The organism is Chryseobacterium sp. IT-36CA2 (assembly GCF_949767875.1).
GTDB lineage: Bacteria > Bacteroidota > Bacteroidia > Flavobacteriales > Weeksellaceae > Chryseobacterium.
Genome location: NZ_CATKPG010000021.1, coordinates 57,672 through 519,044 on the forward strand (window position 1 = coordinate 57,672; position 461,373 = coordinate 519,044).

General features: G+C 36.0%; 410 protein-coding genes, 4 tRNA genes and 2 riboswitches (2 of these 416 running past the window's edge). Of the genes, 208 read left to right on the top strand and 206 right to left on the bottom strand.

Annotated elements, in window-relative coordinates; all coding sequences use genetic code 11:
- The 6 genes from eno to ACM6F9_RS11750 form a co-directional block, all read right to left on the bottom strand.
- Positions 1 to 1,186, bottom strand: the 5' portion of a protein-coding gene (eno, locus tag ACM6F9_RS11725) for a phosphopyruvate hydratase (RefSeq protein WP_105702132.1). It extends 107 nt beyond the left edge of the window; the window shows 1,186 of its 1,293 coding nt (coding positions 1-1,186); its start codon is at positions 1,184 to 1,186; its stop codon lies off the left edge, out of view.
- A 219-nt stretch (positions 1,187 to 1,405) separates the two neighbouring features.
- Positions 1,406 to 1,735: a hypothetical protein gene (locus ACM6F9_RS11730; protein ID WP_414845907.1), complete on the bottom strand. Its 330-nt coding sequence runs from the start codon at positions 1,733 to 1,735 to the stop codon at positions 1,406 to 1,408.
- A 71-nt stretch (positions 1,736 to 1,806) separates the two neighbouring features.
- Positions 1,807 to 2,595, bottom strand: coding sequence for a sensor histidine kinase (locus ACM6F9_RS11735; RefSeq protein ID WP_414845908.1), 789 nt, complete (start codon positions 2,593 to 2,595; stop codon positions 1,807 to 1,809).
- Between the two features lie 9 nt (positions 2,596 to 2,604).
- Entirely contained in the window at positions 2,605 to 3,237 is a 633-nt protein-coding gene (locus ACM6F9_RS11740; RefSeq protein WP_414845909.1) for a hypothetical protein, read from the bottom strand.
- A 2-nt stretch (positions 3,238 to 3,239) separates the two neighbouring features.
- On the bottom strand, positions 3,240 to 4,085 hold the full coding sequence (locus tag ACM6F9_RS11745; RefSeq protein WP_414845910.1) for a hypothetical protein: 846 nt from the start codon (positions 4,083 to 4,085) through the stop codon (positions 3,240 to 3,242).
- A 6-nt stretch (positions 4,086 to 4,091) separates the two neighbouring features.
- Complete coding sequence (locus ACM6F9_RS11750; protein WP_414845911.1) at positions 4,092 to 4,724, bottom strand: response regulator; 633 nt, start codon at positions 4,722 to 4,724, stop codon at positions 4,092 to 4,094.
- A 465-nt stretch (positions 4,725 to 5,189) separates the two neighbouring features.
- Here ACM6F9_RS11750 and ACM6F9_RS11755 point away from each other — a divergent pair, with 465 nt between their 5' ends.
- Positions 5,190 to 5,624 carry a hypothetical protein gene (locus tag ACM6F9_RS11755; RefSeq protein ID WP_414845912.1) on the top strand — a complete coding sequence of 145 codons (435 nt, stop codon included), beginning with the start codon at positions 5,190 to 5,192 and terminating at the stop codon, positions 5,622 to 5,624.
- A gap of 48 nt (positions 5,625 to 5,672) precedes the next feature.
- Here the strand turns inward: ACM6F9_RS11755 and ACM6F9_RS11760 are convergent, their stop codons facing one another.
- The 30 genes from ACM6F9_RS11760 to ACM6F9_RS11905 all read right to left on the bottom strand — a co-directional run bounded on the left by ACM6F9_RS11760 (position 5,673) and on the right by ACM6F9_RS11905 (position 21,426).
- A complete protein-coding gene (locus ACM6F9_RS11760) occupies positions 5,673 to 6,497 on the bottom strand; it encodes an N-acetylmuramoyl-L-alanine amidase (protein ID WP_414845913.1) in 825 nt (274 codons plus the stop codon).
- A 120-nt stretch (positions 6,498 to 6,617) separates the two neighbouring features.
- Positions 6,618 to 7,130 (bottom strand): 50S ribosomal protein L17, encoded by a 513-nt coding sequence (gene rplQ, locus ACM6F9_RS11765; protein WP_105702140.1) that lies wholly within the window; start codon positions 7,128 to 7,130, stop codon positions 6,618 to 6,620.
- Between the two features lie 6 nt (positions 7,131 to 7,136).
- A complete protein-coding gene (locus tag ACM6F9_RS11770) occupies positions 7,137 to 8,132 on the bottom strand; it encodes a DNA-directed RNA polymerase subunit alpha (RefSeq protein WP_105702141.1) in 996 nt (331 codons plus the stop codon).
- Positions 8,133 to 8,165: 33 nt separating this feature from the next.
- Complete coding sequence (gene rpsD / locus ACM6F9_RS11775) at positions 8,166 to 8,774, bottom strand: 30S ribosomal protein S4 (protein ID WP_105702142.1); 609 nt, start codon at positions 8,772 to 8,774, stop codon at positions 8,166 to 8,168.
- Positions 8,775 to 8,793: 19 nt separating this feature from the next.
- The gene (rpsK, locus tag ACM6F9_RS11780; RefSeq protein WP_034694697.1) at positions 8,794 to 9,183 is read right to left on the bottom strand and encodes a 30S ribosomal protein S11; all 390 of its coding nucleotides are present in this window, start codon (positions 9,181 to 9,183) and stop codon (positions 8,794 to 8,796) included.
- Between the two features lie 12 nt (positions 9,184 to 9,195).
- Entirely contained in the window at positions 9,196 to 9,573 is a 378-nt protein-coding gene (gene rpsM, locus ACM6F9_RS11785) for a 30S ribosomal protein S13 (RefSeq protein ID WP_068940272.1), read from the bottom strand.
- A gap of 7 nt (positions 9,574 to 9,580) precedes the next feature.
- The gene (gene rpmJ / locus ACM6F9_RS11790; RefSeq protein ID WP_007839480.1) at positions 9,581 to 9,697 is read right to left on the bottom strand and encodes a 50S ribosomal protein L36; all 117 of its coding nucleotides are present in this window, start codon (positions 9,695 to 9,697) and stop codon (positions 9,581 to 9,583) included.
- 64 nt (positions 9,698 to 9,761) lie between these two features.
- On the bottom strand, positions 9,762 to 9,977 hold the full coding sequence (gene infA, locus ACM6F9_RS11795) for a translation initiation factor IF-1 (protein ID WP_027381317.1): 216 nt from the start codon (positions 9,975 to 9,977) through the stop codon (positions 9,762 to 9,764).
- 3 nt (positions 9,978 to 9,980) lie between these two features.
- Complete coding sequence (gene secY / locus ACM6F9_RS11800) at positions 9,981 to 11,360, bottom strand: preprotein translocase subunit SecY (protein ID WP_089692682.1); 1,380 nt, start codon at positions 11,358 to 11,360, stop codon at positions 9,981 to 9,983.
- Positions 11,361 to 11,369: 9 nt separating this feature from the next.
- Complete coding sequence (gene rplO / locus ACM6F9_RS11805) at positions 11,370 to 11,819, bottom strand: 50S ribosomal protein L15 (protein ID WP_047096813.1); 450 nt, start codon at positions 11,817 to 11,819, stop codon at positions 11,370 to 11,372.
- A gap of 21 nt (positions 11,820 to 11,840) precedes the next feature.
- Positions 11,841 to 12,017, bottom strand: a complete 177-nt coding sequence (rpmD, locus tag ACM6F9_RS11810; protein ID WP_027371710.1) for a 50S ribosomal protein L30 — start codon at positions 12,015 to 12,017, stop codon at positions 11,841 to 11,843.
- An 11-nt stretch (positions 12,018 to 12,028) separates the two neighbouring features.
- A complete protein-coding gene (gene rpsE, locus ACM6F9_RS11815; RefSeq protein ID WP_042721505.1) occupies positions 12,029 to 12,550 on the bottom strand; it encodes a 30S ribosomal protein S5 in 522 nt (173 codons plus the stop codon).
- Between the two features lie 19 nt (positions 12,551 to 12,569).
- Positions 12,570 to 12,923: a 50S ribosomal protein L18 gene (gene rplR / locus ACM6F9_RS11820; RefSeq protein ID WP_034694689.1), complete on the bottom strand. Its 354-nt coding sequence runs from the start codon at positions 12,921 to 12,923 to the stop codon at positions 12,570 to 12,572.
- 15 nt (positions 12,924 to 12,938) lie between these two features.
- Positions 12,939 to 13,484 carry a 50S ribosomal protein L6 gene (gene rplF, locus ACM6F9_RS11825; protein ID WP_121486287.1) on the bottom strand — a complete coding sequence of 182 codons (546 nt, stop codon included), beginning with the start codon at positions 13,482 to 13,484 and terminating at the stop codon, positions 12,939 to 12,941.
- Positions 13,485 to 13,501: 17 nt separating this feature from the next.
- Positions 13,502 to 13,900, bottom strand: a complete 399-nt coding sequence (gene rpsH / locus ACM6F9_RS11830; protein WP_047376575.1) for a 30S ribosomal protein S8 — start codon at positions 13,898 to 13,900, stop codon at positions 13,502 to 13,504.
- A 147-nt stretch (positions 13,901 to 14,047) separates the two neighbouring features.
- A complete protein-coding gene (gene rpsN, locus ACM6F9_RS11835) occupies positions 14,048 to 14,317 on the bottom strand; it encodes a 30S ribosomal protein S14 (RefSeq protein ID WP_002983233.1) in 270 nt (89 codons plus the stop codon).
- 3 nt (positions 14,318 to 14,320) lie between these two features.
- Positions 14,321 to 14,872 carry a 50S ribosomal protein L5 gene (rplE, locus tag ACM6F9_RS11840; RefSeq protein WP_414845914.1) on the bottom strand — a complete coding sequence of 184 codons (552 nt, stop codon included), beginning with the start codon at positions 14,870 to 14,872 and terminating at the stop codon, positions 14,321 to 14,323.
- Positions 14,873 to 14,883: 11 nt separating this feature from the next.
- Positions 14,884 to 15,210 carry a 50S ribosomal protein L24 gene (gene rplX / locus ACM6F9_RS11845; RefSeq protein ID WP_034694681.1) on the bottom strand — a complete coding sequence of 109 codons (327 nt, stop codon included), beginning with the start codon at positions 15,208 to 15,210 and terminating at the stop codon, positions 14,884 to 14,886.
- A gap of 21 nt (positions 15,211 to 15,231) precedes the next feature.
- Positions 15,232 to 15,600 (bottom strand): 50S ribosomal protein L14, encoded by a 369-nt coding sequence (gene rplN, locus ACM6F9_RS11850; protein ID WP_002983226.1) that lies wholly within the window; start codon positions 15,598 to 15,600, stop codon positions 15,232 to 15,234.
- A 2-nt stretch (positions 15,601 to 15,602) separates the two neighbouring features.
- Positions 15,603 to 15,857 (bottom strand): 30S ribosomal protein S17, encoded by a 255-nt coding sequence (gene rpsQ / locus ACM6F9_RS11855; RefSeq protein ID WP_027371715.1) that lies wholly within the window; start codon positions 15,855 to 15,857, stop codon positions 15,603 to 15,605.
- Positions 15,858 to 15,869: 12 nt separating this feature from the next.
- The gene (gene rpmC / locus ACM6F9_RS11860; RefSeq protein ID WP_034694678.1) at positions 15,870 to 16,055 is read right to left on the bottom strand and encodes a 50S ribosomal protein L29; all 186 of its coding nucleotides are present in this window, start codon (positions 16,053 to 16,055) and stop codon (positions 15,870 to 15,872) included.
- Positions 16,056 to 16,067: 12 nt separating this feature from the next.
- On the bottom strand, positions 16,068 to 16,493 hold the full coding sequence (gene rplP / locus ACM6F9_RS11865; RefSeq protein ID WP_029297776.1) for a 50S ribosomal protein L16: 426 nt from the start codon (positions 16,491 to 16,493) through the stop codon (positions 16,068 to 16,070).
- Positions 16,494 to 16,591: 98 nt separating this feature from the next.
- Positions 16,592 to 17,341: a 30S ribosomal protein S3 gene (rpsC, locus tag ACM6F9_RS11870; protein WP_034694675.1), complete on the bottom strand. Its 750-nt coding sequence runs from the start codon at positions 17,339 to 17,341 to the stop codon at positions 16,592 to 16,594.
- Between the two features lie 7 nt (positions 17,342 to 17,348).
- Positions 17,349 to 17,747 carry a 50S ribosomal protein L22 gene (gene rplV, locus ACM6F9_RS11875; protein ID WP_034694674.1) on the bottom strand — a complete coding sequence of 133 codons (399 nt, stop codon included), beginning with the start codon at positions 17,745 to 17,747 and terminating at the stop codon, positions 17,349 to 17,351.
- Between the two features lie 2 nt (positions 17,748 to 17,749).
- On the bottom strand, positions 17,750 to 18,028 hold the full coding sequence (rpsS, locus tag ACM6F9_RS11880) for a 30S ribosomal protein S19 (RefSeq protein ID WP_034702850.1): 279 nt from the start codon (positions 18,026 to 18,028) through the stop codon (positions 17,750 to 17,752).
- Positions 18,029 to 18,030: 2 nt separating this feature from the next.
- Positions 18,031 to 18,852 (bottom strand): 50S ribosomal protein L2, encoded by an 822-nt coding sequence (gene rplB / locus ACM6F9_RS11885; RefSeq protein ID WP_047380579.1) that lies wholly within the window; start codon positions 18,850 to 18,852, stop codon positions 18,031 to 18,033.
- A 22-nt stretch (positions 18,853 to 18,874) separates the two neighbouring features.
- Positions 18,875 to 19,165 (bottom strand): 50S ribosomal protein L23, encoded by a 291-nt coding sequence (gene rplW / locus ACM6F9_RS11890; protein WP_105702145.1) that lies wholly within the window; start codon positions 19,163 to 19,165, stop codon positions 18,875 to 18,877.
- A gap of 3 nt (positions 19,166 to 19,168) precedes the next feature.
- Positions 19,169 to 19,798, bottom strand: coding sequence for a 50S ribosomal protein L4 (gene rplD / locus ACM6F9_RS11895; protein WP_105702146.1), 630 nt, complete (start codon positions 19,796 to 19,798; stop codon positions 19,169 to 19,171).
- Entirely contained in the window at positions 19,789 to 20,412 is a 624-nt protein-coding gene (gene rplC, locus ACM6F9_RS11900) for a 50S ribosomal protein L3 (RefSeq protein WP_047422405.1), read from the bottom strand. The genes rplD and rplC overlap by 10 nt, the downstream gene beginning before the upstream one ends.
- A gap of 249 nt (positions 20,413 to 20,661) precedes the next feature.
- Positions 20,662 to 21,426, bottom strand: coding sequence for a DeoR/GlpR family DNA-binding transcription regulator (locus tag ACM6F9_RS11905; RefSeq protein WP_414846428.1), 765 nt, complete (start codon positions 21,424 to 21,426; stop codon positions 20,662 to 20,664).
- 116 nt (positions 21,427 to 21,542) lie between these two features.
- Here ACM6F9_RS11905 and ACM6F9_RS11910 point away from each other — a divergent pair, with 116 nt between their 5' ends.
- From ACM6F9_RS11910 to ACM6F9_RS11940, 7 genes are all read left to right on the top strand, one after another.
- Positions 21,543 to 23,141 (top strand): glycerol-3-phosphate dehydrogenase/oxidase, encoded by a 1,599-nt coding sequence (locus tag ACM6F9_RS11910; RefSeq protein ID WP_414845915.1) that lies wholly within the window; start codon positions 21,543 to 21,545, stop codon positions 23,139 to 23,141.
- A gap of 10 nt (positions 23,142 to 23,151) precedes the next feature.
- Positions 23,152 to 24,648 carry a glycerol kinase GlpK gene (gene glpK, locus ACM6F9_RS11915; RefSeq protein WP_414845916.1) on the top strand — a complete coding sequence of 499 codons (1,497 nt, stop codon included), beginning with the start codon at positions 23,152 to 23,154 and terminating at the stop codon, positions 24,646 to 24,648.
- A gap of 24 nt (positions 24,649 to 24,672) precedes the next feature.
- A complete protein-coding gene (locus ACM6F9_RS11920; protein WP_414845917.1) occupies positions 24,673 to 25,404 on the top strand; it encodes an MIP/aquaporin family protein in 732 nt (243 codons plus the stop codon).
- A gap of 6 nt (positions 25,405 to 25,410) precedes the next feature.
- On the top strand, positions 25,411 to 26,223 hold the full coding sequence (locus tag ACM6F9_RS11925; RefSeq protein WP_414845918.1) for a hypothetical protein: 813 nt from the start codon (positions 25,411 to 25,413) through the stop codon (positions 26,221 to 26,223).
- A 168-nt stretch (positions 26,224 to 26,391) separates the two neighbouring features.
- Positions 26,392 to 26,814 carry a hypothetical protein gene (locus ACM6F9_RS11930; RefSeq protein ID WP_414845919.1) on the top strand — a complete coding sequence of 141 codons (423 nt, stop codon included), beginning with the start codon at positions 26,392 to 26,394 and terminating at the stop codon, positions 26,812 to 26,814.
- A gap of 124 nt (positions 26,815 to 26,938) precedes the next feature.
- Positions 26,939 to 27,916: a hypothetical protein gene (locus tag ACM6F9_RS11935; RefSeq protein WP_414845920.1), complete on the top strand. Its 978-nt coding sequence runs from the start codon at positions 26,939 to 26,941 to the stop codon at positions 27,914 to 27,916.
- Between the two features lie 81 nt (positions 27,917 to 27,997).
- Positions 27,998 to 30,718: a hypothetical protein gene (locus ACM6F9_RS11940; RefSeq protein ID WP_414845921.1), complete on the top strand. Its 2,721-nt coding sequence runs from the start codon at positions 27,998 to 28,000 to the stop codon at positions 30,716 to 30,718.
- A gap of 59 nt (positions 30,719 to 30,777) precedes the next feature.
- Here ACM6F9_RS11940 and ACM6F9_RS11945 read toward each other — a convergent pair whose 3' ends face one another.
- The 8 genes from ACM6F9_RS11945 to rpsL all read right to left on the bottom strand — a co-directional run bounded on the left by ACM6F9_RS11945 (position 30,778) and on the right by rpsL (position 40,006).
- The gene (locus ACM6F9_RS11945; protein WP_414845922.1) at positions 30,778 to 33,033 is read right to left on the bottom strand and encodes a reprolysin-like metallopeptidase; all 2,256 of its coding nucleotides are present in this window, start codon (positions 33,031 to 33,033) and stop codon (positions 30,778 to 30,780) included.
- A 101-nt stretch (positions 33,034 to 33,134) separates the two neighbouring features.
- Positions 33,135 to 33,626 (bottom strand): low affinity iron permease family protein, encoded by a 492-nt coding sequence (locus tag ACM6F9_RS11950; RefSeq protein WP_414845923.1) that lies wholly within the window; start codon positions 33,624 to 33,626, stop codon positions 33,135 to 33,137.
- Between the two features lie 136 nt (positions 33,627 to 33,762).
- The gene (locus tag ACM6F9_RS11955; protein ID WP_105702157.1) at positions 33,763 to 34,050 is read right to left on the bottom strand and encodes a hypothetical protein; all 288 of its coding nucleotides are present in this window, start codon (positions 34,048 to 34,050) and stop codon (positions 33,763 to 33,765) included.
- Positions 34,051 to 34,065: 15 nt separating this feature from the next.
- Positions 34,066 to 36,321, bottom strand: coding sequence for a TonB-dependent siderophore receptor (locus tag ACM6F9_RS11960; RefSeq protein WP_414845924.1), 2,256 nt, complete (start codon positions 36,319 to 36,321; stop codon positions 34,066 to 34,068).
- Positions 36,322 to 36,646: 325 nt separating this feature from the next.
- Positions 36,647 to 36,952: a 30S ribosomal protein S10 gene (gene rpsJ / locus ACM6F9_RS11965; protein WP_002661363.1), complete on the bottom strand. Its 306-nt coding sequence runs from the start codon at positions 36,950 to 36,952 to the stop codon at positions 36,647 to 36,649.
- Between the two features lie 16 nt (positions 36,953 to 36,968).
- On the bottom strand, positions 36,969 to 39,086 hold the full coding sequence (gene fusA / locus ACM6F9_RS11970) for an elongation factor G (RefSeq protein WP_414845925.1): 2,118 nt from the start codon (positions 39,084 to 39,086) through the stop codon (positions 36,969 to 36,971).
- A 6-nt stretch (positions 39,087 to 39,092) separates the two neighbouring features.
- Entirely contained in the window at positions 39,093 to 39,569 is a 477-nt protein-coding gene (gene rpsG, locus ACM6F9_RS11975; protein ID WP_034677991.1) for a 30S ribosomal protein S7, read from the bottom strand.
- A gap of 23 nt (positions 39,570 to 39,592) precedes the next feature.
- Complete coding sequence (rpsL, locus tag ACM6F9_RS11980; RefSeq protein ID WP_002983146.1) at positions 39,593 to 40,006, bottom strand: 30S ribosomal protein S12; 414 nt, start codon at positions 40,004 to 40,006, stop codon at positions 39,593 to 39,595.
- Between the two features lie 448 nt (positions 40,007 to 40,454).
- Here rpsL and ACM6F9_RS11985 point away from each other — a divergent pair, with 448 nt between their 5' ends.
- From ACM6F9_RS11985 to ACM6F9_RS12005, 5 genes are all read left to right on the top strand, one after another.
- Positions 40,455 to 40,931, top strand: a complete 477-nt coding sequence (locus ACM6F9_RS11985) for a Dps family protein (protein WP_105702159.1) — start codon at positions 40,455 to 40,457, stop codon at positions 40,929 to 40,931.
- A gap of 95 nt (positions 40,932 to 41,026) precedes the next feature.
- Positions 41,027 to 42,205: a nicotinate phosphoribosyltransferase gene (gene pncB / locus ACM6F9_RS11990; protein WP_414845926.1), complete on the top strand. Its 1,179-nt coding sequence runs from the start codon at positions 41,027 to 41,029 to the stop codon at positions 42,203 to 42,205.
- A gap of 124 nt (positions 42,206 to 42,329) precedes the next feature.
- On the top strand, positions 42,330 to 42,800 hold the full coding sequence (locus tag ACM6F9_RS11995; protein ID WP_414845927.1) for a YciI family protein: 471 nt from the start codon (positions 42,330 to 42,332) through the stop codon (positions 42,798 to 42,800).
- A 183-nt stretch (positions 42,801 to 42,983) separates the two neighbouring features.
- Positions 42,984 to 44,579, top strand: a complete 1,596-nt coding sequence (locus ACM6F9_RS12000) for a GEVED domain-containing protein (protein ID WP_414845928.1) — start codon at positions 42,984 to 42,986, stop codon at positions 44,577 to 44,579.
- A 232-nt stretch (positions 44,580 to 44,811) separates the two neighbouring features.
- Positions 44,812 to 45,048 carry a hypothetical protein gene (locus ACM6F9_RS12005; protein WP_414845929.1) on the top strand — a complete coding sequence of 79 codons (237 nt, stop codon included), beginning with the start codon at positions 44,812 to 44,814 and terminating at the stop codon, positions 45,046 to 45,048.
- A 146-nt stretch (positions 45,049 to 45,194) separates the two neighbouring features.
- Here the strand turns inward: ACM6F9_RS12005 and ACM6F9_RS12010 are convergent, their stop codons facing one another.
- Genes ACM6F9_RS12010 through ACM6F9_RS12020 form a run of 3 tightly spaced genes read right to left on the bottom strand, consistent with a single transcriptional unit; the run spans position 45,195 to position 47,833 of the window.
- Positions 45,195 to 45,713, bottom strand: coding sequence for a hypothetical protein (locus ACM6F9_RS12010; RefSeq protein ID WP_414845931.1), 519 nt, complete (start codon positions 45,711 to 45,713; stop codon positions 45,195 to 45,197).
- Complete coding sequence (locus ACM6F9_RS12015) at positions 45,713 to 46,210, bottom strand: hypothetical protein (RefSeq protein ID WP_414845932.1); 498 nt, start codon at positions 46,208 to 46,210, stop codon at positions 45,713 to 45,715. The genes ACM6F9_RS12010 and ACM6F9_RS12015 overlap by 1 nt, the downstream gene beginning before the upstream one ends.
- A 15-nt stretch (positions 46,211 to 46,225) precedes the next feature.
- Complete coding sequence (locus tag ACM6F9_RS12020; protein WP_414845933.1) at positions 46,226 to 47,833, bottom strand: hypothetical protein; 1,608 nt, start codon at positions 47,831 to 47,833, stop codon at positions 46,226 to 46,228.
- A gap of 165 nt (positions 47,834 to 47,998) precedes the next feature.
- Here ACM6F9_RS12020 and ACM6F9_RS12025 point away from each other — a divergent pair, with 165 nt between their 5' ends.
- Entirely contained in the window at positions 47,999 to 48,370 is a 372-nt protein-coding gene (locus tag ACM6F9_RS12025) for a helix-turn-helix transcriptional regulator (protein ID WP_309873974.1), read from the top strand.
- Positions 48,371 to 48,450: 80 nt separating this feature from the next.
- Here ACM6F9_RS12025 and ACM6F9_RS12030 read toward each other — a convergent pair whose 3' ends face one another.
- The 5 genes from ACM6F9_RS12030 to ACM6F9_RS12050 form a co-directional block, all read right to left on the bottom strand.
- Positions 48,451 to 51,549, bottom strand: coding sequence for an efflux RND transporter permease subunit (locus ACM6F9_RS12030; RefSeq protein WP_414845934.1), 3,099 nt, complete (start codon positions 51,547 to 51,549; stop codon positions 48,451 to 48,453).
- Positions 51,549 to 52,664, bottom strand: a complete 1,116-nt coding sequence (locus ACM6F9_RS12035; protein WP_414845935.1) for an efflux RND transporter periplasmic adaptor subunit — start codon at positions 52,662 to 52,664, stop codon at positions 51,549 to 51,551. Before ACM6F9_RS12035 ends, ACM6F9_RS12030 begins: the two co-directional genes overlap by 1 nt.
- A gap of 3 nt (positions 52,665 to 52,667) precedes the next feature.
- Positions 52,668 to 53,942: a TolC family protein gene (locus ACM6F9_RS12040; RefSeq protein WP_414845936.1), complete on the bottom strand. Its 1,275-nt coding sequence runs from the start codon at positions 53,940 to 53,942 to the stop codon at positions 52,668 to 52,670.
- 144 nt (positions 53,943 to 54,086) lie between these two features.
- Positions 54,087 to 55,448, bottom strand: a complete 1,362-nt coding sequence (locus ACM6F9_RS12045) for an ATP-binding protein (RefSeq protein ID WP_414845937.1) — start codon at positions 55,446 to 55,448, stop codon at positions 54,087 to 54,089.
- Between the two features lie 2 nt (positions 55,449 to 55,450).
- A complete protein-coding gene (locus ACM6F9_RS12050; protein WP_414846429.1) occupies positions 55,451 to 56,125 on the bottom strand; it encodes a response regulator transcription factor in 675 nt (224 codons plus the stop codon).
- Positions 56,126 to 56,345: 220 nt separating this feature from the next.
- Here ACM6F9_RS12050 and rmuC point away from each other — a divergent pair, with 220 nt between their 5' ends.
- From rmuC to ACM6F9_RS12070, 4 genes are all read left to right on the top strand, one after another.
- Positions 56,346 to 57,851: a DNA recombination protein RmuC gene (rmuC, locus tag ACM6F9_RS12055; RefSeq protein ID WP_414845938.1), complete on the top strand. Its 1,506-nt coding sequence runs from the start codon at positions 56,346 to 56,348 to the stop codon at positions 57,849 to 57,851.
- A gap of 12 nt (positions 57,852 to 57,863) precedes the next feature.
- A complete protein-coding gene (locus ACM6F9_RS12060; RefSeq protein WP_414845939.1) occupies positions 57,864 to 58,694 on the top strand; it encodes a LytTR family transcriptional regulator DNA-binding domain-containing protein in 831 nt (276 codons plus the stop codon).
- Positions 58,695 to 58,792: 98 nt separating this feature from the next.
- Positions 58,793 to 59,584: a type II CAAX prenyl endopeptidase Rce1 family protein gene (locus tag ACM6F9_RS12065; RefSeq protein WP_414845940.1), complete on the top strand. Its 792-nt coding sequence runs from the start codon at positions 58,793 to 58,795 to the stop codon at positions 59,582 to 59,584.
- A gap of 20 nt (positions 59,585 to 59,604) precedes the next feature.
- Entirely contained in the window at positions 59,605 to 60,372 is a 768-nt protein-coding gene (locus ACM6F9_RS12070) for a TrmH family RNA methyltransferase (protein ID WP_414845941.1), read from the top strand.
- Positions 60,373 to 60,505: 133 nt separating this feature from the next.
- Here ACM6F9_RS12070 and ACM6F9_RS12075 read toward each other — a convergent pair whose 3' ends face one another.
- Entirely contained in the window at positions 60,506 to 60,847 is a 342-nt protein-coding gene (locus ACM6F9_RS12075; protein WP_414845942.1) for a hypothetical protein, read from the bottom strand.
- Positions 60,848 to 61,030: 183 nt separating this feature from the next.
- Between ACM6F9_RS12075 and ACM6F9_RS12080 the strand changes: the two genes are divergently transcribed.
- Both ACM6F9_RS12080 and ACM6F9_RS12085 read left to right on the top strand, forming a co-directional pair.
- Positions 61,031 to 62,212, top strand: a complete 1,182-nt coding sequence (locus ACM6F9_RS12080) for a hypothetical protein (RefSeq protein ID WP_414845944.1) — start codon at positions 61,031 to 61,033, stop codon at positions 62,210 to 62,212.
- On the top strand, positions 62,196 to 62,777 hold the full coding sequence (locus ACM6F9_RS12085; protein WP_414845945.1) for a hypothetical protein: 582 nt from the start codon (positions 62,196 to 62,198) through the stop codon (positions 62,775 to 62,777). Before ACM6F9_RS12080 ends, ACM6F9_RS12085 begins: the two co-directional genes overlap by 17 nt.
- Here ACM6F9_RS12085 and ACM6F9_RS12090 read toward each other — a convergent pair.
- Both ACM6F9_RS12090 and ACM6F9_RS12095 read right to left on the bottom strand, forming a co-directional pair.
- The gene (locus tag ACM6F9_RS12090; RefSeq protein ID WP_414845946.1) at positions 62,726 to 63,304 is read right to left on the bottom strand and encodes a 5-formyltetrahydrofolate cyclo-ligase; all 579 of its coding nucleotides are present in this window, start codon (positions 63,302 to 63,304) and stop codon (positions 62,726 to 62,728) included. The two genes, ACM6F9_RS12085 and ACM6F9_RS12090, sit on opposite strands and share 52 nt — an antisense overlap.
- 67 nt (positions 63,305 to 63,371) lie before the next feature.
- Complete coding sequence (locus ACM6F9_RS12095; RefSeq protein ID WP_414845947.1) at positions 63,372 to 64,733, bottom strand: rhodanese-related sulfurtransferase; 1,362 nt, start codon at positions 64,731 to 64,733, stop codon at positions 63,372 to 63,374.
- 361 nt (positions 64,734 to 65,094) lie between these two features.
- On the opposite strand from ACM6F9_RS12095, the gene ACM6F9_RS12100 reads away from it, so the two are divergent.
- Entirely contained in the window at positions 65,095 to 66,633 is a 1,539-nt protein-coding gene (locus ACM6F9_RS12100) for a trypsin-like peptidase domain-containing protein (protein ID WP_414845948.1), read from the top strand.
- 68 nt (positions 66,634 to 66,701) lie between these two features.
- Here ACM6F9_RS12100 and ACM6F9_RS12105 read toward each other — a convergent pair whose 3' ends face one another.
- The 3 genes from ACM6F9_RS12105 to ACM6F9_RS12115 all read right to left on the bottom strand — a co-directional run bounded on the left by ACM6F9_RS12105 (position 66,702) and on the right by ACM6F9_RS12115 (position 70,250).
- Positions 66,702 to 67,157: a hypothetical protein gene (locus tag ACM6F9_RS12105; protein WP_414845949.1), complete on the bottom strand. Its 456-nt coding sequence runs from the start codon at positions 67,155 to 67,157 to the stop codon at positions 66,702 to 66,704.
- Positions 67,157 to 67,537 (bottom strand): RidA family protein, encoded by a 381-nt coding sequence (locus ACM6F9_RS12110; RefSeq protein ID WP_034694591.1) that lies wholly within the window; start codon positions 67,535 to 67,537, stop codon positions 67,157 to 67,159. The genes ACM6F9_RS12105 and ACM6F9_RS12110 overlap by 1 nt, the downstream gene beginning before the upstream one ends.
- A gap of 127 nt (positions 67,538 to 67,664) precedes the next feature.
- Complete coding sequence (locus tag ACM6F9_RS12115) at positions 67,665 to 70,250, bottom strand: putative LPS assembly protein LptD (RefSeq protein WP_414845950.1); 2,586 nt, start codon at positions 70,248 to 70,250, stop codon at positions 67,665 to 67,667.
- 53 nt (positions 70,251 to 70,303) lie between these two features.
- Here ACM6F9_RS12115 and ACM6F9_RS12120 point away from each other — a divergent pair, with 53 nt between their 5' ends.
- The 9 genes from ACM6F9_RS12120 to ACM6F9_RS12160 all read left to right on the top strand — a co-directional run bounded on the left by ACM6F9_RS12120 (position 70,304) and on the right by ACM6F9_RS12160 (position 75,253).
- Positions 70,304 to 71,590 (top strand): N-acetylmuramoyl-L-alanine amidase family protein, encoded by a 1,287-nt coding sequence (locus ACM6F9_RS12120; protein WP_414845951.1) that lies wholly within the window; start codon positions 70,304 to 70,306, stop codon positions 71,588 to 71,590.
- A 59-nt stretch (positions 71,591 to 71,649) separates the two neighbouring features.
- Positions 71,650 to 71,724, top strand: a tRNA-Glu gene (locus ACM6F9_RS12125).
- Positions 71,725 to 72,071: 347 nt separating this feature from the next.
- A complete protein-coding gene (locus ACM6F9_RS12130) occupies positions 72,072 to 72,392 on the top strand; it encodes a hypothetical protein (RefSeq protein WP_414845952.1) in 321 nt (106 codons plus the stop codon).
- 66 nt (positions 72,393 to 72,458) lie between these two features.
- Positions 72,459 to 72,713, top strand: coding sequence for a 30S ribosomal protein S20 (rpsT, locus tag ACM6F9_RS12135; RefSeq protein ID WP_002983073.1), 255 nt, complete (start codon positions 72,459 to 72,461; stop codon positions 72,711 to 72,713).
- 10 nt (positions 72,714 to 72,723) lie between these two features.
- Positions 72,724 to 72,795, top strand: a tRNA-Glu gene (locus ACM6F9_RS12140).
- An 83-nt stretch (positions 72,796 to 72,878) separates the two neighbouring features.
- A tRNA-Glu gene (locus ACM6F9_RS12145) sits at positions 72,879 to 72,950 on the top strand.
- Between the two features lie 63 nt (positions 72,951 to 73,013).
- Positions 73,014 to 73,085 (top strand) — tRNA-Glu (locus ACM6F9_RS12150).
- 381 nt (positions 73,086 to 73,466) lie between these two features.
- Positions 73,467 to 74,240: a T9SS type A sorting domain-containing protein gene (locus ACM6F9_RS12155; RefSeq protein WP_414845953.1), complete on the top strand. Its 774-nt coding sequence runs from the start codon at positions 73,467 to 73,469 to the stop codon at positions 74,238 to 74,240.
- Between the two features lie 224 nt (positions 74,241 to 74,464).
- Positions 74,465 to 75,253 carry a T9SS type A sorting domain-containing protein gene (locus ACM6F9_RS12160; protein ID WP_414845954.1) on the top strand — a complete coding sequence of 263 codons (789 nt, stop codon included), beginning with the start codon at positions 74,465 to 74,467 and terminating at the stop codon, positions 75,251 to 75,253.
- A gap of 167 nt (positions 75,254 to 75,420) precedes the next feature.
- Here the strand turns inward: ACM6F9_RS12160 and ACM6F9_RS12165 are convergent, their stop codons facing one another.
- From ACM6F9_RS12165 to ACM6F9_RS12255, 19 genes are all read right to left on the bottom strand, one after another.
- Complete coding sequence (locus ACM6F9_RS12165; RefSeq protein WP_414845955.1) at positions 75,421 to 77,679, bottom strand: DUF5074 domain-containing protein; 2,259 nt, start codon at positions 77,677 to 77,679, stop codon at positions 75,421 to 75,423.
- A 28-nt stretch (positions 77,680 to 77,707) separates the two neighbouring features.
- Positions 77,708 to 78,901 (bottom strand): cell surface protein, encoded by a 1,194-nt coding sequence (locus ACM6F9_RS12170; protein WP_414845956.1) that lies wholly within the window; start codon positions 78,899 to 78,901, stop codon positions 77,708 to 77,710.
- A 14-nt stretch (positions 78,902 to 78,915) separates the two neighbouring features.
- Positions 78,916 to 80,049 carry a YncE family protein gene (locus tag ACM6F9_RS12175; protein ID WP_414845958.1) on the bottom strand — a complete coding sequence of 378 codons (1,134 nt, stop codon included), beginning with the start codon at positions 80,047 to 80,049 and terminating at the stop codon, positions 78,916 to 78,918.
- Positions 80,046 to 82,079 carry a TonB-dependent receptor plug domain-containing protein gene (locus tag ACM6F9_RS12180; protein ID WP_414845959.1) on the bottom strand — a complete coding sequence of 678 codons (2,034 nt, stop codon included), beginning with the start codon at positions 82,077 to 82,079 and terminating at the stop codon, positions 80,046 to 80,048. The genes ACM6F9_RS12175 and ACM6F9_RS12180 overlap by 4 nt, the downstream gene beginning before the upstream one ends.
- A gap of 108 nt (positions 82,080 to 82,187) precedes the next feature.
- Positions 82,188 to 82,372, bottom strand: a riboswitch (cobalamin riboswitch).
- Between the two features lie 92 nt (positions 82,373 to 82,464).
- On the bottom strand, positions 82,465 to 83,412 hold the full coding sequence (locus ACM6F9_RS12185; RefSeq protein ID WP_414845960.1) for a transporter: 948 nt from the start codon (positions 83,410 to 83,412) through the stop codon (positions 82,465 to 82,467).
- A 12-nt stretch (positions 83,413 to 83,424) separates the two neighbouring features.
- On the bottom strand, positions 83,425 to 84,474 hold the full coding sequence (locus ACM6F9_RS12190) for a cytochrome-c peroxidase (protein WP_414845961.1): 1,050 nt from the start codon (positions 84,472 to 84,474) through the stop codon (positions 83,425 to 83,427).
- Positions 84,467 to 85,297 (bottom strand): MbnP family protein, encoded by an 831-nt coding sequence (locus ACM6F9_RS12195; protein WP_414845963.1) that lies wholly within the window; start codon positions 85,295 to 85,297, stop codon positions 84,467 to 84,469. The genes ACM6F9_RS12190 and ACM6F9_RS12195 overlap by 8 nt, the downstream gene beginning before the upstream one ends.
- Positions 85,298 to 85,478: 181 nt before the next feature.
- Positions 85,479 to 85,847: a hypothetical protein gene (locus tag ACM6F9_RS12200; RefSeq protein ID WP_414845964.1), complete on the bottom strand. Its 369-nt coding sequence runs from the start codon at positions 85,845 to 85,847 to the stop codon at positions 85,479 to 85,481.
- 4 nt (positions 85,848 to 85,851) lie between these two features.
- On the bottom strand, positions 85,852 to 86,526 hold the full coding sequence (locus ACM6F9_RS12205) for a superoxide dismutase (RefSeq protein ID WP_414845965.1): 675 nt from the start codon (positions 86,524 to 86,526) through the stop codon (positions 85,852 to 85,854).
- A 168-nt stretch (positions 86,527 to 86,694) separates the two neighbouring features.
- Complete coding sequence (locus ACM6F9_RS12210; protein ID WP_414845966.1) at positions 86,695 to 87,372, bottom strand: SCO family protein; 678 nt, start codon at positions 87,370 to 87,372, stop codon at positions 86,695 to 86,697.
- Positions 87,359 to 87,634 (bottom strand): YHS domain-containing protein, encoded by a 276-nt coding sequence (locus ACM6F9_RS12215; RefSeq protein WP_414845967.1) that lies wholly within the window; start codon positions 87,632 to 87,634, stop codon positions 87,359 to 87,361. Before ACM6F9_RS12215 ends, ACM6F9_RS12210 begins: the two co-directional genes overlap by 14 nt.
- A 153-nt stretch (positions 87,635 to 87,787) precedes the next feature.
- Positions 87,788 to 88,075 carry a hypothetical protein gene (locus ACM6F9_RS12220; RefSeq protein ID WP_414845968.1) on the bottom strand — a complete coding sequence of 96 codons (288 nt, stop codon included), beginning with the start codon at positions 88,073 to 88,075 and terminating at the stop codon, positions 87,788 to 87,790.
- A 579-nt stretch (positions 88,076 to 88,654) separates the two neighbouring features.
- A complete protein-coding gene (locus ACM6F9_RS12225) occupies positions 88,655 to 90,637 on the bottom strand; it encodes a heavy metal translocating P-type ATPase (protein WP_414845969.1) in 1,983 nt (660 codons plus the stop codon).
- 45 nt (positions 90,638 to 90,682) lie between these two features.
- Positions 90,683 to 91,102, bottom strand: a complete 420-nt coding sequence (locus ACM6F9_RS12230; RefSeq protein WP_002983024.1) for a Fur family transcriptional regulator — start codon at positions 91,100 to 91,102, stop codon at positions 90,683 to 90,685.
- A 17-nt stretch (positions 91,103 to 91,119) separates the two neighbouring features.
- Positions 91,120 to 92,016, bottom strand: a complete 897-nt coding sequence (locus tag ACM6F9_RS12235; RefSeq protein ID WP_414845970.1) for a cation diffusion facilitator family transporter — start codon at positions 92,014 to 92,016, stop codon at positions 91,120 to 91,122.
- A 16-nt stretch (positions 92,017 to 92,032) separates the two neighbouring features.
- Positions 92,033 to 92,914: a bestrophin family protein gene (locus ACM6F9_RS12240; RefSeq protein WP_414845971.1), complete on the bottom strand. Its 882-nt coding sequence runs from the start codon at positions 92,912 to 92,914 to the stop codon at positions 92,033 to 92,035.
- Positions 92,915 to 93,047: 133 nt separating this feature from the next.
- Positions 93,048 to 94,277, bottom strand: coding sequence for an efflux RND transporter periplasmic adaptor subunit (locus ACM6F9_RS12245; protein ID WP_414846430.1), 1,230 nt, complete (start codon positions 94,275 to 94,277; stop codon positions 93,048 to 93,050).
- Positions 94,278 to 94,359: 82 nt separating this feature from the next.
- Positions 94,360 to 98,721 (bottom strand): CusA/CzcA family heavy metal efflux RND transporter, encoded by a 4,362-nt coding sequence (locus ACM6F9_RS12250; RefSeq protein ID WP_414845972.1) that lies wholly within the window; start codon positions 98,719 to 98,721, stop codon positions 94,360 to 94,362.
- A 144-nt stretch (positions 98,722 to 98,865) separates the two neighbouring features.
- Positions 98,866 to 99,189: a DUF6660 family protein gene (locus ACM6F9_RS12255; RefSeq protein ID WP_414845973.1), complete on the bottom strand. Its 324-nt coding sequence runs from the start codon at positions 99,187 to 99,189 to the stop codon at positions 98,866 to 98,868.
- 358 nt (positions 99,190 to 99,547) lie between these two features.
- Between ACM6F9_RS12255 and ACM6F9_RS12260 the strand changes: the two genes are divergently transcribed.
- The 6 genes from ACM6F9_RS12260 (at position 99,548) to ACM6F9_RS12285 (ending at position 109,922) form a co-directional block, all read left to right on the top strand.
- Positions 99,548 to 100,591: a hypothetical protein gene (locus ACM6F9_RS12260; RefSeq protein ID WP_414845974.1), complete on the top strand. Its 1,044-nt coding sequence runs from the start codon at positions 99,548 to 99,550 to the stop codon at positions 100,589 to 100,591.
- Between the two features lie 6 nt (positions 100,592 to 100,597).
- Positions 100,598 to 101,062 (top strand): hypothetical protein, encoded by a 465-nt coding sequence (locus tag ACM6F9_RS12265; RefSeq protein ID WP_414845975.1) that lies wholly within the window; start codon positions 100,598 to 100,600, stop codon positions 101,060 to 101,062.
- A gap of 5 nt (positions 101,063 to 101,067) precedes the next feature.
- A complete protein-coding gene (locus ACM6F9_RS12270) occupies positions 101,068 to 107,973 on the top strand; it encodes an RHS repeat-associated core domain-containing protein (RefSeq protein ID WP_414845976.1) in 6,906 nt (2,301 codons plus the stop codon).
- A 3-nt stretch (positions 107,974 to 107,976) separates the two neighbouring features.
- Complete coding sequence (locus ACM6F9_RS12275; RefSeq protein WP_414845977.1) at positions 107,977 to 108,450, top strand: hypothetical protein; 474 nt, start codon at positions 107,977 to 107,979, stop codon at positions 108,448 to 108,450.
- A 218-nt stretch (positions 108,451 to 108,668) separates the two neighbouring features.
- Positions 108,669 to 109,202, top strand: a complete 534-nt coding sequence (locus ACM6F9_RS12280) for a hypothetical protein (RefSeq protein ID WP_414845978.1) — start codon at positions 108,669 to 108,671, stop codon at positions 109,200 to 109,202.
- A 231-nt stretch (positions 109,203 to 109,433) separates the two neighbouring features.
- Positions 109,434 to 109,922 carry a hypothetical protein gene (locus ACM6F9_RS12285; RefSeq protein ID WP_414845979.1) on the top strand — a complete coding sequence of 163 codons (489 nt, stop codon included), beginning with the start codon at positions 109,434 to 109,436 and terminating at the stop codon, positions 109,920 to 109,922.
- Positions 109,923 to 110,770: 848 nt separating this feature from the next.
- Here ACM6F9_RS12285 and ACM6F9_RS12290 read toward each other — a convergent pair.
- Both ACM6F9_RS12290 and ACM6F9_RS12295 read right to left on the bottom strand, forming a co-directional pair.
- Positions 110,771 to 112,264 carry a RagB/SusD family nutrient uptake outer membrane protein gene (locus ACM6F9_RS12290; RefSeq protein ID WP_414845980.1) on the bottom strand — a complete coding sequence of 498 codons (1,494 nt, stop codon included), beginning with the start codon at positions 112,262 to 112,264 and terminating at the stop codon, positions 110,771 to 110,773.
- Between the two features lie 17 nt (positions 112,265 to 112,281).
- A complete protein-coding gene (locus ACM6F9_RS12295; protein WP_414845981.1) occupies positions 112,282 to 115,218 on the bottom strand; it encodes a SusC/RagA family TonB-linked outer membrane protein in 2,937 nt (978 codons plus the stop codon).
- Positions 115,219 to 115,301: 83 nt separating this feature from the next.
- A riboswitch (SAM riboswitch) is annotated at positions 115,302 to 115,400 on the bottom strand.
- Positions 115,401 to 115,644: 244 nt separating this feature from the next.
- Between ACM6F9_RS12295 and ACM6F9_RS12300 the strand changes: the two genes are divergently transcribed.
- Both ACM6F9_RS12300 and ACM6F9_RS12305 read left to right on the top strand, forming a co-directional pair.
- Positions 115,645 to 116,052 (top strand): type II 3-dehydroquinate dehydratase, encoded by a 408-nt coding sequence (locus tag ACM6F9_RS12300; RefSeq protein ID WP_414845982.1) that lies wholly within the window; start codon positions 115,645 to 115,647, stop codon positions 116,050 to 116,052.
- A 72-nt stretch (positions 116,053 to 116,124) separates the two neighbouring features.
- The gene (locus tag ACM6F9_RS12305) at positions 116,125 to 116,562 is read left to right on the top strand and encodes a hypothetical protein (protein ID WP_414845983.1); all 438 of its coding nucleotides are present in this window, start codon (positions 116,125 to 116,127) and stop codon (positions 116,560 to 116,562) included.
- A 50-nt stretch (positions 116,563 to 116,612) separates the two neighbouring features.
- Here the strand turns inward: ACM6F9_RS12305 and pckA are convergent, their stop codons facing one another.
- From pckA to ACM6F9_RS12350, 9 genes are all read right to left on the bottom strand, one after another.
- Positions 116,613 to 118,229: a phosphoenolpyruvate carboxykinase (ATP) gene (gene pckA / locus ACM6F9_RS12310; protein ID WP_414845984.1), complete on the bottom strand. Its 1,617-nt coding sequence runs from the start codon at positions 118,227 to 118,229 to the stop codon at positions 116,613 to 116,615.
- A 127-nt stretch (positions 118,230 to 118,356) separates the two neighbouring features.
- Positions 118,357 to 119,262, bottom strand: coding sequence for a GYDIA family GHMP kinase (locus tag ACM6F9_RS12315; protein WP_414845985.1), 906 nt, complete (start codon positions 119,260 to 119,262; stop codon positions 118,357 to 118,359).
- 8 nt (positions 119,263 to 119,270) lie between these two features.
- The gene (gene fabD / locus ACM6F9_RS12320; RefSeq protein WP_414845986.1) at positions 119,271 to 120,146 is read right to left on the bottom strand and encodes an ACP S-malonyltransferase; all 876 of its coding nucleotides are present in this window, start codon (positions 120,144 to 120,146) and stop codon (positions 119,271 to 119,273) included.
- Positions 120,147 to 120,216: 70 nt separating this feature from the next.
- Positions 120,217 to 122,187, bottom strand: coding sequence for a LysM peptidoglycan-binding domain-containing protein (locus ACM6F9_RS12325; protein ID WP_414845987.1), 1,971 nt, complete (start codon positions 122,185 to 122,187; stop codon positions 120,217 to 120,219).
- A gap of 38 nt (positions 122,188 to 122,225) precedes the next feature.
- Positions 122,226 to 123,812 (bottom strand): bacillithiol biosynthesis cysteine-adding enzyme BshC, encoded by a 1,587-nt coding sequence (gene bshC / locus ACM6F9_RS12330; RefSeq protein WP_414845988.1) that lies wholly within the window; start codon positions 123,810 to 123,812, stop codon positions 122,226 to 122,228.
- A 12-nt stretch (positions 123,813 to 123,824) separates the two neighbouring features.
- On the bottom strand, positions 123,825 to 125,765 hold the full coding sequence (locus ACM6F9_RS12335; RefSeq protein ID WP_414845989.1) for a putative porin: 1,941 nt from the start codon (positions 125,763 to 125,765) through the stop codon (positions 123,825 to 123,827).
- Positions 125,766 to 125,857: 92 nt separating this feature from the next.
- Positions 125,858 to 126,622, bottom strand: a complete 765-nt coding sequence (locus ACM6F9_RS12340) for a hypothetical protein (protein WP_414845990.1) — start codon at positions 126,620 to 126,622, stop codon at positions 125,858 to 125,860.
- 62 nt (positions 126,623 to 126,684) lie between these two features.
- Positions 126,685 to 128,202, bottom strand: a complete 1,518-nt coding sequence (locus ACM6F9_RS12345) for a RagB/SusD family nutrient uptake outer membrane protein (RefSeq protein WP_414845991.1) — start codon at positions 128,200 to 128,202, stop codon at positions 126,685 to 126,687.
- An 11-nt stretch (positions 128,203 to 128,213) separates the two neighbouring features.
- The gene (locus tag ACM6F9_RS12350) at positions 128,214 to 131,093 is read right to left on the bottom strand and encodes a SusC/RagA family TonB-linked outer membrane protein (protein ID WP_414845992.1); all 2,880 of its coding nucleotides are present in this window, start codon (positions 131,091 to 131,093) and stop codon (positions 128,214 to 128,216) included.
- Positions 131,094 to 132,020: 927 nt separating this feature from the next.
- On the opposite strand from ACM6F9_RS12350, the gene ACM6F9_RS12355 reads away from it, so the two are divergent.
- Positions 132,021 to 132,692 (top strand): hypothetical protein, encoded by a 672-nt coding sequence (locus tag ACM6F9_RS12355; protein ID WP_414845993.1) that lies wholly within the window; start codon positions 132,021 to 132,023, stop codon positions 132,690 to 132,692.
- 237 nt (positions 132,693 to 132,929) lie between these two features.
- On the opposite strand, the gene infB is transcribed toward ACM6F9_RS12355, so the two are convergent.
- From infB to rimP, 3 genes are all read right to left on the bottom strand, one after another.
- Positions 132,930 to 135,923 carry a translation initiation factor IF-2 gene (gene infB, locus ACM6F9_RS12360; protein WP_414845994.1) on the bottom strand — a complete coding sequence of 998 codons (2,994 nt, stop codon included), beginning with the start codon at positions 135,921 to 135,923 and terminating at the stop codon, positions 132,930 to 132,932.
- Positions 135,924 to 135,999: 76 nt separating this feature from the next.
- Positions 136,000 to 137,235 carry a transcription termination factor NusA gene (nusA, locus tag ACM6F9_RS12365; protein WP_047097519.1) on the bottom strand — a complete coding sequence of 412 codons (1,236 nt, stop codon included), beginning with the start codon at positions 137,233 to 137,235 and terminating at the stop codon, positions 136,000 to 136,002.
- A 16-nt stretch (positions 137,236 to 137,251) separates the two neighbouring features.
- On the bottom strand, positions 137,252 to 137,719 hold the full coding sequence (gene rimP, locus ACM6F9_RS12370; protein WP_414845995.1) for a ribosome assembly cofactor RimP: 468 nt from the start codon (positions 137,717 to 137,719) through the stop codon (positions 137,252 to 137,254).
- Between the two features lie 214 nt (positions 137,720 to 137,933).
- Here rimP and ACM6F9_RS12375 point away from each other — a divergent pair, with 214 nt between their 5' ends.
- From ACM6F9_RS12375 to ACM6F9_RS12460, 18 genes are all read left to right on the top strand, one after another.
- Positions 137,934 to 139,253 carry a UDP-glucose dehydrogenase family protein gene (locus ACM6F9_RS12375; protein ID WP_414846431.1) on the top strand — a complete coding sequence of 440 codons (1,320 nt, stop codon included), beginning with the start codon at positions 137,934 to 137,936 and terminating at the stop codon, positions 139,251 to 139,253.
- A 4-nt stretch (positions 139,254 to 139,257) separates the two neighbouring features.
- Complete coding sequence (rfbB, locus tag ACM6F9_RS12380) at positions 139,258 to 140,337, top strand: dTDP-glucose 4,6-dehydratase (RefSeq protein ID WP_414845996.1); 1,080 nt, start codon at positions 139,258 to 139,260, stop codon at positions 140,335 to 140,337.
- Between the two features lie 99 nt (positions 140,338 to 140,436).
- On the top strand, positions 140,437 to 141,300 hold the full coding sequence (gene rfbA, locus ACM6F9_RS12385; RefSeq protein WP_414845997.1) for a glucose-1-phosphate thymidylyltransferase RfbA: 864 nt from the start codon (positions 140,437 to 140,439) through the stop codon (positions 141,298 to 141,300).
- A 173-nt stretch (positions 141,301 to 141,473) separates the two neighbouring features.
- Positions 141,474 to 142,322, top strand: coding sequence for an ABC transporter permease (locus tag ACM6F9_RS12390; RefSeq protein ID WP_414845998.1), 849 nt, complete (start codon positions 141,474 to 141,476; stop codon positions 142,320 to 142,322).
- Between the two features lie 32 nt (positions 142,323 to 142,354).
- On the top strand, positions 142,355 to 143,611 hold the full coding sequence (locus tag ACM6F9_RS12395) for an ABC transporter ATP-binding protein (RefSeq protein ID WP_414845999.1): 1,257 nt from the start codon (positions 142,355 to 142,357) through the stop codon (positions 143,609 to 143,611).
- Between the two features lie 53 nt (positions 143,612 to 143,664).
- Entirely contained in the window at positions 143,665 to 144,066 is a 402-nt protein-coding gene (locus tag ACM6F9_RS12400) for a sugar 3,4-ketoisomerase (RefSeq protein ID WP_414846000.1), read from the top strand.
- Positions 144,063 to 144,521, top strand: a complete 459-nt coding sequence (locus ACM6F9_RS12405) for an acyltransferase (RefSeq protein WP_414846001.1) — start codon at positions 144,063 to 144,065, stop codon at positions 144,519 to 144,521. The genes ACM6F9_RS12400 and ACM6F9_RS12405 overlap by 4 nt, the downstream gene beginning before the upstream one ends.
- Complete coding sequence (locus tag ACM6F9_RS12410) at positions 144,518 to 145,621, top strand: DegT/DnrJ/EryC1/StrS family aminotransferase (protein WP_414846002.1); 1,104 nt, start codon at positions 144,518 to 144,520, stop codon at positions 145,619 to 145,621. Before ACM6F9_RS12405 ends, ACM6F9_RS12410 begins: the two co-directional genes overlap by 4 nt.
- Positions 145,621 to 146,595 carry a hypothetical protein gene (locus ACM6F9_RS12415; protein WP_414846003.1) on the top strand — a complete coding sequence of 325 codons (975 nt, stop codon included), beginning with the start codon at positions 145,621 to 145,623 and terminating at the stop codon, positions 146,593 to 146,595. Before ACM6F9_RS12410 ends, ACM6F9_RS12415 begins: the two co-directional genes overlap by 1 nt.
- A gap of 89 nt (positions 146,596 to 146,684) precedes the next feature.
- On the top strand, positions 146,685 to 147,605 hold the full coding sequence (locus tag ACM6F9_RS12420) for a glycosyltransferase (RefSeq protein WP_414846004.1): 921 nt from the start codon (positions 146,685 to 146,687) through the stop codon (positions 147,603 to 147,605).
- A 19-nt stretch (positions 147,606 to 147,624) separates the two neighbouring features.
- Positions 147,625 to 148,749 carry a glycoside hydrolase family 99-like domain-containing protein gene (locus ACM6F9_RS12425; RefSeq protein ID WP_414846005.1) on the top strand — a complete coding sequence of 375 codons (1,125 nt, stop codon included), beginning with the start codon at positions 147,625 to 147,627 and terminating at the stop codon, positions 148,747 to 148,749.
- On the top strand, positions 148,742 to 149,587 hold the full coding sequence (locus ACM6F9_RS12430) for a glycosyltransferase family 2 protein (protein WP_414846006.1): 846 nt from the start codon (positions 148,742 to 148,744) through the stop codon (positions 149,585 to 149,587). Before ACM6F9_RS12425 ends, ACM6F9_RS12430 begins: the two co-directional genes overlap by 8 nt.
- Positions 149,588 to 149,651: 64 nt before the next feature.
- Positions 149,652 to 150,320: an NAD-dependent epimerase/dehydratase family protein gene (locus ACM6F9_RS12435; RefSeq protein WP_414846007.1), complete on the top strand. Its 669-nt coding sequence runs from the start codon at positions 149,652 to 149,654 to the stop codon at positions 150,318 to 150,320.
- 211 nt (positions 150,321 to 150,531) lie between these two features.
- Positions 150,532 to 151,398, top strand: a complete 867-nt coding sequence (locus ACM6F9_RS12440) for a glycosyltransferase family 2 protein (RefSeq protein WP_414846008.1) — start codon at positions 150,532 to 150,534, stop codon at positions 151,396 to 151,398.
- 132 nt (positions 151,399 to 151,530) lie between these two features.
- The gene (locus ACM6F9_RS12445; protein WP_414846009.1) at positions 151,531 to 152,352 is read left to right on the top strand and encodes a glycosyltransferase; all 822 of its coding nucleotides are present in this window, start codon (positions 151,531 to 151,533) and stop codon (positions 152,350 to 152,352) included.
- Positions 152,353 to 152,371: 19 nt separating this feature from the next.
- Positions 152,372 to 153,370, top strand: a complete 999-nt coding sequence (locus ACM6F9_RS12450) for an acyltransferase family protein (RefSeq protein ID WP_414846010.1) — start codon at positions 152,372 to 152,374, stop codon at positions 153,368 to 153,370.
- A gap of 261 nt (positions 153,371 to 153,631) precedes the next feature.
- Positions 153,632 to 154,354, top strand: a complete 723-nt coding sequence (locus ACM6F9_RS12455; RefSeq protein ID WP_414846011.1) for a DUF1796 family putative cysteine peptidase — start codon at positions 153,632 to 153,634, stop codon at positions 154,352 to 154,354.
- Between the two features lie 39 nt (positions 154,355 to 154,393).
- Entirely contained in the window at positions 154,394 to 155,335 is a 942-nt protein-coding gene (locus tag ACM6F9_RS12460) for a glycosyltransferase family 2 protein (protein WP_414846012.1), read from the top strand.
- Between the two features lie 74 nt (positions 155,336 to 155,409).
- Here ACM6F9_RS12460 and ACM6F9_RS12465 read toward each other — a convergent pair whose 3' ends face one another.
- A complete protein-coding gene (locus ACM6F9_RS12465) occupies positions 155,410 to 156,444 on the bottom strand; it encodes an acyltransferase family protein (protein ID WP_414846013.1) in 1,035 nt (344 codons plus the stop codon).
- A 168-nt stretch (positions 156,445 to 156,612) separates the two neighbouring features.
- Here ACM6F9_RS12465 and ACM6F9_RS12470 point away from each other — a divergent pair, with 168 nt between their 5' ends.
- Genes ACM6F9_RS12470 through ACM6F9_RS12480 form a run of 3 tightly spaced genes read left to right on the top strand, consistent with a single transcriptional unit; the run spans position 156,613 to position 159,148 of the window.
- Complete coding sequence (locus ACM6F9_RS12470; RefSeq protein ID WP_414846014.1) at positions 156,613 to 157,155, top strand: acyltransferase; 543 nt, start codon at positions 156,613 to 156,615, stop codon at positions 157,153 to 157,155.
- The gene (locus ACM6F9_RS12475; RefSeq protein ID WP_414846015.1) at positions 157,155 to 157,994 is read left to right on the top strand and encodes a glycosyltransferase family 2 protein; all 840 of its coding nucleotides are present in this window, start codon (positions 157,155 to 157,157) and stop codon (positions 157,992 to 157,994) included. Before ACM6F9_RS12470 ends, ACM6F9_RS12475 begins: the two co-directional genes overlap by 1 nt.
- Positions 157,994 to 159,148, top strand: a complete 1,155-nt coding sequence (locus ACM6F9_RS12480; RefSeq protein ID WP_414846016.1) for a glycosyltransferase — start codon at positions 157,994 to 157,996, stop codon at positions 159,146 to 159,148. The genes ACM6F9_RS12475 and ACM6F9_RS12480 overlap by 1 nt, the downstream gene beginning before the upstream one ends.
- A gap of 1 nt (position 159,149) precedes the next feature.
- Here ACM6F9_RS12480 and ACM6F9_RS12485 read toward each other — a convergent pair whose 3' ends face one another.
- The 3 genes from ACM6F9_RS12485 to ACM6F9_RS12495 are packed head-to-tail and all read right to left on the bottom strand — an operon-like array spanning position 159,150 to position 161,140.
- Positions 159,150 to 159,908: an SDR family NAD(P)-dependent oxidoreductase gene (locus ACM6F9_RS12485; protein WP_414846017.1), complete on the bottom strand. Its 759-nt coding sequence runs from the start codon at positions 159,906 to 159,908 to the stop codon at positions 159,150 to 159,152.
- Positions 159,908 to 160,141 (bottom strand): phosphopantetheine-binding protein, encoded by a 234-nt coding sequence (locus ACM6F9_RS12490; RefSeq protein ID WP_129038535.1) that lies wholly within the window; start codon positions 160,139 to 160,141, stop codon positions 159,908 to 159,910. Before ACM6F9_RS12490 ends, ACM6F9_RS12485 begins: the two co-directional genes overlap by 1 nt.
- 27 nt (positions 160,142 to 160,168) lie before the next feature.
- Complete coding sequence (locus ACM6F9_RS12495; RefSeq protein WP_414846019.1) at positions 160,169 to 161,140, bottom strand: 3-oxoacyl-ACP synthase III family protein; 972 nt, start codon at positions 161,138 to 161,140, stop codon at positions 160,169 to 160,171.
- 146 nt (positions 161,141 to 161,286) lie between these two features.
- Here ACM6F9_RS12495 and ACM6F9_RS12500 point away from each other — a divergent pair, with 146 nt between their 5' ends.
- The 6 genes from ACM6F9_RS12500 to ACM6F9_RS12525 all read left to right on the top strand — a co-directional run bounded on the left by ACM6F9_RS12500 (position 161,287) and on the right by ACM6F9_RS12525 (position 167,552).
- Entirely contained in the window at positions 161,287 to 161,763 is a 477-nt protein-coding gene (locus ACM6F9_RS12500; RefSeq protein WP_414846020.1) for an acyltransferase, read from the top strand.
- 6 nt (positions 161,764 to 161,769) lie between these two features.
- Positions 161,770 to 162,900, top strand: coding sequence for a glycosyltransferase (locus tag ACM6F9_RS12505; RefSeq protein WP_414846021.1), 1,131 nt, complete (start codon positions 161,770 to 161,772; stop codon positions 162,898 to 162,900).
- Positions 162,882 to 163,862 carry a glycosyltransferase family 2 protein gene (locus tag ACM6F9_RS12510; protein WP_414846022.1) on the top strand — a complete coding sequence of 327 codons (981 nt, stop codon included), beginning with the start codon at positions 162,882 to 162,884 and terminating at the stop codon, positions 163,860 to 163,862. Before ACM6F9_RS12505 ends, ACM6F9_RS12510 begins: the two co-directional genes overlap by 19 nt.
- A 10-nt stretch (positions 163,863 to 163,872) precedes the next feature.
- Positions 163,873 to 165,018: a glycosyltransferase gene (locus ACM6F9_RS12515; protein WP_414846023.1), complete on the top strand. Its 1,146-nt coding sequence runs from the start codon at positions 163,873 to 163,875 to the stop codon at positions 165,016 to 165,018.
- Between the two features lie 11 nt (positions 165,019 to 165,029).
- Complete coding sequence (locus tag ACM6F9_RS12520; RefSeq protein WP_414846024.1) at positions 165,030 to 165,584, top strand: serine O-acetyltransferase; 555 nt, start codon at positions 165,030 to 165,032, stop codon at positions 165,582 to 165,584.
- A 762-nt stretch (positions 165,585 to 166,346) separates the two neighbouring features.
- Positions 166,347 to 167,552, top strand: a complete 1,206-nt coding sequence (locus ACM6F9_RS12525; protein WP_414846025.1) for a phosphoethanolamine transferase — start codon at positions 166,347 to 166,349, stop codon at positions 167,550 to 167,552.
- A gap of 11 nt (positions 167,553 to 167,563) precedes the next feature.
- Here ACM6F9_RS12525 and ACM6F9_RS12530 read toward each other — a convergent pair whose 3' ends face one another.
- Positions 167,564 to 168,169, bottom strand: coding sequence for a DUF2306 domain-containing protein (locus ACM6F9_RS12530; RefSeq protein ID WP_414846026.1), 606 nt, complete (start codon positions 168,167 to 168,169; stop codon positions 167,564 to 167,566).
- Between the two features lie 133 nt (positions 168,170 to 168,302).
- Positions 168,303 to 169,325, bottom strand: coding sequence for a helix-turn-helix domain-containing protein (locus ACM6F9_RS12535; protein ID WP_414846027.1), 1,023 nt, complete (start codon positions 169,323 to 169,325; stop codon positions 168,303 to 168,305).
- A 486-nt stretch (positions 169,326 to 169,811) separates the two neighbouring features.
- On the opposite strand from ACM6F9_RS12535, the gene ACM6F9_RS12540 reads away from it, so the two are divergent.
- The 5 genes from ACM6F9_RS12540 to ACM6F9_RS12560 all read left to right on the top strand — a co-directional run bounded on the left by ACM6F9_RS12540 (position 169,812) and on the right by ACM6F9_RS12560 (position 174,400).
- The gene (locus tag ACM6F9_RS12540) at positions 169,812 to 170,480 is read left to right on the top strand and encodes a carbonic anhydrase (protein WP_414846028.1); all 669 of its coding nucleotides are present in this window, start codon (positions 169,812 to 169,814) and stop codon (positions 170,478 to 170,480) included.
- A gap of 21 nt (positions 170,481 to 170,501) precedes the next feature.
- Positions 170,502 to 170,801, top strand: a complete 300-nt coding sequence (locus ACM6F9_RS12545; protein WP_089692794.1) for a hypothetical protein — start codon at positions 170,502 to 170,504, stop codon at positions 170,799 to 170,801.
- A gap of 146 nt (positions 170,802 to 170,947) precedes the next feature.
- On the top strand, positions 170,948 to 172,540 hold the full coding sequence (locus ACM6F9_RS12550; protein ID WP_414846029.1) for a SulP family inorganic anion transporter: 1,593 nt from the start codon (positions 170,948 to 170,950) through the stop codon (positions 172,538 to 172,540).
- 52 nt (positions 172,541 to 172,592) lie between these two features.
- Positions 172,593 to 173,228 carry a carbonic anhydrase gene (locus ACM6F9_RS12555; RefSeq protein ID WP_414846030.1) on the top strand — a complete coding sequence of 212 codons (636 nt, stop codon included), beginning with the start codon at positions 172,593 to 172,595 and terminating at the stop codon, positions 173,226 to 173,228.
- 245 nt (positions 173,229 to 173,473) lie between these two features.
- Positions 173,474 to 174,400: a hypothetical protein gene (locus tag ACM6F9_RS12560; protein ID WP_414846031.1), complete on the top strand. Its 927-nt coding sequence runs from the start codon at positions 173,474 to 173,476 to the stop codon at positions 174,398 to 174,400.
- Between the two features lie 75 nt (positions 174,401 to 174,475).
- On the opposite strand, the gene pth is transcribed toward ACM6F9_RS12560, so the two are convergent.
- The 7 genes from pth to mfd all read right to left on the bottom strand — a co-directional run bounded on the left by pth (position 174,476) and on the right by mfd (position 183,324).
- Positions 174,476 to 175,039 (bottom strand): aminoacyl-tRNA hydrolase, encoded by a 564-nt coding sequence (gene pth, locus ACM6F9_RS12565; protein WP_414846032.1) that lies wholly within the window; start codon positions 175,037 to 175,039, stop codon positions 174,476 to 174,478.
- An 86-nt stretch (positions 175,040 to 175,125) separates the two neighbouring features.
- On the bottom strand, positions 175,126 to 176,064 hold the full coding sequence (locus tag ACM6F9_RS12570; protein ID WP_414846033.1) for a hypothetical protein: 939 nt from the start codon (positions 176,062 to 176,064) through the stop codon (positions 175,126 to 175,128).
- A 100-nt stretch (positions 176,065 to 176,164) separates the two neighbouring features.
- Positions 176,165 to 177,040: a hypothetical protein gene (locus tag ACM6F9_RS12575; RefSeq protein ID WP_414846034.1), complete on the bottom strand. Its 876-nt coding sequence runs from the start codon at positions 177,038 to 177,040 to the stop codon at positions 176,165 to 176,167.
- A gap of 152 nt (positions 177,041 to 177,192) precedes the next feature.
- Positions 177,193 to 177,930: a hypothetical protein gene (locus tag ACM6F9_RS12580; RefSeq protein WP_414846035.1), complete on the bottom strand. Its 738-nt coding sequence runs from the start codon at positions 177,928 to 177,930 to the stop codon at positions 177,193 to 177,195.
- Between the two features lie 7 nt (positions 177,931 to 177,937).
- Positions 177,938 to 178,759: a hypothetical protein gene (locus ACM6F9_RS12585; protein ID WP_414846036.1), complete on the bottom strand. Its 822-nt coding sequence runs from the start codon at positions 178,757 to 178,759 to the stop codon at positions 177,938 to 177,940.
- A gap of 2 nt (positions 178,760 to 178,761) precedes the next feature.
- Positions 178,762 to 179,583, bottom strand: a complete 822-nt coding sequence (locus tag ACM6F9_RS12590; RefSeq protein ID WP_414846037.1) for a hypothetical protein — start codon at positions 179,581 to 179,583, stop codon at positions 178,762 to 178,764.
- 372 nt (positions 179,584 to 179,955) lie between these two features.
- The gene (mfd, locus tag ACM6F9_RS12595) at positions 179,956 to 183,324 is read right to left on the bottom strand and encodes a transcription-repair coupling factor (protein WP_414846038.1); all 3,369 of its coding nucleotides are present in this window, start codon (positions 183,322 to 183,324) and stop codon (positions 179,956 to 179,958) included.
- 251 nt (positions 183,325 to 183,575) lie between these two features.
- Here mfd and ACM6F9_RS12600 point away from each other — a divergent pair, with 251 nt between their 5' ends.
- From ACM6F9_RS12600 to ACM6F9_RS12690, 19 genes are all read left to right on the top strand, one after another.
- Positions 183,576 to 183,971 (top strand): hypothetical protein, encoded by a 396-nt coding sequence (locus tag ACM6F9_RS12600; RefSeq protein WP_414846039.1) that lies wholly within the window; start codon positions 183,576 to 183,578, stop codon positions 183,969 to 183,971.
- Between the two features lie 183 nt (positions 183,972 to 184,154).
- Positions 184,155 to 184,448 carry a hypothetical protein gene (locus ACM6F9_RS12605; protein ID WP_414846040.1) on the top strand — a complete coding sequence of 98 codons (294 nt, stop codon included), beginning with the start codon at positions 184,155 to 184,157 and terminating at the stop codon, positions 184,446 to 184,448.
- A 137-nt stretch (positions 184,449 to 184,585) separates the two neighbouring features.
- Positions 184,586 to 186,085, top strand: coding sequence for a GH3 auxin-responsive promoter family protein (locus ACM6F9_RS12610; protein ID WP_414846041.1), 1,500 nt, complete (start codon positions 184,586 to 184,588; stop codon positions 186,083 to 186,085).
- A gap of 69 nt (positions 186,086 to 186,154) precedes the next feature.
- Complete coding sequence (locus ACM6F9_RS12615; RefSeq protein ID WP_105700569.1) at positions 186,155 to 186,517, top strand: hypothetical protein; 363 nt, start codon at positions 186,155 to 186,157, stop codon at positions 186,515 to 186,517.
- A gap of 92 nt (positions 186,518 to 186,609) precedes the next feature.
- Positions 186,610 to 187,845: an MFS transporter gene (locus tag ACM6F9_RS12620; protein WP_414846042.1), complete on the top strand. Its 1,236-nt coding sequence runs from the start codon at positions 186,610 to 186,612 to the stop codon at positions 187,843 to 187,845.
- A gap of 304 nt (positions 187,846 to 188,149) precedes the next feature.
- Positions 188,150 to 188,761, top strand: a complete 612-nt coding sequence (locus tag ACM6F9_RS12625) for a hypothetical protein (RefSeq protein WP_414846043.1) — start codon at positions 188,150 to 188,152, stop codon at positions 188,759 to 188,761.
- A 30-nt stretch (positions 188,762 to 188,791) separates the two neighbouring features.
- Positions 188,792 to 190,888 carry a T9SS type B sorting domain-containing protein gene (locus ACM6F9_RS12630; protein ID WP_414846044.1) on the top strand — a complete coding sequence of 699 codons (2,097 nt, stop codon included), beginning with the start codon at positions 188,792 to 188,794 and terminating at the stop codon, positions 190,886 to 190,888.
- Between the two features lie 101 nt (positions 190,889 to 190,989).
- Entirely contained in the window at positions 190,990 to 193,137 is a 2,148-nt protein-coding gene (locus ACM6F9_RS12635) for a T9SS type B sorting domain-containing protein (RefSeq protein WP_414846045.1), read from the top strand.
- 154 nt (positions 193,138 to 193,291) lie between these two features.
- Complete coding sequence (gene dnaB, locus ACM6F9_RS12640; protein ID WP_047376434.1) at positions 193,292 to 194,878, top strand: replicative DNA helicase; 1,587 nt, start codon at positions 193,292 to 193,294, stop codon at positions 194,876 to 194,878.
- A gap of 69 nt (positions 194,879 to 194,947) precedes the next feature.
- Positions 194,948 to 195,424, top strand: coding sequence for a ribonuclease HI (rnhA, locus tag ACM6F9_RS12645; RefSeq protein WP_414846046.1), 477 nt, complete (start codon positions 194,948 to 194,950; stop codon positions 195,422 to 195,424).
- Between the two features lie 164 nt (positions 195,425 to 195,588).
- A complete protein-coding gene (locus ACM6F9_RS12650) occupies positions 195,589 to 197,847 on the top strand; it encodes a lectin-like domain-containing protein (RefSeq protein WP_414846047.1) in 2,259 nt (752 codons plus the stop codon).
- 162 nt (positions 197,848 to 198,009) lie between these two features.
- Positions 198,010 to 200,268: a gliding motility-associated C-terminal domain-containing protein gene (locus ACM6F9_RS12655; RefSeq protein ID WP_414846048.1), complete on the top strand. Its 2,259-nt coding sequence runs from the start codon at positions 198,010 to 198,012 to the stop codon at positions 200,266 to 200,268.
- Between the two features lie 121 nt (positions 200,269 to 200,389).
- Positions 200,390 to 201,016 carry an NAD(P)H-dependent oxidoreductase gene (locus ACM6F9_RS12660; protein ID WP_105700562.1) on the top strand — a complete coding sequence of 209 codons (627 nt, stop codon included), beginning with the start codon at positions 200,390 to 200,392 and terminating at the stop codon, positions 201,014 to 201,016.
- A 31-nt stretch (positions 201,017 to 201,047) separates the two neighbouring features.
- Entirely contained in the window at positions 201,048 to 202,619 is a 1,572-nt protein-coding gene (gene nadB, locus ACM6F9_RS12665; RefSeq protein WP_414846049.1) for an L-aspartate oxidase, read from the top strand.
- Positions 202,620 to 202,631: 12 nt separating this feature from the next.
- On the top strand, positions 202,632 to 203,492 hold the full coding sequence (gene nadC, locus ACM6F9_RS12670) for a carboxylating nicotinate-nucleotide diphosphorylase (RefSeq protein WP_414846050.1): 861 nt from the start codon (positions 202,632 to 202,634) through the stop codon (positions 203,490 to 203,492).
- A 208-nt stretch (positions 203,493 to 203,700) separates the two neighbouring features.
- Positions 203,701 to 206,337 (top strand): TonB-dependent receptor, encoded by a 2,637-nt coding sequence (locus ACM6F9_RS12675; RefSeq protein WP_414846051.1) that lies wholly within the window; start codon positions 203,701 to 203,703, stop codon positions 206,335 to 206,337.
- An 86-nt stretch (positions 206,338 to 206,423) separates the two neighbouring features.
- Positions 206,424 to 206,864, top strand: a complete 441-nt coding sequence (locus ACM6F9_RS12680; protein WP_105700558.1) for a hypothetical protein — start codon at positions 206,424 to 206,426, stop codon at positions 206,862 to 206,864.
- A gap of 69 nt (positions 206,865 to 206,933) precedes the next feature.
- Positions 206,934 to 207,926 carry an aspartate-semialdehyde dehydrogenase gene (locus ACM6F9_RS12685; protein WP_047427247.1) on the top strand — a complete coding sequence of 331 codons (993 nt, stop codon included), beginning with the start codon at positions 206,934 to 206,936 and terminating at the stop codon, positions 207,924 to 207,926.
- A 59-nt stretch (positions 207,927 to 207,985) separates the two neighbouring features.
- Positions 207,986 to 208,984: a cation diffusion facilitator family transporter gene (locus ACM6F9_RS12690; protein ID WP_414846052.1), complete on the top strand. Its 999-nt coding sequence runs from the start codon at positions 207,986 to 207,988 to the stop codon at positions 208,982 to 208,984.
- A gap of 32 nt (positions 208,985 to 209,016) precedes the next feature.
- Here the strand turns inward: ACM6F9_RS12690 and ACM6F9_RS12695 are convergent, their stop codons facing one another.
- Positions 209,017 to 209,463, bottom strand: coding sequence for an exosortase F system-associated membrane protein (locus ACM6F9_RS12695; RefSeq protein WP_414846053.1), 447 nt, complete (start codon positions 209,461 to 209,463; stop codon positions 209,017 to 209,019).
- Complete coding sequence (gene xrtF / locus ACM6F9_RS12700) at positions 209,450 to 209,980, bottom strand: exosortase family protein XrtF (RefSeq protein WP_414846054.1); 531 nt, start codon at positions 209,978 to 209,980, stop codon at positions 209,450 to 209,452. Before xrtF ends, ACM6F9_RS12695 begins: the two co-directional genes overlap by 14 nt.
- A gap of 228 nt (positions 209,981 to 210,208) precedes the next feature.
- On the opposite strand from xrtF, the gene ACM6F9_RS12705 reads away from it, so the two are divergent.
- From ACM6F9_RS12705 to ACM6F9_RS12730, 6 genes are all read left to right on the top strand, one after another.
- Positions 210,209 to 211,231, top strand: coding sequence for an aminoglycoside phosphotransferase family protein (locus tag ACM6F9_RS12705; protein WP_414846055.1), 1,023 nt, complete (start codon positions 210,209 to 210,211; stop codon positions 211,229 to 211,231).
- 97 nt (positions 211,232 to 211,328) lie between these two features.
- Positions 211,329 to 211,736, top strand: a complete 408-nt coding sequence (locus ACM6F9_RS12710; protein WP_414846056.1) for an ATP-binding protein — start codon at positions 211,329 to 211,331, stop codon at positions 211,734 to 211,736.
- A gap of 93 nt (positions 211,737 to 211,829) precedes the next feature.
- Complete coding sequence (locus tag ACM6F9_RS12715; protein ID WP_414846057.1) at positions 211,830 to 212,543, top strand: nucleotidyltransferase family protein; 714 nt, start codon at positions 211,830 to 211,832, stop codon at positions 212,541 to 212,543.
- 9 nt (positions 212,544 to 212,552) lie between these two features.
- Positions 212,553 to 213,305 carry a TIGR00730 family Rossman fold protein gene (locus tag ACM6F9_RS12720; RefSeq protein ID WP_105700551.1) on the top strand — a complete coding sequence of 251 codons (753 nt, stop codon included), beginning with the start codon at positions 212,553 to 212,555 and terminating at the stop codon, positions 213,303 to 213,305.
- A 58-nt stretch (positions 213,306 to 213,363) separates the two neighbouring features.
- Positions 213,364 to 213,834 carry a DUF6702 family protein gene (locus tag ACM6F9_RS12725; RefSeq protein ID WP_414846058.1) on the top strand — a complete coding sequence of 157 codons (471 nt, stop codon included), beginning with the start codon at positions 213,364 to 213,366 and terminating at the stop codon, positions 213,832 to 213,834.
- A 276-nt stretch (positions 213,835 to 214,110) separates the two neighbouring features.
- Positions 214,111 to 214,662 carry an inclusion body family protein gene (locus tag ACM6F9_RS12730; RefSeq protein ID WP_414846059.1) on the top strand — a complete coding sequence of 184 codons (552 nt, stop codon included), beginning with the start codon at positions 214,111 to 214,113 and terminating at the stop codon, positions 214,660 to 214,662.
- A 42-nt stretch (positions 214,663 to 214,704) separates the two neighbouring features.
- Here ACM6F9_RS12730 and ACM6F9_RS12735 read toward each other — a convergent pair whose 3' ends face one another.
- From ACM6F9_RS12735 to ACM6F9_RS12745, 3 genes are all read right to left on the bottom strand, one after another.
- Positions 214,705 to 215,211 carry a hypothetical protein gene (locus tag ACM6F9_RS12735; RefSeq protein WP_414846060.1) on the bottom strand — a complete coding sequence of 169 codons (507 nt, stop codon included), beginning with the start codon at positions 215,209 to 215,211 and terminating at the stop codon, positions 214,705 to 214,707.
- A gap of 148 nt (positions 215,212 to 215,359) precedes the next feature.
- Positions 215,360 to 216,766 (bottom strand): DUF5689 domain-containing protein, encoded by a 1,407-nt coding sequence (locus tag ACM6F9_RS12740; protein ID WP_414846061.1) that lies wholly within the window; start codon positions 216,764 to 216,766, stop codon positions 215,360 to 215,362.
- Between the two features lie 26 nt (positions 216,767 to 216,792).
- Positions 216,793 to 219,669 (bottom strand): carboxypeptidase regulatory-like domain-containing protein, encoded by a 2,877-nt coding sequence (locus ACM6F9_RS12745; protein WP_414846062.1) that lies wholly within the window; start codon positions 219,667 to 219,669, stop codon positions 216,793 to 216,795.
- Positions 219,670 to 219,919: 250 nt separating this feature from the next.
- On the opposite strand from ACM6F9_RS12745, the gene ACM6F9_RS12750 reads away from it, so the two are divergent.
- Positions 219,920 to 221,110: an endonuclease gene (locus tag ACM6F9_RS12750; protein ID WP_414846063.1), complete on the top strand. Its 1,191-nt coding sequence runs from the start codon at positions 219,920 to 219,922 to the stop codon at positions 221,108 to 221,110.
- Positions 221,111 to 221,161: 51 nt separating this feature from the next.
- On the top strand, positions 221,162 to 221,581 hold the full coding sequence (locus ACM6F9_RS12755; RefSeq protein ID WP_414846064.1) for a DUF6146 family protein: 420 nt from the start codon (positions 221,162 to 221,164) through the stop codon (positions 221,579 to 221,581).
- Between the two features lie 71 nt (positions 221,582 to 221,652).
- Here the strand turns inward: ACM6F9_RS12755 and ACM6F9_RS12760 are convergent, their stop codons facing one another.
- Positions 221,653 to 222,249: a superoxide dismutase gene (locus ACM6F9_RS12760; RefSeq protein ID WP_129038609.1), complete on the bottom strand. Its 597-nt coding sequence runs from the start codon at positions 222,247 to 222,249 to the stop codon at positions 221,653 to 221,655.
- Positions 222,250 to 222,446: 197 nt separating this feature from the next.
- Positions 222,447 to 224,279, bottom strand: a complete 1,833-nt coding sequence (gene rho, locus ACM6F9_RS12765) for a transcription termination factor Rho (protein WP_414846065.1) — start codon at positions 224,277 to 224,279, stop codon at positions 222,447 to 222,449.
- A gap of 143 nt (positions 224,280 to 224,422) precedes the next feature.
- Here rho and ACM6F9_RS12770 point away from each other — a divergent pair, with 143 nt between their 5' ends.
- The 4 genes from ACM6F9_RS12770 (at position 224,423) to ACM6F9_RS12785 (ending at position 228,339) form a co-directional block, all read left to right on the top strand.
- Positions 224,423 to 224,812 (top strand): DUF4293 domain-containing protein, encoded by a 390-nt coding sequence (locus ACM6F9_RS12770; protein WP_105700541.1) that lies wholly within the window; start codon positions 224,423 to 224,425, stop codon positions 224,810 to 224,812.
- A gap of 166 nt (positions 224,813 to 224,978) precedes the next feature.
- Positions 224,979 to 225,899 (top strand): M28 family peptidase, encoded by a 921-nt coding sequence (locus tag ACM6F9_RS12775; RefSeq protein ID WP_414846066.1) that lies wholly within the window; start codon positions 224,979 to 224,981, stop codon positions 225,897 to 225,899.
- A 235-nt stretch (positions 225,900 to 226,134) separates the two neighbouring features.
- Positions 226,135 to 227,973, top strand: a complete 1,839-nt coding sequence (locus ACM6F9_RS12780; protein WP_414846067.1) for an ABC transporter ATP-binding protein — start codon at positions 226,135 to 226,137, stop codon at positions 227,971 to 227,973.
- Positions 227,974 to 227,991: 18 nt separating this feature from the next.
- Positions 227,992 to 228,339 (top strand): DUF1801 domain-containing protein, encoded by a 348-nt coding sequence (locus ACM6F9_RS12785; protein WP_414846068.1) that lies wholly within the window; start codon positions 227,992 to 227,994, stop codon positions 228,337 to 228,339.
- Positions 228,340 to 228,390: 51 nt separating this feature from the next.
- On the opposite strand, the gene ACM6F9_RS12790 is transcribed toward ACM6F9_RS12785, so the two are convergent.
- The 9 genes from ACM6F9_RS12790 to rsfS all read right to left on the bottom strand — a co-directional run bounded on the left by ACM6F9_RS12790 (position 228,391) and on the right by rsfS (position 237,448).
- Positions 228,391 to 230,199: a hypothetical protein gene (locus ACM6F9_RS12790; RefSeq protein WP_414846069.1), complete on the bottom strand. Its 1,809-nt coding sequence runs from the start codon at positions 230,197 to 230,199 to the stop codon at positions 228,391 to 228,393.
- Positions 230,200 to 230,497: 298 nt separating this feature from the next.
- A complete protein-coding gene (locus ACM6F9_RS12795) occupies positions 230,498 to 230,818 on the bottom strand; it encodes a helix-turn-helix domain-containing protein (RefSeq protein WP_414846070.1) in 321 nt (106 codons plus the stop codon).
- A 1-nt stretch (position 230,819) separates the two neighbouring features.
- On the bottom strand, positions 230,820 to 231,233 hold the full coding sequence (locus ACM6F9_RS12800; protein WP_414846071.1) for a transposase: 414 nt from the start codon (positions 231,231 to 231,233) through the stop codon (positions 230,820 to 230,822).
- A 97-nt stretch (positions 231,234 to 231,330) separates the two neighbouring features.
- Complete coding sequence (locus ACM6F9_RS12805) at positions 231,331 to 232,323, bottom strand: helix-turn-helix transcriptional regulator (protein WP_414846072.1); 993 nt, start codon at positions 232,321 to 232,323, stop codon at positions 231,331 to 231,333.
- Between the two features lie 440 nt (positions 232,324 to 232,763).
- Positions 232,764 to 233,420 (bottom strand): phosphatidylserine decarboxylase family protein, encoded by a 657-nt coding sequence (locus ACM6F9_RS12810; protein WP_414846073.1) that lies wholly within the window; start codon positions 233,418 to 233,420, stop codon positions 232,764 to 232,766.
- A 4-nt stretch (positions 233,421 to 233,424) separates the two neighbouring features.
- Complete coding sequence (locus tag ACM6F9_RS12815) at positions 233,425 to 234,297, bottom strand: phosphatidate cytidylyltransferase (protein WP_414846074.1); 873 nt, start codon at positions 234,295 to 234,297, stop codon at positions 233,425 to 233,427.
- Between the two features lie 24 nt (positions 234,298 to 234,321).
- Positions 234,322 to 234,903 carry an LUD domain-containing protein gene (locus tag ACM6F9_RS12820; RefSeq protein ID WP_129038629.1) on the bottom strand — a complete coding sequence of 194 codons (582 nt, stop codon included), beginning with the start codon at positions 234,901 to 234,903 and terminating at the stop codon, positions 234,322 to 234,324.
- A 136-nt stretch (positions 234,904 to 235,039) separates the two neighbouring features.
- Positions 235,040 to 237,061 carry an ATP-dependent zinc metalloprotease FtsH gene (ftsH, locus tag ACM6F9_RS12825; protein WP_414846075.1) on the bottom strand — a complete coding sequence of 674 codons (2,022 nt, stop codon included), beginning with the start codon at positions 237,059 to 237,061 and terminating at the stop codon, positions 235,040 to 235,042.
- A gap of 21 nt (positions 237,062 to 237,082) precedes the next feature.
- Positions 237,083 to 237,448 (bottom strand): ribosome silencing factor, encoded by a 366-nt coding sequence (gene rsfS, locus ACM6F9_RS12830; RefSeq protein WP_105700531.1) that lies wholly within the window; start codon positions 237,446 to 237,448, stop codon positions 237,083 to 237,085.
- Between the two features lie 87 nt (positions 237,449 to 237,535).
- Here rsfS and ACM6F9_RS12835 point away from each other — a divergent pair, with 87 nt between their 5' ends.
- Positions 237,536 to 238,249, top strand: coding sequence for a biotin--[acetyl-CoA-carboxylase] ligase (locus ACM6F9_RS12835; protein WP_414846076.1), 714 nt, complete (start codon positions 237,536 to 237,538; stop codon positions 238,247 to 238,249).
- On the opposite strand, the gene ACM6F9_RS12840 is transcribed toward ACM6F9_RS12835, so the two are convergent.
- From ACM6F9_RS12840 to ACM6F9_RS12855, 4 genes are all read right to left on the bottom strand, one after another.
- Positions 238,243 to 239,355, bottom strand: coding sequence for an LptF/LptG family permease (locus ACM6F9_RS12840; protein ID WP_414846077.1), 1,113 nt, complete (start codon positions 239,353 to 239,355; stop codon positions 238,243 to 238,245). The genes ACM6F9_RS12835 and ACM6F9_RS12840 overlap by 7 nt on opposite strands.
- Positions 239,356 to 239,361: 6 nt before the next feature.
- Positions 239,362 to 240,492 carry a tRNA guanosine(34) transglycosylase Tgt gene (gene tgt, locus ACM6F9_RS12845; RefSeq protein WP_047380269.1) on the bottom strand — a complete coding sequence of 377 codons (1,131 nt, stop codon included), beginning with the start codon at positions 240,490 to 240,492 and terminating at the stop codon, positions 239,362 to 239,364.
- A 64-nt stretch (positions 240,493 to 240,556) separates the two neighbouring features.
- Positions 240,557 to 240,925 (bottom strand): DUF4296 domain-containing protein, encoded by a 369-nt coding sequence (locus ACM6F9_RS12850; RefSeq protein ID WP_414846078.1) that lies wholly within the window; start codon positions 240,923 to 240,925, stop codon positions 240,557 to 240,559.
- 5 nt (positions 240,926 to 240,930) lie between these two features.
- Entirely contained in the window at positions 240,931 to 241,647 is a 717-nt protein-coding gene (locus tag ACM6F9_RS12855; RefSeq protein WP_105700526.1) for a polyprenol monophosphomannose synthase, read from the bottom strand.
- A 242-nt stretch (positions 241,648 to 241,889) separates the two neighbouring features.
- Here ACM6F9_RS12855 and ACM6F9_RS12860 point away from each other — a divergent pair, with 242 nt between their 5' ends.
- From ACM6F9_RS12860 to ACM6F9_RS12880, 5 genes are all read left to right on the top strand, one after another.
- The gene (locus tag ACM6F9_RS12860) at positions 241,890 to 242,558 is read left to right on the top strand and encodes a DUF4271 domain-containing protein (protein ID WP_414846079.1); all 669 of its coding nucleotides are present in this window, start codon (positions 241,890 to 241,892) and stop codon (positions 242,556 to 242,558) included.
- A gap of 12 nt (positions 242,559 to 242,570) precedes the next feature.
- Positions 242,571 to 243,311 (top strand): uroporphyrinogen-III synthase, encoded by a 741-nt coding sequence (locus ACM6F9_RS12865; RefSeq protein ID WP_105700653.1) that lies wholly within the window; start codon positions 242,571 to 242,573, stop codon positions 243,309 to 243,311.
- A gap of 170 nt (positions 243,312 to 243,481) precedes the next feature.
- A complete protein-coding gene (locus tag ACM6F9_RS12870) occupies positions 243,482 to 245,527 on the top strand; it encodes a S9 family peptidase (protein WP_414846080.1) in 2,046 nt (681 codons plus the stop codon).
- Positions 245,528 to 245,537: 10 nt separating this feature from the next.
- Positions 245,538 to 245,897 (top strand): four helix bundle protein, encoded by a 360-nt coding sequence (locus ACM6F9_RS12875; RefSeq protein ID WP_414846081.1) that lies wholly within the window; start codon positions 245,538 to 245,540, stop codon positions 245,895 to 245,897.
- 41 nt (positions 245,898 to 245,938) lie between these two features.
- Positions 245,939 to 246,277, top strand: coding sequence for a hypothetical protein (locus tag ACM6F9_RS12880; RefSeq protein ID WP_414846082.1), 339 nt, complete (start codon positions 245,939 to 245,941; stop codon positions 246,275 to 246,277).
- 105 nt (positions 246,278 to 246,382) lie between these two features.
- On the opposite strand, the gene ACM6F9_RS12885 is transcribed toward ACM6F9_RS12880, so the two are convergent.
- A complete protein-coding gene (locus ACM6F9_RS12885) occupies positions 246,383 to 246,874 on the bottom strand; it encodes an SRPBCC family protein (RefSeq protein WP_414846083.1) in 492 nt (163 codons plus the stop codon).
- A gap of 200 nt (positions 246,875 to 247,074) precedes the next feature.
- Here ACM6F9_RS12885 and ACM6F9_RS12890 point away from each other — a divergent pair, with 200 nt between their 5' ends.
- The 5 genes from ACM6F9_RS12890 to ACM6F9_RS12910 all read left to right on the top strand — a co-directional run bounded on the left by ACM6F9_RS12890 (position 247,075) and on the right by ACM6F9_RS12910 (position 253,342).
- On the top strand, positions 247,075 to 248,619 hold the full coding sequence (locus tag ACM6F9_RS12890) for a sensor histidine kinase (RefSeq protein ID WP_414846084.1): 1,545 nt from the start codon (positions 247,075 to 247,077) through the stop codon (positions 248,617 to 248,619).
- Between the two features lie 159 nt (positions 248,620 to 248,778).
- A complete protein-coding gene (locus tag ACM6F9_RS12895; protein WP_002982671.1) occupies positions 248,779 to 249,465 on the top strand; it encodes a response regulator transcription factor in 687 nt (228 codons plus the stop codon).
- Positions 249,466 to 249,543: 78 nt separating this feature from the next.
- A complete protein-coding gene (locus ACM6F9_RS12900; RefSeq protein WP_414846085.1) occupies positions 249,544 to 250,185 on the top strand; it encodes a hypothetical protein in 642 nt (213 codons plus the stop codon).
- Between the two features lie 19 nt (positions 250,186 to 250,204).
- Positions 250,205 to 250,567: a hypothetical protein gene (locus ACM6F9_RS12905; RefSeq protein WP_414846086.1), complete on the top strand. Its 363-nt coding sequence runs from the start codon at positions 250,205 to 250,207 to the stop codon at positions 250,565 to 250,567.
- 69 nt (positions 250,568 to 250,636) lie between these two features.
- The gene (locus tag ACM6F9_RS12910) at positions 250,637 to 253,342 is read left to right on the top strand and encodes a TonB-dependent receptor domain-containing protein (RefSeq protein ID WP_414846087.1); all 2,706 of its coding nucleotides are present in this window, start codon (positions 250,637 to 250,639) and stop codon (positions 253,340 to 253,342) included.
- 214 nt (positions 253,343 to 253,556) lie between these two features.
- Here ACM6F9_RS12910 and ACM6F9_RS12915 read toward each other — a convergent pair whose 3' ends face one another.
- The 12 genes from ACM6F9_RS12915 to ACM6F9_RS12970 all read right to left on the bottom strand — a co-directional run bounded on the left by ACM6F9_RS12915 (position 253,557) and on the right by ACM6F9_RS12970 (position 274,243).
- Positions 253,557 to 254,054 (bottom strand): phosphoheptose isomerase, encoded by a 498-nt coding sequence (locus ACM6F9_RS12915; RefSeq protein WP_414846088.1) that lies wholly within the window; start codon positions 254,052 to 254,054, stop codon positions 253,557 to 253,559.
- Positions 254,055 to 254,078: 24 nt separating this feature from the next.
- Positions 254,079 to 256,361: a GH92 family glycosyl hydrolase gene (locus ACM6F9_RS12920; protein WP_414846089.1), complete on the bottom strand. Its 2,283-nt coding sequence runs from the start codon at positions 256,359 to 256,361 to the stop codon at positions 254,079 to 254,081.
- Between the two features lie 16 nt (positions 256,362 to 256,377).
- Positions 256,378 to 257,244 carry an ROK family protein gene (locus ACM6F9_RS12925; RefSeq protein WP_414846090.1) on the bottom strand — a complete coding sequence of 289 codons (867 nt, stop codon included), beginning with the start codon at positions 257,242 to 257,244 and terminating at the stop codon, positions 256,378 to 256,380.
- A gap of 131 nt (positions 257,245 to 257,375) precedes the next feature.
- Entirely contained in the window at positions 257,376 to 259,784 is a 2,409-nt protein-coding gene (locus ACM6F9_RS12930; RefSeq protein WP_414846091.1) for an endo-beta-N-acetylglucosaminidase H, read from the bottom strand.
- Between the two features lie 58 nt (positions 259,785 to 259,842).
- Entirely contained in the window at positions 259,843 to 261,993 is a 2,151-nt protein-coding gene (locus ACM6F9_RS12935) for an endo-beta-N-acetylglucosaminidase H (RefSeq protein ID WP_414846092.1), read from the bottom strand.
- A 109-nt stretch (positions 261,994 to 262,102) separates the two neighbouring features.
- Positions 262,103 to 263,530, bottom strand: a complete 1,428-nt coding sequence (locus tag ACM6F9_RS12940) for a glycoside hydrolase family 125 protein (protein ID WP_414846093.1) — start codon at positions 263,528 to 263,530, stop codon at positions 262,103 to 262,105.
- A 32-nt stretch (positions 263,531 to 263,562) separates the two neighbouring features.
- Positions 263,563 to 265,794 carry a GH92 family glycosyl hydrolase gene (locus ACM6F9_RS12945; RefSeq protein WP_414846094.1) on the bottom strand — a complete coding sequence of 744 codons (2,232 nt, stop codon included), beginning with the start codon at positions 265,792 to 265,794 and terminating at the stop codon, positions 263,563 to 263,565.
- Between the two features lie 128 nt (positions 265,795 to 265,922).
- On the bottom strand, positions 265,923 to 266,894 hold the full coding sequence (locus tag ACM6F9_RS12950; protein WP_414846095.1) for a glycosidase: 972 nt from the start codon (positions 266,892 to 266,894) through the stop codon (positions 265,923 to 265,925).
- Between the two features lie 33 nt (positions 266,895 to 266,927).
- Positions 266,928 to 268,226, bottom strand: a complete 1,299-nt coding sequence (locus ACM6F9_RS12955) for an MFS transporter (protein ID WP_414846096.1) — start codon at positions 268,224 to 268,226, stop codon at positions 266,928 to 266,930.
- A gap of 173 nt (positions 268,227 to 268,399) precedes the next feature.
- On the bottom strand, positions 268,400 to 270,022 hold the full coding sequence (locus ACM6F9_RS12960) for a SusD/RagB family nutrient-binding outer membrane lipoprotein (protein WP_414846097.1): 1,623 nt from the start codon (positions 270,020 to 270,022) through the stop codon (positions 268,400 to 268,402).
- A gap of 10 nt (positions 270,023 to 270,032) precedes the next feature.
- The gene (locus ACM6F9_RS12965) at positions 270,033 to 272,990 is read right to left on the bottom strand and encodes a SusC/RagA family TonB-linked outer membrane protein (protein ID WP_414846098.1); all 2,958 of its coding nucleotides are present in this window, start codon (positions 272,988 to 272,990) and stop codon (positions 270,033 to 270,035) included.
- Between the two features lie 374 nt (positions 272,991 to 273,364).
- Complete coding sequence (locus ACM6F9_RS12970; protein ID WP_414846099.1) at positions 273,365 to 274,243, bottom strand: AraC family transcriptional regulator; 879 nt, start codon at positions 274,241 to 274,243, stop codon at positions 273,365 to 273,367.
- A gap of 200 nt (positions 274,244 to 274,443) precedes the next feature.
- Between ACM6F9_RS12970 and ACM6F9_RS12975 the strand changes: the two genes are divergently transcribed.
- The 6 genes from ACM6F9_RS12975 to fabF all read left to right on the top strand — a co-directional run bounded on the left by ACM6F9_RS12975 (position 274,444) and on the right by fabF (position 279,550).
- A complete protein-coding gene (locus ACM6F9_RS12975; protein ID WP_414846100.1) occupies positions 274,444 to 275,310 on the top strand; it encodes a helix-turn-helix domain-containing protein in 867 nt (288 codons plus the stop codon).
- Positions 275,311 to 275,396: 86 nt separating this feature from the next.
- A complete protein-coding gene (locus ACM6F9_RS12980; protein ID WP_047376298.1) occupies positions 275,397 to 275,816 on the top strand; it encodes an OsmC family protein in 420 nt (139 codons plus the stop codon).
- Positions 275,817 to 275,985: 169 nt separating this feature from the next.
- A complete protein-coding gene (locus ACM6F9_RS12985; protein ID WP_414846101.1) occupies positions 275,986 to 276,591 on the top strand; it encodes a TetR/AcrR family transcriptional regulator in 606 nt (201 codons plus the stop codon).
- A 10-nt stretch (positions 276,592 to 276,601) separates the two neighbouring features.
- Positions 276,602 to 277,870 (top strand): acetyl-CoA C-acetyltransferase, encoded by a 1,269-nt coding sequence (locus ACM6F9_RS12990; RefSeq protein WP_414846102.1) that lies wholly within the window; start codon positions 276,602 to 276,604, stop codon positions 277,868 to 277,870.
- A gap of 10 nt (positions 277,871 to 277,880) precedes the next feature.
- Positions 277,881 to 278,306, top strand: a complete 426-nt coding sequence (locus ACM6F9_RS12995) for a PaaI family thioesterase (protein ID WP_255813463.1) — start codon at positions 277,881 to 277,883, stop codon at positions 278,304 to 278,306.
- Between the two features lie 2 nt (positions 278,307 to 278,308).
- Positions 278,309 to 279,550 (top strand): beta-ketoacyl-ACP synthase II, encoded by a 1,242-nt coding sequence (fabF, locus tag ACM6F9_RS13000; protein ID WP_414846103.1) that lies wholly within the window; start codon positions 278,309 to 278,311, stop codon positions 279,548 to 279,550.
- A gap of 77 nt (positions 279,551 to 279,627) precedes the next feature.
- Here fabF and ACM6F9_RS13005 read toward each other — a convergent pair whose 3' ends face one another.
- From ACM6F9_RS13005 to msrB, 3 genes are all read right to left on the bottom strand, one after another.
- On the bottom strand, positions 279,628 to 280,059 hold the full coding sequence (locus ACM6F9_RS13005) for a hypothetical protein (protein WP_414846104.1): 432 nt from the start codon (positions 280,057 to 280,059) through the stop codon (positions 279,628 to 279,630).
- A 111-nt stretch (positions 280,060 to 280,170) separates the two neighbouring features.
- Complete coding sequence (locus tag ACM6F9_RS13010; RefSeq protein ID WP_414846105.1) at positions 280,171 to 280,926, bottom strand: murein L,D-transpeptidase catalytic domain family protein; 756 nt, start codon at positions 280,924 to 280,926, stop codon at positions 280,171 to 280,173.
- Between the two features lie 127 nt (positions 280,927 to 281,053).
- Positions 281,054 to 281,500, bottom strand: a complete 447-nt coding sequence (gene msrB / locus ACM6F9_RS13015) for a peptide-methionine (R)-S-oxide reductase MsrB (RefSeq protein ID WP_414846106.1) — start codon at positions 281,498 to 281,500, stop codon at positions 281,054 to 281,056.
- A 176-nt stretch (positions 281,501 to 281,676) separates the two neighbouring features.
- Here msrB and ACM6F9_RS13020 point away from each other — a divergent pair, with 176 nt between their 5' ends.
- The gene (locus ACM6F9_RS13020; RefSeq protein ID WP_414846107.1) at positions 281,677 to 282,921 is read left to right on the top strand and encodes a DUF445 domain-containing protein; all 1,245 of its coding nucleotides are present in this window, start codon (positions 281,677 to 281,679) and stop codon (positions 282,919 to 282,921) included.
- Positions 282,922 to 282,949: 28 nt separating this feature from the next.
- Positions 282,950 to 283,840, top strand: a complete 891-nt coding sequence (locus ACM6F9_RS13025) for a hypothetical protein (protein ID WP_414846108.1) — start codon at positions 282,950 to 282,952, stop codon at positions 283,838 to 283,840.
- Between the two features lie 32 nt (positions 283,841 to 283,872).
- On the opposite strand, the gene ACM6F9_RS13030 is transcribed toward ACM6F9_RS13025, so the two are convergent.
- Together ACM6F9_RS13030 and ACM6F9_RS13035 are read right to left on the bottom strand one after the other, a co-directional pair.
- Entirely contained in the window at positions 283,873 to 284,910 is a 1,038-nt protein-coding gene (locus tag ACM6F9_RS13030; RefSeq protein WP_414846109.1) for a quinone-dependent dihydroorotate dehydrogenase, read from the bottom strand.
- Between the two features lie 391 nt (positions 284,911 to 285,301).
- Entirely contained in the window at positions 285,302 to 285,997 is a 696-nt protein-coding gene (locus ACM6F9_RS13035) for a pseudouridine synthase (protein WP_414846110.1), read from the bottom strand.
- A gap of 215 nt (positions 285,998 to 286,212) precedes the next feature.
- On the opposite strand from ACM6F9_RS13035, the gene ACM6F9_RS13040 reads away from it, so the two are divergent.
- From ACM6F9_RS13040 to ACM6F9_RS13050, 3 genes are all read left to right on the top strand, one after another.
- Entirely contained in the window at positions 286,213 to 287,754 is a 1,542-nt protein-coding gene (locus ACM6F9_RS13040; protein ID WP_414846111.1) for a glycine--tRNA ligase, read from the top strand.
- An 83-nt stretch (positions 287,755 to 287,837) separates the two neighbouring features.
- Positions 287,838 to 289,325 (top strand): hypothetical protein, encoded by a 1,488-nt coding sequence (locus ACM6F9_RS13045; protein WP_414846112.1) that lies wholly within the window; start codon positions 287,838 to 287,840, stop codon positions 289,323 to 289,325.
- Between the two features lie 46 nt (positions 289,326 to 289,371).
- Positions 289,372 to 290,901: a hypothetical protein gene (locus ACM6F9_RS13050; RefSeq protein WP_414846113.1), complete on the top strand. Its 1,530-nt coding sequence runs from the start codon at positions 289,372 to 289,374 to the stop codon at positions 290,899 to 290,901.
- A gap of 131 nt (positions 290,902 to 291,032) precedes the next feature.
- On the opposite strand, the gene ACM6F9_RS13055 is transcribed toward ACM6F9_RS13050, so the two are convergent.
- Positions 291,033 to 292,361: a M48 family metalloprotease gene (locus ACM6F9_RS13055; RefSeq protein WP_414846114.1), complete on the bottom strand. Its 1,329-nt coding sequence runs from the start codon at positions 292,359 to 292,361 to the stop codon at positions 291,033 to 291,035.
- A 100-nt stretch (positions 292,362 to 292,461) separates the two neighbouring features.
- Between ACM6F9_RS13055 and ACM6F9_RS13060 the strand changes: the two genes are divergently transcribed.
- Genes ACM6F9_RS13060 through ACM6F9_RS13070 form a run of 3 tightly spaced genes read left to right on the top strand, consistent with a single transcriptional unit; the run spans position 292,462 to position 295,784 of the window.
- The gene (locus ACM6F9_RS13060) at positions 292,462 to 293,595 is read left to right on the top strand and encodes a serine hydrolase domain-containing protein (protein WP_414846115.1); all 1,134 of its coding nucleotides are present in this window, start codon (positions 292,462 to 292,464) and stop codon (positions 293,593 to 293,595) included.
- Positions 293,596 to 293,600: 5 nt separating this feature from the next.
- Positions 293,601 to 294,212, top strand: coding sequence for a YdeI/OmpD-associated family protein (locus ACM6F9_RS13065; protein WP_414846116.1), 612 nt, complete (start codon positions 293,601 to 293,603; stop codon positions 294,210 to 294,212).
- A gap of 12 nt (positions 294,213 to 294,224) precedes the next feature.
- The gene (locus ACM6F9_RS13070; protein WP_414846117.1) at positions 294,225 to 295,784 is read left to right on the top strand and encodes a helix-turn-helix domain-containing protein; all 1,560 of its coding nucleotides are present in this window, start codon (positions 294,225 to 294,227) and stop codon (positions 295,782 to 295,784) included.
- Here the strand turns inward: ACM6F9_RS13070 and ACM6F9_RS13075 are convergent, their stop codons facing one another.
- The 6 genes from ACM6F9_RS13075 to ACM6F9_RS13100 form a co-directional block, all read right to left on the bottom strand.
- On the bottom strand, positions 295,785 to 296,696 hold the full coding sequence (locus tag ACM6F9_RS13075) for a hypothetical protein (RefSeq protein ID WP_414846118.1): 912 nt from the start codon (positions 296,694 to 296,696) through the stop codon (positions 295,785 to 295,787). It abuts the gene before it with no gap.
- An 11-nt stretch (positions 296,697 to 296,707) separates the two neighbouring features.
- Complete coding sequence (locus ACM6F9_RS13080) at positions 296,708 to 297,520, bottom strand: hypothetical protein (RefSeq protein WP_414846119.1); 813 nt, start codon at positions 297,518 to 297,520, stop codon at positions 296,708 to 296,710.
- Positions 297,521 to 297,530: 10 nt separating this feature from the next.
- Positions 297,531 to 298,391, bottom strand: coding sequence for a hypothetical protein (locus ACM6F9_RS13085; RefSeq protein WP_414846120.1), 861 nt, complete (start codon positions 298,389 to 298,391; stop codon positions 297,531 to 297,533).
- A gap of 226 nt (positions 298,392 to 298,617) precedes the next feature.
- Positions 298,618 to 298,896, bottom strand: coding sequence for a hypothetical protein (locus tag ACM6F9_RS13090; protein WP_414846121.1), 279 nt, complete (start codon positions 298,894 to 298,896; stop codon positions 298,618 to 298,620).
- Positions 298,897 to 298,947: 51 nt separating this feature from the next.
- Entirely contained in the window at positions 298,948 to 300,219 is a 1,272-nt protein-coding gene (locus tag ACM6F9_RS13095; protein ID WP_414846122.1) for a DUF4113 domain-containing protein, read from the bottom strand.
- 183 nt (positions 300,220 to 300,402) lie between these two features.
- Entirely contained in the window at positions 300,403 to 301,986 is a 1,584-nt protein-coding gene (locus ACM6F9_RS13100; RefSeq protein WP_414846123.1) for a Na+/H+ antiporter, read from the bottom strand.
- 214 nt (positions 301,987 to 302,200) lie between these two features.
- On the opposite strand from ACM6F9_RS13100, the gene ACM6F9_RS13105 reads away from it, so the two are divergent.
- The 15 genes from ACM6F9_RS13105 (at position 302,201) to ACM6F9_RS13175 (ending at position 319,315) form a co-directional block, all read left to right on the top strand.
- Positions 302,201 to 302,701, top strand: a complete 501-nt coding sequence (locus tag ACM6F9_RS13105; RefSeq protein WP_414846124.1) for a M15 family metallopeptidase — start codon at positions 302,201 to 302,203, stop codon at positions 302,699 to 302,701.
- A 190-nt stretch (positions 302,702 to 302,891) separates the two neighbouring features.
- Positions 302,892 to 303,929 carry a patatin-like phospholipase family protein gene (locus ACM6F9_RS13110; protein ID WP_414846125.1) on the top strand — a complete coding sequence of 346 codons (1,038 nt, stop codon included), beginning with the start codon at positions 302,892 to 302,894 and terminating at the stop codon, positions 303,927 to 303,929.
- Between the two features lie 158 nt (positions 303,930 to 304,087).
- The gene (locus ACM6F9_RS13115; protein ID WP_414846126.1) at positions 304,088 to 304,333 is read left to right on the top strand and encodes a hypothetical protein; all 246 of its coding nucleotides are present in this window, start codon (positions 304,088 to 304,090) and stop codon (positions 304,331 to 304,333) included.
- A 230-nt stretch (positions 304,334 to 304,563) separates the two neighbouring features.
- Positions 304,564 to 305,214: a leucine-rich repeat domain-containing protein gene (locus ACM6F9_RS13120; RefSeq protein ID WP_414846127.1), complete on the top strand. Its 651-nt coding sequence runs from the start codon at positions 304,564 to 304,566 to the stop codon at positions 305,212 to 305,214.
- 11 nt (positions 305,215 to 305,225) lie between these two features.
- On the top strand, positions 305,226 to 305,855 hold the full coding sequence (locus ACM6F9_RS13125; RefSeq protein ID WP_414846128.1) for a leucine-rich repeat domain-containing protein: 630 nt from the start codon (positions 305,226 to 305,228) through the stop codon (positions 305,853 to 305,855).
- Positions 305,856 to 305,866: 11 nt separating this feature from the next.
- Positions 305,867 to 306,502: a leucine-rich repeat domain-containing protein gene (locus ACM6F9_RS13130; RefSeq protein ID WP_414846129.1), complete on the top strand. Its 636-nt coding sequence runs from the start codon at positions 305,867 to 305,869 to the stop codon at positions 306,500 to 306,502.
- Between the two features lie 10 nt (positions 306,503 to 306,512).
- On the top strand, positions 306,513 to 307,469 hold the full coding sequence (locus ACM6F9_RS13135; protein WP_414846130.1) for a leucine-rich repeat domain-containing protein: 957 nt from the start codon (positions 306,513 to 306,515) through the stop codon (positions 307,467 to 307,469).
- A 12-nt stretch (positions 307,470 to 307,481) separates the two neighbouring features.
- A complete protein-coding gene (locus tag ACM6F9_RS13140; RefSeq protein WP_414846131.1) occupies positions 307,482 to 309,548 on the top strand; it encodes a hypothetical protein in 2,067 nt (688 codons plus the stop codon).
- A gap of 5 nt (positions 309,549 to 309,553) precedes the next feature.
- Positions 309,554 to 313,366 carry a hypothetical protein gene (locus ACM6F9_RS13145; RefSeq protein ID WP_414846132.1) on the top strand — a complete coding sequence of 1,271 codons (3,813 nt, stop codon included), beginning with the start codon at positions 309,554 to 309,556 and terminating at the stop codon, positions 313,364 to 313,366.
- 63 nt (positions 313,367 to 313,429) lie between these two features.
- Complete coding sequence (locus tag ACM6F9_RS13150; RefSeq protein WP_414846133.1) at positions 313,430 to 316,180, top strand: hypothetical protein; 2,751 nt, start codon at positions 313,430 to 313,432, stop codon at positions 316,178 to 316,180.
- A 4-nt stretch (positions 316,181 to 316,184) separates the two neighbouring features.
- On the top strand, positions 316,185 to 316,727 hold the full coding sequence (locus ACM6F9_RS13155) for a hypothetical protein (RefSeq protein WP_414846134.1): 543 nt from the start codon (positions 316,185 to 316,187) through the stop codon (positions 316,725 to 316,727).
- Positions 316,728 to 316,957: 230 nt separating this feature from the next.
- Entirely contained in the window at positions 316,958 to 317,173 is a 216-nt protein-coding gene (locus tag ACM6F9_RS13160; RefSeq protein ID WP_414846135.1) for a hypothetical protein, read from the top strand.
- A gap of 117 nt (positions 317,174 to 317,290) precedes the next feature.
- Positions 317,291 to 318,211 (top strand): helix-turn-helix transcriptional regulator, encoded by a 921-nt coding sequence (locus tag ACM6F9_RS13165; RefSeq protein WP_414846136.1) that lies wholly within the window; start codon positions 317,291 to 317,293, stop codon positions 318,209 to 318,211.
- Positions 318,212 to 318,264: 53 nt separating this feature from the next.
- The gene (locus ACM6F9_RS13170; RefSeq protein ID WP_414846137.1) at positions 318,265 to 318,882 is read left to right on the top strand and encodes an energy transducer TonB; all 618 of its coding nucleotides are present in this window, start codon (positions 318,265 to 318,267) and stop codon (positions 318,880 to 318,882) included.
- 1 nt (position 318,883) lies between these two features.
- The gene (locus ACM6F9_RS13175) at positions 318,884 to 319,315 is read left to right on the top strand and encodes a nucleoside deaminase (protein ID WP_414846138.1); all 432 of its coding nucleotides are present in this window, start codon (positions 318,884 to 318,886) and stop codon (positions 319,313 to 319,315) included.
- A 387-nt stretch (positions 319,316 to 319,702) separates the two neighbouring features.
- Here ACM6F9_RS13175 and ACM6F9_RS13180 read toward each other — a convergent pair whose 3' ends face one another.
- A complete protein-coding gene (locus tag ACM6F9_RS13180; protein ID WP_414846139.1) occupies positions 319,703 to 320,230 on the bottom strand; it encodes a GNAT family N-acetyltransferase in 528 nt (175 codons plus the stop codon).
- Positions 320,231 to 320,302: 72 nt separating this feature from the next.
- Positions 320,303 to 321,061, bottom strand: coding sequence for a type III pantothenate kinase (locus ACM6F9_RS13185; RefSeq protein ID WP_414846140.1), 759 nt, complete (start codon positions 321,059 to 321,061; stop codon positions 320,303 to 320,305).
- A gap of 191 nt (positions 321,062 to 321,252) precedes the next feature.
- On the opposite strand from ACM6F9_RS13185, the gene ACM6F9_RS13190 reads away from it, so the two are divergent.
- Positions 321,253 to 321,855, top strand: a complete 603-nt coding sequence (locus tag ACM6F9_RS13190) for a hypothetical protein (protein ID WP_414846141.1) — start codon at positions 321,253 to 321,255, stop codon at positions 321,853 to 321,855.
- Between the two features lie 51 nt (positions 321,856 to 321,906).
- Here the strand turns inward: ACM6F9_RS13190 and ACM6F9_RS13195 are convergent, their stop codons facing one another.
- From ACM6F9_RS13195 to ACM6F9_RS13220, 6 genes are all read right to left on the bottom strand, one after another.
- Positions 321,907 to 323,745: a M1 family metallopeptidase gene (locus ACM6F9_RS13195; protein WP_414846142.1), complete on the bottom strand. Its 1,839-nt coding sequence runs from the start codon at positions 323,743 to 323,745 to the stop codon at positions 321,907 to 321,909.
- Positions 323,746 to 323,910: 165 nt separating this feature from the next.
- Positions 323,911 to 324,381 (bottom strand): DUF1572 domain-containing protein, encoded by a 471-nt coding sequence (locus ACM6F9_RS13200; protein ID WP_414846143.1) that lies wholly within the window; start codon positions 324,379 to 324,381, stop codon positions 323,911 to 323,913.
- Positions 324,382 to 324,551: 170 nt separating this feature from the next.
- A complete protein-coding gene (locus ACM6F9_RS13205) occupies positions 324,552 to 324,884 on the bottom strand; it encodes a helix-turn-helix domain-containing protein (RefSeq protein ID WP_414846144.1) in 333 nt (110 codons plus the stop codon).
- Positions 324,885 to 324,905: 21 nt separating this feature from the next.
- Positions 324,906 to 325,337 carry a transposase gene (locus ACM6F9_RS13210; RefSeq protein ID WP_414846145.1) on the bottom strand — a complete coding sequence of 144 codons (432 nt, stop codon included), beginning with the start codon at positions 325,335 to 325,337 and terminating at the stop codon, positions 324,906 to 324,908.
- Between the two features lie 109 nt (positions 325,338 to 325,446).
- A complete protein-coding gene (locus ACM6F9_RS13215; protein WP_414846146.1) occupies positions 325,447 to 326,724 on the bottom strand; it encodes a hypothetical protein in 1,278 nt (425 codons plus the stop codon).
- A 116-nt stretch (positions 326,725 to 326,840) separates the two neighbouring features.
- Positions 326,841 to 327,485, bottom strand: coding sequence for a hypothetical protein (locus ACM6F9_RS13220; protein WP_414846147.1), 645 nt, complete (start codon positions 327,483 to 327,485; stop codon positions 326,841 to 326,843).
- A 300-nt stretch (positions 327,486 to 327,785) separates the two neighbouring features.
- Between ACM6F9_RS13220 and ACM6F9_RS13225 the strand changes: the two genes are divergently transcribed.
- On the top strand, positions 327,786 to 329,033 hold the full coding sequence (locus tag ACM6F9_RS13225) for a phage integrase SAM-like domain-containing protein (RefSeq protein ID WP_414846148.1): 1,248 nt from the start codon (positions 327,786 to 327,788) through the stop codon (positions 329,031 to 329,033).
- 100 nt (positions 329,034 to 329,133) lie between these two features.
- Here ACM6F9_RS13225 and ACM6F9_RS13230 read toward each other — a convergent pair whose 3' ends face one another.
- Entirely contained in the window at positions 329,134 to 330,825 is a 1,692-nt protein-coding gene (locus ACM6F9_RS13230) for a DUF6909 family protein (RefSeq protein ID WP_414846149.1), read from the bottom strand.
- Positions 330,826 to 331,131: 306 nt separating this feature from the next.
- Between ACM6F9_RS13230 and ACM6F9_RS13235 the strand changes: the two genes are divergently transcribed.
- Together ACM6F9_RS13235 and ACM6F9_RS13240 are read left to right on the top strand one after the other, a co-directional pair.
- Positions 331,132 to 333,327: a glutamine synthetase III gene (locus tag ACM6F9_RS13235; RefSeq protein WP_414846150.1), complete on the top strand. Its 2,196-nt coding sequence runs from the start codon at positions 331,132 to 331,134 to the stop codon at positions 333,325 to 333,327.
- A 337-nt stretch (positions 333,328 to 333,664) separates the two neighbouring features.
- The gene (locus ACM6F9_RS13240) at positions 333,665 to 334,375 is read left to right on the top strand and encodes a C40 family peptidase (RefSeq protein ID WP_414846151.1); all 711 of its coding nucleotides are present in this window, start codon (positions 333,665 to 333,667) and stop codon (positions 334,373 to 334,375) included.
- 183 nt (positions 334,376 to 334,558) lie between these two features.
- Here the strand turns inward: ACM6F9_RS13240 and ACM6F9_RS13245 are convergent, their stop codons facing one another.
- The 7 genes from ACM6F9_RS13245 to ACM6F9_RS13275 all read right to left on the bottom strand — a co-directional run bounded on the left by ACM6F9_RS13245 (position 334,559) and on the right by ACM6F9_RS13275 (position 342,617).
- Positions 334,559 to 335,140: a pentapeptide repeat-containing protein gene (locus ACM6F9_RS13245; RefSeq protein WP_414846152.1), complete on the bottom strand. Its 582-nt coding sequence runs from the start codon at positions 335,138 to 335,140 to the stop codon at positions 334,559 to 334,561.
- Positions 335,141 to 335,171: 31 nt separating this feature from the next.
- A complete protein-coding gene (locus ACM6F9_RS13250) occupies positions 335,172 to 336,713 on the bottom strand; it encodes a hypothetical protein (RefSeq protein ID WP_414846153.1) in 1,542 nt (513 codons plus the stop codon).
- 228 nt (positions 336,714 to 336,941) lie between these two features.
- Positions 336,942 to 338,171, bottom strand: a complete 1,230-nt coding sequence (gene rodA / locus ACM6F9_RS13255) for a rod shape-determining protein RodA (protein WP_414846154.1) — start codon at positions 338,169 to 338,171, stop codon at positions 336,942 to 336,944.
- Positions 338,168 to 340,213 (bottom strand): peptidoglycan D,D-transpeptidase FtsI family protein, encoded by a 2,046-nt coding sequence (locus ACM6F9_RS13260; protein WP_414846155.1) that lies wholly within the window; start codon positions 340,211 to 340,213, stop codon positions 338,168 to 338,170. The genes rodA and ACM6F9_RS13260 overlap by 4 nt, the downstream gene beginning before the upstream one ends.
- Complete coding sequence (locus tag ACM6F9_RS13265; RefSeq protein WP_002982456.1) at positions 340,210 to 340,716, bottom strand: hypothetical protein; 507 nt, start codon at positions 340,714 to 340,716, stop codon at positions 340,210 to 340,212. Before ACM6F9_RS13265 ends, ACM6F9_RS13260 begins: the two co-directional genes overlap by 4 nt.
- Positions 340,709 to 341,563: a rod shape-determining protein MreC gene (mreC, locus tag ACM6F9_RS13270; RefSeq protein ID WP_105700453.1), complete on the bottom strand. Its 855-nt coding sequence runs from the start codon at positions 341,561 to 341,563 to the stop codon at positions 340,709 to 340,711. The genes ACM6F9_RS13265 and mreC overlap by 8 nt, the downstream gene beginning before the upstream one ends.
- Before the next feature lie 28 nt (positions 341,564 to 341,591).
- A complete protein-coding gene (locus tag ACM6F9_RS13275; RefSeq protein WP_002982450.1) occupies positions 341,592 to 342,617 on the bottom strand; it encodes a rod shape-determining protein in 1,026 nt (341 codons plus the stop codon).
- 423 nt (positions 342,618 to 343,040) lie between these two features.
- On the opposite strand from ACM6F9_RS13275, the gene hemA reads away from it, so the two are divergent.
- From hemA to ACM6F9_RS13300, 5 genes are all read left to right on the top strand, one after another.
- Positions 343,041 to 344,315 (top strand): glutamyl-tRNA reductase, encoded by a 1,275-nt coding sequence (gene hemA, locus ACM6F9_RS13280; RefSeq protein ID WP_414846156.1) that lies wholly within the window; start codon positions 343,041 to 343,043, stop codon positions 344,313 to 344,315.
- Positions 344,302 to 345,210, top strand: coding sequence for a hydroxymethylbilane synthase (gene hemC / locus ACM6F9_RS13285; protein WP_414846157.1), 909 nt, complete (start codon positions 344,302 to 344,304; stop codon positions 345,208 to 345,210). The genes hemA and hemC overlap by 14 nt, the downstream gene beginning before the upstream one ends.
- A gap of 56 nt (positions 345,211 to 345,266) precedes the next feature.
- A complete protein-coding gene (locus ACM6F9_RS13290; protein ID WP_414846158.1) occupies positions 345,267 to 345,950 on the top strand; it encodes a uroporphyrinogen-III synthase in 684 nt (227 codons plus the stop codon).
- Between the two features lie 46 nt (positions 345,951 to 345,996).
- A complete protein-coding gene (gene hemE, locus ACM6F9_RS13295; RefSeq protein ID WP_414846159.1) occupies positions 345,997 to 347,028 on the top strand; it encodes a uroporphyrinogen decarboxylase in 1,032 nt (343 codons plus the stop codon).
- A 127-nt stretch (positions 347,029 to 347,155) separates the two neighbouring features.
- Positions 347,156 to 347,281, top strand: coding sequence for a GNAT family acetyltransferase (locus ACM6F9_RS13300; protein WP_414846160.1), 126 nt, complete (start codon positions 347,156 to 347,158; stop codon positions 347,279 to 347,281).
- Positions 347,282 to 347,338: 57 nt separating this feature from the next.
- On the opposite strand, the gene ACM6F9_RS13305 is transcribed toward ACM6F9_RS13300, so the two are convergent.
- The 5 genes from ACM6F9_RS13305 to ACM6F9_RS13325 form a co-directional block, all read right to left on the bottom strand.
- A complete protein-coding gene (locus tag ACM6F9_RS13305; protein WP_414846161.1) occupies positions 347,339 to 348,559 on the bottom strand; it encodes an aminotransferase class V-fold PLP-dependent enzyme in 1,221 nt (406 codons plus the stop codon).
- 256 nt (positions 348,560 to 348,815) lie between these two features.
- Entirely contained in the window at positions 348,816 to 349,451 is a 636-nt protein-coding gene (locus tag ACM6F9_RS13310) for a 50S ribosomal protein L25/general stress protein Ctc (RefSeq protein WP_414846162.1), read from the bottom strand.
- A gap of 56 nt (positions 349,452 to 349,507) precedes the next feature.
- Positions 349,508 to 350,446, bottom strand: coding sequence for a ribose-phosphate pyrophosphokinase (locus ACM6F9_RS13315; RefSeq protein ID WP_047426959.1), 939 nt, complete (start codon positions 350,444 to 350,446; stop codon positions 349,508 to 349,510).
- Positions 350,447 to 350,531: 85 nt separating this feature from the next.
- Entirely contained in the window at positions 350,532 to 352,094 is a 1,563-nt protein-coding gene (locus tag ACM6F9_RS13320; protein ID WP_414846163.1) for a G-D-S-L family lipolytic protein, read from the bottom strand.
- 12 nt (positions 352,095 to 352,106) lie between these two features.
- Positions 352,107 to 353,345 (bottom strand): OmpP1/FadL family transporter, encoded by a 1,239-nt coding sequence (locus tag ACM6F9_RS13325; protein WP_414846164.1) that lies wholly within the window; start codon positions 353,343 to 353,345, stop codon positions 352,107 to 352,109.
- A gap of 466 nt (positions 353,346 to 353,811) precedes the next feature.
- Between ACM6F9_RS13325 and ACM6F9_RS13330 the strand changes: the two genes are divergently transcribed.
- The 6 genes from ACM6F9_RS13330 (at position 353,812) to ACM6F9_RS13355 (ending at position 362,080) form a co-directional block, all read left to right on the top strand.
- Positions 353,812 to 355,227 carry a PSP1 domain-containing protein gene (locus ACM6F9_RS13330; protein ID WP_414846432.1) on the top strand — a complete coding sequence of 472 codons (1,416 nt, stop codon included), beginning with the start codon at positions 353,812 to 353,814 and terminating at the stop codon, positions 355,225 to 355,227.
- A complete protein-coding gene (locus ACM6F9_RS13335) occupies positions 355,220 to 355,684 on the top strand; it encodes a gliding motility lipoprotein GldH (RefSeq protein ID WP_414846165.1) in 465 nt (154 codons plus the stop codon). Before ACM6F9_RS13330 ends, ACM6F9_RS13335 begins: the two co-directional genes overlap by 8 nt.
- 6 nt (positions 355,685 to 355,690) lie before the next feature.
- Positions 355,691 to 358,069: a transglycosylase domain-containing protein gene (locus ACM6F9_RS13340; RefSeq protein ID WP_414846166.1), complete on the top strand. Its 2,379-nt coding sequence runs from the start codon at positions 355,691 to 355,693 to the stop codon at positions 358,067 to 358,069.
- Between the two features lie 75 nt (positions 358,070 to 358,144).
- Positions 358,145 to 359,686 (top strand): protein adenylyltransferase SelO, encoded by a 1,542-nt coding sequence (locus ACM6F9_RS13345; RefSeq protein WP_414846167.1) that lies wholly within the window; start codon positions 358,145 to 358,147, stop codon positions 359,684 to 359,686.
- Between the two features lie 83 nt (positions 359,687 to 359,769).
- A complete protein-coding gene (locus ACM6F9_RS13350; RefSeq protein WP_414846168.1) occupies positions 359,770 to 360,726 on the top strand; it encodes a choice-of-anchor J domain-containing protein in 957 nt (318 codons plus the stop codon).
- Between the two features lie 76 nt (positions 360,727 to 360,802).
- Entirely contained in the window at positions 360,803 to 362,080 is a 1,278-nt protein-coding gene (locus ACM6F9_RS13355) for a DUF6080 domain-containing protein (protein WP_414846169.1), read from the top strand.
- A 53-nt stretch (positions 362,081 to 362,133) separates the two neighbouring features.
- On the opposite strand, the gene ACM6F9_RS13360 is transcribed toward ACM6F9_RS13355, so the two are convergent.
- Positions 362,134 to 362,691 carry an SPOR domain-containing protein gene (locus tag ACM6F9_RS13360; protein WP_414846170.1) on the bottom strand — a complete coding sequence of 186 codons (558 nt, stop codon included), beginning with the start codon at positions 362,689 to 362,691 and terminating at the stop codon, positions 362,134 to 362,136.
- Positions 362,692 to 362,875: 184 nt separating this feature from the next.
- On the opposite strand from ACM6F9_RS13360, the gene ACM6F9_RS13365 reads away from it, so the two are divergent.
- The 14 genes from ACM6F9_RS13365 (at position 362,876) to ACM6F9_RS13430 (ending at position 379,166) form a co-directional block, all read left to right on the top strand.
- Complete coding sequence (locus tag ACM6F9_RS13365; RefSeq protein ID WP_414846171.1) at positions 362,876 to 364,234, top strand: c-type cytochrome; 1,359 nt, start codon at positions 362,876 to 362,878, stop codon at positions 364,232 to 364,234.
- A 23-nt stretch (positions 364,235 to 364,257) separates the two neighbouring features.
- A complete protein-coding gene (locus ACM6F9_RS13370) occupies positions 364,258 to 367,323 on the top strand; it encodes a TAT-variant-translocated molybdopterin oxidoreductase (RefSeq protein WP_414846172.1) in 3,066 nt (1,021 codons plus the stop codon).
- Between the two features lie 25 nt (positions 367,324 to 367,348).
- Complete coding sequence (nrfD, locus tag ACM6F9_RS13375; RefSeq protein ID WP_047380200.1) at positions 367,349 to 368,746, top strand: NrfD/PsrC family molybdoenzyme membrane anchor subunit; 1,398 nt, start codon at positions 367,349 to 367,351, stop codon at positions 368,744 to 368,746.
- Positions 368,733 to 369,254, top strand: coding sequence for a DUF3341 domain-containing protein (locus ACM6F9_RS13380; protein ID WP_047376185.1), 522 nt, complete (start codon positions 368,733 to 368,735; stop codon positions 369,252 to 369,254). Before nrfD ends, ACM6F9_RS13380 begins: the two co-directional genes overlap by 14 nt.
- Before the next feature lies 1 nt (position 369,255).
- Complete coding sequence (locus ACM6F9_RS13385; RefSeq protein WP_129038798.1) at positions 369,256 to 369,942, top strand: c-type cytochrome; 687 nt, start codon at positions 369,256 to 369,258, stop codon at positions 369,940 to 369,942.
- A gap of 8 nt (positions 369,943 to 369,950) precedes the next feature.
- Positions 369,951 to 371,282 (top strand): quinol:cytochrome C oxidoreductase, encoded by a 1,332-nt coding sequence (locus ACM6F9_RS13390; protein ID WP_103247875.1) that lies wholly within the window; start codon positions 369,951 to 369,953, stop codon positions 371,280 to 371,282.
- Positions 371,283 to 371,422: 140 nt separating this feature from the next.
- On the top strand, positions 371,423 to 372,439 hold the full coding sequence (locus ACM6F9_RS13395) for a hypothetical protein (RefSeq protein WP_414846173.1): 1,017 nt from the start codon (positions 371,423 to 371,425) through the stop codon (positions 372,437 to 372,439).
- A gap of 116 nt (positions 372,440 to 372,555) precedes the next feature.
- The gene (locus ACM6F9_RS13400) at positions 372,556 to 373,755 is read left to right on the top strand and encodes a hypothetical protein (protein WP_414846174.1); all 1,200 of its coding nucleotides are present in this window, start codon (positions 372,556 to 372,558) and stop codon (positions 373,753 to 373,755) included.
- A 3-nt stretch (positions 373,756 to 373,758) separates the two neighbouring features.
- The gene (locus ACM6F9_RS13405) at positions 373,759 to 374,295 is read left to right on the top strand and encodes an adenine phosphoribosyltransferase (RefSeq protein ID WP_414846175.1); all 537 of its coding nucleotides are present in this window, start codon (positions 373,759 to 373,761) and stop codon (positions 374,293 to 374,295) included.
- Positions 374,296 to 374,524: 229 nt separating this feature from the next.
- A complete protein-coding gene (locus ACM6F9_RS13410; RefSeq protein ID WP_414846176.1) occupies positions 374,525 to 375,232 on the top strand; it encodes a tetratricopeptide repeat protein in 708 nt (235 codons plus the stop codon).
- Positions 375,233 to 375,235: 3 nt separating this feature from the next.
- Positions 375,236 to 375,754: a 6,7-dimethyl-8-ribityllumazine synthase gene (gene ribH, locus ACM6F9_RS13415; protein WP_414846177.1), complete on the top strand. Its 519-nt coding sequence runs from the start codon at positions 375,236 to 375,238 to the stop codon at positions 375,752 to 375,754.
- Positions 375,755 to 375,922: 168 nt separating this feature from the next.
- Positions 375,923 to 378,001 (top strand): LTA synthase family protein, encoded by a 2,079-nt coding sequence (locus ACM6F9_RS13420; protein WP_414846178.1) that lies wholly within the window; start codon positions 375,923 to 375,925, stop codon positions 377,999 to 378,001.
- A gap of 66 nt (positions 378,002 to 378,067) precedes the next feature.
- Positions 378,068 to 378,931 carry a neutral zinc metallopeptidase gene (locus ACM6F9_RS13425; protein WP_414846179.1) on the top strand — a complete coding sequence of 288 codons (864 nt, stop codon included), beginning with the start codon at positions 378,068 to 378,070 and terminating at the stop codon, positions 378,929 to 378,931.
- A gap of 37 nt (positions 378,932 to 378,968) precedes the next feature.
- Positions 378,969 to 379,166, top strand: a complete 198-nt coding sequence (locus ACM6F9_RS13430) for a hypothetical protein (RefSeq protein ID WP_414846180.1) — start codon at positions 378,969 to 378,971, stop codon at positions 379,164 to 379,166.
- A gap of 40 nt (positions 379,167 to 379,206) precedes the next feature.
- Here the strand turns inward: ACM6F9_RS13430 and ACM6F9_RS13435 are convergent, their stop codons facing one another.
- Positions 379,207 to 380,073 (bottom strand): GLPGLI family protein, encoded by an 867-nt coding sequence (locus tag ACM6F9_RS13435; RefSeq protein ID WP_414846181.1) that lies wholly within the window; start codon positions 380,071 to 380,073, stop codon positions 379,207 to 379,209.
- A gap of 12 nt (positions 380,074 to 380,085) precedes the next feature.
- Positions 380,086 to 381,054: a GLPGLI family protein gene (locus ACM6F9_RS13440; RefSeq protein ID WP_414846182.1), complete on the bottom strand. Its 969-nt coding sequence runs from the start codon at positions 381,052 to 381,054 to the stop codon at positions 380,086 to 380,088.
- A 212-nt stretch (positions 381,055 to 381,266) separates the two neighbouring features.
- Here ACM6F9_RS13440 and ACM6F9_RS13445 point away from each other — a divergent pair, with 212 nt between their 5' ends.
- The 4 genes from ACM6F9_RS13445 (at position 381,267) to sufD (ending at position 385,578) form a co-directional block, all read left to right on the top strand.
- Positions 381,267 to 381,596 carry a HesB/IscA family protein gene (locus tag ACM6F9_RS13445; protein WP_027372006.1) on the top strand — a complete coding sequence of 110 codons (330 nt, stop codon included), beginning with the start codon at positions 381,267 to 381,269 and terminating at the stop codon, positions 381,594 to 381,596.
- An 83-nt stretch (positions 381,597 to 381,679) separates the two neighbouring features.
- The gene (gene sufB, locus ACM6F9_RS13450) at positions 381,680 to 383,128 is read left to right on the top strand and encodes a Fe-S cluster assembly protein SufB (protein ID WP_414846183.1); all 1,449 of its coding nucleotides are present in this window, start codon (positions 381,680 to 381,682) and stop codon (positions 383,126 to 383,128) included.
- Positions 383,129 to 383,356: 228 nt separating this feature from the next.
- Complete coding sequence (sufC, locus tag ACM6F9_RS13455) at positions 383,357 to 384,100, top strand: Fe-S cluster assembly ATPase SufC (protein WP_105683083.1); 744 nt, start codon at positions 383,357 to 383,359, stop codon at positions 384,098 to 384,100.
- 143 nt (positions 384,101 to 384,243) lie between these two features.
- A complete protein-coding gene (gene sufD / locus ACM6F9_RS13460) occupies positions 384,244 to 385,578 on the top strand; it encodes a Fe-S cluster assembly protein SufD (protein WP_414846184.1) in 1,335 nt (444 codons plus the stop codon).
- 76 nt (positions 385,579 to 385,654) lie between these two features.
- Here sufD and ACM6F9_RS13465 read toward each other — a convergent pair whose 3' ends face one another.
- Both ACM6F9_RS13465 and ACM6F9_RS13470 read right to left on the bottom strand, forming a co-directional pair.
- On the bottom strand, positions 385,655 to 386,578 hold the full coding sequence (locus tag ACM6F9_RS13465; RefSeq protein ID WP_414846185.1) for a DUF3078 domain-containing protein: 924 nt from the start codon (positions 386,576 to 386,578) through the stop codon (positions 385,655 to 385,657).
- 224 nt (positions 386,579 to 386,802) lie between these two features.
- On the bottom strand, positions 386,803 to 387,729 hold the full coding sequence (locus tag ACM6F9_RS13470; protein ID WP_414846186.1) for a DUF3078 domain-containing protein: 927 nt from the start codon (positions 387,727 to 387,729) through the stop codon (positions 386,803 to 386,805).
- A gap of 249 nt (positions 387,730 to 387,978) precedes the next feature.
- On the opposite strand from ACM6F9_RS13470, the gene ACM6F9_RS13475 reads away from it, so the two are divergent.
- The 4 genes from ACM6F9_RS13475 to ACM6F9_RS13490 all read left to right on the top strand — a co-directional run bounded on the left by ACM6F9_RS13475 (position 387,979) and on the right by ACM6F9_RS13490 (position 391,936).
- Positions 387,979 to 388,746 (top strand): rhomboid family intramembrane serine protease, encoded by a 768-nt coding sequence (locus tag ACM6F9_RS13475; RefSeq protein ID WP_414846187.1) that lies wholly within the window; start codon positions 387,979 to 387,981, stop codon positions 388,744 to 388,746.
- Positions 388,747 to 388,778: 32 nt separating this feature from the next.
- A complete protein-coding gene (gene dprA / locus ACM6F9_RS13480; RefSeq protein ID WP_414846188.1) occupies positions 388,779 to 389,888 on the top strand; it encodes a DNA-processing protein DprA in 1,110 nt (369 codons plus the stop codon).
- A gap of 190 nt (positions 389,889 to 390,078) precedes the next feature.
- Positions 390,079 to 391,437, top strand: coding sequence for an NADP-specific glutamate dehydrogenase (gene gdhA / locus ACM6F9_RS13485; protein ID WP_105700419.1), 1,359 nt, complete (start codon positions 390,079 to 390,081; stop codon positions 391,435 to 391,437).
- Positions 391,438 to 391,540: 103 nt separating this feature from the next.
- Positions 391,541 to 391,936: an iron chaperone gene (locus tag ACM6F9_RS13490; protein ID WP_414846189.1), complete on the top strand. Its 396-nt coding sequence runs from the start codon at positions 391,541 to 391,543 to the stop codon at positions 391,934 to 391,936.
- Positions 391,937 to 391,978: 42 nt separating this feature from the next.
- On the opposite strand, the gene ACM6F9_RS13495 is transcribed toward ACM6F9_RS13490, so the two are convergent.
- The 4 genes from ACM6F9_RS13495 to ACM6F9_RS13510 form a co-directional block, all read right to left on the bottom strand.
- Positions 391,979 to 392,275, bottom strand: a complete 297-nt coding sequence (locus ACM6F9_RS13495; RefSeq protein ID WP_414846190.1) for a hypothetical protein — start codon at positions 392,273 to 392,275, stop codon at positions 391,979 to 391,981.
- A gap of 280 nt (positions 392,276 to 392,555) precedes the next feature.
- Positions 392,556 to 393,044, bottom strand: a complete 489-nt coding sequence (locus ACM6F9_RS13500) for a YkgJ family cysteine cluster protein (protein WP_414846191.1) — start codon at positions 393,042 to 393,044, stop codon at positions 392,556 to 392,558.
- Entirely contained in the window at positions 393,044 to 394,015 is a 972-nt protein-coding gene (locus ACM6F9_RS13505; RefSeq protein ID WP_414846192.1) for an ion channel, read from the bottom strand. The genes ACM6F9_RS13500 and ACM6F9_RS13505 overlap by 1 nt, the downstream gene beginning before the upstream one ends.
- 259 nt (positions 394,016 to 394,274) lie before the next feature.
- Positions 394,275 to 395,264: a hypothetical protein gene (locus ACM6F9_RS13510; RefSeq protein WP_414846193.1), complete on the bottom strand. Its 990-nt coding sequence runs from the start codon at positions 395,262 to 395,264 to the stop codon at positions 394,275 to 394,277.
- 200 nt (positions 395,265 to 395,464) lie between these two features.
- On the opposite strand from ACM6F9_RS13510, the gene ACM6F9_RS13515 reads away from it, so the two are divergent.
- A complete protein-coding gene (locus tag ACM6F9_RS13515) occupies positions 395,465 to 395,845 on the top strand; it encodes a group III truncated hemoglobin (protein ID WP_414846194.1) in 381 nt (126 codons plus the stop codon).
- A 47-nt stretch (positions 395,846 to 395,892) separates the two neighbouring features.
- Here ACM6F9_RS13515 and ACM6F9_RS13520 read toward each other — a convergent pair whose 3' ends face one another.
- The 9 genes from ACM6F9_RS13520 to hflX all read right to left on the bottom strand — a co-directional run bounded on the left by ACM6F9_RS13520 (position 395,893) and on the right by hflX (position 405,364).
- Positions 395,893 to 396,963 carry a calcium:proton antiporter gene (locus tag ACM6F9_RS13520; RefSeq protein WP_414846195.1) on the bottom strand — a complete coding sequence of 357 codons (1,071 nt, stop codon included), beginning with the start codon at positions 396,961 to 396,963 and terminating at the stop codon, positions 395,893 to 395,895.
- Positions 396,964 to 397,029: 66 nt separating this feature from the next.
- Entirely contained in the window at positions 397,030 to 397,368 is a 339-nt protein-coding gene (locus ACM6F9_RS13525) for a DUF6122 family protein (protein ID WP_034691863.1), read from the bottom strand.
- A gap of 28 nt (positions 397,369 to 397,396) precedes the next feature.
- Entirely contained in the window at positions 397,397 to 398,632 is a 1,236-nt protein-coding gene (locus tag ACM6F9_RS13530) for a hypothetical protein (protein WP_414846196.1), read from the bottom strand.
- Complete coding sequence (locus ACM6F9_RS13535) at positions 398,633 to 400,654, bottom strand: hypothetical protein (RefSeq protein WP_414846197.1); 2,022 nt, start codon at positions 400,652 to 400,654, stop codon at positions 398,633 to 398,635.
- A 17-nt stretch (positions 400,655 to 400,671) separates the two neighbouring features.
- The gene (locus ACM6F9_RS13540) at positions 400,672 to 401,340 is read right to left on the bottom strand and encodes a hypothetical protein (protein ID WP_414846198.1); all 669 of its coding nucleotides are present in this window, start codon (positions 401,338 to 401,340) and stop codon (positions 400,672 to 400,674) included.
- 132 nt (positions 401,341 to 401,472) lie between these two features.
- Positions 401,473 to 402,189, bottom strand: a complete 717-nt coding sequence (locus ACM6F9_RS13545) for a DNA alkylation repair protein (RefSeq protein ID WP_414846199.1) — start codon at positions 402,187 to 402,189, stop codon at positions 401,473 to 401,475.
- Between the two features lie 8 nt (positions 402,190 to 402,197).
- Entirely contained in the window at positions 402,198 to 403,484 is a 1,287-nt protein-coding gene (locus ACM6F9_RS13550; protein WP_414846200.1) for a cation:proton antiporter, read from the bottom strand.
- 21 nt (positions 403,485 to 403,505) lie between these two features.
- The gene (locus ACM6F9_RS13555) at positions 403,506 to 404,141 is read right to left on the bottom strand and encodes a DUF4919 domain-containing protein (RefSeq protein ID WP_414846201.1); all 636 of its coding nucleotides are present in this window, start codon (positions 404,139 to 404,141) and stop codon (positions 403,506 to 403,508) included.
- A complete protein-coding gene (gene hflX / locus ACM6F9_RS13560; RefSeq protein WP_121486588.1) occupies positions 404,141 to 405,364 on the bottom strand; it encodes a GTPase HflX in 1,224 nt (407 codons plus the stop codon). The genes ACM6F9_RS13555 and hflX overlap by 1 nt, the downstream gene beginning before the upstream one ends.
- Before the next feature lie 195 nt (positions 405,365 to 405,559).
- Between hflX and ACM6F9_RS13565 the strand changes: the two genes are divergently transcribed.
- Positions 405,560 to 406,267, top strand: a complete 708-nt coding sequence (locus ACM6F9_RS13565) for a LytR/AlgR family response regulator transcription factor (protein WP_414846202.1) — start codon at positions 405,560 to 405,562, stop codon at positions 406,265 to 406,267.
- A gap of 628 nt (positions 406,268 to 406,895) precedes the next feature.
- On the opposite strand, the gene ACM6F9_RS13570 is transcribed toward ACM6F9_RS13565, so the two are convergent.
- A complete protein-coding gene (locus tag ACM6F9_RS13570) occupies positions 406,896 to 407,228 on the bottom strand; it encodes an META domain-containing protein (protein ID WP_414846203.1) in 333 nt (110 codons plus the stop codon).
- 188 nt (positions 407,229 to 407,416) lie between these two features.
- On the opposite strand from ACM6F9_RS13570, the gene ACM6F9_RS13575 reads away from it, so the two are divergent.
- Complete coding sequence (locus ACM6F9_RS13575; RefSeq protein ID WP_414846204.1) at positions 407,417 to 409,624, top strand: S46 family peptidase; 2,208 nt, start codon at positions 407,417 to 407,419, stop codon at positions 409,622 to 409,624.
- A 78-nt stretch (positions 409,625 to 409,702) separates the two neighbouring features.
- Complete coding sequence (locus tag ACM6F9_RS13580) at positions 409,703 to 410,179, top strand: DUF1905 domain-containing protein (RefSeq protein ID WP_414846205.1); 477 nt, start codon at positions 409,703 to 409,705, stop codon at positions 410,177 to 410,179.
- A 55-nt stretch (positions 410,180 to 410,234) separates the two neighbouring features.
- Here the strand turns inward: ACM6F9_RS13580 and ACM6F9_RS13585 are convergent, their stop codons facing one another.
- On the bottom strand, positions 410,235 to 412,256 hold the full coding sequence (locus tag ACM6F9_RS13585) for a hypothetical protein (protein ID WP_414846206.1): 2,022 nt from the start codon (positions 412,254 to 412,256) through the stop codon (positions 410,235 to 410,237).
- Between the two features lie 206 nt (positions 412,257 to 412,462).
- On the opposite strand from ACM6F9_RS13585, the gene ACM6F9_RS13590 reads away from it, so the two are divergent.
- Together ACM6F9_RS13590 and ACM6F9_RS13595 are read left to right on the top strand one after the other, a co-directional pair.
- Positions 412,463 to 413,131 (top strand): spondin domain-containing protein, encoded by a 669-nt coding sequence (locus ACM6F9_RS13590; RefSeq protein ID WP_414846207.1) that lies wholly within the window; start codon positions 412,463 to 412,465, stop codon positions 413,129 to 413,131.
- Positions 413,132 to 413,689, top strand: a complete 558-nt coding sequence (locus ACM6F9_RS13595) for a spondin domain-containing protein (RefSeq protein WP_414846208.1) — start codon at positions 413,132 to 413,134, stop codon at positions 413,687 to 413,689.
- Between the two features lie 84 nt (positions 413,690 to 413,773).
- Here the strand turns inward: ACM6F9_RS13595 and ACM6F9_RS13600 are convergent, their stop codons facing one another.
- Positions 413,774 to 414,064 (bottom strand): hypothetical protein, encoded by a 291-nt coding sequence (locus tag ACM6F9_RS13600; protein WP_414846209.1) that lies wholly within the window; start codon positions 414,062 to 414,064, stop codon positions 413,774 to 413,776.
- A gap of 162 nt (positions 414,065 to 414,226) precedes the next feature.
- Complete coding sequence (locus tag ACM6F9_RS13605; RefSeq protein ID WP_414846210.1) at positions 414,227 to 417,334, bottom strand: amino acid adenylation domain-containing protein; 3,108 nt, start codon at positions 417,332 to 417,334, stop codon at positions 414,227 to 414,229.
- A 527-nt stretch (positions 417,335 to 417,861) separates the two neighbouring features.
- On the opposite strand from ACM6F9_RS13605, the gene ACM6F9_RS13610 reads away from it, so the two are divergent.
- Positions 417,862 to 418,791 carry an MBL fold metallo-hydrolase gene (locus tag ACM6F9_RS13610; RefSeq protein ID WP_414846211.1) on the top strand — a complete coding sequence of 310 codons (930 nt, stop codon included), beginning with the start codon at positions 417,862 to 417,864 and terminating at the stop codon, positions 418,789 to 418,791.
- A 25-nt stretch (positions 418,792 to 418,816) separates the two neighbouring features.
- Here the strand turns inward: ACM6F9_RS13610 and ACM6F9_RS13615 are convergent, their stop codons facing one another.
- Positions 418,817 to 420,352 (bottom strand): YifB family Mg chelatase-like AAA ATPase, encoded by a 1,536-nt coding sequence (locus ACM6F9_RS13615; RefSeq protein WP_414846212.1) that lies wholly within the window; start codon positions 420,350 to 420,352, stop codon positions 418,817 to 418,819.
- Positions 420,353 to 420,814: 462 nt separating this feature from the next.
- On the opposite strand from ACM6F9_RS13615, the gene ACM6F9_RS13620 reads away from it, so the two are divergent.
- Genes ACM6F9_RS13620 through ACM6F9_RS13635 form a run of 4 tightly spaced genes read left to right on the top strand, consistent with a single transcriptional unit; the run spans position 420,815 to position 430,665 of the window.
- On the top strand, positions 420,815 to 422,152 hold the full coding sequence (locus tag ACM6F9_RS13620; protein WP_414846213.1) for a tetratricopeptide repeat protein: 1,338 nt from the start codon (positions 420,815 to 420,817) through the stop codon (positions 422,150 to 422,152).
- Complete coding sequence (locus ACM6F9_RS13625) at positions 422,149 to 423,300, top strand: lamin tail domain-containing protein (protein ID WP_414846214.1); 1,152 nt, start codon at positions 422,149 to 422,151, stop codon at positions 423,298 to 423,300. The genes ACM6F9_RS13620 and ACM6F9_RS13625 overlap by 4 nt, the downstream gene beginning before the upstream one ends.
- Positions 423,301 to 423,308: 8 nt before the next feature.
- Positions 423,309 to 430,037 carry an RHS repeat-associated core domain-containing protein gene (locus ACM6F9_RS13630; RefSeq protein WP_414846215.1) on the top strand — a complete coding sequence of 2,243 codons (6,729 nt, stop codon included), beginning with the start codon at positions 423,309 to 423,311 and terminating at the stop codon, positions 430,035 to 430,037.
- Position 430,038: 1 nt separating this feature from the next.
- On the top strand, positions 430,039 to 430,665 hold the full coding sequence (locus ACM6F9_RS13635) for a hypothetical protein (protein WP_414846216.1): 627 nt from the start codon (positions 430,039 to 430,041) through the stop codon (positions 430,663 to 430,665).
- A gap of 431 nt (positions 430,666 to 431,096) precedes the next feature.
- Here ACM6F9_RS13635 and ACM6F9_RS13640 read toward each other — a convergent pair whose 3' ends face one another.
- The 9 genes from ACM6F9_RS13640 to ACM6F9_RS13680 all read right to left on the bottom strand — a co-directional run bounded on the left by ACM6F9_RS13640 (position 431,097) and on the right by ACM6F9_RS13680 (position 442,861).
- Positions 431,097 to 432,059: a T9SS type A sorting domain-containing protein gene (locus tag ACM6F9_RS13640; protein WP_414846217.1), complete on the bottom strand. Its 963-nt coding sequence runs from the start codon at positions 432,057 to 432,059 to the stop codon at positions 431,097 to 431,099.
- A 42-nt stretch (positions 432,060 to 432,101) separates the two neighbouring features.
- Positions 432,102 to 433,499: a porin family protein gene (locus ACM6F9_RS13645; RefSeq protein ID WP_414846218.1), complete on the bottom strand. Its 1,398-nt coding sequence runs from the start codon at positions 433,497 to 433,499 to the stop codon at positions 432,102 to 432,104.
- Positions 433,492 to 434,106: an RNA polymerase sigma factor gene (locus ACM6F9_RS13650; RefSeq protein ID WP_414846219.1), complete on the bottom strand. Its 615-nt coding sequence runs from the start codon at positions 434,104 to 434,106 to the stop codon at positions 433,492 to 433,494. Before ACM6F9_RS13650 ends, ACM6F9_RS13645 begins: the two co-directional genes overlap by 8 nt.
- Before the next feature lie 56 nt (positions 434,107 to 434,162).
- Positions 434,163 to 434,741: a DUF4840 domain-containing protein gene (locus tag ACM6F9_RS13655; RefSeq protein WP_414846220.1), complete on the bottom strand. Its 579-nt coding sequence runs from the start codon at positions 434,739 to 434,741 to the stop codon at positions 434,163 to 434,165.
- A 254-nt stretch (positions 434,742 to 434,995) separates the two neighbouring features.
- Positions 434,996 to 436,411, bottom strand: coding sequence for an efflux transporter outer membrane subunit (locus ACM6F9_RS13660; protein WP_414846221.1), 1,416 nt, complete (start codon positions 436,409 to 436,411; stop codon positions 434,996 to 434,998).
- Positions 436,398 to 439,556, bottom strand: a complete 3,159-nt coding sequence (locus tag ACM6F9_RS13665; RefSeq protein ID WP_414846222.1) for an efflux RND transporter permease subunit — start codon at positions 439,554 to 439,556, stop codon at positions 436,398 to 436,400. The genes ACM6F9_RS13660 and ACM6F9_RS13665 overlap by 14 nt, the downstream gene beginning before the upstream one ends.
- A 29-nt stretch (positions 439,557 to 439,585) precedes the next feature.
- A complete protein-coding gene (locus ACM6F9_RS13670; protein ID WP_414846223.1) occupies positions 439,586 to 440,707 on the bottom strand; it encodes an efflux RND transporter periplasmic adaptor subunit in 1,122 nt (373 codons plus the stop codon).
- A gap of 274 nt (positions 440,708 to 440,981) precedes the next feature.
- A complete protein-coding gene (locus tag ACM6F9_RS13675; RefSeq protein WP_414846224.1) occupies positions 440,982 to 441,746 on the bottom strand; it encodes a LytR/AlgR family response regulator transcription factor in 765 nt (254 codons plus the stop codon).
- Positions 441,743 to 442,861, bottom strand: coding sequence for a sensor histidine kinase (locus ACM6F9_RS13680; protein ID WP_414846225.1), 1,119 nt, complete (start codon positions 442,859 to 442,861; stop codon positions 441,743 to 441,745). The genes ACM6F9_RS13675 and ACM6F9_RS13680 overlap by 4 nt, the downstream gene beginning before the upstream one ends.
- Positions 442,862 to 443,090: 229 nt before the next feature.
- Here ACM6F9_RS13680 and ACM6F9_RS13685 point away from each other — a divergent pair, with 229 nt between their 5' ends.
- The gene (locus ACM6F9_RS13685) at positions 443,091 to 443,915 is read left to right on the top strand and encodes a universal stress protein (RefSeq protein WP_414846226.1); all 825 of its coding nucleotides are present in this window, start codon (positions 443,091 to 443,093) and stop codon (positions 443,913 to 443,915) included.
- Between the two features lie 155 nt (positions 443,916 to 444,070).
- Here ACM6F9_RS13685 and ACM6F9_RS13690 read toward each other — a convergent pair whose 3' ends face one another.
- Positions 444,071 to 444,940, bottom strand: a complete 870-nt coding sequence (locus ACM6F9_RS13690) for an ATP-grasp domain-containing protein (RefSeq protein WP_414846227.1) — start codon at positions 444,938 to 444,940, stop codon at positions 444,071 to 444,073.
- Between the two features lie 245 nt (positions 444,941 to 445,185).
- Between ACM6F9_RS13690 and ACM6F9_RS13695 the strand changes: the two genes are divergently transcribed.
- The 10 genes from ACM6F9_RS13695 to ACM6F9_RS13740 all read left to right on the top strand — a co-directional run bounded on the left by ACM6F9_RS13695 (position 445,186) and on the right by ACM6F9_RS13740 (position 452,078).
- On the top strand, positions 445,186 to 445,740 hold the full coding sequence (locus ACM6F9_RS13695) for a hypothetical protein (protein WP_414846228.1): 555 nt from the start codon (positions 445,186 to 445,188) through the stop codon (positions 445,738 to 445,740).
- A gap of 13 nt (positions 445,741 to 445,753) precedes the next feature.
- On the top strand, positions 445,754 to 446,398 hold the full coding sequence (locus ACM6F9_RS13700; RefSeq protein WP_414846229.1) for a hypothetical protein: 645 nt from the start codon (positions 445,754 to 445,756) through the stop codon (positions 446,396 to 446,398).
- Positions 446,399 to 446,411: 13 nt separating this feature from the next.
- A complete protein-coding gene (locus ACM6F9_RS13705; RefSeq protein ID WP_414846230.1) occupies positions 446,412 to 447,182 on the top strand; it encodes a sensor histidine kinase in 771 nt (256 codons plus the stop codon).
- Positions 447,179 to 447,823 carry a response regulator transcription factor gene (locus ACM6F9_RS13710; protein WP_129038916.1) on the top strand — a complete coding sequence of 215 codons (645 nt, stop codon included), beginning with the start codon at positions 447,179 to 447,181 and terminating at the stop codon, positions 447,821 to 447,823. Before ACM6F9_RS13705 ends, ACM6F9_RS13710 begins: the two co-directional genes overlap by 4 nt.
- 274 nt (positions 447,824 to 448,097) lie before the next feature.
- Positions 448,098 to 448,943 carry a caspase family protein gene (locus ACM6F9_RS13715; RefSeq protein WP_277693703.1) on the top strand — a complete coding sequence of 282 codons (846 nt, stop codon included), beginning with the start codon at positions 448,098 to 448,100 and terminating at the stop codon, positions 448,941 to 448,943.
- Between the two features lie 73 nt (positions 448,944 to 449,016).
- Positions 449,017 to 450,027: a trypsin-like serine peptidase gene (locus ACM6F9_RS13720; protein ID WP_414846231.1), complete on the top strand. Its 1,011-nt coding sequence runs from the start codon at positions 449,017 to 449,019 to the stop codon at positions 450,025 to 450,027.
- A gap of 146 nt (positions 450,028 to 450,173) precedes the next feature.
- A complete protein-coding gene (locus ACM6F9_RS13725; RefSeq protein ID WP_121486642.1) occupies positions 450,174 to 450,683 on the top strand; it encodes a hypothetical protein in 510 nt (169 codons plus the stop codon).
- Positions 450,680 to 451,027: a tRNA-binding protein gene (locus tag ACM6F9_RS13730; RefSeq protein ID WP_034691975.1), complete on the top strand. Its 348-nt coding sequence runs from the start codon at positions 450,680 to 450,682 to the stop codon at positions 451,025 to 451,027. The genes ACM6F9_RS13725 and ACM6F9_RS13730 overlap by 4 nt, the downstream gene beginning before the upstream one ends.
- Before the next feature lie 19 nt (positions 451,028 to 451,046).
- Positions 451,047 to 451,748: a 3'-5' exonuclease gene (locus ACM6F9_RS13735; RefSeq protein ID WP_414846232.1), complete on the top strand. Its 702-nt coding sequence runs from the start codon at positions 451,047 to 451,049 to the stop codon at positions 451,746 to 451,748.
- Between the two features lie 3 nt (positions 451,749 to 451,751).
- Positions 451,752 to 452,078 (top strand): SUF system Fe-S cluster assembly protein, encoded by a 327-nt coding sequence (locus ACM6F9_RS13740; RefSeq protein ID WP_034691980.1) that lies wholly within the window; start codon positions 451,752 to 451,754, stop codon positions 452,076 to 452,078.
- A gap of 54 nt (positions 452,079 to 452,132) precedes the next feature.
- Here ACM6F9_RS13740 and ACM6F9_RS13745 read toward each other — a convergent pair whose 3' ends face one another.
- Together ACM6F9_RS13745 and ACM6F9_RS13750 are read right to left on the bottom strand one after the other, a co-directional pair.
- Complete coding sequence (locus tag ACM6F9_RS13745) at positions 452,133 to 452,969, bottom strand: sulfurtransferase (protein ID WP_414846233.1); 837 nt, start codon at positions 452,967 to 452,969, stop codon at positions 452,133 to 452,135.
- A gap of 113 nt (positions 452,970 to 453,082) precedes the next feature.
- Positions 453,083 to 453,931 (bottom strand): hydroxymethylglutaryl-CoA lyase, encoded by an 849-nt coding sequence (locus tag ACM6F9_RS13750; protein ID WP_047422114.1) that lies wholly within the window; start codon positions 453,929 to 453,931, stop codon positions 453,083 to 453,085.
- A 187-nt stretch (positions 453,932 to 454,118) separates the two neighbouring features.
- Here ACM6F9_RS13750 and pepT point away from each other — a divergent pair, with 187 nt between their 5' ends.
- The 7 genes from pepT (at position 454,119) to ACM6F9_RS13785 (ending at position 460,417) form a co-directional block, all read left to right on the top strand.
- On the top strand, positions 454,119 to 455,366 hold the full coding sequence (gene pepT, locus ACM6F9_RS13755; protein WP_414846234.1) for a peptidase T: 1,248 nt from the start codon (positions 454,119 to 454,121) through the stop codon (positions 455,364 to 455,366).
- 6 nt (positions 455,367 to 455,372) lie between these two features.
- The gene (locus ACM6F9_RS13760) at positions 455,373 to 455,939 is read left to right on the top strand and encodes an energy transducer TonB (protein ID WP_414846235.1); all 567 of its coding nucleotides are present in this window, start codon (positions 455,373 to 455,375) and stop codon (positions 455,937 to 455,939) included.
- 162 nt (positions 455,940 to 456,101) lie between these two features.
- Positions 456,102 to 457,403: a hypothetical protein gene (locus ACM6F9_RS13765; RefSeq protein WP_414846236.1), complete on the top strand. Its 1,302-nt coding sequence runs from the start codon at positions 456,102 to 456,104 to the stop codon at positions 457,401 to 457,403.
- A gap of 164 nt (positions 457,404 to 457,567) precedes the next feature.
- The gene (locus tag ACM6F9_RS13770; protein ID WP_414846237.1) at positions 457,568 to 457,807 is read left to right on the top strand and encodes a hypothetical protein; all 240 of its coding nucleotides are present in this window, start codon (positions 457,568 to 457,570) and stop codon (positions 457,805 to 457,807) included.
- Between the two features lie 151 nt (positions 457,808 to 457,958).
- Positions 457,959 to 458,552, top strand: a complete 594-nt coding sequence (locus ACM6F9_RS13775; protein ID WP_414846238.1) for a porin family protein — start codon at positions 457,959 to 457,961, stop codon at positions 458,550 to 458,552.
- Between the two features lie 79 nt (positions 458,553 to 458,631).
- Positions 458,632 to 459,693: a sensor histidine kinase gene (locus ACM6F9_RS13780; protein ID WP_414846239.1), complete on the top strand. Its 1,062-nt coding sequence runs from the start codon at positions 458,632 to 458,634 to the stop codon at positions 459,691 to 459,693.
- On the top strand, positions 459,683 to 460,417 hold the full coding sequence (locus ACM6F9_RS13785; protein ID WP_414846240.1) for a LytR/AlgR family response regulator transcription factor: 735 nt from the start codon (positions 459,683 to 459,685) through the stop codon (positions 460,415 to 460,417). The genes ACM6F9_RS13780 and ACM6F9_RS13785 overlap by 11 nt, the downstream gene beginning before the upstream one ends.
- A gap of 56 nt (positions 460,418 to 460,473) precedes the next feature.
- Here ACM6F9_RS13785 and ACM6F9_RS13790 read toward each other — a convergent pair whose 3' ends face one another.
- Positions 460,474 to 461,373, bottom strand: partial view of a DUF6268 family outer membrane beta-barrel protein gene (locus ACM6F9_RS13790; RefSeq protein WP_414846241.1) — the 3' portion only. It continues 9 nt past the right edge of the window; the window shows 900 of its 909 coding nt (coding positions 10-909); its start codon lies beyond the right edge, outside the window — the gene reads right to left on this strand; its stop codon occupies positions 460,474 to 460,476.

Consider the following 461,373-nt stretch of genomic DNA (forward strand, 5'->3'; position numbering starts at 1 on the left):
AAGCTGAACCTGTTTTGATTTGTCCACAGTTCATTGCTACTGCTAAATCAGCAATTGTAGAATCTTCAGTTTCTCCTGATCTGTGAGACATTACTGAAGTGAATTTGTTATTCTGAGCCATTTGTACTGCAGCCATTGTTTCAGAAAGAGAACCAATCTGGTTTACTTTTACAAGGATAGAGTTGGCAATATTTTCTTTTACTCCTCTTGATAGTCTTTCTACATTGGTTACAAATAAATCATCTCCTACCAACTGTACTCTGTCACCAATTTTATCAGTTAACATTTTCCAACCTTCCCAGTCATTTTCCTGCATACCGTCTTCAATAGAAATGATTGGGTATTTTGCAGCCAATTCAGCAAGGTAAGAAACCTGCTCGCTGCTCGAAAACTGAGCTGCATCCGGAGTCTGGAATTTTCTGTAATCGTAAATTCCGTCTTTGTAGAATTCAGAAGCTGCACAGTCAAGTGCTAACATAATATCGTCACCAGGCTTATATCCTGCTTTTTCGATCGCCTGAAGTAATGTATCCAAAGCATCTTCAGTTCCTTTGAAAGTTGGAGCAAAACCACCTTCATCACCTACTGCAGTGGATAAACCTCTTGAATGAAGAATAGATTTAAGGTTGTGGAAAATTTCAGTTCCTTTTCTCAATGCATGAGAGAAAGAATCTGCTTTTACCGGCATAACCATGAATTCCTGAAATGCAATAGGAGCATCTGAGTGAGATCCCCCATTGATTACATTCATCATTGGAACAGGAAGTGTGTTGGCGTTCACACCACCTACATATTTGTATAGAGGCATTCCCAATTCTGCAGCTGCAGCTCTCGCTACTGCCAAAGAAACACCAAGAATAGCGTTAGCCCCAAGATTTCCTTTATTAGCTGTTCCGTCTAGATCGATCATAATCTGATCAATATAATTTTGTTCGAAAACCGGCTGTCCTACTAAATTCTCTGCAATTACTTCTTTTACATTTTCAACAGCTTTCAGAACTCCTTTCCCTTGGTATTCTGAACCACCGTCACGTAATTCTACTGCTTCGTGTTCTCCTGTAGATGCTCCTGAAGGTACAGCTGCACGGCCCATTGCTCCGCTTTCTGTAAATACATCTACTTCGATGGTAGGGTTACCTCTGGAATCTAAAATCTGTCTTGCTTCTATGTAAGAAATTGCACTCATTTTTTATTTTTTTAGTTTAGACAAATTTAATCAAAATTTAACTTTTAGGGGTATTTCGAGGGATTTTTTTGAGATAAATCCAAGTTAAATTTTAGTTAATTTATATTATGATAATTCCACAATTTCCGGGTGGCAGATCAGGGATTTAAAATAAGAAAATCATAAATAAAAAACCCACCTTAAAAAGTGAGTTTCTATATAATTATATGAAGCTATTTATTATTTTCTGGGTGTAGGAGACAGAAGGCCGGCTAAAGCACCTATAGCTCCTGATGAAATGGTTGCAAAAATTGTTACCAGTTGATTGTCTTTCGAGGAGCCATCATTCCAGTAAGCAATGAGAATAAGTCCTGCTATAATACCAATCACTGCCAGCCCAAGCATAAGGACAATAATCCTGTAGATCCAATAGTCTGTATCTTTCGGATTTCTTATTTCTACGTTTTTAATGGCTTCTATAGGGTTTGTTTTGAACTTCTCCTGAAGATCACTGTTGTTTTTTAAAGCAGCTTCTAAATCTCCAATACTGTCGTTAATAAGAGTTTTCATGGCTTTTAATTTTATATATCAAATTTCCCTCTAAAAAACATACCAGTCAATTACACAAATGGGTAATTTATTTATAATGCTATTTTAAAAACCAGACAGGTTCCGGGATTTTCGGATAAAACAGTACATTCACCGGACAATTCATTCATTCTTCGTTTCATATTCCGCAGGCCGTTTCCTTTTGGGTTTTCATCCTTAATTCCTTTTCCATTATCAGCAATCCTCATGGAAAAGTTATTTTTATCCTGTGAAAATGAAAGCTTTAAGGTACTGGCATGGCTGTGTTTGTATACATTATTAACAGCTTCTTTTAAACAGAGAAATAGATTACGCCTCATTTCTGTAGAAACAGGTGTTTCAGTAATGATATTTTCACATTCAGTATGCAGTACTATTTTTGTTTTCTTTAGGAAGTTTCCGGTATAGAGTATGGCATACTCAATGAAGCTGCCTAATGTATCATTTCCGGAATTTAAGCTCCAAAGCATTTCCCGCATAGAAATATTCATTTCTTCAGAGGTTTTCAGAAGTTCATCAATATCGTTTTGCAGATCATCGTCTGATGCCTTTTGTTTTATAAACTCTGCCTGAAGTTTTAATGCAGAAATTCCTGCTCCAAGATCATCATGCATGTCATGAGAAATACGTTCCCTCTCCTGCTCCAGAATCTTTTGTTTCTCGAGTTCTTTCTGAAGGAGCTGATTTTGATACTCGGCTTCTTTGAGCTGTTGCTGCTGAATGAAAAAAAGTTGTCTTTTGTTATACAAAACAACGATTAAAACAATGAAAATAACAAAAGTTATTAACAGAATAACTGCAATAATGTAAGCCAACCTTATTGTATCCGGCAATTGTTTCATATTGTGTTTTTATTTTCCGCTATTCTCGAAATTCTTTAAGGCAATATAGAACATTCCATACATGATGATATTAACGCAATACTGCATGGTTTTTAAAGTTTGCAAAAACCCCGGATCATTATCCTGAAGAAAAAACATGGGGATTGATCTGAAAATAAAAAAAATACTCCAAAAAAGTAATCCACAGGATACCCAGAAGTGCGGATCATTAAAGATTTTGATTTCGTTGAAGTTTTTCAGCCTGATATAAAACCAAACCAGTGCGTTAATGATAAAATAAAAGCAAACTAATATTCCTAATGTGTTTTCATAGTTTTCACTGTAAAACTTTACAAACAGAGCAATATAGGCTAATATTGCAATCATGACATACAGAAAGAATATTTTGAGTTTTTGAGGAAAGATTCTTGCATAGTATCTGTTGAAAAATATAATCAGAAAAATACTGTAGTAATTGAAGAGATAAGCAAAGTTAAATTCCCGAATATATATTTTATAGTGTCCATAAAGCTCAAGACATAAAGAAAGGAATAAGTATACTGTAAAATAGTTTTGGCTGGAAAGACCTTTCTTTCCAGCTAAAACCATCGACTTTACAGTATCTATAAAGAGTATTGATATGTAGATAATCTGAATGAGCATTTCTATGGATATAGTGAGCCCATATCGAAGAATACTTCTTTCCCGACAAGGTCATCCGGCAGGTATTTCCCAATTGTGGTAAGTCGTTTTTCATTTCCGCCATAGGCTGCAGCATACGCCACATCATCGAAAACATAATAAGGATTGTCTCTAAAATACTCTCTGATGATGTCAAGCTCTATCACTTCACCAAGAAAAAACTGGACTTCTTTGTAAAGGCGGCCGTCTATATTTCTTTCATTCAGTATTTTATTGATATCCGCCCAGGTATAGTATATCCCTTCTGCCTGCATCAATGGAGCTCTGTAAGCATTCATATTACTATAAAATTGTGAGGAGAGATAGTTATCATGCAGGGTTCGTCTTTCTTCAGAGCTAATGAAATCCATACTTGCTTCAAACTTATGCCCCAAATTAAAGATAATATAATGTCCCATAGCGCTATCATTATGATCCAATGGTGTAGCGACAAAGTATAGAAATTCGGTTGCACCAGTAGAAACATTCGTACTGCCCGTATACTTAATATAATCCTGCTGGCTAATGAAGATAAACTCAAATTTAATCCCTTTTCCCTGAGGGCTGAAGGTTTTAAATAAGGTTTCAAAAGTACTGATATCTACCGAATAGCTGTTCAGGAAAGGATTTACCAATTTTGATGCAGCTCCGGAGTTGCTTAAAACACCTTTTTTTGCCTGAAACATAAACATGATTCCGATATCATGATCCATATGTCCTGCTGCAACTAATGGATTAGTTCTTTCTTTTCTTAACGAAACCAGATCCGCTAGTTTGTTTCCAATAGCCTCTGTCCCAAATTCGGGATTTTTTAACTCTAATGTCTCCATAATTTCTTAGTTTTTAAAATTGTTAAACTTATTGATAGCCTCCACTTTATTGTTTACGTGAAGTTTTCTGTAGATATTTCCAACATGCTTTTTAACGGTATCAATACTGATACATTTTTTATCGGCAATCTCTTTGTAAAGAAGGCCCTCTGAAAGAAGTTCGAGAATTTCTTTTTCACGTTCTGTGAGTTCATCGAAACCTTTGATTTCTGTAAGATTTCTTTCGAAATGCTTGAGAACTCTACGGGCAATTGAAAAACTCATTGGAGCACCACCGTGGTATACATCCCGGATGGAAGAAAGAATTTTATCCATGCTTTCTCCTTTTACGAGATATCCCATTGCACCGGCTTTTAAAGAATTAAAGATCTTCTCATCATCATCGAAGCTGGTACACATGATGAATTGTGTATTGGGCATTTCTTTTCGTAGTTTTTCTATGATTTCTATTCCCAGCATATCTTGCAGCTGAATATCCATCATCACCACATCCGGAGAAATATCGGGTAGATTTTGCATGGCATCATTTCCATCAAAGAACTGAGCAATTACCTTCATATCCTGTTGGTAATTGATGACTTTCTTCAACGCATTGTTGTAGTTTTTTTCATCTTCTACTATGGCGATGGAAATGCTCATGACTTTGTTTGTTTGTTTGTTTGTTTGTTTGTTTGTAGCAAATTTCAACAGAAAACAAATTGAAATCAATTACACCTTTGTGTAATATTGGCAATCGAGTTTATAATTATGGTTTATTCTTTTTATTTCTATTAAATTTAATCAATTTTTCATTCCAAATGCATATTAATTTAAATTAATAACAACATAATGAAACAAACGATAAATAAATGACAATCTGTTATTTAAAAAATCAGCTTTACATGCAGAAAAATTCATTTTGAGGAACAAATACTTAAAGGATTTCAATTTAAAAGAAAATAATCTCAATCAAGTTGAAAATTCTGTTCACAGGAAATTACTTTATTTAAGCAGAAAAAGAAGAGAATTATATTTCAATATTGACAGAAATTTCTCATCTTGTCAGGCATGATTTTTGTAAAAATTAAAGAATAAGAATCATAATAAATATCAAATAATATAATCATGAAAAAAGGTCTTTTAGCACTTGGTGCTGTACTTACATTAACAGCTGTGAGCTGTAAAAAAAGTGAAAGCGGAAACAAAAGCGTTATCAAAACAGACAGCTCAACAACTGTAGTGACAGACAATAACGGGAAAATAGATTCTGTGACAGAAAGTTCTTCAACGGTAGACATCAACGGGAAGAAAACTGAAAAGACAGATTTTGTTTATAAAGCCACAGATGGAACTTTAGTAAAAGTGGTATTCAAAAATGATCCTAAAGAAAATACAGTAGCCATTACAAGCAATAAAAAAACATTTACATTGCCTAAGACAGAAACAAAAGGTGATGAAACAATTTACAAGAAAGATGATATGACTGCAAGGGTAAAAGGAGACAGTCTTCACCTTGAACAGGGTAATAATATTATCGAACTAAAAAGAACAAAGATTTAAAATAAAAAATGTCCCAAAGCCTAGTGGGACATTTTATTTTTATAAATATTATATCTTTTTCAACAAATCACTATTGATCCAGCCATATATTGGCTCGCCATCTTTCCCTGGCTTAAATAAAACATATACATAGAACCACCCCAGTTTACTTTTAATAAACTCAACTTGGGTATCTTTTTTAAGCTCTACTACAACTTCGAATTCTGTTCCTGCACCATTTCTTACATTGGCATATTCAGCATTCACTTTATACATATCCGCAGTATCGTCTTCTCTCCCTAACAATTTCGCTCTGAAATTGTCCATAGGAAATGCAGGTCCCGGATCATTTTTTTTGAAAGGAGCAATATCATCATGCCCCAGAATATTTTTGATATTGTAAGTTTCCATCAGCAATTTGCAAACCTGAAAACATGTTTCCAGCTGTTTTTCTGTAAAACTATGCCAATAGGAAGTCTCATCTTCATGTTTATGCTTGGCGGTTACCACTACATCTTTTGAATATTCTTTTTCAAACCATGCATAAAATCTTTCATTTACTTTAGTAAGCCTTCCCGGATTTTCGAGCTCAATACCGATAGAAAAATCATTGAACCCTGAACGGTCTGCCCATCGGCTTCTTCCCGCATGCCAGGCTTTTTTATTGAATTCTACCATTTGGGTAATCCTGCCATCACTATCTATAATAATATGTGCTGAAGCTTTTGCTGTAGGATCTTTAAACCAGTTTATCGAATTTTCAGCTCCCCGTCCTGCAGTAAAATGAATGATAATGTATTCCGGAATAATAATTCCCTCTTTATTGGGAGTCTCTATAAAGCTAATGCTCTCCCCGGAAATTGTTTTTCCTAACTTATCTTTTAAGATGACCATGATCAAGATTTTTTTAAACCCTCAAAGTTATTCTAAATATATTAATTAAACGTTAACGAAATAAAAAAAACCATCCGTATTTCGGATGGTTTTTTTTTTTTAATATCTAAATGAATATTACTATTCTTCAGTTTTTTCTTCAGTAGTATCAGCTTTAGCTTCTTCTACTTTTTCTTCTACTACAGGAGCATCAGCAACAACTGCTGCTTTAGCTGGTGTAGATCTTCTGCTTCTTCTTGTAGCTTTTTTCTCTTCAGCATTAGGGTTGTAAAGCTCGTTGAAATCTACTAATTCGATAAGAGCCATATCAGCAGCATCACCTGGTCTGAAACCTGTCTTAATGATTCTTGTATAACCACCGTTTCTTTCAGCGATTTTAGGAGCTACAGTTCTGAATAATTCAGCAACCGCAAATTTATTTTGAAGGTAAGAGAATACTACTCTTCTGTTGTGTGTAGTATCTTCTTTTGCTTTTGTTAATAGAGGCTCAACATATACTCTTAAAGCTTTAGCTTTAGCTACAGTAGTGTTGATTCTTTTATGCTCAATTAGAGAACAAGCCATATTAGAAAGTAAAGCACTTCTGTGAGAAGCTGTTCTTCCTAAGTGATTGAATTTTTTACCGTGTCTCATTATTAATTATTTATCAGCGTCTAACTTATATTTTGCAACGTCGAAACCGAAGTTAAGACCTTTTGAATGCACTAATTCTTCTAGTTCTGTCAAAGATTTTTTACCAAAATTTCTGAATTTCATCAAATCAGACTTACTGTAAGAAACCAGTTCTCCAAGAGTTTCTACTTCAGCTGCTTTAAGACAGTTAAGGGCTCTTACTGAAAGATCCATATCTGCTAATTTAGACTTAAGAAGTTGTCTTGTGTGAAGAGTTTCTTCATCGTATTGGATAGATGCTTTTACAGCTTCAGTTTCAAGTGTGATTCTCTCATCAGAGAATAGCATGAAGTGATAAATTAATATCTTTGAAGCTTCAGTTAAAGCATTCTGAGGGCTTATAGACCCATCAGTTTCTATATCTAATACAAGTTTTTCGTAGTCTGTTTTTTGCTCTACACGATAATTTTCAATGCTGTATTGTACTTTCTTGATCGGCGTGAAAATAGAGTCGATAGCAATAGTTCCTACAGGAGCATTGTTTGACTTATTTTGTTCAGAAGGAACATACCCTCTTCCTTTTTCAATATTGAAAGTAATTTCGAAAGTTACATCACTGTTTAGGTTGCAAATCACTAGATCTGGGTTTAAAACCTCAAATCCATTGACAGATTTACCTAAATCACCAGCAGTAATAACCGTTTGACCTGAAACTTTAGCAACAACCTGCTCGTTAGCCTGGCCTTCTGCTGCAGCTTTTAATCTTACCTGCTTAAGGTTAAGAATAATTTCGGTAACGTCTTCGATTACTCCTGGAATAGTTGAAAATTCGTGCTCTACACCTTCTATTTTGATAGATGAAATAGCGTATCCTTCCAGAGAAGAAAGCAACACTCTTCTCAAAGCATTACCGATTGTAAGCCCGAAACCTGGTTCTAAAGGTCTGAATTCAAATTGACCTTTAAATTCATCAGAGTTAAGTAAAATTACTTTATCGGGTTTTATGAATTGTAAAATTGCCATATTATTGGGTTGAGCAAAAATTTGATTAAAAAATTATTTAGAGTAAAGTTCGACGATAAGGTTCTCCTTAATGTCCTCCGGAATTTGGATTCTTTCAGGAGCAGAAATGAAGGTACCTTCTTTCTTCTCATCGTTGAATTGTAACCACTCATAGTTTGACTTAGAAGCCAATGCATTGGTAACAACATCAAGAGACTTAGACTTTTCTCTTACGGCGATTACATCACCAGCTTTTACCAAGTAAGAAGGGATATTAAGAATCTCTCCGTTCACAGTAATGTGTCTGTGAGAAACTAATTGTCTAGCACCAGATCTAGTTTTAGCAAAACCTAATCTGTAAACTACGTTATCCAATCTTGATTCACAAAGTTGTAATAGAACTTCCCCTGTTACACCTTTGCTTCTGTGTGCTTTTTCAAATAAGTTAGCAAACTGTCTTTCTAAAATACCGTAAGTATATTTAGCTTTTTGTTTTTCAGCTAACTGAACTGCATATTCTGATTTTTTAGCACCTCTTCTTTTGTTAGGACCGTGTTGTCCTGGCGGTTGGTTTTTTCTCTTTTCGAAGTTTTTATCATCTCCGTAGATTGCAGCACCAAACTTTCTAGCAATCTTAGTTTTAGGTCCAATATATCTTGCCATAATGGGTAAATTCTAAAAATTAAACTCTTCTTCTTTTTGGTGGTCTACATCCGTTGTGTGGCATTGGAGTCACATCAACGATCTCGCTAACTTCAATTCCTGAATTGTGAATAGATCTGATAGCAGATTCTCTACCTGCACCTGGACCTTTCACAAACACCTTTACTCTTCTTAAACCAGCTTCGTGAGCTACAGCAGAGCAATTTTCAGCTGCCATCTGAGCAGCAAATGGAGTATTCTTTTTAGAACCTCTGAATCCCATTTTACCGGCAGAAGCCCAAGAGATAACCTCTCCGTTTTTATTTGTTAAAGAAATGATGATGTTATTGAAAGAAGCTTGAATATGTGCTTCTCCAATAGCTTCAACTTTTACTTTTCTCTTCTTAACTACTTTAGTTTGTTTTGCCATAATTCCTAACGATTATTTACTAGCTTTTTTCTTGTTAGCAACAGTTTTTCTCTTTCCTTTTCTGGTTCTAGAGTTGTTTTTCGTTCTCTGGCCTCTTAAAGGTAATCCAAGTCTGTGACGTATTCCTCGTTGGCATCCTATGTCCATTAATCTCTTAATGTTCAATTGCACTTCAGATCTTAATTCTCCTTCAACTTTTACGTTGTCTAAGATATAAGTTCTGATTGCAGCCAATTCATCGTCATTCCATTCGTTGACTTTTTTGTCTTCGCTGATACCGGCAGCTTTAAGGATTTCAGAAGAAGTACTTCTTCCAACACCATAAATGTAAGTTAAACCGATAACTCCTCTTTTGTTTTTTGGTAAATCAATACCTGCAATTCTCGCCATAATTTAATTAACCTTGTCTTTGTTTAAATTTTGGGTTCTTCTTGTTGATTACGAACAGTACACCTTTTCTGCGTACGATTTTGCAATCAGCGCTTCTTTTTTTAATTGATGCTCTTACTTTCATTTTGATAGTATTTATTTTTTAACAAGAGCCAAATGGAGATCCGAGGATTCCATTTGGCGTTTGTTTAATATCTAAATGTGATTCTCCCTTTTGATAAGTCATAAGGAGACATTTCTAGTTTTACCTTATCACCAGGTAAAAGTTTAATATAATGCATTCTCATTTTACCAGAAATATGAGCGATAAGAATATGCCCATTTTCTAGTTCTACACGGAACTGAGCGTTCGAAAGTGCTTCCGTTATAACGCCGTCTTGTTCAATATGTTTTTGTTTTGCCATAAATTAATATCCAGTCGTTCTTGATAATTTAGACTGCATTAAGCCATCATAATGATGGTTCAGCAGATATGTATTAATCTGTTGAACTGTATCTAAAATTACACCCACCATAATTAATAGTGACGTTCCCCCGAAAAATAGGGCAAACGCATCTGTCTGAACAAAGGTTCCATGCACAATTGCCGGAAGGATTGCAAAGATAGACAAAAATATTGCACCTGGCAAGGTAATTTTTGATAAAATATCATCTAAATAATCAGCTGTCTCTTTTCCTGGTCTTACTTTCGGTACTAAACCTCCATTTCTCTTCAAATCATCAGCCATTTGGTTTACCGGAATTGTAATTGCAGTATAGAAAAACGAGAAGATAATAATTAATAGTGCAAACAATACATTGTATTGCCAGCTAAAAACATTCTTGAAACCTGCAAGAAAAGTATTAGACTCATCGAATTTTGTTAATAATCCTGGTACGAACATCAATGCCTGAGCAAAGATAATCGGCATTACACCAGCAGCATTTACTTTCAATGGAATCCATTGTCTTGCTCCCTGCATAAGATTTCTGTTTACACCTCCTCTTGCTTGAGCTCTGCTTACATACTGAATTGGGATTTTTCTGACAGCAACTGATAAGATCACTGCTAAAAGAACAACCACCATCCAGAATAATACTTCAATAAGGATCATGATAGATCCCATTCCTCCTTTTCCATTCTGCACGGCCATCTCCTGAACGAATGCTTCTGGTAATCTTGAAAGAATCCCCACCATAATAAGGATAGAGATACCGTTTCCGATACCTTTGTCGGTGATTTTTTCACCTAACCACATTGCGAATACTGAACCAGCAACCAAGATAACAATACTTGGCAACCAGAACATGATAGAATTTGGCTCTACAAAGTATGCAGACTGGAACTGAGCATACGGTAAGAATAATTGAGTAATAGAAGTTAAGTAAGAAGGTGCCTGTACCAGACAAACTCCAATCGTTAACCATCTTGTAATTTGGTTCAATGTATTTCTACCTGACTCTCCATCTTTCTGAAGCTTCTGAAGATAAGGAATAGCCATTCCCATCAACTGAACAATAATAGAAGCAGAAATATAAGGCATGATACCCAACGCCATTACGGAAGCGTGGCTGAAAGCTCCCCCCGTAAACGACGAAAGCAAGCCAAGGAGACCTGCTCCTTGCTTGTTACCGCCTTGATTTTTATAATGCTCTAAGAGATCTCCCACCTCTGCAAGGTTAATTGCAGGAAGCGAGATATAAGATGCGAATCTATACACAAGGATAATACCTAACGTAAAGAGAATTTTATCTCTTAATTCCTTTAGGCTCCATATATTTTTAAGTGTTTGTATAAATTCTTTCATTAGTAAGTATTATAAGGTAATTGCTTTTCCACCTGCTTTAGCAATAAGCTCTTCAGCAGACTTAGTGAATTTGTCAGCAGAGATTGAAACCGCAGATTTCAATTCTCCTCTACCCATAATTTTCACTAATTCGTTTTTAGAAACTATCCCGTTTGCTACTAAAACTTCTTTCGTGATTTCTCCAGTGATGGATTTGTTCTCGATTAAAGTTTGAATAGTATCAAGGTTAACTCCTCTAAACTCTTTTCTATTTACGTTTTTGAATCCGAATTTAGGTAATCTTCTTTGTAAAGGCATCTGTCCACCTTCGAAACCGATTTTTTGAGAATAACCAGCTCTAGCTTTCTGACCTTTGTGTCCTTTTGTTGAAGTACCTCCTTTTCCGCTACCTTGACCTCTACCAATTCTTTTTGAGTTGAAAGTAGATCCTGCAGCAGGTTGTATGTTATTTAAATTCATTTTAATTTCTCTTTTATAAAATTATTTTTGAACTTCAAGTAAGTGTCCTACAGCAGCGATCATTCCTAAGATAGAAGGAGTAGCTTCATGTTCTACAACTTGGTGAAGTTTTTTTAATCCTAATGCTTCAAGCGTTCTCTTTTGGGTTTTTGTTCTACCAATAGCGCTTCTTACTTGCTTTACTTTAATTGTTGCCATTGTTTTATATATTAACCGTTAAACACTTTACTTAGAGAAACTCCTCTCATTCTAGCGATTTCTTCAGGTCTTCTGATGTCTAATAACGCTTTGAAAGTAGCTTTCACTACGTTGTGAGGGTTAGAAGATCCTTTAGATTTTGAAAGGATATCGTGAATACCAGCAGATTCCAATACCGCTCTTACCGCACCACCGGCGATAAGTCCTGTACCGTGAGAAGCAGGTCTTAAGAAGATATCTGCACCACCGTATCTAGCAGTAGTTTGGTGAGGGATAGTGTGGTTCATTACAGGAACTTTAACTAGGTTTTTCTTAGCGTCTTCAACTGCTTTAGCAATTGCAGAAGCAACCTCTTTAGATTTTCCTAAACCGAAACCAATAACACCTTCTTCGTTACCTACTACAACAATAGCAGAAAATCCGAAAGCTCTACCTCCTTTTGTTACTTTTGTTACTCTGTTAACAGCTACGAGACGATCTTTTAATTCTAATCCTCCCGGTTTTACTCTTTCTATATTATCTAGTCCTAACATATTTTCCGAAATTTAATGATTAGAATTTAAGTCCACCTTCTCTTGCACCATCAGCTAGAGCTTTTACTCTACCGTGGTATACGAATCCGTTTCTGTCAAATACAATACTTTCGATTCCTGCAGCGATAGCTTTAGCAGCGATAGCTTTACCAACAGCAGCAGAAACTTCAGTCTTAGTACCTTTAGCGTCTACACCTTTTTCTCTAGAAGAAGCTGATGCTAAAGTTTTACCATTTTTATCGTCGATTAACTGAGCGTAAATTTCCTTATTACTTTTATATACAGATAATCTTGGCAATTCAGAAGATCCAGAGATTTTCCCTCTTACTCTTCTTTTGATTCTTATTCTTTTTTCTAATTTACTTAATGCCATAATACTTATAATTTATTAAGCAGATTTACCAGCTTTACGTCTAACAATTTCTCCTACGAATTTCACACCTTTTCCTTTGTATGGCTCAGGCTTTCTGAAAGAACGGATCTTTGCAGTAACCATTCCTAGAAGTTGCTTGTCGTGAGACGTTAAAGTAATAATTGGGTTTTTACCTTTTTCAGTCAATGTATCAACTTTTACTTCACTTGGAAGTTCTAATACGATACCGTGAGAGAATCCTAAAGCTAACTCAAGTTTTTGACCTGCGTGAGAAGCTCTGTATCCTACCCCTACTAGTTCTAGTTTCTTTTCGAAACCTTCATTTACACCTACGATCATGTTCGCGATTAACGCTCTGTACAAACCGTGAAGTGCTTTGTGTTGTTTAGAATCAGATGGTCTGTTTACGTTAAGTTCACCATCTTTTTGTTCTAAAGTAATTCCTGCTGTAAGCTCCTGAGAAAGTTCTCCTTTTGCTCCTTTTACAGTTACTACACCGTTGTTTTCAGTGATTGTAACTCCAGCTGGAATTGTTATAATTGCTTTACCAATTCTTGACATTTTCCTCTGATTAAAAATTAATAAACATAGCAGATTACTTCACCGCCTACTTTCTCTTCTCTAGCTTTCTTGTCAGTCATTACTCCTTTAGAAGTAGAGATGATAGAAATACCCAAACCGTTTAGTACTCTTGGAAGTTCAGTAGAACCTTTGTACTGTCTCAAACCTGGTCTAGAAGCTCTTTGAATAGACTTAATAGCAGGTTTGTTGGTTTGCTTATCGTACTTTAAAGCGATTTTGATCACTCCTTGAACAGCGTTATCTTCAAACTTGAAGTTTAAGATATACCCTTGATCAAATAGGATCTTAGTAATCTCCTTTTTGATTTTCGATGCAGGAATTTCCACCACTTTGTGGCCTGCGCTTTGTGCGTTCCTTACTCTTGTTAGGAAATCTGAAATTGGATCTGTTACCATTTTTCTTTTATAAATTATTGGTTAAAGAACAATCAGTATTGAAAAGACTTGAAGATTAAAATATCAGACGTCAGAAATCTTCGGTCTGATATTTTTATTCTTTAGTATCTTGACAACTTAATTGTCCCGATTTTTAATTAGTAATTATTACCAACTAGCTTTTCTTACACCTGGGATAAGACCGTTGTTTGCCATTTCTCTGAAAGTTACTCTGGAAATACCGAACGTTCTCATGTATCCTCTTGGTCTACCTGTTAGTTTACATCTGTTGTGTAATCTTACAGGAGAAGCATTTTTAGGCAATTTTTGAAGTCCTTCGTAATCACCTGCTTCTTTAAGAGCTTGTCTTTTAGCAGCGTATTTAGCAACTAGTGCTTCTCTTTTGCGCTCACGCGCTTTCATTGATTCTTTAGCCATTTCTTAGTTCTTTTTAAATGGTAAACCGAAGTGAGTTAATAATGCTTTAGCTTCTTTATCTGTTTTCGCAGTAGTAACGAAAGTGATGTCCATCCCTTGGATTTTTTTCACTTTGTCAATTACGATTTCAGGGAAGATAATTTGCTCAGTAATACCTAAGTTGTAGTTACCTCTACCATCGAAACCATCTGCTTTGATACCAGAGAAATCTCTGATACGTGGTAAAGCAGAAGAAGTAAGTCTGTCTAAGAACTCATACATTCTTTGAGCTCTCAAAGTTACTTTCGCACCTACAGGCATACCTTTTCTTAGTTTGAATGCAGCTTCGTCTTTCTTAGAGATCGTACCTACTGCTTTCTGACCTGTGATGTTTGAAAGTTCTTCTACAGCATAATCGATAATTTTCTTATCTGCAGTAGCGTCTCCTAAACCTTGTGATACAACGATTTTCTCTAATCTAGGTACTTGCATGATTGACTTGTACCCGAATTCTTCCATCATTGCAGGAACAATTGTTTCTTTGTATATTTTTTTGGGTCTTGCTATAAATTCCATGTTAATTCAAATTATAAAGTTTCACCCGTTTTTTTGTTAATTCTTACTTTCTTATCTCCTTCGATTTTGTAACCGATTTTGATAGCTTTTCCGTCTTTACCAACTAAAGCTACGTTTGAGATATGAATAGAAGCTTCCTTTTCAGTAATTCCTCCTTGAGGATTAGAAGCTGAAGGCTTAACGTGTTTTTTGATGATGTTAAGTCCAGCAACGATTACTCTTGGGTCTCTACCTTCTTTCTTAATCACTTCAATAACTTCACCAGTCTTACCTTTGATATCTTTCTTACCAGTAGTAATGATTACGTTATCTCCTCTTTTTATTTTTAACTTTGACATTTCTTTTAAAAATTTTTAAAATTAAAGTACTTCAGGAGCTAATGAAATGATTTTCATATATTCTTTGTCTCTCAACTCACGAGCAACTGGTCCGAAAACACGCGTTCCTCTCATTTCTCCCGCTGCGTTTAGTAATACACAAGCATTGTCGTCGAATTTGATGTATGAACCATCTTTTCTTCTTACTGCTTTTTTAGTTCTTACTACTACAGCTTTAGATACCTGACCTTTTTTAGCGTTTCCTGATGGTGTAGAATCCTTGATAGTAACAACGATTTTATCACCAACTGAAGCATATCTTCTTCTGGTTCCTCCCAGAACTCTAATAACTAGTACTTCTTTAGCACCTGTGTTATCAGCAACTTTTAATCTTGATTCTGTTTGTAACATTATTACTTAGCTTTTTCAATGATTCTTACTAATCTCCATCTCTTGCTCTTGCTCAAAGGTCTAGTTTCTTGGATAAGAACTGTATCACCTTCTGTGCATTCGTTGTTCTCGTCGTGTGCAGTATATTTTTTCGTTTTTAGAACGAATTTACCGTACATCGGGTGCTTTACTCTTGTAGTTTCACTAACAACAATAGTTTTTTCCATTTTATTGCTGGAAACCACTCCGATTCTTTCTTTTCTTAAATTTCTATCCATTGTAAAATGAAATTATTGTTTGTTAGTTAACTCAGTGTTTAGTCTTGCGATTGTCTTTCTCAAATCTCTGATTTGAATCGGGTTTTCAATTGGGCTGATTGCATGAGCCAATTTCAATTTAGAATATTGAGCTTTTGCTTCAGTTAATTGAGCTTGAATATCACCCGCGCTTAAATTTTTAATATCAGCATTTTTCATTGTATTCAAAGATTATAGAGGTTTAACAAAATCGTTAGCAACGATGAATTTAGTAACTACTGGTAATTTTTGTGCAGCAAGTCTTAAAGCTTCCTTAGCGATATCGTAAGGTACACCTCCGATTTCGAACATAATCTTACCTGGTTTTACTACAGCTACCCAATATTCAACAGCACCCTTACCTTTACCCATACGTACTTCCGCTGGTTTTTTAGTAATTGGCTTATCTGGGAAGATTTTGATCCATAGTTGACCTTCTCTCTTCATATATCTTGTCGCAGCGATACGAGCCGCTTCAATCTGTCTTGCAGTGATCCAAGCTCCTTCCGTTGCTTTGATCCCAAAAGTTCCGTAAGCAAGTTGACTACCTCTTTGGGCATTCCCCTTCATCTTCATCTTGTGAACTCTACGGAATTTGGTTCTTTTTGGTTGTAACATAATTTCTAAATTTTAGATTTTAGATTTTAGATTTTAGATTTTTTTTAATTTTAAAAAAGTAACGGTAATTTAAAATTCAAAATTTCTAATCTAAAATTTTAATTATTATTGTTATTGTTGTTGTTTTTTCTAGGTCTTCTGTTGTCTCTGTCTCCTCCTCTGTTTCCTCTGTCTGACTGACCTCCTTTTTTCTGTTGTCCTACTAATGGAGAAAGTTCTCTTTTACCGTAAACTTCACCTTTCATAATCCAAACTTTTACACCTAGTCTACCGTAAGTAGTGTGAGCTTCTGCCCAGTGGTAATCGATATCAGCTCTGAAAGTTGACAATGGAATTCTTCCTTCTTTGAAAGATTCTGATCTTGCCATCTCAGCTCCGTTCAATCTACCAGAGATTTGAACTTTGATACCTTCAGCACCCATTCTCATAGTACTTGCCATTGCCATTTTAACAGCTCTTCTGTAAGAAATTCTGTTTTCAATTTGCTTAGAAATACTATCAGCAACTAGTACAGCATCTAATTCAGGTCTTTTGATTTCGAAAATGTTGATTTGAATATCCTTACCTGTAAGTTTCTTCAATTCTTCTTTCAATTTATCAACTTCCTGACCTCCTTTACCGATGATAAGTCCCGGTCTAGCAGTAGTGATTGTAACTGTTACTAATTTAAGTGTTCTTTCAATATAGATTTTTGAAATACCACCTTTAGATAATCTAGCCTCAAGGTATCTTCTGATTTTGTAGTCTTCAGCGATTCTGTCTCCATAATCGTTTCCACCAAACCAGTTAGAATCCCATCCTCTGATGATACCTAATCTATTACCAATTGGATTTGTCTTCTGTCCCATACCTTGATTAATTTTCTTTTTTACCTAAGATTAATGTAATGTGGTTTGATCTTTTTCTGATTCTATACCCTCTACCTTGTGGAGCTGGTCTTAGTCTCTTCAATTGTCTTGCACTGTCTACAAAAATTTCTTTAACGATAAGATTAGCTTCTTCAATATCAGCACCTTCGTTTTTAGTCTGCCAGTTAGCCATTGCTGAAAGCAATACTTTTTCTAACTTGTTAGATGCGTCTTTTTTAGAATATTTTAGAATGTATAAAGCTTTGTCAACTTGCTCTCCTCTAATGATATCAGCAACTAATCTCATTTTTCTTGGAGAAGATGGGCAATCATTGTGTATTGCTTTTACTACATCTTGGTTTGTCAATTTACGTGCTAATGCACTTTCTCTTTTTCTTGATCCCATGATTATCTGCTTCCTTTGTTTTTGTTACCACCATGACCTCTGAAAGATCTTGTTGGAGAAAATTCGCCTAGCTTGTGACCAACCATGTTTTCTGTAACATAAACAGGGATAAAAGATTTCCCGTTGTGTACTGCAATAGTTTGTCCTACGAAGTCTGGAGAGATCATTGATGCTCTAGACCAAGTTTTGATAACTGTCTTCTTACCAGACTCTATGTTTGTCTGAACCTTCTTATCTAAAGTATGATGAATGAATGGTCCTTTTTTAAGTGATCTTGCCATAATTATTTACGTTTAGATATGATATGACGGTTAGACGCTTTATTTTTCTTTCTGGTTTTGTAACCTTTAGCAGGCATACCGTTTCTAGATCTTGGGTGACCTCCTGAAGAACGTCCTTCACCACCTCCCATTGGGTGATCTACTGGGTTCATTACAACTGCTCTTGTTCTAGGTCTTCTACCTAACCATCTGCTTCTACCAGCCTTACCTGATACAGTTAATTGGTGATCTGAGTTAGAAACAGATCCAATCATTGCCATACATTCAGTAAGGATCATTCTTGATTCTCCTGAAGGCAATTTGATGATTGCATATTTACCATCTCTAGAAGTTAATTGAGCTGAAGAACCAGCACTTCTTGCTAAAATAGCACCTTGTCCAGGCTTCATTTCAACACAAGAGATTACAGTACCCAATGGAATGTTTTTCAATTTCATTGCGTTACCTACGTTGGGTTCAACGCTTTCTCCTGATACTACCTTCTGATCAACTTTGATACCGTTTGGAGCGATGATATATCTCTTCTCTCCATCAGCATACTCTAATAAAGCGATAAATGCAGTTCTGTTTGGATCATACTCTACAGTTTTTACAGTTGCTTCAACGTTTGCTTTGTTTCTTTTGAAGTCAATAATTCTGTATTTCTTTTTGTGTCCACCTCCGGTGTAACGCATGGTCATTTTACCAGTTTGGTTACGTCCACCTGACTTACTAATACCAACTGTTAGAGATTTCTCTGGTTTGTTGGTAGTAATTTCTTCAAAATTGTTTACAATTCTGAATCTCTGTCCCGGGGTGATAGGTTTTAATTTTCTAACAGACATTACTATTATTTATAATTAATAATTAATTTACAGCAAAAATATCGATAACCTCACCTTCAACAAGTTTGATTACCGCTTTTTTCAATTTGTTTGTCTTTCCTACTTGAAGACCTTTTTTAGTGTATTTTGAAGAAACCTTCGGAGCATAAATCATTGTGTTAACGTCTGCTACTTTTACACCGTAAGCCGCTTCAACAGCTTTTTTAATCTGGATTTTATTCGCCTTAGGTTCAACTAAGAAAGAATAAGAACCTCTTAAATCTGTAAGGTAATTAGCCTTTTCTGAGATAACTGGTTTAATAATAATAGACATGACTTATTTCTTTAAATTTTCCTGGAATTTTTCAACTGCACCTTCAAAGAATACAACTTCACCTGCATTTACTAAATCGTAAGAGCTAACTTCGTTGAAGTTCATTACTTTAGTTTTAGGTAAGTTTCTTGAAGATAAATACACATTCTTGTTAGCTTCAGGAAGAATGAATAAAGATTTTTTACCGTTCAATGCTAATGCATCCAATAAAGTAATGAAATCTTTAGTCTTAGGAGCATTTAAGCTCATATCTTCTAAAACTCTGATGCTGTTGTCTCTCATTTTCTGAGATAAAACAGATTTCTTCGCCAATCTCTTAAGAGCTTTGTTCAATTTGAATCTGTAGTCTCTTGGTTTTGGTCCGAATACTCTACCTCCACCTCTGAAAGTTGGAGATTTAATATCACCATATCTAGCAGATCCAGATCCTTTTTGCTTCTTAAGCTTTTTAGTAGAAGCAGTAATTTCGCTTCTTTCTTTTGCTTTATGAGTCCCTTGTCTTTGTGCAGCAAGGTACTGTTTAACTTCTAAGTAAACCGCGTGCTGATTTGGCTCAATTCCGAATACTGTTTCGTCTAGAGTTACTTTTCTTCCGGTCTCTTTTCCTGATGTATTTAATACTACTAGTTCCATTTTCTGATAATTACATAAGAATTTTTAGCTCCCGGAACAGCACCTTTTACTACTAAAAGATTTTGTTCTTGATCAACTTTTAACACTTGAAGGTTTTGAACAGTTACCTGCTCACCTCCCATTCTTCCAGCCATTCTCATCCCTTTGAATACTCTTGAAGGGTCTGAACCAGCACCGATAGAACCTGGAGCTCTAAGTCTGTTGTGCTGACCATGAGTTGCCTGCATTACACCTCCAAATCCGTGTCTTTTAACAACACCTTGGAAGCCTTTACCTTTTGAAGTTCCTGTTACATCTACATACTCACCTTCGATGAATAGATCAACACTTACTACCTCTCCTACTTTTGCTTCAGTAAATCCATCGTGGAATTCTACTAATTTAGCTTTAGGAGCAGAACCAGCCTTTTTAAAATGACCAGCTAACGCTTTACCAACGTTCTTCTCACTCTTGTCATCGAAACCTAATTGAACAGCTGTATAACCGTCTTTTTCTAAGGTTCTGACCTGTAAAATCGAGCATGGACCAGCTTGAATAACTGTACAAGGAATGTTTTTCCCTTCTTCGTTAAACAAAGATGTCATACCGATTTTTTTACCAATAATACCTGACATTGTTTATATTATAATAAAATTTATCCTTTATTTATCCCCATTTTTCGGAAGTCTGAAGTAATTTCTACTTTTGATATAGGCATACTACGCTCCTAAAATGAGTGTGCAAATTTATGAATAATTTTATAACTGACAAATATTTCAAGTAAAATATTTTGATTTTTAATCGATTAGATGATTTTGAAAAATTTCAGAACCAATTTCCCAAAGATTTATTTTGATTAAAAAAAAGAAATTAAAAAGAAGGTATTATTGAGTTAAAACACTCACTCCCATTTCCTCCAATTCAACTCTGTCTTCAGCAGAAATACCATTATCAGTAATCAGGTAATCCACCTGATCCAAAGCTGCAATTTTCCCGAAACCTTTCTTATTCAATTTTGAAGAATCTGCAAGAATCACGGTTTGATCAGCACATTCCATCATAATCTGGTTCAGGTGAGCTTCTGCAGCGTTGGAAGTACTGATTCCGAATTCCGGATCAATACCATCTACTCCCAAAAAAAGTTTATTGCATGAAAACTGTTTAAGGATTCCTTCGGAAATAGATCCTACAATAGAAGTAGAGCTTTTTCGTACCTCTCCTCCCAATTGTATGATATTAATATTAGGATTATTGCAAAGTTCAATGGCCACCCTCAAAGAAGATGTCAATACTGTAAGAGGTCCAAAGTTCATCAGCATTCTTGCCAGATAATGCATCGTAGTTCCGGATGCCAATATAATACAATCATTTTCCTGGATCAATGACAAAGCTGCTTTTGCAATGGCCTGCTTCGCCTCCACATTGATACTTTCTTTCTCTCCTACATTTTTCTCATAGGCGTATCTTACCTGCTTACTCGCTCCTCCGTGGTTTCTGAAAAGAAGCCCCAGACTTTCGAGATAGTTCAGATCCTTTCGGATCGTAACCGAAGAAACACTAAGCTTCTCACACAGATCCTGAACAAGCACATGTCCTTTTTCCTCAAGCTCTTTCAGTATTTCATCCTGCCTTGGTAGTAGCTTTTCCATTTTATTCGTTTCATCAAAAATACCGATTTTTTTCGACATCTTAAAATTTCATTTATTTTCTTTTTGCTTTCATTTTTAATTTATATATTTGAAAACGAAACATAAACGAAACATTTATGAAACGAAACGAAGAACTCAGTAAGTTAACCAATGTAAAAGAATGGGACTTTATTGTCATAGGAGGAGGAGCCAGTGGTTTAGGTTCAGCATTAGACGCAGTAAGCAGAGGATTCAAAACATTATTGCTTGAATCTCATGACTTTGCAAAAGCAACATCCAGCAGAAGTACCAAATTGGTACATGGTGGAGTTAGATATCTCGCTCAGGGAGATGTCGGATTGGTAAAAGAAGCATTAAAAGAAAGAGGACTCTTAGCAAAAAATGCAGCACATATCGTAAAAAACCAGTCTTTCATTATTCCAAACTACACATGGTGGGGAGGAATCTACTACAAAATAGGACTGTCTGTTTATGATTTCCTTGCCGGAAAACTAAGTTTAGGTAAAACAAGATACATCAGCAAATCAAAAACCGTTGAAAAGCTTCCTACTATTGAACAAAACCACTTAATGAGCGGTGTTGTTTACCAGGACGGACAATTTGACGATGCCAGACTTGCGATTAATCTTACCCAAACTATTATTGAAAAAGGGGGAAGTGCTGTGAATTATGTAAAAGTGATCAACCTTTTGAAAGATGATTCTGATAAAGTAATAGGTGTGGTTGCGGAAGATCAGCTTTCTAAGCAGCAATATCAGATACACGCTAAAGTAGTGATCAATGCTACCGGTGTATTCACGAATGACATTCTTAATCTGAACAATCCTAAGCATGGTAAATTAGTTGTACCAAGCCAGGGAATTCACCTTGTATTAGATAAATCTTTCCTGAAAAGTGATGATGCTATCATGATTCCGAAAACTTCAGACGGCAGGGTTTTATTTGTTGTTCCATGGCACGACAGAGCTTTAGTAGGAACTACGGATACTCTTTTAAAGGATGAAAGTTTTGAACCTCGTGCTCTGGAAGAAGAAATCAGTTTTGTTTTAAATACCGCCAGACAATATCTATCTAAGAAACCAACCCGTGAAGATGTAAAATCAGTTTTCGCAGGCCTTCGTCCACTTGCCGCTCCTAAAGATGGAAGCAAAAGTACAAAAGAGGTTTCCCGAAGCCATAAAGTGATTACTTCAGAAACAGGATTAGTTTCTATTATCGGAGGAAAATGGACAACATACCGTAAAATGGCCGAAGATACAATAGACGAAGCGATGAAAGTCCACAGGTTGGGTAACAATCCATCTAAAACAGAACATCTTTCCATTCATGGAAATGTAAAACCAGAACAGGTAGACAGAACCAATCACCTGTACGTTTACGGATCTGATATCCCCGCTATAAAAGCATTGCAGGAAAGCAATCCCCGTTATGCGCAAAAAATCCACCCTGATCATCCTTTCACTGTAGCGGAAGTTGTATGGGCTGTAAGAACAGAAATGGCAGAAACTATTGAAGATATTCTGGCCAGAAGAGTCCGTTTACTATTCCTGGATGCGAGAGCAGCTATAGATAGTGCTCATCACGTAGCAAGAATCATTGCTGAAGAGAAAGGATATCCTGAAGAATGGGCTCAGCAGCAGGAAAATGAATTCATTGAATTAGCAAGAGGGTATTTATTGACTCCTTATTCACCTAAAGTTATCAACCTAAATTAGCACTATATACATGAATGAAAAACTAATTCTCGCTCTAGATCAGGGAACAACTTCCTCCAGAGCGATTCTCTTCAATCACAGCGGAGAAATAAAATATGTATCGCAAAAAGATTTCGAACAGATATTCCCTACTCCAGGCTGGGTAGAGCATGATCCTAATGAAATCTGGTCATCACAAATCTCCGTAGCAGCAGAAATTATAGCGAAAGCAGGTATCTCCGGACTGGAAGTTGCCGCTATCGGGATTACGAATCAGCGTGAAACCACAATCGTTTGGGATAAAGAAACCGGTGAACCTATCTACAACGCCATTGTATGGCAGGACCGCAGAACCTCAAAATATTGTGACGAACTGAAAGATCAGGGACATGCATCAACCATCAAAGAAAAAACAGGACTTGTTCTGGATGCTTACTTTTCAGCAACCAAACTGAAATGGATTCTTGATAATGTAGAAGGAGCAAGACAAAAAGCAGAAGAAGGAAAACTATGTTTCGGAACTGTTGACACATGGCTTGTCTGGAAGCTTACCAGAGGAAAAATGTTTATTACGGATGTTTCCAACGCCAGCAGAACAATGCTTCTGAACATTCATACCTTAGAATGGGATAATGATTTATTAGAATTATTCGACATTCCAAAAGCTATTCTTCCGGAAGTAAAACAAAGCAGTGAGATATATGGTGAAACCGCCACTACTCTATTCTCTACAAAAATTCCGATTGCCGGAATTGCGGGTGACCAACAGGCAGCTTTATTCGGACAGATGTGTACTACTCCGGGAATGGTAAAAAACACTTACGGAACAGGATGTTTTTTATTAATGAATACAGGAACGGAAGCTGTTTCTTCTAAAAACAACCTATTGACAACCGTAGCATGGAAAATCAATGGAGAAGTAAACTATGCATTAGAAGGAAGTGTATTTGTAGGAGGTGCAGCTATTCAATGGCTGAGAGACGGTCTTAAAATTATTCATTCTTCTGACCAGGTAAACGAACTCGCTGCTTCTGTACCAGATAATGGCGGAGTATATTTTGTTCCTGCATTGACTGGTCTTGGAGCTCCTCATTGGGATCAGTATGCTCGTGGAACTATTGTAGGAATTACCCGTGGTACCACAGATGCACATATCGCGAGAGCAACACTGGAAGGAATAGCATTCCAGGTTTATGATATTGTGAAAGCAATGGAGGCAGATTCCGGAAGAGCCAGTCTTGAATTAAGAGTAGACGGTGGTGCTTCTGCAAGTGATCTTCTGATGCAGATACAGTCTGACCTATTCGGTTTTAAAATCACAAGACCTAAAACCCTTGAAACAACAGCACTGGGTGCCGCTTACCTTGCCGGACTTGCTGTAGGATACTGGAAAGACGTTGAAGAAATTCAATCTCAGTGGATTGTAGACAAAGATTTCCATCCTCAGTTGGAAAGAGAACATGTCGATAAGATGGCACATTCATGGAAAAGAGCCGTATCACGTGCTCAAAGCTGGATAGAAGATTAATTCACTTATTAAAAAAAAACTTATATGACCCCATTTATTGCAGAAGTTATCGGAACGATGCTTCTTATATTGTTAGGCAACGGTGTTGTAGCCAATGTTGTCTTAAAAGATACGAAAGGAAATAATTCCGGATGGATCGTTATTACTACCGCATGGGCACTCGCCGTATTCGTAGGAGTAACTGTTGCCGGCCCAATAAGTGGGGCTCACCTGAACCCGGCTGTAACCATTGGTCTTGCAGCAGCAGGAAAATTTTCCTGGGATCTGGTTCCTTCTTATATCGCAGCCCAAATGATCGGAGGAATGCTGGGAGCTTTTCTGGTATGGCTTTTCAATAAAGATCATTTTGCAATTACGGAAGATGAAGGAGCCAAACTGGCTTGTTTCAGTACAAGCCCCGCTATCAGAAAAACATCTTCCAACCTGATTAGTGAGATCATCGGAACCTTCGTTTTGGTATTCGTTATTTTTCATTTTTCTGATCCGAGTATTTCTTTACAGGCAGATCCAACAGCCAAAGTGGGATTGGGTACTGTAGGTGCTATCCCCGTTACCTTTCTTGTATGGGTAATAGGTTTATCACTAGGAGGTACCACAGGATATGCTATCAACCCTGCGAGAGATCTTGCCCCAAGAATCATGCACGCTATCTTACCTGTAAAAGGAAGCAGTGATTGGTCATACGCCTGGATTCCTGTAGTAGGTCCTGTTACAGGCGCTATTATCGCAGCAGTTTTATATGGATTTTTAAAATAAAAACAAATGATGAAAAAAGTCTTAAAGGGAATCTTCCTTCTTGCGATTGGCACAGGAAGATTATTTTCACAGGAAAATGGCGAAACCAAGGAAACCAAAGAAGGAAGGCTTGATTTTACAGCCAACATTCAGAACAATCACTTATGGAGAGGGCTTATCATTACTGATAAACCTGTTGTAATGGGTAATCTTTCTTATGCCTTAGATGCGGAGAAAAAATGGAAGGTCGGAATTTGGGGTGCATCTGCATTAGCAGATGATAAGGACAATACCCATTATAAGGAAATCAATTATTATGTTCAATATTCCAACGGACGTTTTTATATTGGATTATGGGATCTTTACAACTCCCGAAACATCAATACTGCGGTAGCTGCTGATGATATCTTCAGCTATTCACAGAGAAGAACAGCCCATATCATTGATTTAAGAACAAACTATACTTTCGGACCTTCATTCCCGATCAATATTGAAGCTGACATTATGTTGTACGGTGGGGCTAATGCAGGAGAAGTTATTCTGGAAGCTGACGGAAGCTACAAAAAGAACAGATATTCTACTTATGTACAGGCAAGTTACCCTGTCATTAAGGGAGAGAAAGTAAATCTGGATGCATTTGTAGGAGCCGGATTTGCGCTTAATGACCAAACATTTTTATATGGCAATGGCAAAAACAGCTTTGACATCGTCAATGTAGGAGTAAAAGCCGGAAAAGTAGTGAAGATTACCGATCATTACAGTCTTCCTGTATCAATGATGGCCATGTGGAATCCATCTAATAAATACGCAAGAATCCAGCTTGCGGCAACTGTTTTTTAATTTGACTTTAACTAAATTATAGAAAAGCCACTTCTTACAGGAGTGGTTTTGTTTTCCAAAAGAAACAACCTACCATAGAAAAGAATTTTTATACAGTTCACCTGCAAATAACCGGGTTTTTACGGTGGTTGCTTTGTCTAAATATATTTACTTTTGAAAAAAATATGTATGAAAAAGATTTTCAGTGTAATCATTCTGTGTATTAGTATTTTCACTTTAGCTCAGCAGGTGAAAGTTCCTTTTACAGGACACAGAAGCTTTGATATCATGAAAGGCTACAGCGGAACCGGTACTCCTCATTATTATGTGGACATACAAAAGAACGGAGATGTTCACTTCGGATATGTTCAGGTGAATCAGGCAGACGGAAAAGAAACAACAGAAGAAATAAATGCCGGACAATATGCTCCTCACAAAGTAATGAAAGTAGTTTTCAAGGAATATGAGGAGAATTTTTTGGTGAAATTTGACAAAGATAAAATCTACCTTACCGATGAAAGGGGAAATATCCTCCACCTTGAGGGTTGCTGCTCAGCCCGAGAAAGTGCAGATAAAGAAAGCTGTAAGTGTGAAAGTGAACTTTACAAGTAGTTAAAATTGTATATAGAGAGAGCCACTCCATTTGGGGTGGTTTTCTTGTTCTACACCAATCACCGTGATTTTACGGTTTATATTCTGCTTAAATATCTTTATTTTTGAAAAGTGATTTATCCCCATGAAAAATTTTAAAACCCTTTTTCTGCTTATCTTTTTCTTTATTGTGTCATGCAGCAAGAAAGAAGATCATCCTTACACTTTTTATTACTGGAAAACCAAATTAAAGCTTGACAGTGAAGAGAAGAAAGCTCTGGACAAATCCACTATTCCTTATTTGTACACAAGATTCTTTGATGTAGATAAAGTGAACGGAAAATTTCAGCCGGTGGCAGTTATTACTAAAGATCACAGTTTTAAAACAGACAAACAGATTGTCCCTACAGTTTTCATTACCAATCAGACCATGTTGGGTATTTCTGCAGATGAGATCAAATTTCTGGCGGAAAGTATCCACCTTTTAATTCAAAAGAAAGCGGAAGAATATCAACTGAAAACAAATAATGAAATCCAGATCGACTGCGACTGGACTGCCGGAACACGAAATGATTATTTTAAGTTTCTGAAAGAGCTCAAAAAAATTTCCGGAAAAGAAATTACCTGTACCCTTCGCCTTCATCAGGTAAAAGATAAAAAACAGACCGGAATTCCTCCTGTGGAAAAAGTCTATCTGATGTGCTACTCTACTTCATCACCTCTGGAAAATTCTGATAAAAATTCTATTCTGGATGCTAACATTCTGAAAAGCTATCTTTCAAAAATGGAAGAATATCCCATCAAAAAAGTTGAAGTGGCACTTCCTATTTATTCCTGGGGAATTGTTACCAATCATTTAGGGAAACATAAACTGATTAATGCCTTATCCAAAAGAGATCTGGAAAACCCCAATTTTAAGAAGATATCTGATCATCAGATTGAAGTTCTGAAAGATGGATTCTATTTTGGAGGTTATTTAAACAAAGGCTTCAAAATAAAGGTAGAGGAAATTTCTGAAGATCAGCTAGACGATGTTATACAGTTTTTACAGAAAAAAATCCCACATTTTACTATTATTTATTATCAATTAGATAGTAAATTTGTGTCAGACAGGAAATTTTAATCTCTTGCAGATAGAGGCAGCCTGCCAGAACCATACCATCATACAATATTAAATTAAAAATAAAAAAACACTGCACACCCTATGAAAAAGTATATTCTTTCACTTGCGGTTGTATCACTTTTCTATACACAATCTGACGCCTGTGCGTGGTCAGATCCTGATTATGATTACTTCAACCTTTTTACGCAAACCATCATTAAGGACAAGGCTTATCTTCCTTTTCTGCACAACTATTCAAGCAGATTTTATGGAGGATACAATTCATCATTGATTCCTGATGACAATATCGAAACCTGGAAAAAGTTCTTCAACAATCAGCTTAGCTATTCTGAAACCCAGAATCTGGTGTATAAGATCAGCATGAACGATCTGAATGCTTTAAAGAACGGAAATCCAGCCAATCCTCTTTTACAAAAACTAGGCACCGGATTTTACCAGAAATATAAGGAGGGTATTGATTATTTGATTGAGGCCAAATATATTGAACCTTTTATGAGCATCAATTATGTTGAAAGTGAAAACTCATTCTATTACGACAGAGATGCGAACAGGAAAAATGCCACTGCTCTTGATTATCATAAAACCATTGCTGCCTTAACGTCTTTGTACAGTGCAGCAAGAAATCCTGAAATCAAACAGCGTTACGGCTATCAGCTGGTACGATTAAATCATTACACAAGAAACTATGATTCTGCTGTACAGGCTTTCAAAACTTATGTTGCTCCTATAAAGCTAAAGGGGTCGGTTTACTTCATGTCTCTGGATCAGCTGGCAGGAGCTCAAAGAGGATTAGAAATGAATAGTGATGCCAACTGGAATTTTTTTCAGGTATTCATGAACAGTAAAGACAGGAAGGAATCTGCGTTTATTTCTATGAAGCTTTCGGATACGGCATCCTTCAGCAATATTATGAAAAGAGCCAATACGAATGATGAAAAGAATATGGCATATTTCCTGTTAGGATATGAGGACTTCAACAATCCTATCCCGATGATGGAAAAGATGTATGAAATCAATCCTGATTCTGAGATCCTGAAGGTAATGGCAGCAAGAAGTATCAATGAACTTGAAAGAAGCTACCTGCCTACTTATTACTATACTTCAGAAGCTCAAAAAGCAGGAGCAAAAGAAAGTTCTAAAGATAACTCTTCAAAAGACAAATCAACTGATCAAACCAAAACTGAGGTAAAAGAAGAAAAGCTTTCTTTTTGGCAGAAAATTGTAAGGTTCTTTAAAAATCTTTTTGGCGGATCCAAATCTGAAAAAACAGGTGATAATGCTAAGGCTGATCAAAGTGATGATGAATTATTCAGCAATCCGGACAGAATTCCGTTCTACAACAGAACAGACTATTATTACGATGAAAAAAGACAGGACTTCCTTGACAGTCTGGAGAAATTCACTGATAAAACAAAAGAAAAGTCTAAAGATGAATACTGGCAGATTGCAGATGCTTATCTTAAATTTTTAAAGAAAGACTATAAAGCAAGTTCTGAAATTCTGAACGATATCAAAACGACCAATCCTGAATATCTGGAAGAAATCAAAAGAATGAAAGTTCTTAATGACATTGTATCCCAGCCTAAAATTGATGCAGAATATGAGGATCATTTAATGAAAGATTATGCTGAGTATTTTGTGGAGAAAAAAGTAGTAAAAGATACAGCAGCAACAGATAATTTCGATTATTATGGTGAAGTACCATCTACTGCGGATTTCCTTAAAGATGTGATTGCTAACCGTTATTTCCTTCAGGGAGAGGACGGAAAATCATTCCTGATGAACAATAAACTTTCGGATCTCCAATATAACCCGAACTCCAGTCTTGTAAAAAGTGTGGAAGAGTTTTACAGAAAGCCAAACAAAACACAGTTTGAACAGCAAATCATTGCTAAAAACATGGATAGTGTAGGTAATGTAGATGCATTCTTCAGCACCATTTACGGAGACAGGGCGATGAGACTTGCCGATTTTGAAAAGGCGAAAGCTTATTATGAAAAAGCAAAAAGTTTTGCAGGCATCCCAAGACAAAATTATGACTGGAATGAAAAGAGTGGCCAAACTATCACTCCAAAACAATATACCCCTGCTGAATACAACGGATTTAAAAATATTTCAAATCTTGTATTCGGACATAATGTTTGGGAAAGCTTCGGAAGTGCTGACACCGAAAGTATGAAAGCAGAAAACTATACTGATTTCCCTTTCATCAAAACAAGCATGGATAAACTTGAACTGGCAGATGCACTGATTCAATTGAAAAAGATTGGAAACGGTACCGGTGAAAAAGCGGCAAAAGCCAATCAGCTTATCGGAAACTTACTGTACAATACTTCTATTTTAGGATATTACCGTGAATTGTTTGTCATGGATATTGACAATAGCAACGGAGGCAAGTACGACTTTTGGAATACTGACAGGAAGAACCCTTACAAGTATTATTATAAAAACTTCCTGGATACTTCTTATATTGAGCCTGATAATTTTGATCTGTCAATCAATTATTATCAAAAAGCACTTAAGCTGTCCAACAATAAGGAAGAAAAAGCAAGAATCTTATTCCAGATGGCAAGTGCTGAGCAGGGTAAATATTACCAGTATGAAGCTAAAGCACCAAAAGATTTTGATTACTCAGATCCGAAATGGTCTGAAAAAGAAGAGGCCCGCCAAAAGGAAATGGACAATCTTAAAAACCAGAAATACAGAACTTATTTCGCACAGTTGAAAGCTCAGTATTCCGATACCGAGACAACGAAGAGCCTAATGGGCAGCTGTAGTTATTTCAGTTATTTTATGAGATAATATAAAGCATAAAAAAACCTCTGATCACTCAGAGGTTTTTTGTTTTATTTTTTGTTCAACTATTTTTTCACAAATTTAGTTGTGGTCTTTTCTTCTTTACCATTGTTGATCGTAATGAAGTAAACTCCTTTTACAAGGTTGCTGACATTAATTTTGCCTTCACCTATATTTCCGTTTGAAATTAACTGCCCAGGAGCATTGAAGATCTCATACGATGCGTTTGATGAAACATTCATAACATTCAATACATCTTCTACCGGGTTTGGATAGATCTTAACAGATTTCACACTTCCTGCCTCAGAAACAGCCAATAGACTAGCTACATTAGCCTGCTTCACTGCGTAGAAAACATTCCCGATTGCTGAAACTCTCAAATGAATTGTTTTTCCAGCCAAAGATGCAGGGATGAAAATACTTGCTGATCCGTTATTTGGCACTGATGCTGCAAGATCTGTCCAGGTTGCTCCCATATCTTCTGTATAATCAATTTTCACATTCGCTACATTGTATGGAGAAGCTGTAGTTCCTGAAACCGTCCACGCAATAGTAGAGTTGACATTAGGAGTAAGTGATGTTGTATTCACAGTAAATGCAGCTGCAGATCCTACTACGATTGTTTGTGTTGTGTAAGCAGTCTGGGCTTGGCCTCCTGGCTTATTATCTCTTACCGTTACACGGAAGTTTGTAGTTCTTGCTACGGTACTTGCTGCTTCAAAATCTGTTGTATTTTTTACCGCACCTCCCAACACTGTTGCCAATTTAGGAAAATATCTTGTAGGGCTTGCCGTAGGTGCCCAAGATCTGAAACTTGCTCCTGAACTGGTATTCCCAATATTAGATTTAGTAACTCCATTATCTAAAGTACTCGGATTCACCTGTTCCCAGCAGTACGTTAAAGCATCTCCATCCGGATCTGTTGCTGATGCCGTAAGCGCAAATGGTGTGGATCTTGGAATAGTATAAGTAGTAGGCATTGCTGTTACTACAGGTGTATTGTTAGTGATCGGAGTTTCAACATCTGCCGTTACAGAGACAAGATTATTTTGTACCTGCTCAATACTCACACTATGAAAATAAACATCCGAGTGTTTCTGCACATCTGTACTTGGTCCGGTAATCCCGGCATATCCCATGATTGTAGAACCTGAACCCGGTTCTACTTCCTGATTCAGAAAATCTTCAAAGAAGCTGTAGGTATGGGAATCCCCTAGCTGATGCCCCATCTCGTGGGCTACAAAATCAATATCAAAGGCGTCTCCACTTGGTGGTAATTGAGCTGTACTATTGCTATTCCATGTTCCACTCACGTAATAATCAATTCCCGGAGAGGTATACCCACTCCCTTTATAGTTATCTGGAGAAGGGGAATTTCCACAACTAGGATCTGTACTTGTAGAAATATCATTACTTCCTATACAACCAATACAGCCGGCACTTCCACCACCTCCTGTTGCACCAAATAAATGCCCGATATCAAAATCTGCATCTGTAACACCATATGTACCTCCATGTAATACATTCATCAATTCATAATTCCATTTACACATCTGGCTGGAATTACTGTAAGGATCATTGGCAGCGTTAGTAAATATAAGGTTGGGAGCACTGATTGCATTAACATGCACATTAAACTCTTTTTCAAATACACCATTTACTCTTGATAAAGTGGCATTAATTTGTGTAAGGGCACCTGCTACTCCTCCAAAGAAAGCAGTGTATTCTCCTGTTACAGACATTGCCAGTCTAAGAGTATGGAAAGTTTTGTTGCTTGATTTTGCTGTAGTTCCGGAATTCATCAGCTTTTGCATTTTAGCAATTGCCTCTTTATCCTCTTTTGTGTTGCATACAAATGCGTGTCCGCTCTTATTGGTTTTTCCATGTACAGAATAGTAAGACTTATCTGATGTTGCAGGTTCTATAAATTCATATTTTCCATCTGTACCAATGATCATAGATTGGAAATCGTTAGGAGCAACACTAAATCTGATATATTTGGTAGGATCATCAATTCCTATCCCTACATAAGACCCCAGCTGATATTTGTTTGCTAAAGTCTCATCCATTACCGGAAAACTATTTACTGTAAATTTTTCAATTTTCCCATCTAAGGTAGGAATGCTAACTGTGGTGGGGGCCCCCTCACCCATTTTAGGAGCTCTGAGAAGCTGAGTTCTTATCTGATCCAAATCAAGTTTGTAATAAACTGAATGATCACTTTTTTTAATGATTTTCTGCTCCGGAAGTCCTCTGCTCCATTGCGCATTTGCTGCAACTGCTAAAAATAGCACTGGCAAACAGAATAGTTTTGTTTTCATATATTTTTTTTAACAAATGTAGAAATTTATCAAAAAAAACAATAAAAAAATAGATAAAAAATAGCATCCAAAAATAAGTAACATCTACGGGAAATAAAAAATCATTTTCTTAGCTCCTGCTTCTGGATCCATTCTTCATGCTTTCTTTTAAAGAACTCATATTTATAATCCTGATTTCTCTGGGCAGCGTCAATGGAATGAGAAGTATGGATGTCTGCATCCTTCTTGGCAAGCTCACCCAGTTTTTCGTAATAGATGTGAAGCTGATCCAATTCTGCTTCTGTAAGATCTTCAATATCTACAATTCGGTTGCTTGCTTTTTCATGGGCGGCAATAAGTTCATTCAATTTGATTTGTATTGCTTTTGAGTCTTTATTCTGGGCTTTCTGAATCAGGAATACCATCAGAAAAGTAATGATCGTTGTTCCGGTATTGATCACCAGCTGCCAGGTTTCAGAATAATCAAAGAAAGGTCCGGAAACGGCCCATACCAAAACGATAAGAAAAGCCCCGACAAAAGCATAGACACTTCCGGTAAATTTTACAGCCCAGTTTGAAAATTTTTCAAAAAAACTATTCCCTTTATGGCTCATGATCTTTATTTTTAGAATAATAAATGTATAAAATTAACAGGAATCAGACATAATAAATACTGATAAAAAAAACATTAAAACAGAAATTCTGTCTTAATGTTTTTAATTAAAATTGATATGAATGTTTGAAATTATCTTATTTGATTTTTTCTGAGAACCGATATTCCAGGTTTTGTCTTTCTTCTGCTAAGATACTCTTTCCGATTTGAGCAGGTGAAAAGGTTTTTGTATAAAAAGGATTATTCCAATGATCCTTCCATGGAGAAATGTTACCCCAAGAGTATATGCTTTTAGGATCAGTGTAATGTCTTTCAATATTTTCTCTGGCTGTTTTCAGTTCTTCTTCGGACAAATGTTCTTCGGAGCATGAAGCTAAACCAGCTATGCCAATCAATGATAAGAATACTGTTCTGGTAATTTTCATAATATTTTTTTCAAGTTAGAATTTATAGTTTACCTGTACAGCAAAGTTTCTAGGTTGAATCTGATCGATATATCCTCCTCTGAAATAAGAGCTATACCCTACGCTGTCAAAAATATTATTAAAGAATACTCTTATTCCAATTCCGTTTTTCAGGGCATACCCTACCTGAGCGTCTACCGTAGTGTACTCTGGCATGTCAAAAGGTTTATCACCTGGCTTCACACTGTTCAGGTGACCTGCTGTAAATGTTTTCTGAGTCCATTCATCAACCGGTCTTTTCCCTACATAATAAATTCCTGCACCTACATCAAGTCCTGATAAGGTACCTTTATTGAATTTATAATTCAGCCATCCGTTTGCGGTGTGCTTAGGAGCATTCATCGGTGCAGATCCATTGATATAAGCAGGGCTGTCCTGATATTGTGCATCCAGATACGCCCATCCTGACATCACCTGAAGGTTAGGAAGAATTCTTCCGATTAATTCTACTTCAACTCCTTTTCTTCTAAGGTTTCCTGCAAGACCATACATGGTTTGTTTGTTGATCACAACAGGGTTATAGTTTTCGTCAAGGATCGTAAAAGAAAGATGATCTGTTTTAATATCAAATACGGTTACATTAAATCTCAAACGTTCATTGAACCAGTCTGATTTAATACCAGCTTCCCACTGTTTAGTCATTGATGGACCTACTCTGCCTCCGTCTAAAAGGAAGTTGTTGGAAGACCTTAAAGATGTTGTAGTAGTATATGATCCAAATACGTTCACGTTTGGAAGCGGAGAAATAATTAATCCGAAATTAGGGTTCCATGTGTCTACAGATTCGTTAGTAGAACCATTCAATCTGCTGTAACGAATTCCTAAATGTGCCTTCACATATTTCCCGATCGTCATTACATCCTGAGCCATTGCGCCGATACTTGGTGTTAAAACAGCATTTGATCTTCCAAGGTTTTTGTAAACAACATTCACAGGAAGCTGATTGGAAATACTTCCATTTACTACATCAAAAATATCCAATGGATTAGCAGCATAGGTTGTATTTCCTATTTTCGTAGCACGTGCTGTGATTAAATTTCCTGGCGCAATTGAGTTTTTGTAGGCTTCGTAAGTGGTAGATGATGTTTCCGTTTCTCTCCAGTCAAAACCTACCTGGAATGTATGATTAATAAATCCTGTTTTTATTTGTTCTCCGATGAAGTCTAACTGTAATACCTTATTGATATCTTCACCCTGCGATTTTCCTATGGTACGCTGTCTGATATTATAGTTCGTTTCACCCGCCGGCAATGATACAGATGAAGCTTCAGAATCAGTATTGCTTACTGAATTAACGAAAGCAGCTCTTACTTTTAATTTATCTGTAAGGTTACGAACGATTGTCGTAGCGAAATTGAAAGTCTCAGTTTTTGAATAGTCAGATGTATATCCTAAAAACTTTCCTTTTGGCATGTGATATAATGCTTCAACTGTCCCTGGAGCAAGGTTGATTGTTCCTCTGTCCGGTGTTCTTTTATCATGCAGATAATCCATTTCCACGTTGATGTAAGTTTTGTCATCAGGACGGAAAGCAATGGATGGATTTACATAAATTCTTTCTCCCTTTACATGGCTTCTGAATGAATTGTTATTCTGATACGCCCCATTGAATCTAACCGCTACTTTACCCTGAGAATCCAGTACTCTCTGGAAATCTACCGTAGGTCTGTAAAAATCCCAGCTTCCGTAACGGAATCCTACATTGGTCTGATCAATAAACTGTGGTCTTTTTGTTACAACATTGATAACTCCTCCTGCAGATCCCAAACCATTTCCGATTCCCTGACCAATTGCAGCAGATCCTTTGATTACCTGAATGCTTTCTACTCCCTGCATATCTGTGATCATTCCTGCAGTACGGAAGTCTGAATCCAGCTGAACCCCATTTTTCAATACGGGAACTCCACGATATCCTCTGATAGACATACTTTCGTTTCCTCCTCCATAACTTGAAAATAAGGTTACCCCCGGAACGTTTTTGGCAACATCAGTGACTGTAAGTGCTCCTAATTCTTCAATTGCTTTATGGGAAATTACAGAAATGCTCTGAATCTGATCTCTGGTTTTCAAAGGCAATCTTGTAATTGCATCCAGACCTTGCGGCTGTTTCTTTTTTTCACCAAATAGTTCTACTTCTTCAATTTTCTTGTGCTTAACTGAATCATTTACTTTCTGTGCATTGGCCAAAACTCCACCCAATACTAGCAGAGAAAAGGATACTACTTTATTCATCTGATAATTTTCTGCAAAATTATTATTTTTATTAATTCTAAATAAATAAACACAAGTGACATATGTCACCTTAAAAAGAACTATTAATATCAGATCATTAATCCTTCCTAAGGACTCTTTAGAATCCCTAAACAGATCTATTTTATCGTTAAGAGTTATCCCACCAAGGCTTTTTATGGTTACAGAAAGTACAATGTAAAAAAAGCAGATTTAATGATTGACAAATCTGCTTTTAATCCTGGTTTAGTTTTTAGATAGTATGCATAAAAAAAATCCGTCCCTAAAAAGGAACGGATTTGTATAATCATTGCAAAGTATGCATTTATCACACTTTAATTTCAACGTCTACACCTGAAGGAAGTTCTAATTTCATTAGAGCATCAACAGTTTTAGAAGAAGAAGAGTAGATATCCATTAGTCTCTTGTGAGCTGAAAGTTGGAACTGCTCTCTTGCTTTCTTGTTTACGTGCGGAGATCTCAACACTGTGAAGATTCTCTTGTTCGTTGGCAATGGAATTGGACCGTTTACAACAGCACCAGTAGCCTTTACCGTTTTTACGATTTTCTCAGCAGACTTGTCTACCAAGTTGTAATCGTAAGATTTTAATTTTATTCTGATTCTTTGTGACATTTCTTTAATTTAAAAATTAACCTTTTGCTTTAGCTATGATTTCTTCAGCAACGTTTTGTGGAGTAGCTTGGTACTTCTCTAATTCCATAGAAGAAGTAGCTCTTCCTGATGAAAGTGTTCTTAGAGTAGTTACGTATCCAAACATTTCAGAAAGTGGAACAGAACCTTTGATTACAACAGCACCGTTTTTCTCTTCCTGACCACTGATAGTACCTCTTCTTTTGTTAAGGTCACCAATGATGTTACCCATATATTCTTCCGGAGTTACAACTTCCAGTTTCATAATTGGCTCCATAATTACTGGCTTAGCAGCACGTCCCGCTTCTTTAAATCCTAATTTAGCTGCCATTTCAAATGAAAGAGCATCAGAATCCACTGCGTGGAAAGATCCGTCTTTAAGAATAACTTTAATACCTTCAACTTCGAAACCAGCCAAAGGACCGTTTTTCATTGCAGCTTTAAAGCCTTTTTCAATTGCAGGAACAAATTCTCTAGGAACGTTACCACCTTTGATCTCATTGATGAATTCTAAACCAATTTTACCTTCGTCTGCAGGTCCTAATTCAAATACAATATCAGCAAATTTACCTTTACCACCAGATTGTTTTTTGTAAACTTCTCTGTGTTGAGCAACTTTTGTTAAGTTTTCTTTGTATTCTACCTGAGGCTGTCCTTGGTTTACTTCAACCTTGAACTCTCTCTTCATACGGTCAACAATAATATCTAAGTGAAGCTCACCCATACCAGAGATAATCGTTTGTCCAGAAGCTTCGTCAGTTCTAACAGTAAACGTAGGATCTTCTTCAGCCAATTTAGCTAGAGCGTTACCCATTTTATCCTGGTCAGCTTTAGTTTTAGGCTCAACAGCAATACCAATTACCGGATCAGGGAAAACCATCGATTCAAGAACGATTGGGTTTTTCTCATCACACATTGTATCACCAGTTTTGATAGACTTAAATCCTACTGCTGCACCAATATCACCAGCTTCAATATATTCTACTGGGTTTTGCTTGTTAGCGTGCATTTGATAGATTCTAGAGATTCTTTCTTTATCACCTGAACGAGTGTTCAAGATATAAGAACCAGCATCCAATCTTCCAGAGTATGCTCTGAAGAATGCTAATCTTCCCACGAACGGGTCAGTAGCAATCTTAAATGCTAATGCAGAGAAAGGCTCATCTACAGATGGTTTTCTTGTGATTTCAGCGTCTGTTCTTGGATCAGTACCTTTGATATCATCTTTATCCAATGGAGAAGGCAAGTATTTACATACTGCATCCAACATAAACTGTACTCCTTTATTCTTAAATGAAGAACCACAAGTCATTGGGATAATAGATAAATCGATAGTAGCTTTTCTAAGAGCTTCGTTGATTTCTTCTTCAGAGATTGAATCTGGATCTTCGAAGAATTTCTCCATCAAAGTCTCATCGTAGTCAGCTACAGCTTCTACTAATTTCTCTCTATATTCAAGAACTTCAGCTTTCATGTCTTCAGGAATTGGCACTACTTCGAAAGTAGCTCCTTGTCCTGCTTCATCCCAGATGATAGCTCTGTTTTTAATTAAGTCAACAACACCTTTGAAATCTTCTTCAGCACCGATTGGTAAAACGATTGGAACTGCGTTAGATCCTAACATGTCTTTAACCTGGTTTACCACGTTAAGGAAGTCAGCACCTTGTCTGTCCATTTTGTTTACGAATCCCATTCTAGCAACTTTGTAGTTGTCAGCAAGTCTCCAGTTTGTTTCAGACTGAGGCTCTACTCCATCTACTGCTGAGAATAAGAATACCAATCCATCTAACACTCTTAAAGATCTGTTTACTTCTACAGTGAAGTCAACGTGTCCCGGTGTATCGATAATGTTGAAGTGGTAAGGTTTAGTGTCTGCAACAGGTTTTCCTTGATCAGTTGGAAAGTTCCAAGAACAAGTAGTTGCAGCAGAAGTAATAGTAATACCTCTTTCTGCTTCCTGCTCCATCCAGTCCATTGTAGAAGCACCATCGTGAACTTCTCCAATTTTATGGTTTACACCTGTATAGAATAAGATTCTTTCTGTAGTAGTAGTTTTACCAGCATCAATGTGAGCGGCAATACCAATATTTCTTGTAAATTTAAGATCTCTACTCATTTCTAATTAGAATTTAAAGTGTGAGAAAGCTTTGTTAGCTTCCGCCATTTTGTGAGTATCAGATTTCTTTTTGAAAGCAGCACCTTCTTCTCTTGAAGCAGCTACTACTTCATTAGCTAATTTCAAAGCCATAGACTTATCATTTCTCTTTTTAGAATAGCTAATTAACCATTTCATTGCCATAGAAATTTTTCTATCAGCTCTGATTGGCATTGGAATCTGAAAGTTAGCTCCACCTACTCTTCTAGAACGTACTTCTACGTGAGGCATTACATTTGTAAGTGCATCTTTCCAGATTTCAAGTGCAGTTTTTTCAGTTTCTCCTTTTTTAGTTTCTACGATATCTAGTGCATCATAGAAAATTTTGAATGCGATTGACTTCTTACCGTCAAGCATTAAGTTGTTTACGAATCTCGTTACCAATTGATCATTAAATTTCGGATCTGGTAACAACGGTCTTTTTTTCGCTTTTGTCTTTCTCATTGCTTTTGTACCTTATTTAATGATTATTTTTTCTTTCCTTTTGCAGGAGCAGCAGCTGCTTGTCCTGGTTTAGGTCTCTTAGCTCCGTACTTAGATCTTCTCTGTGTTCTTCCATTTACACCTGCAGTGTCTAATGCACCTCTTACGATGTGGTAACGTACTCCCGGTAGGTCTTTCACCCTTCCGCCTCTAACCAATACTATCGAGTGCTCCTGAAGATTGTGTCCTTCGCCCGGGATATAGGCGTTAACTTCTTTACCGTTAGAAAGTCTTACCCTTGCAACTTTTCTAAGTGCAGAGTTTGGTTTCTTTGGTGTAGTAGTATATACTCTCGTACATACACCACGTCTTTGTGGACAAGAATCTAGGGCAGCCGATTTGCTCTTCTTGGCAAGCGTGGCTCTTCCTTTTCTTACTAATTGTTGAATAGTAGGCATTTAATTGCTTTTTATTTTAGGGTGCAAAAATAGTAATATTTTTTTAATCTGCAAACACTTATATAAAAATTAAAATCAAATACTTACAGTAAAATACAGCGCGTTTCAATATGATCATCGAAGAAACATAATATATAAAAGGAAAAGAGAATAGGAAAAAAGAAATTTTAGCTTTTAAAAAAGGAGTATTAAATAATTATGAAATTTATCTTACTATAAAATTTTTCATTTAAAACAGATTCACAACACCTCATCTGATATATCCAAACTATATTTAAAAACTTTCTTATAGTTATGATCTATTAATAATCAGAGGAGTTCGGCACGATATTTCGTAAATTTGGGATATACAAAATGATAAACTTACCAATCACTATAACAAAGTCTTCTTATAATACCCAATTGAAGCAGTGATTGTATCTGATCTTAAAAAAATAAATATATACATATGAAAAATGCTAGTATCATTGGCCTTAAAGAAGCCGATTGTAAAAAGATTTCAGAAAAATTAAATGTACTGTTGGCTAACTATTCTGTATTCTATCAGAACACAAGAGGTTCTCACTGGAATATCAAAGGAGAGCAATTCTTTACCCTTCATCCGAAGTTTGAGGAATTGTACAACAGCCTTGTATTAAAGATTGATGAAATTGCAGAGAGAATCCTTACGTTAGGAGCAATTCCTGCACACAACTATTCGGACTATTTGAAGGTAGCAACTATTAAAGAAAGTAAAGAAGTTACTGACGGAACGAAAAGTGTTGAACAGATTCTAAGTTCATTCAAAGTCGTAATTGATCTTCAGAGAGAACTTTTAGATATTACTGATGAAGCAGGAGATGAAGGTACAAATTCGCAAATGAGCGACTATATTACCGAGCAGGAAAAAGAAGTTTGGATGTATAATTCTTATCTTGGAAAATAACTCCATCCCAAGCATGGAAATATTTCAAAAAAATCGCCTTACATTTAGGCGATTTTATTTTTTATTTTTATATTTGCGTTAAAATTACACATATCATGAACGACGTAAGGTTGAACTCTATCCTAGATAATGATTTTTATAAAATAACCATGCAGAATGCTGTGGTAAAGCTATTCCCAAGTTCCATTGTAAAATATGAATTTATCAACAGGGGAAAACACCACTTTCCGGAAGGATTTGACGTTGCTTTAAGAGAAGCTGTTAATAAAATGGCTGAACTTAAACTTACGAAAGACGAAAAAAAGTTCATGGCAAGAACATGTCCTTATATAGATCTTCCTTATCTGGATTTTTTAGAAGGTTATCATTATGATCCGTCTGAAGTAAAAATCCATCAGGAAGGAGGAGACCTTTCCGTTATTGTGGAAGGGCTTTGGTACAGAACAATTCTTTGGGAGGTTCCATTGCTGGCACTGATTAGTGAGCTGCATTATGAAATGAACCACATGGAAAGAGATTCCAACGAAGTGGTAATGAGCAAAACCCTTGAAAAAGCTGACTCATTGGCCAGACTTGGGGTAACGTTTGCTGAATTCGGAACAAGAAGAAGACATTCTTATAAGGTACAGAATCTGGTGATGGAAGCTTTAACACAGAAAAAAGAATCTACTTTCATAGGAAGTTCAAACGTTCATTTTGCCATGAAATATGGGGTAAAACCCATCGGAACACACGCTCATGAATGGTTTATGTTCCATGCTGCTGAATATGGATTCAAGATGGCTAATGAAATGGCTCTGGAACATTGGGTAGATGTATATAGAGGTGATCTTGGAGTGGCACTGTCTGATACTTATACTACAGATGTATTCTTCCAGCAGTTTGATAAAAAATTCGCGAAACTTTTTGACGGTGTACGTCATGATAGTGGTGATGCTTTAGAATTTGCCGATAAAACAATAGCCCACTATCAAAGAAACGGCATCAATCCGATGTTTAAATATATTATTTTCTCAGATGCATTAAACCTTGAGAAAGTAGAAGAAATTACCAATTACTGCAGAGGAAAAATTGGAATCTCATTCGGAATTGGAACCAACCTTACGAATGATGTAGGATTGAAACCAATGAATATCGTGATGAAGCTTATCGGTGTGCAGGCTACTAATAAAGAATGGATTCCTACCGTAAAACTTTCTGATGAACATGGAAAATACACCGGAGATCCAAAAATGATTGAATTAGCCAAAGAATTTTTAAGAATTAAAGATTAGTAAGCTTATCAGAACAATTATATATAACCTCGTGATCATCGAGGTTTTTTTGTATCATACCATTATTGAAATTTAGTTTTCAGAAATCGATAAGGTTTTGGTATATTTATCAAAATAAAACAAGATGAAATCAAGAACATTACTAACGGTATCCCTCCTTATATCAGCATTGTCCTTTGCACAGGAAAAGAAAGCTGAAAAACCTAAATATAACCAGGAACTGGCCACTTCTTTAGGAGCTGATCAATATGGAATGAAACCCTATACTATTGTCATGCTGACAACAGGTTCTGCGAAGATTGAAGACAAAGCTAAAATGGGTGAACTTATGAAAGGCCACATGACCAATATTGGGAAACTTGCAGATGAAGGTAAAATTGTTGTAGCCGGACCTTTTCTTGAAAAGAATAAAGAAAACTACCGTGGCATGTTTATTTTCAATACTAAATCTAAGGAAGAAGCTGAGCAATGGGTAAAAACAGATCCCGCTGTACAAGCTGGAGTCTTTAGTTATGAAATTTTCTCTTGGTATGGTTCAGCAGCGCTGCCTTTGTATCTTAAACATCATGATGAAATCTCAAAAGAAAATCCTTAGATAATTAATCCCCACCTATTCAAATGTAAAATTGGTAATTCCAACCAAAAAGAACGAAACATTCAAAACTGTTTAAACTAAGGTTAAAAAAATAATTAAATTACTTATTAAATACAAATTATATTCAATATTTGGTTTTACAAAAAAATAGTATTATATTGGTAAAATAAAACTTTTACCAATATGAGAAAATTACTATTCTTGAGTTTTACGGCGCTCTCTATAATGGGCAGCGCTCAGATTTTAGTCACAGAAAGTTTTGAAAACGGAACTTATCCTGGTTTTACAATTACAGGTGGATACACCGGAACTCCTACAACATATATTGTAGGGAATTGTGACGGTGCCATATCCATAGGTGCGGAATCATATGGTTCCAGTACTGCCAACAGAACTATAAACCTGTTATACACCAAACCAGCAAGTGTAACGGCCAATGGAAAAAAAATTGATATTTCTTTTTCATATTCAACAGTTGCTTATGATACTTCCAGTTTAATTGGAGGTAATATTAATGTAGAGTACTCTACAAATGGTGGTACTTCGTATACGGCAGTAAGTGCTCCTATTACATTAACTGCGGCAGCCCAAACCTGCGCCTCCTATACAGCTACAATTCCTGAAAGTGCTAATGTAAACGGAAATTTTATACTCCGAATTCAGACTGTAGGTACTACGGGAACAACTTATGATTTCTACAGCTTTATAGATAATGTAAAAATTAAACAGGAGGTTACAGCAGCACCTGCATGTACTACTATAAGTGCTCCTGTAAGTGGTGCAACCGGAGCGTCCGTTCGTCAACAGATTTCCTGGGCAGCAACGGCCGGAGCAGAATCTTACAAAATTAAAGTTGGTACTACCTCTGGTGGTTCTAATGTCTATAACGGAACTACATTTAATGCATTCTATACTCCTACAGCATCTAGTGCATTTCCTGCAAACACGACATTATATACAACCGTTACACCGACCAATGCTTTAGGTGATGCTACAGGATGTCCGGAAATTTCATTCACCACTGCTGCTAATCCTTTTGCTCCTTATTGTGGGCCTCTTCTTGCTAAATTGGGTGTATATCCGATATCCAATGTTATTTTCAGTGATATGACAAATGCCTCCAGCGCTACAGCCAATACAGGTGACGGCCAGGAAAACTTCACGAATAAAATAGCCAGTGTTGTAAGAGGAACTTCTTATCCAATAACCATGACAGGAACCTCAGTAGGAACTACCAACCGATTTGGATTTACTGTATTCATAGATTGGAATCAAAATGGAAGTTTTGCCGATGCGGGTGAATCTTACTTTGTAACTTCTGATTTTGCCGGAGGTACAGGTACTCCATTAACTATCAATAAAAATATCGCTGTTCCCGCTACTGCCGCTCTGGGAAACACCAGAATGAGAATTAAATATCATTTTAACAGCTCAACAACTTCTGTAAGAACAGAATTATCTGATCCATGCGCGGATCTTAACCAAGGTCAGGCAGAAGATTATACCTTAAGTGTTCAGGATGTACTTGCTACTTCAGATATCAACCTAAGTAAGAAAGCTGATGTTTCTGTTTATCCTAATCCATTTAAAGATGTATTGAAAATTTCTGATACAAAAGGAGTAAAATCTATCATCGTAAGTGATATTTCAGGCAGACAGGTAAAAACTCTCAGCCCGAGCAACGAACTTAATCTTTCTGAACTAAATTCAGGGCTATACCTGATCAATCTTCACATGGAAGATGGAACCGTAAAAGCCATTAAAGCGATTAAAAAATAACGTTCTTAGAAAATTTTATCATCATAAAAAGGGCTATCTCATTTCTTGAGATAGCCCTTTTTAATACTGCACTACGTATAACAATCATTTTATCTAATACCATGATAATTAAAAAAATATATCTTGTTCTAATGAATTAATTTAATTATTTTAGCTTCTTAACAACTCAACTTATTTATCTAAACGTAAGCGAGTTACCAACAAACCAATACCATAATTAAAACTTAATCTCATGAAAAAATTAAACATTACAAAACTTTCGAGAACAGAGCTGAAAGATGTATTCGGAGGAACACTGTACCCGGCAGAATGTCCCGGAGGATGCCATGGCGAAGGCATGATCAGATGTCCTGACGGTACGACCACTATGACTAACTTTATATGCATGGGAGGAACATGCCAGCCGGCTGCCATGTGCAAGCCTCTGGTTCTTGAACCTTTCCCTGATCCGGTTATCATCACCCCATAATCTGAATGAACAATACATAAAGTGAGCTTTCCGGCTCACTTTTTTAGTATCTTTAAGTAAACAAAAAACCACCGAATTGGTGGCTTGCTTATTACATTTTATTTATACTCCTGTCAAGACTTCTATTCCTAGCCTGTTGCTTGTCTTTATTTATTTTCTATAAATAGGCTTATTTCAAATTGTTCTTTTACCGGAATACCATACATTTTTGCTGATTTCCATGTATTAAGTTCTTTTACTTTAAAAACTTCTTCAATAGCTTTTTTTGTTTTTCCATCAGTATATTTTAGAATCTCTATATTTTCTAAATTATCATTAATACCTAGAATTATACGAATCCTATTTTCTCCTTCTCTTACATTTTTGGGAAGTCTAAATTTCTCAAATAAAACAGTTCTAAAGTGACTCATGCCTTTTGGAAATTCAGCATTCAAAATCATTATACCTAAATCATCTATGCATACTACATTTTCTTGCTTTTCACACTTTTCTAAAGATCTTTTTGCATTTATATCTATAATACTAATTTTGGCAGAATCTATTTTATTGGCAGGGAAAAGTTTTATATTTTCAATACCTGTTGAAAGATAAGCAGCACATTTTTGTTTCACAGTACAGGCACTAAGAAAATAAAGCATTATAAAAAAAGAGAAAATAAATCTCATTATTTTGGAGCTTGAGCTTTATTTGTTAATCCTCTTACATACCAAAACTCTATCTTTTTGATTATTAAATTTTTATAGAAATTTTCTGCTGTAGGATTCCAAAACCAATGATATTGATTTAAAATTGAACTTGCTTGTTGGTAATCAAAAGTTTGTTGAAATGTTATTGCTATATGAGGTTGAACATAACCATTTTGATAAATAATTGAAGAGCTTCCTGCATCATTAATAAACATAAGTGATAAGAAATTATTATCAAATGGTCCCGGATCATAAGCCTTTATAGCAATATTGTTTTGAGCTAATGCTTGGAGGAAAACTGAAAGCGGTTGATTATAATAATTAGTCTTATTTGGCATAAGATTATTTAAATTAGAAATAGTCTGATTATAAAAATTGGGATAATCTGCTATGTTTATAGGCTGACTTGTTTGTGATTTACATTGTGTAAAAATAATTACAGTAACAAAAAATGTAAGTAAAATATTTGTTTTCATAATAGTATTTTTTAGTTAAGGACAGGGCTCCGCTCTATAACCTGTTATTTTTTTACCCCCTGATGCAGGGATTTCATATTGAAAAGATACTGATTTAAGTGGTTTCAAATTTCCATTAGCGTCTGTTTTTGCAAAACTAATTCCCGCATCATATTTCTCTAAAATTTGTGCATAAGCTGATTCCATTCCATCATTCTGACTGTTTCCCGAATATGATGGTAAACTTCCTTGCATATAGTAGTTATAAATAGTATTAAAATCACTTCCAACAGAATAGTTTTTATTAAATATTCTACCTTCATTGGTTGTATTAGCTAAAAAGGGATAGGCAGCTAAAAAAGCTTCGGCTTTTACTCTATCAGTTACTACGAAAGCATATTTAGTACCATTACTACTAAAAACAAATGATGCCTGAAAAGCCGGTCTTTCCTTCGCAGATTCAAGCGTAACATAAAGGTCTTTCGTAGACGGAGGAGGCGCCCCATGGCTTGGATGGCTATGTGCCATTGCAAGGAGATCTCCAACAGAAGGTATACTGATTGCAACATGGCCAGGATCATTAGGATCATTACTTGAATAAGGATCTTGTGCAATTGGTGTTGTACTTGTACCGATTATGGCAGTACCATATTCATAATGGTCATTTTTAGCATGATTTTCTAATGCACTTAGCTCTGTAGATATTGTTGGTGCATGTAATAAATTATTAACTATGCTTACAGGAATACTTGCTTTAGCACAAGGATCCCCATTATCAGAGCCTCCCCCCAAATTAGGATCTGTAGGCACCCCATAGCAACTTCCATCACCTAAATCTGAGCCTGGTTGTTGAGGTCCTGTTAAAACCTTGGGATTTGGGCAGACCCAAGTAATCGGCGGACCATCTCCACCACCCCCATCTCCAGTACTACTGCCACCACCTCCACCGCTTCCGCTTCCATCATCTACACTGGTACAAACATATAATAAGACTGTTATTACATGTGATTTTTCATCCGCAGTACAATCTGTTTCACCATTGTGATGCACTCCTTCGCTACACCAGGTATAGGCTTCTGCCGTTACATATCCGCAGCTTTGTGTAGATCCTTTGCTCAATGCTTGTGGTAATATACCTACCCCCAATTCTGCAATAGTAGATTTTCCTTTAGTATTAACATGTCCTCCGTTCAGTAGAATTTTCTTTTCCTGGGGAGTGAAGTTATAGGTAACTAATAATTTTCTATAAGTACCATCTGATAAAGGGGTAAATACCAAATTTTCTACAGGAGCATTTTCCAGTTCACTATTTTTTATAATCCGGAAAGTATAAGTATGATAATGAGAACCATTTTCCATAAAGACAATATGATCAGTATCTATGGTGAAATTATCATAATCAATAGTTTTCCCTGAAACAAACCGTTTGGTTTTCTTTAAATCATTTTCTGCCTTTTGAAGTTCAGAAGTCAGTTTGGATTTATGCTTACTTTCAGTCAAAGTAATTATCTTTGAGTAAAGTTTAAATTGATTGCTGTTGTCATAAGTTTCCTGATGATCAGGGAGAAGATCATTTCTGCATGACTGTAAGGTAAAACCAAAGACAGCCAGCAAGAGCTGCACGATAATAAAGTTTTTTTTCATTCATTTGAGTTTTAATTATTAAATATAATGTTTTATCTATTCACTTCGATGAGAACTATCACAAAACTAAAATTAAATCTCAAACAGTACAACAACCTGCAGTTATAAATTTAATAGCCTGTAGTTATCATTCTAAAATATTTTATATTTGTAAAAAAATATCCAATGAGTTTAGGAACCAAATTGAAGCAATTAAGACAACGTAATAATTGGTCTCAGGCTGAAGTAGCCTATAAATTAGATATTTCTCAACCTGCTTATAATAAATGGGAATCAGATCAGGGAAAGCCTAACTTAGACAAATTGGGTAAAATTGCAGAGGTTTTTGAAATTGAAATACAGGATTTGTTTGAAAACGAAGGGAATGTTATTATTTCAAATAATACTTTTGAAAATTCTAACATCGTATATCCTAAAGACTCAACAGTTAATATTCAGTCACCTGAATTGCTACAAAGCATAATAAAAAATCAGGAACAGATAACAAAGCTTATGGAAGCTCAAAGCAAACTTATAGAAAGCTTACTAAAAAAATAAATCAACTTTAAAAGCTTATAACAAAAAGGCCGGGATCTTCCTCACGGATCCCGGCCTCATAATGAACAAAATAAAAGAAACTATATTGCTTCCTTATGCTCTTTTCGGTAGGCATAATGGAAAATGATAGGCAGTATTGTAAATGACAGCAGCATACAGACAATCAGTCCTCCAACAATCATAATGGCTAAAGGTTTCTGAATTTCAGAGCCCATTCCGTTTGACATTGCAGCCGGAAGAAGTCCCATAGATCCCATCAGAGCGATCATCACTACCGGACGAATTCTGCTCTTCACTCCTAAAGAAATTGATTCTTTGAGTGACATTCTGTTTTGCAGATTCTCTTTCATCACTCCTATCAGAACGATACCATCTATAGTTGCCACTCCGAAAAGGATGATGAAACCAATTCCTGCTGAAATTCCGAAGATGGTTCCCGTAAACCAAAGGGATAAAAACCCTCCGATGAACGCAAATGCCAGTGTGATAGAAGAAATCAGGGTGTCTTTTATATTTCCGAAGTTGAAATACAACAGCATAAGAATAAGAACTAAAGAAATCGGTACCACCATAGCCAGCTGTTTTGCGGCTCTTTCTTTACTTTCAAATTCTCCGGCCCATGTCATTTTGTGATTTTTCGGAAGCTTTACTTCTTTATCTACTTTTGCTTTTGCTTCCTGAATGGTACTTCCTAAGTCACGACCTTCAATATTAAACCCGACACCAATGTATCTGCTATTTCCTTCACGGTAAATAAATGACGGTCCGGTATGATAATCAATGGTTGCAATTTCTTTCAGTGGAACTTTTTTATTATCCTGAGTTGGGATAAGAATATTTCCCATTTTTTCGGGAGTGTCTCTGTATTGTTTTTCAAACCTAAGCATTACGTCGAACATTCTTTCTTCTTCGTAAAACTTGGTGGCAGCCTGCCCTCCGATCGTCATTTCAATAACGGCCTGTGCATCTGCTGTGGACACTCCATATTTTGCCATTTTAGAGTCATGAAGCTGTATTCTCAATTCCGGAAGTCCGATATTTTTGAAAACATTCACATCTGATATTCCCGGAACAGTTCTAATCGAATTGGCTACTTTATTGGCATAATTTTCAAGTTCGAAAAGATCATTTCCAAAAATTTTAATCACCAATGGAGCTTTTACTCCTGCTACATATTCTTCCACATTATCCTGTATCGGCTGGCTGAATCCAAAATTGATTCCGGGATATTTTTCAAGGGAAACTCTCATTTCTTCAAGGAGTTCTTCTTTGGATATCTTTTTCTTCCATTCATTTTCCGGTTTCAGCTGGATATTGAATTCAATATTAAAAAATCCGGTGGGATCCGTTCCGTCATTCGGCCGGCCGGTCTGGGTCATGACAAATTTCACTTCATCATATTTCATAAGAATTTCTTTCATCTCTTTGGTCAGCCGTACAGATTCATCCAGATTGACACTGTTGGGAAGAGTTGCTCTTACATAGATTGCGCCTTCATTCAGCTTTGGTAAGAATTCAGATCCATAATTGGAAAATTTCCATCCACAAACGGCAAGTAAGGCAACGAAACCAATGATGAATCCCTTTTTGTAACGGTCGCTGAATTCATAAATTCTATAAATATTGACTCTGAAGAATCTTGAAATAAAGTTTTCTTTCTCTTCAATATTTTTTGTCAGCAAAAGTTTACACATTGCCGGAACATAAGTTAGGCTTAAAATTAATGATCCCAATAATGCATATCCCAATGTAAATGCTAATGGAGAGAACATTTTTCCTTCTACTTTCTGGAAAGAGAAAATTGGCATCAGGGCTACTATAAGAATCAACAGGGCAAAGAAAATATAGCTTGCCACACTTCCTGCACTTTTCTTGATGATTCCTAGTTTTGAAATTTTATTGAATCTCCGCAGTCCAATCTTTTTCGCTTTAAGCTCGAGGGCGACAAAGACGTGTTCCACAATCACCAGTGTTCCTTCCAGAAGCAATCCGAAATCCAGAGCTCCCATGGAAATCAGGTTAGCTGGCAATCCCTGAATTTTAAGCATAATAATAGCAAACAGGAAAGCTAACGGTATTACTGATGCTACAATGAAAGTCGTTCTCCAGTTATAAAGGAAAATGAATACAATGATAGAAACGAGAATAACTCCTTCAATAAGGTTTTTGGAAACGGTATGAACTGTGGTATTCACAAGTTCGGTACGGTCAATGATTGGAACAATCTGAACATCACCAGGAAGCTCTCCTCCGTTAAGTTCTTGTATTCTGTCTTTCAGCCTTGCAATGACTTCACTTGGGTTTTCACCCCGAAGCATGATCACGATTCCTTCTACAACATCATTGTCTTTATTGTATCCTACTTGACCTAATCTTGGTTTCGCAGAAATTTTTACTTCAGCTACGTGTTTCACCAAAATTGGAGTGGATCCTTTTACCTCAATCTGAATATTCTCAATATCTTCTTTTTTCTCCAAAAGACCGATCCCCCGCACTACATAAGCCTGATCACCTTTTGCTACTACATCTCCTCCTACATTAATATTACTCTTCGAAACCGCTTCATACACATCCAGGGGGGAAAGGTCGTAATTGTGTAATTCCGTAGGATTTATTTTTATTTCATATGTTTTTTCTTCTCCACCAAAACTCACCACATCAGCTACTCCGGGAACGGCAAGCAATTCTCTTTCCACTACCCAATCCTGGATGGCTGTAACTTCTTTAATGGGAAGTTTACTCTTGATGATATACCTGTAAATTTCACCTGTAGCTCCAGACGGAGGTTCAATACTGTAATCTGCTCCCGCAGGAAGATTTACATTTCCCAGTTTATTGGATGCATACTGCTGTGCATAAAAATCATTCACATGATCATCAAAAATCACAGTAACCACAGACAATCCGAATAAGGAAATAGAACGTACCGAGGTTTTATTCGGGATGGCATTCATTTCTTTGGAAATCGGTAATGTGACAAATTTTTCTATTTCCTCAGCACTTCTTCCCGGCCATTGGGTAATGACTCTCACTCTTGTGTTGGTAACATCCGGAAATGCTTCAATGGGCGTATGCATGTAGGAATAGATTCCTCCTGCCAGCAAAAGAAAAGTTCCCAAAAGAACGATCAGTGAGTTTTTTAAAGAGAAGGAAACTATATTCTGTACAAATTTTCGCATTACTTCGTGGAATTATTTAATTGGTTTTTCAGGTTTTCATAAATCAGCAGTCCGTTGGAAGCAATGACATTTTCACCTGGTTTTAAATTTCCTTCTACATAAATATACTGGCTGTTGGAAGCAATTTCCGTTACCGGTCTGATCTCAAGTTCACAGTCTTTTTTATAAACCACTACATAACTTTGGTTGTTATCAAAGATTAATGCTTTTGCGGGAATTGCCAATGCACTTTTGTTTTGTGAATTGATGGGTAGTACAACATCTGCTGACATTCCCGGTCTTAGCTTCATTCCGTTATTATCCATAATGATTTTAGCCTTCAGCACTCTTTCATTTTCATTAAAAACCTGAGATATATTGTTGATTTTTCCTGAAAAACTGTCATCAGGATAAGCAAGCGTTTTGACCACTACCGGCTGATCTACATAAACATGTCTCATATTGGTAGCATACACATTGGCCATTACCCATACTTTATCCAGGTTGGAAATGGTAAACAACTGATCTCCTCCTGCTGTAACAGGCATTCCTTTGGAAATATTTTTTGAAATAACATATCCGTCTGCCGGGGCCTTGATCTGAATGGTATTTCCACCTGCTGAATACAGCTGCATATTTTTCTGCGTTTTGGAAATATTAGATTGTAATATGGCTACTTCGGAACGCGCTTCCTGCAAATCTTTCTGAGAGGCAATATCATCTTTATACATGGCTTCTACAGAAGACAGTTTTCTTTTTGCAACCGCCAGCTGAGCCTGCAAGGTCTGCGTATCATCCTGCATTTCATTCACAGCTGTACTTTTTACGCTTGCTAACGTTTGTCCTTTTTTCACATAATCACCAAGTGAGAAATAAGTATCCATCACCACTCCGTCCACAAGGCTTACAAAAGGAACTGTTTTATCAGAATTACTTTCCACTTCTCCGGTAAGGGTAATGCTTTCTTCTATAGGAAGCATTTCTGCTTTGGCCAGTTTAATATCTTTTTTAAGTTCTTTACTGATGCAATAGCCCTTTTCAGCTTCTTTATTTTCCTGTTTTCCGGCGCAGCCTGTAAAAATCATGAGGGCAGACAGGTAAGCTGCGGCAATGTATTGGGTAATATTTTTGTTCATATCTTATAAATCTTGTCCTACAACATACTGCAGGTTTTCGTAGTATTGATTCAATTCTTTTTTAGTATCCAGGATGATCATTTTATTTCCGATGTAGGTATCCAGAAAATCCATGTATTCCAGCATGCTGATATTTCTTAGTCTGAAGTTTTTCTCATGACTGACCAACAGACCGTCCAATGTAGCTTCATAGCTTTCATCGATTTCTTCTGAAACCTGCTGTGTTCTGATATAATTTCTGAAAACAGAGACAATTTCGTTCTCGGACTTCAGTATGTTTTTACGGGTCTCCAGTTTGCTTTTCTCAATCTCAAGCCTCGCTTCCTGAATATTTCCTTTGTTACGGTCGAAAATGGGAAGATCCATAGAAACCCCCAGTCCTATAAAGTCTTTCATGATATTTCCGCCACGGTCATATCCTATAGAAACAGCAACATCAGGCGTTTTCATGGCATTTTGGATTTCCAGATTTTTGGCTGCATGTTTCTCTCTATTTTTTGAGATCATGATATCCGGGCGATTTTCTTTTGCCTTTTCCATCCACTGGTTCACTTCCAGTTCTGAAAGCTGTTTTTCCGGCATGACAAATGAATCGAAAATCACCAGATACGTTTGAGAAGGCAGCATCAACAAAGCTTTCAGTTCTACCTGCTGATCTTCAATTTCCTGTTTTAATGAAATCAGTTTCTTTTTAAATTCAATTTCCTGGGCTTTCAGACGGACATATTCAGCTTTACTGATATTTCCAAGGGTTAATTGGTTATTATAGGATTTTGTTAATTTCTCAATGGAAGCAATTTGCCCCTGATAGATTTTCTGCTGTTCCTGATTGTAAAGAATATCGGTAATAGTATTTCTGAGTGTTTTTTTAAGCTCGCGTAACACTTCCTGCAGTTCATACTTTTCGCCTTCCACTTCTATTTTCTGAAGCTCAATATTTTTTCGTCTTTTACCCGCAGTCTGAATCACCTGTTCTATCTCCGCCGAAATCTGAGTATTTTTTCCCCAGTTTCCGATAAGTGCAGGCTGCTCTTCTATGTCATAGGTTCTCCATAGATTTACTTCGCTGATACTTAATTTAGGATTAGGCCAGTATTTAGCCTGAACAGCTCTTGCTTCGGCTTGTGAAATTTCAAGTTTTTGGGCAATGAGGTCGAGGTTTTTAGCCAAAAAGATAGTCTCAGCTTCCTTTCTGCCAATTTTCAGGGTATCTGAAATCTGTGCTGAAAAGAAACTGAAACAATGAATATAAAATAGTGTAAAAAATAGTTTCTTCAAGGTCTCTTATTTAAGACCACAAAGCTATTTGTCTAATATTAGAGGGAATTTCAAACAAAATTAAAATTCGGTTAGTTCAACATTAGAGTTTGATTAGAACTTTTAAAAACACGAATAACACGAATATTTTCACGAATAACACAATCAGGAATGAGCCGGAAATTCAAGGAGAACATTGGTTCCGGCATTCACAGCAGAATCAATTTTCATCCCAATATGATGATGATCAAAAATACTTTTTGAAAGTGATAAGCCAATTCCACTGCCTTTTACAGTATCTACATTTTTTCCTCTGTAAAAAGTTTCGAATATTTTTGCAAGATCATCTGACGGTATTCCTCTCCCTTCATCCTTTACCTCAATATACAACTGATTATTCTTTTCTGATAATATAATCACAACAGGTTTATCGTAAGAATATTTGATAGCGTTTTCAACAATATTATATAATGCTAAGTATAGTAATGTTTCGTTCCCGGGAAATTCCAGCAAAGCAGGTTTCGTTACCTGTAGCTGTATTTTAATGAATGAATGGTTTTCTTTTGCTTTGGGCTCCAATTTTTCATAAATCTTCCAGATCAGCTCGTCTACCCTCATAGGTTTGTGAGAAGACTCAAGCTTTGTCATCCCAGACATCAGCAGAAGGTTGTTGAGAATATTTTCAATCTCATATACGTTTTCCAATGACTCTTTTGCCACTTCCTTATATTCTTCCGGCGTGCGGTCTTTTTGGGCGAAGACTTCCAGATTTCCGGAGATAGCAGCCAAGGGAGTTTTAAACTCATGGGAAACATAATTGATAAAGTTCTGCTGCAAGAGTACATTTTCAGAAATTCTTCCCAGCAGTTTATTATACGATTTTATAAGATCTTCAATCTCATCATTGGTGTTGGTAGAAGTAATGGCTGTGGAAATATTATTATAATCCACTTTATTGATCCGCTCCACAACATTAGAGATAGGCTTATAAACCACCTTGGAAAGATATCTACTCAAAAAGTAAATTGCCAAAAGACCAATCAGCAATACAGAAAGCATGATAATAGCCAATCTCAGGATCTGCGACTGAAATGAATCATTTGATGATTTTACAAAAACCACAAAATCTCCCTGATTATCCGGATAAAAAATTCCGTAGTAGAATTGATTATCAGACATGAACTGTATTCCTTTATTGTTCCGGACAGCCTGTAAATGGGAAAGTTTTATATTCTTGTCATTCAGATTATGACCAAAAGTAACTTCGTTATTCTGATTGTAAACCGCTACCTTGTTATTTTGAATCAGATGATTGTATTCATTTTTGATCTGGGCATGCCGGTCTTTCGGAAGCTCATCTTTTTCGAGATAATAAATAGCAGAAATAAGAGCCGTATTCCGAAGTTTTTCGAAATAAAAAATCTTGGTACTGTCATAATAGGCAAAGAATATCACCGCTGATGTGATGATAGAAACGATGCCAAATGAGAGGCTTGAAATAAGGGTAAATCTGTTTCTGAGCGTCATTTTCAGTCTTTGATCAAATATCCGGTTCCTTTTACGGTATGAATAATTTTCTGTTCCGTTTCATCAATCTTATTACGGACGTAGGAAATATAAACATCCACTACATTCGTTGTATTATCAAAATCAATTCCCCAAACCTTATGTAAAATCTGAGTTCTGCTCAGCACCTTATTTTTATTCTCCATCAGGAAAGTAAAAAGTTTGTATTCGGTAGGAGAAAATTCTATTTCTTTATCGTTCTGAGTTACTTTATGAAGATCGGTATCAATTGTAATATTTCCACATGATAAATATTGGTCTTCTTTCTGATAGCTCATTTTATTTCTTCTGGTTAAGGCTTTAATCCTTGAAATCAGTTCTTCAAAGTGAAAAGGTTTTGACAAATAATCATCAGCCCCCATATCCAGCATTTTGATTTTATCATCAGGGCTGTTCAGGGCACTTAAAACCAAAATCGGGGTATAGTTTCCTTTAAATCTGATAAGCTGAGTAAGCTGCATTCCATTCAGTCCGGGAAGCATAATATCCATTAAAATAATATCAAAATCATAGGTATGAAGAAGCTCGCGGGCTTTTTCTCCGGAATCTGCAAGGGTCATATTATATCCAGCCTCAGAAAGGCCTTTTACCAGGAAATTACTGATTCTTTGATCATCTTCTACCAACAAAATATTCATCATTCTCTGAAATTTCCTATAAATATAAGTAATCTTGGTCAGAAAGGAAGCTGGAAGAAGGAAGAGGGAGGTAATGTAGTTTTATAAAATAATTGTTTCCCATTCTATTTACCTTTAAAAAAAATTGAAATTAATTAAAAAACAGTCAGTTCTTATCTGTCCAAAAGGAACTTCCAACATCCCGCTTCCAGCTTCCGACCTTTTTTCATAATTTTGGAACATGGAGATGATATATTTAATTATTGAGTTGATTGCCGGTGGTGTACTCGGAGCAGTTATATTGTATTTTGCATTGAAATCATCAATGGTTTCAAGGAGTTCATATGATATGCTGAACACTTTATCAATCAAAACCCAGTCGGATCTTGATAATTCAAATCTGAAGATTCAGGAACTTAATCAAAATATCTGTAAAGAGAAAGAAGCCAATATGCTGCAGCAGGATCTTCTGGATGATCTGAAAAATGAATTTTCTAAAATCTCTGCCGAATATTCATCTTTGCATATTCAGTTTCAGGAATTAAAACAAACCAATCAGAAGCAAACCTCTCAGATAGACACCCATATTCTTGAAAAGCAGACTCTTTTTGCTAAAAACTCTGAACTTTCTGCTAAAAATGAAGGTCTCCAAAACTCTCTTGATACCCAGAAAGAAGAAATTGTTAAGATTCAGGAAGATTCTAAACTTCAGTTTGAAAACCTTGCCAATAAAATTTTAGAAGAAAAAACAGAAAAATTCACCACTTTAAATCAAAATAATTTAAAAAATATTCTTGAGCCTTTCCAGGAGAAAATCGCTGACTTAAAAAACAAAGTCAATGAAGCCTACGAAAAGGAAAATAAAGAACGTTTCTCCCTTGCAGAAAAAGTGAAGGAACTGGCAGAACTGAACCAGCAGATTTCCGATGATGCTAAAAAACTGACCCGCGCTTTGAAAGGAGAAAGTAAAACCCAAGGGAACTGGGGTGAGATGATTCTGGAAAGTATTCTTGAAAAATCCGGACTTGTAAAAGGAAGAGAATATTTCCTTGAACATGAATTGCGCGATGAAGACAACAACGCTTTGTTCTCAGAGTTTTCCGGAAAGAAAATGCGCCCGGATGCCGTTATAAAATATCCGGATGAAAGAAATGTTATCATCGATTCTAAAGTTTCTCTGACTGCTTTTACAGAATTGGTAGATGAAACCGATCCTGACGTATATGCCATCAAGCTAAGCCAGCACCTTAGCTCTATCAAGAACCACATCTCACAACTCAGTCAAAAAGCCTATGATGACTATGACAAATCCATGGATTTCGTGATGATGTTTATTCCGAGTGAACCCGCTTACATTGCCGCTATGCAGGCAGACCAAAATCTTTGGAACTATGCCTATGAAAGAAGAATCCTTTTGCTTAACCCAAGCAATCTGATCACCTCTCTTAAGCTTATTGCCGATCTTTGGAAGCGCGAATATCAAAACAGAAACTCTATGGAGATTGCTGAACGAGGAGCCAAACTTTATGATAAATTTGTAGGTTTTGTAGACAACTTAGAGAAAGTGGGAAGAAATCTGGATCAGGCAAAAAATGTATTCAATGATGCTTACAAACAGCTCTACACAGGAAATGATAACCTTGTGATCCAGACTCAAAAACTGAAGTCATTAGGAATAAAAAACAAAAAAGACCTGCCTCAAAGTCTTATTGACAACAGCAGCTTCATTGAATCCTCAGAAAGCTAAATCCCGGTTTTTATGTTTTCTTTTGCATCATATCCTTACCCCAAATCCGAATCTTTCAAAGAAATTTTCGTTTCTTCTCTGGGGGCAGGAGTTTCCGTGTATTTGTTTTTGATTATTTTTCAGCCTTTTGGTACCGAAAACTTTCAACACCCCTACAAGTTTTTACTACTTTTCCCCTATTGTATTATTTTCGGAACGGCTTTTTTCATTGCCAATCTTATAACTTCCCGTTTTAGCAGCTGGAATATTGGTGCAGAACTTTTAAAAATAATTTTCATCTTATTTCTCGGCTCTGTTCTATCCTACTTTTACAATTCATTATTCTTAAGCCATGTAGAACTTGACCTGGGCAATTATTTTTATATGTTCCTGTATTCTTTGGCAGTCGGAATTCCCATTTCGATCATCTATATTTTATCGCGGTACATCTATTTAAAAAACATTCATGAAAAGAAAGCCCACGATATTTCTCAACATCTTCCCGTTTTGGATCCTGAACAACAACAAAATTTGTTGAAAATATCAGCTCAAAATACAGAACTTAGCATCAATGAAAAAGATTTTCTTTGCGTTCAGTCCATGGAAAACTACTGTACGTTTTACTTTTTAGAGAATAACAGCTTAAAAAAAACAGTGATCAGAATAAGTTTTTCCAATGCTTTACAACAAATCGAAACTGATTCTGTTAAAAAATGCCACCGTTCTTATATTGTTAATCTTAAAAGAGTAAAAAATCTCAAAGGAAATGCTCAGGGTTATAAATTAATTCTTCCGGAAATTGACTTTGAAATTCCAGTTTCAAGAAGTTTTATCCCTTCAATTATTCCTCAATTACAACAGTAGCATTCATCATTTTGCCATTCGTCACTATTTTTTGTTATTCATCACATTAAACTGAAAGCATAGATTTAAAGCTACATTTTTGCTCAAAATTAACAGACATGAGTAAAAACATCCGCTTCCTTTTAATCTTTATTCTAGGTTTTACAGCCTATTATTTCTTTGACTTTTTCTTTTTTAAAAACATTCAGACGTTCTCAAAAAATCTTTTTCGCAGCAAAGCAATAGCCCATGTAATTGCTTATTCAGTAACTTTAATTCCATTGATGGTTACATTAAAAATTTTGTTGCCCAAAAGAAATATTTCAGAGCTGCTTTCATTGGATAAGTCCATTATCAAAGGATTCACTTTGACATTTATTGGAACCCTGCCAATGCTTATCGGATACATGATCCATTTTAAAGCAATCCATAAAATAAATTTTGAAACACTGTTTATTAACACCCTTTCGTCAGCATTTTTTGAAGAAATTATCTTCAGAGCTTTTCTTATTGGGATACTATACAGGTTTACCAGGCTTGGTTTTTTATCCTCGGCCTTATTAGGCTCTTTACTGTTTGCACAGGTTCATTTATATCAAAGTCAGAACATAACAGAACTTACTGAAATATTTGCCATTACATTTCTAGGTTCAATATTCTTTTCCTGGGTATATTTTGAATCGGAATACAACTTATGGTCTGCCATATTTCTTCATTTCTTTATGAATCTGTACTGGGAAATCTTTAATGTATCAGAAAATGTTTCCGGAAACCTCTATGGAAATCTCTATAAACTGATATCAATTGCAGTCTTGATAGTAGTTATTATATACTTTAAAAGAAAAAATAAAATCCCGTTTGAAGTAACGTGGAAAAGCCTTTTTATCAAAACCAGAGAAGTTCAATCATAAATTTTGCATAATTTTGCAGCATGTTGATAGAAAGTTTTCAAAACGATAAAATAAAAAACGTCACTAAGCTCCTTACTGACAACAGATTTCGTAAAAAATCAAAAGTTTTTGTAGTAGAAGGCCAACAGGAAAATGAAAGAGCTATGCAGTATGATTTTGAACCGCTGGAGTTCTTTATCTGTGAAAATATCTTTAAAGGAACTCTTCCTGATGGAAAAATACATTATGTAAGTGATAAAGTATATGAAAAAATAGCTTACAGAGGAAGCTCCGAAGGGATTATCGGGGTATACCATGCAAAAGAAGCTCTACTTTCGTCATTTATTCCTAAAGAAGATTCTACGGTAATTATTGTGGAAGGTGTTGAAAAACCAGGAAATCTTGGAGCTATTTTAAGAAGCTGTGAAGCTTTTGGAGTAGATGCACTGATTGTAGCGGACGGGAAAACTGACTTTTATAACCCAAATGTAATCAGATCCAGTGTAGGATGTCTTTTTGGGATGGAAGTATACCAGGCAGAAAACGAGGAAACATTAGACTTTTTACAAAAGAATAATTTCAATATCTACACTACACTTATGGATGAAAGCGCTGAAGATCTTTATAAGAGGGATTTCAGACAGCGTTCTGCTGTATTATTCGGTACGGAACATTCCGGATTGAGTGATTTCTGGATTGGAAAAGGAAAAAACACCCTTATTCCTATGGCCGGTAGTATTGATTCTTTAAATCTGAGCAATGCAGTAGCGATTACCTGCTATGAATCTTTGAAACAGAAGAAAGGGTAAATACTATTTCTAGAACTATGAGAATTCATATTATATAAATGAGATTGCTTCGCCTTCGGCTCGCAATGACAAAGCATAAAAAAACCGTTTCACTGGGTGAAACGGTTCTTTTATTGTTAAGCTTATGCTAGAATTATTTCTTAGCAGCGTCTTTTGCAGCATCTTTAGCAGCGTCAGCAGCACCTTTAGCAGCATCAGCAGCTCCTTTAGCAGCTTCTCCAGCTCCTTTAGCAGCATCTTTAGCAACTTCAGCACCAGCAGCAGTAGTAGCAGCAGCAGCATCTTTAGTAGCTTCTACAGCAGTAGTTGCAGCAGAATCAACAACTTTAGCAGCAGAATCAGTAACAACAGCAGCAGAATCAGCTACAGTAGCAGCAGCAGAATCAGTTGTACCTTCAGTAGCAGTAGCTTCAGTTTTTTTACAAGCAACTAGAGAGATTGCAGCGATAGCAGCTACGAATAATGACTTTTTCATAATAAATTAAATTTAATTTTGTTAATATTGTTTTATAAAATTTTCTTCTGTTCTGATATTTGAACAAGACAAAGGTAGAGCAGTTAGAAAATTTGTTTATGAAAAATAATTGTAATACCTTTGTAAAATAGTTTTACAAAAAAACATAGCTGATAATCAACAATTTAATTATTTTTTGAAAAATTGACAGATTTAGATCTATTACACTTTGAGCAGCTAAAAAAGGATGTTCAGGGTCAATACTTAAAAGAATATACCCCTTCGCAGGATGACATATCCAAGTGGAAGGGTATAGATATTATATATTTTCAGGAAGACCTGCGAAAAAAAGCGAAAGGGAACATCAGTGAAAAGTCATTTTATACCTATTTCAAAAATTCACCAGTCACTAAACTGCCAAGAATAGACATGCTCAATTTATTGAGTATCTATGCAGGTTACGACTCCTGGTATGAGTTCAAGAAACAGCATCTTTTTGCCGGTGAATTGCTTCTGGAAAATGAGAATCTTGAAGAGGAAGAAATCGATGAACTCGAAAAAACAGTTTCTGAAGCTCCAGACCTTCCAAAAACTGAAATCCAGCCCAAAAAAATCGAAGTACAGACACCCGAAATTACTGATTTACAAAAATCAAATACTGAAAATCAGCACATTACACAAAACAAAACAATAACAAATGAAGTTGAAATCTCATCTGTTCCGCCCAAGAAAAATTTCTTCAAAAAGAATGCTTGGGCATTGGTTACTTCCGTTTTGATTACGATTACAGGTCTTTTAGGATTTAAAGATGTACTTTTTTCAAAAACTTATAAATATTGTTTCATTGATAAGGACAGAGGAGTTTCCGTAATCAACACTTTAGAAATAATGGTGGTGAAAGAAAATGAATCTCCATTAATGTATAAAATAAAGCCGGGTGAATGTTTTTATTATTCTACCAAGGATAAAAATTTAAAAATGCGCATCAGTGCTCCTTTTTATGAACCTCTGGAAGTAAACAGAAATCTTGAAAATGCTCCTGAAGAAGAAAAAATAGAACTAAAGCCAGACGATTATAAGATGGCTGCCTATTATTTCTCCATAAAAGATATCAAAGGAGGAAACCCAGATGAGCAGGTTGCCCTTATTAAGCAAAAAAGAAATCAGCTGGAGAACCTGATCAGCAGCAATGCCGTCATCTACCAAGTATATGATAATGATACCTATGGCATTGAAAGGCTGGATAAACAGAAATATATCACTCTGGTAACCACTCCAACCACCTCTCTGAAAAACCTGAATGTAATAGAAATGAAAAAGGATAACAACGGTAAGATTGTATCCATCAAATTTAAAATTGCTACCACAGATGAAAAGAATAAATAATTTTTTAATTTTCACCGTGCTTCTGACTTTATTTATTGCCTGTAATAATAAAACTTCAGAGGTAAGCGACCTCGATAAACTACGAAACAGCAACAATGAAAAAAGCTATCCAGCAGTACAAATGGATAGTATGCAGGCGATAAATTCCATTACCAAACAAAAAGTACAGGAACTTTTGGATCTGTCTACCCTTTACCTTAGCGGAAACCGAAACACGGAAATAGATACCGTTATTTATTCTCAGATGGAGAGCTATTTTCACAAGCCTGATTCTTTAACATTTAAAACATTAATTAAAGAGCTTGACAGCATGAAAGCGAAAACAGCAAAGGTAAGCAACCTGAATGTTTATAAAGAGTTTTATAAAAAAGATACGTTGGACTATGCCAAGTTTAATGTAGAATACTTTGATAATAAAAATAAATCTCTGGGAAGCTTTGAAAAAAACGCACAATATATTCTGCTTTCTACTTCCAAGCTCAAGAAAGAATTTAAATTTTACTTTTTAGATTTTTATTCCAAACCGCTTAAGAAAGACAGTACTTCTGTAGGAGTAACCAAATAGTCCAGGGGAATATCATTTTCCCAGATATCATCCACATATTCATCGGGGTCAAAGTAATTGACTCCGATTTTTTTTGTTTCAATGGATATATTTTGAAACAATCCATCATAAAAACCCTTGCCATACCCTACCCGATTTCCTTTTCTGTCACAATACAACAGTGGTGTAATAACGTAATCAAAAGCAATTTCACCGGAATCTTCATTGGAAACAGGCTCTGAAATACCCCAGCCATTAGTTCCAAAAACAGTGTCTTCAAAAATTTCAATATTAATAAGCTCATCACCCACAATTTTAGGCACGTAAACACGAATACTCTGTGCTAAAAAATATTGGATGAATATTTGGGTATCAATTTCTTTTCTTGTCGGAATCGGGATAAAAACATGCACTTTTTCACCTTCCTGAGGATTGAAATGATGAATGAAATTTTCAAAAATTTTCCCCGATAACAAGAAAGCCTCATCTGGAGACAAGGCTTTTCTTTTTTGGGTGTATATTTTTCTAAGCTCAGCTTTTAGCATCATTATTAAGTTATTTGAACTGAAATAATTGTTACCTGACAAGCTTTTGCAGCTTTATCGCTTATTAGGATTATGCGTTTTGTACAATTCTGTACAATTTATCCGATAAACGAACTCTGAATGAAAGTTCAAAAGTAATCTGATCTCCTGGTTTTGCCGTTTCGCAAGGACCTCCGTTAGCATAAATCTCAGTAATAGTAACTTCCTGTTCACCAGTTGTAGGACCAGAAATTAATACTTTATCTCCAACTGAAAGATCTTTATTCTCAATTAAAAACTGTGCAATTTTTGATTTTGAATAGTAATGTTCTGCTTTTCCAATCAATTCTTTTTTGACAGCAATTATTTGGCGGATATTTTTTGTTTCGGCTTTTGCCAAAGGTCTATCTGATAATTCTCCGGAGTTTTTGAATTTCAGAGCATCAGATTTTCCTTTTCTGAATACTTTATTTCCAACCTGAAGTCCTTTTCTTAGTTTCACCTGCTCATCCCAAGGTAAATGGATGGTATCCAGACATTCTGTAGAACAACAGTTTTCCATTGCTGCTTTACATTCGTCACACTGAATAAATAACAGATGACAGGCATCATTAGCACAGTTCGTATGGTTATCGCATGGTTTTCCACATTGGTGGCACTGTGAAATAATATCATCTGTAATTCTCTCCCCTAAACGGTGGTCAAATACAAAGTTTTTCCCAATAAACTTACTTTCTATTCCTTCTTCTTTTATCTGGCGGGTATATTCAATGATACCGCCTTCTAACTGATAAACATTTTTAAAGCCCTGATGTTTGAAATAAGCACTTGCTTTTTCACAACGGATTCCTCCTGTACAGTACATCAAGAGATTTTTATCTTCTTTAAAATCCTGCAGCTGTTCGTTGATAATTGGTAAGCTTTCTCTGAAGTTTTCCACATCCGGAGTAATGGCACCTTCAAAATGACCTACTTCACTTTCATAGTGATTTCTAAAGTCTACTACAATTGTATTCGGATCTTCGAGTAAATTGTTGAATTCCTGAGCTTTTAAGTGGATACCTTTATTGGTCACATCAAAAGTTTCGTCATTCAAACCGTCAGCCACAATTTTGTTTCTGACTTTTATGGTTAATTTTAAAAAAGAGTAATTGTCCTGATCTACGGCTACGTTCAAACGAATTCCTTTCATGAAGTCATAAACTTCCAGCGTATTTCTAAAAGCCTCAAACTGTTCTGCAGGAACACTCATTTGAGCATTGATTCCTTCAGTAGCAACATAAATACGGCCAAGGGCATCAAGGGCATTCCAGGCTATAAATAATTCGTCGCGAAATTTTTTGGGGTCTTCGATTTTGGCATACGCATAGAAAGACAAAGTAAGACGGTCTTTACCGGCTTCATCAATAAGTTGAGCTCTTTCTTCTGCGCTTAAGGTGTTATACAGTTGCATGCTATAAACGTTTTAAGTGAGAATAAAATTTTTGCAAAGATAAGAATTTTTGAATTAAGTCTATTGATGACACAAATCACGAGTTACGAGCAAACAACTGTCAGGCATGAATAATTTACATTAAATGATGAAAAATAAATGGTACTTTAGGGCTAAGTATGTCATATTTTCATTAATTTTTTTTTAAGTTTTGTTAACTCTGACGTTAACAATTATGACATAAGGTATAAAATGATATAATAGCCGTTAAATTTTAGTTAAAATTGAAACATAGCATACTAATTGCTTACTTATTTAACATTAAATTTGTTTACTCAAAAACATAAAAAAGAAATTAATTAATAAACAAGAAAGATATACAATGAAGAGTACTTTAAAAAAACTATTACCATTTGCAGTAGTAGGAGTCATTTCCGGAGCTACTACCGTTGGAGCTTTACAATATTTCGGACATAGCTCCAATAATGGAGATCAATCTTATTTCACAACAGCTGCGCCTAACACTTCATTCGCAGGAATGAATACGGGAGCCGTAGGTGATGATTTTGTAAAGGCAGCTAAAACAACCGTTCCGGCTGTGGTTACCATTAAAAACTACCAAAGCAGAACAGCAAGCAGAGCTTCAGAGCAAGACTTGTTTGACTTTTTCTTCGGAGATCCTTTTGGAGGAGGAAGAGGCCAGGGTCAGCAGAGACAAAAGCAGCAGCAGGCTCCTGATAACATGCCATCGGGAATGGGATCAGGGGTAATCATTTCTCCAGACGGTTACATCATTTCCAATAACCACGTGGTAGCAGGTGCTAACAAGCTGGAAGTCGTTTTAAGCAACAAAAAATCATATATTGCCACTTTGATAGGAACAGACCCTAATACAGACATTTCCTTATTAAAGATAGAAGAAAAAGGTCTTCCTTATCTCAACTTTGCCAACTCTGACAATATTGACGTAGGACAATGGGTACTTGCAGTAGGAAATCCACTTGGATTAAACTCTACCGTAACGGCAGGTATTGTTTCTGCAAAAGGAAGAGGTATCGGAATTTTAAGTAGCCAGGGAAAAGCAGCTAACCCTATCGAAAGTTTTATTCAAACGGATGCTGCCATCAACCCGGGTAACTCAGGAGGAGCTTTGGTAAATACGAATGGAGAACTTATCGGGATCAACTCTGCGATTCAGTCTACTACAGGATATTATCAGGGATACGGATTTGCTGTTCCTTCCAACCTGGCAAGAAAAATTGTTGAGGATATCAAGAAATTTGGAATTGTACAGCGAGGATTCTTAGGAGTTACATCTTTTGATCTTTCTAATGACATGGCAGTTTCCAGCTACAACAAGCAAAATAAAACAAATATTAAAGCTGGCCCAGGAGTGTATATTACAGGATTCAGTGACAACAGTGGTGGAGAAGATGCAGGTCTTAAAAAAGGTGATATTATTACAAAAATAGATAACTATGAGATCACTGATTTTGCAGATCTTTCCATGTCCATCGGAAGCAGACGTCCAGGTGATAAGGTACAGGTAACTTATTTAAGAAATGGTAAAGAAAGTACAACTTCTGTGACCCTTAGAGATCAGAAAGGCGGAACTTCTACCAGAACGAAAGCAGATCTTAGTGTAACTGAAAAAATCGGAGCCGAATTTGACCCTCTTACAGATCGTTTCAAAACAGAATACGGACTGAATAGTGGTGTAGTAGCTAAAAGCGTATCTGAGGGCAGTGAAATGGCTAAAATCGGAATCGTAGACAATTATATCATCATTGAAGTAAATGGCAAGCCGGTAAATTCACAGAAAGATGTAGAAAAGATCCTTGAGAAATATCAGGGGAATGTACAGGTAAAATTCGTGGATGACTACGGAAGAATCTACACGAAAGGATTCAAAATGCCTTAATCAGAAAACAAATTAGTTTTTCATATCAACAAAAAACGCTGCAGAAATCTGCAGCGTTTTTTTATATTTTATTTAGGCTTATTCATTTTTTCAGCAATTCTTTTCTGCTTGTTCCGCTCATAAATAACTTCTACAATCTTGCCGCCAATCCAGGAAAACGGAAAAAAGGTAAGGAAAATAGAAATCTTATAAAATGTAGGATGATAAGGAAATATAATAACATCCAGCATCGCTATAAAGAGCATAATAAATCCGATCAGAATAGCATAAGCTACTTTTGCATATTTTACAATAATAGCAGTGGCAACTCCCCCAATTGTAGTTCCTAATCCGGAAATAAACAATAGGAAGCCGAAAAATGCCTTATCATCTTTCATGCTGAAAAGAAACCTTTGCCAGTGCTCAAATGGAGCAAAAGCCTCAAAAGTTATCCATTGCGGAAAAGCTCTTATACCAAGAGTAATAATAAGCCCTGCAATAACAAGACCTATCAGAACCGCAATTGTATTTCTTATAAAATTCATTAATCCTGATGTGCAATCATAGAAATTTCGATATCCACGTTTTTAGGCAGGCATGAAACCTGTACTGTTTCACGTGCCGGGTAGCTTTCTGAATCTAAGTAAGATGCATAGATGTCATTCATCACAGCAAAATCATCCATACTCTTAAGAAAGATAGTAGCTTTTACAACGTTTTTGAAAGTCATACCGGCTTCAGTAAGAATCGCCTCAAGGTTTTTCATTACCTGATGTGTTTCTTTTTCAATACCTTCTACCAGCTTACCAGTTGCAGGATCTACAGGAATCTGTCCGGAGATATATAAAACTCCATTGGCCATATTAGCTTGTGAATAAGGTCCGATAGCTGCAGGTGCATTAACTGTGTTGATTATTTGTTTCATAATGGATATTTATTTTTTTATATAGTTATGGCAGTCACAATCTCAGATATTCTCCTTAAAATTGATTTCACCAAAATTTATTTTGGTTGCAAATATAAAATTTATATTCTCAAATGCCAATCTGATATTAGAAAGGTGCATTTGGCTGGGTAAAGCTTCTGTCTTTGTACTTCAATGCGTCACTTAAGATATTGGCTTTGATCCCGATAAAGAAGTCATATACTTTATACTGCCCAAAAGGAACCCAATTGAAATTGATGGTAAAGCTTCGCTGATCTCTTGAAAAACCAATCCTTGTATATGCCAATTGCTTAGTCACCATATCATAATGTGTACTTCCGTTGACATTCCAGTAAGGAGTCAACTTGATACTCCCGTCTAATCCAATGGATGCAAGTTTATTGGCCAATCTGCTTAATCCTTTAGTGTATTGATAGTTTGCACTGATGTTTAAAGTCCATGCCTGATCAAAGTGAGCATAATGATCATCATCAAAATAATAATTTTCATTTCGGACTTCTCCTTTTGACGAATATTTTTTAGCATAATCCGTTTTTTCACCAAAAATCTCACTGCTTAAAGGATAAGATAGCTGCACATTGAATCCCTGTACACTGAAGTGTCCGAACTGTTCTGTTCTTATTCCTGTATCTTGTCCTGAAGAGAAATCAATTTTATATGGCTCCAGTGAAAGGCTGGTATTTACGGTAAGTTTATTATTGAAGAAAGAAGACTGTCCGTTGACTGTGAATATAGACCAAGGATGATCTTTAGCAGCAAAGTTGTAGCTTCCTGCAAGGCTTAAAGATTCAAAAATTTTGATTTTCTTTACTCCTGTAGAATCGCTTTTAGACTTTACTTTCATCTCTATATTGTTACCGATATTGAAACCTAACGCTCCCACCATTCCGCTTGAAGGACTTCCGATGATTCCTTTTTCAAAAATAGAATAAGGAGTCAGTGCTCCGGTTGCATTATAATAGTTTTTATAATACCCGAAATTAGGACTTGAAAAATCCGGAGCATAGGTAAAACCAATACTTGGAGTCATCATGTGTCTTACCGCTTCTATTGCTGATCCTTTTTTGAATTTCATCATTCCGAAAAGCGTTGTTTGAAGACTGGCTGAAGTAGAGAAAGTAGAATATCCCGTAAAGTTTTTATTGATCTCATCTACGGTTACGTTCTTTATCGGATCGTAAAATCTGTTCAGTGTTTTTGTGGTTAAAGCATTGTCGATATTCGCACTTAAACTGAAAGTGAAATATTTTGCAACGGTTGTATTGGTTGCCAACGCAATATTGTTTTTAAGACCTGTCTGCATTTTATCCCACATTTCTTTTTTAAACAACTCGTTTTCCTGAGTGTTTACGAAATTGGTAAGGTTGAAACCGGTATTTACAGTGATATTTTCAAGAAGTCCTTGTCTGATTCCCGTTCTTGATTTAAACAGATAAAACTGGTTGATAGCAACGTTCATCTGTGGAAGACGAAGATCTGCCAGTCCTGTTGCAAAATTTTGAGAATAAGAAGCCGTTCCTGTAATGGTCATCGGGAGTTTCAGAAATCTTTTGGTAAGAGTTACCGTAGAGTTCTGCTGGGTATTCAATACATTCTGATTGAAAATATAGTTATTATTCAGCGGGTTATTATAAAACTTCGTACTTACAATATCCACAGAGGCACTGAAAGTAAGGAAAGGATTGGCTTTAGAATCCTGAGAATGCGTCCAGTTGATTCTATAGGTACTGTTTTTAGTATAATCATCCAAACCTTTGATTCCTCTCACCATGGTACCAATATCAGCTGTAAAGTTTCCGGAATAACGGTATTTTTTCTGATAATTCACCTGAGGACGTAAATTCCAGCTTCCTTTGGTATAGATATCCGCCAAAACTTTAAGGTCAAAGTGTTCTCCAATCGGTTGATAATATCCAATTCCATTAAGGAAAAACCCTACATCTTCCCTTTCCCCGAAACTTGGAATCAGGATACCGGCTGCTCTTTTATCTGAAAACGGTAAAATAGCAAACGGAAGATAAAGTGGTGTAGGCACCTGTTCGATAAACATCTGGATAGGCCCTGTAACGATCTGGGATTTATTTTTGGTTTTAATCAGCTTAATATTATAAGCTCTCATAAAATAATCCGCAGCTGTATCTTTTTTCTTGATAAAATAATCATCCGTTGTATAATCCGCTTTTCTCATTGCGAATACGGAATCGTTATATTTTTTGGTCTTCTGAGCTATAATTACCCCTTCACTTTCTTCTGTTCGGGCATTGAAAGCAATTGCCTGTTTGGTTTTTGTGTTATAGCTGAATTCGTTGGTTTCATATTTTTTCCCGGCCTGTGTGGTAATTACAGGTTCGATGATTTTTCCTAGAGAGTCTTGTTTTCCTCTCGCATAGATCAGATTTTTATTATCATCTATTGAAATATAATCTGCATCAATCTGCATATCCTGATACTTTACCTGAGCATTTTTGTTCAGGAAAGTCATTTTTTTCGGGATATCTCTTCTCTGATCATCCGCTTTTGTACGAAGAATATCGTCTAAAGCTTCTTTTTTTACAACTATGGTATCCTTTTTGGAAATAGTATCATTAACCGCATTTTTAGGCAATTTTTCAGGAGTTTTCTGTGCTAAAAAATTGTTAAAAATTAGGATAATTAAAATTTGTAATATATTTTTGAGGACGGTTTTGGCCAATGTTATTCTATATAATTAAGGCTCAAAATTAATATAATTTTTATAACTGTAAGATGTACAAACAAAATTTTAAAATAATTTTATCATTTCTCCTTCTCCTTACCAGTAACTTTATTTTCTCTCAAAAGAAGTTTACTATCGTTCTGGATGCGGGACACGGAGGAAGTGATCATGGAGCAAACAGGACTTATTCTGATATTGGAAGGATTGCAGAAAAAGATATTACACTTGCCATTACGTTAAAAGTAGGGGCAATGTTAGAGAAAAACAGAGATTTCAAAGTAATCTATACCCGAAAAATCGACGAGTATCCTTCTCTATCCGATAGAACCAATCTGGCCAACAGGAGTAAAGCAGACCTTTTTGTATCTATTCACTGTAATTCTTCCCAAAGACCTACGGCTTATGGTACTGAAACTTATGTACAGGGACCTAACCAGAACAATGAGAACCTTGAGGTTGCCAAAAGAGAGAATGATGTTATCTTCCTCGATGAAAAAGATAAGCAGACTTTCGGATCTTATAATCCTGATTCTCCGGAATCCTTAATTGCGTTAAAACTTCAGCAAAGCAAATATCTGGAATCGAGTCTTCTTTTGGGTGGATTAGTAGAAGATAACTTTGTCAATAAAGATAAAAGATCTTCTAGAGGTGTTTTTCAGAAAAACCTTCACGTTCTCCGTATGAATGCCATGCCATCTGTACTGATAGAAACTGGATTCATCAACCATCCGGAAGAAAGCCACTATATTGCTTCAGATAAAGGACAGAGTGAGATTGCAGAGAGTATCTATAATGCAATCATAGATTATAAAAAAGCTGTTGACAGAAAATCCGGAGGTTCTTTTGCTGTAAAAAAACCTGAACCGGAAAAACCGGCAGAAGTTCCTCTGAAAAATGATTTCAGAATTCTATTAATGAGTTCGCCAGCAAAATATAATGAAAATGATCCTGCCCTGAAAGGCCTGAATTATATTCTTACCCTTAAAGAAAACGGACAATATAAGTATTACTACGCTGTAACAAATATGGCTTCTGTGAAAGACATCAATCTTAAAACTGCTAAAGATGCAGGATTTAGAAATGCTTTTGCTGTAGGTTTCATGCCTAACCAAAGGATTAATATGGGGTATTACACCATAGAAGTGTACTCTGGTGACAAGCTGAATGGTAATTCTTACATCCTTCAGAACCTGAAAGATGTTGAAAGAGAGAAAGACAGTGGAGTGTTCTATTATACTTATGGAAAAGTATACACGCTAGAAGATGCCGTAAAACTTCAAAAAGATCTTGAAGCTAAAGGGATCAAAAACACAGTGATACAGAAAGTCTACAAATAATTTAAAAGAATAATTTTGAGGTTAAAGAGTTAATTATTACCTTTGCAACCTCAAAATTTGGCCTATTCGTCTAGTGGTCAGGACTCAAGATTTTCATTCTTGCAACAGGGGTTCGATTCCCCTATAGGCTACCATTTTCAAACCTTTAACTGATCAGTTAAAGGTTTTTTTATTTCTTATTTCCTACCCTATTTCTCAAATTTATTCTATTTTTCAGAAGGCAGGCAACTCTAAATATTGGTATAATTCTAAAAAAACAGATACAATCAGAAAACCTACTTCCCTCATGGTCTTGATGTTACAGTTCATAATATTAAATGAGCTGTTTTAAAAAGCAGTTCCATTTCATTATATATTACAAAAGCATTATATTTGCAAAAATTTTTAACCATAATTGGTCACACAAATATGGTCACACTGATGAAAAATATTATTTATAAATCATGTTTGTAGTTATCTACAGGCTACCAAATTTTATATCATGCCGGATTTAAAAATACAAGAAGCGAAATTGCTTTTTAAGAAAATCCACTCTAACCCAAAAAGTTATGATTTAAAAATCAATGAAGACGGGATTACAGGCAAGGATGATAAAATCAGTTTCAGACTTTACAGGACTGGAGAAAGGGTTGCTTTTGAAGTAACAATTGACGGACTTACTTTCACCAACACCACTGGGGAATGGAACAACGCACTGATCATGCTAGGAAATACGATCAAAAAAATAGATAAAGAACAAGAAAATTTAAAAATAGAACAAGCAATAGATAAGCTTAGAAAGTACCTTTCAGAAGAAAATTAAAATTTTCGAAAATAAATTTGGTAGTTTTAAAAAAAGTTTATAGTTTTGCACTCACATTTAAACGATATGGCAAATCATAAATCAGCACTAAAGAGAATCAGACAAAACGAAACTAGAAGACTTCGTAACAGATATTACCACAAGACTGCTAGAACAGCTTTAAAAGCTTTAAGAAATGAAGAGAACAAAGCTGCTGCTACAGAACAACTGCCAAAAGTTATCGCTTTATTGGATAAATTAGCTAAGAAAAATATTATCCACAAGAACAAAGCTGCTAACTTGAAAAGCAAATTGACAAAGCACGTTAATAAATTAGCGTAATAATATAGCTGGCCCGTTCGTCTATCGGTTAGGACCTCAGATTTTCATTCTGGTAAGAGGGGTTCGATTCCCCTACGGGCTACTTACATCTTATAAGACCACTGTAACAACGGTGGTTTTATAAAGATCATAGTAGAAAAAAGCTATATTCAAATAAATCTAACCGGCCCGTTCGTCTATCGGTTAGGACCTCAGATTTTCATTCTGGTAAGAGGGGTTCGATTCCCCTACGGGCTACAATAAGAGTTGATACTTATAAAAACAAAAACTAACACATTACTTCGGTGATGGAAGATAGAGGGCCCGTTCGTCTATCGGTTAGGACCTCAGATTTTCATTCTGGTAAGAGGGGTTCGATTCCCCTACGGGCTACAAAAGGACTTTTTCAAAAGTCCTTTTTTCGTTTTTATACCTTCAATTTGGGAAATCTTTACCCAACAATTCTGACATTTTTTACCATTCATATATCTGAATCGAATGGTCACAGCCATCTTTTAAGATCTTCAGGTTCAATTATACCTTACCACTACAATAAAGGATTTTCTCATATCTCCTACTTTTACCTCTTTTGTTCCAGAGATTTTAATTTTCAATTAAAATAAATAATCAATATAAGTGATAGTATTTGGGCAACCGAATACAAAGTCATATTAAATTTTATTAAAAATATCACTAATAATGGAAATATTATTTTTTACTTCTCCTATTAATCATTAAATTTGACTAAAACTATTCATTCAAAAAATATATAACATGAAAACTAATTTACTTTTGGGAAAACGATTCTCCTTTAAAGCCGGATTAATGGCTTTATTTTTATTTTCAGCAAGCACTTTATCTTTTGCGCAGAACAGAATTTACGCACATGCTCAAAGCTCGGGTGTATTTGGAGTAGCATGCCTGGGATGCCGTATAGACAACCCATTGAATGCCGTTGGATTTAACGAAGACGACTATTCTACAATGGTCTTGGGAACTGTTTTATTAGGAGGAATTCAACAAACCCTTATTTTCCCTGATCTGAGATCAGACACAAGACTTGTTGTAGGAATCGGAACAGATAACATTCCTTTATCCGTACAATTATTAAGCGGAGTAACTCTTGAGACAATGAATGGAGGAACTTCCAATGACGACCGCAGAACAATAGATGTAAGTCTTCTTAAACTAGGTGCTACACCAAACAGAGGAACCGTAGAATTCAAACCGGCAAAACCTTATGACGGAATAAGAATTGGCCTAACCGGAGGCGTATTAAGTCTTGGTGGCGGATTCAGAATTTATTATGCTTACCAGGATCCATTGGTAAACATTATGGCCCACAGTCAGAATGGCCAGGTTACTCTTGGAGGAAATATTCCTGTAGAAGGTTCTGAGATCACCTTATATAATACTTCAGGAAAAGAAGTGTTCCGTTCTGTAGTAAAATCCAATACATTTGAATCTAAACAGCCGGAAGGAGTTTATATTATGAACGTACAGACTAAAGAAGGAAAAACTTATTCTAAAAAGATTATCATAAAATAATTAAATAATAGATCAATTAATACGGTAGACTTATTCAGGTCTGCCGTATTTTTTTGTGTTCGTTTTCAGAGAAGTACAAATATTTTTTTATTAAATAAAAATAAATTCATAATCACAAATATCAATTAATTATTAACAAATCACATAAAAATGAAATAAAATAAGTAACATAATTAATTTATTTATAAATTTACACAAAGCTAAAACCCAAAATTTTTCTACATATGAAAACTAATTTATTACTTAGCCAAAGCACTATGAAAACTGCTATTTTGGCATCATTCCTATTTTTAACAAGTACAATGTCTTTTGCACAGATTGTAAAGACGTATGCAAGCAGCCAAACCAACCAGGTATTGGGATTATGCATAGGTTGTGGAGTATTGAATCCTCAAAATGCAGTAGGAAGTAACGAAAATGATTACTCTACTCTACAGGTATCAGTAGGATTGCTGGCGAGAACAGAACAGACATTGATTTTCCCTACTACCAACATTGCTAACAACACGAATAAGCTTGTTCTTGCCATTGGATCAAACGGAACTCCTCTATCTGCTCAGGTATTGGGAGGTGCCTCTATTGAGACCTTTAATGGTGATGTTTCCAATAACGATTACACAAGTCTTGCCACAAAACTTCTTACTCTTGGAGGAACAGATCCAAGCAAAGGGGAAATTGAAATGACCATGAACATTCCTTTTGACCGTATCAAAATCAATGTGAATTCCGGATTATTGAACATTGGCGGTGAACTTAGAGTATACTATGCTTATCAGTACAAAGATCCATTCATCAATTTTATGGCACACAGCCAGGATGGACTGTTTACTCTTGACAAAAATGTTACTGCAGAAGGTTCGGAAGTTACTTTAACCAATACTTCCGGAAAAGAGGTATTCCGTTCTAAGCTGACATCAAATACTTTTGATACAAAACAACCACAAGGGGTATATATTATGAAGCTTCAAACTAAAGAAGGAAAAACATACTCTAAAAAAGTGATCATCAAATAAAAAAAAGACATAACAAATCGAACCCGGCAAGCTTTTCAAGCTTGCCGGGTTTTTTATGAAATTAATTCAGAGTTATTCATGGTTCAAAAATTTCTCTTTCAAGTAATAAAAAATCCTGCCCAAAGCTGGCCAGGATTAGATTAACAAGATTACGATCTAAACTCGTATTAGTTTTTAATTACTTTTTGCTGATATACTGCTTTATCTGTAACAGCTTTCAAAATATAAATACCTTTTGGAAGGGCACTTACATTGATCTGTCCGTTGCTCAGTTGTACATTAATTATTTTACCTGAAGCATCATACATAGAAACAGTCTGGATTTTCTCCTGTGTTTTAATAGTAAGGATGTCAACAACCGGGTTTGGATAAATACCGAATTCCAGTTTTTTCACCTCAGCAGTCGCTAAAGTAGAAGCTGTACTGTTTACCGTAATTGTCTTTTCTGCCAATTTACCATTGGAGTTAAAGCTGATTACAATATCAGATGTTCCTGAAGTAAGCGGTGTCAAGACAAGCTCGTCATTATTATTGATAGTAACAGAAACGGCTGTAGGGTTACTGTTTGACTTTACAGATTTCACTACAGAAACAGCCATATTATCGGCATCAGAAACTATTGATTTCAAATCAATCGCTGTAGTATTTCCTGCTGTAACCTGTGATGGTAAAACATTACTCACAACAGGAACTGAATTATTGGTGAATACCGTCAATGAAGGAAACCAATAATAATCATTAAGAGTTTTCGTATTGATAAGCGCTCCGGTCATATCATAAGTATGAATCCAGTTTTTTTGATAGTGTGCTCCATATCCACTTTCCGTTGTATTCAGAACCAATTCTCCGGTAATAGGGTTTACACGAAGTGCAGCACCGTAAGGAATTTGCTTAAACTGTCCTGTTTGCCCAGGAATGGCAGCAAAGTTTTCGTTAAATGTTTTTGTTGTTACATCAAATCTCACAATCTGTGTTCCTGAACTCCAGCTACTAATTGAGTTGATCCAGTATAAAGCATTTTCTTTGTTACTTGCTGAGAATTTACCTGCGTTCCATGCTCCCCAATCTCCGATATACTTCGTTGTTGGAATATTGTAAACCTGGGTAGCAAAAGTAGTAGGATTAATATTGATCAACTTCTGATCCTGAATTCCCCATACACTTCCGTCTTTAGCCTGAGCCACAGAATAGAAACCTCCGGCAATAGTACTTACAACTGTATCTGTATTAGGGTCAATCACTAAAATTCCTGCTCCCTGCTTCACAGCAAATACATATTGTGAAGTACGGATCATATTCCCGATCTGTCCGTTTCCACCTGTTCCGGCAATCAGAGTTCCTACCTGTAAATTGTCAATATTGAAAAGAACAATTCCTGTAGAAGTTCCAATATATCCTTTATGTTCGTTCACTCCTACAAAAGATCTTCCGTCTCCTCCTCCGATATTGTTGAATCCGGCAATTTTCTGCATCGTCTGCGCATTGGCTACCACAAGTCTTCCTCCAGGAGTATATTGAGTATCTCCTCCATCAGCAGCCTGCTTCGATATGAAATAGAATTTATCTCCATAGATTGTTCCGTATTGCGTAGTGGCTCCGAAAGCTTGATTATTGTTAGCGTTACTGTACACACGATAATTGATCTGGCCGTTATTGTCAATGAAATTTACAGATCCATTAGTATGACCAAACCATTCTTCGTTTACCATGAAATATCCGTTGGTAAAGTTATTGGAAGCTATATATGGAGAAACCGGAGTGATGGTAGAAGAAATAGGAGTTTGACTAAATCCTACATTAAAGTTCCAAACATCCCATGAACCATTTTCCAACATACGTGAAGAAGCTCCAACACTAGAATATCCAAAATCAGCATCAGCAGGGTTTTTTACCCAATACGACCAATATCCATTTACAGTCCACCCAGACTGCCAGTGATCGTTGGCAGCATCTACAATGGTATAGCTGTCAAAATCATAAGCTGTTGTATTGACAAAGCCATTTACCGGATATAATGGATAAGTGGTGTTTCCACTTTTAATCAGGGCATTGGTATTCTGTCCGTTTAGGTCAAAACCAATTCCACCTACAGCTGATCCAAACTGAGTTCCCTGATACAGCAATGCGTATAATCTGTGATCTGCTTTAGCAATAGCTTTCAGCATATCTTCTCCAGTGGCATTTCCGTCCCATTTGAAGCCCCAAACCATGGCATCAGGATTTTTGCTGTCATTCCATTGTACTACAAAAGCAGCCTGATTGGCTCCTGATCCTACCCAATACTGAATATCAGAAAAACTGATGGTAGTGGTATTAAGCTGGCTGATCCCTGAAATATCATTTCTGGGTACACCTTGAACTTTTATCTGTGCATTTGATAAACCTGCAAACAGAAAAAGCATGATAAAAAGATAAAACTTTTTCATTTTTTATTAATTTAAATAGATTGTATTATTATTTGAAATGTAAATCGTAAGCTCCTGCCACTTCAGTAGAAACTTCACCCAGCCAGCCAGCTTCCTGATTGACTCCTGTATATATTTTCATAAAATCGACTCCGGGAAGTTTCACATATTTTCCGCTTCTGTCTACCGCCCATGAAATATCAATGTTGGAGGCTGCATCCGTATTCGGAGCATTATCTGCATATCCAAACTCGTAGGATTTTCCTACCCAATAGGATCCGTCTCCGCTCTGATCGAAGAAATTATTAGCCAGTCTGGTTCCTGAAAAGCTGTATGATGGATCTGTAAACCATAAAGGATAATAGCTTTGTACATGGAAAGTATTTTTTGTTTTAAATCCCTGATTTCCCAGATTATCGTTCCATTTGATATATTCTACATCGGTCTGCCAGAATTCAGTTCCGGCTACTGGTGTTTTATTTTCGTTTGGTTTATAATAAGTAATGCTGTAATCTTTTACAGTGGTATTTTTGAAATATTCACTGCCTGCAATTTCGTACCATTCATCATTATCGGGTTTTCCGTTTTTGTTTCGGTCGTAGGCCACCATAATAATTCCCGGCTCACAAGATCCAGAGCGCTGATCAGCAGCATCATTTCCAAAGAATGCATTTCCCAGTACTTTAAAATCACGCCCATTCAGATTGGGAATAGTATGATCAAAACCGAAAACGACGTATCCGCCATATCCTCCAAGACTGATCATGGTAGAATTACCTCCTACTAATGATTCGTTGGCTTTCTGAAGCATGTTTGCAGCTGTATTTCCTGGTAAATATTCCGGGATTTCGTTCATGAACTGCCCTACAGCAGGACGAAACTCCAGTACTTTGGAAATATATTTACTGTAAGGCGTTTTTTCTTTGGTAACGATTATTTTGGAATGAAAAACCTGTTCGTTTCCTTTATTATTAATCTTTAAAGTCAAAGGATAAGCATCTGCTTTTGGGCTGATAAATTCAAGTTCTGAATTTTGAGAAATGATGGAATCATTAATACTCCATACCACCGATCCTGATGCATGGGTAGGAATACTCAACACTTTGAAACGCTCAATGGAATAGGAATCATCCAGACCGTTGAATGTAAATTCATCTTCATCATCATGTTTACAGGCTATCACTCCAACGAGGAAGCATGATAAAAATCCGATTTTTAAATAAGTAAAGGTATTTCTGTTCATTTCTTAAATTTTGGTTATTTGTATAAAAAAGCAAAGTGGGCAGGGATATTTCCGCCTTCCGTTTTCCATTTAAAGTGTCCGTTTTTATCAAAGCAATACACAAATCCCATGGATACGTAATTCCTGGCATCTGTCATATAGATATCTTCTGTGATGGGGTTTACTGTTATACCGTAAGGGGTTTTAATGGCATCCTCATATTCTTTATCAAAAATTCTGTTGGCAATGATCTGTTCTGTTTTCACATCAATGATTCCAAAACTTTTTTTATAGCTATGGGTGTTGTAATTGAATTCATTTCCATAGAAATAGAGTTTATCGTTCACGATAGTCATTTCGCTCACAGCGAGATGGAAATCTTTCTTGACGATCCCTGTTGCTGCATCTATCAAATACAAACTGGAAGGAACGTTATAATAATCTCCTCTTGAGGTTACATAAAGGTCTCCGTAATTGTCTTTTTTAAGGTGATGAAGATTAATGGCAACATTTAATTTCTGGATTTCAGTAAAGGTGCTCAGGTCAATTACGGAAACCGTATTGTCATAATCAGGGGCTTTATATCCTCCGGAATTGGCAACAAATAATTTATTTCCTACAATTTCAATTTCTTCAGGTTGATATCCTACTGTTACTTCACGCTGGATGGAAAGAGAAGTGGTATCAATTTCCACTACTTTTCCCTTGGGTGCTTTTGGATTAATATCTACCGGTCCGGCATAGCTGCTGGCATACGCTTTCCCGTCTTTGAAGGCAAGATATCTGCAGTTTTGCAACGGAATAGAAGTAATACGTTTAGCTGTTTTGGCATCCAGCACTTCAATTTTATTGGAAACATTGACAACAATGTAAAGTTTGCTGCCATAGACTTTAATATCATTTCCTACATCTCCCAGTTCTTTTACCACATTCGGGTTAATTTCTGCGTAGATATTCCGGTAATAGGTTCCTTTGGTATAATCAAAAAAATCCAGTGTACATTTATTGCTTCCCATATTTCCTTCATTCAGCATATAAAAACCTTTTATGGCTGTATTTTCTGAAGGAAATCCTTCTACCACTTCCTGACGAACGATAATATCATCTGTACGGCATGAAGTAAGAAAAGCTAATACAATAAATAAAAAATAAAAGTTTAGTTTTCTCATAGGGTGAAGTTTAGAATAAGTTTAAAGTTTCTTCCGGGCATCGGATAATTGATGACCACATCATAGTATTGGTTGAAAATATTATTCATCTCAAGGCTTACTTTAAATTGATGATTCGCCCAGTTGAATTTTTTCTGAACAGACAGATCATGTGTATACCAGGGCTGTACATAATTGTATTGAATATTATCCTGATTCACGTCATATCTTTCTCCCACATACATAGCACTGTAATTGAAACTCCAGTCTTTATAATCTGCCATCAGGCTGAATGAGCCGCTATGCCATGGTGTATAAGGAATCTGATTGCGGTAGAAAGTATCTTCCGGGTCACTCATATCTCTTGCACTTTGGTACGTATAAGAAAGTAATGGTCTTAGCTTTACTTGCCCAAGCTGCATTTCAGTCTGAAGATTTACATCAGCTCCGATGATTTCAACCATCCCAAGGTTCATCATCAACCAGCGGAACATACTTCCGTTAGGTGCAGCTACAATTTTATCCTGAACTTTGTTGTAGTAGCCGTCTACTTTAGCATAAAAGGATTTAAAGAAGTGGTTGTTGTAATTCTTCTGATAGGTAAATCCTAAGTCGTATTGATTGGTGAATTCCGGTTTCAGGTAGGTATTTCCAATATTAGTATAATACAAATCATTAAAGGTTGGAAGTCGGAAAATTCTTTTATAAAAAGCCCTTAGAGTAAGCTCTGGGATTATCTCCGGCTGATAGCTCATAAATACAGCAGGAGTCCACTCTCTGGCATCTCCCGGTCTTTTGTTTTTTCTTACTTCTTCAAATGTAAAAGTTCCTAAAAGGCTTCCCAGAATTTTGAACCTGTTCCATTGATAGGTTGTTGCCAATGCTACCAATGTTGTGTAACGGGTAGGATAAGAAAAATTATCGAGATTGGCGTCCAGATTATTATACTGAAAATCCCCACTCAGACTGACATCCCAATTGGGCGTAATAGAATAGATATTGGACGAGGAAAGATAAAGCTCTCTTTGAATATAGGTATTATCGGTGCGAATAATAGACTGCGAGCGAACCGTATCCATGAAATGGGTATAATCGTAAGCGAATTTTGCTTTCAGTTGTGTTTCAAATTTCGGGAACAGTTTCTTTCTCAGATTGGCCTGTACAAAATAATTCTCATCGGAAAGTCTCGCTCCTCTTCCTCCAAAACGCCCGTTGACAATTGGCGCCGGCATTCCGCGGTCTGAAATATATCCGTATCCTCTGATATTCCAGCTTCCGTTATTTAAAGTTCCATTTAAAGAAGTTTCAAAACGCTTTGCTTTGATGTCTGAATCCTGTCTCTTCGCAATGGTATCATAAGCCTGCTGCCCGTCTGGGTATTTCTTTGCATATCGAAATCTGTAAATTCCGTCACTCTGCATAAATTCTCCACTGAAGCTGGCAGAAATCCTGTCTGAAATCTTCTGTTCTAATCGGAATGACGGATTGAAAAGATCAATAGAAGCACTTTTTGCTCTTATTACAAGATTCGTTTTTCTATTTCCTTTAAATACCGGAGTTTTAGGCTGTAAATAAATAGATCCCGAAGACCCGAAGTCTTTCGCCGGCTGGAAGATTTCACTTTTCTGACCGTTATATAATGATATTTCTTCCAGATCATCCAAAGAATATCTCCCTAAATCTACCAATCCGTTTTGAGCATTCCCCAATTGAATTCCATCATAGAAAACACCTACATGCTGGCTTCCCATACTTCGGATATTAATGGTTTTCAAGCCACCCAATCCTCCATAGTCTTTGATCTGGACTCCTGAAAAATATCGTAAAGCATCTGCAACAGATTGACTGTTCAGTCTTTCCAGCTGCTCGCCCTGTAAGGTTTGTGCAGGAAGGATTTCTTTAAAATTCTTTTTATAAAGATTGATTCCTTTAATGGTCTCTTCCTGTAAACTGTCTTTTTTCTTAGTTTGAGAAGACAAAAGTTGGGATGTGATCACCAGTATGATGAAAACAGCTTTTTGAATTGCCGAAGTAGTTAGTTTTGCCGCCATTAGCTCATTTAGTATCATGAAGACGCTAATGGATGTAAGAATACAACGACAAAGCACAGCTGTCACTGCACAGAATCATTGATGTCCTAAGCTTTATTCCACGAAAGCGTCAAACGATTATTTTCTGGCAGGTCTTCTGACTTACTCCATTTTTGAAATCCTTCCCATTAAAAACAGTGGATATATTCTTCAAAAACTTTGGTGCGGAGCTTACAGCAGCGGGTCTGTTCCGGATTTTCACCGGATTCCCTTTTAAGAGCTTTTTAGGGCTCACCAAATTTCGGCAAAGATAAATAATTATTCCTAATCCCCAATTAAAATCATGATTCATAAACAATTAAAGCTCCCGAAGGAGCTTTAACCTAATTTTATAAGGGGTTTGCCTTTAAATTCCAATATTCAGAAAAATACTGAATCTCGATTTGGCTTCAATATCTCCTCCCGCCAGATGCGTGTACATAGGAAGCATGATCTCACTTCCCAAACTGAGCTTTTTATAAGAAGCTTCAAATCCCAATTTCCCGTACAAAGCACTTCCAGCTGTATTGGGAAGGGCTTCATCAAACTGTTTGTTCTGAGCATAAACTTCTCCCTGAACTCCCGTTTTTACAGAAAAAATGGATTTTTCATTTCCTGCAACCTGATAAAATCCTGTTGCAGCATAGTTCCACTGGTTTCCGAAACGATAGTTTTTCTTATTTTCAGTTTTGATCGTATAGTCTGTATTAACCAATATGGCCACTTTATTTTTCTGAAATTTATAATTCAAAGCAGCTTGGTAATCCCAGCTTCCGGTTCCCAGCTGAAAACTAGGATTAACACCCGATACTCCTTTTTCATCAAATTTCCCCAGCGGTATTTTCACTCCCAAACCTCCGCTCAAGTGGTGAAAATTATCTTTAGAACTCATCAGTTGGTAAATTCCCATCAGGTTCAAATCCCCTATTCCATTGATTTTGATATCTCCCTGCATAGTTTTCTTTTCATGGAAATGGAATGGTAAACTTGCGTAAACACTCAGTTTTTTGGTCAATGGAATCTTCCCCCAAAGCTGCAACGTATTAAAATACTGATCCTGTGTAAGGTCTTTTACAAATAAATTTTCTTTGGCTTTATAATGCTGGGCAAAGTATTTGATTCCTACAAACTGTGGATTCAGTAAAGATTCAAAGCCAGAAGATCCGTTTCCTGCCGCACAGCCACAGGCATCACAATCATCATCAAAATCGAATTTGCTAAAGCTGTTCTGAGCAATATACATGCTGTCTCTAACTACATTTGCCTGGTTCAGGCTAAATACCATCAAACTTAGTATCACTATAATCTTCTTCATGTTTTCTATAAATTATTCTGCAAATTTTGGATTGGATATAAAACTTTTATCAGACAGGGTTTTCAAGAATGCAATAATCGACTGTTTTTCCTGGCTGTTCATGGCAATTCCCGTATGGCCATTCTGCTTCAGCTGAGGATCAAGATTGGTATTATCTTCTACCTGATCCGAATAGAAATTGAGCACAGCGTCTAATGTGTAAAACCTTCCGTCATGCATATAAGGTGCTGTATATTCTATGTTTCGCAAACTTGGAACACGGAATTTCATCCAATCAACCTGATTAAGGGAAACCCTGTAACGTCCGGCATCTTTGAATTCCGTATTGTAATACATTCCCGTATTTCTGAAGCTCTCATCCGTAAACAATTCTCCGCTATGACAGGAGGCACATTTCTGTCCAAACAAAGTCATTCCCTGAGATTCTGTTGAAGTCAATTGTTCTTTTCCCTGTTTGAATCGGTCATATTTTGAATCTGCAGAAATTAAAGAAGCCATAAACTGAGACAATGCTTTCAGAATTCTTTCCCCGGTAATGGTTTCATCACCATAAGCATCTCTGAATAGTTTTTTATACTTCTGGTCATCTTTTATTTTCGAAATAGCTTCCGGTATGGAGCTGTCCATTTCATTCACGTCTGTAATCGGGCTGATGGGCTGTTCATTCAGATTATGGATCACTCCGTCCCACATGTATCTTTTCAAAAAAGCCATATTCTGGATAGGAGGCGCATTTCTGATTCCTATTCTATCATCAACTCCATGGCTTACTGTGTGACCATGATGGGTGAATGCATTTTCCTGAATATGACAGAAACCACATGAGATGGTATTATTTCGGGAAAGTCGGCCTTCATAGAATAATTTTCTCCCAAGTTCTACTCCATTTTTAGTTACCGGATTGATCGATTTATCAAAAGTCATCTCCGGAAAATAAGCAGGGAACTGCAGATTGTAGGCTTCGTCTTTTTCCAACGGCTGGATTACCTCATCGGAACAGGAGACAAAGCTCAGAACCAATACAAGCATAATCAGTATCGTTTTAACAAAAAAATTAATCATTGTGAACGTGGTCTACTTTAAACATTTTTGTAAGATTATTCGTAACATCTGTCAGATGCTGGTTTGAACCCATCAGCATATCATTACCAGTGGCAAGGGTAAGCGCCTTATCTCCGCTCAAAAACTGGTTCAGGTCTGCCAGAATATGAACAGAAGGGCGAATCTGACTTGTCACTCTTGCTGTTGTCGGAAGATTCAATGTTATTTCGCGGTATAAATCAGCCTGTTGATTAGCTGTCACATTTCCCATGTTTCCGGTATGGTTCATAAATTCTTTTGCAGGAGTATCATTTCCATATTTTCCTTCCAGTTTTACAAAAATATAACCGGCGGCCCATGACCATGTCAGTCCTTTCTGTTTGGCTTTTGTCCAGAATTCAGCCTGTCCATCCTGTCCAAGCAAATACGCTTTCTGGCTGATTCCTAATCCAAATTTTATTTTCTTGTAATTGTTTTTCGGAACACCATCCAGGTTAAGGTATATAATTCCTGCCACCGCATCTGCCTGATCTACAATAAAAGCCCCTTTATCTGGGTTATTCTCATTGTACTTAAATTCATTTCCGTTCTCGTCTATCAGTGAAATGTTGCTGATGACATATTTCAAAGCAGAAAAATTATGTTTCTGCCCGTTAGAAGAAGTTTGAACCGTCTGATTCAAAACGATATCGCCTACGTTATTAAATCCGTTTTCAAATTTGATCTGAAGTTTTCCGGGTGTAGTATCCTGTGGATTTTCGTCATCTCGGCTGCTTTCGCAGGCTACAAAAGAGAATAAAGTAAAGGCAATAAAGAATAGTGATAAAAATTTATAAATTTTCATTGTTGATTTTTTAAGTTGAATTAATTTGAATTGCTGTAACAGCTTTTTTACCACAAAAGGCACAAAAGTTCTTACACTTAATTTATTTTAAGTGATAGGTTTTACGCATAATTAAGAACACTTAAGCTTTTAATTTATCTAAGCTTTTGTGACTTTTATGGCTGAATAGTGATCGTTTAACTTAAAAAACCGGTGGTTTGAAAATGTGGGTAAGAAACAGAAAAGAATAAGCTGTTTCATAAGTAAAATTGAAATTGAAAAACGTTCGTTTTTCAGTAGTGCTAATCTCTGTAGTCTCCGGCAGGATATAGGTATCAAGGACTTTCTGTCCTGAGTTTTTTATTTTCTGAAAGGGAGAAGATTCCGAATCATTGGTTTTGGCCAACTCTTTACTCAGATAACATTTTCCGTTACAGTGAACCTCCGGCCTGCTTTTATTAATACAGAGAACTTTTACAATATAATCATAATTTACAGCATACTCTACCACAGGCACTAAAGGTCTTAGCACCATATAAAAGGTAAAAAGTATGCTGTAAAATAATTTCATTTGATTATTTCTTGCTTATCGCTTCGTCATATCTTCTGCTGATCTCTTTCCAGTTGGTAACGTTCCAGATAGCGGTCAAATAATCTGCTCTTTTATTCTGATATTTTAAATAATAAGCATGTTCCCATACATCAATTCCGAAGATAGGAGTTCCCTTTTCTTCCACTACATCCATCAAAGGATTGTCCTGGTTAGGAGTAGAAGAAACGAATAGTTTTCCGTTTTTATCCACAGAAAGCCATGCCCATCCAGATCCGAAACGGTCTGCTCCGGCTTTAGCCATTTTTTCTTTAAAAGCATCTATACTTCCGAAAGTTTCAGTGATGGCTTTTGCTAATTTTGCTGAAGGCTGTGTATTTTTCTGAGGCGTAAGAACAGTCCAGAACAATTCGTGGTTGTAATGTCCTCCTGCATTATTTCTTACTGCAGCGGGCAGTTTTGAAACATTGGAAAGAATCTGAAACAAAGTTTCTTTTTCCTGTGGAGTTCCTGTAATGGCTTTATTCAGGTTAGCTACATAGGCTGCCGCATGTTTTGAATAATGAATTTCCATCGTTTGGGCATCAATATTTCCTTCCAAAGCATTATAAGCATATGGCAGAGGCGTCTGCTTAAACTGAGCCAGTGCAAACTGGGCCGCGAAAACTGCACTTAGAGCAGCTATTTTCAAAATCTTCATAACGTTTTTGTTTATGGTTTAACAATGTTTTTTTATTAGGATGGAAAATGGGAGATGGAAGTAATCTACTTCAATGTATAATTGTTTCAACTTCTATTTTGCTTTTACAGTTATCTCAAAAATCGCCAGATCTTTATCGTCTGGAATAATTTCCAGCTTCCCTCTTCTCTATTTCAATAATTTTTTAATATCCTCAATCAGAATTTCTCTGTCCGGATGATATTTCCCGTTTAGTCTTGGATTTTTTCCTTCCGGATCATCGTAATTTAATCCTGAATAATACAGAATGGGCATATTTTCTTTATTGTATCTGCAACGGATATTTCCGTCCTGATCTACCAGAGCAATCATTCCGCTATGGTTAAGGCTTTCTCCTTCATCTTCTTTGTCACCAACATAGATATTAAATTTATCTGCAAGATCGCCAATATAGGTTCGATCTCCGGTCAGGAAATGCCAGTTCGGAGATGTTGCGCCTATTCTTTGAGCATGTTCTTTCAATGCCGCAGGAGTATCATTTTCCGGATCAATACTGATGGAGATGATACCTAAGTTCGGATCATTAATCTGATTCTGAATAGCCTTCATATTGGTATTCATCACAGGGCATATTGTAGGACATTTGCTGAAGAAAAATTCTACGAGATATACCTTTCCCAGCATATCCTTATTGGTGATCTTTTTACCATTCTGATCGGTAAGTTCAAAATCAGGAACTTTCATCACGGTATAAAGGTTCTTTTTAAAATACCCCATTCCTACCCCTATTCCAAGAAAAAGCAACGCAAATAAAGCGATAGGTATGATCACTTTACTTTTATTATTGGGCTTTTTATTTTTTGGCATATTTCTCAGGGCTTTTTTTGAATTCACGTTTGCAGGATACACTGCAAAAACCATACGTTTTATTTTTATATACAGCGGTATCTTTAATAGATCCTGCAGTTTTCATGTGACAAACCGGATCTTCTTCATTCACCACCTGTACATTTTCTACATTCTTTCCTGAAGAGTCCATATGGCTTGCATGCTTTACTTTAGGCGCTTCCTTAGCACACGACAGTAATGATATTGACAGCAGGGCGGTCAAAATAATAGGAGGTTTCATTTTAATGTTAAATTGAAATTAATAATGTTAAATAAAGTTATGATACAATGCACAAGTCTGAGAAAACACGGAATTTCTCAATGTACTTTAATTGCATAGTGTATCTTTAATGACTTTTATCTCATAAACTAAAAATATAGTTTACAATAAAAATTAAATCAATGGAGGATGGAATATCCTTGAAAAGTATTCTGAAGAGTGAGAATTAAAATAACTGGAATCTGGAATTTCAGAAAGTGATTCCGGGCTCACATGAGATGAGAAAGAAAGGATATCATGAGAAATAAAAACATCTAAGCCTGCAATCTTTATGGTTTGAGAGCTATTGGACTGCTTTTCTGTTTTTGCCAGTTCTTTTTCCACATAGCATTTCCCTTTACAGGTTGATTGTGGTACGTTTCTGTTTTCACAAAGGTTTTTCACAATATAATCATAGTTCACTGCATAATTTATCAATGGCAAAACGGGGCGGATTGCAACAGTAAAAATGATGAATATGGAAATGAATAACCTCAACGATTTTGTTCTCTGTTACAAATATACTACTTCAAAACTGTTTTCTGCATGATTTATGATGAATGTCATTGTGATTGTATACTGTTACCCACAAAAATTACAAAACTGTGCCTATCAACGGAATTATTTTATCCCGAACTTTGATTCAAACTTGAGACCTAATCAAAACTTAGTTCTTTATATAAAAGTTTAATCTTGTTAATAAAAGCTTTGCTGATGTCTTTGGCGGAGCTTTTTTGTTTTTTTTTAATGCCTTGTTTTGTTGGAAATCGCAAAGACGCAAGTTATTTTTTAGAATGCCTACTGTTTTAAGGCGCGAAGATTTTGTCTGTGATAAAATTTAAATATCTGATACGGAAAGTAAAGGCAGTCTCTTTGTCACTCCGCAGGAGTCTCTAGTGCTTAATATGGATTTCCATGGAATAGTGCATAAAAAACAAAAGCCCTGCTGAAATTCAGCAGAGCTTTTATTGAATATAATTTAGTGTGTTTATTATTTGCTTTTTAAAATTTCATTCTCTGAATTCTTACGGCATTTAAAATAGCCAATAATGCTACTCCTACATCTGCAAACACTGCTTCCCACATGGTTGCCAGCCCTCCGGCTCCCAAGACCAGAACAACGGCTTTTACCGCAAAAGCAAGAATAATATTCTGCCAAACGATCTTTTTCGTTTGCTTTCCGATATTGATGGCCATTGGAATCTTACTCGGTTTGTCATCCTGAATCACAACATCTGCTGTTTCAATGGTTGCGTCACTTCCTAAGCCTCCCATCGCAATTCCTACATCACTTAAAGCCACTACAGGAGCATCATTCACTCCATCTCCTACGAAAGCTACAGTTTGATTTCTAGCTTTAATTTCTTTAACTTTATTTACTTTATCTTCAGGCAGCAAATCTCCAAATGCATTGTCAATACCCAGCTGATCTGCTACATATTTCACAACGGTACTTTTATCACCGCTCAGCATGGTAGCCTTTACATTCATTTTATGAAGGTTGTCTACGGTTTGTTTTGCATCTTCTTTTATGCTGTCTGCAATGGTGATATAGCCTGCAAACTTTTTATCATACGCTACTGCAATCACTGTATACACTATATTGGCATGGTTGAGATCATAACTGATGCTGAACTTATCCATCAGTTTAAAGTTCCCTACCAGAAGTTCTTTTCCGTTAATAGTCGCTTTCAATCCGTGACCTGCTATCTCTTCTACATTTTCTAAAGGAATGTTGTGATTGATATCTCCTACATAATTGTGAATAGCCGTTGCCACCGGATGGGTACTTTTGCTTTCGAGAACATTGACCATCTGGAGGACTTCTTCTTTATTAAATTCAGCGCTCATGCTTACTTCCTGTACTTTGAATACTCCTTCTGTCATAGTTCCGGTTTTATCCATCACTACATTCTGAATCTCTGCAATGCTGTCCAGGAAATTACTTCCTTTGAATAATATTCCGTTTCGGCTTGCAGCTCCTATTCCTCCGAAATATCCCAGCGGAATTGAAATCACAAGGGCACAAGGGCAGGAAATCACAAGGAAAATCAATGCTCTGTACAGCCAGTCTCTAAACTGATAGTCGCTCACAAAGAAATAGGGCAGTAAACAGATTCCTATGGCAAGAAATACTACGATTGGAGTATATACTTTGGCAAATTTTCTAATGAACAGTTCTGTCGGAGCTTTTTGAGCTGTGGCATTCTGAACGAGTTCCAGAATTTTACTCAGCTTACTGTCTTCATAGGCTGTATTTACTTTTACCAAAGCAATACTGTTCATGTTGATCATCCCGGCCAGAACAACCTTACCTTTATTTTTCGTATCGGGTTTACTTTCTCCCGTTAAAGCTGCCGTGTTGAATGATGCTGAATCTGAAAGCAACTCGCCATCCAGCGCCAATTTTTCACCGGGCTTTAATTGGATAATATCTCCAATTTTAGCTTCTTTGGCTTTCATTGTCTTTGGCTGATTATTTTCCATAACCGTTACCTCATCAGGACGCTGATCCAATAATGCTTTTATGTTTCCTTTAGCTCGGGTAACTGCCATAGACTGAAATACTTCTCCTACGGCATAAAACAACATTACTGCTACTCCCTCAGGATATTCTCCGATGGCGAAAGCTCCAATGGTTGCGATACTCATCAGAAAGAATTCTGAGAATACATCTCCTTTGATAATACTTTTGTAGGCATCTTTCAATACAGGGAATCCTACAGGAATATAAGCTGCCAGGAACCATACTAAACGTACCCAGCCTGTAAACCATGCGGGTTTTATATAGTTATCAAAAGCAATTCCTAATAATAAGATGATAAAGGATATAATAGCGGGAAGAAACATCTGGAAGACCGTCTGATCTCCGGAGTCGTGAGAGTGATCATGCCCGTCATGGTCATGTCCGTCTCCTTCTGCATGATTATGTTTGTGTCCTTTTGTATAAGGTTTTTCCGGGGTTGTACTACAGCATTTTTCCATAACTGAATATTTTTATACAAATGTAAAGATGAGACTGATGCAATGCTATTGCAAACTTTCAAGACAGTTTTCACAGATTCCTTTGGCAAACAATCGTATTTCGTCTATTCTGAAATTGGTCTGGATGTTTTCCGGGAAGGAAATATCTTCTTTGCAGGTTGTTTGTTTGCATATTTTACAGTAGAAATGCAGGTGCCAGTCTTTATGTGTTTTTTCATCACAATCGTCTTCGCATAGTTTGTATTTCGTGGTTGTATTTTCCTGAATACTGTGAACAATTCCTTTTTCTTCAAAGGTTTTCAATGTTCTGTAAATGGTGATTCTGTCAGCATTGTCAAAATGATTTTCTATTTCAGAAAGAGATAAAGCTGCTTCCTGAGAGCTTAGGAAATCATATACCAAAATCCTCATACTGGTAGGTTTGGTATTTTTATCAATGAGTTTGTGTTCTATATCTTTTTTCATTATACGCTTTTAAAATTTTACAGATGGGCTTCATTTTCCTCATAACCCTCCTCTTCTATCTGAAAAGTGGTATGACTGATTTTAAAATTAGTAATCGTAGCATTTGTCAATGTAGTTAATAATTGATTCTGAGAATATTCCGCTTCCTTTACAACGTGAGCGCTCATTGCATTGACACTGGATGTCAGTGACCACACATGCAGATCATGAACATCTTTTACTCCGGGAGTTTTCTCCAATGATTGACGAAGCGTATGAATATCCACATCTTTAGGTGTTCCTTCCAACAAAACATTAATGGCTTCTTTCAACAGTTTCCATGTTCTTGGAAAGATTAATAATCCGATGGCAGCTGAAATCAACGGATCAGCATAATACCAGCCTGTCGTCAGCATAATCACTCCGGCTATCATGACACCTACAGAAGTAAGCATATCTGAAAGAACTTCAAAATAGGCTCCTTTCATATTGAGGCTCCCTTCTGAATCTTTTCTCAGAATCATCATTCCGACAATATTGACGATCAATCCGATACCAGCTACAATCAGCATTGATTTACTTTGTACTTCGGGTGGATTTTGAAAACGCTGGTAGGCTTCAAACAAAACATAGATCGAAATAGCCAGTAAAACTACCGCATTGATTACGGCTGCTAATATTTCTGTTCGATAATAACCATATGTTCTGGAAGGATCTGCTTTTCTTTCTCCTATTTTGATAGCAATAAATGCCAATAACAATCCTACAACATCTGTCAGCATATGGGCTGCATCCGCTAATAATGCAAGACTATTTGTTATTATTCCTCCTATTACCTCAGCAATAAGATAGGTTCCGCTAAGGCAGAGTACGATCAGGAGATTCTTTTTATGTCTGCTTCCTGCAGAAACGGTTTGTGTTGGTGTGCTTTCCATATTGTGTATGGTTTAATTACATTTCATAATAGGATGTATTTTCTTTTTTAGGGGGAACATTCTGCTCACCGATCATCTGCCTGATATTGATCTCTATGGTCTGTGCCAGAGAAGTCATTGGAGTATCTACAGGACCATTTTCAAACGGATCCTGCATGATGATGGATGTTTTTTCAATGGCAATGAATGTCACCGGAACCAGGAAAGTAATGGCAATTTCTACCAACAGCTGTGAATCATCAAGCCCAAACGGAAGGATAGCTGCAAAAACATAGATCAAAATATGAACTAAAACGCTATACGAACGTGGGAAAACCGTATTCTTCAGTCTTTCACATTTTCCCATGCTGTCGCAGAGCCTTGTGATGATATCATTCAGCTGCATCTGCTGAAAATCGGTCAGTCCTTTGGAAACTGCAATTTCTTTCAACTGTCTGGAATGCTCGTCCAGAATTGCATTGGGGATATTGGCTCCTTTGATCTGATTTTGATCCAGATATTGCTGAACTTTTTCAGAAAACGGAAGTTTTCTCAATGATTCTCCAAGTGCATAGGTCCAAATGATCTGTCTTTCAGCAAAATCTTTTATTGTTTTATCATCTCCGGCAGGTATAAACTGAATGACCAACCTCACAAAAGTTCTGGAATCGTTTACTATGGCCCCCCAAACAGTTCTGGCTTCCCACCATCTTTCATAGGATTGGGAGGTACGGAATGCCAGCAACAATGATACCGCTGTTCCCAACAATGCAGGAATATTCAAAGGCAGCGAGATCTTGCGGAACCATGGTAATTCATCCAAAAGACCAATGGCTATCGCAAATATTCCGATGAACAGAATTTGGGTTTTTATTTCACGAATGAAATACCAAACTGATATTTTTTTGTTTAATAACATAATTGGACTATTTATTAAAATTCGGTGAGGTTATCTTTAGTTTCTTCCAACCGTTTTTATTCAATAAAAAATTACGTAAACAGCTCTAATTTAAGGATAAAAATCGACATTTCACGGGTTCCAGCGGCTTTCATTAATGTTCATGTTCCCCGGAATTCACCAGTTTCGCATTCACGAAAAATGCTCCTTTCACTACTATTTTTGCATTGTCAGGAATATTTCCAACCGGAGTTATCGCGGTATATCCCATATCTGATGTTCCTTTTACCACTTCTATTTTCTCAAAGTTTAAGGTTTTCGGATGTGGTTTTCCTTTTTCTTCATGTTCTTCTTCCGCTTTTTTATCGGTCTGAATAAATACAAAATATTTCCCGTCTGCTTCTACAATGGCCTCTGTAGGAACTGCCGGGGTTGTACTTTTATCAAGGCTTACAATTCCGGTGATATTCATTCCGTCAATCAGTCCGGATTTGTTTCCGATCACTTCACAGTGCATAGAAATGGTTTTGCTTTCATTTTCAAAAGAAGATCCTATGCTGTAAATTCTTGCATCATATTCGGTTTCCGGATTGTTGGTCAGTTTAAAATGAACAATCTGCCCCACTCTCATTTTAGGAAGATCTTTTTCAAATACCTGAAGATCGAGATGGATAGAACCGTTATCAATCACTGTGGCAACAGGAGAAGATATATCTACATAACTACCGATCTGCGCAGTAATACTACTGATCGTTCCACTGATGGGTGCTGTAATAACCAAACCGGATTTCATATTCCCATTACTTACTTTTCCAGGACTTATCCCCATCATCTGAAGCTGTTTCAGCAGGGAAGCTCTTTTTGTTCTTAATGTTTTAAGTTCAGCATCGGCACTCTGAAGATTTTTCTTTGCTCCTGCATCATTATCAAAAAGTTCTCTTTGTCTTCTGTATTCCTGTTCTGCATAAGTTATTCTACTGTTGGTCGTCAGGTAATCTTCCTGAAGTTGTATGTATTCCGGGTTGGCAATGGTGGCAATAACCTGTCCTTTCCTTACGATACTTCCTACCTGAATATTGATGGTTTTGATGATTCCACCATACAGAGACGTGATGGTTGCTTTGTTACTGTTCGGTACGCTCAGTAAACCGTTGGCTTTTATGGTAGAAGTCAGCTCTTTCATTTCTACGGTTCCTAAAGCCACTCCTACAGACTTCATCTGCTCTTCTGTGAGAGAAGCGATAGTTTGTGGAGCTTCTTCATGTGCCTGCTCTTTCTGTTCTGTTTTTTCAGGAGCTTTTTCTTCCGAAGCTTCTTTTTTTCCACAGCTTGTTAGTAAGATTAAAATCAGGATAAGAGGGATGATATTATATTTGAGTTTCATAAGTAAAAATGTATTTTGTCTGATGCTGTATGCCTTCGTTTTCATATGTCCGGCAGAAAGTTTTATGAACAGCGATTTCATATTATTTGTTTATAATTGAATTAATAGTAACTACAGATTGATTCACCTGCTGGATAGATTCCAGGTATTTTAACTGGATATTCGTGGCAGTCTGCAGGGCAAAAAGATATTCCACATATGAAATCTCTCCTGTTTTATATCCTAGCTGAGCTGCATTTACAATTTTCTCTGCATTAGGCAGTGCCTGACTTGTATAGTAATCGTATTGCTGTAAATCCTGCTGATACTGACTAAAAGCATTGTCCAACTGGGCTGAAAGCTGTTTCTTCTGCATTTTCGCATTGGTTTCAGCGACTTGTTTTTCATATTCTAATGCCTGAATTCTCGCTTTTGTGGCACCAAATGTCAATGGAATAGAAACCCCTACTGTTGCCGACTGAAAACGTTTTCCTGAGTTATAAAAATTTTCCTGTCCGTTGATGGTATGAAGTCCTATTAAAGACTGATTGGTATATCCTAAGCTGAAATCCGGTAATCCAAGTGATTTTTCAACCTTTTTATTTTTCTCAGCAATTTCCATTTCCTGGTAAAAAGCTTTTACAGTAGGATTGTTGGCAACTACAGCACTATCGAGTACATTTTCTGCCTTTAAAGGCGCATAATCTTTATTAAATGGAACTTCGAGATCTTCTGACGTGTTCATCAAAGTCTTTAAATTCTTATAAGCATTATTCAGAAAGACTTCATTTTGTCTGAGCAGCAGATTAATTTCTCCTTTTTGAGTTTCCGCGGTACTGATTTCTATTTTCTTGATATCACCCGCTTTAAATCTTACGGTTGCAATTCTGATAAATTCTTCATAATATTTGTCCAGACTAGTGAGCTGAGCTTTGTTATACTGAAGATATTCAATCTGATAATAGTAAGTACGCACCTGCTTTATCAGCTCATTGGCTGTAATTTCCTTATCAATCTGTTTGCTTTTAATATTCTCATTGATTAAGTCTTTTCTTGCTTTAAACAACGTTGGAAAGGGAATACTTTGTGAAATAGCAAACGACTGGTCAAATTTTGGACTGTTGTATTGTCCAAGCTGAGCTTCAAAGCTTAATTTCGGAAGCTCTTTCGCAGTTGCTCTTAATGCTTCAGCAGATTTAATACTTAAATCTTTAGACTGCAGGGTTAAATTATTGTTCACTGCCTGCTCTACCGCCTGTTCTACCGAAATCGGTTTTGACTGTGCTTTAAAAGTCTGTCCAAGCATCATCAATCCTAAAACAAGAACGGCAGTAAACATTCCTGTATTATTATTTTTTCTTTTCAAAATCTTTGTGTTAAAAATGATATACAGCATTGGCAAAACAAATAGTGTAAGGAATGTAGCCGTTACCAGACCACCAATCACAACTGTTGCAAGAGGTTTCTGTACTTCTGCCCCTGCTCCGGTGGAAATAGCCATTGGTAAAAATCCTAATGAAGCTACTGTGGCAGTCATTAATACAGGTCTTAATCTGGTTTTTGTTCCTTCAAATACTCTTTTCAGAATATCCGTTTCACCATCTTTTTCTAATTGGTTGAATGTGCCTATCAAAACAATTCCGTTAAGAACCGCTACTCCGAAAAGGGCAATAAATCCGATCCCGGCACTGATACTGAAAGGCATATCTCTTACTAAAAGTGCAAATACCCCACCGATAGCACTCATAGGAATCGCTGTGAAAATCAGTGCAGCCTGTTTGAATGAGCGGAAGGTGAAATACAACAGCATAAAAATCAGAAGTAGCGATACCGGAACAGCAATCATCAGACGTTTGCTGGCTTCCTGAAGGTTTTCAAACTGTCCTCCATAGGTAAAGTAGTATCCGGAAGGAAGTTTCACTTTATCCAATTTTGCCTGAATATCTTTTACCACGCTTTCCACATCACGTCCTTTTACGTTGAAACCAATAACAATTCTTCGTTTTCCCTGCTCGCGGCTGATCTGTGCCGGTCCCAGTTTGTAGCTTATATTAGCGACCTGTGACAATGGAATCTGCGCTCCGGTAACTGAAGTAATCATCAGGTTGTTCACATCTGAAATATCTGTTCTGTGAAGACTGTCTAAACGGACTACCAGATCAAAACGTCTTTCATTTTCAAAAACCTGTCCGGCTGCCTTTCCTGCAAAGGCTGTACTTACGGCATTGTTGACATCTTCGATATTCAATCCATAATTGGCAATTCTCGTTCTGTCATACTGAACGTTAATCTGTGGAAGGCCACTCACTCTTTCAATCTGTGGTGCTGTCGCTCCATCTACTGTCTGAATAATTTTTCCAACCTTATCTGCATATATTGCAAGAGAATCAAGGTTTTCTCCGAAAATCTTTACGGCAACATCCTGTCTGATTCCTGTCATCAACTCATTAAAACGCATCTGAATAGGCTGGTTTTTCTCAAAGAACACTCCAGGAATTGTTTCCAGTTTTTCACTGATCTCATCAGCGAGTTCGTTGTAGGATTTCTTGGTTTTCCATTCACTTTGTGGTTTCAATACTACAATCATATCGGTTGCTTCGGGAGGCATAGGATCTGTAGGAACCTCAGCAGAACCGGTTTTCCCGACGACCATTTTCACCTCATCAAACTGTTTGATAATCCTTGATGCCTGCATGGAGGTTTCTATACTCTGACTGAGTGAACTTCCTTGTGGTAAAATACAATGGAATGCAAAGTCTCCCTCCTGTAATTGCGGAATAAACTCACCACCCATATTTTTAAAAATAAAAGCGGAGATCAGAAAAACAACAGCTGTTGCTGAAACAATGATATATTTTACTTTGATCGCTTTTTGTAATAATGGCTGATACACCTTTTGCAGACTGTTCATCATTTTATCAGAGAAGGTTTCTTTGTGTGATACTTTCTTAGATAAGAACAATGCGCTCATCATGGGAATATAGGTCAGTGACAGAATCAATGCTCCCAGAATGGCGAATCCTACTGTTTTTGCCATTGGCGTAAACATTTTTCCTTCTACTCCTGCCAGAGTAAGAATCGGAATGTATACGATAAGGATGATAATTTCTCCGAAGGCAGCACTACTTCTGATCTTTGATGCAGAAAGAAATACTTCCTGATCCATTTCAGACTGTGTCAATGCCCGTGTAGATTTCCTTACCCCTAAATGATGCAGGGTAGCTTCCACAATAATTACGGCACCATCTACAATCAATCCGAAGTCTATGGCTCCAAGGCTCATCAGATTGGCACTTACTCCGAAAACATTCATCATTCCCAGTGCAAAAAGTAAGGAAAGCGGAATGGCTGAAGCTACGATAAGTCCCGCTCTCAGGTTTCCTAAGAAAACAACGAGAACGAAAATTACAATTAATGCTCCTTCGATGAGGTTTTTCTGTACGGTATTGATGGCTCTGTCTACAAGATCTGTTCTGTCCAGAAACGGCTCTATAATGACATCATTAGGAAGAGATTTCTGAATGGTCGGAATTTTTGCTTTGATATTATTAACAACTTCATTACTGTTAGCACCTTTCAACATCATTACGACTCCACCTACGGCATCTACTTTTCCGTCATAGGTTAATGCTCCGTAGCGAACGGCACTTCCTAAACGAACATCAGCAACGTCTTTTATAAAAATTGGAACACTTCCGGTTTCATTTTTAACCGCAATATTTTTGATATCTTCCAAAGAGGTAACTAAACCAATTCCACGGATAAAATAAGCATTGGGCTTTTTATCAATATAAGCTCCTCCTGTATTCTGATTGTTTTTTTCAAGGGCTGTAAATATTTCGGTGATGCTTGTTCCCATTGCTTTTAAACGGTTGGGATCAATAGCTACTTCATATTGTTTTAACTCGCCTCCAAAACTGTTGATCTCTGCAACTCCCGGTGTTCCATTTAGTTGTCTTCGCACGATCCAGTCCTGCATGGTACGGAGTTCTTTGGCATTGTATTTCTTTTCGCTTCCTTTTTTAGGGTGAAGAATATACTGATACACTTCACCAAGACCTGTACTTACGGGAGCAAGCTCGGGAGTTCCTACTCCTTTGGGAATTTCTTCCACAGCATTTTTCAACTGTTCATTAATGAGCTGTCTCGCAAAGTAAACGTCTACATTTTCTTTGAACACTACTGTAATTACAGAAAGTCCGAATCTTGAAATACTTCTTGTTTCCTGAATATCGGGAACATTGGCAATACTCTGTTCAATAGGAAAGGTAACCAGCTGCTCTACTTCCTGCCCCGCCAGTGTAGGGCATACGGTAATAATCTGTACCTGGTTGTTGGTAATATCCGGCACAGCATCTATAGGCAATCTGGTAACACTCCACGTTCCCCAGATGATCAGTACCAGAGTCATCAAACCAATGATCACCTTATTTTTGATACTAAATTTTATGATTTTATCTAACACGATTGATATTTAATTTTATTGAAAAGTGAATGCATACAGTAAAATACTGCAGCAAAAATATCCTGAAAACCCTTGCAATGGTATTGCAAAGTTTCAAGCACGGTTAAGTATTAGAAAGCATGGCTTTCTAAAAGTCAATAAAAATTAAATTTTAGGAGGCTGCCAGATAGGATCGTAAATCTGGTAAGCAAAGTCGTTTTTGTGGAATAAGATCTTCTTTGAAAAGTAAGCAGGAATCTGCTCAGGAATTTCTAATAAAGGATCCATTTTAAATGCTGAAACCGTTATCTGACAACAGCTGCATGCACACAGTGGAGAACAGACATCTCCTTTTTCTGTAGAATGAACACCATGAATACTCAATGTAATCTTATTATTCCCTGAATTCAGAGGATGAGACGTGTCTTCACATGGCATCAATGAGAGTGCCATGAAATAAATCGCCAGTATCCATCTTAAGAGGTTCATTGTTACAAAGGTAGAGATTTTTTCTAAAATGAGTGAAAGCTTACATATAACTTCCCGATATAAAAGGATAATTTTTGACAGCAACTTATATTAATATAATAAATTCCATAAAAAAAGCATCATATAAACAATCGAGTACAATAAAAATAAAATTTCAATTAAAAACACACATAAATAACTATTAATTATTAAAAAATATTAATATTAAATAAAAAAACCAAAAAATAAGACTTATTTTTCTTAAATTCGCAAAAATAAAACCAATCGATACATTGATTGGTTTTATGTAATAAAATTCTCATTAAACACGACGACATTTGTCGTATTTCGATTATAGTTTTACAAAAAAAATTAAATTATGAAAACACAATTACTTTCGATTGCATTATTAATATCATCATTCACATTCGCACAAAGCTGGAACATCACAGGAAATTCAGGAACTAATGCATCCAATAATTTTATTGGGACTACAGACAATCAACCTTTCGTTTTAAAATCTAACAATATCGAAGGGCTTCAGATTAAACCTAATGGAAATATTGGAATAAATTTCGATTCTCCGCAATCAAGATTGACGATCTATGAAGGAGGCGGTATTGGATCTAATCATTTTGAATTAAGAACCAACCACTTAAGAAATTCCGAGCGATATTTTATGAAAAATATTATTTTCGGAACAGGTGCAGAAGATGTTACCTTTTCTTTAAGACAAGATGGACAGATGTATGTGAATGGAAAAGTTGGAATAAAAACTACTACTCCTAACGCAACATTAGATATTGAGAACAGATTTTTAATATCAGAAGTTACACCTGTGTCAGGAGCAGCAATCAGATCTTATGATACATACTGGGCCAGAGGATTTGGATTTGTGGATACCTCTGTTTCGAGTAACTTAGGACAATTCGGAGCAGTAGGTCCCAAAGACAATATAGATTATTTTTACATAGGAAAGGATTATACTAATAATATCATTAGCTTTTATCCTGCAGATAAAAAAAGTATTTTTTACGGGAATATAGCCGCATATGGGAAGCTAGAAGCTAAAGAAGTAAAAGTAACTTCAACACCAACTGCCGATTTTGTCTTTGATGAAAAGTATGATTTACCAACATTAGAATATGTTGAAAAGCATATAAAAGAAAAAAAGCACCTTCCTGAAATTGCTTCTGCAAAAGCTATGGAGAAAGAAGGAGTAAATGTGGGTGAATTTCAGATTAAACTTCTACAGAAGATTGAAGAGCTTACTTTATATTCTATTGAACAGAATAAGAAACTAACATCGCAAGCTGAGCAGCTTCAAGAGCTTCAGAGTGAAAACAAAGTTTTAAAAGCTCAGTCTGAAAGAATTGAAAAACTGGAGCAGCAACTTCAACACTTATTATCACCAAAAAAATAACCACAAATGAAAAAAAAATTACTCTCACTATCATCATTGATGATAGGATTCTTCGGCTTTTCCCAAACCGAAGTTTATTTCAAATATGATGAGGCCGGAAACCAAAGATACAGAGGAATCGATACTGCTGGCAAAAAGGCTGAAGAAATTAAAAAAGATACAAAAGTAGCCGCTATTGCCAAACAGGCTCCCAGTATTGATGAAAAAACATTCTTAAAACAAATACGCTTATACCCCGTCCCCGTTAATGATTATCTTACCATAGACTGGACAGAGGAAGTAGACAACCTTATAGAATCCGTTTCATTGTATCAGCACAGTACCATTCACTGGAAATTTCAACAGCAAAATATTCCCGACTTAAACCGTCAACTTAAAATTAATATGACAGGTTATGACTGGGGAGTGTATGTTGTTCGCTTTACACTAAAAGATGGCAGAACTTTCAGTAAAAACATCACCAAACGATAATTGCCATGAAACATTACGATAAGAAAATGAAACTATTTTCAGCATTCATACTGTCTCTATGGTCAGTATTAAGCTTTTCACAGACTATATTATATCAGGCAGAAACTACCAGCCGGACTGTTCAGGATCCACAGACCGTGGTCATGGCTCAGGGATTTCATGCCAAAGCTGATATTTCGAATCCATTTGTAGCTAAGATCGGTCCAGCTACTGATAATCCAGGCGGAGGACCAACAGATTCCAATGCAGGCGCTAATAATCCTTCAGGAACAACAGCTCCAAATGAGAAAAGTTTTCATGATACCAAGGGAAATATAGAAGTCAATCAAGCGGGACAATTACAATTTACGCTACCTATATCTCTCCCACCTGGAGTAAAAGCTATAGCACCTCAAACCAATCTTATTTATACAAGTGGAACAGGAAACAGTATAGCTGGATATGGCTGGAACTTGTCAGGAATTACATCTATTTCAAGAACTGGAAGAACAATTGAAAAAGACGGAAGACTAACAGGAATTCAATTAGACTTTTCAGACTATTATAGTTTTAATGGGGAAAGATTAATCTTAAAATCAGGAGAATATGGAAAGTCAGGAGCAGAATATACAACAGAGAAATATTCCAATATAAAAATAAAATCAATTGGAACAATTACCAACCAATCCTGGCAAGGACCTGAATATTGGGAAGTTAATTTTGAAGATGGGTCACAAGCCTGGTATGGCGCTATTACATCTGGCAATAGTACAGCAAGAACACCTCTAGAATACAATATTGTAAAATGGAAAGATACGCAAGGAAATTATATTGCTTACAACTATATCCAATCTGACAATGTAGCTATAATCTCACAAATTGAATGGGGAGGAAATGAAACAAACGGGAAGCCACATTTTAATAAACTTCAATTTAATTATAATAACAGAAGTTTAAATGAAACTGCCTATTTTAAAGATAATAAATTCATCCAATCTAAAATCCTTAAAAATATTGAAGTATATACAAACAATAATTTACTAAGAAAATACGAAATAGAATATGAGAACCCGATAATAAATAATAATTCTCAGAGAAGCACTAATTATCAATTTGTAAAAAAAATATGGGAATCCAATGCTAATGGAGAAAAAGCGAATCCAATTGTTTTTTCAACAAAGCCTTTACTAACAAGCGTCAACGAACAAAACTTTATTAGTTTCGATAACATTATTACAACCGGAGATTATAATGGAGATGGCCTGATTGATTTCATTGTAAGGCAACCTGCACAAAATGGCAAACCAGAAGGTTACTATATCTATTTTGACGCAGTGAACAATGGTAACCCTTCTTTTGTTTATCTAGGAACAACCAGCACATTCTGGCCAAGCAGTGATTTTACTACATTCAATATAAAACCTACTGATAACTATATAAAACCCAAGCAAGGGCTTATTATTTCAAAGAAAAATGCAGAATACAACCCTCCTTCCTCTGGAAATATAGAATTGAAATACTATTCAATTAAAAGCGATGCATCAGTACTCAACACATATAATAATCCTCTTGTTTTAGAACATTCAAAAACAATACAGTCTGCAAGTTATATATATGCTGATTCTTTGTACCCGCCAGAGACTGATCCTGACTATCTAGGCGGATTGAATGTTTCCCATCCTATAGATATAAAAGAAGTAGATATTGATTCTGATGGCATGTCTGAGTTAGTGATGTCATTAGAAGATAAGAAATGTAAGTATGTAATCATTGTTCCTGATCCCCCAAAAGGAAGATGGCAATGCAAAACACAAGGGAACAGATATTTGATTGTAGATAACGATGACTTACAAAATAATACGATCCATATCCCACAAATTACAACACCAAAGAATATTTTAGGCAATGGAGGAATTATGGATTTTGATAAAGATGGAAAACAGGATATTTTATTTATTGAGCCAACAGGATCCAATACACAAGTAACCTATCTTACAAAAAATAACACAGCAGGTTTTAATGGAATGCCTCACTATGAATATGGCTCAAAAACCATAAATACACCTTTAAATACTCTTAAACAATATAATCTAACAAAAGAAGGTAATAATTATAATATAAATTTAGCAAAAAGCCACACCGTAAAAGGACTTAGTGAAGGAGTTCAGTTTGCAGACTTGAATGGAGATGGGAATATTGAAGTTCTCCTACCCCTTGCTCTTCGTTTAGATTCGGGTTCAAGTGGAGGATTTAATGGAACTATAGACCCCAATAATCAAGGAAATGACGGATGGTCAATATATTTGAATAAAGGAAACAATCTAGATGAAAGTTTCAGAAGCCTTGTTCCTTATAATCCTAATGGAGTTGAGGAAAGCGGCTCTATAACAAATTATTATAAAAATGGGTTTATTGATATCAATGGAGATGGAAAAACCGATATTATCAAAACATTATCGAAAGTCAACTATGTTCCAAACATGGGTGTATATAAAACATTTTTCTATTTTTCAATATTATCGGAATTTCAGTATAACGAAAATGCAACTGGCTATAAATGGGAAAACGAAAAGCTTTTTGATGCTTTTTCTAAAGAATACGACAGACTTCAGGTAACTCCTATATTTGGAAATTTCAGAATCAACAACAGAGTTAATAAATTAGTCCTTCTTACCGGTAATGTTGACAACCAAAATGATAGAAAAATAATCTACTATAATAACTTCAATCTGCAAAGCGATCAATATATTACTAAAATAGACCAGGGTGATAATTTATATGAAATAACTTATCAGGAACTCGATCCTGTAATCAACCCGAATGTATACGCTCCTGTTAAACAGGAAAAATATCCTTATATGGAGATGGAGAGGTTGTCACAGGTATATGCTGTAACCCAACTAAAAGCATTTGGAAAAAAACAGGATTTCAGATATAGAGGGTATCTAGCACATTTACAAGGAAGAGGGGCAATTGGTTTCCGCCAAACAGCACGTTCTTCATGGTATGCAGATGGAATGGAAAATACCAAAATATGGAATGGAACAGAAATAGATCCACTCAATGAAGGAGTTCCTATCAAGGAGTGGTCAATAAGGACAAATAATGAATCCAATATTTTCCCGGCAGACCTTTCTGAAAACAACACCCAGTTATTGAGTTTCAAATCTACCATATATCAAACCGACAAATTGTTAAACGGGCAGGTTGTTAATTCAATTTCTGATGCTGACAAACCTAATATTGTAATAGCAGTAATCCCTAAAAGCACAAAAATTAAAGACTTTTTAACGAATACTACTACCGAAGGAACTGTTACTTATGGAAACTATTATCTTCCGGTTCAAAGTGAATCGAAAATTAATAATGGATATGGCATAACAACCTCTACTTTTGAATATATAAACAATCCAAATGGTACAGGAGCAGATTATTATATTGGTCGCCCTAAGTCTAAGACAGATATAGTGCAAGCTTATGGTGATACAAAATCAGCCAAAGAAGAATACACCTATGAAAACAATTTGCTAAAAAACCAAAAAACATGGAATAGAGATAATACGGGATGGTTGCAAACCAATTATAATTACGATAGTTTTGGAAATATTATCCAAAAAACAACAATAAATAGTATAGATTCTCAGACACAGACTCAAAGTTCACAATATGACCCACAAGGAAAGTCTGTTATGAAGACAATAGATAACTTAGGTCTAGAAACCAACATCATCTATAATGATCAGGGACAAATTATAAAACAAACTGATCCTTTAGGAAATACTTTGGACAATGTGTATGATAATTGGGGCAAACTACTGAAATCAAAAACTAATTTAGGAGGAACTACAACCTACGAATATGAGAAAAACAGTAATTCTAATATAATTATTACCCAGTATGATCCAGATGGTAATATTTCAAAAAAATATACCAATAAATGGGGACAAGAATACAAAACGAGTACAAAAGCATTCGGACAGGGACAATATCTTTCTAAAGATATTCAGTATGATGCTTTAGGAAGAAAAAAGACAGAAAGTGAGCCCTATTTTGATGGACTAAGTGCTTATCAATGGAATTCTCTCATTTATGATGACTCTGTATTTCCAGCTAAAATTTCTTCTTTATCATTTAACGGAAAGGAAATAGAAACCACTATTTCTGGTTTTACTACAACAGTGAAAGAAACAAATGGAAATGGAAGAACAACCTCTAAAACAACCGATGCTTTAGGCAATACTATATCTACAACTGATAAAGGCGGCACAATTGTATTCTCATACAATGCAGCTGGAGAGCAAATCAAAGCACAATATGCTGAAAATATCGTAACCACAAAATATGATGTTTGGGGAAGAAAAACTGAATTTAATGATCCGTCAAATGGAATTTATAAATATGAATATGATGGATTTGGACAACCAAAAAAGACTACAAGTCCAAAAGGCACTAAGGAATACACTTACAACAATCTAGGGCAACTTATTTCTCAAAAAGAAAAATCAGTAATAGATGGAGGACAAGCAACCGATAAGGCTATATCATATACATATGATAGTAAAGGAAGAATAACTTCAAGATCAGGAACATCTAAAGGGAAATCTTTTAGTTCCAATATATCATATGACCCTCAAGGAAGAGTTCTATCCTCTTCTGAAAGTAGTAATGGTAAATATTTTATACAGAAAGGAATAACTTATGATGATAAAGCAAGGGTTATTTCTTATGAAAAACAGTTATATTCTTCCGGGATTATGACTAAAGTAAATATTGAAAATATTTACAGCAGCTGGAATGGAGACCTGTATCAGGTAAAAGATAAAACTTCAGGAAAAATATTATGGCAACTTAAAGAAACCAATGATAAAGGACAGGTGCTCAGAGCACAATTGGGTGCTTCTGAAATTTATCAAAGTTTCGAGCTTGATGGCTCATTAAGCCAACTAGCTCATTCATCAGCCGTTAAGCAAAATATCTTAAAATTATCCTACAACTTTAATGTTATTAAAAATGAATTAGAGAATAGGACAACCGAAGGAGATCTTCAAATTTCGGAATCATTTGATTATGATACCAACAACAGGCTTGCAAACTGGACCAATCCTGTAACAGGAATAAAACCTAATGACAATCGTAATGTTTATGACACCAAAGGAAGAATTCTAAAAAATGACCAGGTTGGGGATATTAAATTTGATAATGCTTCTAAAATTTATCAGCCTACAGGAATGACCCTAAATGCGTCAGGAGAACAGAATTACAACAACGATCTTATCCAAAGCATAACCTTCAACGAGAACAATGATCCCGTATTCATTGATGGAGAAAAAGGAGATGTTGGCTTCCAATATGGGCTAACATCCATGAGACAAACCGTAACATTTGGAGGAAATTTCAGCACGGACGGAGAAGGTAAGTTCACCAAATTTTACAGTGAAGATGGAAGTTTTGAAATAGTGAAGGACAATATTACCCAACAAGAGAAGCATATTATTTATATTGGTGGCAGTCCTTATGAAAGTAATATCGTATATTTAAAAAACTATACAGAGAGCAGTGGTTCTTATAAATTTTTGCATAAAGATTACCTGGGAAGCATATTGGCCATCAGTGATGAAGCAGGAAATAAACTTGAGCAAAGACATTATGATGCATGGGGTAATTTAACCCATTTACAAATTGGAAACGGCTCAATTATTACAGACAAAAGTATTCTAGATCAATCTTCATTGCTTATTGACAGAGGATATACCGGACATGAACATTTTACTGAAGTTGGAATTACCCATATGAACGGAAGGTTATATGATCCTTTATTAAGAAGATTCTTAAATGCTGATGAAAATATACAGGATCCATATAATACACAGAATTATAATAAATATGGATATGTAATGAATAATCCACTGATGTATAATGATCCTAGTGGAGAATTTGTATGGGCAGCAGGGTTTTTCTTAACTTATGTAGCTCCAGTTATCTGGGGTGCTATTATAGGTACAGCAATTAGTGTCGGTATTTATGCTATTCAGTCTGCTATTAATAATAACTGGACGATGGGAGGATTTGGAAAAGCTATTTTATTAGGATCAGCCACCGGAGCCGTCTCTGGAGGCCTTGGTCAGATTTTCAGTGCCAGTGGTTTCTGGGGAACTGTAGGAAATGCAACATTAGCAGGTGCAGGAAGTGGCGGAATTACGTCTGTGCTTACTGGACAAAATTTCCTTGAAGGAGTCGTTAAAGGAGCCCTGATTGGCGCTAGTGTATCAGGAATTAGTTGGCTGATTTCAAAAACAGTTGCATATTATAGATCTAAAACCCCAGACTCGATAACTTCTACAGAATTAAAAAATGCGGGATATGATCTATCTGACAATAATCTCAATGATTATTACACAACTGATCAGCAAATACAAAATGATTTTAACAGAACAACTGGAGATTATCAAGCTTCTGTAGATAATATTAATACTGAATATAAACTTGCAACCAATAAAAATCTGCCTAAAGGATCAACTCTTTCTGAACCTTGGAAACAAATTATTACTAATGATCCAAGAGATTCGGGATATGTACTAGCATATACAACAAATAGAAATAAAAACTGGTGGGAGTTTATAACTAAAGGAGAAAAATCAACTGTACTAGTTGCACCAAACTTAGGATTTAAAAGTGATGTGCTTAAACAAGCTGTATTTGGACATGAATATATTCATGCTTATCACAGATATATTGGCTTGATGGCAATCTATAAAGGCAAGTATTCAAATTATACAGAATCTTCTGCTTATCATTTTACGATTAACTTATTAAAAGTAAATGGCGAAGATTATAGTAGTTTTTTAAATCAATTTTATAATTATGGAGGTAAGTTTCCTGGTATTTTTAATTGGGTTGATGCCATCAAAAATATCGTAAATTTTAAAAAATAAAATATGAAATATTATATACACTTATCTTTTTTCTTGCTAATTAACTGTCAAGGGAAAGTAAATAACACTAACATTGAAGATATAACTAATATAATATACACTAGTGATAACATTACTTATGATATGACTGGAAATTTTTATGTTCTTGATAAAAGATTTAAAAACCCTGGTAAGCATAATTTAAATGTGAGTAATAATGATCTACATTTAATAAAAAATAAGATTATTGAGGAAGGAATATATAAATTAGATGATTCATTAAAGTTTCTTAAATCTTGCAACACACAAGGCTGTTTATCCAAAATAAATATAAAGTATAAATCAGGAAGAAAACAATATTTCATATTTGATAATTTCAATTATAAGGACAACTTCAATAGCAAGTCCTATAAAAAAATAATCATCATTGAAGAAATAATAGGTAAGATTATTATAAATAACATAAAAGAACCTGAACCAGTAAAAGTAAATTTTTAATGGCAATATAATTGGCAATTTTAGCACTCAAAGCTATCAAGGTCTCCTAACTTTTAACAAATAAAACACTACTATTAAAGGTGTTCTAAAGTCGGGAGACTTTGAAGAGTCGAAAACTTTTTTTTAAATTAAAAAATTTTAGATCAATTTTCGATGAAACCTATAAAAAATTATTACCTGTTTTTAATCGTATAGTGAAAAGAATAATTATATTAACAATGATTACATTAGGAATGTACTCTTGTTCAGATGTGCATAAGAATGAGTGTAAGCTTATCAGCTTAGAAAAAAAACATAATAAGAATCAAGAAAATCCTATTATAGATTTAAGTTACAATATTAATAAAAAAACAATAGAATTATCAGTTTTAAATTTAAGAAAAGATTCTGTTGTTTTTACACTTCCAAAATTAAACTTCGTTTTAATGGAACCTAATAATAAAGCAAGTAATGATAATATTGTAATAAAACCATACACATCGTATGTTTATATTAACAAATCAATTTCATATATAAGAAATAATTCTAATACTAAAGTTATTAGTACTGATTTTACTATGCAAAGAAATGAAAAATATCTTCCCGTCAAAATTGGATTTAAAGAAAAGTTTATAAAAGAACTTTATATAGATTGTAAAAAATCTGATATAGGAAATTATATGATTTATTTCTTAACAAAAAAGGATCCAAAGAATGATAAGGTTATTCAAATCCAATATCCACAAAATGCAATTTTAAGAATAAAAAATTAGTGCTAAATATTTATAATTATTTAGAGATGATAAAATTATAATATAGATATACAAGCAGAAATCTTATATCAAAAAAAGAAAGATTATATAGCAACTTTTATTGGAGGCCATCCGTTATTAATAAATTATATAATAATTTAGACCAAATTACCCGGAGTATAGTTGACAATGCATATAATAAGCTTATGCCAGTATTTAATCGATTTATGTTTTTTACTAAATAAATATCATATGAAAAAAAATTATAAAATAATCACTTTATTTTTGTTTATTTTAAGTGTACAAAGTTGTTTCGCTCAAGAAAAAAACAGTGATTTAAATCTTAGCTATAAGAAGATATTTGTTAGAGATAATAAAATAACCAGGTCGTTTATTTACAATAGTAAAACCGCAATTTATCAAGTAAAACAATTATATCCCGATGGAAATTACAAGACAAAAACTGTCACAGTAAATCTGACACAAAAAAACATTAAGGAAATTCATAATTTGTATTTAAAACTACAACTTAGAAATTTGCACAATTGTACATTTAATGATAATAATGAACTCTTCTTAAGTTCAACAATCAGTTTTAATAAAAATGAAAATGTGGATAATTTGCCATGTAATACCGATTGGGAAGACAAAGAGAAGTATAATCAAATTGAAACAAAACTATATGAATTCATTTTACCTACGTATAGGTTACAATTTCCAGATGAATATGTACAGAAGTAATAGCAATACTTCAGATATGTTAGCAAAACAATGAGTAAAATTTATCCCCCAATCATTTGGGGGATTTTTATTTCATAAAAAAACCACCGCAAAAGCAGTGACTAAAAATCAAATCTAATTATAAGTATGTCCCCTTATAAGTTCGGGTTATTTTCAGCTTCTCTCTGTGGAATGCTGAATAAATAATAGTTGCTATTCGGGGCATCCGGAAAAGTCATTAATTAGTAATCAAAAGCTTAATTTTGCACACTAAATGAAATACTTTTTATTTATACCTTTTATGATTTATCAGTTTTTAAAAAAGCGAAATAAAACTGATAACGATGCTTACATGAATAGCATTCTCATTTTTTTAATATATACATTCCTCTATACTTTTTTTTTAATCCCTCAAAGTGTAGGTTTTGTATTTATTATAATCAATAAAATTTCTACTGTTCTGGGATTTTCAACGAATAATAAGTTGGTGAAATATGCCTTTTTCATTATATTAACAATACCCTTTTTTGCCTTTATAAGAAAAAAAAGGTTGGATACCATAAAATTTAATGACTTTGAATATAAAATAGCTTACGTGCTCACAGGTTTTATCCTCTGGTTTCCTGTAGCTTTGTTTATTTTTTTACTTATCAAGCTTTTACTATTTAAATAGAATGTACTATAAATTTGTAATCTATGGGTTTCATCTCATTGACTAGTCATGAAAAAGATTGACTAATTTATTAATATATTTAAATCAGAGTAGGAATTTTCCTATTCTGATTTTGTTTTTTACAGTTTCTTGAAAGAAAAAAGCCACCGCAAAAGCAGTGGCTTAAAAAATCAAATCTAATTATAAGTATATCCTCTTATAAGTTCGGGTTATTTTCAGATTCTCTCTGTGGAATACTGAATAAGTAATAATTACTGTTGGGTGTGAAAGCAGATTTATTCGGGAAATCAAGAACAGAATGCCCTCTGCCGTCTACTGTTTTTACCGTTCCATCTGGTGTAGTGATCTGAACTTTTATCGGCTTACCATCTGCATCTACAAATGGTTTTCTTACCACTGTTCCCTGCGTTCTGATAATATCCGAAAGCGAGAATCCTTCTCCAAATAATTCTTTTCTTCTTTCAATCAAAATGGCATCTATCACAGTATTCTGTGACAATGAGCCATTATAAATATTAGCATTTCTGGCAGATTTCAATTGATTCAAAACAGCTACAGCCTGAGAAACATTTCCGGTTCTCGCTTCAGCTTCAGCTTCGATCAGATACATTTCTGCAGCTCTCATGTAGACAATATCAGCAATAAGGGTTGGTTTAAATTTAAACTTAGCATACCTCAACAATCCCTCTCTTCCTTTCTGTCCATCCCATGAAAATAATTGAGATCTGATATCGCTAGCATCAAAAAGATCTTTAAAATAAGGATCCGCCATAAAGCTGTAATAATAACTTCCTGATGAAGATACATCCAGATAATGGAACGCATAACTCGCATCAGACTGTTCCTGAGTTTGTGCATGTCCCCAGATCCACTCGGCATTATTGATGTCATTAAAACCATCTTTATATTTTTCCGGAGCCATAAGAGGAGAACCTTCTCTTGCAATTTTGGCCGTTGCTGAAGCTTTACTCCATTCTCCGGTATTCAGGTAAGTTCTTGCTAAAAGTCCGTTCACTACAGCACGATTGATCTTATCTTTATTATTTCTAATATAAGTTTTCAACAGGTTGTCAGCATCAGTAAGATCACTTTTAATCAAAGTATAAATTTCTTCCAGGCTTGCTCTTTTCTTTCCTACCGTACTCGTCGTAGAAGGTTCTGTATAAATCGGAGCTGTCAACGCGGACTTATCTTTAAGATAGCTGAACTGGTAAAAGCTCGCCAGATTTAGATAACAGAAAGCACGCAATGCTTTGGCCTGTCCTTTTACCTGATTCTTTTTCTCCTGACTGCCTTCTGTCCCATCAATTCTTGTAATAACATTATTCATATTATTGATGGTAGAATACAACATCGACCAAATAAACAACGGACGGGGAGCTGTACTGTTTACCATTTCTGTAAAGGCGTAAGTAGAAGCAAACCCGTACTTATTGGTTAATACAGCCACATCACTTCCCATAGCATCACTAGCCCTTAGTACAGTAGAGTAACCGATATTAGCATACGTTGTTCCGTCATTATTAAATTTTGCCCATGTGCCATTCACTACAGTTTCTGCACTTTCAGCCGTTTTGAAAACTTCCACACTGTTCGCCTGATCAGTGGGAGCAGTATCAAGATCATTTTCACAGCCTGTCAGCACCAAAAATCCGATAAGTGTAAACGATAGATATTTTAATTTTTTCATTGTTTCAATTGTAAAGATTAAAGGGTTGCCTGTAGACCAAAAGTGATCGTTCTCATCGCAGGATATCTGTAATACGTTGTTCCGTCCAAAGCCTGCTCAGGATCCATCCCTTTATGTTTATAGAAAGTTAAAAGGTTTTCCGCCTGAATATAAATTCTGAACTTCTTCAATCCTATTTTCTCGAAATAAGTTTCAGGAAGAGTATATCCTAAACTTACATTTTTAAGTCTTGCATAGGTTCCTGAGTATAGAAATCTGGAAGAATTTGACGTCCAGTTATTCGTTGTTGTGCTTAATCCCGGAACATCTGTGTTTGGATTGTCCGGTGTCCATCTGTTTAGCATTTCTGCACTCCATGCGCGCCCTGCAGAACTTCCGTTATGCATGATGGAAGTATAATCATTGTCAAGAATTTTTCCACCAATTTTGAATGTCAGCAATCCTGAAAAATCAAAATTCTTATAGCTGATACTGGTACTGATCCCCCCTGTCAATTTTGGCAAAGCAGAACCCTGCAGGATTTTTGTTGCTTTTGAATATTCCGAAGTAGTACCTTCTACTGAGTTACCATTAGCATCCGCAGTAATGGTTTTCCATAGTGGTTTTCCATTGCTTGGATCAACTCCTGCCCATTCCGGAATGTAGAAATCATATACAGAACCTCCAACAGTTAATAACTTGGTTTGGCCCACAACTAGTGAACCTGAAGGCAGCTTGGTTATTTTGTTGTTTAAAGTACTCAGATTCACATCCACATTCCACTGGAAGTTATCATTCTTAATGGGTGTTGTGAATAATGAAAACTCAAATCCTGTATTCTGAATGGTTCCGATATTCGCAGGATAATCACTGATCCCCAATGATGGTGCTACCGGCATATTGAACAGAAGATCCTGACTTTTTCTTTTGAAGTATTCAATATTCCCTTTAATTCTATTATTCAGAATAGCGAATTCCAATCCTACATTTAAGTTAAGATTCGTTTCCCACTTTACATTATTGGTAGATGTTTTTTCCAGTGTTGTTCCTGGTTCTCCACCAAGACTAATAAATTTATATAACTCCTGATAAGCGTAATAAAGCGGTTGTCCGTTTGGCCGGAGTAATTTATCGTTCCCTTGCCCTCCGTAGCTGGCACGTAATGTCAGCTGATTGAAAACATTCAGACTTTTAACAAATTCTTCATTGGAAATCTTCCATGAACCACCTACTGACCAGAATCTCCCCCATCGGTTATCTTTTTCAAATCTTGAAGAACTGTCTGCCCTTCCGGATGCTGATAAGAAATAAGTATTGTTATAATTATACTCTACTTTCCCTAGGAAACTCAATAAGCTTATCTTGTTGCTGTTTCCACTGAAACTGCCTAACAGCGAAGCCGCGTCAGGTTCATAATAGTAAGGCAGTGAGAACTGGGTTCTTGTTCCGGAAATCGTCTGATAGTCATATTTATAGAATTCATGACCTGCCAAAGCATTCACATGATGTTTTCCAAATTTTTTATCATAAGTCAGAATATTACTCGTAGTATAAGAAAGTGTCCTGCTATTGCTTTTTGTTACCGAACCTCCTATTTCAGCTCCTTGTCCCAGCAATGGGTTTGAATAATAATGTCCGTTGTAATTCACCAAATCAACAGAGAAACTTGTCTTGAATTTCAGTTCCGGCAGGAACGTAAGCTCCATGAATCCTTTTCCAGAGAAATTGTCTTCTTTATTTTCGTTTTTATCTAATGACAGTGTTGCAGCAGCATTTTGATTCTGAAGTGCACTTGTAGGTCTGTATTTTCCGAAATCATAAACCGGGTTTCCATCAGATCCTAAAATATAACTTCCGTCCGCATTTCTTTCATAATAAGGATAGAATGAAGGAATAAACCTTGCGGCATTGATGATATTACTAGAAGTGTTATCTGAAGAAGTAGGTGCCTGTTGAATACTGTTCGTATAATTTAAGTTCACTCCAACATTCAACCATTTTTTCACTTCCGAATTGATCTTCAATCTGGTATTATATCTTTTATATCCTGATTCAATGGCCATTCCTTTATCATCAAGATAACCTAGGGAAAAGAAATAATTGCTCTTCTCACTTCCTCCGCTGATATCAAGGTCTACCTGATTTCTTGAAGCTACTCTTTGCAAAATATCTCTCCAGTCATCATTCCAAAGCGGTGAAGCTCCCGGTAACAGCTTTCCATCCGTTCCTACCGGTTTTGGATAAGCTGTTCCATATGGATTGATACCCAATGAAGAAACAAGGTTGCCCGTTGCCATCTGAGCAGCTTGCTGAGCATTCACTTTCCCAGATTGATATCCGTTTCTCAATGCTTCCCAGTACAATTGGAAATATTGATCTGTATTAACCTGTTCATAGTCTTTCACCGCTCTTCCGGAAAATCCCTGACTGATATTAAAATTGACTTTTGCCTCTCCTTTTTTACCTGATTTTGTGGTGATGATGATAATCCCGTTAGCTCCTCTTGAACCATACAAAGCACTTGCTGTAGCATCTTTCAGAACACTGATGGATTCAATATCGCTTGGGCTGATAGAGTTCAGATTCCCGTCAAAAGGAATTCCGTCTACTACGTACAAAGGATCACTTGAAGCACTGATAGAGCCAATCCCTCTGATTCGAATGGTAGAAACAGCTCCCGGCTGTCCAGATGCACTTGTTGTCTGAATTCCGGCAACCTGACCTTCTAATGCTTTGGTGATATTGGTTACGGGTCTGTTATTAATTTTATCACTGGAAATAGTGGCTACAGAACCTGTATAGCTGTTTCTTTTAGCTTTTCCGTAGGCTACCACTACCACTTCATCAATCTCCTTTTCATTAAGGCTATCTTTTTTAGGCTTGGAATTCTGCGCATTGAGACTGGTTACTCCCAGAAAAAATGCAGCAACCGGAGGCATCCAAACCTTAGAATTGAATAAATTTATATTAATCATAATCAATTTTATTTATCATATATTAAAATTTAGCCCTTTGCAGAAAAGTCAGCAAAGGGCATCGATAAATACGATAAACCAAATCCTTATTTTTCCTTAAAAGGCTGAATGTAACACCTTGCCCCACGGGTAGGTTGTCAAGATTTCATAGGGTCAGTTCCCTCCATCTTTCTTTATAAGCCGATCGAAATATGGTTGCAAAGCTAAAAACTTTTAGTCTACAAAACAAGTAGACTTATTTATTTTTCATGATAATTTTTCAAAAATTAACGTAATTTTTTAATAAAATCCCTTACTACAAAGAGTTACGATCGTTATCACTTTCACATACATGATAAATATCATTATTAATAATTCAATTGAATAACAGCCAATCAATGGAGAATTTTTTGGCTGTTAATTAAAAAAAGTTTTTAATTTTATAGTATGAAAGTTTTAATCATCAACGGCCCTAACCTTAACCTATTAGGTACCAGAGAACCGGAAATCTATGGAACTGTTTCCATGGAAAGCTATTTGGAAAATTTAAAATCTGAGTTTCAGGCTCATGAATTAAAATATTATCAGTCTAATATTGAAGGCGAACTTATCAACAGACTTCAGGAGGATGATTTTGATGCAGTAGTGATTAATCCGGGAGCTTTCACCCATTATTCCTACGCAATTGCGGATTGTCTAAAAAATATTCGTAAACCAAAAGTAGAAGTTCACATCAGCAATATCTATAAAAGAGAGGAATTCCGACAGAAATCTGTAACAGCTGCTAATACGGATGCGGTTTTATCAGGCTTTGGAATGGATGGGTATAGATTGGCTATATTAAGTTTGAAATAATTTTATAGTTTATATCCTTCCCACGGATCTCACAGATTTTCACAGATGCATATGAGTAATTAGAAATGATTTATGAAGATAGAAGATAAGATTTACTGCAAATGCATTGGGACATATTCCAGGCAATTAACAAAAAGAAAATCATACATTATCGAAGAAATTAACGCTGATAATGTAAGGGTTAAGAATGACGAAGGAAGACTGAGATGGTATTCAAAATTTTATTTCAGTTTAAACAATCAACCAGAAATAATTTCTATTAACATAGATGACAAAATAGAAAATATTGAATCTGATACCATAGAAGTAACTATTATATTTTCCAACAAAGCAAAATATTGGATGACTTTCACTACTCCAAAGTATTTAGATAAAATATTGGACGAAGAGTCTTACTTTTTTTCAAAACATTTTATGATCATAAAACGTCTAACTGGAGAATCGATCAAATCAACAGTACTAAAACTTGATGAACAAAATGAATTGATTGAAAGCTGTAAAAAATATTAATAAAAAAAGCCTCATCAATGATGAGGCTTTTCTTTATGCTTAGTTAACTATTAGATAGTTTGTTCCTGTAATTGAGGTCCGGAAGCAATTAATTTTCTACCTTCTTCAGTATCACAGTACTGTTCAAAGTTTTTGATATATCTTGAAGCAAGATCTTTTGCTTTTTCTTCCCAATCTGAAGCATTTTCATACGTATCTCTAGGATCTAAAATACCTGTAGAAACGTTTGGTAATTCAGTAGGAATCTCAAGATTCATAATCGGAACCTGAGTTTTAGGAGCATTATCAATAGACCCATCAATAATTGCATCGATGATCGCTCTTGTATCTTTCAGAGAGATTCTGTTTCCTGTACCGTTCCAACCTGTATTTACCAAATAGGCTTTTGCACCGTGTTCCTGCATTTTACCGATCAATGTTTTAGAATACATTGTTGGGTGTAATGTAAGGAATGCTTCACCAAATGCAGGTGAGAAAGATGGCTGAGGCTCTGTAATTCCTCTTTCAGTTCCGGCTAATTTTGAAGTATAACCGCAAAGGAAGTGGTATTGAGCCTGATCTTCATTCAAGATAGAAACCGGAGGAAGTACTCCGAATGCATCTGCTGAAAGGTATACGATTTTCTTAGCATGACCTGCTTTAGAAGGCAATACAATTTTGTTGATATGATAGATTGGATAAGAAACTCTTGTATTTTCTGTGATAGATCCGTCAGTATAATCTGCTACTCCATTGTTCACTACAACGTTTTCAAGAAGTGCATCTCTTTTGATAGCTCTGAAAATATCCGGTTCTTTTTCTTCTGATAAGTCAATTACTTTAGCGTAGCATCCTCCTTCATAGTTGAATACTCCGTTATTATCCCACCCGTGCTCATCGTCACCGATAAGGTATCTTTTAGGATCTGCTGATAAAGTAGTTTTACCTGTTCCTGAAAGACCGAAGAACAAAGCAACATCTCCTTTTTCACCTACGTTTGCAGAACAGTGCATTGAAGCCATACCTTTTAATGGAAGGTAATAGTTCATCATGGCAAACATTCCTTTCTTCATCTCACCTCCGTACCAAGTACCTCCGATGATCTGTAGTTTTTCTGTAAGGTTGAACATAATGAAGTTTTCAGAGTTTAATCCCTGAGCTTCCCAGTTCGGGTTTGTTGTTTTTGATCCGTTGATTACTGTGAAATCCGGCTCACCAAAGTTTTCCAGTTCGTAGTGAGAAGGACGAATGAACATGTTTGTCACGAAATGTGCCTGCCATGCTACTTCAACGATAAATCTTACTTTAAGTCTAGTATCTGCATTTGTTCCACAGAATGCATCTACTACATAAATCTTCTTAGCTTCAGAAAGCTGGTTCATCACTAGTTCTTTACAAGAACCGAAAATTTCTGCGGTTGTAGGTAAGTTTACTTTACCATCCCAGAAAATTGTATCTCTTGTAACATCATCCTGAACAATATATCTGTCTTTAGGTGAACGACCTGTGAAAATTCCTGTTTTTACTGATACTGCGCCAGATTCCGTAAGCTCAGCTGTCTCAAACCCCTGATTTTCAGGAGAAACTTCAGCTTGATATAATTCTTCATAAGAAGGATTATACACTACCTCATAGTTTCCTTTAATCCCTAATTTCTCTAAATCCTGGATGATTTTAGTGTTTTTCATTTTACTTATATTTTCTATTTCTTTATTGACTTCAACAAAAATAATATTAATTATTTGTTAAAGACGGTTTAAATATACTGATATAAGTCAGAATGGCAAATAAAAAAACAGGATCGTAAGATGTTGACTACAAATCAATTATATTTTCCCATTCCAAAACGGTTGTAAAACCTTTCTCCCAAAAATAGTTCTTGTAGTCCCCAAATTTGGCACTCATTACAAAATCTCCGCCCCAAGCCCCCAAACTTTTGACAAAAAATGGGCAATCAGAGAATATTTTCTCTTTAACTGTGGAAATTTCAAGAAAATTTGCAATTTTATGCTCATGAACCATCATTAGTTCGGAAAAATTTTCCAATTCATTGCATAACAATATTTTTTTTGTGAGATCTGAAAATTCATTAACCAGTTCCGGAGACTTTTTTTTGGATTTGTAAAAATTGATTCCTTCTCTACTATCTTGCTTCTGATTTAAATGAATAAAAATGAGCTCATTTTTAAAAGAAGGATTGAAATTCACCTTCTCATATCTGATCTCAGGTTTACTTTGGAAAAGAACAGCTGATTTTTCTTTTGCTACTGCAATATCATATCCACTTCCTCCTAAACTTATGGTATTAAGATAAAAAGGATCTATTTCAGCCCATTCTGCCAGATTATTCATCAGGGTAGAGCTGCTTCCAAGTCCATAATCCGCAGGAAACTGAAGGTTTGTTTTTAGATCGTACGTAAGATCTGTTTTGAATTTACTGTTAGAAAGCTGCTGAACATTCTTTAATGTTTTAGTAATGAATTCAGCGCTGGATGGAATATTGGTTTCCAGAATCTGCCATTTTTTATAATCAATGACAGCTTTCAACCATAATGTATTCTGATGATAGGCTTCCCAAAAAATAAGAGACTTACCATCTTCTTTTTCTTCAAAGAAAAACTCTTGTCCAAGCTTGGTAGGTACCGCTAAGACAAGAGCTCCATCGATTGCGAAATATTCTGAAGTAAGCATAAGCTTGCCCGGTGAAAATATCGCATTCATATATTTTATTAGATTGCAGAAACTGCGTCTACAGATCCGTCAATTTTTTTGATCAATCCCTGAAGGGTTTTTCCTGGTCCTACTTCTACGAAGTTAGAGGCACCATCTTTAATCATATTCTGTACAGACTGAGTCCATTTTACAGGACCGGTAAGCTGAGCGATCAGATTTTGTTTAATCTCATCAGGATTGGTTACCGCTGTAGTAGTAATATTCTGATATACAGGAATCGTGGCTTTTCTGAATTTTGTATTTTCAATAGCTGCTGCTAATCTTTCCTGTGCTGGCTGCATCAATGGTGAATGGAAAGCTCCGTTTACCGGCAATAGCAATGCTCTTTTAGCACCTGCTTCTTTAAGTTTTGCGCAAGCTTCTTCTACTGCAGGTGTTTCTCCTGAGATAACCAATTGCCCCGGGCAGTTATAATTTGCAGGAACAACAATTCCGCTGATCTGTGCACAGATTTCTTCAACCTTGGCATCGTCTAAACCTAAGATAGCTGCCATAGAGCTCGGATTTGCATCACAAGCTTCCTGCATTGCTTTTGCTCTTTCAGAAACTAATTTCAAACCATCATCAAAGGATAAAACTCCATTGGCTACCAAAGCTGAAAACTCTCCTAAAGAGTGTCCTGCTACCATTTCAGCACCAAGACCATTTACGGCTTTTAATGCTGCTACTGAGTGTATAAATATTGAAGGCTGGGTAACCTCTGTTTTTTTAAGATCCGCATCAGTCCCATTAAACATAATGGAAAGAATGTCGAAACCTAAAATTTCATTGGCAGATTCCATCAGATCTTTAATATCTTTTCTAGAATCATACAGTTCTTTTCCCATTCCTACGAACTGAGAACCCTGCCCTGGAAATACAAGTGCTTTCATGTATTGAATTAAATATTATGCAAATATAACTATAATGTTAACAATATTCTTTTAAACAGTTATAAATCATTTAAGGTACTAATCTTATTACTCTATAACCGGTATTTACATAAGCACCATTAGCTTTAGATTTTACAAACTCAAATTTTGTAGCCAGCTGAGTCTGAACTTTGTTCATCTGTTTAAAGATCTCTCCTTTTTTATTTTCTCTGGTTAACATGTCGTTGACAACATCAAAACCTACGATAGCATATTTCGGTGGAGTTTTACAATATTTGCTTTTATATGCAGCCAGAATTTCTTTTTCAAAGCTTCCATCTGTATTGATCTTTCTATCCATCAAATATACAAGACTTGCCTGGCTAAGCTCATCTACTCTCTTCTCAAAGGTTGGAGAATAGAACATACTGAACGCTTTCATACCCTGTACTTCTTTAGATATAGCAGCAATTCTGTTGGCAAAAGCATCCCCTGCTGTGTTATCATCATTGGCTAAAATGGCAATAACCGGTGCAGACTGTCCTGTCATCATGTTCTGATCCGGCTGAATATCTGCCGAAGAGTTAACAATAATAATATTTGGATTTTTTACTGCTTTTTCAAGTCCTGCTTTAATATAGTTCGCATCCTCTTTTTTAGCATCTGCTACTATATATATTTTCTGATCGGAATAAATTCCTTTCACTTCTTCTACAATCTTATCAGCATACGTTTGATTGTTAGTCTCAACGATAATAAGATTACTGTAGTTATATAATTCCGGAGAGTTGGCAAATGGCGCAACAATCGGGATTTTCTGATTTTTAGTAAAGTCAAGGACATCAATTACATTGGACTTAAAGAAAGGTCCGATAATAAGATCTGTGTTATCAGGATTGATCTGCGTTAAAGAGTTTTTGAACGAAGCTTCGTTTCCTGAATCCACTACTTTAATATCCAGCTTTTGTCCTCCTCTTGCATTTCTTTCGATAGCAAGCTTAGCTCCAGTCAAAAAGTCAAGAGCCATTCCTCTGTACTGGGTTTCGTTGGTACTGTACCCAAAAGGAAGCATTAATATAACACTAAGCGCATCCCCATTTTTCTTTATATAGGCAGCGTCTTGTTTTTTGATTTTTAAAACCATTCCGGTTTTCAAACCATGAGAAAGATCTGGGTTAAGTGCAATAAGCTCATCAATAGAAACCCCGAATTTATTAACAATAGAGAACACAGTATCTCCTTGTTGAACGGTATAGGTCACATAATCATCACCTGCAGCAACATTGGAAGAGGTTGTTGATTTTTCGTTCCCTGAATCCATTTTTGCTTTTGGATTTACAGTTTCTTCAACTACAGCAGTACTTGCTGTGTTAGTATTGGATTTTTTTATCTTAATAGTCTCACCAGGTTTAAGTCCTTTTTCTTCCAATCCAGGATTTAAAGCATAAAGATCCTGCTGGCTGATTCCAAACTGCTTTGTAATTCTATAATAATTATCTTTGGACTGAATCACATAAGATTCACCTTCTACGGAAGTGGTAACAACTGTAGGTGTAATTGTTGTTACTGTTTTTTCTACAGGCGGTTCAGCATGTTTTTCTGCTGTTACAGCCTGTTGAGCGCCTCCATATTTTTTGATACTTGCAAGAGGTAAAGTAATCTCGTCTCCGATTTTCATGTGAGAATCCAGTTCAGGATTCAATTTTCTCAAATCGGTTTCAGAAATTCTGTATTGTTTTGTGATACCGTAAATAGTCTGCTTTGGCTGTAAAACAATTTTACCCAAAGAAGAAGTACTTGTGCTCACCGTTGCTTTTTCAGCTGGGGCAGATTTGGTAACAGCTGCTGTAGCTGTTTTCTCTGATTTAATCGTTAAAATATCTCCAATGGCCAGTTTGCCATCTTTATGCTTTGGGTTGAGCTTCAGCAATTCATCTACAGTTATCCCATACTTTTTTGCAATGTTGTAAGGATTATCACCTTGTACAACGGTATGTGATTTCTGGGCTGAAACTCCCAAAACCATACATAAACTGGATAGAATAAAAAACCTCTTTATCATATTCGATAATTATAATTTACAAAAATACTTCTTTAAAATTAAATGGCAACAATTATTAATTTTGAATCTTGAACCACCATCTCCTCTAAACAATTTTCAAGCCACGAATAACCATAATCTGAAAAGTATACACTAAAATTGTAGACTCTTTCCTGCCATGTTTTTGCGGGATGAACATCTAAAAACAGATTTTCAAGTCTTTCCAGCAATTCATTTTGTTTTATTTTTTCGGCATGAAGCAAGCGTTTTTTCATTCTTTTAAATGACTTTAATTGTCTTACTTCTTCGGCTTTCACCATGTTTCCGAAAGATTTTTCAGTAGTTTCTGCTGAAACTCTCAATGCAGAGAAATTAGCGATCAATAATTCTTCTTTTTCTTCAAGTAATTGTAAAATCGGATTATCTTTTAAAATCTTCTGATTAGTAAGTACTGTGAAATTCTGGAAGAAATCTTCTATTTTAAGATCCAGTTTATCAATTTTTCCTACCGTTTTTTCTTTCAGGAAAAGCATTGAATTTCTTGGAATCAGAATAGGGAAAGGAATATTAATTTTTGAGAAATAATCTTTCAGTTCAAGCCAGTACATGATTTCGGCATTTCCTCCGATATAAGCCAGATTAGGAAGTACGTTTTCCTGATATACCGGACGCATTAAGGCATTCGGACTGAATCTTTCAGGATGATTTTCCAACTCGTTTAGAATTTCTTCTTCCGTAAACTGAATCGTTTTATCTACAATACTATATTTCTCTCCGTTCAATTCTATCCTGTCTCTGGTTTCAGTAAGGTAGAAAAGGTTAATTTCACGAGGATTTACCTGAACCTTTCCATATTTTTCTGTCAGAAACTTCACTTTATTCTCAGAAGTTTTCTGTAAACTGAAATGAAGAAGTTCATCTTTAAAAATCTCCTTCATTTGTTTTTTAAGTTCCTTAGAATCTCCATCTAAAATCAAAAGCCCGAATTCTGAAAAAAGGCGGTTAACAAGAATCTTAATCGCTTTTGTTAAAGTATTTCCAACTTTATAAGCTTCCTTCATCATTAAGATCAATTCTGTCCCGAAAACAGAGTCTTTGAATTCTTTTTCAAATTCAGAAATAAAATAGGTATCACTGATCTCAATTCTTCCTACGGGACCTCCGGATTTCTCATTGGTTTCGTAATAATTATTTTCGGTCTTAAAGTGATTGATCTCCGCGAAATCATGATCCTCTGAAGCCATCCAATAGATTGGAACGAAATTAAAATCAGGGAAATTTTCTTTCAGATACGTACATGTTTTAATAGTCTGAAGAATTTTATATACAAAGAACACCGGGCCTGAAAACAGATTCAGCTGATGTCCTGTTGTAATTGTAAATGTATCAGGCAGCTTAAGATGATCTAGATTTTCTCTTTGTTTTGAGGAAAGAGTAAGATCTGAAAGCTGACCTTCGAATACTTCAGATAAAATTTCTCTCTTTTCTGATGAGAAAGAGTCTTTTTTAATATGAATCTGTTGTCTGAAATGATCTAAAGAAAATGTATTATTTTCAAAACCCTCAATTTTCTGATTTAAAAAATCTTTTACGAGCTGAGGAATGCTTTCTATATCGTTAAATGATATTTTATTAATTGTTTTCAACCTGTAGCGTTTTTAGTTGAACAAATACCACACAATCCCGATGTTTAATCTGAAATCATATACCGGATAATGTGGAAATGCATATGCTTTGTTATTGGAGATAACTGTTCCTATCTGCTGACCTTCTATGAAAAAGAACATCTTTTTAACCTTCATATTGATATAAACATCGGCGATAGGCTGCCCTCCAATTGAAAAAGAATCTGCTCGCGGAAGAATGTATTCGTTAAGAACAGGGAAATATTCTCTTGAAGCAAATTTCGAGAAATAATATACTTTAACTCCAGCCTGAATTTCTGCTGCTTTTTTGAATGCCTGTGTCTGATAGAAGAAATTAGCTCTTCCGATAAAACCTGGTAAAGGAAGCAATTCTTTATTCGTCAGAGTATTTTGGAAATGCAGTCTTGTATTCAGATGAAATTTATTGAAGCTGAATGTAGCCTCGCCTCCTATCTGAGAGATATTCACAGAGTTATTACTTTGCTTCGGCTTCATAGTGCTGTCAAAATATGTATAATTATCTATTCTGAAATAATTAGCAAAAATTTCGGTTTTAAACCATTTCAGATTAATACTTCCCCCTGCTTCCATTACTGACTGGTTTTTTGCATTTTCCAGATAATAATTAAAATTATTGTAAACAGAAGTATTCATTAAATAATTGAACGAAGGGTATGCACTTTGGAAGTTCACTTTTGCATTAACAAAATAATCCTTGATAGGCTCAAACTTCAGATTATTGGTTGTTTTAAGGTAGCTTTTAAATTGGCTTCCGTTTGAAAACTCAAGGAATGAATTCAATTGGATCTTGTCCCAAAGTTTAACCTGCAGATTACCTACAGCACCAATTCTGTTTTCTTTAAGTTCATTCGGAAAAGGAAATGTATTCTTAATAGATGCGATGTCTGTTACCCCAAACTTAATGATCTGATAACGTACACCAGCATCCAGTTTGAATTTTTCGTTATTAAAAATCAAGCTTACTGTGTTACTGAAGTTTTCGGAATATTTTTTTGTAGTCAGTTGGAAACCATTGACCAGATCGGTTGGAACTTTATACCAATAGGTCTCGGGAGCTGTCTGATTGTAATAATATTTATTCCCCTGATGAGAAATAATATGTCTTATACTAAATGGAAATTTCCCCGAATTGAATGGAGTAAACTGATGACTCAGATAATATCTTCTGTAAGCAAACTGTGAACTTGAAGAGGCTAAATTTACCTGTGCATTCTGTCTGTTGCTATAATTACTGTCACCATTCTGAAACAAATTATCCTCAGTAATACCACCACTTTCCTGGTTGTTTACATTCTGGTGAAGATAGTGGGCAAAAAGTTCATAATTTCCGCTTTTCGAAATATAGTGCCCGGAAAACAGCGTATTGTTATTGGCTGATAATGAGTTTCTGTAAAGTCCCTGAGAACGCAATCCCATATATTCAAGTGCAAAATTGAATCTCTTCCCTATATTTTGGGTATAAGTAGATCTTAGAGCCGCTCCGTTTCGCATTGCATTGTGATAAATAAATGTAGCAGTAGGTGTTTTTACGTCGTAATATTTCACATCATTGGCACCAATGATCATATACGATTTATTGGATGGCAATAAGGAAAGATTTTCTTCAGCATTAACTTCGAATACAAGAGGATTGAATCCCGATCCAATGTTGGCAGGCTGTATTCTTCCAAAGTTATCTTTATTATTTTGCTGTGAAAAGATATATGTTTTATCAAAAGTCATTACGGTATCAAAAACTTTCTTTTCAGAAAACTGAGTCTGATACAGGTAATCATTAATAGTAGGTTTGAAAATTTTCAGGGAATCTTTCTTTCCAGAATCGATCACCAATGTGTCTTCTTTTTTGGTTTGAGGCTTAGCATCAGCTTTATTAACGACCTGAGCCTTGGCTACAAAACTTAAAGACAAGAGTATGAAAAGGATGTACTTCATTATTCATTATTGTACAGCAAAAATAAGAAATAAAAGGACATAAAAAACCCCACAATAAATGTGGGGTTTAAGATATTTTTATTAGAAAAATTTTAGTTTTTCACTAAGACAAATTTATTACCGCTAGAAGTACCTGCCGCACCTGAGAAAGTAAGAGCAGAAATATTTATACCACTAGTACAAAAGTTAACTGTCCCAGTACCACTTACATTCATATTACCTGTAGTTCCTCCATAGCTAAAAGCTTCATTGGAAGCTACTGTAATATTCCCATTATTTTGAACAGTAACAAGCATGTAAGATGTAGTTGGATTGCTAATATAAGGATTGCTGGTTGACAATATCTTAAACTGGTTAGCAGCAGGACCTGGCTGTATAGTAATTGTTGCTCCTGGTGAATAATCTTCCCAAGTATCCGTTACCACCTTATACGTTCCAGTGAACCCAGACATGTTAAATGGACATTCTAATGAATATTTCATTGTATGAACCTGGTTGAATGTAGCATTGCCAACTGAAGGAGAAGAAATCTTAAAAGTAATTGTTTTTTGTGTTTCTTTAGCTCCACTTTCTAATAATTGAACTCTAAAATTACCAACCTTTTGTCCCGCAGGAAGATTATCCGTTTTATTTAGAATCTTAAAATCCACACCTTCTACTGCTGTAGAATTAGCGGCATCAACAGCAATTGTTACGTCTGTGTTTTGTCTTGCTTCACTTAAAGTAGTGTATGTTATTGCAACCTCTTTAGAAGTTGATCCTTTTACTACCGTTGTTTCTGAGCTTGTAGCTCCAAAACTCACAAAATTATCTCCGTCGTATACTGCATCATCTGGCTCTGAACAAGCAGAGATCATTAATGCAAAAATCGGAATACTTAAATATTTTAAAATTTTCATAGCTAAAATTCACTTTTTAATTAATAACCAGGATTTTGTTGCACTTCAGGATTTAAATTAACCTCTTGAGCAGGAATAGGTAATGTATACTTATAACTATTGTTTGGAAGGTTTGTAACCGTAACAATATCATCCGTCTGATTTCTATCCATAGTAACACCTGCGGCAGTAGCTAATCTTTTTAAATCGATGTATCTGTGTCCTTCCAACGCAAGGTCAACTCTTCTCTCTTTTAAAATATCCGCATAAGCTGCTGTTGATGAAGCATAAACAGGAAGAGGTGCAGTTCCGCTAGTATATCTTTTTGCTCTTACTTGTTGAATCAATGTTGCAGCACCAGCAAAATTGTTAGCCGCTGTTTCACATTCTGCCAAGATAAAATACATTTCAGATAATCTAAACACTTTTAAATCATTTCTTGTAGCAGCACTTGCTTTACCAGGGTATTTATCTATTACTAATTGATCAGAGTTAATAGGAGAAGGACTTGTTAAATAATTTGCATCAACGGTTGATGAAGGATCAATATACACTGTTCTTCTAACATCACCTGGAGTTGTATTAATGATATTAAATAAGTTCCTCCCTAAAGCCCACATTGGGTTTCCTGTAATATTAGAACCGTTTGTATTCCATCTTGTTCCAATTGAACTTCCATTTCCTGTAGCCAATCTGTTCAATGCAAAAAGAATTTCGCCTTCACTTGTATCATTCCACATATTTGGATACGCCGAAGCAGCAGTTAATGATAATCCAGAATTAGATATTACATCCTGTGCATATTGTCTTGCTAAGGTTAAATTTCCTCTATATAGATTAAATCTTGCAGATACTGCATTGACAAACCTTTTATTTACATAAAATCTATTTAAAGGGGTAGAAGGAGTACTTGGATAAGGCAATGCCGTGTAAGAAGTTAAAATACTTCTAGCATAGTCTAAATCTGCATTAATAAAATCATAAATATCTTGGTTTTTACTTCTTGCCAATTTTACATCTACTAAGGGAACATCTTTTAAAAGTAAAACTCCCAAACCATTAGGATCTTTCATATCCGGAGCAAAAAAAGTCTCCAGTTGAAGGTAACAATAAGCTCTAATCGCTCTCGCCTGAGCAATTACATAATCATATTGTTTTTTTTCTTCAGTATTTGCAGGCGTAACGTTTGCCGCACCAGCAAGTAACCTATTTACACGGTTAATTACTAAATAATGTTGAGCCCAAATTCCTGTTGTCAAGCCCGTTGTAGGATCTATAAAATAACGGTGTATTTCGTATTCCTGACCACCACTACCCGCTCCTGGCTTTACCTCGTCCGTAAATACTGCAGAGAAATAAATATCATTATTAGTATCCATGTTGGCATACACAGATCCAACTAAATAATCACTAAGATTGGATACACTTGTAAATAAAGTGGCATCATCCAATATTCCAGGCTGCTCTATATCAATAGCATCCTTACAACTGTTTAAGGTAAAACCAACTGACGATAGACATACTGCTATCACTAATGCTTTTTTATATATTTTATTCATTTTTTCTTTTTTTAAAAATCTACATTAACCCCTAAAGAATATGTTTTTGGATTTGGATACACGTTAAGTGAATACGTTGTAATAGGCTCTACATCAAAACCTTTCCATCCTGTGAAAGTATATATGTTTTCAGCTTGTGCAAAAACCTTAATAGAATTAATTGGTAAGTTGCCTAGTATTTTTTTGCTGAAAGTATATCCAACACTTACATTCTTTAATCTAACAAAATCGGATTTAAAAAGGAACCTGTCCGATTGTCCTGATAATGTTGCATTCACTGCCGACAGACCTGGTACCGTAGCGTTTGTATTATTTGGATTCCAAGCATTCAACAAGTCAGCAGAAACGTTAAGCCCAGATGCCGCATAAGAAGGATTCATTACCCAAGAATATAGGTTATCATAAATGTATCCTCCTTTCTGATAAGAAAATAACGCATCTACAAAGAACCCGTCATGCTGGAAGTTAAATCCAAATCCACCCGTATATTTAGGCATAGGGCTTTTTCCTGTAAGTCTTCTATCACCTGCAGTTGGCGTTTGAGTTACATTTCCATTTTTATCTAAAAATAACTGCTCTCCGTTACTTGGATTAACCCCTAAATAAGGATAAAGCTGCCACTGATTTGCAGGTCCTCCAACAGCGTCAACAGCATCATCTGTAAGATCATTAGCTTCCATGCTGATAATCTTGTTAGAGTTATATCCCATATTCGCAAATACAGATAGTCTTGTATTGCCTTTTCTTAGCACATGGACTCTTAGAGACCCTTCAACTCCTTTATTATCCATTACACCGTTATTACCCCTTAAAGTACCTTGGCCTGTAACATAAGTTACGGGGACAAAATTAAATAATCGCGAAGTTCTTTTGTGATAATAGTCAAATGTACCTTCAACTATACCTTTGTAATTGAAATCCACTCCCAAATCGAGTTGCTTTACCTGTTCCCATTTTAGAGTATTGTTTCCAAGATTTGCCAAAGTATACCCTGGTAAACTTTGATAGCCAGTATTCGTACCATTGACATCTAAATAAGTAACCGGTCCTAGAGTTAAGATATTGGTATTATTAGCTGCTGCAAATAAATTCTGATTTCCTGTTGTTCCTATTGAAGCTCTAAGTTTTAGTAAATTAAATCCTGATCCTTCCATAAAGCTTTCCTGATCAACATTCCATCTTCCTGCTACAGACCAGAAAGTTTCCCATCTGTTATCTTTAGGGAATCTGTATGATCCATCCCTTCTGATTACCCCAGACACTCCATATTTTCCTTGATAATCATAGTCTAGAGTTCCAAAATATGCCAGCGTTCCAGCAGTAACTTTCAATGCACTTGCAGAAGGACGATAGATATTTGGTGTAGCCGGGTTAAAAGGAACATAACCAGTTCCTGCACCGAATTCCCAAACTAAAGGATCAAGACCGTTCTGCTGTTGAGTATAACTTTGCCAGTTTACTTTAATATAATCTAAATAAGCAGCAGCAGTAATAGTATGATCACCAAATGAGTGATTATATGTAATATTTGTAGTATTATTAATAGTTAGATCATTTACGGTATTAAATTGTTCAAATCCACCGTACTTTGCTGGTTTACCATCTGATTGTATTTGACCTGCAGCTACTACTAAAGATAAATAACCGTTTGCAGCTCTTGCAAATTGTCTTTGATAATTTTTATAATCAACACCCGTTCTATTTCCAATACTTAAATCTGATGTAAGTTTGTAATTAGCACTCACATTAGCTGTCAAGCTGGTTTCCGTAAACTGGTTTCTAATACCTCCATTGATATTGTCATAAAGAATGTACGCTCCGTTTCCATTACCACTAGCCGTTCCAATTTGGTTGAATAATCCCAATCCATTGCTAAATGTTGGTGCCGCTAAATAAGGAGCAGAAAGCACTGTTCCAAATAGAGGATTCTGTACAGTGTTTGCATTAATAGCAGTGTTGGTTTCATCATCCAACTGATTTCTTTTTGAAAATCCTAATCCTACGATTGCACCGAAGGTTAATCTTCCATCGCTGCTTTTTCCGTTAAGGTTATTTCTTAAAGTAAATCTTTTGAAATCTGTTCCACGGATATTACCTTCGCTATCAACATAACCTAAGGAAACGAAGTTACTGATATTTTCTCCACCCGCACTCACTGACAACGTATGCTGCTGACTCATTCCCACTCTGGAAAATAGATTCCTCCAGTCTGTATTAGTAGTGAAATTATCTATTTGACTTTGAGTCATGGTAGCACCTTTTCCTGCAGCCGCATTTTTCTGAACCTGTAATAGCTGTTGTCCGGAAGACATATTGTAATCCGTTTTTGGTAACACAGAGAAAGAAGTTAATGCATCATAAGAAATTCTAAGCTTTGAGTTGAATTTACCACCTTTAGTAGTAATTACTACAACCCCGTTTGCAGCTCTGTTTCCATAGATTGCAGTAGCCTGGGCATCTTTTAGAATACTGAACGTATCAATATCATTAGGGTTTAAGTTTCTAAACTGTGACCCTGATGTAATGATTCCGTCTATAACATATAAAGGATCCGTAGAACCATTTAGGGAACTAAGCCCTCTAATAATAATATTAAACTTACCAGATCCCGGAGATCCAGACGCTGAGTTCGCCACTATACCCGGCGCCGTACCTTGTATAGAGTTAAGAACAGAAATATTTGGTCTATTCTCTAATGTTTCAGAACCAATGGTTACTGAAGAAGCGCTAGATTTAGCCTTTGTGGATGTCTTGCTATAACCTAACACAACAATTTCATCAATTTTCTGTTCCTTGTCTTTTTTAGAACCTGTTGTGTCTTTTTGAGCAAATACTACCTGCCCTGTGAAAAATAACACACCGGCTGTCAGTACACGTAATTTAACATTCATATTAACAAATTTTAATATATTTAATGGACAAATATGTTAATAAATATTAACACTCACAAATTAAACTCATGTTTAAACTACGCTTTTTTTTAATACTTCGTTTAAATTTTACTCAAATCAAATAAGATTCCGTAATAATAGATAGTTTTTATTATGTTAAAATTATTTTTACCTCGCTTTAAATTCATTTTAACAAATTATCAATAACTTAAAAATTATTATTTAGAATTATTATAAATTATATACTTGTAAAAAATAAACCAAAAGCTTTATAAAAAAGTGGTTTTCACCTATTTAGGATATAATCATTTTATTTTTATGCTGCACCTACTTCTCGGCAAACTTCGAGAATATCTCTACTTTCTCTGCTATGGTAAACTTTCAGATTTTAGCTAAATATAAGCTCTTTAGCCATTCCTTTAACAATATCTTTAAAATATTTCAGACTTTGAATATCTAGGCAAAATTTAAGAATATCATCTATCACAACACTTACTTTAGAGCTTAAAGTTTCTTTTTCTGAAAGGAATATGCACTTGGTAATTTTTCTCACAATAGAGATTTTAATCACTTTTTTTAACTCCGCTTATTTAACTTTTTATATTTATATACAATAATTAATAGTAAATTCTAAAGTGAAAGTCAAAATATTATGATTGTTTCAAAAGTTAAATTTATCAAAACATGCTTAAATTTCACATTCGTGATTCGAATATTTCTACGTGAATGAAACAATAATAAATTGCTTTTGAAATTATCTTTTTCATAGTCTCCTCTCTAAAATCTCATTTCAAAAATGAAATTTGTTAATCATCCAGAAAATTAAATTAACAAATCTAAACAGAACATCATAGTATTCATCATTTTTTATTAACTTTACCCATAATAACCGATTAATTATATAAGATAATCAGAAATAATTTAAAAATGAAAAAATTATTATCCATCGCTTTGTTTTTACCTTTTGTATTTGTGGATGCTCAGCAGTCTTTAAATATTAATAATGTAACCAGCTCTCAATCTGTCTTTGAAAGTGTAGTAGCTTCAGCAAACGGAGCTCCTATAAAATATGAAGATATACAAGGCTCTCCTTATCAATCACCACTTTTTCAAAAAGCTTCTGTTGGAGAAAAATATGGAAATATTGATGTGAGGTATAATGCTTACACTGACGACATAGAATTTTTGAACAATGGAAAGACTGAAGTTTTGCCTAAACAGGACGATTTTGCCAGAATTGAAGTCCTATCGTCTAAACAAGCTTTTGTTTATTTTAAAAACACCTCAGAGCCGAAAGGTTACCTTACCGAAATAGTAAAAGGAAAAAATCCTGTATATAAAAAGGAAAAAGTTATTTTTAAGGATGCCTCAGCAGCCGCTAATACCTACCAAACAGGAAAACCAGCCATGTTTGTAAAACAAGACCCTGTTTATTACATTAAAACAGCTTCAGGAAATATGAATAAAGTATCTTCATTAAAAAAGATAACAGATCTTTTCCCTGAAAAAGAAAAAGAGTATAATACATATATTAAATCTAATAATTTAAAATTTACTGATGCCGATATCGCTAAACTAATGGCTTTTATCAATCAGTAATTAGAATTCAATTAATATAAAATTCATAAAAAACCGTGTATAAATTATTTATATACGGTTTTTTTATATGGATGACCTTGCGCTTCCGTTCAATTTTCTGCCCTATTACAATACTATTCAACATCAAAATAATCATCAACCACCTCCCTTTTCATTATATAAAAAAAGGCCATCTCACAAGTGAGATGGCCTTTTTGATAATTGAGGTAGTTTGAATCCTAGGATTCAAACTACCTCTTATTTTAGTTTTTTCTTGACAGCTACTTCTTCGTAAACTTCAAGAATATCTCCAACTTCGATGTCGTTGTAACCTTTCAGGTTCAGACCACATTCGTAACCTTTTGTGACTTCTTTAACATCATCTTTGAAACGCTTCAAGCTTTCAAGTTCCCCGTCAAATTTCACAATACCATCTCTTAACAAACGTACTTTAGACTGTCTTGTTACTTTTCCGGTAAGAACCATACAACCTGCAATTGTTCCTACTTTAGAAATCTTGAATACCTCACGGATTTCAACATTACCAATCACCTGCTCTTGAATTTCAGGAGAAAGCATTCCCTCCATCGCTTCTTTTACTTCATCGATTGCTTTGTAGATTACAGAATATGTTCTGATTTCAATTTCTTCACGATCTGCAAGATCTTTAGCATTAGCACCAGCTCTTACGTTGAATCCAATGATAATTGCATCTGACGCAGCTGCTAAGTTGATATCAGATTCTGTGATCTGTCCAACACCTGAGTGAAGGATTTTCACGCTAATCTCTTCTGTTGATAATCTCTGTAACTGATCAGAAAGTGCTTCTACAGAACCATCCACGTCACCTTTAAGGATAATATTCAATTCTTTGAATTCTCCTAAAGCAATACGTCTACCCAATTCTTCAAGTGTCGTATGTTTCTTGGTTCTGATTGATAATTCTCTCTGTAATTGCTCTCTTTTGTTTGCGATAGCTTTACCTTCACTTTCATCAGCATATACTCGGAATTTATCCCCTGCAGTAGGCGCTCCGTCCAAACCTAAGATTGTTGCAGGAATTGATGGACCTGCTTCTGTAAGATTTTTACCTCTTTCATCAAGCAAAGCCTTTACTTTACCATGGTTTTTACCTGCTACTACATAATCTCCAACTCTTAAAGTTCCAGTCTGTACCAACATTGTTGCTACATAACCTCTTCCTTTATCTAAAGATGCTTCAATAACAACTCCATTTGCGGAACGCTCAGGATTTGCTTTTAAATCAAGCATTTCGGCTTGTAATAAAACTTTCTCCAATAATACATCTACGTTATTACCGAATTTAGCTGAAATTTCTTGTGCTTGAACATTTCCACCCCATTCTTCCACTAAAACCGAAGGGTTTAAGCCTGAAAGCTGTTGACGGATATTATCAGGATTTGCGTTAGGTTTATCAACCTTGTTAATTGCAATAATCATTGGAACCTGTGCAGCTTGAGCGTGAGCAATAGCTTCTTTTGTCTGTGGCATCACATCATCATCAGCAGCAATTACAATAATTGCAATATCTGTAATCTGTGCACCTCTTGCTCTCATCGCTGTAAAGGCTTCGTGACCAGGAGTATCTAAGAATGTAATTCTCTGACCATTTTCCAATTTCACGTTATAAGCACCAATATGCTGGGTAATACCACCCGATTCACCGGCAATTACGTTTGTTTTTCTAACATAATCCAGTAATGAAGTTTTACCGTGGTCAACGTGTCCCATTACAGTAACTACAGGAGCTCTTTGCAATAGGCTTTCTTCAGTATCTACTTCATCTTCTGAATCTGTATCTTCAAGATCAGCATCCGAGAATTCAATTTTATAACCGAATTCGTCTGCTACTAATAATAAGGTATCAGCTTCAAGTCTTTGGTTCATTGTAACCATTACTCCTAATGAGAAACAAGCAGAGATTACTTCAGTTGGAGAAACGTTCATTAAACTTGCCAATTCACCTACAGTAATGAATTCTGTTACTTTAAGAGTTCTGTCTTGTGCTTCAAGCTCTTGTTGACGCTCATCCTGCTCTCTACGGAAAGTTCTTTTGTCTTTTCTGTGTTTTGCAGACTTAGATTTACCTCCTTTATTAGTAAGTTTTTCTAATGTTTCTTTGATCTGGTTTTTAACTTGTTCGTCAGTTAGTTCAACTGGCATAACTCTTTGTCCAGGTCTGTTGTTCTGGCCTCCTTTCTTGAAGCCACCACCACCTTGACCTTGCGGACGGTTTCCGCCACCTTGGTTATTTCCGAAACGGTTTCCTCCTTGGCCACCCTGACCCTGAGGACGGTTTCCTTGACCTCCTTGGCCCTGGCGGTTACCTCCTTGGCCACCTTGACCACCATTGTTGTTATGTGGACGGTTACCTCCTTGGCCTTGACCACCTTGGTTATTGTTATTATTTCCTGAGTTTTGATTATTCCCCTGACCTTGTTGGTTATTCTGGCCACCAGGTTTTTCAATTCTCTTTCTTTTCTTTTTTGCTCCAGCACCTGGTTTTGGTGCAAACTGAGTCAAGTCAATCTTTTCCCCAACAATCTTAGGACCGTCAAGTTTTTGATATACCGTCTCAATTTTCTGAGGTTCCTGAGATTCAGGTTCTGCCTCAGCTTTTGGAGTTTCTACTTTTTTCTCCTCAACAACAGCAGGTTTTGGAGTTTCTTTAACTGTTTCCACAGGTTTAACTTCTTCTTTTTTCTCCTCCATTTTTGGCTTGTCTTTTTTCACAGGTCTGTTTCTAGATTCTATTTGAGACAAATCAATTTTATCCAAAACTTTGAATTCCTGCTTTTCAGGAGCTGCTTTAACTTCCGGTTGTTCTTCTTTCACGATTTCTTCTTTCTTTTCTTCAACCGGTGTCGCAACAGGAGCCACTGCAGGAGCCGCAGGAGTTTCTTCAACTTCAGGCTTATTAGATTCCAGATCTATTTTACCTAAAATTCTAGTTTCTGGTTTATTTGCTTTAGCTCTTATCACTTCAGGGGTTTTCTTTTCTTCAATTTCCAGTTTTTCTTCCGGAACTTTAGTGATCACCACCTCATGGGAAGCTTTTCTTTGTTCGCCGTCTTTAGCAAACTCAGCCTCCAATGCAGAATATGCCGCTTCTTCCAATTGAGCGTTAGGATTGCTTTCAACCTCGATACCCTTAGCTTGTAAAAACTCTACTAATCTGGACATCGAAATATTGAATTCCTTAACCGCTTTATTTAATCTAATTTTTGGCATCTATATTATTTACTGTTTTTAATTTTTAAAATTAAAGTATTTCCTTTTTACTGTTTATTAAGATTTATTTATCATCTTAATCTTCAAATTCTTCTCTCAGAATACGTTTAACCTCTTCAATTGTTTCTTCTTCAAGGTCTACCATATTTAAAAGACTCTCAGTTTCTTTATCCAATACTGATTTTGCAGTTGTAAGTCCTACTTTCTTAAACTCATCCAAAATCCACTGCTCGATATCATCGTTAAATTCTCTCAATTCAACATCGTCATCCTCGCTGGATTCTCTGTATACATCAATTTCATATCCTGACAACCAAGAAGCCAGTCTAATATTCTGTCCTTGTTTTCCAATTACTTTAGAAATCTCTTCAACAGGAGTATATACTAATGCATAGTTTTGATCCTCATTGATGTCAATTTTATTGACTGTGACATTTCCTAATGCTCTCTTCACCAAAATCTCAGGGTTTTTAGACCACTGAATAACATCGATGTTTTCATTTCTCAACTCTCTTACAACGCCATGAATTCTGGATCCTTTTACTCCAACACATGCCCCAACCGGATCAATTCTGTCATCATAAGCATCTACTGCAATCTTCGCCTTTTCACCAGGAATTCTCACTACTTTTTTCAGCATAATTGTTCCGTCCTGGATCTCAGGAATTTCCAGCTCCAATAACTTCTCAAGGAATTTAGGTGCAGTTCTGGAAATAATAATCTGTGGTTTAGAACCTTTGAAATCTACTGTCTCGACAATAGCTCTGATATTCTCACCCTTTTTAAAGAAATCGGATGGGATCTGGTTTTCTTTTGGTAAAATAAATTCATTTCCTTCATCATCAAGCAAAATCACGTGCTTATGACGGATATGGTGGATTTCTCCTACAACTATTTCTCCAATTTTATCTCTAAACTGCTCGTACAGCATTGCGTTATTGTGCTCCTGAAGTTTTGTAGCCAGAATTTGCTTAAGGGTAAGAATATTTCTTCTCCCTAATTGCGCAACAGGAATTTCCATTGTAAAGTCTTCACCTACTTCGAAGGTAGGGTCAATCTTCTTAGCTTCAGAAATTTCAATTTCCAAATCATCATCTTCAGACATTTCGTCCTCTACAATTGTTTTATTTAAAAATATCTGAAAATCTCCTTTATCCGGGTTTACAATCACATCAAAATGATCATCTGAGTCAAATCTTTTTCTCAAAAGAGTTTTCAGTGAATCTTCAATAATTGCCATAAGATCAATCTTACTGATCCCCTTTTCGTCTTTAAAATCACCAAAGGATTCAATCAACGCTATATTATCCATCTATTCTTTTTTCTTTTTAAAATTTAATTACTACTAATGCTTTTTTGATCTCGGAGTAAGCAATCTCTTTCTCCTCTTCTACATCTACTTTTCCTTTCCCGATATCTTTCGGTTTGCGGTAACGTAAAGTAAGTGTGATCTTCTCTTCATCTACTTTTGACAACTCTCCTTCAATTTTAGAAGAATCCTCCAGCATCACCTCAATTTCTCTTCCAATATTTTTACCGAACTGTCTTGGTGTGGCTAATGGCTCGCTCAATCCTGCAGACATCACCTGAAGGCTGAAATCATGCTCTTCACGATCCATATTGAATTCTATTGCACGGCTTGCATCAAGGCAATCCTGCAAAGAAACTCCATTATCACCATCTAAAATCACTGTAATATCATCCCCTGCAGAAATTCTAAGATCAATAAGAAACAGATCCTTTCTGGTCTCAAGGAATTCATTTAATAATTCTTCAATTCTTTTTCTAAACTCCATATATATTTATCTTGATTTACAGTACGAAAAAAGGCTTTCTTCCGAAGCCTTCCCATTTTTTCCGTAAATCCATGGCAAATATACGATATTTTTCTAAAAATGCAAAATTATCTTAAGTATCAAGTAAATAGCGCCCAATTCATTTACAATAAATTAAAAGAATATGTCACAGTATTTTTATATTTTTGTCCCTAAGAATTTAAAAACATACATTTTGAATATAACGATTGTAGGAACAGGTTATGTAGGGTTAGTTACAGGAACAACTCTTGCAGAACTTGGCAATTCAGTATACTGTGTTGATATTGATGAAAAAAAAGTAGAAGGTATGAAAAACGGCGTAGTTCCCATCTATGAGCCGAACCTTGAAGAAATGTTTTTAAGAAACATCCAATCTGAAAGATTATTTTTCACGACCGATTTAAAAAAAGCTTTAGACAAAAGCGAAGTGATCTATCTGGCACTGCCTACACCTCCGGGTGAAGATGGCTCTGCAGATTTATCTTATGTACTTCAGGTAGCTAATAATATTGGCGAGATGATGACAGAGTACAAAGTGATTGTCAATAAAAGTACCGTTCCTGTAGGAACTGCAGACAAGGTAAGAGAAACAATCTCTGCTAAAACAAATATTCCTTTTGATGTAGTTTCAAATCCTGAATTTTTAAGAGAAGGCTTTGCCGTTGAAGACTCTATGAATCCCTCACGAGTAGTTGTAGGCGCAAGCTCCGAAAGAGCAAAAGACATTCTGTCTAAAATTTATCAGCCTTTTACCAATACGGGAATTCCTATTATCTTTATGGATGAGAAATCATCGGAACTTACAAAATATGCAGCGAACTCGTTTTTAGCAGTAAAGATTACCTTCATGAACGAAATTGCCAACTATTGTGAAAAAGTAGGTGCAGATGTGGATAAAGTAAGATTAGGAATGGGTAGTGACGACAGAATAGGCCATAGATTCTTATTCCCGGGAATCGGATATGGAGGAAGCTGCTTTCCAAAAGATGTAAAAGCCCTTATAAAATCTGGAAAACAGGAAGATTTTAACTTCCAGATTCTTGAAGCTACTGAAAATGTAAATACTTCTCAGAAAGTCATTTTAGTATCTGAAATTGAAAAATATTTCGGTGGAAATATCAAAGGGAAGAAAATTGCCATGTGGGGACTTGCCTTCAAGGCAAATACTGACGACATCAGAGAAGCTTCATCCCTTGACAATATTGCTCTTTTATTGGAAAAAGGTGCAGAAGTTATAGCATATGATGCCGTTGCAGAAAACAATGTTCATAAACTTCTTGGCGACAAAATACAATATGCCAAAGGAATGTATGACGCTCTGGAAGACGTTGATGCATTATTTATTGCTACAGAATGGCCGGAATTTAAAAATCCTAATTTTGAATTGATGGCTAAAAAAATGAAAAACAAAGTCATTTTTGATGGCAGAAATATGTATCCATTGGAAATCCCGGAACAAAACGGATTCCATTATAAAAGTATAGGAAGAAAGACCATCTCAAAATCAGAATAAAAAAATGAAAAATATTATCATTACAGGCGGCGCTGGATTTATCGGCTCTCATGTTGTAAGAGAATTTGTAAAAAACAATCCGGACACTACGATCATCAATCTGGATGCTCTTACTTATGCCGGAAATTTGGAAAACTTAAAGGATATTGAAAATGAGCCTAATTATGTTTTCGAAAAAGCAGATATTACAAATCCTGAAGAACTTAGAAAAGTTTTCGAGAAATACAATCCCGATGCTGTTGTACATTTAGCAGCAGAAAGCCATGTAGACAGAAGCATTACAGATCCAATGGCATTTATCAATACAAATGTGAACGGAACGGCTAATCTTCTGAATCTTTGTAAAGAGTTCTGGACATTAAATCCTGATCATACTCACGGCAGATTCCCGAACGAGAAAAGAAACAATCTTTTCTATCACATTTCTACGGACGAAGTATATGGAAGCTTAGGAGAAACAGGGTTCTTTTTAGAAACAACCTCATACGATCCTCAATCTCCGTATTCTGCATCAAAAGCTGCTTCTGATCATTTAGTAAGAGCTTACGGAAACACTTACGGAATGCCTTTTATCGTATCTAACTGTTCCAACAATTACGGCCCAAATCATTTCCCGGAAAAACTGATTCCTCTTTGTATTTCGAACATCATCAATGAAAGACCACTTCCTATTTATGGTGATGGAAAATATACCAGAGACTGGTTATTTGTGATTGATCATGCTAAAGCGATTCATCAAATTTTTATGGAAGCTAAAACCGGTGAAACTTACAATATCGGAGGATTCAATGAATGGCAGAATATTGATCTTGTAAAAGAACTGATCAAACAAATGGATGCTAAACTGGAAAGACCGGAAGGTTATTCCGAAAAATTGATCACTTTTGTAAAAGACAGACCAGGTCATGATAAGCGTTACGCCATTGATGCAACAAAACTGAATAAAGATTTAGGCTGGAAACCTTCAGTCACTTTTGAAGAAGGCTTAGGAAAGACTATAGACTGGTATCTTGAAAATAAAGAATGGCTTGAAAATGTAACTTCAGGAAATTATCAGGATTACTACAGCAAACAATATAACTAAACATATTGCTATTGAATCAATAGAGAAGTAAAATCTCATTCTCTATCCTAAAAAAAACGACTTACAACACAATGAAACAAGCGTAATACGCACCAAAACATGAAAGGAATAATATTAGCCGGAGGATCCGGAACCAGACTTTACCCTCTAACAATCGCTGTAAGCAAGCAGCTGATGCCTGTTTATGACAAACCAATGATCTATTATCCACTTTCCACATTGCTTTTAGCTGGAATCAAGGATATTCTAATTATCACTACACCACACGACCAGGAAGGTTTTATCAAACTTCTGGGCGATGGTTCTCAGATCGGCTGCAACATAGAATACGTTGTACAGCCTAGCCCAGACGGCTTAGCACAAGCCTTTATTCTAGGTGAACAGTTTATCGGGAATGATCCTGCTGCACTGGTATTGGGAGACAATATTTTCTATGGTTCCGAAATGGGAACTTTATTAAAAAACAAAACTAATCCTGTAGGAGGAGTTGTTTTCGCATATCACGTTGTCGACCCTGAAAGATATGGCGTTGTAGAATTTGATAAAGACCTGAAAGCTGTTTCTATTGAAGAAAAACCCTTAAAACCAAAGTCAAATTATGCTGTTCCGGGACTTTATTTTTATGATAATAATGTGGTGGAAATCGCTAAAAACATCAAACCTTCTCCAAGAGGTGAGCTGGAAATCACTGACGTCAACAATGCCTATTTAAACAATGGCAAACTTGAGGTAGCTGTTCTTGATAGAGGTACCGCATGGCTGGATACAGGAACATTTGATTCCCTTCATGATGCTTCGGAATTTGTAAGCGTTATTGAAAAGAGACAGGGGTTTAAAATTGGCTGCATTGAAGAGATTGCATTCAGGAACAAATTCATTAATGAAGAAAAACTTCTAGAAACAGCTGCCAAATATGGCAAAAGCGGCTATGGAGAGTACCTGAAGCAACTTATCGGCAAATAACAAATATAATTTATAAAATTCTCAAACTATTGATTTTACAATCAATAGTTTTTGTTAATACCGCCAAATATCAATATATTAGTTGTTAATTTTTAATTTTATTAAAATGAAAAATTTAAAATTAAGTAACAGGGTAATAAATAATTATTATAAATTTGCAAAAAATTACACAAATGAATGAACCACAACAGACGTGGACAGAAACGATTGATGCAAATCATTCGTTATTTGACTTGAAGCTAAAAGAAGTCTGGAGATACAAAGATCTTGTTTATATGTTTGTAAAAAGAGATTTTGTATCCAGTTTTAAGCAGACTGTTTTAGGACCAATCTGGTTTTTTATTAATCCCATTTTAACCACCATTGTATATCTTGTCATTTTTGGAAAGATTGCAAAGCTGCCTACGGATGGGGCTCCCCCACTTCTTTTTTATTTGGCAGGTGTTACACTCTGGAATTATTTTTATGCTTCATTATTGGCTACATCCTCTACTTTTACAGGAAATGCCGGGATATTCGGAAAAGTTTATTTTCCCAGGCTGGTTACTCCAATATCTATTGTCATCTCCAATCTTATGCGATTTGGAGTGCAATTCGTTTTATTTATTCTAGTCTGGGCATATTATTTAAGCAAAGGAGAAGTACATCCTAACATCTGGATTCTTGCTACTCCATTTCTGATACTTCTTATGGCACTTTTTGCATTAGGTGTTGGAATGATATTTTCGTCCCTTACTACAAAATATAAGGATTTAGCAATGCTGCTAGGATTTGGGGTTAGCCTATACATGTATGCAACTCCTGTCATATTTCCGGTCTCTTCATTACCGGGATTCTTTAAAAAATTAGCTTATTACAATCCATTGACAGGTATTTTTGAATGTTTCAAATATGCGTGGATCGGTGTAGGAGACTTCTCCCCTATTATGCTTGGGATTAGTACAGGTATTATTCTTATTCTTTTAATGATAGGAATTGTCGTATTCAATAAAGTTGAAAAAACTTTCATGGATACAGTGTAATTATTTTCTTTTAAAAATTTAAATAAAAAAACATGCTGGCTTTAAAAGCAGAAAATATATCTAAGCAATACCGTCTGGGACAAGTCGGTACCGGAACACTTTCTCATGATCTCAACAGATTCTGGCATAAAGTAAGAGGAAAAGAAGATCCTTATCTGAAAATTGGGGAAGCCAATGACAGAACTACCAAAGGCGATTCTGAATATGTATGGTCACTTCGTGATATCAATTTTGAAATCCAACAGGGAGACGCTGTGGGAATTATCGGAAGAAATGGCGCAGGAAAATCAACGTTGTTAAAAGTCTTAAGTAAGGTTACCAAGCCTACTACAGGAGGAATATTTACTAATGGCAGAATTGCTTCTTTATTGGAAGTAGGAACCGGATTCCATCCTGAAATGACAGGACGTGAAAATGTTTTCCTTAATGGTGCTATTCTAGGAATGACAAGAAAAGAAATTACCCGAAAGTTTGATGAAATTGTCGACTTCTCAGGTGTTGAAAGATATATAGATACTCCTGTAAAAAGGTATTCTTCTGGAATGTATGTTCGTTTAGCCTTTGCAGTGGCTGCGCATCTTGAATCTGAGATTCTTATTGTAGATGAAGTTTTAGCTGTTGGTGATGCAGAATTTCAGAAAAAATGTTTGGGAAAAATGGGAGATGTTACCAAAGGAGAAGGAAGAACAATTCTTTTTGTAAGCCATAATATTACAGCAATTAAGGAGCTTTGTAATTATGGTATTTTACTTGACAGAGGAAGTATTGTGACTCAGGGTGAAATCAATAAATGTATTATTGAATATCAGAAAAACAGTGATATCAAATTTATGTATGATTATTTAAATGACGACATAAAGGTTGAAAACAACAAGATTCTGGTAAAATCATATAAGGCAGAACCTATCAATGGTGATATGATTAATATTAAGTCCGGGATTAAAATTACTGTTACTTTTATGAGTAAACTGGAACATGTAGATATTGATCTTTCATTCTTTCTGAAAAACAGCCATGACCTGACTGTAATGAGTACTGGAATAATGGTGAGCCAGGATAAAAATTCAAAAAAGGGAGATTACACTGTAAGCTTTGAAATACCTTCTTACACTATTAATGAAGATTCATATTACTTTGATTTCTTTTGGGGAATTAATAGATCAGACATAGCCTTTAGAACAGAATTATTCGGATTTGAAGTACACGGAATGCAGAATCAATTCGGAGAAATCATAAAGTCACCAGGAATTTTGTTCCCACGCATCACACACAAAGTTGAAAAAATCTGATAAGGCTAAAATAATTTTTTACCTTTATCTGCATTATTAAAACCCATATCTACATGGATAGTCCACAAATAATACATTTTTCTAAAATAGGCTCTCAGGATTTAGGATACATTACAGTAGCCGAAAATCAAAAGAATGTCCCTTTTGAAATCAAAAGAGTCTACTGGACTTATTATACCCCTCAGGATGTAATCCGTGGAGGACATGCTCACAAACAGCTTCAGCAGGTCATATTTGCTGTCTCTGGAACTATTGAATTTAATACGTTAGACCTGGAGGGCAATAAAGAAAGCTTTATTTTGGATTCTCCTTCAAAAGGGCTCTACATCCCAAAACTGATATGGAGGGATATCAAATTCAGCCATAGTGCAGTTTTATTATGCTTGGCTTCAGAATTATACGATGAGAAAGATTATTTCAGAGATTTTGATGAATTTAAAAGCTATAAAAAATGATACATCCTTTGGCAGACGTTCAATCTCAGAATATAGGTGAAGGCACATCTATATGGCAATTCTGTGTCATCCTAAAAAATGCGACCATTGGTACAGGCTGCAATATCAATTGTCAGGTATTAATTGAAAATCAAGCAGTAATAGGCAATAATGTAACCATAAAACCCGGTGTGCAAATCTGGGACGGCATAACTATTGAAGATAATGTATTCATTGGCCCCAACGTAACTTTTACAAATGATCTCTTTCCAAAATCCAAAAACAAGGATTTTAAATTAGTAGAAACCTTGGTAAAAAAAGGAGCTTCCATTGGTGCAAATGCCACAATATTAGGTGGGATAACTATTGGAGAAAATGCCCTTGTTGGAGCAGGAAGTGTCGTTACAAAAGATGTTCCTCAAAATGAAATATGGGTAGGAAACCCTGCAAAATTTTTAAAGAAAAAAAACGAATGATCAAATTTTTAGATTTACAAACAATAAACCTTGCTCATCAGAAGGAAATTGAAGATGCTATATTACAGACTTTCCGTTCCGGATGGTATTTATTGGGTGAAAAGGTTCAGGATTTTGAAAAACAGCTTTCAGCCTATTGTAATGTTCCCCATGCAATTGGGGTCGCCAACGGCCTTGATGCTTTGAGACTTATTTTCAGAGCATACATAGAACTTGGGGTGATGAAAGAAGGTGATGAAGTTTTAGTTCCCGCCAATACCTATATTGCTTCCCTACTTGCTATTACTGATAATAAACTCATTCCCGTTTTAGTAGAACCTGATATCGAAACGTACAATATCGATTTAAATAAGATAGAAGAAAAAATATCCTCTAAAACCAAAGCCATCCTTTTGGTACATTTATACGGAAGCATTGTTTTTTCGGACGAAATCAAAACTCTTTCCGAAAAATACAATCTCAAAATAGTTGAAGATAATGCCCAGGCTATAGGTGCTGTATGGAACGGTAAAAAATCCGGAAGCCTTGGGAATGCGGCGGGGTTCAGCTTCTATCCTGGAAAAAACCTGGGTGCATTGGGAGATGCAGGTGCAGTGTCATGCCAGGATGAGTCTCTTGCAAAGTGTATAAGAGCATTAGCCAATTATGGCTCTCAGAAAAAATATGTAAACCAGTATCAGGGATACAATTCGCGGTTAGACGAAATACAGGCAGCAGTACTTTCCGTAAAACTTAACTACCTGGATGAAGAGAATAACAGAAGAAAAGAAATTGCCAATCGTTATCTTACAGAAATAAGAAATCCAAAAATTGTACTTCCAGATCATAAAATAGAAGAACATAGCCATGTATATCACCTCTTTGTAATTAGAACAGACAACAGAGATCTTCTTCAGAAACACCTTGAAGAAAACGGCATACAGACCCTGATTCATTACCCTATTCCTCCTCATCATCAGGAAGCCTATTCTCATCTTAAGAAACTGCAGCTTCCCATTACAGAGAAAATACATGATGAAGTATTAAGCTTACCCATTTCTCCTGTAATGAAAGACGATGAAGTTACCCAAATAATTAAAACATTAAATTTTTTCAGCTAATGGTACTTAATGTAATTTTCTCCTTTAACCGTGCAGTTCAGCTGGATTATCTTATCCACTCAATTTTGCAGCGTTTTAAAACAGATTCTAAAATAGTAATTCTGTATCACACTACCGGAGTACACAAAGACGGCTATGAGCTGTTAAAAAGAAAATACGAGGACAAAGGCATTTCTTTTGTTGAAAGAAAATCTGTATTTTTTGACTCTTCTTATATAAAAGCATTACATTCTAAAAAAGACTGGAAGTTTTTTAAAGAAAAAAATCTATTAAGTAAAAAAGGTGATAACTTTAAAGGGCTTCTTCAGAAAATAATACGTGAAAGCAACTGTGAATTTGTAATGTTCAATACAGACGATGGCGTTTTTTATGAAGATGTCAATATTCCTGAAGAAGTTTTTGAAATTATCAGAAACAATCCGGAAAATGCTTCGTATAGAATGTATGTAGGAGAAAATTTGGAGGGACATCCCAGTTATATAGAAAAGAAAAACGGGTATTATCAATGGGATTATTATTCTGATACCGAATTTCATCACTGGACATTTCCTTTTTCTGTGGATGCCACTGTTTACCATTCTCTGGGACTTTTAAAACATCTTAAAAAGATGGTATATCATAATCCTGTTACTTTAGAAGAAAACGGATATTATTATATCACAAAAAATAAATTATTCAGCATTGGGCTTAGCCCAATACACTCACAATTGGTCGCAACAAAACTCAATAGAGTATCTGTTGACAGTTTAAATCCAACAATACATATTAAGCCCGAATTTTTAAATGAAAAGTTCCTGGATGGTTACACATTAGAATTGGTTATTCCTGAATTTATTGATAACGCTAATATTGTTCCTTCTGAAATTTATTTAGTCAAAGGAGACAAAAAAGAACTGATTTATTCTTTGGATGAGCAGGGAAAGAAAATACAGAGCTTACTGGGTATTGAAGGAGCCAAAGAACAACTAGAATAAATACAGTTGAAATTCAATCAATTATATTCTATAAAACAGCTGAATCTCTGTGCGAAAAATCAATTATTAATAATCCCAAACAAAAAAACATGTCCGAATTACCATTGGTTTCGATATTATGTCTCAGTTATAATCAATCTCGGTTTATAGTTGAATCTTTAGAAAGTATAAAAGCTCAAAGCTATCCAAATTTCGAAATCTTAATTTGTGATGACTGTTCTAAAGATGATTCTGCTGATATTATCAACAAATGGATTATAGACAATGGTCAATTAAAAACTGTATTTATTCCCCACTCTCAGAATAAAGGGATCTGCAAATCGTTGAATGAGCTTCTGAATATATCCAATGGCAAGTATATTATAACCATAGCTCTTGACGACCTTATGGAGGCTGATAAAATAGAAAGACACGTAGCAATTCTTGAAAAATCATCTCAAAACGAAGCTCTTGTATTTTCAAATGCCCACATAATAGATGATAATTCAGTACGTTTTCAAAATACTTTTATCCCTTATTTTCACAGATACCTGAATATAGAGTCTGGAAACTTTTACAAAAGTCTGCTTGAAGACAATTTTCTTCCCGCAATGTCATGCGTAACCAAATCTTCTTTGTTAAAAGAGATTGGAGGCTGGGATGAAGCATTAACTTTTGAAGATTACGATATGTGGCTGAGATTAAGCCAAAAATATGACTTCATCTACGACGACTACAAATCATGCAGCTATAGAATGCATGCAACAAACTCTCATAAAAAGAAAAACTTTTTAGATGTATCTTTTTTTGATATTTATCTGAAACACAAAGAACAGCCTGAAGTGAAAAAGAAAATCCTAAAACTTATTCATGAGGCTTATAAAGAGAACAGATTGACGGAAAGTCATAAAAAATACCTTAGTGAACTTGATAATAAAACACTTACCGAAAAATTAATTTTAAGAAATGTAGGAAAATTTACCTTCAACACGCTGCATTATCTTCAAAAAGTGTATTATAAAAGCTGGTAACATTATTTTTAAATCAATTATGAAAAAAATAAAGCCCTTAGCATTCTATCTCCCTCAATATCATCCTGTCCCCGAAAATGACGAATGGTGGGGAAAAGGATTTACAGAATGGACTAATGTAGGAAAAGCTCAACCTCTTTTTGAAGGGCACGAACAGCCTATATACCCTGGTGATCTGGGATATTATGACCTGCGCGTTCCTGAAGTAAGAGAACAGCAGGCTCAGATGGCTAAAGATTATGGAGTACACGGATTTATCTATTATCATTACTGGTTTGGTAATGGAAAACAACTATTGGAACGTGTTGCAAATGATGTTCTGAAATCACGGAAACCGGATTTTCCCTTTTGCTTCTGCTGGGCTAATGAAACCTGGTCAGGAATATGGCACGGATTATCAGAAAAAATACTTGCAGAACAAGTATATCCTAATGAACAGGATTTAATTGCTCATTTCGAATATCTACTCCCTTTCTTCAAAGACGAGAGGTATATAAAAGTGGATAACAAGCCTCTTTTGATCATCTATGATTCTAATCATTTACATCATGGAGATCCTCATTATATTTCAAAATTCAGAGAGCTTGCGAAGAAGAGCGGATTTGATGACCTTTATGTCATGGCATCCAATAAGCTCCGTGATGATCTTGATTTTAAATCTATGGGATATGACAGTAAAATTTCCAATGCTTTTCAGAAAGCTTGGCTGCCTCATATTGATAAAAAAGAATATATTTCTCATTCCCAATATTATAAAAACAGAATCAAAGGATTAATAGGAATTAAGAAAAAAGAACAGCCAAAAGTAAGAATTCAGGACGCAGAAGCTGTTGTTAACGATTTAAAGTTTGAAGAAAGTAATGTTCCTACCTATCCATGTATCCTTCCTAACTGGGACAATACTCCAAGAAGCGGTTACAGAGGTATCATCCTTGCTAATAATTCACCAGAACTATTCGAAAAACAAGTTGAAAAAGCTGTTGAATATCTTGATGATAAAAAAGAGTATCCTGAGCAGTTTCTCATCGTTAAATCCTGGAATGAATGGGCAGAAGGAAATATTCTGGAGCCCGATAGAAAAAATGGCTTCGGATATTTAAATGCATTAAAAAAAATACTGAATAAACACAGCCGAAATGAGTAAATTCAGCGTACTTATCGCCAATTACAACAATGGACATTTTTTTGAAAAATGTTACCAAAGCTTAATTGCCCAAACTGAAACAGACTGGGAAGCTGTAATTGTGGATGATGGTTCTATGGATAATTCTCTGGAGATCATCAAAAAAATAATCGGTGATGATCAAAGGGTTAAAATAAATCTCAATGATCAAAACAGAGGAATAGGCTATACAAAAAGGAAATTAATTGCTCTTGCAGAATCAGAAATATGTGGTTTTTTAGACCCTGATGATGCATTAACCCGACATGCTCTGGAATTTGTTTTAAAAACTCATTCCGAAAATCCGGAAGCAGGATTGGTCTATTCAAATTTTGTAAGATGCGACGAATACCTCAACCCATTATCGGTTCATAAAGCCAAACAAATTACAGCACTGGATCAGTCCTATTATAATTTCAATGCAGAAATTTCACATTTTGTTACTTTTAAAAAGAAGATTTACGAGAAAACATCCGGTATTGACCCTTTTCTAAAAATTGCAGAAGATAAAGACTGGTATATGAAAATGTGCGAAATAGCTCCTGTGAAATATATAGATGAAGATTTATATTTATACAGAATTCATGACAGTGGTATCTCTACTACAAAAAATTCTGAAAAAGCACTTTTCTGGCACTGGGTAGCACTTATAAAAATGGCAGAAAGAAGAAACATCAGTGTTGAAGATCTTTTTCTTCAAAGCTATGTTCCCAAAAATAAATATGAACATGCTCTCAATCAACTGAATCATGTAAAAAATTCAAGATGGGCAAAATTGGGTAATAAACTTGGAGTTTTTAAAATATTTAAAAACCTTTAAAATCTATTGAAATACAAAAGATTTAACAGACATTAAACGAATTGCTTAATTAGACAAAACACTTATGATTATTGGTAATGGAATTCTGGCAAATGCCTTAAGGCTTTATGATAAAGAAGATGTTATTTTTTTCGCATCAGGAGTTTCCAATTCACTGGAAACAAATTCTGCTGAATTCGAAAGAGAGATAGCGCTCCTGAAATCAATTATTGGCCAGCATCCTGATAAAAAGCTGATCTACTTTTCCACATGCAGTATTTACGATCCCAGTAAAACTGCCAGCCCTTATGTGATGCATAAGCTTACTATTGAAAAAACAATTGCTCAAAAATGTTCAAGCTTCGTTATTTTCAGAGTTGGAAATGCTGTAGGACGTGGCGGAAATCCCAATACACTGATCAACTTCCTTAAAAACTCAATCCTGTCAAAAAATAAGCTCACGATCCATAGTAATGCGAGAAGAATTCTGATTGGCACGGATGATATTGCAATATTTGTAGCCAGACATCTACAAGACCTCAACAATGAAATTGTCAATCTGGCCTATCCTTACCAGTATTCATTGCCGGAAATCTTATCCCAGCTGGAGAATCATCTTAACGAAAATGCGGATTATGAAAGTGTAGACGAAGGTTCTTTTTATAATATAGAATTTGACCGTTATACAGAAGATTTTTTTAAAGGACTATCTCCTGATGAATACTTAAAAAAAATCTATTCATCTTATTTATAGCAGATCAGATGATATAGCAAAACGATTAGGATCTTTCCAATGATTGATTTTGAAATTTTCACTTCTATTCCCGGAAAAAATAATTTTGTACCTTCGGCCAGGAAACTTCAGATCGTATTATTAAGGTCAGGAAAGAGGCAATTGATAAAGCTTTAATCCTAATTATAGAGTGAAAAATAAAACACATTAAACCTCTTGAATAAAAATGAAAATGAATCCCAAAATATCCGTAATTGTTCCCTGTTATAATCAGGCTCAGTTCTTAGATGAATGTCTCCAGTCTATATTGGATCAGACATATGAAAACTGGGAATGTATTATTGTGAATGACGGATCTCCCGATAATACTGATGAAGTAGCTGATAGATGGGTAAAAAAAGACAGTCGCTTCAAATATCTTTACAAAGAAAACGGCGGTTTATCTTCTGCAAGAAATGCAGCCCTGGAAATTGTTACCGGAGATTATATTCAGTTTTTGGATTCTGATGACCTCATCCACCGTGAAAAATTTTCAAAAAGCCTTTCCGGAGATACAGAATATCCGCTGATTGTAAGCCAGTACACAATCTATAGAGACCAAACTCATCTTCCGGGATACAAAGATATTGAACAGAATTTCCTGACATTTCATGGAATTGTATATGGTTGGGATATGGGATTTTCTATTCCTATTCATTGCGCTTTAATCCATAAAAAACTTTTGGAAGATTTCCTTTTTGATACTACCCTTACCAGTTGTGAAGATTGGTTAATGTGGATTTATATCACCAAAGATAATCCTGAGGCTCTTTTGATTAATGAACCCCTCGCTCATTACAGAAAAGACGTCAATGATAACATGTCCGCTGATCCGCTCAAAATCATGAAACAGCGCCTTAAAATTTTACCTATCTTAAAAAAACTTTATGGTGAAGATATTCATGACAAGCTTGCTTATTATATCATAGAAGTTCGTACAACCCAGCTTGTACAGCAAAGAAAGGAATTTCAAAAAATGATTCCTCTGGCTGTAGTTGCTAAATATCTTTCTTTTAAAAATTTGTATTACAAGTTTTTTCGAAAGAATGCAGATGGCTAAATTTCGGTTTCAATGCATCTGGAAAAAACACTATATATCCATTAAACTACACAAATGAGTCAGGTTGCTGTCAAAAACAGATTTACAGCGGAAACTTTGAAAAATTATATAACTTTAAATAAATTTATTTAGATGAGTCAATTTGTACACGTTATAATGACAAGATTCAATGTTCCTACGAAAGGATGGAACGAAACCCGTTCAGGATTTAAACCTCTTACCGAAGAATGGCTTGATGACAGATTCAGGTTATTCAGAACTTACGTACTTCCTTCTTATAAAAACCAAACCAATCAAAACTATATATGGCTGACTTTTTTTGATGTTAATACATCTGATAAGTTTAGAAAAATCATCAAAGAAATTGAAGCAGAATATCCTACCTTCAAAGCTGTTTTTGTAGAAGATTTTGATGTTATGAAAACAAAAGCTGTAGAAGTAATCCCACAGTATTTTACTCCGGACACAAAATTCGTGATCACCAGTGAACTGGATAATGATGATATGCTTCATCAGGATTATATAAAAACCGTACAGGAGCTCTTCAAACCGGTGCATGATCTGGTCATAGATTTAAGAAAAGGATACCAGCTTACTATGCTTCCGGGCCGTAAAGCAGTTGTGAATGTCTATAATGATGTTGTAAACCCATTTGTAAGTTTAGCAGAAAGCGTAGACAACTTCAAAACAATGTTAAAAGAAAGAGCTCACAACAGCTATCGCCATTACCCTAATTTTTCGGTGGAAAACAGCAAAGAGATGTATATCCAGATTATCCATCAATATAATTTAATGAATATCACCTTTAAGCATAAAGCAGTTCATGAGGTTGATTTTTCAGAATATGGAATGACAGAAGAGACTAAATTTACGATAGATCGGTTCAAGACACTTCAGCATAATATTGCCAGAGTACCTTTTGTAATGGGACTTATTTTGAAAAAAATATTTTAAAAATAAGATCTGTCCGGCTATGAAACTTAACAATCTTCAGATATTAAGAGGGATTTCAGCATTATTGGTATGTTGTTTCCATTTTCGTGAAACCATCAATTTACCAGATCTGAATCTTGGTGATATCCTATTCAAAAAAGGGAGTATTGGTGTTCCCGTATTCTTTATTATCAGTGGATTTATAATGGCTTTCACCACTCAAAAAATAAATTTCAGCAAAGATTCTTTTCAACAGATTATTTTGTTTTACAAAAGAAGAGTGATCAGAATTGTTCCGCTGTATTATCTTTTGACATTTGCCGCAATGATACCCGGAGGTAGTTTTTTACTGTATTTTTATGGATCAGGTCTCCATGAGCTTATCCACTCCGTTTTATTTCTTCCTACCAAGAAGGAATTTCCGGTGCTATTTTTAGGCTGGTCTCTAAATTTTGAGATGTTCTTTTATCTGATATTCGGACTCTCATTATTTTTTAAGGAAAAGAGATATTATTTCATTGCAGCTTTTTTCATCCTGACAACTATTGTAGGCTTTTTCATTCAATTTGAAAGCCCATATCTGCGGATGGTAACCCACTCTCTGAATCTTTATTTTGTTGTGGGGATTTTTTTCGCACTATTGTTGAACAAATACACCATTCCCAAGAGCTGGGCAGGAATAATTTCTGTAATAGGGATACTCTCATTTATCCTTGTTTTGCTTAGTATTATTCCAATAAATAATGATTGGGTAAAGTTGGCCATCATATCCACATTTGTCTTTACTTTTCTGACCTTTGATTATATCTTCCATTTTAAAGGAAATAAATTATTGATCTTTCTGGGGGATATTTCTTACTCATTGTACTTATCACATCCTTTTGTGGAAATTGTCTTGAAAAGATTTAAAGTTGAAGGCTATTTCAGTATTCCTTTTTTCCTTTTTAAAATTGCTGTGGTCATTGTTGTGGCTTCCCTTCTGTATTATTTTGTAGAGAAAAAAATTACGAATTATTTAAAAGCTAAATTAAAAGCATAATTCAGAAATTAGTTTAAAAAAAATAAAAAACATTGTTATAAATAAATTTCACCAATTTTCTATTTACAACGTTAATTAACCAAGATTATAAATAAATAAACAAATTATATACCATATAATTAAAACATCATAGATTTTTATTCATAATTCTTAAAAATAATTCGTAAAAAAAATCCAATAAATACCCCATTCCCATTTAACTTTCTTATAAATAAATGATCAAAAGTGTATAGACTTAAAACACAAACGACTTTATTCAATATGAAAATACCTTTATTTTACATCCCAAAAACTAGGTATAAATATTTTCTGGAAATTAAAAAAAAATATAAATCAGAAAAGTACATTATCCCTATTGGTAAAGACTGCCATGCAGCTCATTCATTGGATATTCTCAACATCAGAAACCAAAGTCTGCCTTATGACTGGGTACGCTTAAAATCTATGTCCGGACTTAGAACAGTAAGTCAGAATATTCAGGAGCACTTTAAATTTTTTCTTTCTGATCTTAAAAGAAACGAAGAAGGAAACACCTACGCCGAAAAATATCCGGAAGCAGAGTTCACTCATGCCAGAGCAGTAATAGATGATCCAAAGCTCAGAAATACCTTTGAGAAAAGGTGTCAAAGAATACTTGATATCATTAGCCATCAGCCCGTAGCCTTTCTTCATATCATAGAAATTACAAAGTTCAATCTCATAGATGCCAAATTATTCTGTAGTATGGCAAAAGATTTTACAAAAGTTTTAAAGCAGGAAGATTCTCTTCATATTTACATGCGCTTTGATGAAGAAATAGAAAATAAAGAGGTATGCAATTTTCTCCTTAACGAAATTTCAAAAATACCCCAAGTATATATCACCACATATATTCGGGAGAAAACTAAACATGGGATATGGGGAAATGAAAATGAATATCCTAAATTATACGAATCACTTAATTTAAAAATCCAAAAGGTATTTCCAATCATTGCTATCAAATAAAAAGCTTAGTTTTACACCCATAAAACATAATCCGATAAAATGAAAATTTCTGTAGTTATTCCCGTCTACAATGCCGAAAAATATGTTTCCCAGGCTGTAGAATCTGCTCTTCAGTTCGAAGATGTATATGAAGTAGTACTGGTAGAAGATAAATCTCCGGACAACGCATTAGAAGTATGCCGGGAACTTGCTGAAAAATATGACAGAGTAAAGCTTTTTCAACATCCTGACAAAGGAAATCACGGTGCCGGTGCCAGTAGAAATTTAGGAATGGAAAAATCGGAAGGAGACTTTATTGCATTCCTTGATGCCGATGATTACTATCTTCCGAACCGTTTTGATGCAGAAAAAGAACTTTTCATTAATAAGGATGTTGATGGAGTGTATGGTGCCATTGGTGTCCATTATTATTCTGAAAAAGCCAAAGAACAATATTATAAAGTTTTTGGCGACCGCCTTACTACAGTTTATAAAAAATATCATCCTAAAGATGTATTTCCGGGACAACTTAATATGAAAGGTACTTTCGGGCTTTTCAGCATTGATGCTTTGACGATCCGAAAAAGCGCTTTAAAAAATCTAGAATATTTCTTTAAAACTCATTTAAAACTGCACCAGGATACAGAGTTTCTATTCAGGCTCTCTTATTATTTAAACTTATATCCAGGAATTCTTGATAAAGCAGTGGCTGTAAGAGGAGTTCACGAGAATAACAGAATTACCAAAATAGATGCAAGAGAAGTTAAACCTGCCTCTACAAGAGTTGTGCTTTGGAAAGAGGTCAACCATTGGGCAGAGCATGAAAACACCCTTCCTGAAGATATTAAGCTTCATATTAAAAGAGTATACAGAAGCTTCCAGATTGCCAATGCTCCTCTTTTCAAAAAATGGGGCATGATTACAAAGTATCTGCTCACTGATTATAAAAGTATACGTTCTGGATTGTACAATATCAATTTCAGAAACGACTTGTTCTCCTAAAAATATTTAAAAGATTAATTATATTTTTCCGGCTATTGAACTAAATATTTAGTTTAATAGCCGGAAATTCATTTTTAACGCTTTGCAAAATGTATTTTTCTTAAAAGGTCACGCATCGGTTTTTCAATAAACTGGTAGAAAATTGCAGAACTGAACAGCATAACAATAATGTAAATTACAAATACAACATCAATACTGAACGTATATTGCTGACATTTTAAAAATTCTCTTACCAGATAAAGAACCGGAATGTGAGTAATGTATATCCCATAGCTTATTTCTCCAAGATACTCTAGCGGCTTCAATGAAAACAGCCTGCTCACCCTTCCATTATTAGCTGAGATCAGAATAATTGCAGGAACAAAAAGCAGCGCCATCAAACCGTTGTGATAAAAAAGCGGAACAAACATCAGAGATGCAAGGATTAATAAGAAAACAATGATAACCTGACGATCGTAATTTTTTTGTTTATAATTTCTGACGAAAAATATTCCTGCCAGATTACCAATTAGAAATTCATTAAGGTGCCAGAAAGGAAAATAATACAAAAATTCATGACTTTTCGTGTGCGGTCCTTCATACGCTCCATACACAGGATATAAGTTCGAAAACACCTGAGTAATCAACCATAGTCCGATAGCTACGATCCAGATTGTTTTATTTTTCTTAGAATAGAAATAATTATATAAAAAAGGAAAAAGCAGATAGAAGAAAAACTCAACAGAAATAGACCATCCGGGAAAGTTCAGAATCATGGCTTCTCCCGGTATCCAGCTCTGAATGCCCAATCCGTATAAAATCAGTTTATACCAGTCAAACGTCTCATACCTCGTCATAAAATACAGCAAAAGCCCCAGCATATAAAGCGGATAAATCCTGGCAAATCTGTTTTTATAGAACTCCAGATAATCAATTGTATCTTTTTTGTGATAGGCAATAATCATAATAAATCCTGAAAGAATAAAGAAATAGCTTACCCCAACATTTGCTCTCAAAAAAAGATCGGAAATATAATCTATCTTATATAAAAACAGATCTTTATTGAAATGGGAAATAACAATTGCCATAGCAGCAACAAACCGGGTAAATGTAATCTGACTTATCTTCACAGAATCGTAAAATGCTTAACTTTATCAAAACATAGCCATATCAACTCTGAAGGCCTGTCTTATTTCATATAAAGTGTTAATTTTAAGGCACAAAAATAAGATTTATTATTATAATTATGTAAAACAAATTATATTTGTACCCTACAAATGTGAAAAATAAATTTAGGTATGCTTGATGAAATTTTAGCAAAAATCCAACGAAGGAGCCAGATTTCTCGTCTCAAAAAACACCCTCATGTTTCTTTTAAGGGGATAAAGCTTGGGATCAGTGATCATTTTGTTCTGCATGAAAATTTAAAGAAAGTTACGATTGGTAGTTCTGTCAGTTTCAGAAATTACGTACACGTTCTGGTAGAGAAAAATGCCACTTTAGAAATCGGAAATAACTTTTTCATGAATAATTTCTGTTCCATCAACTGTCTGGACAGTATTTCAATAGGTGACGACACTTTATTCGGGGAGAATGTAAAACTGTATGACCACAATCATGCATACCAGTCTCAACCGGAATTTAAATTGTTTCACTCTGAATTCACAACAGCGCCTATCAGAATCGGAAACAATTGCTGGCTCGGAAGTAATGTTACCGTCTTAAAAGGAGTTACCATTGGAGACAACTGTATCATCGGAGCAGGATGTGTTATTCATAAAGATATCCCAGCTAATACCACTGTAATCAATCGTCAAGATTTAATATTCAAGGAACATTAATGAAGTTTTCTATTCTTATTGCCCATTATAACAACGCCCTTTTTTTCAAAGACTGTTTTGAAAGTATCCTTCAGCAAACCTATACAGATTGGGAAGCCATTATTTTAGATGATGCGTCCTCTGAACACGAAAAGAAAATGGTTCAGGAAATCATTTCAAATGATAAACGGTTTAAGTTTTTTGAAAATGAAAAAAATTCAGGTGTAGGAGTAACAAAAAGCAAACTGATCGAACTGGCGGAAGGAGATATCTGTGGATTTCTGGATCCCGATGATGCCATCAGCCCTACAGCCATTCAAAAATGTATGGAAATCTTTCAGAATAAAAAAAACACAGTCCTTACCTATTCCAGGTTTATGACCTGTGATGAGAATCTGAAGCCTATTTCTCCATTCAGATCTGCTATGCAGGTACCCAATGGTGATCATTATTTTTTTAATTTCCCGATTCAGATTGCTCACTTCGTAACTTTTAGAAAATCGGTTTATGAGCAGACTGAAAAAATGAATCCTAATTTAAAAATCGGTGAAGATCAGGACCTGTATCTTAAAATGTATGAAAAAGGGAAAGTTCAGTTTATTAATGATACCAACTACCTTTACAGAACGCATCAGGGAGGAATTTCCCAAAATGATAATAAAAAGAAATCCCATGAGTATTTTGCTCAGGTGATTTTCAACACAATGAAACGAAGAGGCCTCACCACCATCAACGGTCAGAAAGTTCCTGATCATTACACAGGAGCAGATGAGATCTTTGAACTGCTTCAATATCAGCATCAGCTGCCTTTCCGTATAAAGAAAAAAATTAAAATTACTTTACAATCAATCTTCGGATAATGCTAGAAAAAAAAATAAAAATTTTGTTCAGACACCGCTCCATGGAAATGGGAGGGGTAGAAAAAGTACTGTTGGGACTTCTCAACAACCTCAACCCTGACAAATTTGAAATAACGGTATGCCTCACCCTAAACCAGGGCAAATTGCGTGATGAACTTCCGAAACATATCAGAAAAATATACCTTACGGATGGAAAAGAAGATTTTTCAGATCACTCTCTTTTACAAAAAGTTCAGCTTATTCAAAGAAGAATAAAGCTAAGAAGACTGAAAAATAATCCCGCCATCGTAGACCGACTTATCAATGATACTTTTGATATAGAAATCGGGATGGATTACAGGGATTATGATGCGATCCTGAATTCTACCCATACAAACTCCAAAAAGATAGGATGGTTTCATTCTGAAGTCAATGTACCTCAGTTTCAGCCATTGGTTCCGGATATTTTAAAGAGTTTTCCTCAGTTTAATCATATGGTATACTGCTCTCATAAGATAAAGGATATGATGCATGAGTATTATCCTGACCTCAATTATCCGGCCGAGAGTGTTATTATCAATCCTATTCCTATTGAAGAGATTAAGCAGAAGGCAGAAGAAAAGCTTGATAATTTCCCTGAAGGACCTGTTTTTGTTTCCATTGGAAGACTTCATTCAAGGAAGGGATATCATAAACTTATTGAAGCTCATACAAGGCTCATCAATGATGGCTTCCACCATACGATTGTTGTTATAGGTGACGGTGGTGAAATGAAAAACCTTAAAGAGCAGGCTGCTGCTAATAATGTAGAAAAGACATTCATTCTGGTTGGAAATCAAATGAATCCTTATCCTTATATCAAAAAAGCAGATTATTTTGTTCTTCCGTCAGAATCTGAAGCATGGCCATTGGTGATTGCAGAAGCATTAATTCTTCAGAAGCCTATTGTTGCTACCAATGTAGGGGATGTAGGATTGATGATCAAAGACAAAGAAACAGGATACCTCATCAGCTATGATGTTGATGAGATGTACAAAGGAATGAAAGCCTTCCTTACAGATCCTGCTCTTGTTCTTCATATTAGAGAAAATCTCAAAAATATTGAAAGTCAGTTTGACAATAAGAAAATATTTGACAGTGTAGAAAACATTATAGAAACACTGCACAAACAATAAGCTATTGGGCGGAATATCCTCCGTCAATCACAAGATTGGTTCCTGTGACCCATCTTGAGGCATCAGATAACAGGAAAATACAAGCATTCGCTACATCTTTAGGATCACCTATTCCCAGCGGATGCTTTTTTATGATTTCAGATGAAGCTTCATCACCAATATCTTCAAACATCTTTTCCAGAATGGGAGTATTGACCATAGCAGGGCTTACACTATTGACACGGATATTACTTCTGGAAAGTTCCATAGCCAAAGAACGGGCTCCTGAAATAACAGCTCCCTTACTGGCAGAATAAGCCGCTTTTCCTGCCTCTCCTACCATTCCTGCAACGGAAGAAATAAATACAAAACTAGAGGTTTCGTCTTTATATTTTTTTAAAGATAAAATTTTAGCAATTTCAAACCCGGCAATGACATTGACTGAAAATATGTCCTGATACAACTGAGGATTGTGCTTTTTTAACGGTAATGTTTTCTCAATACCGGCACAGTGTATAAATCCTGATATTTTACCTAAAACGGAAACTTTATCAGCAATCACAGCTTCAAGGTTTTCAGATTGGGTAATATCTTCTGTGATGATCTCTACTTTTGTTTCGGGATCCAGCATAGAAACGGTTTTCATCAGTTCATCATGGTTTCTTCCCATAAGAACAAGATCAGCACCTCTTTTGCTGCATTCTACAGAACAGCTTCTCCCGATTCCGGAAGAAGCGCCTGTAATGAGAATAATTCTATTTTTTAATGAGAAAGCATCCATTAATCTTCAAAATTTTCTTTTCCTATAACATTCATCAGATCTGAAACGGTTTCGATATCTTTAAAATGCTTTGTATCAATTTTTTTATTAAAATTTTCGTCTACAAATGCGATAACGGAAAGTAAACTGATAGAGTCATAGCTTTCCAGAGATTTTAAATTCGTTTCAGTAGTTAATGTGTTATCTTCCTCCAACTCCTCTTGTAGTTTTTCTAAAAAAACAGATGTTTTCATATTTTATAATTTTAAATGTTTATTATTTTAAATTTCCATAATAGTGGCTCCCCATGAGTATCCAACCCCAAATCCTGCCATTAAAACTTTATCTCCTGCCTTCAGCATTCCTTTATCCATCATGTTTTTAAGAGCAATAGGAATGGTTGCAGAAACGGTATTCCCGGTTTTTTCCATATCAATATAGAACTTTTCTGCCGGAATCTTTGTTTTCTTTCTTAAATAATTCAACATAAAGGAATTCGCCTGATGAAAAACAAAATGGTCAATATCATCCATCGTCATTCCGTTTACCTCCAGTGTTTCTTTTACCAGTCCCGGAATATTTTCAATGGTAAAATTAAAAATCTCAGGGCCATTCATATAAATATTTTCAGGGCTGAATTCATGCTCTGGATTCAGTTCAAAATCTTTTTTGAAAGCTCCTTGTTTTACGATAAGGTTTTCAGCACCGCTTCCGTCTGTTCCCAGACAAAACTGATAATCATTACTTTCTGCCTTTTCAATAATTGCTGAAGCAGACGCATCCCCAAATATGCTTCGATTTCCTTTATCATCGGGATGGATATGTTTGGTATACGTTTCTGAAGTAACCAAAAGAATACTTTTAGCAATTCCTGCCGCAATCAATCCTTTCGCGAAAGCCAATCCATATACAAATCCCGAACACCCAAGGTTAAAATCTATAGCTCCTACATTTTTTCTAAGACCCAGTCTGTCCTGCAAAATACAGGCCGTTGTAGGCAAAAAATACTCTGGGCTTTGGGTACAGAACAAAATGAAATCCACTTTGCTTCTATCATAGTTTTCGAAAATTTTTTCTGAAGATTGTACGGCCATATCCAGTACAGTTTCGCTGTCTGAAGATATATGGCGCTGAGAAATACCTACTTTTTCCTGAATACGTTCTGAACTCCATTCGGGGAAAAGTTTTTCCAGATCCTCATTAGTTAACACTTGCTGAGGCAGATAATATTCTATTTTTGAAATTTTCATCATATTAATAAATTCTTTTTCTTTGCAAAAGTAACGAAAACAAATTTACGCCTGTGATGATTTTTATATTCCGGATTTTATTAAAAATAGACTCTCTCTATCATAATTTTTTGAATAGAGCGAATCTTGAAGTGGCCAAATACAGAGGTATGAAAGTAGGAAAAAGCTTTAACATGCCTGATAAAATATATTTTGGCACTGAGCCTTATCTCATCGAAATTGGTGACTATGTGAATATTGCCGGAGATGTAAGATTTGTGAATCATGGTGGAACTACTACGTTATTAAGAAGACTTCCAGGCTATGAAGATGCCAGAATTATGGGAAGAATAAAGATTGGAAATAATTGTACTATTGGTCTCAACTGTGTGATCATGCAGGATGTACAGATAGGAAATAACTGTATTTTAGGTGCCAACTCTGTGTTGTCACAATCTATGCCTGATAATACGGTTTTTATTGGAAATCCAGCACAATTTCTATGTACCATGGAAGATTATGGTGATATCGTCCTTAAAAATAATCCAGAATATCCGAGAGAACTTGAAAAAGACAGAAAAAAATTTGATGAATATATAAAAGAAAACCTACCTTATAAATTCAAAAAAGCAAGGAGAATTAAATAATCACAAATGGAACGAAAAAAAATCTTATTTATATATTATCAAAATACTAAGCCCGGAGGTATATCCAAAGTACTGGCTCAGCTCACTTCAGAATTGGCAGAGTTAAATTATGATATCGAAATTCTTTTCCTATTGGAAGCTCATCAGGATTTCTACCCCATACATCCTAAAGTAAAAAAGCATTACATCAATGCTTTTGGCGACAAATATTCCAGATTTGGAACTTCTATTTATAAAAAATATAATAAAATTCCCAAAATATATAATATTTACTCTTATCTCTATGATTTTGGAACATACAGGGTTTTAAACCAATGGATCAACGAAAACCATCAGAATTATGATACGATTGTTTCCTGCTGGTATAAACTTTCATCAATGCTGGCCATCAATAGCCAGGTAAGTAAGAAAACAATTGCATGGGAACATATCAGCTACCAGACAGGCGGCTTAGTTTATTATAATATTTTGCGAAAGTATTATAAAAATCTACGCTCTATTATCTCTCTGACTCATACATCGTTGGAACATTACAAAAAAATAAATCCAAATTCAATCGTTATTTCCAATATTATTGGGGATAATTATGAAAGTTTTAAACTGGACATTACGAGCAAAGAGAATATTATTTGCGCTGTAAGCAGACTGGATCCTGAAAAAAATGTAAAAGATTTTATTAACATTATCAAAGAATGTAAAATAGGAGAAGATTGGAAAATCATTATTGCAGGAGATGGCACTCAAAGAACCTTACTAAAAGAACAGGCCCAAAACATTGATCTTCAAAACATTGAATTTCTAGGAAGTATTCCTCAGGAGAAAATACTGCAGCTATACAAAAAATCAAAAATCTTTTGTATGACCTCATTAAACGAAGGACTGCCTACCGTTCTTATTGAGGCTATGTTCTGTGGCAATGCACTTATAGCTTATGATTGCCCTACAGGCCCTTCTGAAATTATAAATACCAATAATGGTTATTTGATTAAGATGCATGATAAAGAAAATTATATAATAAAATTAAAACATCTAATTAATAACCCGCAGGAACTTACTGAACTCATGATATCCAGTAAAACAGAATCAGAGAAATGGAGTAAAGAAAAAATAATACCGCAATGGGAAAAGATACTTTAGAGCACGATATATATATATCTGTCATCATACCGGTATACAATTCCGCAGAGAGCCTGCATCAATGTATTGATTCAGTTTTAGAACAGAGCTATAAAGGATTTGAATTGCTGTTAATTAATGATGGGTCTGTAGACCGTTCTTTAGAAATAATGAATTCATTTGCTGAAAAAGATAGCAGAGTCAAAGTCATTGATAAAATTAAAAACAGCGGAGTAAGTGATACTAGAAATATTGGCATTTCTCATGCAAAAGGAAAAATAATCTGTTTTATAGATTCTGATGATTGGATTGAAAAAAATTATCTCCAGGTTTTTGTTGATAATTATACATCATCTGATACTCTGCTGCTCCAAAATATTATAAGAGGTAAAGCTAGAGATCTTCATTATAAAACCTATGATATACAAAAAGATTTTACAGAATTATTTGTCAGAAATAATTTATTATATTTTGGGGGACCTGTTGCCAAATTTTTTGAAAGAGAAATAATAACCGGAAATAGGATTACCTTCAACAAAGCAGTTAGCTATGGTGAAGATTTGATGTTCTTTCTGGAATATATAAAACAAATTAAAGCGATAAAAATCATTGATGCATCGCTTTATCATTATGAGTTTACTGAAAGTTCCCTAAGCAGATCAAAACATTCTTTTGAATCATTATTCAAACTACATACTGCCATTAAGGACTTTATTTTTTTGCACAAACAGCAGTCCGGAAAAGAAATAAAAAAATATCTATATCAGATAAACTGGGATATTATTGAATCCAGCATAGATCAAGGAATTATTGGTAAAAATTTAACCGGCGAAGAAACGCATAAAAATCTGAGCCGTTTGAAATCATCCATGGATATTAATTATTTTATATACATCGGGGTTTATAGAAAAGTTTTATTTTTACTTCTCAAAACCAGACAATTTCATTTGCTCCTGAAACTAAAAAGAACTCTAAATAAATAATACTACTCCTTTGAAGAAAAAAATTCTTATACGTATCGGTTCCCTCCGCCATGGCGGTGCAGAAAAAGTTCTTGTCAACTTCCTCAAAAACCTTCCGGAAGATAAATATGAAATAGATCTTCTAATCAATCTGTATACGGGAATGTATATCAAGGAAATTCCGTCATGGGTCAATCTGCATTATTTACTTAAGGGAGAAATGATTACCACCAACAGACCGCATGAAATTCCGGTGAAAGCATTCAGGGTATTGTATCAGAAAATGTTTTTATGGTTTCCATCACTTCTTTACAGGTTTGTTTTAAGAAATAAAAAATATGATGTGGAAATAGCGGCTATTCATGGGATGTATAAAGAGCTGCTTTCCAGTCCGCAAAAGGATTCAAAAAAAATAATCTGGATTCAGAATGATATTTTTAATCTGAAAGAATATACACACGATGTAATCAGACAGCTTTTTAAATTCGACAGAATATTGGTAATTTCCGATAAACTAAAAGAAGAAATGCTGAAGATTGCAGAGAATGATAAGGAGAAACAAAACGTGATTAAAATCTTTAATCCGATAGATAAAAATGATACTTTAAAAAAAGCTGATGTTGAAATCACCGACTATCCTTTCAGTAGTGACCTTCCCACTTTTGTAACGGTAGGAACCGTATATCCACAGAAAGGATATGACAGGTTATTGAATATTCATAAAAAACTGATTGATGAAGGACTTAAACATCAATTGATAATCATCGGTGACGGCTATGACTTTGAGACTATTCAGAATCAGCTTAATTCGTTAGGACTTCAGGACACTGCAAAAATGCTTGGCTTTAGCAATAATCCGTATCCTTACATGAAAAAGGCAGATTTTTATATTATGTCTTCCCGACATGAGGGATTCCCTACGATCATCGCCGAAGCACTTATTCTTAACAAACCAATTTCTGCAACGGATATTTCCGGCATTAAAGACCTTCTGCAAGACGGAAAACTGGGAAATATCACAGAAAACTCCGAAGAAGGAATATATGAAGGAATGAAAAAGTTTCTTACTGATAAAAACATCACTGAGGAATACAAAAAACAGATTTCACAAACAGAACTACCGTTTGTATTGGAAAAATCTGTGGAACATCTTCAGAAAATAATTGATGAAGCATAAAAACATTTACAATGGCTGATTATTCTATTATTCAAAAAGACTTTTACCGGGAAAGCGGAAAATGGCTTTCAACATTTCAGATCTGGAAAAAATGTATTAATCCCAATCTTCATTTTATCTATCTCTTAAGAATGGCTCAAAAACACCAAAATAAAGCCATCTTGAATATTTTTTGGAAAATCATATTAAGACATTATCAAATTAAATACGGATTTCAGATTTATCCGGAAACTCAGATTGGAGAAGGTTTTTATCTAGGACATTTTGGGAGTCTGGTCATCAATCCGAAAACAATTATTGGAAAGAATTGCAATATTGCACAGGGCGTTACAATTGGCCAGCAGAACCGTGGACAAAATGAAGGGTCTCCTGTTATTGGTGATGAAGTCTGGATAGGGACAAATGCTGTCATTGTAGGTGCTATCATGATTGGAAATAATGTATTGATTGTTCCTAATTCTTATGTCAACTTTGATGTACCCTCTAATTCTGTGGTCATAGGAAATCCCGCAAAAATAATCCCAACCGAGAACGCTACTAAGGATTATATTAACCGTAAAGTATAGCAAATCACAGTTATAGTATAAATTCTACTTGTATTTATCAGTGGTTTTATTTAGTTTTGCAAAGAATATATTATTTGATTATAAAAAAAATTGTATTCTATCAATCAAATAGCGAAAATTGCTCCCTACTTTTGTTTTGAAAAAATCGCTTAATATTAAAAACACAATCTCAGGCATATTATTAATTTTTAAAATTATTTTTGATGAAAAAACATGTTCTACATTACCATCACTTAGCTGTACAGTTATAGTTTAAAAATGACACCAATATATTTTTATGTCATAAAACTATAACAAATATTTCCTTCAAAATTTTCTTATTGGATAAGTGCCATATGTTTTCACCCGAGAATTATTGTGTGGTATTAGTTTTTTTATAGTGTACATAATTCTGATATTCCTCATATTGTCCTTTAGAAAACTTTTAAGAAAGATTACTTTAAAACTATTTAACAGCATTGAAACACTTCAGCCATGTTTAAAAAAACACTTCTAATCCTCCTCATCTTACTATACCTTACAGGGTTACTACTTTCATTTCCATTTATATATGATAATTTATTTGGTCCTGACAAACTAGATAGTATCCGAAATTTTTTTGAATATGGAATTATGTTTTGCTCGTTTCTTGTATTCAATGCATTTCTCTTTAAAAATAAATACACATCCATTATTGCAGTTATCTTATGCTTATTATTAAGTCTTAACTTTCTTATTTCAGCTTCCTGCTTTCTTATTTATCATTCCGGATTCAATATTGGAATGGCCATAAGTATTGTAGAGTCTAATGTGAATGAGGCTATGAGTATGTCTTATATGTTTATCCTACCTGGTATTTTATTTTTACTATTTTTTGGAATAATGCTATATGTGATCAACTATCTGAAAAAAAGCGTAGTTACTTTTAATTTTAAGTTCATCTTTATTGCATTATTGTGGCTTATTATGCCGTTCATTTTTTTCCTCAAACATAGGTATATAAGTAATAAAGGTGGAGGAAGTATGATTAAAAATGTGTACTATCATTATACTGATTTCCGTATTGCACAGGATATTCAGGAAGATATTAATGCTCTTACAAAGAATGTTCCTGTTTTCAATATCAAAAAAATACAACCGGGCATAGAAAATGTAATTTTGATCATCGGAGAATCTGAAAGAAAACAAAACATGTCATTGTATGGTTATAATAAAAAAACAACCCCTTATACAGATGAGCAGGCTGGGAATATGATGATTTTCGATAATGCCGTTTCTCCTGCAGGGATCACAAACCTGAGTGTTCCTCTGATGTTATCAAGCATTCATCCGGATGAATTCAGATATAAGTATGATAAACTTTCTTATAACATTATCAATCTTGCTAATCAAAGTGGATACAATTCTTTCTGGCTTAGTACACAAGCTAGCGCAAGAGGAATAACCGCTATAGCTTCCATGTCTAAAAACAAAAAATGGGTCAATGGATTTGATGAAGTTATCGTTCCTGAGCTGAAAAATACTATTCAAAAGAAAGAAGATAAATTTATAATCCTTCACATCATGGGAAGCCATCCAAACCCGTGTAACAGACTCCCCCCTAACTGGAATTCTGAAGGAATGAACTGCTATGACAGCTCTATAAAATATACCGATTTTGTTTTCAAAAATATTTTCAGTACACTGAAAAACACAAATTCTGTGGTAATATACGCATCCGACCACGGACTTAAAATACAGGGAGACAAGCTACTGCATATAGATTCTAAAGAATCTACGCAGGTACCTTTCTTCATTTGGTTTGGTGATAAGGTACCGGCAAATTACAGAATTACCGGACATGAAACTAAACAGACACAAACGACCTACATCTATCCGCTGATCATGAAATATATGGGTCTGGAAGCCCCTCAGCATTATAAAAATGAAGACAATAAGTATCTAAACTTAGAGATGAAAAGTATGGAATATAATAAGTTACCGGAATAATATATATTCATTTATATTACAGCTGCTTTTCTATTGATGAAATAGGCAACAAAAAGATTAGGAACCCAGCATAGCCATGCAACAGCAATATAAGAGTTTTCAGGATCTCCTGTCAGCATTTTCAGTAAAGGATACCATAACCGCAATGTCACAGCTGCAAAGGTACAAGCATAGCTAAAGGTCATAAACTGTTGATGTTTGAGGATATTTCTTTGCTTTATTTGTACAACTGCCATAAGGGTCGTTATCAGCCAGATGCATCCCAAACAGATAAACCCCGTTGCTGAAATAAGTCCACCATTCGCATAAAAGCCCATATAAATAGCTGAAAGAGAGCTTATCATTACAGCAATTACGTAAAAACTTCCGATGATCCGGTGTAATCTTATATTTTTATTTCGGAATGAAGTACTAAACTGGCTCCATCCTATAAAAAGAGCCAACCCTCCGAATAGTATGTGAGAAAAAAAGGCTGATTTCCAGATTACATTATGAAGTATTTCTAAGGATTTAGAACCTAGAAAGGTATATTGATGCTCTACAAAAGCATAGATCAAAGGATACAATCCGATAAGTAATGCCAAAACACACATGATTACAAAGAGTAACTTTTTCATAGCTGTCCATTTAATTTTCTGTAAAAATGAGCATTATAAAAGCTCCATCTGTTCCAAAATGAAAGGTGGAACCTATTTATAAAACATTAACAATAAATAACTTGAAACAAAACCGACAATAGATCAATATCAGTTATTCCATATGAATGCTTTGATTCTTTAAAAACTCAGACGGTGAGCAATTCATATACTTTTTAAAGTTTCTGTTAAAAGAAGTCTTGGAATTAAACCCACATTCAAATGCCAATGAAAGAATCGTGTATTTTTGATTTTCCGGAAGGACAACGGTACGCTTAAACTCTTCAATACGCTGTCGGTTGATATAATCATAAAAGTTTTTATGCTCCACAGAATTAATCACCTGAGATAATGTATTAGGATGAACATCCAGTAGTTGGGCAATAGTATTCAGATTAAGTTCCGGGTCTTTGTACAACTTTTCCTGTGTCATTTTATACACAAGTTTTCTATAAATAGATTGTATAGCTTCATCTCCTGGAGAATTTTTCTGATATTTTACAACCTCATTATCAAGCTCTTTTGGATCTTCCCTATCAGGAAGAGCAGGGATATTCAAAATTCCCACACGACTGATTCCAAAGTAAGCGGCTACTACAATAAACAGAACTACTATTGAAAAAATAAGAATGTCATTTTTAATAATCACCGCAATCCATATCAAAGCGATCCCTGCAATGAGATAATACAGCCAGTTCAGATTCATTTTTTCAGTATTAGAATACTGACTGGAAATACCTTCTGTATATTTTCTTACAGCAAAAAGACTTAAAGCAACATATACTATTCCTGATAAAATCATAAGATATTTGATCACCTTACTTAATAGCTTATATCCATTATTTCCGCTCTGATAAGCAGCCAGTCTATCCCATGGAGATAAGAGCAAAAGCTGAGATAAAAGCAAGCCAATCATCAGAACAGGAATGCCGTTCAACAACCATATCTTCATACCTGGATTTCTTCCTGTAACACACAGAACATACAAATACAGCATGGGCCCGTGAATAAAAGGAAAGATAATTTCATACCCCAGAAGATAGGGAAACTTCAAATAGCCGCCGGAAAAAAACAGAATAAATAAGATAAGATGTATTCCTATAATCAGGAACCATGCAGCTAATATATAATCTGCCATTATTTTTTTGCGCTTTCCTAAAATCAAAAAGGAAGAAAAACAGGCAATAAAAATGCCTGCCAGATAAAATAGGGATGGTAAAGATTGCAGCCCAAAATCAGACATTCTATGAATACTTTAATTGACCTTTAAATTATTCATTTTTTTGACATATTATGATGATTTTTACCGCTATACCTCAAAAAAACAATGAAGAGATCAATAATTAAGAATATTTTAATTCGTAAATCTCAAATTTTAATTTATACTTCGTAATTTTATCATGTTTTTTAAACGTTTGGATTACCATAGATAACCACTAACTGTAATGCAAAGCATATCGGAATGTTAGATATGATTTTAAGCATATTTTAATATTAAACTTTGTTAAAAGTGATTGATTCTTTAACAAAAAGTATATTTTTGCACAATTATTGATTTAGTCTATTGATTTTGAAAATAATTTAAACGAAATAAATAATTATAAACTTTTAAAAATTTAAAATTATGTCACAATCGTACGAGGTTATTTTCGAAAACAACAAAAAATGGGTAGAATCCAAAGTAGCTGAAGACCCAAACTTCTTTCAGGAACTTGCAAAAACTCAGCACCCTGAATTCCTTTACATTGGATGTTCAGATAGCAGAGCTACAGCAGAAGAACTGATGGGAGCAAAACCAGGGGAAGTATTTGTTCACAGAAACATTGCTAATGTTGTCAATACTTTAGATATGAGTTCCACAGCCGTTATTCAATATGCTGTAGAACATCTGAAAGTAAAACACATTATTGTTTGCGGACATTACAACTGTGGCGGTGTAAAAGCAGCGATGACCCCTCAGGATTTAGGATTATTGAATCCATGGCTGAGAAACATTCGTGATGTTTACAGACTGCATCAAGCAGAACTGGATTCTATTGAGGACGAAAGCAAACGTTATGACAGACTTGTAGAGCTTAATGTTCAGGAGCAGTGCATCAACGTAATTAAAATGGCCTGTGTACAGGAGAGATATATCCTGGAAGAGCAACCAATTGTACACGGCTGGGTATTTGACCTTAGAACAGGTAAAATCATTGATCTGGAGATTGATTTTGAGAAAACCTTAAAAGACATTCAAAAGATCTACAATCTTACAAGTTCTGATTGGGTAATGAGCAGAAAGACCAAATAGTTTTTCTAAAAAGAATGTAAAATGAAATTCTGGAGTATTATTGTATTAACGTTTTTTCTGAATTTTACAGCGCTGCCGAGCATTGCTGCGGTTGCGGGCTGGGATATTGCAAGAACGAATATTATAATCAATGAAGAAGAACCTCATTCTCACCCATCCTCTTTTATTGTTTACGAAAAGACTATTCCGAAACCTTTAGATGTATTCGATTATCTGAAATTTTCAGAACCTGATGTTCAGGGTGTGTCTTTTGTACTGATTGATGATTCTTTTCATCTTTCACCTTTACTTACTATATTTTCTCCCCCTCCGGAAGCGTAACTTCTATAGTTAGATTTTTTGATACCATTTCCATATCATTTTTTTGATATCGGATACCCACGTATTTAAAATTAATTTTTTTTCAACTTCTTGTAATTGACTTATTTAAAAACAAATAAGCCGGTTATATTTTACAGCTTCACATTATGAAAAAGACATCATTAATAGGAGGAATCAAGGAGAATTTTCCTTCAGGACTCGTGGTATTTTTAGTAGCACTTCCGTTGTGTTTAGGAATTGCTTTAGCATCAGGTGCTCCCCCATTGTCCGGTATTATTTCCGGTATTGTAGGCGGCCTGGTAGTAGGAACAATCAGTAATTCAAATATTTCAGTTTCCGGGCCTGCAGCAGGTTTAACGGCCATCGTTTTAACAGCTATAACAGATCTTGGCGCATTTGAGCTTTTCCTTTGTGCAGGGATCATTGCAGGACTTATCCAATTGGTTTTAGGATTTGTAAGAGCCGGAAGTATATCCAACTATTTCCCGAATAACGTGATTGAAGGAATGCTTGCTGCCATAGGAATTATTATTATTTTAAAACAGATTCCACACGCATTAGGATTCGATAAAGATTATGAAGGTCATGAATCTATTTTTGATAATGGACTGAACTTCGGATATTTTACAGAATTATTTGGAGCGATCCACCCGGGAGCTATCGTTGTTACTTTGGTTTCTGTAGCAATTCTTATTGCATGGGACAAAATCCACGTTCTGAAAAGGATGAAAATGCTACCGGGAGCTTTGGTTGCCGTAATCGCAGGTATCCTTTTGAACCAACTTTTTAAGATGTCCGGAAGCTCACTGGCTATCGAAACCCAACATTTGGTTTCATTACCGGTGCCTCAGTCTTTTGATGATTTTAAAAATCTAATTACAACTCCTGACCTTAATGGCTTTACCAATCCTAAAGTCTGGATCGTAGGAGCAACAATTGCTATTGTAGCATCTATTGAAACCCTGCTTTGTATTGAAGCATCAGACCGGTTAGACAGACAGAAAAGAATTACAGATACCAACCTTGAGTTGAAAGCACAGGGAATAGGGAATCTTATCAGTTCTTTTATTGGCGGTCTTCCAATGACGTCTGTTGTGGTAAGAAGTTCTGCTAATGCTAATGCGGGGGCAACCTCAAAAATATCAAGTATTATTCACGGGGTATTTTTATTGATCTGTGTACTTTCCATTCCTGTTGTATTAAATTTAATTCCATTGGCTACTCTGGCTGCGGTATTAATTTTAGTAGGATATAAACTTGCAAAGCCGGCTACATTTAAACATTTCTGGCATTTAGGAAAATTCCAGTTTATACCATTTGTGGCAACGGTTGCAGCTGTAGTGGCAACAGATTTATTAAAAGGAGTAGGAATTGGTCTTGCAATCTCCGTTTTCTATATTCTTCAGGGAAATATGAAACGAGCTTATTATCTGAGCAGAGAGCGATTAGATGATGCGGATGGGATCAATATAAAACTGGCTGAAGAAGTTTCTTTTTTAAATAAAGCAGCGATCAAAAAAACACTTAAAAACATAAAACCAAACTCAATAGTTATCATTGATGCCAGAAGTACATCCTATATTGCAACAGATGTACTGGAAATGATCCAGGAATTTGCCAATATTCGTGCAAAGGAACAGGATATCAATGTTGAACTTTTAGGCTTCAAAACTTCATACCGAGATTACGAAAGAAGTGAGGACTCTCATATTTTAGTTACACATAAAAGAGCCATGTAATCTCAACCATCAATTAATTTTTTTAACTTTAAATTCGAAAATAATAAATAATATGAAAGCACATACATACGAAACACAGTCTACTATCACTCCTGAGAAAGCATTGGAATTCTTAAAAGAAGGAAACCAGAGATTTGTAAACAATCTTAAAGCCAACAGAGATCTTCTTGAGCAAGTGAATGCTACCCGTGAGGGACAATGGCCATTTGCCGTAGTTTTAAGCTGTATAGACAGCCGTACTTCTGCAGAGCTTATCTTTGACCAGGGATTAGGAGACGTTTTCAGTATCAGAATTGCTGGTAATTTTGTTAACCAAGACATTCTTGGATCTATGGAATTTGGTTGTAATGTAGCCGGTTCCAAACTTATTGTAGTATTAGGACACACGAAATGCGGAGCATTGAAAGGAGGTCTTGACGCGGCACAAATTGAAGGATTGGGAATGGATAACCTGAACCACCTGATCAATCACTTCAACCCTATCATCAATGATATCATTGAGGAGAATGAAGAACGTTCATCAAAAAACAGTGCTCTTCTGGAAAGACTTAACCAACAAAACGTAAGAAGTGCTATTGAAGACATCCGTAAGCAAAGCTCAACACTTAAAAACCTTGAAGCAGAAGGTAAAATTAAAATTGTTGGAGCCAATTATGATGTTGAAACAGGTGCTGTAACGTGGTTATAAGAAATAAACTCATTAAATTTCAATTATAATTTTACAGAAAATGCCACCGGAATCCGGTGGCATTTATTTTTTATTGTTTTTTGCTCTAAATCAAGTAAAGAATAAACTCATTCATGAGCTAAAATGACAAAAACAATCAAATATTTCATTTCAAAGAGAGTTAGTTTTTATTACTACAAATTAATTATATATTCGTACAATTGAGAGATTACATTTCAAAAATATGATGACAAATTGAAAAGAATATGATTTTTCCAAAAGCAAAAAAAATAGCCAAAGATCTTGGCTGGTATAAAACAAGAAACAGGGTATTTGGGCTCTACAAAGGGTATTTTTTCAACGTTTCAGACGCAAGCATCATACACACTCCACAATACAAATATGTATCGGTAACAACCGGCGATTTAACGAATGAACAAAAACAACAAATCAAAACAGAATTATCTAAAAATAAAAAAAAATTAAAATTTACCATCTTCGAAATCAGAGAAAACAGTATTTTTTTCAAATTCACTGAAAACATCATCATTACTAAGCTCAGTACAGTTTATGCTCTCTTTGACTTCTTAGCTGACCTACTAAAAAAACTAAATATACCAGAGCAACAAAAATGTCATAGTTGCGAAGCGAATCAAAGAATTAATTATTATAACCTTAACGATACTGGTATCATCCTTTGTGATCACTGTTTTAAACAGACAGATGATAAATTCTACGAAATTGAAGTGAAAAGAATTTCAAACGAAAAAAACTATCTGACAGGATTTTTAGGTTCCATTGTTTTTTCAATTCCGGCTATTATACTTTGGATCTTACTCGCAGTATATTTAGGAGGAATTTCTTCAGGTATGGCATTTGCAATTGCCCTTCTTAGTTTTTTAGGTTATAATTATTTCAAGGGATTTCATGGAAAATTTACAAGATTAATTATCTTCTTCACAAACATTATAAGCATATTTACAGCAAATGTATTAACTGTCATTGCTTTGCTAATAAAACAGGGCTTCACTATTAATCAGGCAATATTGGAGTTTGAAACAAATCCTGCAGCCAATGAAATATTTATGCAGAATATCATAGTATCTTTTTTATTATCAATTATTGCCTGGATTTGGATATTATTTATCCGGAAAGATGATAAATTAATCATAAAACCTGCAGAAAAATTTTAGAAATAAAATAAATGACTGTCTAAAAATAAGGCAGTCTTCAATATTGTAAAACTATTCCCTGATCTAAATTGGAAATTATTTCCCGTTAAAGGCCGACATCGTATTATTCAAACCTGCAAAAACAAAAGATAGGCTAGCCTTGGCAAAGGTTTCAATTCTCTCTGTAAGCTTTTCTGATTCTTCTTCATTCCAGGTTCCCAATACATAATCTACCTGTCTTCCGGCAGAAAAATCTGCAGAGATCCCAAAACGCAGTCTTGCATAATTTTGAGTCTGCAATACTTCATTGATATTTTTAAGCCCATTATGACCTGCATCAGACCCTTTTCCTTTCAATCTTAAGGTTCCGAAAGGAAGGGCAAGATCATCCGTAACGATCAGTACATTTTCCAAAGGAATATTTTCTTTCTGCATCCAGTATTTCACAGCATTTCCGGAAAGATTCATGTAGGTATCCGGCTTAAGAACAAAAACCTTTCTTCCTTTATGTTTTCCTTCTGCCAGCCAGCCAAAATTGGAGGTATTGAATGATACTTCAAGGGTTTCCGCTATTTTTTCGGCTACTTTAAAGCCTATATTATGTCGTGTATTTTCATATTCTGAGCCTTTGTTACCAAGCCCGACAATTAAATATTTCATCAGAAATTTTTTGCAAAATTAAGGGATAAAAAATAAAAAACTCAATCTTAGGAAAGATTGAGTTTGAATATTGTAAAAAAATTCTTCTATTGTGGTTTATAGATGTAATTAACACCGTATCCTTTTGTCATATAAGTCTGAGGATCATAGACATAATTGGTACTCAATACAATTGGAGTTGGTATAGGAGTAGTAAGATCCGTTAATGATACTCTCTTTGGGTTATTAGGTGAAAAAAGATGGCTTTCACCATAACTATTTGTAGATATAATTCTTGAAATTTTATACGCTGTTGGCAATAGTGTGAATGGACTGATCTGATTATCATAAGCATAAAAATCAAAACCGTACTTTTCAACAGGAGGTTGAAAAACATCACCATTAGCACCAGTCAGCTGCCCAATAAAGTTTACAGCTCTGGAAACATTATCTCCAATATAGGTAAAACCTGTTCTCGAATATTCAGTAAATTTAAATTGAGTTCCAGCGATATCAATACCACTCTTCCCTATTATAGAATCAAGCTTTGCTGAAGCAGCAACATATTTAAATTCATACTGTTTTTTTTCTTTTCCTAAAAGAGTCTGCGGACCCGGAGTTGTTGCTGGTGGTACAGGTGGCGGTCTTCTAAAAATAGAACGGTTTTCAGAAATTTTATCTAATCTACCTCCATTTCCATAAGTAAATAGCTGAGTATAAGACACACTATCTTTATCAAGCTCACCATCATCATCTAAATCTAAGAAACCGTTGAAGTTAATCTGGCTGATTTTATCACCACTGTACATAATATTAGTTATTGAAGCACTGTCTGTGATTACTTTAGTCACAAGAAGTCCGCTGTACTGATATTCTGCAATAGTATCTTTATCTGTGATTTCTCTGTATAATGCTCTCGGACCGCTTAATCCGTTTGTATTGTTAAGATCCAACAATGGATTCCCATCCTCATCCAGTAAACTCTTGCAGGAATGTATTGAGGAAAAACCTGCGATTAGTAAAATAAAATAGAAAATTTGTTTCATTTCCTTGTAATTGATTATTTTTTTTGACAAATATAATTTTTTTTTGCCTAAAAATTGTATTATTATTTATATTCCGGTAAGATTAATGACTATATTTCTCCTATAAATTTTTATAGGTAAAAGTCATGTTCTGATTTTTTTCTACAACCACATATCCCTGATTGTCATAAGAATAACTTTGAGCTGTATTAACAGGAGCAGCTGGTGATGGCAATTCTATAAACATTGAAGTAGGATTGTTCGGAGATATTTTGTAGAAATTAACCGGACTGATCAGGCTTCGTGTGATGAAATAGACTGATGGAAGTGTAGAATACGGGCTTTTCTGAGCATCATAGTTTTGAAAGCTATACTTGCTTACTACTGCTGTTGTCATATTCGGATTTCCGTTGATATCTAATAATCCTTTGGAGCAAACCACCTGAATAACATTGTTTCCGTTATACACAAAGCTATAGTCTATAAATCTGTTATAAGCACTGATTCCTCCCTCTTTTCTTTTCTCAAGAATTTTGGTAAGCTTACTGGTTACAGAATCATAGGTAAATGCATAATCACTTACTACAGATGCAGACGGAGTAGCTCCTGTTGCTGTAGAAGTTGCATTGTAAATCTTTTTACCGGTATCATCCGGAACAATATTAAATTCATAGACAAGGCTTGAAGAAGCAGTGCTTACGTATTTAATTTTAGTAATATTCTTGCTGGTATACGTTACTGTTCCTGTAAAATAAGCACCTCCGGAAGCAAACTCATCTTTAGACACTGCAGTTTGTAAATCTCCACTCACTGCTATGGTAGTATATTCTTCCTGAGAAACATTATTGGAACTAACCTTTGCTAAAACTCTTTTAGGAGGTGGTCCATCATCCGGATTGGGAATAGATTCCGTGGGATCTGAGGTAGTATTACATGCTGTCAGCAGCCCAAGAAAAGCAATACCGGCAAACATTTTAAAAAAATAGTTTTTTACCATATAGAATTTTTTTAGCTTGTCCAAATATAATTCAATTTTTAATAATACACTTTACTTTATATGAACAAATTCACAAGAAATAGACTTAATAATCAAAAAAAATCTAAAAACATAACGTTTTTAGATTTCTAAATATTGTATTATTATGAAAATTAATAAGGCTGCAATATCGATGTTGTTAAAACAGACTGTGACATATCGCTATTAAGGAAGGTTGTATTCACAGCTGTTCCTACCCCAAGTGTTGATCCGGAAATTGCTCTTTTTGTACAGGCTACTTTAACTTTGTAGTCATTTTTAGGGGGAAGATTAGTAAGCGTTGCATTCAGATTAAAGATTTTATAGGCTCCGGGATCTCCAAGCAACACATCTGTTCTTACCGCTTTCAACTGATCATCTACAAAAACCCCACAAGCAAAGCTGGCAGAACTGGCTCCCGTTTTTTGTACCGTTGTTTGAAACGAAAAAGTAGCTTTATTTGTTTGATTAGTCACAGAGAAACTATCTATTGTGCCTGTCAGTACAGACCAGTCTGTTGTAAGAGCTGCTCCTTCATTATAAGGGTTTGTTGATCCATTATTCCCGGAAAAACTCACTCCGGTCTTATCTGCGACCGTATTAATAGAAAACACAGACATACTTCCCTGTCCATCAGCAATTTTTATTGCTTTCCAGTCATTGATATTTAAACCTGTATTATTATGCAAAATATCCCCTGCTGTTCCGGCAGATCCTCTCAGGACATCTGTACCTCCCGTTCTTAATTCTTTTCTGATATTAAGATCTCCGTTCACATCCAGCATATTAGTTGGATTTGGAGTATTAATACCCACTTGCGCGGTTGCGGCAACAGTTAACAGAAGTGATGTTACGAATAGTATTTTTTTCATGATCTGCTTAGTTTATAATGTTGTTAAACACTTGAGGAACTTCATATACATCTACCTTAAGAGATGACTGTGAGATAAATCCATTAATATTAGTATATACATTGGTTCCTATTGTAAGAGTATTACCAGAAGCCCCATAAGACCCTAATCTTGTACAGGCAACATCTACGGAATGGTTTCCTGTGCCAAGGTTATCTACAATCCCGATCTGGGTATGGGTAAGAAAAGGATATGAAGTGGTGATCGCCTTTAAATTTCTTTGTCTCAGGTTCACTAGTCTACCGTCTACAAAAATACCGCAGGCATAATCTATTGAAGTATCTGCCGCTGTACCTGCTGCTCCAAAATCTGCCTGAACAACTGTTTCAAATTGAAAGTAAGCTTTACTTTGAGAACTGAATACGCTGATCGTTTTTGAAAGACCATCTATTTTTTTAAAATTCGGAAGGGTGCTCAATTCTTTTCCTTTGGTAAAAGTAGCCCCTCTTGAAGCGAAACCTACTGTAGAATCATCAGAGGATGTAAATGAGGTTCCTACTTTATCTGAAAAGGAGTTGTTGTAGATCAGATAAAATTTATTCGGTTCATATTCAGGAATACGAAGTGATTTCCAGATAGGAGGAAAGCCTTCTCCCCTGGAAACCAGAAGCTGATCATTATTTCCTTGGAATATCGTATTATCAGCAGTATTATAAACACCGATTTTGTTTCTGAAGTTGATATCTCCGTTTACGTCAAGTTTTGCTTTTGGAGCATCTGTTTTTATACCTACTTGAGCACTTAACAAAAGTCCCGTCGTAAAAAGCAGAGTTGATAATAGTTTTTTCATCATTAGTTATTTTTATAGCTCACGTATTCGATAACGTCCATTTTCATAGTAGATTCCAGAGTAAATGCACTGGATACTCCACTTGAAGTCTGTACATTACGTCCTATTGCAAATTCTGAAGTAGAATTTGATGTATCAATCTTTCGGCATGCAATTTCAATATTGTGAACTCCTATGGGAACATTTTGTTCGGTATAATTAAGGGTGAAGATATAATCCTGAAGACCGTTTTTTCCGGTGTTATTATTAGAAGCAATTCTATCCGGGCGCACAGCTACCAACAATCCATTTCTGAAAACACCACAGGTAAACCTCACACTTTCTATAGTAGTAGATGACTGTGCTTTCATTTCAATCCCTGTCTGAAACTGATAGGTGATTCTGTTTTTTCCGTTTTTGATGGTGAAGGTATTTTTAAGGCCATCAATCGTCTTCCAGTTTCCTTTAGCTACATCAGTGACATTATCTCCCACTTTGTTTGTGTAGATGTTATCACCAGCAACACCATTTGAAAGCGATATAACACCTGCTTGATCCGACGACAGATAAGAATTGATCAGCTTATACTGCCCCTCTTCCATAAAGGAAACATTCAAAGATTTCCACACAGGAGGCAAACCCTCACCCTGAGAAACCAAAACCTGGCCGTTTAACCCGGCATTTCCAACCTGAGTTGAAGTTCCGCCTATTCTAAGTTCTTTTCTTAAGGTGGTTTTTCCATTCACATCTAGAATAGATTTCGGTTTCGCAGTACCGATGCCCACCTGTGCGTTGGCATAGAAAGAAAGAAATCCAGCCGCGCAGCAATATATAATTTTTTTCATAATAAGGACTGCAAAGGTACGCAATGAAGCCCTTAAAATTCCAGTTATACATCCATAAACCTATAGAAATAAACGCATTACACAATAGAATTAATCACACGTAAAAGTAGAATTATTACTACATAACTCCACTTTTCATACAGTAAAAAAACAAACTAATGCCCCAAACCCTTACTGTTCGGGGATTTACAGGATATTTTTAATCATTAAAAAGTGACTTCAGCCCCCTCAAAAAGGGCTTAATTCTCTTAAGCTTGAATATTAGTGAATAAAAACATGATAACAATCACAAAAAAAGCGCACAAAAATTAAGATTTCTATGCGCTTTTTATATTTATCACGATTTTATTTACAATAAATAAAATTTATAATTTAATTATGTTCAATAATAGCCTTCAGAAGCATATTCACCTCATCCACATTTTTCACCCTTTCTTTTCTCATCATCAGTTGATTACCTTCTTTCCCGGACTTCTCTTTAAGCTGAGCTTCAGCAGGATTTCGGGTTAAATAATTAATGATATGCCTGAATCTATCCGTCTGATAAAATTTATCCTGAGGGTTTCCAGGGAAGTATCCAAGGAACACCCCGTTTTTCATAACAATCTTTTCAAAGCCAATATCTGCAGCCAGCCACTTCAGTGACACACTCTTCAAAAGATTTACTGCTTCATTTGGCAATGCACCAAAACGATCAATCAATTCAAGTTCAAACTGGTGAAGATCTGTCTCATTAGTAATTTCTGCAATTTTCTGATACAGCAATAATCTTTCTTCCGTATTGGAGATGTAGAAATCTGGTAACATCAATTCTAAATCTGTATCAATATTAACATCTTTCACAGATTTAAACAGTTTCTGTCTGTCTTCTTCATTATCAAACAGTTTTTCAAAATCAGCATCATCTTTCAATTCTTCCAATGCCTCCTGCATCAGTTTCTGATAAGTTTCAAACCCCATCTCATTGATAAATCCGCTCTGTTCAGCACCCAGAAGATCTCCTGCACCTCGAATTTCAAGGTCTTTCATTGCAATCTGGAAACCGCTTCCCAAATCAGAAAACTGTTCAATAGCCTCCAGACGCTTTCTTGCATCAGAAGTCATCATATCATAAGGAGGAGTGATCAGATAACAGAATGCTTTTCTGTTGCTACGCCCCACCCTTCCTCTCATCTGGTGAAGATCTGCCATACCAAATCTTTGTGCATCATTGATGAAAATAGTATTGGCATTGGGAACATCTACTCCACTTTCTACAATAGTAGTGGAAACAAGAACATCATATTTTCCTTCCATAAAATCCAAAACATTCTTTTCCAGCTGCTTTCCTTCCATCTGCCCATGCCCTGTTATTACTCTTGCATCCGGGACCAACCTCTGAATAAGTCCGGCAATATCTTTCAGATTTTCAATTCTGTTATTGATAAAATAAACCTGACCATCTCTCTGAAGTTCGTAAGAAACCGCATCACGAAGTATTTCCTCACTGAATCCAATCAACTGCGTATCTACAGGCTGCCTGTTGGGCGGTGGTGTTTTGATGACAGACAAATCCCTGGCAGCCATTAAAGAGAACTGTAAAGTCCTTGGAATAGGCGTTGCTGTCAGGGTAAGCGTATCCACATTATTTTTAAGTGTTTTCAGTTTATCCTTTACTGAAACGCCAAACTTATGTTCTTCATCAATAATCAATAAGCCCAGATCTTTAAACTTCACCGAACTGCTTGCCAGCTGGTGTGTTCCAATGATGATATCTACTTTTCCATTCTTCAGAGCATCTAAAGTCTCGGATTTTTGTTTAGCTGTCCTGAATCTGTTGACATAAGCAACATTGACAGGAAAATCTTTCAGTCTTTCTTTAAAACTTCTGTAATGCTGAAAAGCAAGGATAGTGGTAGGAACCAATACAGCAACCTGCTTACCGTCTGTTGCCGCTTTAAATGCCGCACGGATTGCAACTTCCGTTTTACCGAAACCTACATCACCACAAACAAGCCTGTCCATAACGGTATCAGCTTCCATATCTTTTTTCACATCTATTGTAGCTTTTTCCTGATCCGGAGTATCTTCATAGATAAAGCTGGCCTCCAATTCGTTCTGCAGATAAGAATCTGGCGTATAAGCAAAGCCTTTTGCCGTTTTTCTCTGCGCATATAATTGAATAAGGTCAAAAGCAATCTGTTTTACCTTAGCTTTTGTTTTCTGTTTTAATGATTTCCAGGTCGGAGAACCGAGCTTACTCAACACGACCTCCCTTCCATCCGGTCCATTATATTTCGAGATCTTATGCAAAGAGTGAATACTTACATATAATAAGTCTCCATTTTTATAGGTAAGTTTAAAACATTCCTGAATCTTACCATCGTTATTTACTTTTACAAGTCCCATAAACTTTCCGATTCCATGATCAATATGAGCAATATAATCCCCTATTTTCAATGACATCAAATCCTTCAGAGTAAGCTGCTCAGATTTTGCAAAAGTATTTTTCGCTTTATATCTCTGATAACGGTCAAAAATCTGATGATCAGTATAAACCAGCAATTTGTGCCCATTATCTACAAATCCTTCATGAAGTTCAGACTTAAAACTTTTAAAAGGAAGCTCATGTTCAAGTTCCTCAAAAATAGACTCAAGTCTTTCTTTCTGCTTTTCCGTTGAAAAAGAAATCCAGGTATCGAATCCGTTATTTTGCTTTTCTTCGATATCTTCAATCAGCAGTTCGAAGTTTTTATGGAAAGATGGTTGTGGGATCTGTTCCATTTTGACTTCTGTAATCTCTTTCAAGCCTTCAATAGCTGCTCCTCCAAAATCAACCGTTTTAAATTTTTTATAATCAAATAAAAATTCCTGGTCTGAAATAAAAAGTTCCTGTGGCGTTCTGTGGGCAATATCTTTATTTAAAGTGTCATATTTTTCCAGAGACCTTTCATAGAATGACCTGATCTTCTGCATTCCTATCATTCCATTCTTGGAAATTACAAAACTTTCCTGCGGCAATAATTGCAGCAATGACACCCTGCTTCCTGTAACAGAGAAGTTCATGTTGGAAACAAGCTGAAAGTCTTTTACTTTATCTACCGAAAGCTGAGTTTCAATATCAAAGGTTTTAATACTTTCCACTTCATTCCCAAAGAAGGTAATTCTGTAAGGTTTTTCGTTTGAAAAAGAAAATACATCCACAATACCTCCTCTTACTGAAAACTCTCCCGGTTCTGAAACAAAATCAGCCTGCTGGAAATGATAGTGATTGAGTAATTCGTCTACAAAATCAAAGTCCAGCTGATCACCTACTTTTATATGATGAGAGATCGCTTTAAAATCTTCTTTTTTTAAAACTTTTTCAGACAAAGCTCCGGCATAGGCCACAATGACTTTCGGAGATCTTCCGGAATTTATTTTATTGAGAACTTCAGTTCTTAAAACCAGATTGGCATTTTGTGTTTTTTCTACCTGATAAGGTTCAAGATGGGTCGCAGGAAAATACAGTACCTTATCTTTACCCAGAAGGTCTTCCATTTCCGTATTGGCATACAATGCATCCTCTTTATCATCTACCAGGTAAAGAATATTTTTCTTTTGAACCAAAAAAAGTTCAGCCACAAAAATAGAAACTGAAGATCCGGCACTTCCTTTTACGGCAATATGCTGACTGTTTTCTAACTGCGTGAAAATTTCTTTCCCGAACTCTTTCTGCATCAGATCTGGAAGAAACTTTTCGTTGATGGATTTTAATTGCATAAATAGTATTGGTATAAACGACAAAAGCGATTTCGGGAGTTTTCCGAAACCGTTTATTGCCTTACAAAGGTACGGATATTTTTTTTCTTCCTCCGAAAGAATGAAAAACTTCTAGTTTAAAATGAATGACTTAGCTTCATAAATCTTAATTTTTTACAATTTTATTTAAGAACCTGTTAAAAAAATTCACTTATCCTCCCATGGCACAGTGTTTGGGACTTCCAGCTTAACCAAACATTAAGAATAATATTATGAAAAAAGCAATTAAAATCTTAGGAGTGATGATGCTGTTGGTATTTACAGCGGTATCTTTTTCGTCGTGCAGCAAAGATGATGATCCGGTAAACAACGAATTTTTTGCAGGAACATATAAAGGAAGTATTTCTTATAAAGACGGTAGTTCTACCAATATCAGTACAGACAATGGAAGTGTATTTGTAACGAAAATTGCCAGCGGAACCAAATATAATTTCGCTTTCTCGAACAGTATTCCCGATCTTAACGGAATAGAGTTTAATCAGGAAGGAGATCATACTCTTGTTATGATAGGTTCTACAGCAACCTCTTATATCAGAATTGACAATAATGTTCTAAAAATCCTGTACGTCAAAGATGGCAAAACGTGGACAGCCAACTGTACGCGCTAGCCATGTCTATTTATATATTATGCAAGCCTGTCTTCATTTCTGGAGACAGGCTTTTTCATTGTAAATGAGGTGTTTTAATTTTTTTTTAAGCTGTAATAAACTTTAGTTAAGGTTGAAAATCTGAATTTTCTAGCCTGCTTTTTGTATATCTTTATTCATCTAAAAAAACAAACAATAATTCTTATGAAAAAATTCTTATCAGCAATGTCATTGATCCTGGGATTAGGACTTGCAACTGCTCAGCAAACTGCTCCCGCTACCAGCGCTCAGCCTCATCACCCTGCAAAAACTACAGTGAATGCTGCTAAGCCTGCAGAAGTAAAAGCTGCAAAACCGGCAATGGATGCTAAACCTGCAAAACCCGCACAACCGGCTGCAAAAATGAAAAAAGATGGTACTCCAGATAAGAGATACAAAGAAAACAAACATCTTAAAAAAGACGGTACTCCGGATAAGAGATACAAAGCAAACAAATAAGTACAACATTAACATATAGTTGTTATTTTCATAATCAAATTTCGAAAAAGCCGATGGAACTTGTTCTATCGGTTTTTTTTATGTGAAGCTTCGTAAAAAATGATTCGAGATTCTCTACTTATTTATAAATTTGACCCATGTTAAACTTCTTCAAGAAAAATGCGGCGCTTATCTGGGCAAAGAAACATGTTCAAAAGGCAGAGGGTTTCAAAAAAAATGCAGAGAAAAATCAGGAGGATTTATTACTTTCTCTAGTGAACACAGCTCAAAAGACACTTTTTGGGCGGGAACATGATTTTGAAAACATCCATTCTGTAAAAGAATTTCAGGATCGAGTTCCTGTAGCCGACTATGAAGATCTTAAACCTTATATTGAAAGAGTAAAAAAAGGTCAAGCCAATATTTTATGGACAGACACTCCGGAATATTTCGCCAAAACTTCAGGAACAACTTCCGGATCTAAATATATTCCTATTTCTAAAGAAGGAATGCCTTTTCAGATTGCAGGAGCCCAAAGTGCTTTATTTCATTATATCAGCAAAAAGAATAACGCTGACTTTGTGAATGGAAAAATGATTTTTCTACAAGGAAGCCCAGAATTGGAAGAGGTCTTTGGAATAAAAACAGGAAGATTATCCGGTATTGTAGCTCATCACATTCCTAATTACCTTCAGAAAAACCGACTACCAAGCTGGGAAACCAATATTATGGAAGACTGGGAAGCCAAAGTAGACCAAATTATTGAGGAAACGGAACGCGAAGATATGACGCTAATCTCGGGAATCCCACCATGGCTGATCATGTACTTTGAGAAACTGACCGAAAGACATGGTAAAAAAATCAAGCAGCTTTTCCCAAATCTACAGCTTATCGTTACCGGAGGGGTTAATTATGAACCTTATCGTGATAAAATGGAAGGTTTATTGGGTGGAAAAGTGGATATTATTCAGACATTTCCAGCTTCTGAAGGATTTTTTGCTTTTCAGGATGATTACACAAAGGAAGGATTACTACTATTAACCAATCATGGGATTTTCTATGAATTTATTCCCTTAGAAGAATATGGTAAACCCAACGCAAGAAGATTAACATTAAAAGAAATTGAGCTTAATAAAGACTATGCTCTGATCCTGACCACCAATTCCGGATTATGGGCATATTCCATCGGAGATGTCGTGAGATTCATCAGCAAAGCTCCATACAGGGTATTGGTGAGTGGCAGAACGAAGCATTTTACTTCGGCTTTCGGAGAACATGTAATTGCTTTTGAAGTGGAAGAAGCCATGAAAGCTACTCTTGAGAAACATCCTGCCCAGATTACGGAGTTTCATCTTGCACCTGAGGTAAATCCACAAGAAGGACTTCCTTATCATGAATGGCTGATCGAATTTGAAAAAGAACCTGAGAATCTGGAATTATTCAGAAATGAGCTGGACCAGCAGCTTAGAGCAAGGAATACTTATTATGATGATTTAATTTCGGGAAATATTTTACAAAAACTTCAGCTTACCAGACTTAAAAAGAATGCATTTCATGAATATGCAAAATCTCAGGGGAAACTGGGAGGCCAAAATAAAACACCGAGATTGGCTAATGACAGAAACATTGCAGATCTCTTGGAAATTTACAAAAAATAATCACATTTTTTCAATTCCGAAAACGTATATTCGAAAAAAATTATAAATTTGAAAAACTAAAAGAAAATAATGAAAGCATCTGTACTGTTGAAATCGTCTTTACTAACATCTTTATTTGTTATTACATCTTGTGCTACTACAAAATACAGCGAAGATATTTCAAAAAACAATTACTCTAATCTTGAAGCCGGAAAGGTATATAAAGTAACTATGAGAGATGGTTCTCCGAAACAGACTATCTTGTTCAGAAATGTCGTTGGTGATAATCTTGTAGGTACAGCAGGTAAGAAAGACAGTACAGAAGTGGTGATTCCTAAAGCTAATGTAGCTGCTGTAAAAGACAGAAGAAAAGCAAGAATTGCTGCAGGTGCCACTATTATTGGTGCTGCCGGTGTTGCTGCCATCGTAATCAGTTCTTCAAGAGCTGACTAAAATAGATTTTATCTTTTGAGATATATTTAATATATCATTCAAAAATTGTCATATGAATAGTCCTAAATAAATTTTTAGGGCTATTTTTGTTCATGATTTCCTTTACCCCGTTACAGACATTACAAAATGTCGAGTTCAGAAATCTTCTCACCGGAAGATTTTTTATTGTTTTAGCTTTCAGAATGCTTGCCACTTTATTAGGATGGTGGGTGTATCAATTAACAAAAGATCCTTTTTCAATAGGTCTTATTGGACTGTCTGAAGTAATTCCCGCTGTAAGCTGTGCGCTGTATGCCGGGCATGTTATTGATATGAATGAAAAGAAGAGACTGCTTCTTATCTGCAATTACGCTTATATTTTCCTGATCGGACTTTTGTTGATTCCTGCCTTCTTTGATGTAGAAATGCATTTCACAGGCCATCAGATCACGTATTATATTTATGGAGTTATCTTTTTCACGGGAATAGCAAGAGCGTTTATCGGACCTATTGTTCCTTCCATGATTCCTAAAATTGTAAAGAAAGAAAATCTTCCCAACGCAGTCACACTGAATCAGGCAACTTTCCTGATATCTTCTGTATGCGGACATGCTGTAGGAGGTATACTTATTGGATTTATCGGTGTAAAATGGACATTGGTTGCTATTTTAGCATTAATTTTTGTTGCTTCATTATTTTTCTGGCAACTTAAAAAACAACATTCAGAATATAAAAAAGAAACTGTAAATGTGGTAGAAAGCATGCGTGAAGGAATCTCTTATATTTTTAGAACCAAAGAAATTTTAGGGGCCTTATGCCTTGATATGTTTGCAGTACTTTTTGGTGGCGCAGTGGCTATGATTCCGGTATTTGCTACAGATATTTTAAATTCCGGGGCTGAAGGTTTCGGCTTACTGAATGCAGCTTCTGATATCGGCTCAATGTGTATCATTACTATTCTATCTATAGTTCCGCTTCGAAAAAATCAGGGAAAAATACTTCTTGCCGTTGTTACCGGATTTGGACTTTGTATCATTGGATTTGGTTTATCCAAATTGTACTGGCTGTCATTTATGTTCCTTGTAATGAGTGGAATGCTTGATGGAATTTCTGTAGTTATCCGAGGTACAATTGTACAGCTAAAAACACCTGATCACATCAGAGGACGTGTACTTAGTGTCAATTCAATTTTCATTATGTCCAGCAACGAAATGGGGCAGTTTGAAAGTGGCGTTATGGCCAAATTACTAGGAGTTGTACGTTCAGTTGTATTTGGTGGCTGTATGACGGTTTTGGTAGCTTTAATCGTAGGAAGCACCAATCCTAAACTAAGAAAAATGCAATATTAACTTATTATTTCTCAACCCTTTTCAGATTTTAAACGGAGCAAACCGTAATTCGAAATACTTAAAAACAGAATAGAACATTTTCTATTCTGTTTTTTGTTTTATAGCTATTTTCTCTCAGGCCAATATGATATTTATACCACAAATATTTATCGAAACTGCCAATATCTTTACGATCTCCACATAATTGCATTGAAAAAATAAAATACAACATTAGAAACCAATATATTACTTTCATTAAATATATCTCAAAATCTTTAATTTAACGTTAATAATTTTTTATATTTGCTTGATAAAATATCCCCCTATGACTAAACTTTTACTAACTTTAAGCTTTTTCATTGCAAGCTGCTGGGTTGAAGCCCAGACTTTCACTGACAAAGCACTAGCACAGAACGTCTTGCAGCTCAACAACTCCAAGACAACCAATGATTACGACAACCTTTTCAATAAATTCTCAGCAGCAAAAACTACTGAAACATGGCAGGCCAACTACTATGCTGTTGTTTCTTTATACCTTAAAAATGAAACCCTGCTAAAGAAAGCTCCCGGAGTCAGTCTCATGGACGACAATGCTTTAGCCAGAAAAATAGCAACAGGAATATGGACTAAACAAAGAGACAATGCGGAGATAAACATATTATTAGGTTTACTGTATTTTCAGAAAATGCAGATTGATGGATCTCAAAACAATCAGCCGGATCTGAATGTGATCTCTCAAAGCATAGCAAAAGCGGAAGCAAACTCCAGCAATAATCCGAGACTAGCTGTTCTTCAAGCAAAAATTAAAGAAAAATCAGGAGATAAATCCAATGCCGACATTTTATACCAAAAAGCTTTAGGCGAATTTTCTAACCAAAATTCCTCAAACAGCCAATCTCCTTCATGGGGAAAACAATTGGTACCCACTGTCCAATAATCTGGAAATAAAAAAATTAAAATGATCAACATGAAAAAATATCTACTCGTTTTTCTACTTTTCTTGACTCAAGTGGCGTTTGGACAGCAAGACTGTATTTCCGCCATCCCAATATGCAGCGATGCCGCTATTTCTCTTACGCCTAACGGCTGGGGAAGCGTGAAAGAAGGCCAGGTAGGCTGTCTGGGTCCTAACGGAGAAAGTAACTCTATATGGCTTACTTTCAGTATAGAGACCGCAGGAACATTGACTTTTGTAGTAACTCCTACAGGTCCCACTGCAGTAGGGATTGACTATGATTTTGCCCTATATGGACCCAACTTTAACTGTGCCAATACAACAGCTACTCCGTTGAGATGTTCTTATGCCGGCGTGAATTCTACTATTATCAACCCAACCGGGCTTAATATGACCTCTACTGATACAACCGAAGGTGGTGGTGGTGATGGCTATGTAAAATACATTGATGTGCTGCCTGGACAGGTATATCATCTTCTTTTAAATAACTATTCTGTAGACATTGCACCATTTACCTTAACTTTTGGAGGAACAGCTAAACTTCTTACTCCTTTTGATAATAATTCTGCACAGGTTTATCAGCCACATCCATTTTTAGAGCCTGGCCCTACTCAAAATGGAGAAATCCCTGTATGTGGTAAAATTGTAAACTATGATTTTTCTACATTTTCTGCACAGATCATAAATGGTAACTCTAATTTTATTGTAAAGTATTATGCTTCACCAACAGACGCATTAGATGATAACAATCCTATTACTGCACCTACGAATATTAATGTGGCTAACAATTATACATATGCCATCAGTTATGTTGATCCGAACAGCCCAACCAGCTTTTTAAATCAGTGTAGAGAATTTGGTCAGATTAAATTCATTGATAAATCTTTTACATTAAACCCTGCTACCCTTACTTCTTGTAGTAATAATGGTTCGGGAACGGCAACGTATGATCTGTCTACAGCAACTGTAGGAGCTGCTCCTAATCATATATTAAAGTACTACCCTTCTATGTATGATCTTACGAACGGCACCAATGAGATTACCAACCCTTATGTGTTTGTTTCTGCAGAAGGTTCAGTTTTTGTAAAAGCAATCAACGAATTTGGATGTACAGCTTCTGCTGAAATTACTCTGAAATTCTATCCTTTGGTTACAGCAACAGATGCGTCAATAAGATCTTGTTTCATAGAATCAAACCCATCTACAGCGTTATTCAATCTTGCCAATGCTCCGGTTACAAGCCCTACAGGAACTGCAACCAAGAGATACTTCCCATCATTGACAGACGCCATAGATGCAACAAACGAAATTTTAACATTTAATAATTATATTGCTCCAAATGGCTTTGTATATGTTAGAGTATCAGATACCCGCGGATGTTATACTGTTGCAAAAATTACCTTAACGGTAATTGCCCCTGTAACATCAAGTGTTCTGAAAGACAAAATCATCTGTATGGAAGACACTACAACTCTTGATGCAGGTCCTGGATTCAGCAGCTATGAGTGGAGCACAGGAGCAACTACGCAGTCTATCAAAAATGTTGGAGTAGGAAATTACTGGGTAAAATTAAAGACAGGAGAATGTATCGCTACTCAAAAAGTAACAGTATATCCTTCTGAGCAGCCAGTGGTAACAGGCGTTGATGTATCCAACACTACACTAACGATCAATGTAATAGGAGGAACACCGGATTACCAGTATTCAATGGATAAAATTCTGTGGCAGACCTCTAACATTTTCTCTAATATCGCAAGAGGAACTTACAAAGTATATGTAAAAGATGCTTACGATTGTGATCCTATTGAAGTAACAATAGTGGTTCCTAACCTTATCAATATGATTACTCCAAACGGAGATGGTGTGAATGATGTTGTAGATTATTCTGCAATAGCAGACAAACAGAACCTTGTTTTAAGTATCTTTGACAGATACGGGACAAAAATTCACCAGGGAGACAAATCCAACGGATACAAATGGGACGGAACTATTGCCGGGAAGAAAATCCCGACAGGTACCTATTGGTATTCTGTAACATGGAATGAGAATGACAAAAAGAATACTCCTTTCAAGTTTTCAGGATGGATTGTTGTAAAAAACAGAGAATAATCATCATATAATAAGAAAAAGCCGCTTTGGCGGCTTTTTCTTTTACAAATCATAGAAAAAAAATTATTGATTTCAGTTTGGTTTAACAAAAACTTTTAACAATGAAAAAAATACTACTCCTTTTTATTTTATTGATAACACAATTGGCTTACTCACAGTCAGACTGTGTCACGGCCATCCCCATCTGTGGCAACTCTGACATTTCGTACACTCCTTCAGGCCCGGGGAATATTATAGAAATTCTTAACCAAAACGGAGGATGTCTTAGCACGAATGAGAGATATACCGTTTGGTATACCTTCACTGTATCCACACCAGGAACACTGGCATTTAAAATAAAACCTAACGATCAGGGTGATGATTATGATTTCGCAGTTTATGGTCCAACTGCAAACGGATGTGCTTCTTTACAGAATGCGGATCACGTTTTTATACAGCCAATAAGATGTAACTATAGCGGTACTCCGGGAGACACAGGTCTGGACCTTGCTCTTGCTCCACCGGCTGTATTTCCTACCAACCCTCCCGGCACTACGGCAAGTATGAACAATGGTAAATGGAGCCCTTATCTGGATGTATTAGTAGGTCAAACATATTATTTGGTGATTGACAACTTCAGTAGATCCACCAATGGATTTTCTTTAGAATGGTCAGGTACTGCAAGCTTAAGTTCTGCATTTAACGATCCTGTTCTTTCTCCTTATCCATTTATTGCTCCGGGAATTCCGGGAGCTACTCCTAACGATCCTAACCAGGTAATGGTTTGTGCATTACCTACTCAGTTTGATTTTACAACACTTACTGCTGCTATTATTAATGGTAACAGCTCTAATTTCAAGGTTACCTATCATAAAACAACCAATGATGCCCTTACAGGACAAAACCCTCTTACAGTAACAACTGTAGATGGGACAACAACATATTATTACAGAATTGTATACCAAGATCCAACTAACCCTACCAATCCTATCAACGGATGTTTCATAACAGGGAAATTTAAGTTTGTAAATGTTGGCATCTCAGCAAACACAGCCACTCTATATTCTTGTAATAATAATGGAGCAGGCACCGCAAAATACAACTTAACAACAGCCAATGTATTTGGCGGCCCTGGAGCAACAATTAAGTATTATGCTACTATTGCTGATATGAATGCAGGTATCAACGAAATTACTGATCCTGCCAACTATGTTTCTCCAGAAACAACGATATACGTAAAAGTAGTTTCTACTTTCGGATGTATAGCAACTACTACGATAAGACTATTGTTCTACCCAACAGTTGTATTAAAAGATGCCGTGATCCAAAACTGCTATATTGATAATGATGTTAACCGTTCAACATTTGATCTTTCTAAAGCAGATATTGGCGTAGCAGTTCCAACTCCTACAGGAACGATTATTAAATATTACACATCAGTAGCTGATGCTAAAGCACAGACTAACCCGATTGCAACCCCATTCAACTATCTTTCAGAAAGCAAAACGGTATACGCAAGAGTAGATAATGACAAGCAGTGTTATTCAATTGCTAAAATAGAATTGAAAGTACTTCCTCCTGTAAAATCAGCAGTATTAAAAGACAAAACAATTTGTGCTGAAAGCAAAACAACATTGGATGCTGGCCCTGGATTTGTCAGCTATGAATGGAGTACCGGAGAAACAACACAATCCATTAACAATGTACCAGTAGGTGTATATTGGGTAAAACTTCAGACCGGAAAATGTTTCACTCTTCAGGAAGTACGTATACACGCGAGTCTTCAGCCTGTAATTTCAGGAATAGAAATATCAAATAACAATATTACAGTTACTGCTACAGGCGGAGTTCCTCCTTATAAATATTCTATAGACGGTATCAAATGGCAGGATTCTAATATATTCACCGGGCTTCCAAGAGGAGAGAATACTATCTATGTAAAAGATACTTACAACTGTACTCCTATCCAGGTGACTGTTACGGTTCCTAATCTTATTAACGCAATCACCCCTAATGGAGACAACATCAATGATGTTATTGACTATTCTGCACTGGCATACAAGAAAAACCTTATCTTCATTGTGTATGACAGATACGGAAACAAACTTCATGAAGCCAATAAAATGAGAAATTTCTCCTGGGACGGAACAGCCTTTGGTAAGAAAATTCCAACCGGAACTTACTGGTATACCATCTCTTGGAATGAAGACAATAAAAACAATACCGAAACTAAATATTCAGGATGGGTATTGGTAAAAAATAAAGAATAAGTTTTACTGAATCTTTTAAAAAAATCACCTCAGAACGGGGTGATTTTTTTTATCAACACAACCAACCTCCTGTCTATAGCATTTTTCGAAAGACTGCTAATAATTTGTTGAATACTATTTTTTTATTATTTTTTAAATAAACTATCTTTGCAACATGGCGCAGAAAGAAACATTATCATCCCTGACACACGGAAACTTTGCAAAAGAATTGTCTATTGCGGATGGAAAAATGCCTCCCAATGCAGTGGATTTTGAAAGACTTGTTATCGGAACTTTTTTGATTGACAAAAAAGGTCTTGACCATTCCATTGACCTTCTTACCCCAGAAGTATTTTATGATCCGAGACATCAGGTCATCTTTTCTACCATCCTGAAGCTTTATGAAGGAAACCAACCGGTAGACTTAATGACCATCATTCAGAATTTAAAAAAAGAAGATAAACTAAGCCAGGCAGGCGGTGATCATTATATCATTGATCTGACAATGGGAGTAAGTTCATCTGCCCATATTGAATATCACGTTCGTGTTATTCTTGAAAAATATATTTTAAGAAGCCTTATCAATGTTTCTGCCAATGTTATTGATTCTTCCTACAAAGAGTCAACTGATGTTTTTGAACTTTTAGACAAAGCAGAACAATCCTTCTTTGAAATCACGAACGGAACGATTAAGAAGGGATTTGATACTGCCAACTCATTGGTAAAACAGGCTATTGACACTATTAAATCTTTAAAAGATAAAGAGGGACTTTCAGGGGTTCCTTCAGGATTTCGAGATGTAGATAAGGAAACCGGCGGATGGCAGAATTCTGACCTTATTATTATTGCAGCCCGTCCCGCGATGGGTAAAACGGCATTCCTTCTTTCTATGGCAAGAAATATTGCAGTAGGACACAAAGTCCCTATGGCTCTTTTCTCTCTCGAGATGGCATCTGTACAGCTGATCACCAGAATGATCGCTTCTGAAACAAGGATTTCTTCTGAGAAATTAAGAAAAGGAACTTTAGATGATGAGGAATGGCAAAGACTATTCTCCAATGTATCTGAATTGGAAAACGCTCCTTTATATATTGACGAAACTCCTTCCCTTTCCATCTTCGACTTCCGTGCAAAATGCCGAAGATTAGTAATGCAGCATGGAGTAAGAATCATCATGGTCGACTACCTTCAGCTAATGACAGCAGGAAGCAGCGGCGGAAAAGGAGTTGGAAACCGTGAACAGGAAATTTCTATGATTTCACGTTCATTAAAAGCCATCGCAAAAGAACTTAACGTTCCGGTAATTGCTCTTTCACAGCTTTCAAGAAGCGTGGAAGCACGTCCCGGAAAAAGACCTCAGCTTTCTGACCTGAGGGAATCCGGAGCAATTGAACAGGATGCGGATATCGTATCTTTCATTTTCAGACCGGAATATTATAAAATTACCGTTTGGGATAATGATGAAGAAGGACAGGAAACTTCTACGGAAAACCAGGCTGAGCTGATTATTGCAAAACACAGAAATGGTGCTACAGCAGATGTCAGATTATCTTTCTTAAAACATTTTGCAAAATTCGGGGATATCGAAGCAGCAATGGACGGTGCCGGAGGTGGATACCCTTCCAATTTTGGAGAACCGAGCGGCTTCGACAAAATTAAAACAACCATTCAGCCAGGGGCGGCATTTGACCTTCCGGACAGCTCAAAACTTTCCGGCTCCTCAATGAATGACTTTGATGACGATGATGATTTTCCATTCTAAAACAATCAAGGTTTAAACCTGACTCAATGTAATTTTACAATCAATCATTCAATTTTTTAAAAAGCAGATTTGAGAATCGAAATTTATACCGACGGGGCTTGCAGCGGAAATCCTGGAAAAGGAGGATATGGAATTCTCATGCGCGTTCCTGAAAAAAACTATCAGAAAACATTTTCCAAAGGTTTTCGAAAAACGACTAACAACAGAATGGAACTTCTGGCCGTCATTACTGCGCTGGAAAAATTGAAATCAACAGAAAATGAAATCCATGTGTATACGGACAGCAAGTACGTATCTGATGCAATTAATCAAAACTGGATTACAGGATGGATCAAAAGAGGCTGGAAAAATGTAAAGAATCCGGATCTTTGGAAAAAATTCGTTGAGCTTTATAATAAACACACACCTAAAATGCATTGGGTAAAAGGGCATGCAGGTCACTTTGAAAATGAGCTCTGCGACAAGCTTGCCGTTGCAGCAGCTAATTCCGCAGATCTTGAAATTGACACCTATTTTGAAGGACTTGACTCCAATTCTCTCTTTTAGTCTTATTTAAAACAAATCCAAAACCTCTGCTCAATATTTACCATTTCAACAGAAGAAATAAGCTTTATTAAAAAATAATTAAAATTTTTAACAGATTTAACATTAAATACATATTATTTAATTGGGATTTAATATCTTTACGCATTAATCTAAGTCCCATTTACATGAATAAAAATCTATTATTGTATTTATCTGTTTTTTTACTCTGTATAGCCGGGAAGTCCTTTGCTCAGACTTATCAGCTTATCGGAAACCCAGTAACAACTACTGGATGGACGATGGTTTCCCCTACCCAGGTAAACACAGATTTTATTCAGCTCACCCCAGATACCAACAACCAATCTGGTTCTATCAGGCTGAATGACCCAATCAACTTAAAATATTGTGACAAATGGAGGGTAGAGTTCGACTTCAGAATGGACTCCAACCAAACTTCAAACGGAGATGGAATAGCATTCTGGTATCTGGCTAACCCCCCTGTTGCAAGTGTATTAGGCTCCGGTCTTGGAGTGTCTCAAAATGCAGTAGGACTTGTTGTAGGGCTTGACACTTACAACAATACTACAACAGCAACAATGAGCAAGGTGCACGTCGCCTACGGACAGGTTCAAAATACAACCGACACCAATAACGTTGAGTTCTTCAATGTTCCGGGAAGCTCCTTCCACTCACCAGACCTTAATACCACACAACCTTTCCAGGGAGCAACCTTCAAACACGTAGAAGTTACAGCTCAGGTAGATCCTGCCGCTCCTACCAGCTGGATTATCAAAATAACCATAGATGGCAATGTAATTTGTAATCAGTCTTTTGCTCCTTCAGGCACGGCTGCTTCAATGACCGTTGGATATTTTGGATTTTCAGCATCTACAGGAGGTGCCAGATCAAGACACTCTATTAAAAATGTAAAAATTTATACTGATAAAGTTCCTATTTTACAGAATTCAGCAACCCAGTCTTTCTGCCCTAATCCTACAACAGGATATGGATCTGTGAACCTGACTACTTTCAATTCGCAATTTGTAAGTAACCCTTCGAATTATACATTTACTTATTATCCATTTGGAAGTTCGACGCCTATTGCTAATCCAACCAATTACCAGTTCAATGCTAACGCAACCGTTACCGTTGTTATTAAAGATAATGCAGGACTGCTTTGTGATAATCCGGACGGTAAAATTTTATTGGTACTGGCACCTTTCAAGGCAGAAGATAAAACCATTACGGTATGTAATAACAACAAAGCAGGAACTGCCGCTTTCAATCTAAATACGGCTCCTGTCACTACCGTTCTTGGAGTGACTAAAAAATATTACAAAACGCTGGCAGACCTCAACGCAGATACGAATGAGATTCAAAACCCCGACAATTACATATCTGCTCCCGGAGTGGTTTATGTAAAAGTAACAACCCCTCAGGGGTGTACAGGCTCTGCAAAAATTACATTGGCATTCTATGCAGATACTCCTGTAAAAGAAGCTACTCTAAGGTCATGTTTTATTGAAAATAATATCACCAGTGCTATTTTTAATTTAACTTCAGCAGACGTTACCACTTTAGGACCTGGTGCCGCAAAAAAATATTACACTTCTATAGCAAATGCTTTAGACGGAGTGAATGAAATCATGAATCCTCTTCAGTATTTATCTACAAGTACTGCTGTGTATGCAAAAGTTACTGATGCCAACGGATGTTTTAATATTGCCAAAATCAATCTTATTGTATTGCCGCCTGTGACATCTTCTGTTCTGAAAGATAAAATTATTTGTATTGGCGAAAAAACAGATCTGGATGCAGGTCCTGGATTTAACGGCTACGAATGGAGCACCGGGGCAACTACCTCATCTATTAAAGATGTAGGAGTGGGAACTTACTGGGTAAAACTTAAAACCGGAAATTGTATCACTACGCAAATCGTCAATGTAAAAGCATCTGCAAACCCAGTAATCTCAAGCATTGACATTGACAACAACACAATAACAGTGAATGCAGCAGGAGGAACTCCTCCATACCAATTCTCTTTAGATGGTGTCAATTGGCAAACCAGCAATGTATTTACCGGATTGGCAAGAGGAGAAGTAAGAGTTTATGTAAAAGATTTCTACAACTGTACACCTGTTGAAGTTCAGATTACCGTACCAAATCTGATCAATGCCATTACACCAAACGGCGATAACGTAAACGATTTCATTGACTACTCAGCACTTGCTTACAAGAAAAACCTCATCTTCATTGTCTATGACAGATACGGTAATAAACTGTACGAAGCCGGCAAAATGAGAAACTTCACTTGGGACGGAACCGCTTCCGGTAAAAAAGTTCTTACAGGAACTTACTGGTACACCATCTCATGGAACGAAAACAATAAAGACAATACTGAAACTAAATACTCAGGCTGGGTATTGGTTAAAAACAGAGAATAAATTTTACTATCAGAAACTACCTCATTTGGGGTAGTTTCGGTATTAAAAAAAAGGATCTGCCCAATCAGAGATTGGGAATTAATATTGCTTTTTATCACCAACTCAAACATAAAAAAACAATTTTAAATCTAAGATTAAGTATAACATCACAATCCATCCACTATGAAAAAAGATATACTCATTTTTGTACTGACTATCTTATTATGCTTGCCGGGAAGATTATTTTCACAAACCTACCAACTTACCGGAAACCCTGTAAATACAACGGGCTGGGATCTTGTCTCTGATGCTATCGTAAGCGGAGACTTTGTAAGACTTACAACAGATCAAACCAGCAAATATGGAGCGGTAAAATTATCCACCCCAATCACATTGAGCTATTGTGATAAATGGAAAGTGGAATTCGACTTCAGAATTGACGGAAATGGAACCACACAGTTTGGAAAAGGAGACGGCTTTACCTTCTGGTATCTTGCTAATCCACCAACAGGTTTTGTATCCGGAGGAGGATTAGGTATTCCTGCCAATGCTTCAGGATTGATGGTTGGTTTTGATATTTTCAACAATACCACCGAAGGCCAGATGAGTAAAGTTCACATTCTTTACGGAACTAATAATACAGCAGGTAACAACATTGAATACAATACTACTCCGGGAAGTACATTCCACTCCCCGGACCTTATTGCTACTCAACCATTTGTAGGAGACACTTACAGGCACGTTGAAGTAAACGGAGAAACAGATCTTACCAATCCTACAAACTGGATTATCAAAGTAAGAATCAACGGAGTACTTATTGTAGATCAGTCTTTTGCCCCTTCCGGAGGCGCCGTAGGAATGTCACAGGGATATTTTGGCTTCTCTGCTGCAACCGGAGGTGCCAGTGCGAGACATTCTATTAAAGACGTTAAAGTATTTGTAGATAAAGTTCCTATTTTAAGCAATACAATCAGTCCGTTCGTATGTACAAATCCTGCTACAGGGAACGGCACAGTAGACCTTACTTCTTATAACTCTCAATTTGTAAATAATCCCGGAAATTATATTTTCACTTATTATGTATTGGGAAGTTCAACTCCTATTGCTAATCCTGCAGCTTTCCAGTATTCAGGAAATACTACCATTAAGGTGGTTGTAAAAGATCCTACCTCTACTCTTTGTGATAATGGTGACGGAGTTATTCAGCTTAACCCTACTCCATTTGCGGCAACAGATGCCAGCCTTACCGGATGTAATAATAACAATGCCGGAACAGCAACTTTTGATCTTAACACAGCAACTGTCACAACTGTTGCCGGAGTAACCAAGGAATTCTACCCTACATTATATGATCTGAATAATGGCACAAACCAGATTACTAATCCTTCCGCTTATGCTTCGGCAGCAGCTACAATCTACGTAAAAGTAACAACCCCTCAAGGTTGTGTAAGTACATCTAAAATTACCCTGAACATTTATCCCGTTGTAGTTGTCAATGATATCGAAATAAAATCGTGCTTTATTGAAACCAATCCATCTATGGCTTCTTTCAATCTTTTGGGAGCTGTTGTTTCTCAAGGCGGACTTACAAAAGAATACTATCCTTCATTAACAGATGCGATCAGCGGGACCAACGCAATAGCCAACCCAGCTGCATACATTGCGCCTAACGGAGTTGTTTATATTAAAGTATTCAGTGCAGACGGATGCTATTCTATTGCTAAAGTTACATTAACCGTAATCCCTCCTGTTTTCTCAAGAACTCTGCATGATCAGACGATCTGTATTGAAAACACAACAACATTAGATGCAGGAGCCGGTTTCAAAAGCTACGAATGGAGTACAGGAGCTACCACTCAGTCTATCAAGAATGTAGGGGTTGGTACTTACTGGGTAAAACTTAAAACCGGAGATTGTATCGCTACACAGAAAGTAACCGTATACCCTTCTGACAATCCGGTTATTACCACTGTTGATATTTCAGGAAGTACAGTAACGGTATATGCCAATGGAGGGACTCCTCCTTATCAGTATTCTATGGATAATATTAGCTGGCAGGATTCCAATATATTTACCAACATTGCCAGAGGAGAAGCTAAAGTATATGTAAGAGACGGGTATAATTGTATTCCTGTTGAAATCAATATTACGGTTCCTAATCTTATCAATGTGATTACCCCTAATGATGATGGTATTAATGATTTTGTTGATTATTCTGCATTAGCCAACAAACAAAATCTGGAAATAGCCATCTTCGACAGATATGGTTATAAAATGTTCCAGGCAGATAAAACCAATGGCTACAAATGGGCAGGTACCACTAATGGAAGCAAAAAAGTTCCTACTGGAAATTACTGGTATTCTGTTTCATGGAATGAAAATAATAAAAACAGTACTCCGATAAAATTCTCAGGGTGGATTGTTGTAAAAAACAGAGAATAATTACACTTTCCGTCACATCAAAAGAATCACCCCGCCAGCCGGGGTGATTTTTTGTATAAACAGGCAGGAGATATTTCATTTTAAAGCCTCTTTATTCATATTCAATTCTTAAATTTGTCCTATGAATTATTTGGAAGCTTTAAGCAGAAGATATTCTGTAAAAAAATTCAACCATCAGATTATTCCTCAGGAAACTCTTCACAACATTCTTGAGTCAGGAAAACTGTCTGCCAGTTCACTGGGACTTCAGCCCTATAAAATTGTGATTGTTGAGAGTGAGGAAATGAAGCAGAAACTGATTCCGGCTTTCTATAATCCTTCTCAGATTTCTACTTGTTCTCATCTTATTGTTATTATTTCCAAGAAAATCATTGAAGAGAACTATATCCGCGGTTATTTTAATCATATTTCTGAAGTAAGAGATACTCCTGTTGAAAAACTGGATCCATTTAGAAACAGTATTAATCAACATATTACACAAAAGACACAGGATGAAATTTTCAATTGGGCAGAAAAACAGTCTTATATAGTATTAGCTAATCTTATGTATGCTGCTGCTATTGAAAATATAGACTCTTGCCCCATGGAAGGTTTCCGTCAGGAACTGATAGAAGAAATTCTAGATATCAATCCTGAAGCAGAAAAAGTAACTGTTACCCTCGCTTTAGGCTACCGTTCTGAAGAAGACCTCTTCCAGCACATGAAAAAAGTAAGAAAACCAAACGAAAAATTGTTTAAATTTATTTAATATTTTAAACGATTGTACCTAAAGTAAGCATATGATAAAAGCGGATGTATTAGTAATCGGTTCCGGCATTTCCGGACTTTCCTATGCCATTAAAGTTTCTGAACAGCTCCCTGATGCGAAAATCATTATTGTAACAAAATCTGACGAAGACGAAAGCAATACCAAATATGCTCAAGGCGGTCTGGCTGTCGTTACAGATTTTCAGAATGATAATTTCCAAAAGCATATTGATGATACCATGCGTGCCGGAGACGGAGAAAACAAACGCGATGTTGTAGAAATGGTTGTAAGAGAAGCTCCTGCAAGATTCAACGAAATTGTAGAATGGGGTGCCCAGTTCGATATGAAGAACGGCAAATTTGCTTTAGGAAGAGAAGGAGGACATACTGAAAACAGAATTGTCCACCACAAAGATATCACAGGTTTTGAAATTGAACGTGCTTTACTGCAAACAGCCAATAACAGCCCGAATATTGAAATTCTTGACCATCATTATGTCATTGATATCATTACACAGCACCACGTTCCGGGAAAAGAACTTAATGAAGGAGACATCCATTGCTATGGTGCCTATATTCTGGATGAAAAGTCCAAAACAATCAAGAAAATCACTTCAAAAATAACACTGGCTGCCACAGGAGGTGCCGGACATGTTTATAAAAATACTACCAACCCAACCATTGCCACAGGAGACGGAATCGCTTTTGTAGCCCGTGCCAAAGGAATGGTTTCCAATATGCAGTATTATCAGTTCCACCCAACAGCTTTGTACAGCAAAATGGATGGAATGTTGTTTTTAATTTCAGAAGCTGTTCGTGGAGACGGAGCAAAATTAAGAACCAAAAGAGGCGAAAAATTCATGCATAAATATGATGAGCGTGAAGAACTTGCTTCCAGAGATATTGTTGCAAGAGCTATTGACGCCGAAATGAAAATTACCGGTGACGAGTTTGTCGGTTTAGACTGCAAGGAAATGAATCATGAAAAATTCTTAGAACATTTCCCGAATATCTATAAAAAATGCAAAGACGAAGGAATTGATCCATTTACTCAATTAATCCCTGTGGTTCCTGCCTGCCATTACTTAATGGGAGGAATTGAAGTAGACAGAGACGGACAGTCTTCTATAAGAAATCTTTTTGCCGTAGGAGAATGTACCAACTCAGGACTTCATGGCGCCAACAGGCTTGCATCCAATTCATTACTTGAAGGTCTCGTTTTTGGACACAATGCCGCTATGAAAACAGTCGCCCTTCTGAATGAAAACAATTTCAACTTTGATGATCTGAAAGCCGTTCCGGAGTGGAATGAAGAAGGAATGAAAATCATGGACGAAATGGTAATCGTGAGCTACCTAAGAAAACAACTTCAGGAAATGATGAGTGATCTGGTAGGTATTGTAAGAAGCAACAGACGTCTGAATATGGCTTTGCAGAAACATCAGGAGATTGCGGCGGCTGTGGATGAAATCTACCACTACTCCATTCTTTCTCCACAACTTTCAGAATTAAGAAACTTAACGACCGTTGCCCACCTCATCATTACCCAGTCTATGGAAATGACAGAGAACAAGGGAGCGTTTTATAATAAAGATTTAGTCTAAAAGCATCATACAATGAAAAGACCAGCATACGTTACAGATAAAGCATTAAAGACATTCATAAAAAGTGCACTTGAAGAAGACATTCAGGATGGTGATCACTCTACCCTATCTACTATTCCGCAGGATCTTGTACAGAGTGCAAAGCTTTTAGTTAAACAGGACTGCATCCTTGCAGGTGTTGAGCTGGCTGAAATTATTTTCAACACTTTTGATAAAAATTTAAAAGTTGAAGTTTTCATTAAAGACGGAACTCCTTGTAAATTTGGAGACGTAGCCCTTATTGTAATGGGAAGTGCAAGATCTATTCTTTCTACGGAGAGATTTGTTCTTAATTGCATGCAAAGAATGAGCGGTATTGCAACCCTTACCCACGATTGGGATTCAAGATTAGTAGGTACAAAAACTAAACTTTTAGATACCAGAAAGACCACGCCAAATTTCAGAATGTGCGAAAAGTGGGCTGTTGCTATTGGAGGAGGAACCAATCACAGATATGGTCTTTATGACATGATCATGCTGAAAGACAACCATATAGACTACAACGGAAGCATCACCAATGCAGTAGCAATGGCAAAGGACTATGTTAAAAAGAATAAGAAAAAGTTAAAAATAGAGGTTGAAACCAGAAACCTTGAAGAAGTTCAGGAGGCAATCAATGCGAAAGTTGACAGAATCATGCTTGATAATATGGATGTAAAAACCATGAAGGAGGCTGTAAAAATGATCAACGGTTCATGCGAGTCTGAAGCTTCAGGTGGAATCACCCGGGATATGCTTAAAGAAATTGCTTCAACAGGAGTAACATTTATCTCTGCAGGAGCCCTTACACACTCTGCTGAGAATATAGATTTGAGTCTCAAAGCAGTGAAATAGCGTTGAATTTTTAACAAAAACACCCCCACTTTGTTAAAAATTTAATAACATGACTTTTTTCATACAAAAATTCAATTTTTTACCACAATGCTGATATTCAACATATTAACATTATTAAGACTGATTAAAAATTAACATTGAGTTAATAATAGTTAAATTTTATTTTGCGAATTTTGCAGAAAATTAAATCTAACTATTACTAACGATTATGAAATTAATCAACAAATCGATGCTATCTGCGGTTATTACTTTATCTACAGCTAGTGTTTATTACGCTCAACAAGTTCAGGATACTGTAAAAACAAAATCCAATGATATTGAACAAGTTGTATTAACTGGTGTTGCTGATATCGCTAAAGATAGAAAAACTCCAGTAGCAGTTTCAACAATCAAAGAAGCTCAAATTGTACAAAGATTGGGTAACCAAGAATTTCCTGAAATTTTATCAACAACTCCTTCCATCTATGCTACAAAAGGCGGTGGTGGTTTTGGAGACGGGCGTATGAATATAAGAGGTTTTGATACTTCTAATACTGCAGTAATGATTAATGGAGTTCCCGTTAATGACATGGAAGGAGGTACAGTATATTGGTCTAACTGGGCTGGCCTTTCTGATGTAACTTCTGCAATGCAGATACAAAGAGGTCTAGGAGCTTCTAAATTAGCAATTGCTTCCGTTGGAGGTACTGTTAATATCATTACAAGAGCTGCCGATAAAAAGAAAGAAGGTAATGTAACTTTGGGGCTTGGTAATGATGGCTACCTTAAAACTTTATTTTCTTACAATACCGGAAAATCGGAAAAAGGATGGTCAACTTCATTCTTGATGAGTAGAACAGCTGGAGCAATGTACATTGACGGTTCAGATTTTGAAGCATACAACTATTACTTCGCTTTAGGTTTCCAACCAAATAAAAAACACGATTTCCAATTTACTTTTACAGGAGCTCCACAATGGCATAACCAAACATTTAATAATACCATCGCAACTGATTTAGATATGGGTGATGGAAGATTAGATGGTGTTTTATCTGATAAACCAAACAGAAAATACAACTCTAACTGGGGATACCTAAATGGTCAACAATATTCACAATCTGTAAATTACTATAGTAAGCCTGTTGCATCTATCAACTGGGACTGGAATATTTCTGAAAAATCAAAATTATCTACGGTAGGATATGCATCTTGGGGTAGAGGTGGTGGAACTGGAATTTTAGGTTCTATCAATGGAAAAGGTATCAATGCTTTACCAAAAACAGCAGACGGTTTAATTCGTTTTGATGATATTTATGCTTGGAACACAGGACAAACAGTTGCCGATTTCGGAGCAAATAACAAGACTCCATTTATTGGGACAAGTTCTAATGGTATTACTAGAAGAGCTAGTGTAAATTCACACGACTGGTATGGAATTCTATCCAATTTCCAGCATAAGATCAATGATAATTGGAACTTCTCTGTAGGTATAGACGCAAGATATTACTATGGTTATCATCCAGGTCTTGTTACTGATTTCTTAGGAAACAAAGAATATCGTGAAGCAGGAAACTTCAATCAATACCCATACTATACTGTTACACAATCATATAATGCTGCACCTTCAGCAAACCCATTTGCAACTGCTATAAAGGACAAATCGCAAATTGTATACAGAAATTATGATGGTAGAGTTCTTTGGGGGGGAGTATTCGGACAATTAGAATATACAAATGACAAAATTTCAGCTTTTGTTCAAGGTTCGGCATCTGAGCAAAGTAACCAAAGAATTGACAACTGGGTAGGAACAGCAGATCTTTATAATGGAACAACTTTAGTTGCTTCTCATTTACAACAAGGACAAGAAGTTAACAGAACTACAGATCAGAAGTTTAGATTCGGATATAATGCAAAAGCTGGTTTAAATTATAACATCAACGAACAGCACAATGTTTTCGTAAATATTGGTATTTATTCTAAACAACCAAATCAAAATGCTATTTTCCCTTATAACTTGCCAACAAAAACATTCGGTTCATTATATCAACAAATCGAAAACAAAGATATAAGAAACGAAAAAGTATCCTCAGCTGAAATTGGCTATGGATTCAAAAGTGGAAAATTCAGAGCAAACGTAAATGCATATTATACAGATTGGAAAGATAGATTTGTTCGTGTTACAGGTATTACTTATACTAATCCTGATAATACTACAGGTACAAATGGTACCGCAAGTTTAACAGGTGTACGAGAAGTGCATATGGGTGTTGAATTAGAGACATTCTACAAGCCTTTAAACTGGTTAGAGTTCAATGGAATGCTTTCTATAGGAAACTGGAAATATAAAAACAACCCAACAGGAAGGATTGCTGACGTAAACGGAGATCCAATTACTACAAACGGAGTAGACGGAGTTACCTTAGCTTTAGATGGGATGAAAGTTGGAGATGCAGCACAAACTACTGCAGCAATAGGTGCAACAGTGAAACCTGTTAAAAATTTGGATGTCTTTGCGACATGGAGATATTATGATAATTTGTACGGAACTTTTAGTATTAATAATAGCTATATTATTACTACACCTGGAGTAACTCCAGCAGGGGCTCAAAATGGTTCATTAAAGGCACCATCCTACAATTTAACAGATGTAGGAGCTTCTTATACATTCAACTTGAAAAACGGAAATAGATTGATCATCACAGGAAATATTTACAACTTGTTTGACACAACTTATATTTCTGACTTGAGATCTAGTATATTTGTTACCGATAAAACGAAAGGAACTTACAAAGGATTGGATACAGCTAACAGTGTTTACTTCGGATTCGGAAGAACTTGGGCAGCATCGCTTTCTTACAGATTCTAATAATATCACAATATTAGATTTTATAAATATCAATCCCGGCTTTGAGCCGGGATTTTTGTTATCTTTGTGTACAAAAAAATAGGATTATGGATTTTTACAAGATTTTTCTTAGTGCACACAAAGGATTCGGGTATTTAGAACTTCTTTTAGTGGCACTATTTATCATTGCACTTTTAGCTACTATGTTTGGCTTCAGTGGAAAAGTGAACAAGTTTTTGAAGAAGACAACACTCTTCACGATGATTTTCTTCCACGTTCAGTTTTTATTAGGAATATGCTTGTTATTCATATTTTCTCCAGGTTTCAAAGCTGCTTTAGATGCAGGAACATTAATGAAAGATGCTTACAGCAGACAAACATTTGTAGAGCATCCATTCTCTATGTTGGTGGCAGCAGTTTTGATGACTATTGTTAACAAAAAAGTAAAATCCAATGATACGATCTCTTTAGGAGTAGTGTTTATGGGACTGATTGCAGCAGGATTATTTGCATTCGCATTCCCTTGGGTAAGAGTCTTTGGGGCTTAAAAAATATAAAGAAAAATTATATGCGTTATAATTTATAAATAGTTTAATCTTAAATTTTTAATTAAATCAATGAAAGTAGCTGTAGTAGGTTCAACAGGAATGGTTGGACAAGTTATGCTTAAAGTTTTGGAGGAGAGAAACTTCCCTGTAACAGAATTAATCCCGGTGGCATCCGAAAGATCTGTAGGCAAGAAGGTGAAGTATAAACAGAAGGAATTTACCATCGTAAGCATGAAGGACGCTATAGCTGCCAAACCGGATATTGCAATCTTCTCTGCGGGTGGTTCTACCTCTCTTGAATTCGCTCCCCTATTTGCGGAAGCAGGAACAACAGTAATTGATAATTCTTCTGCATGGAGAATGGATCCAGACAAAAAATTAGTCGTTCCTGAAATCAATGCTGATGTTTTAACAAAAGAAGATAAAATCATTGCAAATCCAAATTGTTCTACCATTCAATTGGTAATGGTTCTTGGACCTTTGAACAAAAAATATGATTTAAAAAGAGTAATCGTTTCTACCTATCAGTCTGTAACAGGAACTGGTAAAGCTGCTGTAGACCAGTTAAATGGTGAAATCAGCGGAGATGATTCCACTGAAAAAGTATATCCTTATCAGATCTTCAAAAATGCATTGCCACACTGTGATGTATTTGCTGATGATGATTACACAAAAGAAGAGATCAAACTGATGAAAGAGCCTAAGAAAATTTTAGGAGATGATACCTTTAACTTAACAGCGACTGCTGTAAGAGTTCCGGTTCAGGGAGGACATTCTGAAAGTGTAAATATTGAATTCGAAAATGAATTTGAACTGGATGAAGTAAGAAAAATCTTATCCGAAACTCCTGGAGTAATTGTAATGGATGATGTGAAAAACAACCACTATCCAATGCCATTATATTCTGAAGGAAAAGACGAAGTTTTCGTAGGAAGGATCAGAAGGGATCTGTCGCAGCCCAAAACGCTCAACCTTTGGATTGTAGCAGACAATCTGAGGAAAGGAGCAGCAACAAACGCTGTACAAATTGCAGAATACCTTGTAGCAAACAACTTAGTATAAACTAACAAAATAAAAAAGAGTCTCAAAATTGAGATTCTTTTTTTTATCAAACTCTTTACATGAATACCCAGAAAAGTACCCACAAAGAGAAAATAGGATTTCAAAAACTCATTGCCGTATTTGGAATCATTCTTTTCATTGGAAAGATTATTGCCTGGAAACTCACCAATTCCAATGCCGTATTTTCCGATGCCATGGAAAGTATCGTCAATGTCATCAGTGCATTCATGGGATTGTATTCCCTTCATCTTGCTGCCAAACCTAAAGATGACGACCATCCGTATGGCCATGGGAAAGTAGAATTTGTGACTTCCGGTATTGAAGGAGCTTTGATTGCCATAGCCGGTGTTATGATTATCTATGAAGGAATTCACAGTCTTATTGTAGGAAAAACACTGAGTAAAATTGATCTGGGGATATGGATTATCGCAGCCACAGCTATTATCAACTATCTTTTGGGATATATCTCTATAAAAAAAGGAGAAAGAGAAAACTCTCTGGTACTTATTTCATCTGGTAAACATCTTCAATCTGATACCATTACCACGCTGGGGGTGGTAGGAAGTTTAATCATTGTTTATTTTACTAAAATATATTGGCTGGATTCTGTCGTAGCACTGACATTCGGGCTTTATATCATATTTGTAGGCTATAAAATCGTCCGAAAATCTTTAAGCGGTATCATGGATGAGCAGGATCCTGAAATATTAAATCAGGTCATTAAAATTCTTGAAAAAAACAGACATGTAGAATGGATAGATGTACACAATATGAAAATCCAGCAGTTTGGTTCCTCTCTTCATATTGATGCCCATATAACATTGCCATGGTATTATGACCTTCGTGATGCCCATGGAGAAATGGAAAAGGTAATTCTTCTTCTTGCAAAAAATATTAAGCGTACTATTGAATTCAATTTCCATATGGACGACTGTAAACCCATCTCATGTTCAATCTGCCAAATCAAAGAATGCCCTGTCCGGGAAAAAGAATTTGTAAAACGCGTAGAATGGACTCCGGAAAACGTAACCAGCGTGGATAAACACACTGTAGAATAGTTGATAGAAAAATACAGATTAACTCTCTCCTTCTAATTTCCTTCATTTTCTCTGCTGAGCATTTGTTTCCTGTAATAAAACATCGGAACAATCAAAAGTATAATCAAAGGCTGAATGACAAACCTTCTCATATAAAAAGAAAAAAGATACCCTATCTCGAACCTGTCTGAAATGCAATACAAATAAATTGGCAAAGAGATTATAAAAATAATGATAATCATCACAGCACCCTGCAATGTCCATTGTTTGTTTTGAAATAAACCATAAATAATCAGGCAGGAAAACAGAAGATTCAAAAGAAATCTCAACAGATGTCCACCAATCAGTTTCCCCCATTCAAATGCCGGGAATTCAATATTTTTATTAGCTTCATGAAAATAACTAATGAAAGGATCATAAAAAAGATTATCCTCCAGAGCCCTCACTCCTATCAATCCGCAGATTCCTGCTATAACCAGAAGCCAACTAAGAATTTTCATGTTTTAAAGCAAAAAATTTAATCCATACCAGCCAAAGTAAAACAACACTTCCATAAATGATCGCCGGGAAAATAAAGTCATGAAACATTTTTCCGTACTGCTTATAATCAGACATTACGATATTCAGACCAACAATTCTAAGGAGATTCATAATATACAATAAAACCAACCCTACTCCCACAAAAACAAAAGTCTTTGACCCTTTATAAAATGCAAAAACAAAAGACACAAATAGAATGACAACAGAAATAGCATTGCAGCCTTCCACCATTCTGGTTTCATATCTTTCTTTAACATAAAACCAAACTTGTTCATTCTTTACATCATCATAAAGCTGCGTAGGATATCCTATCACATTCTGTATAGATGTTACCTGATTGGCAATAATCCTTGAAAAAGGATCCAAACCGGAATCTTTAGCACTATTAAGATAAAGCTGGTAAGCAAAAAGCAGCACCAGATAAATAATAATAAAACGCAATAAAATACCTAAAACAGGTTTAAAGTCTTTCAGCATAATGCAAAGATAAAAATTAGCCCTTAATATCCTGAATCTGAATAAAGAAAGTTAAAAATCAAAACACAAAACCGACAATTATCTATATAAAACGTAATAATTTCCTCAAAAACGTTTAATAAAATCAATATTTTACAGTCTGATAGCAATCCTCTTTTTTCATTATATATCAGTTCGTTAAACGATTATTTCCAACTCATGTTAATTTAGTATATTTGTTTCCATATTATGACTTCTGAAAACGCAAAACGATTTTTTGAAAACCATATAGGTAAAAAATCTTCCGAATTCGTCACATTAGCTCAAAGCGGCTCTGCTAGGGTCAATTTTCTGGCCGCAGCCGGTTCTGAAAGATACATCATCACTTACAATGAGAATATTCCGGAAAATGAAAGTTTTCTTTACTATTCTGAGGTATTTTCAAGTCTGAACCTTAATACACCTTCCATTCTTGCTGTTACTGATGACAGAAAGATGTACATTCAGGAGTTTTTAGGCCAACAAACACTTTCCGAGGTAATTACAAAGGAACAATTATCTCCTAATGTAAAAAATTTGGTACAACAGACATTAGAAAAGCTTTTCCAACTGCAAAAACAGACCCAGGGAAAAATTGATTTTTCAAGAACCTTTGAATATGAAAGTTATGATGAACTTCCCGTAATTCATGATCTTTACTATTTTAAAAATTTCGTGGCTGATGTTCTGGAGCTTGAGTATAATAAATCAACGCTTCTGAAAGAATTCAAAAAGATTGCAAAACTTATTGAAAACATTGATCCTAAAGGAATTATGATCCGTGATTTCCAGGCAAGAAATATCATGGTGAATGAAAAAAATGAAGTTTCTTTCATTGATTATCAATCCGCCATGAAGGGACCATTAATGTACGATGTCATCTCTTTCCTCTTCCAGGCTAAAGCCAATTTCCCGGAAGATTTCAAACAGGAAATGCTGGAATTCTATATTCAGCAGTTCGAAGATTCTGAAACAAGAATTCAGCTGAAAAATGCAGTGATGCCTATTCAGATGATGAGATTTTTACAGGTTTTAGGAGCTTATGGATTCAGAGGATTGATTCAAAGAAAGCAACATTTCATCGCCAGCCTTGAAAAAGGAATCCAGAATATAACACAGTTCTCCGATTCATGGGAATACATGAATCATTATCCGGAACTGAAGAAAGTAATTCAGCAGCTGACATCAGAAAAGGCAAAGCAAAAAATTGAAGAAATAATAAATAATAAGTAAGTCTTCGGCTCAGACTGACGGATCAAAATATTGGAGCAAATACGAAGCAATTTCAAATTAACCTAAATAAGCCTTAATGGTTTAAAAATAAAAGAATATGCTACACATCGAGATACACAGTTTTTCTTACAAAAAAGGAGGAATTCCTAAAGACAATTCCGGAAATGGCGGAGGTTTCGCGTTTGACTGCCGCGGAATTTTAAATCCGGGAAGAATCGAAGAATATAAAATCCAGACCGGAAATGACATCGGCGTTCAGGAATACCTGGAAACAAAAACAGAAATGCCTAAGTTTTTGGAATTGGTAAAATCTCTTGTTTCCATCAATATTGACGACTACCTTGCAAGAGGCTTTGAGCATCTGCAAATTAATTTCGGATGTACTGGCGGGCAGCACAGATCCGTATATTCCGCTATCAAAATTGCAGAATTTATCAAAGAAAAGTATCCTGAAGGAACAGTGGTAACTCTTCATCATGATGAACAACCGCAACTGAATCAATAAATGATAAGTGATCATTGATAAATGATTTAATTGTCATTTATTGATGATACAAAGTATTATCATTCATCAATTACCATTTATCAATTATAAAAAATGAAAGCTCTAATTTTCGCAGCAGGAAAAGGAACCAGGCTTAAACCGTTTACAGACCACCACCCGAAAGCTTTGGCCAAAGTAAACGAAGTACCACTTCTGGAAAGAAATATCACTTACCTGAAAAGTTTCGGAATAAAAGATTTTGTGATCAACATTCATCATTTTGGAGATCAGATTGTTGATTTTTTAAATAAAAATAATAATTTCGGATGTAAGATTGAAATCTCTGATGAGACCAATGAACTCCTTGAAACAGGGGGCGGCTTGATTTTTGCAAGAAAATTTCTTGATCACGGAGAAGATTTTTTAATCATGAATGCTGATATTCTAACGGACCTGAACATCAATGCATTAGTGGAATACCACAAAAAGATAAAAGATTTTGCTACTTTAGCGGTTTCGGACAGAGAAAGTTCGAGAAAACTCCTTTTCAATGATGATATGGTTTTGAGAGGCTGGCTGAATGTACAAACGGGTGAACAAAGGCTGGCAGAATTCAATAAAGGCTTTAAAGCTCTTGCTTTCAGCGGAATTCACTGCATCAATCCTGTCATTTTCGAAAAAATAAAAAGAACAGGCAAATTTTCTGTTATGGAAGAATATCTGGATCTGATGCAAACCGAGCATATACACGGTTTTGTACATGACAGTATCCTTATCGACGTCGGAAGACCGTCCTCCGTAATAGAAGCCGAAAAACATTTTAAATAAATTTTTGCAATGGAAATTGATGGAACTAGGGATGAAAGTTTAGTAAATCCGGAACTTGACATTAACGAAACAAAACTACACAATAGCTTCAGACAAAAAACCTGGGACGAAACAATCGCTAAAGACAGCTGGATGGTTTTCAAGGTCATGGCTGAATTTGTAGACGGATATGAAAAACTGGCTAAAATCGGTCCATGTGTTTCTATATTTGGTTCTGCCCGACTGAAGCCGGAGAACAAATATTATGAAATGGCTGTAGATATTGCTGAAAAAATCACCAAATTAGGCTTCGGAATTATCACCGGAGGCGGTCCTGGGGTTATGGAAGCAGGAAATAAAGGTGCTTTCAATGCAAAGGGAAAATCTATTGGACTTAATATTGATCTTCCTTTTGAACAGCATTTTAATCCTTATATTAATAAATCTTACTCCATGAATTTTGATTACTTTTTCGTAAGAAAAGTAATGTTTGTAAAATATTCTCAGGGATTTGTAGTAATGCCCGGAGGTTTTGGGACACTGGATGAATTGACTGAGGCTATGACCCTGATTCAGACCAATAAAATTGGAAAATTCCCAATTGTTTTGGTAGGAAGTGAATTTTGGGGAGGATTATTGGATTGGTTCAAGGCTACTCTGTTAAAAGAAGGCATGATTGCTGAAGATGATTTGGATCTTTATCGTGTGGTAGATACCGCTGATGAGGCAGTTGCGCATATTAAGGCTTTTTATGATAAATATTCTGTGAATGTAAATTTCTAATTGGCATATTATTTGTGACTTATAACGAACAAGTATGATTGTAAATCTATTAATTAAGATGAAAAAACTTTTATATATATCAGGAATTTTAACATTTTTTGTGTTAATGAGTTTTATGTATGCAGACTTTTTCTCTTCAATGACCAAAGTGGACTATATTGATGGAAGCAAGACATTGAAGTTTACCACAAAAATGAATACAAGCCATATCTCTGACGCTATTAAAATCAACCCTAGTACGGCAGGATTTGAAGCAGAGGTAAAAAAATATGTGAATAATAATTTTGATGTGTTTGTCAATGGAGCTCCTAAAACGATAACCTTTACAGGAAGTCAGGTCAGTGGAGAAACTGTATGGGTGTATTTTGAAACCGGAGGTGTTTCGGATATCAATACCTTAAAGATTAAGAATACCATTCTTTTAAGCGCTTTTCCTAAGCAGATCAATCTGGTGAATATTGCCTACAAAGGCAGCCAGAAAACAATGAATTTCCAAAGAGGAAAAGAAGTGAACGAGGTTTCGTTTTAAACGAAAATTAGATTTAACCATTATAAATGGGTACCCTGGAAAGTTGAACTTTTCAGGGTATTTTTTTGGGAACAATTAAATATCACATTCAGGAGATAAATTAAGTACAAATACCTAATCTCAAATTTCAGCATTTCCACTCTAATATTTTCATTTTCAGGAGTGTACATTTGTATAGTAATTACAACCCAACAGGTGAAGCCGCATCACTTTAATCACGGGGCGGAATCTGAAAAGCCCAATGAGTAAGAAAACACCAAACAAAACTAAAATATCATGGAAGATATAGAACTTAAATCGTCCAGCCAGGCAATAGATGTCCTGATTGTAATTGACACGGATTATGTACGAGAAAAATATAAAACCCCAAGTACAGATCCAAATAAACCTGTAGGAATAGACCACAATAGCCAGCATATGATTGTTTCAAATGCCAATGCTATTTCAGGACAGGGTTCTGCTGACCTCAACTTCAGTGCAAGAGCCGGAGATACAGTTTCCTTCAGAGGAACTTCAATTTATCAGAATTCGGATGACGCAGTTATTATTTATAATATTAAATACTGGTCCGGAGATCAGGTTTTTAATAATTTCGTATACAATTCTGTTAGAAGAAAGCAAGCTGCTGTACCGGATGTCAATTCTTTAAATGGCCTCCCTGCTACCTCTGCAGATATCAGCTTTGCCAGTATCGATTCAAAAGTAAGATCTACTGGGACAGAGAACTTTTATGTACAGTTTGGGCTTTATATTTTAGATCCTAAAGACAGTAATAAACAGATTCTGTATGGTTACTTTTACTGGGATCCAACAATTACAGTTAAATAAAAGGAAATAATAAAACCACTGCTGATGCAGTGGTTTTTGTTTTTAAATACTTCCAAATCCTGTATCCCATAAAAGTGTTGCAAGATCAAGCTCACTGATATTAAAATCATTTTGATAATCTTTAAAACCGGGCTTATTTTTTAAGTCCTCAATTGCTTTTTCTGCTTTTTCTAAAGATGAAAATACTCCGATATATCTTTCGTCATCCAAAAACCTGTGTATTGTATAGTAATGACTGACGCTGAAAACAGTATTTAAGCCTAGTTCTTTCACTGAAATACAATTTTCATCTATGTCATCACCTTTTTCAATGTAATCACGGCCAATCTCTCCTATTACCTCATGAAAACCTTCATCCCAGTGTATTTTATCCAGAATATAATGATCTGTAACAAAACATTCCGGATAATCTCTGAATCCGGGCAGAATAACTGCTTTAGCTTTTAAATCTTCTGCATCTTCAATGCTATTGGAAAACCCAAGAAATTTAGTATTCATATGAGATTCATCAGTATAAGTATGATTCAAGGCGTAAATAAAATATTCCATTTTAATTTTTAAATACAATTTTCAGAAATAAAAATATAAATTCTCTGTTAATTAAGCTTTATCCTAACTATCAAAAATAAAATCCGGCAGCTTTTCAAGCTGCCGGATTTTTATAAAGTATATTAGAACTATATTTTATCCTAATGTATTATTCAATTTTAATGTTATCAATCTGAACATCATAAACGCCACCAGTTCCGGTTTTGATAGCAAACATATCTTTTCCGGCTGTTGTGTTAATATCAGCAATACCTGTAAGAGTAAGTTCAACTAATCTCCACTGACCGTTTGTGTTGATAGATCCTGTATAAGAGTTAGCACTCTCTACTCCTAAAGTAGCACCAGTAGAGAATGTTCCTAAATTAAATACGTAGAAACCTCCACCTGCTTTATATACATTGAAAGAAAGCGTTTTTCCTGTTGCAGTACCTTTGATATACATTGTAATTCTCTTTGGTACAGCTGGGATTCCTGTAGTAGCGATAGATGTAAATACATAATCGTTAGCTGTAGGTGTTCCTTTAATTTGAAGTGAATTGGTACCATTGTATCCTAATCCAACACCTTGTGTAGCATAAGGCTTAAGTCCGAAACTGTTTACACTTGATAAGAAAGTTGTCCAGTTTTCAAAATCAGATCCTGCAAAAAGGTTTACAGCAGAAGCAGAAGGAGCTTCCGGCTCACCTGGGTTGAATCTGTCATTCGGGAAGTTGATATCATCAAGAGTTCTGATATAAGCCTGCTCTGTAAAAATCGTAGCATTACTTGAACTTGTAAAACGGCTTAAAAGAAGAACGATGTCACCACTTTTTGCATATTTAGGAGAAATCGGAGACTTCGCAAAAGTCGCATAGTTACTGAAACGAAGATCTAATCTACCTGCTTTTTTATCCGTAATATAACGGTCACCTGTAGCTGATTCATCAGCAAAAGTTTTTGTTAATTCTGGATCTTCAAACTGAACGTTTTTAATTTTTACAAGCTGGTTGATGTGAGCACCATTTTTAAGCGCATCAGAGATAGAAGCGAACTCTAGTGGCTTCATTGCAGCTACAACTGGCTTTTGTCCGTCACAAACTCTTGCAACGTAATTTGAAACTTTATTAGGGTTGATTCTACCGATAGGATAATTAGGGTCATAAGAACCTACTTTAATGTTTCCATTCACACCCTGAACGATTAATCCTTTCAGGTTGATTCTCACCAAAGCTCCTGTTGGGAAATCAAGATACTGGTTACCACCGTCGATGTCAATTTCAATACCTTGAGTTGGGTTTTCAGGCTTATCCTGAAGGAACATCATTTTGTAGATGTTTCCAGACTCATCGCTTGAAGAAACGTAAGCTTCAACGATATAATCTTCTTTAATAATATCAGCTTCGGCAGGTTTTACTTTTGCAATCGCTGCAAGTTCTGATAACTGGTGATTAGCTGCTGCAAATTTGTTGGTACATTTGATTTCCGGCACATCATAATCATCAGTTTTTACACAAGACGAGAATGCCAGCATTGAAATGGCACTAAAGATCGCCGCTTTAAAATATATATTTTTCATTGTTTTCGATTTTTAATTTAATTTTTTTAGAATCTGAATTGAAGGTTCACAAAATAAGATCTACCCTGGTTATACCAATATTTAGGAGCGAATACCATGTTTCCGCTATCATAATCATTAGCATAGTCAGTATAGTTAACGTTTCTTGTCTGCTCAAATCCACCTGTAATAAAATTTCTGTTATTAAGGATGTTATTTACTGATGCAGACACCAACACATAATACTTACCAATCATCCAAGACTTACCTGCATTTACATTAAAGAAGAATGCTGAAGGTAGTTTTGTAGGAGTAAGAACTCTTGCAAGCTCTTCCTCATTTACGTTGTCATAAGGTACTCCCGGTGTATTAGGGTTTGTATAGAATCTTGCTGTTCTGGTTACCGGAGACGGATCTAAGAACGAATGTCCGAAATAGTTCCATGTTGCTCCCAACCACCAGTATTTAGGGCTGCTGTAACGAAGACCTAAAGTATATGCCTCTTGAGGAGTTCCTCCTTGTCTGTAGTTTTTAAGAGTAGCTTCACCCATATTCGTATAAGATCTTGATACGATATTTCCGCTTCCGTCAAGCTCTCTGAATGTTCCCACAGCATCAGATGCAAAATAAACTGTAGGGTTGTTTGTATAGGTATACTGTCCTAAGCTTAATAATCCACTCGCTGTCAAAGTAGGAGTAACTTTCAGCTGTGCACCAAGCTCAATACCCATGTTTCTCTTATTAGCTCCAGCCAATACCTGTGTAATGAAAGCACCATCCTGAATAGGAGCCTGATCTCCGCTTTCAGTAAGCGTTGTCAATTTAACTCCCTGTGCAAAATATCTTTGTACACTTGTTTCATTCTGAGTATTAACAAGGTAACCTGTCAATCTAAGTTTTAAAATCGGAGTAGAGATTACGTAACTCAAATCGTTTGCATCAACAACAACGTTCTTGATACCCGGAGTCGTAACACCACTTACTCTTGTATTAAAATAAATATCATTTAAGAAAGGAGACTGTGAAAAGTAAGCACCGTTATACACCAAGAAGTTTCTACCATTGATTTTATACGTTACCTGACCTTTCACCCCTGCATTCCAGAAGTTTTGGTCTGCACCTTTTCCATAAGAAGACTCATACAGATAGTGTTGGAACAATCCTTCTCTGCTGTTCGTAGTATAACCGAATAATCCGGAAATAAAGACATCAAATTTCCCTGTTGCGAATTTGAAAGCAGGGTTTATTTTAAATTCCTGTCTTCTGAAAATATAGCTATACCCAATTTTATCACCTTCTCTCTTGGTAACATCCTTATCCCCTTCTCGGGTATTAAATTTACCCCAAACACTTCCTGCAGTGGTATTGGATGCAAATGGATCCATATTCAGGGCGAAATCCGCTCCTAAAAGATCGTTTACTTCTCTGTACTGCTCAGATCTGTAGTTTTGGTAAGATAAGTTTAAAATGAAACGGGATGTATCATTAAAGTTATAGGTGTAGTGAGTAGCTAGATTCCATACTTTATCATCTTTTACGTCATCCACAAGATAATAAGCTGCTCTTCTACCACCAAGCGTAGCATTATATTCTACGTTTCTGTTGGCATTATAAAGATTATCCCAGTTGATCTGTGTATGAGACTGATCATCATTCGTCCACCAGTCTCTGGTAATTCCGATGTTCGCAGCCTGTTCTGGTGCTGGGTTTGTATAGTTTAACCAATAGTTTGGTAAATTACGGTAATAAGTTGGAGATGGGTTATTTGCTCTGTACCAATCTAACCTTGAACTGTATTCTTTACCGAACTGGTAAGAAACAGACGTCCATAATTGAGAGTTTTTATTGATTTTCCAGAAATCCTGCAATTGAATCATCGGCTGGAAACCTCTTTTTACTCTTTCATTTCTTTTATCTCCGTTTTGCCACCCCCAGTAAGAGTTGTAATGAACACCTCTGAAGTCATATACTTCCTGAGTACTTGGGCTTGAAGAACTTCTTGAATATTTGGAACCAATGGCATTCAACGTCATGGTATGGCTGTCGCTGAATTTCTTCTCAATACCAAGATATCCGCTGTATGCATCGTAGGCAGTACCATCCTGGATACCTTCCTGTGCCCATCTTCTTGCGATCATTCCTGTAAATGCCCATCCGTTCTTGCTCATTCCGGAAGAGAATCTGTAAGATAATCTGTTTGTATAGTTTCTGTTCGTCAGAGAGTATGTCAACTGACTTCCTTTTCTGTATTCACTGGCTTTAGTATTCTTATAAAATACTCCGGTAGTTCCTCCAAAAGCATATTCAGAAGGCGCATGGTTAGCTGAAATTTCCGGGTAACGGGTGATTTCATTCAATCCACCCCAGGTACTGAAGTCTACGTCTCCATTATCTGCAGCGGCCATAGAAACCCCATTGATCATATTCTCACCTGTTCTGCTATCAATTCCTCTTGGGCGGAACCAGTATGGCCCTAAATCGAAACTTGCAATTCTGTTGAATACATCCTGAGAAGACTGTAGTAGTCCTACAGTTGCAGTTTGCTGTGCACCACCGCTGTCACTTTCTCCAGAATCCTCTACAATAGCTAAACCCTGGTCTGCACCATTCAATGCAGAATAAAGAGTAATTACTCCAAGATCTTTTCTTTTCTCATTAGTAGTTACATCAAATTCAAAAATCTTAGTTTCAAAATTTGGTTTTGTAACCATAATCTGATAATGTCCCGGCATTAGGTCGGTAAATTGGAAATAACCGATTTTGTCTGCCTTTGCATCATTTCCTGCTCCTTTTAAATCTACACTTGCTTGCTCCACAGGCTTGCCATCTGCATCCTTAAGATACGCAAACACTGTTGTCTGCGCATAATAATATGACGCAGGCAGCAAAGTAAATAAAGAGATCAATGATAGTTTTTTAATCATGAGTATATTAATTTTTTAATACTTTTCTTATTAATTCTCAACAGTTTAAAAGTTGGGGGCACAAATTTAGTCAAATTTTATAATTCACAACTTTTTTAACGTAAATTTTTCTTAACATTGCAATCTTTTAAGAATCATTATATAAGTGATGATAAGATTGCTGCTTTTAAATTTACAAATATTTAAAATACAGTGAATTAAAAAAAAGTAAATTTGCAAATTAAATAGTATTAATAATAACTCTAAAGAGATGAAGAGAATTTCGACTCTGTTTGCCATCGTCATTTCGATCATGGCATTCTCACAACAACAAGGAAAACTGAGAAAAGTAGCTACTGTAGGTTTTTTAAATGTAGAAAACCTTTGGGACACGATTCGTTCAGCAGATTATATCGATGGAACTAAAGACATTAAGAATCCTGCTTTTCACAGAAGTATTCCTATTGATTCTATCAAGCTTCTGGAATCTGAAAAATATGACGGGCCATGGAGTGATGGAGCTTTAAAAGGGAAAAAAGTAGTAAGAGAACAAAGTGGTTCTGAAGAATTTACCCCAAAAAGCGCAAAGAACTACGGGTCAAAAATTTATAAAGCAAAACTGGCTAACGAAGCGAAGGTAATTTCTGAAATGGGAGCGCAATATACCAAAACAGCTCCTGCGGTAGTTGGGTTAATTGAAGTTGAAAACAGACAGGTCATTCAGGATCTTGTGAATGAACCTGCTTTAAAGAAATACGATTACGGAATCATTCATTACAACTCTTATGATTACAGAGGAATTGATGTTGCATTGATCTATCAGAAAAGAAGATTCACTCATACCAATTCATTAAAAAAAGAATTGGTAATCTATGGTGACAACGGAAAAAGAGAATACACCAGAGATATTCTTGTGGTAACAGGGTTTTTAGACAACGAGAAAGTTGCATTTTTCATGAACCACTGGCCTTCAAGAAGAGGGGGCGAAGCCATTTCATTACCTAAAAGAAATGCTGCCGCTGCTTTATTAAAAAAACAAATGGACAGTGTAAGAGCTGCTGACCCAACGACAAAGCTTTTCGCAATGGGAGATTTTAATGATGATCCTGTAAGCCCAAGTTTAAAAAACCACCTGAAAGCTCAGGCGAGCCCTAAAGATTTAAGTGACGAAACCCCTTACCTTAACCTGATGTATCCTTTATATAAGAAAGGAGTGGCTTCTCTTGCTTATCAGGATGCACCTAACCTGTTTGACCAGATTATTGTTTCTAAAAATATGATTTCAGATCAGGTAACTAAAGAATATTCTGTGTATAAAGCAGAAATTTTTGCTCCGGCTTATCTGGTTAATAAAGAAGGAAATTATAAAGGATATCCTTTCAGATCCTGGAACGGAGATCAGTTTACTGGAGGCTACAGTGACCACTTCCCGGCATTTGTAGTTCTTCAGAAAGAACCATAAAAAAGTTAGGCACTCTTATTGGAGTGCTTTTTTTATGTAAATACCTTTATCATGAAAAATATTATTTTATTAGTAATGATTGCGTTGGTTCCTTTCAGCTGTTTTTCTCAGGAGGCACCAAAGAAAGATAAAGAACAACAAGAGATGAAACCTTCTAAAAATGAAGACGGGCAATGGGATCTTACGGTTATTGACACCCAGTTTGATTATTTTCTGAGCGCTGTAGCCAAACCCATCAGCCAGTATACAGAATCTTATCTGAAAACAAAAAACACATTTCTGGTAAATGAATGGAACAGTTATTATAATTCCGGCAGATACAGAAATGTCATAGAATCCGGGATAGATTATGATCCTAAGGAAAATTACGGGATCAAGTTTGAATATAAATTATATCAGGTTTTCGTGTATGTAAACTGGAAATATAAATTAAGAATGAACGGATTATCCGGAAGCGATGCGATAAGATAGTTTCACCATTACATCTAATAAAAAAGGTTCAGAGAAATTCTGAACCTTTTCATTTTTATAATAGCTGAAAATTATTTATTGAATAATTCTTCTACTTTATCCCAGTTTACTACATCAAAGAATGCAGAAACATAGTCAGGTCTTCTGTTTTGGTAGTTTAAATAATAAGCGTGTTCCCAAACATCTAATCCTAAAACCGGAGTTCCTTTAACATCTGCTACAGGCATTAATGGATTGTCCTGATTAGGTGTAGAAGATACAGATACAGAACCGTCAGCATTTTTTACTAACCAAGCCCATCCTGAACCGAATCTTGTTTTAGCAGCATCAGAAAAATCATTTTTGAATTTCTCAAGACCACCGTAGTTTTCAATTGCAGCTTTTACATTTCCTACAGGCTCTTTGCTTCCTCCTGGCGTTAAAATTTCCCAGAATAAAGAGTGGTTGAAGTGTCCTCCTCCATTATTTCTTACAGCTGGCTTGTCAGTTCCTGTCTGGCAGATCTCTTCGATCGTTTTTCCTGCTAGCTCAGTTCCTTCAATTGCTTTATTTAAATTGTCAATATATGCCTGGTGGTGTTTTGTATGGTGGATTTCCATAGTTCTTGCATCGATAGTTGGCTCTAATGCATCGTATGCATAACCTAGTTTTGGTAATTCAAATGACATAATCTTTATTTTTAATGTTATAACCCAAAAATAACCAATATTTAAGGTATTATCAAGGATTGTAGATTACTTTAATAAATCTTTAACATTGATACATTGATTTAGAATGAATTAAGTTTTATTTTTTTTTATTTACAGCAAACAAAAAGCACGAACCTAATGATCCGTGCTTTCCGCTTAACAATATTAAATTAAATTTATTTATTCATAGACATCAGGAATTCCTCATTATTCAGAGTTCCTTTGATGTTTTTATTAACAAATTCCATTGCTTCTACAGGATTCATTTCAGAAAGATATTTTCTGAAGATCCACATTCTTTGAGAAGTTACTTCATCCAGAAGCAGATCATCTCTACGTGTACTGGAAGAAATAAGATCAATAGCAGGATAGATTCTTCTGTTAGCAATTTTTCTGTCTAACTGAAGTTCCATGTTACCCGTACCTTTGAATTCTTCAAAGATTACTTCATCCATTTTAGATCCTGTATCAATTAATGCAGTTGCAATAATGGTAAGAGATCCTCCACCTTCAATTTTTCTTGCAGCTCCGAAGAATCTTTTTGGCTTGTGAAGTGCATTAGCATCTACCCCACCGGAAAGCACTTTACCTGATGCAGGAGTTACCGTGTTGTAAGCTCTTGCTAATCTTGTAATCGAATCCAGTAAAATTACTACATCATGTCCACATTCTACCATTCTTTGTGCTTTTGCAAGAACAAGGTTGGCAACTTTTACGTGTTTTTCTGCTGCTTCATCAAATGTAGAAGCAATTACTTCTGCATTTACGCTTCTTTCCATATCAGTAACCTCTTCCGGACGTTCATCGATCAAAAGAACCATCATATATACTTCCGGGTGGTTAGCCGCAATAGAGTTTGCAATATCTTTCAGCAACATCGTCTTACCTGTTTTAGGCTGTGCAACGATCATTGCTCTTTGACCTTTTCCAATAGGTGCAAATAGATCTACAATTCTTGTGGAAATCGTAGAATTGCTTCCTGCCAAATTGAATTTTTCTTCCGGGAAAAGTGGAGTAAGATACTCAAAAGCAACACGATCTTTGATAAATGCAAGATCACGTCCGTTAACTTCTGTTGGTTTTAATAATGAAAAGTATTTCTCTCCTTCTTTCGGAAGTCTTACAATTCCTTTTACGGTATCTCCGGTTTTCAACCCATAATTCCTGATCTGTGCTGTAGATACATACACATCATCCGGAGAAGAGATATAGCTGAAGTCTGAGGAACGTAAAAATCCGTAGTTATCCGGTAAAATTTCCAAAACACCTTCAATGCTTACCAATCCATCGAAATTAAATTCTTTTTTATGGTCGTGCAGCTCCTCTGCCTTTTCAGAATGTCTGTTTTGATTCTGATTTTGGTTTTGATGCTGCTGGTGTTGCTGGTTTTGGTTTTTATGTTGGTTTCCACTGTTCTGTGGATGGTTGTGTCCTTTTTGAGGTCTGTTAGCCTGTTGTTGTTGAGGATTGTTAGGCTTTTCTTCAGCCTGAGCAGGCTCTTGGGATTCTGTGTTTTTTGGAGCTTCTGGTCTTTCCTGAGATACTTCTGTGTTAGCTGTATTGGTAGAAACTCTTTTTCTTTTCTTTTTAGCTTGAGCACTTGCTGCTGATTCTTCACTTACTGCCGCTACTTCAGCTTTGGGCTCTTCCGGTTTTATTTCTTCAGAAGCGGGTACCTTTTCTTCTACTCTCTCTTCTGCTTTAGGTTCTTCTGCCGGAGCTTTTGTATTTGTGTTTGTTTTTGGCTTGGCTGCTGGCTTTTTAGGAGCAGCTTTTCTTGCCGGGGCTTTAGCAGGTTTTTCTGCTGGAGCCTCTTCAGTGGTTACACTGGTAGTTTCTGTGGCGTTGAAATAATCTTTTGCAACTTTAGGGTTAGAAGCCTGAAAGTCAAGAATAGCAAAGATCTTGTCATTTTCATTGCTGGTTCTTGCAACTTTAACGCCCAAATCTTTTAAGATTTTAGTCAGTTCCGTTACGGATTTTGACCTTAACGTTTCTATGTTAAACATATTTATGTAAAAATGTAATTAATTGTGAGTAAGAAAAGTAAGTCCGGCGACTTTGGTTTTCAAGTACATTGTATAATGCAAATCTACACTTATTTTTGAATTGTGCAAAATTTATGTTATTTTTGCCAAGAATTTAATATTCAATGCTACAGAGAATACAAACTATATGGACATTATTAGCAGTTTTAGCTGCTGTTTTCCTTTTTATAACGGGACAGGATGTTGTCATTTCAGACAGTATTCCTTTACTTAATATGGGATGTATAATCCTTGTTATTATTGGAGCATTAAGTATTTTTAGTTTCAAAAACAGAAAAAGACAAATTTTGCTGAATACTATCAGCATCATTATAAACGTTTTGTTGATTGGTGTATTGGCGTACTGGTTACTCAACTTATCCGGAGGAATTCATTTTCCTGAGAAGGGTATTGAGCCAATTTTCCCATTAATTGCGGTAATATGTCTGCTTATAGCAAATGTTTACATCCGTAAAGATGAGAGGCTCGTAAAATCTGTAGACAGACTTCGATAACCTTACAACGATTTTTTGAGTGAGAACAGCTTCTTTTTAGGAGCTGTTTTTTATTTTCATCTACTCCTACTTATACTTCTACTCTGTCAGATCAATTAATTTATGTACATTCATGCAACATTTTAACTGAAACCACGACAGATCATATAACTTTCAATTAAAGACAATGAAAAAGCTAACTTATCTTACTTTATCACTTTTCTCCATATTTACCTTTGCACAGGAAGTTTCCAAAGAAAGGGTAAAAGCAGTCCTTTCTACGCTGGCATCGGATGAAATGAAGGGCCGTGAAATCGGAACTCAGGAAAACGAAAATGCTGCGAACTATATTGCTAAGCTTTTCAAGGAAAACAATCTGGAATACTGTACAGGAAAATCCTATTTAGTACCATTTGACTATAATGGAAAGACAGTATACAATGTCTGCGGTGTCAAAAAAGGAAAAACAGATCAGTATTTGGGATTCTCAGGACATTTTGATCATATCGGAACCAGTGATAAAACTGGAGACAATATTTACAACGGAGCAGATGATGACGCCAGCGGAATTACAACTCTGGTAGGCATCGCCGATTATTTTAAAAACAAAAAACCGGAATTCTCCATGGTGTTCATGGCATTTAATGGAGAAGAGAAGGGAATGCTGGGTTCAAGAGCTATTTCAACAGATAAAAACTTAGATCCTATTTATAATAAAATGACCGCACTTTTCAATTTTGAAATGGTCGCTACAGAATCTCAATGGGGGAAAAATGCATTATATATGACCGGAGACGGGTTCTCAGATCTTGATGAACTTTTCAATCAGAATGCTGTGAACGGATTAAAAATAAACGCAGATCCTTATGCAAAACAGCAGCTGTTTTATCGTTCAGACAATGTAAGCTTTGTAAAAAAGAAAATCATTGCTCACTCATTCTCTACCGTTGATATGACAAAAGCGTCTCATTATCACCACGAAAATGATGATGTCAACATTGTAAATTTCGATAATATGACCCAGATCATCAATAACTTTGGAAAAACACTGGACAAACTGAGTCCTAAAAATTTTGCCCCTAAATATAATGACCAGGTTAAATTTTAAATAAAACCATAATATAAAACCCGCTATTTCAGCGGTTTTTTCATTAAAAAATAATGGCATCTTACCTCTGGTTATTAAGTCTCTTTCTGACTTATGGATTCAAAAAAATGAGGTGCAACAGCGCTGATTTGTAACAAAAAGATATTTTTTGGAACTTATCCATTAAAGTAAAACAGGATTAAGAACGTCTTATCTTTTAATTTTACGTAATTTTGCTATCCAATTTTTTCATTTAATGAACCAATATATTAAAATACTAAAGTTCGCAAGACCACACCAAAAATACATCTACGGAAGTTTGTTTTTCAACCTTATGTACTCTGTATTTCAGATTGCTTCCTTAGGGACTATTCTACCGGTTTTGGGAATGCTTTTCGGAACCATTGAGGCCAAAAAATACAGCCATCCTCCTGTATATTCGGGAGAGATTTTAGACTTTTTCTCTTACGCAAAAGAATATGCCAATTATTATGTTCAGACTTTAGTAACTGAGCACGGAGCACTTAACGTTTTGGCGTGGCTTTGCGTGAGCACGGCTTTTATGTTTTTATTGAGAAACCTTTTCAGGTATTTAGGTTCGTTTTTATTGATCAATTACCGCGTAGGTGTTACTAAAGACCTTCGTGGAGCTATGTACAGAAAGATACTTGCCTTACCTGTTTCGTTTTTTACAGAAAGCAGAAAGGGAGACCTGATGTCCCGTATGTCAAATGACGTGGGTGAAGTTGAAGGTAACATTTTGGGAAGTTTAGTAGAACTGATCAACGCTCCTTTCATGCTGATCAGCACATTGGTAACACTTTTCTTTTTAAGTACTGAGATGACGCTTTTCTCGCTTCTAGTACTGCCTGTAATGGGAACGATGATTGCTTTAATTGGAAAGAGTCTGAAAAAAGATTCTCACCAGGCTCAAAATGAGATGGGAAATATTTTCTCGATTGTAGATGAAACATTAAAGTCTACAAAGGTGATTAAGATTTTCAGCGCAGAAAAAATAATGGACAACCGTTTTATGCAGTCTATGCAGAAATGGATCAACAGTTCAATAAGCTTAGGAAGAAAAAAAGAATTAGCCTCTCCGATGAGCGAATTTTTAGGTTCGGTTACATTCTTAATTATCGCCTGGTATGGTGGAAAACAAATTATTGTAGAACAAAGTATCTCGCCTGCTGATTTCCTGGTTTTCCTGGGTATTTTCTTCCAGATTTTACCTCCTGTGAAAAGTTTATCCCAATCTATTTCAAATGTACAGAAGGGAGAAGCTTCTCTTGAAAGAGTTTTAGCCATTCTGGATGCTGATGTGAAAATTGATGAAATAGACAATCCTGTATCCATATCAACCTTAAATAAATCAATCGAGTTTAATAATATTGGTTTTTACTACGATAAAGATCATACGATTCTTAAAAACTTCTCACTTTCTATTCCAAAAGGGAAAACTGTTGCTCTTGTTGGACAAAGTGGAAGTGGTAAAACAACGATTGCCAACCTTTTAGCGAGATTCTATGATGTTTCGGAAGGAGAAATTCTGATTGACGGAACAGACATTAAACATTTAAAACTACAGGAATACCGTAAGCTATTGGGAATGGTAACACAGGAATCTGTATTATTTAATGATTCCGTTTACAATAATATTCTGATGGGTAAACCTGATGCTACCAGAGAAGAAGTGATTGCAGCCGCAAAAATTGCCAATGCAGATGCATTTATCACAAAACTTCCTGAAGGATACGAATCCAATATCGGAGATGATGGTGGTAAACTTTCCGGAGGTCAGAAACAAAGGGTTTCTATTGCCAGAGCAGTATTAAAAAACCCGCCTATTATGATCCTGGATGAAGCAACCTCTGCACTGGATACAGAATCCGAAAGATTTGTACAGGACGCACTGGAGAAAATGATGGAAAACAGAACTTCTTTAGTCATTGCTCACCGTCTTTCTACTATTCAGAAAGCAGACTGGATTGTGGTAATGGAAAAAGGTGATATTGTAGAACAGGGAACACACCATGACCTGATTGCAAAAAGAGGAACCTATCACAAACTTGTTGAACTTCAAAACTTCGACTAATCTTTTAATTGAATTAAAATGAACCCTATACAAGAGTATTTCTACAGAATCGATGAACCTGAAAGAAGTACTCTTTTATTTTTGCGTAATGCTATTTTAGCGTCAGATCCTGAAAACATTACAGAAACGTTCAGCTTTGGGCTTCCATTTATCAAATACAAAAAGAAAATGCTGTGTTATTTCTATTACAGCAAAAAATACCAGAAACATTATCTGAGTTTTTATCACGGCGACAGGCTCGATTATCCACAATTGATTCAGGATGGCAGAAAGAAGTTTAAAATCCTTCTCATTGATGCAGAAGAGGACCTTCCTGTTGAATTTATTCTAAATCTGACTCAGGAGGTTAAAAAATATATAAAATAAAAAAACTCCGGTATGAATTATCATACTGGAGCACTCTTTAAAAACCTTTTATCATTGTGTGTTTATTCCACTGAATTCTGCCTTTTTAATTGCCCAGGCAAGAGCGTTGGCATAGAATATTGAATTGTATACATTCATTTCATAAGCAGCAACTCCATTTCCATAATTAGGTTTAGGAATTGGCTTATAGTTCGTATCTGCATAGAACGGACATATCGTATCTGAGGTATTTGGAGACGTTACAGTTCCACACTGAGAGTTGAATCCACCATCACCTACCCAGATGAAGTTCAACGTGTTATGCTTAAATGCTGTTACACGCCCCACAGTTCCTGAAGGTGAAGCTGTTGAGATGTTTGTATCACCTGAATACACTGTAATTTCGCTTGCAGGCAGACCTGTTGCATATGTTGTAGAGGAAGCATCTTCTCCCCATTGCAATCCTCTGATATCTCCGAAAGGACCGTTCAATATTTCATCATTCGTCATTGGCAGTTTATAGATCGCTCCTGCACTGTTTACACTTCCGGTGTTTACCGATCCGTCAAAAACATTTCTGAAAAGATTCTGCATTCCCGCATTACTTTCAGAATAAGCAACAATTACACCGCCTTTTGCCAGATAATTTTTTAATACCTGTGCTTCTGCCGCATTCATTCCCCATGCATATCCTATAACAATAATATCGACAGGATTAGCTCCGGTTGTCCAGGTGGTCAGTTGTGCAGCACTCGGACTGTCTGTACCATCTATGATCTGATCCCATCCTTCATATTTTACAATGCTATTGGCCAATGTTCCAAAGTTAGCAGCCGCTTTAGTTACCATACCTGATGGGGAGGTTCCTGACACATTATATCCACAACCGTTTGGTGCGGTTCCGATTGTCAAAAGTTTTTTCTTTGGAACCACCACAATCACATTTACAGAGCATGTTGTAGATACACCTCCCTGGCTGTCAGAAGTAATTGTAATTGTTTTCACCGATGTAGAGGTTGGAGTACCCGTTCCTCCTAACGTAATATTCTGATTTCCTGTAGCAGTAAATGTTCCTGATCCGCTGAAAGAAATGCCATCAACCGTATTGGTTGTAACCGTGTAGCTTCCCAAAGTTGCCACATTCACAGGCAAAGTAATTGTGTTGGAAGCTGTAAGAGCCGTTCCTACTTTGTAAATACCGTTTACCGTTGCACTACCACAGCTCATCGTATATGTTCCTGCAGGACTTAGCACTGCAATAGAAATTGCAGGAGTACAGGTAACAGCAGTCCCGTTGGCTTCTAAGGATACATTGTCTATCTGGATATTTACAGGAGTTCCCTGTCCCGGAATTTGTATTGTTTGTGTTCCGGTATTGAGAAACACTCCGGTACCATAAAAATTGTATCCGTTGGTAGTAGTTCCGGATATGGTATAATTTCCTGGTTTTGTAACGTTCACCGCAATATTCAGGTAATTCGAATTGGTAAGTTCTTTACCTTTCACGTAGCTTCCCATTGCTTTGGAAGTGGAGCAGTCTATCGTAAAAACAGCTTTTCCCATTTGTCCGCAGACACTTTTCCATTCGTTATCCGCAAGACTCCAGTAATTGAAACAGTCTTCTGTAGTGTTGTAAATAGTTAAACCATCATCTTTGGATTGGTTAATTGTAATTGCATTTCGCTGTGCTTCAGTTAATCTGGGAATAAGTATCCCTTTATTATTATTTCCTGAAACAACATCCAAAACAGAATTGGAATTAGGCGTAGTTGTATTAATCCCTACTGCACCATTATTGGTTTGTGAATAAGATTTCCCAAAAACAAAGAGCATTGCTATTAACAAGACTTTGACTGAGGGCATTGTAAATTTTGTTTCCATCATTGTTTAATTTATAATTGTTTGATCATTAAAATTTCAAGCTAAGTCATTTAACTGCCACAAAATTATCAACCACAGACAATTACAAATTAATTCTCTCTACGCAATACTACTCACGCGTAGTAAAACTCACAAAACGCCAATACCTTACCCTCTTAAAATGCACAAGTAAAAAGTTGAATTATTTAACAAAACACAATCATAATTTAAAAAATAAAACCCAAAACAATACAATAATAATTATACCGTAATTATTTCCAAAAATAATCTGTCTTTATTAAACAAAACCCAACATCCCTTATACTTTAAAAACGGTCTTCCATTTTGCAATGGTATTTCGGCTTATTTTAAATTGCTTACCCAACTGAAGGTTGTTAAGCCCACACTGTTTTTGATATTTTAAAATTTTCAAAATAGATTCCTCATCATAGGAACGGAGCCTTTGATTATTAAACCCGACTCTATATTCAGGCTCACCAAAAACCAGTTGATTAAATTTCAGAATGTCAAATGCCGAATTCAATGCTTCCAGCTTATGCCTGATTGCGGCTTCTGTTAATTTTTCCGGGAATTTTTCTTCAAGAATATCAGTATAAATTTGTTTGTAATCAGGGATCATGTTATAGTTTTTTCATCCATTTGTACAGCGTTGTTTTAGGTATTTTATACCTTTCCACCACGTCATTAGCAGTCATTACTCTGGTTTTTATTTTTTCAAGTATAAAATCTTTTACCTCCTGTGTATAGATGCTTTTTCTAAACATAAGGGTATTTTCCTTCTGTCTGAATACATTATCAATTCTGGACTGTGGTGAATACAAAATCAAATGTCCGGTATAAAATCTAAAGAAATCGAATTTTAAAAGCTTACACCACTTCAGCAGGATCTCTGTGTCCATACTTTTTGCCTGGTACATCTTTTCCACATTTTCTTCTGTGCTCTCAAAAAATCTACAGATTCTTTCTATTGAAATCTGATGCTCTTCCACTTTAGATCTGATCAGACTCCCAATATGAATGTTCTTAATATTCATTACAATATTTTTAAGTAAAAATATCGACAAGAAAAACAAAAAGTATCATTAAAGACTACTCAACACTACGTATGGGTAATAAAAATCGGAATTTCATTTAAATTTTGATCAAAAAACTATTGATATTGATCTCTGAGGAAATATTCAGCTTTTTCCGGATCCTGTATTTTTTACTTTCTACAGCCCGAATACTGTTATTGGTACACTGTGCTATTTTTTTTGTATCAAAATCAAGTTTCATTAAAGCACAGAAATACAGTTCAGAATGAATGAGATTAGGATTTATCTTTAAAATATCAGGAATAAAATGGGGGAAAAACACCTGAAATTTCTCAAAAAACATGGGCGAATTACTTTCTGCCAAATTGAAAATCTCCTGTATATTTTCTTCTGAAAGATGATTGATCAGCATCTGATGTTTCATCAGTTCCGTATTTGTTTTCACCAGATCCTTGATGGTAGAATCTTTCTCTTTTGTATCAGAAATTAAACCATGAATCAACGCGTCTTTCTGAGTAATAAAAACGATATCCATCAGGAAAGAAGCAATAGAAAATAAAATATTAAGAAGCTTTATTGTTTTAAAATCCTCTTTTTCTATAAATCTGCTTTTAGGCAGGAAATCAAAATCAAAGTAAAGACAGGCAATAAAGTTGATACTGATCATGAAAGTAATAAGAAAAATCGCAAAAGCATCTTTTTTATAGTTCAGGAAAAATGGTACAGCAAACAAAAGACAAAAATAAAAATACTCTACTCCTGCATTTTTGTAAGTATAAATATTAAAAAAATTCACTATAAATGTCAGCAGAACAAATATAAAGATAACCACTCCTTTCAATACATTTCTAAACCGCTTTGTCTTACCCTTGATTGCCATCAACAACAGCCAGAAAAAGGTAATGACTGTAAGAAAAATTGAGATAAGCATATCTCCGAAAAAAGTAATAATAAAAATAGAATAAAATAGAAATATGAAAAACAATAAAAGCAGATAACGGTTAATAAGATGAAGATAACTGCTTTCAAAATCATCATCCATATTCTCAGCTTCGTCGTTGATCACCTTAAAGAAAAACTTATAAATCATCTTGTTGTTGTTTTTTGCTTTCACAAGCTTAAGTTGGCATTTGTACCCTTGAAAGAATAAATTTCCCAATATTAACAGCCTTTATGCAAACAAAAACCTACAAAACGAAATGTATCAGTCTTTTTCAAGCATTATAAAGGGTATGATTAAGGTGTTTTTCTAGCTCCAATTTACTAAAATTCGATATTAAAATTATCAAATGAAATACCATTTTGATAAAAAAAATTAATACCTATTTACCTCAAATCACTTAAAAAGCATGAGCTTGTGTTTTTAAGCATGCAAAATTATTGATCTAAATGGAAAAGCATCAATCTTCCAATACGCAATATTACTCATGCGTAATTAAACTTAAAACACTCAAATGAGGCTTTCGTTACTCAATAAAAAAAGAGAGCCACAGAGGCTCTCTTTTAATTTTTTTATATACGGTAAGAATATTAATTCTCTTTCAGTTTGGCGATAACATCCTCACCTCCTTTTGTAATGTCTCCGATCTTACAGATAATTTCAGTATCCAAAGGAAGGAATACATCCATTCTGGAACCGAATTTAATAAATCCGAATTCATGTCCGGCTTTTGCCTTATCACCTTCATTACAATAGAAAACGATCCTCCTCGCCACATATCCTGCAATCTGTCTGAAGACTACTTTATGATTGGTCATCGTCTGTACAGCAACAGTAGTTCTTTCGTTCTCTGTGGAAGATTTTTCATGCCATGCCACCAGATATTTTCCAGGGTGGTATTTTTTGTAAATCACTTCACCTGAAACCGGGTATCTGCAGATGTGCACATTCAGTGGAGACATAAAAATAGAAACCTGAATGGCTTTTCCTTTAATAAATTCATCTTCATCCACTTCTTTGATCATGACCACTTTTCCGTCCACCGGAGCGATTACGTTTTCTTTGTGATCCAGAATATTACGATCCGGAACTCTGAAAAACCAGAAAACTAAACCGTAAATAACCAACAAAGGTATAATGATCAACAGGGACCATATTTTAAGGAAATAAATTGCTGCAACACCCAGAATAATAAAAAGCAGGGTTGCAACGGTAATTGTTCCTTTTGATTCTCTATGTAATTTCATGAGACTAAATAAATTTTTCTAAAATAAAGTACAAATATACGACAGGAACGCAAATAATAAAACTATCCAGTCTATCTAAAACGCCACCATGCCCAGGAATGATGTTCCCACTGTCTTTCACACCGAAATTTCTTTTCAATTGACTCTCCACCAAATCGCCTAATGGTGCAAAGGCAGCCACTAAAAACCCTACGACCATCCAGTTCCCCCTCAACTCCGGCTGATAATGCTCAATAAAGTAGGATAAAACCAGTGTTAACACTACTCCTCCTGCATATCCTTCCCATGTTTTTTTAGGAGATATTTTGGGTGCCATTTTATGTTTACCAAAGAACTTCCCTACCAGATAAGCAAAAGTATCACTACTCCAGATCAGGATAAAGAGAAACATCACCTCTAAAGAAAAGCTTTCATTATAGCTGGAGAACTTTGGAAGTCCTAATGCAAAACTAAATGGCAGTGCTACGTAGATAACGGTAAAAATAAGTTTCCCGCTGTCAAAGTATAATTCGTTGGGATATTTGAATAAAGTAACCACAGCAATTCCAATAAGTGCCAGTGCCAGTATTTCACTAAGCCTGAAATCAAAAAAGAAATCGTGATTAAAATATCTTTTGGAAAACATGTAGAAGATAAAAATAACCAATGGATATACGACCCATTTTTCATAGCTATTTCCAAATTTCATGATTTTGACACACTCCCAAGTTCCTACAATCAGCAGCAGACTCATTAATCCATGATAAAGATACTGTTGTTTGATAAGACCAGGTGCAATATTGTTCAGCAGCTGTGCTCCTAATGGAGTAGAACAAAGAATAATGATGGCTACATAAACGATACCTGATACGGTTCTTTGAATGAGATTTTTGTCCAAAATTTAAAATTTAGAAGTGATTGCTTAATCTTCAAGCAGCAATAAAAACAGTTTTGTATTGGAATTGGAAGAACTGTCCATTTTTGACTGGCTTCCGCTGATGGAAGTAAGGTTCTTGATATTTCCGTTTCTTTTTATTTTTCCCATAGCATCATTCAGGTTGTTTACAATCTGAGAAACATTGGCAATGATGATAATTCTGTCAGGAAGTCTTGAAGAGTGATAATGAAGAATATTATTATGCGAAAGCATGATTCTGCCGTCATAGGCAATCAGGTATTCACAAGTGATAAATGCGGCGTCATTGGACGGCTGTAGTTCTGAAGTATAGGTAGACTTCACAACGTTCAAAAAATTCTGAAGTTCTTTATCCCAACAAAAAAGGTTGTGGATCCCTTCTATTTTAACAATTTGATTTAAAGTTTGTAGAGCTTCCGCTTCATCTGCACAATAATTAAAAAATCCCCCCGAATGCGTAAATAATTGCGCAAACTTATAGTCAAGATCCGCATTTTTCAGCGAATCCCCAAGCTTCTCCAGGCTCTGTTTGTCCTCTTCTTCAGGCTGGTTGGTAAGTTTGCTTACAATCCTCTTGAATAAATTCAACTTAATCTATTTTTAGTCAACTTTATACAAAAATAGAAAATAAATTACAATAGAGTCCAAAATATCTCTTTAAATATGAAAAAACCTGACAATTTTGAGGTTGTCAGGTTTTTGTAAGGTTTATTTTTTAAGAGTTTTAAAGCTGTGTTGGGCTTTCTGGAGCCTGTATTTCGCTTTGTTCTTCTTTTTCTTTGATTTGAGGTGTTTCCACTACTACCGGCTGATCTTTTTCAGGGATAGTATTGGTAACAGGTTTCTCTGTCAATTCAGGATCCCATGCTCTTTTTCCGAATATTTCTTCTAAGTCTTCACGGAAGATCACTTCTTTTTCTAATAATTTACTCGCTAAAGCATCAAGCTTATCTTTATTATCAGCAAGGATTCTTATCGCTCTGTCATATTGATTTTCGATGATAGATTTGATCTCTGCATCAATTTTCGTAGCGGTTTCTTCAGAATATGGTTTTCCAAAATTGTACTCAGACTGGCCAGAACTGTCATAGTAAGAAATATTACCAATATTCGGACTTAATCCGTAGATCGTTACCATTGCCTGGGCTCTTTTCGTCACAGTTTCAAGGTCAGAAAGTGCTCCTGTAGAAATATTATTGAATATTACCTGCTCTGCTGCTCTACCTCCTAATGTTGCACACATTTCGTCCAGCATCTGTTCAGTAGTGGTAAGCTGTCTTTCTTCCGGAAGATACCATGCCGCCCCCAATGAACGTCCTCTAGGAACGATTGTTACTTTTAAAAGTGGAGATGCATGTTCTACCAACCAAGAGATCGTAGCGTGTCCCGCTTCGTGGTAAGCCACTCTTCTTTTTTCGGAAGGTTTGATTGCTTTATTTTTCTTTTCAAGACCACCAATGATTCTGTCTACAGCATCAAGGAAATCCTGTTTTGTTACCGAAGTATGATTATTTCTTGCTGCGATAAGTGCTGCTTCGTTACAAACGTTAGCAATATCTGCTCCACTGAATCCTGGAGTCTGTTTTGCAAGAAACTCTCTGTCTACATTGTCATCCAGCTTGATTTTTTTCAAGTGAACATCAAAGATCTGTCTTCTTTCGTGAAGTTCCGGAAGGTCTACATAGATAGAACGGTCAAAACGTCCTGCTCTCATCAAAGCTTTATCAAGGATATCTGCTCTGTTGGTTGCTGCCATTACAATTACGTTCGTATCTGTTCCGAAACCATCCATTTCAGTAAGAAGTTGGTTCAATGTATTTTCTCTTTCGTCGTTTCCGCCAGAGAAATTATTTTTTCCTCTTGCACGTCCGATAGCATCAATCTCATCAATAAAGATAATCGCCGGAGATTTTGCTTTAGCCTGAGCAAAAAGGTCTCTTACTCTTGAAGCTCCTACCCCTACAAACATTTCAACGAAATCAGAACCTGAAAGGGAGAAAAACGGAACTTTAGCTTCCCCTGCAACAGCTTTTGCCAATAGGGTTTTACCTGTTCCCGGAGGCCCTACTAAAAGGACTCCTTTAGGAATTTTACCTCCTAATTTTGTATATTTTTCAGAGTTTTTCAAGAAATCTACTACTTCCTGAACTTCTTCTTTAGCACCTTCCAATCCTGCAACATCTTTAAATGTTACCTGAATTCTTTCTTTTTCGTCGAAAAGCTTCGCTTTAGATTTTCCGATAGAGAAGATCTGTCCGCCAGGACCTCCACCTCCGCCCATCTTTCTGAAAAGAAGGAAGTAGAATAATCCAAGAATGGAAATCCAAACCAATGCAGGAACTAAGATGTCCATTAATGCACTCTTACCTGTACCGTAATCTTTTGTTGTTTTAATAACCGGATTGCTGGCTTTGACCTGTTCAAATTTCTGAAGGAAAAGTTGAAGGTCTCCATATTTCACAGAAAAATCTGCTTTAGGAGCCATTTCGAAGGCAGAAAGAGGGTTGTTTTCTTTACCGGTTTTGGAAACCATTGCTGATTTCGCTTCTTTTGTTAGGAAAACATCAGCTTTCTCTATGTCTTTGTATATAATTATATTCTGGACTTTGCCCGCCTGCATTTCTCTAAAGAAACCATCTTCATCAATAGATTTTGCTGCATCACCTCCAAGGAAATTGGAGCCAAAAAATAGCAAAAGAGCTATGATTGCAATAGGAAAGAACCAGTTGAATCCTTTATTATTCATTTAGACTTTTTAAATTTTTTATTATTCATTTTCAATTTTGGTAATGACTGCGTCACCCCAAAGCTCTTCTATATCGTAGTACTCACGTACTTGTTTTTGGAAAATATGAACTACCACTGAAACATAGTCTACCAATACCCACATCGCATTTTCAGTACCTTCTACGTGCCAAGGTCTGTCTTGCAGTTCGTTTCTTACTTTCTTCTCTACACTTCCTGCCAATGCAGACACCTGTGTATTTGAGTTTCCACTACATATTACGAACGTTTCTGCTACGGAGTTTTCGATGTTGGAAAGATCAAAGATCATAATGTCTTCTCCTTTTACATCCTGGATAGCTTCAACGATTTTATCTATTAACGCTTGTTTTTCTGCTGTCTTATTCATTAAAAAAATACTATAATCTGCAAATTTATTGTTTTTTCTTTACTTTAACCTTACTTTTACCCTCTTAATCTCTTAAAGTTTTCTTAAATGAGCCAACTCTTCTACCTGAAAGAATGTTCTTCTACTAATGACGAAATATCAAAGTTTTTACTTTACGGAGATTCAAATTTTATAGGGCTTCATACTTTTAATCAAACAAAAGGTCGTGGTCAGTATGGAAATGTCTGGACTCAGACTGCCGGAAAAAATCTGGCTTATACGCTGGCAGTGAATACTCAGAACATCCTGTGCTCCGACTTTATGTTCAATTATTATACCGCAATGCTGATCCGGGATTTCCTTGCCAAATTGTCTGACTCTGAGGTAAAAATCAAATGGCCGAATGATATTATCCTTAAAGGTAAAAAAATCGTTGGAATTTTAATAGAAAAGAAAAAAATTAATCAAAACAATTATTTCATTATAGGAGCCGGAATCAATATTCTTCAGGAAGATTTTGATGCAATATCCAATGCAGGATCACTCCTAACGCAGACAGGCACACGATTTAACCTTGAAGAACTCTCATTGAATCTTCATGAATATTTGTCTGAAAAACTTAGAAATATTCCTTCCGATCAGGAAATTCTGGACGGATTTAATAAAAGTCTTTTCAGAAAAGACCAGGTCTCTGTCTTTGAAATTGAAAAAGAGCGACAAAATGGCATCATCCGACATGCAGACGAAAAGGGTGAACTCTGGATCGAACTGGAAGACGGAATGCGTTCCTTTTATCACAAGGAAATAAAATTACTTTATTGATTGGCTCTTTTGATATAAAGATAAAGAGTAAGCGGCAAAAACACCATATTGGGCAGCCACATGGCTACAGCCGGAGACAAACTTTTATTTTCCGAAACCACTTTTAACGCTTCGAATGAAAATACAAAAATAAAGGCCAATGAAATCCCTATTGCCAGGTTTACGCCCAATCCTCCCCTTTTCTTTTGTGATGACAGGGAAAGTGCCAGAAATGTCAGAATAATGATGGAAACAGGCATTGAGGTTCTTTGGTGAAGCTCATTCAGATAGGAGTTCAGGTTACTGTTTCCTCTTGCTTTTTCTCTATCAATAAATTTCAGAAGTTCCGGCGTTGTTTTATTTTGACCTAAAAGCTCATTAGGGAAAAGTTCTTCCGGTGAATGCCCGTAGTTTTTCCTTAATTCTATTCCGTTACCTAGTTTTTCGGTATTGTCTTTATTGATTGTTTTTTCCAGATAGTTATTTAAAACAAACTGTTTTTTGGTTTTGTCCCAATATACTTCACTGGCTTTCAACTCGTAGGTCATTTTTCTCTCTTTATCATATTTCTGATAGACAAAACTGGAACCTCTTTTTTCTCTTTTATTCCAGGAATCAACGAAGATATATTCTGTTTTACTCAGCTGGGAAGAAGCCGGAGCTGTTCCTAAAATCTTTTCTTTATTGGCTGCATTATAAGTATATGCTTCCAGTTCATTTTTTTTGATATTGGCCCATGGAAGAACCATATGATACACCACAAGGGCAATTAATCCAATAAAAATGGAGGTAAACAGATAAGGTTTGGAAAATCTGTGAAAACTAGCTCCACTACTGATAATAGCAACAATTTCAGTATTGTTTGCCATTCTGGAGGTAAAATAAATTACTGAAATAAATACCAGGATGGAAAGGAAAGTCACCACAAGATTGATGATCCAGAAAGGATAAAAATGGATCAGGAAATACGTAAGATCCAGTTTCGGATCAATAGCCTTGGCATTTTCTATCCTTGGAATCTTTTGCTGAACATCGATTACCAATACGACTATAGACAATAATACCAACATGAAACTGAAAGTTCCAAGGTATTTTTTAATGATATATCTGTCTACAATTTTAAGCATAATCTCTTACAGTCTTTGTCTAAGAACCGGTACTACAGAGTTTTTCCATTCGTAGAAATCACCTGCAATAATATGTTCTCTGGCTACTTTTACTAAATCAAGGTAGAATGCCAGATTATGAATCGAAGCAATCTGTTTTGCCAGATATTCTTTAGATACAAACAGGTGGCGAAGATACGCTTTTGAATATTCACGATCTACAAAACTGGTCCCAAATTCATCTAAAGGCGAAAAATCACGCTTCCATTTTTCATTTTTAAGGTTCATTACTCCCTGCCATGTAAAAAGCATTGCATTTCTTGCATTTCTTGTTGGCATTACACAATCCATCATATCAATTCCCAGTCCGATAGACTCAAGGATATTCCATGGAGTTCCAACACCCATCAGGTATCTTGGTTTTTCTTTTGGAAGGATGTCTGTCACTTCATCAGTGATTCTGTACATTTCTTCCTCAGGCTCTCCTACAGAAAGTCCTCCGATCGCGTTTCCTTCTGCTCCTGCTTCAGAAATCACTTCTGCAGAAATTTTTCTAAGATCGGAATAGGTAGATCCCTGAACAATAGGGAAAAGTCTTTGTTTGTATCCGTATAATTCAGGATTATCATTAGTCCATTCAATACATCTTTTCAGCCAACGGTGAGTAAGCTCCATTGATGATTTTGCCTGGTTGTAGTCACAAGGATAAGGAGTACACTCGTCAAAAGCCATAAAAATATCGGCTCCAATCTGTCTTTGTATCTCCATTGATCTTTCCGGGGAGAACATGTGGTAACTTCCGTCAATGTGAGATTTGAATCTCGCTCCTTCTTCCGTCATTTTTCTGTTACTCGCCAGTGAAAACACCTGAAAACCTCCTGAATCGGTAAGAATAGGAAGATCCCAGTTCATGAATTTATGTAAACCACCGGCATCCTGCATCGTTTCCATGCCCGGACGAAGATAAAGGTGATAAGTATTTCCCAGAATAATCTGAGCTTTAATGTCTTCTTTTAATTCTCTCTGATGAACTGTTTTCACACTTGCTACAGTTCCCACAGGCATAAAAATGGGAGTTTGAATCTTCCCGTGATCTGTGGTAATTTCCCCTGCTCTTGCTTTTCCTTCAGAGGTTTTTTCTATATTAAAAAATTTCATCTCTATCCTTTTTAATTCACTGTTTCATCAGTGATTTTTTGTACAAACTGAACCCTGGTGTTTTTTACCTTACTAAAGGTAGTACAGCTCCGTTTTGTTTCAGTTTATCCTTTACATATTTATCTGCTTTCGGATCTTTCTTCAGCAGTATTTCCTGTGCATCACTGGTGATCCCCTCCATTTCTTCTTTGATCACATAATATTTGAAACTTTCTACAAAGTCTTCAGATTTTACTTTATATGATTTCAAAACAGCTCTTGTGCCGGCTTCCATATTTTTTTCAGGATACACATAGATTGCCTGATCGTTGATCGCAAGATCCGCAATGATTTCCGCCATCACATCTTTATCGATCAGATTTTTAGGCTTATCTATATAATCGCTGCACGAAAACAGGCTCAGCAAAACGAAAATAAAGATTAACTTTTTCATCAGTTTCATAATCTGTTGATGATTGATTTCCATTTTAAGTTCAGTACTCCAAAAACGGCTTCATGGATAATTCCACCGTTCATTTTGCTTTCTCCTAAAATTCTGTTGGTAAATATAATAGGAACTTCTACAATTCTAAAACTTTTTTTGAATGCTCTGAATTTCATTTCAATCTGAAATCCGTAGCCTTTCAGTTTTACATTATCCAGTCCTATTTCTTCCAATACTTTTCTTGAAAAACAGACAAATCCGGCTGTCGTATCATGAATAGGAAGTCCTAATACAAATCTTACATATTTGGATGCAAAATAAGAAAGCAACACTCTTCCCATCGGCCAGTTGACCACATTCACCCCTTTTGAGTAACGGGATCCGATGGCCATATCTGCATTTTTACAAGCTTCAAAAAGTTTTGGCAAATCATTAGGATTGTGTGAAAAATCGGCATCCATTTCAAAAATATAATCATATTTATTTTCAATCGCCCATTTAAATCCATGAATATAAGCCTTCCCAAGCCCGTCTTTCACATGTCTGATTGACAGGTGCAGATAATGTGGATGTTTTTTTTGCAGTTCTTTTACAATGCCTGCTGTTCCGTCCGGAGAGGTATCATCCACTACTAAGATATGAAAGTCATCTTCCAATGCAAAAACTGCGGAAATAATATTTTCAATATTTTCCTTTTCGTTATAAGTTGGGATGATGACGAGTTTTTTCATTTCAGTTTGCAAAGATAGTTTATTTAACCTTTTTATTTTATACAAAATAATCTATAATTTTGCAAAAATATTTCTCGGGGATTAAGCGGATGAAACAGAAACTTTTATTCAACAGATCTGGACAATACGCAAAATCGATGAGAGCAAATATTTTAACTTCAAAATTATGAATCAGGTGATAGGAAAATCTGTGCCGGGTTATGTTATCTGAAGTTAAATAATAAATAATAAAAACTTAAATTTTGCCATCATCACAACACTTCGTCAATCAAGTAAGAATACCTGAGAATAATGATTGGGTAATTTTTATCCTCGTGGGCTGTATCTTTTTATATGTTTTTATGATGAACGTCATAGAAAGGGATGCCAGTCTCAAAGATTTTCTGCTTCAAAAGTATTTTGATGCGAGCAATAACCTTCCCAGCTGGATCATCACCTCATGTGTAACAACTCTTACACTCTCCGTTTTAATTTCGCAGTACATTCCCATTGTACCGAAATACATTGCTGATCTTCAGCTTTTGGGGTATCAGCTCAACAAATTTGGGTATACTTTGCTGGCCGTGCTGTTTTTTTATTTATTAAAATCAACATTAGGGTTTTTATTTTATCAAAGTATAGGGGACGGGAAAAAATGGACAATATTCTATTTTACCTCCACAAAGTTCTATTTCATTCTTTCATTTTTGCTAATAATTCTTTGTGTAGCCCACTATTATTTCCCTATCGACAAAAATAAAATGTTTGTATATTATATCTGCTTCTTTTCTTTTGTCTTCATTTTCAAAGTTTTTTTCTATTTATTTCACAAGAACAAGATTCTTCCCGAGAAATGGTATTATAAATTTTTGTATATTTGCACCCTCCAAATCGCACCATTATTATTGCTTTGGAAGTTGTTATTTTTTTAATAAATGTCAATGATGAGAATAAAGTCTATATTGGTTTCTCAACCAGCGCCTAGTGAGTCTTCTCCATATTTGGATATAGCGAAGAAGGAAAAAATAAAGATTGATTTCCGTCCATTTATCCACGTCGAAGGGGTTGACAATAAAGAGCTCAGAACACAGAAAATAGATCTGACGCAGTATACCGGTATTATTTTTACCAGTAAAAATGCGATTGACCATTACTTCAGACTTGCGGAAGAACTTCGTTTTGCCGTACCGGATACAATGAGATACATCTGCCAGTCGGAAGCAATTGCCAACTATCTTCAAAAGCATATCGTGTACAGAAAAAGAAAAATCAGCTTTGGGGAGAAAAACTTCTCGGATCTGCTTCCTCTTTTCAAAAAATTCCCAACTGAAAAATATCTGTTGCCATCTTCAGATGTTTTAAGTCCGGATATTGTAAAAACCATGGATGCATCTAATGTAGACTGGACAAGAGCAATTATGTACCGTACTGTATGCAGTGATCTTACAGATATTACGATTAAAGATTACGATATGTTGATCTTCTTTAGTCCACAAGGAATCAAATCTCTACAGCAAAACTTCCCTGACTTCAAACAGGATGAAACAAAGATCGGAGTTTTTGGAAACACGACTTTGGCAGCTGCGGAAGAAGCAGGCTTAAAAGTAGATTTAATGGCACCTACGAAGGAAACTCCTTCCATGACAATGGCCCTTGAAAAGTATATTAAAGCACTTCACAAATAGTCTTTAATTATAAAATACAGTTAACCATCTTTTCAATAAAGGAAAGATGGTTTTTTTTTACCTAAATTTGAACGAAAATTAATATTGAATGGATTTCTGCTTATATTACTTACTTTCAGAAGAAAAAGTATAAAGACATACTCTATTCAATAAAAAAATAAAATACCCGGATGAAAGCTCCACAGGCAAAAAAAATAGAAAAAATACTAGAAACCCACGGCGATACAAGAACCGATAATTACTTTTGGCTTAATGAAAGGGAAAACCCTGAAGTCATCAAATATATTGAGGAAGAAAATGCCTACGAAGAATTCATCATGAAAGATACGGAAGTCCTTCAGGAAGAGCTTTTCGAAGAGATGAAAGCCCGTTATAAAAAGGACGATGAATCTCTGCCTTATTTCTTCAATGAGTATTGGTATATTGTACGTTATGAAGAAGGCAAGGAATATCCTATTTTCTGCAGAAAGCACAAAAGTCTCGACAACGAAGAGGAAATTGTACTGGATGTTAATATCCATGCAGAAGGTAAAGAGTTTTTTGAAGTAGGAAGTGTAGCTGTAAGCCCAGGCAACGAACTGGCTTCTTTTTCTTCGGATGATGTAGGAAGAAGAATTTATACGCTTAATTTTAAAAACTTAAAGACTGGAGAAATTTTACCAGACACTATTCCTAACACAACAGGAAAAGCGGTTTGGGCCAATGATAACCAGCATGTTTTTTATATCAGAAAAGACAAAAGCCTCCGTGCATTTCAGGTGTACAGACATAAGCTGGGAACGGATTCTGCAGAAGATGTTCTGATCTTCCACGAAGAGGATGAAACTTTTGATGTCAATGTATTTAAAACAAAATCTTTACAATATATTTTCATTGCCAGCTCAAGTACTATTTCTGACGAACACCGCTTTATTCCTTCTGACAATGTTTTTGCAGAATGGATAGTCATTCAGCCAAGAATAGATGACCTTGAATATTCTGTAGAGCATTATGAAGATGAATTTTACATCATTACCAATGCTGACGATGCCATCAATTTCAAAATTGTAAAAGCTAAGATTGACAATTGTGGTATGGAAAACTGGGTGGATGTGATTCCACACCGTGCAGAAGTTTTACTGGAAGGTTTTGAAATTTTCAAAGATTATCTGGTACTTGAAGAAAGAGAAAGAGGATTGCTTCAGATCAAAATCATTGATGAAAAGACGCAGGAATCTTATTACCTTCCTTTCTCAGATCCTACTTATACGGCTTATATCGGAATCAATCTAGAGTTTGATACAGATATTTTACGTTATGGTTATACGTCTCTTACACAGCCAAGCTCTACTTATGAGTATAATATGACTGAGAAGACTACAAAGCTGTTGAAACAACAAGAAGTTTTGGGCGGAAAATTTGTGCCTGAAAATTATGTTTCAGAAAGAATCTGGGCAGATTCAAGAGACGGAAAGGTTAAAGTTCCTATTTCTTTAGTATATCATAAAGACACCAAAAAATCTGCAGATACTCCACTTCTTCTGTATGGATATGGAAGTTATGGACATACTGTTGATGCCAGTTTCTCAAATGTAAGACTATCACTTCTGGACAGAGGGTTTATTTATGCTATTGCTCATATCCGTGGTGGAGAATATTTGGGAAGAGAATGGTATGAAGATGGAAAAATGTTATTCAAGAAAAATACCTTCTTCGATTTTATTGATGCAGGAAAATATTTAATCAAAGAAAATTATACTTCATCGAAACATATGTATGCGATGGGAGGTAGTGCCGGCGGACTGTTGGTAGGTGCTGTGGTGAATTATGAGCCTCAGTTATTCAACGGAATTGTTGCACAGGTACCTTTCGTAGATGTTGTTTCCACTATGTTGGATGATACGATTCCTTTGACTACCGGAGAATATGATGAATGGGGAAATCCAAATGATGAGGAATATTACCATTATATGAAAGACTATTCTCCATATGATAATGTAGAAGCTAAAGATTATCCACATATGCTGATCACAACAGGATTCCACGATTCCCAGGTACAGTATTGGGAGCCTGCAAAATGGACAGCAAAATTGAGAGAATTAAAAACAGACGATAATATTTTAGTCTTTAAAACAGACATGAGCTCCGGACATGGAGGAGCAAGCGGAAGGTTTGAATCCCTGAAAGAAGATGCACTGGAGTATGCGTTTCTTTTAAAGATAAATGATAATTCATAAATGATAAATGATGGATAGCCCGGATTATAATACAATTTTTGCTTTTAAAACAAAGCAGCTAGCCATCATGATCATCAAAGAATTTTCTAAACTTCCACATAATGAAGCCTTTTCTGTGATCAGAAAACAAATATTCCGGTCTTCTACTTCTATGGCTGCTAATTATAGAGCTATATGCAGAGCAAGATCAAAAGCTGAACGGTTTTCTAAAATATCTATCGTGATTGAAGAAACTGATGAAACTTTGTTTTGGCTTGAAATGGTAGAGGAATTGGAATATGTTCAAAAAGAAATTATAGCAGATATAAAAACAAAAACCGAAGAAATACTGAAAGTAACTTCTTCATATAGAAAAATGCTAAAGAACTAACTTTATCATTGATCAACTATCATTTATCATTTAAGTATATTATGAACGAGTCCGAATATTGGAAAAAAATAGAACAGTTCTTCGAAGACAATTTTCAGACTGAGAAGAATCCGCCCATTGAGACCCTTTTATTTCTGATAGGGCTTCAGGAGCTGGGAAGTGGCCAACAGAAATACACAAAAGAAGATAAAGTAAACCTGATTCACATTGCTGTCTGCAGATTGCTTGAACCTTTTGGATACTATAAATTCACACACTATGAAGATGGATGGCCACAGTTTGAAAGCCTGGAAGAACTTCCGGAATTAAAACCGAATGAGCAGACTTTGCTTATGAAAAAAGCAATCATTCAATACTTTCAGGAAGAGGAGCTTTTGTAAAAAAGGCTGGAAGCTGAAAGTTAATAACTATCAATAAATAAAAAGAGGGGTTTCCATGGAAAACCCTCTTTTTTATAAATAACTGTATTCTATATATTTTCAAATTTATCCAATCAGTTCTTCAAGTTGACCGAGTCCCATTGTAAAACCTTCCTGAAATCCCATCTCCAGGATTTTTTTCATAACTTCTTCAGAATGGTAATGAATATTGATGGTCACTTTAGTTCCCTCTTCTACTCCGGTAAATCCGAGCAGCCATTTTGACCTCGGAAAATCTTCATTAATATTTCCTTTTTCATCACAAAAAGCACTCATCCAGTCAAGACTTCTGTGTTCCGTAATTTCGCCATATTGAGACTGAGAAAACATAGGTACTCTTTCACCATTGGGCCCTACCATAGCATACATCCAGATTCCTCCTTCTCTGAAGTCCTGGCTTACCGTTTCACATTTCCAGGGTTTGGGTCCCCACCATTGATCCAATAATTCGGATTGGGTAAAATAATCCCATACTGTTGAAACATCAACCTTATAAATTTTCATGACATAAATAGTAGCTGCATCAAAATCTTTGTTGAAAATGATATTAGATTCCATAATTTTTATTTTTAATAAAGTTAGCACTTTATTTATTCAAAGGGACTTTTCATATGACAAGTAAAGGATAATTCATAAATAATTGTTAAAAAACACTGTTTTAAGAAAAAAAAAACAATTATTTGGCTCGTTTTTTGTTTATGTAGTCTTAAAACAATTAATTTTAACATTCATTTTTCCAAAACATATATAATTAAATAATGAATAACAAATTCATCCCAATAATTTCAGTGTTTATGACGATCTCACTGATTGTCTTTGTAACGCTCCAATTTTATTGGTTGAAAGGCTATTACGGCGTACTGGAACAGGATTTTTCAAATAAAGTATATGCGGTTTTGGAAAGTACTTCAAAAAGTATTGAAGAGATTGAAGCAGACAAATACCTGAATCAGGATTATAAAGATTTCAGAAAAAATATTCTTGCCAACAGCAAACAGCCGTCTTTAACTACAATTCAGCAGGTAGCAGACTCCGGTACTCAGAGACAGATTATTTATTCTAAAAATATTATCGAAAAAACACAGCTTCCGATTTCTCAAAAAGGAGATTCTATCAAGCTGACTACTTTGTATACAGACGAAGCGGCCTATAAAATAAAAAGAGATACCACCAATCGTGAACTTCTTACAACAGATATCAATCAAGAGATTGAAACAGGAGATTACTCGATGAAAGAGTTTGTAAAAGTATATGGAAATAATCTTCCTATCACCAAAAGGGTAGATCCGAAAACACTTGATTCTGTTATTGCAAAAGAACTTAAAATAAGAGGTATAACCGCCAAGTTTGGATATGGAGTTCTTGACCGCAATAATAAGCTTACAAGCATTGCCAATAAAGCTTACAAAGAAAAGAAAGACAGTAATACCTACAGTTTTCCTCTTTTTGCCGATAAGAAAAATACATTATACAGCCTTGCATTGGTATTCCCTAAAAAAGAATATTCTCTGGCAATGAACAACTGGCCGATGCTTTTAGGAACATTTCTTTCTCTCCTTACGATTCTTGGAATTTATATTATTTCCATCAATTATATGATGAGGCAGAAGAAACTTGCTGAAGTAAAAACAGACTTCATCAACAACATGTCCCACGAGTTTAAAACACCACTGGCAACCATTTCTGTAGCAACGGATTCATTAGCAAACGATAAGATTGCTACCAATCCGGATAAGGTAAAGTATTATTCAGAACTGATCAAACAGGAGAACTTAAGGATGAAAAAGCAGGTAGAAAATGTGCTTAATATGTCTAAGCTTGAAAGGAATGAAGTGGAATTATTCTTAAGAGAAACCAACGTAAGGGAATTGATCAAAAGAACTACAGAATCTTTCAATTTGATTGTACAGCAAAGAAATGGTTCTCTTACCCAGAAATTTAATGCAACCCATTATAATTTTAAAATAGACGAGTTCCACATCTCCAATATGCTGGTCAATCTACTGGATAATGCCAACAAATATTCTCCTGAAGCACCGGAAATACATGTCGAAACCAGAAATGAAGGAACCTGGTATGTGATTGAAATTTCCGATAAGGGAATGGGAATGGATACCCAGAATAAAACCAAAATTTTCGAAAAATTCTTCAGGGAAGAAACCGGAAATATACATAACGTAAAAGGACAGGGACTAGGTCTTTCCTACGTAAAGAAAATTGTAGAACTGCACAAAGGACAGATTATCGTAGATTCTCATAAAGGGAAAGGAAGTACGTTCACGATAAAATTGCCGATGGGATAGAATATCAATGATAGATGATAAGCGATAAATAATTAAACTTTTCTTTCACATCAATTATCAATGATCATTCATCAATTATAAAGTATAACCAAATATCAAAATATAGAAGATAGAGTGAGGAAGTTCATTCTTAATGTTAATTATTAATTATTAAAAGTTATGAGCAACAGAATATTATTAGTAGAGGACGATCAGAGTTTCGGGGCGGTGCTTAAAGATTATTTGACGATCAATAATTTTGAAGTAACTCTTGCCACTGACGGGGAGCAGGGACTAAAAGAATTTACAGAAAATGAATTCGACATCTGCATATTTGACGTAATGATGCCTAAAAAAGACGGGTTTTCATTAGCAGAAGACGTAAAAAAGATTGATAAAAACACACCTATCATTTTCCTTACTGCAAGAAATATGAGAGAAGATATCTTAAAAGGATACCAGCTGGGCGCAGATGATTATATTACAAAACCTTTTGATACTGAGCTTCTTTTATACAAAATAAAAGCAATTCTTCAGAGAAGTTCTACGTTGGAAAACGAAGAGCAAGAGCAGTTCAAGATCAGTAATATTTTCTTTGACTCGATGTTGAGACAATTGAAAGTAGGTGATAAAGAATACAAACTTTCTCCTAAAGAGAATGAATTATTAAAACTTCTTTGCATCCACAGAAATGATTTCATGCCAAGAGATCTTGCTTTAAGAAAGATCTGGAAAAAAGAAAATTACTTTACAGCAAGAAGTATGGACGTTTATATTGCAAAGCTTCGTAAATTATTAAAAGACGACGAAGGATTGGAAATTATCAACGTACACGGAGAAGGATTTAGACTTTTGGTGAAAAATTAATCCAAAAATCAAATTATAAGTATAAAATTAGCAAAACAATTGAAAATGTTTTGCTAATTTTGTTTCATACCCATGGATATGAAGAATACATTTATAGGTTTGATCGCCGTATCACTATTAGCTGCATCTTGTAAAAAAGATGAAAGAGCCACTTATTTAAAAGAAGAAGCTAACGCTGGGCAACCCAATGTAGCACTTAATACCACCTCAAAAACCGCTCTGATGGATCAGGCAGGCATCCAGTCCAACCCTAATCCCACTCCTATGGCTACCGCTCCGGGAATGAATCCTCCACATGGTCAGCCGGGACATCGATGTGATATTCCGGTAGGACAACCATTAAACGGTCAACCTGCTACTGCTGCTGCCCCCACTACACAAAATGTAAACGTGAGCGGAGGTAACACCATCCAGATTGATCCCAATGCTGTATCACCAGGAAAAATTACCCTTGATAACAACGGAAAACAGGTAAAAACAGCTCCGGGAATGAATCCTCCACACGGACAGCCCGGACATCGATGTGATATTCCGGTAGGGCAACCCTTAAACAGTAAGCCTGCTCCGACACCACAGCCAGCACAAAATGTAGTACAGCCCACTCCAGCACCCGCACCCGCAGCACAGAATCTTGCCATGGGTGAAAAACCTAAACTGAATCCAGCGCACGGTGAACCTTGGCACAGCTGTTCTCTAAAAGTTGGTGATCCTTTGCCATAAATTTTGTATTTTTGCAGAGATGAAGCTGTTTCACATACTTGCAATAGTCTTTTTTCTGGGAGTCTTTCTGATTCCCAAGGATAGCTTCTATGCGCAAGGGGGACAGGAAACATGCTGTAAAGCAGAATCTTCCAAGAAAATGGACTGCTGTAAAAATCATTCTTCAAAAAAAGACAGCAACCATGATAAAACAAAATCATGTAAAGATGATTGCTGTTCATCATGTGTTGCCTGCTATACTTTTATTGAAACCCCTTTCTCAAAGAATCTACGTCTGGAACTGTCTTATTACAAAGCGAATAAGAATCCTCAGTTTCACTATTCAGATCCTTATCTTTCAGACCGTTTAAAGGAAATCTGGCAGCCGCCCAAGATAGGTTAATTAAAATATCGAAGATTCATTATGTCTTATAGTGAACTGTTTTTTAATTAATTTAAACTTTTAAACAAAATGAAATTATATATTTCCAGGTTGATACTTGGTGCATTATTCCTATTTACACAATTTATAGCTGCTCAGACACTTTCAAAAAATCAGTTCAAGGTAAAAGGGAACTGTGAAATGTGCAAAACAAGAATTGAAAGTGCCGCGAAAAAAGCTGGCGCAAAAACAGCAGTTTACTCCATTGATCTTCAAACATTAACCTTTGAAACAGACAAAGCATCTGCCGATGACATTCTTCAAAAAGTAGCAGAAGCAGGCCATGATAATGAGAAGTTCAAAGCGTCTGACACAACGTATGAAGGACTTCCGGGATGTTGTCATTATGATAGAGACGCAAAAACTTTGCAGACAGAAACAAAACATGAGCATCATACAACCTCTGTTATTTCCACAAAAAAAGAAAATGAATTCTACGTAAGAGGAAACTGTGCTTCATGTAAAGCCAGAATTGAAAAAGCATCAAAAGATGCCGGAGCCAATACTGCAGAATGGAATGCGGAGAAACAAACGGTTACTTTAAATTTTGATCCTTCAAAAATCTCACCAGATAAGATTCTAAAGGCAATTGCTGATGCTGGTCATGATAATGAAAAATATAAAGCTTCTGATGCTGTTTACAACGGCCTTCCGGGATGCTGCCTGTATGACAGAGACTTTACTTTTGGTGAAGCCAATCCAAAGGTACATTACGAAGAAGGAGCAAAGCATGAAGATCATAAAGACAATAACACCTCTACAACTAAAGAAGATCATTCTCAGCATGAAAAAAGCATTGACGGAGTTGTGGTAACAGGTTCTAAGGCAGCAACAGCTTTAAGTAAGAAAGAAGCCGGACTTGTTTTTAATATTGATAAAAAAGAACTTTTAAAGGCAGCTTGTTGTAATCTGTCTGAAAGTTTCGAAACCAATGCAACGGTAGATGTTTCTTTCAGCAATGCGGTTACGGGAACAAAACAGCTGAAAATGCTTGGTCTGGATCAAAAATATACCAGTTTAACGAAGGAACAACTGCCGGAAATCAGAGGACTGGCTTCTGCTTATGGTTTAAACTTTATTCCGGGAAGATGGATCGAAAGTATTCAGCTTACCAAAGGAGGAAGTACCGTAACGAACGGTTATGAAAGCATCACAGGACAGATTAATACTGAGCTTTTAAAGAATGCAAAGACTCCTGAAACGTCACTGAACCTTTTTTCTGACTTCAATGGAAGAGCAGAAATCAATATTACCAATGTTTCTCCTATCAACGATAAATGGTCACAGACTTTCCTTCTTCACGGAAACGGAACTTTCGGAAACACGGACATGAATGATGATGGTTTTCTGGACAGACCGAAAGGAACTCAGATCAACGCAGCCTATTTATTGAATTATAACGACCTTGAAAAGTCGGGATTCGGGTCTCACTTTGGAATTAATTTTATCAGAGATGAAAGAACTGCCGGACAGATTGGTTTCGATAAAAAACTGGCTCAGGATAAGCAGTCTCCATATGGTGTAGGAATCGACATTTCAAGATTTCAGGTTTGGAATAAGACGGGTTATGTTTTTAAAGGAAAACCTTATCAGAGTATCGGCTGGATGAACCAATATGTGTATCATCAGCAGGACAGTTTCTTTGGATTGAGAAATTATGCGGGCCAGCAACATACTTATTATTCCAATTTAATTTTTGAAAGTATCATCGGAAATACCAACCACAAGTATAAGACTGGTGCAAGTTTCTTATATGACGGATACAAAGAAACATATCTGACAGATGATATGAGAAGAAATGAAATTGTACCGGGAATTTTTGCTGAATATACTTTAACAGGTTTAAAATATACTTTAGTAGCTGGTTCCAGAGTAGATTTCCACAATCTGGCAGGAACACAGTTTACACCGAGACTTAATTTCAAGTATGATTTCACCCCTCAGACGATTTTAAGGCTTTCTGCAGGGAGAGGATTCAGAACGGCGAATGTTTTTGCGGAAAGCCAGCAGTATTTTGCCTCCAACAGAGCGATTAATATTTTACCTAACGGAGGAAATATTTATGGATTAAGACCTGAAATTGCATGGAATTATGGGGCTAGCTTACAACAGGAATTCAAATTATTCGGAAGAAAATCAAGCATTATTGCCGACTTTTTCAGAACAGACTTCCAGGATCAGGTGTTGGTAGATCTTGACAAATCTCCTCAACAGCTTACATTCTATAATCTGGATGGAAAGTCTTTTGCGAATTCATTCCAGACCCAATGGGATTTTATGCCTGTAAAAAACCTTGAAGTAAGACTTGCTTATAAATATTATGATGTGCAGGCGGATTATATTGACGGAAGAAGAGAAGTTCCTTTTATGGCGAAACATAGAGGGTTTGTGAATTTGGCTTATTCAACCAATAAAACAGATAAAGGAGGATTCTGGAGTTTTGATACGACTTTAAACTGGGTCGGAAAACAAAGACTTCCTGATACATCAACGAATCCGGCAGAGTTTCAGCTGCCAACTTATTCGGAATCTTATGCAGTTCTTAATGCTCAAATCTCAAGAAATTTCAATAAAAAGATCAGAGCTTATGTAGGCGGTGAAAACCTTACTTCTTACTATCAGAAAAATGCGATTGTAGATTTTAAAAATCCTTTCGGAAATTATTTTGATGGTGGAATGGTATACGCTCCGATTATGAAGGCGAACTTCTATGTGGGACTGGATGTGACGTTTTAGGGCGGGAAGCTGAAAGAATGAAGCCTGGAGTATTATTAGCCGGTGAATTTATTATTGGGGATAAACCTCTGACATAAAAAATTCTAAATAAACAAAATTGGTTTAATTATGATATTCGGAGGTTCTGGTAATCTCTATAAACTTCCTTCTTCCAGCCTCAAGCTTCCTTACCAATAAAAAATCGGCTTTAATAATATTAAAGCCGATTTTTTATTTATCTTCCAAAGTCATCCTGTACTCTTACGATATCATCTTCATCTGAAGGATTGGAGGCATCGGTATGCTGCCAGATTTCGGCAACAATTCCCCAACCTGCAAGACCAATTAATCGGTGTCTTTCACCCTGTTGAAGTTTCACCTGATCTTTTGGACCATATTCTCCCAATTCGCCTTCTTCATCGGTATTGCTTCTTTTGATTCCTACCGTTCCTTCCAATACCTGCCAGATTTCGGCTCTCCTGTGGTGATACTGCCAGCTTAATCTTGCTTCTGGAGCTACGATAAGAATTTTCGGGCTTAGCTTCCCTCCTATTCTCAGATTATCTACATCAATTCCATCGAAATATTGGTTAGCAAAATCCTGTGCCTGCGTTTCATCAATCACAAAGAAACCTCCCCACGGTCTTGTATCATCTTTTGCTGCGATATTAAAACCTTGCGTCTGCAGCATGCTCTCTACTCTATCGAATATTTCTTTTTTTTCTGTACTCATACAGCTATATTTTTAATTTAAAATTTATTTATTTGATTCTTCTTTTGACATTGAATAAGGAAAATCTTTTTCCTGTGAACCTCTTTCTTTGTTGGGTTTGCTGTCCATTTTAAAGTCTAAAACCGCTCCTTTCATCAGTTCTTTATGACTTAGCCAGTTTTTGGAATAAGTCTGCTGGTTCACATTCAGTGATTTTACATAAAGGTTTTCTGCATTGTTTTCCGGAGCTTTTATTTCAATTTTCTTACCATTTTCTAAATGGATTGTTGCTTCTTTAAACAATGGTGCACCTAATACATACTGATCTGTTGCTGGCGTCACCGGATAAAATCCAAGGGCTGAGAAAATATACCAGGCAGAAGTCTGCCCGTTATCTTCGTCACCGCAATATCCGTCTGGCGTTGCATGATATAATTTATTCATCACCTGTCTTGCCCAATATTGAGTTTTGTATGGTGCTCCTGCATAATTATACAGATAAATCATGTGCTGAATAGGCTGATTTCCGTGGGCATACTGTCCCATATTCATGATCTGCATTTCTCTGATCTCATGGATCACTCCGCCATAATAACTGTCATCAAAAACAGGTGGCAATGAGAAAACTTCATCTAATTTAGCTTCAAATTTCTTTTTTCCGCCCATTAATTCCGCAAGACCATCAATATCCTGGAAAACTGACCAGGTGTAATGCCAGCTGTTTCCTTCTGTGAAAGCATCTCCCCATTTAAAAGGATTGAAGGGTTTCTGGAAATTACCGTCTTTATTTTTACCACGCATTAAGCCTGTTTCCTTATCAAATACATTTTTGTAATTATAAGCTCTTTTCTTATAAATATCAATTTCCGAAGCGGGTTTCCCTAAGGCTTTTCCTAGCTGATAAATTGAAAAATCATCGTAAGCATATTCCAATGTTCTTGCTGCATTTTCATTAATTTTTACATCGTAAGGTACATAGCCTAATGTATTGTAATATTCTACCCCTGCACGGCCTACCGCTTCTATGGGACCTGCATTATTAGCACCGTGTTTTACGGCCTGCCACAGCGCTTCCGTATCATATCCGCGAAGTCCTTTGATGTACGCATCTGCTACTACGGACGCAGAATTATTTCCGATCATAATATCAGAATATCCAGGGCTGCTCCACTCAGGTAAGAATCCTCCTTCTTTGTAAGCATTAGCCAGGCCTTCCTGCATTTCTACATTAATGCTTGGGTAAACAAGATTCAGGAAAGGATACAAAGCACGGAAAGTATCCCAGAATCCGGTTCCGGCAAACATTCTTCCGTCTGCAATTTTACCGTTGTAAGGGCTCCAGTGTTTTATTTTGTTCTGAGCATCTACTTCATATAATTTCTGCGGGAAGAATAATGTTCTGTATAAAGACGAATAAAAGGTTCTCATCTGCTGATCTGTTCCTCCTTTTACGTCTATTTTCCCTAAAGTTTTGTTCCAGATATTTTTAGCATCGGTTTTTACCTGTTCAAAATTTCTGTTCCCGATTTCTCTTTTAAGATTCAGTTCTGCCTGCTCAAAGCTGATGAATGAAGAGGCTATTTTTGCATAAACCGTTTCTTTATTTTTAAGTTTAAACCCTACTACGGCACCTGTATGATCGCTGGTAATTTCCAATTGATCATTAACCAGTTTATCATCTTTCCAGGTTTTTGTCAGTTCAAAATCTTTATCGAACTGAATCACGAAGTAGTTTTTAAAGTTTTCGTATTTCCCGGTAGAATATTTCGTTGTATATCCCAGAATTTTTCTTTCTTTTGGTAAAATCTTGATGTAAGAGCCTTTGTTCAAAGCATCAACCACTATGTAAGCGCTGTCAGTCTTTGGAAAATCAAATTTAAAATAAGAGGCTCTTTCTGTAGGCGTAAATTCTGTGGTAACGTTGATGTCTGCAAGATAAACACTATAGAAATAAGGTGTGGTAACCTCAGCTTTATGGCTGAACCAGCTTGCTCTTTCGTCTTCTTTGAATTTCACTTTTCCTACTCCTGGCATGATGGCAAAAGCGCCATAATCGTTCATCCAGGGAGATGGCTGGTGGGTTTGTTTAAATCCTTTTATTTTATCTGCATCGTAGGTATATGCCCATCCATCGCCCATTTTACCAGTCTGTGGTGTCCAGATATTCATTCCCCAAGGAAGCCCTACTGCGGGATAGGTATTTCCGTTGGATAATGACGGTTTGGACTGTGTTCCCATCAAAGGATTCACATAATCTACTGGAGATACATTCTGGCTAAAAGCCCACGCCTGTAATAACAGGAAGCAAGTAGAAAATATAAACTTCATTGTATCTTTTCGTTTGTTAATTTATATACGCTTTTTTTAATGCATAGCTGGCAGCTCCAAGAATGGCCGCATCCTCAAATATGGCAGAAATTTTCACCTGCAAGTTAATATTATTCTTCATTAAATTCTGAATAAATTGTTGCTCAAAATAAGGATAAGCTTTGGCAATATTTCCTCCTATAACTAAAACTTCCGGTTTGTAATGAGCTACGTATTTCACAATAAATTCTGAAAAAGAATCTGCATATTCATCAAACATTTGGGTCTGTATTTCTGCAGGCTCATCTAATAAATCTTTGGTTCCTGAAATTTTTTCTCCTGTCAGTTCTTTATAGCGATTTACAAACCAGCGTGTTGCCAGATAATCTTCACTGATAGAATCTCTGAATGAAGAATCCCATAGGTCTTCATCAGTAGCAAATTCTCCGTTGAAGAAGGTAGTTCCCAATCCTGTACCAAGAGTGACACCAAAAGCACTGTCGAATCCCTGGGCACAACCTCCAAATACTTCTCCTTCCATAAAGGCGGCGGCATCATTTACAAAATGAATCTGTTCCTGAGAAATAGACAGTCTTTTTGCCAGTTCTTCTTTAATATTGACCTGATAGATGTCAATAAATTTTCCCTGCTGCATAAGAGATACTCCATTTTCATAATCGAAAGGGCCGGGCATTGCGATACCGATTAAAAGGTCTTCTTTTATCAGATCATGAGCCACTTTTTCAATGGCGGAAACCCAGGCATTGAAAATAACTTCTTTATTTTCGAAAGCATCTACATGTTCTCTTACATAGGTTGATGAAATGATTTCACGTTTTTCCGGATCTACCTGAGCCAACGTGATGTGAGACCCTCCAATATCGATTCCTACTATATTCTGCATTATTTTTTATTTTAAATTCAAGACATCCCTGTGACTGAAAAAACAGACAAACAGAAGTGAACTCCTGTCTGTCTGCTTTGTATTTCAGACTTTATTTTATCGAATCCGGTAATTACTTCATTATCTGAATTTTACTTCACAATGATTTTACCGGTTGATAGTACTTTGCTGTTGGCGGATGTAATCTTGTAAATATAAGTACCACTGATTAAATCCTGCGTATTCACTGCGTTATTATTTTGATTAATATTCTGTTTTTTGTACAGTTTTCCTGAAGCATCGTACAATGCGACTTCGCTTGCTGAGTTATCGCTGATGGCAAAATGAATATCATTTCCTCTTTTCACAGGATTCGGATAAACTGCGCTGCTCTCTTTTACAGATTCAACATCTTTCACAGCAAGAGATGAAGCACAGGCAACATCTGTTCTCCAGTTGGCATCTGTCATACTTACCAGCGTTGCAAAATGCGTATTTGTCGTAGCATCTAAAGCACCTAAACCACTTCCTTCATCCATTTTCCAGTTGGCTTCAAGACCTGTGGAATTAGCAGGAACATTACAGCTGTTGCTCAAAATTTCCTGTGGGGTTAACGCTTTTTTCCATACTCTGAATTCATCAAGGAAACCGTTGATTGTTCGGGAATTATCATAATTTCTTCCCAGGTAAAGTATTCCGTTTGCTGTAAAGTTACCCGTTACTGCAAAGCTAGCATCAAGGTTACCATTCACGTAAATTTTCATGGCTGCCCCATCATAAGTGGCTGCGATATGATACCATGTATTGGTGTTGAATGCTGTATTCGTATTCAATTTCACCTGTGATGATCCGAAACTCAATATAAACTGAAGTTTGTTGTTCGCCAGGTTTCCATCTCCGAATCTTAGCATTGCAGAGTTGTTGTCTCCTACTTCAACCCCCATCACTGATGAGATGTAAGGAAAGGCCGATTTAAATGAGTTTACTTTTACCCAACCTTCAAAGGTTACAGCATTTCCACTCAAATTAAATTGTCCTGCATTAAGATAATTGGTACTTCCGTTGAAAGCTAGGGATCTTGCTCCAGGGCTTATAACAGGTGCGAAACCACTGTTGAATGATCCTTCTCCTGAATAGGTACTTGTAGTTCCCCCCGCACACGAAGCCTGTACTTTCCATACATAGCTTGTATTAGCGGTCAGGTTTTGTAATGAATAGGAATTGGTTGTAATATTTGGAATTTCAGACCATGTTGTTGCTGCGGCAGTTTTATACTGCAGGGTATATGAAGTGGCATTTCCTGCATCCCATGACAACTGAGCAGTATTACCAAGGAAACTTCCGGAAGTTAATCCTGATGGCGTAGTGCAGCCACTTCCGGAGTTAAACCTTGGTGCGAAAATATAAGTACTCGTTAATGTTGGAGAGCAGTTAGACTGTATTCTCCAATCGTAATCTGTATTCAGCGTAAGGTTGTTGATGACAATATTATTTCCTGAATAATTATTGGCCACATTCGTCCAAACTGTTGAATTGGCTGGTTTGTAATCAATATTATAAGACTGTGAAGCATTGGAAGTCCAATTCAGTTTAGCTGAAGTTCCTGTCACATTGGAAACATCAAGTCCCAATGGCGGATCACAAGCCTGTCCCTGAGACCATGAATACAGCTGACCGCTTAGCAATGTATTTTCATTATAGAGAATATTAGAACCTGTGCTCAGATAGCTGGCTACATCAGTTCCGCCCAGATCATACCACATGAATACTCCATACTGGTCATTCTTTGTGCTGGTTGCCAAACTTGCCAAAGTAGTCGCTGAAGTTGAACCTGAATTAGAATTAAGAATCCATGTTGCCGCTGCTGAAATTTTGGATTTATCCAACGGAGGAACAACAGGTGCATTGTACGTGCTATACATTGCATTCCACGTATAATTGATATAATTTCCTGCTAAATCTCCATTATACGTTTGTCTGGTTGTAGCCGGACCATAGTAGTAGAATGTGATCAGTTTATCAGGCATTGCAGCTTTCAATTCCTGCAAAAGCATTACAAAAGAGCTGTTATTGGGCTGTCCTGTTCCGTTGTTTCCGTATCCTGCATATTCATCATCAAGGTCTACCCCATCCAAACCGTAGGTATAAACAGTATGAGCCACCTGTAAAGCGAAATCTTTTGCAGCCTCACGGTTTGGAAAATTAGAAATTCCGGCTCCCTGGTGGTTTCCTAATAGATCCAGTAATACCTTGATCCCTTTTTGCTGTAAAGGTTTTACGTAGGTATTAACATCATTCAGAACTTTAGTAACGTTGTTATTGTTTGAGATATAAGCACGATTCTTGGAAACATCATAGTTGATATTCGCTGCAAAAATAATGGCTACATCAAAAAGCTGTCTGTTGGTATTCTGCAACGTATAGGAACCCGCATTCAACGGATTATTGTTATTCACTTCTACATAGCAGACTCCTAAGGGATTAAGCTGCTGTGCTTTGAGCAACGGGGCACACTGAAGCATCAGGGCCATTAAGGGAATAAAAAAGGATTTTTTTCTCATAGTCTATCAATTTTGTAGTAGAAAAATCATTGGGCCAAAGCCCAATGACTGAGTTTTATTATTTTACAATTAGTTTTTCGGATTGTTTTAAGCTTCCATCGTGAGATTCAAACTGGATGATGTAATTTCCTGCTGAAACTCTGTTCAATTCGTATTGATTGTCTCCGGAGTTCAGTGATTTTGTGTCTACAATTCTTCCGTTAAAATCATAAACCGTTAATTTTCCTTTGCTGTATTCATCCGGAACAGAAACTGTCAATGATGAAGATTTGCTTACCGGATTCGGATATAATTTTATTTGATTTTTAATGTTTGTCTCTCCTGCATTGATCGCCTTTTGCCCTGCAGTTCTTGCTAATGCTGAACTTCCTGTTGTACATGGCAGATCTGTTCCCCAGTTAGAAGAATCAACACCTGTTAACGTTAAAGTCACTCCGTTTCCTGAAGTATCCTGAACTGTAGAGCCGCTGCCTTCGTTAAACTTCCAATAAGCAGCCAATGAAGTGGCCGGAACGGATACATTACACATATTCTGACTGATTTCCGTTTGGCTCAATGCACGTTTCCAAACTCTTACTTCATCTATTTTACCATTGAAATTTCTAGAAGTATTATATAAATATCCTACGTTGAATGCTCCTGTTGAATTCACACTTCCGGTTTGCGCTTTAGTTGCATCCAGAGTACCATTGATATAAATTTTCATATTGGCCCCATCATAAGTAGCTGCTATATGATACCATGTATTGGCATTCAAAGCAGTTGCGGAAGCCAGTTTTTGCTGTACATTATTAATACTTACTACAAATTGCAGTTTATTATTAGCCAGACTGGCATCTCCCAATCTTAAGAATGCAGAATTGCTGTCGCTTACCTCTGTTCCCATGATGGAAGAAATGTATGGTGGCGCTGATTTGAATGACGAAGGTTTGATCCATCCCTCAAAAGATAGAGCAGAACCGCTTAGATTTATACTGCCGGCAGCTCCTGATTCAGTACTTCCATCCAAAGACAGAGCATAAGAACCTGTAGGCGTTGTTCCTGAAGTGCTTGTAAATCTTGGAGCAAACATATAAGCGCTTTTCACGCTGCAATTGGTTCTGATTCTCCAGTCATATTCAGTGTTAGCGGTTAATCCGGAAACCGTTACGGAAGTAGAATTTGTTGCAGAAACGGCATTCGTCCATGTTGTTGCAGAAGCTGGTTTATAATCAATATCATAGGTATTGGTTCCTACGGCTGACCAGTTTAGTTTTGCGCTTGTTCCTGTAAGGTTACTTGTGTACAATCCGATAGGTGCGTCACAATTGGTTCCTTGTGTCCAGGATTGTAAAGTACCGCTTAAAACAGTTTGTTCTCCATATAATGTTTGAGTTCCTGCTGAAAGCTGTGATGTTTCATTAGTTCCATGCAAATCATACCACATGAATACTCCGTAACCTCCATTTTTAGTTTGGGTAGCCAGGCTGGTGGTTGTAGAATTGGAGGTATTTCCCATCCATACGGCTGCAGGAGAAATTTGTGCTTTGGTAAGAGGAGGTACATTTGGGGCAGAAAACGTTCCGTACATGGCATTCCAGCTATAGTTAACGTTGTCTCCTACTCTGGCTCCGTTCCAGGAAAGTCTTGAAGCGGCAGGGCCATAATAATAGAACGAAATAATTTTATTCGGCAATAAGGCTCTTAGCTCCTGAACAAGCATTACGAAAGAGCTGTCATTGGGCTGCCCAGTTCCGTTGTTCCCGTATTCTGAGTATTCATCATCAAAATCAATTCCATCAAGACCATAGGTATTCACTGTATTGGCCAACTGTAGTGCAAAGTCTTTTGCGGCTTCACGGGTAGGAAAATTACAGATTCCCGCTCCCTGGTGATTTCCCAGAATAGTCAGAACTACTTTCATTCCTTTTTGCTGAAGTGGCTTTATATAGGTATCTGCATTGGTAAGAACCTTGGTAACGTTATTATTGGAATACAGATAAGCTCTTCCACGGCTGGTATCATAATTAATATTGGCCGCAAAAATATTCACAACATTGAACAGGTAGCTGTTCGATGTCTGCAGTTTGTACGCTCCTGCATTCAGGAGATTGTTGTTATTCACTTCCACATAGCAAATTCCTGTAGGATTAAGCTGTTGTGCGTTAATCAGAGAACCAGACTGAAGCATCATGGCAATCAGTGCGGTAAAGATGGATTTTTTTTTCATTGTATAATTTTTTTAAGGTGTTTTTGGTGTGTAAATTTTATATAGCATTCCCCTGACACCTTCTTTTCGGAAAGGAATCTCAGATGAATAAGCGATATAAAAGGGTGGGCTATGTCAGTAGCTCAGGGTTTTCATTAAAGGTTTTCCATAACAATTCTCCAAATAAAGTATTGGCCCATGCAAACCATTCTCGGGTGAATTTTTTGGCATCGTCTTTATGGAAGGACTCATGCATAAAGCCTGTTCCTCCGTGCGTTTTCTGTAAGGTATCTATACACCATCTGATCTCACTTTTGTCATTGGTAGTAAGTGCCTTCATTATGATACTCATTGGCCAGATCATGTCTAGTCCGATATGTGGACCTCCTATTCCTTCTGCCAGCTTACCTTTGAAGAAGAATGGGTTGTTTTCTGACCACACAAATTTTCTTGTATTCAAATACACAGGGTCATCAGCCTTCACCGCATCCAGATAAGGTAATCCTAACAAACTTGGACAGTTCGCATCATCCATGAGGTTATAACTTCCGAAGCCATTCACTTCAAAAGCATATATTTTTCCAAATTCAGGATGATTGTAAATTCCATATTTTTTGATTGCTGCCTCTACCTCATCAGCAAGGCTGTTCAGTTGTTGAGCCAACGTTTTTTCATTTTTAATCTGAGAAACCATTTCCGCTGCCTGACGTAAGCTTACTACTGCAAATAAGTTAGACGGAATCAGGAATCCATAGATAGTAGCATCATCACTTGGACGGAACATAGAGCTGATCAATCCAACCGGTTTTGTTGGATATCCATATCCTCCCATAGGAACACCGTCTGTTGCCCAAGCCGTTGTACGCTCGAATTTATACGGTCCCAGATCATGTTTTCTCTGCTGTTCTGTAAATGTCTGCAGGGTAAGTTTAATTCCTTTCAGCCAGTTGGCATCAAAAGGTTTTGTATCTCCGGTTGTTTTCCAGAAGTGATAGGCCAGACGGATAGGATAGCAAAGAGAATCAATTTCCCATTTTCTTTCATGGGTTCCCGGCTTCATATCGGTATGGTCATATTCTTTCCATTTGCTGATCTTCTGATCATCGTTATAGAAAGCATTTGCATAAGGATCTTTAAGGATGAAAGTAGTCTGTTTATGGATTACTCCCGAAATCAGCTTATGTAGTTTTTCATCTTTTTTTGAGAACTGTAGATAAGGAAAAACCTGTGCGGAACTATCACGAAGCCACATGGCATCAATATCCCCTGTGATCACATAGGTATCCGGTGTTCCGCTGGTTTCTGTATAGTAAACAGTAGTATCTAATGTATTCGGGAAGCAGTTTTCAAAAAGCCAGCTCAGCTCTTTGTTTTTTACTTTCTTTTTAAACGCTGCAATAGCACTTTCTACAGATTCGCTGGTAAAATGTCTTTTATCTTTAGGAACACGGACAACAGGAAAATCGTCCAGTACTAAATTTTTAGCAAAAACATTCTGAGTAAACAGCAATCCGGCTCCTGCCAGTGCACTTGTTTTAATAAAATTTCTCCTTTCCATTGATACTTTTGTTTCGTTTATTTTTATTAGTCTTATTTTACCGGTTTGCTTCCCATTACGAATCTCAATTCACCACCGTTCATGATATCGCTGTGATTTAACTCCCAGCTTTTGTATTCTTTCCCGTTCAGGAACATTTTCTGTACGTAGATATTCTTGTCAGATATTTTGTCTGCAATCACGGTGAAAGTCTTTCCATTTTCAAGCTTTAAAGAAGCTTTCGGGAATTGTGGTGCTCCGATGGCATAAACAGGTTTCCCCGGTGTCACAGGATAAAATCCTAATGATGAGAAGATATACCACGCCGACATCTGACCGCAGTCTTCATTGTTAACGATTCCATCAGGTTTAGCTGCATACATATTGTCACGGATATATTTTACCATTTTCTGAGTCTTGTAAGGGCTTCCTGCATAATTGTACAGGTATGGAACATGATGTCCCGGCTCATCTCCAAATCCTAAAGATCCGATGAATCCTGAGATATCAACGTGCTGTTCTCCTTCCATATGAAGCGCCTCTGTAAAGGTTTTATCCAGTTTTTCTTCAAATCCTTTTTTTCCTCCATACAGATTCATCATTTCATCAATCTGGTGAGGAACAAAGAAATCATAGGCCCAGATATTTCCGGAAACCCAGTGTGGCTGAAGTTTTTTCCAGTCGTTAAGAGTGAAATCTGCTAAGAATTTACCATCTTTTTGTCTTGGCCAGAAGTGATTGTTTTCTTTATTGAAGGTATTCAGGAAGTTCATAGAACGTTTTTTATACACTTCTGATTCTTCTTTTTTACCTAATTTTTCAGCAAGCTGCTGAATACACCAGTCATCATATGAATATTCCAATGTAGCAGAAACAGAAGCTCCATTTTCTGATGGAGTGTAGCCTAACTTGATATAATCATTAAGACCACCGCCACCATCGCTGCTGCTCATTTTATCTGTTAAAGAAGCATCTTTCATGGCAGCAAATGCTTTCTCGGCATCAATACCGGGAACTCCTTTTGAGATAGCATCCCAGATTACCGAAGCACTGTGATAACCCAGCATACAGAAATTATCATATCCGCAAAGCTCCCAGATTGGCATGTGATCTTTACGATCTGTATATCTGCTGATCAAAGAGTTGGCGAATTCTTTTGTATGTTTTTGATCCATAATAGTCAATAATGGATGTGTTGCTCTGAATCCGTCCCAGTAAGAATAAGTACTATAGTTGGTGAACCATTTGGTATTCATATTTTCCTGAGCGGCAACATAATCTCCATTTACGTCCATATAAAGATTGGGTGCAATGAAGGTATGGTAAACTCCCGTATAGAAAATTTTTCTCTGACTATCTGTACCTCCTGTTACCTGGAATCTACCGATCAAATCTCTCCATGTCTTTTGGGCCGTTTCTTTTGCTTTGGCAAAATCAACATTTGTTGCTTCCGTATCGAAGTTTTCCTGTGCGTTTTCTGTACTCACTGGAGATAAAGATACTTTTACTTCGATGCTTTCCTGGTCTTCAGTTGAGAATCTTACGAAGGCTTTAGCATCTTTCGCAAGGGCAATTTTTTCATCATTTTTGATTTTTCCGTCAGCATACACGCCGTAAGACTTAAACGGTTTGGAAAACTCCATCACGAAGTAAGCAAATCGTTTACCTCCCCAGCCATTGCTGTAACAGTAACCTTTGATTTTATTATTGCCTTCCACACTCACTAAAGTATGGTAGATATTTCCGAAGATCTTATTGGTAGGATCAATAATGATATTGGCTTCGCTGCTCTTCGGGAAAGTATATTTATGAAAGCCTACTCTTGGGGAAGCAGTAAGTTCTGCTTTAATTCCATAACTATCAAGCATTACAGAATAATATCCCGGAGAAGCTATTTCTTTATCATGGGTGAATTTTGAACGGTAGCCTGTCTCAGGATTTTCTTCAGATCCCGGAACCATTTTTACCTGTCCTACCGTAGGCATTACCAGAATATCTCCAAGGTCTGCCCATCCTGTTCCGCTCAAATGATTATGACTGAATCCCATGATGGTTTTACTGCTGTAGTGATATCCGGAACACCAGTCCCAGTCTCCACTTTTGGTATTCTGATCCGGACTCAGCTGTATCATCCCGAATGGCGTAGTTGCCCCCGGAAAAGTATGCCCATGTCCTCCTGTGCCTATGAAAGGATCTACCCAGGATAAAACATCATTTTTATTTTGTTGGGCATTTGCTACAGAAATCAGGGTTGTAAAAAAGCAGATTAACAGTTCTTTTTTCATGATAAGAGAGGTATCGGAGATTTTTTGGTTTAAAAGTTGGTTTAAAAATAGGAAAACCATTATAAAATTCCCAGTAAAAGGGAAAATTAAGATGATTAACCTATTTTCCTAAACTTTATATTACTGTATTAAATTGAATTCTTTTTCATAAAATCAATAATTTCTGAGATATATCCAAAGGCAATAGCAACCACGGTATCAGCAGCACCGTAATATACTGTCACTTTGTCTCCCTCAGTCAAGGCTGCACAAGGGAAAACCACATTCGGTACATCTCCTGTCATTTCATACAATTCAGCCGGAGCCAACAGATAAGGCTTCGTTCTGTACAATACTTTTGTAGGATCTTCAAGATCAAGCAAAGCTGCTCCCATTGAATATCTGAATCCTCTGCAGGTATTGATCACTCCATGATAGAAAAGCAGCCATCCTTCTTCTGTTTTGATAGGAACCGGCCCGCCTCCGATTTTGGTACACTGCCATGCACTGTCTTCAAAAGGTGTTACTTTCATCACGCAACGGTGTTCTCCCCAGTACTTCATATCAGGGCTGTAGCTGATATAAATGTCTCCGAAAGGCGTGTGCCCGTTATCACTCGGACGGCTCAGCATGGCATACTTACCATTGATTTTTTCAGGGAACAACACTCCGTTTCTGTTGAATGGAAGAAAGGCATTTTCACACTGAAAAAATTCTTTAAAATCAAAAGTATACCCAATTCCGATAGTAGGACCATTGTATCCGTTGCACCAAGTGATCCAGTAGCGGTCTTCTATAAAGGTTACGCGTGGATCGTATTTGTAATCGGATTCAATCATGTCTGTATTTCCTGCCTGCATTTCAATAGGATCATGATTAATGTCCCAATTGATTCCGTCTTTACTGAAACCAGCAAAAATATTCATCTGTACTGCCTTGTTGTCACAACGGAACACTCCGGCAAATCCATCCTCAAAAGGAATCACGGCACTGTTGAATATACTGTTGGATGTTGGTATCGCGTATCTGCTAATGATCGGGTTTTCGGAAAACCTCCACATAATATCATTGCAATCTTCCGGGCGATCCTGCCAAGGGATCATTACTGATTGAGCTGTCATAAAGTATTTTTTACTTTTATTTTTTAATTATTATTAATTGATTTGTTGTTCTTTCTGATTTTCCGGATGAGGGAAAGGAACGAATAAGGTGGCTAAAAATGCAGGAATAGTAGCGATCAACACCCAGATAAAGAACATTTTGTACCCGATCCAGTCACTGATCATTCCGCTGAACATTCCAGGAATCATTACGCCAAGATTCATAATTCCTGTTGCAAATGCGTAATGAGCTGTTTTGTGCTTTCCGGGAGCAATCTGCTGCATCATGTACAGCATTAACCCGACAAAGCCAAATCCATATCCGAAATATTCTACTACTACGGCAATTCCTACCGGTAAAAGGGTAGCCGGCTGATAGTGCGCTAATAATGCGTAGACCACAAATGGAATATTGAATGCACAGCAAAGCCATATCAGAGATCTTTTCAATCCGCGGGCTGAAATAAAATATCCTGCCAATACAGATCCTAAGATAAATGCCGCAGAACCGTATGTTCCGTAAATAAGCCCGATATCTGAAGTGGATAATCCTAATCCTCCTGACGTTCTTGGCGCTTTAAAAAATAAAGGCGCAATTTTGATAGCAAACCCTTCCGCAAAACGGTACAGAATAATGAAGAGAATACACCACAGAATTTTCTTTTTGGTAAAAAAAGAGGTAATCACTTCCAATAGTTCTTTACGAACATTTCCTGCAGTTTTTTCATCTTTCAGTTCTTCTTTGTCTTCTTTCGGCAGAATAAAATAATGGTAAATAGCCAACACAAAAAACAATAATGCATAGATCACCATAATGATCATCCAGGCATGCGTAACGCCTTTTGTTTTTTCTAAAACACCAGCGAAATAAACCAATGCTCCACTGCTGATAATCTTGGCAAGATTGTAAAATGCACCCTGCCAGCCAATATATTTTGCCTGCTCTTTATTGGTTAAAAAGCCAATATACGTTCCGTCTGCTACCACATCATGGGTAGCTCCACAAAATGCCACTACTGCAAAAAGGGCAATACTGTATTTGAAAAAATCATGCATTGGCAGACTTAAAGCTACTAATGCGAACAGAATTCCTATTGCAAACTGAGTAAAAACAACAAAGAACTTTTTGGTTTTATAGATCTCCAGAAACGGGCTCCAAAGAGGTTTTAATGTCCAGGAGAACATGATAAGGGCTGTCCAGAATGTAATCTGTGAATCCGAAATACCCATATCTTTATACATGATTCCTGAAACCGCATTAATGGTTACAAAGGGAACACCCATTGCAAAATATAACGTGGAAATCCAAAGAATTGGTTGAATCCGGCGGGTTTCGGAGTTGTTTTTTCCCATATTTAAAAATAAGATTCTAATAAAAGAGAACATCTCAACAATTCATTCAGGCTAAAAAAACGAAACTATAAATTTTTTGGAGATTCTACTCTATTCTCCCGCTTCAATGAATGTATCAAATAAAAATCTGATGTTGAGATGTCTCTTTATTAATGAGTGATTCTGAATATTTTTTATTTCTTATCCCACCATAGCTTGGTACCTCCGGTATCAGGACCGTTAAGCATTTGTGCAGCCTGCTGGTAGTTATATAGTGACGTTTTAGTATCAACAGTGAAAGGAATTCTTCTGATCATTGCTTCTGTACTGATGGCTCCGCCGCTGTCATTTTTTCTTACTTTGAAAAGAATCGGATATCCTGTTCTTCTCTGCTCTGCCCATGCTTCTGGTCCATTTGGATAAAGGGAAAGCCATTTTTGAGTAATGATTCTTTCTAATTTTCTTTCGTTGGTATCACCGTTGTTCCATGCAATCGTGATGGTACTTAGCTGAGGGTGCCCTAAAGCTATATTATTGTCTGCATTTTTCGGATCAACATACGGTGCTTCTGTAGAAGTAGTGTCCGCAAGATAAGTAGCAACATTGGCACTTTTTCCCCATTCTCCGAAAGACTGCTGAACTCCGGTAGTATAGTTGGTCTGAATATCACCAGCTCCTGCATATCCTCTTAAAGCGGCTTCTGCCTTTAGGAACCATGTTTCTGCAGCGGTGAATAATTTCATTTTACCATCAGTCCCTGAAAAATAATCTCCATTGGCCGATTTCGCCTGTGGCTGAGAGAATCCTCCATACGTTGATTTACCATTTAATAAATCAATTCCCTGGCGTATTCCTATATATTTTCCCTGAAGAGTTGGATCAGATGCCGGAATAGCATAAGCCGGAAGTCTTGGGTCATTATATCCATTCATGTAAGCCATCAAAGGTGCACCGATTAAACAATCTCCCCATGAATAAATGATAAAGCTTAATTCTGACTGCCCTACACTGATTAAAGCATTGTCTGCATTATCAGTGATCAATCCTGCAGATGAAGCCAATGCCTCTTCTGCATATTGTTTTGATTTTACAGGATCTGCATAGCTCATTCTCATGGCTAACCTCAACTTTAATGAATTAGCCAGCTTTGCCCATTGTGCCATATTTCCACCGTAAACTAAGTCTGCTCTTTTCAATGCAGCTTTATCACCTTCATTTCCTGTAGCAGGCATATTCTGTATTTTTTGCAAATCTGTAATAGCCACAGTAAGGTCATTGATAAAGTTTTGATAGGCATCTTGCTGAGAATCAAAATCCGTTACCCCGTTTGCATTGGGTGTTTCATATTTGCTGTATACTACCGGACCGTGATTGTCTGATACTCTTGCCGCTGTGATTACCTTTAAGATCTTTTTAACGGCAAATGTTCCTGTAAAATCTATTCCCGGATAGAAGTTTTTAGCGGCGTTATCGATGATGATAGAATAATTGAAAATATCCTGCTGTCTTGCAATAATCCTGTTATTCCACCCATCCATCATAAAATAGGTCATATTGTTCTTACCACCATTAAACTGGGTTGCCGTACTGAACATACCACTGAACATATCCGCACTCAGATTGGGATACAGTTGGTAATCTGACTGAAGACCTCTTTGAAGGGATTTTAAGGGATTAACAACCGCGTTGTAATCCGCATACATGTTTTCAGGATTCCCTAGCTTTTCCTGATTATACTGATCTAGATCACCGCATCCGGAAGCAGTCATCAAGACTGCCGCACCCAATATCAGTGTTTTAATATTATTGAATTTCATTTTCGTTAAATTAGAAGTTAGCCTTTAATGATAGTCCGATTGAACGGGTAACCGGCAGTCCAAATGAATCTACCCCAACCCCACCAGGTGTATTTCCTGATACTTGTTCCGGATCAAATGGTGCTTTTTTATAGAAGAAAAACAAATTGGTTCCCACTAAGCTTACCGTTGCATTTCTCATATATTTTGATTGTATATCAAAGCTGTATGAAATGGATGCCTGACGTAAACGCACAGTTGTTGCACTGTATATATAGGCTTCGTCAATCCCAGTTCCGATACCTCCGGCACCACCTGTTCTCTTATAATATGCTTTTGCATCAGTAACTCCGTTATAAGCCTGTCCTGCTAATGGTGTTCCCGGAGCATATACTGCATTCGGAATGGTTACACCTCCAGCATCTCTTGCATCAGCAGTCGCCTGGCTTACTCCGTACAAATCATTTGCTTTTTCAGTAAGAGACAATACTTTACCTCCGAATTTACCATCGATAAGGAAAGATATTCCCAGTTTACCAATATTAAAAGAGTTATTAAAACCTAGAATAAACTTAGGGTTTGGATTACCCAAATATTGAGGATCACCTGTAGTACCCAATGGAACTCCGTTTTCATCTACTAAAACACGTCCCTGTTCATCTCTTTTGAATTTAACTCCATAAAGATCTCCAAAAGATCCTCCCAGTCTCAGTTTTGTAAAATCTCCACCACCCGTTAATGAGAAAAGCTGGTTTTCTGATATTGGCAGGCTTGATGGAAATAATTCAACAATTGTATTTTTGTTTGCTGAAGCATTTACTGTAGTTGTCCAGCCAAATTTTTCTGTTCCGAAAACTTTGTATGATAAAGACGCTTCAAAACCAGTATTGCGTATTTTTCCGGCATTAATATAATATGAACCTGATGGAATTCCTCCAAAATTAGATCCAATAGTTGTCTCCAACAACTGATTGCTGGCATTAGAGTTATAATAGGTAAGATCGAAATTTAATCTGTTGCTGAACATTCTCAACTCAGTTCCTGCTTCAAACGTTTTATTAAGTTCCGGGCGAGGAATAAGGTCTGGTCTGCTGGTAACAAATGAACTTTTCGGATATACAATAGTTCCTGCATCTACTCCATAAGAATAGGCATTATAATAGGCAACCATTGCATTAGAAATATTAGCTGGTAATCCTAATCCTACCGTTGCATAAGAACCTCTTACTTTCCAGAAATTAATAACTTCCGGAAGCTTAAAGATAGAAGATAAGATCGCATTCGCTCCTACAGACTCATAATCAAATCCGCTTCTTCCTGTTAATGCCAAAGTAGAATCCCAGTCATTTCTAAAGGTCATATCTACGTAGAACATATTCTTATATCCTACAGAAGCACTTGCAAAAACTGATCGCACCTGCTTTTTCAAGTTCCAGTAGATGTTATGATATCCATCTCCCGGGCTTCGGTCTACATTCCATTGCAGGTTGTTTACCGCAAACAAATTAGGATTGGACAAATAAGCATTATCAATCTGTGTTACTTTATTACTTGTGGTATTCACACTTCCTCCAACGGTAAAGTCTAAAGAAATTGATTCGCTTAATTTTGGGCTACCAATTAATAAAACATCCCCATAAGTAGACGAATTTTCATATACGTTTTTAAGGATTCTTCCATTTTGTCCTCCTGCCAGTAAACTTGGTGCTGAATAGGCTGAAATATCACGCTGACTGTCTGAACTGTTCCAGCTATAATTACCTCTTACTCGTGCCGTCAACCATGGATTAATCTCATAAGACAATGAAACAGCGCTATATGCATTTTTATTTTTAACCGTAACTGCATTTCTGTTTAAAATCCAATATGGGTTTTGAGTTTCCGGGTTTCCTTTGAAGCTTCCGTCAGGCTTTACTTCCCACCAATTTTGTGCAGGTAAAAGTCTCTTTTTATCTATGAAAGAATAGTTATCAGGTCCATACTGATCAAAATCTACCCCTCTCGGCAGCCAATATAAACTTGCTAAAGGAGAGAAAGATGCACCCGGAGTCTGTCTGTTTTTACTGTCCTGTAAGGAACCAATAAAGTTAGCATCCAATGTCAGTTTATCATCAAGAAACTTACTCGAGTTTCTGAATGACACATTATACTGATCAAAATAAGACATTGGGATCACCCCTTTATTGGTCGTATTTCCAATGGAAAAATAGTTGGTTGATTTTTCGTTTCCAGATTGGAAAGAAAGACTGTTCACCCAAGTTGTTCCGGTTTGCAGAAAATCTTTAAGGTAATCCTTAGAACTTCCTTTTGCTCCCCAGCTCTCAATATTATTTCCTGGAGATTGGGTAGGATCAGATGGATCATAGGACAAATAGCTATGCTGCAGTTTGGGCAAGCTATAAGCTCTTTCTACCGTTAAGCTCGAGCTATAAGAGATAGAGCTCTTTCCTATTTTCCCTTTTCTTGTGGTAATCAAAATAGCTCCGTTTCCACCTGCAGAACCGTATAATGCGGATGCGGATGCTCCTTTCAGGAAGTTGATGCTCTCAATATCATCAGGATTAATAGAACTTAGTACATCTCCCGGATCCGGCATATTGGAATACTGACTTATATCCGCAGACTTTCCTGTTCCATTGATAATAGGAATTCCATCCACTACATATAATGGCTGGCTGTTTGATACAGACTTATTCCCTCTCATAATCACCCTTACGGAACTACCTACACCATTGGTTCTGTTGATTTGTACATTGGAAACTTTTCCATTGATCGAATTTAATAGATTGGGAGTTTTCACTTCTGTAAGCTCATCCCCGCCAATCTGCTGACTGGAATACGTCAAAGAGCGGGCCTGCCTTTTTATCCCCAAAGAGGTGACTACGACCTCCTCAATACTGTTTGTCTTCGTAGTATCGGCTGATTTTTTCTCCTGTGCATTCGCAGAAATTGAAAAAACGAACAGAACGGGTATAACTGCTTTTCTCATAAGGTTTAGATTCGTTAGATTTAATTGAGAATCAATTACATTGCTTTATTTTTCAATACAAAAAAAATTATTGTTTTTTCAGCAAAAAATTGCCGTTTATGTATTAAATTATTTAAAGTTTTGTTAAGATTTAATTCACATTCACAAATCTAAATTTTGTATCCAATCTGATATAATACTATTTTATCATAAAACGATATTATTTTTTCAGCCATTTTATTTAAACCCGATTAAACCTCTAAATACCAACAAAATACACCTAATTAAATTCTATCAGAAAAAGAGGATTTATCTTACTTTTTTATCAAAAAAACCGAGAATAAATTCCCGGTTTTGTCTTTTATTTTGTAGAAAAAATAAATTTTTAAAGAATATTATTCAATTTTTTTCACTCCTTTAAACTGCTCTTTAAATTCTGTTGGTGTTGTCTTTTTGATGGATTTAAATACTTTGTTGAAGTTGGCAATATTATTAAACCCGGCTTCAAAAGCAATCTCAAAAACGGTAAGATTCTTTTCCATCAGCCAGCGTGCAGCATAGCTGATTCTTATCTCATTCAAATAATTGATAAAAGTTTTCCCCGTTCTTTTTTTAATAAATCTGTTGAATGTCACATTACTCATATTCACCAATGAAGCTACTTTATCCAGCGTTATTTTATTCTCAAAATTTTTATGGACAAAGTCATGAATAACCTTCATTTTATCATTATCTGCAAAAGATTCCAGCTCTATGCTATAGGAAGACAGAAGGGTTTTGTTTTCTGCAACGGCCAATTCATTCAAGATTTTCATAATTTCTATAAAAGACTCAAAACTGTTCATTTTTGACAGATTGAGAAACGAATCTTTTAGTTTTTCAGCTGTTTCCGTAGAAAAAAGAATTCCCCTGATAGAATCTTTCATCAGATTATTGATCGGTTTCAGGATATTTTTCTCCATTAGTGACTGCTGAAAGAAATCCTGATTGAATTGTATGGTGATCTCGTGAGTCTTTCTGTTTTTGCATTTATAATTGGCCCAGCAATGTGGTAAATTAGGACCAACCAATACCAGTTCTATATTTCCAATTTCACCTGTGTGGTCTCCAATCATTCTGCGATACCCTTTTCCTTTGTAGATAAAGTTAATTTCAATTTCAGGATGATAATGATATGGAAAGTCAAAAGAGGCTTTAATCCTGTCGAATACGAGAAAACTATCCTCAGGAGATAGTGGAGTTATTTCTCTCAGAATATTTTCTAATTCGCTCATACAGGCAGTTTTAAAAAAGAGGTTAATAATATAGGTCGCGGTACAAATCTTTGTAAAAATGATAAAATAAAATAAATGTAAAAACATATTTTCCATTTATTTTATTCCAATTCTGTATGTCTGACATCAGAAATTTGGATTTCAACAATTTAATAAACATCAAATCATGCTTTTTTGTATCTTTAAACTAAAGTTAAAGTATGCCGCAACCGCTTATTTTTGAAGACCAATATAAAAGACTCGGACTGGAAATATTTTCGGAAGAGAATTTGGAGAATTTCAACGGAAATCGGTTCAATACAGATATTAAAGTATTTTATATTCCTTCAGGATATGAACTTACGGTAGACTTTAATCATTACAAAATAAAAACTCCTTCATTATTTTTTTTGACAAACCAGCATCTGAATATCCAAAAAGGAAAAGGTGAATCTATGCTTCTTTTCTACAACCGTGATTTTTATTGCATTCAGATTCATGATAAAGAAGTGGCCTGTGACGGGCTCCTTTTTCATAATGTATTTGAAATTCCTTTTGTTGAGCTTGATGATTCAGAAACGAGTCTTATAAAAGGACTGTTCCAAAACATTCAGGATGAGCTTGAGTGGAAAGACTCTTCTGCCGAAGAAATGATCAGAACTTATGTAAAACAGATCATCATCCGGGCTACTAGGAAATGGAAAAAACAGAACTTAGACAATAGCTCTGTCAGAATTCCAGGCAGTGAACTTGATATTTTCCGAGATTTCAGCAGACATCTGGAAATTCATTTCAGAGAGAAACATAATGTCGCAGAGTATGCAGAACTGCTTCACATTGCACCGAAAACGTTAACCCATAAATTTAAAAATTTAAATCTGGAGTCTCCCAATCAGTTTATCATCAACAGGATTTTACTGGAAGCAAAAAGACTGCTGTTTTATACAGATAAGCCAGTAAAGGAAATCGCCTACGATCTCGGCTATGAAGATCCTGCTTATTTTAACCGTCTTTTCACCAATAAAACAGGAAGTACGCCTGCTAATTTCAAAAAAAATTACTCCTCGGGAAAAAAGTACAATATTTAACACCTTTTATCTATTGAATACTCCCTATCAACGATATACCTTTGTAACATCAAAATCAAACAATACTAAATACAAAAACAAACATTATGAGACGTAACGCAACAGCCGTTTGGAACGGTACCATCAAAGAAGGAAAAGGACATTTAACAACTCAGAGTACAACTTTAAATCAGACTCAATATTCTTTCAACAGCCGTTTTGCAGATGGTGTCGGGACAAACCCTGAAGAATTACTGGCAGCAGCTCACGCTGGATGTTTCACTATGAAACTGGATGCAGAATTATCACAGGCAGGCTACAATCCTGAAGAATTAAAAACAACTTCTGTCATCACCCTTGATCCCAATATCGGAAAGATTACAAAATCTGAACTGACTCTTACTGCTAAAGTTCCGGGAATCTCAGAAGAAGAATTTCAGAAATTTGCTAAGATAGCTGAAGAAGGATGCCCTGTAAGTGCAGCATTCAACTTTGAAATTACATTGAGTGCTACTTTAGAGAACTAAGAATCAAAGAATGCATATCAACATCAATAGGAACGGGCTTTAGCCCGTTTTCTTTTTAAAAAACAATTCCATTGGCTTTAGCCAAAACACTCAAATTAATTATTCTTCTTCAATAAAATATACCGAGTGGTATATTTTTGTATATTTGCATAATATTTAACCATCTATAATGTCGAAGGCAGAAAAAACAAAACAGCATATTATTGAGAAAACAGCAACTCTTTTTAATACGAAGGGTTATATTTCCACATCGCTGTCTGACATTACCCAGGTAACCGGACTGACAAAAGGCAGTATTTATGGAAATTTTGAAAACAAAGATGAAGTAGCTATTGAAGTTTATAAATACAACGCCGGATTGTTGGGTAAAACGCTCAATCGCTCTTTTGGAGAAGAGTTTCACACTTCATTGGATAAACTTCATGCGCTTGTAGATTTCTACCGAAAAAACTGGAAGTTTGTTTTTGCCAACGGAGGATGTCCGTTAATGAATGCTGCAACAGAAGCGGATGATTCTTTCCCTGCCTTAAAAACTCAGGTTAAAAGATCTTTTGAACAGTGGATGACTAAAATATCAGGCGCCATTGTGGAAGGACAAAGCAAAGGTGAAATTGATAAGGAAATCAATGCAGAACAGTACGCATCTTTATTCATCATGCTTATTGAAGGAGGAATTCTGCTTTCTAAAACAATGGGTGACCAGAGATTTCTCAACAACGCTTTAGACAAAGTTAGCAGCATGATTGATCATGAACTCAATATTCTTCCATCATAAATTATACAACATGGAAACAAAAAAAGTGGCTATTGTAGGATACAACAGAATTCCTTTTGCCAGAATGAATACCGCTTATTCGGAACAGAGTAATCAGGATCTCCTGCTTGCTTCTCTAAATGGGTTGATAGACCGCTATCATCTTAAAGGAAAACGACTGGGAGAAGTTGCCGGCGGTGCAGTGATTAAGCACATTTCCGAAAGCAACCTCATCAGAGAAACTGTAATGAATACGTCTCTTGATCCTGTAACTCCCGCTTGTGATCTTCAACAGGCATGTGATACAGGTATTGAAGCAGCTATCTATATTGGAAATAAAATTGCTTTAGGACAAATTGAAAGTGGTATCGCCTGTGGAGTGGAAGCTATGAGCAACATTCCGTTTGAGTCATCACAAAGATTAAGAAAAGCCTTGTTAAAAGCCAATAAAGAAAAATCAGCATTTGGAAAATTAAAACAATTATTAAGTCCAAAGCTAAAAGACTGGATGCCTATTCCATACAAAGGACAGGAACCAAAAACAGGTCTGGTAATGGGTGAACACACAGAAATTACCGCAAAATATTATAAGATTCCCAGAGAAGAACAGGATCAATTAGCTTTAAAAAGTCATCAGAATATGGCAAAAGCGTATGATGAAGGGTTCTTTGATGATATGATCACTCCAGCATTCGGTTTAGATAAAGATAATAACTTAAGACGTGACAGCAGTCTTGAAAAATTATCCCAATTAAAACCTGCATTTGATAAGCAAAACGGAACTTTGACCGCAGGAAACTCGACACCATTTACCGATGGAGCTTCAGCAGTTTTACTGGCCAGTGAAGAATGGGCAAAAGCCAATAACCTTCCTATTTTAGCTTACATCACTTTTTCAGAAGTGGCAGGAATAGAATATGTAGAAAACCAACAGGATCTGCTTCTTGCTCCGGTTTTCGCAGCAGAAAGAATGCTAAAAAAAGCCGGAATGAATTTGTCTGATTTCGATTATTATGAAATTCACGAAGCATTTGCAGCTCAGGTTTTAGCCACTATAAAAATCTGGGAAAATGATGAGCTTGCGCAAAAATTCGGGTTGGAAAAAGCCCTCGGAAAAATAGACAGAAGTAAGTTGAATGTAAAAGGAGGAAGCCTTGCAGCAGCCCATCCATTTGCAGCAACAGGAGGAAGAATTATTGCAACATTGGCAAAATTACTTCATGAAAAGGGCAGTGGAAAAGGGTTTATATCGATCTGTGCAGCACGTGGCCAGGGAATAACCATGATTTTAGAAAAGTAAAAGACTAAGTATGGATAGATTAGCACAATTAAAACAATTCATTGGCAAAGAATTTGACCAGTCACCATCTCCTTTTATGAAATGGTTGAATCCTATCGTTCTTTCTGTAGAAGAAGGACAGCTGGAATTCCAATATACCATAAGACCGGAATGGCTGAACCCGATTGGAAATCTTCATGGCGGAGTTACCGCTGCCATTATAGATGATGTCATTGGTGCCACCATGTTTTCTTTAAATGAAAATTCTTTCATTACCACTATAAATAATGTCATTGATTATTTTTCAACTGCAAAAGAAAATGATAATATTGTAGCCGAAACTAAAATCATTAAAAGAGGGAAGCAATTTGTAAACGCTCAGTGCGAAATATGGAACGCAGATAAGACCCGTTTAATAGCGAGAGGAACCTCGAATTTATTCAAAATCAATAACTAAGTATGAAAAGAGTTGTCATTACAGGTCTTGGCGCAGTGACGCCTTTGGGAAATAATGTCGAAGAATTTTGGCAAAACAGTATCAATGGAGTGAGTGGAGCAAACAAAATCACCCATTTTGACACAGAAAAGTTTAAAGTACATTTTGCTTGTGAGGTTAAAAACTTTGATCCAAAAGTTCATTTAACACACAACGAAATCAAAAGAAGTGATTTATTTTCACAATATGCCATGTACTCCACAGCGGAGGCACTAAAAGATTCCGGGCTTGAACTGGAAAACATGGACCCATTTGATGTAGGTGTTATCTGGGGGACAGGACAAGGAGGAATGTGGACTTTCGAAAGTGAGGTTATGAATTTTGCTGCCGGCGACGGAACACCAAGATTCAATCCTTTCTTTGTACCAAAATTTATTGCCAATATGGCATCGGGAATGATTTCCATGAAATATGGTCTCCAGGGAATCAATTATACCACTGTTTCTGCTTGTGCAACAGGAAATACAGCATTAATGGATGCCTTCAACTATATCCGTCTTGGAAAAGCAAAAGTAATTGTAAGCGGTGGTTCTGAGGCTGCTATTTCTCCGGCTTCTATCGGAGGATTTTCCATAATGAAAGCGATGTCTACACGAAATGACGATTTTACAACCGCCAGCCGTCCTTACGATGCAGAAAGAGATGGTTTTGTGATGGGTGAAGGTTCCGGAACTTTGATTCTGGAAGAATATGAGCACGCCAAAGCAAGAGGAGCAAAAATCTATGCAGAATTGGTAGGTGCAGCAATGACAGCGGATGCCTATCACATGACGGCACCTCATCCTGACGGAGTAGGAGCAATCAAAGCAATGCAGCTGGCTCTTAACGAAGCAGAGATCAATGTAGATGATATTGATTATATTAATCCACATGCCACTTCTACTCCACTTGGAGATTTGGTTGAGTTGAACGGAATTAATAAATTATTTAAAGGAAGCAAAAATCTTGATATCAGTGCAACGAAATCCATGACAGGCCATCTGTTGGGCGCTGCGGGAGCTGTTGAGGCTATTCTTTCTATTAAAGCCATTCAAAACGGAATTATTCCGCCAACGATTAACCTTCATTCTATTGATGAGAATATTCCACAGGATATTAATATTGTATTTGGAGAAGCAAAAGAAAAAGATATTACCTATGCTTTAAGTAATGCCTTTGGGTTTGGAGGTCACAATGCGACATTAATTTTCAAGAAATTCATATAATTTGAATTAAAATAATTGAAAAAATCCCTGTATGAAAGCCATACAGGGATTTTTTTATTCTATCTTATCTTTAACTGTTACATAAAATCAGCATCAGGAATGAAAAGGTCACTCTCATTCTCTACAATCGGGATATAAAGTCTCTCCCATTTTTTACCTTTCACCATATCCCAACTGTGCCCGGCTCCTTTAAGATCTTCAGCTAAAAGGATGATTCCTGGTTTAATAATAAATGTAGATCCATCTGTTACTTTAAATCTTATATTTCCTTTGATAGTAATGACATACTGCCTTCTGGGTGCTGGATGCTCATTTTTTTCCCATTCTTCTGTTTCATTACTTATCCAGAAACCCTTTGCCTTTATATGTTTAAGAGTGGGCATTTTACCTTTCTCAAAAGTACATGAGCCATCAGGATTATTAATCAGTCTTATGGCTGGAATGAATCCTATAGATGTTTCCAGAGCTACATTTATCTTTTTGTGATTTTCATGTTGTCCATTCATCATTCTATTATACTTTAAGGCTAAAAGAGTTATATAAATGTAATTGTTATTTTCGAATTGCAAGACTTATTTTAAAAGAAAAAGAGCAGCCAAATCTGACTGCTCTTTTAATCTTTATGCTTTCAACCATTCCGAGGAAGAAAGATAATTCTGATCAGGATAATAAATGAACAGACAGTTTTTACCTTTAATCGTATTGATTATAGACTGTGTCAGTTCTCTTGGGACGGCAGGGCATCCCCAGCTTCTTCCAATTCTTTTGTGCATCGTAGCAAATGTATCACTTACATAATCCGCTCCATGCATTACAATTGCTCTTCTGTATGCAGCATCATTAAAGCCCTTATCCATTCCCAATAACTTAAGAGAATATCCGTTATCACCCTGATAGGTTGCATCCGTGATATAAAATCCAAGACTGCTCTGCAGCGAACTTTCCTTGTTAGAAAAATTCGTCGCAAATTCTTCTCCTGTATTTTTTCCGTGTGCCACTAATGAGTTGAACAGAACTTTTTTGTCTTCCAGGTCAATGATCCAAAGTCTTTTTGTGTTAGAAGACATAGAAAAATCGCAGATAGTCAATAAATGCGAATCCTGGGTAAGCAATCCTGCTTTTTTTAAATTTTCATAACCAGTTAAAGCTTTTGAGAACACTTCATAATTCAGTTCGTGTTCCGGGTCAAAGGCAATAGACTGGTATAATGCTTCTGATGAAGAGATGGCTGTTGTGCCCTTCTCAGATTTCGTTTCAGCTACTTTTTCAGTTTTCGTTGTTGTTACATTCTCACTTTTCGCCGCTACTCTTGGGGAAATGTAGAATGAAGTCGTCACCATGTAAACAAGGCCTAATACACTATAAAATCCTTTCATTCAATACTATATAAATCCAAATTAGTGGGGCAAAATTATAAAAACATAATTACCAAGGGGTTATAACTCTAAAAAGTTTAACGCTATTTAAGAAACTTTAACGTCCTGATTTTGTGAATTAAAGTAGTTATTTTTGTGAATCCGGAACAAATTCCAGGCTTACAGAATTCATACAATACCTCAGTCCTGTAGGTTTTGGACCATCATCAAAAACGTGTCCAAGATGGGAATCACATCTTTTACAAAGCACTTCTACTCTATCCATTCCATAAGACTGATCTCTCACATAATAGACTCCTTCTTTATCAGCTTCAAAGAAACTGGGCCACCCACAGCTGCTGGAAAATTTTGATGTAGAACGGAACAAATGATTTCCACACACTGCACAATAGTATTCTCCTATCTCATCAAATTCGTTGTATTTTCCTGTAAAAGCTCTTTCTGTTGCCGCTTCTCTGGCGATTGCATATAAATCCGGAGCGAGGATTTTCTTCCATTCTTCATTGGAAACGGTAAGTTTTGTAGTATCGGTTCTGGAATAGTATGGATTGTTTTTTGCTTCTGTATTTTCCATAGGAGTTTTTTTAATAGGTTCGTATTTCTTCGTACATGCCTGCAGAAAAAATAATAAGGGGACTGAAACTAAAAATTTCATCGTAAATTTCATTCTTTAACCACAAAAGTTTTGAGGTTTAAAAGCTTTTATTAAGATTAAACGGTTTCATAACCAAATTTAGTAAATTTGAGAATATGAATGACGAAGCAAAAAGAAAACAACTCAGAAAATATAAAGCATTTGCCACTGGATTATTTGTCCTGATGGCCATTATTTTCATTGTTACCACTATTTTACAGAAGTCTAATAATTCTCATTGGATCGGCTATGTACGCGCATTTGCTGAGGCCGCTATGGTGGGGGCTCTTGCTGACTGGTTCGCGGTGACTGCATTATTCCGACATCCGCTGGGGCTTCCTATTCCTCATACCAATCTGATTGAGAACAGTAAACAGAGACTGGGAGACAATCTTGGGAGTTTTGTGGTGGGCAATTTCCTTTCTCCTCAGAATATACGGCCTTATATCCAAAAGCTTAAAGTTTCTAATTTTGTCGGGGAATGGCTGGGCAAGGAAAAAAGTCAGGAGATTTTGATTAAAAATCTTTCTGATATTGTTCTTGATATTCTTAATAAGCTTGATGATTCTACAGTAAGCCAATTTATCAGTAAAAAAGTTGCTGAAATGACTGATGACATTAAACTTAATAAAGTAGTAGGAAACGGAATTGGCTATATTCTGGAAAAAAATGACCATCAGAGAATCATCACCAATCTTTCGAAACAGATCAAAGAATACATCATTGAAAACGATGCAATGATTCAGGACCGTGTAAAGAAAGGCAGCTATTCATTCATTCCATCTTTTGTAGATACTAAAATTGCCGATAAAATAGCCGACGGACTTTCTGATTTTTTTAAAGAAATAGAAGAAAATCCTGAACATGAAGTGAGAGCATTGATTACTCAGAAAATTCATGAATTCTCTGTTGATCTGAAAGAAGATCCTAAATGGGATGAAGAATTTAAAACCATCAAAAACGGACTTCTGAAAAATGACAAGCTGGACGAATATTCCAATGATATCTGGGTTTCGATCAAAAAAACACTGATGAAAGAACTTCAGGAGGAGAATTCTGCTTTGAAAAACTATCTTACTAAAAATTTGAATGAATTTGCCCAAAATTTAAAGACCGATGAAAGCCTTCAGAACAAAATTGATCATTGGGTGCGTGTGACAGCTTATAAATATATTCTGAAAAACACCCATCAATTTGGGAACCTCATCAGTACAACTGTTGGGAACTGGCAAGGAAAAGAATTGAGTGAAAAGCTGGAGCTGGAAGTGGGAAAAGATCTGCAATTTATCCGGGTCAACGGAACATTGGTAGGAGGTCTAGTGGGACTCATCATTTACACCATCGCTCACTTCTTCATTTAAAAAAACTAAAAACCAAGATAACTCAACCATGAAAAAAATTTTTACGGTATTCTTTTTCTTTTCCCTTACATTTTTCTTCTGTCAGAAAGTTGAATTAAAAAAAGTAACGGATACTTCGCAGACCTTTATCGGAGAGATTGCAGGAATACCCATTACCATTGAGATCAATTACACAAGAATAGTAGATTGTGACCAATATCAGCACTACGTTGACGGATGGTATTATTATGACAAATACAAAAAGAGAATTCCTCTCACCGGAATATATGATTACTATGGAAATCTCTCTCTTTATAATTTTGGAACGAAACAAAAACAGAAATCAAAGCTTCTGAAGGAACAGATCACCTCTCTGCAGAAAGTAGAAAAAACAGACGAAATTGCACAAAAGCTCCTGCCTCTGGAATACTTTATATTTGAAGAGGTCAATAGGAGTAAAAATCCGGTTTCGGGGCATTTTTATGTTGGAAAAAAAGTTCATCCCGTAAAACTATCTACAGGGAATGTTATGATCTATCGCCTCAACAATTATCTCTTTCTGCCTAATAATAAAAAGCTCAACACCTATGATTTTATTAATAAAGCAGGTGGGAACGAATTAATTTCCTATGCCGCCGGAGAAAACGGAAATAGAGTTCTACTCTATTTTGAGCAAACATCAAATTTTAATGCTTGTGGAAGATGCGGAGCAAGTGAAGGTGAGAAAGGCTACAGGGTTCTTTATTTTACGAAAGACTGGAATTATAAAAACTACCAAGAATTCCTGATAGAAAGTTGTCTGGAAAACATCTATGATGCTACCAAAACAAAATCCAAAGACAGTCAAACAATTAAATATAAAATAGGTAAATCCGATAGCACACCAGCTCATACACTTACCGTTGATATTAAAAGTGCAACCATCGTAAAGTCAAAATAAAAAAGAGAGTCATATCAACTCTCTTTTTGTTATTATCTTGGTAATCTGCTTGCTCTTTTCAGAATTTCCTTGTTGATTTCGTTGATCAGTTCCGGACCTTCATAAATAAATCCTGTATACAGCTGAATCAGGCTGGCTCCTGCATCTAGTTTTTCCATAGCATCTTTTGCAGAATGAATTCCTCCTACCCCAATGATTGGGAATGCTCTGTTACTTTTATCAGAAAGGTATTTGATCATTTTTGTACTTCTTTCACGAATCGGCTTTCCGCTTAATCCACCATTTCCGATCTGTTCTAAAACTTCCGGAGAGGTTTTCAATCCTTCTCTGTTTACTGAAGTATTGGAAACCACGATACCATCAATTTTTGTTTCGGCAATCAGTTCAATGATTTCATCTAATTGATTGTTATTCAGATCAGGAGCTATTTTCAGTAATATTGGTTTCTGTACAGATTTTGACTGGTTTATTTTCTTCACTTCTGTGATCAGCTCTCTCAGATAGTCTACATCTTCAAGTTTGGCGTGGCTTCCTACATTCGGACAGCTTACGTTCAGTACAAAGTAATCTACATGAGGATGAAGACCTTCAAAACAGTCCAGATAATCCTGGGTATAATTTTCCGGGGTTGTATCTGTATTTTTCCCGATGTTTCCACCGATGATTATTTTTCCTTTATTGGATTTCAGTTTTTCAATAGCGGCTTCAAGACCTTCATTGTTGAATCCCATTCTGTTGATAATTCCGCCATCTTCAATGAGACGAAACAGTCTTTTCTTAGGATTTCCGACCTGAGCTCTTGGGGTTACCGTCCCGATTTCTACAAAACCAAAACCTAAGTCTCCTAATTCGTTAAATAACACTGCATTTTTATCGAAACCGGCTGCCAGTCCTACAGGATTTTTAAATTTTAATCCAAAAAATTCTCTTTCCAGACGTTTGTCTTCAATAGGTTTTGGGAAAAATAGTTGGGTAAGAAATCCAAAATTTTTAAGCATTGAAAATGTAAAGTGATGAACATCTTCAGGGTCAAATTTGAAAAGGATCGGACGAATGAGCGATTTGTACATTGAAAAAAAGTTTTACAAAATTACTCATTTTAAAATTAATGCTAGATTGATATATGATATTTTATCAAAATGTCTGATCTATAGTATCTATAAGTTGGAAAACAACTATATATTCTATAAATCAGAGAGATTTTTTAACGCTATGATCGCAAAGAAATATCACCATCCTGAAAACATTTTGGTTCGCAAGGGCGTTTCACTAAGCGAAGTACACGCTATCTGTATTTGCTGAACGAAGTGCCCTTACGATTGGAAATAAAAATAAACTTTGCGAGCATTGCGTTAAAACAATAGGTACAGAGAAATATCTCCATTATAACTTAAATGGGTAGAATAATTGGAAAATATTACCTTGTCAGGCTGGGCCAGGTGAAGAATCGTTTGGTTTAAATTAAGAATACGCACTCAGATCAAATTTCAGAATATCCCCTACTCTTTTGAAATCTTCATCTATAGTGGCATTTACAGTGATTCTCTCGTTAGAAACAGGATGATTAAAAATCAACTGATGGGCGTGAAGCGTCATTTTGTTGACGTCAAATGTCTGAAGCCATAATTTATTCTGTTTATTGCAGCCATGTTTGCGACAGCCTAAAATAGGATGCAGAATATGTTTAAAATGTTTTCTCAACTGATGAAACCTTCCCGTTTCAGGAATTGCTTCTACTAAGCAGTATCTCGAAGTCTGATGTTTTAAGAAAGGTAAATCTATTTCCGAAGTTTGTAAACGGCGATAGTAAGTAACCGCATTTTGCTTGACTTCATTTTCGTTGATTAAATCATAATCAATTGTTTCTTCTTCTTTTGCCCAGCCCCGAAGAATGGCCAGATATTTCTTCTCCACTTCGCGTGATGCAAACTGTTCGCTCATGATTCTAAGGGTATCTTTATCTAAAGTAAACAGCAGAATACCTGAAGTTTTTCGGTCTAACCGGTGTACGGGATATACTTTTTGTCCAATCTGTTTCTTCAGCTCCTGAATAGCATAGGTATCGGCTTCTCCGGCATAGAAGGATTTATGTACCAATAATCCGCTGGGCTTGTTGATGGCAATAATATATTCGTCGTGATAAAGAATTTCTAACATGGTACAAAAGTAGAAATTTTCAACTGATATAGCCCTGATTGCAGCGACATCCTTTTGCGAAATACAATGGAGCAAAAGATACAGCGGAAAGCAGGTTCCCGGCTCCTGGAAAATTAAAATGTAAATATTTGTCTGTTTATTAACTGCTTTTTTTACTGAATCTCATGATTTTGATTCCAAATTCATATTTTTGCACATCAGACGTTAAAAAAATTATGGCAAAGCAAGAAGATGTTTTCAAGAAAGTGATTTCTCACGCTAAAGAATATGGTTTTATTTTCCCATCGAGTGAGATCTATGATGGTTTATCCGCTGTTTATGATTATGGACAGAACGGTGCCGAACTTAAAAATAATATCAAACAATATTGGTGGAAAGCTATGGTACAGCTTAACGAAAATATTGTCGGCATTGATTCGGCGATCCTTATGCACCCAACTACATGGAAGGCATCAGGCCACGTAGACGCTTTCAACGATCCATTGATTGATAATAAAGATTCTAAGAAGCGTTTCAGAGCAGACGTTTTGGTAGAGGATTATTGTGCTAAAATTGAAGATAAAGAGAACAAAGAAATCGAAAAAGCAGCAAAAAGATTCGGTGATGCTTTTGATAAAGATAAGTTTGTTGCTACGAATCCAAAAATTATTGAATACAGAGCAAAAAGAGAGGCTATTCTTTCGAGGCTGGCAAAATCTCTGGAAAATGAAGACCTTGCTGATGTAAAAGCTTTGATTGAAGAGCTTGAAATTGCAGATCCTGATACAGGTTCTAAAAACTGGACAGAGGTAAGACAATTCAACCTGATGTTCGGAACTAAATTAGGTGCTTCTGCTGACAGTGCGATGGACCTTTATTTAAGACCAGAAACGGCTCAGGGTATTTTTGTTAACTTCCTGAATGTGCAGAAAACTTCACGTCACAAGCTTCCTTTCGGTATTGCGCAGATTGGTAAAGCGTTCAGAAACGAGATTGTTGCAAGACAGTTTATCTTCAGAATGCGTGAATTCGAACAGATGGAAATGCAGTTCTTCGTTGCTCCGGGAACAGAACTTGAATTCTACGAGCAATGGAAGCAAAAACGTCTGAACTGGCACTTAGCATTAGGTTTAGGAAATGATAATTACAGATTCCACGATCACGAGAAACTGGCTCACTATGCGAATGCTGCAGCTGATATTGAATTTAATTTCCCATTCGGATTTAAAGAATTGGAAGGAATTCACTCAAGAACAGATTTCGACTTAAAAGCGCACGAGGAATTCTCAGGAAGAAAGCTTCAGTTCTTTGATCCTGAAAGAAACGAAAACTATGTTCCTTATGTTGTTGAAACTTCAGTAGGTTTAGACAGATTATTCCTTTCTATATTCTCACATTGCTTAAGAGACGAAGTATTGGAAGACGGTTCAGAAAGAACAGTTTTATCGTTACCTCCGGCATTAGCGCCAATTAAAGCCGCTATTCTTCCATTGATGAAGAAAGACGGTTTAGCTGAATATGCTGAAAAGATCTTCAATGATCTGAAGTATGATTTCAACTTATTCTACGAAGAGAAAGATGCCATCGGAAAACGTTACAGAAGGCAGGATGCGATTGGTACTCCATACTGTATCACTGTGGATCACGACTCTTTAACGGATCATACGGTAACCATCAGAGACAGAGACACGATGCAGCAGGAAAGAGTTCCTGTTTCAGAGTTGAGAAGAATCATTGATGAGAAAACAAACTTCAGAAATTTACTTTCTAAAATATAGTTTAAAAGCCCTGTTTTTCAGGGCTTTTTTATTTTCTGAAAAACATATAGCAGAAATGATTATTTTTGTGAAAAATACAAACCATGAAAAAAATCACCTGCCTTATGCTGGGCCTATTCTATGGGCTATTTCATTCTCAGACTCAAGATCTTGCAACCATTGCACAGGGAAAATATCTAGGCTTACAATCCATTTCTGACAACGAAAAGAATCTTTTCGGATACATGGCTCTTTACGACCTTGGTAAAACAGAAAATGATAAGAAAAAAAACAAATTAGAATATTTTTTGTTTGATAAAAATCTTAATTCTCTTTCAACAGGAAATTTTGAGAGTGACGAGACTGCTGTTGAATACTATCCTTACCTTAATTCAAAGAAACAGCTTATCATCACTCCTTCCTTTAAACTCCATGACTACGCTTTTGATAATTCATTTTATGTCCCTTCTGATTTTATTATTGATCTGCATGACTATCAAATTAAAAAGAAGGATAAGTTGGAGTATGACGGAACCAATCTGACATCTATTTCATCTTCAAAAACGAACAGGGAATTAAAAGACGACAATAAGGACCTTAAAAAAGAAAAAGGATATAAACTATATTCTGAAATTGTAGAACTAGACAACGGACAAACTGTTATTTCCGAATTTAAAGATGCTAAAAACGGTTTCAAGGATATTAAGGTAAGCCTTTTCAGCAAAGATCATCAGAAACTCTGGGAATACCCTTTTTTTGATAAAGACCATAAAAACAATTCTGTTAAGTTTAAAATAGCCAATTATGACGACGATGTTTTAATCGCAAAAATATTTAAATACCAGGAGGGAGATCCTGAATATTATTTTATGGTTTTTGACATGAAGACTGGAAAAGTTTTAAATCAGCTTCCATTTCCCTATGAAACACATCTTTACATTTCTTTGAATTCTGTTGACGGAATTATAAACAGCAAATATAATACGGACAAAACATTAACATCATTATTAAAGTACTCCGGGAGCTCTTCAAATATTGAAGGTTTTGTAAAACTCACTTATGACAAAACCCGGAATCAACTGTCTTTTAATGAAACAAATTTTCAGGATCATTACAAAGACCATAAAGATATTGAAGAGCTGAAAGAGCCTTTTGACTCTAAAGATCTGGATATAAAATCCGTCAATTTTTTACAAAACAATGATGTCTTTGTGATTTTACAAAAAATCAACAGAAGAAACAATGACGTTTCAGATCTTGTGGTGATGGATTATGATCCTGATATGAATCTAAGGAATATAAAAACATATCCTTCCCAGAAAAACAGCACTTACCTTTTCTCACAATATTTGAACGACAAAAAAGATATTGCCTTCTTTTATGCCAATACAGAAAAGAAAAACAAAGAAAAAAAATGGAGCCTTTATATTAATACTTTTATAAACGGTCAGTTCAAACAGGAAGTTTTGCCCATGTCTTCAGAAAATAATTTTGTCATTCCTTACAATGCAAAAGAGGGGTATATTTTGCTTCAGGAACTCAATGAAAAAGAGAAATACAATAAGATTCGTTTGGAAAGATTAAATTATTAATTTTTCTTTTTACTAATTCAGTATTTTTGACATTCAAATTTTAACCATGAAAAAAATAACGCTGATCATGTTTGGGCTCATCCAGACATTTGCATTTTCCCAAACTCAGGATCTGACAACACTTGCAGCCGGGGATCACGTGGGAATGAATGCTCTATTCGATGATAAAGACAATCTTTACGGCTATGTTTCTCTATATTCTTACGGAAAATCCGGTGATAAAACCAAAAAGTTTGAATATGTAATACTGGATAAAAACCTCAACCCTGTTGCCAATAAAGAGTTTGAAGGAGATATTACAGCTGGCTCTTACTTAGGCTATGTTGATTTTAAAGGACAAATTATCTTGAAACCATCCATGATGGATTATTCCCTTGTAAAAAGCAAAGAAATCTTCACTCCGGTTTCCATGGTGATCGATCCGAAAACCAACTCTATTACCAGAAAAATCTATTACGACTATCTGGAAAACGGAAGCTTCAAAGAAATCAACGAGCCGAAAAGCTGGAAAGAACAGCGTAAGGACAACCGTGATGAGAAAAAAGAGAAGGGCTACAACTATGTTTCTGCTGTAGGAGAACTGAAAGAAGGCGGTTATTTTGCCGTTGAATACAAAGATTACGGAAAGTATGAAAACAGCAACAGCCTTATGAAGTTTGATGAAAATAAAAAAGAAGTCTGGAGATATAAATACAATACGGAGGGAAGCAAAAAGCTATACACGGCTTTATCTGTTCTGGAAAGAGACGAGAATTATATGTACTGCATCATGAAAAAAGTGAATGACAAGCAAAAAACATTCAGTCTTCTGGTTCTTGATATGAAAACAGGAAAAGAAAAATCCAACAAACCCGTTACCGGATTATCTGATGATACAATAGACAATATTGAATCCTTCTACTCCAATTACCGAAAGATTGATAACGATAAAACTTTTGATGATAAAGTAGTTTTATTAGGAAGAAACTATGATGATTCTGAATCAGTAGGATTTGCAAGAATGATTCTCAACAAAACCGATTTTTCAGTAGATACCAAAGCAATCAATTATGAGCCTAATATCTCCGCATTTCTTCCAAAACTCAATAGAAATGGTATGGTAGAAAGCGGCTATATGCTTCAGACCAAAGACATGTACTTCATGAATGACGGAAGTGTTGGTATTTTATCAGAAAAATATAAACCGGCAGGTCAATATAACGCTCCGAAAACCACCGATCTTGTGTACATCTATACCGATAAAGATTTCAAAGTGAAAAATGTGCAGGTTTTCGAAAAAGAGAAATCAAAATGGGTAAACAGTGATTACCTGTTCTCACAATACCTCAACGGAGGAAAAGACGTGGTATTTTTCTACCGCGATTATCAAAAAGACGAAGTAACCAAACAGAAAAGATGGAATCTGTTTATCAATACCATTATTGATGGAAAATTCAAACAGGAGATTATTCCCATTTCTGAAAAAGACAATTATGCGGTAACTCCTTATGTAGGAAAAGAAGGCTTTATCCTTCTTCGGGAATATAACGAGAAAGAAAAGTTCAATAAAATCCGTTTGGAGAAATTAAATTACTAATATAAAAGAAGAATCCTGATCTGCATCAGGGTTCTTCTTTTTAAGTTTTGGCTAAAGCCTGTGGAATTTTTGTTATTTAAAAAACGGGCTAAAGCCCGTCCCTATTGATATATAAACTATTTATATCAAGATCAGTTTACCTTCGCTATAGTCTCATTCGTCTGATAAAAGTCTGCAATATTCTTTATTTCATCCAGGCTTAAGTTCCACATAAAATTCAGAAACTGCTGGTAACTTTCACTCTGATTTTTAGGTTCTATTCTATCCAGATACCGGTTCAGGTTATAGTTTTTTCTCGCTTCATATATTTTAGAGAAGCATCTTCCCAACCAACTTTTATAATATTTTTCTTCCTCTTCATCCTGCAAAAACTGCATGGCAGTATAAATTCCCAATCCGTAATCTTCCGAATGAAAATAATTGGGCAGAATTTCCATTCTGGCCGTTTTCCTTAATGTAACAAAGAGCTCTGAAGGCTTTTCTGGTGCGACAGGTGCTTTAAGCTCTGCAAAAGTCTTTTTAAGCATATCAATTCTTCTGGAGACTTCGGGATGTGATGCAAGAGAATCTTTGTTCAGTTTTTCTTTGTAAAAATTATAGTTGTACAGGGAAAAATCTTCCTTTTTCATCCATTTCTCATTGAACGCTTGCTTTGGGAGATTAAATAATTTCTTATAAGTGTCCACCTTCAGTGCTCTTGGTGAGATCGTATCAAAATCCTGCAGCCTTTGAAGAGCATTTACAAATTCTGTTTTTTTGAAATCACTGTTTTTAAAAATGACATAGCCCAGAGAATCTGCCTGCATTTCGCTTTGTCTTCTCTCCACACCTTTTTTGTACACTGTGTTTTTAAGAATATCAAAAGCTTTCTGATTCTGGCTCTGGCTTCTGCTTGTTGTTGTGGATTTGATATTCTCAACAACCACTTTATCCTGTTTATCCTGTTCAATAATTTTTAAAAAAGTCTTCAGGGAATGCTCTTCTATTTTGTGCCCCAGCTCATGAGAAATTACTGCAGCAATCTGTTCTTCATTGTTCAGCCAGCTATAGAGTCCCATATTGATTACAAAAGTTCCGTCAGCAAGGCAATATGCATTGGGAGTATTATCTTTTGCGATCAAAATTTTAAGATCCTGTGGAATTTTAGGATTGTTCTTTTTAAGGCGTTGAATCATAGACTGTATACTGGCTTCAAATTCAGATTTAAAGATGAAATCCTTATTCTTCACCTGCTTTTCAAAGTCAGTTCCGAATTCTTTATAAATTTTGGATAATTCTGTACCTGTCTTCCCGGAATATTGGGATTTTAACCTTTTTACAGTCGCTTCATTATTTCCCTCGAAATTCTTTAAAAAGGCTTTTCTCTGTATATAATCTGCAGTATCTATCGGTTTGTAAATCTGGGCTATTCCTATCATCGAAAATAGGAAGCATCCCAATACAATCAGTTTTCTGGTCATAGTTTTCATCAAATAAGAACAAAAATAACGTATTTGGTGATTCATTTTAATTTTTATAGCCAAATTATTCTAAATTTGTTAAAGACCCATTCATGAAAAGATGAGAATACTAAAGTATATGATAGGCGGAGCTGTAGCAGGTGCGGCAGCTGCTTATTTTCTGGGATATGATTATTTATTTAATGGTATTTCCAAAACCTATCTTAAAGGAAAATTAAGTGCTTACATTGACGACGGAAATCTTTTCCCAAGTAATCCTATTGCAACAGAAGAGCCCAAACTCTGGGAAGAAGATCCGGATTACAACAAAAAGGAATTACCTAAACATTTAGTTGAAAACTTAAAACACTCCAAAACAGCCGCTTTTGTAGTGATAAAGAATGGAAAAATTCTTCATGAACAATATTGGGACGGCTACAATCAGCTATCACAGACCAATTCTTTTTCAATGGCTAAAGCAGTCACTGTAATGCTTTTAGGGAAAGCTTTGGAAGAAGGTATTATTCCGAATATTGATGAAAAACTATCTGATTTTTATTCTGAATTTAAAGATAAACCCTTCGGAAATGAGGTAACTCTTAAAAATCTGGCTCAAATGGAAGCCGGACTGGACTGGGATGAAAATTACAACAATCCGTTTCTGCCCAATGCAAAAGCTTATTATGGAAAAAGCCTTGTAAAAGCAGTGTTTTCAAGAAAATTCAAAGAAGAACCGGGAGTCAGATTTGAATATCAAAGTGGCTCTACGCAGCTTCTTGGTTTTGCGCTTCGAAAAGCTCTGAATAAGCCATTGGCAAGCTATCTATCAGAAAAATTCTGGGTTCCTTTGGGAATGGAACAGAACGCTAAATGGAGTACAGACAATCACGGCATGGAAAAAACCTATTGCTGTATTCATTCCAATGCAAGGGATTTTGCCAAACTGGGGCAGTTATTTCTGGATAACGGAAAAGCAGGAGATCAGCAAATCCTTAATGCAAACTTCATTGAACAGATGAGAACTCCTACGGAAAAGTCTGAAAACATTTATGGAATGGGACTGTGGATCAATCATGACAACCCAATCAAACATTATTATTTCCTGGGATTACAGGGACAATATATTATTATGGTTCCGGAACATAATATCGTTATTGTAAAAACCGGAAGCTATTCCAATAACCCTAAAAATGACAGAGGAAGGCCAGATCAGGTTAGATTCTTCGTGAACGAAATTGTACAACTATTCCAATAAACACTATGGAAAAACACAGCGTAAAAGTTGATGAATACATTGAAAAGTCTCCGGATTTTGCAAAACCTATCTTAGAATACCTTCGTGAAACGATTCATGAAGCCTGCCCCGATGCAGAAGAGGCTATCAAATGGCAATTTCCTACGTTCATGTACAAAGGAAAAATTCTGTGTTCTATCACTGCTTTTAAACAATATTGCAGTCTGGGATTCTGGCTGCATCAGGAAATGAAAACTTTACAGGAAATAGAAACAACTGCTGAAAAAAGTTCAATGTTCAGTTTGGGAAAAGTAACCCGTCTTGAAGATCTTCCGTCCAAACCTCAGCTGAAAAGAGCTATTCAAGAAGCTATGGAACTTACAGACATGGGAGTTACGATGAAAAAGGCTCCTCCATCCAAAGTAGAAATGGATGTTCCGGATTATTTTCAGTCAGCTTTAAATGCCCAGCCAAAAGCAAAAGAAATTTTTGAAAAAGCTTCAACGTCTTTCAGAAAAGAGTATATTGCATGGGTTTCCGAAGCCAAAACAGAAGCTACCAGAAATAAAAGATTGGAACAGTCTTTGGAATGGATAGCCGAAGGTAAAGGCCGAAACTGGAAGTACCAGAAAAAATAAAAAACACACGCAATGAAGAAAAAAATTATTCTCTTTTTCTTCCTTATTATTTCATTTTTTACATTCGCTCAATCATTTGATTTTGAGGGACAATACAAGTATGCCCGCATGCTTTCATCTAAAAATCCTGACAGCTCGGAAATTGTTCTGAATAAGATTATAGATTCTGCGCAGAAAAGAAATCTCCCGGAATTTCTTGCCAAGGCTTATTATTTAAAATCTTTCAACAGCTATTTAAAATCTGATGCTGAAAAGAGCCTTGATTTTGCTGATAAAGCACTGAATATATCTACTCAAAGCAATTACAGTATCGGGAAGGCACTGGCGTACAGAATGCAGGGAACTCAGTATGCAAAGCTTGGATTGCTTAGAGAGTCTTCCACAAGTCTCCGAAATGCTTTAGCAGAAGTAAAAACCAATACTACGGAAGAAGGACATGAGCTGAAAGGAATGATCTTTAATTCTTTTTTGATCCTTCTCAATAAAGAGCAATACAAAGAGAAAGCATTTTATTCTAAAAGTGCTATTCAGGAGTTTCAGAAGCTTAAAAATGCAGCCAGACGAAATGAACTTTTGATCTCTGCTTATACCAATATGGGGTATAATTTATCTGAGGTAAAAAAATTCAAGGAGGCCAAATATTATTTTGCAAATGCGCTTTCGTTGGTGGGAGAAAACAACTATTATCTTCGGGCCAATATTCTTAATGATATCGGATTTTCTTTTTCAAAACAGAATAAACCGGACAGTGCCGTACTGTACTTTCAGAAGTCTCTCGCCATCGTAGATCAGTATGGTTTTAATGAAAAAAAGATCGAGGTGACCAAGAATCTTGAGGAAGCGTATACCCAGCTCCACGACGAATCCAATACTGAGAAGTATAAAATTGAAAATCTTAAATTAAAAGACAGCGTTGCTTACAACAGATCCATGGCTGTCAACAAAACATTATCTAAAAAAGAGAAAAGTTTTCATCAGCAGCTCAACGAAAGCCACAGTATTTCAAAAGGACTGATTATCGCCTGTCTTGCTCTGATTATTGTCTTGGGAGCCGTTATTTTCAATAGCATTCGTCTGCGAAAAAAACATAAAGAAGCGGTTGCTAAAATTTACAAAGATGGAATTTCACCTATTGTTTATGAGGAAGATCCACAGGAAACTTCTGAGGATATTCAGACCAAAAATACCCCTACTCCGATTGAAATAAAAATTTCGCCTGAAGTAGAGGAAAACATACTAGATGGATTAAAAATTTTTGAAGAAAACCTTGAGTTTAACAACAAAAACATTTCTCGTTACAATCTTGCAAACACGTTGAATATTAACACAAAATATCTTTCAACGGTTATTAAGAAACATAAAAAATTCAATTTTAACCAATATATTAATCACCTGAGGATCAATCATATTGTCAATCAGTTGAAAAATGAACCTCAATACAGAAAGTATAAGATCAATCACCTTGCTGAAATCACGGGATATTCATCTCACAGCGCCTTTTCTCTTGAGTTTAAGAAAATCACAGGGCTGCATCCTTCTGCCTTCATCAAAACCCTTGATGAGATCTCCTGATTACTGTTCTGCTATGGTCAGATTATTATAACCTCCCGTATTATTAAGCGAGAAATTCGCAACGTTTGAGTTATTTAAATTAAACCAGATGTAAGGCATCAGCCTCTGCCCTGCTGTCATGTAGAAAGAAGCGGTGCAGTTACTTCCCGCATCAATATTTCCGACACTGTTTGAGGACATGGTATTCGCACATTTCACAGTATTGACAATATTGGCGGCAGTCAATCCTGCAGTATTATCATAAAGCTGCCAGATGGCTTCTATCTGAATAGGATTTAAAGGATCTGTTGTATAATTAATAGCCATCGGAGCCAGATCTGTGGTGAAAGTAGCTACATAAATTCCGTTTCTGGGAGCTGTAAAAATACCTGTTCCGGCATTGAAAGTCGTCCCGGAATTACTTTCAAAGGTCTTGCTCCAGTCTACAAGATAATTACTGGCTCTGTTCTGCAAACCAGCTGTTACCGTAGGTGTAGAGGGAGTTGCAAGCTTCACGTTATTCGTTGTTTTGGCTGCAATAACAATCACTTTATTACTGGCGGGTTGTGCTGTAAGCAAAGGAAGCCATTCATTTCCGTTGGAATATTCCACACCACTGTTATAACGCACTGCTCCTTCATCTGCCGCCACCGCCGTGAGGATGGAAGTTCCAAAACCAATGGCTCCGTTGCCGGAATTTCTGGCGTCTACTTTTACAGCAGGGCTCAAAGTTCCTACTCCTAATTTCCCTGCGCTGTTCACAAGAATATCATTAGCCTGCTGAACCGGAGTAAATGTAGATCCGGAAGCAGGATTATCTTTCTGCCCGTCAATATGCAAAATGCCTTGAGGGTTTGGGGTATTGATTCCAATTTGTGAAAATGCACACTGGAAACTTAAAGTCATTAAAATCAGTAAACAATTCTTTTTCATCATTTCTCTTTTTATAATCCGAAAATACTTAAAGAAGTCAGCGTAGAATCTGTATCCAAAGTTTTTGAACTTCCTAGTTTTTGATTCAGGCCTACTGTAATATTATCTCCCTGGTTCAGGTTAAAAATTCCCGAACAGTTCCCCGCAACGCGGTTTCCGATCGTATTGTTTCCGGGATAACTTCCTACACATTTGAACACTTTACCGGTTGCAGAAGATGTAGAGTTGGTCTGAATCAATGTTTCATACCTTGAATCATCCGCAATACTTCCAGAAGCCAGCGAAAAGGTAAATGAAACGATGTACACGCCTGTTTTTGAGGCGATAAAAGTTCCTGTACCTGCATTAAAACTGCTATTCACATCTGTTTTCTTAGTCCAGCCGACAACCGTAGACTGTACTCCATCACTGAAGCTTTGTACAGAAGCATTTTCAGCATCCACAAAATCATTGGGAGCTTTATGAGCAAGTGTTACCCAGCTCGTTCCATTAGAATAGCTCAGGTCCAGAGTTCCGGAATTATACCTCATCGCTCCTGCCTTTGCTGACGAGGCAGATTGTGAAGTTCCTCCGATTCCTATTGCATTTAAGCGTTCTCCTGATCTCAGATCCAGTCTTGTTTTGGGAGATTTTATTCCTATCCCTACATTTCCTGATGAAGTAATGACAATATCATCGTAATAGCTGGAAGGTATAGAAGCATTAGTGTTTTTTTGCCCGTCTATATGTACTGTTGCTTCCGGAGAAGACATATTGATTCCTATCTGAGCCTTCATCCCTATGCCAAAGCAAATGACTAAGACCAGTCCTAATTTTTTTTTCATATCAAATGTGTTATTGTTCTAAAATAGAAAGATTTACAAAGCCATATTCATTACTTGCGGAAGAGGTGTCTGTTCTCAGACTCAGGTTTCCGTTATAAACAGACTGATAGATATAAGGTTGAAGGATATCTCCTTTGTTCAACTGAACTCCGGCAACACAAGATCCGGCCACCTGTGCCTGTTTTGAAATATTGGAGTAAGATTTTACGCATTTCTTTACCGTAGTATTTCCATTCACAACATATCTTGCTTCTGAAAAATAGCCTGAAACGATAGGAATTCTTACAAAATCATACGTAAAAGAAACAAGATATACTCCTGTTCTTGGCGCTGTAAAAATACCTGTTCCGGGAGTAAAATTTCCTGTTGGATCGGAAACCTCCGTCCATCCTGCAATTCCTGTAGAAATCTGATAGGGAATTTTAACTGCAAAGTTTGCGGCCTGAAGATTGGCAACAACTACGGCTTTGGTAGGAGAAGAAATAAGATCCTGCCATACCACACCATCTGAATACTGCATTTTTCCACCATTCAATGGATTATACCTTACAGCACCTCCACCTGCAGCTGAAGCCGTTTGGCTAGTCTCTCCTATTCCGATTGAGTTGTCTGAATTTGATACTGAGCGTGTGTCTATCTTAACAGCCGGCATTAACGTTCCAATTCCTATTTCTCCGGCAGAAGTGATGGCAACGTCATTGGCAATTTGGGTAGAGGATGGGGCTCCGGATGAGGGATTATCTTTTCCCCCATCCACATGGAAAGTGGTTTGGGGGTTTGAAGTATTAATACCTACTTGAGCTTTTGAGTAGCTTATGGTAAAGCATAAAGGAATCAGGATTCCCTTCATCGAAATACTTAGATTTTTCATGTAATTTGTGGTTTTTAAACAGAGTATATTTCTTGGCCAAAGATAAATGTAAAAGCATATGTCCTACAATAGCCCTACATCAGCCACAAACACATAATCAATTGACAAACAATAAAATAACACATTATTTTACATTATCAAAATACGGAATTTTACTATTTAAAATAAAATCGAAACCTTATTTCAATAGAAATTTTTAAAGAATTTATGTTTTTTGAAGAAAAAATTATTTAAGAAAAGGCTGGACATCATCAATAAGTTCATCGTATGATCTCTTATCTTCAGACTTCAAAACATTTCCTGTTTCAAGTTCTTCAATAATGATATCATAACAATTGGTTTTAGAATAATCATACGACGAAATATAAATAAGAATGTTCCCTTTCTTCAGTCCTAAAGCCGTAGTATCTGCGTCCCAATAGTCTACAAATTCATATCCGGAAAAGTCTTCACGGGAAAATGCCTTTACTAAATTATTGATTTCGGTAGTTTTCCCCCCATCCAATAAGAGATAATGAAGGTAAAAATAAGTAGAATTTTTGAATTAAAATAACTTCTAATGAAATCTAAAGTTAGCCTCCGGCAATGTATTCTTTTTCAAAAAGGCTTCATATTCTGGGGAAAGTTTTGCCCGGCCAAAAGTATTTTCTCCGCTCATGCTTCCAAGTCGTACTTTATCTTTTCCATATTTTCTGTTCATAGCATCCATTGCTTTCATCACAGGAAGGTGCTGATTTTGAATATCTACTTCGAAAAGACCGATCTGTCTCTGATCTTCGGGAACAAAATCATTCACCATAACTCCGGCTCTTTTATAATGAAATCCCTCTCTGTAAATGGCTTCAAAAAGTTCATTAACTACTCTTCCGATCAGGATAGATGAATTGGTAGGATTGGAAAGAATGCGGGTCATTGCATTTTTATATTCGGGCAGATCTTTTCTGAATCGGTTCGTCTGTACAAAAACCGTGATCATTTTGCAGCAGGTATTCTGTTTTCTCAATCTTTCTGAGCAATACATTCCAAAAGTTTCTACTCTTTCCCGTACTTCTTCTTTCTTGGTGAGCATCTGAATAAAGCTTCGGGTAACGGCTATTGATTTTTTTGGAGAAGGTGCATCCAGTTCAAGCTGACGAATTCCCTTCAATTCATTAATCATTCTTACTCCGTGAATTCCCATAATTTTTCGAACCCATATTTCAGGTTTCTGAAGAAGATCCCATGCTTTGTATACGCCACTGTCATTCATTTTGACAGCCAGCCTCCGTCCAATTCCCCATACATCTCCTATATTAAGCCATTTTAATGCTTTTTCAATTTTTTCAGGAGTATCCATAATATACACTCCATTAAATTTTTCAGGGAATTCTTTTACGATTCTGTTGGCCACCTTACATAATGTTTTGGTGGGAGCAATTCCTATGCTTACCGGAATATTCTCTTTCTCATCAATCTCATTTCTGATTTTAAGACAATATGTATAAATATCAATGTATTTGAATCCTGTCAAATCAAGGAAAAGCTCATCAATACTGTACACTTCATGGTCTAGAACATAGGATTTAGCGATGTTGATGACCTGCTGGCTTTTATAATTATACAGTTCAAATTTTGCAGAAAAACTTTTCACATCATGTTTCTGAAAAAGCTCTTTGTACTTGAATGCAGGAGCTGCCATAGGAATTCCCAGGTCTTTTGCTTCTTTACTTCTGGACACAACACACCCATCGTTGTTGGAAAGAACCACAACGGGTTTGCCTTCAAGATCAGGATCTAAAGTCCTTTCACAGGAAACAAAAAAATTGTTACAATCTACCAGAGCGTACATGACAATTGTATAGTAAATATCTATACAAAATTATAGTTTTTAAAGAATAAAATAATCTTTTACCCCATAATTAACATCATATTTAACAGTCTGAAAAACAATTCAATAAAATTTTTAAACACGACACATTTTGTCGCATTAGCACTTTAATTTTGTTTTCAAAAACATTTATCCTGACAAAGATTAAATCATTTTCAAACGCTCTTCTTCAAGGTCAATCTGATAGAGCTGATGACGGATGAGTTCTTCATTCACTGAAATATCTTTATTAAGTTCTGAGAGAAACTGTCTCTGGCTTTCCAGCATTTCAAAAAAGATATCTTTTGTCTTTTCATTCATCCATTCTGCATCATTTGCTTCTATTTTTTCTTCCCAGTGTTTCACCATTCTTTCTAATCCGGCATGACCATTCAGTTCGTTTTCATGTTTGTTTTTAAGAAAATGATAAACGTGTTGTTTTAGCTTGTGTTTTATTTCCTCTCTGGATTTTCTGTCTTTCTCATCCTCTGTAAAATCGTCAAATACATGCCCATATTTTATCAGGTATGGTAATGTAAGCCCCTGTACAAGCAATGTAAGCAGAATCACAACAAAAGTAATAAACAGGATAAGGTTCCTATTCGGAAAAGGAAGTCCGTTTTCAAGGGTAATAGGAATTGCCAGCGCTGCTGCTAATGAGACAACCCCTCTCATACCTGTCCATCCAAGCGTAAGAGGCATTAGCCACCTTCTTTTTGTGGAAGAAGCACGGGGAGCCACACTTGGACGAAAAATCAAAGTGGCCAACATTGCGGCATAAGAGCTTATAATTCTGGCAGCAATCAGAATTCCGGTTACTAATACTCCATATTGAATAGCTGTTACCAAAGGAATTCCTTCCCATCGCAGTCCGCCAACAATTTCAGGAAGTTCGAGCCCGATAATTAAGAATACAATACCATTGAGGATAAAAACAAAGCTTTCCCATACACTATAACCTCTGATACGGCTGGTACCGTTTAGAAATATCATTCGTTTCCCGGACATATACAATCCTCCACATACTACAGCTAAAACTCCGGAACAGTGGAACTGCTCTGCTATCCAATACATCAGATACGGTTCAATAAGTGTCAATGCGATATCTGAAGAGGCATCTGTAGGAAGCCTTTTGTGAGCCTGAACAAAAATCCATGCGAGCAATAAGCCCATTCCAACACCTCCGATCAGCATCCATAGAAAGTCTAATGAAGCTTGCTGCCATACAAATTGTCCGGTTCCCACGGCTATTAAAGCAAAACGGAATATAATTAGTGAAGAGGCATCATTCAGTAAGCTTTCTCCTTCCAGAATAGCGGATGTAGTAGATGGTATTTTTACAAATTTCATGATTGCTCCTGTACTTACTGCATCAGGCGGAGATACAATACCACCCAATAAAAATCCAAGAGCAAGAGTAAATCCGGGAATAAAGTAATTGGCCGTTACTGCTACAGCCAATGCAGTAAAAAAGACTACTAAAAAGGCAAAACTCCCGATAATACGCCACCATCTTTTCATTTCTTTGAAGGAAATAGACCAAGCGGCTTCAAATAACAGAGGCGGTAAGAATATAAAAAAGATAAGATCAGGATTGATCTTTACGACCGGAAGACCTGGTACAAAACTAACGAGAAGCCCAAATACAACAAGCAGAATTGGGTAGGCAATTTTTAATTTGGTAGCCCACATATTGAGCAGCACGATGGCTGCAACCATAGCAAGTAAAAAGGGTAAGATGGTATGCATTTGATATTGTGTTTTTTGTCTGTCATATTTACTACTTCTATTTTTTAAAAGCAATTTTTTTTCTAATTTTTATATTAAAAGATGAATTTTAGTTATGTAAATCAGTTTACTGTCTCAAAATGAATACTCTGGAATTTTAAACAAAATTCAAATAAAATACGTCAAGTTTCGTCGCTTCCGCGCTATACTTTTGTCCTATAAGAAAATAAGAAATATGGACAAAGTAACCTTAGAACGAATTCAAAAACTTCACCCGCTGGTAAGAGATGAAGTAAAACAAATTATACAGGAATGTGATGAAGCACTCACCGGAAGAGCCAAAATAAGAATCACCCAAGGGTTAAGATCTTTTGAAGAACAGGAAAAGCTATATGCGATCGGAAGAATTACTTCAGGAAAAAAGGTAACCAATGCCAAGGCAGGACAGAGTATTCACAACTATGGTCTTGCCGTAGACATGTGCCTTATGATTGACGGAAAAACGGCAAGCTGGGATACCGCAAAAGACTGGGACAATGATAAAGTGGCCGACTGGTATGAGTGTGTGAAAATTTTTGCCCGCCATGGCTGGGACTGGGGTGGAAACTGGAAAACATTTAAGGATCTTCCCCACTTCGAAAAAAAGAGTATTCCGTCTAAAAAAGGCCCTGTAAAAACCAGTTGGAGAACGCTTTTGAAGCTGCCAAGAGACCAACAGAATTACGTAATTTTTTAGTATCATTTATTTGAAATTAAATATAATACGACACGTTCTGTCGCTTCCCCGGCCTACCTTTGCTTTATAAGAAAACAAAAAAAAAGCAATGAAATCTAAGTATGGAATCTCATCATTTTTTTGAAAAACCAGTGGATTCTGTAGATTTAAGATTGCATGTGTCCTTTTAACAAACCATTAAAAATATCACATGAAAAAGACAACCATTCTTTCTTTGGACGGAGGTGGAATAAGGGGAATCATCACCTGCATTATTCTGCGTTACATAGAAGAGCAGCTCCAGTATTATGATAAGCCGACTGCCAAGCTCGGAGATTATTTTGATCTGGTGGCGGGCAGCAGCACCGGAGGTCTGATTGCTTCTATTATTTTATCTCCCGATGAAACCCGAAAAGCAAAATATTCTATCCAAAAAGGATTGGAATTATACGCTGAAAAGGGTGGCGACATTTTCCAGGTTTCCTTTTGGGAAAAACTGGTCAATCCATTCGGATTATTGAATGAAAGAATTTCCCAGGAAGCTCTTGAAAAAAACTTAAATGACTTTTTTGGAAATTTAGAATTAAAAGAATTAATAAAACCATGTTTAATAACGAGTTATGATATTGAGAACAGAAGAGCAAAACTTTTCAACTCATGGAAAGCCCACCTCAGCACAGATAATTTTTTTGTAAAAGATATCTGCAGAGCGACTTCAGCTGCTCCCACCTATTTTAGCCCTGTACAGATCAAATCCATGTATGGGCAGATTTTCAGCCTGATTGACGGAGGAATGTTTGCTAACAATCCCGCTCTTTGTGCTTATGCAGAGGCAAGGAAGATTCCTTTTGCAGAAGTGTTGAAAAACCATCAGAAAGCCAATCATCCAAGTGTAAATGACATGATCATTATATCTATAGGAACAGGAATTGAAGCAAGACCTTATCCTTTCAAAAGACTGGAAAAAGCTGGAAAAATTGGTTGGGTAAGCCCGATTATAGACATTTTAATGTCTGCCAATGCAGAAACAGTAGATTATCAGTTGGAACAGATGTTTCAAACACTGGGACTTAGAAACCAGAAGAACTATTACCGCCTGAATCCTTCTCTGAAAAACGCTTCTCCAGCAATGGATAACGTAAGAAGATCGAATATTGAAAACCTGATACAGGCCGGACTGAGCTATATTGATGATAATAGAGAAACATTAAACCAAATTGTTCAAAAACTCATCAAAAATAAAATATAAGCTTTTAACCTTATAAATACCCAATATAAGCTCTGAAAATTATATTTTAAAATTGGAAAATATTTTTTAAACACGTCAAGTTTTGTCGTTCTCCCCTACTATCTTTGGAGTATCAAAAAAGACACAAAACAACAATCCATAAAAACTTTTAAAAGCCTTTGAATTCAACATTCTCTCATGCTGAACAGCCTAAAATATGTTCAAAATATAACCAACACCTTACAACACAAAACATGGAAACACCCAATCACAATACCAACATACTCTTCGATGAAGAACTCTACACCATAGAGTGGAGCGACATCGAGAATGCAGAGATGGATTATGAAAACTATCTCAATGACATTGAAAACTTCTTCAGAGAAGATTTTGAAGAAGGAATACTTGAAGAAGATACTTTTTAATTAAAATTAAGAAAACACGACAAGTTCTGACGCTGTCCGCCATTACCTTTGAAATCTCTATAATACACGCACAGCAATCTCATTAAATAGTCTCAACACCTTTGAATTCACCATTCACAAAATGCTGGACAGCCAGAACTATGTCTGAAAATATAGAACAAAAGTGGAATCTCCTCCATTAAAAAAGTTACAACAATCAATTTATTAACCAAAAAATCACACAAAGTTTTATGAAAACAAAAGAAGAATTAAGACTCTATTTCGAAAATGGAGATATCCCAAAACAAGAAGACTTTTGGGAATGGCAGAACTCTTATTGGCATAAGAGTGAAAAATTATCCAACAGTTCTCTTGAATTACTGGCTTATGAGGAACTTTTACTTTCCCTTACTGACAATACAGAAGTTATAGGAGTCGGGAAAAGAATTGTATTTCCTGAAGGAATTAAAGTTATTGGGAGTACAATTGGCGGGCCTGGTTTTATTTATCAGCAGGCGGCAAAAAATATTATTACACAGGTAACTTTTCCAAGCACTTTGGAAAGGATAAAAGCGAGTGCATTTGGCAGTCAATACATAACTGGCACTTTGAGAATTCCTGGATCATGCAAAGTGATTGAATCAAATGCGTTTAGCAGTGGAAATTCCAGAATATCTGAACTCATCCTAGAAAATGGTATAGAAACTATAGAGACAGGTGCTTTCCAACTTACAGGAAACACAAGTATTACAGAACTATACATTCCTAAATCTATAAAATCAGTGGGTCAAAACGCATTTTATATTCCCACATTGAAAAAAGTCTCTGTCAAGCAAGGTTTAGATATCAGTAACGCCGGCATTCCAGCGACAGCAACAATCTTATACTATGCAGACATCTAACAATTAGCAATATGAAAACAAAAGAAGAATTAAAACTCTATTTCGAAAATGGAGATATCCCAAAACAGGAAGATTTCTGGGAATGGCAGAACTCATACTGGCATAAGAATGAAAAATTACCCAACAGTTCTCTTGAAGTATCTGTATATGAAGAGTTCATCTTTTCTCCAACAGATAATACAGAAATTATCGGGTCTGATACTGTTATGGTATTTCCTGAAGGAGTAAAAGTCATTGGAGGATTTTCCTATTTACTTCCGCTCAAACGTACATCAAAAATTATCTTCCCAAAATCTCTGGAAAGAATAAAAAACAAAGCATTTGGTGGGCAATATCTGAAAGGAACGTTAACAATTCCCGGATCATGTAAAATAGTAGAAGCATTTGCTTTTTCAAGTACTTCTGCCAACTTATCAAAATTAGTCTTAGAAAACGGCATAGAAACTATTGAAGAAGCAGCTTTCCAGTTGACTACCAGCAAGGACTTAACAGATCTTTATATTCCTAAATCTGTAAAATCCGTAGGACAAAACGCATTCAATATCCCTGCTTTGAAAACAGTTTCTGTCAAGCAAGGTTTAGATATCAGTAATGCCGGTATTCCAGCCACAGCAACAATCTTATACTATGCAGACATCTAACAATTAATAACATGAAAACAAAAGAAGAATTAAAGCTCTATTTTGAAAATGGAGATATCCCAAAACAGGAAGATTTTTGGGAATGGCAGAACTCGTACTGGCATAAAGACGAGAAAATTACCCAAAGTTCTATTGAAAGCGTTGAAAAGGTAATACCATTTTTTACGAATGACAATGAACTTCTTGGTTCAGCATTGGTAATTACCATTCCATCTAACACAAAAAAAATCATTAATGGTGCTTATATCTTTTCAGGAATGTCTTACCAGATTGTGAAAGTAAATTTCAATGAAGGACTTGAAGTGATTGGTCCTTCTGCTTTTAATCAGCAAAACATTAAAAGCGTCCGAACACCCTCAACCCTTAAGATTATTGAAAACAATGCTTTTGGCCAACAAGCTAATATGATTAATGGATCTGATTCAATAGAAGAAATTTTTTTAAATGAAGGTTTAATTAGTATTGGAGATTATGCTTTTAACTGCCCCAGAGCAACGGTTATAGAAACTTTATATATTCCAGATTCAGTAAAAACGGTGGGGCAAAGTTCATTTTCTCTTCCCTCCCTTAAGAGTGTTTCAGCGCCTGCAGGATTAGATCTAAGTAAGGCCGGCATTCCGTCAACAGCTACAATTACCTATAGATAAACTTAACAACATGAAAACAAAAGAAGAATTAAAGCTCTATTTTGAAAATGGAGATATCCCAAAACAGGAAGATTTTTGGGAATGGCAGAACTCATACTGGCATAAAGAAGAAAAAATTGATACACAAAAAGTTTCCGGACTGGAAAATGGTACATTCAATATCCTGTATGCAGAAATGGATGCTGATAAAAATGCTTCAATAGACTTTTTTACAAAAAGAAAATTAATCATACCTCCCGGAACTTTAAGAATTCCAAAAAACTTTACAATGGGTGTAATGATCACTGATGTACAAATACCTCAAGGCATCGTAAGTATTGGAGAGAATGCTTTTTCAGGTTCACAAATTAAATCTATTACGATCCCTGATAGTGTTACTGAAATTCAGAGTTTTGCATTTGCTAGTAATAAACTAAGCACACTCCAACTTCCTGAAAATCTATCTGTAATTGGTTACGCTGCGTTTTCAGGTAATGAGATTTCAGATTTGTCACTCCCAAAGAAGCTTAAGATCATTGAACAATCTGCATTCAGTTCTAATAAACTTACTGCTGTAACCATTCCTGATAGTGTCACTGAAATTCAGAGTTTTGCATTTGCAGGTAATAAACTAAGTTCACTTCAACTTCCCGAAAATCTATCTGTGATTAATGATGCAGCATTTTCAGGCAATGAAATTTCAGATTTATCTCTTCCAAAAACACTTAAAACCCTTGAACAATCTGTATTCAACTCTAATAAACTTACTACTGTAATGATACCTGACAGCGTTACGGAAATCAAAAGTTATGCATTTGCAAATAATCTTATTACCTCTTTAAAGATTCCCAACAGTGTTCTTAATATTGAATCGGCAGCATTTTCAAATAACAAACTGACAGAGGTTGTATTAGGTGCAAATACTAAGTATCACATGTACTCTTTTGATCCTGAAGTTACAGTAACCGGAGGACAACTTATCAATTAAAATTTTAACAAAATGAAAACAAAACAAGAATTAAAAAAATATTTCGAGAACGGAGATATTCCCATCCAGGAAGAATTTTGGGAGTGGCAGGAGTCATACTGGCATAAGGATGAAAAACTTCCTTTGGAAAAAATAGATTATGATTTTTCTAAAAAAGCAGACGTAAATGCGTCCAACTTAAGCCCGCAAGATGTTCAGCTTTGGAAAAACAAAATAGAAACTCCTACATCTATCCAGGCTCCGCAATTGAACGGAAATATTTTAACCGTATTTTATACCGGAGAAAATGGCGTTCAACAAAGCAAATCTGTGGATTTAAGCACTTTAATCACCAATAATATTCATATTGAGAGAGCAGAATATGATGCCGCTCAAAATATCATCACGATTACTCAAAATGATGGATCTGCTTTTCACATTAATCTTTCAGAATTCAGTATTATTCCTACGACCAATGCTGATGGAAGTATGACATTGGTACAGGAAGGCCAGGATAAAGTAATTTTGAAAAAAGTAGCACTTACAGGCAGCTATAATGATCTTTCTGATAAACCAACATTTAGTGGAAATGATAATTTACAAACCGTTATCGACAGAGGTAACGGAACAAACAATCCTATTATTTTTCAACCCAGCGAAGGAAGAGCAGGTGAACTCAATTTCAGCTCTAAAACATATTCTTTATGGTTTGGAAATATGAACACAGATCATACCGGAACCTATGGAGTTGGAATTGGATATAATGCTCTTCCCAAATTAACAACTGGGCAAAGTGATATTGCTGTCGGAGGTTTTGCCGGCGCCAACTTAACAACCGGAGACTGGAACACTATGGTAGGTGTAAACAGTGGCTCACTTTTAACAACAGGAAGCTATAATCTAATGGTAGGAACCGAAGCGGGTAAAAATTCAACAACGGCTTTAGGATGTACTTATGTTGGAGACGAAGCGGGTGTTAAAAATATCGATGGAAAATACAATACTACTTTAGGTATAGGATCCGGCTACTGGTTGACTCATGGAGTTCAAAACACATTTCTTGGAGCTTTTGCTGGCCAGAATTATGGAAAAGTAACCACTTCAGGTGCATGGGGTTCGAATACATTTATCGGATACAATGCCGCTTCAACTACCCATGCAATGGGTGTTTGGGGAGATAACAACGTTGTTATTGGCTGTAATGCTCCATTAGGAGGTTCCACATTTAATAAGCTGGTTATTGAATCCAATCCGGTAGCAAGACGTCATGATTTCGTTACCCCATTAATTGGTGGAGACTTTGCCGCAAGAACACTGGATTTTGATGCTGTAGTTTCAGCAAAAAGAACTCCTCTTGCAGATAATACATATACAAAAGTAGCTGTTCTGAATGCCAATAATGTATTTGGATATAAAAATCTATCAGATTTTACCAATTTTATTCCGCTTACAGGAACACAGCAGGATAATCCTTTAACCGGAGCTATTGAATACAAGGGAAGTGATACAACGGGTATCAATTCATTCGGATTTCATAGTAGTCATTCTACCACTGATAAAGCAGGTTTCGACATTGAAGACGACGGTGCACTGACACCATATATGTACTGGATGGGTGGCCAAAATATAAAAACAGCCATCAGAGTTTACTATAACGATGTTACTGTATTTTCCAACAGTCCTACATTCTCTGGTTTAAAAGGGGGAAGCTATTATGGAGAATTTTATCAAGATGAAAGTTACATCCAAAAGCAGTATGCAGACAAGCAGCACTCTTATACTACAAAAGAAGAGCTGACTGGTGGAAAATGGATCAACGGCAAGCCGGTTTACAAGAAAACCTTGTTTTTGGATCAGATTCCAAGAACAGGTCAAATTGATTTGAGATCTGAATTCCCGGATATTGAAACTATTATTTCCAATGAGATGTTTACAGAATGGGATGACCTAAAGGCTTCATTTGCTGGAAATCAATGGCGAACTAAGGCCTACATCACCATCGAAAAAGAAATGGCCACAATTGAACTGTTGAACGTTCCTGATTATAACTATTCACTTATTAACTCATTTACTCTAACTCTTGAATACACAAAAAAATAAACAAAATGCCAACAAATAATACATCAGCAAAAAAATCCGCATTTACTGTCGGAAAATCCTTAATAGGAGAAGGTATCATTAACTATAAAGAAACAAATTCTATGAGCTCAACAAACAATGCATCACAATCACTTTTCAGATTTGTAAGTCTGAGAAATCCACAACTAACAGAAACTAAAGACAAAAATTTAGGATTTATCCACAGGCCTAAAGGTGTAGCAGGTGCTTTTGATACTGCAGTTACAAACAGACCCGCCAAAACACTAAAATTCGCAGCAATGAAAAGAGCTGCCGGAGAATTTAACAATATTGGATTCGAAACCGAAAAGAAAATTGAAGAAGGAACATTCAGAGATCTTCTTATTATCGGAAGAAAACTTTCAAAAAAAGAAACATTAGATAATAATGACTGGACTTTCGTTACAGAATACTATAAAAGTCTTATTAATATCAACAGACAGCTTAATACGGAAGGAATTGCCACGTTTACACTACTTTGGAACAACTTTATATATCAGATCGTTTCACAGGGCGATTTCTACATTAAAGAAGCAATCAGCCATATTTTAATGGCCATCCAACTTGGTTTTGCAAGCAATCAGGATCTTACCGACGAAGAAATTATCAGGATTAATGGTGAAAAACCATTAGAAAAAGCGTTGGATGGAAAGATCGTATTACCAACTAATTTATTTTCAGAAGATTATTCGGAAATATCTTTCTCAGCTTCTGCCAGAGCATCTGAGGCTTCTGAACCTGCTCTGAGTGCAATCACCGTTCAAAGACTGGAATCTGAAGCAAGAAGCTCATTAGCAGCCAGCAAAGCAATCCATAGAAAAGATGGTTTGGATAAACTAAATACCGAATTGGAAAAGCTTCAGAAAAAATATCATAAATCCCGTTACCAGGCATATCAGGAAGGCTATACAAGATATATGGATGCCAACAAAGAGCGTATGGATCTATATGATAGAAAACTAGCTGAAGTAGAAAGTAAAATAACTCCAGAAACTCCGGATGAAGAAAAAGAGCGTCTTTATAACAGCTTAAAAGAATATGAAGTTCCTTCTTTTGAGTTTTTATTTAGAAATGAGATTGATTTACAAGATCTGCAGACAAAACTTTCGCCGGAATCTTTCGACCTTTTTGTTGAGCTTTTCGGCGAATCCAATATTGGATTAGTCTCCAGATCAGAAGATACAGAAAGTCTTCAGATCCTTTCCAAAGATACTTTGAAAGTTGGAGCGCAGACCATTACTCTGGATGATGAAGTGCAGAGCTACGCTGATGCTTTGCTTGCAGTACAAAAAAACATTTCATCATCTATGCAAACAGCCTTACAGAACAGTTCTCTTCCGGAAATGCAGTATGCAAACATTGGAGGAGCCTCAGTTCCCCTTACTCAGAATACTGCAAGAACACCAATGGCATACAGTTTATATGCGTACAGTCCTTACAATTTATCTGGTAATAGAGGCTTTATTAATTTCTCTTTTGAGGTTGAGGATGTTTCATGGAGTGTTGCCAATGCTAAGATCATTGCTACCACAGACGCTGTAGGAGCATTTGAAGAAAACTTCAGCAATATTCATGTAGTAGACAATAAGATCACCTTACCTGCATGTTTAGTTAATAAGTTCAGAACTAGTTTTAGCTTAAGGGTAGAAATTATTTTCGATAATGGAAGTCAGGCATATGGAGATATTGCTACACAATATCCTAAGGAAGACCTAAACCTTACTGGTATGCTAACACTGAAGCGCGCTGTAATTGAAAATCCTGGTGAACCTGAACCTGTACTCATCCAAAAGCGCAAGAATTTTGGAATCAAGAGACTTGGTGTTGCAGATTATATGAAAGTTGTACAAAGTGTTCATGCTTATGTTCCAGGTGAAGTTTCTAATATTGAGAATGTTATGGCAAGCGAATTGAGACACAAGTCTTCTGTTTCCAGAGAATATTCTGAAATTACAGACACCACATCTAAGTCTGAAGAAACTGAGAAAATTTCTGATACTTCAAAAACTTCCAGAACAGACATGCAGACTGAAGTTGCCAAAGAGATTGAAAAACAGCAAAGCATTTCTGCCTACACAAGATTCAGCTATGGAAATGACAAGACAATGAAATTTGAAGTAGGAGCAGATTATGCCAACAATAATGCACAGCACGACAGTACAAGACAAGCAATGATGAAATCTCAGGAAATTACGGAAAGAGCAATGGAAAGAGTTCTCACTAAAATTTCTGAAGAAAGGGTACAAAAGATAATCAAAGAATATACAGAGACCAATGTTCATGAGTATGATAACAGAGGAAAAGTAACAAATACTGACAACGCTGAAGCAGCACAACCTAAACACATTACAGGAGTTTATAGATGGATCGACAAGAAAATGAAGAATCAGATCTACAACTATGGCAAGCGTACCATGTTTGAATTTATGGTTCCTGAACCCTCAAGATTACATCGTTTAGCTCTTACTGTTGCCAAAGCACAGGTACTTACTGCTCCTGTTGATCCTAGAAAAGCTCCGGAGCCATGGTATATGCCAGATCCGAAGTCTGCTACCATTGAACAGATTCAGCATTGGGCACAGATTTATGGGATTAGTTTGGAAACTTTTCCTGCCGCTACAAAACAAATTATACATAGTGCGGCAGCCGTTCCTCAGCAAAATGATGACTTTGGTGTAGATTATTCCCAATTTGTGATTCCGGACAACTATGCTGCAAAAAGCGCATCTTTTAGCTGCAGATCATCCCGAAACAGAGGAGGTGGCTGGTCAGGAGCCCGCTATTCTGAAGTTGTTTGTTCTAACTTAAAAGGAGATATGATTGGCCGTTCCGAGTATGGTGATATCAATTTTGATGAAGGATCATCTGGTCTTAACGTAACTGGCACCGTATCTTTCCAGGTGAAAGGACATAATGTAAGCAATTATAACATAAAGGTAACCGTAAACTGTGAATTAAGTGATGAATACATCAATAACTGGAAAACAGAAGCTTTCAGTAGTATTATTAAAGCTTACGATGCTGCCTATGCAAAGTTCCAGGAAGATCAGGCAAGGCTGGATGCAGAGCAGAAAGAAAAAGAAGCACAGCTTAAAGAAAGACAGGATACATTCTACCGCTATATGGAACATGATGTATTAAAACATAACTGTATTGCTTACTTACTGCAGGATTACCTTTATACATTAGGACAGGAAACCACAAACGGTGCCGGTGACAAAACAACAATGGATAACTTCCAGGTATATCTGAACGAAAATCTGGATAAATATACTGCGCTTGCCAAGTTTATGGAACAGGCATTTGAATGGGAAATCATGGATTATACGTTCTATCCATACTACTGGGCTAACCGTAAGAGCTGGCAAGAGTTCTACCTTAGCGAAAGCATGGATCCTTTATTCAGAAGCTTCTTACAGGCAGGTATGGCAAGAATTATTGTTACCGTAAAACCAGGTTTCGAAGCAGCCGTTCAGTTCTTCCTTGAAACAGGAATAATCTGGAATGGAGGTTCTGTTCCGGTAATCGGAGATCCAATGTACATGAGTATCGTGGACGAGATGAGACAACCAACAGGAGAACCTCAGGGTAAATACTGGATTACCAGAATCCCTACTACATTGACGATTCTTCAGGATAAATCCACAGGGCTTCCAGTAAATCAGCCTTTACCTATTTTCCCTGAAAATGATCCTAAAAATTGTGAAAACCCATTAGAATTGGAGTTTGAAACAAGTTTCAGCTTAGATGAAGATGCACAATTACAGCACGGAGATAAGGAAACAAGCACCTTAGATTAAATTATTTAAAGAAATGGTGGCTCTGTACCACCATTTCTTTTTTAACAATTAATACTTATAAAAATGAAACCAATAAAAGCATTAGGAACTCATGACATCCCGTCATTAAAGATGCCTAAAATCACCAAAATAAGTGGTCTAGGACTTTCTCCGGAAAACAAACATGCTTCTCTAGATGCAAAAGGAATTACTTACTATCATAAATTTTTAGCTTATGGAGATATAAATAAATTGGTGGATGAATATAATGATCCAAAGTTTTTAAAGTCTCATACTGATGCCGATCTATTAATTTTCTATTTACTTGGAAGTAAAAATGAATTATATATCACAATTACAGGTAGGTCTAAGGATTATAATAAATTATTAAGTTCGAAGGAAGCTTTTAAGTATGAAGGTATTAAGGATCATATTACATTTAAAGAATATATTATCAATAACATCATTAATGACAGACAGCAAGGGTTTTCCTTTTCCCACGATGAAATATCAGTTGCTATTGATGATGCAATCTCAGATTATACATTTATTACAAGCGAACAAAATACTAAGCAGGAATCCAGATTTGCTATGCCCAGCCAGGTTTTGAAAAACAAGGTAAATTTAAAAGAGCAAGGCACTATAAAAGCATTACAGGAGGTAAATAGAACTATAGCCAAAATGAGGTCCGAAGAAAAACATTCCTATAACGAATGGATTATTTCTAAAGCTGACCCCTACAATTATTTTGGTATTCACCTGAATGATAGTAAAGATATTTCTTTAAAAGACCTAAAACAGCTCATTGCCCAACTTAGAGATTATAAAAAGAATATGGGGGAACTTAAAGATGGAAGAATCACAAATATTGAAGGTATGAAATCTTTTGTAGAACAAAATCTTACTGCTGGAGGAAGTATGTTCAAATGGTTTATTGATACTCCTTTTTTCACATTAGATTTGGAAACTCGGAAAAAATATATTGAAATGTACTGTGGAGAAGAGTCTGCATTTCCAAGATTTAGTATTTCAGGAGGAATTACTAACGGAGATATTGTGGCCGCATTATTTAAAACTTGTTCTAATAAGCAGGAGCTTTTTGATATTATAATCTGTTTAGAGCAAGATGGAAAACTCTTTCATTTACTTAATAACTTAAAGTTTCAAGCATTTTCTCAAGTATGTACTATTATCACAGGAGTTTATATGACTTATGTTAAGAAAGGGGAAATGAACAAAAAATATGCTGATTCCCTTGAATTTGGCAGACAAATATTATTTGATAACAGAACCTTTGGAAATCACAATATTGAAGAATTTGATACAAAACACAACAAATTAAAATTCACAACAGATCTCAATCTTTTTGTTAAGGTTGGAAAAATGACCCTTGCCGCTCCTTTTCTATCGAATATGACAAAAGAGGATTTACAAAAACCTATTTCCTGTAATCCTCTTGATATTATAAGCATTACCCCTGTAGAAGATATTGAAAAATATAAACTAAAAAAAGGTGAAATTTATCTACTCCCAGCTTGTTTTGTGTATCTCTTATATAATGAAGAAACGTGGGAAACCAATATACTTGCTGCAGAAGTTACGATACAATTAGCCTTCTGCCTTCTTGGAGTGGGAGAAATTATGGCCGCAGTAGAAGCAGGAAGTACAATAGGAGTTGCTTATTCTACTACCGGAGTGATAATTGATGCCAGCTTTGGAGCTACTATGTTCCAAACATTCACTAAAGATCATCCCGTAATTACAAAATACATCCATTATGCAATGTGGGCACGCTTAGTAACCGATTTTATTAATGTCAAAGGATTATCACAAGAACTCAAGGCTTCAATAAATGCAAAGAAAATTAATTTTGAACCTTATGAGGCAACAATAGATGGAGTGAAAATTATAAAAGGAACAAAAAAAACCTATCAGCCTCTTTCTATTGGAGCCCTCAGTATTATTCCCCCCGCTATCCCTGCATTTTATACATTACAGGGAGGGAGAAAATTATTATTTTATTTACAAGGAATAAAGGAATCAATAACAGATGTTACCATTTTCTTTAAAGGAGCTGAAGTTTTTTCAGGCAGTAAATCCGCCGCAAAAGAATTTATGGATGCAGCTGTAGTAGTTTATAAAAATGAGGGAAAGATAGCCATGGAAGACTTCTTTTTTGCAAGACGAGCATCCGAAGATTCTAGACTTTTGCATTCGCAAACTGGAGAAACTAAAGTAGGTAAACTTATAAAAAAGAAAAAGATTACAGCATATTATTATGAGTTACATGATTACCAATTCGGCAAAAGAACGTGGCAAAAAACAGGTCTTGAAGCCCATCCCAAGGATGCATTTGAATGTAAAATACAACTAGCAAATCCTCAGGACTTCCCTTTAATTGGTAATAAAAATTATTTATATGGGGATCTTTTTATTCCTTATGATCTTACATCCGCAATACAGACAAATAAAACCGGGCTTACTGATCTTAGTCTTGGAGAAATTATGCTTAATGATGGTTACATGACATTAAGAAAAGATTTAGGACATGATATGGACGGTATTATGGGACAATGGCAAAAAAATGACGCATATATTGATTATCCTGACCAACAATCCGTAAATTTATCCCAGTTAAAATATGAAATGTTGGGAAAACCTATCACTAAAGAAAATCTGGAGGCAGCAGCACTAACTACCTTTACAGGTAAATGGGCAAAAAGTAAAGGTTTTGTAAAACCAGAGCTTTATAATTCTGCAGAGCAATTAGGTGAAATACAACAGCTAGGAGATATTGACAAAGTAACCAATATTGTATTTATCTTTAAAAAATAAAATTATGTCAGAAGAAAAACAACAAATTATTTTAGTTTCAACAAAGAACTATATTACTGAAGGTATAAAAAGTACAGAAGGCAACCGTAAGATATTATTTGTAAATCCTCAATTAAAAGATCATACTTTTTTAGAAAAAGAAGTTTTTAAATCTATTTTCGGAGAAAATTTAGGCAAAGAAGATTTATTTTTAGAGCCTGGTTCTTATGAGAATATTGTTAAGGCATATGAACATATATTACAAAACCTTTTAAAGGACGAACATAGAATACCTGAAGAATATACTAATGATAGAATAAACTATTTTAGAGAATATATAAAAGAACAGTGGGCAAATGACAATTTAACTTTGGAGGAGCAAAATAATGCTAAATATAGTGACATCTATGAAGCATTAGGTGAGTATTACATTGTATTTATGCGATCTCCTAAAAGCATGATTCCTTACAAGTTTAATAACAATTATCTACATTTTAAATCTCTTTACAACAGTGGCGCTCCACTATACATTAGTAAACTTTTAAATTATAATGATTTAGAATCTTAAAAAACTTATTATTTAAGACTTTTTTAGGATAAATAACCACATATACTTTCTCATAAAGATTTTCTTCCCATAGATAATAAGCCACAGCGTGCTGTGGCTTATATTTTTTTAAATTAAAAGCTAGCCATATTCTTGTTATACTAGTCACATGTAAAAATTGAAGAGAGTGAAAGAAAAAGATTTAACATGTGATCGTTTAGATGACGGAGGAGTTCCTATATATTATCACAATGGCAGCCCTTTTACAGGTGTTGTTTTTAAGGTACTATGATACTGGCGAACTTTTTTGTGAAGAGGAATATAAAGAAGGGTATCAGGAAGGATGGTTCAGATCTTATCATAAAAATGGTAAAAAGTATACAGAATATAAAGCCCATAACAACGTAGAATACGACGGAATTTATAAAAAATGGGATGAAAATGGTAATTTAATGGCATCCTTCTAATGAGAATATAATAGATAAAAAATAAAACACGACACGTTTTGTCGCATTAACCGCATATATTTGTCTTATAAAACTTTACCATGAATCGCAGTTCTGCTGCACCCTAAAAAAAGAGAAATGAAGAAAGATTTTTATCTGACAAGATATGCCTTAATTATAAAAAAATTAGAAAGTTCTCCAGCTACTTATTCTCAGCTGGAGCACTATCTTTTAAATTCTTTTGAATTCCAGGACGCGGGTATCAAAAGCTATTCTATCCGTACCCTGCAGAGGGATATCCGCGAGATTTCCGATCTCTTCAATCTTTCTATCCACAACAAGAAAAAAGGAGACAATCGATACTACATCGAGAGCCGCCCAATTATGGAAGTGGATGAGTACAACCAAAAGTTACTCGAATCTTTTCAAGTAAGTAACGCCATGAATACCCACCCCGATTTTTCAGATTTTATCTTCTTTGAAAGTCGTAAACCTACCGGTGTGGAAAATTTTTATGATCTGTTCTTCGCCATCAGAAATAAAAGAGTGGTAAGCTTTGAGCATTACAATTATAAAAATAAACTGATGACCTCCAGAAAGGTGCACCCTTTAGCCTTAAAAGAATCCAAAGACAGATGGTACCTGATCGCTATTGATACAAAAGATAAAGTTTTAAAATCATTCGGACTGGACAGGATCAACTATCTGGATGTGGCTAAAAATCAGTTCAGAGAAAAGTATAAATACAACTTCAGAGAGCATTTCAAAAATGCATTCGGAGTGATGAATCTTGCAGAGCAGAAACCACAGAATATTGTATTAAAATGCAGCCGTCATCAGGGAGAATACATCAGAAGCTTTCCTCTTCATCAATCACAGAAAGAGACCAGAGAAACTCCGGAAGAAATCGTTTTTGAATTCTTCCTCCATCCTACTTATGATTTTATGCAGGAAATTCTTTCCTTCGGAAAGGAGGTTACTGTTCTGGAACCGAAAGGTTTAGTTGATGACATTCGCAATCATTTACAGGAATCTTTGAATCGTTATCTGGAAAGCTAATAATAAACAGCAAATGTCATATTTTTTGTTATATTTACATAAATATACCCTTATTGAAAACTTTATTTATTAGCATCAGCTGCTTTATTTCTTCCTTTTTACTGTCACAGCAAAAAGAAGAATTCAGAATTGTAAAAAACTATTACAACCAACACAGAAATATGCTGAATAAAGAGTTCAAAAAAAAATTTGATGCAGAATCCAACAACGTAAAGAAAATTGAAATAAAGGGAGATTTTCTTTTTTTCATGAAAAAAATGGACAGCATTGAAAACAATGCCTTAATTGGAGCCTTGCTAAAAGTCAGAAACCAGGAAGACCTTCAAACTATCAAAAATCCTAAGTTAACCTCATCAGAAAAATTTCCGAATGCAGAAAAGATTGCAGATTATCCCGGAGGGCTCAATTCTTTGAGACAGGAAGTGGCCAACCTGCTGTATATTGACGGGGTATATTCTGAAGAAAAAATGGTGAAAACAGATGTTGCTTTTATTGTAGAAAAAGATGGAACAGTCAGCAATGTTCATGCACAGGGTGATAATTTCACTTTCAACAGACAAGCGGAAATTGCATTATATTCTCTTGCAGAAAAGTTTTCCCCGGCAATGATAAAAGGTGATCCCATTACCTACTGTTTCAAGCTTCCTTTAACTTTATCCATGACTGATTAAAATGTTTACTGACGAATACTACATGAAAATGGCTCTGCAGGAAGCAGAAGCCGCCTTAGAAAAAGATGAAGTCCCTATTGGCTGTGTGGTGGTTTCTAACAACCGTATTATCGCAAGAGCCCATAACCTCACCGAAACACTAAACGATGTTACTGCCCACGCTGAAATGCAGGCCATCACCTCAGCAGCTCATTTTCTTGGGGGTAAATACTTAAAAGACTGTACTCTTTATGTAACGATGGAGCCCTGTGTGATGTGCTCTGGTGCACTTTCGTGGTCCCAGATCTCAAAAGTAGTGATTGGCGCACGGGATGAGCAAAGAGGATTCATCAACAAACACCTTTCTCTGCATCCGAAAACCGAAATTATTACTGGAATCATGGAAGCCGAGTGTTCTTCTATTGTAAAAGATTTTTTCAAAAGCAAGAGATAGTTTCTTATCAAAATATTATTTTCACAACAAAACAACAAATTCAATAAAATATACATATTTTATTGAATAATTAGTTATATTTGACTACAACTAATATAAAATACCATGAAAAAAATTAACAAGAAAAGAAACCGCAAAAATTAATGGCGGTATCCGTCCGGATCAATGTTTTTATATTGACGACAATGGTGCAAGAAAAGTAGGATGCAAAAATTTCCCATTCCAGGATGATAGTGGCATTTGGGTATATCCATTAAAAGAATGTGATGCATGCCTTGGCGGACTTTAAAATGTTCATAAAATAATAGTAAATAAAAAAGCCAGAGAATATGACATTCTCTGGCTTTTGTTTTATAGAATACGGAACCAGTTTCAGATTCCGTGCAATCAGTCTTTAAAAATGGAATATCTCACAATATCAAAATATTCTCCGTCTTTCTTCATTTCCTGTTTTAAAATAGCTTCCTGTTCCATTCCTATTTTTTCCATTATTCTTCCGGAAGCTGGATTGTGAAGAAAGTGAGTGGCAAAAATCTTATTGAACTCCAGTTTTTTAAATCCAAAATCTACAATTGCTTTTGCTGCTTCGGTCACAAATCCTTTATTCCAGTAAGGAATCCCGATCCAGTATCCCAGTTCTGCTTTATCATCGTCTCTGTAATGCAGCCCGATTGCTCCTATGATCTGACCTTCCTTATTCCTGATCGCAAAAGTATATCCTGTATGATTATCAAAAGCTTCTTTTGACATTTTCACCCACGATCTGGCATCATTTTCCACGTATGGATAAGGAATATTAGAGGTAAGATCAGAAAAAATCCTATGCTGAAGATATTCAGTGATAGAAGGGATATCCTTTTCTTCCAGTTGGGAAAGGGTAAGTCTTTCGGTTTGTATGATGGGAAATTTTTCCATGATAGTAAAATTAAGGTTGAGGTTAAGACTAAAGTATTCGCTGGTCTCAACCTCAACTTTAATCATTTTAATTTATAAATCTTTTCCAAGGAAATAAAGACCTTTTAAGGTGTGGAGTCTGTCCATTACATGAATTTTATCTGTCAGAGGTTTATAGACATGAGAAACACCCCCAGTTGCCACCACAAAACATTCATCATTCACTTCTTCATTGATACGGCTTACAAAACCTTCTACCATTCCCAGGAAACCATACACCATTCCGCTTTGCATACACGTTACCGTATCCAGTCCTAAAACAGTTTTAGGCTTTTTCAGTTCGATGTCCGGAAGCTGTGCTGTTTGATTAATTAATGAATTCAGAGAAGTAACAATTCCCGGAGCAATGATTACCCCTAAAGTTTCTCCTGTTTCAGCAACACAACTTGCTGTAAGTGCGGTTCCAAAATCTATGACAATCTTCTTTCTGTTGGGATACAAATTGTGTGCGGCCACAAGGTTTGCATAGATATCCGTTCCCATCTGTTTGGATTTTGCCTGAACTCCGGAAGGAGTTGACCTATCCACAATTACAGGAGTCGTCCCGTGAATTTTTTTGATCCCGGAGCTCATTACTTTGGTAAGCTGAGGTACCACAGACCCAATAATAACCTTATCAATTTCTTTGGGATCAATTTTATAGGTTTGATAAAGCATCAGCATCTGTACGTAAAGCTCGTCTGCTGTCCTGTAGGGTTTTGTATTGATTACCCACGAAATATCACAATTATCACCATTGAAAAGACCAAATCTGATATTGCTGTTTCCTACGTTTATTACAATTGAATTCATTGACATATTTTTCAGAAGAAATTCATGATATATAACTGAAATTCCTGCTTAATTTTGAGGCAATAAATTTAATAATTTTAAGAAAAAGAACCTGCCATTATCCAACTAAATTATAATGACACACTTATTTTTTCTTTCTTGGGAACAAATCAGTATATTTAATTGCGCAATACTATTATTCTAAACATCTCATGAAAAAACTGATCCTCGGCACTCTATTATGTCTTAGTGTCTCTATTTTTGCACAGTCTGGTAACTCAATGGCAAGTGTTTTACAAAACATAAAGAGCCATTCAAAAATTGACCCTCAAGATAAGGTTGTTTATGATCTGATGGATGAGTTTTATCAAAAAAATCTTCAGGCTGACAATGATGAAGTGACTCCCGAACTTACCCACAGAATTCAAAAGGCAGTTTCTGATCCTAATACCAAAAATATACACCTGCTTTATCTTCTTCTAATGTATCAGCAGCATATCAGCCAGACAGTAGCAGAAGGAAAAAATTCAAATCCTGTATTTCAGATTGAAACCATGAATCTTCTGGAAAGTGAAACAAAAGAAGTGTATGGAAAACTCCCGGCAATCATTTATATTTTTAAAGCGGAAGCATTAAATAGTGGCAAAAAAAGGGATGAGGCAAAAATTACCGTTGCCAATGGATTAAAAGAATATCCTGACTCTATTCCTTTAAAGGTTTATAGTTACTTAAACACCAAGGATGAAGCGTTGAGGCAGGATCTTATCAAAAATCACCCACAGCACTGGATGGTACAGCAATTTGAAATAAAATAAAAAAATCCACAGATAGGTCTGTGGATTTTTATTTATAATAGGTGATAATAATTATTTTACTTCAACAAAATTGTTTTCCATATTCACATCTGCAATTCTCTGGCTGAAATCAATTCCAAGAGCGGTTAATTGAGATTTTGTGTAAGGAATAGTAAGCGTGTATTCTTTCTGTGTCCAAGGCCAGTAAGGCATTGTTTTAAAATCGCCATAAATATCCTTTTCTTTCCAAGTATGAGTCATATTCATCGGAATCTGATAAGTAACAATCTTCTTATCCGTAGTCACCACTCCAAAATCAATAGGCATTGGAACCTGTCCATTATTAACTAAGGTAATGGTAGTCGATTTTGCTTCGTATTTTACATCTTTAATCCCATAATCAATGGTCTTGGTTGTATTGATCCAATAATTATGGAACCACTTCAGATCCATCCCGGAAACTTTCTGTGCAATGTGAAGAAAATCTCTGTCTGAAGGGTGCTTCATACTCCACTGATCATAGTATTGCTTTAAGGTTTCTGCAAGATTCTGCTCTCCCATAATATATCCAAGCTGTACCAGATATAATTCACCTTTTACGTAAGATGCAAAAGTATAAGACGTTCCGTTATCATGATGGTCTCCTAACCAAACAGCAGGTTCTTCAATTCCTCTTTTAACGAATTTTCTGTAAGCATCCAGTCTTTCCATAAAAGGATTCGGCAGATCTTCCGGGAATAACTGATACATGGTATATCCTTCCGCATAGCTTGTAAACCCTTCATCCATCCATGGGCGTACAGACTCATTAGTGGCAAGCATCTGCTGGTACCATGAGTGAGATCCTTCGTGAGCCATTAAGCCTAATAAATCTTTAACGCTTTTCGCTTCACCTAAAATCATAGTACACATTCCGTACTCCATTCCACCATCTCCACCCTGGATAAATGCGTATGTAGGATACACATATTTTCCAAAGTGAGAGTTCATAATCTGAAAATACTTGGTGATATAAGGCTGTGATTCTCCCCACGCTTTTGTTTTATCATTTTTCTGATAAACCAAATATACTTTTGGACCTTCCGGAACATTGAAACTTTCTACTGAATAATCTCTGTCTGCACTCCAGGCAAAATCAAGAATGTTTTTTGCAGTCCATTTCCAGGTTGCTTTCTTATCTTTTTCGGCTTTTATTTTAGCATTGGCATCATAGCCTTTTACATCAGTAGGATTCTCCAGGATTCCTCCTGCCCCTACTACATAATCTTTATTGATTTTAATGGTAACATCAAAATCCGAGAACGGTGCATGAAATTCTCTTCCCAAATAATCAAAAGTTGCCCAGCCGTCATAATCATACTCTGCAATTTTCGGATACCATTGTGTCATGGTCATATCCACTCCTTCTCTGTTATTTCTTCCACTTCTTCTAATCTGCTGAGGTATCACAGAGTCCCAATCCATCGTAAATGTAGTGGTAGAATTTGGTTTGATAGGTTCTGCCAGATATACTTTCATAATGGTTTCCTGAACTTCAAATTTCAGGTCTTTTCCATTTTGTTTAATCCAGTGAATATTCTGAGCGCCTTCCTGATCTTTTGGAATGGAAGCCAATCTTGAGATACCGTCTTTCTGAAGTCTTCCATCACCATTTTTGCCCTGAGAAGCTACTCTCTGATCCATCATAGAATTAGGTTTGAAAGCATTCCAGTATAAATGAAAATAAACCACATTCAGCTCATCTGGTGAATTGTTGGTGTATTCTAAAGTTTGTTTTCCCTGATAGGTAAATTTTTCAGCATTGACATCAATATCCATCTTGTACTTCGCAGCCTGCTGATAATAAGCTCCTTGCTGAGCCTGAAATTGTGAAATGATAAACGCAAAAATGATTGCAGCCGATTTTCTCATTTAAAATTTTATTTTTTTTAAAGGTAGGTAATTTAAACAAGAACCTCAAATAGGAGTTATTTGAAGATTTTAATCTGTTTATTATGGTTTTAGATGGATTTTAATCTGGATTGTTAAATTCTTTTTTAACCCTTCACAAAGATCACAAAGCCTACAAGAATAGTATTATCTGTTTTTCAAAAGTTTTTTGATTAAAGTAATCTGCCCCAGATGATAGTAGCTGTGCTCAATCATTCCATCAATATTTCTTCGATAAGTTCCATATTTTTCATCAACAAAAACCTCATCAAGCTTAGAATCGGGCATTTGTTCCAGTAATGCAGCGAACTTTTCAGAATCTGTCCAGAGTTTATTCAACAGCTCTTCCCATTGTTGCTGAGATTCTATAGGTGGCAGATCAAAGCTGAATTGGTCTTTAATTTCAAGATTACCGCCTTCAAAAACATTGACAATTCCTGCAATATAATAATGGATGTGAAAAGTCAGCATGGCAATGGTATTCAAAGCATCCACTTTTATCACCGCTTCTTCCCAGGCAATATCTGAAAGCTGATCTTTAAAATTGGTATTGGCAATCCAGAGACCATCCAGCAATACTTCTCTGAATCTTTTTGATAATTCTGACACTGAACTCATGAATAGCTATTTATTTTTCTAAAGATAAGTAATTGGGTAATAACTTCTAAACTCCGCAGACTTTGTAGATAGCAAAAAAATGTCAGCTTTTTAGAAAACTGACATTCATATCGAGAATTCATGATGATAACATTCCCTACAATTATAAAAAGCATAAAGCTGATTATTTACTAATTCGTTACGCAGAAAATTTTCTTCCACTTTGTGATTGTATTTCTGCTAAGGTTAAAATAACTCGCCAGCTCAAGGTTATTCATGTTATTCTTTTTTTGAAAGTCCAGTATTTTCAGAATCGCAGATTTACCATAAGAGCGGTGTTTCTGATTAAGATTTTCTATCTTTTTATCTGCTTTCCCAAATATTTTCTGATTAAGCGTTATGATATCTATTTCTGATAGATTTTCTTTTTGCAGTAAAGGAAGGCACGCTGCTTTTTTCTCAGGATATTTGGCATCAAGAATATCCATGAAGATTTGCTGATAATTGATAGTAGATTTTTTCATAGTAATTTTATAGGCTTAGGCTTAAATATTTGCTGTTTTTCTATATTTTTCTATCCATTTGTAAAGGGTTGTTTTAGGTATTCTGTAATCGTCTATTACCTGAAGTTTTGTTTTCTTTCCACTTTCAATAAGTTCAAGGACAAAATCTATGATTTCTCTGGTGTAAATATTCTTCCTGAATTGAGGAAGGGCCGTCTTTTTGTGGCTGCTCTTTTCAGAAGAGGGCGGGGCATATAATATCAGATGCTGTGTATAAATTCTAAAAAAATCGTATTCCAAAAGTTTACTCCAACGGAGTAGAACCTCAGCATCTAAACTTTCGGCTTCATACATCTTGTTTATTTCTTCAGTTGAACATTTCATAAAGCTACAGATACGGGATATATCCATTCCACATTCTGTAATTCTTTTCTCAATCATCTTTCCTATATGTATTTCCTTAAAATTTGTCATTGTACGACTTTTTAGATTATTAAAAAGATGCAGCCTTCAATTTTCAATATTCTTTTCATCATATTAAAGAAAGAAGCACTGCATCATTATTTAGAACCTGCTTTATAGGTTAAAACCCAGCTTTACCTAATGCATAAGCCATGATATTATGCAAGAATCTCTCTTGTTGTGTGTCAATCACAGTACCTGCCACTGAGGTATCTCTGAAAGCCCCTTCATCCCAGAAGAAAATAGCTTTCCCTTGATTTCCGGCAACAAATATTTGTGGAGCAGCTCCATTAGCCGCCAAAAGCGTATATCCTGCAGGCAATTGAGCAGTCGTGACAGCACCATATGATCCCTGACCTGTTATGGTAACATTTGTTGTATTACCAAATATTCCATTGTTAATCGCATTGGTATTGGTTGTTGCAGTTGCCACACCAGCACCTACAGCACCTGTACCTCCGAATGCATTAAACAGACTCGTTCCTGTACCAGAATCAAAAAGAATGATTGCAACTCCTCCTCCATCTACAAATCCTTTGATTTTAGCAGCGTCAGCAGCCGTCATATTGGCGAATCCTGTACTTATAACATCATAGTTACTTAATAAGTTTGCTACTGTAAGCCCAGATAAAGTAGATGTGATATTCGTAAAAGTAAATCCATTAAAATTCCCCGAATATGTTCCGGAAACTCCATAGTTAGCAGCATTGTTTAGCTGGGAATTGTACACAGCTTGTTCGGCACTTCCTATTGCATAGCCTGTCCAGTATGCAAAACGAACAGTTTTTCTAACAGGTACAGAGTTTGAACAGCTTAAATTTAACTTAGCCCACGACCCTGTTAAAGTTCCGGATGCGGATGGTGTTCCGCTTAAGTTGTAAGTAATTACTTGTGATTGCCCTGCGTTAAGAGTAGCCGATGCAGGGGTTACAGAAGCAACAGTTACTCCGGTTACACCACTTAAAGTAAGGTCACTGGCCTGAAAGCCAATCGTAGCTGTGGAAAAGGAGTTATTGGTAAGCGTTACAGAAAATGTGGCTCCAGATAATGCTACACCACCCGTATAAGTACCCTGAAATCCGCTTTGAGTACAGTCCGCTGCTATAGTAGGAGTAGTAGAACAAGCATCACATAAACAGTTTGACCATGCTGTGCCGTTAAATACTTTTACACATTTCATACTGCTATCATAAATAATTGTTCCTTCTGCTACATTTCCTCCCTGAGGGTTTATAATATTTCCGGTAGAAGCATTGGTAGGCAGTACCAAGCCCATATTATAGGTGGTTGGTTTATTAATATCTAATGCACCTCTGGGTGCTGTTGTTCCGATTCCGACTTGGCCATTTGCTACTTGAAATAGCATCACTAATAAAATTAATAAATACTTGTTTTTCATAATATATGTTTTAAATTAATTATATTTTTTGCGTTTTTTTAAACTTGAATATTGTTATATTAGAAGTACTTCACTTCCTTTTCATGATTTTTAAATTTGATAGGAATTGTAAAAGCTTAAACCTTAAAAAACATAATGAAAGGTGGTGGCCTGGAATAATGAGCCAGCACTTCCTCTTTTACAGGAGAAGATGAACGGGCTGAAAATATGATGATCGCTTCTTTAGTAAAAGAGTATGCAGACACATATAAATCTTCATATGCGATCTGAAATTTTTGGATAACGGGATTATTATTTAATACGGCAAATCCCAAATAACCTTCGGACAACGCAAAGAATGTACGACTGCTTTCTGAGGAACTTATAAAAGAAGTAGCAGGAGTTTTTTTCTCAGATTTATAAAGTTGTACTTTTTGATCTTTTGGCTTTACATCCGCTTTTCTTTTTTCCGGTCTGCAGGCAATTGCCTTTTCTCTATTAAATGTTGAATTTCCAAAATGTTCTACACCATATATATGGATATCTTTTGCAATATAAATTTCAGCTTTTCCCGTACTGATTTTTGCTTCTGGACTAGTTGAATCTTTAATTTCACTGGAAAAATCATCTGTTGTATAAAAAATAACACCATTCTGTATATTTACCTCCGGATTATTTTTATTAAAAGTTTGAGAGAATAAAAACACCGAAATGAACTGCAGAAAAAAGCCAATAGACATACCGCATCTACGGTATGCTATTGGAAACAAACTTTTTTTCACCAGGATGTTTTTCATCATATCATTAAATAATAGTCCTCTTTAGACTATTATTTAACCCATTGATTTACAAATCAATAATTTTACAATGAAGAATTAACATCAATATAGACCTTTTGTTGTATTTTTTCAATACATAAATATCAAATCAACGAAATAAAATACTTACAACAAACTAGAAAACAGGTTTTTAAATTATTGGCTTTTTCAAAAAAAAGTTTATATTTGCATTGAAAAAGTAGTCTAAAGAGGACTACTTTTTTTGTTTTAATTTAGCCTGTAATAATCGTTAAACAGGGCAGAATGACATTTCAATTTTTCTTATCTAAAAACAGTGGTTTACAGAAAAACATCCACCTGAAAATTACTGACAATCAAAAAAACAAAATTTACAATTTTCGCACAGATCTTTGCATTTCCGAAGAAAACTGGGATAAAGAAAAACAACGTCCTATCAATATTTATTTGAAAAAATATAAAATCCTTAACGCAAAACTGGATCGCATAAAAAAGAAAGTAACAAGATATATTGATCATCAAGAAGCAGATCACAAAAAAGTTCTCAGACGTGAAATATCATGTAAAATAAAAAAGATATGTAACGGAATGAAAGAACCATTGCAGGAAAGTACACTCCTATATTATATGGAATGGTATATTGACAGCAAAAAGGATCTCATCTGCCACTCCACTTATAAAAGGTATAAAGTTTTCTTTCGTCTCCTGGAACGTTTTGAAGGCTTTTTATGCAAATCAGTTCATATAGAGGATATGGACTCGGATTTTATAAAGGATTTTATGATTTTTGGAAAACAAGAGGAATATAGTGAAAATACCATCTACCGTACGATCCACTTTATTAAAACCATTTTAAATTTTGTAGAAAGAAAAGGAATCAGAACTTGTGTAAGAGAGCTTGAACTTCGCAGAGAAAAACAAAAGAAAGAAGTAATAACCCTTACAGAAAAAGAAATAATCAAAATACAGAAAACAGATGTTCCGGAAGAACTGCAAGCTGCAAAAGACTGGCTGCTCATCAGCTGCTATACCGGTCAGCGCTTTTCCGATTTTATGCGTTTCAGTATACAGCAAGTACAAATTATAGAAGGAAAAACCTGCCTTTCTTTTTCTCAGCAGAAAACAAAAAAAGAAATTTTTCTTCCCTTACACCCCAAAGTATTGCATATTATTGAACGAAACAAGAATTGTTTTCCAAAAATAATGGACATCCAGCATTATAACAGATCCATCAAAGAAATTGCAAAACTGGCTCATCTGAATGAATCTTTAAAATCCCGGAAAAGAATCGGCTACAGAAGCAGAGAAGTACAAACCGAAAAATGGGAAGCCCTCTCGAGCCACATAGGACGAAGGAGCTTCGCAACCAACTTCTATGGAAAAATCCCAACACCACTGCTGATGGAAGCTACAGGACACAGTAGCGAACAAATGTTTCTACGATACATTAATCCTGTAAATAAAGACCGTATTTTATCTCTGAGTAATTATTTTGATACCATTGATGAAGGGAGAATGGCCTTTCAATTCTAATCTTTCTGATCATTATCAAGGTTTATTAGTTTTTCAAACACAAAAAAAACCTCAAATGTAAAATACATTTGAGGCTCATATTATAATGATCAAATTACAATTATTTTTTAGCAGAAGCTTCTTTCTTTCCACTTCTTAAAATCTTTTCAAGGATTCTTAAAGTAATCAGATACGTTGGTTTTACTCCTGTAAGACCAAGTCCCCCTGAGGACAGCGTACTTCCTGTTTCCAGCGGATTATCTGATGCATAATAAGCATACATTACAAACAGATCCGGTGAAATGTGGTGTCTGATCTTAGAAGCTACCTGAATGGCCTTCTGATAATGTGCTCCTTCCATTTCAAGACCAATTGCCTTCCATGAAGTATTCATAAAATACGATAGGATATCTTTATTCTGAAGTGAGGTTCCTAAAACCGTAATCATTGGCCCTTCAAACGCTTTCAATTCATCATCTTTGAAATCTTCCAGTTTTAAAGCATTTTCAAAGGGATAATTATCTGCAGTACCTTCAAAGATGTGAGAAGTAGGAATCATAATATCCCCTTTTTCTCCCGTAAGAATACCTGCTTTACCCATAATGGAAACAGATTTCACATGCATCATGTAAACCTCTCCTTTATGTTCAAAAGGTCTAAGCAACTCATCCATCACTTCAAAAGCCTGTTCTCCAAATGCATAGTCAAAGACCATCACAACATCATCTCCTCCAAACTTACAGTCTGCAAAAGGTGTATTCTTCAGGTCTGTTTTGCTGAGGTCTATGATTTGTACATCTATATTACTTCCGCTTTTGTCAGCGATATGGATCATACCTTCATCCAAAGCATATTTTGAAACTTTATCACGAAGTTCTTTTTTGTTCGAAATTTCTTCGTACAATTTATAATCAATCTCATGATGCTGTTTCTTTTTAAGGGCATTATTGGCATACAGCATATTTTTCACCGAGTGCATGTTCGCAGAAATAATATGTAACGGACGCATGTGAAGATTGTTTTCAAATAAAACCTCTTTCACTTTGTTAGCCCATTTTTCGCCAAAATAATGGTGACCTACTCTTTCTTTTAATATAGAACTGAAATGAATTTCTCTTTCTCTGCTTCCTTTTGCATCATCAAGGCTTACTTTCCCTAAATTGTAAATGATTTTGAATAAACGGTCAGGATTATGGTCATCACCAAAAGTATTGTAAGCTCTCAACGTTTCATCAAAAGATCTTCCTATTAAAGAAGAAAGATGAATAAGCGCCACTTCTTTTTCTTTTCTGCTGAATTTCTTTTCACCTTTCACCACTTCTTCAATAATTTTAAAAGCACGTGTTGGTTTCCAGTTTTCGTCCTGAATGAATGCCAGGTTACGGATTTTATCAGCTTCTATAAACAGGAAGGTAAGGTGGGTAAGAATGTCATAAATTTCGGAACGGCCCAAAAGAACCTCAATATTCATCTGGTGTTCGTCTATTCTATAACAGTTTCTTCTTCTTTTCTTGGGAACAATAGGTTCGAAACTTCCTTTATCAAACCCTTCATCAGATGTAAGATGAATAAAAGCACATTCCTCAATCCCTTCCGGAAGCCTGTCTAAAACATACATCAAACCGTCAAGTTCCAATTTGCTTGGAATATTCATGGTTCCATAAATTTCCGGATTGATCGTCTTCAACAAACTTCTGATACTCTCTCCTGAAACTCCGCCCGGCTTGAAAAATCCTCTATAAAATAAGTGTCTCATAGAGATGTATAGTCTTTCAATAGCCTCTGTTGTTTCTCTTGCTCTAGAATTTGTCATAAAATAAATTTCACACAAATATACAAAATCTTTACCCATTTTATTTTAACTGTCTTTTAATAAGTAGCTTAATCTCGTAGAATTATTGTAAATTGTACTCCATATCGTATAATTATATTTACACCCTTACAAAACAGGCTCAAAATCTCACATTTTAGATTACAAATCACAAAACACCCCTGTTAAAAAACCCCAAACAATTGTTTAAATTACATAAATTTTCATAACACCCCTAAAATTTTTAGGGTTAAAATGATTTCGATTCATTTTTTTTGTAAATTTGCCCTGTAAAAAATCAACCCAATTATGTCAACCTTAAGATTCAAAGCATTAGAAACCCTTCCATTTAAGGATTTCAGAAAAGACAACTCTGTTGAGATTCCTGCGAAACTATCAGAGCTATTCTGTAAAAATGTTTTCTCAGAAGAAACAATGAGAGAATATTTAACGAAAGAAGCATTCAACTCTATTATGGATGCGATTAAAAAAGGGACTAAGATCCAGAGACATATTGCAGATCAGGTAGCTGTAGCAATGAAGGACTGGGCAATGAGCAAAGGTGTAACGCACTACACTCACTGGTTTCAGCCTTTAACAGGTACTACTGCAGAAAAGCATGATTCTTTCTTTACACCAATTGAAGGAGGAAGAGCGATCGAAAGATTCAGCGGAAACATGCTTATCCAACAGGAGCCTGACGCATCATCTTTCCCTAATGGTGGTATCAGAAATACTTTTGAAGCAAGAGGTTATACGGCTTGGGATCCTACATCTCCGGCATTCATTATGGGAACTACACTATGTATTCCTTCTATCTTCATCTCATATACAGGTGAAACACTGGATTATAAAGCTCCTCTTTTAAGAGCTTTGAGTGCTGTAGATGAAGCTGCAACAAATGTAATGCAGTATTTTGACAAAAACGTAACGAAGGTAACTCCTACTTTGGGTTGGGAGCAGGAATATTTCCTTGTAGATTCAGCATTATATCAATCACGTCCGGACCTTGTATTAACAGGTAAGACATTATTAGGACATTCTCCGGCAAAAGGACAGCAGTTGGATGACCACTATTTCGGTTCTATCCCTACCAGAGTAATGAACTTCATGAAAGAGTTGGAAATCGAATGTATGAAATTGGGAATTCCTGCAACAACAAGACATAATGAAGTTGCACCAAACCAGTTCGAACTTGCTCCAATGTTTGAAGAAGTGAACGTTGCTGTAGACCACAACTCTTTGTTGATGGACATCATGGCAAGAGTAGCTCACAAACACCACTTCCACATTCTTTTCCACGAAAAACCATTCGCAGGAGTAAACGGAAGCGGAAAACACAATAACTGGTCTTTAGCAACAGATACTGGAGAAAACCTTTTAAGCCCAGGAAAGAATCCTAAGAAAAACTTACAGTTCTTAACATTCTTTGTTAACACGATTAAAGCGGTTCACGAATATGCAGACCTTTTAAGAGCAAGTATTGCTTCTGCAAGCAACGACCACAGACTTGGTGCTAACGAAGCTCCACCAGCAATTATCTCCGTATTCATCGGAAGCCAGTTGTTCAGCGTATTGGAAGAACTTGAAAAAGTAACGAACGGAAAATTATCTCCGGAAGAGAAAACAGAATTAAAATTAAATGTAGTTGGAAAGATTCCTGAAATTTTATTAGATAATACTGATAGAAACAGAACTTCTCCATTTGCATTTACAGGAAATAAATTTGAAATCAGAGCGGTAGGTTCTTCTGCAAACTGTGCAGAGTCTATGACTGTAATGAACACTATCGCGGCAAAACAGCTTAATGATTTCAAGAAAGAAGTGGATGCTTTAATTGAAACTGGTCTTAAGAAGGACGAGGCGATCTTTAATGTATTGAGAGAATACATCAAGCAGTGTAAAAACATCATGTTTGAAGGTGACGGATATTCTGATGACTGGGCGAAAGAAGCTAAGAAAAGAGGATTGAACAACCTTAAAACAACTCCTGAAGCGTTGAAACAGGAAATGGACAAGAAATTCTTAGATCTATATGAAGAGATGGGAATTTTCAACCACAGAGAAGTTGAAGCAAGAAACGAAATTAAATTAGAGAAATACTCTACGGTTATTGATATCGAATCAAGAGTGTTAGGTGATATCGCAAGAAACCACATCATCCCTTCTGCGTTAAATTATCAGAACAGATTAATTGAAAACGTAAAAGGTCTTAAAGAAATCTTTGGTGATAAAGAATTCAAATCTTTAGCAAAAGAACAAATGAGTTTAATTACAAGCATCTCTGAAAATGTTTCTAAAATTAAACTTGGTGTTGAAGATCTTCTGAAAGCCAGAGAAACTGCAAAAAATACATCAGACAGCCAAAAACAGGCAGAAAGCTATTGTAATAAAGTAAAACCATTATTCGACCCAATCAGAGAAGCTTCTGATGCATTGGAAATGATGGTAGACGATGAGCTTTGGCCGATGACAAAATACAGAGAAATGTTGTTTACAAAATAACGTCCTGTAAAGTTCCATATTAGTTTAAATCCCCAGTTTTATGGGGATTTTTTTGTTTTATTAACACCCCTAAAAATTAGAGTTTTAAATCTCGAAACCTGATCTACAGAAGAAAACAGGATGAGTTTGTTAAAGAATCTTAATAAAAAAAACCGCACACTTACCAAAAATAGGCTGTTGCGGTTTATTTTTCTTTAACATATGTAAATAATATGTTAAAATGTGTTAAAGTAAGATCCTGACAATTATCATATCAGGGGTCTTTTGCTCGGAATCTCTACTTTTGTAATGCTTTTGAAAATAAATATTCCTTTTTAACACGGATAATCAAATATATATGAAGAAAAGAGTTTTGTTTTATTTAGTTGCTTTAGTTACTACAGTATCAATGCAATCGTGTGCTACAAATTATGTAGTTTCAAAACCAGCAACTTACACAAAAGAATACAAAACAGATGCCAAACTAGCTTCTATAGATAGCAAAAAAATGGAGCAGGATAAGCAAAAACTTATCGACTCTTTCCTGGCTGAAAAGGCTGCATCTATCGCTAGTGCTAAAAAAGCAGTTAAGAATTCTGAGATTGCGAAAGTAATCAAACATAATAAAACCATTGACGGTATCCTTGAAGAAGCTGAAACATACCTTGGGACTCCTTACAGATATGGAGGGACAACCAGAAACGGTATAGATTGTTCAGCTTTTGTTCTTTCCGTATTCGGAGCAGCAGCTGGTCTTAGCTTACCAAGAGTAGCAGCATCTCAGTCTCAGGAAGGTGAAAGAATTGAAAAAGGAGACTTACAGAAAGGAGATTTGATTTTCTTTTCTCATGGAAGAAGAATTTCTCACGTAGGTATTGTAGAAAGTGTTTCTGAAGAGGGTGAGATTAAGTTTATCCACGCAGCAACATCAAAAGGAGTAATGATTTCTTCACTGAATGATTCTTATTGGGGACCTAAATTCAGATTCGCAAAAAGAGTGATCAACGAAGAAGGAGAGGCTTACAATAACTTAGCAGCCGCTGCTCTTCCTACACCCGCAAATTTTTAATTTTATAAATAATTGATTTAAATAATGAAGCCATCAGAATTCTGATGGCTTTTTTATGTGTGCTATTTGGATTAAGTTTCGGCTGAAGCCAATGGAATATATTTAAAGAAAAAGCGGGTTAAAACCCGCTTCTATTAATTCAATACCTGTATTTTTTATGTGATCGTTATATTGCCAGAGAAATCAGCTGTTTTTGTCAATTTCAATATCCAGCTTATACAAGAGTCCATAGATTTCAGAAAGGGAGAATTTAGCTTTTTTAAGCCTGTTTAAAGCCGGATCTATTGAATAGCTAACCGAAGTTCTGAAATCTGCCTTTTCAAGGTTGGTATTATCGAAAACAGCGCCTGACAGATCACAGTTGATAAAGACTGCATTTGATAAATCGCATTCAGCAAAATCCACTTCAATTAATTTAGAATCCTTGAAAACCGTTTTCTTAATGGAGGTCTGATAAAAAACTGAGTTATTTAAAGCACTTCCTTCAAATCTGAAAGATAATCCGAACGGATTACAATCTGTAAACTGTAGACCAAACATTTTGCATTCTTTGAAAACTACATCGTGAAAAGCAGTCTTAACAAGCTTTGCCATGCTGAGGTTGCATTCAATAAATTCGCAATCCGTAAAGGTGAAACCAGACAGATTTCCGTATTCAAAATTACAGTTTCTGAAAATGCAGTTTTCATACTCGCTTTTTTCTGAAGAATGTTGTGTGAAATCTATGTTTTCATAACTCCTGTCTACAATGTAAATCGTACTCATAATGATGACAAAAAAAGGGGCGTGATTATTATTAATTTTTAATTTTTTGGGTGAAAACTTCACCATCCTTTAAAGTAACTTTAATAATAAAAACACCTGCAGCGCTCATTTCAAAATAATACTTAGTAGCATTAACATCAATATTATTTATCTGTCTTCCCGAAATATCAAGAATTTCTATTTTACTAATTTCTTTTATTTTTGATACCGCTGAAAATCCATTACCTTCTTTAAATATTGAAATATTTGTAATCTTTTTATTAACTTCTTTTGTGTTCAGAAATGTAGTGCCATATTTTGCCAGATTAATTTTTCCTGTGGCATCTTTGTAAGGAAAATAAAGATCATTTCCATAGACAACAAATTTATTATCAATCACACCTTCTCCATTATCAGGATTAGGAAGAATCGTCAAGGCCTGTCCATCATACATTGCTAGATAATTGATGGTATTGATTTTATATGTAAAGAACAATTTTCCATTAAATTCAATTAGTTTTCCCCCAATTCCTTTATCAGACACTGATGGATTGGGAACTAAAGAAATGTTAGTCCCTGCATATTTACCAAGTTGAATTTTGTTACTCGTATTCTTATAACCAAAATATAAATCCCCATTAAAAGGAGTAACATTTGTACTTGGTCCCAAATCGCTGCTTGTTAGGTTATTTATTTTTTGAAAATTAGCACCTTCGAAAATAGTTAATTGCCTATATAACAAACCATTATCATAGGTTATACCATAAATTTTTGAATTAAAAGTAACAAGCCTTTCTCTATTTAAAACTTTGGACTGCGTAACGGGAAGTAAAGAAAGGGCACTTGTTGAAGGGCTATAGATTCCTAGGCCATATCCTACTCCTATGCTATTATAATAAAAATTTAAATCAGATCCTGAGCTGATTACACCACCTAAATATTCCTTGGAACTATTCGTTAAAGAGGTGAAATCTGTACCATTAAATTTAATTAATTGATTAAAAATACCGTCAATATATCCAAGATAAAGTTGATTATTATTAGAAACAGCCCAATTTCCTAATTTCACCTCACCTGAAACATTACTTCCGAAGTTTTTTATCATTGTCAGATTTTGTCCATCAAAAACATATAAAAAAGCTAACCATTTAATACCCGTAAAATAGGATCCACGTAAAAATAATTTCCCCCCACTTATTACCGGTTCATCATCATCTCCATTATCTCCAATATTAATGGATGGTTGAGATATTGGCTTTAAAAATGCATTTTGTGAACTACCGTCATAAGTAATTATATAATCATTATTTATAGCACTTCCATTTTTATAATTATAACAGAGTTTATTGTCATAAATCACCATATTTCCGGCTAATGTTCCATTCATTGAAACATTGTTGTATGAAGGATTTGGGATATCGGTGATTATTTGCCCATCAAACTTTTTTAATTTATAATTTTTTCCTAAAAATAAAGAATTGCTATAAACAATACCATTTTGATTATAGTCCTCAGTATTAGGCACAATCACGACTGATTGCCCAAATAGACTCAAAGACAAGATTAAGTTAAAGGATAAGAGTATTTTTTTCATGGTTAAATAATTTCGTCCAAATATACGTATTTCATTTCCTTATAAGCCTAAAAACCGATAGGGTTCAAAATTATTATATAAACAGAATGCTCAATTCATATTCATTAAACATGATAAGAATTCTTTTCTCAAATTATTATTCTTTGAGAAAAATATAAAAGCGCTTCCTGCTGATTAACAGATTGTATTAATTTTAGTTTATGAAATCAAGATCGAATGACGATAAGCTTACACCAAACTATTCTTATCCGAATAATTAAGTTTAAAAAAGATAAAAGTCATCATCGAGAAGGCCAATAAAGAACTTCCTCCATAACTGAAATATGGAAGCGGAATCCCAACGGTCGGGAAAAGCCCCATAACCATCCCTAAATTGATCGAAAAGTGCATAAGCAGAATCGACGCAAAGCAATACCCGAATACGCGGTTAAAAGTAGATTTCTGTTGTTCTGCCAGATAATATATCCTTCCGATATAAATCATGTAACACAGGATAAGAACTGCACTTCCAATAAAGCCCCATTCTTCTCCTACAGTACAAAAGATATAATCCGTTTCCTGTTCAGGAACGAATTTCCCCTGGGTAACTGATCCCTCACGGTAACCCTTCCCCCAGATCCCACCGGAACCGATAGCTGTTTTGGAATATAATAAGTTGTAACCGGAAGTATCTCGGAATGCCTTTTCACCTTTATAAAGAACTTCAATTCTTTCTCTTTGGTGTTTAGGAAGTTTTTCTAGAATATAAGGAGATCCGAAAGCCAGTCCGCACAGCAAAAGAATAGATCCTGAAATCCCTGAAATAGAAATTACATCCCAGGACATTCTATGATAGTTCATGGCAATCAGAACACCGGCAATGACTAAAACAGCTACTGCCACATAAACAGGAGGAATCGCCAACGAAATAAGGAAGACTCCGGCAAAAATAAAACCAACAGTAAATAAAAGACCACTCAGTCCTTCTCTATATAATGCAATGAAGAATGCAATAAATACAAGCATAGAACCTACATCCGGAATAGCAAGAACTACTGCTGCCGGAATACCAATAATGGCTAAGGTAGTCCATAAAGATTTTTTATTTTTAAGATTAAAATCGGGTCCGGAAACATAATTAGCCAGCATGAGTGCCGTACCAATCTTTGCAAATTCTACGGGCTGCATGGTGAAACTTCCGAATTTATACCAGTTCTTCTGCCCAAGGATTTCTTTACCAAACGGGAAAAGACCTATCAGCAACAAAACACCGCCAATATAAATAATACCCGCCATATTCTCAAAGAACTTACTTCTGCTAAAGAAGATGATCAATCCTACAAATAACGAGATACAGAAAAATACTAATTGTTTTTCACCCAGTTTCTGGTCAACACTGTAGATATTTGCAATCGCAAAAATGCAAAGCAGGAAATACAGCCCAAGGCCCAGTTTATCTATTCCTTCAGTCCATTTCATTGCTTCACAGGTTTTTTAGCAGTGTTATTCTTTTTAGTTTCCTCTTCTATCTTCTTTTGCAGCTTCGCTTTTTGTTGCTTCACCAGCTCCAGACTATCCTTTATTCTTTTTTGTTTAACTGAATCGGGTTTAGGATCAATATATAATCCTTTGCGTTTTAAATCTGCCACCCATTGCCTTTTATATTCCGGCATGAAACTCGAGGTGATCATTTTTTTATAAAGATTTTCTCTTTTTAAATCACCAGTAATATATTTTTCAGCAATTACTGTACAAGCCGGTCCTGCCCATGTAGCCCCGAATCCGGCATGCTCCATAACTGCAACAACAACAATTTTGGGTTTATCAGCAGGAGCAATCAATACAAAGATAGAATTATCCTTCCCTTGTGGAACCTGCGCTGTTCCTGTTTTCGCTAATTGTGTAAAATCATTGGATTTCAAACCTCTTGCTGTTCCTCTCAAAACCACGGCTTCCATACCTTTCAGAACTGGTTCAAAATGTTTTGGATCAACTAAAGTCTGATGTTTAACTTTAAATCTTTGATCAGGATTTGGTTTTCCATCAATTGCTTTTACAATATGAGGGGTATAATACCATCCTCTGTTAGCAATAGCAGCCACATAATTGGCAAGCTGAATAGGCGTTACCAAAACATCTCCCTGTCCCATCCCATTATAAATAGCACCGGTTGACATTTCATCCCAGTTTTTAAAATCAGTTCTTTGAGAACCGCTTGCTTTCATGATGGCTTTAAATCTTTTTTCGTAAAAATCTCCTGAAGGGATTCTTCCTTTGGCTCCCACAGCAAAATCATTATTCAAAAATTCTCCAACTCCAAAACTGCTCATGATTTTCTTCCATTCATCAACACCTTTTGAAGGATTTCCAGGGTATTTTTTAATGATTGCAATAAATGCATACGTAAAGAAACAGTTACTGGAAACCTGAATGGAAGGAATAAGCGGATCTGCTCCACCATGGCCTTTAATTCTTTTCCCTTTATAGAAGAACCCGCCTCCACAAGGGAAAATCGTCTTTTCATCCATTACTCCCATTTGCATTGCTGCCAGGGCTGTTAACAATTTAAAAGTTGATCCCGGAGGATATCCCGCCTGTAAAGAACGGTCGAAAGTGGGTTTATTTTCGTAAAGTGTATCTTTTGAAAGGGCGTATAAATTTTTTGATTTATAAGGTCCGGTGAAAAGATTCGGATCAATATCCGGTCCGGTTGCCGCTACCAATACTTCCCCATTATTAGGATCTATTGCTACAATTGCACCGTGTTTATTTACCATCATCTCTTCCGCAGTTCTCTGAAGATCATAATCAATGGTTAAAGTAATATCCTTACCCGTAATCACATCTTTATCCAAAGATCCGTTTTTATAGGAACCAATGTTTCGGAGTCTGATATCTTTTTGGATATACTTCACTCCTTTTATTCCACGAAGCTCTTTTTCATAAGACTTTTCAACACCTGTTTTTCCGATGAAATCTCCCGGTAAATAGTAGGCTGAGTCTTTTTTTATTTCACGCTCATTTACTTCGCTGGTATACCCAAGAAGGTTACCGGAAGTAGAAACTTCATATTGACGCTGAGGTCTTTGAACGATATTAAATGCCGGATATTTAAAAATAATTTCCTGTACTCTAGCGATGTCTTCTCTGCTTAAATCTTTCAGGAAGGTCATGGGAGTAAGTTTGGAATAATATTTTTCTTTTTTAATAACCTCAATTCTTTTGATAAAATCTGCCTTGGAGATCTTCATCAGGGTACAAAATCCGAGTGTATCAAAATCAGGTCTCATTAAACCTTGTGTAAAAGAGACTTCATAAGCAGGTTGGTTCCCTACCATGATTTTACCGTTCCTGTCGAAAATAACTCCACGCTGTGGAATAATGTATTCTGTTTTGATGGAGGTATTGGCTGCATTTAATGCATAACGGTCTGTAAATAATTGCAAATAAGCAAGCCTCGCCACAAAAATAAGGGCGATGGTAACGAGGATGGAAAAAATTTTTAAATAACGTGTGTTCAAACTTTTTGTTTGATTTTAAATATTAATGCGTAGATGACTATAAAGATAAATGAAATTACACTTGTTACCAACACATTAAATAATATTTCAAAAAACCTGCTAAACTTAAAGAATTCGATATACTGTACTAAAAGCTGATGCAGGAAAATACTTGAAAATAAAAACAGCAAAAACTGCGCCCATTGAAGAGACTGAAAAGAGAAAAAGTCCGTAGACGTATCTGTGGAAGTCCTGAAGATCAACGTTCTGAAATAAGCAATCAACGTTGTCGCAAACGCATTAATCCCCCATGAATAGAGGAAACCGTCAATAGAAAGTCCTATTAAAAAGCTCAATGCCAGGAACTGAAATTTATTTCTAAAAAATGGATAGAACATGACAAATACAGGATATAATACCGGAGTATATTTCCCGAAAAGTGTAATCCTGTTCAATACAAATATCTGTAATGCAACAAGAAAAATCATGATCAATATATCGGTAAATAAAGTCCTGCTAATCATTTTCTTTTTTTATTACAGCCTGCATAGTGTCCTGAATCTTCTGCACTTCTGCTTTCTTAAGATTCTTCACTACATACACTTTATTCAACGCTCCCATTTTTTCACTCAGCTCTACGGAGATATCCCAGAAGCCGGTTTTATTATCTACAGAATATCCGGCAATAGTACCAATGGTAACGCCTTTAGGGAAGATGGCGGATTTACCGTCGGTAACAACCGAATCCCCTACTTTCAGCGCAACATATTTTGGAATATCCGCAAGGTGCATCACTCTGGAGTTATCTCCATTCCATGTTAAAGTACCGAAATATCCTGAGTTTTTGAGTGCTGCATTAATTCTGATCTTGTTTACACTTAAGACCGACTGAACCAATGCATAACTGTCTGTAGAATTAATTACAATTCCCGCAATACCTCTTGGCGCCATTACCCCCATTTGAGGAAAGACGCCATCTCTACGGCCACGGTTGATTGTAAAATAGTTATTTCTTCTGTTGATGCTATTGAAAACAATTTCTCCATCAACAAAAGTATAGATCTGCCCACCACCAATAGTATCATGAACTCTTTTGAAAACAGGAGTTTTCGCTCCGTCTTTTCCGTAGAGTTCAGTCATAAGGGCTTTATTCTGAACTACAAGATCTTCGTTGATCTGTTTTAGCTTCAGATAAGAAACTCCTTCATCAATATATCCGGAAACCCAGGAATTGAAAGCAGCCGTTTGTCCTGCTATCCAGGATTTCTGCATGGCATTTCTGGAGAATATCAAAACCAGAGCAATAATTTGCAGGAATATAAAGAAGACGAAAAGAGTATTCTTCGAAAATAATCTCAGCAAAAATCCCATTCAGATATAAAGTCGTAAAAAGTTAAAATTATTTAATTAAGAAATTGAATTTATCCATATTCTTAAGAGCAATACCTGTTCCACGAACTACAGCTCTCAACGGATCTTCAGCCACAAACACAGGAAGACCTGTTTTTTTGTGAATTCTGTCCGCAAGGCCTCTTAATAACGCTCCTCCACCAGCAAGATAAATACCCGTTTTGTAGATATCAGCTGCCAATTCCGGTGGTGTAAGAGATAATGTTTCCATTACAGCATCTTCGATTCTGATGATCGATTTGTCTAATGCACGTGCAATCTCTTTGTATCCAACCATAATTTCTTTTGGTTTCCCTGTAATAAGGTCTCTACCTTGTACCGGGATATCCTCGATATCCACATCAAGATCTTCTACTGCAGAACCTACTTCAATTTTGATTCTTTCAGCTGTTCTTTCCCCGATATAAAGGTTATGGTGAGTTCTTAAGTAATAAGCAATGTCATTGGTAAATACGTCTCCTGCAATCTTTACAGATTTATCACATACAATACCTCCTAAAGCTACCACAGCAATTTCCGTAGTACCACCACCTATGTCGATGATCATGTTTCCTTCAGGTTTCTGTACATCTATCCCTACCCCTATTGCAGCAGCCATTGGTTCGTAAATTAATCTTACTTCTTTTGCGTTTACCTTCTGAGCAGAATCTCTTACCGCTCTTTTTTCAACTTCAGTAATACCAGAAGGGATACAGATTACGATTCGTAATGCCGGTTGAATGAATTTACCTTTGATTCCAGGAATTTTTTTGATGAATTCCTTGATCATGTGTTCAGAAGCGTGGAAATCAGCAATAACCCCATCTTTCAAAGGACGGATCGTCTTGATATCCTCGTGAGTTTTACCCTGCATATGCTTGGCTTGCTCTCCGACGGCAATCGGCTTACCCGATGAACGTTCAATTGCAACAATTGAAGGTTGATCAATAACAATTTTATTATTATGGATGATTAGGGTATTAGCAGTTCCAAGGTCTATCGCAATTTCTTGCGTAAACATATCAAATAAACTCATATTTTTCTTCTGATTTTAAGTTTACAAAGATATAAATTTAACACTACTAAAGAAATTTCCCACCAACTTAATTTGGTTAAAATTTTATTAAAATTTATAATTCTTTATTAACTTTTGGTCTAGACATTTACAGAGTTTGATTTCAACTAAAATTAATGGGCCACTAAAAGGGCTAAAAAGCGGAGTTTCAAAAGGCTAAAAAGGATAAAAAAACCGAGGATTTTCAACTGAAAAAGTAGGAATAGGAACAAAATTGAACCCGAAAATATTTCGAATTTAATTTACAAAGTAATTTATTTTGTATTTTACAATTTTGCCTTTCTTCGATCCCCCTTTACTTCCCTCTTATAGTTTTTTACGATAATTATCATATACACTATCTGAGAGTGGTTAATTAAAAAAAGCGTAAATTTGCGACTGCTTATGTTACAGTATTCCAACATCCATCAGACGTCGAATTTTGCCGTGCTTTCCATAAGCTACGAGAAAGCCGATGTAGAAACGAGAGGAAAGTTTGCATTCTTTGATGAAAACATCAAAAACTTTGTTTCCAGAGTCCATCAGGAAGATCTGGGTGATGCATTTGTAGTTTCTACCTGTAACAGAACAGAAATTTATACCACTTCTCCCAATTATCTTTTAGTCGCTGAAGAGTATTGCAAAACCATTGGAGTACATCTTACGGATTTTCTTCAGTTTGCCAATATTTTAACTAAAGAGGAGGCTCTTATTCATCTTTTCAGAGTGGCAGCTGGCCTTGAAAGTCAGATTATCGGAGATTTTGAAATTATCGGTCAGATCAAAAAAGCATACAGCCGTTTCAAAAAGGAACGACAAAATTCTAACCCTTATCTGGAAAGAGCTATCAATGCTGCTATTCAGATTTCGAAAAGAATAAAAAATGAAACCGGTATTTCCAATGGAGCAGCTTCTGTTTCTTATGCTGCAGTTCATTATATTTTAAACAGCCAGAAAAGAATCGCTGAGAAAAACATCTTACTTTTAGGGGTAGGTGAAATTGGACAGAATACCGTTGAAAATCTGGTAAAACACGTCTATCAGCCAAAAATTAAAATTGCTAACAGAACTCAGGAGAAAGCTGAAAAGATTTCCCAGAAATATAATATTCCTCATGTTGATTATTCTGATTTTGACAAGGAATTAAAAAACACTGATATTCTTATTGTGGCAACAGGAGCCAAACACCCTATTGTCAACCAGTCCCATTTCCCGAACGGAAAAGAAACTCTGATTATTGACCTTTCGATCCCGCACAACGTTGAAAAAAATGTTACCGAAAATGAAAACGTAACATTGATTGATGTGGATGAGCTTTCAAAACAGATCCAGGAAACGATTCAACAGCGTGAAAGAGAAATTCCAAAAGCTGAAAAAATCATCAAGGAACTCATGAAAGACTTCATTGAATGGGAGAAAAAGAGAAAACTGGCACCCAATATTCATCATTTCAAAGCGGTTTTAAAGAATATGGAACGCAATGAAATGCATAATTTTTATAGAAAGAATAAATACATAAACATCACGGACATGGAACTTTCTGACAAAATGATCCAGAAAATCACCAACCGTTTTGCAAAATATATTATTGACAACCCTTTAAAAGCCGAAGAAATTAGTAAATTAATGCACGAAATATTAGTTGAACAACCAAACAACGAATTCAATGAAAAGCATTAGAATCGGAACGAGAAATTCCGCACTTGCACTTTGGCAGGCTAGAGAGGTTGCGAGGCACCTTCAGAACAACAATTATTTAACGGAAATTGTTCCTATCGTTTCTTCTGGCGATAAGAACCTTAATCAACCACTCTATTCTTTAGGAATTACCGGGGTTTTCACAAGAGACCTTGATATTGCTCTATTGAATGATGAGATTGATATTGCCGTACATTCTTTAAAAGATGTTCCCACTCAATTGCCTCAAAATATTGAGATGATCGCTTATCTGGAAAGAGATTATCCACAAGACATTCTGATCAGAAAAGAATCTGCAAGGAATAAAGAATTCCATGAGCTTAAACTTGCTACCAGCAGTTTGAGAAGAAGAGCTTTCTGGCTGAGAAATTATCCGACTACTGATTTTTCGGATATCCGCGGAAATATTCAGACAAGACTTCAAAAACTGGAAGACGGAGATTTTGATGCTACCATTCTATCTTTGGCCGGTATCAAAAGAATGAAAATGGAAATTGATTATGAAATGCTTCCATTAATGATTTGCGCTCCATCTCAAGGCGTAATTTCCGTAGCTGGACATACAGACAAGCCTGAGATCAATGAGATTGTAAGCCAAATCAATCACAAGCAGACTCAGATCTGTGTGGAGATTGAAAGAAACTTCCTGAGCACTTTAGAAGGAGGTTGTACAGCACCGATTGGAGCTTACGCAGAAATCATCGGAGATCAGATCCGTTTCAAGGCAGCACTTTGCTCTCTGGATGGGAAAAACTGTATTGCTGTGGATGAAAACTTTGACTATACTCCAACTGAGAATTTCGGAGAAAAGTTTGCCAAAGTTGTTCTTGAAAACGGTGGAAAAGAATTAATGGCAGAAATCAAAAGCCAGATCTGATATTTCAGATTGTAAATTCTTTTAGCCATTCTTTTCATCTTCTTAATTTTACAGACATGAAAATCTTATTTACCAAAAATATAGACCAAACGATTATATCCAAAGAATTAGGAGAGGATATTTTGGCTGACTGTGTGGAGGTAATTAAGACCAAACCTATTATGATCAGCCCTTTTGATCTGAAAAATTATTCTTTGATCTTCACCAGTGCGAATGGAGTTATTTCATTTTTCAAAAACAGGTTTAAGCCCAATGAAAATTTTACAGCCAAAAACTACAACAAGATCTATTGTGTAGGTGAAAAAACGAAGAGAGAACTGAGAAAACACGGCTTCGGAACATTTAAAGTACTGAAAAACGCAGAAACCCTTTCCAGATTCATTATCGGAAAATGCCAGCATGAACAGTTTCTGCATTTTTGCGGGAACCTTGCCATCAATGTTCTGGATAAAGAGCTTCCTTTACAAAACATTAAGTACAAAAAAGTTACAATATACAATACGGAAGAAATCAATCCTGTAATAGATGAAAAATATCATGCTGCAGTATTTTTTAGTCCGAGCGGAGTTCGTAGTTTTGCAAGGCGAAATTCTCTGGAAGATATGAAGCTTTTTTCAATTGGCGAAACCACTTCCGGTGAGTTGAGAAATTATACGCAGGAAGACATTTTTACTTCTGAAGAAAACACGTTGACTTCTATCTTTGAACTGATAAGAAGAGAAATAAGAAGTAGAATTTAGAATATCTGTTACCGAATATTAGCGGTAATATTAGTTTAAATAGATTATGATAAAAAACGACCTATATTTAAAAGCACTTCGCGGAGAAACCGTTGAAAGACCTCCTGTCTGGATGATGAGGCAGGCTGGAAGATATCTGCCGGAATTCATTGCTTTAAGAGATCAATATGATTTCTTTACAAGATGTCAGACTCCTGAGCTTGCAGCTGAGATTACTCTACAGCCTATCCGCAGATTTCCTTTGGATGCAGCGATTCTGTTTTCTGATATCCTGGTAGTTCCACAGGCTATGGGAATTGATTTCAAGATGAAAGAATCTGTAGGTCCATGGTTAGACACTCCTATCAGAACAATGGAGCAGGTTCAGAATATTGAAACTCCGGATGTGAATGATACTTTAGGATACGTTTTTGATGCTATTGAGCTTACTCTCCAGAAACTGGACAACGATATTCCATTGATCGGTTTTGCCGGTTCTCCATGGACAATCCTTTGCTATTGTGTGGAAGGAAAAGGAAGCAAAGCATTTGATATTGCAAAATCTTTCTGTTTCCAGCAGCCTGAGGCAGCTCATTTGTTATTACAGAAAATCACAGATACTACGATTGCTTATTTAAAAAGAAAAATAGAAAAGGGAGTTTCTGCAGTACAGGTTTTTGATTCTTGGGGAGGAATGCTTTCTCCTACAGATTATCAGGAATTCTCATGGCAGTATATCAATCAGATTGTTGAGGCATTAAGCCCGCTTACCCATGTAGTGGTATTCGGAAAAGGATGCTGGTTCGCATTGGAAGATATGACGATGTCTAAAGCTTCTGCTCTTGGGGTAGACTGGACTATTAAGCCAGAATTCGCAAGAACTTTAACGAATCATACGATGACGCTACAGGGGAATTTTGATCCTGCAAGACTTCATTCAACACCTGAGACGATCAAGAAAATGGTGAACGAGATGATCAACCGTTTTGGAAAAGACAGATATATTGCTAATTTAGGTCACGGAATTTTACCAAATGTTCCTGTTGAAAATGCTGAGGCATTCATCAGAGCAGTCGTTGACTGGAAACCGAATTTATAAGATTATTCTCTTAAAAAAACATACAAGCCTTGTTATTTGATAACAAGGCTTTTTTATGATCATTAATTTTCCCGCAGCTTTTTATTTATTTCTTTATATTTGATTACAAACACTTTAAATCATTATTATGAAAAAACTAAACAAAGAAAAATTGAAAACCATTGTAGCCGGAGGAGAAATTTGCCTGGAATGTGCTATCGGATATTATCAGGTTATTATTAATGGCCGGTGCTATTGTGTTCCCATGGATTAATAAAAAAAGCAGCCCATTGGCTGCTTTTAATTTATATCATAAAGAATGTTGTATTGATTAGCTCAACATTCTTTGTGCTTTCTTAACTCCTTCTACCAGAATATCAATTTCCTCGAAGGTATTATATACTGCGAAACTTGCTCTTACTGTCCCTGCAATATTAAAAAAGTTCATAATTGGTTGTGTACAGTGGTGTCCTGTTCTTACAGCGATTCCCATTTTGTCAAGGATCATTCCTACATCAGAAGCAATACCTACACCTTCTAAATTAAAAGAAACAACACCGGTTCTATTAGCTTTTTCACCATAGATCTTAATTCCTTCTAATTCTAAAAGCTGTCTTTGGGCATATTCCAATAAAGCATTTTCATGATTCTGAATATTGGTGTGTCCTACTTTATTCATGAAATCAACCGCTGCACCTAAAGCAATATTTCCTCCTACATTGGGTGTTCCAGCTTCATATTTAAATGGAAGACCTGCATAAGTAGTTCCTTCGAAAGAACATGTTGCAATCATCTCTCCTCCTCCATGAAATGGTGGCAAAGCTTCGAGTATTTCACGTTTCCCGTATAAAATACCCGTTCCCATAGGAGCATACATTTTATGACCTGAGAAAACAAAGAAATCACAATCCATCTTCTGAACATCAATATTAAAATGCGGAGCAGACTGAGCACCATCTATTACAACGTAAGCATCAGTACTTTTTCTTGTTTTAGCTATAATCTCTTCAATAGGATTCACAATTCCTAACGCATTGGAAACCTGATTTACAGAAACAACCTTAGTTTTTTCACTTAAAAACTTGTCAAAATGATCCATCTGAAGAATCCCGTTTTCATCAATAGGAATCACACGAAGTTTTGCGCCAGTTCTTTCGCAAAGCATCTGCCATGGAACAATATTAGAATGGTGCTCCAGATAGGAAATAATGATCTCATCATCTTTCTGGAGTTTCTGTGTTAAAATATAAGCGATAAGGTTCAGCCCTTCTGTTGTTCCTTTTGTAAAAATGACTTCAAAATCATGTTCAGCATTGATGAATTTCTGGATTTTTCTTCTTGAAAGCTCCATTTCCTCTGTTGCCAGCTGGCTTAGGGTATGAATTCCTCTATGAACATTGGCATTAAGTTCTGTATAATATGCGTGACAGACTTCCAAAACTGAATTTGGTTTTTGGGATGTAGCTGCATTATCCAGATAAACCAAAGGCTTACCGTTCACTTCTCTGTCCAATATAGAAAACTGGCTTCTTATTTCCTGAATGTCAAACATTTATTTATTTTTTAAATTAAAACGTTCTTATTTAGAACTCTTCAAATTTACGGCTTTTTTTCCGAAAGGAAGTATGAGATAAGGAGCTGATAGTTATCAGTTGATAGAAATATTCGATAGTTTATAGTAAGGATAATATATGAGGCAAGAATAGTAAAGGGCAAAATTACGAAACAGCAAATTGTTATTTATCTTTATCATACAAAAAAACCTACCAATAAATTGATAGGTTTTATATTGTTTAAATAAGCAATTCTTATTCTGCTGCTGCTTCCGGAGCTGCACCTTCTTCAGTTGCAACTTCTTCTTCATCTTCATCATCTTCCATTGCTGCACCTCCTTTCATTGCATTTCTAGACATCTTAACAGCAACTACTACTGCGTTGTCTGGGTGCATGAAAGAGTAACCTTCTGTCTTGATACCACCGATGTAAAGTTTGTTACCAATTCTTAATGGAGTAACATCTACAACGATTTCGTCAGGTAGGTTAGCAGGGATAGCTTTTACTTTTAGTTTTCTGAAAGACTGACGTAAAACACCACCAGCTACAACACCTTTTGAACGTCCAGTAATTCTTACAGGAACCTCCATAACTACTGGCTTATCGTCAGATAATTGATAGAAGTCAATGTGAAGAATTTTGTCAGTGATTGGGTGAAACTGAATATCCTGAAGAACAGCTGGAATTGTTTTTCCGTCAACTTCAATAGATACCGTGTGTGCTTCAGGAGTGTATACCAATCCTTTGAAAGCTCTCTCTTCAGCAGAGAAGTTCAAAGGTGCTTCACCTCCATAAACAACACAAGGAACTAATTCAGCATCACGTAAAGCTTTTGTAGACTTTTTGCCCACGTTTTCTCTTTTTGTACCTTGAATTGTAATAGATTTCATTTATAAAAAATTTAAAAAATTATTCTGACTTAAATTTGCAATTTGTTTAAAATCAATTAAATAACAAATTTACTACTAATTGATTTGTGCTCATGAACCATTGTCATAACATCTGCAAATAATGGGGCGCAAGATAGCACTTTTATTTTAGATGACAAATTATTTTTAACAGGAATTGAGTCAGTTACAATAACTTCCAAGAGTTTTGAGTTCTCAATATTCTCGTAAGCCTTGCCTGAAAGCACTCCGTGAGTAGCCATAGCTCTTACCGTTTTCGCTCCTTTTTCAATTAAGATATCGGCTGCTTTACAAAGTGTACCTGCAGTATCAATCATATCATCAATAAGGATTACGTTTTTACCTGTCACATCTCCGATAAGGAACATTTCCTCTACAACATTAGCTTTCTTTCTTTCCTTATAAGCAATTACTACTTCAGCACCTAGGTGCCCAGCATAGTTTTTCGCTCTTTTTGCACCTCCCATATCTGGAGAAGCAATGGTAAGGTTATCAAGATTTAAAGACCTGATATAATCCACAAAAATAGAAGAAGCATACAGGTGATCTACCGGAATTTCGAAGAATCCCTGAATCTGGTCTGCATGAAGATCCATTGTCATTACTCTTGTTGCTCCTGCTGCAGTAAGAAGGTTGGCAACTAACTTAGCACCGATCGGCGCTCTCGGTTTGTCTTTTCTGTCCTGTCTGGCAAGTCCGAAGTAAGGAATTACTACGGTAATGCTCTTTGCAGAAGCTCTTTTCGCTGCATCAATCATTAGAAGGAGTTCTAAAAGATTGTCTGCAGGAGGGAATGTAGATCCAATCAGGAAAACTCTTCCTCCTCTTACGGATTCGTCCAAAACAGGCTCAAATTCCCCGTCACTGAACTCCTGAAAGTTGATTTTTCCTAATTCTTTCCCATAATTCTGGGCAATTTTCTCTGCCAAGTCCCTGCTGGTTCTTGTACAAAATAGATAACTTAACTGATCGGCCATTTTTACTTTTTAAAAGATTTTGCAAATTTAAAAAAAAACCACAAGATTTACTCCTGTGGTTTCTAAGTTTTTATTTTATCAATTATTAAGGGAATTTAACTCCTGAATATTTGTTCGGATCTACCTGTGGAAGTGTAGACTTATATTTAGCATTAATAGACTTAATAAATTCATTCGCTACAATACCATATCCGCGACCTGTAAGGTGAACTCCATCTAACGAGAAAGCTCCTCCTGTTACAAATTTCGCAGTATATTTTACTCCGTCAAATGAAATACCGGATTGCCCGTTCAGCTCCAGCATTTTAGCACCAGCATCTACAAAAGCCAATCCATAAGAGTCAGCAAGTGATTTTATAGAAGCGTTATATGCATCTGTAGCTGTTTTTACGTAACCAGCCTCTGTTTTTGTTAATACATGTTGGTTTTGTAATGGGTAAGAAATACCATAAATATTAACCGGAGCTGGAACTCCTGCTGCAGTACTTCCAATCACAGAACTTGTAGTAAGCAAAATATAATCATCCGCTGTAGCCTGTCTTGCTTGTCCAAAGATCTGTCCGAAAGCGGCAGCTGTTGGAGCCCCCAAAGAAGGGGTCAAAGCAGCAGTAAGCTGTGCTGATAAATCTGTAAGAGCAACATCTTTGATCAAAAGCGGGCTTGGTCCGGATGTAGAAAGTAAATTAATTCTATCCCCAGCTCCAAAAGCAGTAAGCGCTTGTTTCAATGGTCCATACAAGCTTGTATTAAGCGTTGCTAAATTTGAACCTAAAGACGTAGGTGTCAAAGGATTGTAAGGAACCGTAGTAAAAAAAGGAACGGAAGTAACAGAAGGGATATTAGCAATAACACCTTTTGTTGTCCCTACACTTTTAAGACCATCTAAAACTGCCTTAATAGACCCAGCCACCAGTGCAGGATCTGAAATATCATTAGATTTATAAGTTGTCGGATTTGTATTTCCTGACTGCACTGTAGCAGTAGTATACGTTGTAACACCTCCTGTTGTCTGAGAGTTTGTTCCTCCGTTGGTAGCATATGATAATACATCATTATTTCCTATCCAAAGAGAAAAGAATGTTGCTTTCTGAGCCATAGCATCAGCCAGCACACTTGTTGTTGCAGAAGATGCAAATCTCACAAAATAAGGGTTAGCTGTTCCAGTAGCAAGACCAGCCTGACTACCATATCCAGGAGCCACCAAATGGAAAGATTTTGCACCAGGCACACCCATGTTATTATAAGTACCTCCACCTGGTAAAACATCTAAAGCAGCTGCCGGAGCACTTGGCACAGGAGTCAATGACCCATTAACCACCTGAAGATTTAATTTCCCAGGGAATCCCGGAAGATTGTTAAATCCACCTACATCATTAGGCATCAATGGCAGTTTAAAGTCTCCTCCACCTGCAAGTTTCATTTGTCCTGCAATCATATTGGGGTAAGATTCATTTTGACCGCTGCTGTACAAAGCTCCGTCACGATATCCCGAAGTAAGTGAATTTCCCAGTGAAATATATTTCGTAAAATCTGCGTCACCTTTTGTTACCTGGATATCTTTCACATCCGTATCGAAATCCGTATTACAGCTTGTAACTGTAAAAAGAAGTGCAGAAACTGCAATTGTCGATATTATAATTTTTTTCATAGTCTTCTAAAATTAAAATGGATTATAAGATAAACCTAGACCTAAGTAGAATGCTGTTGCTTTCGACTGTCCGTAGAAACCTAAGTTAGCATTATCTACATGTCTGTATTGAGGCATTGCATATCCTCCGGCAATATCAATTCCGAATTGTTTCAGCTTAATACCTACCCCTCCTGTTACAACATAAGTATCATACGAAGGTGTTTCTGGAATAAAGTTATCCGTAGTGTATGGTGCTTCATCATAATAAGCCCCCAAACGTCCGTAAATCATATTAGTGAACGCATATTGAGTCCCCAATCTGAATGTTTTAGAATTTTTAAAGTTCTTAGGATTGGTAAGAATAGTAGGATCCGATGGATTATTTCCAATAGGAGCATTCTCGAAATCTAAAGTAAGCTTGCTGTATCTCTCCCATCCATGGTAGTTAAAGTCAGCAGAAACCTGCCATTTCGGAGTTACTCTATACGTTAAACCAATTGTATATTCTTCAACCAATGGAAGAACTGCTGAGAAGCCATCCTGCCCTGCAGCATTCAGTTTCAACTGTGTATAAATTGACTGAGACGGGAACTGGAATGTAGCTGTACCGCTTTTAGCTTTCATATCTATTGCTGAACGGTAAGCAATACTCACATCTAATTTCGGATCAGGTCTGAAATAGAAACCAAAACCATATCCGTGTCCGCTTGCTTTTTTATCATTGATATTTACCTGTCCTCCAAATTGCGTTACTGCTTTATCCCAATCTACAACTCCTTTTGCATAGATATAGCTGGCACCAAAAGATACCCACGGAGCTAGTTTTACAGAAACCATTGGCTGGAAATAGAAACTTTTCAACTCTAATTTCTGAACCATTTCTTTACCTTCCCAGTCATTCGGCCACTTAATTGTACTTCCAAAAGGCGTTGTTACACTTAGACCTACGGTAAGTTTTTCTATCGGTCTATAAGTAATCGCGGCATAGAATGGAGTTCCTACAGGGTTATCTGTCTCCGCACTTTGTAAAGTATTGAAGTTTTGAAAAGTAACTTTATTACTTGCTGCAAACCCTCCTGCCACTACGCTCAGTTTGGAAGGGATAAATGACATCCCCGCAGGGTTAAAAAATGTCACACTCGCGTCTTCGGCATGAGCACTAGTATGCGCCATTGCCAATTGTTTTACCCCCTGCAGGGAAACTCTGAAGCCTCCTGCGTAAGATAGAACTCCCGCCAATAAAGCAGTTGATACTAATATTTTTTTCATAGACTATTATTATATAACCCAAATATAAAATTATTTTGAATACGTCTGTTAATATTTGCCAATATTTTAAACAATATATGAAAAGAAAACTATGTTTAAAATAACACCTTCCAGTAAACAAAAGATAAAATAATCATTATTAAAGCTTTAAGATTAATTTAAACAAGAATACATTCAAGCGTTTAATTTTAAACAAACGTTTAACTTAAACGTTATATCATGACAAAACCAGAATAATAGAGTAAAATAATAATGAATGTTAAATTAAACAGCCACCCACTAAAATGTTAAATTTAAAAAAATTAAACTCTCTTTTATTCTCTTTAAAGTACCCTTATTCCAGTCTCCGGCTTTTATTCTTGTTTAAAATAAGCAAATGTTTTATCCCGAATTCAGGTTATTTAAGTATTTTAGAATTACATAAAGATAAAAAAACATAAATTTGCAGATTATAAATAATAGAAATATGAGTTGTGGATGCAAAACATCCGGCGATTCTGCACATTCTTGCGGCCCTAAGAAAACCGCAAATGGCTGTGAAAATGTAAATACCTGCGGGAATAGTTATAAATTAAGTGTTTTTGACTGGCTTTCTAACATCAACAATCCAACACCAAACAGGTGTGATTTTGTGGAAGTTAGGTTTAAAAATGACAGAAAATCGTTTTATAAAAATGTAAACAATATTCCTTTACATATAGGTAGCGTAATTACAGTAGAATCAAGTCCGGGACACGATGTAGGCGTTGTAAGCCTTACGGGAGAATTAGTAAAAATTCAGATGAAAAAGAAAAAGTTTTCTGAAGAATTGGCACTCAAAATATACAGACAAGCCAACCAAAAAGATCTTGAGGTATGGCAGGAAGCAAGAAAAAAAGAAGATGGCGTAAAGCTTGAAGCAAGAAAAATTGCTCAGAGACTAGGCCTTGAAATGAAAGTTACTGATGTGGAATACCAGGGTGACTCTTCTAAAATCACCTTCTATTACACTGCTGAAAACAGAATTGATTTCAGACAGCTGATCAAAGATTATGCAGGAGCATTCCGTACAAAAATCGACATGAAGCAGATCGGTTTCAGACAGGAAGCTGCAAAAGTAGGTGGTATTGGATCTTGCGGACGTGAACTTTGCTGTTCTACATGGCTTACGGATTTCAGATCTGTAAACACCAATGTTGCAAGATATCAGCAGCTGAGTATTAATCCTCAGAAGCTTGCCGGGCAATGTGGTAAACTTAAATGCTGCCTCAACTATGAACTTGACAGCTATCTGGATGCATTAAGCAATTTCCCTTCTTCTTCCACTACTTTAGAAACAGAGAAAGGAAAAGCATTCTGTATCAAAATTGATGTTTTCAAAAAGAAAATGTGGTTCGCTTATGTGGACAGTTCTGTTGCATGGTATGATTTCGATATTGATCTTGTAAAAAAACTGATTTCAAAAAACAAAAGAGGTGAAAGAATACTCCCTCTTGAAGACCTGAAACAGCCGGAACCTTCTGCTCATACTATCGATCTGATTCAGGAAAATAACGTGGATCGTTTTGAAAAGAAAAACAGAAACAACAGAAACAGGAACAGCAACCAGAGCAACCAAAATAAGCAGAATAGCAACCCACAAGGGCAACAGGGACAGCCACAAGGGCAAAAAAGAAACAGACCTGAAAGACAAGAAAGACCGGACAGATCTGAAAAACCTGAAAACCCTAATGCAAATGCTCAGTCCGGAAATCAGCCCAGACCGCAAAAACAACATCCACAGCAAAAACCGCAAGCGGAAAAAGTAGATGGAAATGCGAATGCTGAAAATAAGCCACAGAACAATCCGAATAAGAAAAAATTCAAAAAGAAATATCCTCCAAAAAAAGATAATAATGCATAAAATTTTAGGATTACTGTCACTTATCCTTTTCTTTAGCTGCAACTCTTCCTCAGGAGGAGATGTCATCATGAATTCCGTTGATAACAAATGGAATAAGAAAAGTGAACAAAAATTTAATCTTGAAATTTCAGATCCGCAGAATCCTAAAAATATTATATTTGTTGTAAGAAATAACAATAATTATCCTTACAGTAATATAAGGTTTATAGTGAATTTCACTAATCTTCACAACAAAAAAAAGGAAACGGACACCCTGAATTATGTACTGGCAAAACCTAACGGCGAATGGCTTGGTACAGGGTTTGGTGATACGAAGGAAACTTTGTTTCAGTATAAAGTAAAGTATACGTTTCCATCAAAAGGAAAATATGAAATCGGGCTGATACAGGCGATGAGAAATGATAACCTTGTGGGAATTGAGGATATTGGGGTAAAAATAGAAACGGCTAAACCGTAACCATAAATGGAAGAAAACAAAAAAAATGCAGGAAATAAGGGGAAAACATTTCCTCTGCCTCCCAAAAAAAAGAAAGATACCTCCTGGAGAAAATGGGTCTCGTTCATTTGGATCGGACTTGTTGCAGTAGTTCTGGGAATTTCAGGACTTTTCTTTGCGGTATCTCAAGGATTTCTTGGGGAAATGCCTGATGTAAAAGAACTTGAAAATCCAAATATCTTTGTAGCTTCAGAGATCATTTCTTCAGACGGAGTTACTTTGGGTAAATTCGAAAAAGAGAAAACACAACCTATCGTTTATAAGGACCTTCCTCCTTTCCTTATTTATGCCCTTCAGGCTAAAGAAGATGAACGTTTTAAAGAACATTCAGGGATCGACCTTCAGTCTGTTGCCAGAGCTGTCGTTTTTGGTGGTGGCCGAGGTGGTGGATCTACCATAACCCAGCAGTTGGCAAAACTACTTTTTACAGGGAAAAGAGCAGACAATAAAATTAAAGCTGTTTTTCAAAAGCTTAAAGAATGGGTAGTGGCTGTAAGTCTTGAAAAAAGATATACCAAAGAAGAAATTGTAACACTCTATTTCAATAAGTTTGACTTTTTATACAATGCAAACGGTATTGAAATGGCTTCCAAAATATACTTTAACAAAAAAACATCAGAGCTTACTTTACCCGAAGCAACGATGTTTGTTGCCATGCTTGAGAATCCGGTAAAAAACAATCCGATGAGAAATCCGGAAAGAGCAAAAGCAAGAAGAGATGTTGTTTTGGATCAAATGCTAAAAACAGGTTATATAGATCAGGCTACATTTGATAAAGCTGCTGCTACACCTATTACATTAGATTATCATCCCATCAAAAATATTAACGATGATTATTCTGCCTATTACAAGTTTTATCTGAGAAAAGAGATTGACAAATATCTTGAAACTCATGAAAAAGAAACAGGCAAAAAATTAAATCTTTACAAAGACGGTTTAAAAATATATGTAACCCTTGATTCTAAAATGCAGAAGTATGCGGAAGATGCCATCAAGGAACACTTAACAGATCTTCAAAAAAGATTTGACGCGGAACAAAGAGGCAGAAAGAACAGACCTTTCTATTATCTGAATGAGAAGCAAATCAATGACGTGATGCTTCAGGCTATGAAGAGAACCGGCCGATACAAACTGTTGAAAGCGGACGGTATGCCTGATGACTCTATTATGATGGAATTCAAGAAACCTATCAAAACTTCACGATTCACCTGGAGTGGAGAAGAAGAGGTAGAAATGTCTCCTTGGGACTCTATCAGATACCATAAACAAATTGCACAGGCAGGTTTAATGTCTATGGTTCCAGGAACCGGAGAAATCAAAGCATGGGTAGGTGGTATTGACTGGCAACATTTCCAGTATGACCACATCAAGCAAGGGAAGAGACAGGTAGGATCTACATTCAAACCTTTCGTATATGCAACCGCTATCATGAAACTTGGAATGACTCCTTGTTCAGCAGTTTCTAACGGAACTTATGATCATAACGGATGGCATGTACCTGGAAGAGGTGGAATGCTTACTTTAAAAGATGCATTGGCACACTCTCAAAACCCTGTTGCTGCAAGACTTATTGAAATGACAGGAGTAGATGCTGTAATCCAGACTGCAAGAGATCTGGGAGTAACAGAAGATATTCCAAGAAACAATACTATTGCTTTAGGTTCATCAGATATTACAATTTACGAAATGCTAGGTGCATACAGTACTTTTGCCAACTATGGTAACTACATCAAACCAGAAATGATCTGGAGAATTGAAGATGCCAACGGTAGAGTAATCAAAGAAGTAAACGTAGAGCCGAAAGAAGTAATGAACCCAATGTATGCATACACCATGATTGAACTAATGAAAGGTGTAGCACAATTCGGAACAGCTTCAGGAGAATTAGGAAGAAAAGGTATTTCTAAAGCAGTGGAAATTGCAGGTAAAACAGGTACAACTCAGAATAACTCCGACGGATGGTTTATGGGAATCACACCAAAATTAGCAACCGGAGCATGGGTTGGATGGGAAGACAGAGCAACTCACTTCTTTGGCACAGGTGAAGGTCAGGGGGCAAAAATGGCATTACCAATCTGGGCTATCTTCATGAAGAAAGTATGGGCAGATAAAAGTTTAGGAGTAACTCCTGATGATAAATTTATCAAGCCTTCAGACTGGAAAGATGGCTGTGCTAACCTTAAGGGCTTAAGCGGAGGATATGGAGATGACGGAAGTCTTCAGACGATTGATGAGATCAAAAATCCTAGACCGGTAGATCCAACTCCTAAAAAACCAACAGAAAAGAAAGAGGACAATATCAATGAAAATCTTCACTCCAATGATGAAGTAGATTTCAATAAATAAATTCTCTTTTAGAAATATACAAGACCTTTCAATAATTTGGAAGGTCTTTTCTTTTATAATTAATACCTTTGAAGTATGAATATTGAACGTATCAGACAACCTTTTATCGAGAATTTTCCAGGTGATTTTTCCAACAACCCAATGCAAAGAAACACACCAAAGGTTTTATTTGCCACCATTAAACCTGCTGGCTTTGATAAACCTGAGCTGATTGCTTTTAATGAAGTCTTATCCAAAGAAATAGGATTAGGAAAACTTGAAGATAAAGATCTGGACTTTCTGGTTGGAAATAACCTTCCGAAAAACGTTCAAACTTACGCGACAGCTTATGCAGGACATCAGTTCGGAAACTGGGCAGGCCAGCTTGGGGACGGAAGAGCCATTCTTGCAGGAGAAATCACAAATGATACCGGAAAAAAAACCGAAATTCAATGGAAAGGAGCCGGAGCCACCCCATACTCCAGACATGCTGATGGAAGAGCCGTATTAAGATCTTCCGTACGGGAATACCTGATGAGTGAAGCCATGTATTATTTAGGAATCCCTACTACAAGAGCGCTTAGTCTGGCTTTTACCGGTGAAGATGTAATGCGTGACATTATGTACAGCGGAAATCCACAGCTTGAAAAAGGAGCCGTTGTCATCAGAACTGCTGAAAGTTTTCTACGTTTCGGACATTTTGAACTGATGTCTGCCCAAAGAGAATACAACACTCTACAGGAACTGGCCGATTTTACTATTGAAAACTATTATCCGGAAATCACATCATCAGACATTCAGAAATACAAAGATTTTTTTGAAAATATCTGTACCCGTACCGCAAACTTAATGGTTGAGTGGTTCAGAGTCGGATTTGTACATGGCGTAATGAATACGGATAACATGTCTGTTCTGGGATTAATTATTGATTACGGGCCTTATTCTATGATGGATGAATACGATTTGAATTTCACTCCCAATACAACAGATCTTCCCGGAAGAAGATATGCCTTTGGAAAACAGGGACAGATTGCCCAGTGGAATCTTTGGCAGCTAGCCAATGCTCTTCATCCTTTAATTAAAGATGAAAAGTTTTTAGAAGACACTTTAAATAATTTCGGAACGTATTTCTGGGAAACTCATGATCAAATGCTTTGTAAAAAATTCGGATTTGATAAGCTCCGAAAAGAGGATGAAGATTTTTTCACAAATTGGCAGGGATTAATGCAGGAACTCCAGTTAGACTACACTTTGTTTTTCAGCCAACTGGAGAAAATAACTCCGAACACTAACCTGAAGGAGCATTTTAAAGAAGTTTCCTACATTACTTTTAATGAAGAAATGTTAGAAAAACTGAGCCATTTCATCACAAGCTACGAAGCAAGATTAGGCTTAAACTCTATTTCGAAAGAAGATTCAGTGACTATGATGAAAAAGACAAACCCAAAATTTATTCTTAGAAACTACCTTCTTTATGAATGCATTGAAGAGATCAGTAATGGAAAAAAAGAAATGCTGGAAAAACTAACCAAAGCCTTAGAAAATCCCTATCAGGAAATCTACCCCGAGTTTTCCATCAAAAGGCCATCCGGCTATGATGACACTGCAGGATGTTCTACACTTTCGTGCAGTTCTTAGTAAATCAGCAACAAAAAACCTATTCAAATACCACATTATCATCATATTAAATATTTTTCACTATATTTAGGAAAATCTTTAATATGAAAAAAATTGTATTTTCTTTAAGTTTACTAATTGGAATAACAGCAAGCTCCCAAACAGTATTGCTTGATGAGACCTTCGAGTCTTATACCAACTTCACGATTAACAGCTTTGGCAGTTGGACTACACTCGATCTTGACGGCTTAAATACGTATACAGGTGGCGGTCCTGTAATTGGTGGTACCACATCTGCATCCTGGACAGCAAACTGGCTTAATGCCGCAAGTCCGATGGCATTTCAAATATTCAATCTTTCAGCAAGCAATGCCACCAATAATGCCACATCAACTGCAGCTGATGAAGAGATTAGAAATTTCAGCCCACATGGAGGACAAAAATGTGTAGTATCATGGGCAGGAGTACCTGCTGGAGGAGTTTCTGCTAATAACGATTGGCTGATAACACCGGCAGTAACCTTAGGTACAAGCTCTAACACTTTAACATTCTGGGTAAAAGCGTTATCTCCGAGTTTTGTAGAAAGTTATAAAGTGGGAGTTTATACAGGAAGTGGAAATCCCACATCTGCTGCCAATTTTACTATTGTTTCTTCACCTGCTACCTCTACAGCTCCTTATGCAAGCTGGCAGCAAGTCACTATCAATCTTGATGCGTATGCAGGACAAACAGTGAAAGTAGGGTTCCAATACATGTCTTCAGATAAATATATGTTTATGCTGGACGATGTAAAAATTACGACAGCACAATCGTTATCAACGAATGAAATTTCCCGGGCTAACACCAACACATTCATTTATCCTAACCCTACAAATGGTGAAGTTAATATCAGGACCGATAAAAAGATCAAATCAACATCTGTTATTGATCTATCAGGAAAAACCATTAAAACAAATGATTCCGGAACTCAAGATATTTCTTCACTTTCAAAAGGAACTTACCTGTTAAAAGTAGACTTCGCAGACGGAACGTCTACCACAGAAAAAGTGATCAAACAATAGTCACGTTTATACAATCTTTACACAACCACCAACTTTTGGTGGTTTTTTTATTTTACTTTTGCAAAAAATCCAAGACGTGTCTTTTATTAAAACAAAAATCATTAGTTTTTTCAAACTGATTTTTCCTTCCACTTATACTGAATTGGCAGTTTTTCTGTTTTTTATTATATGCTATGGAATTTTAGGTTCATATATTGCGCTTCATTACAGAATTATTTTTGACAGCAGAATTCCATGGGATGCTTATTTCAGTTTTGATAATAAATCTATCCTGATGACCGGAGGTAGTTTTGAAAGACACCCTCTATCCTATTATTTTTTCAACTGGGTAAGAGAATTCGCATTATTTATTTCAGGTGGAAAAATGGATGCCAACTTCAGACTTACCCTGGCATGGCTCAGCAATATCATTATCACTTTAAATATTGTTCAGATTTTTAAATATTTAAAGAACATCATCTGCGTTCCTCTCTGGCTAAGTGTTTTAATCGTTTTATTTTTCGGAGCTTTTTCTACCAATATAATACTATCATTCACTCCGGAGAACTTCACTTACACTCTGTTTTTACTCTCGTTGTATAATTACTATGCAGCGATAAAGCTAAGGAATGAAGAAAAAACACCAGCAATAGCTCTTTCACTGGCAGGAGTTACTATCGGAGGTCTTACCATTACCAATTTTGTAAAAGTTTTTATTCCTCTTCTTTTTGAAAAAAATATTTTCAGAGATTGGAAAAAATTCGGAAATGCAGTAGTAAGAGTAATGATTGCTGTGATTTGTTTTGTCTTGCTTTATTTAAACAGAATTGATTTCAAATATCAGAATATCTTCTCTAAGACCAATCAGCAGTACGAAAAATTCTCTAATGTAGAGTCCATGCCTACATGGGATATGATTCTTTCTTTCTTTTTCGGAGGTAATATTCTTTTTCCGGGATTCATTATTTCGGATAAGCATAATATGAAGGGATTTAATTTTAAAGGACTCTATATGGACCTTTACTCATCACTTTTTCCCTACTTATTTATAGCTATATTACTAATCCTTATTATTTGGAGTTATTCTAAAAATTTTAAAAATAAATGGGTTCAGGTTATTGCCATTTCATTTTTCGTTGATATTGTCATCCATTGTGTGATGAGGTTTGGGCTTCATACTTCCTATATCTACGGAGGACATTTTGTTTTTGTCTACCCACTTCTTTTGGGATGGCTATTTTATGCTTACAGATCTTCACCAAAGATGATTTCATTATTAACATTGACTCTTGCAGTATTATTCATTTATCTTCTGATCAATAATATATATCGGATGGCAGAATTTTTCTCATTCATGGAAACGTATTACCAATAAAAAAAGCTGAGAAAAATTTCTCAGCTTTTGTTTTATATTGAAATGAATCGCTTCTATTTGGCTTCCGCACAGAAAATTCTATACTGTACAGCAACTGCAGATTTAAAGTATTCTCTGATCTTCGAAAGGTCGCTGGCAGCACTTTGTTTAGTAAAATAACTTCCGGCCAGAATTTTATAATTCGGTCTTAAAGAAGCATCCGTTTCCACTTTCAGGTTAGGAAATCTTTTTCTGAAATAAGACTTTACCTCATTAGCTTCATCATTACTTTTCACTGTTGTAATCTGGATTTTAAAACCTAAAATTCTAGGATTTTTACTACAAATTTCGGCATTGGTAAGTGCTCTGTTCGGAACATAGATTTTGGGAGGCTTTGTACTGATCCCTGTAGAAATTCCGCTATCATTAGAACTGAAATCTTTAGAAGAATTTGTGGGAATAGCTTTAGCACATTTTCCTTCAACTCCTTCCAAAGCAGCATTTATTTTGGAATCCATAGTCATAACAAGCTCTGTCCCGGAAAGGGTGTCCTTTTTAACAACTTGCTGGGCTCCAACACTATAAAAACCAAATAGTGATAATATCGAAAATATTTTAATCAAATTTCTCATTTAAACTTGTTTGCGCAAATTTATACAAATTAAAAAACTATACCAAACTAGTTATTTAGAATCAATACAAATTAAACGTAAATGATATTTTCCCTTTTCGATATACCGTTAAATTCCTGTTAAAAATATTATTTTTGCGGAATTGATTGAATGTTCAATAATTTACTAACATAAGATAATTTAAATGATTAGTTGGAGAAAGCATTATAAAAAAACGTTGATCGCAATAGGCTTATTGCTATCAACCAGTGCTTCATTTTACGGGCAAGACGGCGATCCTAAAAACGGAGAGAAACTTTTCAAAGCGAATTGTACTGCATGTCACGCGCTGGACAAACAAGTTGTTGGACCACCATTAAAGGGGGTTGTAGAACGAGTAAAGACAGAAGGTGGTGTAGACAAAGATTGGCTTCACAAGTGGATCAAAGACAACAAAGCTCTAAGGGCTTCTGGGGATAAATACGCCAATGAGATTTTTGAAAAGTTTAATAAGACTGAAATGCAGGTCTTTCCAAATCTTACAGATAAGGATATTGACGACATTTTAGCTTTCACGACTAATCCTCCTGCTCCGGAAGAGAAAAAGCCGGAAGCAACTGCTGCAACTGACGCTACCGCGGCAGCTCCTGCAGACAAAACTACAACAAACGTTGTCATCATTTCACTTTTAGCGATCGCAGGTTTACTGGTTTGGATCTTGGTTAAACTAAGACAATTAGTAACATTAGGTCAGTCTGAAGAATTAGCAGGATTGAATGAAACAAGAGTTCGTTCATTCAGTGAAATGTATGAGAAGTTCCACCTTATCGGTAAGGGTCTATTAGCTATTCTGGCTATTTTAGCTGCTTACGGAGTATGGAACTGGCTGATGTGGATCGGGGTTTACAAAGGATACAAGCCTGAGCAGCCTATCTACTTCTCTCACAAAATCCACGCTGGAGAACAGAAAATTGACTGTCAGTTATGTCACTCTAGTGCTAAATACGGAAAAGTATCTGAAATTCCTTCTATGAATGTTTGTATGAACTGTCACAGAACAATTTCTGAATACAACAAAGATCACTACATGGAGCCAGGAAAAGATAAGGCATTCTATGACGGAGAAATCCAGAAGATCTACGCAGCAACAGGTTGGGATCCTGCAAAACAACAGTACACAGGAAAAACACAGCCGGTTGAATGGACAAGAATCCACAACATGCCAGACTTCGTTTACTTCAACCACTCTCAGCACGTTGTAGCAGGTGAGCAAGCGATTATCAATTCTTTCAACAAAAAGAACCCTAACAACAAAATTGATGTTGTATGTAAGGCTTGTCACGGTAAAATTGATACAATGAATGTTGTTCAGATGGCTAACGACTTTACTATGGGATGGTGTATCGAGTGCCACAGAACGACTGAGGTTGATATGAACAACGGTTATAATAAAGAGTACTTCAAAAATCTACATGACAAGTTGAAAAAACAGTATCCACAAGATGGAGGTAAGATCACTGTAGATGCAATTGGAGGTCTTGAGTGTGGTAAATGTCATTATTAATAACTAAAAAATTAGAAGTATAAATGGCTTCAAACAAAATACAATTCAGAAGTATTCATGAACTTAAAGACCCAGCTTTAAATGGTAAGCTGGCTCTTAAAGAGTTCCAGGAAGAAATTCCGGTAGAAGATTTCCTTGGAGATGCTGAACAGAATGGTTCCAGTACTTCAAGAAGAGATTTCTTAAAATTACTAGGATTCTCTACAGCAGCAGTAACTCTTGCTGCTTGTGAAGCTCCGGTAATTAAAACGATTCCTTACGTAGTAAAACCACACGATATTATTCCAGGGGTTCCTAATTATTACGCTTCAACATATTTTGATGGTTTCGATTTCGCTAGTGTTTTAGTAAAAACCCGTGAAGGTAGACCCATCAAAATTGATCCAAACCCAGCTGCTGGTGATTTAGGTAAAACTAACGCAAGAGCTCAGGCAAGTGTACTTTCTCTTTATGATAATGATAAAGTAAAGCAGCCTAAACTAGACGGTAAAGACGAAACTTTCGATAAAGTAGACAGCTTCGTTCTTAAAGGTTTGGAAGAAGCTAAAGCGTCAGGTAAAAAGATTGTGCTTTTGTCACACTCTTTTGCTTCACCAACTTTCAAAAAGTTATTTGGTGAATTCAAAGCGAAATATCCTACAGCAGAATTAGTAACTTATGATGCTTTCCCTTACTCTGCAGCATTAGATGCAGCTCAGGAAGTATTCGGACAGAGAGCATTACCTGTTTATGACCTTAAAGGTTCAGAATTGGTAGTTTCTTTCCAGGCTGATTTCTTAGGAGATTATAACGCTTCTAGTTTAGAAACTTCTTATGCAGCAGCAAGAAAACCAGGTCAAACCATGTTGAGACACGTTCAGGTGGAATCTAACATGTCATTAACCGGTGCTAATGCTGACTCAAGATACAGATTAAAGCCAAGTGCTGTAAACAAAACTCTAGTTGAAGTTTACAACGCAATCGTAGGTGGTGGTACTACTGATAAGACTGCTACTGAAATTGCTAACGAATTGAAAGCAAAAGGAAGCAAAGCTGTTGTTTTTGCTGACGGTTCTAAAGGAGCACAGGTTTTAGCACACTTAATCAACCAAAAATTAGGATCAGTAGCTTTCACAGGTAAAGCGAACTTCCTTAAAGAATTTGATAAAGCAAGATACCAGGAATTCTTAGGATGGGTAAATGCAGGTCAGGTTGGCGTATTAATTACCAACAACGTAGACCCTATCTACTCTCATCCAAAAGGAGAAGATTTCAAAAAATCTTTATCTAAAGTTTCTTATGTAATTGCTGTAGCTGATAAGAAAAATGAAATGTACAAAGCAGCAAAAGCTGTAATTCCAGTAGCAAACTGGCTAGAGTCTTGGGGAGATATCGAACCACAGACAGGAGTATATTCATTAATGCAGCCTACAATCCAGAAGATCTACAAATCAAGACAGATTGAAGAATCTCTATTGGTTTGGAAGAACGGTAAAAACAATGCAGCAAACAACTACTACGATTATTTAAAAGCTAGCTCAGCTTCTATCTTAGGTGGTACTTCTTTCAACAAAGCATTGTACAACGGTATTACGACTTCTACTAACTCAACAACGTTAGCTTATGCAGGAGGAAATGCTGCTCAGGCTGTTGCTGAACTAGGAAATTTTAAAGCTTCTGAATTAGAATTGGTACTATATACTAAGACTTCTATGGGAGATGGTACTCAGGCAAACAACCCTTGGTTGCAGGAATTACCAGATCCATTGACAAGAATGTCTTGGGATAACTACTTGACAATTTCTCCTAAAGATGCAGAGAAGTTTGCAATTGACAACGATCTTAACGCAAGAATGCAGCTGGATGGTTCTATTGTAAACCTTACTGTAAATGGAGTAACAATAAAAGATGTTCCTGTATTTATTCAACCTGGTCAGGCAGAAGGATCTGTAGGTCTTGCACTTGGTTATGGTAAGAAAAACTCAGGAGCAACTGCAGACACTGGAGTAAACGCTTATCCTTTATTTGACGGTTCTAACCTGGCTGTTTCAGGGGTTAAAATTGAAAAAACAGGAGAAGATCACGAATTTGCAGGTATCCAGCTTCAAAATACATTGATGGGTCGTTATGAAATCGCTAAAGAAGTTCCTTTGGCAGAATTCATCAATGTTCCTTTCGATGATGAGCACAAAGGATGGAACAAACCTTTGGAATACCACACTATCAGTGGAGCTCTTCCAGCAAGAAAAATTGACCTTTGGGATGCTTTCGATGATACAGATGGACCTCACTTCAACTTATCTATCGACTTGAACTCATGTACAGGTTGTGGAGCTTGTGTAATTGCTTGTCAGGCAGAAAACAACGTTCCTGTAGTAGGTAAAGAAGAAGTAAGAATGTCCAGAGATATGTATTGGTTAAGAATTGACCGTTACTATTCTTCAAGACAGAAAGTAGAAGTATACGAAGGATTGAAAGAAGGAATGGCTGTACCTGAATTGTATGGTACTGCTTTCGGAGACGGAGGTGCATTAAACCACCCTGCAGACAATCCGGATGTAATCTTCCAACCAGTAATGTGTCAGCACTGTAACCACGCTCCTTGTGAAACTGTATGTCCGGTAGCGGCTACTTCACATGGTAAGCAAGGTCAAAACCATATGGCTTACAACAGATGTATCGGTACAAGATATTGTGCAAACAACTGTCCGTACAAAGTAAGACGTTTCAACTGGTTTACGTATAACCTAAACGATAAGTTCGATTTCAACATGAACAACGATTTAGGAAGAATGGTACTTAACCCAGACGTAGTTGTAAGAACTAGAGGGGTAATGGAGAAATGTTCAATGTGTATCCAGGAAACTCAGGCTACTATTTTAGCAGCTAAGAGAGAGAACAGAAAAGTAACAGACGCTGAGTTCAAGAACTCTTGTGCTTGTGCTGCTGCTTGTTCTACCGGATCAATGACTTTCGGAGACATGAATGATAAAGAATCTGAAGTGAGAGAATTGTATTCTAGCAACAGAAGATATTATTTACTAGAGGAGATCGGAACAAAACCAAACGTGTTCTATCACACTAAAGTAAGAAACAGAGTAGAAAAATAAAGTTTAAATAATAAATAGGTAAAAAATGTCAGGACATTACGAAGCTCCGATAAGGGAACCTCTAATTATTGGTCACAAAACTTATCACGATATTACAGAAGATATCGCACGACCTATCGAAGAAAGAGCAGGTAAATTATGGTGGATCTCATTATATGCTGCACTAGTTCTATTCCTCTATGGATTCGGCTGTATCGCTTACACTATCGGAACAGGTATTGGAGCATGGGGGCTTAACAGAACTATTAACTGGGGTTGGGATATTACCAACTTCGTATGGTGGGTAGGTATCGGTCACGCCGGGACCCTAATCTCAGCAGTATTATTATTATTTAGACAGAGATGGAGAATGTCTGTAAACAGATCTGCAGAGGCGATGACGATCTTTGCGGTTGTACAGGCAGCAATCTTCCCTGTAATTCACATGGGTAGAGTTTGGGTTGGATACTGGGTATTCCCTTTACCAAACCAATTCGGTTCTCTTTGGGGGAACTTCAACTCTCCTCTACTTTGGGACGTATTTGCAATCTCTACGTATTTCTCAGTATCAACTGTATTCTGGTTCATGGGACTAATCCCTGACTTTGCAATGATCAGAGATAGAGCTAAAACTCCTTGGACTAAGAAAATTTATACATTCCTAGCATTCGGTTGGGGTGGTAAAGCAAAACACTGGCAAAGATTCGAAGAACTTTCTTTGGTTCTTGCAGGTTTAGCAACTCCACTTGTATTCTCAGTACACACTACCGTATCTTTTGACTTCGCAACTTCAGTAATTAAAGGATGGCACTCTACGATCTATCCTCCTTACTTCGTTGCAGGGGCAATCTTCTCAGGATTTGCAATGGTACAAACACTATTGTTGATCGCTAGAAAAGTTTGTCACTTAGAAGAATATATCACAATGTATCATATCGAAATTATGAACATCGTAATCGTTCTTACAGGTGGTATGGTAACGGTAGCTTATGCAACTGAATATTTCATCGGATGGTACTCAGGATCTAGATTTGAAGATTTCACATATCTTTCTCCAGGTGCTGCTGTAGGACCTTACTGGTGGGCATTCTGGTCATTGATCATCTGTAACCTTGTGGTTCCTGCTTCATTCTGGTTCAAAAGACTTAGAACGAATATTATCTGGACATTCATTGTTGCATTAATCATCAACATCGGTATGTGGTTTGAGCGTTTTGATATCATCGTTATCAACCTTTCTAGAGACTACTTACCAGGATCATGGACAATGTTTAAGCCAACGATCATTGATGTGGGTGTATATTTAGGAACAATCGGATTCTTCTCTGTACTATTCTTATTATACGCAAGAACATTCCCTGTAATTGCACAGGCTGAATTAAAATCGATTTTGAAAATCTCAGGTGAAACTTATAAAGCAAAAGAAGGAGATGAGCACCACTAAAATTGTATACGGACTTTATGCTGACGACGACGATTTAATGAACGGCGTTAAAGCATTCAACGATAAAGGAATCGCAATAAACGAGGTTTATACTCCGTTTCCGGTTCACGGGCTAGACAAAGCTTTAGGGTTAAAGAAAACTAGAATTTCTGATGCTGCATTCTTATATGCTCTTTATGGTGTTACTATTGGTGCTACTGTAACTTGGTATGTAATGAATCATGACTGGCCACAGAATATTGGTGGTAAACCAGCTTTTGACTGGGCACATAATATGCCGGCATTCGTAGTTCCAATGTTCGAATTAATGGTATTCTGTGCTGCTCACATGATGTCTTTAACTTTCTTAGTTAGAAACAAAATGTACCCGGGAGCTCCAGCTCAGAACCCAGACCCAAGAACTACTGATGATAAATTCATGATGGAATTTGTAACTGAAGATGTAGAATCTGTAAAACAGTTGCTTATTGAAACTGGAGTTGAAGAAATAACTGTTAAAGACGCTTAAAATGAAAAAGAATGTATTAAAAATTACAGCAGTTTTAGGTTTAACAACGGTTTTACTTAACTCTTGCGGACCAAAGGAGAATACTCCGTTGGTATATTTCCCGGATATGTATTTTCCGGTAGCTTATGATCCATTGATGAAAGCTCAAGACGCTTATTCAGATCATGAAAATGAAATTCCTGCTTTTGTTAAAAATAATGGTGCAACAGGTCTTTCTCCAGTAGAAGGATCAGTTCCTCAAAATAAAGACGGTGTTTTTGAAGAAAGCTTATTACCTAAAAATGTTGACGAGTACAACGCTGGGTATGATGCTTCTAAAAAACTTACAGTATCTCCTCTAAACCCAGCTAATGCAGCTAAGGATCTTGAAAGAGGTAAAGTATTGTTTGATCACACTTGTGCTGCATGTCACGGAACAGGAGGTGATGGACAAGGACCTATCGTACAAAGTGGAGCATTCTCTGGAGTGCCTAACTATGCTGACAGAGAAATTACTGTAGGATCTGTTCATTATGTATTAACAAACGGTAGAAACGCGATGGGATCTTATGCAGGACAACTAAACGCTGGAGACAGATGGAGAGTTGCAATGTATGTGATGAGTGCTTTCAAAAAAGGAGCAGCAGCACCAGCGGCAGCAGCTACAACTGAAGCAAAACCTGAAACTACTACTGAAACTAAAAAATAAGAAAAGAAATGTATAGTTTTTCACCAAAATTAAAATCAACTTCTTTAATACTTCTTGTTGCAGGTTTAGTACTATTTGGTATTGGTTTCTTTATGAACAAAGGAATTTCTACTGAGAAGATTGAACAAATGATGGAAGCTGTTCATGCTTCTGGTCATAATGCACCTACTCACTCTAGTGAAATGATAGGACCTCAAGATCATGCTGCTCATCTGGAGCACGCTACTCTACAGATCCACAATCAGCCTTTAGCAGCAATACATTTTGTAGCTGTATTTTTCTTCGGAGTAAGTTGTGCCGTATTATTCTTCTATTGTATTCAACACGCTGCACATGCAGGTTGGCCAATTATTATTACAAGAGTAATGGAAGCTATTGCTTCTTATATTCCATACGGAGGAGCTATTTTGATCATCTTAATGCTTTTAAATATCTTCCACCAAGGACACCTTTTCCACTGGATGGATCCGGATTTGACAGATCCTAACTCTGCTCATTTCGATGTGATCTTATTCGAAAAGAAAAGATTCCTGAATATTCCTTTCTATGCAATCAGAACGTTCATCTATGTACTAGGTGCTTCTTTCTTCGCTTGGAAACTGAAAGCTCAGTCTAAAAAAGTAGACGAGACAAAATCTAAAGTAGAATATCAATTCCTTTACAGATGGGCAGTAGGATATATTGCATTCTTCGGATTTGCTTCTGCAGCTTGGGCTTGGGACTGGTTGATGTCTATTGACCCTCACTGGTACTCTACAATGTATATCTGGTATTCAATGGTTAGCTGCCTTTCAAGTGGTATTGCTGTAATCATTTTACTAAGTGTATATCTTAAGAAAAACGGATTCCTTCCTCAGTTCAATGACAACCACTTACACGATTTAGGAGTTTTCCTTTTCGCTACAAGTATGCTTTGGACATATACATGGTTCGCTCAGTTCATGCTTTATTGGTATGCGAACGTTCCGGAAGAGGTTAACTACTTCTTTGGTAGATTCCAGCACTATGGTACTACGTTCTTACCAATGCTGATCGTAAACTTCCTATTACCACTATTGGTATTAGTAAGCAGCAGCATCAAGAGAAACTACAAAGTTGTTACAACAATGGCAGTAGTAGTTATCTTAGGACACATTTTGGATTATTTCAATATGGTAATGCCGGGAACGGTAGGACCTTACTGGAACACTCCGGAAGTATTCATCCTAATCTTGGGAGCTTTATTATTCGTAATTGGATTATTTATGTTTACTGTACTTTCAGCTTTATCTAAACTGAAGTTGATTCCTACAGGAAACCCATTCTTACACGAATCTGAAATTTATGAGTATCCTTTCTAAGGACTTGTAACAAAATAAAATTATAAAAGACTGATTGTTAAAACGATCAGTCTTTTTTTATGCATATCAGTCAGCAGGCAACTATTCTGACCTTTATGCGTCTCTATAATGAGATTATTCACTAAAAACAAATTCTTATTATGAAAACAAAACTTGTCCTTTGTTCATTATTTATATTTTTATTCAGCCTTATTCAGGCTCAAACCATCACATTTGTATCTGAAAAAACCAATCAGCCTCTTCCAAGAGTTTCAGTATTTGGAAAAGATGGTAATATTCTGGCCTATTCTGATATTGATGGAAAAATTGATAAACAAACAATATCTCCGGCACAAGAAAAGTTTCAGCTGGTGTATAATAATTTTCCTGTAGCCACATTATCATATTCCGATTTTGATCAGCCTGTTATTAAGCTCAATGATCAGGTGAAGGAAATAGAAACAGTTGTCATTAAAAATAATAAACCCGCCAAATATATTTTTATTAAAGGAAATTTTAACGCTTATGTTACTGTAAACAATAAATTGAATAGTTATGCTGATGGAATTGTCACTTACATTTTTGATAACAAAACCAAAAAACTGAAAAGTACCAATGTTGAACAATACAGAGTTTTCAGACTGACGGACGCTAAAAACGAAAAAAAAGAAACTTCATCATGGGATTATGGCAAATCCCTACAGATCCCGAAGCTTAAAAATGTAGGAAATCCGGAAGAATATAAAACGAAAAGAAATCTCATTAAAGAATTAAAAGGAGATCGTAAAGATCAGATTGAAGTAACTGAGGGTATACTTCAGGAAAAAGAGTTTTCATTCTTTGGATATCGATTTTATGATATAAAAACCATTCTAAATATATCCTTTGAAAAAGGGTCAGAAAAGACACTGAAAGATTTTCTGGAATACAATGAACTTGTTTTTGTAAAACTTAAACATAAAAGTGAACCCAATTATAATCAGATAGCGGTTTACACTAATTTCTATCCCACAGAATTGAGTTTCAATAATGACAATGAAATTGAAAAGGTAAAATTTAATGAAGACAAGAGTAACTACAAAACCTCTTACTGGCAAGATTCTTCATTCCCAAATATGCAGACTATTTTCAGTAATTTTTTCAAAGAGGACCTAAAAGAGCTGCCTAATAAAAAGTAAAAATATAGGATTATGGATACTGCGAAAAAGCAATACAATGAGCCAGAAAACATAAAGTAAAAATAAAATCCAGTATTAATAAAGGTTTTATTAAATTTGCAACAAACCAAATAAAAATGAAAAAGTTTTCTTTTCTACTTGTTTTCAGTCTCTTGCTTTTTACAGCATGTAAGAAAGATCATGTAGATGCTACGAATACTAAAACACTGCAGTCAAGTATCAATGATATGACTTCCAGTTTACCAACCATTAAACAGATTAAGTTTAATGAGGCTCTTTATATCCTTAAAACATTTGGCGTAGAAGCAGATGGTGATATTAATGAATTAAAAGCTCTTGGAAAACTGATTAATGGAAAAAAAGTACCTGAAATTATGTCTCTTGCAGACGAAGTGGCACAGAAAAACGGAATAGAATGGGCAAGTACTGCCCCACCATCACTTGGAGAAATGAATATCTTCGGAGATGACAAAGCTAAGGAAAGCGACCCTAATGATGTGAAAGCCGGATCATTAAACATTGTTACCAGACCTACAGGGGATGATGGAACCGGAGCTCCAACAGCTATCCAGATCGTTCCAAGACTTGTAGACACTGCAGGAAACCCGGTATCCTTTACAGGAGCTGGTCTTGAAGCTACCCTTGAGGTATTCAGCAATGGAGTAAAATTGGCTACCGCTAAAAACCTGATGCAGGATAATAACTTTAAAGGATTCAACCTGAAATTTTCCTCTATTCCTGCGGCAAAAGTGGTGGATAATAAAATCGATATCACAGTTTCTGTAAAAACAACAGCCAAAACTTTCAAAATGTCAAAAATTGGGCTTGATGTAAATGCAGCAGCCCTAAAAGTTCCTGCAGTTCCTAAAACTGACACAATTGCTGTACCGGAACAACCAAGCGCAGTAATTGATCCAAACAATCCATCAGCTACCACAGGAACTACTACAGATCCTGCAACAACTACTCCAACTGCACCGGCAACTCCAAAGCAGCCGACAGCAGATCCTAAAAATACAGTAAGTAAGTTCCTGAACAGTGTAAGCTCTCAGAATTTAAAAGCAGCTTACGATACATCAAGCAATCCAAGCTGGGGAAGCTATGAGTCTTTCTCCAACCCTAATTCAGGTTTTGGAGCTGTAAAAAATGTAAGCGTAAAGAATATTACGACAAACGGAGCCACTGCCAACGGAGCAAGTGTAAATGCTACATATGATGTAACAGATAAAAGTGGTAAAACAACCTCTTTAAAAGTTACTTTCGGACTTAAAAATGTAAATGGAGAGTGGAAAATTTCCAGCTATAAAATTAATTAATACATGGCTTCAGCAGAACTGATCAGAAAACTAGAAGAAACAATTGAAAATATTCCTGATTTTCCGATTCCGGGAATACAGTTTAAAGATATTTCACCCATCTTTTTAGATCCAAAACTTTACGAAGACGTTATTGCAGATCTTGCAGCCTTCAGTAAAGGGAAAGTAGATGCAGTCTGCGGAATAGAAAGCCGTGGTTATTTATTTGGAATCGCTATTGCAGTAGCACTGGAAGTTCCATTCATTTTAATCAGAAAAGCAGGAAAGCTTCCTCCGCCTGTCATTTCAGAAAAATATGACCTGGAGTATGGAAGTGCTGTTATTGAAACCCGCGAAGGACAGATAAAACCTGGACAAAGGGTGTTGATTCATGATGATCTTTTAGCGACAGGAGGAACTACAGAAGCCGCTGCAAAGTTGGTTGAAAAACAGGGAGCAACAGTTTCCCAATTCAGTTTCCTTATCGGCTTAAAAGACTTGAATGGTGATGAAAAACTGAAGAAATTTGGTGCAGAAGTCTATCATATTTTAGGATATTAAGATTTAATATATTTGCTTCGACAGGCTCAGCATGACAACGCTAATAATTTACTTTGAAATTAGAACAAGTAGTATTAGAAGTGTCATCCTGAGCGTGGTCGAAGCATCTTTTTTTAATAAATTCATCATTTACAATTAACAATTCACCAAATTTCATCAATAATACTCACAAAGTATTTTGTAAATCATTCAGAAACAATTAAATTTGCATTTCAATTTTTAAAAACTTATGGCAAAATTGGGAAAGAGTGCTCAGAACGAGCAAGAAGGTAAAGAAACGGTTGAGTTCTTTAAAGACCTTGACAGAGAAGCTTTAAACACTGAAAGATTTGTTGAAAAATATTCAAAGCCACTAGGATTTGTATTTGGAGCATTAATTTTAGGAGTTTTAGGATTCTTCGCTTACAAGCAATTTGTAGTTGCTCCAAAGAACGTTGAAGCTGTGAAAAGTTTCCTTTCTGCTCAAAAAAGTCTTACTGAAGGTAAAGATAAAGACGCTTTAGGTGGAAAATCTGCAGCTAACCCAGGTTTTGTAGGTACATATAATGAATATTCTTCTACTAAAATCGGTAAACTTTCATCTTACAATGCAGGCTTATTGAAATTCAAAGAAGGAAAATTCCAGGAAGCTTACGATCTTTTAGATCAGTTTTCATCTGATAACAAAACTCTGGTAGCAATGAAATTCGGAGCTATGGCAGATGCAAAATCAGGTCTTAACAAAAATGATGAAGCTTTAGCTTTATTAGACAAAGCAGCAACTGCTTCTGATGATCCTTATACAACCTACTATTTCACAAGAAAAGCAGGTATCGTAGCTTTAGGATTAAAGAAAAATGCAGAAGCTAAAAAATACTTCTCTACAATTGATGAGAAATATCAGGACTACGACAATGGAATGTCTGATTCTTATATTGAAATGACTAAATATTACTAAAAAATGGCAACAGTTAATCTTTCCGATTACAAGCCACTTCATATAACGAATGCCGAAGATTTTTCTATCGGCATTGTTTTTTCTGAGTGGAATGATTTTGTAACGTACAATCTTCGTGATGCAGCTTTGGAAATACTTGAAAAAGAAGGCGTAAAATCTGAAAACATCAAACTTTTCCCTGTTCCCGGAGCTTTTGAACTCAACTATGCAAGCATGCAGCTTTGCAAAGAGAGAAAATATGATGCAATAATTTCTATAGGGTGTGTAATCCGTGGAGAAACACCTCATTTTGATTATGTGTGTTCTGCAGTAGCACAAGGAATCAAAGACTGTAACATCATGACTGATACCCCTACTATTTTCTGTGTATTAACAGATGATACCAAAGAGCAGTCTATCGCAAGAAGCGGTGGAGATCTTGGAAACAAAGGTGTAGAAGCTGCTGTTACCGCTTTAAGAATGATTGATTTCAAAAAGAAATTATCTGATAAAAAGGGAAATATCGGTTTTGGACACTCTTAGCAGCAGTTCAGCCTTTACAATATATCAGGACTATTTTTTAATAGTCCTTTTTTATTGGCCCATTTCTAAATCATAAATCTTATTAATAAACGGGATGTTTTTGTTTTTTTGCATCAAAAGTTCTATACAAAAACTATCTTTGTGAAAACTAATAAAAACAGTAGATACATGTTTTTAAGCAAAATAAAACCCTTCCTATATTTAGGAATTTTCTATCTTATTATTTCGTTGATAATAAGAACAGTATTCTTTTTTCATCCTATTACAACAGCTAGTTTTGGATTTTTTGAAGTCATAAAAGTGTTGTTGATAGGTCTGGTGAATGACATTTTTGTTTTCATATTGGCCAGCTCTATTCTCGCGCTTTACTTCCTCTTTCTTTCCAACTCAAAATATAAAAAACCCTACGGATATATTATTTTGAGTGCTTTGGTTTTGTTCTTCCTTTATATCTGGCTTGTTCCGAACAATATTTTTAAGCAATATGGAGGTTCTATCATGGAGGTAGCCCTTGTTTTTGTAGGGATAAAGACTCTTTTCTTCGGATTGATGCTTTTTCTTCCTACTCAAAGAACAAAAATACGTAACATACTATATTTCATCACATTATTATTATATGTTCTTCTGATTATTTTCAACGGAGTAAGTGAATACTTCTTCTACAATGAATTTGGAGTTCGTTATAATTTTATTGCCGTAGATTATCTTATCTATACCAATGAAGTGATCGGGAATATCATGGAAAGCTATCCTGTTGTTCCTCTATTTTCTGGAATAATGATCGTTACACTTACCATCACATGGTTCATTTATAAAAAGACAAAGGATGAATTGCTGGCACTTCCGGATTTCAAACAAAAAATGGTTCTTCTGGGCAGTTTCATGGTGCTTTGTGCACTTAGTGCTCTGGCAATCCCATCTTTGATGCAAATCAGGTCTGACAATGTTTTTGCGGATGAAATTGAAGCCAATGGACTTCCTAAGTTCTACTGGGCATTTACTCATAATGAACTGGACTATTTCCAGTTTTATTCACAGATTAACCAACAGCAGGCTGAAAAGAATTTCCTAAGCCAGTATCCACAAAAGACACTGTCAAGGGCTGTGGTTGCAGAACAGCCTGAAGTAAAGAAAAATGTTGTACTGATCTCTATTGAAAGTCTTTCAGCAGATTTCATGGAACATTATGGCAATACGCAAAAGATTACTCCCTTCCTGGACAGCCTTGCAGATAAATCTTTGATGTTTACCAATCTGTATGCAACCGGAAACAGAACAGTACGCGGACTTGAAGCATTAACCCTTTGTATTCCTCCAACAGCTGGAGAAAGTATCATCAAGAGAGATGACAATAAAAATAAATTTACAACCGGAAGTGTCTTCAAATCCAAAGGATATGATGTCAAATTTCTATACGGAGGATATAGCTATTTCGATAATATGCAGGACTTCTTCGCAGGAAACGGGTATGGGATTGTAGACCGAAACAACTTTAAGCCTGAAGAAATCTCTTTCGCCAATGTTTGGGGAGTGGCTGATGAAGATATGGCCAGAAAAGCCATTAAAGTGATGAATACAGAAGCAAAATCAGGAAAACCGTTTTTCAATCACTGGATGACCGTTTCCAACCACAGACCATTTACTTATCCTGACGGAAGAATAGATATACCGGGAACAGCAAAATCACGTGAAGGTGGTGTAAAATATACAGATTACTCTCTTAAGCTATTCTTTGATATGGCTAAAAAACAGGACTGGTATAAAAACACTGTTTTTGTGATCATTGCAGACCACTGTGCATCAAGTGCCGGAAAAACGGAACTTCCAATGGACAAATACAGAATTCCTGCAATGGTCTTCTCAGAAGGTTTTGTACAGCCTCAAAAGTTTGACGGATTAATGTCTCAGATCGATGTGATGCCAACCGTTATGGGACTGCTTAATTTCAATTATCAATCTAAATTTTTGGGACAGGATGTTTTCAAAAAAGAATTCCAACCTAAGGCTTATATTGCAACATATCAGGATTTAGGCTTTGTAAAAGATGGCCATCTAACGATTATTTCTCCGGTAAAGAAGGTAAAACAGTATTCTTTAGAACTTGAAAAAAGTGATCTGGCACCGGCATTCAAGCTGTATTACGACGAGAAATTATTGAAAAATACAGATCAGAAATTGGTAGATGATGCCGTATCAGCTTATCAGTCTACTTCTTATTGGTTAAAAACAAAACAGCTTAACAGATAAACATCTAGATATTTTTCGCTTATACTTTGGCATAAAATATTTAAATTAACACCTAAATTTATTATCATGAAATGGACAGACGACAGAGGCGGAAACGTTGATGACCGCCGTGGTTCCGGAGGAGGCAGTGGAGGTATGATCGTAGGAGGAGGACTCGGAACTTTAATTATAGCAGCCATCGTATTCTTTTTGGGAGGTGATCCGTCCGGTATTTTGAATTCCGGCAGTCTACAGTCTTCAGGAAATTCCGGTGGACCAAGAGAACTTTCAGAAGGCGAAAAGCAAGTAGGACAAATGGTAGATATGATGGCCAAATGGAATATACTTACCTGGGATCAGATTTTTAAGGAAAACGGAATGACTTACAGCGCTCCTGAAGTGGTTCTTTTTGAAAATACAACTTCTTCAGCATGTGGTACAGCTCAGTCTGCCATGGGACCATTCTATTGTCCGGCTGATCAGAAGGTTTATATGGATATGAGTTTCTTTAATGAATTGCAGCAAAAATTCGGAGCCAAAGTAACCGAATTTACAGTAGCTTATGTTCTTGCTCACGAAGTAGGACATCATGTGCAGACCCTTTTAGGAACAACACAAAAAGTAGATGCATTAAGAAGAAGTGGAAAATATTCTGAAGAACAATTGAACAGAGTATCTGTTGCTACAGAATTACAGGCAGATTTCTATGCCGGAGTTTGGGCAAAAAGAACCAATGACAGCAAACATATTCTGGAACCCGGAGATATTGAATCAGCTATAGATGCCGCAGAGGCCGTTGGAGACGATAACATCCAGAAAAGAGCACAGGGATATGTGAATCAGGAAAGCTTTACCCACGGATCTTCTGCACAGCGTAAAGAATGGTTTATGAAAGGTTATAATACTGGAGATATCAGACAGGGAGATACTTTCAACCAGTTATTGAAATAATTTTCATATATTAGCAATTCATAAAAACTAATATTCAATGAAAATCAAAAAAAATTTCGAGAGCAAAGCTATTAAGCTTTCTAAAGATGCAATGAAAAATATCGGGGGTGGGATGAAGCATACACCATGTCACTCGTACAATGTGGAAGATAGAAGACCTGGAGCATCAGCTTTATGGATTCAAAAATTGGAAACATTTGCACACAACTTTATGTATTGTCCTGATCATCTATAACAAATATAAAACCCCTGAAAAATTTTCAGGGGTTTTCATTTTATTGCAATTCGATTGGGTTAGAATTTTTCTTAGCTTCTTCTTTTACCCTTTCTTCCATTCTCTTTCTCATATCCGCAGGATTTTGGTTTCCACCACCACCTCCAGAGCCTCTTCCACCGCCACCTACTCGTATTGTAGTCGCAAATCCACCTTGTCCACCGCCACTTTGACTCATGAATGACATAGGATCGGTCTTAAATTTCTCCTGCTGCTTTAAATAATCAGCTCTTTTCACTTTTAAAGTATTTCCAAACTGATTCAAAGTCGGAAACTCCGCAATCTTATAGTTCTTCATCAAATCAAAAGAATACTCTCCTTTATCATCTTCCACTTTTACGATCAGCCCCGGAAGTCCTCCGAACTTATATGGCCCATCCTGATAAGGAAGATCTGTTGTAAACCATGCTGTCCACTTTCTTCCTCCAAAATCAGCCTCTGCTTTCTGAACTTTGTATTCGCCTATTTTTCTTGTTTCTGATCCGATTTTCCAGTTCAGAGGCCTGTCTTCTTCATAAGAATAGATATCACGTCCAATTCTGTCTTTAAAATACGTCTTTTGATTTGTTTTATCTTTTTCTACGGAATAACTGATATTGCTCCTCAAACCTTCCATTTGGTCTCTATTGATACTTCCTCTACCACCTCCTCCTTGAAATGCTTTTTGCATAATAGAGTCTCTTTTGATCCGGTTTTCTGAATAGAATACAGATTTTTCTGGGGAAATATCCAGGTAAGCGTTTTCTGTCTTGATATCTGTTTTATTTTCGGCATCAGGCTTCATAGTCACCTGATACACAAACCTGTTTGTCTGTGCAGAAACATTCTGTATAAAGAGTGCCAATGCGATAATACCTAATTTTTTCATTTATATTTTTGTTTATTTTAATTCAATTGGGTTTTGTGCTGTATTCGTAAAAGAAGGAGTTTCTACAGAGGAGCCTTGTGACATTGGCATTCCCTGAGTGTCACCGCCCATTCCACCTCTGTGCATTCCGCCACCTCCGTGGTGGCCGCCCCTCATTCCACCACCGTTCATCCCTCCTCCATTCATTCCGCCGCCCATGCCGCCATTATGTCTTCCTCCTCCCATATTCATATTTCCACCACTGTTATTTCCAGCCATTGCCTTTCTGTTTTTACCAAACTCCAGCTCCAGGGCAGCTTTATCACCATGGAAATTAGCTCTTGTACTTTGTTTGGCGTCAGAGCTTATCTGTTCTTCAAAAGCATTCTTAACGGTAATTTTTTTAGCAAGATCAAATTTATAATCTCCTTTATCATCTTCCAGCTTTACAATCAATCCTGGTAATCCAGAGAATTTGTAAGGACCATCAGAAAAAGGGATTTCTTTTGCGAACCATGCTGTCCAGACTCTTCCCCCAAATTCAGTCACTGCCTTCTGGGCAGAATATCCATTTTGTTTTTCAATAACATTGGTCACTTCCCATTTTACAGGTCTGTCTTCCTGATAATAAATTTGTTTTCCTGCTGCTCTTTCATAATAATATACTTTCTGATCCGGAATGCTTTTAGAAATAAAATATTCAAAGAAAGTAGGTTCAAAATGTTTCTTTCCTTCCAGCTTTGAAAAATCTTTTTCTTCTTTTTTATCATTTTCTTTCGCTTCCGATCTTAGAGAAGTAAAAAGAGAGTCTCTTTTCAACTTATTTTCGCTGATAAATAAGGAACGATTTCCTTTAATATCCAAAAAAGTTCTTTCACTTTTCATACTCACCAGATTGATGGAATCCGGGTTTACCTGTGTTTCGTAAACAAATCTTGTAGTCTGTCCATAAGACGCTACAGTGAAAAACAATACAAAAAAAGCAGCTATTTTTTGTTTCATTACAATTTTATTTATAGATATAAAATACGTTTCAAGGTTAAAATGAGAAACAAAATCTTCACATAAGGATAACAAATTTATCTAATTTTAACATAAATAACCCCTTTCAATCTCGCTATTAATATCAGAATCATTAAAATAGATATCTTCGATTTGAGATTGCGGAAATTAGTTCGTATTTTTGCATCATTAAATCATTCTAAATAAATACAATGATAAAAGTATCAGACTATGCAAAGGAGAAAGCCATCCAGTTGATGACGGAAGATGGTTTTAACCCTGCTGAAGATTATATAAGAGTAGGGGTGAAAAGCGGCGGATGCTCTGGTTTAGAGTATGTTTTAAAGTTTGATAACCAAAAAACAGACACAGATCAGATTTTTGAAGATAATAACATTAAAATTATTATAGATAAAAAATCCATCCTTTATTTAGCAGGCACAACTCTTGAGTATTCAGGAGGATTGAACGGAAAAGGGTTTGTTTTTAACAACCCGAATGCATCCAGAACATGTGGATGTGGAGAATCATTTAGTCTTTAGAGAAAAGACCTTAGATCCTAGATTCCAGACCTCAGAGCTATTCTGAATTCTGAAATTGAAAATCTGAAATCTAAAAAAAAATAATGAGTAAATATACAGAAGACGATTTAAGAGTCGATCTAGAAAATAAAAAATATGAATTCGGTTGGGAAACGAAGATTGATTATGAAGATTTCCCGATCGGTTTAAATGAGGACATCATCCGTGCCATCTCTGCTAAAAAAGAAGAGCCGGAATGGATGACTGAATGGCGTTTGGAGTCTTTCAAAATCTGGCTGAAAATGGTAGAGCCTAACTGGGCCAATATCAAGTATGAAAAACCAGATTTTCAAGCAATCCGTTACTATGCTGCTCCTAAAGTAAAGCCTGAACTGGCTAGTCTTGACGAGGTAGACCCTGAATTATTGAAAACATTCGCTAAGCTAGGGATTAACATCGAAGAGCAAAAAAGACTTTCCGGAGTTGCCGTAGATATCGTAATGGACTCAATTTCTGTGAAAACCACTTTCCAGGATACATTAGCAGAAAAAGGAATTATTTTCTGTTCAATTTCTGAGGCTATTAAAAACCACCCTGATTTAGTAAGAAAATATCTTGGAAAAGTAGTTCCGAGAGGAGATAATTTTTACGCAGCATTGAACTCCGCAGTATTTTCTGACGGAAGTTTCTGCTATATTCCTAAGGGTGTAAAATGTCCTATGGAACTTTCCACTTATTTCCGTATCAACCAGGCAGGAACAGGACAGTTTGAAAGAACACTTCTTGTAGCTGATGAGGGAAGTTATGTTTCTTATCTTGAAGGATGTACAGCACCGTCAAGAGATGAAAACCAACTTCACGCTGCAGTAGTGGAACTGATCGCTTTAGACAATGCTGAGATCAAATATTCAACTGTTCAAAACTGGTATCCGGGTAATGAAGAAGGTAAAGGAGGGGTATTCAACTTTGTAACGAAAAGAGGTCTTTGCGAAAGAAATGCAAAAATCTCATGGACACAGGTTGAAACAGGTTCTGCAGTAACATGGAAATATCCGTCTTGCATCCTTAAAGGAGACAATTCTATCGGAGAATTCTACTCTATCGCGGTAACGAACAACCACCAGTATGCAGATACAGGAACAAAAATGATTCACATCGGAAAGAATACCAAATCAACGATTATTTCAAAAGGTATCTCTGCCGGAAAATCTCAAAACTCATACAGAGGACAGGTAAAAGTAATGCCTTCTGCAAAAGGAGCAAGAAACTTTTCACAATGTGACTCTTTATTGATGGGTAATGAGTGTGGGGCTCATACTTTCCCCTATATTGAAATCAAAGATCCGACTGCACAGTTAGAGCACGAAGCAACAACTTCAAAAATCGGGGAAGATCAGATTTTCTACTGTAACCAGAGAGGTATCGATACAGAAAGAGCAATTGCTCTGATTGTAAATGGATTCAGTAAAGAAGTTTTGAACAAGCTTCCCATGGAATTTGCTATTGAAGCTCAGAAATTACTTGAGATTTCATTAGAAGGTTCGGTTGGATAAAATACTTCAGATAAAAACAAACTGATTTAATGGCAAGGTTTTCAGTGTTTTTATCAGATCAAGAACCGTTTTGTACGGAAATATAAGTTCTCATCTTCCCAGAAGATGATGAAAAACATAAAATATAAAAAGCTTCTATCCGTCTCTTGAGGAAATACTCCAGATAAAGACAATGTATATAAACTGATAAGAAGCTCACACAATTATAAAAAGCAAAAGTTAGCAAGAATGTTACAAATTAAAGACCTTCACGCCAAAATTGAAGATGGTGCAGAAATATTAAAAGGTATTAATCTTGAAATAAAGCCGGGCGAAGTTCACGCTATTATGGGGCCGAACGGAGCAGGGAAATCTACCCTTTCTTCTGTAATCGCTGGAAAAGAAGATTACGAAGTGACTGGTGGAGAGATTCTTTTCCAGGGAGAAGACATCAGTGAAGATGCTCCTGAAGATAGAGCTCACAAAGGAATTTTCCTTTCTTTCCAGTATCCAGTGGAAATTCCGGGAGTTTCTGTAACGAACTTTATCAAAGCTGCTTTAAACGAAACAAGAAAAGCAAATGGATTGGAAGAAATGCCGGCAAAAGAAATGCTTGCATTAATCCGTGAAAAATCTGAAAAACTGGGAATCAAAAAAGATTTCCTTTCAAGATCATTGAACGAGGGATTCTCAGGAGGTGAAAAGAAAAGAAATGAGATCTTTCAGATGATGATGCTTAATCCTAAATTGGCTATTCTTGATGAAACTGATTCAGGATTGGATATTGACGCTTTAAGAATCGTGGCAGATGGTGTAAACCACTTTAAAAATGAAGGAAATGCAGTTCTTTTGATTACACACTATCAGAGATTGCTTAACTATATTCAGCCTGATTTCGTTCACGTTTTAGCAGATGGAAAAATCATCAAAACTGGTGATAAATCTTTGGCATTAGAACTTGAAGAAAAAGGTTACGACTGGCTTCTTAACTAAGAAGAATATATATTATTTCAGAGATTAAAATTTTCAGCAATCATTCATTCGTGAAGTCTGGCGAAATAAAGAATCTCTACTATTAAAAATTGGATTCCCTATTCCTCGGAATAACAATATTTTAGTTCAAAAAAAAAGAAAAAATGGTGCAAACCACAGATATACCAGTAATGGCATTAAAAGAACAACTTACAGAGAACCATAATGAATTTTTGGAGAGTCTTCGTCACAGATTTCTGGATGATGAAAGAAAAGCAGCTCTTCAGAGATTTGCAGACGTTGGTTTTCCTACTAAAAAAGACGAAGAATATAAATATACCAATCTAAAGGAAATCACGGAAAAAAGCTACAACTTCTTCCCGAAAGAGAACCACAATATCACTAAGGAGCAGTTTGATGAATTGCACCTTGGGGAAGAAAATTTTGATTGGATTGTTTTTGTAAACGGTAAACTTCACAAAGAGCTTTCTAAAGTTTCTATTGAAAACGTAGAATTTCTTTCATTCAACTATGCATTAAACGATGAGAAGCATAAAGAGGTTTTTGAAAAATATTTCAATACGATTGCTTCTAAAGAACAGGCTTTTACTAACCTGAACCTTGCTTATTGCAAATATGGATTCTTCCTTAAGGTTCCTAAAAATGTAGTGATTGAAAAACCAATCCACGTTTTCTATATTTCTCAAAATCAAGAGGAAAACACATTCTACAATACAAGAAACCTTTTGATTGTAGAAGAAGGAGCCAAAGTAGAAGTGATTGAAAGCCACCATAATTTTGACAGCACGTATGTATTGACAAACTCTGTAACGGAGATCTTTACTTATCCGAATGCAAAAGCCGACTGGCACAAGCTTCAGAATGATAACAATACAACCTATCTTATCGACAGTACTTTCGCAAGACAGGAGAAAGACAGTTTAACGACTGTAAACACATTCTCTTTCGGAGGTAAGCTGGTAAGAAACAACCTTGATTTTATTCATAATGGATCCAATATCAATTCATTCATGAACGGAATCACAATCATTGGGAAAGATCAATTGGTAGACCACCACACGGCAGTTCACCACAACTTCCCGAACTGTGAAAGTTATCAGAACTACAAAGGAATCTTTGATGGTAACGCCCATGGAGTTTTCAATGGAAAAGTTTTCGTTGACAAAATTGCTCAGAAAACAAATGCTTATCAGCAAAATAATAACGTATTGCTAAGTGAGGGGGCTAGTATTGATACTAAACCTCAGTTAGAAATCTTTGCTGATGATGTAAAATGTTCTCACGGTTGTACCGTAGGTCAATTGAATGAAGATGCTTTATTCTACCTGAGAGCGAGAGGAATTTCTAAAAAAGAAGCACAGGCATTACTTTTATATGCTTTCGCTAATGACGCAATGCAAAACATTGATATAGAGCCTCTAAAAGAAAAAATATCAAAGCTATTGGCTGAGAAATTAGGAGTTGATATAGAATTCTAAGACTTATATATATTGATAAACAAAAGCACTTCTTTTTGAAGTGCTTTGTTATTTTTATGCAGATAATGTTTCTGTTTTATTTCTTTAACCAACCTTGGTTGTCCTTATTATCAGAACGTTTTTTTCCATTATCGAAATTATAGGCCAACCCTACTCCTAATGTCTGCTTCAACTGCGTTTTCCATATCTGATTATGGTCGTATAACAGATCTAGAGTTACATTGGTAGAGATGTATTTATTGATTTTCATGCTTAAAACTCCGCTATATCCAAGAACCAGTCTTTCAGGATGATCAAGATAGTTTGAGAATACAGAAGCAGTATTCAGCAAAGTGATGTTCTCCATAATTTTCAGCTTATACATTGCTGTACCAAGGAAACCGAATTGGAAAAGAGAAGAATCTCCATCATTTTTAAGACCATATGTTCCAGCTTTCTGAAGATCTTTATCTAAAACAAAAGTCCATCTTGCATTCGCCGGACGTAAGGTCACAGAAAGATTATCATTGGGACGGTAAGTAACCCCAGCGCCTAAATTCAGGTAGCCCGGTGCCATAAAATTGGAAATTTTCTTAGCATCAGGGTTGTTCCCATCTTCATATCCGGGAGCAAATTGAGTCTGAAGACCAGCTCCTGCTGAAAAATACCAATGTTTGGCAAATTCTCTACCATAGTTGGTAGAAAGATTGATAACGTCCTGAGTCTTTCTTACACCCGTTCCTTGTGTATTATTTTGTCCATATCCTAGAATAATAATGTTTTCCCAAAGGTCCTTCCCTTTTTCATAGGTTAGATTGTAATTGACACCGGCAAGCCATCCAACGTTGTTGGCTCCTCCTCCAACCCAGTTTGAAAAGGCAGCCTGATTAAGCATTAATGTATTTTGCCCCTGAATAGACCAGGCTTTAACAGTATCAGTTGCCGGGGCTTCCGTTTTAACCTCCTGAGCCATTGCTACAGTTCCTAAAGAAATAGAACTGATCAATAAAAGTTTTTTCATAATGTCGATTTATTACAAATGTATAAATAATAATCTTTGCCGGAATAAAATTCACTTTAAAATGAATTTAACACTACTAAATTAATGCTTCTAATCCTATGAAAATAAATCATTTAACCAACACTTTTAAGCCAAGCAAACTTAAGTCAACTTAAAACTACAGAATTTTAAAAACAAAAAACACCTCATTTCTGAAGTGTTTTTTTTGATATATTTATTCTCTCTTATTTTTTTATCCACCATTGGCTGTCTTTACGGTCAGAGCGTTTTACACCGTTATTCAGTGTATAAGCGAAACCAATTCCAAGGGTTTGTTTCAGCTGTGTCTTTTCTATCTGGTTATGATCATACAATAAATCCACAGTGACATTGGATGAAATATACTTATTAACTTTCAGGTTCAGAAGTGCCCCATAAGCAAGAACCAGTCTCTCCGGGTGGTCTAGATAATTGGAAAAGACTGAAGCTGTATTCGTTAAATAGATATCTTCCATTATTTTCAGCTTGTACATTGCTGTTCCAAGAAAACCGAACTGCAATAAAGAAGTATCACCATCATTTTTTAAACCATAACTTCCCGCCGTCTGAAGATCTTTATCCAGTACAAAAGTCCATCTGGCGTTGGTAGGGCGTAAAGTTACCGTAAGATCATCATTAGGCCTGTACGTGATACCCATCCCGACGTTCACGTAACCTGGTGCCATAAAGTTTGAGATTTTTTTGGCTTCAGGATTATTCCCATCTTCATATCCTGCTGCAAACTGTGACTGCAATCCAGCACCTAAAGAGAAATACCAGTTTTTTGAAAACTTTCTTCCATAATTGGTAGAAACGTTAATAACATCCTGAGTTTTTCTTATTCCAAGGCCTTTGGTATCATTTTGACCATACCCAAGAATGATGATATTCTCCCAAAGATCTTTGTCTTTTTCATAGGTGACGTTGTAATTGGCTCCGGCAAGCCACCCGACGTTATTGGCTCCACCTCCTACCCAGTTTGAAAAGGCAGCCTGGTTGATCATTAATGTATTTTTTCCTAATACTGACCAGTATCTTACTGTGTCTACCACTACGGAATCTTTTTTCAATTCATTTTGTGCACTCGCAGAGATCCCTATCAAAAAGGAAAGAATCAATAAAAACTTCTTCATTACTCTAAATAATTTTCAATACAAAAGTATTAATATAATTTTTTTTAAAGGTAAATTCAGCTTTAAAGAATCGAAATTCATCAAAGTTGAATCAATCACAATAACATATTTATATAAAATCAATGCCAAAATAATAAGTTTGAAAATAAAATTTGATACCTTTTGTCTTAAAATCAGGGAGGTAGAAATGAATTCATCGCCAAATTTTCCGAAATTCATCCTTGGCTTTTGATTTGACATAAAATCTTCATGTTTAAAAATATAATTTCCAAAAGAGCGGTTATATACCCATTGCTGATGCTTTCTGCAATGTGGTTCGGGTATTTTTTACAAATGCAGGGCTTTTTTCAAAGCTGTTTTGGAGCCATCATTCCGCTTTTGCCAGAAGGGTTGCTCGGAGTGGTTACCTCTCCTCTTTTACACGGAAATATTGATCATATTATAGGGAATTCTATTCCGATTGCTGCACTGATGTTTTTGTTGTATCAGTTTTATCCTATTGTAGCCAACAAAGTTTTTATTATTGGCTGGCTGGCAACCGGGCTTTTGGTATGGCTTCTTCCCCCTATTGATATTCTCACCGGCGACTATATGTATACATGTACTATCGGAGCCAGTGGTGTAGTTTATGTTCTTGCCTTTTTTCTTTTTTTCAGCGGGGTATTCAAATGGAATACAAAACTTCTGACTATTTCCATGCTTGTAGTACTCTATTATGGAAGTTTAATATGGGGAATGCTTCCGGAAGAATTGTTTTATAATATGCAGGAACCGAGCAAAATCTCATGGCAGGCCCATCTTTCGGGAGCTGTAGTGGGAAGTATTATTGCATTTTCCTTTAAAAATGTAGGGGAAAAGAAGAAAAAATTCATTTGGGAATTTCCAAATTATTATAGTGAAAAGGATGATAAACTGTGGCAGGAATACAAAGAAAATCATCCGGAAGACTTTATGGAGCTTCCTTACAAAAAAAGAGATGATATCTGGGATCATTTAGATGAATTGAGGAAGAGATAAAACTTATTTCACTACATTTGAAAAAAACACACATGATCTCAGAAGAATATTTATATGCCATCGCTCTCCGCGAGTGCAGCCAGATTGGCGACATTCATTTTTATAAACTTGTCCGTACTTTCGGAAGTGCTCACGAAGCATGGAAAAGAGCAAAGAAAGAGTATAAAAAACTGGAAGGAATAGGACAAAAAACAGTTTCGGATATAGGTAATGAGGCTCATTTGAAATTCGCAGAAGAAGAATTAAATTTTTGCGAAAAAAATAATATCCAAATCAGGCTGAGACACTTCAATGAAACCCCTTCCCTTCTTCACGAATGTAATGATGCTCCCGCTATACTTTATCAAAAAGGACAGATTAATGATTCGCTTGCCAAAGTAAGTATGGTAGGAACCCGAAATATGACTGCTTACGGTCAGCAATTTATTGAAGAATTCTTTGATGCTTCACAATCTTCCAACTATATATCGGTAAGCGGTCTTGCCCTGGGAGTTGACAAAGAGGTTCATGAACAGTCTATTCGTACCCGAAAACCTACTGTAGGAGTTTTGGCTCATGGTTTTCAATTTTTATATCCTGCAAAAAACAGACGCCTTTCAGAAAAAATTCTCCAGGAAGGAGGAGCACTAATCACAGAATTTAGCTCTAACAGAAAGCCAGACCGTGAAAACTTTATACAAAGAAACAGAATCGTTGCTGGAATATCCCCAGCGACCATTGTAGTAGAAACCGGTTTTGGAGGTGGTTCCGTAAGCACAGCAGCATTTGCCAATGATTATAATCGTGAGGTTTTTGCTCTTCCCGGAAAAATTACAGAAACCAACAGCCAGGGATGTAATCAGTTGATTTTCCACCATAAAGCAACAGCCATTTCAACGATAAAAGATCTTATCGGTATGCTTGGATTTAATGACTCGAAAGAAAAAATAGAAGAGTTATTTCCCCACAGTGAGAAAAACATACAATTATCTGATATTCAGAATTTAATATATCAATCCATCAAAGATCAGCCGCAGATTTCTCTGGATGATCTGTCGCAGAAAATTGAGGTTTCTACTTACAAAATTTTACCAATAATTTTAGAATTGGAACTTTTAGGGAAAGTAAAATCATTTTCCGGGAGGCAATTTATCGCAAATTGATATTTAACGATTTCTTAATATTGCATTATTTCACACATAACATTTCATTTTTAATAATTTTTGATCACAAATTATCAATTTAATAATATTACGAAACATTATTATTTAATTTTTAGCAATGTTGAAATAGAGTGTTGTGAATCTTGAAAAAAAAATTAAATTTGTTGACAATAATATTCAACCTTAATATATGGAACAATATAATATTGACCAGAAAATCCAAGAGTTTATTGCAAAAATTGAAGCAAAAAATCCTAACGAACCGGAATTCTTACAGGCTGTAAAAGAAGTTGCCGTAACTGTAATTCCATTCATTGCTACTAAAAAAGAATACACCGGAATGAAGCTGCTTGAAAGAATGGCTGAAGCTGAAAGAATTATTATTTTCAGAGTTCCATGGGTTGATGACAAAGGAGAAATTCAGGTTAACAGAGGTTTCAGAATTCAAATGAACTCTGCTATTGGTCCATACAAAGGAGGAATCCGTTTCCACCCTACGGTAAACTTATCAGTTCTTAAGTTCTTAGCTTTTGAACAAGTATTCAAAAACTCTTTAACAACTCTTCCAATGGGAGGTGGTAAAGGAGGTTCAGATTTCGATCCACAAGGAAAATCTGATATGGAAGTAATGCGTTTCTGCCAGGCTTTCATGACAGAATTATGCAAGCACATTGGTCCTGAAACAGACGTACCTGCAGGAGACATCGGTGTTGGAGCAAGAGAAATCGGATATTTATTCGGACAGTACAAGAAAATCAGAAACGAATTTACTGGAGTTCTTACAGGAAAAGGTCTTGCTTACGGAGGTTCATTAATCCGTCCTGAAGCTACAGGGTACGGTGTAGTATACTTCGCTGAGCAGATGCTTAAAACAATCGGACAGAATTTTGAAGGTAAAATTGTAACGGTATCAGGTTTCGGAAACGTAGCTTGGGGAGTTATCAAAAAAGCAACTGAACTGGGTGCTAAAGTAGTAACAGTTTCTGGTCCAGATGGATACATCTACGATAAAGATGGTATCAGCGGAGAAAAGATTGATTATTTATTAGAGTTGAGATCTTCAGGAAACAACAGAGCTGAAGATTATGCTAAAAAATATCCATCTGCTGAGTTCCACGCTGGAAAACGTCCTTGGGATGTGAAGTGTGATGTAGCTTTCCCTTCTGCAACTCAAAACGAATTAGATTTAGATGATGCAAGAAAATTAGTTGAAAACGGATGTATCTGTGTAACTGAAGCAGCTAACATGCCTTCTACATTAGATGCTATCAACTATTTCTTAGACAATAAAGTATTATTCTCTCCTGGTAAGGCTTCCAATGCTGGAGGTGTTGCTACATCAGGACTAGAAATGACTCAGAACTCTATCCGTCTTAACTGGACTTCTGAAGAAGTAGACGCAAGATTAAAGGAAATCATGATCGGTATCCACAAAGCTTGTAGAGACTACGGAAAAGACGAAGACGGTTATGTAAACTACGTAAAAGGTGCAAATATTGCCGGCTTCGTAAAAGTAGCAGAAGCAATGTTAGCTCAAGGAGTTGTGTAACATAAAAAACAAAGGTTGGGAGAAATTCCCGACCTTTTTTGATATAGCCTGTTCCCGGGATAATGGGAAAAAAGTAAAAAGTGAAAGGAGAAAGCGCTGCTATATGCAGCGCTTTTTTTATTTTTATATTATGGAAAGTACCTTTAAAAATATTGATGAGTATATTCTTCTGTTTCCGTTAGAGGTACAGGAAAAATTGCTTGAACTGAGAAAAGCAATTCATTCTCAGGTTTCAGATCTGGAAGAATATATTGGATATCAGATGCCGGCTTTCAGATATAAAGGAAAACCTTTGATCTATTTTGCAGGATACAAAAAACATATTGGTTTTTATCCTGGCGCTGAGGGTATCCGAAATTTTGAGGAGGATTTTAAGGAAAGGAAGTACAAGTTTTCTAAAGGAGCTGTACAGTTTCTTATTACCGAAGATCTTCCATGGGATTTAATTCATAAAATTGTTCAGTTTAAAATGGAAGAGATTGAGCAAAAAAAATCCTGAAATACAAGATTCCAGGATTCCGACTAGTGTTTGCTAAAGTGCTTACTTTTTCTTCTTTTTGTCTTTCTTCTCTTCTTTAGGAGTATCTGCAGGCTTAGTGTTATCAGTAGGTGTTGTACTTACTGTTGGATCAGTTGCCGGTGAATTCTCCATTGTTGTAGCAGGTGTTTTTTCCTGGGTTTTTGGATCCGAAGGACTTGTAGTCTGTGTATTCGGTTGAGTTTGAGTTGTCGTTGTTTTATGAGTTGAGGTATCAGCTGGCTTTTGTGTTGTTGATTGTGCCGATACTGCGATTACTCCGACTAAGGTAAACGCTGCCGTTAAAAATAACTTTTTCATAATGTAATATTTAAATGATTGTTTAACTTAAACGAGACATCATTTATAAAATTATATGTAAATAGCTTATTTAACGTACTTTATAATTATTTAAGAGGATTTTGGAAAAAGGGTTCAATTAGTTCAGCTGGAAGAATGATGCTGGAAGCTGGAAGTTTTTTAAGGTGAAAACAACAGCTCAATAATCTATTTTAACTAAGTTTAGAATCAAAGAAGCAATAGTCATATTATCAACGAAGAGAGCTTCCCGCCTCCATCATCCAGCTTCCCTACATTACATCTACTTCGCAATATTCTTCATCATTTTTTCCACGAATTCAAAAGCGGCTGGGCAGATCACTGTATTTTTCAGCATCAAATTATTGATCTGGTAGATCTTCTTGCGGTCTGTATGAGGGTATTCACGGCAGGCTTTAGGTCTTACTTCGTAGATAGAACAGGTATTATCACTATTCAGAAAAAAGCACGGAAGATTCTGCAGTACTTTATCATTATCTTCATCTACTCTTAAAAACTTAGCTTCAAAATCAGCAGACTTCATCCGAAGATGCTTGGAAATACGTTCAATATCTTTTTCAGTATATAAAGGTCCTGTTGTTTTGCAACAATTGGCACATTGTAAACAGTCTATTTCATCAAAAACTTCCTCATGGGTTTCCTGTACGATATAATCAAGATTCTTGGGCGGTTTTTTCTTTAATCCGTCCAGAAACTTCTTATGCTCTTTCTGCTTTTGTATAGCCTGTTTTTTATAAAAATCTAAATTCATTATTCATTATTTCTCACAAACTCCGGAAGCTCTTCATTCTTGTATTCATTGATTTTATCCAGATCCAGGACTGTCGTAATATTTTCTTTGCTTGGATAATACATCGGAACAAATTTAGCCCCATAAACAATTTCTCCGGTAGTATATGAAGATCTCTGCACTACAGTGTTTGAAAATACTTCATCAAATGCACGCACCTGTACAATAAGCTCAATATCTGTATTTTTAAAATCTTCTTCAGAGAAGCCATAAAACGGAGAGTTTTCATCAATTTTATGTACCACCGTCCAATTGAGGGCCAGCGTATTGATCTTACTCATTTGTGTATCAAGCCTGTAAAAATTACTTTTAGCAACTCCATTTTCTATAACTTCAATAGCTGCTGAAAGAATCACGTCTGCATCCGTTAATGCATTATTTTTATAGGGAGCAAGCCTGAACATCAATGCCGAAGAGCCTTGAAAAGGTGCAATAACCGCTATATCAGAAAATCTGAGATAGGCTCGTGGTCTTGAAAATCTTCCGTAAAAAAGTCCGGTTGCAATGGCAAAGGTAAGCAATCCCAGAAAAGCTTCAAAAGTAGCCACAAGACTCGCCAAAAAGCCTACTGGAGCAATTCTTCCATATCCTACTGTTGTAAACGTCTGGGAACTGAAGAAAAAAACATCGATAAATTCGTTTAACGGGTCGCTTTTATCAATTCCTGTAAGATGTTCCACACCGATCAGGTAATAGATCATCGCGAAAAGCAAATTGATCAAAATGTAAGCAATAACGAGATAAGAAATGAAACGGAATGAAGAGAGGTTCAGCATGGTGTGGTACCAGCTTAATCTGTTGAAAACGTTTACTCCTCTCCTCTGAACATTCGGGAGGCCGTCTTTATTGATAAATCTTCCAGAAGCATTGGTTCCAAAACCGCTGTTCTCCGCATTTTTCTGACGGATCTTTTTTCTGAATCCTCCTGTCATTTTTTAATCATTTTGATTGTGTTGTATAGTAATTCCACTCTGCAAGTAAGCCGATAGATCTTCAGCTCTCCTCTTCTGTTTTATAAATATTTAAAAAAGCAAAGTTATGTTTTTTAGTCATCATTTCTCAAACATTCGTTATTCAGATAGCAGATTGTTTTCTCGTAGATTTTTATTATGATTTTATTTAAAAGATTATATACAAAAACAGCAGAAAATTTTGAATCTCTGCTGCTTATATCCTATTTATCAAAGTAATTTATATACTTTGTGCAGGTGATTCCATCACAGTAACACTTACATTGCTGACAGATTTCACAGTGCCTGACTCTCCATGTATATCTGAAAGAAAATTAGGGAAGTCTTCAATAGGGAAAGCCCAATAATAATGGCCATTGACTGGAGAAGGAAAGTTGGCCTGCAATCTTCCATTCAATTTCATAGGCACAAAGTATTCCACAGAAGACCCTTTTAATTTTGTCAGGATAGAAATAATCTTTTTAGAGTGCGCCGGAACAATAGTTTTGTAGGTGCTGGTTTCTGTAATTTCCTCGGAATTTTCTGTTCCCTCCGTTGTATCTCCTCCCACAACAACTTTAGTACTTGCCGAAGCTTTTGCCACTAACGGAATATCAACGGATACTGATGCTGCCACTTCAAATGATCCTGAAACAGTACGCTTCCAGGAGGTAGAATATCCCTTTTTGTAAGAATAGGATACTGTAATTTCGCTTTCTCTATCTCCATTATTAATAGCTTCCGTAGTATAAGCGTTGTCCGGCAAATCTATTCCATCGGTTTTTACCGTCACCTGAGGAGTTCCTAAAACAATAGAAACATTAGGATTAGGAGCTGTATTCCGGGCATCTCCATCTACAGAAAGATCAGGATTAAATATAATTCCGTCCGGAACCTGTCCGCCATAAGCAAAAACATTTTTCAGTCTGGTTCTTTCTCCGGAATAACTGATATCATATCCTATATCTTTCAAATGGTTCGGCTTGAAAGGAATTTCACGTTCTTCATTGGTAGAACTTTTTACACTCAGATTATTATTATCTGACAATGTAAACTCATCTACAATTTTCCAGCCTTTCTGAAGCATCTCTGCCTCTGTCAGCTGTGATTTCTTTACATCAGCAGCATTTACCTTTGCTGAATCATCATTCATTGCACTCACTTCATCTCTTGAACATGACACCGAAAACATCAATAAGAGAAACCAAAAAGAATTGATTTTTTTAATCATTTTAATAATTTTTTAGTGTTTAATAATTAAATTTACAAAAACCAAGTTCTTTTAAGGCGGTTTTTTGCGAATTAATCAAATTTTAATTTTTCCTAATTTTTCATCTGTTTACCCTGTGTTTTATTCTAAAATGCTGTTTATATGAAATTTATCAATTTTCAGATCGGATTTTTTTATATGATTTACACTAACTTTGAACTATGAAAAAGCTTGAATCCCGAGAAGATATTGAACACCTTGTCAATTCATTTTATGCAAAGGTTGTTAAAGATGAAACCATAGGGTTTTTCTTTAATGATGTCGCTAAAGTAGATTGGGACAAACATCTTCCTAAAATGTACTCTTTTTGGGAGTCTATCCTTTTCGGACAGATGACGTACAAAGGAAACCCAATGGGCGTGCACTTCCCGATCAATGAGATAGAGGCTATGGAACAGAAACACTTTGACAGATGGTTGCTGCTTTGGCGTACTACTATTGAAGAAAACTTCGTAGGAGAAAACGCGGATATGGCGATCTACAAATCGGAAAACATAGCAAAGCTAATGGCTTTCAAGATGGATTTGGCGAGAAGGTTATAATGTAGTGCGAAGAGCCGGGATTTATTTCAAATAATAAATTGACTCTTTTAGGGAACGATTACGGTAAAGATATATGCTGCCAGATTTACCAATAGAACAGTTCCGTACAGAACATTTGTTTTTCCACGGCTCAAAGAAAGCATGACGATAAATACGGATAAAGAAAGCAGAATAATATCTTTCTTATCCAAACCTAATACCAGTGGAATATCATACATGATACATACCGCAGAAACCGCAGGAATAGTCAATCCGATACTTGCTAATGCTGAACCCAGCGCAAGATTCAAACTGGATTGGATTTGATTGGCTCTTGCTGCTCTGATTGCTGCAACTCCCTCAGGAAGAAGAACAACAGCTGCAATAATCACCCCAACCAAAGATTTAGGTGCTCCAAGGCTTTGCACCATCCCTTCTATTGTATTGGATAATCCTTTTGCCATAAGCACAACAATAACAAGACACACCACCAAAAAAGCAAAACTGATAAGAGTTTTTGTAAGTGAAGGAATATAATGTTCTTCCGGATGTTCATCAGGAACAATAAAATAACTTCTGTGACGCACAGTCTGTACCATCAGGAAAACGCCGTAAATAACAAGACATGCGATGGATATAAAAATAAGCTGTGCTTCATTATAGAATGGTCCGTTGACACTTGAAGTAAAATTAGGAAGGACAAGGGTAAGTACCAAAATGGAAACAATACTCACCAGATAAGTAGTTGCTGAAGTTCTTGCGAAGAACTGCTCATGATATTTAACCCCCCCTACCAAAATACATATTCCCAGAATTCCGTTAAGAATAAGCATTACAGCGGCGAAAACCGTATCTCTGGCCAGCGTGATTGCCTGATCTCCGCCGGCAACCATCAGTGAGATGATCAGCGCGACTTCAATAATGGTAATACAAAGAGCCAGGATAATAGTTCCGAAAGGCTCTCCTACTTTATGAGCAACGACTTCTGCATGATGCACTGCTGATAAAACACTTGCGATCAGCAAAACACCCGCAAGGATATCATAAATAACACCAGTTCCCATTAAACCGGAAAAGTAGTATCCTACTGTCAAAATAGGAAAAATATAGGTATAATGTAAAAGTTCTTTTAGTCTCATATCGTGACTACAAAATACAAAAAATCTATGAAATTTTAAATATCAAAAGAAAATATTAATAATATTTTAATGAGGCCAGAAGTTAAAGTCCTGGTAATCTGTGAACATATGAAACAGAAGCCCAATTCCAATAATTCTAATATTTCCTTTAAAAAACAGCAGCAAAAAATACACCGCAATGGCATAATAGGAATGTAAAAAATGAAAACCTATACTTCCTCGGGACGGATCAAAAATTGGATTGGCGAAAAGATGGTCCAGATCTACGAGCATGGTAGCCAGAAGAATGAAATACGCTTTCTTCCAGTTTTTACGATAAAAAACTAATGCAATAAATACTGGAAAAACGAGATGTAGAAAATAATGGGTAAAGGTTTTGAGCAATGCGATATCTGATGGAGCCATTAATGATAATTTTATTCGGTTTTGACATTTACCAGCGTAAAATTAAGGGTAATTCTCCATTTTTTGCTTTTATTTTCACCCAATAATCTTTTGCTTTATTTCCGTAAATCACATACTCTATATCGGAAATGATTCTTTTTTCAGTGATACTCAGTGTTTTTAAGGAAGAATACAACAGCGCACTGTTTCTGATTAAAATATAATTTTCTTTTAACTGAGGTGATAATGATATTGATTTTCGGGTTGATCTGATCGCAATACCTTCATTATTTTGGCTGATTTGATTTGGTTGGAAAGGAATTGCCGTAAATTGGTTTTCGTTGTTGATCCACTTTTTAGACTGGAAATAATCCCAGGTTTTTCCGGGATCACTACTTTTAATATCAATGAAATAAGTAGGTTGGGTAATTTTTTGGAAGGCCTTTTTTTCAACTTCATTGAAATTATCATCATATTCATAACTGATAATGGTATCATTGATCTGCTCAAGATCTGCTGTTGCTCTAAAGTAAGCTATTTGTGAGGAATCAGCTATATTTTTATTGAAAAAAAGGCTGAAGTTTCTAACGTTTTCTTTGTCTAATTCAAGGTCCAGAAAATGATTTCTCTTCTGTAGTTTAGAAGCTACAGCATTAAAAATTTCGGTGTTTGAATTGTTTTTGATTTCAATTTCATCCTCATTTAAATCAATAGAAAAGTTTTGAATCTTTTTCCCGGAAATGAAAGAAATACTTCCTGTCGAATTATTTATAAACTGATCTGCATTCAGAACAGAATTCGAAGTCTGAAGAATTTGTTTCTGAATGGTTTCAAAGGCCGAATCTGAAGTTCCCATTATGCAATGATTCCCATTGACCACAACAAAAAACTGATCATTCTGAAAGCGGTTATTTCCCTTAGCTACAAAATTTTTTTTCTTTAAAAAGGTGATGAACTTTTGTGAATCTTTCAATTCTAAAACACTGTACCATTCGGAAAACTTAGTGTCTTTAATGTGAAAGATCTGTAAAAAATCCGGAATTCTGATCCCTGCATCTTTCAAAGAACCGGAACTTTTACCTTTGGACTTACTTTCTGACCAATGTGAAGGGTGTGTTGCCAGACTGAAGAGGTATTGTCCTGTTAGTTTCTTTACATCAATTAAAGCTACTGCATCTGCATTTTCAGGGATATATCTGAGGCTTTTGTTTTTATAAAAAACCACGAAATACACCGCCACAGCAAACAATACAACTAACGGGACAATAATCTTCTTTTTGTTCATTTATAAAATTTGTGGTTTCTCTTCTTTTTCTTTTGTTTTAAAAACCTGATCGAATATATCAAAGAAATACATTAAGCTGTTTTCCGAAGAGTCTTTAATATTATAATTCATTTCAGTCTGAATGCTTTCTCCCTTCACCTCTGTTTTATAATACATTTCTCCTACATTTTTTCTGATGGCATCCAGTGTTTTTCTTTCTTTTGGAGTTTTAAACTCTTTGTCCAGACCTGTTAAAAGCTTCTGAATATCTAATCTTCCGGACAAAGGATATTTCGCTGAATCTTTGGCCCATTTTCTGGAAATATCAGATTGGTTTACCGATAAAATATTGTCGGCAGAGCTCATCAGATATACCACTCCATCTTTTACGGTAAAGAACAGCTGATCAATATACCCTCCATTTTTCTCTTCTTTGAATGTGTAAAAATTTCCTTTTTTGGAGAATCTTTTAGACAGTTTTTTATTGGTAGTCAACAAATCAAAAATACGGTTCCAATAGCCTTCATTTTCTGTTGCAAAAGCGAAAGTGAAGTTGGGAACAGCGATTTCTTTGGTCTTTTTTACTTCTTTTTCGTTAAAATCGGCATCGTATTCGTAATCGGTATATTCTACTGTTTTGGATTTCAATTCGTTCAAAACAAAAATTCCGTTTCCGGGTGCAATTTTGGAAATTGCTTCCTCGTCAAGAACAATTTTCATGGTTTCCATGATGAGCTCCATTTCTTTTTTGTACTCATTTTCTCCGGAATTCTGAAGAAGGCTGTACATCATGTCGAAACATTTTGCTCCATTCACGTTCATGGCATAGTAACCAACGCTTTTTTCATTGATCAGCTCCAGCAGCTTTTTGTTCTTCTTCCCTTTGTAAATAGCTGAAATATTATTTTGAATATCTTCATTTTTGTGCTGATAATTATTCACCAGCCTTACTTTATCCTTATCAAAATACAGATTGTACGAATAGTTGGAATCATACATGTTTTTGAAAAACTGTCCATAGCTGTAGAACTTCGTCATTTTGCCATAGATCCCGTCATTTACAATTCTTCCATAGTCTGTATATACAAAAACATCAGAATTGGCGTCTCTGAATTTCAGCATTTCTTTAGGAGCTTCAATTTCTAAATTTGAACTAAAATAAAGGTCGAAACGGTCTTCGGCGTTCTTTTTCACAACTTTGAAGTTTTCTCTGCGAATAGAATCCTGTTCTTTTTTGTAAGCTTTATCTTCTTCCTCATCGTAAGCGTAACCATCGTTAGGCATTTCTTCTCCATTTTCAGAATTCTCGGCACTTTCCTTCTCTTCAGGATATTTATGATGTTTCTGCAGATACTTAATATCCTTCTGAATTCTTGCTATTTCCAGATTATTATCTTTGATACCCTCTTTCAGATACTTAATATCGTCTTTCAGATTTTTGATTTCGTCTTTATAGTTAAAAGGTTTTTCCGGCTCATCGGTATAAGCACTGTCTCCGGCATCTACTGCAACGCTGTCTACAGCTACTGCTGTACTGTCTGCTACAGCTTCAGTAGACCAAATATCTTTATAAGGCTTGGTATAGCTTATCATGCTAAGAACTGCGCGGCTTCCGTTCCACGCCACAAAAACATCATCATTAATGTCTACGTAAGAATAATTCTTTCTGCTGGAAACTTCCTGTCCTTTTTTCTTTACAGAATTAATGAACTCCTGGAACTTTTCCTTATTATCAATGATAAAATGTGTGTTGTACGTCTTAATAGAATCATTAAAGCTTGCGTAATGATACTGAACAGCATCATATTTGATCCCGGTTTTGGAATAATCTGTCCATGAAGGTGCTTCCTTGCTTTTTTTGCTTAGCTCATGAAGCAGCGGATTCAATTTATTCCAGTTGATTTTATTATTAAGCTGTTTTCCGTTGACTTCCATATAAAATACGGCATCAGACGGAACTTTCATACTGTTTTGGGCAAAAACCAGTGTAAAACCAAAGAGTACAAAAATAATTTTTTGTGTTTTTAATAAGATAGATTTCATGACTATAGTTTAGAAATTTATTGAAAAAGAATCGTGTTTTGTATTTGTTTTTTTTGAAGGATCAGATCCAGGATATCAGCCTCCAGTTTAAGCGCTTTTTTATTGGGAGAAAGAACATAGGTATTATTCGTTTGTGATTTCACGGTGCTCTCGAACTGCATAATGGAAGTATATTTTGCATCATTAAAAACTTCCTTGTCTGCCTTACTCATCTTGTCGTAATCCGCTTTAAAAGTATTGACTTTATTTCTTGTCAATGTCTTTTTTTCAAGATTCTGGCTGTACACTTGTGTGGGAACCATTTTGCCCAATATATTCTGAGATTTCAGCTTTTCCAGACCAGCATTGATGTTTTCAATCTTTTTGAAATTACAGCTCAGTTTAATGATATAATTATCAAAATCCATGGATGTTTTCACATTGCTGATACCGGGAGTTCCTTTGAAAATCTTAGCTGCTTCATTGATTTTATTTTCAATTTCTGCTTTTTTCGGAACTTTTTTTCCATTGATGGTTTCCATTTTTGAGATGGATGCCAGTCTTGTTTTGCTCTTACTGGCATTAAGAATAATGGTATATTCTCCTGTTCCGTCAGCCTTTACATTCACTTTATCAAGGATATCGAAACAGCTTGTAAGAAACAGCAAAGGAATACAGGTAAGAAATAATCTGAGAAAATTTTTCATGATTTGTTTTAAAGCCACAAAATTACTCAATTTTGACCTTAAATCCTTGTCATCTTCGATTTTTTGGCCATAAATAGCTGTTTCCCGGTACTTTTTTAGGGGAAAATACGGTACGATTCCGTATACTATTTTTTAAATACGTCCTTTCAGATAATCCTGACGAAGATCTTCGTCCAGCTTTTCAATAGCATATCGAAGACAGGTTCTTGGCATTTCTTTGTAATACTGATTCAGATAGCTGATGAGTTCACCTTCATTTTTATTTCCCATTTCTCTTAATAACCATCCATTGGCCTTATGCATCAGATCATGAGAGTGTTTTAGATTTCTGGTTACGAATTCTTTGGTAAGATCAAATGATCCCTTTTTTATGTAATGCATTGTCCCCACAATGGCTATTCTCTTATGCCACATTTCTTCTGATTCCGAAAGTTCCCTAAGAAGGCTTTCTTTCTGGTTTTCAAAAGTATATCTACCCAAAATCTTATAACAGGTGGAGTCTACCAGATCCCAGTTGTTGACATAAGGAAGGTGATTCAGGTAAAAAGAAACCACCTCTTCTTTTATGGCTTTATCTTTAGTTTTTTCAAACTTTGAAATCAGCATAAAAAGAGCTGTCAGCCTGTGTTCATGGTATTTTGAAGAAAGCAGTACACCGAGCTCTTCCAAATTGATTTTCGAATAATACTCTTTGGCAACAGAGCGCTGATCCGGAACTGTTACACCTAGAAACAAATCGCCTTCGCCATATTCTCCTTTTCCTGTTTTGAAAAATCTAGGAAAGAATTCTGCCTTTTCAGGAATGGATAGAACAGCAAGCGATTCCTGTATTTCTTTAACAATACTCATATGACAATTTAAGCGTTTTCTTCTACAGCAATATTTTCCTGTTCTTCCTCTTCTTTTGCAATCTTATTGGGATTGGCTACTTTGGCAATGGTAAGCCCCTGAACAATGATCGAAAATACAACAACACAGTAGGTAATACTTAAAATAATTTCGCTGTATTCACTTTTGGGAATAGACATCGCCAGTGCAATGGAAACCCCTCCGCGAATTCCTCCCCAAACCAGAACTTTTACCGTCTGCGGGCTGAAACTTTTTCTCAGAGAAGTAAATTTCGTAGGTCCCCAAATGGAAATAAATCTTGCAAAAAGAACAACTACAATGGCAGCTAAGCCCGGAATCATAAAGTGCTTAAGGTCTTTAATCATCAAAAGCTCAAACCCGATGAAAAGGAACAACACAGCATTCAGAATTTCATCAATCAATTCCCAGAATTTAATAAGATAATCCTGAGTAACGGATTTCATTTTGAAACTTCTGTTGAAATTCCCCATAAACAATCCTGCCGCAACCATTGTCAACGGCCCTGAAATATGCATTTGGCGGGCAATAAGATATCCTCCCATCACCACAGAAAGCGTTACCAATACAGAAATAATATAATCATCTACTTCACGCATCAACCTTGATGTAACCCAACCAAGCAGCACCCCTAATAAAAGGCCTCCTCCAGCTTCTTTAAGTAAAAGAAGCCCGATCGTTTCAACACTAAGATCTACCTCTTTTCCAACGGCAAGTTGTAAGATCACGGTAAAAACCACAACCGCCATACCGTCGTTGAAGAGAGATTCTCCTGCTACTTTTGTTTCCAGTGATTTTGATACATTAGCCTGTTTCAGTACACTCAGAACCGCTACCGGATCGGTAGGAGAAATCAAGGCACCGAAAACAAGACAGTAGATAAATGGAAGCTTAACACCCACATAAGGAAGCAGATAGAACATTCCGAATCCTACTACAAAAGTAGAAATCACAACTCCTACTGTGGAAAATATTACTACAGGTCTGAACTGTTCTTTCAGATCATTAATATTAATATGAATTCCTCCTGCAAAGAGAAGGAAATTAAGCATAGCTCCCATCAAAACCTCCGTAAAATCGATACCATTCATCAGTTTGTGAAGATGTCCGAACGTTCTCGGAAGCACAGTTTCTCCAAACATGACCAGAAAAATAGAAACCACAATAGCGATCACCATAATTCCGATGGTACTTGGAAGTTTTAAAAACCTGTAATTAAGATATGCAAATATTGATGCTAATACGATTAATGCTGAAAATGAATAATATAATTCCACTAAGTGTTTTTTATTTTAAGATTAATTGGTTAGTTCCAAATAAAGTATTCTGATATAAATCTTCTTCCCATCCTTTTCCCAGATATCATACATGCTATCTTTCATTGCCTTTGAGCTTCTTGTATAATCTTGTCCTATATTCAGAATATTCAGCAGAATGTATTCATCCCCTACAGAATTGACGATATAGGCTGTTTTTTCAGACTGCCCGTCTCCTGAACTTTTTATCCCATCCGTAAGTGCTCTAAACTGATTCAGATGATGCATAAAGTTATTTCCGTCCTTTATAGAATCATATGCTCTGAGCAGGATCAGTAGAATATCAAGGTTCGTAGGATCTTTATCATACAATTCCTTTCCCTGTTTGATGCAGTCAGCAAAATTATTCTGCTTAAAGGCATCTACAAGACTTTTAAAACGGTCTTCTGATGTGCTTATTTTATCGCTTCTATAGTTTCTTCCGTAGTAAAGATATTGTGACTCTATACTGTCCAAAGATTTTGGATACCCTTTGTACTTAAAAATAAGCTTCTCATAATTGTACGGAGAATCAGAACTATTGAGACTTTTCTCAATGGCTTTTAAATCAACTTTTGATTTCTGGCTAAACCCAAAAACCGAAAATAGTATGAATAAAAGGAAAAAGTGATACTTCATTAATTGTTGCTTTCTTCTTCGTCGTTATCGAAATATTCGAAAAGGAAATCGTTATACGGGAATCTTGAAATATGAATTTTCATGACTTCATCATAGATCATTTTCTTCATTTCCGGGAAGTTTTCCTTCGTTAATGCAGAAATGAAAACCGTTGGATATTTTGATTTCGCCATCCACGTTTTTTTCCATTCTTCCAGAGAGATATTTTTACGGGTAGAAGGCGTAAGATCATCTTCATCCTTTTTCTCATAGCTGAAATCATCAATCTTATTGAAAATCATGATCATTGGTTTCTGATGGGCATTAATTTCCATCAGGATATGATTTACAGATTCTATGTGATCTTCAAAGCTTTCGTGAGAAATATCTACTACATGAATCAAAAGATCAGCTTCACGCACTTCATCCAAAGTAGATTTGAATGACTCCACCAGCTGAGTCGGTAATTTTCTGATAAACCCTACGGTATCGGTAAGCAGGAAAGGTAAATTTCCGATCACCACTTTTCTTACAGTCGTATCCAGGGTTGCGAATAATTTATTTTCAGCAAAAACCTCAGACTTTGAGATGGAATTCATCAAAGTAGATTTCCCTACGTTGGTATATCCTACCAAAGCAGCACGAACCACCTTTCCGCGGTTGTTACGCTGAGTTGCCATCTGCTTGTCAATAGTCTTTAATTTCTCTTTCAGCAACGTGATCCTGTCACGGATAATACGACGGTCAGTTTCAATTTCCGTTTCACCGGGACCTCTCATCCCGATTCCCCCTTTCTGTCGCTCAAGGTGGGTCCACATCCTAGTCAGTCGTGGCAAAAGATACTGATATTGCGCTAATTCCACCTGAGTTCTTGCATAAGAAGTCTGGGCTCTTTGGGCAAAAATATCAAGAATAAGATTGGTACGGTCCAGAATCTTCACTTCCATATCTCTTTCCAGGTTTTTAAGCTGTGAAGGAGAAAGTTCATCATCGAAAATTACAGTTCCTATCTCGTTTTCTTTTACATATTCTTTTATCTCAATGGCTTTTCCGCTTCCGATAAAGGTTTTGGAATCCGGCTGAGTCAGTTTTTGGGTAAAACGCTTTTGTACGGTAGCTCCGGCTGTGAAAGCTAAAAACTCAAGTTCATCTAAATACTCCGTCAGTTTTTCTTCGTCCTGATTTTGGGTAATAACACCCACTAAGACTGCTTTCTCATAGTTATGTTCTTTCTTTTCTAACATTAAGTTCTGTCTATGTTTATGATTTTTACAAGTTAATATTTTTCAGAAAAAAAACAAAATCAATTTTTATTTAATAACACATTTTAAGATAAATTTAAGTTCAAGTATTAAAAACTTGCAAAATAATCAATAACTTTATATAGTAAATTTCTGATTACTAAATATTTAAACTGGAAAACTTATATCCTAAATATCATGATTACACGTATTAGATGTATGATTATTGATGATGATGAACTGGACAGACTGGTTCTTCAGCATTATATCAAACAATATCAAAACATTGAAATTGTTGCTTCTTTTAACTCTGCAGAAAAGGCGATTCCTTATCTTGACCTTCCCGTGGATCTCCTGATTACCGAAACCAATTTAAAAGGCATGAGCGGCCTTGAATTCAGGAAACTAGCTCATAAAATACCTGCATGTATTTTTGTAAGCTCGCATCCCGAACTGGCTGCCGAGGTTTTTGAAATCAATACTTTAGATTTTATTACCAAACCTCTTACTGCAGAACGTTTTCATTATTCTATGGAAAGACTTTTCGATTTTTTTGAAGTAAAAGAAAAATGTGAATGTTATGACGCCATGATAGGAGAAAACTGTATCAAAATAAAAGAAGGTGGAAATGTTTTCCAACTCAAAATGAAAGATATCCTCTATCTGGAAGCCCTGAAAGACTATACAAGAATCATCACTCTTGAAAAGAAATACTGTATCTTAAATTCCCTAGGAAATATTCTGCAAAAAAACTGCTTTGATTCCTTTGTCAGAATACACAGAAGCTATGCTGTGCCGCGTCATCTAATCCGCGGAAAAAGCTGCCATGAAATAGAACTGACTCATCATATCAAACTTCCTATTGGCCGAACCTATAAGGATAATCTTTCTTTTTTCAATCCTTAAAAACTTCAACTAACATCCAATAATAATTCACAAATTGCTATTGGTCGATTATTTCTGCCGTTTATCTATTTTCCTGCCATTTGATTGAGATAGATGGTAATTTAGTTCTCCCAAATCACCCGTGTTATAAGAAAGAATACGAATACTCTAAAAGTGATTATCTATGAAAAAAAACTCTATCTATTCCCTAATTTTTTCCGATTTCTATTGTTGATTCTTAAGTTTTGGCAACATGTTTCATTTTCACAAATGAAAGAATGGAAATACAATCTTCACGCAGTACCTTGATTTCTGATCAGAAATTTGATGTAAAAGCAAATATTTAAAACCCAATATTTTATTTAAACTTTGGAAACAACTTATGCTAGCATCCCGAGTTTTGGTTATTCCGAATGTACTCATACAATACAGGCAAATTATAGTAATTCTAGGAACACAAATACAAAATTTATTAAATAACCCAATATGGGCAGATATCTAAAAAACTATACTTACAACTAATAACTTTTTTAAAAGCTAATAATCTCCCAAACTAGTAACCTACAAAAAAGCTGATAACCAAACTAGATTTTTCAAACAAAAGAAAGTCCGCTTTTGGCGGACTTTTTTATATGGTAATCAGGAACAATTAATCCCAATCGGCAGCTACAAATTTCATTGAATTGCCATTATTATCGGTTAAAGTAAGAAAATGTCCTTCCACAGAATATTTCGTCATCTTCTCAATTTTCTTCTGGAAAGAGGTCTCAAGGTTCATATCCTGACAGGCTTTCATTGTACTTACTCCTTTTGAAATTTTTACTTTTCCTCCTTTTTTAAATTCAGTTATAAAAGACATCCGGTTGCATCCCATGTAGGAACTCCCTTGAATTTTACCATCAACCATCTTGGCTGTCAGGTTCATTTCGGCCTTATTAGCAATCAGTTGATCCTTTGAAAAACCATCCAATGAAACCAGCATCCATTATCTTTGAAGAGAAGGGTTTTTAGCTGGTATTGAAGAACAATTTAAAACTACCCCTAAAAATAAAACTGTAAAAAGTGATAATAGTATCTTTTTCATTCGGATTATCCTCCCATTTTCATACCAATGCGGGACAGAATCTCGTAAAAATTAGTAAATTAGCAACACAAAAATTATTTTATAAAATGAAAAGACTATTTCTACTATTCACTTTCTTATTGGGCTTTGCTCAAATGAGGGCGGATGAGGGGATGTGGCTGCTAATGCTCATCAAAAGACTTAACGGTGTTGATATGCAAAAAGAGGGTCTACATCTTACGCCTGAAGAAATTTATTCTGTGAACAATTCAAGCTTAAAGGATGCTATCGTGAGTTTCGGTGGTTTCTGTACAGGTGAAATTGTTTCTGATAAAGGACTTATATTTACGAACCACCACTGTGGTTATGGTGCAGTAGCTGCTGCTTCTACACCAGAAAAAGATTATTTGAAGAACGGTTTCTGGGCAATGAAACAGAAAGACGAATTCAATGCAAAGGATCTTTATGTAAGATTTTTAGTGAGAATGGATGATGCTACGCAGAGAATCACTTCGAAACTAAACAACAATATGACCGGAGCAGAGAGAAAAGCTGTTATTGATGCTGAAACTAAAGCGATCCAGACAGAAAACTCTGAAAACGGAAAATACACTGTAGTAGTAAGAGACTTCTTTAATGGAAACGAATTCTACTATTTTGTATATCAGGATTATAAAGATATCAGATTAGTAGGTGCTCCACCTTCATCGTTAGGAAAATTCGGAGGAGATACAGACAACTGGGAATGGCCAAGACACACAGCAGACTTCACTGTTTTCAGAGTATATGCTGATGCTGCAGGAAACCCTGCTGAATATTCTCCAAGCAACACTCCATTGAAGCCGAAGCACTTCCTTCCGGTTTCTCTTAAAGGAATCAAGCCTGGGGATTTCTCTATGATCTTGGGTTACCCTGGAAGAACAAACCGTTACCTGACTTCTTACGGAATTCAGCAAATGGTAACTAAAGATTACCCGGCATGGGTTGAAGCTTCTAAATTGGCTATGGATGTAATGAAAAAATACATGGACAAGGATAAAGCGACTCAACTTAACTATGCTTCTCAATATGCTTCAGTAGCTAACTACTGGAAAAACAGACAGGGAACTATTGATGCGGTAGATAAAAACGGTACAATTGCTGACAAGCAAAAAATTGAAGATACTTACAAAAAATGGTCTATGATGTCTGGTAACGAGTCTTATGATGGAGTTCTTGAAGATATCGCTAGTTATTACAAACAAGTTTCTGAAAGAAATGTTGAAAGAAACTACGCTTCACAATTCTCAAGAAATGCAAAATACATGTCTCTTGCTCTACAGGTAGGTTCTGCACTTAAAGCGTATGCAGCTCAGGATATGCAGGGAAGATTAGCCATGAAAGCTAAAACCGAAGCAGCTATTAAAACGGCTTACGAAAACATTAACCCATCTTTAGAAGGAGAAATGCTTTCTTCTATGGTTAATTTATACCAGACAAGAGTTACTAATAAAGAGATCGCATCTCCTACTATTTTAGGTTTAGATGCTAAAACGGTTTCTAACTTAGCTTATTCTTCAATCTTTGCTAATAAGACATCCGCAACAAACTTCTTATTGAATCCTGATGCATTGAAACTTGATGCTGACCCACTTTGGAAAGCGGCTAACGGAATTGTTGCTGATCAAAAACTAAGCACTGAGAGATATGTAAAAGTAGACGACAATTTTGCAAAAAATAACCGTCTTTTCTTAGCGGGTCTAATGAAGGCTATGCCTGAGAAGAAATTCTACCCGGATGCTAACTCTACCATGAGATTAACTTACGGTACTGTAGATAAATTACCTATCAGAAATGACAGAAACTACTTCGGTATTACTGATAACTATTATACTGATATGACTGGTCTTGTTGGAAAATACAAGAAAGGTGATGAAGAATTCGATCTTCCTCAAAGAGTGATTGATCTTTATAACCTTAAAGATTTCGGACAGTATGCTGATGCTGCAGGATACATGCCTGTAAACTTCCTTTCTAACAATGATATTACAGGAGGTAACTCTGGTTCTCCGGTAATTGATGGGGACGGAAACCTTATTGGTATTGCTTTCGATGGTAACAGCGAAGCATTAAGCGGTGATATCGTATTCGAACAGGAATGGCAGAAAACAATCAACGTAGACGTTCGTTTTGTTCTTTGGACAATCGATAAATACGCAGGTGCAAGAAGATTGGTTGACGAATTGAAGCTTGTAAGAGGTGAAAACACTCCAGCTGATACAAAAACTAAAAACTCAGGTACTACAGCAATGCCTAAGAAAATCAAGAAAAAATAATCTTATCTGATATATTTTGGAAAACCGTGAAATTTACTTTCACGGTTTTTTTATTTTTGATTATTAAAATTTTTCATTATGAATCCTCAATCTATTGAATTCAAAGCTATTATTCGGCAAAACGGTGAGATGAACGCTGCTTTTGTGGAATTTCCTTTTTCTACAGAAGAACTATTTAATAAAAAAGGTCAGGTAAGGATCAAAGCTATATTTGACGGCAAGGTTGAATATCGTGGAAGTCTTGCCAAAATGAAATCTGATTGTCATATTTTAGGACTAACCCAGGAAATCAGAAAACAACTTGGGAAAACCTTTGGTGATGAGGTTTCTGTTTCTCTTGCGGAGGACAAAGAAGAAAGAGTGGTTGAAATTTCGGATGATATCGCTTTCGTTTTTAATGAAAATCCGGAAGCAAAAGATCTATTTGACAAAATGAGTTACACTCACAAAAAAGAATACATCCGATGGATTGAGGAAGCCAAGAAACCTGAAACAAGAGAAAACAGAAAGATAAAAATGATCCAGATGATTCTGGATGGAAAAAAGGGGATATAAAAAGAGCCCGGTAAATCCCGGGCTCTTATATCTTTATTTTACTTAATTTACTATTTTAATAAGTTTCATAAGTACAAATGGGGAAAGTAATATCCGCATTATTTATTGTAATATGAGATGGAATATTAGCTGTAATTATATTTCCTGTTTTTGCTGCAATTTTAAAACGCATTGTTCCACCAGCAGTATTGATATAGAATATTGTTCCAAGAGAAAGTTTATTGATATCTCCAGTATTTATTGTAAACATTCTTGATCCAACAACCGCATCTACAGTATATCCTGATAATGCACTTCCTACTCCGGATTCTTTAATTACTGAAGTTTTATGGGTATTAAAATTGTAATATTTTTCACCCGTATTGAAATTGAATCCAACCATATTAGAATCTGAAGGATCATTCCCCGTTGAATATGTTTCTTCAGGAATTTCAAGGAATTTCACCTTTTCAATCTTTCCTCTGTCTGCTCTGTTGATCATTACCTTTAATCTGCAATTCTCATAAGGTCTCTGAATAATCCCAACATACTTCGCCTGTGGAATGAATGACATATTATTCACATAATCTCCATCATCTTCAGCTCCAATTTTAATTATTTTCACATCTGAAGTTATTCCCGGAGCAACCCAATAATCCTGAGGCCTAAAATCAAGCAAATCTATCTGAGCCTGCAACAAAGTAATGTCTGTTATAATATTTCTATTTTCATCAAAAAGAACGAACTGTGGATAACGATGCCATTGTACCCATAAATTGGTATCATGATCATTGATTTTAAAAACCTGACAGAATTGATTATCATAATCCGCATTGGGAAATAACCCTGAAAGCTCATTAAACGGTTCCAGATTCTTTACATAGAAATGACTATCGGAGCCATTAGTTTTTAGGTCTTCACTTAAATCTTCATCCAATAACACAATTGGTTTTTCTCCTATATATTTAATTCCATTCTGATCTGTAAAATAAGTAAGATAATGGATTTGATTTGAGCTAAAATTAAAATCGGATCCTCTGTGGAAAATACCAATTCTTTCTCCTTTTTTAATTTCAATTCTTGGTTCCGAAATAGAAATCCCAAAACATGGAGCTGCTGAAAAGTCAAAACAAAGTGTTTCCCAAGGTTCTATATCAAGTCCCCATTCGAATGATTGATTCAGGAAAAGCCATGAATTACAACCATCGGAAATACTGTCTTTCTCAAATTTCACAAATGTTCTTCTGCGGGTAACAGTATTTGCGTCGAGCAATCCGGTAAAAGAACCAAATTCACCACCGATAACACGATTGGCATTTGCCCATCCTTTATTTGTATTTCTGATGACAAAAGCATCAAGATTAGACTGCATTGATTTTAACTGAATTTCATTCCATGCAAAACCGGAGAATAGCCCAGGTGAATCATTGGCATCACAAACAATTCCTTTTGTAAAGAAAGAAGCTCCCAAATACATTTTACAGTGCTGCGAGCCCTGAAGTAAAATCCCAATATAATTATCTGAAGAGACATTTGTTCCGGGCGTTCCTGAAATATTGGTGGTAATTGTATTCTTAAAACTATTCTGAAAGATCAATGCCGTTTTATTACTTGTTCCTCTATAGAATATTTTATCTACAATAAAGTTGACCGGTTTTTTAAATAAAACCGTATCCGTAATTTTATATCCAATTGGACTGTTCCCAATCAAAGTAACAGATTGCAGTTCAAGAGAATATTGTTCCCTTGGGTCATTAGGATCAATAGATACAAAATCATAAAGTCTGTTGACAAAATCTGCAGCTTTTAAAAATGCCTGTGTATCATCTGTGGTAGAATCTCCTTTTGCTCCAAAAAGCTCAATATTAATAGGTTTTCCTGCCAGGAAGCTTGTTAGTGCATAATACTCTCCATTTCTTTTTCGGTAAATAATACCATCACATAAAGCATCAGTCATTGCTACAGGATTGGCATTATGATACCAGTGTGTCACTTTCTGATAGTTTACATTTTCTAAAGAATAACTGTCTACCAATTGCACCAAATTATCTGCAGGATCTGTAGAAGTAGGTGAAAAAAAATCATTTGTAAATTTCATGTGGTTAATATTTGTTGATTAGATTACAGACAACAGTTGATATGGCCATATTCCCTTTTTGTCTTGATACAAATATCGCCCTGCACAACGACAAAACTTGACGTATCATTTACGAAAAAAAATATTTTAGATTATTTTGTCAGGATCTCAAAAAGTAGCCGACTATAGTTACAGATATCATTTATAACTATAAAAAATTTACTTTTATGAACAAGTTTATTTTCAGAACATCAGTTTTAGCGGCAGCTACTCTAGCTGCATTTACTCTTTCTTCATGCAGTGATTCTAATGACGACATGATAATGGATATGGGTTTTCAGAGAAGCATCACTTTTGAAAACGTGGTAACTCCAAAAGATTTCGTAGAAAGCGGAAGTTTTCAGGGAACAGGAACTCCTCCTATTATTTTGCCCGGACAAACTGTTTCTATTACATTCAGTGCAGGAAAAACACAGGCACTAATGTTTGCTACCATGTATGGAGCTTCAAAAGACTGGTTTTTTGCTTCTCAGCAACCAGGTATCAAATTATTCGATGCCAATGGTAATGCCATTACCGGAGATGCTTCTTCCAGTGTAAGATTATGGGATAACGGAAGTAAAGATGATACCACAGGGCAGGCTGAAAGCAAACCAATCATGCAAGTTCCTAATGTAAATGCTTCACAGCTTATGAAACTTAACCTTGCTTACAATGATGTAAGTTCGGAATTCACTCTTACGATTACCAATACATCCGGCGGAACCGCTAACGAAACTCCTTTTTCTCCTGGAGTATGGGCAGTTTCCAATTACAACGGTTCTCAACTGCTGAACAGCGCTCCGTTCTTTACCCCTAATGCTTTATCTAATCCGGAAATAACTGATATTGCTTAGATGGGAAATATCAGTAAAATGATGACGAAGCTGAATGCTAATACCGGAATTATGACCGGACTTTCTCCTGCATTGGTAGTTGTTTACCGTGGCGATAAAAATCCAATTTACGAACTAGGCAAATTAGACAATGGAATGGGACTGAAAGACATTGCACAGTTTGGAAATGTAACGAAGCTTCAAAACAGCCTTAAATCTCTATCCGGTGTAAAAGGTGTATATGTTGCAGGAAATGCTCCTGTAGCACCGGGAAGTAAAGTAACAACAACTTTTAATGCTGAACCGGGTGATAAAATAGCTTATGCAACGATGTTTGGTTTTTCCAATGATTGGTTTTATGCCAATGAACAAAGTATTGATGCCAATACTAAGGGTGACATCAGCTTAAAAACCTCATTATTTGATTCAGGGACGGGTATTGACCAATATCCGGGTGCCGGAAATCATCAGGCATTATTTGGTGGAACTCCACAAAGTGAAAATAAGGTTATTTCCAAAGTAGGAAGCTTTTATCCTGTTCCTGCTGTTCAGAATGTGATTAAGGTAACCGTCAATTAATCTTCAGCTAAAAAAGGTCAGACAATAATGTCTGACCTTTCTTTATACTATATACTATCCGGGAAAATAAAAATATGCGCCAGATTATGGTTTCAGCTCGCCTTCTAAATATTGGTCTCCTCCTCCATTGGTAACGGTTATAAAACCTTCATAATGGTTTACTTTTATTCCCAGATCATTATTTATTTCCTTAAAATATCCAACCTTATCTTTGTTATAGATTATATCTCCCTGCCAAAGAAACTTTGCAGACTGTCCTGTTTTATTTTGAAATGTAAGAACTCTCAGCGGATTTATCAATCCACAGGATTTAAGGTCTACCACAGCACTTTCATGAGCAGCAAAATCTTTAGACAATACAATTGTGTTATTCATTTATTTTCTTTGGTTTTTCAGTTAATTAAAAACTGAGCGATACTTTCTCATTACCCTGATACAAATGTCATTCTCCACTACGACAAAACATGACGCATTTATTCAATAAAAAAAAATTAAAAGCCCAATCAGATCCTGTTTGGGCTTTTTGATTATCAAATACTATTCAACCGGAATTCCCAGGTATTGTAAATAAGAATCCAATATTTTTTTATCAAATACAGGCTCCTTAATGCCGGAACCTTCCAGATACTGAATCACATTGGAACAATCCCAGATGTAAGTATTCTGGTAAAGTTCTACAGTGGATAAACCTTCATGTATATTGTCCCTGAAAAGACTTGTCAATGGATATAAGCGGTTTTTACTATCATCCTCCCATTGTTTTCTCCATTCTTTATAAGGAAGATCTTTGAGGGTAAAAGGATAATATTTTTTCATCAGTCCAAAGAAATCTTCTAAAGTAAGATTGGTTTCCGGACGGGCAATCAGGTTGAATTTTTTACCTATCGCCTCTTTATTTTTTGTGATATGAGCCATAGCTTTGGTCATATAATCTACGGTGATAAGACCTTCTCTAAGATCAGTAAGTGCCGGATAAGATTTGAATTCTATACAGTTTTTCACCAATCCGGACCACCATTGGTAGGAAGCACTTGCTCCTGTTTCGCTGTGGCACATGGCATATCCAAGACGATAAGTAATCAATGGCAGTCCTTCTTTTGCCGCTAAATCGGCTACTGCTTCCATGACCCATTTGCTTCTTACATAGCCGATATCTTTGCTTACAGACATCAGGTTTTGTTCAATATTATCCGATTCCAGCATTACTTTTTTTCCCGTAAACAAATGTCCCCAGCTGTATACTGAAATGGTTGACAGTAATGCAAGACATTTTGTTCTTTCCGCCCCTGCCAGTTTTATGATTTCTCTTAATCCTTCTACATTCGGCGCTTTCATATAGGAATAGGGTTCAATGAAATTGACTGAACTTCCGGAGTGGTAAATTAAATCGGTTTGTTTTGCCAGTTTTGTGAATGTTTCTGCTGACAATCCTAATGACGGCAAAGTAAGGTCTCCAATTACAGGAATAACTCTCGGCTTCTGTTCTAGGTTTTGAGGAATGCGGTATTGTTTAAAACACCGGTCAATTTTTTCCATTGCATAAAACTCGTCCTGCGCTCTTACAAGGCAGTAGATATCTGCATTTGTAGTATCCAGAAGTTCCTGTAGCAAGTGAATTCCTACAAATCCCGTAACACCTGTTAAAAATATTGCAGTTGGGTTTTCAACCTGCTTAGGATCAAATCCACCAGCAAAAACAGTTTCTGGAGCAAGATAAACATCTTTCTGCAACTCAACATAAGGTTCCACATCTTCTGTCGGAATTACTTCTCTTGCCTCTCTGGATCTCGCAATAAGAACTTCTGATAACTGCTGTAGTACCGGATACTGATAAATATCCCGCAGATATACCTTTACATCTAATTTTCTTTGCAAAGCCACGGCTACTGTTGCAACCAGCAGAGAGTTTCCTCCGATATCAAAAAAATTATCTGTGATATTAATGGCAGGTCTTTCCAATGCCGAGGACCAGACATCTACGGTAATTCGTTCTGTTTCATTGGTGGGTGGTTCCAGTGCAATTAATTCTTTAGCCTCTTTATCAGCCAGGTCTTTTAAAGCCTGAGTATCCGTTTTGCCATTTGCGGTTAGCGGTATTTTATCTATAAAAATAATTTGTGCAGGAATCATGTAACCCGGAAGTTCATCTTTCAATGCATTTCTGACCGACGAAATATCCTTTGTTACCCCCGGTTCTAATACAATAAAAGCAATCAGATACTGGGTACTTCCTTCTGTTTCTTTTCCAATAACAAGAGCTTCTTTGATATCCTTCTGCTGCATTAATGTGCGTTCAATTTCCCCCAGCTCAACACGGAATCCACGAATTTTTATCTGATTATCTATTCTTCCCAAAAATTCAATATCACCATCCGGCTTCCATTTGGCAAGATCTCCGGTACGGTATAGCTTTTCTGTTTCATTGAATGGATTGATAATAAATTTAGCATTGGTAAGTTCTTCATTGTTAAGATATCCATTTGCTAGAATACTTCCTCCAATACATAATTCTCCTACAGCTCCTACCGGTAATAATTCCATATTCTCTCCTAAAATATAGGCTTTCGCATTGGCAATAGGCTTCCCTATTGAGGAAATATATTTTCCACCCGTATCTTTCACTTTTCTAAAAGTAGCATATACGGTGCATTCCGTGGGACCATAATAATCCACGAGTTCGTAGTTTAATTCGGAAGTGAGCACCGGCTTTAATTTTTCTCCTCCTGTAAAAAGATATTTCAGTTTCAGATCGTGATAATTACGGGAATAATTAACGACAGACGGAGCGAGAACAGTAGGTACAAAACCATGTGTAATTTGATTTCTTCTATAAAAATCTACCAAAGCAAGGGCGTCTGTTCTATCTTCATTATTCGTCATAAAAATACTTGCTCCAGAAGTGAGAGCCGACCAGGTTTCCCATACAGAGATATCAAATGCTAATCCTGCGACGAGAGTCAATTTTGAGCTATGATCCACATGAAAATGATGATTGTGCCAGGTTACCAGATGCTGTATCGCATGATGGCTTACCATTACTCCTTTTGGCTTTCCAGTTGAGCCTGAAGTATAAATAGTATATGCTAAACTGTTCTGATGAATATTAATTTCAGGATATTCTGAAGGTAAATGATTAAGGTTTTCCATATTACTCAGATCAAAGACTTTTGTCTTTTCAGTATCTGATAAATGGTCTTTAAGAATTCGATTGGTAATGATAACATCAGCAGAAGTATCTGAAAGGATATATTCTACTCTTTTTGCTGGGTAAGCAGGATCTATAGGAACATAGGCGGCGCCTGTTTTGATAACGCCAAGAACGGCAACAATCCATTCTAAAGATCGGTCCAGCCAGATGGGAACATATTTCCCTTCTTTAATACCACGACTCAATAATAGATTAGCGACCTGATTACTTCTCTGATCTAAATCCCTGTAGGTAATTTCCTGATCCTGATAAACTGCTGCAGTCTTATCAGGATGAAGAATTGCCTGTTTTCGGAAAAGAGATTCCAAGGTTTCTTCATGATGATAATCCCAACCGGTTTTATTGAATCCGTTGAGTAATTTTTCCCTGTCTTCAGATGACAGCAATACGGCCGAACCTATTGATAAGGTTTCTAATGAGGGAATTGTGTTTGACATAATATTTAGATTTGATTTGATTTAAAAATGGGTAAAGGTGGTTTCAACTATAGAAAACACATGAACAGTTAAGACATGAGGGATAACCACAGTTTATTTACTAAATGTGTTTCCTTATAGTTTTTCAAAAACTGAATGATACAAGGTATAAACCGATCTTCTCCATGAGCAGAACGGCCAATAGTGTTCAAACGTTATTTATGACATTCGAAAAAGAAGAAAGAATATATTTTATCTATTCTTCATAACTTAGGTATACTTCCTATGCAGTATTTAAGAATTTGATTTTCATAATGCAATATTTTAAATAATTTGATAATCAAACTTAACATAATAAATTAAACCAAGTGTTACATAATTACTATTATTTACTACAATCCGGAATTGATATTTTAGAAGAAACAATTAATAAATTATTGAATTTTAATCAGTTACAAAACCAATAATTTAATATTGTTTTGTTTGTCAATCAAGGTATGGGAATATTCTTTAAATTTGTATAAAAGAAAAAAACACCTCATTTTACTATGGATCACAAACTGAAGAGAGAGCATGGTTTCGTACATATTCCATGTCATGAACTGGATATTTTTATACTTTCTGACGGATATTTTGGTATTGGTTACCACCAGCCGATTTTAGCCCCCGAAATTCCTCAAAATATAGTAAAAGACGAACTTCGTAATCTATATCTGTCAGAGTCTTATTATGAAGCACCTATCAATGTCATGCTTGTCAAAAAAGCTGACCGCATTATTTTAATAGACACAGGGGAAGGTTTTTATGATCAGGAAAATGCAGGACACTTATTACAAAGCCTTACTGCAGCAGGGTTTACTCCGGAGTCAGTAACAGATATTCTGATTACCCATGCCCACAGAGATCATATCGGAGGAATTTTGTCCAAGAATAATGAGATGGTATTCCCGAATGCCCATTATTATATTTCTCGTCAGGAGTTTGAATTCTGGATGACTGGTGAACCTGATTTTCAAAAAAGCAAAAACCCGGAAGGAGGAAAGCCTAGTATTCCATTGGTGAGAAAAATCCTTTCCTCCATTGGAGATCGGCTAACGACATTTGAAATGGGAGACCTGTTGTTTTCGTGTATTCAGACGCAGGCTGCTCCGGGACATACTCCCGGGCATATTATTTATTCAGTAATGGATGGAGATCTATCAATTACCAATGTGGTAGATGTTTTTCATTCTCCTCTTCTTATTGCAAAACCGGATTGGGGAACGCAATGGGATACTGATTTTGAAGCTGGTATAGAGACTCGTAAAAAGGTTCTGGAAAACTGTTATCAGAACAGAACACTTATCTGCTCTGCTCATCTTCCATGGCCGGGTATTGGATATATCAATAAGGTAAACGATCAGTTTCAATGGATTCCAAAGGTTTACAATCATCCTTTTTTAATCAACCTTACCACTGATTTTGAAACAGTTACATAAATTGTTTTAGCAACAGAAGTCTGGATCATCCATTCCAGAATTCCCGGTCCAGACTTCTGTATTGTATGGCTTCAGAAATATGGTGAGACAAAATATTTTCTGATTCTTCAAGGTCAGCTATTGTTCTGGCTACTTTTAATATTCTGTCATATGCTCTTGCCGAAAGATTAAGTTTTTCCATGGCCAGTTTTATAAGGCCGAAAGAGGTTTCGTCTAATTCACAAAAGGCTTCTATTTCTTTGGGACCTATCTGGGCATTACTGCTGATATTCAGATTTTCATATCTTTTATTCTGAATATCTCTTGCCTTCAATACACGTTCTCTGATGTCTTTGCTTTTTTCTCCCTTTCTTTTTTCGGAAAGCTGTTCAAATTCTACCTTCTGAACTTCAATATGAATGTCAATCCTATCTAAAAGCGGTCCTGAAAGTTTATTCATGTACCGTTGCATTTCGTAAACAGATGAGGTATTGTTAGGATCATCGGGAAAGAAACCGCTTGGGCTGGGATTCATAGAAGCTACCAGCATAAAACTGGCAGGATAATTTACGGTAAACCGGGCTCTTGAAATAGTTACTTCCCTATCTTCCAAAGGTTGTCTCATTACTTCTAATACAGTTCGTTTAAATTCTGGCATTTCATCAAGAAACAAAACACCGTTATGAGCAAGAGAAATCTCTCCCGGTTGTGGATAGCTTCCCCCTCCAACTAAAGCGACATCCGAAATAGTATGATGTGGTGAACGGAATGGCCTTACAGTCATCAGTGAAGCTTCGGTTCCAATTTTTCCTGCTACGGAATGAATTTTTGTAGTTTCTAAGGCTTCTTTTAAGGTTAATGGAGGTAAAATACTGGGAACTCTTTTTGCCAGCATTGTTTTTCCGCTTCCGGGAGGCCCGATAAGTATGATATTATGACCACCTGCCGCTGCAACTTCCATGGCTCTTTTGGCAGCTTCCTGCCCTTTAACTTCGGAGAAATCAAAAGGAAAATTATTGATCTTTTCGTGAAATTCTTTTCTGGTATCCAAAGTCATTTTCTCAAGAGGTTTCCCTTCGTTAAAAAAATCAATAACCTCTTTAATATTTTCTACACCATATACTTCCAGATCACTGACAATAGCTGCTTCCCGGGCATTTTGTTTTGGAAGGATAATGCCTTTAAAACCTTCGTCCTTTGCCTGAATTGCAATGGGTAATACCCCTTTGATAGGCTGAAGGCTTCCGTCCAGCGAAAGCTCTCCCATAATAATATAGTTCTCAATTTCCTCAGCCAAAATCTGGTCCGAAGCCGCTAAGATCCCAATAGCAATGCTGAGATCATAAGCAGATCCTTCTTTTCTGAGATCTGCGGGAGCCATATTAATAGTGATCTTTTTTCCCGGAATTTTAAATCCAACATTTTTCAGTGCTGCAGAGATTCTGTAACTGCTTTCTTTAATAGCATTATCAGGGAGACCTACAAGATGGTATCCTACTCCGCCAGTATCTACATTTACTTCAATGGTTATAGTTTGTGCAGAAACTCCATAAATGGCACTGCCAAAAATTTTTATCAGCATGGTGTGTTTTTGAAGTAAATGTAATTAATATAGTATTTTGAAAATCTGGCGTTTATATGAATGATATTTTATAAGAAGATAGCTTATAAAAATAATATCCTGAAAAAGGGATGACAATATAAGTCATAACTAATCTATATAGAATTATAATAATTATATTGAAAAATGAAAATCAAGACACTTTTTGGAGTCTAAAAGTTCTTTTTTATCCTTCAAAAAATTAGAGTTATTAACAAAAAAGCATACTAGACAAAGATCATCTCCATTTTAAAAACATGTAAATCAACACAATATATGTAATTTTAAAAAAATATATTAATTTAATTTAATAATATTCAAAAGTTTGCAAAAAGGTTTATATTAGCAGCAATGTAAGGGGAAGTTAAACATTGATTTTGAAACTTGTGTAGTACAACAATCCAGGCATGAAACCCTGTCTTCCCCTTTTCTTAAAACTAAAAAATGATAACCAGAAAAAAATTTCTAGCCTTAAGTTCATTAGGCGCTGTTTCTTTGTTATTTCCTAATTTTTTACTCTCAAAACCTCCGAAAATCCCGAAAAAAGCAGACATTCTTTCTATGTTGCGCGAAGCTTCTTTTTTGAGAAAAAATGGAAAACTCGAAGATGCAAAGCGACTGTATTATGATATTCTGAAAATTGACTCCAATGAAATTAGAGCATATGATGGATTACGAAAGATATTACTTTCAGGCTACAATCCCAAAGCAGTCATTGATTTACTTGAAAAAGCAGTAAAAGATAATCCTGGAAATGTAAATATAAAACAAAGGCTTTACAGAGAATATTTTAATGCAGCTTTAGGAAATAAGAAATTGGCAGAAACATTTGGTATAGAAGGGAGGCTTTTGGAAAATATACAAGCAAATTATGAGTCCTTTTTAAAAAACCATTCAAATCCTGCTAATGTTTCAGATCAATTAACTAAAATCAAAAACTATGTAAAATGGAATGTAGATACTGAAAAGCCTCATACCAATGTTCCATTAAAAAAATACAGAAAAGAGCAGTATCAATATAACAAAAACAGATTTAAAAAATTTACAACTCAAGAGTTAAATAGAAAATTAGATAATCTGCTTTCAAAGCCAAATCCGGAATCCAGAAGAGCTCATATCCGAGAATTATATGAGCTTACAATCAAAGGACATCGTAAAGAAAAGCGTCATGATATAGCCTTAGAACTAGCACTCAATTATCACAAAACATTCAATCGTCAGGATCCTCTTTTTATAAAATATATTAGGGATTTATCCAGATATCATAAAAAGTATGATGTTTTAATCGGTATCGAAACTCAGAATCACGCAACAAGAAAAACATTTTGGTCAGGATTGGCATTATTCGATGCTTATTTTAAAAAGGTCGAAAATGATAAAACACCTATAAATCCAGAAATGACAGCAATAATGTCTTTTCTAAAAGGAGAAACACTTGCGCCTAGTAAAAAATTTGAATATGCTACTAGACTTATAAAGCTCGATGTGTTTTCAGGACAACTGGAGGGGGCAAAAAATAAAATTCTGGAGCAAACTCGTATCATGTATGGGATAACTAATGCTCATTCTATCGACAGAATAAATGTTTTAGCAGCAACGTATTATGCAAAAACAGGAAATGAGGAAGGAAAGAAAAAAATTGTAAAAATTGTAATAAACCCTAAATCGTATTTGGAAGACTCCGATTCCTTTGTTAAATCTCTTGCCATAATGAATATGAATAGAGATTCTTCTAAAATTATTCATCTCCAGAATTTACAAAAACTAATTGATAAGCTATGAAACTGAAGTCTATTATCCCATTGTCCTTTTTATTCATTTCTCCATCGGTTTATTCACAGCTTGTCATTACGGAAGTTTATTACAATACTCCGTATAACGAAAAAATGTCTTTTAGTAATGATTCTGGAACCGTAAGTGCAAAAAAGCATCATTGGGGAGAATTTGTAGAGATCTATAATATAAGTGACAGAGATATTTCTTTAAAAGACTGGTATCTGAAGGATAACCAAGGTGTATTCTGGTTACCTACAGATAAAATTATAAAAAAGGGGCAATTTATGCTTATTGCCTACAGCTCATTTCCAACCGAAATGACTCCTTTTACAGAACTTTTTTCTACAACCTTAGGAAAAGATAGTCAGATTATTTTTCAGGATTATATGCTTCTCAGAAATAAGGCTGAAGGAGTAACCTTAGGACGTTCATTTAACGGAACAACTCTTATCGAAAAAAGCAGGGTTGCCTGGAATGATAAAGATGCTTTCAACTTTATTGCTAATATATGGCAAAACCCAGCTCTTTTCTATAATGTGAAATCAATACAGTACAATCCTAATACAACAGATAATTACGAAGCGACTCCCAATCCGCTTGAAGCCACATATATTCCTCCAACTCAAAACTATGAGGATCTTATTCGTGATGATTATCAACAAAACTACAGCTATCTGGATTGGACTGAAAATGTAAATGAACTTTTAAATAGGGTATGTCAGATTAATATTGAGAAAACTGCTCAAAATCCAACAGGTACTTATGACCAGGGATCGGTATGTTTTAGCTATGATGAGGCTGGAAATATCCTCACCGGAGCAAGCTGTTCTCCATCTAGTGGACCAGGCACCGTTTCTCAGGGCTATAGTACAGATGAGCTTGAAGCCATTAGAAACAGTATTGTAATCTCGCCCAACCCTACAAAAGCAACGGACAATTATAATGTAACGATGACTTGGTCTGGCCCTGCACTTAATAAGATCAATAATATCCAGGTGGCCAGTTCGGTTGGGGTAATTATCTATGGTTTTTCACCCGGAAATGGGGTCAATACCACAACCTTTAATCTTCAAAATCAATTACAGGGAGCATTTATCGCCAATTTCGTGCTAAACACAGGACAGATTATCTCCAAAAATATTCTAAAATGGTAATGGCTAATATGAAACTTAAAATATATTCTTTATTCTTATTCGTTACTTCAGTATTCCTGATAGCTCAGAATCAAAAAAGTATCACACTACAGTATGACACCTCAGGGTATGCTGAGAATAGTACTTCCAACAAGTCAAGTTCTGGATCTACTCAAAAAGTGGATCCTGCAGATGTTCTTATTCCTACAGTGAATGGAGAAATGAATGTGAATGAAGGGGGAACTTTAAACTATACAATACCTATTGAAACAGTAAAAGGGATTAATGATTTTCAACCTAATGCTGCAATAGCTTATAACAGCCAGAGTGGCAATGGTCAGGCTGGTTGGGGCTGGAATGTAACTGGGATTTCAATGATCAGCCAGGGAGGTAAAAACAAAGAAATTGATGGTATCACTATTGGCCCTCAGTTTAATACTTCCGATCCGTACTATTTAGATGGTCAAAGACTTATTAAAATTAATGAATCTTCCTTTGCTACAGAAAAATATTCAAAAGTAAAAATCACAAAACCCATTTCTGGGGAATTTTCATTTATAGTTCAGTATACTGATGGGAAAATAGCAAAGTATAAAGAGTTTTCTCCAGGGCAGCATTATATTGTATTGCTTTCAGATGCGCTGGATAATCAGATTCATTACAGCTATGATTCTGAGTATTTCAACCCTTCTACAGAAAGAAGAAATATGAGACTCTCAAAAATCTCTTACGGAGGTACTGATGCGGCAAACGATCCCTATTATATCAGTATTGTTTATAAAATGAGACAGGGTCGTAATACTTCTTACAGAAATGGATTACAATCAACAAATGATAGGATAATTGATTATATTACTTCAGGTACCACCTCTACAGGAATCTATAGAAAATATTCTTTAACCTATGACATGCTTCAGAATAGTACAAGATTTCCGACGGAAAGACTACGAAAAGTTACTGTTGAAAATGGCGCCGGAAATAAGCTAAGGCCTCTGAACTTTAACTATAATACTTCTACAGGATCCCAACTAGTAACAAATTCACGTGCAGTACCCGGCTTTGGAAATGACATTAATGGATTAGGAACTGTAGCCATGGGAGATTTTTTTGAAGCTGGAAAACTTGAACCTGTATATGGTGTAAAATCAAAAAATTCGGGATATAAAATATCCAGCAGAAGAGGTAATGTGGCTCTTAGTTATCCAACGAGTGGTAACTCTACATTCCATGCTGCAAAAGTTCTTTTTAATAATAAAATATCATTAAGAGATGCTCTTATCGGAATCACTACAAATTATATAGGAGACGTAAACACAGGAGGGACACTTGTGGATGAAGTAACTTTTCATATTGATGACCTTATGGGATATCACAGCAGAACGCTGAAAATAAACCTACCCGGCGGTACATTTACTTCACCTCCCGATTATGATCATTATACAGGAGATATTATTACCCCTGAATATCTTTATAGAGATAAAACAGAAAGAACATTCCATACCGGAGATTTCAACAATGATGGTCTTATAGATTTCTTAATTTTTGAATCAGCAAACGATAACAGACCAGCTAAAATCTATTTGGTAGAAGCCTCCAAAGTACAGGCCCAAACAACAGTCCCTATTGAAATAAGTACACCTGCAGGTTTTGTGGGAAGAACATATTACAACATGGAATTTGATGGTGATGGAATTCCTGAAATTCTGGGAGTAAATACAGCACAGAAATCGTTTTCGGTCTATAAACTGGATATGAATTCAAATGCTATTACCACTAAGCTTGCAGATGTAGCATTATTCAGTTCTTTCACACCAAAAACACCTTTATTCATGGGTGATTTTAATGGTGATGGACTTACAGATTTCATGACTCCTGCGAAGGTATACGAAATGGATCCAAATGCTTTTAAAGCTTTAGGATCTTTGGTAAAGCAAATGGAAACACAAACCAACTATTGGTATACTTACCTATCAAAAGGAAATGGTTTTACCAGTTATTCGGAGCCTTACAACAACGGTGATCTGGTATATGCAGTTCCATCCAGCAGAAATATAATTAAACGTACGTCTTTCTGGGATAAGTTCTGGAATGGAGAATTTGATGAATATAAGGGTAGTGAGTATATCAATACTTCCATCATTATGGCAGATTTCAACGGGGACGGAAGAACGGATATTATCACCAGTGTAAAAATCGGGAATGCTAAATATACGCCGGATGAACTTTTATATAAAACAACAGTAACCAATTTAGGAAATAGTGTTGAATACCCATACATGGGGCAGCCTGGAAACTATTTTAACTCCAATATGGTGAATAAAATAAAATTCCTGCAAAACGGTTATATTGATAATGGTTCATCTACAATGTTCCGCCCGCTTGCCCAAAGTATTCCGTTGGAAAACACAGCTATTTCGCCACTTTCTCTGATTCTTGCTCAGCATAATTTTAATCAGCTCAATACATATACAACCGGGCTCTATATCTACGACCCTCTGCTTAAAAAAGAGACTACATTTGAGATAAAGAATGACAATTTCCTGGAAAAACAAATTCAGGAAGTCGACAATGGATCATCTGTATTACAAAGAATCGAATACAGACCTATGATTCCGAATTACAGCAATACAGAAGTTGTATATAATTATAAACCGGATGAAAATCTAAGCTATCCTTATTATACACATAACACAAACGGATCATACTATCTTGTCAATAAAATTCATACTATTTTCAACAGTAAGATTCTTACCAAAGAATATCGTTTCGAGAATGCAATCCAACATCTTGAAGGAAAGGGATTCATGGGTTTCCAGAAGATCTATATGAGTGATGCCTATGAGTCAGAATTTAAAAACAATAAATATTCTAATAAGAATCCCGTAAAGGCCCTATTCTGGAACATCACTACCAAAGATCCATTAATGGATAATGCCGTTATTTCAACTACCTATGGTGGGATCAAAAGCTTTATTACAGAAAACAGAACGATTTATAAAAAGTTTGATAAGGGCAATCATCAGTACTTGATTTTAGATACGGATGAAATTTCAAGAGATTATCTGAAGAATATCACGATCATCAAAAAGTATGACTATGATGAAACTGATGGCATAAAACTGAAAAGTGCATTTACTGATTATAATGGAATAGGATCTTCAATTATTAAGTATAATTATAAACCAGAATTTTTCAATGGAGATCATTATCTATATGGAAAATTTGCTTCTGTAGAAACTACTACTTATAAAGACGGACTATCTTTCTCCACCAAAGAAGAAACGGATTTTGCTCCAAATGGTACAGTAAGCCAGATAAGAAAATTTGGAAATGATACAAACTCTCAGCCTGTTGTTACTAATTATATTTTTAATAATTTTGGAAACTTACAAAGCGAGACTCTTTCTACTGTAGGAATTGCCTCTCAAACTACTACATATGAATATGATACAACAAACCGTTATATCAAAAAAACGATAACTCCAGATGGTCTTTTTGCTACATCAGATATTAGCATTCTTGGAATTGTCAATTCAGAAACCACCCAAACGGGTCTTACAACATCATATGTTTATGATTCATGGGGAAATGTCACAGAAGCCACAGATTATCTCGGAAAGAAAACGACTATGTCAAAATCCGTTGCCGATCTTTCTACAGGTGCCCGTTACAATCTTCATAAAAAAAGAGAAGGCGGAGTAGAAACCATTGTAACATTTGATGTTTTTGACCGGGAAATTCAGTCCAAAAGCCAATCTATTAATGGAAAATGGCTGGTTGCAAAAACAGAATATGACATTTTCGGAAGAAAGTCCAGATTCTCAGAACTATTTTTCGAAGGTGAAACTCCAAAATGGAACTCCATTGAATATGATGAGATGGACCGCCCGATTAAAAACATTGCATTTACCGGCAAAATCATTACAACATGTTATGAAGGGATGAAAGTAACAGTGGATGACGGTTATAAAAAGACATCCAAAACTCTTGATGCGATGGGTCATGTTACCCGTCATCAAGACCATGGCGGGGTTGTTGCATTTTCTTATTATCCAAATGGAGCAACCAGGGAAAGTAATTATGAGGGAATTAAGACAACCTATGAAATTGATGGGTGGGGAAATAGAAAAAAAGAATCTGACCCTTCTGCAGGAACTTTCACTTATGAGTATGATAATTTAAGCCGTATTACCAAACAAACCACTCCTAAGGGTTATTCTATTTATACTTATGATGATTTAGGAAGACCTCTAACAGAAAAAACGTATGGTAATACCCCAGCAGAAAATACCAATATTGAAAAAACATATACCTACAATGGGCAGACAAAGCTTCCGTTATCTATCACAGGGACAAGCAATGGTATACCTTTCCTTTATACCTCTTATTATGATCAGTATTATCGTGTTTATGCTAAAAGTGAAGAAACCCCTGATTTTATTTATAGTTCCGGAAATACTTATGATAACTATGGAAGAATAGATACTATAGGGATGACGACAGTTGTCATGGGGCAACATATATCAAGTTCTACTGTTAAAAATCTTTATGATGCCAATGGAATACTCATTCAGCAAAATGATGCTGATACAAACACAATGGTATGGCATCTATCTGATATCAATGCTAAGGGCCAGTATACACAAATGGAATATGGTAACGGATATTCTATTGCCAACCAATATAATCCTTCAGATTTTTCACTATTCAATATCAAGCATCAAAATACAAACAACGGAACAGTTGCTGTAGATATTGATTATAATTATGACGTTAATAAAGGTGTTCTAAACTGGCGTAGAAATAATTCTTTTGGGAATAAAGAAGAGTTTACCTATGACAAACTGAATCGTTTACTTAGTGAAGCCGTAAATGGAGTTATTACCAATGAATACACCTATGACAAAAGAGGTAGAATCACATCAAACTCAGAATTAGGAAAATATAATTATAATGAAACTGATTATAAATTACAGAGTGTTAATTTCAATACTAACGGACAAAATGTAAATACACAGAGAGGCTTTGCTACTGTAACGTACGATGCATTTAGAAGGCCAAATAAGATTGCTCTGGTTGGAAAAGACAGCCTTGGGTTTCAATATAATATCATTGGGTCAAGATACTCAATGAGCTCAAAAACGGAAAAAACCACAAAATATTATTCGTCCGATTTTGGTGTCGAAATCACTAAAAATGCGATAACAGGAACTACTGAAATAGTTACTTATATCAATGGAGACCCATATTCTGCTAACTATATCAAAAAGGAGGTTATCAAGAACGGCGTTCTTGTTCAAAAAGAGAATTATTATCTTCACAGAGATAATCTAAACAGTATTGTTGCTATTACTAAAACTGACGGTTCTGTTGTTGAAAAGAGGTTTTTTGATGCATGGGGCAACTTGAAAGGCCTAGTAAAAGCCAACGGACAAATAGTCACCAATGCTGATGAGCTAAGATTTACCCCTCTATTTATAAACAGAGGATATACCGGACATGAGCACCTTCAAACGGTAGGTCTAATTAATATGAATGCAAGGATTTATGATCCGGTAGTAAGGAAATTTTTAAGTGCTGACAGCATTATTCCAGATCAATTCAATACTCAAAGTTATGATAGATATGGATATGCCTATAATAATCCTTTGCTATATGTAGACGTTAATGGCTATGAAGCAATTACGTTAGGAGCAGCTGTTCTTATTGGTTTAGCCGTTGCTATTACTACAAGGGTGATTATGAACATGATTAATGGAATTCCGTTCTGGTATGGTTTAGGGAAAGCAGCTGTCATGGGAGCATTTTCCGGAGCCGTCAGTTTTGGGATCGGAAGTATGGCCACCTCCATTTTTGGTCAATACCTCACCGTAGGAAAAGCACTCTTTGAAGCAGCAATGCATGCTTCTACCGGGGGATTCATGTCAGTAGTAGACGGAGGAAAATTCGGAAGCGGGGCACTAAGTGGTGCGGTATCTTCAATTATGGCAAGCGGTGTTCAGTCTTTAGGAATTGATTTTGCAGCAACCAAAGCAGGAGGAGGAGACATTGTTTATAATGGCTTCGGAAAAGAAGGAATGAAGGCAGTAATGCTTGTAAGCGGAGGATTAAGTGGAGGAATATCTGCTGCAATTGCGGGAGGAAATTTCTGGCAGGGATTCAGACAAGGTCTTATTACTTCTGGGTTAAATCATTTAGGCCATATTGTGAAAGAAGGTTTTGACAGATCCAATTATGAAAAACTAATAAAACAAGTTGAAAAAATCGTTGGTCAAGACAAAGCGTATACTAAATTTTCAGGAAAAAAAGAAGACTTAATCAGACTTGTTAAGGAAGTTCCTATTTTGAATGAATTATTATTGAGAAACAAACAAGGAACTGTTGTTTGGTTTAAAATAAAAAATATAGGTAAAGATGCAAATAATCCAATACATGCTGAAACAAGACCTATAGGAGGAGGAAACAGCACCGTAGAATTGTGGTGGGATACAGCAGACACCTGGATAGGGGTTGCTGTAACAATAGGACATGAGCTTATACATACTATTAATGAATCTATGGGTATGCATGATGCCTGGAGAGCGAATATAAAAAACCCCGCATATGCTCAGGCATATGCAAAAGCAAATTCAGAATCAGCAGCCTATATGTGGGAAGCAGCTTACTCCGGATCAGGAAGTGATTATATTTATAGAACTCAAAAATCACAATCCGAACTTAACACAGCAAACTCTTTATATAAAAACTATGGTAGATAATATGAAATATATTGCATTGTTTTCCTTTTTTTTACTTTGCTCTTGTAGTAAAGGGGTAAATTATAATTTTAAGGAAACTGAGTTCAAAACAAATCAATTAGAACAGAAATTTATCGTAAAAAATAAGTCTGAATCTGATTATGCATTTTACTCATTCTATTCAACAGGAATTGAAGATCCTGTAATTGGTGCAAATTTCATTACAATTACGGATCAGAATAATAATAAAGTAAGTGCGAGAGCTATCTATATTAACTCCGAAGGACTCAATATTAACAAAAAAGACTCTCTCCTCATGGATGAGAATAAGAAGAAAGGTTTTGAAAAAAATATATTCTGGTATTCTGAAAACAGAAGTATTAAAAGAAATGCTGTTTTTGTTCAATCAGGAAAAGAAAAAATCTTTGACAGAGGGTTTGCTTTATTGAAAGATCAGTTAAAAAATGGAAATTCTTTTTTTCTTCTCAAAAAAAACGAAAAATATTTTATTCAGATTGAAGTAGATTTCGACAGTACAATTATTAAAGATTATCTGACACCTTTTGATTTAGATTCTTTAAAAAGAAATCATATTAAAATTTTCCATGGAAAACTTACCACAGATAAGATTCCATTGATCGTCAAATAAAATCAATAAAAATCATCCCCTGCCAAAGCAAGGGATGATTTTTTTATTAGAACTATAAGAATATGGGTCGGTATTTTTAACAAAGAAATCATATCAGAATTTCTTTGGAAAATTGGTTCTACTGATGATGGAATAAAAAAACCGGTACAAATTTCTTTGTACCGACTCAACCATTATTAAAAACTAACGAAAAAGATTAATCATCTGAATACTGAATAAAAAGGATGAGTCAGGAAGCCGGATGCCAAAAAGAGGAAATTCCTTTTGGGGTAATTATGACCGTCATTAGATTAACAAGGATGAAATGTATCTATTGAGCGTAAAGTAAAAAATACTTTAGTTCTTCTTCAAGACAAGGAACATCCCTCTTCCGGCACCCATTCTTCCTTCCCACAATCAATCTTTAAACATCTTCAGATTTTATAATCCTATTATTTTTTTATAAATCTATTTTTATATTCTTTTCCATCTGAGCTTTTAGAAACAATGATATAATTACCCGGAACCAAACCGCTTACATCAATCGCCTGATTATACCTGTGATCATTCTTCTGCAGAACAAGTTTTCCGGACATATCAATAATGATCACTTCTTTATAGACTTTATCTGATTCTTTCCCGATATAAAGATGCTGCACTGTAGGGTTCGGATAAATTTTCAGACTATTGTCTTTATTTTTTACTTCTCCTGTTCCTAAATTGCTGCAGAATTCCCAATTCCCGAAATTCACTTCTACAAAAGCAAAAGGATCTAACATCTGGCATTGATCAGGACAATATTCCGTACAGGCATAAAATCCGTATTTCCCTGAACTTGTGGCTATATAGGTAGCTCCTACCACTCCAGGGATAATGCAAGGATCTCCCGGCATCGGAGGATTGCTGCCCGGTACACATCTGAACCAGGTATGCTTACCATAGACTCCTGGGAATATATTATCAAACTGTATAGAAGCTCCATTGCACACATTCACTATTCCTCCATTGTCCTGATAGGTTCCCGGAGTATAAGTAGTCATCATAGCCGGAAGTCCGTATACAAAACCATCAGCAAATACTGCCGGGCTTTCCGCAATACAGTCTCCGTCTGTAACTTTAACTTTAAAATAATTCAGCTGGTCATTTCCGGTAATGGTCAGCTGTTGTGATGTAGCTCCCGGAATAGCGATCCATGGGTTGTTATTAGGAGTTTGCCAAGTCCATTCCTGTTTATACCATTGATAACTTCCATAGCCCTGTACTGTGGAAAGAATCTCATCTTCCGTATCACAGAATAAAATTGTTCCCGGATATTTCTGCCCGAGTCTTGCACTGGTAATTGTAGGGGTACATTGTGCTTTTATATTCAAAATGGTGAATAATAAAAACACTAAAAAAATTAGTTTTGTTTTCATATATAGATTATTAAGTTTGGTGTTGCTAAAAATCCTCTACATTTAATCCAACAGTACTCTGATCCCGAATTTCATATTAAAATGAAATGGTTTCTCTTTATAAATGGTATTGGGTGCGTTTTCCTCCTTAAAATGATACCCTATTCCCGGCTCTGCATATACTCCTATTTTATCTACAATCTTCAACTGAAGTCCTACTGCAGTATTGACAGAAAACTGAAAAGGTTTAGGATCAAGACTCTGTTTTGAACTTTCTTTTATTTCATCATTGACAACATAGGTAGTGGTAACACTTCCCGATATAGGTTTCTCTACGAGTGCCCCTCCTGTAATATATCCTGTAAACCTCCCTTTCTGAATAACATTGTAGTTAACCTGAACAGGAATTCCTATATAATGAACCGTCTGATCTCCTTTTATATAATTGTTATCACTTCCTGAATGCAGTTCGGAAGCCAGCTTGGTATAATTCAGACCTGTTCCTATGCCCCATCTTTTTCCCAGATTATAATAAAGAGACAATCCAAATGTAACCGGCACTTTATGCCTGATTCTCGCTTCTACCGGTTGACTCTGATTGGCTAATAATATGGACATCAGGGGATCATCATGATAATCGGATGCCATAAATACCTGCTCTACATTCATTGCTTTGCCCGTGATAGAAGCATAGCCCGGGAACTGTTGTTCTGCAGAATTGGAAGCCATATTTCCTGTCAGCATGCTCAGCATCCATGATTTTTTATTACGGGATTTTGAGGTATTTCGTTTTGTATTCTCAGCATAGATTTCCTTTGATTTCTCTTCCTTGAAAAGAACCTCATCAGAAGTCTGCTCTTTGGCAGTTTCTTTTACTGTGTCATCAATAGAAGGCACGTTATAAGCAACTTTGCTTTCCTGCTGAAAAGATTCCGATGCTGACGGAAGTTTAAAGATATCCTTGATTTTTTGGTTGTTTTCAGCTTGACTTTCTCCTCTCCTCTCGGCATATCTTTGTGCTGCAATTTTCTCTGTAGATCCTGTATTTAATATGTTATCTGCTAAAAAAGCCTCTGTTCCTGATTTTACATCATTATTCGGGCCCTTTTCTGTTTCTATAGGTTTTAAAGAGTTTTTTTCCTCCTCATTTTTCACACCTTCGGATTTCTGAGACATTCTTTTTTCTGTATTATCCTGTGGCAGTATTTTTATGAGGGAAAATAACAGCGCAATGGCAGCTGCGATTCCTCCAATTCGATAAAATAAAGATCTTCTTTCTGTATTGGTTCCTTTTTCTTTCTTTGTTCTACCTTCAGGAACTTCAGGAATAAAACCAGGAACGAAATTGTTTTCTTCCCCTGAAAATAATTCATCTTTAATGTCATCCCACAATCCTTCCGGAACGTCCTCTTCATGGTCATCCATTCTGCTACGCAGGTTATTTAGCCATTCATTATTCATATTGTGCTTTTTTTGACATTTTAAATTCTTTTATTTTCTGAGCAAGCAGTCCTTTTGCCCGGTGAAATTGAGATGCTGAGGAGTTTTCTGCTATTCCCAGCAGTACAGCAATCTCCTTATGGCTTTTTTTCTCAAATACATACAGGTTAAAAACAGTTCTATACCCATCGGGAAGAGCTCTGATCATCATCATAATATCATCACGCGGAATTTCTTCAAAATCCGGTTCTTCTTCATTAGGAATGTCCGGAAGATCATCTACTTCTACGGCAGATTTAAAATCACCTTTCTCTTTAATATGCTTCAAAGATTCATTGACAGTAATACGGGTCATCCAGGCTTTTAAAGAGCCATTTCCTCTGTACTCAAAAGATTCTATCGAACGGAACATTTTGATAAAACTGTTCTGGAGTACATCATGTACATCTTCTTTTTCCGACAGATAACGGGAGCATACATAGGACAGATTTCTAGAATAAGCTCCAAAAAGCTCTTTCCAGGCTGCTTCCTCCTTCTTCAGAAGGTGCGTTACCAAAATCTGTTCTTTACTTTCTTCCATATAATGCTGCTGCCATCTCCAGTGGGATGCTATAAAACCGTCATGCAAAAATAGATTGCATCTTTTTGATAAAGTGCAATCCATTGATGATAATATCTATCTAATTAATTTTTTATACAGAATGGGAAATTATAATCAATCACCTCATAAGGAGTAACCAATGTACCATCTACTGTAATTTTTTCTGCTGTGAGAGCATATCTAAGCGTTTGATCCAATCCCACATAATATCCTTTTTGCTTAGAGACAAATTCTACAACGGTCTTTTTATTAACGCCATCTACAGGAATCTGAAGCTCCATTGTTTTCGGAGTTAAGGTAAGTTCTATCACATTATTCGCTGTATTGATCACTGCCGCATATTTAATATCATATTTCACCTTTGCCATTGACTTCAATGCTGTTTCTGCTTTTGCAGGGTTTTTCACTACCGTTTTTACAATTTCTTCGATAGGAAATTCTGCAAATGAGATGGTATCTTTTTTTACTTTAAACTCTTTTATTCCTTCTCTTTTACTGTTTCCCTGTACTATGATCAGCTTTCCTTTATAGTTTCCTGGTAAGTTCTCCATTTTTACAGGCGGAATATCCGGTCCTTCATTATCATTGCATGAGGATAGGGCAAATCCGGCCAAAATCATTAAAACTGTTATAAAAAATCGGGGTACTGTCAATTTTTTCATTGCATTACTTTTTCGTTAAACATTATTTATTTTCGAGTACTCATTTATATAAATCCTGTTTTCTGAAAATCTTGCATGTTTTTTCAAAAAAAAGACAATATTTTTCATAAACAATTGATTTTAAGCAGATAAAAATTCATCATCCCATTGCAAATTCCATACTTGTTATAAAAATGAACTTGTATTTTTCTTTCATCAACAGCAAAAAGGAAACTACATCACATAGCTTCATTTTATTATTTATCAGTTATATTTTATTGTACTCCTCCGCCAAGTGCTCTGTAAAGATCTACCTCAGCATTTAATTTTTCAAGGGTAACATTGATGGCTTCCAGATCATTCTGGAGTTTATTATTCTGGGCAGTGATTACTTCCAGATAGGTGGCCATACCGCTTTTATAAAGCTTCAAGGCATCATTGATTCCTTTGTCCAGAATAGCTGTTTTCTGATCCAGGAGCAGGAGCCTTTCTGAAGAACCTTTAGACTTTGCCATTGCATCGGAAACTTCTCCTACGGCAGTCATTACCGATTGCTTAAAATTAATAGCTGCTTTTTCCTGTTCAATCAGAGCTGTATCATAAGCTGTTTTCAGTTGTTTTTTCTGAAAAATCGGGGCGGCCAGATTTGCGGCAATGGCTTTGGTAATAGATCCCGGAATGTCAAACCATGAGTTGAATTTATTGGAATTTACTCCTATCTGCGGACTCAGGCTGATACTAGGATACATTGCTGCTTTTGCCAATCCGGTTTTAGAATTTAAACTGATTACATTAAACTCTGCCATCTTCAGGTCCGGTCTTCGGCTTAGCAGCTGGGCGGGTAATCCTTCTGACAGTTTATTTTCGGGAATCATTGCTTTCAGATTTTCTTCTCTTTCTACTTTGGCTGGATATTCTCCGCAAAGAATACTTAAAGCATTTTCCTGAATAGAAATATTCTGTTTCGCTAAAGGAATCAGTAACTCGGCTGTTTTCTTCTGCGCTTCGGATTGCTGAACGGCCAATGAATTAATCTGTCCTGCTGTAAACTGAAGGTTCATCATTTTAAGCGTATTGTTACTCAACTCAATATTCTGTTCGGCTATTTTTAGCTGTTCGTCCAGACTGATAAGGTTGTAATAAGCCTGAGCCACCTGAACAACTATTCTGCTTTTGATGGCATTTAAGTTTTCTTTTTGCCCAAAATACTCTGCAGCTGCAGATTCTTTCTGCATTTTAGCTTTTCCCCAGATGTCTATTTCCCATGAAAGTCTCAGTGCTGCACTGAAATCATCCATATATTTTGTTCCGACAAACTGTTCGTTCAGGGAGCCGTTAAGCGTATTGGTGGAAGCCCAGCTTCTGTTGGCACCTGCCGTAAGATCTAATGTTGGCATCAAACCCAGTTTAGCTTGTTTGTAGATCAAATCCAGCTGTTCTATGTTTTTCAAAGCGACATTCACTTCGTTATTTCTTGAAAGGGCTTTATCTATTAAACCAATCAGTTTTGGATCTTTGAAGAAAGTCTTCCACGGCAGCACTACAGTATCTCCTGTTACCTGTACAGATTCTTTGTAGCTTTCGGGAATCTGAAGATCTGTTCTTGTATATTTTTTCCCTACAGCACAAGACATCAGAAGTGATGCCATTGCGCCTGAAATAAGGAAATTCTTTATATTAAATATGCTCATTTGTCAATTGATTTTCTGTTGTATGATACTTCTTTTTGGTAGAGAATTTCTCATCCAGATACTGAAAGAACATGTAAAGTACAGGGATTACAAAAACTCCCAAAACTACTCCGCTCAACATCCCCATGGCAGCACTTGTACTGATGGATTTGTTTCCTGAAGCCATTCCTCCTGTAGAAATCATCAGCGGAATCATTCCCACAATAAAAGCTAATGAAGTCATAATAATCGGACGTAATCTCACCTTTGCTCCTTCCAGTGCAGAATCCAGAATGGAAAGACCTGCTTTTCGCCTTTGTATGGCAAATTCTACAATAAGGATTGCATTTTTGGCTAGTAAACCAATAAGCATGATGAGCCCAACCTGTACATAGATATTATTATCCAGCCCGATTGCTTTTATTCCTAAGAATGCGCCCACAATTCCTGTTGGGATGGAAAGCATTACGGCTAACGGAAGAATATAACTTTCATATTGAGCAGCTAACAAGAGATATACAAAAAGTAAACATAAGCCGAAGATGGCAATTGTCTGATTTCCTGCCGATTTCTCTTCTAAACTTAGTCCTGTCCATTCGTAGCTGTAGTCAGAAGGTAATTTACTTAAGGTTTGTTCCAGCTTACCCATTAATTCTCCGTTACTCACTCCAGGTTTTGGAGATACGTTGATATTTAATGAATTGTAAAGGTTGTAACGCTGAACGGATTCCGGGCCGTAGACTTTTTTCAAAGTGATCAGTGTGTTTACCGGCACCATATCTCCTTTTTCATTCTTTACGAAAATATCATTGAACGCCTGCTCATCCATTCTGAAAACACCATCCGCTTTAATATTCACTCTGTAAAACTTCCCGAATCTTGAGAAATTCTGAGACTGGTCTCCTGAGAAATACGTTTGTACGGTTCCTAACAGGTTTGAAATGCTTACTCCCAGCTGTTTTGCTTTATCTTCATTCACTTCAAGTTCCATCTGAGGATAATCTGCCCTGAACATGGTGTAAGCAAATGCCACTTCCGGAACCTTCATCAGCTCCCCGATCAGTTCATCCGCTTTGGCTTTAAGAACCTGAGGATCTCTACCCATACGGTCCTGAAGTACAATTTCGGCATCATTCGTCATTCCATATCCTTCTACCGGAGGCATTCTGAAGGTCATTACACTTCCTTCTTTGATGACGCCCAATTTTGCATTCGCCATATCTACCACTTCCTGAATGTCCTGAACTTCTCCTCTTTCTTTTTTAGGTTTCAGTTTGACAAATCCCATTGCATAAGCTGGTCCTGCACTGTTACTAAGAAGGTTGTAGCCTGTAATGGAAGTATTTTCCTGCACTGCGTCTACTCCTTTTAGAATTTCATTGATCTTGTTGGAAACTTCCGTAGTTTTAGTCAATGCTGTTCCCGGAGGCATACTTAAGGTATACATAAAGAATCCATCATCTTCCATCGGTACGAAACTCTTAGGGGTGCTTGACATCAGCCATCCCGCAACACCGATAACCGCTACTATTAATCCTCCTGCAATCCATTTTCGCCCTATTAAAAAGCGTACTCCTTTTGCATAACGGTTCGTCATATTATTAAATCCAGCATTGAATGCTATGGCAAATCTTTGCCCGAATCCTTTTGGCTTTTTACTTTCTCCTGAGTGATTATTTTTCAAAAATACAGCACATAAAGCAGGAGTTAAAGTCAATGCGTTAACCGCTGAAATGATGATTGCTATGGCTAATGTATAAGCAAACTGCTTATAGAATAATCCTGCTGAACCGGACATAAATCCGATTGGGATAAATACCGCCGACATCACCAATGTGATTGAAATTACAGCTCCTGTGATCTCACTCATTGCCTTGTGGGTAGCTTCTCTTCCGGAGAGATCTGTTCCTTCCATATTACTGTGGACAGCTTCCACCACTACAATGGCATCATCCACTACAATCCCGATGGCCAGTACAAGGGCGAAAAGCGTCAGTACATTAATGGTAAATCCTAAAACCAGAAGAAAAAAGAAGGTACCGATAATTGCTACCGGAACTGCCACTGCCGGAATAATCGTAGATCTGAAATCCTGCAGGAATATAAATACCACGATAAATACAAGAATAAATGCTTCTATAAGTGTCGATTTCACCTGTCCTGTAGCTTCATCCAATCTTTCTTTGGTACTCATTACCTTCGTATATTTGATACCCGGAGGGAATGATTTTGATAATTGATCAAGGGCTTTATTCACGCCTATTTCAATCTGATTGGCATTAGATCCTGTAGTCTGCATAATCGCTACAGTAACTGCATTTTTCCCATTGGAAAGGTTGTCTCCTGTATTGGAAATGGCTCCGAATTCTACACGCGCTACATCTTTTAGTCTGATGACCTGACTTCCTGTATTTTTAACGATAATATTTTCATATTGTTCAGGCTTATTCTTTTTCCCTTTATATCTGATGACATATTCTAAAGCGGCATCAGATTCTTCTCCCAATTTACCCGGAGCTGATTCCAAACTATGGTCTGCAATGGCTCTGGAAACATCTGCCGGTTCAAGTCCGTAGGATGACATTTTCTGGGGGTTAAGCCATATTCTCATGGAATAATCTTTCAATCCGAAAACCATGGCCTGCCCTACTCCTTTTACCCTTTTCACCTGCGGAATAAGGTTGATATTCGCGTAGTTTTGAAGGAAAGTTTCATCGTATTGTTTATTATCTTCAGTATAAATATTGAAAATCAACACCATACTGTTCTGCTGCTTAGACGTGGTCAGTCCCATTCTCACTACCTCCTGCGGAAGGATCGGAGTGGCCTGCTGTACCCTGTTTTGCACATTTACAGCTGCCTGATCGGCATTGACACCCTGTTTGAATATAATGGAAATGGAGAATGTACCATCATTACTTGCAGTGGATTTCATGTATTCCATATCTTCCACTCCATTGATCTGCTCTTCCAACGGAGTTACCACAGAACGGATCACGGTTTCACTATTTCCTCCCGGATAAGAACCTGAAACAGTGATCGTTGGTGGAGAAATATCCGGAAACCTGGTCACTGCCAGTTGGTTTAATCCGATAATCCCTAAAATAACGATGATAAGGGATATTACTGTTGCCAGTACCGGACGGTCTATTATCTTTTTTAACATTTTTGAATTTTCTAAGAATGGTTATACAACTATTTCAAAGGAACTGTTGTCGCAACAACCTGTGCTCCGTCTGTAAGGGCATCAATTCTGTTGATCGCAATCTTATCTCCAGCATTTACGCCTTCTTTGATGAAGTAATCCTGAGAGGTGCTTCCTGAAACGGTAATTTGAGTCATTTTCACTTTATCTTTACCATTCAGCTTATAGACAAAGAATCTATCCTGAATATCTTTCACCGATGTTTTCGGAAGCTTGACAACTCCACTCAGCGCATTATGAATCATGACTCTAGCCGTTCCTCCTGATCTTAATAATTTATCCGGATTTTGAAAAACAGCTTTCATCTGGATACTTCCGGTATTTCTGTCGAAGTTTCCGCTGGCATTTTCCAGTTTTCCTTTAAGAGAATAGGTGGAACCGTCTGCAAGGATAAGCTCTACATTTTCTGCGGTATTTCCTGATGCCGTTGCTCTGCTGTGTGCAATAAAATCAGCTTCATTCATTGAAAAGTACACATTCACACTGTTTATGCTTGAAAGTGTTGTCAGAGGTGAAGCATCTGAAGGACTGATGAGGTTTCCTATTCTGTTCGGAATTCTTCCGATATATCCGCTCACCGGTGCTTTAATATAGGTAAAATTAGCATTGATCTTTGAGGATCCTAATGATGACTGTGCTTGTGCTACCTGTGCTGCTGCTGCTTTATAACTTGCCTGTGCTGTTTTCAGCTGCATATCGGAAACTACTTTTCCCTCTACAAGAGGTTTCAGCTTTTCCACTTCAAGTCTTGCTGTTTCCTGTGCCGCAATAGCTGATTTTAAAACGGCGGTACTGGTGTTTACCTGCTCATTGTATACGGATGGATTTATTCTGAAAAGGGTCTGTCCTTTGCTTACATACTGTCCTTCTTTGATATATACTGCTTCCAGATAACCAGTCACCTGCGCTTTAATATCTACATTGTCCTGCCCTTCTATGCTTCCTGGATATCCTGTAGATACGTCTGCATCTCCGGACTTCACCTGGATAAAATCTGTGGGCAATGCCTGCTGCATCTGCTGGGCATTTTCCTGGCCATTCCCCGAACCGCATGAGTACAATATCGCTGCAGCTGTAAGTGAAAGTACCAGATATCCTTTTCTGTAATTCATAACATGAGTTTTTAAATTTTACAGGAGCAAAATAACTTCATCTTATAGTGATATTCATTCAGAAGTTGGGTGAAGTGTCGTTAATTGCAGGTGAAACGTATGATAGTAAAAATGAAAGGAAAACAGCTATTTTCCTTTATAATTATGATAAAAAAGAGATTTTCGGGTGAAAATAAGAGTGAAATCATCAAAGTGAAATTAATGTATTTCATAAGTGAAACGAAAAAAAAAGATTGCTTTAGGTAAAAGCAATCTCGTTTATATTTTTATTGAATTAATAATCCATCCAGGACTTGAAAATGGAAGCTTTTTCCCGGCTTACAATGACTTCCAGATCAGGTTGTTTCCTCAGTTCAAGCTTTAGTTTTCCATTAAAATGATTAAAAATCTGCTTTACAGAATTGATGTGGATGATAAATTGTCTGTTGGCGCGGAAAAAGAATTTGGGGTCCAGCTGTTTTTCAAGCTCTTCCAATGTTTGAGGTACATTCTCTACTACTCCGGTATTCAACATGGCCTTGCTGATTCCCAATTCGGTATAGAAGTATAGGATATCTTCTGCAAGAACGGTTTTATATCCATCTCTGTGAGCGATGAGAAAACGTTTTCTGTAATCTTTCGGCTGGATATAATTTAAGAGTCCTTCGATGGCTGTTCCTACTACCGGAACAGATTCCATAAAGGTTTCGTAGCGTTTTAAAGCAGCATCCAGTTCTTCTTCTTCAATAGGTTTCAGAAGGTAATCCACACTGTTGTATTTGAATGCCTGTACTGCATATTCATCATAGGCTGTAGTGAAAATAACGGCACTTTTAACTTCATGTTTATTAAATATTTCAAAGCTCAGCCCATCTGCAAGGCGTACATCCATCATGATAACATCCGGAACGACATTATTTTCCAGCCAGTGGACTGTTGAGGTTATCGAGTCTTCTACCGACAGGATTTCGATATGGGGTCTTAACTTCAACAACAGTCTTTTTAACCTATCAGCATTGGGTTTTTCGTCTTCAACGATTAAAACTTTATTAATCTTCATATCAATGGGAGTTTTACAATAAATTTATCTTCAGTTTTTTCAATCACAGGCTTAGGATATCCTAAGATTTCGTATCGTGCAATAATATTGGTGAGTCCTACTCCTGAGGAATCCGGCTTATTGATCAAAGGCAGGAATGTATTAGAAACTACCAATTCTCCTTCAGGGATTGTATAAACGTGAATCTCCAGAGGATTTACTTTAGAGGTTTGGTTGTGCTTAATGGCATTTTCAACCAACAATTGTAAAGACAGCGGAAGGGTGAATCTGGATCTGTATTCTTCCTGGATATCTATTTTGAATACCACTCCTTCTCCAATTCTTTTTTCAATCAGAAAAATGTAGGATTCTAAAAATTTGAGTTCTTCTTCTACAGCAATGATGTCCTTTTTAGAATTGACTAAAAGGTATCTGTATACTCTCGCAAATTTCTCAGAATAATCATATCCCAGCTGCTGGTCTTCCAGGATAAGTTCTGACAACACACTTAAGTTATTGAAAATAAAATGAGGATCTATCTGAAGCTTAAGTGCCTGAAGTTCTGCGGCCATCGCAGCCTGTTTATGTTTAGAAGCTCTCAATTTATGCTGGGCGGCTTCTACTGCTGTTTTTTTCCAATTTTCCAATAAATAATCAACGGTATTAAAAGCACTGATAATCAATGATATTACAATATTGGTTGCGATCCATTGTCCCAGGAGCGTATATTCTTTGCGGGAATCCATTTCAGGTAATGTTACTGAGGTACAGTCTATGATGGAATTAATAATAATCACAATCATGACACTTCCCACGATTTGGAGCAAACACTGAATAAACAGTCGTTTTACGGTTCTGTTTCTCCAGGGAAGCCACTTATTGAGTGTTCTGTCTATAAATATACTGACCTCCGAAATAATGATTGAAAAAAAGATAATCCATGTAGCATCTTCCAGAATCATCTTCAATGGAGCATCCAGATATCCTTTCCAAACGGGGTCAAAGGGATCAATAAGATAGGAAAAAACACAGAAAGTGACCACTGCTAAAGCCCAGATTACGAGCCTCCTTTTCATGGTGGAAAGAATCTTCTTATTTCTTACTATATTTTTTCTGATGGTAGAAATCCTATTCATATCCGGGACTTTATGAATGTAAATATAGAAATAGATTTTATATGAGTATCCTCTATTTTAGGCGAGACCACAAAAACGGGGCCTGAAACGTAAAATAGGAGTGTTCAAATGGATGTGACGGTTCATCACCTGAAAAAGACATTTCATCATCATTTTATGCAACATCACCCTATTTTTACAGTAAGGGAATAACTGTCTATCATAGTTTTGTGGTATTAAATCCGGTACAATGAAAACAATAATTGTCTGCACAGATTTTTCCCAGGAAGCTGAAAACGCGACTCATTATGCAGCTTCTATGGCTAAAGAAAACAAATACAGGATTATCCTTTTTAATCTGCAAACCGTTTCTATCCATGCTTTGAATGCACAGGCTTCTGCTGAATTTTTCTACACGCAAACGCTTAAAAATCAGAAAAAACTAGAAGATAAAGCAGCTGAACTAAAGGCTCTTTATATTATAGAAACCGCACATCATCTGGCTTCCGGTAATTTTATTGAAGAACTTGAAAACTGTATACAACTCAACGAATGTGATTTTGTAGTGATGGGAATGGCAGAAAAAACTCTTGAGCAAAAGCTTTTAGGAAATAGTGTTACAAGGGCCATTCATAGGATTAAAAAGCCAATCTTAATTGTTCCCGCACACATAGAATATACTGGAATTCAGAAAATTCTTTTTGCTTATGATACTCACAAAAGTATGACCTGGTCTGCCATGAATGATATTTATTATTTCATTAATGAGTTTAATTCTGAAGTTGAGGTATTCAATGTAAGTGAAAGCCTGGAGGATTTTGCGGAGGTTATTCATGATATTGATCTGAATTCCGGATATGATCTGGATGACATTAAATACAGCTTTAAAATGATTCAATCCATCGAGGTTATCAAAGCTATTGAAGAGGAAATCAGGTTGACCAATCCAGATCTTCTGACAATGGTTCCATACAAATATAACCTTGTAGAGTCTCTTTTCCATCGCAGCAAAACAGCCATTATGGCTTATAAGAATAAAATACCATTACTATCAATCCCCCTAAACATAGATTAAGATCAATAAAAATCTGTTCTCATTTGAATTATCCTTTTTTGCCTTTAAAGGCTAAATTTTACACTTAATCTTGTTTGACAGGACCGGAAAATTAATTTCCGGTCCTGTTTTTATTTTAATTTCATATTATTATCAAACAGATGAACCATATAAAATTATTTTGTCAAAGCAATCAATGCCTGATAATAGTTTTCCAATAACCCAGGGTCTCCATTCAAAAACAAATAAGGTTCTATTAATTCCAGTTCCATTAAGTGAAATGAGTTATTGATTAGAACGCCATCTACTCTTGCATAAAGAGTTTCCTGTGGCAGACTTTTCAAATACAATCCCGCTTGTTCTATGTGCAAAGGATCCGGTACAGGATAACTGATGCTTCCGCCATGATAATGCTGTACCCTGAAATCTCCCTGTTTAGGCATTTTTAATGAGCAATGGCTATATTTTCCGTTAAAAAAAAGAAATGACCATTCTCCATTTTTGATTTCTTCTACAAAAGGCTGCACCATATAATCCTGTTCTTTCAGAAGGATTTCAATTTCTGAAGAACGTTCGTCAAAGTTTTCTTTGCTTACTGTAATTGTATTTTGTGCTCCGGCACTTACACAGGGTTTTACCACCAGTTTTTCAGTATTGAAATGATTAAAAAAAAGTCTTTCCAATACAGATCCTTTTTCAAGATATTCTGCAGGAATTACCGGAAGTCCTTTTTCTGCAACATCTTTAAGATAGTGTTTATCACTGTTCCATTGGATGATTTCGACAGGATTCAGTACTCTTACTCCAGATTTCTTGAGACTGTTCAACCAGTTCAGAAATTCATTCAGATGGTTATGATAATCCCATGGAGATTTAATGACAACTACATCATAACTGCTCCAAACTACTTTGGGATCATTCCAGATGGTTGGAACAACATCTAAGCCTTTATTTATTAAAAAATTAATCAGTTCTGTATCTTCATCATTGGTTACTCCCTGTGAGAATCTTTCTTCTTTTTTATAGCCTGTTATAGTGATTTTCATACTTTTTTTTGAGTTGTATTGGTGATTCAATTTCGGAATCCCTCATGAATAAACAGAGACACAGATTTTTCTATTTTGATGGATACAACTGGAATATTTTCATAAAATAAAAACAAATCGACAAATCACATTCAACTGAATATCAAAAAGTCGTAAATTTATTAAAGGATAAAAACAGTGTTTTCCCTCTTTTTTATAGTTGTACCGTTAGCTAATTTTGTTCAATAAAATTAAACACCATAAAAATGAAAACTTACTTTTTTACTAAGATTTTAACACCTTTGTGTGCAGCGCTTATTCTGGCTTTTTGTCTGCTAAGCTGTACCCGTTGCTCCGAACCACCTAAAGAACCCGTTAGTAACAGTTATAAAAAGAAACTGATCAGCTATCGTGAAGGCAGAGTTCTTTTTGATGAATACACCAGAACCAATCATGAAGTTCTTATGAAATCCAGAAATGGTGAACCCGACTCGCGATGGTACTGGTTCTCACTGGAAGATATGGAAGGTTATATAAAGTATGTAAAAGAAAATGCCAAGAAACAAAAATTAAAAAATCCGGGAATCAGGATTTATATGGGAAAATACCCATTGAATCATCCTAAAAACAGAATGGCAAAACCGGAATATGCAGGCTATCAGACTATATTTTTAGTTCCTACCTCCCAAAAACGAGAAAGAACCAATGCAATGGCCAGATCCGCCTCCACCGAAGAAAATACAGATGTGCCTTCTATAGAATCTATGAATATGACCAATCTGGCACCACCACCAAAAACACTGTCAGGAACAATGCCTTAAAAAACACAAAATTATGAACTGGAATATTGAAACAGGGAAACAGATATCGATGATCATCTCCATTATAGTAATGGTTTTAATGATCATAAAATATAGAAAAACCGGAAAAGAGAATTTGTTTTTTATCATTGGATATCTGTTGTTTTCCCTGATCGATATTTTCTGTTATTTCTACTTCCGGCTGACAAGTATGCCTACGGACATCTTTTATGTAATTGGTTTTTTAATGATTGTCTTTTTTCTGTATTTATTGTATTATTACCAATTATTGTATGTTCCGTTGCTCAAAAAGATACAGATTATCATTCTGATTCTTTTTGTTCTCAATATTATTGTAATGTTTTATACAGAAGATGATCTGCTTCATCATTTTTCTTTTAACATGCTATATGTGGACATTCTCCTGTTGTTATTTTCTATTATTTTGTTCTTGTATCAGACTTTTAATTCGGATAAAATATTGGGAATCAATAATTACCTGCCATTCTGGATATCAGTGGCACTGCTGATCTTTTTTATCGGAAGTATTCCGATTCTATTTTTCAGAACTACTGTTTCAGAAAGTATTTATTTCTTCATTTTATTTATGCTGAATCTGATCAGCAACAGTATCCTGATATTCGGTTTATTAGGAAACAAACAGGAAAAAACCCGATAAATGCTTCTTAGATATGGAAGAGAATAATTTGGTCATCATCTTCACCATTACTTTATTCATTGTTGTTTTGACAATGATCTTCATCTATGCGGTCTTTATCAAGAAAAAAACAACACTGCTCATAGCTCAAAAGGAAAAAGATCTACGGTTCGAAAAAGAACTGGCGACTTCACAGGTAGAGATGAAAGAGCAAACTTTAAACTACATAGGGCAGGAATTGCATGATGATCTGGGGCAAAAACTTTCTGTTGTCCGACTTCGTCAAAACCAGCTGATTACCAAATTGAAAAGTTCAGAAAAAGAAGACCTCATCGAACTGAATGAATTGTTGGGCGAATGCATACAGGACATCCGAAACCTATCAAAAACACTGATTACTGAACAGATTATTCATTTCGGATTGGCAGAATCCATAGAAAGAGAAGTCCAAAGGATACAAAAACTGAAATTATTAAAAATAGAGTTTATCACTCAAAAGCAGGATATTGATATTTCTCCTAAACACGGTCTCATCCTTTTCAGGATCGTTCAGGAAAGTATCAACAATATTCTGAAACATTCCAAAGCCAAAAATGTTGCCATACAGATAGAAGATGACTGTGAGAAATTACACATCAGTATTTCCGACAACGGAAGAGGCTTTGATACCAGCAGTATTCAGGACGGCTCAGGTTTGAAAAATATGGAACTGAGAGCCAAACTGATTCATGCTGAACTGTCTATACACTCAGAACTGAATAAAGGAACACAAACTTTGATAACCTATCACAAAAATTTATTATGAAAACTATTCCCATAGCGATCGTTGATGATCATACTTTAATCTCCAAAGCACTGGAGAATATGATCACAGAAAACACTCAATATCGGGTTATTATGAATCATCCCAACGGAGAAGAATTTATTGCTGGTGTGGAAAAAGCTTCTGAATTACCCGCTGTAGTACTGATGGATGTTAATATGCCTTATAAAAACGGCATAGAAACCACAGAATGGCTTACCGAGCATTATCCCGATATAAAAGTGATAGCTCTCACCATGGATGATGATGAAAAAGTTCTCATCAGAATGCTGAAAGCAGGAGCCAAAGGATATCTGCTGAAAGATATGCAGCCTTCTATCCTTTTTCAGGCTATAGACACCGTATTTGAGAAAGGCAGTTTTTATACTGATTTTGTAGCTCAGAAACTACTGAAAGTAAAAACAGAGGAAATGAAAAATGCTTCCCTTCTTTCCGAACTGAAAGACAGGGAAAAAGAGTTTATAAAATGGGCCTGCAGTGAACTTACTTACAAGGAAATTGCCGACAAAATGTGCTTAAGTCCCAAAACCATTGATGGCTACAGAGATTCGGTTTTTGTAAAACTGGATATAAAAAACAGAGCGGGGTTGGTGCTTTTTGCTTTGAAACATGATCTGTGCTGATTGAATATTCCAACTTTTTAAACTCATTTATTATTCTATAAAAAACATCTTTACATTCTTTTTATGCATCCGGCAGCTTTTCAAGCTGCCGGTTTTTTATTTTACAACACATTCATTTACAATACAAAAGGTGTTTTTCCTTTTTCAAAATACGGTTTTCTCCTCTGTTTTCGTCCTTCAGAATGACGGAATTTTGTCATAGAAAAAAACAAACACCAAAAGGCAGAACCCGAAAAGCCGAAACAGAGTAGGGAATATTTTTAAAACTAATACAATGAAAAAAGCACTTATCGTAGGTATTAATGATTATGCACCCATCGGATACGGAGGCCCGGATCTTAACGGTTGTGTAAATGACGCGAGGGATATGGCAAATACATTGGTTATCTGTGGTTTTAGTCCGGCAAAGATTAAAATCCTGACCAATCAAAATGCCACAAGAGCGAATATATTAAACTATCTGAAATCCATGATCAGCACAAGCGTAAAAGGAGATTCTCTTGTTTTTTATTATTCCGGACACGGAACCAGAGTTGCGAATATCGGATCGGATCTGGAACTGGATGGCCTGGACGAAGCAATCTGTCCACACGATTATGCCAATAACGGAGTTATTCGTGATGATGATTTTAAAACAGTTCTCAGCAAGCTAAAAGCTGGGGTTAATATGGAAGTTATCTTTGACTGCTGCTATTCCGGAACAGGAACCCGAAAAATGGATCTTGGATTAGAAGCAGATCTTCTCAACGAAACTGCCCGTTATATTCCACCAATGCTTGAAGACGAGTTTTATCTGACGTATGCCAGTGAAATGGAAACTTCTAAAAGTTCAAAAAAATCAACTGTATTGACTAAAGCATTAGTCCCTGTTGCCGGAATGAATCATACATTATGGGCCGCTGCGAAAGATAATCAGGTATCTATGGAAGGAAATATCAGCGGACAAATACGAGGATACTTCACCTACCACTTCTGTAAAATATTGCGTGCTACCAATGGTAATATCGTCCGAAAAACACTTGACAAGCAGGTGGCTATTGCATTAGCAGCTATGGGGGCAGCTCAAATTAACCAAACTGAAAGCATTACTGCAGAATTTTCACAAAAAATATTCACTTAATCATAAAACTATACAGGCGAAATCCGAAAAGCCATCAAAAGAGTAGGAACACACTAGATTAAAAATAATGATCATGTCAAAAATTGAAAACAACAACCCAATGACCGCTGAAGAGGTTTTAAGACTTAGAACTGTAAAAGCAAAATCAACTGAGAAACCGTCAGCAATCGAAAAATTATTCAGCCAGCTTCCGGTTATGGAAACCATTAATGGAAGAACTTTTCCTAAAGGAATGAAAACCATAGGAATGCCTATGGATGAAAAAACAGCAGAAAACAGAGCTCTGGAAACTGACCATTTCTACCCTACCCATGCTGATTTTGAATACAACCCGAAACTCGAACCTAAAAAAGACCGTAAACCTAAATTCATTGAAAGAGATTCTTTCCTGACTCCGGAAAATGCAAGAACTATTTTTGGAGCAGATCAAAGAAAAGTATATAATTCTACGGCCTATCCGTGGAGATGTGTTGGAAGAGTAGAAAGTTCTTTAGGGTCAGGAAGCGGTGTAATGATCGGGCCAAGACACCTTCTTACGTGCTCTCATATTGTAGACTGGCAGCCTAATAACACTACAGGATGGCTGAAGTTCACGCCAATGTATTACAATGGAAGCGCTCCTTATGGAACGGCCTGGGGTACATTAACGTATTACAAATATAAAGTAGCAGGCCCTACCATCGATTCTACAGAGATTCAATATGATTATGTAGTGATTGTATTAGACAGACCTATCGGAAACAGCACAGGCTGGTTAGGCTCAAAATCCTACTCAGATTCCTGGGATGGAGGTGCTTACTGGACTCATGCAGGATATCCGGGAGACCTTACAGGAACCCAAAGACCAACCTACCAGACTGGGATCGCACTGGATGGCGATTTCTGGAGTGCTGATGATAACGAAAGCATGAGCCATAAAGCAGATATATGGCCTGGACAAAGCGGAGGTCCTTTCTGGGGATATTGGGACGGCTCTCCGTATGCCGTGGCTACTCAAAGTGCCCATAATCCAAGTGATAATTTTGCAAGTGGCGGCTCAGATTTAGTCAATCTGGTCATCAGAGCAAGAAATGAACATCCTTAATTTATTTTTTAGCTTTAATAGAATCCCGTCTTTAAAGACGGGATTTTTATTTTGTTCAAATTTAATTTTATTATAATTTTCATTTTTAAGTAATCTTTCTTTGTATTCTCAATATTTTAATACATTTGTTATAAAACATATCTCAGATGAATTTCGAGCAGATCAATTTACACCTTGAAGCCTATAAAGAACATGATCAGATTCTGGATGCAGCAAAATACCTGATCCACTCTTTTGATCTTGAGCATGAAAACTTTGCAGGATTCGGATTTAGGCAGGAGCTATCCCCCACTTCAATGCTTCTTACAGCAGAAGGTGATCTGGGAGGTCCGCAAACAGTAATGATCCCTAGAAATTTATTTGATTTTGATCTGAATCTTGTTCTGAACATGGTTGCCCACGAAATGCTCCATGTAAGACAAAAAGCCCCCGGTCAGGTAATTGAAGACAAAAATGAAAGAGAATTTCAGGCGTATTATGAAATGCTTTTTCATAAAGTCTTTCCACAGATTCCTGAGGTTTCGGATTTTCATAAAAAATTCTTTGGCGGTAAAGCATTGGAATATTACAAAAGAATGGGTGAAGGTTCAGCGCTCCAACAAAAATATGCAGAACAGAAAACAGAAGTAGAACATTTAATTAACGAATTACCATGACAGTAAAACCAGACATCACCTGGGCAGATTTTGAGAAAATAGACATCAGATGCGGAACCATTATCTCTGTGAATGATTTCGAAAAAGCAAGAAACCCATCTTACCAGCTGGAGATCGATTTTGGAGATCTGGGAATCAGAAAATCATCTGCACAAATTACCTCTCTTTATGAAAAAGAAGAACTGGTAGGGAAACAGATTTTAGCCGTTGTTAATTTTCCTAAAAAGCAGATTGCCAATTTCTTCAGTGAATGTCTTGTACTGGGATTATACGGTGAAGACAAAAAGGATGTTACGCTTTTAGCCCCTTCATTACCCACAAAAAATGGAATGCAAGTAGGATAGACACCCAATAAAACACAATATGATACAGAACATACCTTTAGAAAAAGTTTTATTCCTTGATATTGAGACCGTTCCGCAGGCAGGTTCATGGGACGATTTATCCGAAACCGACCAGCATCTGTGGGATAAAAAAACAAAATTTCAGCGTAAAGAAGATATATCCCCAGAAGATTTTTATGACAGAGCCGGTATTATGGCTGAGTTTGGAAAAATCATCTGTATCACCATCGGAATGGTTGAAAAGAATGAAACATTAAAAATAAAAAGCTTTTCCGGGCACGATGAAAAGAAAATGCTTCAGGAATTTGGAGAAATCTTCAACAGCCCAAGGCTTTATAATGTGATTCTTTGTGCACATAACGGAAAGGAATTTGATTTTCCTTGGATTGCAAGAAGGTATCTTATCAATGGAATGCAGCCCCCGGCACCGTTTCAAATGTTTGGAAAAAAACCCTGGGAGATTCCTCACATAGATACCATGGAACTCTGGAAGTTCGGGGATTATAAGAGTTTTGTATCCTTAGAATTGCTTGCCCATGTCTTTGGAATTCCTACTCCAAAAGATGATATTGACGGCTCAATGGTTTCATCAATTTACTACATAGAGAAAGACTTGCAGAGAATTGTTGACTATTGTGAAAAAGATGTCTTAACTTTGGCAAATATTTTCCGGCGTATGCGTCAGGAAGATTTGTTGAAAAGGAATATCAATCTAGATTAAAAAATGAAATTTACAGACGATCAAATTGCTGACATTGGTGAGGAAATCATTGGTGTGTTAAAAACCGTATATGACCCTGAAATTCCGGTAGATATCTATGAATTAGGGCTTATTTACGATGTCCAGATCTCCGATGATGCTGACGTAAAAATTATAATGACACTTACTACTCCCAACTGTCCTGTGGCAGAAACCCTTCCTCAGGAAGTAAAAGATAAAGTGGCTGAAGTAGAGAATGTAAAAAGTGTAGATTTAGAGCTTACTTTCGAACCAAGCTGGAATAAGGATATGATGAGCGAAGAAGCTAAGTTTGAGCTGGGAATGCTTTAATTTATAGTCTTAACAATATAAAACCCCAAAAGAATTCTTTTGGGGTTTTTGTTTTTAAATATCTTTTGCTATTTCCTTTCCTTCTCTTCTGCTCCACTCACTCCAAGAGCCTACATACAGATCCGGAATGGGAAATCCAGCATAGTCCAAAGCTAGAATAGTATGACAAGCAGTGACCCCCGATCCACAGTGAATAATCAGATGTTCAGGTTTGTTTTCTAATAACTGCTTATATTTTTCTTTTAAAATTTCAGGACTCAAAAAATTTCCACTTTCATCAAGATTTTCAGAAAAAGGAATATTGATCGCTCCCGGAATATGTCCAGCTACCAAATCAATAGGTTCAGATTCACCTTTATAACGATAAGCATCTCTCACATCAACAACCGTAGAAGAACCGTTTTCCAATTCATTTTCAACAACTTCCAGACTTGAAACCGGAAGAAGCCATTGCTCTTTTTTGAGTAAAGAAGCTTTATCAAATGTTTCATCTCCGGAAGAAAATTCTAACCCTGCTTTTTCGGCAGCCTGCATGCCGCCATCGAGAATCTGAACTTTTTCAAATCCAAAAGATCTTAGCATCCACCAAGCACGCGCCGCAGCGTTTGAAGCATTTTTATCATCATATACAACAATATGAGCTCCCTCTGAAATTCCAAGAGTAGAAAGTGTTTCCGCAAACCTTTCTACAGAAGGAAGCGGATGTCTGCCTCCAAAAGCAGCGTCTTCTCCTATCTCAGCAAGATCATTATCCAGATCAATAAACCTTGCTCCGCTAATATGCTTTTCAAGGTAATTCTTCTTTACGTCTTTTCCGGTTCTTGCATCAAGAATAACAAGATTTTTTGTTGGAATATTTTTGAGTTCGGATGGTGAGATAATTGGAGACATTTTTGTTGATTTTGGGTTAATTTAAGTATGTTTTGGCTAAAGCCAACTCTATTTCAATATAGTAAAGCGGGCTAAAGCCCGCTCCTATTGATTATTTTATTCTTCACTCCTATTTAAAAATGAAAAATATCCTTCGCTTTGTTATAAGAACTTTCAAAATTCAGAAGGTTCAGTTTATGTTCTGCTTTTTCAACACTCATGAAGTTGATGACCTGCTCTGTAGGCATATTTCCCACAAGATCATCCTTAGCCATAGGACATCCTCCGATTCCTTTGATAGCACTGTCAAATCTTCTACAGCCTTTATCGTAAGCCGCTTTTAATTTCGAATAGGAATCTTCATAACGGTTATGAAAATGTCCTCCGAAGTTGATCTCTGGATATTTTGAAGGTATTTTTTCAAACAAAAGAGCAATCGTTTCCGGAGTTGCAACACCGGTTGTATCAGATAATAAAATATCTTTCACTCCGATGTCAGAGAATCTTTGTGCCCACTGGTCAACATCTTCCCACTTCCACATTTCACCGTATGGATTTCCAAAGGCCATGGAGAAATAAATATTAAGCTGTTTGCCTTCACTCTTTACCAGTTCAAGCATTTTAATGATTTCATCAAAAGCTTCTTCCTGGCTTTTATTCGTATTTCTATGCTGAAAAGTTTCGGAAATAGAAAACGGGAAACCCAGAATATCTACCGACTGGTGTTTCAACGCTTTTTCTGCACCTCTGTAATTACCAATGATGGCAGAAACTTTAGTCTTGGATCGTGATTTGTCGATATTTTCGGCCACCTCATCAGAATCAGCCATCTGCGGAATCGCTTTTGGAGAAACAAAACTCAGGCAATCCAATACATCAAAGCCAACATCCATCAAGGAGTTGATATAATCTATTTTTTTATCGGTAGGGATAAATTCTCCCCATCCCTGCATAGCATCTCTAGGACATTCGGTAAGAAACATTGTTACTTTTTGATTTTCTCAAATATAATAAAACTAAACTACTTAGTATACTGTACATACAAAGCTAACACTATTTTGATTTTCAAAGATTTATATCTGATTAATAATTTCAATAACTGATATTAAATCGCAAATAACGTATTCTCAGCATCAAATTTGCTAACTTTGTTAAAATTTATGATATCTGATGAGTACAATAGAATTCAACCCATTGTGGAAAGAAAAGTTACTGAACCGTTTTCTTAGCTATGTAAAAATATATTCTACCAGCGATGCAGAAAGTGAAACGACACCTTCTACTCCGCGTCAGTGGGATATTGCCAACTTTATTACTGAAGAACTGAAGACCATCGGTCTTGAGGATGTTTCAATAGACAGCAACGGTTATATTATGGGTTATGTTCCTTCTAACCTTGAAAACAATGACAGACCTACGATCGGGTTTATTTCACATTATGATACTTCACCGGATTTCAGTGGAGAAAATGTAAAGCCTCAGGTTTGGGAAAATTATGACGGAAATGATCTTCTGTTGAACCAGGCTACAGGATTCACTTTATCTCCTTCAAGATTTGAAAGTTTAAAAAAATATATCGGTCAGACGTTAATTACCACTGATGGAACAACTCTTCTTGGTGCTGATGACAAAGCAGGCTGTGCAGAAATTGTAACTGCTGCGGAATATCTTATTGCTCATCCTGAAATCAAGCATGGAAGAATTGCTATAGGATTTACTCCGGATGAAGAAATCGGAAGAGGTGCTCACAAGTTTGATGTTGCTAAATTTGGTGCAGAATGGGCTTATACTATGGACGGTGGAGAAGTTGGAGAATTGGAATATGAAAACTTTAATGCTGCCGGAGCGGTTGTAAAGATCCACGGACTAAGTGTTCACCCGGGTTATGCTTACGGAAAAATGATCAACGCTGCTCTTTTAGCTGCGGAATTTGCTCAAATGCTTCCTGCCAACGAAACTCCTTCAACAACAAAAGGTTTTGATGGGTTTTACCACCTAATGGACATTACAGCTGATATCTCTGAAGCAAAACTTCAATACATTATCCGTGATCATGATGCAGATAAATTCGAAGCCAGAAAGAAATTCATGGAAGGAAAAGTAGCAGAATTCAATCAAAAACATGGTGAAGGAACTGCTGAAGTGGAAATCAAAGAGCAGTACAGAAATATGAAGCAGCAATTTGAAGGTAAAATGCATATTGTAGACCTTGCTGCAAAAGCAATGACTGAAGCGGGTATAGAGCCTAAAATCAAAGCCATCAGAGGTGGGACAGATGGCGCACAGCTTTCTTACATGGGACTTCCGTGCCCGAATATCTTCGCTGGAGGAATCAATTTCCACGGACCTTACGAATATGTAGCTCTGGAAAGCATGGAGAAAGCAACTGAAGTAATTATTAATATTGTAAAAGCTTAATAAATCATGAAAAAGGTCTTAGCATCAGCATTCATTTTCACTTTTATTTTTGGCAGCGCCCAGGTTTCTGAATTTCAGAGGGCAGATTCCCGCTATGAGAGAAAGAAAACGGCTCTGTATAACAAATATCCTAAGCCTAATGATTTAAGAACGAAAAAAGAATGGCTTTTGACAGAGGATAAAATTGCAGCCTACAAGGATGCTTTAGATAAGGCTTCTGTTGATGACAAAAAAATGATCACAGCCAATCCCCCTGTAAAAACAAAAGTTACTAAAGAAGCGGAATATGACAAGGGTAAAGCTGCTTTCCAAAAGCAATTATCCGAAGCTGTCAATCTTGATTTTTTAAGTTTTTATTCGGACTCTTATAAAGTAACAATGACTTTTGTGGTGGATTCTAAAGGAAACGCTCTTGATCCTAACGTAAAAGGAAGTAATGAGGATGTAAATGCCTTCATTGAAGCTGCTTTTTACCGAATCCGAGAGAAAGGAAAATGGAAACCCGCAGAAGACAAGGGAAAACCTGTATCTTCTACTGTTTCTCTCCCTTTAACATTCGTTTTTAAGAAATAATATCAAAAACCCACTTTTATTTAAAGCGGGTTTTTCTTTTTCATATTTGAATAATGTTACTGAAAATCATTATGTTATTGACAGTAATTTAATGCAATTCTTTTGTAGGCCTTAGATAATTCTTCTAAATTAGAGAGAAACTTAAAATCACTGCTTATGAGAATGAAATCTAACCACTTCAAAATCAACAGAAAATTTTATTTTTCTTTTCTTCTTTCAATTTTCTGTTTGTTTCTTTTAATGTCTTGTTCTCAGGATGATCCCGCGGATACTCCTGTTGAAAAGCCCGCAGAGTCTGTTCAAATGAAGACTTTGGGAAATTTGACTTTACAAAAAAATGTTATTATTCTGAATGATGAATCGGTAAATGCCATTTCTGCTCATAACGAAGGACAGATTACATTTAGCCGTATGACTCCGCAAACAGACAGTATTTCGGCGGGAACTGTTATTGTGGGTACTAAAGTAGAAGGCGATCAGGTGAGCACAATCCTTTCAAAAGTGAGCTCGGTTTCTAAAGCGAATAACCAGTTCACCGTACAAACATCCAGTGCGAAGCTCGAAGAGTTTATTTATAGCGGAACATTAAGCGGAATGTATGATCCTTCAGACAAAGCTCCCGTTAGTATCAATGGAAAAATGGTGAATTATGTTCCCGTAGAAGGGATGGTTTCCCAGGAAATCAATAATAAAATATTTTCCATTGAAGCAAGGAATCTGCAAAAGCAAAAAATAGTTGCTTTCAACCGTTTTAATTTTGATAAGACCTTTTCATTTCCTTTGTCTTCCGCTGGAACATCAAGTGTCAATGTAAAAGGTGGGTTTAGTCCAAAAATTGATTACAATATTACATTCTCGTGGGGGCATTTGTCTGATTTTTATGTCAATTTCATCATGGATGATATTCAGCTTCAGAGTACTGCCACTATTGTAGGAAGTCTTGGCTACACCGCAAGTACTACAGACTATCTGAATATTCCTATAGTACCTATTGTTTTAGGACCTACCGGGCTGATCTTAAGCCCTACCATTTCTGCAGGGCCATTTCTTGGAGTACAGGCAACAGGAAAGGTTCAGGGACAGCTTTTGGACCTTGAAGGAAATGCCAACTTTTTGGTAAGTAAAACTCCAGCGATTAATATCAATCTGCAAAAGAAATCCGATCCTGCGATTACCAGTGTGGAAGGAAATCTATCTGCTGAGGCAGGTTTAGAGGCCAAAGGAGCCGTAGGACTGATGTTTATTTCTATTCCTATTGCCAATTCCGGGTTAAGGGGAAGAGCTTCTGCCCTTTCGTCTTTGGGACTCACATTTATTCCTGAAAGAAAAGGGGTATTTTCTGTAAAAGGCAAAATACAGGCAGATATGTTTTATGGTTTTGGAATTTCTCCTCTAAGATATGAAGGAACCTTCCCTCTTTTCAAAAAAGAATATATGCTGTATCAGAAGGATTTCAATTTCTAAGACACAACTTTCTATCTATCATAAGATGGCCACTCTCGTAGTGGCTTTCTTTGTATAACAGCCCTGCATACAATTCATTTACAATTCATTAGTTATTTTTATTATATTTACAAGGACGTACAATTTTAAACTATAACATTTAATACCAAATTATCATGAAAACAATGAAAAAACTTTTGAGAAAAGACTTATCCACCATTCTGGGCAGCGGTCCTGGAGGCTGCCATATGGGAGGCAACTCTTATAATTGTCAGGACGACTGCCAATGCGCCTGGGGATATGCGTGTGAAATGTATGAAGACGGAAATCCGGGACAATGCATCGCTGTAGGAGGCGGTGGAAATCCTGGCGGAGGTGGTGGCGGATGTAATCCTCCTTCTATCTGTGAAGAACAACCTTATTAGTAATAGAAAACCGGGAGTAGTAATACTTCCGGTTTTATTTTTCACTCAAAAACAGATCTTTGTCAAAGTATTTCTGCCATTCATCAAATAAAATTTCATTCCATTCTTCATAGTTGTTGTTTTGCATCAGATTTTAAACAACAATTAAATTATGAAGCAGCAATTTTTCGCTCTAAGTGCATTGTTATTATGCATTTTCTGCAGTATAGAAACCAAAGCACAGCAGACTCCTGCTTTTCACATTGGGGTAAAGGGAGGGGCCAACTTTACAAAAACCTCAACGGAATCTTCACTGGAAGGAAAATATGGTTTGGGATATCAGGCAGGGGTAATGACAAGAATGGATATCGGAAAACTGTATGTACAGGGAGAAGCTTTGTTCAACAAAAGGAAAACATCATTCGAGTCCCAAGACGGAAACTCTTCAAAACTTTCCTGGAACGCTATTGATATTCCTGTGGTAGTAGGATATAAACTGATTAAAGCTGATGATTTCAATGTAAGAATATTTGCAGGAGGAGTTTACAGCTATGCTTTCAACAATAATTTGTCGACTTCTCAGGCTCTACAGGAAGGATTTAAAAAGTTTGACAAATCCAATATTGGAGTTACAGGAGGTCTAGGATTAGATTATAAAAACTTCACGGTAGACCTGAGGTATGAGACCGGCCTTACAAGCATTAGTAAAGAATTTAAGTCTAAACCCCATAGTTTTTCCCTCGGAATAGGCTATTTCCTGTTCTAAAAAACTTAAATTATCTTTACCTGTTAGAAACTGTTTTCCCTACAGTTTCTAATTTTTTTATTAATCTATTTCCCGTTCCATGACAAAATCTTTTGTTTTAAAAGAATACATATTTACGTTTATCTTCTGGTTTGTTCTCGCTATTGTACTCTGGTGTAATTTTCAGATCACAACAGAGAAGTATCTTGCTATGATTCAAACTGTTATTGTTACGGTTTCTTCTTTTACTTTCACTCATTTTTTGACCAATAAGCTTCTTCCGAAAGCTTTGCGTGAAAAAAAGATGAAAAGGTTTCTGGTACAGGTTGTGATGGTTATTTTCATATTGAGCCTCATCTTCGCGGTAATTTTCACTTATCTTGAAGTTGCTCCAAAAGAAGAGCTTCCAAAAAGCTTTTCAGGTCAGCTTCCTTTTTTATGGAAAGGCTTTTATATGTCTTTACCTGCTTCATTTCTGATCAACGGAGCAGCATGTGGTATCAAATTTTATAAAGAACACGGAAGAATAGAGCGTGACCATATTCTCCTTCAGCAGGCTCACCTGGAGAATCAGCTTAAACTCTTACAGGATCAGATCAATCCTCATGTGGTATTCAATATTCTGAACCACATCCATATTCTGATGAAAACAGACACACAACTCGCTGATTATCTACTGCTTAAATTTTCGGATATTTTACGCTATCAGCTTTACCATTGTAATGAAAATCTGGTTTTCCTCAATAAAGATATAGAGCATATACAAAATCTTGTAGAAGTTGAAAAACTAAGATGGGGCAATGAACTGGATGTAAGGGTAACCTGGGAAATGACCAATAAAAAACTTTTCATAGCTCCTCTCCTTTTGGTCACTTTTATTGAGAATGCTTTTAAGTATGTTTGCAGGCTCCCAGGGCATAAAGGATATGTTGAAATTTCCTGTAAAGAAGAAAATAATACCCTTTATTTCTGTGTTGAAAATTCCTATTCTGACAGAGCAATTCATAAAAAGAAGAAGGGTACTGGAGGAATTGGCCTTCAAAATGTACAAAAACGACTAAAACTTCAATATCCGGATTCTCACGATCTAAAGATTGAAACGAACAATAATATTTTTAAAGTAACTTTAATTTTAAAATTATCTGATCATAATGAGCAGTAATATCCCTAAAATGAAATGCCTGATTATAGATGACGAGCCTCTGGCAAGATTCCATCTTAAAGAACTGGCGGATCAGATTGATTTTTTATCCGTTGAAGGTACTTGTGCCACAGCTTTGGAGGCAGATACTATAGTAAAGGAGAACGAAATAGACCTCCTCTTTTTGGATATTAATATGCCTTATCTTACGGGGTTGGAATTTTTGGAACAGCTGGAAAATCCTCCTTTATGCATTCTTACAACGGCTTATTCTGAATATGCTTTGGAAGGATTTCGCCTTCAGGTAGTGGATTATCTATTAAAACCTATTGCTTTTAACCGTTTTTATCAGGCTGTAAATAAGGCACAACAACAGTTTATTATCAGTGAAAAATTAAAAAACAATACAACTCTGGATGACCCTTTCCTCTATGTAAGACAGTCTGATACCTTCATTAAAATTTCGTGGGTAGATATTCTTTATATTGAAAGTATGCAGAACTACACCAAGCTTCATTTTAAAGATAAATCATTGATTATCCATCAGACGATGAAAGCTATTGAGGAATCGCTTCCTTCGGATCATTTTTTCAGGATTCACAAATCTTACCTCATCAATATTACTCATATTGATATGATTTCCGGAGGACGTCTTTTTATTAATAAAATTGAGCTTCCCATATCACGTACAAGAAAAGAAGAGCTGCTTAATCAAGTAGTTTACAAAAAGTTAATAAGCAAGTAATGGGTAAAGAGAAACCGGAAGCTGGAGGTTATCAAATCCCCTGCCTCCGGTATTTTTTATGGCAGATTCCAACGCAGGGATACTGCAGCATAGAATGTGCTTGAAAATCTAGGATCTGCTATTTTCTTGTCCCTGAAAATACTTTTGATCTTCCGGTCATTTTCACTGAAGCTTCTCAGTAAAGCCGTTCCTCCTGTGAGACGTAAGGTAAGCCTGTCATTGATTTTTATCTCCGGTCTGAATCCTGCTGTAATCTGCTGATAACCAAGCAACATAGATTTCCCATCCTTATTTCGTTCTACCGTCATTCCGCTTAGGTTGACCACAGCTTTTAAAGCAAATTTGTCTGAAAACAGATATCCGGCTTCCATTCCTTCCGGAAAATTAATATTGAATTTAATCTTTCCGTTCGTTTTCCAGTCGAAATAAATCCAGGGTAAAATCATAGGAACTCCAAAGGCCGTAGTAAGCACCGGACCTCCACCTAATGAAATATTAGGATTAAAGTGCCTGATAAATAAAATTCCGCCCTGCCCCAATACGTCATCAAAACTTACTTTTTCAAGGTCTGTATACACTCCTACCGATGCCGTCATCATCATACTCCATTTTTTGCCTAAGGGCCTCATATGCTGTATTCCGACCTGAGCATTTAGCATCTGATCAGGAAATAACTGAGTTTCATAATTTTTGTGGGTCATCTTTGCATAAGATCCGCTCAGCAGCATAGACCACGATCTTACTTTCCCATCGGTATCTTTTTTTACGGATAGCGGAATGCTGAGATTCAGATCTACTCTTTTAAAATCACTTTTAGAATTCGTCTTTGTACTGTCTTCAGGCCGAATGTAGTTGGATGCAGGAATATACTCGGTTTTAAGCTCTGCGGAGAGCCCTGACTGTGCGTTCACACAGTATCCTAATGGCAATATACAGCATAAAGCTGTCGAAAGGGT

Excerpts from the sequence above, each read along its gene's own strand:
- ACM6F9_RS11730 (WP_414845907.1), bottom strand. The coding sequence starts at position 1,735 with ATGAAAACTCTTATTAACGACAGTATTGGAGATTTAGAAGCTGCTTTA.
- ACM6F9_RS11735 (WP_414845908.1), bottom strand. The coding sequence starts at position 2,595 with ATGAAACAATTGCCGGATACAATAAGGTTGGCTTACATTATTGCAGTT.
- ACM6F9_RS11740 (WP_414845909.1), bottom strand. The coding sequence starts at position 3,237 with ATGCTCATTCAGATTATCTACATATCAATACTCTTTATAGATACTGTA.
- ACM6F9_RS11745 (WP_414845910.1), bottom strand. The coding sequence starts at position 4,085 with ATGGAGACATTAGAGTTAAAAAATCCCGAATTTGGGACAGAGGCTATT.
- ACM6F9_RS11750 (WP_414845911.1), bottom strand. The coding sequence starts at position 4,724 with ATGAGCATTTCCATCGCCATAGTAGAAGATGAAAAAAACTACAACAAT.
- ACM6F9_RS11755 (WP_414845912.1), top strand. The coding sequence starts at position 5,190 with ATGAAAAAAGGTCTTTTAGCACTTGGTGCTGTACTTACATTAACAGCT.
- ACM6F9_RS11760 (WP_414845913.1), bottom strand. The coding sequence starts at position 6,497 with ATGGTCATCTTAAAAGATAAGTTAGGAAAAACAATTTCCGGGGAGAGC.
- rplQ (WP_105702140.1), bottom strand. The coding sequence starts at position 7,130 with ATGAGACACGGTAAAAAATTCAATCACTTAGGAAGAACAGCTTCTCAC.
- ACM6F9_RS11770 (WP_105702141.1), bottom strand. The coding sequence starts at position 8,132 with ATGGCAATTTTACAATTCATAAAACCCGATAAAGTAATTTTACTTAAC.
- rpsD (WP_105702142.1), bottom strand. The coding sequence starts at position 8,774 with ATGGCAAGATATATTGGACCTAAAACTAAGATTGCTAGAAAGTTTGGT.
- rpsK (WP_034694697.1), bottom strand. The coding sequence starts at position 9,183 with ATGGCAAAACAAACTAAAGTAGTTAAGAAGAGAAAAGTAAAAGTTGAA.
- rpsM (WP_068940272.1), bottom strand. The coding sequence starts at position 9,573 with ATGGCGAGAATTGCAGGTATTGATTTACCAAAAAACAAAAGAGGAGTT.
- rpmJ (WP_007839480.1), bottom strand. The coding sequence starts at position 9,697 with ATGAAAGTAAGAGCATCAATTAAAAAAAGAAGCGCTGATTGCAAAATC.
- infA (WP_027381317.1), bottom strand. The coding sequence starts at position 9,977 with ATGGCAAAACAAAAACATATTGAACAAGACGGCGTTATAACGGAAGCA.
- secY (WP_089692682.1), bottom strand. The coding sequence starts at position 11,360 with ATGAAAGAATTTATACAAACACTTAAAAATATATGGAGCCTAAAGGAA.
- rplO (WP_047096813.1), bottom strand. The coding sequence starts at position 11,819 with ATGAATTTAAATAACATACAACCTGCTGCAGGATCTACTTTCAACTCA.
- rpmD (WP_027371710.1), bottom strand. The coding sequence starts at position 12,017 with ATGGCAACAATTAAAGTAAAGCAAGTAAGAAGCGCTATTGGTAGAACA.
- rpsE (WP_042721505.1), bottom strand. The coding sequence starts at position 12,550 with ATGTTAGGACTAGATAATATAGAAAGAGTAAAACCGGGAGGATTAGAA.
- rplR (WP_034694689.1), bottom strand. The coding sequence starts at position 12,923 with ATGGCATTAAGTAAATTAGAAAAAAGAATAAGAATCAAAAGAAGAGTA.
- rplF (WP_121486287.1), bottom strand. The coding sequence starts at position 13,484 with ATGTCAAGAATTGGTAAAGCAATTATAACAATTCCAGCTGGAGTTACA.
- rpsH (WP_047376575.1), bottom strand. The coding sequence starts at position 13,900 with ATGGTAACAGATCCAATTTCAGATTTCCTAACAAGAGTAAGGAACGCA.
- rpsN (WP_002983233.1), bottom strand. The coding sequence starts at position 14,317 with ATGGCTAAAGAATCAATGAAAGCGCGTGAGCGCAAAAGAGAAGCACTA.
- rplE (WP_414845914.1), bottom strand. The coding sequence starts at position 14,872 with ATGGAATTTATAGCAAGACCCAAAAAAATATACAAAGAAACAATTGTT.
- rplX (WP_034694681.1), bottom strand. The coding sequence starts at position 15,210 with ATGTCAAAGTTAAAAATAAAAAGAGGAGATAACGTAATCATTACTACT.
- rplN (WP_002983226.1), bottom strand. The coding sequence starts at position 15,600 with ATGTTACAAACAGAATCAAGATTAAAAGTTGCTGATAACACAGGTGCT.
- rpsQ (WP_027371715.1), bottom strand. The coding sequence starts at position 15,857 with ATGGATAGAAATTTAAGAAAAGAAAGAATCGGAGTGGTTTCCAGCAAT.
- rpmC (WP_034694678.1), bottom strand. The coding sequence starts at position 16,055 with ATGAAAAATGCTGATATTAAAAATTTAAGCGCGGGTGATATTCAAGCT.
- rplP (WP_029297776.1), bottom strand. The coding sequence starts at position 16,493 with ATGTTACAACCAAAAAGAACCAAATTCCGTAGAGTTCACAAGATGAAG.
- rpsC (WP_034694675.1), bottom strand. The coding sequence starts at position 17,341 with ATGGGACAGAAGACAAATCCAATTGGTAATAGATTAGGTATCATCAGA.
- rplV (WP_034694674.1), bottom strand. The coding sequence starts at position 17,747 with ATGGGATCAAGAAAAAGAGAAAGTGCATTAGCACGTAAATTGACAAAC.
- rpsS (WP_034702850.1), bottom strand. The coding sequence starts at position 18,028 with ATGGCAAGATCACTTAAAAAAGGACCATTCATTCATCATACTTTAGAT.
- rplB (WP_047380579.1), bottom strand. The coding sequence starts at position 18,852 with ATGTCTGTTAGAAAATTAAAACCTATCACCCCGGGACAGAGATTCAGA.
- rplW (WP_105702145.1), bottom strand. The coding sequence starts at position 19,165 with ATGTCTATTATTATTAAACCAGTTATCTCAGAAAAGGCTAATTACCTT.
- rplD (WP_105702146.1), bottom strand. The coding sequence starts at position 19,798 with ATGGAACTAGTAGTATTAAATACATCAGGAAAAGAGACCGGAAGAAAA.
- rplC (WP_047422405.1), bottom strand. The coding sequence starts at position 20,412 with ATGTCAGGTATTATTGGTAAAAAAATCGGTATGACATCTTTGTTTAAC.
- ACM6F9_RS11905 (WP_414846428.1), bottom strand. The coding sequence starts at position 21,426 with ATGGAAAAGCTACTACCAAGGCAGGATGAAATACTGAAAGAGCTTGAG.
- ACM6F9_RS11910 (WP_414845915.1), top strand. The coding sequence starts at position 21,543 with ATGAAACGAAACGAAGAACTCAGTAAGTTAACCAATGTAAAAGAATGG.
- glpK (WP_414845916.1), top strand. The coding sequence starts at position 23,152 with ATGAATGAAAAACTAATTCTCGCTCTAGATCAGGGAACAACTTCCTCC.
- ACM6F9_RS11920 (WP_414845917.1), top strand. The coding sequence starts at position 24,673 with ATGACCCCATTTATTGCAGAAGTTATCGGAACGATGCTTCTTATATTG.
- ACM6F9_RS11925 (WP_414845918.1), top strand. The coding sequence starts at position 25,411 with ATGATGAAAAAAGTCTTAAAGGGAATCTTCCTTCTTGCGATTGGCACA.
- ACM6F9_RS11930 (WP_414845919.1), top strand. The coding sequence starts at position 26,392 with ATGAAAAAGATTTTCAGTGTAATCATTCTGTGTATTAGTATTTTCACT.
- ACM6F9_RS11935 (WP_414845920.1), top strand. The coding sequence starts at position 26,939 with ATGAAAAATTTTAAAACCCTTTTTCTGCTTATCTTTTTCTTTATTGTG.
- ACM6F9_RS11940 (WP_414845921.1), top strand. The coding sequence starts at position 27,998 with ATGAAAAAGTATATTCTTTCACTTGCGGTTGTATCACTTTTCTATACA.
- ACM6F9_RS11945 (WP_414845922.1), bottom strand. The coding sequence starts at position 33,033 with ATGAAAACAAAACTATTCTGTTTGCCAGTGCTATTTTTAGCAGTTGCA.
- ACM6F9_RS11950 (WP_414845923.1), bottom strand. The coding sequence starts at position 33,626 with ATGAGCCATAAAGGGAATAGTTTTTTTGAAAAATTTTCAAACTGGGCT.
- ACM6F9_RS11955 (WP_105702157.1), bottom strand. The coding sequence starts at position 34,050 with ATGAAAATTACCAGAACAGTATTCTTATCATTGATTGGCATAGCTGGT.
- ACM6F9_RS11960 (WP_414845924.1), bottom strand. The coding sequence starts at position 36,321 with ATGAATAAAGTAGTATCCTTTTCTCTGCTAGTATTGGGTGGAGTTTTG.
- rpsJ (WP_002661363.1), bottom strand. The coding sequence starts at position 36,952 with ATGTCACAAAGAATCAGAATAAAATTAAAATCTTACGATTACAACTTG.
- fusA (WP_414845925.1), bottom strand. The coding sequence starts at position 39,086 with ATGAGTAGAGATCTTAAATTTACAAGAAATATTGGTATTGCCGCTCAC.
- rpsG (WP_034677991.1), bottom strand. The coding sequence starts at position 39,569 with ATGAGAAAGACAAAAGCGAAAAAAAGACCGTTGTTACCAGATCCGAAA.
- rpsL (WP_002983146.1), bottom strand. The coding sequence starts at position 40,006 with ATGCCTACTATTCAACAATTAGTAAGAAAAGGAAGAGCCACGCTTGCC.
- ACM6F9_RS11985 (WP_105702159.1), top strand. The coding sequence starts at position 40,455 with ATGAAAAATGCTAGTATCATTGGCCTTAAAGAAGCCGATTGTAAAAAG.
- pncB (WP_414845926.1), top strand. The coding sequence starts at position 41,027 with ATGAACGACGTAAGGTTGAACTCTATCCTAGATAATGATTTTTATAAA.
- ACM6F9_RS11995 (WP_414845927.1), top strand. The coding sequence starts at position 42,330 with ATGAAATCAAGAACATTACTAACGGTATCCCTCCTTATATCAGCATTG.
- ACM6F9_RS12000 (WP_414845928.1), top strand. The coding sequence starts at position 42,984 with ATGAGAAAATTACTATTCTTGAGTTTTACGGCGCTCTCTATAATGGGC.
- ACM6F9_RS12005 (WP_414845929.1), top strand. The coding sequence starts at position 44,812 with ATGAAAAAATTAAACATTACAAAACTTTCGAGAACAGAGCTGAAAGAT.
- ACM6F9_RS12010 (WP_414845931.1), bottom strand. The coding sequence starts at position 45,713 with ATGAGATTTATTTTCTCTTTTTTTATAATGCTTTATTTTCTTAGTGCC.
- ACM6F9_RS12015 (WP_414845932.1), bottom strand. The coding sequence starts at position 46,210 with ATGAAAACAAATATTTTACTTACATTTTTTGTTACTGTAATTATTTTT.
- ACM6F9_RS12020 (WP_414845933.1), bottom strand. The coding sequence starts at position 47,833 with ATGAAAAAAAACTTTATTATCGTGCAGCTCTTGCTGGCTGTCTTTGGT.
- ACM6F9_RS12025 (WP_309873974.1), top strand. The coding sequence starts at position 47,999 with ATGAGTTTAGGAACCAAATTGAAGCAATTAAGACAACGTAATAATTGG.
- ACM6F9_RS12030 (WP_414845934.1), bottom strand. The coding sequence starts at position 51,549 with ATGCGAAAATTTGTACAGAATATAGTTTCCTTCTCTTTAAAAAACTCA.
- ACM6F9_RS12035 (WP_414845935.1), bottom strand. The coding sequence starts at position 52,664 with ATGAACAAAAATATTACCCAATACATTGCCGCAGCTTACCTGTCTGCC.
- ACM6F9_RS12045 (WP_414845937.1), bottom strand. The coding sequence starts at position 55,448 with ATGACGCTCAGAAACAGATTTACCCTTATTTCAAGCCTCTCATTTGGC.
- ACM6F9_RS12050 (WP_414846429.1), bottom strand. The coding sequence starts at position 56,125 with ATGAATATTTTGTTGGTAGAAGATGATCAAAGAATCAGTAATTTCCTG.
- rmuC (WP_414845938.1), top strand. The coding sequence starts at position 56,346 with ATGGAGATGATATATTTAATTATTGAGTTGATTGCCGGTGGTGTACTC.
- ACM6F9_RS12060 (WP_414845939.1), top strand. The coding sequence starts at position 57,864 with ATGTTTTCTTTTGCATCATATCCTTACCCCAAATCCGAATCTTTCAAA.
- ACM6F9_RS12065 (WP_414845940.1), top strand. The coding sequence starts at position 58,793 with ATGAGTAAAAACATCCGCTTCCTTTTAATCTTTATTCTAGGTTTTACA.
- ACM6F9_RS12070 (WP_414845941.1), top strand. The coding sequence starts at position 59,605 with ATGTTGATAGAAAGTTTTCAAAACGATAAAATAAAAAACGTCACTAAG.
- ACM6F9_RS12075 (WP_414845942.1), bottom strand. The coding sequence starts at position 60,847 with ATGAAAAAGTCATTATTCGTAGCTGCTATCGCTGCAATCTCTCTAGTT.
- ACM6F9_RS12085 (WP_414845945.1), top strand. The coding sequence starts at position 62,196 with ATGAAAAGAATAAATAATTTTTTAATTTTCACCGTGCTTCTGACTTTA.
- ACM6F9_RS12090 (WP_414845946.1), bottom strand. The coding sequence starts at position 63,304 with ATGATGCTAAAAGCTGAGCTTAGAAAAATATACACCCAAAAAAGAAAA.
- ACM6F9_RS12095 (WP_414845947.1), bottom strand. The coding sequence starts at position 64,733 with ATGCAACTGTATAACACCTTAAGCGCAGAAGAAAGAGCTCAACTTATT.
- ACM6F9_RS12100 (WP_414845948.1), top strand. The coding sequence starts at position 65,095 with ATGAAGAGTACTTTAAAAAAACTATTACCATTTGCAGTAGTAGGAGTC.
- ACM6F9_RS12105 (WP_414845949.1), bottom strand. The coding sequence starts at position 67,157 with ATGAATTTTATAAGAAATACAATTGCGGTTCTGATAGGTCTTGTTATT.
- ACM6F9_RS12110 (WP_034694591.1), bottom strand. The coding sequence starts at position 67,537 with ATGAAACAAATAATCAACACAGTTAATGCACCTGCAGCTATCGGACCT.
- ACM6F9_RS12120 (WP_414845951.1), top strand. The coding sequence starts at position 70,304 with ATGTACAAACAAAATTTTAAAATAATTTTATCATTTCTCCTTCTCCTT.
- ACM6F9_RS12130 (WP_414845952.1), top strand. The coding sequence starts at position 72,072 with ATGCCGGATTTAAAAATACAAGAAGCGAAATTGCTTTTTAAGAAAATC.
- rpsT (WP_002983073.1), top strand. The coding sequence starts at position 72,459 with ATGGCAAATCATAAATCAGCACTAAAGAGAATCAGACAAAACGAAACT.
- ACM6F9_RS12155 (WP_414845953.1), top strand. The coding sequence starts at position 73,467 with ATGAAAACTAATTTACTTTTGGGAAAACGATTCTCCTTTAAAGCCGGA.
- ACM6F9_RS12160 (WP_414845954.1), top strand. The coding sequence starts at position 74,465 with ATGAAAACTAATTTATTACTTAGCCAAAGCACTATGAAAACTGCTATT.
- ACM6F9_RS12165 (WP_414845955.1), bottom strand. The coding sequence starts at position 77,679 with ATGAAAAAGTTTTATCTTTTTATCATGCTTTTTCTGTTTGCAGGTTTA.
- ACM6F9_RS12170 (WP_414845956.1), bottom strand. The coding sequence starts at position 78,901 with ATGAACAGAAATACCTTTACTTATTTAAAAATCGGATTTTTATCATGC.
- ACM6F9_RS12175 (WP_414845958.1), bottom strand. The coding sequence starts at position 80,049 with ATGAGAAAACTAAACTTTTATTTTTTATTTATTGTATTAGCTTTTCTT.
- ACM6F9_RS12180 (WP_414845959.1), bottom strand. The coding sequence starts at position 82,079 with ATGGCGGCAAAACTAACTACTTCGGCAATTCAAAAAGCTGTTTTCATC.
- ACM6F9_RS12185 (WP_414845960.1), bottom strand. The coding sequence starts at position 83,412 with ATGAAGAAGATTATAGTGATACTAAGTTTGATGGTATTTAGCCTGAAC.
- ACM6F9_RS12190 (WP_414845961.1), bottom strand. The coding sequence starts at position 84,474 with ATGATTAATTTTTTTGTTAAAACGATACTGATTATGCTTGTATTGGTT.
- ACM6F9_RS12195 (WP_414845963.1), bottom strand. The coding sequence starts at position 85,297 with ATGAAAATTTATAAATTTTTATCACTATTCTTTATTGCCTTTACTTTA.
- ACM6F9_RS12200 (WP_414845964.1), bottom strand. The coding sequence starts at position 85,847 with ATGAAATTATTTTACAGCATACTTTTTACCTTTTATATGGTGCTAAGA.
- ACM6F9_RS12205 (WP_414845965.1), bottom strand. The coding sequence starts at position 86,526 with ATGAAGATTTTGAAAATAGCTGCTCTAAGTGCAGTTTTCGCGGCCCAG.
- ACM6F9_RS12210 (WP_414845966.1), bottom strand. The coding sequence starts at position 87,372 with ATGCCAAAAAATAAAAAGCCCAATAATAAAAGTAAAGTGATCATACCT.
- ACM6F9_RS12215 (WP_414845967.1), bottom strand. The coding sequence starts at position 87,634 with ATGAAACCTCCTATTATTTTGACCGCCCTGCTGTCAATATCATTACTG.
- ACM6F9_RS12225 (WP_414845969.1), bottom strand. The coding sequence starts at position 90,637 with ATGGAAAAATGCTGTAGTACAACCCCGGAAAAACCTTATACAAAAGGA.
- ACM6F9_RS12230 (WP_002983024.1), bottom strand. The coding sequence starts at position 91,102 with ATGAAAAAAGATATAGAACACAAACTCATTGATAAAAATACCAAACCT.
- ACM6F9_RS12235 (WP_414845970.1), bottom strand. The coding sequence starts at position 92,016 with ATGGAAAGCACACCAACACAAACCGTTTCTGCAGGAAGCAGACATAAA.
- ACM6F9_RS12240 (WP_414845971.1), bottom strand. The coding sequence starts at position 92,914 with ATGTTATTAAACAAAAAAATATCAGTTTGGTATTTCATTCGTGAAATA.
- ACM6F9_RS12245 (WP_414846430.1), bottom strand. The coding sequence starts at position 94,277 with ATGAAACTCAAATATAATATCATCCCTCTTATCCTGATTTTAATCTTA.
- ACM6F9_RS12255 (WP_414845973.1), bottom strand. The coding sequence starts at position 99,189 with ATGAACCTCTTAAGATGGATACTGGCGATTTATTTCATGGCACTCTCA.
- ACM6F9_RS12260 (WP_414845974.1), top strand. The coding sequence starts at position 99,548 with ATGAAAACACAATTACTTTCGATTGCATTATTAATATCATCATTCACA.
- ACM6F9_RS12265 (WP_414845975.1), top strand. The coding sequence starts at position 100,598 with ATGAAAAAAAAATTACTCTCACTATCATCATTGATGATAGGATTCTTC.
- ACM6F9_RS12270 (WP_414845976.1), top strand. The coding sequence starts at position 101,068 with ATGAAACATTACGATAAGAAAATGAAACTATTTTCAGCATTCATACTG.
- ACM6F9_RS12275 (WP_414845977.1), top strand. The coding sequence starts at position 107,977 with ATGAAATATTATATACACTTATCTTTTTTCTTGCTAATTAACTGTCAA.
- ACM6F9_RS12280 (WP_414845978.1), top strand. The coding sequence starts at position 108,669 with ATGATTACATTAGGAATGTACTCTTGTTCAGATGTGCATAAGAATGAG.
- ACM6F9_RS12285 (WP_414845979.1), top strand. The coding sequence starts at position 109,434 with ATGAAAAAAAATTATAAAATAATCACTTTATTTTTGTTTATTTTAAGT.
- ACM6F9_RS12290 (WP_414845980.1), bottom strand. The coding sequence starts at position 112,264 with ATGAAAAAATTAAAATATCTATCGTTTACACTTATCGGATTTTTGGTG.
- ACM6F9_RS12295 (WP_414845981.1), bottom strand. The coding sequence starts at position 115,218 with ATGATTAATATAAATTTATTCAATTCTAAGGTTTGGATGCCTCCGGTT.
- ACM6F9_RS12300 (WP_414845982.1), top strand. The coding sequence starts at position 115,645 with ATGAAAGTTTTAATCATCAACGGCCCTAACCTTAACCTATTAGGTACC.
- ACM6F9_RS12305 (WP_414845983.1), top strand. The coding sequence starts at position 116,125 with ATGAAGATAGAAGATAAGATTTACTGCAAATGCATTGGGACATATTCC.
- pckA (WP_414845984.1), bottom strand. The coding sequence starts at position 118,229 with ATGAAAAACACTAAAATCATCCAGGATTTAGAGAAATTAGGGATTAAA.
- ACM6F9_RS12315 (WP_414845985.1), bottom strand. The coding sequence starts at position 119,262 with ATGAATGCGATATTTTCACCGGGCAAGCTTATGCTTACTTCAGAATAT.
- fabD (WP_414845986.1), bottom strand. The coding sequence starts at position 120,146 with ATGAAAGCACTTGTATTTCCAGGGCAGGGTTCTCAGTTCGTAGGAATG.
- ACM6F9_RS12325 (WP_414845987.1), bottom strand. The coding sequence starts at position 122,187 with ATGATAAAGAGGTTTTTTATTCTATCCAGTTTATGTATGGTTTTGGGA.
- ACM6F9_RS12335 (WP_414845989.1), bottom strand. The coding sequence starts at position 125,765 with ATGAAGTACATCCTTTTCATACTCTTGTCTTTAAGTTTTGTAGCCAAG.
- ACM6F9_RS12340 (WP_414845990.1), bottom strand. The coding sequence starts at position 126,622 with ATGATCTCTGCTTGTTCAGAGCCAGATGATGCAGTATACGACGGAGAT.
- ACM6F9_RS12345 (WP_414845991.1), bottom strand. The coding sequence starts at position 128,202 with ATGAATAAAATATATAAAAAAGCATTAGTGATAGCAGTATGTCTATCG.
- ACM6F9_RS12350 (WP_414845992.1), bottom strand. The coding sequence starts at position 131,093 with ATGAATGTTAAATTACGTGTACTGACAGCCGGTGTGTTATTTTTCACA.
- ACM6F9_RS12355 (WP_414845993.1), top strand. The coding sequence starts at position 132,021 with ATGAAAAAATTATTATCCATCGCTTTGTTTTTACCTTTTGTATTTGTG.
- infB (WP_414845994.1), bottom strand. The coding sequence starts at position 135,923 with ATGCCAAAAATTAGATTAAATAAAGCGGTTAAGGAATTCAATATTTCG.
- nusA (WP_047097519.1), bottom strand. The coding sequence starts at position 137,235 with ATGGATAATATAGCGTTGATTGAATCCTTTGGTGATTTTAAAGACGAA.
- rimP (WP_414845995.1), bottom strand. The coding sequence starts at position 137,719 with ATGGAGTTTAGAAAAAGAATTGAAGAATTATTAAATGAATTCCTTGAG.
- rfbB (WP_414845996.1), top strand. The coding sequence starts at position 139,258 with ATGAAAAATATTATCATTACAGGCGGCGCTGGATTTATCGGCTCTCAT.
- rfbA (WP_414845997.1), top strand. The coding sequence starts at position 140,437 with ATGAAAGGAATAATATTAGCCGGAGGATCCGGAACCAGACTTTACCCT.
- ACM6F9_RS12390 (WP_414845998.1), top strand. The coding sequence starts at position 141,474 with ATGAATGAACCACAACAGACGTGGACAGAAACGATTGATGCAAATCAT.
- ACM6F9_RS12395 (WP_414845999.1), top strand. The coding sequence starts at position 142,355 with ATGCTGGCTTTAAAAGCAGAAAATATATCTAAGCAATACCGTCTGGGA.
- ACM6F9_RS12400 (WP_414846000.1), top strand. The coding sequence starts at position 143,665 with ATGGATAGTCCACAAATAATACATTTTTCTAAAATAGGCTCTCAGGAT.
- ACM6F9_RS12405 (WP_414846001.1), top strand. The coding sequence starts at position 144,063 with ATGATACATCCTTTGGCAGACGTTCAATCTCAGAATATAGGTGAAGGC.
- ACM6F9_RS12410 (WP_414846002.1), top strand. The coding sequence starts at position 144,518 with ATGATCAAATTTTTAGATTTACAAACAATAAACCTTGCTCATCAGAAG.
- ACM6F9_RS12415 (WP_414846003.1), top strand. The coding sequence starts at position 145,621 with ATGGTACTTAATGTAATTTTCTCCTTTAACCGTGCAGTTCAGCTGGAT.
- ACM6F9_RS12420 (WP_414846004.1), top strand. The coding sequence starts at position 146,685 with ATGTCCGAATTACCATTGGTTTCGATATTATGTCTCAGTTATAATCAA.
- ACM6F9_RS12425 (WP_414846005.1), top strand. The coding sequence starts at position 147,625 with ATGAAAAAAATAAAGCCCTTAGCATTCTATCTCCCTCAATATCATCCT.
- ACM6F9_RS12430 (WP_414846006.1), top strand. The coding sequence starts at position 148,742 with ATGAGTAAATTCAGCGTACTTATCGCCAATTACAACAATGGACATTTT.
- ACM6F9_RS12435 (WP_414846007.1), top strand. The coding sequence starts at position 149,652 with ATGATTATTGGTAATGGAATTCTGGCAAATGCCTTAAGGCTTTATGAT.
- ACM6F9_RS12440 (WP_414846008.1), top strand. The coding sequence starts at position 150,532 with ATGAATCCCAAAATATCCGTAATTGTTCCCTGTTATAATCAGGCTCAG.
- ACM6F9_RS12445 (WP_414846009.1), top strand. The coding sequence starts at position 151,531 with ATGAGTCAATTTGTACACGTTATAATGACAAGATTCAATGTTCCTACG.
- ACM6F9_RS12450 (WP_414846010.1), top strand. The coding sequence starts at position 152,372 with ATGAAACTTAACAATCTTCAGATATTAAGAGGGATTTCAGCATTATTG.
- ACM6F9_RS12455 (WP_414846011.1), top strand. The coding sequence starts at position 153,632 with ATGAAAATACCTTTATTTTACATCCCAAAAACTAGGTATAAATATTTT.
- ACM6F9_RS12460 (WP_414846012.1), top strand. The coding sequence starts at position 154,394 with ATGAAAATTTCTGTAGTTATTCCCGTCTACAATGCCGAAAAATATGTT.
- ACM6F9_RS12470 (WP_414846014.1), top strand. The coding sequence starts at position 156,613 with ATGCTTGATGAAATTTTAGCAAAAATCCAACGAAGGAGCCAGATTTCT.
- ACM6F9_RS12475 (WP_414846015.1), top strand. The coding sequence starts at position 157,155 with ATGAAGTTTTCTATTCTTATTGCCCATTATAACAACGCCCTTTTTTTC.
- ACM6F9_RS12480 (WP_414846016.1), top strand. The coding sequence starts at position 157,994 with ATGCTAGAAAAAAAAATAAAAATTTTGTTCAGACACCGCTCCATGGAA.
- ACM6F9_RS12485 (WP_414846017.1), bottom strand. The coding sequence starts at position 159,908 with ATGGATGCTTTCTCATTAAAAAATAGAATTATTCTCATTACAGGCGCT.
- ACM6F9_RS12490 (WP_129038535.1), bottom strand. The coding sequence starts at position 160,141 with ATGAAAACATCTGTTTTTTTAGAAAAACTACAAGAGGAGTTGGAGGAA.
- ACM6F9_RS12495 (WP_414846019.1), bottom strand. The coding sequence starts at position 161,140 with ATGATGAAAATTTCAAAAATAGAATATTATCTGCCTCAGCAAGTGTTA.
- ACM6F9_RS12500 (WP_414846020.1), top strand. The coding sequence starts at position 161,287 with ATGAAAGTAGGAAAAAGCTTTAACATGCCTGATAAAATATATTTTGGC.
- ACM6F9_RS12505 (WP_414846021.1), top strand. The coding sequence starts at position 161,770 with ATGGAACGAAAAAAAATCTTATTTATATATTATCAAAATACTAAGCCC.
- ACM6F9_RS12510 (WP_414846022.1), top strand. The coding sequence starts at position 162,882 with ATGGGAAAAGATACTTTAGAGCACGATATATATATATCTGTCATCATA.
- ACM6F9_RS12520 (WP_414846024.1), top strand. The coding sequence starts at position 165,030 with ATGGCTGATTATTCTATTATTCAAAAAGACTTTTACCGGGAAAGCGGA.
- ACM6F9_RS12525 (WP_414846025.1), top strand. The coding sequence starts at position 166,347 with ATGGCCATAAGTATTGTAGAGTCTAATGTGAATGAGGCTATGAGTATG.
- ACM6F9_RS12530 (WP_414846026.1), bottom strand. The coding sequence starts at position 168,169 with ATGAAAAAGTTACTCTTTGTAATCATGTGTGTTTTGGCATTACTTATC.
- ACM6F9_RS12535 (WP_414846027.1), bottom strand. The coding sequence starts at position 169,325 with ATGGCAGATTATATATTAGCTGCATGGTTCCTGATTATAGGAATACAT.
- ACM6F9_RS12540 (WP_414846028.1), top strand. The coding sequence starts at position 169,812 with ATGTCACAATCGTACGAGGTTATTTTCGAAAACAACAAAAAATGGGTA.
- ACM6F9_RS12545 (WP_089692794.1), top strand. The coding sequence starts at position 170,502 with ATGAAATTCTGGAGTATTATTGTATTAACGTTTTTTCTGAATTTTACA.
- ACM6F9_RS12550 (WP_414846029.1), top strand. The coding sequence starts at position 170,948 with ATGAAAAAGACATCATTAATAGGAGGAATCAAGGAGAATTTTCCTTCA.
- ACM6F9_RS12555 (WP_414846030.1), top strand. The coding sequence starts at position 172,593 with ATGAAAGCACATACATACGAAACACAGTCTACTATCACTCCTGAGAAA.
- ACM6F9_RS12560 (WP_414846031.1), top strand. The coding sequence starts at position 173,474 with ATGATTTTTCCAAAAGCAAAAAAAATAGCCAAAGATCTTGGCTGGTAT.
- pth (WP_414846032.1), bottom strand. The coding sequence starts at position 175,039 with ATGAAATATTTAATTGTCGGGCTTGGTAACAAAGGCTCAGAATATGAA.
- ACM6F9_RS12570 (WP_414846033.1), bottom strand. The coding sequence starts at position 176,064 with ATGAAACAAATTTTCTATTTTATTTTACTAATCGCAGGTTTTTCCTCA.
- ACM6F9_RS12575 (WP_414846034.1), bottom strand. The coding sequence starts at position 177,040 with ATGGTAAAAAACTATTTTTTTAAAATGTTTGCCGGTATTGCTTTTCTT.
- ACM6F9_RS12580 (WP_414846035.1), bottom strand. The coding sequence starts at position 177,930 with ATGAAAAAAATACTATTCGTAACATCACTTCTGTTAACTGTTGCCGCA.
- ACM6F9_RS12585 (WP_414846036.1), bottom strand. The coding sequence starts at position 178,759 with ATGAAAAAACTATTATCAACTCTGCTTTTTACGACGGGACTTTTGTTA.
- ACM6F9_RS12590 (WP_414846037.1), bottom strand. The coding sequence starts at position 179,583 with ATGAAAAAAATTATATATTGCTGCGCGGCTGGATTTCTTTCTTTCTAT.
- mfd (WP_414846038.1), bottom strand. The coding sequence starts at position 183,324 with ATGCAATTAAAATCCATCAACGAAAAGTTTCTTCCAGATCTGATGCAG.
- ACM6F9_RS12600 (WP_414846039.1), top strand. The coding sequence starts at position 183,576 with ATGAAAAAAGCAATTAAAATCTTAGGAGTGATGATGCTGTTGGTATTT.
- ACM6F9_RS12605 (WP_414846040.1), top strand. The coding sequence starts at position 184,155 with ATGAAAAAATTCTTATCAGCAATGTCATTGATCCTGGGATTAGGACTT.
- ACM6F9_RS12610 (WP_414846041.1), top strand. The coding sequence starts at position 184,586 with ATGTTAAACTTCTTCAAGAAAAATGCGGCGCTTATCTGGGCAAAGAAA.
- ACM6F9_RS12615 (WP_105700569.1), top strand. The coding sequence starts at position 186,155 with ATGAAAGCATCTGTACTGTTGAAATCGTCTTTACTAACATCTTTATTT.
- ACM6F9_RS12620 (WP_414846042.1), top strand. The coding sequence starts at position 186,610 with ATGATTTCCTTTACCCCGTTACAGACATTACAAAATGTCGAGTTCAGA.
- ACM6F9_RS12625 (WP_414846043.1), top strand. The coding sequence starts at position 188,150 with ATGACTAAACTTTTACTAACTTTAAGCTTTTTCATTGCAAGCTGCTGG.
- ACM6F9_RS12630 (WP_414846044.1), top strand. The coding sequence starts at position 188,792 with ATGAAAAAATATCTACTCGTTTTTCTACTTTTCTTGACTCAAGTGGCG.
- ACM6F9_RS12635 (WP_414846045.1), top strand. The coding sequence starts at position 190,990 with ATGAAAAAAATACTACTCCTTTTTATTTTATTGATAACACAATTGGCT.
- dnaB (WP_047376434.1), top strand. The coding sequence starts at position 193,292 with ATGGCGCAGAAAGAAACATTATCATCCCTGACACACGGAAACTTTGCA.
- ACM6F9_RS12650 (WP_414846047.1), top strand. The coding sequence starts at position 195,589 with ATGAATAAAAATCTATTATTGTATTTATCTGTTTTTTTACTCTGTATA.
- ACM6F9_RS12655 (WP_414846048.1), top strand. The coding sequence starts at position 198,010 with ATGAAAAAAGATATACTCATTTTTGTACTGACTATCTTATTATGCTTG.
- ACM6F9_RS12660 (WP_105700562.1), top strand. The coding sequence starts at position 200,390 with ATGAATTATTTGGAAGCTTTAAGCAGAAGATATTCTGTAAAAAAATTC.
- nadB (WP_414846049.1), top strand. The coding sequence starts at position 201,048 with ATGATAAAAGCGGATGTATTAGTAATCGGTTCCGGCATTTCCGGACTT.
- nadC (WP_414846050.1), top strand. The coding sequence starts at position 202,632 with ATGAAAAGACCAGCATACGTTACAGATAAAGCATTAAAGACATTCATA.
- ACM6F9_RS12675 (WP_414846051.1), top strand. The coding sequence starts at position 203,701 with ATGAAATTAATCAACAAATCGATGCTATCTGCGGTTATTACTTTATCT.
- ACM6F9_RS12680 (WP_105700558.1), top strand. The coding sequence starts at position 206,424 with ATGGATTTTTACAAGATTTTTCTTAGTGCACACAAAGGATTCGGGTAT.
- ACM6F9_RS12685 (WP_047427247.1), top strand. The coding sequence starts at position 206,934 with ATGAAAGTAGCTGTAGTAGGTTCAACAGGAATGGTTGGACAAGTTATG.
- ACM6F9_RS12690 (WP_414846052.1), top strand. The coding sequence starts at position 207,986 with ATGAATACCCAGAAAAGTACCCACAAAGAGAAAATAGGATTTCAAAAA.
- ACM6F9_RS12695 (WP_414846053.1), bottom strand. The coding sequence starts at position 209,463 with ATGAAAATTCTTAGTTGGCTTCTGGTTATAGCAGGAATCTGCGGATTG.
- xrtF (WP_414846054.1), bottom strand. The coding sequence starts at position 209,980 with ATGCTGAAAGACTTTAAACCTGTTTTAGGTATTTTATTGCGTTTTATT.
- ACM6F9_RS12705 (WP_414846055.1), top strand. The coding sequence starts at position 210,209 with ATGACTTCTGAAAACGCAAAACGATTTTTTGAAAACCATATAGGTAAA.
- ACM6F9_RS12710 (WP_414846056.1), top strand. The coding sequence starts at position 211,329 with ATGCTACACATCGAGATACACAGTTTTTCTTACAAAAAAGGAGGAATT.
- ACM6F9_RS12715 (WP_414846057.1), top strand. The coding sequence starts at position 211,830 with ATGAAAGCTCTAATTTTCGCAGCAGGAAAAGGAACCAGGCTTAAACCG.
- ACM6F9_RS12720 (WP_105700551.1), top strand. The coding sequence starts at position 212,553 with ATGGAAATTGATGGAACTAGGGATGAAAGTTTAGTAAATCCGGAACTT.
- ACM6F9_RS12725 (WP_414846058.1), top strand. The coding sequence starts at position 213,364 with ATGAAAAAACTTTTATATATATCAGGAATTTTAACATTTTTTGTGTTA.
- ACM6F9_RS12730 (WP_414846059.1), top strand. The coding sequence starts at position 214,111 with ATGGAAGATATAGAACTTAAATCGTCCAGCCAGGCAATAGATGTCCTG.
- ACM6F9_RS12735 (WP_414846060.1), bottom strand. The coding sequence starts at position 215,211 with ATGGAATATTTTATTTACGCCTTGAATCATACTTATACTGATGAATCT.
- ACM6F9_RS12740 (WP_414846061.1), bottom strand. The coding sequence starts at position 216,766 with ATGAAAAATATATATTTTAAAGCGGCGATCTTTAGTGCCATTTCAATG.
- ACM6F9_RS12745 (WP_414846062.1), bottom strand. The coding sequence starts at position 219,669 with ATGATTAAAAAACTATCATTGATCTCTTTATTTACTTTGCTGCCTGCG.
- ACM6F9_RS12750 (WP_414846063.1), top strand. The coding sequence starts at position 219,920 with ATGAAGAGAATTTCGACTCTGTTTGCCATCGTCATTTCGATCATGGCA.
- ACM6F9_RS12755 (WP_414846064.1), top strand. The coding sequence starts at position 221,162 with ATGAAAAATATTATTTTATTAGTAATGATTGCGTTGGTTCCTTTCAGC.
- ACM6F9_RS12760 (WP_129038609.1), bottom strand. The coding sequence starts at position 222,249 with ATGTCATTTGAATTACCAAAACTAGGTTATGCATACGATGCATTAGAG.
- rho (WP_414846065.1), bottom strand. The coding sequence starts at position 224,279 with ATGTTTAACATAGAAACGTTAAGGTCAAAATCCGTAACGGAACTGACT.
- ACM6F9_RS12770 (WP_105700541.1), top strand. The coding sequence starts at position 224,423 with ATGCTACAGAGAATACAAACTATATGGACATTATTAGCAGTTTTAGCT.
- ACM6F9_RS12775 (WP_414846066.1), top strand. The coding sequence starts at position 224,979 with ATGAAAAAGCTAACTTATCTTACTTTATCACTTTTCTCCATATTTACC.
- ACM6F9_RS12780 (WP_414846067.1), top strand. The coding sequence starts at position 226,135 with ATGAACCAATATATTAAAATACTAAAGTTCGCAAGACCACACCAAAAA.
- ACM6F9_RS12785 (WP_414846068.1), top strand. The coding sequence starts at position 227,992 with ATGAACCCTATACAAGAGTATTTCTACAGAATCGATGAACCTGAAAGA.
- ACM6F9_RS12790 (WP_414846069.1), bottom strand. The coding sequence starts at position 230,199 with ATGGAAACAAAATTTACAATGCCCTCAGTCAAAGTCTTGTTAATAGCA.
- ACM6F9_RS12795 (WP_414846070.1), bottom strand. The coding sequence starts at position 230,818 with ATGATCCCTGATTACAAACAAATTTATACTGATATTCTTGAAGAAAAA.
- ACM6F9_RS12800 (WP_414846071.1), bottom strand. The coding sequence starts at position 231,233 with ATGAATATTAAGAACATTCATATTGGGAGTCTGATCAGATCTAAAGTG.
- ACM6F9_RS12805 (WP_414846072.1), bottom strand. The coding sequence starts at position 232,323 with ATGATTTATAAGTTTTTCTTTAAGGTGATCAACGACGAAGCTGAGAAT.
- ACM6F9_RS12810 (WP_414846073.1), bottom strand. The coding sequence starts at position 233,420 with ATGAAATTACATAGAGAATCAAAAGGAACAATTACCGTTGCAACCCTG.
- ftsH (WP_414846075.1), bottom strand. The coding sequence starts at position 237,061 with ATGAATAATAAAGGATTCAACTGGTTCTTTCCTATTGCAATCATAGCT.
- rsfS (WP_105700531.1), bottom strand. The coding sequence starts at position 237,448 with ATGAATAAGACAGCAGAAAAACAAGCGTTAATAGATAAAATCGTTGAA.
- ACM6F9_RS12835 (WP_414846076.1), top strand. The coding sequence starts at position 237,536 with ATGAGCCAACTCTTCTACCTGAAAGAATGTTCTTCTACTAATGACGAA.
- ACM6F9_RS12840 (WP_414846077.1), bottom strand. The coding sequence starts at position 239,355 with ATGCTTAAAATTGTAGACAGATATATCATTAAAAAATACCTTGGAACT.
- tgt (WP_047380269.1), bottom strand. The coding sequence starts at position 240,492 with ATGAAATTTTTTAATATAGAAAAAACCTCTGAAGGAAAAGCAAGAGCA.
- ACM6F9_RS12850 (WP_414846078.1), bottom strand. The coding sequence starts at position 240,925 with ATGAAAAAGTTAATCTTTATTTTCGTTTTGCTGAGCCTGTTTTCGTGC.
- ACM6F9_RS12855 (WP_105700526.1), bottom strand. The coding sequence starts at position 241,647 with ATGAAAAAACTCGTCATCATCCCAACTTATAACGAAAAGGAAAATATT.
- ACM6F9_RS12865 (WP_105700653.1), top strand. The coding sequence starts at position 242,571 with ATGAGAATAAAGTCTATATTGGTTTCTCAACCAGCGCCTAGTGAGTCT.
- ACM6F9_RS12870 (WP_414846080.1), top strand. The coding sequence starts at position 243,482 with ATGAAAGCTCCACAGGCAAAAAAAATAGAAAAAATACTAGAAACCCAC.
- ACM6F9_RS12875 (WP_414846081.1), top strand. The coding sequence starts at position 245,538 with ATGGATAGCCCGGATTATAATACAATTTTTGCTTTTAAAACAAAGCAG.
- ACM6F9_RS12880 (WP_414846082.1), top strand. The coding sequence starts at position 245,939 with ATGAACGAGTCCGAATATTGGAAAAAAATAGAACAGTTCTTCGAAGAC.
- ACM6F9_RS12885 (WP_414846083.1), bottom strand. The coding sequence starts at position 246,874 with ATGGAATCTAATATCATTTTCAACAAAGATTTTGATGCAGCTACTATT.
- ACM6F9_RS12890 (WP_414846084.1), top strand. The coding sequence starts at position 247,075 with ATGAATAACAAATTCATCCCAATAATTTCAGTGTTTATGACGATCTCA.
- ACM6F9_RS12895 (WP_002982671.1), top strand. The coding sequence starts at position 248,779 with ATGAGCAACAGAATATTATTAGTAGAGGACGATCAGAGTTTCGGGGCG.
- ACM6F9_RS12900 (WP_414846085.1), top strand. The coding sequence starts at position 249,544 with ATGAAGAATACATTTATAGGTTTGATCGCCGTATCACTATTAGCTGCA.
- ACM6F9_RS12905 (WP_414846086.1), top strand. The coding sequence starts at position 250,205 with ATGAAGCTGTTTCACATACTTGCAATAGTCTTTTTTCTGGGAGTCTTT.
- ACM6F9_RS12910 (WP_414846087.1), top strand. The coding sequence starts at position 250,637 with ATGAAATTATATATTTCCAGGTTGATACTTGGTGCATTATTCCTATTT.
- ACM6F9_RS12915 (WP_414846088.1), bottom strand. The coding sequence starts at position 254,054 with ATGAGTACAGAAAAAAAAGAAATATTCGATAGAGTAGAGAGCATGCTG.
- ACM6F9_RS12920 (WP_414846089.1), bottom strand. The coding sequence starts at position 256,361 with ATGAAGTTTATATTTTCTACTTGCTTCCTGTTATTACAGGCGTGGGCT.
- ACM6F9_RS12925 (WP_414846090.1), bottom strand. The coding sequence starts at position 257,244 with ATGCAGAATATAGTAGGAATCGATATTGGAGGGTCTCACATCACGTTG.
- ACM6F9_RS12930 (WP_414846091.1), bottom strand. The coding sequence starts at position 259,784 with ATGAGAAAAAAATCCTTTTTTATTCCCTTAATGGCCCTGATGCTTCAG.
- ACM6F9_RS12935 (WP_414846092.1), bottom strand. The coding sequence starts at position 261,993 with ATGAAAAAAAAATCCATCTTTACCGCACTGATTGCCATGATGCTTCAG.
- ACM6F9_RS12940 (WP_414846093.1), bottom strand. The coding sequence starts at position 263,530 with ATGGAAAGGAGAAATTTTATTAAAACAAGTGCACTGGCAGGAGCCGGA.
- ACM6F9_RS12945 (WP_414846094.1), bottom strand. The coding sequence starts at position 265,794 with ATGAAAAAAGAACTGTTAATCTGCTTTTTTACAACCCTGATTTCTGTA.
- ACM6F9_RS12950 (WP_414846095.1), bottom strand. The coding sequence starts at position 266,894 with ATGACAGCTCAATCAGTAATGATCCCTTGGCAGGATCGCCCGGAAGAT.
- ACM6F9_RS12955 (WP_414846096.1), bottom strand. The coding sequence starts at position 268,226 with ATGGGAAAAAACAACTCCGAAACCCGCCGGATTCAACCAATTCTTTGG.
- ACM6F9_RS12960 (WP_414846097.1), bottom strand. The coding sequence starts at position 270,022 with ATGAAATTCAATAATATTAAAACACTGATATTGGGTGCGGCAGTCTTG.
- ACM6F9_RS12965 (WP_414846098.1), bottom strand. The coding sequence starts at position 272,990 with ATGAGAAAAGCAGTTATACCCGTTCTGTTCGTTTTTTCAATTTCTGCG.
- ACM6F9_RS12970 (WP_414846099.1), bottom strand. The coding sequence starts at position 274,243 with ATGAGCGAATTAGAAAATATTCTGAGAGAAATAACTCCACTATCTCCT.
- ACM6F9_RS12975 (WP_414846100.1), top strand. The coding sequence starts at position 274,444 with ATGCCGCAACCGCTTATTTTTGAAGACCAATATAAAAGACTCGGACTG.
- ACM6F9_RS12980 (WP_047376298.1), top strand. The coding sequence starts at position 275,397 with ATGAGACGTAACGCAACAGCCGTTTGGAACGGTACCATCAAAGAAGGA.
- ACM6F9_RS12985 (WP_414846101.1), top strand. The coding sequence starts at position 275,986 with ATGTCGAAGGCAGAAAAAACAAAACAGCATATTATTGAGAAAACAGCA.
- ACM6F9_RS12990 (WP_414846102.1), top strand. The coding sequence starts at position 276,602 with ATGGAAACAAAAAAAGTGGCTATTGTAGGATACAACAGAATTCCTTTT.
- ACM6F9_RS12995 (WP_255813463.1), top strand. The coding sequence starts at position 277,881 with ATGGATAGATTAGCACAATTAAAACAATTCATTGGCAAAGAATTTGAC.
- fabF (WP_414846103.1), top strand. The coding sequence starts at position 278,309 with ATGAAAAGAGTTGTCATTACAGGTCTTGGCGCAGTGACGCCTTTGGGA.
- ACM6F9_RS13005 (WP_414846104.1), bottom strand. The coding sequence starts at position 280,059 with ATGATGAATGGACAACATGAAAATCACAAAAAGATAAATGTAGCTCTG.
- ACM6F9_RS13010 (WP_414846105.1), bottom strand. The coding sequence starts at position 280,926 with ATGAAAGGATTTTATAGTGTATTAGGCCTTGTTTACATGGTGACGACT.
- msrB (WP_414846106.1), bottom strand. The coding sequence starts at position 281,500 with ATGGAAAATACAGAAGCAAAAAACAATCCATACTATTCCAGAACCGAT.
- ACM6F9_RS13020 (WP_414846107.1), top strand. The coding sequence starts at position 281,677 with ATGAATGACGAAGCAAAAAGAAAACAACTCAGAAAATATAAAGCATTT.
- ACM6F9_RS13025 (WP_414846108.1), top strand. The coding sequence starts at position 282,950 with ATGAAAAAAATTTTTACGGTATTCTTTTTCTTTTCCCTTACATTTTTC.
- ACM6F9_RS13030 (WP_414846109.1), bottom strand. The coding sequence starts at position 284,910 with ATGTACAAATCGCTCATTCGTCCGATCCTTTTCAAATTTGACCCTGAA.
- ACM6F9_RS13035 (WP_414846110.1), bottom strand. The coding sequence starts at position 285,997 with ATGTTAGAAATTCTTTATCACGACGAATATATTATTGCCATCAACAAG.
- ACM6F9_RS13040 (WP_414846111.1), top strand. The coding sequence starts at position 286,213 with ATGGCAAAGCAAGAAGATGTTTTCAAGAAAGTGATTTCTCACGCTAAA.
- ACM6F9_RS13045 (WP_414846112.1), top strand. The coding sequence starts at position 287,838 with ATGAAAAAAATCACCTGCCTTATGCTGGGCCTATTCTATGGGCTATTT.
- ACM6F9_RS13050 (WP_414846113.1), top strand. The coding sequence starts at position 289,372 with ATGAAAAAAATAACGCTGATCATGTTTGGGCTCATCCAGACATTTGCA.
- ACM6F9_RS13055 (WP_414846114.1), bottom strand. The coding sequence starts at position 292,361 with ATGACCAGAAAACTGATTGTATTGGGATGCTTCCTATTTTCGATGATA.
- ACM6F9_RS13060 (WP_414846115.1), top strand. The coding sequence starts at position 292,462 with ATGAGAATACTAAAGTATATGATAGGCGGAGCTGTAGCAGGTGCGGCA.
- ACM6F9_RS13065 (WP_414846116.1), top strand. The coding sequence starts at position 293,601 with ATGGAAAAACACAGCGTAAAAGTTGATGAATACATTGAAAAGTCTCCG.
- ACM6F9_RS13070 (WP_414846117.1), top strand. The coding sequence starts at position 294,225 with ATGAAGAAAAAAATTATTCTCTTTTTCTTCCTTATTATTTCATTTTTT.
- ACM6F9_RS13075 (WP_414846118.1), bottom strand. The coding sequence starts at position 296,696 with ATGAAAAAGAATTGTTTACTGATTTTAATGACTTTAAGTTTCCAGTGT.
- ACM6F9_RS13080 (WP_414846119.1), bottom strand. The coding sequence starts at position 297,520 with ATGAAAAAAAAATTAGGACTGGTCTTAGTCATTTGCTTTGGCATAGGG.
- ACM6F9_RS13085 (WP_414846120.1), bottom strand. The coding sequence starts at position 298,391 with ATGAAAAATCTAAGTATTTCGATGAAGGGAATCCTGATTCCTTTATGC.
- ACM6F9_RS13095 (WP_414846122.1), bottom strand. The coding sequence starts at position 300,219 with ATGTACGCTCTGGTAGATTGTAACAATTTTTTTGTTTCCTGTGAAAGG.
- ACM6F9_RS13100 (WP_414846123.1), bottom strand. The coding sequence starts at position 301,986 with ATGCATACCATCTTACCCTTTTTACTTGCTATGGTTGCAGCCATCGTG.
- ACM6F9_RS13105 (WP_414846124.1), top strand. The coding sequence starts at position 302,201 with ATGGACAAAGTAACCTTAGAACGAATTCAAAAACTTCACCCGCTGGTA.
- ACM6F9_RS13110 (WP_414846125.1), top strand. The coding sequence starts at position 302,892 with ATGAAAAAGACAACCATTCTTTCTTTGGACGGAGGTGGAATAAGGGGA.
- ACM6F9_RS13120 (WP_414846127.1), top strand. The coding sequence starts at position 304,564 with ATGAAAACAAAAGAAGAATTAAGACTCTATTTCGAAAATGGAGATATC.
- ACM6F9_RS13125 (WP_414846128.1), top strand. The coding sequence starts at position 305,226 with ATGAAAACAAAAGAAGAATTAAAACTCTATTTCGAAAATGGAGATATC.
- ACM6F9_RS13130 (WP_414846129.1), top strand. The coding sequence starts at position 305,867 with ATGAAAACAAAAGAAGAATTAAAGCTCTATTTTGAAAATGGAGATATC.
- ACM6F9_RS13135 (WP_414846130.1), top strand. The coding sequence starts at position 306,513 with ATGAAAACAAAAGAAGAATTAAAGCTCTATTTTGAAAATGGAGATATC.
- ACM6F9_RS13140 (WP_414846131.1), top strand. The coding sequence starts at position 307,482 with ATGAAAACAAAACAAGAATTAAAAAAATATTTCGAGAACGGAGATATT.
- ACM6F9_RS13145 (WP_414846132.1), top strand. The coding sequence starts at position 309,554 with ATGCCAACAAATAATACATCAGCAAAAAAATCCGCATTTACTGTCGGA.
- ACM6F9_RS13150 (WP_414846133.1), top strand. The coding sequence starts at position 313,430 with ATGAAACCAATAAAAGCATTAGGAACTCATGACATCCCGTCATTAAAG.
- ACM6F9_RS13155 (WP_414846134.1), top strand. The coding sequence starts at position 316,185 with ATGTCAGAAGAAAAACAACAAATTATTTTAGTTTCAACAAAGAACTAT.
- ACM6F9_RS13160 (WP_414846135.1), top strand. The coding sequence starts at position 316,958 with ATGGCAGCCCTTTTACAGGTGTTGTTTTTAAGGTACTATGATACTGGC.
- ACM6F9_RS13165 (WP_414846136.1), top strand. The coding sequence starts at position 317,291 with ATGAAGAAAGATTTTTATCTGACAAGATATGCCTTAATTATAAAAAAA.
- ACM6F9_RS13175 (WP_414846138.1), top strand. The coding sequence starts at position 318,884 with ATGTTTACTGACGAATACTACATGAAAATGGCTCTGCAGGAAGCAGAA.
- ACM6F9_RS13180 (WP_414846139.1), bottom strand. The coding sequence starts at position 320,230 with ATGGAAAAATTTCCCATCATACAAACCGAAAGACTTACCCTTTCCCAA.
- ACM6F9_RS13185 (WP_414846140.1), bottom strand. The coding sequence starts at position 321,061 with ATGAATTCAATTGTAATAAACGTAGGAAACAGCAATATCAGATTTGGT.
- ACM6F9_RS13190 (WP_414846141.1), top strand. The coding sequence starts at position 321,253 with ATGAAAAAACTGATCCTCGGCACTCTATTATGTCTTAGTGTCTCTATT.
- ACM6F9_RS13195 (WP_414846142.1), bottom strand. The coding sequence starts at position 323,745 with ATGAGAAAATCGGCTGCAATCATTTTTGCGTTTATCATTTCACAATTT.
- ACM6F9_RS13200 (WP_414846143.1), bottom strand. The coding sequence starts at position 324,381 with ATGAGTTCAGTGTCAGAATTATCAAAAAGATTCAGAGAAGTATTGCTG.
- ACM6F9_RS13205 (WP_414846144.1), bottom strand. The coding sequence starts at position 324,884 with ATGAAAAAATCTACTATCAATTATCAGCAAATCTTCATGGATATTCTT.
- ACM6F9_RS13210 (WP_414846145.1), bottom strand. The coding sequence starts at position 325,337 with ATGACAAATTTTAAGGAAATACATATAGGAAAGATGATTGAGAAAAGA.
- ACM6F9_RS13215 (WP_414846146.1), bottom strand. The coding sequence starts at position 326,724 with ATGAAAAACAAGTATTTATTAATTTTATTAGTGATGCTATTTCAAGTA.
- ACM6F9_RS13225 (WP_414846148.1), top strand. The coding sequence starts at position 327,786 with ATGACATTTCAATTTTTCTTATCTAAAAACAGTGGTTTACAGAAAAAC.
- ACM6F9_RS13230 (WP_414846149.1), bottom strand. The coding sequence starts at position 330,825 with ATGACAAATTCTAGAGCAAGAGAAACAACAGAGGCTATTGAAAGACTA.
- ACM6F9_RS13235 (WP_414846150.1), top strand. The coding sequence starts at position 331,132 with ATGTCAACCTTAAGATTCAAAGCATTAGAAACCCTTCCATTTAAGGAT.
- ACM6F9_RS13240 (WP_414846151.1), top strand. The coding sequence starts at position 333,665 with ATGAAGAAAAGAGTTTTGTTTTATTTAGTTGCTTTAGTTACTACAGTA.
- ACM6F9_RS13245 (WP_414846152.1), bottom strand. The coding sequence starts at position 335,140 with ATGAGTACGATTTACATTGTAGACAGGAGTTATGAAAACATAGATTTC.
- ACM6F9_RS13250 (WP_414846153.1), bottom strand. The coding sequence starts at position 336,713 with ATGAAAAAAATACTCTTATCCTTTAACTTAATCTTGTCTTTGAGTCTA.
- rodA (WP_414846154.1), bottom strand. The coding sequence starts at position 338,171 with ATGAAATGGACTGAAGGAATAGATAAACTGGGCCTTGGGCTGTATTTC.
- ACM6F9_RS13265 (WP_002982456.1), bottom strand. The coding sequence starts at position 340,716 with ATGATTAGCAGGACTTTATTTACCGATATATTGATCATGATTTTTCTT.
- mreC (WP_105700453.1), bottom strand. The coding sequence starts at position 341,563 with ATGGGATTTTTGCTGAGATTATTTTCGAAGAATACTCTTTTCGTCTTC.
- ACM6F9_RS13275 (WP_002982450.1), bottom strand. The coding sequence starts at position 342,617 with ATGAGTTTATTTGATATGTTTACGCAAGAAATTGCGATAGACCTTGGA.
- hemA (WP_414846156.1), top strand. The coding sequence starts at position 343,041 with ATGTTACAGTATTCCAACATCCATCAGACGTCGAATTTTGCCGTGCTT.
- hemC (WP_414846157.1), top strand. The coding sequence starts at position 344,302 with ATGAAAAGCATTAGAATCGGAACGAGAAATTCCGCACTTGCACTTTGG.
- ACM6F9_RS13290 (WP_414846158.1), top strand. The coding sequence starts at position 345,267 with ATGAAAATCTTATTTACCAAAAATATAGACCAAACGATTATATCCAAA.
- hemE (WP_414846159.1), top strand. The coding sequence starts at position 345,997 with ATGATAAAAAACGACCTATATTTAAAAGCACTTCGCGGAGAAACCGTT.
- ACM6F9_RS13300 (WP_414846160.1), top strand. The coding sequence starts at position 347,156 with ATGAAAAAACTAAACAAAGAAAAATTGAAAACCATTGTAGCCGGAGGA.
- ACM6F9_RS13305 (WP_414846161.1), bottom strand. The coding sequence starts at position 348,559 with ATGTTTGACATTCAGGAAATAAGAAGCCAGTTTTCTATATTGGACAGA.
- ACM6F9_RS13310 (WP_414846162.1), bottom strand. The coding sequence starts at position 349,451 with ATGAAATCTATTACAATTCAAGGTACAAAAAGAGAAAACGTGGGCAAA.
- ACM6F9_RS13315 (WP_047426959.1), bottom strand. The coding sequence starts at position 350,446 with ATGGCCGATCAGTTAAGTTATCTATTTTGTACAAGAACCAGCAGGGAC.
- ACM6F9_RS13320 (WP_414846163.1), bottom strand. The coding sequence starts at position 352,094 with ATGAAAAAAATTATAATATCGACAATTGCAGTTTCTGCACTTCTTTTT.
- ACM6F9_RS13325 (WP_414846164.1), bottom strand. The coding sequence starts at position 353,345 with ATGAAAAAAATATTAGTATCAACTGCTTTATTGGCGGGAGTTCTATCT.
- ACM6F9_RS13330 (WP_414846432.1), top strand. The coding sequence starts at position 353,812 with ATGAGTTGTGGATGCAAAACATCCGGCGATTCTGCACATTCTTGCGGC.
- ACM6F9_RS13335 (WP_414846165.1), top strand. The coding sequence starts at position 355,220 with ATGCATAAAATTTTAGGATTACTGTCACTTATCCTTTTCTTTAGCTGC.
- ACM6F9_RS13340 (WP_414846166.1), top strand. The coding sequence starts at position 355,691 with ATGGAAGAAAACAAAAAAAATGCAGGAAATAAGGGGAAAACATTTCCT.
- ACM6F9_RS13345 (WP_414846167.1), top strand. The coding sequence starts at position 358,145 with ATGAATATTGAACGTATCAGACAACCTTTTATCGAGAATTTTCCAGGT.
- ACM6F9_RS13350 (WP_414846168.1), top strand. The coding sequence starts at position 359,770 with ATGAAAAAAATTGTATTTTCTTTAAGTTTACTAATTGGAATAACAGCA.
- ACM6F9_RS13360 (WP_414846170.1), bottom strand. The coding sequence starts at position 362,691 with ATGAGAAATTTGATTAAAATATTTTCGATATTATCACTATTTGGTTTT.
- ACM6F9_RS13365 (WP_414846171.1), top strand. The coding sequence starts at position 362,876 with ATGATTAGTTGGAGAAAGCATTATAAAAAAACGTTGATCGCAATAGGC.
- ACM6F9_RS13370 (WP_414846172.1), top strand. The coding sequence starts at position 364,258 with ATGGCTTCAAACAAAATACAATTCAGAAGTATTCATGAACTTAAAGAC.
- nrfD (WP_047380200.1), top strand. The coding sequence starts at position 367,349 with ATGTCAGGACATTACGAAGCTCCGATAAGGGAACCTCTAATTATTGGT.
- ACM6F9_RS13380 (WP_047376185.1), top strand. The coding sequence starts at position 368,733 with ATGAGCACCACTAAAATTGTATACGGACTTTATGCTGACGACGACGAT.
- ACM6F9_RS13385 (WP_129038798.1), top strand. The coding sequence starts at position 369,256 with ATGAAAAAGAATGTATTAAAAATTACAGCAGTTTTAGGTTTAACAACG.
- ACM6F9_RS13390 (WP_103247875.1), top strand. The coding sequence starts at position 369,951 with ATGTATAGTTTTTCACCAAAATTAAAATCAACTTCTTTAATACTTCTT.
- ACM6F9_RS13395 (WP_414846173.1), top strand. The coding sequence starts at position 371,423 with ATGAAAACAAAACTTGTCCTTTGTTCATTATTTATATTTTTATTCAGC.
- ACM6F9_RS13400 (WP_414846174.1), top strand. The coding sequence starts at position 372,556 with ATGAAAAAGTTTTCTTTTCTACTTGTTTTCAGTCTCTTGCTTTTTACA.
- ACM6F9_RS13405 (WP_414846175.1), top strand. The coding sequence starts at position 373,759 with ATGGCTTCAGCAGAACTGATCAGAAAACTAGAAGAAACAATTGAAAAT.
- ACM6F9_RS13410 (WP_414846176.1), top strand. The coding sequence starts at position 374,525 with ATGGCAAAATTGGGAAAGAGTGCTCAGAACGAGCAAGAAGGTAAAGAA.
- ribH (WP_414846177.1), top strand. The coding sequence starts at position 375,236 with ATGGCAACAGTTAATCTTTCCGATTACAAGCCACTTCATATAACGAAT.
- ACM6F9_RS13420 (WP_414846178.1), top strand. The coding sequence starts at position 375,923 with ATGTTTTTAAGCAAAATAAAACCCTTCCTATATTTAGGAATTTTCTAT.
- ACM6F9_RS13425 (WP_414846179.1), top strand. The coding sequence starts at position 378,068 with ATGAAATGGACAGACGACAGAGGCGGAAACGTTGATGACCGCCGTGGT.
- ACM6F9_RS13430 (WP_414846180.1), top strand. The coding sequence starts at position 378,969 with ATGAAAATCAAAAAAAATTTCGAGAGCAAAGCTATTAAGCTTTCTAAA.
- ACM6F9_RS13435 (WP_414846181.1), bottom strand. The coding sequence starts at position 380,073 with ATGAAAAAATTAGGTATTATCGCATTGGCACTCTTTATACAGAATGTT.
- ACM6F9_RS13440 (WP_414846182.1), bottom strand. The coding sequence starts at position 381,054 with ATGAAACAAAAAATAGCTGCTTTTTTTGTATTGTTTTTCACTGTAGCG.
- ACM6F9_RS13445 (WP_027372006.1), top strand. The coding sequence starts at position 381,267 with ATGATAAAAGTATCAGACTATGCAAAGGAGAAAGCCATCCAGTTGATG.
- sufB (WP_414846183.1), top strand. The coding sequence starts at position 381,680 with ATGAGTAAATATACAGAAGACGATTTAAGAGTCGATCTAGAAAATAAA.
- sufC (WP_105683083.1), top strand. The coding sequence starts at position 383,357 with ATGTTACAAATTAAAGACCTTCACGCCAAAATTGAAGATGGTGCAGAA.
- sufD (WP_414846184.1), top strand. The coding sequence starts at position 384,244 with ATGGTGCAAACCACAGATATACCAGTAATGGCATTAAAAGAACAACTT.
- ACM6F9_RS13465 (WP_414846185.1), bottom strand. The coding sequence starts at position 386,578 with ATGAAAAAACTTTTATTGATCAGTTCTATTTCTTTAGGAACTGTAGCA.
- ACM6F9_RS13470 (WP_414846186.1), bottom strand. The coding sequence starts at position 387,729 with ATGAAGAAGTTTTTATTGATTCTTTCCTTTTTGATAGGGATCTCTGCG.
- ACM6F9_RS13475 (WP_414846187.1), top strand. The coding sequence starts at position 387,979 with ATGTTTAAAAATATAATTTCCAAAAGAGCGGTTATATACCCATTGCTG.
- dprA (WP_414846188.1), top strand. The coding sequence starts at position 388,779 with ATGATCTCAGAAGAATATTTATATGCCATCGCTCTCCGCGAGTGCAGC.
- gdhA (WP_105700419.1), top strand. The coding sequence starts at position 390,079 with ATGGAACAATATAATATTGACCAGAAAATCCAAGAGTTTATTGCAAAA.
- ACM6F9_RS13490 (WP_414846189.1), top strand. The coding sequence starts at position 391,541 with ATGCAGCGCTTTTTTTATTTTTATATTATGGAAAGTACCTTTAAAAAT.
- ACM6F9_RS13495 (WP_414846190.1), bottom strand. The coding sequence starts at position 392,275 with ATGAAAAAGTTATTTTTAACGGCAGCGTTTACCTTAGTCGGAGTAATC.
- ACM6F9_RS13500 (WP_414846191.1), bottom strand. The coding sequence starts at position 393,044 with ATGAATTTAGATTTTTATAAAAAACAGGCTATACAAAAGCAGAAAGAG.
- ACM6F9_RS13505 (WP_414846192.1), bottom strand. The coding sequence starts at position 394,015 with ATGACAGGAGGATTCAGAAAAAAGATCCGTCAGAAAAATGCGGAGAAC.
- ACM6F9_RS13510 (WP_414846193.1), bottom strand. The coding sequence starts at position 395,264 with ATGATTAAAAAAATCAATTCTTTTTGGTTTCTCTTATTGATGTTTTCG.
- ACM6F9_RS13515 (WP_414846194.1), top strand. The coding sequence starts at position 395,465 with ATGAAAAAGCTTGAATCCCGAGAAGATATTGAACACCTTGTCAATTCA.
- ACM6F9_RS13520 (WP_414846195.1), bottom strand. The coding sequence starts at position 396,963 with ATGAGACTAAAAGAACTTTTACATTATACCTATATTTTTCCTATTTTG.
- ACM6F9_RS13525 (WP_034691863.1), bottom strand. The coding sequence starts at position 397,368 with ATGGCTCCATCAGATATCGCATTGCTCAAAACCTTTACCCATTATTTT.
- ACM6F9_RS13530 (WP_414846196.1), bottom strand. The coding sequence starts at position 398,632 with ATGAACAAAAAGAAGATTATTGTCCCGTTAGTTGTATTGTTTGCTGTG.
- ACM6F9_RS13535 (WP_414846197.1), bottom strand. The coding sequence starts at position 400,654 with ATGAAATCTATCTTATTAAAAACACAAAAAATTATTTTTGTACTCTTT.
- ACM6F9_RS13540 (WP_414846198.1), bottom strand. The coding sequence starts at position 401,340 with ATGAAAAATTTTCTCAGATTATTTCTTACCTGTATTCCTTTGCTGTTT.
- ACM6F9_RS13545 (WP_414846199.1), bottom strand. The coding sequence starts at position 402,189 with ATGAGTATTGTTAAAGAAATACAGGAATCGCTTGCTGTTCTATCCATT.
- ACM6F9_RS13555 (WP_414846201.1), bottom strand. The coding sequence starts at position 404,141 with ATGAAGTATCACTTTTTCCTTTTATTCATACTATTTTCGGTTTTTGGG.
- hflX (WP_121486588.1), bottom strand. The coding sequence starts at position 405,364 with ATGTTAGAAAAGAAAGAACATAACTATGAGAAAGCAGTCTTAGTGGGT.
- ACM6F9_RS13565 (WP_414846202.1), top strand. The coding sequence starts at position 405,560 with ATGATTACACGTATTAGATGTATGATTATTGATGATGATGAACTGGAC.
- ACM6F9_RS13570 (WP_414846203.1), bottom strand. The coding sequence starts at position 407,228 with ATGCTGGTTTCATTGGATGGTTTTTCAAAGGATCAACTGATTGCTAAT.
- ACM6F9_RS13575 (WP_414846204.1), top strand. The coding sequence starts at position 407,417 with ATGAAAAGACTATTTCTACTATTCACTTTCTTATTGGGCTTTGCTCAA.
- ACM6F9_RS13580 (WP_414846205.1), top strand. The coding sequence starts at position 409,703 with ATGAATCCTCAATCTATTGAATTCAAAGCTATTATTCGGCAAAACGGT.
- ACM6F9_RS13585 (WP_414846206.1), bottom strand. The coding sequence starts at position 412,256 with ATGAAATTTACAAATGATTTTTTTTCACCTACTTCTACAGATCCTGCA.
- ACM6F9_RS13590 (WP_414846207.1), top strand. The coding sequence starts at position 412,463 with ATGAACAAGTTTATTTTCAGAACATCAGTTTTAGCGGCAGCTACTCTA.
- ACM6F9_RS13595 (WP_414846208.1), top strand. The coding sequence starts at position 413,132 with ATGGGAAATATCAGTAAAATGATGACGAAGCTGAATGCTAATACCGGA.
- ACM6F9_RS13600 (WP_414846209.1), bottom strand. The coding sequence starts at position 414,064 with ATGAATAACACAATTGTATTGTCTAAAGATTTTGCTGCTCATGAAAGT.
- ACM6F9_RS13605 (WP_414846210.1), bottom strand. The coding sequence starts at position 417,334 with ATGTCAAACACAATTCCCTCATTAGAAACCTTATCAATAGGTTCGGCC.
- ACM6F9_RS13610 (WP_414846211.1), top strand. The coding sequence starts at position 417,862 with ATGGATCACAAACTGAAGAGAGAGCATGGTTTCGTACATATTCCATGT.
- ACM6F9_RS13615 (WP_414846212.1), bottom strand. The coding sequence starts at position 420,352 with ATGCTGATAAAAATTTTTGGCAGTGCCATTTATGGAGTTTCTGCACAA.
- ACM6F9_RS13620 (WP_414846213.1), top strand. The coding sequence starts at position 420,815 with ATGATAACCAGAAAAAAATTTCTAGCCTTAAGTTCATTAGGCGCTGTT.
- ACM6F9_RS13625 (WP_414846214.1), top strand. The coding sequence starts at position 422,149 with ATGAAACTGAAGTCTATTATCCCATTGTCCTTTTTATTCATTTCTCCA.
- ACM6F9_RS13630 (WP_414846215.1), top strand. The coding sequence starts at position 423,309 with ATGAAACTTAAAATATATTCTTTATTCTTATTCGTTACTTCAGTATTC.
- ACM6F9_RS13635 (WP_414846216.1), top strand. The coding sequence starts at position 430,039 with ATGAAATATATTGCATTGTTTTCCTTTTTTTTACTTTGCTCTTGTAGT.
- ACM6F9_RS13640 (WP_414846217.1), bottom strand. The coding sequence starts at position 432,059 with ATGAAAACAAAACTAATTTTTTTAGTGTTTTTATTATTCACCATTTTG.
- ACM6F9_RS13645 (WP_414846218.1), bottom strand. The coding sequence starts at position 433,499 with ATGAATAATGAATGGCTAAATAACCTGCGTAGCAGAATGGATGACCAT.
- ACM6F9_RS13655 (WP_414846220.1), bottom strand. The coding sequence starts at position 434,741 with ATGAAAAAATTGACAGTACCCCGATTTTTTATAACAGTTTTAATGATT.
- ACM6F9_RS13660 (WP_414846221.1), bottom strand. The coding sequence starts at position 436,411 with ATGAGCATATTTAATATAAAGAATTTCCTTATTTCAGGCGCAATGGCA.
- ACM6F9_RS13665 (WP_414846222.1), bottom strand. The coding sequence starts at position 439,556 with ATGTTAAAAAAGATAATAGACCGTCCGGTACTGGCAACAGTAATATCC.
- ACM6F9_RS13670 (WP_414846223.1), bottom strand. The coding sequence starts at position 440,707 with ATGAATTACAGAAAAGGATATCTGGTACTTTCACTTACAGCTGCAGCG.
- ACM6F9_RS13675 (WP_414846224.1), bottom strand. The coding sequence starts at position 441,746 with ATGAAGATTAATAAAGTTTTAATCGTTGAAGACGAAAAACCCAATGCT.
- ACM6F9_RS13680 (WP_414846225.1), bottom strand. The coding sequence starts at position 442,861 with ATGAATAGGATTTCTACCATCAGAAAAAATATAGTAAGAAATAAGAAG.
- ACM6F9_RS13685 (WP_414846226.1), top strand. The coding sequence starts at position 443,091 with ATGAAAACAATAATTGTCTGCACAGATTTTTCCCAGGAAGCTGAAAAC.
- ACM6F9_RS13690 (WP_414846227.1), bottom strand. The coding sequence starts at position 444,940 with ATGAAAATCACTATAACAGGCTATAAAAAAGAAGAAAGATTCTCACAG.
- ACM6F9_RS13695 (WP_414846228.1), top strand. The coding sequence starts at position 445,186 with ATGAAAACTTACTTTTTTACTAAGATTTTAACACCTTTGTGTGCAGCG.
- ACM6F9_RS13700 (WP_414846229.1), top strand. The coding sequence starts at position 445,754 with ATGAACTGGAATATTGAAACAGGGAAACAGATATCGATGATCATCTCC.
- ACM6F9_RS13705 (WP_414846230.1), top strand. The coding sequence starts at position 446,412 with ATGGAAGAGAATAATTTGGTCATCATCTTCACCATTACTTTATTCATT.
- ACM6F9_RS13710 (WP_129038916.1), top strand. The coding sequence starts at position 447,179 with ATGAAAACTATTCCCATAGCGATCGTTGATGATCATACTTTAATCTCC.
- ACM6F9_RS13715 (WP_277693703.1), top strand. The coding sequence starts at position 448,098 with ATGAAAAAAGCACTTATCGTAGGTATTAATGATTATGCACCCATCGGA.
- ACM6F9_RS13720 (WP_414846231.1), top strand. The coding sequence starts at position 449,017 with ATGTCAAAAATTGAAAACAACAACCCAATGACCGCTGAAGAGGTTTTA.
- ACM6F9_RS13725 (WP_121486642.1), top strand. The coding sequence starts at position 450,174 with ATGAATTTCGAGCAGATCAATTTACACCTTGAAGCCTATAAAGAACAT.
- ACM6F9_RS13730 (WP_034691975.1), top strand. The coding sequence starts at position 450,680 with ATGACAGTAAAACCAGACATCACCTGGGCAGATTTTGAGAAAATAGAC.
- ACM6F9_RS13735 (WP_414846232.1), top strand. The coding sequence starts at position 451,047 with ATGATACAGAACATACCTTTAGAAAAAGTTTTATTCCTTGATATTGAG.
- ACM6F9_RS13740 (WP_034691980.1), top strand. The coding sequence starts at position 451,752 with ATGAAATTTACAGACGATCAAATTGCTGACATTGGTGAGGAAATCATT.
- ACM6F9_RS13745 (WP_414846233.1), bottom strand. The coding sequence starts at position 452,969 with ATGTCTCCAATTATCTCACCATCCGAACTCAAAAATATTCCAACAAAA.
- ACM6F9_RS13750 (WP_047422114.1), bottom strand. The coding sequence starts at position 453,931 with ATGTTTCTTACCGAATGTCCTAGAGATGCTATGCAGGGATGGGGAGAA.
- pepT (WP_414846234.1), top strand. The coding sequence starts at position 454,119 with ATGAGTACAATAGAATTCAACCCATTGTGGAAAGAAAAGTTACTGAAC.
- ACM6F9_RS13760 (WP_414846235.1), top strand. The coding sequence starts at position 455,373 with ATGAAAAAGGTCTTAGCATCAGCATTCATTTTCACTTTTATTTTTGGC.
- ACM6F9_RS13765 (WP_414846236.1), top strand. The coding sequence starts at position 456,102 with ATGAAATCTAACCACTTCAAAATCAACAGAAAATTTTATTTTTCTTTT.
- ACM6F9_RS13770 (WP_414846237.1), top strand. The coding sequence starts at position 457,568 with ATGAAAAAACTTTTGAGAAAAGACTTATCCACCATTCTGGGCAGCGGT.
- ACM6F9_RS13775 (WP_414846238.1), top strand. The coding sequence starts at position 457,959 with ATGAAGCAGCAATTTTTCGCTCTAAGTGCATTGTTATTATGCATTTTC.
- ACM6F9_RS13780 (WP_414846239.1), top strand. The coding sequence starts at position 458,632 with ATGACAAAATCTTTTGTTTTAAAAGAATACATATTTACGTTTATCTTC.
- ACM6F9_RS13785 (WP_414846240.1), top strand. The coding sequence starts at position 459,683 with ATGAGCAGTAATATCCCTAAAATGAAATGCCTGATTATAGATGACGAG.